The 446032-nt window shown below is 70.3% G+C and carries 431 protein-coding genes, 6 tRNA genes, 3 rRNA genes, 1 other RNA gene and 2 pseudogenes (2 of these 443 cut by a window edge); 230 read left to right on the top strand and 213 right to left on the bottom strand.

The features are described 5' to 3' along the window. A protein-coding gene (locus tag K6T36_RS09850; protein WP_222921126.1) for an ATP-dependent DNA helicase crosses the window boundary here: on the bottom strand, window positions 1-919 show its 5' end (the start). The gene continues 1283 nt to the left of window position 1, outside the view; the window shows 919 of its 2202 coding nt (coding positions 1-919); the start codon lies at window positions 917-919; the stop codon falls past the left edge of the window. A gap of 184 nt (window positions 920-1103) precedes the next feature. On the opposite strand from K6T36_RS09850, the gene K6T36_RS09845 reads away from it, so the two are divergent. Continuing rightward, window positions 1104-1577, top strand: a complete 474-nt coding sequence (locus tag K6T36_RS09845; protein WP_222921125.1) for a histidine kinase — start codon at window positions 1104-1106, stop codon at window positions 1575-1577. A gap of 51 nt (window positions 1578-1628) precedes the next feature. Continuing rightward, on the top strand, window positions 1629-2369 hold the full coding sequence (locus tag K6T36_RS09840; RefSeq protein WP_222921124.1) for an Sjogren's syndrome/scleroderma autoantigen 1 family protein: 741 nt from the start codon (window positions 1629-1631) through the stop codon (window positions 2367-2369). Between the two features lie 39 nt (window positions 2370-2408). On the opposite strand, the gene K6T36_RS09835 is transcribed toward K6T36_RS09840, so the two are convergent. From K6T36_RS09835 to K6T36_RS09825, 3 genes are all read right to left on the bottom strand, one after another. Next, window positions 2409-4955 carry a DEAD/DEAH box helicase gene (locus K6T36_RS09835; RefSeq protein ID WP_222921123.1) on the bottom strand — a complete coding sequence of 849 codons (2547 nt, stop codon included), beginning with the start codon at window positions 4953-4955 and terminating at the stop codon, window positions 2409-2411. A gap of 340 nt (window positions 4956-5295) precedes the next feature. Beyond that, window positions 5296-5538 carry a ferredoxin gene (locus K6T36_RS09830; RefSeq protein ID WP_222606476.1) on the bottom strand — a complete coding sequence of 81 codons (243 nt, stop codon included), beginning with the start codon at window positions 5536-5538 and terminating at the stop codon, window positions 5296-5298. 122 nt (window positions 5539-5660) lie between these two features. Continuing rightward, window positions 5661-6365 (bottom strand): hypothetical protein, encoded by a 705-nt coding sequence (locus K6T36_RS09825; RefSeq protein WP_222921122.1) that lies wholly within the window; start codon window positions 6363-6365, stop codon window positions 5661-5663. Window positions 6366-6450: 85 nt separating this feature from the next. On the opposite strand from K6T36_RS09825, the gene rpiA reads away from it, so the two are divergent. Then, window positions 6451-7146 carry a ribose-5-phosphate isomerase RpiA gene (rpiA, locus tag K6T36_RS09820; protein WP_222921121.1) on the top strand — a complete coding sequence of 232 codons (696 nt, stop codon included), beginning with the start codon at window positions 6451-6453 and terminating at the stop codon, window positions 7144-7146. A gap of 94 nt (window positions 7147-7240) precedes the next feature. Here rpiA and K6T36_RS09815 read toward each other — a convergent pair whose 3' ends face one another. Then, window positions 7241-7408: a DUF1931 domain-containing protein gene (locus K6T36_RS09815; RefSeq protein WP_073308856.1), complete on the bottom strand. Its 168-nt coding sequence runs from the start codon at window positions 7406-7408 to the stop codon at window positions 7241-7243. Between the two features lie 153 nt (window positions 7409-7561). On the opposite strand from K6T36_RS09815, the gene larB reads away from it, so the two are divergent. From larB to K6T36_RS09800, 3 genes are all read left to right on the top strand, one after another. Continuing rightward, on the top strand, window positions 7562-8338 hold the full coding sequence (gene larB / locus K6T36_RS09810) for a nickel pincer cofactor biosynthesis protein LarB (RefSeq protein ID WP_222921120.1): 777 nt from the start codon (window positions 7562-7564) through the stop codon (window positions 8336-8338). A 113-nt stretch (window positions 8339-8451) separates the two neighbouring features. Continuing rightward, complete coding sequence (locus K6T36_RS09805) at window positions 8452-8604, top strand: DUF7563 family protein (RefSeq protein WP_425601460.1); 153 nt, start codon at window positions 8452-8454, stop codon at window positions 8602-8604. Window positions 8605-8866: 262 nt separating this feature from the next. After that, window positions 8867-9094: a GIY-YIG nuclease family protein gene (locus K6T36_RS09800; protein WP_222923415.1), complete on the top strand. Its 228-nt coding sequence runs from the start codon at window positions 8867-8869 to the stop codon at window positions 9092-9094. Between the two features lie 38 nt (window positions 9095-9132). Here K6T36_RS09800 and K6T36_RS09795 read toward each other — a convergent pair whose 3' ends face one another. Then, window positions 9133-9753 carry an NADPH-dependent FMN reductase gene (locus K6T36_RS09795; protein ID WP_222921119.1) on the bottom strand — a complete coding sequence of 207 codons (621 nt, stop codon included), beginning with the start codon at window positions 9751-9753 and terminating at the stop codon, window positions 9133-9135. 127 nt (window positions 9754-9880) lie between these two features. Between K6T36_RS09795 and K6T36_RS09790 the strand changes: the two genes are divergently transcribed. Further along, window positions 9881-11290 (top strand): phosphoglucomutase/phosphomannomutase family protein, encoded by a 1410-nt coding sequence (locus K6T36_RS09790; RefSeq protein WP_222921118.1) that lies wholly within the window; start codon window positions 9881-9883, stop codon window positions 11288-11290. Between the two features lie 99 nt (window positions 11291-11389). Further along, window positions 11390-12772, top strand: coding sequence for an alkaline phosphatase family protein (locus K6T36_RS09785; RefSeq protein ID WP_222921117.1), 1383 nt, complete (start codon window positions 11390-11392; stop codon window positions 12770-12772). Between the two features lie 10 nt (window positions 12773-12782). On the opposite strand, the gene K6T36_RS09780 is transcribed toward K6T36_RS09785, so the two are convergent. Both K6T36_RS09780 and samp2 read right to left on the bottom strand, forming a co-directional pair. Continuing rightward, entirely contained in the window at window positions 12783-13262 is a 480-nt protein-coding gene (locus K6T36_RS09780) for a GNAT family N-acetyltransferase (protein ID WP_222921116.1), read from the bottom strand. Next, the gene (gene samp2, locus K6T36_RS09775; protein ID WP_222921115.1) at window positions 13259-13459 is read right to left on the bottom strand and encodes a ubiquitin-like small modifier protein SAMP2; all 201 of its coding nucleotides are present in this window, start codon (window positions 13457-13459) and stop codon (window positions 13259-13261) included. Before samp2 ends, K6T36_RS09780 begins: the two co-directional genes overlap by 4 nt. Window positions 13460-13614: 155 nt before the next feature. Between samp2 and K6T36_RS09770 the strand changes: the two genes are divergently transcribed. Next, window positions 13615-14628, top strand: coding sequence for a replication factor C small subunit (locus K6T36_RS09770; protein WP_222606467.1), 1014 nt, complete (start codon window positions 13615-13617; stop codon window positions 14626-14628). Window positions 14629-14667: 39 nt separating this feature from the next. Here the strand turns inward: K6T36_RS09770 and K6T36_RS09765 are convergent, their stop codons facing one another. Next, window positions 14668-15633 (bottom strand): cation diffusion facilitator family transporter, encoded by a 966-nt coding sequence (locus K6T36_RS09765; RefSeq protein WP_222921114.1) that lies wholly within the window; start codon window positions 15631-15633, stop codon window positions 14668-14670. 93 nt (window positions 15634-15726) lie between these two features. On the opposite strand from K6T36_RS09765, the gene K6T36_RS09760 reads away from it, so the two are divergent. Then, window positions 15727-16245: a metallophosphoesterase gene (locus K6T36_RS09760; RefSeq protein WP_222921113.1), complete on the top strand. Its 519-nt coding sequence runs from the start codon at window positions 15727-15729 to the stop codon at window positions 16243-16245. A gap of 372 nt (window positions 16246-16617) precedes the next feature. Here K6T36_RS09760 and K6T36_RS09755 read toward each other — a convergent pair whose 3' ends face one another. Beyond that, entirely contained in the window at window positions 16618-17472 is an 855-nt protein-coding gene (locus tag K6T36_RS09755) for an ArsR/SmtB family transcription factor (protein WP_222921112.1), read from the bottom strand. A 160-nt stretch (window positions 17473-17632) separates the two neighbouring features. Here K6T36_RS09755 and K6T36_RS09750 point away from each other — a divergent pair, with 160 nt between their 5' ends. Together K6T36_RS09750 and K6T36_RS09745 are read left to right on the top strand one after the other, a co-directional pair. Further along, a complete protein-coding gene (locus K6T36_RS09750; protein ID WP_222921111.1) occupies window positions 17633-18796 on the top strand; it encodes an acyl-CoA dehydrogenase family protein in 1164 nt (387 codons plus the stop codon). Between the two features lie 310 nt (window positions 18797-19106). After that, complete coding sequence (locus K6T36_RS09745) at window positions 19107-19412, top strand: DUF7853 family protein (protein WP_222606462.1); 306 nt, start codon at window positions 19107-19109, stop codon at window positions 19410-19412. Between the two features lie 20 nt (window positions 19413-19432). On the opposite strand, the gene K6T36_RS09740 is transcribed toward K6T36_RS09745, so the two are convergent. Together K6T36_RS09740 and K6T36_RS09735 are read right to left on the bottom strand one after the other, a co-directional pair. After that, window positions 19433-19816, bottom strand: a complete 384-nt coding sequence (locus K6T36_RS09740; protein WP_222921110.1) for a thiol-disulfide oxidoreductase DCC family protein — start codon at window positions 19814-19816, stop codon at window positions 19433-19435. Between the two features lie 57 nt (window positions 19817-19873). Then, window positions 19874-20362: a cupin domain-containing protein gene (locus K6T36_RS09735; protein WP_222921109.1), complete on the bottom strand. Its 489-nt coding sequence runs from the start codon at window positions 20360-20362 to the stop codon at window positions 19874-19876. 158 nt (window positions 20363-20520) lie between these two features. Between K6T36_RS09735 and K6T36_RS09730 the strand changes: the two genes are divergently transcribed. Both K6T36_RS09730 and K6T36_RS09725 read left to right on the top strand, forming a co-directional pair. Then, window positions 20521-20841, top strand: coding sequence for a 4Fe-4S dicluster domain-containing protein (locus K6T36_RS09730; protein ID WP_222606459.1), 321 nt, complete (start codon window positions 20521-20523; stop codon window positions 20839-20841). Between the two features lie 4 nt (window positions 20842-20845). Continuing rightward, window positions 20846-21676 (top strand): class I SAM-dependent methyltransferase, encoded by an 831-nt coding sequence (locus tag K6T36_RS09725; protein ID WP_222921108.1) that lies wholly within the window; start codon window positions 20846-20848, stop codon window positions 21674-21676. Between the two features lie 68 nt (window positions 21677-21744). Here the strand turns inward: K6T36_RS09725 and K6T36_RS09720 are convergent, their stop codons facing one another. After that, the gene (locus tag K6T36_RS09720; RefSeq protein ID WP_222921107.1) at window positions 21745-23874 is read right to left on the bottom strand and encodes a heterodisulfide reductase-related iron-sulfur binding cluster; all 2130 of its coding nucleotides are present in this window, start codon (window positions 23872-23874) and stop codon (window positions 21745-21747) included. 166 nt (window positions 23875-24040) lie between these two features. On the opposite strand from K6T36_RS09720, the gene K6T36_RS09715 reads away from it, so the two are divergent. Beyond that, entirely contained in the window at window positions 24041-24637 is a 597-nt protein-coding gene (locus K6T36_RS09715; protein WP_222921106.1) for a conditioned medium-induced protein 4, read from the top strand. Window positions 24638-24880: 243 nt separating this feature from the next. Beyond that, window positions 24881-25594, top strand: a complete 714-nt coding sequence (locus tag K6T36_RS09710; protein WP_222921105.1) for a CRISPR-associated protein Cas4 — start codon at window positions 24881-24883, stop codon at window positions 25592-25594. Window positions 25595-25628: 34 nt separating this feature from the next. Here the strand turns inward: K6T36_RS09710 and K6T36_RS09705 are convergent, their stop codons facing one another. From K6T36_RS09705 to K6T36_RS09695, 3 genes are all read right to left on the bottom strand, one after another. Continuing rightward, window positions 25629-26219 (bottom strand): L-threonylcarbamoyladenylate synthase, encoded by a 591-nt coding sequence (locus tag K6T36_RS09705; protein WP_225935226.1) that lies wholly within the window; start codon window positions 26217-26219, stop codon window positions 25629-25631. Window positions 26220-26330: 111 nt separating this feature from the next. Continuing rightward, a complete protein-coding gene (locus K6T36_RS09700; protein WP_222921103.1) occupies window positions 26331-26843 on the bottom strand; it encodes a redoxin domain-containing protein in 513 nt (170 codons plus the stop codon). Further along, window positions 26844-27113 carry a glutaredoxin family protein gene (locus tag K6T36_RS09695; protein ID WP_222921102.1) on the bottom strand — a complete coding sequence of 90 codons (270 nt, stop codon included), beginning with the start codon at window positions 27111-27113 and terminating at the stop codon, window positions 26844-26846. It abuts the gene before it with no gap. A gap of 198 nt (window positions 27114-27311) precedes the next feature. Between K6T36_RS09695 and K6T36_RS09690 the strand changes: the two genes are divergently transcribed. Further along, complete coding sequence (locus tag K6T36_RS09690; RefSeq protein ID WP_222921101.1) at window positions 27312-28694, top strand: hemolysin family protein; 1383 nt, start codon at window positions 27312-27314, stop codon at window positions 28692-28694. A 148-nt stretch (window positions 28695-28842) separates the two neighbouring features. Here K6T36_RS09690 and K6T36_RS09685 read toward each other — a convergent pair whose 3' ends face one another. The 4 genes from K6T36_RS09685 to K6T36_RS09670 form a co-directional block, all read right to left on the bottom strand. Further along, on the bottom strand, window positions 28843-30048 hold the full coding sequence (locus K6T36_RS09685) for an inorganic phosphate transporter (RefSeq protein ID WP_222921100.1): 1206 nt from the start codon (window positions 30046-30048) through the stop codon (window positions 28843-28845). Between the two features lie 122 nt (window positions 30049-30170). Further along, window positions 30171-30326, bottom strand: a complete 156-nt coding sequence (locus K6T36_RS09680; RefSeq protein WP_222606448.1) for a DUF7859 family protein — start codon at window positions 30324-30326, stop codon at window positions 30171-30173. A 63-nt stretch (window positions 30327-30389) separates the two neighbouring features. After that, on the bottom strand, window positions 30390-31103 hold the full coding sequence (locus tag K6T36_RS09675) for a type 1 glutamine amidotransferase (protein WP_222921099.1): 714 nt from the start codon (window positions 31101-31103) through the stop codon (window positions 30390-30392). A gap of 132 nt (window positions 31104-31235) precedes the next feature. Next, entirely contained in the window at window positions 31236-32027 is a 792-nt protein-coding gene (locus tag K6T36_RS09670; RefSeq protein ID WP_222921098.1) for an alpha/beta fold hydrolase, read from the bottom strand. Between the two features lie 344 nt (window positions 32028-32371). Between K6T36_RS09670 and K6T36_RS09665 the strand changes: the two genes are divergently transcribed. After that, window positions 32372-33397, top strand: coding sequence for a threonine aldolase family protein (locus K6T36_RS09665; RefSeq protein ID WP_222921097.1), 1026 nt, complete (start codon window positions 32372-32374; stop codon window positions 33395-33397). Between the two features lie 57 nt (window positions 33398-33454). Further along, the gene (locus tag K6T36_RS09660; protein ID WP_222921096.1) at window positions 33455-33979 is read left to right on the top strand and encodes a TspO/MBR family protein; all 525 of its coding nucleotides are present in this window, start codon (window positions 33455-33457) and stop codon (window positions 33977-33979) included. Window positions 33980-34029: 50 nt separating this feature from the next. On the opposite strand, the gene K6T36_RS09655 is transcribed toward K6T36_RS09660, so the two are convergent. Further along, window positions 34030-36792 carry a sensor histidine kinase gene (locus K6T36_RS09655; RefSeq protein WP_222921095.1) on the bottom strand — a complete coding sequence of 921 codons (2763 nt, stop codon included), beginning with the start codon at window positions 36790-36792 and terminating at the stop codon, window positions 34030-34032. 104 nt (window positions 36793-36896) lie between these two features. Between K6T36_RS09655 and alaS the strand changes: the two genes are divergently transcribed. From alaS to K6T36_RS09630, 5 genes are all read left to right on the top strand, one after another. Beyond that, on the top strand, window positions 36897-39665 hold the full coding sequence (gene alaS / locus K6T36_RS09650; protein WP_222921094.1) for an alanine--tRNA ligase: 2769 nt from the start codon (window positions 36897-36899) through the stop codon (window positions 39663-39665). A gap of 13 nt (window positions 39666-39678) precedes the next feature. Further along, a complete protein-coding gene (locus K6T36_RS09645) occupies window positions 39679-39966 on the top strand; it encodes a DUF7964 domain-containing protein (RefSeq protein WP_222921093.1) in 288 nt (95 codons plus the stop codon). A 72-nt stretch (window positions 39967-40038) separates the two neighbouring features. Beyond that, entirely contained in the window at window positions 40039-40386 is a 348-nt protein-coding gene (locus K6T36_RS09640) for a nucleoside triphosphate pyrophosphohydrolase (RefSeq protein ID WP_222921092.1), read from the top strand. 94 nt (window positions 40387-40480) lie between these two features. Then, the gene (locus K6T36_RS09635; RefSeq protein ID WP_222921091.1) at window positions 40481-41569 is read left to right on the top strand and encodes an aminopeptidase; all 1089 of its coding nucleotides are present in this window, start codon (window positions 40481-40483) and stop codon (window positions 41567-41569) included. A gap of 381 nt (window positions 41570-41950) precedes the next feature. Beyond that, window positions 41951-42103, top strand: coding sequence for a hypothetical protein (locus K6T36_RS09630; protein WP_222606439.1), 153 nt, complete (start codon window positions 41951-41953; stop codon window positions 42101-42103). 69 nt (window positions 42104-42172) lie between these two features. Here K6T36_RS09630 and lrp read toward each other — a convergent pair whose 3' ends face one another. After that, entirely contained in the window at window positions 42173-42631 is a 459-nt protein-coding gene (lrp, locus tag K6T36_RS09625) for an HTH-type transcriptional regulator Lrp (protein WP_222606438.1), read from the bottom strand. A 125-nt stretch (window positions 42632-42756) separates the two neighbouring features. Here lrp and glnA point away from each other — a divergent pair, with 125 nt between their 5' ends. Beyond that, on the top strand, window positions 42757-44136 hold the full coding sequence (gene glnA, locus K6T36_RS09620) for a type I glutamate--ammonia ligase (RefSeq protein ID WP_222921090.1): 1380 nt from the start codon (window positions 42757-42759) through the stop codon (window positions 44134-44136). A gap of 190 nt (window positions 44137-44326) precedes the next feature. Here the strand turns inward: glnA and K6T36_RS09615 are convergent, their stop codons facing one another. From K6T36_RS09615 to K6T36_RS09600, 4 genes and pseudogenes are all read right to left on the bottom strand, one after another. Then, a complete protein-coding gene (locus tag K6T36_RS09615) occupies window positions 44327-45361 on the bottom strand; it encodes a phosphatase PAP2 family protein (protein ID WP_222921089.1) in 1035 nt (344 codons plus the stop codon). Between the two features lie 9 nt (window positions 45362-45370). Continuing rightward, a pseudogene (locus tag K6T36_RS09610) lies at window positions 45371-46693 on the bottom strand (YihY/virulence factor BrkB family protein). A gap of 69 nt (window positions 46694-46762) precedes the next feature. Then, window positions 46763-47590, bottom strand: coding sequence for a YihY/virulence factor BrkB family protein (locus K6T36_RS09605; RefSeq protein ID WP_222921088.1), 828 nt, complete (start codon window positions 47588-47590; stop codon window positions 46763-46765). Between the two features lie 136 nt (window positions 47591-47726). Next, window positions 47727-48842, bottom strand: a complete 1116-nt coding sequence (locus K6T36_RS09600) for a tRNA (guanine(26)-N(2))-dimethyltransferase (RefSeq protein WP_222921087.1) — start codon at window positions 48840-48842, stop codon at window positions 47727-47729. Between the two features lie 306 nt (window positions 48843-49148). Here K6T36_RS09600 and K6T36_RS09595 point away from each other — a divergent pair, with 306 nt between their 5' ends. Then, entirely contained in the window at window positions 49149-49466 is a 318-nt protein-coding gene (locus K6T36_RS09595) for a hypothetical protein (protein ID WP_222923414.1), read from the top strand. 244 nt (window positions 49467-49710) lie between these two features. On the opposite strand, the gene K6T36_RS09590 is transcribed toward K6T36_RS09595, so the two are convergent. Then, window positions 49711-50397: a hypothetical protein gene (locus K6T36_RS09590; protein WP_222921086.1), complete on the bottom strand. Its 687-nt coding sequence runs from the start codon at window positions 50395-50397 to the stop codon at window positions 49711-49713. Window positions 50398-50533: 136 nt separating this feature from the next. On the opposite strand from K6T36_RS09590, the gene K6T36_RS09585 reads away from it, so the two are divergent. The 3 genes from K6T36_RS09585 (at window position 50534) to K6T36_RS09575 (ending at window position 52398) form a co-directional block, all read left to right on the top strand. Next, on the top strand, window positions 50534-50989 hold the full coding sequence (locus tag K6T36_RS09585; RefSeq protein WP_222921085.1) for a TRAM domain-containing protein: 456 nt from the start codon (window positions 50534-50536) through the stop codon (window positions 50987-50989). Between the two features lie 75 nt (window positions 50990-51064). Continuing rightward, window positions 51065-51559: a Tfx family DNA-binding protein gene (locus tag K6T36_RS09580; RefSeq protein ID WP_222921084.1), complete on the top strand. Its 495-nt coding sequence runs from the start codon at window positions 51065-51067 to the stop codon at window positions 51557-51559. A 56-nt stretch (window positions 51560-51615) separates the two neighbouring features. Then, a complete protein-coding gene (locus K6T36_RS09575; protein WP_222921083.1) occupies window positions 51616-52398 on the top strand; it encodes an SDR family oxidoreductase in 783 nt (260 codons plus the stop codon). Between the two features lie 30 nt (window positions 52399-52428). Here the strand turns inward: K6T36_RS09575 and K6T36_RS09570 are convergent, their stop codons facing one another. Continuing rightward, window positions 52429-53484, bottom strand: a complete 1056-nt coding sequence (locus K6T36_RS09570) for a mannose-1-phosphate guanylyltransferase (RefSeq protein ID WP_222921082.1) — start codon at window positions 53482-53484, stop codon at window positions 52429-52431. Window positions 53485-53655: 171 nt separating this feature from the next. Between K6T36_RS09570 and thrC the strand changes: the two genes are divergently transcribed. Beyond that, window positions 53656-54918 carry a threonine synthase gene (gene thrC, locus K6T36_RS09565; RefSeq protein ID WP_222921081.1) on the top strand — a complete coding sequence of 421 codons (1263 nt, stop codon included), beginning with the start codon at window positions 53656-53658 and terminating at the stop codon, window positions 54916-54918. Between the two features lie 78 nt (window positions 54919-54996). Further along, the gene (locus K6T36_RS09560) at window positions 54997-55269 is read left to right on the top strand and encodes a hypothetical protein (RefSeq protein WP_222921080.1); all 273 of its coding nucleotides are present in this window, start codon (window positions 54997-54999) and stop codon (window positions 55267-55269) included. A 51-nt stretch (window positions 55270-55320) separates the two neighbouring features. Here the strand turns inward: K6T36_RS09560 and serA are convergent, their stop codons facing one another. Further along, complete coding sequence (serA, locus tag K6T36_RS09555) at window positions 55321-56919, bottom strand: phosphoglycerate dehydrogenase (RefSeq protein WP_222921079.1); 1599 nt, start codon at window positions 56917-56919, stop codon at window positions 55321-55323. Between the two features lie 201 nt (window positions 56920-57120). On the opposite strand from serA, the gene serB reads away from it, so the two are divergent. Continuing rightward, window positions 57121-57777, top strand: coding sequence for a phosphoserine phosphatase SerB (serB, locus tag K6T36_RS09550; RefSeq protein ID WP_222921078.1), 657 nt, complete (start codon window positions 57121-57123; stop codon window positions 57775-57777). Between the two features lie 80 nt (window positions 57778-57857). Further along, window positions 57858-60038 (top strand): NAD-dependent DNA ligase LigA, encoded by a 2181-nt coding sequence (gene ligA / locus K6T36_RS09545; protein ID WP_222921077.1) that lies wholly within the window; start codon window positions 57858-57860, stop codon window positions 60036-60038. Window positions 60039-60391: 353 nt separating this feature from the next. On the opposite strand, the gene K6T36_RS09540 is transcribed toward ligA, so the two are convergent. Both K6T36_RS09540 and K6T36_RS09535 read right to left on the bottom strand, forming a co-directional pair. Beyond that, window positions 60392-61243 carry an ABC transporter permease subunit gene (locus K6T36_RS09540; protein WP_222921076.1) on the bottom strand — a complete coding sequence of 284 codons (852 nt, stop codon included), beginning with the start codon at window positions 61241-61243 and terminating at the stop codon, window positions 60392-60394. Next, window positions 61240-62202 carry an ABC transporter ATP-binding protein gene (locus K6T36_RS09535; protein WP_222921075.1) on the bottom strand — a complete coding sequence of 321 codons (963 nt, stop codon included), beginning with the start codon at window positions 62200-62202 and terminating at the stop codon, window positions 61240-61242. The genes K6T36_RS09540 and K6T36_RS09535 overlap by 4 nt, the downstream gene beginning before the upstream one ends. 113 nt (window positions 62203-62315) lie before the next feature. Between K6T36_RS09535 and K6T36_RS09530 the strand changes: the two genes are divergently transcribed. The 5 genes from K6T36_RS09530 (at window position 62316) to K6T36_RS09510 (ending at window position 71364) form a co-directional block, all read left to right on the top strand. Beyond that, complete coding sequence (locus K6T36_RS09530) at window positions 62316-63620, top strand: O-acetylhomoserine aminocarboxypropyltransferase/cysteine synthase family protein (RefSeq protein ID WP_222921074.1); 1305 nt, start codon at window positions 62316-62318, stop codon at window positions 63618-63620. Then, a complete protein-coding gene (gene metX, locus K6T36_RS09525) occupies window positions 63617-64906 on the top strand; it encodes a homoserine O-acetyltransferase MetX (RefSeq protein ID WP_222921073.1) in 1290 nt (429 codons plus the stop codon). The genes K6T36_RS09530 and metX overlap by 4 nt, the downstream gene beginning before the upstream one ends. Before the next feature lie 95 nt (window positions 64907-65001). Then, window positions 65002-66300, top strand: coding sequence for an O-acetylhomoserine aminocarboxypropyltransferase/cysteine synthase family protein (locus K6T36_RS09520; protein ID WP_222921072.1), 1299 nt, complete (start codon window positions 65002-65004; stop codon window positions 66298-66300). 308 nt (window positions 66301-66608) lie between these two features. Next, a complete protein-coding gene (locus K6T36_RS09515) occupies window positions 66609-67028 on the top strand; it encodes a PPC domain-containing DNA-binding protein (RefSeq protein WP_222921071.1) in 420 nt (139 codons plus the stop codon). A gap of 244 nt (window positions 67029-67272) precedes the next feature. Further along, window positions 67273-71364, top strand: coding sequence for a DNA-directed DNA polymerase II large subunit (locus K6T36_RS09510; RefSeq protein WP_222921070.1), 4092 nt, complete (start codon window positions 67273-67275; stop codon window positions 71362-71364). Window positions 71365-71379: 15 nt separating this feature from the next. Here K6T36_RS09510 and K6T36_RS09505 read toward each other — a convergent pair whose 3' ends face one another. The 3 genes from K6T36_RS09505 to K6T36_RS09495 form a co-directional block, all read right to left on the bottom strand. Next, window positions 71380-72393, bottom strand: coding sequence for a hypothetical protein (locus K6T36_RS09505; RefSeq protein ID WP_222921069.1), 1014 nt, complete (start codon window positions 72391-72393; stop codon window positions 71380-71382). A gap of 293 nt (window positions 72394-72686) precedes the next feature. Next, window positions 72687-73319, bottom strand: coding sequence for an HGGxSTG domain-containing protein (locus K6T36_RS09500; protein WP_222921068.1), 633 nt, complete (start codon window positions 73317-73319; stop codon window positions 72687-72689). 322 nt (window positions 73320-73641) lie between these two features. Next, a complete protein-coding gene (locus tag K6T36_RS09495; protein ID WP_222921067.1) occupies window positions 73642-76098 on the bottom strand; it encodes a phage/plasmid primase, P4 family in 2457 nt (818 codons plus the stop codon). An 865-nt stretch (window positions 76099-76963) separates the two neighbouring features. On the opposite strand from K6T36_RS09495, the gene K6T36_RS09490 reads away from it, so the two are divergent. Next, the gene (locus K6T36_RS09490; RefSeq protein ID WP_222921066.1) at window positions 76964-78082 is read left to right on the top strand and encodes a hypothetical protein; all 1119 of its coding nucleotides are present in this window, start codon (window positions 76964-76966) and stop codon (window positions 78080-78082) included. A gap of 130 nt (window positions 78083-78212) precedes the next feature. On the opposite strand, the gene K6T36_RS09485 is transcribed toward K6T36_RS09490, so the two are convergent. After that, window positions 78213-79508: a tyrosine-type recombinase/integrase gene (locus K6T36_RS09485; RefSeq protein ID WP_222921065.1), complete on the bottom strand. Its 1296-nt coding sequence runs from the start codon at window positions 79506-79508 to the stop codon at window positions 78213-78215. Window positions 79509-79797: 289 nt separating this feature from the next. Here K6T36_RS09485 and K6T36_RS09480 point away from each other — a divergent pair, with 289 nt between their 5' ends. The 3 genes from K6T36_RS09480 to K6T36_RS09470 all read left to right on the top strand — a co-directional run bounded on the left by K6T36_RS09480 (window position 79798) and on the right by K6T36_RS09470 (window position 81532). Next, window positions 79798-80106, top strand: coding sequence for a DUF7130 family rubredoxin-like protein (locus tag K6T36_RS09480; RefSeq protein WP_222606416.1), 309 nt, complete (start codon window positions 79798-79800; stop codon window positions 80104-80106). Window positions 80107-80239: 133 nt separating this feature from the next. Then, on the top strand, window positions 80240-80533 hold the full coding sequence (locus tag K6T36_RS09475) for a DUF7130 family rubredoxin-like protein (protein ID WP_222921064.1): 294 nt from the start codon (window positions 80240-80242) through the stop codon (window positions 80531-80533). Window positions 80534-80602: 69 nt separating this feature from the next. Continuing rightward, window positions 80603-81532, top strand: coding sequence for a ketopantoate reductase family protein (locus K6T36_RS09470; protein ID WP_222921063.1), 930 nt, complete (start codon window positions 80603-80605; stop codon window positions 81530-81532). A gap of 109 nt (window positions 81533-81641) precedes the next feature. On the opposite strand, the gene K6T36_RS09465 is transcribed toward K6T36_RS09470, so the two are convergent. The 8 genes from K6T36_RS09465 to K6T36_RS09430 form a co-directional block, all read right to left on the bottom strand. Beyond that, entirely contained in the window at window positions 81642-83222 is a 1581-nt protein-coding gene (locus K6T36_RS09465) for a sulfatase (RefSeq protein ID WP_222921062.1), read from the bottom strand. Window positions 83223-83330: 108 nt separating this feature from the next. Then, window positions 83331-84578, bottom strand: a complete 1248-nt coding sequence (locus K6T36_RS09460) for an ABC transporter substrate-binding protein (protein WP_222921061.1) — start codon at window positions 84576-84578, stop codon at window positions 83331-83333. Window positions 84579-84930: 352 nt separating this feature from the next. Then, window positions 84931-85317: a NifU family protein gene (locus K6T36_RS09455; RefSeq protein WP_222606411.1), complete on the bottom strand. Its 387-nt coding sequence runs from the start codon at window positions 85315-85317 to the stop codon at window positions 84931-84933. Between the two features lie 64 nt (window positions 85318-85381). After that, window positions 85382-85717 (bottom strand): DUF5783 family protein, encoded by a 336-nt coding sequence (locus K6T36_RS09450; RefSeq protein WP_222921060.1) that lies wholly within the window; start codon window positions 85715-85717, stop codon window positions 85382-85384. A 388-nt stretch (window positions 85718-86105) separates the two neighbouring features. After that, window positions 86106-86732 (bottom strand): RAD55 family ATPase, encoded by a 627-nt coding sequence (locus tag K6T36_RS09445; RefSeq protein WP_222921059.1) that lies wholly within the window; start codon window positions 86730-86732, stop codon window positions 86106-86108. A 226-nt stretch (window positions 86733-86958) separates the two neighbouring features. Continuing rightward, entirely contained in the window at window positions 86959-87423 is a 465-nt protein-coding gene (locus K6T36_RS09440; protein WP_222921058.1) for a DUF8057 family protein, read from the bottom strand. After that, window positions 87423-88118, bottom strand: coding sequence for an RAD55 family ATPase (locus tag K6T36_RS09435; protein WP_222606401.1), 696 nt, complete (start codon window positions 88116-88118; stop codon window positions 87423-87425). The genes K6T36_RS09440 and K6T36_RS09435 overlap by 1 nt, the downstream gene beginning before the upstream one ends. 75 nt (window positions 88119-88193) lie before the next feature. After that, window positions 88194-88646, bottom strand: a complete 453-nt coding sequence (locus K6T36_RS09430) for a chemotaxis protein CheW (RefSeq protein WP_222921057.1) — start codon at window positions 88644-88646, stop codon at window positions 88194-88196. 170 nt (window positions 88647-88816) lie between these two features. Here K6T36_RS09430 and cheB point away from each other — a divergent pair, with 170 nt between their 5' ends. The 5 genes from cheB to K6T36_RS09405 are packed head-to-tail and all read left to right on the top strand — an operon-like array spanning window position 88817 to window position 95157. Then, window positions 88817-89881 carry a chemotaxis-specific protein-glutamate methyltransferase CheB gene (cheB, locus tag K6T36_RS09425; RefSeq protein ID WP_321170474.1) on the top strand — a complete coding sequence of 355 codons (1065 nt, stop codon included), beginning with the start codon at window positions 88817-88819 and terminating at the stop codon, window positions 89879-89881. Next, window positions 89878-92193 (top strand): chemotaxis protein CheA, encoded by a 2316-nt coding sequence (locus K6T36_RS09420; RefSeq protein ID WP_222921055.1) that lies wholly within the window; start codon window positions 89878-89880, stop codon window positions 92191-92193. The genes cheB and K6T36_RS09420 overlap by 4 nt, the downstream gene beginning before the upstream one ends. Next, window positions 92190-93023: a CheR family methyltransferase gene (locus K6T36_RS09415; protein ID WP_222921054.1), complete on the top strand. Its 834-nt coding sequence runs from the start codon at window positions 92190-92192 to the stop codon at window positions 93021-93023. The genes K6T36_RS09420 and K6T36_RS09415 overlap by 4 nt, the downstream gene beginning before the upstream one ends. Then, window positions 93023-94249: a HEAT repeat domain-containing protein gene (locus K6T36_RS09410; RefSeq protein WP_222921053.1), complete on the top strand. Its 1227-nt coding sequence runs from the start codon at window positions 93023-93025 to the stop codon at window positions 94247-94249. Before K6T36_RS09415 ends, K6T36_RS09410 begins: the two co-directional genes overlap by 1 nt. Further along, a complete protein-coding gene (locus K6T36_RS09405) occupies window positions 94246-95157 on the top strand; it encodes a CheF family chemotaxis protein (protein ID WP_225935087.1) in 912 nt (303 codons plus the stop codon). The genes K6T36_RS09410 and K6T36_RS09405 overlap by 4 nt, the downstream gene beginning before the upstream one ends. Window positions 95158-95192: 35 nt before the next feature. Here the strand turns inward: K6T36_RS09405 and K6T36_RS09400 are convergent, their stop codons facing one another. The 3 genes from K6T36_RS09400 to K6T36_RS09390 all read right to left on the bottom strand — a co-directional run bounded on the left by K6T36_RS09400 (window position 95193) and on the right by K6T36_RS09390 (window position 97910). Continuing rightward, a complete protein-coding gene (locus K6T36_RS09400) occupies window positions 95193-96059 on the bottom strand; it encodes a CheF family chemotaxis protein (protein WP_222921052.1) in 867 nt (288 codons plus the stop codon). Window positions 96060-96159: 100 nt separating this feature from the next. Next, the gene (locus K6T36_RS09395; protein ID WP_222921051.1) at window positions 96160-97362 is read right to left on the bottom strand and encodes a cation:proton antiporter; all 1203 of its coding nucleotides are present in this window, start codon (window positions 97360-97362) and stop codon (window positions 96160-96162) included. Continuing rightward, the gene (locus K6T36_RS09390) at window positions 97362-97910 is read right to left on the bottom strand and encodes a cation:proton antiporter regulatory subunit (RefSeq protein WP_222921050.1); all 549 of its coding nucleotides are present in this window, start codon (window positions 97908-97910) and stop codon (window positions 97362-97364) included. The genes K6T36_RS09395 and K6T36_RS09390 overlap by 1 nt, the downstream gene beginning before the upstream one ends. A 161-nt stretch (window positions 97911-98071) precedes the next feature. Between K6T36_RS09390 and hisA the strand changes: the two genes are divergently transcribed. Continuing rightward, entirely contained in the window at window positions 98072-98794 is a 723-nt protein-coding gene (gene hisA / locus K6T36_RS09385; RefSeq protein WP_222606392.1) for a 1-(5-phosphoribosyl)-5-[(5-phosphoribosylamino)methylideneamino]imidazole-4-carboxamide isomerase, read from the top strand. A 15-nt stretch (window positions 98795-98809) separates the two neighbouring features. Here the strand turns inward: hisA and K6T36_RS09380 are convergent, their stop codons facing one another. Next, complete coding sequence (locus K6T36_RS09380) at window positions 98810-98962, bottom strand: hypothetical protein (RefSeq protein WP_222921049.1); 153 nt, start codon at window positions 98960-98962, stop codon at window positions 98810-98812. A 217-nt stretch (window positions 98963-99179) separates the two neighbouring features. Here K6T36_RS09380 and hisB point away from each other — a divergent pair, with 217 nt between their 5' ends. Beyond that, on the top strand, window positions 99180-99770 hold the full coding sequence (gene hisB, locus K6T36_RS09375) for an imidazoleglycerol-phosphate dehydratase HisB (protein WP_222921048.1): 591 nt from the start codon (window positions 99180-99182) through the stop codon (window positions 99768-99770). Between the two features lie 31 nt (window positions 99771-99801). Here hisB and K6T36_RS09370 read toward each other — a convergent pair whose 3' ends face one another. After that, on the bottom strand, window positions 99802-100488 hold the full coding sequence (locus K6T36_RS09370; protein ID WP_222921047.1) for a hypothetical protein: 687 nt from the start codon (window positions 100486-100488) through the stop codon (window positions 99802-99804). Between the two features lie 585 nt (window positions 100489-101073). On the opposite strand from K6T36_RS09370, the gene trpY reads away from it, so the two are divergent. From trpY to K6T36_RS09340, 6 genes are all read left to right on the top strand, one after another. Then, window positions 101074-101574 (top strand): TrpY family transcription regulator, encoded by a 501-nt coding sequence (gene trpY, locus K6T36_RS09365; RefSeq protein ID WP_222606388.1) that lies wholly within the window; start codon window positions 101074-101076, stop codon window positions 101572-101574. An 85-nt stretch (window positions 101575-101659) separates the two neighbouring features. Continuing rightward, complete coding sequence (locus K6T36_RS09360; protein WP_222921046.1) at window positions 101660-102154, top strand: hypothetical protein; 495 nt, start codon at window positions 101660-101662, stop codon at window positions 102152-102154. Between the two features lie 30 nt (window positions 102155-102184). Further along, complete coding sequence (locus K6T36_RS09355) at window positions 102185-102817, top strand: IMPACT family protein (protein WP_222921045.1); 633 nt, start codon at window positions 102185-102187, stop codon at window positions 102815-102817. Window positions 102818-102880: 63 nt separating this feature from the next. After that, window positions 102881-104041 (top strand): NAD(P)/FAD-dependent oxidoreductase, encoded by a 1161-nt coding sequence (locus tag K6T36_RS09350; protein ID WP_222921044.1) that lies wholly within the window; start codon window positions 102881-102883, stop codon window positions 104039-104041. Window positions 104042-104165: 124 nt separating this feature from the next. Then, window positions 104166-106211 (top strand): S9 family peptidase, encoded by a 2046-nt coding sequence (locus tag K6T36_RS09345; protein WP_222921043.1) that lies wholly within the window; start codon window positions 104166-104168, stop codon window positions 106209-106211. A gap of 82 nt (window positions 106212-106293) precedes the next feature. Then, on the top strand, window positions 106294-106470 hold the full coding sequence (locus tag K6T36_RS09340; protein WP_222921042.1) for a hypothetical protein: 177 nt from the start codon (window positions 106294-106296) through the stop codon (window positions 106468-106470). A gap of 9 nt (window positions 106471-106479) precedes the next feature. Here the strand turns inward: K6T36_RS09340 and K6T36_RS09335 are convergent, their stop codons facing one another. Then, on the bottom strand, window positions 106480-106683 hold the full coding sequence (locus K6T36_RS09335) for a DUF7569 family protein (protein ID WP_222606383.1): 204 nt from the start codon (window positions 106681-106683) through the stop codon (window positions 106480-106482). A gap of 280 nt (window positions 106684-106963) precedes the next feature. Then, window positions 106964-107878 carry a malate dehydrogenase gene (mdh, locus tag K6T36_RS09330; RefSeq protein ID WP_222921041.1) on the bottom strand — a complete coding sequence of 305 codons (915 nt, stop codon included), beginning with the start codon at window positions 107876-107878 and terminating at the stop codon, window positions 106964-106966. A gap of 224 nt (window positions 107879-108102) precedes the next feature. On the opposite strand from mdh, the gene upp reads away from it, so the two are divergent. Continuing rightward, window positions 108103-108780 carry a uracil phosphoribosyltransferase gene (gene upp / locus K6T36_RS09325; RefSeq protein WP_222921040.1) on the top strand — a complete coding sequence of 226 codons (678 nt, stop codon included), beginning with the start codon at window positions 108103-108105 and terminating at the stop codon, window positions 108778-108780. A gap of 174 nt (window positions 108781-108954) precedes the next feature. On the opposite strand, the gene K6T36_RS09320 is transcribed toward upp, so the two are convergent. Continuing rightward, on the bottom strand, window positions 108955-110688 hold the full coding sequence (locus K6T36_RS09320) for an excinuclease ABC subunit C (RefSeq protein ID WP_222921039.1): 1734 nt from the start codon (window positions 110686-110688) through the stop codon (window positions 108955-108957). 151 nt (window positions 110689-110839) lie between these two features. Between K6T36_RS09320 and K6T36_RS09315 the strand changes: the two genes are divergently transcribed. Beyond that, window positions 110840-112654, top strand: a complete 1815-nt coding sequence (locus tag K6T36_RS09315) for a methyl-accepting chemotaxis protein (RefSeq protein WP_222921038.1) — start codon at window positions 110840-110842, stop codon at window positions 112652-112654. A 127-nt stretch (window positions 112655-112781) separates the two neighbouring features. Continuing rightward, on the top strand, window positions 112782-113030 hold the full coding sequence (locus K6T36_RS09310) for a DUF7967 family protein (RefSeq protein ID WP_222921037.1): 249 nt from the start codon (window positions 112782-112784) through the stop codon (window positions 113028-113030). A 114-nt stretch (window positions 113031-113144) separates the two neighbouring features. Here K6T36_RS09310 and K6T36_RS09305 read toward each other — a convergent pair whose 3' ends face one another. Then, a complete protein-coding gene (locus K6T36_RS09305; RefSeq protein ID WP_222606377.1) occupies window positions 113145-113297 on the bottom strand; it encodes a DUF7556 family protein in 153 nt (50 codons plus the stop codon). 162 nt (window positions 113298-113459) lie between these two features. On the opposite strand from K6T36_RS09305, the gene K6T36_RS09300 reads away from it, so the two are divergent. The 3 genes from K6T36_RS09300 to K6T36_RS09290 are packed head-to-tail and all read left to right on the top strand — an operon-like array spanning window position 113460 to window position 116751. Continuing rightward, the gene (locus tag K6T36_RS09300) at window positions 113460-114314 is read left to right on the top strand and encodes a CBS domain-containing protein (protein WP_222921036.1); all 855 of its coding nucleotides are present in this window, start codon (window positions 113460-113462) and stop codon (window positions 114312-114314) included. Next, window positions 114315-116111, top strand: coding sequence for a glycine--tRNA ligase (gene glyS, locus K6T36_RS09295; protein WP_222921035.1), 1797 nt, complete (start codon window positions 114315-114317; stop codon window positions 116109-116111). A gap of 7 nt (window positions 116112-116118) precedes the next feature. Further along, on the top strand, window positions 116119-116751 hold the full coding sequence (locus K6T36_RS09290; protein WP_222921034.1) for a diacylglycerol/polyprenol kinase family protein: 633 nt from the start codon (window positions 116119-116121) through the stop codon (window positions 116749-116751). A 56-nt stretch (window positions 116752-116807) separates the two neighbouring features. Here the strand turns inward: K6T36_RS09290 and K6T36_RS09285 are convergent, their stop codons facing one another. Next, window positions 116808-116987: a DUF8107 family protein gene (locus K6T36_RS09285; protein WP_222606373.1), complete on the bottom strand. Its 180-nt coding sequence runs from the start codon at window positions 116985-116987 to the stop codon at window positions 116808-116810. Window positions 116988-117038: 51 nt separating this feature from the next. Between K6T36_RS09285 and K6T36_RS09280 the strand changes: the two genes are divergently transcribed. The 3 genes from K6T36_RS09280 to K6T36_RS09270 all read left to right on the top strand — a co-directional run bounded on the left by K6T36_RS09280 (window position 117039) and on the right by K6T36_RS09270 (window position 118132). Next, window positions 117039-117362: a hypothetical protein gene (locus tag K6T36_RS09280; protein WP_222921033.1), complete on the top strand. Its 324-nt coding sequence runs from the start codon at window positions 117039-117041 to the stop codon at window positions 117360-117362. Window positions 117363-117419: 57 nt separating this feature from the next. Beyond that, the gene (locus tag K6T36_RS09275; protein ID WP_222921032.1) at window positions 117420-117824 is read left to right on the top strand and encodes an SRPBCC family protein; all 405 of its coding nucleotides are present in this window, start codon (window positions 117420-117422) and stop codon (window positions 117822-117824) included. Between the two features lie 86 nt (window positions 117825-117910). Then, a complete protein-coding gene (locus tag K6T36_RS09270) occupies window positions 117911-118132 on the top strand; it encodes a zinc-ribbon domain-containing protein (protein WP_222921031.1) in 222 nt (73 codons plus the stop codon). Window positions 118133-118135: 3 nt separating this feature from the next. Here the strand turns inward: K6T36_RS09270 and K6T36_RS09265 are convergent, their stop codons facing one another. Next, window positions 118136-119578 carry a CobW family GTP-binding protein gene (locus K6T36_RS09265; RefSeq protein WP_222921030.1) on the bottom strand — a complete coding sequence of 481 codons (1443 nt, stop codon included), beginning with the start codon at window positions 119576-119578 and terminating at the stop codon, window positions 118136-118138. Window positions 119579-119689: 111 nt separating this feature from the next. Between K6T36_RS09265 and K6T36_RS09260 the strand changes: the two genes are divergently transcribed. The 3 genes from K6T36_RS09260 to K6T36_RS09250 all read left to right on the top strand — a co-directional run bounded on the left by K6T36_RS09260 (window position 119690) and on the right by K6T36_RS09250 (window position 123108). Further along, window positions 119690-120013 (top strand): DUF7990 family protein, encoded by a 324-nt coding sequence (locus K6T36_RS09260; protein WP_222606368.1) that lies wholly within the window; start codon window positions 119690-119692, stop codon window positions 120011-120013. Between the two features lie 17 nt (window positions 120014-120030). Beyond that, window positions 120031-121014: an ArsA family ATPase gene (locus K6T36_RS09255; protein ID WP_222923413.1), complete on the top strand. Its 984-nt coding sequence runs from the start codon at window positions 120031-120033 to the stop codon at window positions 121012-121014. Window positions 121015-121260: 246 nt separating this feature from the next. Next, complete coding sequence (locus K6T36_RS09250) at window positions 121261-123108, top strand: carbon starvation CstA family protein (RefSeq protein ID WP_222921029.1); 1848 nt, start codon at window positions 121261-121263, stop codon at window positions 123106-123108. 520 nt (window positions 123109-123628) lie between these two features. Here K6T36_RS09250 and flaJ read toward each other — a convergent pair. From flaJ to K6T36_RS09190, 12 genes are all read right to left on the bottom strand, one after another. Then, window positions 123629-125377 (bottom strand): archaellar assembly protein FlaJ, encoded by a 1749-nt coding sequence (flaJ, locus tag K6T36_RS09245; protein WP_222921028.1) that lies wholly within the window; start codon window positions 125375-125377, stop codon window positions 123629-123631. A gap of 9 nt (window positions 125378-125386) precedes the next feature. Then, entirely contained in the window at window positions 125387-127054 is a 1668-nt protein-coding gene (locus tag K6T36_RS09240) for a type II/IV secretion system ATPase subunit (RefSeq protein WP_222921027.1), read from the bottom strand. A 306-nt stretch (window positions 127055-127360) separates the two neighbouring features. Then, complete coding sequence (arlH, locus tag K6T36_RS09235; RefSeq protein WP_222921026.1) at window positions 127361-128119, bottom strand: archaellum protein ArlH; 759 nt, start codon at window positions 128117-128119, stop codon at window positions 127361-127363. Between the two features lie 39 nt (window positions 128120-128158). Then, window positions 128159-128611, bottom strand: a complete 453-nt coding sequence (gene arlG, locus K6T36_RS09230; protein WP_222921025.1) for an archaellum stator protein ArlG — start codon at window positions 128609-128611, stop codon at window positions 128159-128161. A 1-nt stretch (window position 128612) separates the two neighbouring features. After that, window positions 128613-129053: an archaellum stator protein ArlF gene (gene arlF / locus K6T36_RS09225; RefSeq protein ID WP_222921024.1), complete on the bottom strand. Its 441-nt coding sequence runs from the start codon at window positions 129051-129053 to the stop codon at window positions 128613-128615. Continuing rightward, window positions 129037-130512 carry a FlaD/FlaE family flagellar protein gene (locus K6T36_RS09220; RefSeq protein WP_222921023.1) on the bottom strand — a complete coding sequence of 492 codons (1476 nt, stop codon included), beginning with the start codon at window positions 130510-130512 and terminating at the stop codon, window positions 129037-129039. The genes arlF and K6T36_RS09220 overlap by 17 nt, the downstream gene beginning before the upstream one ends. A 151-nt stretch (window positions 130513-130663) precedes the next feature. Further along, the gene (locus K6T36_RS09215; protein WP_222921022.1) at window positions 130664-131203 is read right to left on the bottom strand and encodes a chemotaxis protein CheD; all 540 of its coding nucleotides are present in this window, start codon (window positions 131201-131203) and stop codon (window positions 130664-130666) included. Window positions 131204-131210: 7 nt separating this feature from the next. Next, window positions 131211-132410: a chemotaxis protein CheC gene (locus tag K6T36_RS09210; protein WP_222921021.1), complete on the bottom strand. Its 1200-nt coding sequence runs from the start codon at window positions 132408-132410 to the stop codon at window positions 131211-131213. Between the two features lie 2 nt (window positions 132411-132412). Further along, window positions 132413-132775: a chemotaxis protein CheY gene (gene cheY / locus K6T36_RS09205; RefSeq protein ID WP_159670067.1), complete on the bottom strand. Its 363-nt coding sequence runs from the start codon at window positions 132773-132775 to the stop codon at window positions 132413-132415. 128 nt (window positions 132776-132903) lie between these two features. Next, window positions 132904-133851 carry a DUF7500 family protein gene (locus tag K6T36_RS09200; RefSeq protein ID WP_222921020.1) on the bottom strand — a complete coding sequence of 316 codons (948 nt, stop codon included), beginning with the start codon at window positions 133849-133851 and terminating at the stop codon, window positions 132904-132906. A gap of 56 nt (window positions 133852-133907) precedes the next feature. Further along, window positions 133908-134507, bottom strand: coding sequence for an archaellin/type IV pilin N-terminal domain-containing protein (locus tag K6T36_RS09195; protein WP_222921019.1), 600 nt, complete (start codon window positions 134505-134507; stop codon window positions 133908-133910). Between the two features lie 2 nt (window positions 134508-134509). Then, on the bottom strand, window positions 134510-135097 hold the full coding sequence (locus K6T36_RS09190; protein ID WP_222921018.1) for an archaellin/type IV pilin N-terminal domain-containing protein: 588 nt from the start codon (window positions 135095-135097) through the stop codon (window positions 134510-134512). A 214-nt stretch (window positions 135098-135311) separates the two neighbouring features. Here K6T36_RS09190 and K6T36_RS09185 point away from each other — a divergent pair, with 214 nt between their 5' ends. Further along, entirely contained in the window at window positions 135312-135653 is a 342-nt protein-coding gene (locus K6T36_RS09185) for a winged helix-turn-helix domain-containing protein (protein WP_222921017.1), read from the top strand. Between the two features lie 58 nt (window positions 135654-135711). On the opposite strand, the gene K6T36_RS09180 is transcribed toward K6T36_RS09185, so the two are convergent. Continuing rightward, a complete protein-coding gene (locus K6T36_RS09180) occupies window positions 135712-136443 on the bottom strand; it encodes an RAD55 family ATPase (RefSeq protein WP_222606354.1) in 732 nt (243 codons plus the stop codon). A 214-nt stretch (window positions 136444-136657) separates the two neighbouring features. Between K6T36_RS09180 and K6T36_RS09175 the strand changes: the two genes are divergently transcribed. After that, window positions 136658-137236 (top strand): HalX domain-containing protein, encoded by a 579-nt coding sequence (locus K6T36_RS09175; RefSeq protein WP_222921016.1) that lies wholly within the window; start codon window positions 136658-136660, stop codon window positions 137234-137236. 39 nt (window positions 137237-137275) lie between these two features. Here the strand turns inward: K6T36_RS09175 and recJ are convergent, their stop codons facing one another. From recJ to K6T36_RS09145, 6 genes are all read right to left on the bottom strand, one after another. Continuing rightward, window positions 137276-138745, bottom strand: a complete 1470-nt coding sequence (recJ, locus tag K6T36_RS09170) for a RecJ family nuclease (protein WP_222921015.1) — start codon at window positions 138743-138745, stop codon at window positions 137276-137278. A gap of 447 nt (window positions 138746-139192) precedes the next feature. Next, the gene (engB, locus tag K6T36_RS09165; protein ID WP_222921014.1) at window positions 139193-139825 is read right to left on the bottom strand and encodes a GTP-binding protein EngB; all 633 of its coding nucleotides are present in this window, start codon (window positions 139823-139825) and stop codon (window positions 139193-139195) included. A gap of 60 nt (window positions 139826-139885) precedes the next feature. After that, window positions 139886-140935 carry an ABC transporter permease gene (locus K6T36_RS09160; RefSeq protein WP_222921013.1) on the bottom strand — a complete coding sequence of 350 codons (1050 nt, stop codon included), beginning with the start codon at window positions 140933-140935 and terminating at the stop codon, window positions 139886-139888. Further along, complete coding sequence (locus tag K6T36_RS09155) at window positions 140932-142008, bottom strand: ABC transporter permease (RefSeq protein ID WP_222923412.1); 1077 nt, start codon at window positions 142006-142008, stop codon at window positions 140932-140934. Before K6T36_RS09155 ends, K6T36_RS09160 begins: the two co-directional genes overlap by 4 nt. A gap of 53 nt (window positions 142009-142061) precedes the next feature. Further along, window positions 142062-143741 carry an ABC transporter ATP-binding protein gene (locus tag K6T36_RS09150; RefSeq protein ID WP_222921012.1) on the bottom strand — a complete coding sequence of 560 codons (1680 nt, stop codon included), beginning with the start codon at window positions 143739-143741 and terminating at the stop codon, window positions 142062-142064. 58 nt (window positions 143742-143799) lie between these two features. Next, window positions 143800-145038 (bottom strand): BMP family lipoprotein, encoded by a 1239-nt coding sequence (locus K6T36_RS09145; RefSeq protein WP_225935085.1) that lies wholly within the window; start codon window positions 145036-145038, stop codon window positions 143800-143802. 208 nt (window positions 145039-145246) lie between these two features. Here K6T36_RS09145 and K6T36_RS09140 point away from each other — a divergent pair, with 208 nt between their 5' ends. The 6 genes from K6T36_RS09140 (at window position 145247) to K6T36_RS09115 (ending at window position 149579) form a co-directional block, all read left to right on the top strand. Further along, window positions 145247-145972, top strand: coding sequence for a 5-formyltetrahydrofolate cyclo-ligase (locus tag K6T36_RS09140; RefSeq protein WP_222921011.1), 726 nt, complete (start codon window positions 145247-145249; stop codon window positions 145970-145972). Window positions 145973-146047: 75 nt separating this feature from the next. Next, window positions 146048-146338: a hypothetical protein gene (locus K6T36_RS09135; RefSeq protein ID WP_222606347.1), complete on the top strand. Its 291-nt coding sequence runs from the start codon at window positions 146048-146050 to the stop codon at window positions 146336-146338. Between the two features lie 4 nt (window positions 146339-146342). Continuing rightward, a complete protein-coding gene (locus K6T36_RS09130; RefSeq protein ID WP_222606346.1) occupies window positions 146343-146843 on the top strand; it encodes a hypothetical protein in 501 nt (166 codons plus the stop codon). A gap of 84 nt (window positions 146844-146927) precedes the next feature. Further along, window positions 146928-148256, top strand: a complete 1329-nt coding sequence (locus K6T36_RS09125; RefSeq protein WP_222921010.1) for a TIGR00341 family protein — start codon at window positions 146928-146930, stop codon at window positions 148254-148256. A 94-nt stretch (window positions 148257-148350) separates the two neighbouring features. After that, a complete protein-coding gene (locus K6T36_RS09120; protein ID WP_225935084.1) occupies window positions 148351-149094 on the top strand; it encodes an SIMPL domain-containing protein in 744 nt (247 codons plus the stop codon). 68 nt (window positions 149095-149162) lie between these two features. Next, complete coding sequence (locus K6T36_RS09115; RefSeq protein WP_225935083.1) at window positions 149163-149579, top strand: SHOCT domain-containing protein; 417 nt, start codon at window positions 149163-149165, stop codon at window positions 149577-149579. Window positions 149580-149605: 26 nt separating this feature from the next. Here the strand turns inward: K6T36_RS09115 and K6T36_RS09110 are convergent, their stop codons facing one another. Beyond that, window positions 149606-150574 (bottom strand): NOG1 family protein, encoded by a 969-nt coding sequence (locus tag K6T36_RS09110; RefSeq protein WP_222921009.1) that lies wholly within the window; start codon window positions 150572-150574, stop codon window positions 149606-149608. Between the two features lie 284 nt (window positions 150575-150858). On the opposite strand from K6T36_RS09110, the gene K6T36_RS09105 reads away from it, so the two are divergent. From K6T36_RS09105 to K6T36_RS09070, 8 genes are all read left to right on the top strand, one after another. Next, on the top strand, window positions 150859-152088 hold the full coding sequence (locus K6T36_RS09105) for a translation initiation factor IF-2 subunit gamma (protein ID WP_222921008.1): 1230 nt from the start codon (window positions 150859-150861) through the stop codon (window positions 152086-152088). A gap of 14 nt (window positions 152089-152102) precedes the next feature. Continuing rightward, complete coding sequence (locus K6T36_RS09100; protein ID WP_222923408.1) at window positions 152103-152507, top strand: type II toxin-antitoxin system VapC family toxin; 405 nt, start codon at window positions 152103-152105, stop codon at window positions 152505-152507. Between the two features lies 1 nt (window position 152508). After that, window positions 152509-153087 (top strand): DNA-directed RNA polymerase, encoded by a 579-nt coding sequence (locus tag K6T36_RS09095; RefSeq protein ID WP_222921007.1) that lies wholly within the window; start codon window positions 152509-152511, stop codon window positions 153085-153087. Then, the gene (gene spt4 / locus K6T36_RS09090; RefSeq protein WP_222921006.1) at window positions 153087-153284 is read left to right on the top strand and encodes a transcription elongation factor subunit Spt4; all 198 of its coding nucleotides are present in this window, start codon (window positions 153087-153089) and stop codon (window positions 153282-153284) included. The genes K6T36_RS09095 and spt4 overlap by 1 nt, the downstream gene beginning before the upstream one ends. A 25-nt stretch (window positions 153285-153309) precedes the next feature. Further along, entirely contained in the window at window positions 153310-153849 is a 540-nt protein-coding gene (locus K6T36_RS09085; protein ID WP_222921005.1) for a GTP-dependent dephospho-CoA kinase family protein, read from the top strand. Window positions 153850-153950: 101 nt separating this feature from the next. Beyond that, on the top strand, window positions 153951-154259 hold the full coding sequence (locus K6T36_RS09080; protein ID WP_222921004.1) for a 30S ribosomal protein S24e: 309 nt from the start codon (window positions 153951-153953) through the stop codon (window positions 154257-154259). A gap of 6 nt (window positions 154260-154265) precedes the next feature. Beyond that, the gene (locus K6T36_RS09075) at window positions 154266-155936 is read left to right on the top strand and encodes a bifunctional N(6)-L-threonylcarbamoyladenine synthase/serine/threonine protein kinase (protein WP_222921003.1); all 1671 of its coding nucleotides are present in this window, start codon (window positions 154266-154268) and stop codon (window positions 155934-155936) included. A gap of 302 nt (window positions 155937-156238) precedes the next feature. Beyond that, window positions 156239-156520 carry a DUF5808 domain-containing protein gene (locus K6T36_RS09070; RefSeq protein WP_222921002.1) on the top strand — a complete coding sequence of 94 codons (282 nt, stop codon included), beginning with the start codon at window positions 156239-156241 and terminating at the stop codon, window positions 156518-156520. Window positions 156521-156536: 16 nt separating this feature from the next. Here the strand turns inward: K6T36_RS09070 and K6T36_RS09065 are convergent, their stop codons facing one another. After that, window positions 156537-156956 carry a hypothetical protein gene (locus K6T36_RS09065; protein ID WP_222921001.1) on the bottom strand — a complete coding sequence of 140 codons (420 nt, stop codon included), beginning with the start codon at window positions 156954-156956 and terminating at the stop codon, window positions 156537-156539. Between the two features lie 77 nt (window positions 156957-157033). Between K6T36_RS09065 and K6T36_RS09060 the strand changes: the two genes are divergently transcribed. Together K6T36_RS09060 and corA are read left to right on the top strand one after the other, a co-directional pair. Further along, a complete protein-coding gene (locus K6T36_RS09060) occupies window positions 157034-157264 on the top strand; it encodes a hypothetical protein (protein ID WP_222921000.1) in 231 nt (76 codons plus the stop codon). Continuing rightward, the gene (gene corA / locus K6T36_RS09055; RefSeq protein WP_222920999.1) at window positions 157261-158283 is read left to right on the top strand and encodes a magnesium/cobalt transporter CorA; all 1023 of its coding nucleotides are present in this window, start codon (window positions 157261-157263) and stop codon (window positions 158281-158283) included. Before K6T36_RS09060 ends, corA begins: the two co-directional genes overlap by 4 nt. Window positions 158284-158310: 27 nt before the next feature. Here the strand turns inward: corA and K6T36_RS09050 are convergent, their stop codons facing one another. The 4 genes from K6T36_RS09050 to K6T36_RS09035 form a co-directional block, all read right to left on the bottom strand. Further along, complete coding sequence (locus tag K6T36_RS09050) at window positions 158311-159738, bottom strand: PQQ-dependent sugar dehydrogenase (protein WP_222920998.1); 1428 nt, start codon at window positions 159736-159738, stop codon at window positions 158311-158313. A gap of 124 nt (window positions 159739-159862) precedes the next feature. Continuing rightward, on the bottom strand, window positions 159863-161101 hold the full coding sequence (locus K6T36_RS09045; protein WP_222920997.1) for an MBL fold metallo-hydrolase: 1239 nt from the start codon (window positions 161099-161101) through the stop codon (window positions 159863-159865). 320 nt (window positions 161102-161421) lie between these two features. After that, the gene (locus tag K6T36_RS09040; RefSeq protein ID WP_222920996.1) at window positions 161422-162750 is read right to left on the bottom strand and encodes an FAD-dependent monooxygenase; all 1329 of its coding nucleotides are present in this window, start codon (window positions 162748-162750) and stop codon (window positions 161422-161424) included. A gap of 6 nt (window positions 162751-162756) precedes the next feature. Beyond that, window positions 162757-164451, bottom strand: coding sequence for an aldehyde ferredoxin oxidoreductase family protein (locus K6T36_RS09035; RefSeq protein ID WP_222920995.1), 1695 nt, complete (start codon window positions 164449-164451; stop codon window positions 162757-162759). A gap of 154 nt (window positions 164452-164605) precedes the next feature. On the opposite strand from K6T36_RS09035, the gene glmM reads away from it, so the two are divergent. Continuing rightward, on the top strand, window positions 164606-165982 hold the full coding sequence (gene glmM, locus K6T36_RS09030; protein WP_222920994.1) for a phosphoglucosamine mutase: 1377 nt from the start codon (window positions 164606-164608) through the stop codon (window positions 165980-165982). A gap of 129 nt (window positions 165983-166111) precedes the next feature. Further along, window positions 166112-166636, top strand: coding sequence for a GNAT family N-acetyltransferase (locus K6T36_RS09025; protein WP_222920993.1), 525 nt, complete (start codon window positions 166112-166114; stop codon window positions 166634-166636). Window positions 166637-166678: 42 nt separating this feature from the next. On the opposite strand, the gene K6T36_RS09020 is transcribed toward K6T36_RS09025, so the two are convergent. The 5 genes from K6T36_RS09020 to K6T36_RS09000 all read right to left on the bottom strand — a co-directional run bounded on the left by K6T36_RS09020 (window position 166679) and on the right by K6T36_RS09000 (window position 171381). Next, the gene (locus tag K6T36_RS09020; protein WP_225935082.1) at window positions 166679-167899 is read right to left on the bottom strand and encodes a DUF7118 family protein; all 1221 of its coding nucleotides are present in this window, start codon (window positions 167897-167899) and stop codon (window positions 166679-166681) included. A 3-nt stretch (window positions 167900-167902) separates the two neighbouring features. Continuing rightward, entirely contained in the window at window positions 167903-168298 is a 396-nt protein-coding gene (hisI, locus tag K6T36_RS09015) for a phosphoribosyl-AMP cyclohydrolase (protein ID WP_222920992.1), read from the bottom strand. Between the two features lie 83 nt (window positions 168299-168381). Next, window positions 168382-169488, bottom strand: a complete 1107-nt coding sequence (locus K6T36_RS09010; protein WP_222923406.1) for an A24 family peptidase — start codon at window positions 169486-169488, stop codon at window positions 168382-168384. 143 nt (window positions 169489-169631) lie between these two features. Beyond that, a complete protein-coding gene (gene fer, locus K6T36_RS09005; protein WP_222920991.1) occupies window positions 169632-170021 on the bottom strand; it encodes a ferredoxin Fer in 390 nt (129 codons plus the stop codon). A gap of 160 nt (window positions 170022-170181) precedes the next feature. Next, window positions 170182-171381 (bottom strand): inorganic phosphate transporter, encoded by a 1200-nt coding sequence (locus tag K6T36_RS09000; RefSeq protein WP_222920990.1) that lies wholly within the window; start codon window positions 171379-171381, stop codon window positions 170182-170184. Window positions 171382-171470: 89 nt separating this feature from the next. Here K6T36_RS09000 and htpX point away from each other — a divergent pair, with 89 nt between their 5' ends. The 9 genes from htpX to K6T36_RS08955 all read left to right on the top strand — a co-directional run bounded on the left by htpX (window position 171471) and on the right by K6T36_RS08955 (window position 178656). Then, window positions 171471-172346 carry a zinc metalloprotease HtpX gene (gene htpX, locus K6T36_RS08995; RefSeq protein ID WP_222920989.1) on the top strand — a complete coding sequence of 292 codons (876 nt, stop codon included), beginning with the start codon at window positions 171471-171473 and terminating at the stop codon, window positions 172344-172346. An 88-nt stretch (window positions 172347-172434) separates the two neighbouring features. Next, the gene (locus K6T36_RS08990; RefSeq protein WP_222920988.1) at window positions 172435-173013 is read left to right on the top strand and encodes an LURP-one-related/scramblase family protein; all 579 of its coding nucleotides are present in this window, start codon (window positions 172435-172437) and stop codon (window positions 173011-173013) included. Between the two features lie 90 nt (window positions 173014-173103). Beyond that, window positions 173104-173718, top strand: coding sequence for a PspA-associated protein PspAB (pspAB, locus tag K6T36_RS08985; RefSeq protein WP_222920987.1), 615 nt, complete (start codon window positions 173104-173106; stop codon window positions 173716-173718). 256 nt (window positions 173719-173974) lie between these two features. Next, window positions 173975-175006: a DNA repair and recombination protein RadA gene (gene radA, locus K6T36_RS08980; protein ID WP_222920986.1), complete on the top strand. Its 1032-nt coding sequence runs from the start codon at window positions 173975-173977 to the stop codon at window positions 175004-175006. 98 nt (window positions 175007-175104) lie between these two features. Then, entirely contained in the window at window positions 175105-175482 is a 378-nt protein-coding gene (locus tag K6T36_RS08975; protein WP_222920985.1) for a DUF7475 family protein, read from the top strand. Between the two features lie 6 nt (window positions 175483-175488). After that, the gene (locus K6T36_RS08970; protein WP_225935081.1) at window positions 175489-176043 is read left to right on the top strand and encodes a metal-dependent hydrolase; all 555 of its coding nucleotides are present in this window, start codon (window positions 175489-175491) and stop codon (window positions 176041-176043) included. A 181-nt stretch (window positions 176044-176224) separates the two neighbouring features. Beyond that, window positions 176225-176635 (top strand): 6-pyruvoyl trahydropterin synthase family protein, encoded by a 411-nt coding sequence (locus tag K6T36_RS08965; protein WP_222920983.1) that lies wholly within the window; start codon window positions 176225-176227, stop codon window positions 176633-176635. Beyond that, entirely contained in the window at window positions 176628-177731 is a 1104-nt protein-coding gene (locus tag K6T36_RS08960) for a glycosyltransferase family 4 protein (protein WP_222920982.1), read from the top strand. Before K6T36_RS08965 ends, K6T36_RS08960 begins: the two co-directional genes overlap by 8 nt. Further along, on the top strand, window positions 177721-178656 hold the full coding sequence (locus K6T36_RS08955) for a class I SAM-dependent methyltransferase (RefSeq protein ID WP_222920981.1): 936 nt from the start codon (window positions 177721-177723) through the stop codon (window positions 178654-178656). The genes K6T36_RS08960 and K6T36_RS08955 overlap by 11 nt, the downstream gene beginning before the upstream one ends. A 57-nt stretch (window positions 178657-178713) precedes the next feature. On the opposite strand, the gene sufU is transcribed toward K6T36_RS08955, so the two are convergent. The 4 genes from sufU to K6T36_RS08935 form a co-directional block, all read right to left on the bottom strand. After that, window positions 178714-179136, bottom strand: coding sequence for a Fe-S cluster assembly sulfur transfer protein SufU (sufU, locus tag K6T36_RS08950; protein WP_222608874.1), 423 nt, complete (start codon window positions 179134-179136; stop codon window positions 178714-178716). 424 nt (window positions 179137-179560) lie between these two features. Continuing rightward, entirely contained in the window at window positions 179561-180844 is a 1284-nt protein-coding gene (locus K6T36_RS08945; protein WP_222920980.1) for an aminotransferase class V-fold PLP-dependent enzyme, read from the bottom strand. A gap of 115 nt (window positions 180845-180959) precedes the next feature. Beyond that, window positions 180960-181256, bottom strand: a complete 297-nt coding sequence (locus tag K6T36_RS08940; protein WP_321170123.1) for a DUF424 domain-containing protein — start codon at window positions 181254-181256, stop codon at window positions 180960-180962. A 135-nt stretch (window positions 181257-181391) separates the two neighbouring features. Further along, entirely contained in the window at window positions 181392-182300 is a 909-nt protein-coding gene (locus tag K6T36_RS08935) for a tetratricopeptide repeat protein (RefSeq protein WP_222920978.1), read from the bottom strand. Between the two features lie 111 nt (window positions 182301-182411). Here K6T36_RS08935 and thpR point away from each other — a divergent pair, with 111 nt between their 5' ends. Both thpR and K6T36_RS08925 read left to right on the top strand, forming a co-directional pair. Then, on the top strand, window positions 182412-182972 hold the full coding sequence (gene thpR / locus K6T36_RS08930) for an RNA 2',3'-cyclic phosphodiesterase (protein ID WP_222920977.1): 561 nt from the start codon (window positions 182412-182414) through the stop codon (window positions 182970-182972). 62 nt (window positions 182973-183034) lie between these two features. Beyond that, window positions 183035-183901 carry a formate/nitrite transporter family protein gene (locus K6T36_RS08925; protein WP_222920976.1) on the top strand — a complete coding sequence of 289 codons (867 nt, stop codon included), beginning with the start codon at window positions 183035-183037 and terminating at the stop codon, window positions 183899-183901. A gap of 31 nt (window positions 183902-183932) precedes the next feature. Here the strand turns inward: K6T36_RS08925 and K6T36_RS08920 are convergent, their stop codons facing one another. The 4 genes from K6T36_RS08920 to K6T36_RS08905 all read right to left on the bottom strand — a co-directional run bounded on the left by K6T36_RS08920 (window position 183933) and on the right by K6T36_RS08905 (window position 188819). After that, window positions 183933-185222 carry an adenosylhomocysteinase gene (locus tag K6T36_RS08920; protein ID WP_222920975.1) on the bottom strand — a complete coding sequence of 430 codons (1290 nt, stop codon included), beginning with the start codon at window positions 185220-185222 and terminating at the stop codon, window positions 183933-183935. Between the two features lie 355 nt (window positions 185223-185577). After that, window positions 185578-186879, bottom strand: a complete 1302-nt coding sequence (locus K6T36_RS08915; protein WP_222920974.1) for an amidohydrolase — start codon at window positions 186877-186879, stop codon at window positions 185578-185580. Window positions 186880-186964: 85 nt separating this feature from the next. Then, a complete protein-coding gene (locus tag K6T36_RS08910) occupies window positions 186965-188086 on the bottom strand; it encodes a nucleoside recognition protein (RefSeq protein ID WP_222920973.1) in 1122 nt (373 codons plus the stop codon). A gap of 97 nt (window positions 188087-188183) precedes the next feature. After that, window positions 188184-188819, bottom strand: coding sequence for an IS6 family transposase (locus tag K6T36_RS08905; RefSeq protein WP_222920972.1), 636 nt, complete (start codon window positions 188817-188819; stop codon window positions 188184-188186). A 101-nt stretch (window positions 188820-188920) separates the two neighbouring features. Between K6T36_RS08905 and K6T36_RS08900 the strand changes: the two genes are divergently transcribed. Further along, window positions 188921-189409 (top strand): hypothetical protein, encoded by a 489-nt coding sequence (locus K6T36_RS08900; protein WP_222920971.1) that lies wholly within the window; start codon window positions 188921-188923, stop codon window positions 189407-189409. 59 nt (window positions 189410-189468) lie between these two features. Here K6T36_RS08900 and K6T36_RS08895 read toward each other — a convergent pair whose 3' ends face one another. After that, window positions 189469-190107 (bottom strand): hypothetical protein, encoded by a 639-nt coding sequence (locus K6T36_RS08895; RefSeq protein WP_222920970.1) that lies wholly within the window; start codon window positions 190105-190107, stop codon window positions 189469-189471. Window positions 190108-190211: 104 nt separating this feature from the next. On the opposite strand from K6T36_RS08895, the gene K6T36_RS08890 reads away from it, so the two are divergent. The 6 genes from K6T36_RS08890 (at window position 190212) to ftsY (ending at window position 193209) form a co-directional block, all read left to right on the top strand. After that, on the top strand, window positions 190212-190364 hold the full coding sequence (locus K6T36_RS08890; RefSeq protein WP_073308560.1) for a 50S ribosomal protein L39e: 153 nt from the start codon (window positions 190212-190214) through the stop codon (window positions 190362-190364). Next, entirely contained in the window at window positions 190365-190640 is a 276-nt protein-coding gene (locus K6T36_RS08885; protein WP_222606307.1) for a 50S ribosomal protein L31e, read from the top strand. A gap of 4 nt (window positions 190641-190644) precedes the next feature. Beyond that, window positions 190645-191310, top strand: a complete 666-nt coding sequence (locus tag K6T36_RS08880; protein ID WP_222920969.1) for a translation initiation factor IF-6 — start codon at window positions 190645-190647, stop codon at window positions 191308-191310. 115 nt (window positions 191311-191425) lie between these two features. Further along, window positions 191426-191602, top strand: coding sequence for a 50S ribosomal protein L18Ae (gene rpl18a, locus K6T36_RS08875; RefSeq protein ID WP_222606305.1), 177 nt, complete (start codon window positions 191426-191428; stop codon window positions 191600-191602). After that, window positions 191599-192081: a prefoldin subunit alpha gene (gene pfdA, locus K6T36_RS08870; protein ID WP_222606304.1), complete on the top strand. Its 483-nt coding sequence runs from the start codon at window positions 191599-191601 to the stop codon at window positions 192079-192081. Before rpl18a ends, pfdA begins: the two co-directional genes overlap by 4 nt. 3 nt (window positions 192082-192084) lie before the next feature. Continuing rightward, window positions 192085-193209 carry a signal recognition particle-docking protein FtsY gene (gene ftsY / locus K6T36_RS08865; RefSeq protein ID WP_222920968.1) on the top strand — a complete coding sequence of 375 codons (1125 nt, stop codon included), beginning with the start codon at window positions 192085-192087 and terminating at the stop codon, window positions 193207-193209. A 105-nt stretch (window positions 193210-193314) separates the two neighbouring features. Here the strand turns inward: ftsY and K6T36_RS08860 are convergent, their stop codons facing one another. Then, complete coding sequence (locus K6T36_RS08860) at window positions 193315-194325, bottom strand: THUMP domain-containing protein (protein ID WP_222923405.1); 1011 nt, start codon at window positions 194323-194325, stop codon at window positions 193315-193317. 148 nt (window positions 194326-194473) lie between these two features. On the opposite strand from K6T36_RS08860, the gene K6T36_RS08855 reads away from it, so the two are divergent. The 4 genes from K6T36_RS08855 (at window position 194474) to K6T36_RS08840 (ending at window position 196850) form a co-directional block, all read left to right on the top strand. Then, the gene (locus tag K6T36_RS08855; protein WP_222920967.1) at window positions 194474-195034 is read left to right on the top strand and encodes a TATA-box-binding protein; all 561 of its coding nucleotides are present in this window, start codon (window positions 194474-194476) and stop codon (window positions 195032-195034) included. A gap of 1 nt (window position 195035) precedes the next feature. Continuing rightward, window positions 195036-195389: a DUF7473 family protein gene (locus tag K6T36_RS08850; RefSeq protein WP_222606301.1), complete on the top strand. Its 354-nt coding sequence runs from the start codon at window positions 195036-195038 to the stop codon at window positions 195387-195389. Beyond that, entirely contained in the window at window positions 195386-196327 is a 942-nt protein-coding gene (locus K6T36_RS08845; protein ID WP_222920966.1) for a CPBP family intramembrane glutamic endopeptidase, read from the top strand. The genes K6T36_RS08850 and K6T36_RS08845 overlap by 4 nt, the downstream gene beginning before the upstream one ends. Window positions 196328-196442: 115 nt before the next feature. Next, on the top strand, window positions 196443-196850 hold the full coding sequence (locus tag K6T36_RS08840) for a nuclear transport factor 2 family protein (RefSeq protein WP_222920965.1): 408 nt from the start codon (window positions 196443-196445) through the stop codon (window positions 196848-196850). 71 nt (window positions 196851-196921) lie between these two features. On the opposite strand, the gene hisG is transcribed toward K6T36_RS08840, so the two are convergent. Beyond that, entirely contained in the window at window positions 196922-197773 is an 852-nt protein-coding gene (hisG, locus tag K6T36_RS08835) for an ATP phosphoribosyltransferase (protein WP_222920964.1), read from the bottom strand. A gap of 123 nt (window positions 197774-197896) precedes the next feature. Between hisG and K6T36_RS08830 the strand changes: the two genes are divergently transcribed. After that, window positions 197897-199075, top strand: coding sequence for a M48 family metallopeptidase (locus tag K6T36_RS08830; protein ID WP_222920963.1), 1179 nt, complete (start codon window positions 197897-197899; stop codon window positions 199073-199075). A 28-nt stretch (window positions 199076-199103) separates the two neighbouring features. Here K6T36_RS08830 and K6T36_RS08825 read toward each other — a convergent pair whose 3' ends face one another. After that, window positions 199104-199760, bottom strand: coding sequence for a LysE family translocator (locus K6T36_RS08825; protein ID WP_225935080.1), 657 nt, complete (start codon window positions 199758-199760; stop codon window positions 199104-199106). A gap of 522 nt (window positions 199761-200282) precedes the next feature. Between K6T36_RS08825 and K6T36_RS08820 the strand changes: the two genes are divergently transcribed. The 4 genes from K6T36_RS08820 to K6T36_RS08805 all read left to right on the top strand — a co-directional run bounded on the left by K6T36_RS08820 (window position 200283) and on the right by K6T36_RS08805 (window position 204445). Beyond that, window positions 200283-201674: a signal recognition particle protein Srp54 gene (locus tag K6T36_RS08820; protein ID WP_222920961.1), complete on the top strand. Its 1392-nt coding sequence runs from the start codon at window positions 200283-200285 to the stop codon at window positions 201672-201674. A gap of 94 nt (window positions 201675-201768) precedes the next feature. After that, window positions 201769-202089, top strand: coding sequence for a cupin domain-containing protein (locus K6T36_RS08815; RefSeq protein WP_222920960.1), 321 nt, complete (start codon window positions 201769-201771; stop codon window positions 202087-202089). Between the two features lie 104 nt (window positions 202090-202193). Further along, window positions 202194-203534 carry an MFS transporter gene (locus tag K6T36_RS08810; protein WP_222920959.1) on the top strand — a complete coding sequence of 447 codons (1341 nt, stop codon included), beginning with the start codon at window positions 202194-202196 and terminating at the stop codon, window positions 203532-203534. A 77-nt stretch (window positions 203535-203611) separates the two neighbouring features. Next, on the top strand, window positions 203612-204445 hold the full coding sequence (locus tag K6T36_RS08805) for an MBL fold metallo-hydrolase (protein WP_222920958.1): 834 nt from the start codon (window positions 203612-203614) through the stop codon (window positions 204443-204445). Window positions 204446-204479: 34 nt separating this feature from the next. Here the strand turns inward: K6T36_RS08805 and surE are convergent, their stop codons facing one another. Then, window positions 204480-205367 carry a 5'/3'-nucleotidase SurE gene (gene surE / locus K6T36_RS08800; RefSeq protein WP_222920957.1) on the bottom strand — a complete coding sequence of 296 codons (888 nt, stop codon included), beginning with the start codon at window positions 205365-205367 and terminating at the stop codon, window positions 204480-204482. A 157-nt stretch (window positions 205368-205524) separates the two neighbouring features. Between surE and K6T36_RS08795 the strand changes: the two genes are divergently transcribed. The 3 genes from K6T36_RS08795 (at window position 205525) to K6T36_RS08785 (ending at window position 207221) form a co-directional block, all read left to right on the top strand. Beyond that, entirely contained in the window at window positions 205525-206118 is a 594-nt protein-coding gene (locus K6T36_RS08795) for a magnesium transporter (RefSeq protein ID WP_222920956.1), read from the top strand. Continuing rightward, entirely contained in the window at window positions 206119-206676 is a 558-nt protein-coding gene (locus K6T36_RS08790) for a magnesium transporter (protein WP_222920955.1), read from the top strand. It begins immediately after the preceding gene. Window positions 206677-206768: 92 nt separating this feature from the next. Beyond that, a complete protein-coding gene (locus tag K6T36_RS08785; RefSeq protein WP_222920954.1) occupies window positions 206769-207221 on the top strand; it encodes a DUF7347 domain-containing protein in 453 nt (150 codons plus the stop codon). A gap of 79 nt (window positions 207222-207300) precedes the next feature. Here the strand turns inward: K6T36_RS08785 and K6T36_RS08780 are convergent, their stop codons facing one another. Both K6T36_RS08780 and K6T36_RS08775 read right to left on the bottom strand, forming a co-directional pair. Beyond that, entirely contained in the window at window positions 207301-207723 is a 423-nt protein-coding gene (locus tag K6T36_RS08780) for an RNA-binding domain-containing protein (RefSeq protein ID WP_222920953.1), read from the bottom strand. Beyond that, window positions 207720-208313 carry an AAA family ATPase gene (locus tag K6T36_RS08775; RefSeq protein ID WP_222920952.1) on the bottom strand — a complete coding sequence of 198 codons (594 nt, stop codon included), beginning with the start codon at window positions 208311-208313 and terminating at the stop codon, window positions 207720-207722. The genes K6T36_RS08780 and K6T36_RS08775 overlap by 4 nt, the downstream gene beginning before the upstream one ends. Window positions 208314-208415: 102 nt before the next feature. On the opposite strand from K6T36_RS08775, the gene K6T36_RS08770 reads away from it, so the two are divergent. Together K6T36_RS08770 and K6T36_RS08765 are read left to right on the top strand one after the other, a co-directional pair. Beyond that, window positions 208416-208522: transfer RNA gene (locus K6T36_RS08770), tRNA-Arg, on the top strand. 445 nt (window positions 208523-208967) lie between these two features. Then, the gene (locus K6T36_RS08765; protein WP_222606285.1) at window positions 208968-209345 is read left to right on the top strand and encodes a YccF domain-containing protein; all 378 of its coding nucleotides are present in this window, start codon (window positions 208968-208970) and stop codon (window positions 209343-209345) included. 54 nt (window positions 209346-209399) lie between these two features. On the opposite strand, the gene K6T36_RS08760 is transcribed toward K6T36_RS08765, so the two are convergent. From K6T36_RS08760 to K6T36_RS08730, 7 genes are all read right to left on the bottom strand, one after another. Then, window positions 209400-210272 (bottom strand): hypothetical protein, encoded by an 873-nt coding sequence (locus K6T36_RS08760; RefSeq protein ID WP_222920951.1) that lies wholly within the window; start codon window positions 210270-210272, stop codon window positions 209400-209402. 88 nt (window positions 210273-210360) lie between these two features. After that, window positions 210361-210436 (bottom strand) — tRNA-Cys (locus K6T36_RS08755). Window positions 210437-210590: 154 nt separating this feature from the next. Beyond that, window positions 210591-210712: ribosomal RNA gene (gene rrf, locus K6T36_RS08750) — 5S ribosomal RNA — on the bottom strand. Window positions 210713-210823: 111 nt separating this feature from the next. Beyond that, a 23S ribosomal RNA gene (locus K6T36_RS08745) occupies window positions 210824-213742 on the bottom strand. Window positions 213743-213955: 213 nt separating this feature from the next. After that, window positions 213956-214027 (bottom strand) — tRNA-Ala (locus K6T36_RS08740). Window positions 214028-214132: 105 nt separating this feature from the next. Next, window positions 214133-215604, bottom strand: a 16S ribosomal RNA gene (locus K6T36_RS08735). The 16S, 23S and 5S rRNA genes sit together here with 2 tRNA genes alongside, the layout of an rRNA operon. A 582-nt stretch (window positions 215605-216186) precedes the next feature. After that, window positions 216187-216495 carry a non-histone chromosomal MC1 family protein gene (locus tag K6T36_RS08730; protein WP_222606283.1) on the bottom strand — a complete coding sequence of 103 codons (309 nt, stop codon included), beginning with the start codon at window positions 216493-216495 and terminating at the stop codon, window positions 216187-216189. A gap of 286 nt (window positions 216496-216781) precedes the next feature. On the opposite strand from K6T36_RS08730, the gene K6T36_RS08725 reads away from it, so the two are divergent. Together K6T36_RS08725 and K6T36_RS08720 are read left to right on the top strand one after the other, a co-directional pair. Beyond that, window positions 216782-216979, top strand: coding sequence for a hypothetical protein (locus tag K6T36_RS08725; protein WP_222920950.1), 198 nt, complete (start codon window positions 216782-216784; stop codon window positions 216977-216979). A 60-nt stretch (window positions 216980-217039) separates the two neighbouring features. After that, window positions 217040-218095 (top strand): quinone-dependent dihydroorotate dehydrogenase, encoded by a 1056-nt coding sequence (locus tag K6T36_RS08720; RefSeq protein ID WP_222920949.1) that lies wholly within the window; start codon window positions 217040-217042, stop codon window positions 218093-218095. Between the two features lie 32 nt (window positions 218096-218127). Here K6T36_RS08720 and K6T36_RS08715 read toward each other — a convergent pair whose 3' ends face one another. From K6T36_RS08715 to K6T36_RS08705, 3 genes are read right to left on the bottom strand one after another with little or no spacing between them, the layout of a single operon-like run. After that, on the bottom strand, window positions 218128-218463 hold the full coding sequence (locus K6T36_RS08715; protein WP_222920948.1) for a hypothetical protein: 336 nt from the start codon (window positions 218461-218463) through the stop codon (window positions 218128-218130). Then, window positions 218396-218665 (bottom strand): hypothetical protein, encoded by a 270-nt coding sequence (locus K6T36_RS08710; protein ID WP_222920947.1) that lies wholly within the window; start codon window positions 218663-218665, stop codon window positions 218396-218398. Before K6T36_RS08710 ends, K6T36_RS08715 begins: the two co-directional genes overlap by 68 nt. 57 nt (window positions 218666-218722) lie before the next feature. Continuing rightward, a complete protein-coding gene (locus K6T36_RS08705) occupies window positions 218723-221380 on the bottom strand; it encodes a valine--tRNA ligase (protein WP_222920946.1) in 2658 nt (885 codons plus the stop codon). 139 nt (window positions 221381-221519) lie between these two features. Between K6T36_RS08705 and K6T36_RS08700 the strand changes: the two genes are divergently transcribed. Together K6T36_RS08700 and K6T36_RS08695 are read left to right on the top strand one after the other, a co-directional pair. After that, a complete protein-coding gene (locus K6T36_RS08700; RefSeq protein WP_222920945.1) occupies window positions 221520-222224 on the top strand; it encodes an SDR family NAD(P)-dependent oxidoreductase in 705 nt (234 codons plus the stop codon). 688 nt (window positions 222225-222912) lie between these two features. Further along, window positions 222913-225255, top strand: coding sequence for a DEAD/DEAH box helicase (locus K6T36_RS08695; protein WP_222920944.1), 2343 nt, complete (start codon window positions 222913-222915; stop codon window positions 225253-225255). Here the strand turns inward: K6T36_RS08695 and K6T36_RS08690 are convergent. Next, on the bottom strand, window positions 225198-226049 hold the full coding sequence (locus tag K6T36_RS08690) for an HAD family hydrolase (RefSeq protein WP_264083985.1): 852 nt from the start codon (window positions 226047-226049) through the stop codon (window positions 225198-225200). The genes K6T36_RS08695 and K6T36_RS08690 overlap by 58 nt on opposite strands. A 145-nt stretch (window positions 226050-226194) precedes the next feature. On the opposite strand from K6T36_RS08690, the gene K6T36_RS08685 reads away from it, so the two are divergent. The 3 genes from K6T36_RS08685 (at window position 226195) to cgi121 (ending at window position 230111) form a co-directional block, all read left to right on the top strand. Beyond that, the gene (locus tag K6T36_RS08685; RefSeq protein ID WP_222920943.1) at window positions 226195-226977 is read left to right on the top strand and encodes a topoisomerase DNA-binding C4 zinc finger domain-containing protein; all 783 of its coding nucleotides are present in this window, start codon (window positions 226195-226197) and stop codon (window positions 226975-226977) included. Between the two features lie 63 nt (window positions 226978-227040). After that, a complete protein-coding gene (locus K6T36_RS08680; protein WP_222920942.1) occupies window positions 227041-229536 on the top strand; it encodes an ATP-dependent DNA helicase in 2496 nt (831 codons plus the stop codon). Continuing rightward, window positions 229533-230111 (top strand): KEOPS complex subunit Cgi121, encoded by a 579-nt coding sequence (gene cgi121 / locus K6T36_RS08675; RefSeq protein ID WP_222920941.1) that lies wholly within the window; start codon window positions 229533-229535, stop codon window positions 230109-230111. Before K6T36_RS08680 ends, cgi121 begins: the two co-directional genes overlap by 4 nt. 156 nt (window positions 230112-230267) lie before the next feature. Here the strand turns inward: cgi121 and K6T36_RS08670 are convergent, their stop codons facing one another. The 4 genes from K6T36_RS08670 to K6T36_RS08655 all read right to left on the bottom strand — a co-directional run bounded on the left by K6T36_RS08670 (window position 230268) and on the right by K6T36_RS08655 (window position 233563). Beyond that, on the bottom strand, window positions 230268-230888 hold the full coding sequence (locus tag K6T36_RS08670; protein WP_222920940.1) for a class I SAM-dependent methyltransferase: 621 nt from the start codon (window positions 230886-230888) through the stop codon (window positions 230268-230270). Window positions 230889-230938: 50 nt separating this feature from the next. Beyond that, a complete protein-coding gene (locus K6T36_RS08665) occupies window positions 230939-232321 on the bottom strand; it encodes a hemolysin family protein (protein WP_222920939.1) in 1383 nt (460 codons plus the stop codon). A 177-nt stretch (window positions 232322-232498) separates the two neighbouring features. Next, window positions 232499-232572: transfer RNA gene (locus K6T36_RS08660), tRNA-Gln, on the bottom strand. A 97-nt stretch (window positions 232573-232669) separates the two neighbouring features. Next, entirely contained in the window at window positions 232670-233563 is an 894-nt protein-coding gene (locus K6T36_RS08655) for a homing endonuclease associated repeat-containing protein (protein WP_222920938.1), read from the bottom strand. 734 nt (window positions 233564-234297) lie between these two features. Here K6T36_RS08655 and K6T36_RS08650 point away from each other — a divergent pair. Genes K6T36_RS08650 through K6T36_RS08640 form a run of 3 tightly spaced genes read left to right on the top strand, consistent with a single transcriptional unit; the run spans window position 234298 to window position 237075 of the window. Beyond that, entirely contained in the window at window positions 234298-235359 is a 1062-nt protein-coding gene (locus K6T36_RS08650) for an ABC transporter ATP-binding protein (RefSeq protein WP_222920937.1), read from the top strand. Beyond that, entirely contained in the window at window positions 235352-236137 is a 786-nt protein-coding gene (locus K6T36_RS08645) for an ABC transporter permease subunit (RefSeq protein ID WP_222920936.1), read from the top strand. Before K6T36_RS08650 ends, K6T36_RS08645 begins: the two co-directional genes overlap by 8 nt. After that, window positions 236134-237075 (top strand): ABC transporter permease, encoded by a 942-nt coding sequence (locus tag K6T36_RS08640; protein WP_222920935.1) that lies wholly within the window; start codon window positions 236134-236136, stop codon window positions 237073-237075. Before K6T36_RS08645 ends, K6T36_RS08640 begins: the two co-directional genes overlap by 4 nt. Window positions 237076-237136: 61 nt before the next feature. Here K6T36_RS08640 and K6T36_RS08635 read toward each other — a convergent pair whose 3' ends face one another. From K6T36_RS08635 to K6T36_RS08610, 6 genes are all read right to left on the bottom strand, one after another. Continuing rightward, window positions 237137-237553 (bottom strand): DUF8059 family membrane protein, encoded by a 417-nt coding sequence (locus tag K6T36_RS08635; protein ID WP_222920934.1) that lies wholly within the window; start codon window positions 237551-237553, stop codon window positions 237137-237139. Window positions 237554-237680: 127 nt separating this feature from the next. Next, on the bottom strand, window positions 237681-238088 hold the full coding sequence (locus K6T36_RS08630) for a DoxX family protein (protein ID WP_222920933.1): 408 nt from the start codon (window positions 238086-238088) through the stop codon (window positions 237681-237683). A 45-nt stretch (window positions 238089-238133) separates the two neighbouring features. Further along, a complete protein-coding gene (locus K6T36_RS08625) occupies window positions 238134-238781 on the bottom strand; it encodes a TetR/AcrR family transcriptional regulator (RefSeq protein WP_222920932.1) in 648 nt (215 codons plus the stop codon). A 128-nt stretch (window positions 238782-238909) separates the two neighbouring features. Then, entirely contained in the window at window positions 238910-240091 is a 1182-nt protein-coding gene (locus K6T36_RS08620; RefSeq protein ID WP_222920931.1) for an ABC transporter permease, read from the bottom strand. After that, window positions 240088-240834 carry an ABC transporter ATP-binding protein gene (locus tag K6T36_RS08615; RefSeq protein WP_222920930.1) on the bottom strand — a complete coding sequence of 249 codons (747 nt, stop codon included), beginning with the start codon at window positions 240832-240834 and terminating at the stop codon, window positions 240088-240090. Before K6T36_RS08615 ends, K6T36_RS08620 begins: the two co-directional genes overlap by 4 nt. Continuing rightward, window positions 240834-242027: a COG1361 family protein gene (locus tag K6T36_RS08610; protein ID WP_222920929.1), complete on the bottom strand. Its 1194-nt coding sequence runs from the start codon at window positions 242025-242027 to the stop codon at window positions 240834-240836. Before K6T36_RS08610 ends, K6T36_RS08615 begins: the two co-directional genes overlap by 1 nt. Before the next feature lie 229 nt (window positions 242028-242256). Between K6T36_RS08610 and K6T36_RS08605 the strand changes: the two genes are divergently transcribed. The 4 genes from K6T36_RS08605 to K6T36_RS08590 all read left to right on the top strand — a co-directional run bounded on the left by K6T36_RS08605 (window position 242257) and on the right by K6T36_RS08590 (window position 246456). Continuing rightward, complete coding sequence (locus K6T36_RS08605) at window positions 242257-242841, top strand: IMP cyclohydrolase (RefSeq protein ID WP_222920928.1); 585 nt, start codon at window positions 242257-242259, stop codon at window positions 242839-242841. A gap of 283 nt (window positions 242842-243124) precedes the next feature. Beyond that, window positions 243125-244159, top strand: a complete 1035-nt coding sequence (locus K6T36_RS08600) for a DUF7504 family protein (RefSeq protein WP_222920927.1) — start codon at window positions 243125-243127, stop codon at window positions 244157-244159. A 102-nt stretch (window positions 244160-244261) separates the two neighbouring features. Next, on the top strand, window positions 244262-244954 hold the full coding sequence (locus tag K6T36_RS08595) for a metallophosphoesterase family protein (protein WP_222920926.1): 693 nt from the start codon (window positions 244262-244264) through the stop codon (window positions 244952-244954). A 152-nt stretch (window positions 244955-245106) separates the two neighbouring features. Further along, window positions 245107-246456, top strand: a complete 1350-nt coding sequence (locus tag K6T36_RS08590) for an NINE protein (protein WP_222920925.1) — start codon at window positions 245107-245109, stop codon at window positions 246454-246456. 106 nt (window positions 246457-246562) lie between these two features. Here the strand turns inward: K6T36_RS08590 and K6T36_RS08585 are convergent, their stop codons facing one another. Together K6T36_RS08585 and K6T36_RS08580 are read right to left on the bottom strand one after the other, a co-directional pair. Next, window positions 246563-247786: an MFS transporter gene (locus K6T36_RS08585; protein WP_222920924.1), complete on the bottom strand. Its 1224-nt coding sequence runs from the start codon at window positions 247784-247786 to the stop codon at window positions 246563-246565. 114 nt (window positions 247787-247900) lie between these two features. After that, on the bottom strand, window positions 247901-248341 hold the full coding sequence (locus K6T36_RS08580; RefSeq protein ID WP_222920923.1) for a DUF2391 domain-containing protein: 441 nt from the start codon (window positions 248339-248341) through the stop codon (window positions 247901-247903). A gap of 179 nt (window positions 248342-248520) precedes the next feature. Between K6T36_RS08580 and K6T36_RS08575 the strand changes: the two genes are divergently transcribed. Both K6T36_RS08575 and K6T36_RS08570 read left to right on the top strand, forming a co-directional pair. Further along, a complete protein-coding gene (locus K6T36_RS08575) occupies window positions 248521-249702 on the top strand; it encodes an aspartate kinase (protein ID WP_222606257.1) in 1182 nt (393 codons plus the stop codon). A gap of 123 nt (window positions 249703-249825) precedes the next feature. After that, entirely contained in the window at window positions 249826-250413 is a 588-nt protein-coding gene (locus tag K6T36_RS08570; RefSeq protein ID WP_222920922.1) for a DUF7090 family protein, read from the top strand. A gap of 61 nt (window positions 250414-250474) precedes the next feature. Here the strand turns inward: K6T36_RS08570 and K6T36_RS08565 are convergent, their stop codons facing one another. The 6 genes from K6T36_RS08565 to K6T36_RS08545 form a co-directional block, all read right to left on the bottom strand. Next, window positions 250475-251338, bottom strand: coding sequence for a DUF7089 family protein (locus K6T36_RS08565; RefSeq protein WP_222920921.1), 864 nt, complete (start codon window positions 251336-251338; stop codon window positions 250475-250477). Between the two features lies 1 nt (window position 251339). Further along, window positions 251340-251429, bottom strand: coding sequence for a hypothetical protein (locus K6T36_RS19185; protein ID WP_425600880.1), 90 nt, complete (start codon window positions 251427-251429; stop codon window positions 251340-251342). Window positions 251430-251561: 132 nt separating this feature from the next. Beyond that, window positions 251562-253073, bottom strand: coding sequence for an MATE family efflux transporter (locus tag K6T36_RS08560; protein WP_222920920.1), 1512 nt, complete (start codon window positions 253071-253073; stop codon window positions 251562-251564). Between the two features lie 365 nt (window positions 253074-253438). Beyond that, entirely contained in the window at window positions 253439-254074 is a 636-nt protein-coding gene (locus K6T36_RS08555; protein WP_222920919.1) for a Zn-ribbon domain-containing protein, read from the bottom strand. A 3-nt stretch (window positions 254075-254077) separates the two neighbouring features. Beyond that, on the bottom strand, window positions 254078-254473 hold the full coding sequence (locus K6T36_RS08550; RefSeq protein ID WP_222606252.1) for a DUF2073 domain-containing protein: 396 nt from the start codon (window positions 254471-254473) through the stop codon (window positions 254078-254080). Further along, window positions 254473-255114: an Era-like GTP-binding protein gene (locus tag K6T36_RS08545; protein WP_222920918.1), complete on the bottom strand. Its 642-nt coding sequence runs from the start codon at window positions 255112-255114 to the stop codon at window positions 254473-254475. The genes K6T36_RS08550 and K6T36_RS08545 overlap by 1 nt, the downstream gene beginning before the upstream one ends. Window positions 255115-256725: 1611 nt before the next feature. Between K6T36_RS08545 and K6T36_RS08540 the strand changes: the two genes are divergently transcribed. Further along, on the top strand, window positions 256726-258396 hold the full coding sequence (locus tag K6T36_RS08540) for a Cdc6/Cdc18 family protein (protein ID WP_222920917.1): 1671 nt from the start codon (window positions 256726-256728) through the stop codon (window positions 258394-258396). Window positions 258397-258647: 251 nt separating this feature from the next. On the opposite strand, the gene K6T36_RS08535 is transcribed toward K6T36_RS08540, so the two are convergent. After that, entirely contained in the window at window positions 258648-259493 is an 846-nt protein-coding gene (locus K6T36_RS08535; protein ID WP_222920916.1) for a S24/S26 family peptidase, read from the bottom strand. Between the two features lie 127 nt (window positions 259494-259620). Here K6T36_RS08535 and K6T36_RS08530 point away from each other — a divergent pair, with 127 nt between their 5' ends. Further along, the gene (locus tag K6T36_RS08530) at window positions 259621-261276 is read left to right on the top strand and encodes a DNA-directed DNA polymerase II small subunit (protein ID WP_222920915.1); all 1656 of its coding nucleotides are present in this window, start codon (window positions 259621-259623) and stop codon (window positions 261274-261276) included. Between the two features lie 131 nt (window positions 261277-261407). Here the strand turns inward: K6T36_RS08530 and K6T36_RS08525 are convergent, their stop codons facing one another. Further along, the gene (locus K6T36_RS08525; protein WP_222920914.1) at window positions 261408-261836 is read right to left on the bottom strand and encodes a hypothetical protein; all 429 of its coding nucleotides are present in this window, start codon (window positions 261834-261836) and stop codon (window positions 261408-261410) included. A 151-nt stretch (window positions 261837-261987) separates the two neighbouring features. Between K6T36_RS08525 and K6T36_RS08520 the strand changes: the two genes are divergently transcribed. Further along, window positions 261988-262680, top strand: a complete 693-nt coding sequence (locus K6T36_RS08520; RefSeq protein WP_222920913.1) for a class I SAM-dependent methyltransferase — start codon at window positions 261988-261990, stop codon at window positions 262678-262680. A 60-nt stretch (window positions 262681-262740) separates the two neighbouring features. Here K6T36_RS08520 and K6T36_RS08515 read toward each other — a convergent pair whose 3' ends face one another. The 3 genes from K6T36_RS08515 to K6T36_RS08505 are packed head-to-tail and all read right to left on the bottom strand — an operon-like array spanning window position 262741 to window position 266901. Further along, complete coding sequence (locus tag K6T36_RS08515) at window positions 262741-264024, bottom strand: ABC transporter ATP-binding protein (RefSeq protein ID WP_390182316.1); 1284 nt, start codon at window positions 264022-264024, stop codon at window positions 262741-262743. Beyond that, window positions 264017-265762 (bottom strand): ABC transporter permease, encoded by a 1746-nt coding sequence (locus tag K6T36_RS08510; protein WP_222920911.1) that lies wholly within the window; start codon window positions 265760-265762, stop codon window positions 264017-264019. The genes K6T36_RS08515 and K6T36_RS08510 overlap by 8 nt, the downstream gene beginning before the upstream one ends. Next, on the bottom strand, window positions 265723-266901 hold the full coding sequence (locus tag K6T36_RS08505; protein ID WP_222920910.1) for a thiamine ABC transporter substrate-binding protein: 1179 nt from the start codon (window positions 266899-266901) through the stop codon (window positions 265723-265725). The genes K6T36_RS08510 and K6T36_RS08505 overlap by 40 nt, the downstream gene beginning before the upstream one ends. A gap of 118 nt (window positions 266902-267019) precedes the next feature. On the opposite strand from K6T36_RS08505, the gene K6T36_RS08500 reads away from it, so the two are divergent. Further along, window positions 267020-268093 carry an AI-2E family transporter gene (locus K6T36_RS08500; RefSeq protein ID WP_222920909.1) on the top strand — a complete coding sequence of 358 codons (1074 nt, stop codon included), beginning with the start codon at window positions 267020-267022 and terminating at the stop codon, window positions 268091-268093. 31 nt (window positions 268094-268124) lie between these two features. On the opposite strand, the gene K6T36_RS08495 is transcribed toward K6T36_RS08500, so the two are convergent. Next, window positions 268125-268907 (bottom strand): sulfurtransferase, encoded by a 783-nt coding sequence (locus K6T36_RS08495; protein ID WP_222920908.1) that lies wholly within the window; start codon window positions 268905-268907, stop codon window positions 268125-268127. A gap of 251 nt (window positions 268908-269158) precedes the next feature. Here K6T36_RS08495 and K6T36_RS08490 point away from each other — a divergent pair, with 251 nt between their 5' ends. After that, entirely contained in the window at window positions 269159-270028 is an 870-nt protein-coding gene (locus K6T36_RS08490) for a sulfurtransferase (RefSeq protein ID WP_222920907.1), read from the top strand. A 30-nt stretch (window positions 270029-270058) separates the two neighbouring features. On the opposite strand, the gene K6T36_RS08485 is transcribed toward K6T36_RS08490, so the two are convergent. Beyond that, on the bottom strand, window positions 270059-271582 hold the full coding sequence (locus K6T36_RS08485; protein WP_222920906.1) for a PAS domain-containing sensor histidine kinase: 1524 nt from the start codon (window positions 271580-271582) through the stop codon (window positions 270059-270061). 140 nt (window positions 271583-271722) lie between these two features. Next, complete coding sequence (locus K6T36_RS08480) at window positions 271723-273321, bottom strand: stage II sporulation protein M (RefSeq protein ID WP_222920905.1); 1599 nt, start codon at window positions 273319-273321, stop codon at window positions 271723-271725. 181 nt (window positions 273322-273502) lie between these two features. Between K6T36_RS08480 and K6T36_RS08475 the strand changes: the two genes are divergently transcribed. Then, window positions 273503-274132: a transcription antitermination protein gene (locus tag K6T36_RS08475; protein WP_222920904.1), complete on the top strand. Its 630-nt coding sequence runs from the start codon at window positions 273503-273505 to the stop codon at window positions 274130-274132. Window positions 274133-274184: 52 nt separating this feature from the next. Here the strand turns inward: K6T36_RS08475 and K6T36_RS08470 are convergent, their stop codons facing one another. Continuing rightward, the gene (locus K6T36_RS08470; protein WP_222920903.1) at window positions 274185-274457 is read right to left on the bottom strand and encodes a DUF7553 family protein; all 273 of its coding nucleotides are present in this window, start codon (window positions 274455-274457) and stop codon (window positions 274185-274187) included. A 225-nt stretch (window positions 274458-274682) separates the two neighbouring features. Between K6T36_RS08470 and uvrB the strand changes: the two genes are divergently transcribed. After that, window positions 274683-276770 (top strand): excinuclease ABC subunit UvrB, encoded by a 2088-nt coding sequence (uvrB, locus tag K6T36_RS08465; protein WP_222920902.1) that lies wholly within the window; start codon window positions 274683-274685, stop codon window positions 276768-276770. Window positions 276771-276821: 51 nt separating this feature from the next. On the opposite strand, the gene K6T36_RS08460 is transcribed toward uvrB, so the two are convergent. Beyond that, the gene (locus tag K6T36_RS08460) at window positions 276822-278240 is read right to left on the bottom strand and encodes an MATE family efflux transporter (protein WP_222920901.1); all 1419 of its coding nucleotides are present in this window, start codon (window positions 278238-278240) and stop codon (window positions 276822-276824) included. Between the two features lie 192 nt (window positions 278241-278432). On the opposite strand from K6T36_RS08460, the gene lipA reads away from it, so the two are divergent. The 5 genes from lipA (at window position 278433) to K6T36_RS08435 (ending at window position 284506) form a co-directional block, all read left to right on the top strand. Beyond that, window positions 278433-279377, top strand: a complete 945-nt coding sequence (gene lipA, locus K6T36_RS08455; RefSeq protein WP_222920900.1) for a lipoyl synthase — start codon at window positions 278433-278435, stop codon at window positions 279375-279377. Window positions 279378-279661: 284 nt separating this feature from the next. Next, window positions 279662-280777 (top strand): pyruvate dehydrogenase (acetyl-transferring) E1 component subunit alpha, encoded by a 1116-nt coding sequence (gene pdhA / locus K6T36_RS08450; protein ID WP_222920899.1) that lies wholly within the window; start codon window positions 279662-279664, stop codon window positions 280775-280777. A gap of 4 nt (window positions 280778-280781) precedes the next feature. Continuing rightward, the gene (locus tag K6T36_RS08445) at window positions 280782-281783 is read left to right on the top strand and encodes an alpha-ketoacid dehydrogenase subunit beta (protein WP_222920898.1); all 1002 of its coding nucleotides are present in this window, start codon (window positions 280782-280784) and stop codon (window positions 281781-281783) included. Window positions 281784-281786: 3 nt separating this feature from the next. Then, on the top strand, window positions 281787-283433 hold the full coding sequence (locus K6T36_RS08440; protein ID WP_222920897.1) for a dihydrolipoamide acetyltransferase family protein: 1647 nt from the start codon (window positions 281787-281789) through the stop codon (window positions 283431-283433). 89 nt (window positions 283434-283522) lie between these two features. After that, complete coding sequence (locus tag K6T36_RS08435; protein ID WP_222920896.1) at window positions 283523-284506, top strand: ornithine cyclodeaminase family protein; 984 nt, start codon at window positions 283523-283525, stop codon at window positions 284504-284506. A 45-nt stretch (window positions 284507-284551) separates the two neighbouring features. Here K6T36_RS08435 and K6T36_RS08430 read toward each other — a convergent pair whose 3' ends face one another. The 4 genes from K6T36_RS08430 to K6T36_RS08415 all read right to left on the bottom strand — a co-directional run bounded on the left by K6T36_RS08430 (window position 284552) and on the right by K6T36_RS08415 (window position 288532). Beyond that, window positions 284552-284704 (bottom strand): hypothetical protein, encoded by a 153-nt coding sequence (locus tag K6T36_RS08430; protein ID WP_222606226.1) that lies wholly within the window; start codon window positions 284702-284704, stop codon window positions 284552-284554. 181 nt (window positions 284705-284885) lie between these two features. Beyond that, window positions 284886-286493: a tryptophan--tRNA ligase gene (locus K6T36_RS08425; RefSeq protein WP_222920895.1), complete on the bottom strand. Its 1608-nt coding sequence runs from the start codon at window positions 286491-286493 to the stop codon at window positions 284886-284888. Next, window positions 286490-287527, bottom strand: a complete 1038-nt coding sequence (gene endA, locus K6T36_RS08420; protein WP_222920894.1) for a tRNA-intron lyase — start codon at window positions 287525-287527, stop codon at window positions 286490-286492. The genes K6T36_RS08425 and endA overlap by 4 nt, the downstream gene beginning before the upstream one ends. Window positions 287528-287713: 186 nt before the next feature. Beyond that, on the bottom strand, window positions 287714-288532 hold the full coding sequence (locus K6T36_RS08415) for a DUF5806 family protein (RefSeq protein ID WP_222920893.1): 819 nt from the start codon (window positions 288530-288532) through the stop codon (window positions 287714-287716). A gap of 159 nt (window positions 288533-288691) precedes the next feature. Here K6T36_RS08415 and K6T36_RS08410 point away from each other — a divergent pair, with 159 nt between their 5' ends. Further along, window positions 288692-289060 carry a universal stress protein gene (locus tag K6T36_RS08410; protein WP_222920892.1) on the top strand — a complete coding sequence of 123 codons (369 nt, stop codon included), beginning with the start codon at window positions 288692-288694 and terminating at the stop codon, window positions 289058-289060. Beyond that, on the top strand, window positions 289057-289617 hold the full coding sequence (locus K6T36_RS08405) for a GNAT family N-acetyltransferase (protein WP_222920891.1): 561 nt from the start codon (window positions 289057-289059) through the stop codon (window positions 289615-289617). Before K6T36_RS08410 ends, K6T36_RS08405 begins: the two co-directional genes overlap by 4 nt. Before the next feature lie 52 nt (window positions 289618-289669). Here the strand turns inward: K6T36_RS08405 and K6T36_RS08400 are convergent, their stop codons facing one another. The 3 genes from K6T36_RS08400 to pheS form a co-directional block, all read right to left on the bottom strand. Beyond that, window positions 289670-290116, bottom strand: a complete 447-nt coding sequence (locus K6T36_RS08400) for a universal stress protein (RefSeq protein ID WP_222920890.1) — start codon at window positions 290114-290116, stop codon at window positions 289670-289672. A gap of 136 nt (window positions 290117-290252) precedes the next feature. Then, entirely contained in the window at window positions 290253-292061 is a 1809-nt protein-coding gene (pheT, locus tag K6T36_RS08395) for a phenylalanine--tRNA ligase subunit beta (protein ID WP_222920889.1), read from the bottom strand. Then, complete coding sequence (pheS, locus tag K6T36_RS08390) at window positions 292061-293557, bottom strand: phenylalanine--tRNA ligase subunit alpha (protein ID WP_222920888.1); 1497 nt, start codon at window positions 293555-293557, stop codon at window positions 292061-292063. The genes pheT and pheS overlap by 1 nt, the downstream gene beginning before the upstream one ends. Window positions 293558-293894: 337 nt before the next feature. On the opposite strand from pheS, the gene K6T36_RS08385 reads away from it, so the two are divergent. After that, entirely contained in the window at window positions 293895-294389 is a 495-nt protein-coding gene (locus K6T36_RS08385) for a DUF5518 domain-containing protein (protein WP_222920887.1), read from the top strand. Window positions 294390-294562: 173 nt separating this feature from the next. Here the strand turns inward: K6T36_RS08385 and K6T36_RS08380 are convergent, their stop codons facing one another. Further along, entirely contained in the window at window positions 294563-295720 is a 1158-nt protein-coding gene (locus K6T36_RS08380; protein WP_222920886.1) for an NAD(P)/FAD-dependent oxidoreductase, read from the bottom strand. A 202-nt stretch (window positions 295721-295922) separates the two neighbouring features. Between K6T36_RS08380 and ilvA the strand changes: the two genes are divergently transcribed. Continuing rightward, window positions 295923-297143 carry a threonine ammonia-lyase gene (gene ilvA / locus K6T36_RS08375; RefSeq protein WP_222920885.1) on the top strand — a complete coding sequence of 407 codons (1221 nt, stop codon included), beginning with the start codon at window positions 295923-295925 and terminating at the stop codon, window positions 297141-297143. A gap of 629 nt (window positions 297144-297772) precedes the next feature. On the opposite strand, the gene K6T36_RS08370 is transcribed toward ilvA, so the two are convergent. Together K6T36_RS08370 and rnz are read right to left on the bottom strand one after the other, a co-directional pair. Next, window positions 297773-299746, bottom strand: coding sequence for a DUF460 domain-containing protein (locus tag K6T36_RS08370; protein ID WP_222920884.1), 1974 nt, complete (start codon window positions 299744-299746; stop codon window positions 297773-297775). A 61-nt stretch (window positions 299747-299807) separates the two neighbouring features. Next, the gene (gene rnz / locus K6T36_RS08365; protein ID WP_390182326.1) at window positions 299808-300740 is read right to left on the bottom strand and encodes a ribonuclease Z; all 933 of its coding nucleotides are present in this window, start codon (window positions 300738-300740) and stop codon (window positions 299808-299810) included. Window positions 300741-300943: 203 nt separating this feature from the next. Between rnz and K6T36_RS19180 the strand changes: the two genes are divergently transcribed. The 6 genes from K6T36_RS19180 (at window position 300944) to hjc (ending at window position 306553) form a co-directional block, all read left to right on the top strand. Further along, window positions 300944-302914, top strand: a complete 1971-nt coding sequence (locus tag K6T36_RS19180) for a DUF4382 domain-containing protein (RefSeq protein ID WP_222920882.1) — start codon at window positions 300944-300946, stop codon at window positions 302912-302914. A 132-nt stretch (window positions 302915-303046) separates the two neighbouring features. Next, window positions 303047-303571 carry a DoxX family protein gene (locus K6T36_RS08355; protein ID WP_222920881.1) on the top strand — a complete coding sequence of 175 codons (525 nt, stop codon included), beginning with the start codon at window positions 303047-303049 and terminating at the stop codon, window positions 303569-303571. A gap of 13 nt (window positions 303572-303584) precedes the next feature. Beyond that, a complete protein-coding gene (locus K6T36_RS08350) occupies window positions 303585-303875 on the top strand; it encodes a hypothetical protein (protein ID WP_222920880.1) in 291 nt (96 codons plus the stop codon). 243 nt (window positions 303876-304118) lie between these two features. Continuing rightward, a complete protein-coding gene (locus K6T36_RS08345; protein ID WP_222920879.1) occupies window positions 304119-305168 on the top strand; it encodes an AAA family ATPase in 1050 nt (349 codons plus the stop codon). Then, a complete protein-coding gene (locus K6T36_RS08340; RefSeq protein WP_222920878.1) occupies window positions 305165-305932 on the top strand; it encodes a protein sorting system archaetidylserine decarboxylase in 768 nt (255 codons plus the stop codon). The genes K6T36_RS08345 and K6T36_RS08340 overlap by 4 nt, the downstream gene beginning before the upstream one ends. A 132-nt stretch (window positions 305933-306064) precedes the next feature. Then, a complete protein-coding gene (gene hjc, locus K6T36_RS08335) occupies window positions 306065-306553 on the top strand; it encodes a Holliday junction resolvase Hjc (RefSeq protein WP_222920877.1) in 489 nt (162 codons plus the stop codon). Between the two features lie 35 nt (window positions 306554-306588). On the opposite strand, the gene K6T36_RS08330 is transcribed toward hjc, so the two are convergent. Next, window positions 306589-307428: an SWIM zinc finger family protein gene (locus K6T36_RS08330; protein ID WP_222920876.1), complete on the bottom strand. Its 840-nt coding sequence runs from the start codon at window positions 307426-307428 to the stop codon at window positions 306589-306591. A gap of 126 nt (window positions 307429-307554) precedes the next feature. Here K6T36_RS08330 and K6T36_RS08325 point away from each other — a divergent pair, with 126 nt between their 5' ends. Next, on the top strand, window positions 307555-307761 hold the full coding sequence (locus tag K6T36_RS08325; RefSeq protein ID WP_222920875.1) for a DUF7472 family protein: 207 nt from the start codon (window positions 307555-307557) through the stop codon (window positions 307759-307761). Between the two features lie 48 nt (window positions 307762-307809). Here K6T36_RS08325 and K6T36_RS08320 read toward each other — a convergent pair whose 3' ends face one another. Further along, complete coding sequence (locus K6T36_RS08320) at window positions 307810-308910, bottom strand: DNA primase (protein WP_222920874.1); 1101 nt, start codon at window positions 308908-308910, stop codon at window positions 307810-307812. Between the two features lie 458 nt (window positions 308911-309368). After that, complete coding sequence (locus tag K6T36_RS08315) at window positions 309369-310475, bottom strand: aminopeptidase (protein WP_222920873.1); 1107 nt, start codon at window positions 310473-310475, stop codon at window positions 309369-309371. 159 nt (window positions 310476-310634) lie between these two features. On the opposite strand from K6T36_RS08315, the gene K6T36_RS08310 reads away from it, so the two are divergent. From K6T36_RS08310 to K6T36_RS08300, 3 genes are all read left to right on the top strand, one after another. Next, window positions 310635-311564: an NADP-dependent phosphogluconate dehydrogenase gene (locus K6T36_RS08310; protein WP_222923403.1), complete on the top strand. Its 930-nt coding sequence runs from the start codon at window positions 310635-310637 to the stop codon at window positions 311562-311564. A 108-nt stretch (window positions 311565-311672) separates the two neighbouring features. Then, a complete protein-coding gene (locus K6T36_RS08305; protein ID WP_222920872.1) occupies window positions 311673-312254 on the top strand; it encodes a 2Fe-2S iron-sulfur cluster-binding protein in 582 nt (193 codons plus the stop codon). 130 nt (window positions 312255-312384) lie between these two features. Continuing rightward, window positions 312385-312457, top strand: a tRNA-Arg gene (locus K6T36_RS08300). Between the two features lie 139 nt (window positions 312458-312596). Here the strand turns inward: K6T36_RS08300 and K6T36_RS08295 are convergent. The 4 genes from K6T36_RS08295 to K6T36_RS08280 form a co-directional block, all read right to left on the bottom strand. Beyond that, window positions 312597-313328 carry a GNAT family N-acetyltransferase gene (locus K6T36_RS08295; RefSeq protein WP_222920871.1) on the bottom strand — a complete coding sequence of 244 codons (732 nt, stop codon included), beginning with the start codon at window positions 313326-313328 and terminating at the stop codon, window positions 312597-312599. A gap of 71 nt (window positions 313329-313399) precedes the next feature. Then, complete coding sequence (locus K6T36_RS08290; protein ID WP_222920870.1) at window positions 313400-314443, bottom strand: zinc-dependent alcohol dehydrogenase family protein; 1044 nt, start codon at window positions 314441-314443, stop codon at window positions 313400-313402. A 129-nt stretch (window positions 314444-314572) separates the two neighbouring features. Then, window positions 314573-314764: a DUF8106 domain-containing protein gene (locus K6T36_RS08285; protein ID WP_222920869.1), complete on the bottom strand. Its 192-nt coding sequence runs from the start codon at window positions 314762-314764 to the stop codon at window positions 314573-314575. A gap of 78 nt (window positions 314765-314842) precedes the next feature. Further along, complete coding sequence (locus tag K6T36_RS08280) at window positions 314843-316462, bottom strand: FAD-binding oxidoreductase (RefSeq protein ID WP_222920868.1); 1620 nt, start codon at window positions 316460-316462, stop codon at window positions 314843-314845. 131 nt (window positions 316463-316593) lie between these two features. Here K6T36_RS08280 and K6T36_RS08275 point away from each other — a divergent pair, with 131 nt between their 5' ends. Further along, entirely contained in the window at window positions 316594-316983 is a 390-nt protein-coding gene (locus tag K6T36_RS08275) for a hypothetical protein (RefSeq protein ID WP_222920867.1), read from the top strand. 136 nt (window positions 316984-317119) lie between these two features. Here K6T36_RS08275 and thsA read toward each other — a convergent pair whose 3' ends face one another. Together thsA and K6T36_RS08265 are read right to left on the bottom strand one after the other, a co-directional pair. Then, window positions 317120-318769, bottom strand: coding sequence for a thermosome subunit alpha (gene thsA, locus K6T36_RS08270; RefSeq protein ID WP_222923402.1), 1650 nt, complete (start codon window positions 318767-318769; stop codon window positions 317120-317122). Between the two features lie 184 nt (window positions 318770-318953). Beyond that, entirely contained in the window at window positions 318954-319517 is a 564-nt protein-coding gene (locus tag K6T36_RS08265; protein ID WP_225935079.1) for a DUF8102 family protein, read from the bottom strand. 112 nt (window positions 319518-319629) lie between these two features. Here K6T36_RS08265 and K6T36_RS08260 point away from each other — a divergent pair, with 112 nt between their 5' ends. Then, a complete protein-coding gene (locus K6T36_RS08260; protein ID WP_222920866.1) occupies window positions 319630-320463 on the top strand; it encodes a beta clamp domain-containing protein in 834 nt (277 codons plus the stop codon). Window positions 320464-320536: 73 nt separating this feature from the next. Here the strand turns inward: K6T36_RS08260 and K6T36_RS08255 are convergent, their stop codons facing one another. Both K6T36_RS08255 and rio1 read right to left on the bottom strand, forming a co-directional pair. After that, window positions 320537-321100: a KH domain-containing protein gene (locus K6T36_RS08255; RefSeq protein ID WP_222606193.1), complete on the bottom strand. Its 564-nt coding sequence runs from the start codon at window positions 321098-321100 to the stop codon at window positions 320537-320539. Window positions 321101-321205: 105 nt separating this feature from the next. Next, window positions 321206-322207 (bottom strand): serine/threonine-protein kinase Rio1, encoded by a 1002-nt coding sequence (rio1, locus tag K6T36_RS08250; RefSeq protein ID WP_222920865.1) that lies wholly within the window; start codon window positions 322205-322207, stop codon window positions 321206-321208. 191 nt (window positions 322208-322398) lie between these two features. On the opposite strand from rio1, the gene K6T36_RS08245 reads away from it, so the two are divergent. Together K6T36_RS08245 and K6T36_RS08240 are read left to right on the top strand one after the other, a co-directional pair. Then, complete coding sequence (locus K6T36_RS08245) at window positions 322399-323043, top strand: SatD family protein (RefSeq protein ID WP_222920864.1); 645 nt, start codon at window positions 322399-322401, stop codon at window positions 323041-323043. A gap of 27 nt (window positions 323044-323070) precedes the next feature. Further along, window positions 323071-323490, top strand: coding sequence for a hypothetical protein (locus tag K6T36_RS08240; protein ID WP_222920863.1), 420 nt, complete (start codon window positions 323071-323073; stop codon window positions 323488-323490). 39 nt (window positions 323491-323529) lie between these two features. Here the strand turns inward: K6T36_RS08240 and eif1A are convergent, their stop codons facing one another. Then, window positions 323530-323820, bottom strand: a complete 291-nt coding sequence (gene eif1A / locus K6T36_RS08235) for a translation initiation factor eIF-1A (RefSeq protein ID WP_222606189.1) — start codon at window positions 323818-323820, stop codon at window positions 323530-323532. Between the two features lie 157 nt (window positions 323821-323977). On the opposite strand from eif1A, the gene K6T36_RS08230 reads away from it, so the two are divergent. Both K6T36_RS08230 and K6T36_RS08225 read left to right on the top strand, forming a co-directional pair. Continuing rightward, on the top strand, window positions 323978-324157 hold the full coding sequence (locus K6T36_RS08230) for a DUF7470 family protein (RefSeq protein ID WP_222606188.1): 180 nt from the start codon (window positions 323978-323980) through the stop codon (window positions 324155-324157). A 106-nt stretch (window positions 324158-324263) separates the two neighbouring features. Continuing rightward, the gene (locus tag K6T36_RS08225; RefSeq protein WP_222920862.1) at window positions 324264-324644 is read left to right on the top strand and encodes an Hsp20/alpha crystallin family protein; all 381 of its coding nucleotides are present in this window, start codon (window positions 324264-324266) and stop codon (window positions 324642-324644) included. Between the two features lie 118 nt (window positions 324645-324762). On the opposite strand, the gene K6T36_RS08220 is transcribed toward K6T36_RS08225, so the two are convergent. Together K6T36_RS08220 and K6T36_RS08215 are read right to left on the bottom strand one after the other, a co-directional pair. After that, window positions 324763-325776 (bottom strand): tyrosine--tRNA ligase, encoded by a 1014-nt coding sequence (locus tag K6T36_RS08220; protein WP_222920861.1) that lies wholly within the window; start codon window positions 325774-325776, stop codon window positions 324763-324765. Window positions 325777-325839: 63 nt separating this feature from the next. Beyond that, entirely contained in the window at window positions 325840-326970 is a 1131-nt protein-coding gene (locus tag K6T36_RS08215; protein WP_222920860.1) for an ORC1-type DNA replication protein, read from the bottom strand. Between the two features lie 326 nt (window positions 326971-327296). Between K6T36_RS08215 and K6T36_RS08210 the strand changes: the two genes are divergently transcribed. Next, window positions 327297-327929 carry a response regulator gene (locus tag K6T36_RS08210; RefSeq protein WP_222920859.1) on the top strand — a complete coding sequence of 211 codons (633 nt, stop codon included), beginning with the start codon at window positions 327297-327299 and terminating at the stop codon, window positions 327927-327929. A 45-nt stretch (window positions 327930-327974) separates the two neighbouring features. Here the strand turns inward: K6T36_RS08210 and K6T36_RS08205 are convergent, their stop codons facing one another. Both K6T36_RS08205 and K6T36_RS08200 read right to left on the bottom strand, forming a co-directional pair. Beyond that, on the bottom strand, window positions 327975-329993 hold the full coding sequence (locus tag K6T36_RS08205) for a MutS-related protein (protein WP_225935078.1): 2019 nt from the start codon (window positions 329991-329993) through the stop codon (window positions 327975-327977). 198 nt (window positions 329994-330191) lie between these two features. Then, on the bottom strand, window positions 330192-330470 hold the full coding sequence (locus K6T36_RS08200) for a hypothetical protein (protein ID WP_222920858.1): 279 nt from the start codon (window positions 330468-330470) through the stop codon (window positions 330192-330194). Between the two features lie 143 nt (window positions 330471-330613). Here K6T36_RS08200 and larE point away from each other — a divergent pair, with 143 nt between their 5' ends. Beyond that, the gene (larE, locus tag K6T36_RS08195) at window positions 330614-331513 is read left to right on the top strand and encodes an ATP-dependent sacrificial sulfur transferase LarE (protein WP_222920857.1); all 900 of its coding nucleotides are present in this window, start codon (window positions 330614-330616) and stop codon (window positions 331511-331513) included. Between the two features lie 41 nt (window positions 331514-331554). Here the strand turns inward: larE and K6T36_RS08190 are convergent, their stop codons facing one another. The 6 genes from K6T36_RS08190 to tatC (K6T36_RS08165) form a co-directional block, all read right to left on the bottom strand. After that, window positions 331555-332238: a histidine phosphatase family protein gene (locus tag K6T36_RS08190; RefSeq protein ID WP_222920856.1), complete on the bottom strand. Its 684-nt coding sequence runs from the start codon at window positions 332236-332238 to the stop codon at window positions 331555-331557. 110 nt (window positions 332239-332348) lie between these two features. Next, window positions 332349-332882 carry an arsenic resistance N-acetyltransferase ArsN2 gene (arsN2, locus tag K6T36_RS08185; RefSeq protein WP_222920855.1) on the bottom strand — a complete coding sequence of 178 codons (534 nt, stop codon included), beginning with the start codon at window positions 332880-332882 and terminating at the stop codon, window positions 332349-332351. After that, a complete protein-coding gene (locus tag K6T36_RS08180) occupies window positions 332872-333159 on the bottom strand; it encodes a hypothetical protein (RefSeq protein ID WP_222920854.1) in 288 nt (95 codons plus the stop codon). Before K6T36_RS08180 ends, arsN2 begins: the two co-directional genes overlap by 11 nt. Before the next feature lie 45 nt (window positions 333160-333204). Next, window positions 333205-334080, bottom strand: a complete 876-nt coding sequence (gene arsM / locus K6T36_RS08175; RefSeq protein ID WP_222920853.1) for an arsenite methyltransferase — start codon at window positions 334078-334080, stop codon at window positions 333205-333207. After that, window positions 334073-334447 (bottom strand): ArsR/SmtB family transcription factor, encoded by a 375-nt coding sequence (locus K6T36_RS08170; RefSeq protein WP_222920852.1) that lies wholly within the window; start codon window positions 334445-334447, stop codon window positions 334073-334075. The genes arsM and K6T36_RS08170 overlap by 8 nt, the downstream gene beginning before the upstream one ends. 248 nt (window positions 334448-334695) lie before the next feature. Next, window positions 334696-336084 carry a twin-arginine translocase subunit TatC gene (tatC, locus tag K6T36_RS08165; RefSeq protein WP_222920851.1) on the bottom strand — a complete coding sequence of 463 codons (1389 nt, stop codon included), beginning with the start codon at window positions 336082-336084 and terminating at the stop codon, window positions 334696-334698. Between the two features lie 113 nt (window positions 336085-336197). On the opposite strand from tatC (K6T36_RS08165), the gene tatC (K6T36_RS19175) reads away from it, so the two are divergent. From tatC (K6T36_RS19175) to K6T36_RS08150, 3 genes are all read left to right on the top strand, one after another. Further along, complete coding sequence (gene tatC / locus K6T36_RS19175; protein WP_222920850.1) at window positions 336198-338981, top strand: twin-arginine translocase subunit TatC; 2784 nt, start codon at window positions 336198-336200, stop codon at window positions 338979-338981. A gap of 187 nt (window positions 338982-339168) precedes the next feature. Next, the gene (locus tag K6T36_RS08155) at window positions 339169-339381 is read left to right on the top strand and encodes a ribbon-helix-helix domain-containing protein (protein WP_222920849.1); all 213 of its coding nucleotides are present in this window, start codon (window positions 339169-339171) and stop codon (window positions 339379-339381) included. Beyond that, on the top strand, window positions 339378-340103 hold the full coding sequence (locus K6T36_RS08150; protein WP_222920848.1) for a queuosine precursor transporter: 726 nt from the start codon (window positions 339378-339380) through the stop codon (window positions 340101-340103). The genes K6T36_RS08155 and K6T36_RS08150 overlap by 4 nt, the downstream gene beginning before the upstream one ends. A gap of 22 nt (window positions 340104-340125) precedes the next feature. Here the strand turns inward: K6T36_RS08150 and K6T36_RS08145 are convergent, their stop codons facing one another. Beyond that, complete coding sequence (locus K6T36_RS08145; protein ID WP_222920847.1) at window positions 340126-340929, bottom strand: 23S rRNA (uridine(2552)-2'-O)-methyltransferase; 804 nt, start codon at window positions 340927-340929, stop codon at window positions 340126-340128. Between the two features lie 183 nt (window positions 340930-341112). On the opposite strand from K6T36_RS08145, the gene K6T36_RS08140 reads away from it, so the two are divergent. The 4 genes from K6T36_RS08140 to K6T36_RS08125 all read left to right on the top strand — a co-directional run bounded on the left by K6T36_RS08140 (window position 341113) and on the right by K6T36_RS08125 (window position 344210). Continuing rightward, window positions 341113-341724, top strand: coding sequence for a hypothetical protein (locus K6T36_RS08140; RefSeq protein ID WP_222920846.1), 612 nt, complete (start codon window positions 341113-341115; stop codon window positions 341722-341724). 100 nt (window positions 341725-341824) lie between these two features. Continuing rightward, window positions 341825-342694 (top strand): DNA adenine methylase, encoded by an 870-nt coding sequence (locus K6T36_RS08135; protein WP_222920845.1) that lies wholly within the window; start codon window positions 341825-341827, stop codon window positions 342692-342694. Between the two features lie 114 nt (window positions 342695-342808). Continuing rightward, entirely contained in the window at window positions 342809-343552 is a 744-nt protein-coding gene (locus tag K6T36_RS08130; RefSeq protein ID WP_222920844.1) for a DNA polymerase sliding clamp, read from the top strand. A gap of 37 nt (window positions 343553-343589) precedes the next feature. After that, window positions 343590-344210 (top strand): HAD family hydrolase, encoded by a 621-nt coding sequence (locus K6T36_RS08125; protein ID WP_222920843.1) that lies wholly within the window; start codon window positions 343590-343592, stop codon window positions 344208-344210. Window positions 344211-344233: 23 nt separating this feature from the next. On the opposite strand, the gene K6T36_RS08120 is transcribed toward K6T36_RS08125, so the two are convergent. Beyond that, a complete protein-coding gene (locus K6T36_RS08120; protein ID WP_222920842.1) occupies window positions 344234-344632 on the bottom strand; it encodes a hypothetical protein in 399 nt (132 codons plus the stop codon). 140 nt (window positions 344633-344772) lie between these two features. Then, the gene (locus K6T36_RS08115; protein ID WP_225935221.1) at window positions 344773-346068 is read right to left on the bottom strand and encodes an MFS transporter; all 1296 of its coding nucleotides are present in this window, start codon (window positions 346066-346068) and stop codon (window positions 344773-344775) included. A 307-nt stretch (window positions 346069-346375) separates the two neighbouring features. On the opposite strand from K6T36_RS08115, the gene K6T36_RS08110 reads away from it, so the two are divergent. After that, window positions 346376-347128 (top strand): DUF7979 domain-containing protein, encoded by a 753-nt coding sequence (locus tag K6T36_RS08110; protein ID WP_222920840.1) that lies wholly within the window; start codon window positions 346376-346378, stop codon window positions 347126-347128. A 41-nt stretch (window positions 347129-347169) separates the two neighbouring features. Here K6T36_RS08110 and K6T36_RS08105 read toward each other — a convergent pair whose 3' ends face one another. Further along, a complete protein-coding gene (locus K6T36_RS08105) occupies window positions 347170-347757 on the bottom strand; it encodes a DUF7474 family protein (RefSeq protein ID WP_222920839.1) in 588 nt (195 codons plus the stop codon). A gap of 114 nt (window positions 347758-347871) precedes the next feature. Continuing rightward, complete coding sequence (locus K6T36_RS08100; RefSeq protein WP_222920838.1) at window positions 347872-350655, bottom strand: hybrid sensor histidine kinase/response regulator; 2784 nt, start codon at window positions 350653-350655, stop codon at window positions 347872-347874. 236 nt (window positions 350656-350891) lie between these two features. On the opposite strand from K6T36_RS08100, the gene K6T36_RS08095 reads away from it, so the two are divergent. Together K6T36_RS08095 and K6T36_RS08090 are read left to right on the top strand one after the other, a co-directional pair. Further along, entirely contained in the window at window positions 350892-351359 is a 468-nt protein-coding gene (locus K6T36_RS08095; RefSeq protein WP_222920837.1) for a universal stress protein, read from the top strand. Window positions 351360-351634: 275 nt separating this feature from the next. Next, window positions 351635-352846: a DHH family phosphoesterase gene (locus K6T36_RS08090; RefSeq protein ID WP_222920836.1), complete on the top strand. Its 1212-nt coding sequence runs from the start codon at window positions 351635-351637 to the stop codon at window positions 352844-352846. Between the two features lie 235 nt (window positions 352847-353081). On the opposite strand, the gene K6T36_RS08085 is transcribed toward K6T36_RS08090, so the two are convergent. The 5 genes and pseudogenes from K6T36_RS08085 to K6T36_RS08065 all read right to left on the bottom strand — a co-directional run bounded on the left by K6T36_RS08085 (window position 353082) and on the right by K6T36_RS08065 (window position 356843). Beyond that, complete coding sequence (locus tag K6T36_RS08085; protein WP_222920835.1) at window positions 353082-353588, bottom strand: DUF5807 family protein; 507 nt, start codon at window positions 353586-353588, stop codon at window positions 353082-353084. Between the two features lie 69 nt (window positions 353589-353657). Beyond that, window positions 353658-354104, bottom strand: a complete 447-nt coding sequence (locus K6T36_RS08080) for a DUF7112 family protein (RefSeq protein ID WP_222920834.1) — start codon at window positions 354102-354104, stop codon at window positions 353658-353660. Window positions 354105-354278: 174 nt separating this feature from the next. Continuing rightward, a pseudogene (locus K6T36_RS08075) lies at window positions 354279-354668 on the bottom strand (30S ribosomal protein S6e); the annotation flags it as partial. A 271-nt stretch (window positions 354669-354939) separates the two neighbouring features. Continuing rightward, window positions 354940-355794, bottom strand: coding sequence for a hypothetical protein (locus tag K6T36_RS08070; protein WP_222920832.1), 855 nt, complete (start codon window positions 355792-355794; stop codon window positions 354940-354942). A gap of 113 nt (window positions 355795-355907) precedes the next feature. Continuing rightward, window positions 355908-356843 (bottom strand): DUF8155 domain-containing protein, encoded by a 936-nt coding sequence (locus tag K6T36_RS08065; protein WP_222920831.1) that lies wholly within the window; start codon window positions 356841-356843, stop codon window positions 355908-355910. Window positions 356844-356988: 145 nt separating this feature from the next. Here K6T36_RS08065 and K6T36_RS08060 point away from each other — a divergent pair, with 145 nt between their 5' ends. The 3 genes from K6T36_RS08060 (at window position 356989) to K6T36_RS08050 (ending at window position 359648) form a co-directional block, all read left to right on the top strand. After that, window positions 356989-357633 (top strand): lipoate--protein ligase family protein, encoded by a 645-nt coding sequence (locus K6T36_RS08060; RefSeq protein WP_222923400.1) that lies wholly within the window; start codon window positions 356989-356991, stop codon window positions 357631-357633. Between the two features lie 39 nt (window positions 357634-357672). Continuing rightward, window positions 357673-358995 carry a dihydroorotase gene (locus K6T36_RS08055; RefSeq protein ID WP_222920830.1) on the top strand — a complete coding sequence of 441 codons (1323 nt, stop codon included), beginning with the start codon at window positions 357673-357675 and terminating at the stop codon, window positions 358993-358995. A gap of 113 nt (window positions 358996-359108) precedes the next feature. Next, window positions 359109-359648, top strand: a complete 540-nt coding sequence (locus tag K6T36_RS08050) for a DUF7529 family protein (RefSeq protein WP_222920829.1) — start codon at window positions 359109-359111, stop codon at window positions 359646-359648. Between the two features lie 49 nt (window positions 359649-359697). Here K6T36_RS08050 and K6T36_RS08045 read toward each other — a convergent pair whose 3' ends face one another. Continuing rightward, window positions 359698-360285 carry a cysteine hydrolase family protein gene (locus tag K6T36_RS08045; protein WP_222920828.1) on the bottom strand — a complete coding sequence of 196 codons (588 nt, stop codon included), beginning with the start codon at window positions 360283-360285 and terminating at the stop codon, window positions 359698-359700. A 110-nt stretch (window positions 360286-360395) separates the two neighbouring features. On the opposite strand from K6T36_RS08045, the gene K6T36_RS08040 reads away from it, so the two are divergent. From K6T36_RS08040 to K6T36_RS08030, 3 genes are all read left to right on the top strand, one after another. Further along, on the top strand, window positions 360396-362117 hold the full coding sequence (locus tag K6T36_RS08040) for an Hvo_1808 family surface protein (protein WP_222920827.1): 1722 nt from the start codon (window positions 360396-360398) through the stop codon (window positions 362115-362117). A gap of 119 nt (window positions 362118-362236) precedes the next feature. Continuing rightward, complete coding sequence (locus K6T36_RS08035) at window positions 362237-363649, top strand: Hvo_1808 family surface protein (RefSeq protein ID WP_390182318.1); 1413 nt, start codon at window positions 362237-362239, stop codon at window positions 363647-363649. A gap of 72 nt (window positions 363650-363721) precedes the next feature. After that, window positions 363722-364885, top strand: coding sequence for a nicotinate phosphoribosyltransferase (locus tag K6T36_RS08030; RefSeq protein ID WP_222920826.1), 1164 nt, complete (start codon window positions 363722-363724; stop codon window positions 364883-364885). A gap of 110 nt (window positions 364886-364995) precedes the next feature. Here K6T36_RS08030 and K6T36_RS08025 read toward each other — a convergent pair whose 3' ends face one another. Beyond that, window positions 364996-365598 (bottom strand): TIGR00296 family protein, encoded by a 603-nt coding sequence (locus K6T36_RS08025; protein ID WP_222606139.1) that lies wholly within the window; start codon window positions 365596-365598, stop codon window positions 364996-364998. A gap of 183 nt (window positions 365599-365781) precedes the next feature. Here K6T36_RS08025 and rnpB point away from each other — a divergent pair. From rnpB to K6T36_RS07975, 10 genes are all read left to right on the top strand, one after another. Beyond that, window positions 365782-366244: RNase P RNA component (gene rnpB, locus K6T36_RS08020), an RNA gene on the top strand. 89 nt (window positions 366245-366333) lie between these two features. Further along, entirely contained in the window at window positions 366334-366675 is a 342-nt protein-coding gene (locus K6T36_RS08015; RefSeq protein ID WP_486606364.1) for a WNWW family protein, read from the top strand. A 246-nt stretch (window positions 366676-366921) separates the two neighbouring features. After that, window positions 366922-367842: an MBL fold metallo-hydrolase gene (locus tag K6T36_RS08010; protein ID WP_222923398.1), complete on the top strand. Its 921-nt coding sequence runs from the start codon at window positions 366922-366924 to the stop codon at window positions 367840-367842. 108 nt (window positions 367843-367950) lie between these two features. Next, complete coding sequence (locus K6T36_RS08005) at window positions 367951-369918, top strand: AMP-dependent synthetase/ligase (RefSeq protein ID WP_222920824.1); 1968 nt, start codon at window positions 367951-367953, stop codon at window positions 369916-369918. Window positions 369919-370057: 139 nt separating this feature from the next. After that, complete coding sequence (locus tag K6T36_RS08000) at window positions 370058-371923, top strand: cation:proton antiporter domain-containing protein (protein WP_222920823.1); 1866 nt, start codon at window positions 370058-370060, stop codon at window positions 371921-371923. Between the two features lie 121 nt (window positions 371924-372044). Continuing rightward, the gene (lpdA, locus tag K6T36_RS07995) at window positions 372045-373472 is read left to right on the top strand and encodes a dihydrolipoyl dehydrogenase (RefSeq protein WP_222920822.1); all 1428 of its coding nucleotides are present in this window, start codon (window positions 372045-372047) and stop codon (window positions 373470-373472) included. Between the two features lie 83 nt (window positions 373473-373555). Next, window positions 373556-373888 (top strand): hypothetical protein, encoded by a 333-nt coding sequence (locus K6T36_RS07990; protein ID WP_222920821.1) that lies wholly within the window; start codon window positions 373556-373558, stop codon window positions 373886-373888. A gap of 65 nt (window positions 373889-373953) precedes the next feature. Then, window positions 373954-375936, top strand: coding sequence for an ABC transporter ATP-binding protein (locus K6T36_RS07985; protein ID WP_222920820.1), 1983 nt, complete (start codon window positions 373954-373956; stop codon window positions 375934-375936). Window positions 375937-376210: 274 nt separating this feature from the next. Next, a complete protein-coding gene (locus K6T36_RS07980) occupies window positions 376211-377065 on the top strand; it encodes a formate/nitrite transporter family protein (protein WP_222920819.1) in 855 nt (284 codons plus the stop codon). Between the two features lie 113 nt (window positions 377066-377178). Continuing rightward, on the top strand, window positions 377179-378531 hold the full coding sequence (locus K6T36_RS07975) for a cytochrome P450 (RefSeq protein WP_222920818.1): 1353 nt from the start codon (window positions 377179-377181) through the stop codon (window positions 378529-378531). A 56-nt stretch (window positions 378532-378587) separates the two neighbouring features. Here the strand turns inward: K6T36_RS07975 and K6T36_RS07970 are convergent, their stop codons facing one another. Further along, on the bottom strand, window positions 378588-379232 hold the full coding sequence (locus tag K6T36_RS07970) for a 2'-5' RNA ligase family protein (RefSeq protein WP_222920817.1): 645 nt from the start codon (window positions 379230-379232) through the stop codon (window positions 378588-378590). 6 nt (window positions 379233-379238) lie between these two features. After that, window positions 379239-379421: a DUF7554 family protein gene (locus K6T36_RS07965; protein WP_222920816.1), complete on the bottom strand. Its 183-nt coding sequence runs from the start codon at window positions 379419-379421 to the stop codon at window positions 379239-379241. A gap of 61 nt (window positions 379422-379482) precedes the next feature. Between K6T36_RS07965 and K6T36_RS07960 the strand changes: the two genes are divergently transcribed. The 4 genes from K6T36_RS07960 (at window position 379483) to K6T36_RS07945 (ending at window position 384531) form a co-directional block, all read left to right on the top strand. After that, window positions 379483-380721 carry a helix-turn-helix transcriptional regulator gene (locus K6T36_RS07960; RefSeq protein WP_222920815.1) on the top strand — a complete coding sequence of 413 codons (1239 nt, stop codon included), beginning with the start codon at window positions 379483-379485 and terminating at the stop codon, window positions 380719-380721. 118 nt (window positions 380722-380839) lie between these two features. Beyond that, entirely contained in the window at window positions 380840-381988 is a 1149-nt protein-coding gene (locus tag K6T36_RS07955; protein WP_222920814.1) for a hypothetical protein, read from the top strand. Between the two features lie 273 nt (window positions 381989-382261). Continuing rightward, window positions 382262-383266: an SPFH domain-containing protein gene (locus K6T36_RS07950; protein ID WP_225935220.1), complete on the top strand. Its 1005-nt coding sequence runs from the start codon at window positions 382262-382264 to the stop codon at window positions 383264-383266. A gap of 116 nt (window positions 383267-383382) precedes the next feature. After that, window positions 383383-384531, top strand: a complete 1149-nt coding sequence (locus K6T36_RS07945) for a 60S ribosomal export protein NMD3 (RefSeq protein WP_222920813.1) — start codon at window positions 383383-383385, stop codon at window positions 384529-384531. Between the two features lie 6 nt (window positions 384532-384537). Here the strand turns inward: K6T36_RS07945 and K6T36_RS07940 are convergent, their stop codons facing one another. Beyond that, window positions 384538-385083, bottom strand: a complete 546-nt coding sequence (locus K6T36_RS07940) for an NUDIX domain-containing protein (protein ID WP_222920812.1) — start codon at window positions 385081-385083, stop codon at window positions 384538-384540. Between the two features lie 92 nt (window positions 385084-385175). On the opposite strand from K6T36_RS07940, the gene K6T36_RS07935 reads away from it, so the two are divergent. Next, the gene (locus K6T36_RS07935; protein WP_222920811.1) at window positions 385176-385625 is read left to right on the top strand and encodes a hypothetical protein; all 450 of its coding nucleotides are present in this window, start codon (window positions 385176-385178) and stop codon (window positions 385623-385625) included. A gap of 56 nt (window positions 385626-385681) precedes the next feature. Here K6T36_RS07935 and K6T36_RS07930 read toward each other — a convergent pair whose 3' ends face one another. From K6T36_RS07930 to K6T36_RS07920, 3 genes are all read right to left on the bottom strand, one after another. Further along, window positions 385682-385867, bottom strand: a complete 186-nt coding sequence (locus tag K6T36_RS07930) for a UPF0175 family protein (RefSeq protein ID WP_222606125.1) — start codon at window positions 385865-385867, stop codon at window positions 385682-385684. 128 nt (window positions 385868-385995) lie between these two features. Continuing rightward, a complete protein-coding gene (locus K6T36_RS07925) occupies window positions 385996-387918 on the bottom strand; it encodes a helicase C-terminal domain-containing protein (RefSeq protein WP_222920810.1) in 1923 nt (640 codons plus the stop codon). 91 nt (window positions 387919-388009) lie between these two features. Beyond that, window positions 388010-388231, bottom strand: coding sequence for a DUF7561 family protein (locus K6T36_RS07920; protein WP_222920809.1), 222 nt, complete (start codon window positions 388229-388231; stop codon window positions 388010-388012). Window positions 388232-388320: 89 nt separating this feature from the next. On the opposite strand from K6T36_RS07920, the gene K6T36_RS07915 reads away from it, so the two are divergent. The 3 genes from K6T36_RS07915 to K6T36_RS07905 all read left to right on the top strand — a co-directional run bounded on the left by K6T36_RS07915 (window position 388321) and on the right by K6T36_RS07905 (window position 391244). Continuing rightward, window positions 388321-389199, top strand: coding sequence for a YkgJ family cysteine cluster protein (locus tag K6T36_RS07915; RefSeq protein ID WP_222920808.1), 879 nt, complete (start codon window positions 388321-388323; stop codon window positions 389197-389199). 78 nt (window positions 389200-389277) lie between these two features. Continuing rightward, on the top strand, window positions 389278-390426 hold the full coding sequence (locus tag K6T36_RS07910; protein WP_222920807.1) for an NAD-dependent epimerase/dehydratase family protein: 1149 nt from the start codon (window positions 389278-389280) through the stop codon (window positions 390424-390426). A gap of 71 nt (window positions 390427-390497) precedes the next feature. After that, window positions 390498-391244, top strand: coding sequence for a DUF7530 family protein (locus K6T36_RS07905; protein WP_222923396.1), 747 nt, complete (start codon window positions 390498-390500; stop codon window positions 391242-391244). A 102-nt stretch (window positions 391245-391346) separates the two neighbouring features. Here K6T36_RS07905 and K6T36_RS07900 read toward each other — a convergent pair whose 3' ends face one another. Then, complete coding sequence (locus K6T36_RS07900; RefSeq protein ID WP_345778293.1) at window positions 391347-391517, bottom strand: DUF5786 family protein; 171 nt, start codon at window positions 391515-391517, stop codon at window positions 391347-391349. Window positions 391518-391643: 126 nt separating this feature from the next. Between K6T36_RS07900 and K6T36_RS07895 the strand changes: the two genes are divergently transcribed. After that, window positions 391644-392684: a DUF5784 family protein gene (locus K6T36_RS07895; protein WP_222920806.1), complete on the top strand. Its 1041-nt coding sequence runs from the start codon at window positions 391644-391646 to the stop codon at window positions 392682-392684. A gap of 115 nt (window positions 392685-392799) precedes the next feature. Here the strand turns inward: K6T36_RS07895 and K6T36_RS07890 are convergent, their stop codons facing one another. After that, window positions 392800-393084, bottom strand: coding sequence for a DUF5789 family protein (locus K6T36_RS07890; RefSeq protein WP_222606118.1), 285 nt, complete (start codon window positions 393082-393084; stop codon window positions 392800-392802). Window positions 393085-393254: 170 nt separating this feature from the next. On the opposite strand from K6T36_RS07890, the gene K6T36_RS07885 reads away from it, so the two are divergent. Beyond that, window positions 393255-394052 carry a PHP domain-containing protein gene (locus K6T36_RS07885; RefSeq protein ID WP_222920805.1) on the top strand — a complete coding sequence of 266 codons (798 nt, stop codon included), beginning with the start codon at window positions 393255-393257 and terminating at the stop codon, window positions 394050-394052. A gap of 89 nt (window positions 394053-394141) precedes the next feature. Beyond that, the gene (locus K6T36_RS07880; protein ID WP_222606116.1) at window positions 394142-394315 is read left to right on the top strand and encodes a DUF6757 family protein; all 174 of its coding nucleotides are present in this window, start codon (window positions 394142-394144) and stop codon (window positions 394313-394315) included. A gap of 37 nt (window positions 394316-394352) precedes the next feature. Here K6T36_RS07880 and K6T36_RS07875 read toward each other — a convergent pair whose 3' ends face one another. Beyond that, entirely contained in the window at window positions 394353-394850 is a 498-nt protein-coding gene (locus K6T36_RS07875; RefSeq protein ID WP_222923395.1) for a DedA family protein, read from the bottom strand. A gap of 187 nt (window positions 394851-395037) precedes the next feature. Between K6T36_RS07875 and hemB the strand changes: the two genes are divergently transcribed. The 3 genes from hemB to K6T36_RS07860 all read left to right on the top strand — a co-directional run bounded on the left by hemB (window position 395038) and on the right by K6T36_RS07860 (window position 397859). After that, window positions 395038-396018: a porphobilinogen synthase gene (hemB, locus tag K6T36_RS07870; protein WP_222920804.1), complete on the top strand. Its 981-nt coding sequence runs from the start codon at window positions 395038-395040 to the stop codon at window positions 396016-396018. A 362-nt stretch (window positions 396019-396380) separates the two neighbouring features. Further along, window positions 396381-397466: a hypothetical protein gene (locus K6T36_RS07865; protein WP_222920803.1), complete on the top strand. Its 1086-nt coding sequence runs from the start codon at window positions 396381-396383 to the stop codon at window positions 397464-397466. 27 nt (window positions 397467-397493) lie between these two features. Next, window positions 397494-397859: a DUF5518 domain-containing protein gene (locus K6T36_RS07860; protein ID WP_222920802.1), complete on the top strand. Its 366-nt coding sequence runs from the start codon at window positions 397494-397496 to the stop codon at window positions 397857-397859. 9 nt (window positions 397860-397868) lie between these two features. Here the strand turns inward: K6T36_RS07860 and K6T36_RS07855 are convergent, their stop codons facing one another. Next, the gene (locus tag K6T36_RS07855; protein WP_222920801.1) at window positions 397869-398369 is read right to left on the bottom strand and encodes a DUF367 family protein; all 501 of its coding nucleotides are present in this window, start codon (window positions 398367-398369) and stop codon (window positions 397869-397871) included. 122 nt (window positions 398370-398491) lie between these two features. On the opposite strand from K6T36_RS07855, the gene K6T36_RS07850 reads away from it, so the two are divergent. Continuing rightward, entirely contained in the window at window positions 398492-398890 is a 399-nt protein-coding gene (locus K6T36_RS07850) for a nuclear transport factor 2 family protein (protein WP_222923394.1), read from the top strand. Window positions 398891-398936: 46 nt separating this feature from the next. Here the strand turns inward: K6T36_RS07850 and serS are convergent, their stop codons facing one another. The 3 genes from serS to K6T36_RS07835 all read right to left on the bottom strand — a co-directional run bounded on the left by serS (window position 398937) and on the right by K6T36_RS07835 (window position 402714). Then, window positions 398937-400316, bottom strand: a complete 1380-nt coding sequence (gene serS, locus K6T36_RS07845) for a serine--tRNA ligase (RefSeq protein WP_222920800.1) — start codon at window positions 400314-400316, stop codon at window positions 398937-398939. Window positions 400317-400926: 610 nt separating this feature from the next. Next, window positions 400927-401226: an antibiotic biosynthesis monooxygenase gene (locus tag K6T36_RS07840; RefSeq protein ID WP_222920799.1), complete on the bottom strand. Its 300-nt coding sequence runs from the start codon at window positions 401224-401226 to the stop codon at window positions 400927-400929. A gap of 354 nt (window positions 401227-401580) precedes the next feature. Beyond that, window positions 401581-402714 carry a thiolase family protein gene (locus K6T36_RS07835; protein ID WP_222920798.1) on the bottom strand — a complete coding sequence of 378 codons (1134 nt, stop codon included), beginning with the start codon at window positions 402712-402714 and terminating at the stop codon, window positions 401581-401583. Between the two features lie 147 nt (window positions 402715-402861). Between K6T36_RS07835 and K6T36_RS07830 the strand changes: the two genes are divergently transcribed. The 5 genes from K6T36_RS07830 to K6T36_RS07810 all read left to right on the top strand — a co-directional run bounded on the left by K6T36_RS07830 (window position 402862) and on the right by K6T36_RS07810 (window position 409048). Continuing rightward, window positions 402862-404259 carry an ATP-binding protein gene (locus K6T36_RS07830; RefSeq protein WP_222920797.1) on the top strand — a complete coding sequence of 466 codons (1398 nt, stop codon included), beginning with the start codon at window positions 402862-402864 and terminating at the stop codon, window positions 404257-404259. A 138-nt stretch (window positions 404260-404397) separates the two neighbouring features. Beyond that, the gene (locus K6T36_RS07825) at window positions 404398-405222 is read left to right on the top strand and encodes an MBL fold metallo-hydrolase (RefSeq protein WP_222920796.1); all 825 of its coding nucleotides are present in this window, start codon (window positions 404398-404400) and stop codon (window positions 405220-405222) included. Between the two features lie 78 nt (window positions 405223-405300). Further along, the gene (locus K6T36_RS07820; RefSeq protein WP_222920795.1) at window positions 405301-406668 is read left to right on the top strand and encodes a PQQ-dependent sugar dehydrogenase; all 1368 of its coding nucleotides are present in this window, start codon (window positions 405301-405303) and stop codon (window positions 406666-406668) included. Continuing rightward, window positions 406665-408128, top strand: coding sequence for an aryl-sulfate sulfotransferase (locus K6T36_RS07815; protein WP_222920794.1), 1464 nt, complete (start codon window positions 406665-406667; stop codon window positions 408126-408128). The genes K6T36_RS07820 and K6T36_RS07815 overlap by 4 nt, the downstream gene beginning before the upstream one ends. 80 nt (window positions 408129-408208) lie before the next feature. Continuing rightward, complete coding sequence (locus K6T36_RS07810) at window positions 408209-409048, top strand: ABC transporter permease subunit (RefSeq protein WP_222920793.1); 840 nt, start codon at window positions 408209-408211, stop codon at window positions 409046-409048. A gap of 59 nt (window positions 409049-409107) precedes the next feature. Here K6T36_RS07810 and K6T36_RS07805 read toward each other — a convergent pair whose 3' ends face one another. After that, entirely contained in the window at window positions 409108-410073 is a 966-nt protein-coding gene (locus K6T36_RS07805; protein ID WP_222920792.1) for a DUF5787 family protein, read from the bottom strand. Between the two features lie 125 nt (window positions 410074-410198). On the opposite strand from K6T36_RS07805, the gene K6T36_RS07800 reads away from it, so the two are divergent. Both K6T36_RS07800 and K6T36_RS07795 read left to right on the top strand, forming a co-directional pair. Beyond that, window positions 410199-410966, top strand: a complete 768-nt coding sequence (locus K6T36_RS07800; RefSeq protein WP_222920790.1) for a DUF6517 family protein — start codon at window positions 410199-410201, stop codon at window positions 410964-410966. Between the two features lie 106 nt (window positions 410967-411072). Further along, the gene (locus K6T36_RS07795) at window positions 411073-412305 is read left to right on the top strand and encodes a threonine synthase (RefSeq protein ID WP_222920788.1); all 1233 of its coding nucleotides are present in this window, start codon (window positions 411073-411075) and stop codon (window positions 412303-412305) included. Between the two features lie 215 nt (window positions 412306-412520). On the opposite strand, the gene K6T36_RS07790 is transcribed toward K6T36_RS07795, so the two are convergent. Together K6T36_RS07790 and K6T36_RS07785 are read right to left on the bottom strand one after the other, a co-directional pair. Continuing rightward, a complete protein-coding gene (locus K6T36_RS07790; protein WP_222920786.1) occupies window positions 412521-413801 on the bottom strand; it encodes an RNA-guided endonuclease InsQ/TnpB family protein in 1281 nt (426 codons plus the stop codon). 397 nt (window positions 413802-414198) lie between these two features. Continuing rightward, window positions 414199-415575, bottom strand: a complete 1377-nt coding sequence (locus tag K6T36_RS07785; RefSeq protein ID WP_222920784.1) for an NUDIX domain-containing protein — start codon at window positions 415573-415575, stop codon at window positions 414199-414201. A gap of 149 nt (window positions 415576-415724) precedes the next feature. Between K6T36_RS07785 and K6T36_RS07780 the strand changes: the two genes are divergently transcribed. Continuing rightward, a complete protein-coding gene (locus K6T36_RS07780; protein ID WP_222920782.1) occupies window positions 415725-416480 on the top strand; it encodes a coenzyme F420-0:L-glutamate ligase in 756 nt (251 codons plus the stop codon). 43 nt (window positions 416481-416523) lie between these two features. Then, on the top strand, window positions 416524-417510 hold the full coding sequence (locus K6T36_RS07775; RefSeq protein ID WP_222923393.1) for a 5,10-methylenetetrahydromethanopterin reductase: 987 nt from the start codon (window positions 416524-416526) through the stop codon (window positions 417508-417510). A gap of 41 nt (window positions 417511-417551) precedes the next feature. On the opposite strand, the gene K6T36_RS07770 is transcribed toward K6T36_RS07775, so the two are convergent. Continuing rightward, window positions 417552-417797 (bottom strand): DUF8024 family protein, encoded by a 246-nt coding sequence (locus K6T36_RS07770; protein WP_222606098.1) that lies wholly within the window; start codon window positions 417795-417797, stop codon window positions 417552-417554. A 121-nt stretch (window positions 417798-417918) separates the two neighbouring features. Here K6T36_RS07770 and K6T36_RS07765 point away from each other — a divergent pair, with 121 nt between their 5' ends. After that, the gene (locus tag K6T36_RS07765) at window positions 417919-418167 is read left to right on the top strand and encodes a DUF7573 domain-containing protein (RefSeq protein WP_222920780.1); all 249 of its coding nucleotides are present in this window, start codon (window positions 417919-417921) and stop codon (window positions 418165-418167) included. Between the two features lie 21 nt (window positions 418168-418188). Here K6T36_RS07765 and mutL read toward each other — a convergent pair whose 3' ends face one another. The 3 genes from mutL to K6T36_RS07750 all read right to left on the bottom strand — a co-directional run bounded on the left by mutL (window position 418189) and on the right by K6T36_RS07750 (window position 424896). Further along, the gene (gene mutL / locus K6T36_RS07760) at window positions 418189-419877 is read right to left on the bottom strand and encodes a DNA mismatch repair endonuclease MutL (protein ID WP_222920778.1); all 1689 of its coding nucleotides are present in this window, start codon (window positions 419875-419877) and stop codon (window positions 418189-418191) included. Continuing rightward, window positions 419874-422582 (bottom strand): DNA mismatch repair protein MutS, encoded by a 2709-nt coding sequence (gene mutS / locus K6T36_RS07755; RefSeq protein WP_222920776.1) that lies wholly within the window; start codon window positions 422580-422582, stop codon window positions 419874-419876. The genes mutL and mutS overlap by 4 nt, the downstream gene beginning before the upstream one ends. 70 nt (window positions 422583-422652) lie before the next feature. Next, window positions 422653-424896, bottom strand: coding sequence for a hypothetical protein (locus tag K6T36_RS07750; RefSeq protein WP_222920775.1), 2244 nt, complete (start codon window positions 424894-424896; stop codon window positions 422653-422655). Window positions 424897-425234: 338 nt separating this feature from the next. Here K6T36_RS07750 and K6T36_RS07745 point away from each other — a divergent pair, with 338 nt between their 5' ends. The 5 genes from K6T36_RS07745 to K6T36_RS07725 all read left to right on the top strand — a co-directional run bounded on the left by K6T36_RS07745 (window position 425235) and on the right by K6T36_RS07725 (window position 432503). Continuing rightward, entirely contained in the window at window positions 425235-426233 is a 999-nt protein-coding gene (locus K6T36_RS07745; protein WP_222920774.1) for an AAA family ATPase, read from the top strand. Window positions 426234-426235: 2 nt separating this feature from the next. After that, window positions 426236-427330 (top strand): DUF58 domain-containing protein, encoded by a 1095-nt coding sequence (locus K6T36_RS07740; protein WP_222920773.1) that lies wholly within the window; start codon window positions 426236-426238, stop codon window positions 427328-427330. Next, a complete protein-coding gene (locus K6T36_RS07735) occupies window positions 427327-429672 on the top strand; it encodes a transglutaminase TgpA family protein (protein ID WP_225935077.1) in 2346 nt (781 codons plus the stop codon). The genes K6T36_RS07740 and K6T36_RS07735 overlap by 4 nt, the downstream gene beginning before the upstream one ends. Before the next feature lie 124 nt (window positions 429673-429796). Next, a complete protein-coding gene (gene yciH / locus K6T36_RS07730) occupies window positions 429797-430090 on the top strand; it encodes a stress response translation initiation inhibitor YciH (protein WP_073307091.1) in 294 nt (97 codons plus the stop codon). Window positions 430091-430295: 205 nt separating this feature from the next. Then, on the top strand, window positions 430296-432503 hold the full coding sequence (locus tag K6T36_RS07725; protein ID WP_222920772.1) for a CARDB domain-containing protein: 2208 nt from the start codon (window positions 430296-430298) through the stop codon (window positions 432501-432503). Here K6T36_RS07725 and K6T36_RS07720 read toward each other — a convergent pair. The 8 genes from K6T36_RS07720 to K6T36_RS07685 all read right to left on the bottom strand — a co-directional run bounded on the left by K6T36_RS07720 (window position 432492) and on the right by K6T36_RS07685 (window position 437831). Further along, entirely contained in the window at window positions 432492-432869 is a 378-nt protein-coding gene (locus tag K6T36_RS07720; RefSeq protein WP_222920771.1) for a rhodanese-like domain-containing protein, read from the bottom strand. The two genes, K6T36_RS07725 and K6T36_RS07720, sit on opposite strands and share 12 nt — an antisense overlap. 82 nt (window positions 432870-432951) lie before the next feature. Continuing rightward, the gene (locus K6T36_RS07715; protein WP_225935219.1) at window positions 432952-433464 is read right to left on the bottom strand and encodes an NUDIX hydrolase; all 513 of its coding nucleotides are present in this window, start codon (window positions 433462-433464) and stop codon (window positions 432952-432954) included. 182 nt (window positions 433465-433646) lie between these two features. Next, on the bottom strand, window positions 433647-434048 hold the full coding sequence (locus K6T36_RS07710) for a hypothetical protein (RefSeq protein ID WP_222920769.1): 402 nt from the start codon (window positions 434046-434048) through the stop codon (window positions 433647-433649). A gap of 31 nt (window positions 434049-434079) precedes the next feature. Next, window positions 434080-434667 (bottom strand): DUF5809 family protein, encoded by a 588-nt coding sequence (locus K6T36_RS18890; protein ID WP_225935076.1) that lies wholly within the window; start codon window positions 434665-434667, stop codon window positions 434080-434082. A 56-nt stretch (window positions 434668-434723) separates the two neighbouring features. Next, complete coding sequence (locus K6T36_RS07700) at window positions 434724-435185, bottom strand: DUF5810 domain-containing protein (protein ID WP_222920768.1); 462 nt, start codon at window positions 435183-435185, stop codon at window positions 434724-434726. Between the two features lie 319 nt (window positions 435186-435504). Further along, entirely contained in the window at window positions 435505-436002 is a 498-nt protein-coding gene (locus K6T36_RS07695) for a hypothetical protein (protein WP_222920767.1), read from the bottom strand. Window positions 436003-436333: 331 nt separating this feature from the next. After that, the gene (locus K6T36_RS07690; RefSeq protein ID WP_225935075.1) at window positions 436334-436915 is read right to left on the bottom strand and encodes a GNAT family N-acetyltransferase; all 582 of its coding nucleotides are present in this window, start codon (window positions 436913-436915) and stop codon (window positions 436334-436336) included. A gap of 55 nt (window positions 436916-436970) precedes the next feature. Next, a complete protein-coding gene (locus K6T36_RS07685; protein ID WP_222920764.1) occupies window positions 436971-437831 on the bottom strand; it encodes a helix-turn-helix transcriptional regulator in 861 nt (286 codons plus the stop codon). 301 nt (window positions 437832-438132) lie between these two features. On the opposite strand from K6T36_RS07685, the gene K6T36_RS07680 reads away from it, so the two are divergent. Both K6T36_RS07680 and K6T36_RS07675 read left to right on the top strand, forming a co-directional pair. After that, on the top strand, window positions 438133-438939 hold the full coding sequence (locus K6T36_RS07680) for a cytochrome b (protein WP_222920763.1): 807 nt from the start codon (window positions 438133-438135) through the stop codon (window positions 438937-438939). A gap of 125 nt (window positions 438940-439064) precedes the next feature. Next, window positions 439065-439925, top strand: a complete 861-nt coding sequence (locus tag K6T36_RS07675) for a hypothetical protein (RefSeq protein ID WP_222920753.1) — start codon at window positions 439065-439067, stop codon at window positions 439923-439925. Between the two features lie 269 nt (window positions 439926-440194). Here the strand turns inward: K6T36_RS07675 and K6T36_RS07670 are convergent, their stop codons facing one another. Then, entirely contained in the window at window positions 440195-442180 is a 1986-nt protein-coding gene (locus tag K6T36_RS07670; RefSeq protein WP_222920752.1) for an aconitate hydratase, read from the bottom strand. Window positions 442181-442409: 229 nt separating this feature from the next. Between K6T36_RS07670 and K6T36_RS07665 the strand changes: the two genes are divergently transcribed. Next, on the top strand, window positions 442410-442868 hold the full coding sequence (locus K6T36_RS07665; RefSeq protein ID WP_222920751.1) for a deoxyuridine 5'-triphosphate nucleotidohydrolase: 459 nt from the start codon (window positions 442410-442412) through the stop codon (window positions 442866-442868). Window positions 442869-443034: 166 nt separating this feature from the next. On the opposite strand, the gene K6T36_RS07660 is transcribed toward K6T36_RS07665, so the two are convergent. After that, window positions 443035-443142, bottom strand: a tRNA-Lys gene (locus K6T36_RS07660). A 101-nt stretch (window positions 443143-443243) separates the two neighbouring features. Between K6T36_RS07660 and K6T36_RS07655 the strand changes: the two genes are divergently transcribed. Further along, window positions 443244-444512, top strand: coding sequence for a M20/M25/M40 family metallo-hydrolase (locus K6T36_RS07655; RefSeq protein WP_222920750.1), 1269 nt, complete (start codon window positions 443244-443246; stop codon window positions 444510-444512). Window positions 444513-444581: 69 nt separating this feature from the next. On the opposite strand, the gene K6T36_RS07650 is transcribed toward K6T36_RS07655, so the two are convergent. After that, a complete protein-coding gene (locus K6T36_RS07650) occupies window positions 444582-445301 on the bottom strand; it encodes a DUF7119 family protein (RefSeq protein ID WP_225935074.1) in 720 nt (239 codons plus the stop codon). Between the two features lie 141 nt (window positions 445302-445442). Between K6T36_RS07650 and K6T36_RS07645 the strand changes: the two genes are divergently transcribed. After that, a protein-coding gene (locus K6T36_RS07645; protein ID WP_222920749.1) for a non-canonical purine NTP pyrophosphatase crosses the window boundary here: on the top strand, window positions 445443-446032 show its 5' portion. It continues 40 nt past the right edge of the window; only the first 590 of its 630 coding nucleotides appear in the window; its start codon is at window positions 445443-445445; the stop codon falls past the right edge of the window.

Genomic DNA, 446032 nt, shown 5'->3' with positions numbered 1-446032 from the left:
CGTCGGTCTCCTCCAGCTCGTTCAGGGCCGACTCCAGGGTGTTCTCGGTGAGCGTCTTCGAGGCGTGGTCGCGGGCGGCGTCCTCGACGTTGTGCGCCTCGTCGAAGACGGTGATCACGTCCTGCGGGTCGCGGTCGAGCCACCGGAAGAACTGCTCGCGTATCTGCGGGTCGAGCAGGTGGTGGTAGTTGCAGACGACGAGCTCCACCTCCTCCATTCCCTCTTTCAGCAGCTCGTAGCCGCAGAATCCCCGGCTGCCGGCGTACTCGTACACCTCGTCGGGGGTGCGCACGTCGTCGAACAGCCACGAGAAGAACTCGCCCGTGTCGCCGGTGAGGTTCTGGAGGTAGTAGTCGCAGGTGTTGGCGGCCTCGTCGTCGATCTCCTCGTCGAGGCGCTCCAGTTCCTCCTGGACGGCCTGTCTGGCTTCGGCGGCGCTTCCGGCGTCGCCGCCGGATCCGCCGCCCGCACCGTCGGCGCCCTCGCGCATCTCGTCGGTGAGATCATCGAGCCGTTGTTCCAACTGCTCCTTGTCGGACCGGTCCTCGACGAGCGAGCGCGTGGTGTCGCGCAGCGTCTGACACTCCTGGTAGTCCACGTCGATGTGGCACATCGACGACTTCCCCTTGAACACGGTCGCGCGGATACGCTCGGTCTCGTGGATGGCGCGGGCGTCCTCGACGAACTGGCGCATCTGCTGGTGGACGTTCGTCGTGATGACGACGGTGCGGTCGTGATCGCGGGCGTGCTGCAGCGCGGGCACGAGCGCCGAGAGCGTCTTGCCGGTGCCGGGTGCGCCCTCGAACAGCACGTCCTGTCCCCGCTCCAGCGAGTTGGAGATCCGATCCATCGCCTCCTCCTGGTTCGGGTACGGCTCGTCGTACGGGAAGAAGCGCAGGTGACCGTCCGTCGTCGACACGGTCGTACTTTCGCCTCTTCAGCTTTGAAGTTACGGGTGCCGTGGCGGTCGCGTGGACGTCGGCCGAATCGGCCGACGGACCGGGCGACGACGATGCTCCGGGTCGCGGGGGGGGTGCCCGACCTGTCGGGGCCGCATCGTGTACGTACGGCTATCCCCGGAGCGCGCGTCCGTACGTGACGCTATGGCGACACAGACACGAACGACTACGACGGCGGAACCTGGGATCGAGACGGTCGAGACCGGCTGGCGCGGCGGCGTCGCCGCGGGCGCGCTCGCCGGGATCGCGATGGGCGCGGCGTTCTCGCTGTTCGCGCCGGCGGCGCTGGAGGTCGCGATCCCCTCGCTGTACGGCCTGTCGGGCGGGCTCGCCGGCTGGATCGTCCACGTGAGCCACGGCGCGGTCCTCGGCGTGGGGTTCGTCGCGCTCGCGAACGCCCTCGGCGTCGTCGACCCGACCCGGTCGACCCTGCTCGGTGCCGGCTACGGGGTCGCGCTTTGGGCGATCCTCGCGGCACTCGTGATGCCGGCGTGGCTCGCTGCGGTCGGCTCGCCCGCGAACCCCCCGCTCCCGAACCTCGATACACTCAGCCTCGCGGCCCACGTGCTCTACGGGGCGGTGTTGGGCGCTGTGCTCCCGTCGCTTCGATCGCTGTGAGCTCCCCTCGACGCCGCTGACTTTTTCGCTCGCGACGACCATCCCCCGAGCATGAGCGAACACGCGTCCGACGACACGGCCGACGGGAACTCGGAGTTCGACAAGGAGGCCGAACGCGAGAAGCTCCGCGAGAAGTTCGCCCGCGACGAGGAGAAGCGCGAGTCGACCCGCCGGATGAGCGAGCTCCTGCTCAAGGGCGCGACGATGACGAACGACCACTGCGACGCCTGCGGCTCGCCGATCTTCCGACAGAACGGGCAGGAGTTCTGCCCCGAGTGCGACGTGGAGGGCTCGACCGGGGCGGCTCCGGGCGAGCCGGCGAACACGGACGCGGCGAACGCGGATGCGGCGGACCCGGACGCGGCGAACGCCGCTGTGGCGAACGAGAACGCGGCGCCCGACGCGACGCCGAACGAGAGCCCGTCCCCGACCCCGACGGATCCGACAGAGTCCTCACCGGAGGACGTGAACGCGTCCAGGGACGTGGACGGAGCCGGAGTCGACGCCGCGGGGACGGCCGGGACGGCGGCACCGGAGACGACGGGCCACGTGGACGCGAGCGTCGACGTGGCGGCCGGACGTGATACCTCCCCGGCATCGACCCGGTCCGCCCCCGGCGACGCGAACGCGGGAGCCGCCGGCGACGACCTCGCGGCCGGCCGCGACGCGCTCGCGAGCACGCTGCGGCGCCACGCAGAAGCCGCCGCCGAGGCGTCCGACCCCCGCGTCGCCGCCGACCACCTCGCGGCCGCTCGGGAGGCGGCCGAGGCGCTCTCGGCGCTGCGTCGCTGAGAACCGAACCGTACACGCCGGAGAACGGGCGACTCGCGGCTACTCCGGGTAGTCGCTTCCGACGACCTCGCGGATGCGCTCGGCGGTCACCTGCCCGACGCCCGAGACCTCCAGCAGGTCCTCCTCGCGGGCGGTCATCACCGCCTCGACGGTGCCGAAGTGCTCCAGCAGCGCGCGCGAGGTGACGGGACCGATGTCCGCGATCGACGAGACGACGTACTCCTGTTGCTCCGCGAGCGTCTTCGCCCCCTTCTCGCCGTGTGCGGACACCTCGCGGTCGTTCTCCTCCTGCTCGCGACGGGCGATCACCTCCAGCAGGTCGGCGGTGTCGGCCTCGTCCTCGGTCCGGAGGACGCTCGCGTCGAAGTCGATCGCCAGCGACGACAGCGCCCCGCGGACCGCGTTCGGGTGGACGTTGCGCTCGCCGTACAGGTCCTCGCCCTCGATGATCACGACGGGCCGGGCGTACGCGCGGGCGGTGTCCTTCACCTGCTCGAACATCGAGCGGTCGCCGCCCACGAGCGTGTCGAGGAAGTCCGCGACCGACTTGCGCTCGACGGCGACGCGGTCGGAGAGCACGTAGTCGCCGACCGCCAGCGTCTCCAGCCGGGTGGTGATCCCCTCGCGGGTGGAGAGGTCGCGCGCGATCGTCGACTCCAGTTCGCGCTGGTCGATGACGATCTCGGTGCCCTCGTCGCTCCCGGCGGTGGCGACGACGCCGTCGTCCGCGTCACTGCCGGCGTCGGTCTCGTCGTCAGGGTCGCCGTCGCCGCCGTCGACGGTCGTGTCGCCACTCACACCGCGGTCGTCCGCCGTTTCGCCGCCGTCCTTCGTCGTCTCGTCGTCGCCCGTCGACTCGGGGTCGAAGTCGGTCAGTCCGGGCTGTGACCCGTCGGCGGTCGACGCCGGCGTCGAGTCCGACGTGGACTCCGCGGAGGCGTCGGCGACGGTCGCGTCGTCGGCCTCGCCGTCGCCGTCGTTGGTTTCCTCGCCGTCGAACTCGGTCAATCCAGTCTGGTCGTCGTCGAGTTCGTCGGTCAGCTCGTCGGCGACGCCCTTCAGCTCGCGAAGCTCGTTTTCCATCTCCTTCTCGCGGCGCCGCGAGATCCAGAAGAACGCCTCGTCGCGCGTGTCGTTGGCGAGGAGGACGACCACCTCCCCCTCGGCCTGCCGGCCGGTCCGCCCCTTGCGCTGGATGGAGCGAATGGCGGTCGGCACGGGCTCGAAGAACAGCACCAGATCGACCTCCGGCACGTCCAGCCCCTCCTCGGCGACGCTGGTGGAGACGAGCACCTCGAACTCGCCGGCCCGGAAGGCGTCGAGCGTCTCCTGCTGCTGTTTCTGGGTCATGCCGTCGGAGCCCTCCTTGTCGCCCTGGCCGACGAACCGCCGGGTGTCGAAGGAAGCGGAGAGGAACTCCGTGAGCGCCTCGGCGGTGTCCCGCGACTCCGTGAACACGATGACGCGCTCGCCGCCGCCGATGCCGAGCGTCTGCGCCAGCAGGACACGGGTCCGGCGGAACTTCGGGTGGAGGTCGTCGAAGTTCTCGGCCTTGCGCATCGCCTCGCGCACCTTCGGCTCGGAGACGAGTCGCTGGCTCGCCTTCGAGGCGCCCGACGACCGGGCGGCGTTGCGCTGGCGCTCGAAGTACCGCCGCAGCGCCTCGACGCTTTGCGTCTCGACGAGTTCGACGGCGCGCCGGAGCTTCATCACCTCCGCGTGCACGGACATCCCGGTGTAGGCGTCCGAGTCTCCCCCGTCCATCATGCGCTGGAGCTCCCCGCGCATCTTGTTGAGGTCCTTCTGGGAGACGTCCGGCTGAGTCGTGTTCGTGACGCCCAGTTGCTTCAGGCTCTCCAGCCTGTCCGTGATCACCTCGTTGAGGGCGTCGCGGATCTCGACGATCGGCTCCGGGAGGTCGATCCGCTCCCACTGCACGTCGGTGTCGTGGGTGTACTCGCCCACGTCGGCGTCGTCCTCGGTCATCACCTCCACCTGGTCGATGCCGAGGTTCTCACAGACGGCCGTGATCTCCTCGCGGTCGCCCCCCGGCGAGGCCGACATCCCGGTGACGAGCGGGTTCTCGGCGTCCGCGTGGTAGCGCTCGGCGATGTACACGTACGCGTAGTCGCCGCTGGCGCGGTGGCACTCGTCGAACGTCAGATGCGTCACGTCCGCCAGCGAGACCCGGTTGCCGACGAGGTCGTTCTCGACGACCTGGGGCGTGGCGATGACGATGCTCGCGCTCTCCCACAGCTCCGCGCGGTCGTCCGGGCGTACCTCCCCGGTGAACACGACGATCTCCTCGTCGGCGACGTCCAGCGCCTCGCGATAGAAGTCGGCGTGCTGCTGGACCAGCGGCTTCGTCGGCGCGAGAAACAGCGCCTTCCCCCCGGTCTCGTACAACCGGTGGGCGGTGACCAGAAGCGAGACGGTCGTCTTCCCGAGGCCGGTCGGGAGGCACACGAGCGTGTGACCCTCGCGGGCGGTCGCCGCCAGCTCCGTCTGGTAGCGACGGTTCTCGATGAACTCCGGAACGAGCAGCGGGTGCTCGACGTACTCGTCCTCCGCGGCGGCCTCGGCCATCGTCGGATCTTGCGCCTCACGCGGGGTAAACCTTCGCGAACCGTGGCGAAAGTGAAGCCGGACGCCTCACGGCTCGAACGGCCGGTTCAGCGCTCCTCGCGCGGCCGGAACTCGAACCGGCGCTCGTCGCAGGCCGTCTCGGGGACGGACTCGTCGAGGAGCGCGGCCCACTCCGTGATGTGACAGCGCTCGGATGCTGGCATCGGTCGGGTCAACACGAGGATCCGTGATAACCGTTTCTCGCGTTCCCGCTCGCTCGGGCGCGGACGACCGCTTCTTTGTGACCCTCCTCGACGTTCCCGGTTCGGCGCCGACCGGACGTCTCTCGGGCGCCCGCCCCTCAGATCAGTTGTTCGCCGTCGTCGTCGTACAGACGGATGGCGTCGACCGGGCAGGTGCGGGCCGCGAACTTCGCGTCCAGCTCGTCGCCGTCGGGCACCTCCAGCGAGAAGGTGTCCTCGTCGGTCTCCTCGCCGCCGACGAGCGTCGCCTTCCCGGCGTCCATGTCCTTCTCGAAGGCGTCCCACTCGGCCACGCACTGGTACATCCCGACGCAGGTGTCACGGTCGAACTCGACGTGCATACCCAGACCGTGGTCGCGGCGGCTAATACCGTCTTCGTCCCCGTCCCGGTCGGCGGCGCCGCCCGTTCGGGGCCGTCGGTTCGGTTCCGAAGACCTCCCGAGGGCGCCACGGTGGGACGGCCTCAGTACCCCGCGAGCAGCCTGGCGAGGACGCCCCGAACGCCCGGCGCCACCGCACCCTCGGGGACGAACGTCGGCACCGCGTCGCGGTCGATCCCGTCGTCCCCGCCCTCCGCGCCGCGCCAGACGACGGTCCGTCCCTCGACCGTCCCGTCGCCGACCCCGCCGGCGACGACGTGGCCCTCCGGCGCGTGGAGGACGAGCGCGTCCGCGCCGGGATAGACGGTCCCCTCGCCGCCCATGACGAACGGCAGCACGGGGTCGCGGGCGTCGAAGGCGGTGAACAGGACCGCGCCGGCCTCGCGCTCGGCGGCGTCGCCGCGGCGGTGCTCGACGACCAGCGTGTCGCCGTCCATCCGGCTCGTCCGGTCGCCGCCGTCCGAGGCCGTCGCGGCGTCGACGATCGCGGCCCGCAGCGAGTCGTTCCGGAGCGCATCGGTCCCGTCGGACAGGTCGAGGCGGGCGGTCCAGCGGGTCGAGCCGTCGTCGGACACGTGCACGTCGAGCGTGGCGCGTTCGACCGCGACGGCGACGCCGTGCCGGTCGGCCGCGTCGGCGAGCGCGCCGTCGACGCAGACGCCGCAGGCTGGCTCCGGCGGCGCACGGGCGGCGCCGTCGGCCGGGACCGCTGCGGCGACGAGCGCCGACGCGACGAGGGCGACGGCGACGAGACGGAGGACACGGGGAGAGAGGGTAGCGAGGGACACGGCGGGGTCTGCGTCGCTCCGGCGTAAGTACCTTCGGCCGCCTCGACGGGCAAGCGTTTTGCGCCCCCCGGCGGAGCACCCGACCATGAAGAACACCGCGGGGACGGAGGCGGCGAAGCGGGCGGCCGGCGAGGCGGCCGCCGCCGAGGCGACCGACGGCGACGTGGTCGGGCTCGGCACCGGCTCGACGGCGGCGCACGCGATCCGCGACCTCGGCGAGCGCGTCGCCGAGGGGCTCGACATCGAGGGCGTCGCCACCTCCTACCAGTCGCGGGCGCTCGCGAGGGAGGTCGGGATCCCCCTGTTGACGCTGTCGGACGTGGCCCGCGTCGACCTCGCGATCGACGGCGCCGACCAGGTCGCCCTCGACGCGAACGCGCTGGTGAAGGGCGGCGGCGCCGCACACGCCCGCGAGAAGGTCGTCGCGTCGGCGGCCGACGAGTTCCTCGTCGTCGCCGACGACTCGAAGCTCGCGGACCGGCTCGAACACCCGGTCCCCGTCGAGGTACTGCCGGACGCGCTCGCCCGCGTCGAGCGTGCGGTCAGCGACGCCGGCGGCGACCCGACGCTTCGGGACGCCGAGCGCAAGGACGGTCCCGTGATCACCGACAACGGGAACCTCGTGCTCGATTGCGACTTCGGCGCCGTCTCGGAGCCGGCGTCGCTGGCGCGGACGCTGTCGGCCGCCGCGGGCGTCGTCGAGCACGGCCTGTTCGTCGGGATGGCCGACGCGGTGTTCGTCGGCGATGACGACGGCGACGTGCGGCGGACGGAGCCGTAGGGCTCAGCGTCGGCGTCCAGCTCGTCGAGCACGCGCGATCGGCGGCGCCGCGGCTACGCGGTCGGTGAAAGAAGTGGAGGAAAGGTGGCCGAGTTTACAGGTCGCGCGGCTGGACCGTCTTCCGGTCGTTCTCCTCGGCGCGGCGGGCGGCGTCCTCGAGCAGCTCCTCGACTTCCCCGTCGAGTGCGTCGTAGAAATCGGACGCGACGTTCTTCTCCTCGAGGTACTCCTTGACGGCTGCCTTGACGATGAGGTCTGCCATGCAATCTGGTTTTCCCGACGCCTCCTTATAAGATTTCCCAAGTTATCCCGCGAGGCGGGGCCCCTCGCGGCCGTTCACGGGTGTTTCCGACTTCGGGTTTATATACCGTTCCCGGTCGGAGGCTTCGAGTCGGTCCGCCCCCGAGGGTCGTCCATGCGCGAAACGCTGGAGGCGGTCGCCGCCGGCGACCTGACGCCCGCACAGGCGGAGGCGCGGTTGCGCGGCTACGCGACCACGGAGGCCGGACGGTTCGACGCCGCCCGGGAGCATCGCCGCGGGATCCCCGAGGGGATCCTCGCGGAGGGGAAGACGCCCGCGGAGGTGGCGGCGATGGCCGACGCCGCGGTCGACTCGACCGGACGGGCGCTCGTCACGCGCGCCGACGACGAGACGGCCGAACAGGTGCGGGCCTACATGGACCAGGAGCACCCGGAGGCGACCGTCGAGCGCGACGCCCGGGCGCGGACCGTCGTGGTCCACGCCGACGACTACGTGCCGCCCGCCGTCGACGCGGACGTGGTCGTCGTCTCCGGCGGCACCGCCGACGCGCCCGCGGCCAGGGAGGCGGCCGTCGTCGCCGGCGAGGCCGGCCCGCGCGTCGAGACGGTCGAGGACGTGGGCGTCGCCAACCTCACGCGCGTGCTCGACGAGCTGGACGCCCTTCGCGGGGCGGACGTCGTCGTCGCGGTTGCGGGACGGGAGGCCGCGCTGCCGCCCGTCGTCGCGGGGCTGGTCGGCGCGCCCGTGATCGGCCTCCCCACGTCGACGGGGTACGGCGTCGGCGGCGACGGGAAGGCGGCGCTGTTGGGCCTGCTCCAGTCGTGTACCGTCCTCTCGGTGGTGAACGTCGACGCCGGCTTCGTCGCCGGGACGCAGGCCGGGCTGATCGCCATCGGCGTCGACGGCTCCCGCGATGGAGGGGACGACTGACCGACCGGTTCGACGCCGTTTTCCGCCGCTGCACGGCGCGTGCGCCGTGAAAGAGTATATGTGTCATGCACCCCTACGCGTGGTACCGGCAGCGGTGGATGCCGGACGACCACATGCCACGCTGCGACCACTGCGGGTCGCACGTATCCGACCGCTTCGCCCGCGTGTTCAGCGACGAACGCGGGGACCTGAACGCGTGCCCGTCCTGCTCTGCGAACGCGGGCATCGCCGAAGCGGCACGGGATCGGACCCGCGCAGACGACTGAACCGCTCTGCGACCACCTCACCGCGCCGCGACGGCCACCACCCATCCGTCCCCCGTTCCCCCGCGGGACTCGGGACCGGCGGCGCCGTGCCGCACCGCGTCCGTTTATTTCACGCGCGCCGAACACCGTCGCCGTGAGCGATCGCGATCCGACGGTCGACGCCCGCGGCGAAGACCCCGGCCACGACGGCGACGACTCCGACCGCACCGGCGACGACCCCGACCGCGTCGACGGCGTCGCCGTCCCGGCGGCCGACCACTACGTGTACGTCCTGGAGTGCGTCGACGGGTCGTTATACACCGGCTACACGACCGACGTGGCCCGCCGCGTCGCCGAGCACGACGCCGGCGACGGCGCGAAGTACACCCGCGGGCGGACGCCCGTCGAGCTGGTCCACGTCGAGGCGTTCGACTCGAAGTCGGCGGCGATGAGCCGGGAGTACGCGATCAAACAGCGGTCGCGACGGGAGAAGGAGCGGCTGATCGGGTAGGACCGGTCGACGGTCGGTCGACCTCGCGCGCCCGGCCGCTACTCCGGAACGTCGAGGAACTCGTCCTTGTGCCCGGCGTAGTGGGCGATCCGTCGCCCGAGCTTCATCGTCCGCTCGCGCAGCGCGTCGTCGACGAACTCGTAGCGCGCGTCCGCGCCGATCGCGCCCTCGGGCGGCCGGTCGCCCTCGTCCCACGGCTCGAAGCGGTTTCGCGCGTTGCGGATCCCGACCTGGAGCGGGGCGACCCAGCCGTGGACCCCGCGGATCGTCGCGCGCATGTGTTCGAGCGTCCCGCCGTAGGAGCCGCCGCCGGCGACGGCGAACAGCCCGACGACGGTGTCGTCGTACTCGTCGAAGCTACACCAGTCGTGGAAGCTCCGGAACGCCGACGAGTACGAGTCGTGGTACACCGGCGTGCATAGGAGCACGCCGTCGGCGTGCCGCATCCGCGCGAGCAGGTCCGGCACGTCGCCGGCGTCCGCGGCGTCGACGTCCGGGTGATACAGCGGCACGTCGAGCTCGGGGTCACCCAGATCGATGAAGTCCGGCTCGGCGCCGTACTCGGCGGCCGCATCGAGGGCGTACCGCAGCGTCGCCCGGCCGTAGCTCCCGTCGCGTCGCGAGCCGTTCACGGCGACGACGGTAGGCGTCTCCGACATGCCAGAGAGTTCCCGGGCGCGCGCAAAAGCCCGTCGGGTTCTGACGGCGGCCGGCGCCGGATCCGGCCCTCGTACGGCCCGACCGCGGGCACCCGGGTTTTTGCCACCCCGCGCCGACGGCTCCCGCATGGACGAGATCTCCTTCGGAACCGACGGGTGGCGCGCCACCCTCGACACGTTCACCGACCGCCGCGTCCGGATCGTCGGTCAAGCCGTCGCCGACACCTTGGCGGAGGCGGACGCCGCCGCGGAGGGCACGGCGGACCGCCCCGTGATCGTGGGCTACGACGCCCGGCCGACCTCCGAGGGCTTCGCCGAGTCGCTCGCGGAAGTGCTCGCGGGCAACGGCTTCGACGTGCTCCTCCCCGAGCGCGACTGCCCCACCCCGCTCGTGGCGTACGCCATCGTCGAGCGCGACGCGGCGGGCGCGATGATGGTCACGGCCTCGCACAACCCGCCCGAGTACAACGGCGTGAAGTTCATCCCCGACGACGGCGCGCCCGCCCTTCCGGAGGTCACCGAGCGCATCGAGGCGAACCTCCGCGAGCCGACCCTCGACGCCGCTGGCACCGCCGACGAGGGCGATATCCGCCGCGTCGACCTTCAGACCCCCCACACCGAACACGCCCGCGACCTCGTCGCCCGCGGGGGGGCGCTCGATCTGTCGGGGCTGACGGTCGCGTACGACGCGATGCACGGCAGCGGCCGCGGCGTCACCGACGCGCTGCTGGAATCCGCGGGCGCCGAGGTCGAGCGCCTGCGCTGCGACCGCGACCCCGAGTTCGGCGGCGGGTCGCCGGAGCCCTCGGCGGAGAACCTCGAAGCGCTCGCCGCGCACGTCGCCGAGGGCGACGCGGACCTGGGGATCGCCAACGACGGCGACGCCGACCGGCTGGCGATCGTGACCCCCGGGCGCGGCCACCTCGACGAGAACCTCTTCTTCGCGGCGACGTACGACCGCCTCCTCGAGGGCGACTCCGGGCCCGCGATCCGCACCGTCTCGACGACGTTCCTCATCGACCGGATCGCCGAGGCGCACGGCGAGGAGGTGTTCGAGACCGCGGTCGGCTTCAAGTGGGTCGCACAGGCGATGGGCGAGCACGACGCGCTGATCGGCGGCGAGGAGTCCGGCGGCTTCTCCGTTCGCGGGCACGTCCGCGAGAAGGACGGCGTGTTGATGGCGCTGCTCGCGGCCGCCGCCGAGGCGGAGGAGTCGTACGACGACCGCGTCGACCGGCTGGAGGCCGAGCACGGCCGCATCGTCGCCGACAAGGTGAGCGTCGACTGCCCCGACAGCGAGAAGGCCCGCGTCATCGACGACCTCGCCGACCACATCCCCGACGAGGTCGCCGGCGAGGCGGTCGCGGACGTGGTGACGGTGGACGGCTTCAAGCTCCTCCTGGCCGACGGCTCGTGGCTGCTCGTGCGCCCCTCGGGCACCGAGCCGAAGATGCGCGTGTACGCCGAATCCGGCTCCGAGAGGAACACGAAAGCGATCCTCGCCGACGGCCGCGAGCTGGTCGAGCCGCTGGTCTGACGCGGTGGGCCCGTCGACCGACGGACCCGTCCCCTCCTCGGTTCCGCGGCCGATCCCCGGATCCCCGGGTTTGACGGCGGGGTCGTCGCTACGACCGGTATGTTCGACGACGAGGTCGCCGCCCGCGTCAGCGACGACCGCGAGCGCGACGGCTACCTGTTCCCCGACTACGGCCGGTACTGCTTCGCCGGCGTCCCCGCGACCCTCGGCGGGGTGCTCGGCGTCGACCTCCCCGGCGACCCGCTCCCGGACGGCGCCGTCGCCGACGTGCCCGGCCTCGCCGGCACCGCCCCCGGCGACGACGCCGACTACGACCGCGTCTGTCACGTGCTCGTCGACGGCTTCGGCTACGAGCAGTGGCGTCGCGAGGTCGCCGCCGGCCGGGCGCCCGAGTGGATCGCCGACCTCGCCGAGACCGCCCGGGTGACGCCGCTCACGTCCGTCTACCCCTCCGAGACCGCGGCGGCGATCACGACCGTCCACACCGGCCGCACGCCCGCAGAGCACGGCGTGATCGGCTGGGACGTGTACCATCGCGACGCCGACCGCGTCGTCCAGACGCTCCCGTTCACGACGAAGTCCGGCGACCCGGCCGACGAGGCATACGGCGTCCACGCCGGCGACCTCTTCGCCGGCGGGTCGATATACGAGTCCCTGGCTACCGAGGGCGTCGACTCCGTGACCGTCCAGCCCACGAAGGCCGCGACGGGCGCGTACTCGGCGCACGCGCTCGCCGGCGCCGACTCCCACGGGTACGAGGACCTCGACGGCTTCCGGTCGCTGTTGACCGAGGCGCTCTCCGAGTCGGATCCGGACACCTACTGCTATGCGTACCTCTCGGACGTGGACGGCGCGGCCCACGAGGCCGGCACCGACTCCGACCGCTACCGCGAGACGCTCGCGGCCGTCTCCGAGGCCGTCGCGACGGCGTTGTCGGGTGTCCCCGAGGAGGTCGCCGAGTCGACGCTGCTCGTGCTCACCGCCGACCACGGCCACGTCGACACCGACCCCGAGACCAACGTCGACCTCTGGGAGCACGACTTCCTCACGGAACGCATGCGTCGCTACGAGACCGGCGCCCCGACCGAGTACCCGCTGGCGCGAGGCGACGGCGGTGACGGCGGGTACGGCGGCGAAGACGGCGACGACGGCGACCCGCTCCCGCCGGTCGGCGGCGCGCGCAACGTCCACCTCCACCTCCGGCCGGGGACGACCGAGGAGGTGCTCGACTACCTCGATCGGACCTTCTACGGGCGGGCGTTCACCCGCGAGGAAGCCTTCGTCCGCGGGCTGTTCGGCGACCGCGCGGTCTCCGACCGTCTCCGCCGCCGCTGCGGCGACGTGGTGTTCGTCCACCGACGGAAGGCGGCCTGGCGGGGCGACGAACCGGAAAAGCTCGGGTACGTCGGCTGGCACGGCGGGCTGACGCCCGAGGAGATGTTGACCCCGTTCGCGGCCGCGCCGCTGTCGGACGTGGGCTGATCCCGGTCGGTCACTCCGGCGCGTCGCCCGCGTCGGCCCTCGCGAGCGTTCCGAACAGTCGCCCGTCGCGCTCCTCGATCTCGAAGCCCAACGACTCGTAGAACGGCCGCACTTGCGGCCGGAACGTCGCCGTCAGCGGCCCGTCGGTCCGCCCGGCGGCCGCCGCGACGAGGGCGGTGCCGACGCCGTCGGCCCGCCGGCGCTTTCGTACCGCGATCGCGTCGATGTGACTGTCGGCGAGCACGAGCGCCCCGATCACGGCAGGGTCGTCGGTCTCGCCTGCGGTGTCGGCGTCGACGGCGACCAGCGCGTCGCCGCCGGCGACGCGGTCGGCGAGGTCGTCCGGAACCGAGAGCATCGCGGCGTCGAAGAGTCGGCGGACCGCGTCGGCGTCGTCGCCGCGGGCGGGCCGGATGGACGCGGCGCCGGCGCTGTCGGCGGTGTTGTCGACGGCGCTGTCTGCGGTGCTGTCGGCGTCGTCGCCTGTCATCCGCCCTTGATGAGCCGGAGCACCTTCAGCTCGGTCGCCTCGACGGGGGCGTCCTCCGGGACCGGGCTCCCGTCCACGAGCACGGTTACCTCGTGGGGGGAGTAGCCGACCGCCCGGCACACGTCGGCGTAGGTCGCGCCGTCGTCGAGCGCGAGCGTCTCGGTCCCCTCGCCGACGACCTCGCAGGTCACGTCCATGTCCGCAGTCGCCGCCGCGCGGCTTTCAGCGTTGCCGTCGCGTGCGCTCTGGCGCCCCCGACCGCGGGCACCCGTTACCGACGGCGCGCGTCGGTCCAGGGTACCGGGGGCGGTATCTCGGGGCGTTTATCCCCCCGGGCCGCCGACCACCGTCCATGAGCGAGGCCGACGACGCGGAGGCGACCGAGGCCGGCGACGGGGACGACGCCGGCCCCGCGCCCGGGCGGGAGGTCTGGATCGAGAAGTACCGCCCGGAGACGCTGGAGGACGTGTACGGACACGAGCAGATCGTCTCGCGACTGCAAAGCTACATCGAACAGGACGACCTGCCGCACCTCCTGTTCGCGGGGCCGGCCGGCGTCGGGAAGACGACCTCGGCGGTCGCCATCGCCAAGACGATCTACGGCGACGACTGGCGGACGAACTTCCTGGAGCTCAACGCCTCCGACCAGCGCGGGATCGACGTGGTGCGCGACCGGATCAAGAACTTCGCGCGCTCGTCGTTCGGCGGGTACGACTACCGGGTCATCTTCCTCGACGAGGCCGACTCCCTCACCGACGACGCGCAGTCGGCGCTCCGGCGGACGATGGAGCAGTTCTCCGACAACACGCGCTTCATCCTGTCGTGTAACTACTCCTCGAAGATCATCGACCCCATCCAGTCGCGGTGTGCCGTCTTCCGCTTCTCGCCGCTGTCTGACGAGGCCGTCGCGGCGCAGGTCCGGGACATCGCCGCCGACCAGGACATCGAGATCACCGACGAGGGGCTCGACGCGCTGGTGTACGCCGCCGACGGCGACATGCGCCGCGCGATCAACTCCCTCCAGGCGGCCGCGACCACGGGGGAAGTCGTTGACGAGGAGACCGTCTACGAGATCACCGCGACGGCGCGCCCCGAGGAGATCGAGGCGATGGTCGAGGACGCGCTCGCCGGCGACTTCTCGAAGTCGCGGGCGACGCTCGACACGCTGCTCACCGAGACGGGGATGGCCGGCGGCGACATCATCGACCAGCTCCACCGCTCGGTGTGGGAGTTCGACCTCTCGGATCGCGAGGCGGTGCGGCTGATGGAGCGCATCGGCGACGCCGACTTCCGGATCACCGAGGGCGCCAACGAGCAGGTGCAGCTGGAGGCGCTGTTGGCGTCGCTGGCGCTGGCGAACGAATAGGCGAACCAGAGCCGTGCCGTCCGGCCCCGATCGCGCGACTCACACTTCCGGCTCGATGTAGACGATCCGGACGCGGTCGTCGAGGTCCCGAAGCGTTGCCTCGATCTGCGTGATGTCCTCGTCGACGCCGCGGGCCGCCGCGTCGCCGTCGAAGCTCACGTCCGCGGTGACCAGCGCCTCGCCGGGCCCGACGAACACCGTCCGGAACCCGTCGACGTGGACGACGCCCTCGTGATCGGCGATCGCCGACCGGAGCGTTTCCTCCACGCCCGCCGGGAGCGACTCCCCGAGGATCAGCCGCTTGTTCTCCCAGGCGAGCGCGACGGCGAAGCCCATCAACAGCCCGCCGATGACGAGCGAGGCGATCGCGTCGAAGATCGGCATGTCGAGGTACCGCGCCAGCGTGATGCCGACGAGCGCGACGGCGGCACCGGCCAGCGCGATGGCGTCCTCGGTGAAGGCGGTGAGGGTCGTCACGTCGCTGGTCTTCGAGAACGCCTCGCGGACCCCCGACCAGCCGTACGTCTCGATCTGCCGCTGGAGCTCCGCGTTCGCCTTCGCGAGCGCGTAGACCTCGAACACGATGGCGCCCAGGAGGACGACGACGTTGATCCAGAACGGGTCGACCGGCACCAGTTCGGTGAAGTTGATCCCAGCGAGGATCACGTCGGCGCGCTCGCCGCCGTGTCCGGGGTGAAGCAGCGCGTCGTATCCGTGTTTCAGCGACTCCCAGCCGGCGATGCCGAACAGCAGCACCGAGACGAGAAAGGCGTAGAAGAACTGCGCCTTGCCGTAGCCGAACGGGTGCGAACGGTTCGCCTCCCTGCCGGAGTACCGGAGGCCGACCAGCAGCAACACCTGGTTCCCGGTGTCGGAGATGGAGTGATACGTCTCCGAGAGCATCGACGGCGACCCGGTCAGCAGGAAGCCGAAGAACTTCATGACCGCGATGGAGCCGTTGGCGATCAGCGCGGCGATGACGACGGACCTGCTTCCTCCAGCCATTGTCGGCACGTCGCCGTCGACCGTAATCAACCCCGGGGAGCCGCGGACGCCGACCTCCCGAACCGTTAGGACCGCCCGTCCCCTCCGGTCGGTATGCTCGTCGTCATCTCCGACACCCACGCGACGGACGACCATCGGCTCCGCGGACGGACCCTCGATGCGGTCCGGGACGCCGACGCGGTGATCCACGCCGGCGACTTCTACCGGGAGCCGGTGCTCGACGACCTGCAGCGCGAGGCGGCGACGGTGTACGGCGTCACCGGCAACAACGACGACGCGGCGCTGCGCGACCGGCTCCCGCGCGAGCGCGTCGTCGGCTACGAGGGCGCGACGATCGCCGTGCGCCACCGCAGCCGGAGCGGCGCCACCGGGCTCGTCATGTTCGGGCGCGAACGCGACGCCGACCTCGTCGTCTTCGGCCACAGCCACCGCCCCGAGTTCGACGACTCGGGGGCGGTACCGCTGCTCAACCCGGGCAGTTACGCACAACCTCGGGGGAACCGGCCGGCACACGCCGAGGTGACGCGAACCGACGACGGGCTCTCGGGGAAACTGGTTACCCCCGACGGCGAGGTGTTCGAGCGGTTCTCCGTGCCCGTACGGGGGCCGTGAGGCCGCTCGGCGGGGGACGGACGCGTAGTGAGACGGCGTCTGCCGATCGTCTCGCCGTGCGCCGAACGTGCGGGTCGCGTCAACGGGGACCTGGCTCCCGGGTCGCCGGCCGTCCGCGCACCCGGTCTGCGGGCGTCGGGGAGACGGTGGCTGGTGTGTGACCTGGGCGCGGCGGGTGGAGGGCCGATTCGGGGAACCGCGAACGGAGGGCCGGCGCGCCACCGGGAACCGGTACTACCTCGTAACGGCGCTCGTGTCAAGTACTTTCTCTATGGTCAAACGCCGTTTTTAGTCACCGCGACGGCGACGGCGGGCAGCGGGCACCGGCGTGGTGAACCGCCGGCATGGCCGGCGATCGACCGCACCGCCGGCTCACGCCCCGCCGCGGCGTCGGGCGACCAGCGCCACGACCGCGAGCGCGAGCAGGCCGCCACACAGGAACAGGAACCCCGGCGAGGCGGCGAGCTGGTCGACCAGCGTCGGCCCGGCGTCGGCGGCGACGGCGTACGTCGTGTCGCGGGCCACCTCGGTCGCGGTCGGGTCGGGGGTGGGCGTCGCCGCGGGCGTCGCCGTCTCCGCGGCGGTCTCGGTCGCCTCCTGGATCCCCATCCCGCCGTCGCCGGCGGACTCGGTCGGCGTCGGCGTCGCGGCGTCGTCGGCAGGGGCCTCCGTGGCGGTCGCGTTCGTCGATTCGACGCTCACGTCGGTGCCGTCGCCGGCCGCGCCGTCGGCGCCGCCGGCCGAGCCGAACCCGACCGTGGGCGCGAACGGGCCCCCGAGGGCGGTCTCGACGACGACGGCGCCGAGGCCGACCGCGCCGATCCCGCCGAGCAGTCGGCTGAGCGTCGCGCGGATCCCCGAGGCCTCGGACTCCGGACCGGCGACGAGCACGAGCGGCCCGTCGGCGGGAGCGTACACGTCCATCTCGCGGCCTTTCTGGGAGTAGACGGTGTCGACCACCTCGACGACGCCCGCATCGCGGAGGCGCTTCAGGTGGTACTGGGTGTTCTGCAGCGACGTGTCGACGCGGTCGGCCACGTCGCTGGCGGGGCCGGGGCTGTCGTGAAGCGCGGAGAGGATCGCGCGTGCGGTGTCCGAGGACAGCGCCGCGAGGACGGCGTCGGCGTCGTCGCCGTCGACGCCGATGACCCGCGGGTCGCGGTCGCCGTCGTCGCCGCGGGACCACGGCCCGCCGATCCCCGGGATGGAGGAGGGCATGTCGGCCATTCGTCGTTCCTCTTTCGCGGTGGAGTTGGTAAGCCTTCCGTGCGCCGCGCCCGCGGGGGCGGCCCACCTCCCCGGAGGGACTCGGCCGACCGACCGCGTTCCTCACGAAGGATCCGGCAGATCCCGACACCCATTTGTCGACGTGTCACCGATTCCTCGTATGCTCGATTACGTCGGTCTGGAGGCGGATCTCTCGGCCGAGGAGAAGCTGATCCGCGATACGGCCCGGGAGTTCGTCGCCGAGGAGGTCGCCCCCGACATCGCCGACCACTACGAGGCGGGGACCTTCCCCACGGACCTCATCCCCGAGATGGGCGAGCTCGGCTTCTACGCGCCGAACCTGGAGGGGTACGGCTCCCCGAACGTCTCCGAGCGAGCGTACGGCCTGCTGATGCAGGAGCTGGAGGCGTGCGACTCCGGGCTGCGCTCGATGGCGAGCGTCCAGGGCGCACTCGTGATGTACCCGATCCACGCGTTCGGCAGCGACGCCCAGAAGGAGGAGTGGCTCCCCGCGCTCGGCCAGGGCGAGGTCGTCGGCTGCTTCGGCCTGACGGAGCCGGAGCACGGCTCGAACCCCTCGGGGATTGAGACGCGCGCCGAACGCGACGCCGACGGCTTCGTCCTGAACGGCGAGAAGACGTGGATCACCAACTCGCCCATCGCGGACGTGGCGGTCGTGTGGGCGAAACTGACCTCCGACGACGGATCGCCCGTTCGGGGGTTCCTCGTCGAGACCGACCGCGACGGCGTCAAGACGCCGAAGATCGAGGAGAAGCTCTCGATGCGCGCGTCGGTCACGGGCGGGATCGTCCTCGACGACGTGCGCGTCCCCGAGGGGAACGTTCTCCCCGACGTGACGGGGATGAAGGGGCCGCTGTCGTGTCTCACGCAGGCCCGGTACGGCATCGCCTGGGGCGCCGTCGGCGCCGCCCGCGACTGCTTCGAGACGGCCCGCGAGTACCAGACCGAGCGCGACCAGTTCGGCGGCCCCATCGCCCGCTTCCAGATCCAACAGGAGAAGCTCGCGGAGATGGCGACGCAGATCACCCTCGCGCAGCTGCTCGCGTACCGGCTCGCGGATCTGAAGGAGCGCGGCGACCTGCGCCCCCAGCAGGTGTCGATGGCCAAGCGCAACAACGTCCGGATGGCCCGCGATCAGGCGCGCGTCGCCCGCGAGATGCTCGGCGGCAACGGGATCACGACCGACTACTCGCCGATGCGTCACATGAGCAACCTGGAGACGGTGTACACCTACGAGGGGACCCACGACATCCACTCGCTCATCCTCGGGGAGGATCTGACTGGAATCGCCGCCTTCGAGTGACGCCTGTGGCGTCACGAGATCCGTGGCGATCCCAGTCAGTTCGACCGGACTGTCGGCCTTCTCGTGACGCGATAGCGGCGCGAGTCGCGTCGACAGCCCGGTCAGCGATCGGGATTCCCGCCTCCGAGTGACCGATCTGCCTGCGTCACGCGTCGGTAGTCGCCGGCTTACCAGTCACGTCGGGCGATCGACACAGACGGGGTCGCGACGGTGCGGGGCCGTCGACGGGAATTCGCTCCGTACCCGCCGTGCTATCCGTGTGAGAACCATGATCATAGCTAAGTGGGTGGACTTTGAGGCGCCAATCGAGATGGCAAAACCGGTCGAGGGCGGATGGCGGACGCTCGCGTTCTCCCGTGAGGAGGCGTGGGTGGTCCACGCCGCGCTCCTCGACGGGGTTCGAACGGCGGTCGAGGCCGGGGACGCGACCGAGGGGTTCCCGGAGCTCGACGCGTTGGCGGCGATCGAGGACGGCCGCGAGCGCTTCGATCCCGCGGAGGTGGACGTGATCCGCGGGGCGCTGGAGGCGTACCTCCCGGGCGCGCCGCCGCGGGACCTGGCCCCCGGGCGGGCGGCGCTGCGGCGGACCGACGCCCCCGAGATCCCGGACGCCTGAGGCGCCGGACGCGACGGCGACTACGACGAGGCGTTGCCGTTCGACGGCGAGTCGCGCCGCGCGAGCTTCCCCCACAGGTCCCTGCGGTCGGCCGCCCACCGGTAGATCTTCTCACGGGCCTGCGGGTACTTCGGCAGTCCCTTCGCGGCCGCGGTGAGCCACCAGCCCGCGGCGCCGGTGCGCTTGGCGACGGCCTCGAGCGCCTCGCCGCAGGAGTACACCGCGGCGTCGGTGACGAGGTGCATGCACTCCTCGTAGTCGTCGGGCAGTCGTGCGCGCAGCTCGTCGTCCGCGGCCAGCTCGGAGAAGCCGACGGCCTCGAACTCGCCCAGCTCCAGCGCGTGCGAGACGACGAACGTGCAGAAGCCGCAGTCGTCGTCGTACACGAGGCGGGGGACGGACATACGCCGATCTACGGGCTCGGCCGATATGTGGTTTCGGGCGACCGGGCTCCCGCCCCGCTACCCCTCCTCGCCGTCCCAGTAGTCGACCGCGTCGCCGCGGCGGAAGTACGCGCTCACGTCGCGCTCCCCCTCGCCTCCGGGCGCCGCACCGGCCATCGCGCCCACCTTGTCGGAGTCGGGGTACACGAGCACCTCCGGGTCGCGCATCGTCGAGACCATCAGGTACCGCAGCGCCCCGTCGGAGTCGTTGATCACCCGGTGTGCGCCGTCCTCGCCGGACGGGAGCGCGACGTAATCGCCGGAGCGGAGCGGTGTCGTCCCGTCCGCGTGGCGCAACGTCCCCTCGCCCGACAGGACGTACAGCGCCTCGGCGTTGCCCGCGTGATAGTGGAACGGCCACGCGCGCTTGCCCGCCGGGAGTTCATAGAGGCTACACCCGAGGTCGTCGCCGCCGGCGGCGGCGGCGAGTCGCTTGCGGCGCCACCCCACCTCCTCGCCGCGGTCGGTCTCCTCCCAGTCGAGATCGTCGGCGTTGACGCGGTTCACGCAGAGGGGTCGTTCACGTCGACCGTAACCGTGTCGCCCGTGGCGACCGCGCTTGCCGTCTCGACCCCGCTTGCCGTCGCCCGCCGCGACCGCGCCGGCGACGCTTCCGCATCCCACGGATGCCGGCGTTTTTGTACGTGTCGCGGTAAGCGTCGGCAATGGGAATCGATCCGAACTTCGACGAGAACCGCGAGCACGTCGGCGAGGAGAACGGCCTCGACGTGTGGGGGCCGGTCGACCCGCCGGAGAAGCTCGGCATCCACGGCGCCCACGTCGCCGTCGACTACGACATCTGCATCGCCGACGGGGCGTGCCTGGAGAACTGTCCGGTCGACGTGTTCGACTGGGTCGACACGCCCGACCACCCCGAAAGCGAAAAGAAGGTCGAGCCGACCCGCGAGGACCAGTGCATCGACTGCATGCTCTGTGTCGATATCTGCCCGGTCGACGCCATCGACGTGGACGCCTCGCGGTCGTAGGGCGATGCCGGGCGACGACAGGGACCCCGTCGCGGCCAACCGCGCCAACTGGGACGAGCGCGCGCGGGTCCACCCGGAGACGGACCACTACGACGTGCAGGGGTTCCTCGACGGCGAGTCGACCCTCCGCTCGGTCGAGCGCGAGCGCGTCGACCCGGACGGCCGGTCCCTCTGTCACCTGATGTGCCACATCGGGCTCGACACGCTGTCGTGGGCCCGCGCGGGCGCCGAGACCGTCGGCGTCGACTTCTCCCCCGTCGCGGTCGAGGCGGCCCGCGACCTGCGCGACCGGGCGGGGATCGACCCCGAGGCGGCGCGGTTCGTCGAGGCGGACGTGACCGACGCCGGGGCGGTCGCGGACGCCGTCGACCGGGAGTTCGACGCCGTCGTCGCCACCTACGGCGTCTTCTGCTGGCTCCCGGAGCTGCACGACTTCTTCGAGACGGTCGCGTCCCTCCTGCGGCCGGGCGGTGAGGCGCTGTTCGTCGACGACCACCCGGTCGCGGCCGCGTTCGACGGGGACCCGCCCCGGTACCGCTACCCGTACCTGGACCCCGTCGAACTCCGGATTGACGACGGCGAGACGTACGCGACCGAGGACGCGGATCTCGACGCGAACGTGACCTATCAGTACCACCGGCCGCTCTCGGCGCACGTCACCGCCGCCGCCGACGCGGGCCTGCGCGTGACCGAGCTCGCCGAGTTCCCGGTCGCGGAGTGGCAGCGGTTCGAGTGGCTGGAGCGCGAGGGGGAGTGGTACGTCCAGCCCGACGGGGACGAGCGGAGTCCGGACCTGCCGCTGCTGTTCGCGCTGTCGGTCGAGAAACCGGCGTAACGGGCGGAGGTGAAACCGAGGGGGGCGAGGAGGGAAGAGAGATGGAGGTCGACCCCGGGGAGGCGGCCTCAGTCGGCCGCCGTCGGCGACCCGTCCCCGTCGGCGTCCGCGTCGGCGGGAGCCTCGACGGCGACGCCCTCTTTCGCCGCCAGCGCCTCACACAGCAACTCGGCGATGTCGACGACCTCGATGTCGTCCTCGAAGTTCCCCGTCTTGCGGCCGTCCTCGTACATCGTCCCGCACATCGGACAGGCGACGACGAACGTCTCGACCTCGCCCCCGGCGTCGGTGTCCTCCAGCGCCTCGCGCAGACGCTCCTCGCTGGGCTTGGACTCCTCCTCGTGGTCCATCCAGAGGCCGCCGCCGCCGCCCCCGCAGCAGAACGAGTCGGAGCGGTTGCGCGGCATCTCGTAGAGGTCCACGCCCGTGGCGCGGATGAGGTCCCTGGGCGCCTCGTACACGTCGTTCATCCGGCCGAGGTGACACGGGTCGTGGTACGTCGCGGTGTAGTCCAGTTCCGTGCCGTCCAGTCCGAGGCGACCCTGCCGGACGAGGTTCTCGACGACCTCGGTGTAGTGGAAGACGGGGTCGTCGAACTCCGACACCTCGGGGTACTCGTTGCGGAAGGTGTTCATCGAGTGCGGGTCGGTCGTGACCACCTTCTCGAAGGTCGCCGACTCGAACGCCTCGACGTTGTCCTCGACGAGCATCTCGAAGAGGCCCTCCTCGCCGACGCGGCGCACGTCGTTGCCGTCGTGCTGCTCGTCCTCGTAGAGGATGCCGTAGGAGACGTCCGCGCGCTCGAACAGCGTCGCCAGCGACCGGGCGACGCGCCGGTTGCGCTCGTCGTAGCTCGGGTACTCGCCGACGTACCAGAGGAACTCCACGTCCTCCTCGCGGGCGTCGGGCACCTCGAAGTCCAGGTCGTCGGTCCAGTCGGGACGCTTTCGCGCGGGGTCGCCGAACGTGTTGCCGTTCTGGAACACGTTCATCATCGCGTCCTGCACCATCTCGTCCATCTGGCCCGTCTCGGTCAGCCGGCGGTTCATCTGGGTGAACTCCGGGACGTGCTCGATGTCGACGGGACAGGCGTCCATGCAGGCCATGCAGGACATGCACGACTCCATCGACTCGGCGGCGATGACCGAGTCGCCGCCGTCCGCGACGATCTCGACCTCCTCGGTCTCGCCGGCGTCCAGCGACTCGCGGTAGCTCTTGAGGTCGAGGATCACGTCGCGGGGGTCGAGGTTCCGGCCGGAGGCGTTGGCCGGACACACCGAGGAACAGCGGCCGCACTTGGTGCAGGCGTCCTGATCGAGGATGTGGCGCCAGGAGAAGTCCTCGATGGAGCCGTAGCCGATCTCGTCGGGGCCGGCGTCCTCCGGAACCCCGGGCAGGCGCACGCCCGCCTTCTCGTCGCGGGTGACGACGTTCGCGAACGAGGAGATCATGTGGAACGGCTTGGCGTACGGGATCAGCGCGATGAACGCGAACGCCAGCAGGGCGTGGCTCCACCACGTCCAGTGGTACAGCGTCTCGGCCATCCCGACGGTGACGCCCGCCTCCGCGAACAGGCCGGCGAGGAAGAAGCCGACGAACGACACCTGCTCGTAGGCGACGAACTCGGCTGAGCCGATGATGCGGAACGCCTCCAGCACGTAGCCGCCGACGCCCAGCGCCAGCAGCGTCCAGACGAACGCGTCGTCCTCCAGGGAGGTGTGCTTACCCCACAGACGACCCTCGCGCTCGGTGTAGCGCCGGTAGATGGCCATCCCCACCCCGACGACGAACAGCAGCCCCATCGCGTCCATGACGAACGAGTACGAGAGGTAGAAGTCGCCGACGAAGAACGACTCGCCGGTCACGGGCCGCCAGAAGTCCAGGTCGATCCCGAGGATGGTCGTCCCGATGAGGAGGGTGAGAAAGCCCCAGAGGATGAACGCGTGCATCACGCCCGCGTACAGGTCGCGGTCGAACTGTCCCCGGTTCGACGCCACGATCCGCGCCGCCCGCAGCACCCGCCCCGGCAGGTCGTCGAGGCGGTCGAACCAGTCGTCCTCGCCGGCGGCGTAGCGCGCGAACCGCGCGTACGTCCCGTAGAGGAACACCGCGATCGCGACCGCCGCGAGGTAGTAGAACGCGGCCTTCCCGACGGGACCGATCGTCCAGAAGGTCTCGCGCGTCACGTCGGCTTGCATGTGCCTATCGCGTCTCCGCCTCCGATTAAATCTTCTCACACCATCGTGCGTGAACGATCGCCGCGGCACCGCCGCCTGCGGGCGGTTCGCCGCGTCCGGTCGACACCGTGAACGGTTCCCTCGGCCCCAACACGTTTTTTGCCGGCGCCGGCCTAGTTTCCACTCTATGGACGAGAAAACCGAGGAACTCCGCGACATCTTCCTCGACACGACGGGGGGTGACACGGTAACGGAACGACAGGAGGAGGGGCACGGCTCGCTGGCGTCCGATCCGGACGTGGAGGGACGCCTCGCGGAGCTCGTCGGGCGGATGCGCGAGCGCTACGAGTTCGCCTCGGACCTCGCCGACGAGGACCTCGTCCGTCTCGTTCGGCTGTACTTCGACGGGGCCGACGACGACGCGATCGCCGACGCGCTGAGCGTTCCACCGGAGGCGGTGTTCACGGCGCGGATGGACCTCCACCTCGTGCGGGAGTCGGACCGCGAGGCGCCGTTCGATCTGTCGCGCCTCCGGTCGCTGTACGTCGACGACGTCCCGCTCGACGAGCGGGCGGCCGAGTTGGACGCCGAGGAGGAAACGGTCGCCCGCTACTCCGAGGTCGTCGCCGCCGACGCCCGGTCGACGCGCGCGAACGACCGCTTCCGCGACGAGTTCGCCGAGCTGCTCGCGGAACAGGACCTCAAGGGGGGCCACACCGAGGACGCCCGCGAGGACGGGCTGCGTGAGGCGGCCGAGGACATCGAGACGAACGTTTCCTTCTGACGAACCGCTTTTCACCGCCGGGTTTCCTCGCGAGCGGCGGAGCCGCTCGCTGCGGGGAACCCGGCGGCCAAAACCCGTTCATGACAAAAGGGCCGCTCGCTCGCCGGCCTTCGGCCGGCTCGCTCGCGGTACGACTGCTGGTGATTCCGCGACCGCACCGACTCCGCGACCGCACCGCGTCCGCCCGGCACCGCGACCGCGACGCGGCGAACGTTCAAATACGAACCCGGCACCACCACCCACGTGCCCCGGGAGAAAGCGACCTTCACGGACCTCGCGACGGCGACGTACTGCCCCCGCCAACTGTACTACGACCGCCGAGAGGACGACCGCGAACCGCCGCCGGCGACGACCGCCCGGATCGACCTCGCCTTTCGATATCCCGAGTTACGCGAACTGGACGACGCGGAACTCGCCGCCGAGCCGATTGACCGTCCACCCAGCGAGTATCGCGCGGCGCTCGACCGACTGGCCGAGCGGTCGGACTGGCCGGCGCTGTCGGCGCCGACGAACACCCGGGTGCTCCTGGACGGGAAGGACGCCCGCGGCGTCGCGCACAAGGTGCTCGGCGCCATCGGCGCGGACGCGCCGCGCGACGAGGGCGGAAAACCGACCGGCGATCCGCCCGTTCCCGTGATCGTCTCCCCCGGCGACCCGCCCGAGCGGGGCGTGTGGGAGCCGCAGTCGGTCCGGGCGGTCGCCGCGATGCACGCGCTCTCGTGGCAGGAGGGGAGACGGATCCGGCGCGTGCTCGTGGAGTACCCCGCCCACGGCGTCGTCCGTGAGGTCTCCCTGTCGGTCCGACGGTCCGGTACCTACCGCCGGGTGCTCCGGTCGGTGCGCGAGTTGGACGGCCCGCCGGCGCGGCTGTCGGGCAGCGAGAAGTGTCGGGAGTGCCGTCACCGAGCGAACTGCGGGGTGAAAACGCGGAGTCTGCGGAGTCTGATCGGGCTGTAACGCTCCCGGTGGCGGACGATGGCGGGCCCCCGTCTCAGGGCTCGCTCGCCAGCCACTCGCGGATCTCGTCGGCCAGCGGGCCGGCGCGGTGGATGACACCGCGGTCGGGGTCGACGACGGTGCTCTCGCCGCCGGGCGTCTCACCGCCATCGAGGACCGCGGCGGCGCCGTCGCGGACTCGCGAGTCCAGGCCCTCGACCCGGCGGACGCTCCCGGCGCCCGAGCGGTTCGCGCTCGTCGCCGTGATCGGCCCGGCGGCGTCGGCGAGCGACCGCGCCGTCCCGTGATCCGGGACCCGGATCCCGACGCGGGGTTCGCCGTCGGTGAGTTCGCCCGGGAGCGCGTCGCCGCGGTCGACGACGACGGTCACCGGGCCGGGAAGGAACGCCCGGGCGAAGCGGGCGGCGCGGTCGCTCGCGGGCACCAGCGACAGCGCCGCCTCGACGCTCCCGAACGCGACCGACAACGGCTTGTCCCGCGGGCGGTCCTTCAGCTCGTACACGCGCTCGACGGCGGCCGGGTCGGTCGCGTCGGCGCCGAGGCCGTACACCGTCTCGGTGGGGTAGACGACCGCCTCTCCCGCGCGGATCGCCTCGGCTGCGCGGTCGATGTCGGCGTCGGACACGGCAGACGCGTCCGTCGAGTCGGTTGCGTCAGTCGAGTCACTCGGGTCGGTCGCGTCGGTCGGTTCGTTGTCCCGCTCGTGGTTCGATCCGTCGGCGTTCATGGGCGCTGCTTACAGGCGTTCGAGGTGCGTTTCGACCTCGTCGTAGTCGGGGAAGTCGGGCCACTCGGCGGCGACCCACGCGTACTCGACGACGTGGTCCTCGTCCAGGAGGAACACCGCGGGGCGGTGCTCGCGGATCCCCGCCATCCCGTCGAGGTCCTGGACGGCGCCGTACCGCTCGCCGACCTCGGCCGAGGGGTCCGAGAACAGCTCGTAGTCCATCCCGCGCTCGTCGATGAACGTCTTGTGTTCGTACGGGGTGGAGATGGAGACGCCGACCACGGTCACGTCGTCGGTGTCGCCGTGGCCCCACCCGCGATCGCGGATCTCGTTCCAGACGTACGTCGCGGGGAACGCGCCGTCCATCGGGAAGAACACGAGCGCGACCGGCCCGTCGAGGGCCGACAGCGCGGTGTCCGTCCAGTACTCGTCGCCGACGAGCGGCCGGGTGAAGTCGGGCGCCTCCTCGCCGGCGGCGACGTGGCCCGCCTCCGGAAGCTCGACGACCTCGAAGTCGACCATTCAGGCACCCCCCGGGGCGCCGTCGCCGTAGGTGTTGTCGAGGTACTCCACAATGTTGCCCGATTCGGACATCGTCACGCCGGTGTTCTCGTCGCGGATCGCGGGCACCGACCGCTTGCCGGTGAGCCGGGCGACCGCGTTTCGATCGGAGTGCATCGGCTCGACGAACCGCGACTCGTACTCCAGGCCGTACTGCTTGAGCGTGCGAACGATGCGCTCGCAGTAGGGACACGCCTGGAGCCGGTACAGCGTGATGTCGGACGTTGTCATGGCCGGGGCTACGATGCCGGATCTGGTAATCCCTTCGCCCGCGGAACTCGGCGCGTCCGTGCCGCGGCCGCCTCCCGCCGTCCGTTGGCTGCCGCGGCGGCGACGGCACCGGCGACGGCGGCGTGGGGAGAGCGGACGATGCCCCGGGGCGTCCGAGGACAACGCTTAATCCGGGGGGCAATCAAATCCCCGTATCACATGGGTTTGTCGCCGGTACACGCTCCAGTAGGTACACCCGCGCAGTTCGGCGGGCTCGCGAACGTCGTGCCGATCAACGACACCACGATCACCGTCGGCGGGGCCGTCGCGATCGTCGTGCTCATCATGCTCTCCGCGTTCTTCTCCTCCTCGGAGATCGCCATGTTCTCGCTGGCGGGCCACCGGGTCGAGCAGCTCGTCGAGGACGGTCGCCTCGGTGCCGAGACGGTCAAGGAGCTGAAGAACGACCCGCACCGGCTGCTGGTGACGATCCTCGTCGGGAACAACATCGTCAACATCGCGATGTCCTCCATCGCGACGGGGCTGTTCGCTATCTACATGAGTCAGGGGCAGGCCGTCATCGCGGCGACGTTCGGTATCACCGCGCTCGTGCTCCTGTTCGGCGAGTCGGCGCCCAAGAGCTACGCCGTCGAGAACACCGAGTCGTGGGCGCTTCGGGTCGCCCGCCCGCTGAAGCTCTCCGAGTACGTTCTCTTCCCGCTCATCGTCGTCTTCGACTACCTCACCCGCGTTATCAACAAGGTCACCGGCGGTCGCTCGGCCATCGAGACCTCCTACGTCACCCGCGACGAGATCCAGAACATGATCCAGACCGGGGAGCGCGAGGGGGTCATCGAGGAGGAGGAGCGGGAGATGCTCGACCGCATCTTCCGGTTCAACCAGACGATCGCCAAGGAGGTGATGACCCCCCGGCTCGACGTGAACGCGGTGCCGAAGGACGCCTCCATCGACGAGGCCATCGAGACGTGCGTGCAGGCCGACCACGAGCGCGTCCCCGTCTACGAGGGGAACCTCGACAACATCATCGGCGTCGTGAACATCCGCGATCTGGTCCGCGCGCGCTACTACGGCGAGGGCGAGACCGACCTCGCGGGGGTCGTCCAGCCGACGCTGCACGTCCCCGAGTCGAAGAACGCCGACGAGCTGCTCGAGGAGATGCAGGACACCCGGATGCAGATGGTCGTCGTCATCGACGAGTTCGGCACCACCGAGGGGATCCTCACCCTGGAGGACATGGTCGAGGAGATCGTCGGGGAGATCCTCGAGGGCGACGAGGAGGTCCCCTTCGAGTTCGTCGACGACAACACCGTCCTCGTGCGCGGCGAGGTCAACATCGACGAGGTGAACGAAGTCCTCGAGATCGACCTCCCCGAGGGTCAGGAGTTCGAGACGCTCGCCGGCTTCGTGTTCAACCGCGCCGGCCGCCTCGTCGAGGAGGGCGAGGAGATCGAGTACGAGGGCGTGAAGATCCGCATCGAGGAGGTCGACAACACGCGGATCATGCGCGCCCGCGTCACCGTCACCGAGGAGTACTACGCGGTCGACGACGAGGAGGGCGACGAGGCGGAAATCGAGAACTGACCGGAGGTGGCACACCGAATCGATCTGCGTCGCCTGAGAACCGCTGACTCTCGCTTGTAATGTCCTCCCGTCCGCTGCTGAGTAGCGACCGCAGCCCGACTTCGGAATCGGCGGGGCCGTTCGCTCCGCTGTGCCTCGGTCGTACTACTCACACCACTGCACCCACCGCGACGAACGCCCCGTACCCCAGCCCGAGCGCCAGCGCCAGCGACCCGATCCACGCGAGCACGGTGTAGGCCATCTTCCGCGTGCTCACCCCCGCACCCCCCGCAGCGTACCCCGATCCGATGATCGCGCTCACGATGATCTCGTTGAACGAGACGGGGATGCCGAACGCGACGGCGGTCTGGGCGATGGCGAAGCTGGGGATGAGCGCGGCGATGGAGCGGCGCGGCCCCAGCGAGGAGTAGTCCTGCGCGAGCGCCTTGATCATCCGCGGGGCGCCCGTCCACGAGCCGGCGAGCAGGCCGAGCCCCCCGCCGACGAGCACGGCGATGAGGGGGATCTGCACGTCCGCCCCCTCCCCTCCGAGGAGCGGAACGAGCGGGCCGATCGCGAGCCCGACCTGCGATCCGCCGGCGGAGAAGGCGACGAGTCCACCGAGCACGAGGAGGAAGCGACGCTGCCCGCGCGCCTCGTCGATCGTCATGTCGCGAAACAGCGCGAGCGCGACGATGACCGAGAACGCGACCGTGACGGCGACCCAGCCGAGGTCGACGCCCGCGATGCCGACGGCGGGGAGGGCTGCGGCGACGGCGCCCGCGAGCGACCGCTGCACGCCCGGCGGGCCGAGCACGGTGAAGCCGATGTTGGCGACGAGGGCGGCGACGAGGCCCGCGAGCGTCGGCACGGCGACGCGCTCGGGGACGCGCTCGGCCCGGAGGAGCCGCGCCGTGGCGTACGCGATGGAGCCGCCGACGAACGGGGTCGCGACCCACAGCGCCACGATCTCGCGGTACTTCCCCCACGCCGGGTCGCCCCCGAGCGCGAGGCCGACGCCGACGACCGCGCCGGTGACGGTGAACGCGGTGGCGATGGGGTAGCCGGCGAACACGCCGATCGCGACGAGCACGGCGGCGGTGATCAGCCCGACGATGGCCGCCGTGGCGGTGATCGACACCCCGACGACGAGGTCGTTCCCGACGGCCTCCGTGACGTTGGCGCCCTGCAGCACCGCGCCGAGGAAGCCGAGCACGCCGACGATCAGGCCGGCGCGCATCACCGAGATGGCGTTGGCGCCGACGGCGGGGGCGAAGGGCGTCGACCCGGACGATCCGGCGCCGATGGCCCACGCCATGAACAGCGACGCGAGCGCGGCGACCAGAAGCGTGGCGAGGGTGCCGGCTGCGACCATACCCGGGCGTCAGGCCCCGCGGGTAAGTCCTTGTTGGGTCCGGGGTCGATCCCGGCCGCGACATCGGAGCCACGGTCGGGCCCGACCGCGCCGTCGGCGGCGATCGCGCCCCTGGACGCCGGTCACCGTCGCCCCTGATCGTAGCCCTCGGCGGCGCTGACGACGATCCGGCGGATGAAGAGATACGCGCCGAACACCAGCGCGAGCAACACCACGAGGATGATCGTCAACCCGGGGTTCGCCGCGACGGCGTCGATCAGCGTGTCGACAACTGCCATGTCCGCCGATGCGGCGGTGCGGGCCATAGGGGTTTCGACAGTGGGATCGGTGCCGGGCGGGGATTACGCCTCGATCTCGGCGTTCGAGTCCGCGTCGCGCACGCGGCGGCAGTGGGCGGCGAAGTTGTCGAACAGCGTCTTCGCCTCGCAGGCGGCGTCGTACCGTTCGGGGGTGATCTCCGCGAGCACCTCGTCGACCCGCTCGTCGCCGATGCGGTCGCGCTTCCCCTCGGTGACGGTCTCGGCAGTCTCGACATCGTACTCGGGATGGAACTGCACGCCCCAGCAGCTCCCCTTCCGGAACGCGTGCACGCCGAACTCGTTTTCCGCGAGCAGCTCGGCGCCCGGCGGGAGCTCGACGACCGCGTCGCCGTGGGTGGTGAAGACGGTGAACTCCTCGTCGATGCCCGCGAACAGCTCGTCGTCGCCGCGGTGAGTGATCTCGTTGTACCCGATCTCGAAGTCGTCCATGCCGCCGACGCGACCCCCCAGCGCCTCCGCGAGTACCTGATGGCCGTAACAGACGCCCAGAACCGGCAGGTCGCGCTCGGCGGCCTCGGCGGTCCACTCGATCAGCGGCGGGATCCACTCCTCGTCCCAGTAGACCGACGAGCGCGAGCCGGTGACGACCACGCCGTCGAAGTCGAAGTGATCCGGGAGCTGCTGTGCGTTCGCGTCGAACTCCACGAGGTCGGCATCGAGCTCCCGTCGGAAGTTGCGGGCGGTGTTCGCGCCGTCGTGGGCCGCGTTGAGCAGCGCGAGCCGGAGACGTGTCATTGGCGGTTCTGGGTCGTTCTCGGGCAAAGGGTTTGCGCCACCGCCGAGTTCCGCCGGCGTCGCCGACGCCGCCGACGCCGCCGACACCGCCGACGCCGCGGTGGGGTCCCCCGAGCAGTGCGGCCCCTCGGCTCACGCCTCCGCGTCGAGAAAGCCGAGGACCCGGTCGTTCACCTCGCGGCTCGCCTCCATGGTAGCGAGGTGGCCCGCGCCGTCGACCTCGACGAACTCCCCGCGGGGCAGCCCCTCGGCCAGCTCCTCGCCCTTCGTCGGCGGGCACACCGCGTCCTCGCTCCCGTGGAGCACGAGCGCCTCGTTCGACACCTCGTACAGCCGGTCGGACAGGTCGAACCCGCGGACGGCGGCCCGCGCGCCCTCCCACGCGTCGCGGCCGGCGTCCTCCGCCGCCCGCCACTCGACGATCCGGGCGACCGCGTCGGGCACCGCGTCGAGGAACTCGTCGGTGACGGCCGCCCGCAGCGACGACTTCAGCGCCGCGGGGTCGGTCGGGTCGCCCCACAAGGGATCGGGGTTCATCCCGTCGCCGTAGGCGGGCGTCCCGACGAGCGCGAGCTTCCGAACGCGTCGGGAGTGAAACGCGGCGTGCAGCGCGACCATCCCGCCGAGGCCGACGCCGACGACGTGGGCCGCACGGACCCCCGCGTCCGCGAGCACGGCGTCCAGATCCGCGGCGAGTTGTCCGACGGTGTACGGTCCCGGCGGGGTCTCGGAGTCGCCGGTGCCGCGCGTCGCCGGCACCACGGCGCGGTACGGGCCGGCGATCGCGGCGTGTTGCCACCCCCACTGCCAGGGGCCGTAGCCGATCTCGCCGCAGAACGCGACGGCGTCCACGTCGCGGTCGTCGTCGCCCTCGCCGTCCACCTCGTAGTACAGATCCACGTCCCCGTTCGATGCGTACGGCACTGGGTGGACGTTCGCGATGCCGCGCCGTGAATCCCTCGGACGTGAGTTCTCCCTCCGTCGTCACCACGACCGGCTTCCCGCGGACGCGACGACCGGTTTACGCTACCGCGACGATCCCCGACTACCCGCCGCAGTACACGGGTAGTCCCGGCCGCGACGACGCCCGTCCGGGGCTCGGGTGGGACTTTCGCGGTCGTCGCGGTCGTCGCCACGGGATCACCGCGGGAGTCGCAGTCGTCGCCACGGGAATCGCGGTCGTGCTACCCCCAACGGTCCCGTCCCGCCTCGCCCCGGATCGACGATCGGACCGCGCGATATTTCCGCCGTCGCGCGGACGCTCAGGTATGATCGACTTCCGTTCGGACACGGTGACCCGCCCCGGCGACGAGATGCGCGAGGCCGCCCGCGACGCAGCCGTCGGCGACGACGTGTACGCGGACGACCCGACGGTCAACGAGTTGGAGGCGCGCGCGGCCGACCTCGCCGGCTTCGAGGCCGCCCTGTACGTCCCCTCGGGGACGATGGGCAACCAGATCGCCGTCCACACGCACACCGACCGCGGGCAGGAACTGCTGTGCGACGAGCAGGCCCACGTGTACAAGTGGGAGCTGGGCGGCATCCCGCAGCTCTCGGGGGTCCAGCCGCGCATCCTCGACTGCGGCGACCGCTGCGTCCCGACGCCGGAACAGGTTCGCGAGGGGTACGTCGCCGAGGACCTCCACCGCCCCGGCACGGGGCTGCTGTGCCTCGAAAACACGCACAACTCCCGCGGCGGCGTCGCCGTCCCGAAGGCGCACGTCGACGAGGCGGCCGCGGCCGCCCACGACCTCGGCGTGCCGGTCCACCTCGACGGCGCGCGGTTCCTGAACGCCTGCGTCGCGCTCGACACCGAGCCCGCGGCGATGACCGAGCACGTCGACTCGGTGATGTTCTGTCTCTCGAAGGGGCTGGGCGCCCCGGTCGGGTCGGTGCTCGCCGGCGACGCCGAGTTCATCCGGCGCGCCCGCCGGACCCGGAAGCTGTTCGGGGGCGCGATGCGGCAGGCCGGGATGATCGCCGCGCCGGGCCTGCTCGCGCTGGAGAACGTCGACCGGCTCGCCGAGGACCACGCCAACGCCGCCCGCCTCGCCGAGGGGCTGAACGGGATCGACGGCCTGTCGGCGCCGGAGCCGGACACGAACATCGTGATGGTCGACAGCGAGGCCGCCGGCCTGACCGGCGAGGAGCTGTCGACCGCCTGCAAGGACGCCGGCGTCTCCTTCAGCGCCTTCGGCGAGTACACCTGCCGGCTGTGTACACATCTCGACGTCGACGGCGACGACGTGGAAGAGGCGCTCGACCGCATCGAGTCGGTCGTCGCCGAGGCCTGAGTCGGCTCCCGGAACCGGCGACCCGATTTATGCCGTTCGGGCGCGTAGTGATCCGGTATGACCGACTCCGCGTCCGCGATCGACCGCGGCGGCCCGATCTCGGGGCTCGACGACCGACTCGACGGGCTCGTCGGCCTCGCCGCGCTGGTCCTCGCGGTCAACGTCGTCGGCGCGGTCCCGGCCGTCCTGGGCGGCCCCGACTCCGCGTGGTTCGCGGCGCTGACGAAGCCCGAGATCTACCCGCCGGGGTGGCTGTTCGGCGTCGTCTGGACGGCGCTGTTCACGCTGTCGGGCGTCGCGCTGTGGCTGCTCGTGCGCGCGGAGCCGTCGGGCGCGCGCCGCCTCGCGTTCGGGGCGTTCGTCCTCCAGTTCGGCTTCAACGTCGCGTGGACGCCGACCTTCTTCGCGCTGCAGGAGATCGCGGCGGCGCTGGCGATCGTCGTCGCGCTCGCGGTCCTGCTCGCGGGCACGATCGCCGCGTTCGCCCGCGTCGACCGCCGGGCGGCGGCGCTGCTCGTCCCGTACCTCGCGTGGGTCTGTTTCGCCGCGGTGCTGAACTACCGATTCCTCGTACTGAACTGAGGCGGCGGACGGACCGTCCGTGACCGCCCCGCGCCCGTCCGGGGCCTCGTTCACTCGACCTCGTCGAACTCGAAGCGCGCGCCGCCGTCCTCGCCGGCAGTGGCGGTCACGGACCAGCCGTGCGCCTCGGCGATGCGGCGGACGATCGCGAGCCCGAAGCCGGTGCCGTCCTCGACCGTGGAGATGCCCACCTCGAACACCTCCTCGCGACGGTCCGCCGGGATCCCCGGCCCGTCGTCGGCGACCGCGAAGCCCGTCGGCGTCGCCTCCACGCGGACGGTCGGCGCGCTCCCGCCGTGCTCGATGCTGTTGCGGAAGAGGTTCTCGAACAGCTCGCGCAGGCGGTCCTCGTCGGCCTCCACGACGAGCCCGTCCTCGACCTCGAGCGTCGCGTCGCCGGTGTCGACGCTCCCCCACGCCGCCCGGGCGGCGACGGCCACGTCGACCGGCTCCGTGTCGCCGACGACGCGCCCCTCGCGCGCGAGGCGAAGCAGGTCGTCGACCAACGCGCGCATGCGCTCGACGGCGTCGGAGACGGTTGCGAGATGCTCCACGTCGCCCGTCTCGCGGGCGAGTTCGAGGTACCCCTCCGCGACCGACAGCGGGTTGCGGAGGTCGTGTGAGACGACGCTCGCGAACTCGTCGAGCCGCTCGTTCTGCCGACGGAGCGCCCGCTCGCGCTCCTTTCGCTCGGAGATGTCCGAGTAGATGGCGTAGCCGCCGACGTTCTCGGCGTCGAGTTCGAGCGGAACGACGTACAGCAGGAAGTCGCGCATGCCGTCGGCCGTCATGCGACGGACCTCGTCGCGGATGCTCTCGCCGTTCGCGAGGCGCTCGTTGAACGTTCCGGCCTCGGATTCGGCTTCCTCGGGGACGATGTGGTCGTCGATCGGTTCGCCGACGATCTCCTCGCCGAACCCGAACGTGTCCTCGAAGGCGCTGTTGACCGCCTTGACGATCGGCTCGCCGTCGACCAGCTCGAACGACAACGCCGCGTCGGGGACGTTCTCGAACAGCGCCGACAGCCGGTCGCGCTCGGCGCGCAGGTCCGCCTGCGTTCGGGTCCGAGCGAGCGAGACGGCGACGTGCGCCATCAGCAGCTCCGCGTGGCTCAGGTCGTCGCGGTCGAACGCGCTCGGCTCGGTGGCGACCGCCTGGAACACCCCGAGATCGCCGACGGGGATCGAGATCGCCGATCGGTACTCCCGCCTGACCGGCTCGGCGTCGCCGTGGTCGTCCACGTCGTGGATGAGAACGGACTCGCCGGATCGATACGTCTTCCCGGCGACGCCCTCGTCGAGGTCCATCGGACGCGCACCGTCCGGCCGGGTCCCGTCGGCGCCCACCGGCACGAGCGTGTCCCCCCGACGCAGCGACAGCGTCGACTTGTCGAACGAGAGGACGTCGCTCGCGGCCTCGATCGCCCGCCGGATCAGGGCGTCCTCGGACTCGGCCGCGGACAGTTCGGTCGCGGCGACGTGGAGCCGCTCGGTCGTCTCCCGTGCGTCCCGCAGCGCCGCCTCCGAACGGATCCGCTCGCGGGTCACCGTCGCGTACGAGACGAGCAGTTCCGCGAACTCCAGATCGCGCTCGTCGAAGGACCCCGTCTCGTCGGTGACCGCCTGAAAGACCGCGCCGTCTGCGAACGGGACGGAGATGACCGATCGGGGCTCCCCGTCGCGTGAGGTCGCGATCTCGTGTTCGACGGTGTCGTCGACGACGAGCGACTCGCCCTCGGCGTAGCTGTGCTCCAGCGCGCCGAACCCGCGGTCGAACGTCGCCGGCAGCGACGGGTCCGTCGTCGCACGCATTCGGAACCCGTCGTCCTCGACGACGTACACGCACGAGTGGTCGAACTGAAGCACGCGCCGTGCGATCTCGACGGTCAGATCGTACAGCTCCTCCTCCGTTTCCGCGTCGACGATCCGGGGGGCCGCCTCGTGCAGCTCCGTCATCACCCGCTCGCGGCGCGTCAGGTCCGCCTGTGTCCGCAGGCGCTCGTACGCCTGCCCGACGTGCGTCGCCAGCAGCTCCGCCAGCTCGCGGTCGGTCTCGTCGAAGGCGTACGGCGTCCTCGAGATCGTTTGGAAGACGGCGTCGCCCCCGAACGGCACGGAGATACCCGATCCCTGCGTTTCGTCGCCGGCCGTCTCGTGGGCGGCGACGTCGTCCACGTGGATGGTCTCCCCCCGACTGACCGCCCGCCCGCTGATCGACTCGGCGACCGGGACGCGCTCGCGGAGCCAGTCGACGTTCGCCGACCGGGCCCGCGCCACCATGGTGTCACCCTCCCGCACGACGACCGAGCAGTGGTCGAACGACAGCACGCGCTCGGCCACCTCGACGGTCCGCTCGAACAGGTCCTGGACGTCCTCGGCGGCGGCGATGTCGGCGGTTCCGGCGTGCAGCTCCGTCATCCGTCGCCGCGCCGCACGCAGCTGCCTGCGCGTCTCGCCGGCGCGTGCGCGGTCGATCTCCGTGAGGAGGCGGTCGATGTCGGCGGCGCGTTCGACGTAGCCGTCGACGTGGGTCGACTCCGCGTCCGGTTCCCGCCCCGCGTACACGACGACGGCCGCGGCCGTCGTCGACAACGTGTCCCGAACCCCCTCCGACAGCGACGGATCGCCGACGAACACGATCGCCGTCGGACACCGACCCCCGCGGAGTCGCTCCGCGAGCGCGTCCGTCTCGACGATTTCGACCTCGCCGTCGACGGCGTCCGCGAGCGTGTCGACGAACCCGTCCGGAACCGTCTCGTCGGCCGCCGTCACGACGAGGACGGCGATCGACGGCTCCGCGACGGATCCCGGCATAGTTACCCGATGTTGTCGGTTCGTCATTTAACAGTAACGGGGACCCGAGCGCCGGCGAGCGCGGCCCGGAACCCTTTTGCGCGGCGACGGGGCACAACCTGGTAATGAGCGACCTTACCGCGGAGTACCGCCTCGACTACTTCGAGGAGGAGGGGTTCTCCCGACGGGAGTGTTCCTCCTGCGGGGACCACTTCTGGACCCGCGACGACGAGCGGGAGCTGTGCGGCGAGCCGCCCTGCGAGGACTACTCCTTCATCGGCGACCCCGGCTTCGACGAGGCGTACACCCTCGAGGAGATGCGGGAGGCGTTCCTCTCGTACTTCGAGGCCCACGACCACGAGCGGATCGAGCCGTACCCGGTCGCGGCGAACCGCTGGCGCGACGACGTGCTGCTCACGCAGGCGTCCATCTACGACTTCCAGCCGCTGGTCACCTCCGGACAGACGCCGCCGCCGGCGAACCCGCTGACCGTCAGCCAGCCGTGCATCCGGATGCAGGACATCGACAACGTGGGCAAGACCGGCCGCCACACGATGGCCTTCGAGATGATGGCCCACCACGCGTTCAACGCGAAGGAGGAGGTCGGCGACAAGTACGCCTACTCCGGGGAGGTCTACTGGAAGGACGAGACCGTCCGCCTGTGTGACGGCCTGTTCGAGGAGATGGGCGCGGACCTGGAGGAGATCACCTACATCGAGGACCCGTGGGTCGGCGGCGGCAACGCCGGCCCCGCCATCGAGGTCATCTACAAGGGTGCGGAGCTGGCGACGCTCGTCTTCATGTCGCTGGAGCAGGACCCCGAGGGCGAGTACGAGCTGAAGGACGGCAACACGTACTCCGAGATGGACACGTACATCGTGGACACCGGGTACGGGCTGGAGCGGTGGACCTGGATGAGCCAGGGCACCCCGACGGTCTACGAGGCCATCTACCCCGACGCCATCGAGTTCCTGAAGGACAACGCCGGGATCGACCTGAGCGACGAGGAGGAGGAGCTGGTTCGCCGCGCCTCCACGCTGGCGGGCCACCTCGACATCGACGAGGCCGAGGACGTCGAGGCCGCCCGCGACAACATCGCCGACAAGCTCGGCGTCGACACCGACGAGCTGACCGACCTGCTGGAGCCGCTGGAGAACATCTACGCCATCGCCGACCACTGCCGGACGCTCGCGTACATGTTCGGCGACGAGATCGTCCCCTCGAACGTCGGGACGGGCTACCTCGCGCGGATGGTCCTGCGCCGGACGAAGCGCCTCGTCGACGAGGTCGGCGTCGACGCGCCCCTCGACGAGCTGGTCGACATGCAGGCCGACCGCCTCGGCTACGAGAACCGCGACACGATCCGCGACATGGTGCGCACCGAGGTCGAGAAGTACCGCGAGACGCTCGAACGCGGCGGCCGCAAGGTGGAGGCGCTGGCCGACGAGTACGCCGGCACCGGCGAGCCAATTCCGGTCGAGGAGCTGATCGAGCTGTACGACTCCCACGGGATCCAGCCGGACATGGTCGAGGACATCGCCGCCGAGCGCGGCGCGACCGTCGAGGTGCCGGACGACTTCTACGGGCTCGTCGCCTCCCGCCACGACTCCGCGCAGGCGTTCGACCGCGAGGACGACGCCGACGAGCGCCTCGCCGACCTGCCGGAGACCGAACGGCTCTACTACGACGACCAGGAGCGCACGGAGTTCGAGGCGGTCGTCCTCGACGTGTTCGAGCGCGAGGACGGCTACGACGTGGTGCTCGACCAGACGATGTTCTACCCCGAGGGCGGCGGCCAGCCCGCCGACCGCGGGACGCTCTCGACCGACGACGCCACCGTCGAGGTCGAGGACGTACAGATCCGCGGCGACGTGGTGCTTCACCGTACCGACGAGGACCCCGGAAAGGGCGAGTTCGTCACCGGCCAGGTCGACGGCGAGCGTCGCCGGCGGCTGATGCGCCACCACACCGCGACCCACATCGTCGGCTACGCCGCCCGGCAGGTGCTCGGCGAGCACGTCCGGCAGGCGGGCGCCCAGAAGGGGCTCCAGTCCTCGCGGCTCGACGTGACCCACTACGACCGCGTGACGCGCGAGCAGGTGAAGGCGATCGAGGAGGTCGCCAACGACCTGGTGCGCCGGAACGTCCCCGTCAAGCAGGAGTGGCCCGACCGCCACGAGGCGGAGTCCGAGCACGGCTTCGACCTGTATCAGGGCGGCATCCCGCCGGGCGAGCAGATCCGGCTCATCCGCGTCGGCGACGACGTGCAGGCCTGCGGCGGGACCCACGTCGCCCGGACGGGCGACATCGGCGCGATCAAGCTGCTGAAGACCGAGCCCGTGCAGGACGGCGTCGAGCGCCTCGTGTTCGCCGCCGGCGAGGCCGCCCTCGACGCGACCCACCGCACCGAGGACGCGCTGTACGACGCCGCCGACGTGCTCTCGGTCGACCCCCAGGAGGTACCCGAGACGGCCGAGCGCTTCTTCACCGAGTGGAAGCAGCGCGGCAAGACCATCGACCGTCTGAAGGAGGAGCTGGCGGAGCTTCGCGCCGCCGCGGGCGGCGAGGAGGTCGAGGTCGGCGACGCCGTCGCGGTCGTCCAGCGGATGGACGCCGACACCGACGAGCTTCGCGTCACCGCCAACGCCCACGTCGAGGACGGCCGGATCGCCGTGCTCGGCTCGGGTGCGGGTGGCGCCGCGACGTTCGTCGTCGGCGTCCCCGACGGCGTCGGCGTCAACGCCGGCGAGGTCGTCGGCGAGCTCGCCGGCCGCGTCGGCGGCGGCGGGGGCGGCCCGCCGGACTTCGCGCAGGGCGGCGGTCCCGACGTGGACGCGCTCGACGACGCGCTCGACTCGGCCGCGGAGATCCTCCGGCAGAAGCTGGAGGCGTGACCCCTCGTCCCCGATGTCGCTGATCGACTCGCTCCCGTACCCGATGGGCGCCGCGCAGGTCCGCGGGCTGACGGAGTCCGACCGGATCGTCGAGGCCCACCACGAGGTGATCGCGCAACGCTCCGGGACCGAGGTGGTGCCGGCGATGCTGATCACGACCGAGGCGAAGTCGGTCGCCGTCGTCGAGGACCGCGAGCGCGAGCGGTACCGCGTGCTGGCCTCGGGCGACCGCGACGACCGAGAGGACGTGTACGCCGAGCTTCGCGAGTGGGCGACCGAGCAGGGGTACGGCGGGCCGTAGCGCTCCGGCTCCCCGGCGACCCCGGCCCCGCGACCGAACCGACTTTCACCCGTTCTCGCCGTTCGTGTGCCCGTGAACGACGACGCGAGCACGGTCGAGTACGACAAGCTCGTCCGCGACGACATCCCAGACGTGATCCGCGCGGACGGCGAGCGGCCCGTCACGCGGACGGTCGACGGCGAGGAACTGGATCGCTACCTCCTCGACAAGCTCGTCGAGGAGGCGACCGAAGCACGCGAGGCGGCCGAGGACCCCGAGGAGTCCGTCGACGCCGAACTCGCGGACCTGTCGGCGGTGCTGGACGCGCTTGTCGAGCGTCGCGACCGCGACCGGATCGAGCGGCTCCGCCGCGAGAAGGCCGCCGAACGCGGGGCGTTCGCCGACGGCGTCGTGTTGGACCGGGTCGAACCCGACGGGTGAGTCGGTCCGACGCGACGGGTGAGCCGACCGGGGCGGGTCGTCGGCGTCGCGCCGGGACCGAAACCCCTACTCGGGCGGCCGGCAAGCGCCGTACATGGACCCGCGAATCCGCGAGCACGCCGAGACTATCGTCGACCACTCCATCGAACTGGAGGCGGGCGACGATCTCGTCATCCAGCTCCCGGCCGAGGCGGAGGACCTGGCGGTCGCCCTCCACGAGTACGCCGGCGACATCGGCGCGAACCCCGTCTACCTGAACAACTCCCAGCGCGCCGCCCGCGCGTACCTCCGCGCCCGCGAGGACGACTTCGAGCTGCCCGACCACGAGCTGGCCCTCTACGAGGAGGCCGACGCGTTCGTGATCGCCCGCAGCGGCGGCAACGTCTCCGAGAAGGCCGACGTGGACCCCGAGACGACCGCCGACTACAACCGCGCGCGCCGGCCGGTCCAGAAGGAGCGCCTCTCGAAGACGTGGTGTCTCACGCAGTTCCCGACGAGCGGGCACGCCCAGCTCGCGGGCATGAGCACCGAGGAGTACGAGAACTTCGTGTACGACGCCGTCAGTCTCGACTGGGAGGCGCAGGCGGAGTTCCAACAGCAGATGGTCGACCTCATCGACGACGCCGAGGAGGTCCGGATCAAGTCCGGCGAGGAGACCGACCTCACGATGTCGGTGGCGGGCAACACCGCGCTCAACGACGACGGGAAGGCGAACCTCCCGGGCGGCGAGGTGTTCACCGCGCCCGTCAAGGACAGCGTCGAGGGCGAGGTGTACTTCGACCTGCCGCTGTACCGCCAGGGTCGCGAGATCGAGGGCGTGCGGCTCACCTTCGAGGACGGCCGCGTCGAAGAATTCTCCGCCGAGCGTAACGAGGCGGTGCTGGAGGGCGTGTTCAACACCGACGAGAACGCGCGCTACCTCGGGGAACTCGGCATCGGGATGAACCGCGCCATCGACCGCTTCACGTACAACATGCTGTTCGACGAGAAGATGGGCGACACCGTCCACATGGCCGTCGGGTCGGCGTACCCCGACACCGTCGGCGAGGGCAACGAGGTCAACGAGTCCGCCGAACACGTGGACATGATCGTCGACATGAGCGAGGACTCCGTGATCGAGCTGGACGGCGAGGTCGTTCAGCGGGACGGGACGTTTACGTTCGAGGACGGCGGGGCCGAGTGAACGAAGTGAACGAGGCCTCGGTAGAACGGCGGCGAGGTGTCCGCGGCCGACCGAAGGGAGGCCGCGTGGCCCGAGCCGCCCACCAAAAGCGCGACGCCGAGTGAACGGGGCGCGAACAAGCTCTCGAAGCCACCCAACGACACCCCAACCGACCGCGATAGCGAACGTGAGCCGGTCCGCCGCTCCACCCGAAGTCATGGGGTCCGATCAGGAGCCGTCGGGACCGCTCGTGTGGGGATCAATCCCACACGAGCGGAACGGCGGCGCCCTCGGTGCCGCCCGCCATCGAGCCGACAACCTTCACGGAAGTGCATGTACTAATAGATTTCTCTCTGCGGTACGGTACCGGGATTTATGCGTATGTGACCGTGTCACTCGGACGTGCCAAAGGTGAACTGTCCCGACTGCGGCCGTCAGATCGGAATGCACGAACTCGAGGCGAAGACGACGGCCCAGTCCGGCGGATTCTCGACCCGGTACCGCTGCCCGTTCTGTCGGACGGACATGGACAACGTGACCGAGTTCATGGTGTAAACTCGGCGGTCGGTCGGCTCGCTACCGCTTCTCACACGCTCGGACGCGTCGAGCGCCGCGAGCGACGGTTCACTCCTGGACGTCGAGGTCGAACTGCGCGTTCTCCACGACGGTGTTGAGCACGACCGAGGTGTTCGTCTCGCGGATGTCCTGGTCGGCGAGCAGCCCCTTGATCCCCTCGTTCATCTCGTCGGTGTCACGGAACTTCCCGATCGCGATGACGTCGTAGTCGCCGGTGACCTCGTAGACGGAGACCATCTGCTTTTGCTCGCGGAGGCGGTCGACGATGTCGGGCAGCGCGCTCCCCTCCACCTTCAGCTGGACGATCGCCGTCACGTCGTAGCCGAGCCGGTCGTAGTTCACCCGCGGGGTGTACCCCTCGATCACGCCCTCGTCTTCGAGATCGCGGAGGTGGTTCGAGACGGTCGTCACCGACACGTCGAGGTCCTCGCCCAGCGAGCGGAGGCTGGCACGACCGTTCCCTAACAGCGCGTTGACGAGCTTGGCATCGAGGTTTTCGTACGTCATTACACTCGACCACGGGTTCCCCCCATTAGAATTTGACGGATGTCCACTACGAGAGAGCGGAAGGGGAAATTGCACTGACCGTCAACTCCTATATACCGGGAGTGTATGAAGTCAAACGTCACAACATGACGGACGGTAACACCAAGCCGGACGGCGGGCTCAGCGCCGTCGAGCAGGACGTCATCGACGAGATCGACGAGAAGGGTATCGACTTCCTCCGCCTTCAGTTCACGGACATCCTGGGGACGGTGAAGAACGTCTCCGTCCCCGCGACGCAGGCGGAGAAGGCGTTCACCGAGGGCATCTACTTCGACGGCTCCTCGATCGACGGCTTCGTACGCATCCAGGAGTCGGACATGCGTCTCAAACCGGACCCCGAGACGTTCTCGGTGCTCCCGTGGCGGACCCGCGAGGGCGAGGACGGCGGTGCCGCGCGCCTCATCTGCGACGTGATCAACACCTCGACGGGCGAGCCGTTCGAGGGCGATCCCCGCGGCATCCTCAAGGACGCGCTGGATCGCGCCGCCGAGATGGGGTACGAGGTCAACGCCGCGCCCGAGCCGGAGTTCTTCCTGTTCGAGGAGGACGAGGACGGCCGCGCGACGACGAAGACGAACGACGCCGGCGGCTACTTCGACCTCGCGCCCAAGGACCTCGCCAGCGACGTGCGCCGCGACATCATCTACGGCCTGGAGGACATGGGCTTCGAGATCGAGGCGTCCCACCACGAGGTCGCCGAGGGCCAACACGAGATCAACTTCGAGTACGACGACGCGCTCACGACCGCCGACAACGTCGGCACCTTCCGCACCGTCGTGCGCGCCATCGCCGCCCAGCACGACCTCCACGCGACGTTCATGCCCAAGCCGATCCCGAAGATCAACGGCTCGGGGATGCACACGCACATCTCGCTGTTCACCGAGGACGGCGAGAACGCGTTCCACGACGACGACGACGAGTTCGACCTCAGCGAGGAGGCCAAGCAGTTCACCGCGGGCATCCTCGAGCACGCCGAGGCGCTCGCGGCGGTGACGAACCCGACGGTGAACTCCTACAAGCGCCTGGTTCCCGGCTACGAGGCGCCCGTCTACGTCGCGTGGTCCGACCGGAACCGCTCGGCGCTCATCCGCAAGCCGGCCGCCCGCGTGCCGGCGGCCTCGCGCATCGAGGCACGCTTCCCCGACCCCTCGTGTAACCCGTACCTCGCCTTCGCCGTGCTCATCCACGCCGGCCTCGACGGCATCGAGCAGGGGCTCGAATGCGACGACCCGGTCCGCGAGAACATCTACGAGTTCGACGAGGCAAAGCGCGAGGAGTACGGCATCACCACGCTGCCGTCGAACCTCGGCGAGGCCATCGACGCCCTCGAGGAGGACGAGCTCGTGAAGGAGGCGCTGGGCGACCACGTCGCCGAGAAGTTCGTCGAGGCGAAGACCGCCGAGTACGACGACTACCGCGTCGACGTCTCCGACTGGGAGCTCGACCGCTACCTCGAGAAGTTCTGAGCCGCGACGACGGGTGACGGGCCCGACCCGGTCGCCGTCCCGGCCCCGAACCCGACTCGGTTCTCCCCGTGCCGATTTTTTTTTTTTTCGCGGTTCTTTGCCACTGCCTCGGCGTTCCTCCGTGGTCGCCACAGCGCTCCACTCACAAGACCGACCCCTCGGCGGCGTCCTCGCCCCGTCCCCGGCGTCCTCACTCCGACCGCTCGGATTCCGGACCGTCCGCGTTGGGCTCGGCCTCGGCGATCAGGTCCGCGACCGACTCGGCGTCCGACTCGTCCGCTCCGCCCGTCCGAGCCCGGTCCACGATCGTCGGCCAGGCGACGACGAGCGAGACGCCGGCGAACGACAGGGGAACGACCGCGAGCAGGCGGAAGGGGGTCGTGTCGGGGACGACGCCGAAGACGTACGGGAGCCCGGCGGAGGCGACGACGTAGGCGCCGCCGAACACCGCGGCGATGAGCGCCAGGCCGGCGACGGTGCCGACGGCGCCGACCGGCGCGGGATCTGTACCGCGAACCCGCCAGACGGCGTAGCCGCCGAGCCCGCCGCCCACGACGATCCCCGCCTCGAGCACCTCGCCGCCGTGGCCGCCGACGGCCGCGACGACCGTCGCCGCCGCGCCGAGGACGGCCGCGAGGAAGAACGCCCGGTCGGGGTTCGGCCGGAACCCCGTGCGGGCGATCCGTCCGAACAGCCACAGGCCGGCGAGCCCGACGGCGATCCCGACCGCGACGTCGGCGAGGTAGTGGACGCCGAGCGCGATCCGGCTGAGCGCGACGACGACGATCACGCCGGCGGCGACCCCCCGGCGCGTCCGTCTGTCGCCCACGTCGAGGAACGTCGCGAGGCCGCCGTACACCATCGTCGCGCCGATCGCGTGGCCCGACGGGAAGCCGAAGCCGTCGCCGGTTGCGGCGTTGACGTACGCGTCCGAGAGGAGGTCGGGGAGCCACAGCGGCACGGCAGCCTCGCCGGCGCCGGGCGGCCGGGGGAATGCGAACAGGCTCTTGAGGCCGACCGTCACCGCCAGGGCGCCGAGCCCGACGGCGACGACAGTCGCGCCGACGCGACGCGGGTTGGCGGCCAGCCGGTCGTCGGCGAGCCAGTAGAGGAGCGCGAGCCCGAGATAGAGGAACCACGGGTCGCCCAGCTGGGTGAGAACCGCGGCGATCGGGACGAGCCAGCCGGGCACCGCGAGCAGATCTCTGGTGACTGTGCGGAACACGGGTTCACCTCACCGCCGCTCGCGGACGGCGTCGACGGCGCGTCCGGGCACCGACACGAGATTCAGCCCGACGCCGACGAGGACGAACAGCGTGTACAGCCCCAGCGTCGAGAGGAACAACACGAGCATCGCGGCTATCGCGACCCACCCCTCGAGGAAGTAGAACGCGCCGAGGGTCATCACGGTGCCGTACAGCAACACGAGGTACGGTCCCCAGCCGCGGGCGTGGCCGCGGCGCATCCGCCGGCGGACGTACCGCTTCAGTTCGGCCTCGATCGCCGGCTTCTCCACGGTCCTGTCGTCGATCGCGTCGAGGTCCGCGCGGAGCTCGGCGACGCGCTCGTCCAACTCCCCGATGTCGGGCGCCGGACGGCCGTCGTCCTCCTCGCCGTCGGCCGCCGTTCCGGCGCTCGCGGTCTCGCCGCTCATTCGTCACTTCGCACGCGTGTCCGTCCCTTTATCCTGCCGGTCTCTGCCGTCGCCGGCGGCGCTTCCCGCCCGCGACCGCCCGCGGCGCTCGGCGAGAACGACGTTGACGACGGCGCCGACCAGCACCAGCGTCGCGCCGAAGTAGAGGAACGTTACGAACAGCAGCACGGCGCCGAGCACGCCGTAGACGGCCCCTTCGCCGTCGCCGCCGGCGGTGAACTCCACGTACGCTTGAAACGCGATCCGGAGGACGGTCCAGCCGACGCCGGCGAAGACGGCGCCGGGGAGCACGTCGCGGACGGACACGTCGGAGTCGGGAAACACGTAGTACATCGGGAGAAACGCGGCCGTGAGGAGCACCGGGAGCGCGAGGTAGCTCGCGACGACGGTGACGGCACTGACGTCGACGAGGGCGACTGCCGTCCCGAGCAGGACCATCGCGCCGAGGCTGCCGCCGACGCTCGCGGCGACAACCAGCGCGTCGCGAAGTTGGTCCACGAACCCGACGGCGTCGTCGGTCCCGTACACCTGCGAGAAGGCGATGTCGAGGCCGCGAAGCACCTTCAGCGCCCCCCACAGCGTGAGCGGGAGGCCGATGAGCGTCACCGACCCCTGCCCGGGGCCGTCGACGAGCGCGGCGACGAGGAGTTCCTGCCCGCTCTCGGTGAGCACGTCCGCGCTCGCGGCGACGACCGCGGTCGCGAGCCGCTGGCCGCCCACCGTCACCGCGACGACGAGCGCCAGAACCGCCGCCGGCAACAGCGAGACGAACGCGTAGTACGCCACGCCCGCCGCCAGGAAGGTGACGTTCTCCTCGCTCGTCCGCGCGGCGACCCCGCGGAGGAACGTCGCTGTCCGCCGGAGCGACCCCGTCGCCCCCGCGGGCTCGTGTTCGGCGTCCACGTCGTCGTGTTCACGCGACCGCGAGAAAAGCGCACGGTTCGTCCCGGGACGGCGGGAACGCACGGCGAGTCAGACGTGGCCGGCCAGCACCGCGTTCGTCGCCGCGCCGACGAGCACGAGCAGGTTCGCCGCGTAGAACCACGCGACGAGCACGAGCAGGCCCCCGAGGGAGCCGTAGATCCCGACGCCGACGCCGGCGTCGGCGTACGCACCGAGCACGGCGCCCGTGACCGTCCATCCCACGGCGGCGACGAGCGTCCCCGGGAGCACCTCCGCGCGGGACACCGGCGTCGCCGGGAGCGCGTAAAACAGCGGGAACAGCCCCACGGTCGACAGCAGGAGCACGGCGAGGGGGACGGCCGCGCGCACGAGCGACTCGTTGGTGTACAGCGACAGCGCCCCCGCCGCGAGCAACACCGCGAGGACGCCGAGGCCGCCGACGGCGAGCGCGAACAGCGTGTCGCGGACGCGCGAACGGACGCCCCGTTTCTCCACCCCGTAGACGGCGGCGAACGCACGGTCGAGCCCGCGGAACAGCTGTACGACCGAGAAACACGCCAACGCCCCCGCGACGACGACGATCCCCCGGCGCCGGGACACGTCGCCGATCGACCCCCGGAGGAACGTCCGACCCCGGGGCGTCAACAGCTCCCCGCCCGCGGTGACGGCCCCCGAGGCGACGACGCCGTCGCCGGCGTGCGCGACGAGCGCGGCCGCCAACACCGCGACCGGAAGGGTCGCGACGCCGCTGTAGTACGCGAGGCTCCCCGCAACGAACGTCGCGTCTGCCGCGCGAACGGCCCGGACGACGGCGCCCGCGACCGCCACCGGGCCGCCGAGACCGGTCCGGGCTCCGTCGCCGCCGGCCGCCGGGGGATCGCGGGCGTCGTTGGACACACCGACCGCGTTGTCGGCCGAGGTCAAAGAGGGCGGCGGCCGGGCCGCGGGAAGCTGCGGGGGACCCGCGCCCGCGGTTGCGGCGTCCGCGAAGTCGATTCGCTCCCCGAGACGACGGATTAGCCGAGGTCGTTCGTTACCCGAGATCCGCGGTCGCCTCGCGCATCTCGGCGACCGTCGCGTCGGTCTTGAACGCGGTTCCCGAGTAGTGCGCGTGCGAGGCCGCGAAGCCGGCCTCCCGCAGCGCGTCGACGAACTCGTCCATGCCGACGGCCGGGCGCGTCCACTGCTTGCACAGGCGGTGCTGGTCGTAATGGGTCGGCGTGTCCAACTCGTCGGCCACGGTGTCGAGCAGCTTCCGCGCGCGTTTGGCCTCCCCCATGTCGTCGGTCACCTCGTCGGCGACCCGCTCGGTGAACCCGGCGTCGGCGACCGGCCCGAGCCAGATCGGCCCCGCCGTGAGGACCCTGTTCGACCCGCAGTCCGGGCACGTCTCGGGCACGTCGGGCAGCCGGCCGAACTCGTGGTCGCGTTCGAGGCAGTCCTCGCAGTGGTGGACGAACCCCAGGTCCTCCAGGGTCGCCGTCGCGTCGGTGGCGTTGGCCTCCAGTTCGAGGTAGGTGCGCGCGTAGTGGCGCGAGACGTGCGAACAGATCGGGACCGCGGCCTTGTCGCGGCTGGCCGCCCGGCGCACGAGCGCGCCGATCAGCACGCGCAGCCCCATCTCGGAGTGGTACTCGGTGTTTCGCGGGACGGTGTCGTAGCGGCGGACGCCCGACTCGAAGTGGGCCCCACACAGCGGCGCGGTGTCGGTCGCAGTGACACACAGCAGGTTCCGCGTGCCCGCGATCGCGGCGTCGACGAACGGCATCGGGGAGCCGTACGGGTCCACGTCGACCACGTCGAAGAAGCCCTCGTGCAGCAGCGCGTTCGCGTCGCGCTGGACGGCCTCCCCGCCGTACTCCGCGAGGTTCCGCTCCGCGAGCGCGACGGCGTCGTCGTCCACGTCTGCGGCGGTCACGTCCCACCCCTCGGCGGCCGCCCGGGTCGCACGGACGCCGGAGGCGGCCATCGCGTCGAGGTACGTCTCCGCGCGCGGCTCGCGGTCGGCGTACGCCCGCAACACGGCGACCGTGATGTCGCGGTTCAGCTCCATCTCGGGGTTGTAGAACACCTCGTCGGCGCGGCCCTCGCTGGCGCCGTCGCGCGCGCCCTCGACCTCGACGGTGACGCCGCCCTCCGTGACCTCCATCGTTGGCGGACGTGCGCCGCCCGCGCGGTTAACTGGCGTGGGATCGGTCCGAGCGCGGAGGGGCCGAGCGCGGACGACCCTAGCGCTGACGGCCCGAACTCGGACGACGCGTCACCCGGCGGGACCGAAGCGTTTTGCCCCGGCCACGCCAACCGGCGCGACGTGACGCAGGGCGACGGCGGCGCCGATCCGGACGCGACGCCCGAAGCCGCTGCTGACGCCGATTCGGGGTCCGCCGCGGCGGACGACTCCGACCTCGACCCGGGCGAGCTCGCCGACCTCGCGGCCGAGGACTGGCGCGCGGCGCTGGCGACCGCCGGCGAGCTCCGACCGCCCGTCGTCGCCGAGGTCATCACCCTCCACGGCGACCGCGGCCGCCGCGCGATCGAGGCCGTCGCCGAGGGCCGGGTGAAACGCTACCGGGACTTCACCGTCGTCGTCGGCTACCGGGAGGAACACGTCGTCGAGGACGGCGGGTGCGACTGCCGGGACGCCACCTACAACCTCGACACGTCCGACCCGAGCGAGCGCTGCTGGCACGCGCTGGCGGTCGACATCGCCGAACGCGTCGGCCGCGTCGACCGCCACGACATGTGGTACTCCGACGTGGCCGAGTTCCTGTAACCGTCCGTCGACGCGTCGTTGCCGGCCGAAGCTTCAAATCAGATCACGGCACCAGCCCCGCCGATGCGCTGACGACCGATGCGCACCGGGCAGCGAGTGCGAGGCCGACCAAAGGGAGGCCTCGATGCGAACGGCGCCAGCCGTGAGCGCGTGCGGCCCGACGGTGCGTTCACGCCGGGTCCTCCGGCACGCCGCGAGCGGGGCCGCCTGTCAGCCACCGTCGACAGCGACGCGCCTGTACACGTCACTCGAACGACGCCGTCTCGACCGTGAGCCCGTAGAACACCGCCGGCGCGAGCGCCAGCGCCAGCGCCGAGAGGACCGCCGCGGGGGACACCGAGCCGGCGATCAGCGCGGCGAACAGGACGGCGACGCCGAGGACGACGCCGCCGGCGACGGCGCCGAGCCGGGCGGTCGGGGTCACCGCGAGGCCGGCGGATCGGGCGGCGAGCGCGCCGAACACCCACACCAGCAGCGCGGCCGCCGCGCCGAACGGCGTCCCGAGGAGGAGGCCCGCGAGCAGCAGCGCCGCGCCGCCGACGGCGCCGGCGAGGAGGACCGCCCGCCCGTCGGGAAGCGATCGGGCGGGAGCGTAGCCGACGGCGTACGCCCACGCCGGCACGGCGACCAGCAGTCCCAGGAAGGTTCCCCGCAGCGTCGCCTCGGCGACGCCGCCGGTCGCGGTCACGGTCGCGTCCGCGACGAGCACGGCCCCGACCGCCGTCCCGGCGAGCGCGACGGCACGCGGCGGAAGCACGGTCGTCGGCTCGTCGTCGTGATAGATCGCGTACAGCGCGAAGGGGTACAGGAGCCCCACCCCGGTGAGCAGCGACCGCGAGATGTCCCCGGTCGCCCACAGGGCGAACGCGCCGATGGGCGCGGCGAGGAGGAGCCCGGTCAGCAGCGCGAGCTCGGGAGCGCGGCGGTTCACGGTCGCGGTACGGACGGGTCGAGCAAAAGCCCCTCGTCGCCCTCGTCCGCCCGTCGCCGTCGGGTTCGCTGTCGCTCACACGGGGCCGACACGGGCAGACGGAAGCGTTTAGACGATGCCGAGGGTATCACTCCGTATGGCGGACTGTCCACTTGCGGATGACTGCCCCCGGTTCTCCGAACGGATCCAGGGAATGGGCTGTCAGCACTACGGCGACCGCGGCGGCGCCGAGTGGTGCAACGAGTACAACATGCCCATCTCGGACCTGAAACAGCAGCCGGTCAAGCCCGGCGAGGAGGTCACCGTCGAGGTCGACGACATCCACGAGAGCGGCGCCGGCGTCGGCCGCACCGACGACGGGTTCATCGTGATGGTCGACGGCCTGCTGCCGCCCGCGCGGGCGGTCGTCCGGATCGACCGGGTGAAGCAGAACCACGCGAAGGCGAACCGCGTCGTCGAGCGGCTCCCCGACGAGCCCGAGGAGGGCGAGGAGGGCGCCGACGGCGAGAGCGAGAACCCCGAGTTCGAGGAGGAGACCGAGGCCAAGCGAGGCGAGCGGCTCGGATCGCGCGACAACTTCTGGGGATCGTAGCGTCGACTCTCCCCGGGGGTCGCGCCTGGACAGTCCGTACTATGCTTTTTGTATGCCGCCGACCCACCGTTTACCATGAGTAACGAGGGGAGCCTCGACGCGGTCGACGTCGACGAGCTGCTCGACCGCGCCGGCTTCGACGCCGATCGGAGCGTCCTCACCCGCCGGCAGGCGGAGGTGCTCGCGCTGCGCGAGCGGAACGTCCGGCAGGCGGACATCGCCGACCTGCTGGGAACCTCGCGTGCGAACGTGTCGAGCGTCGAGTCGTCCGCCCGCGACAACGTCGAGAAGGCCCGCGAGACCGTCGCGTTCGCGGAGGCGCTGTCGGCGCCCGTCCGGATCGAGATCGCCGCCGGCACCGACCTCTACGACGTGCCCGACCGGGTGTACGACGCCTGCGACGAGGCCGACGTGAAGGTGAACCACACCGCGCCGGACCTGATGAAGCTGGTGAGCGACGACGCCGGCGACGCGGTCCGGGGTCGGGAGGTCGTCTCCCCGATCCTCGTCGGCATCACCGGCGCCGGAACCGTCCGCGTCCGGCGGTCCGAGCAGGCCGACATCGAGTAAGCGCACGTCCTGCCGTCTCTGGCGGCTTTTTGTACGGTACCGCCGAACCCGCGGGCATGGATCTGCGACTCGACGGGAACACGGCGCTAGTGACGGCCAGTTCGGGCGGGCTCGGCTTCGCCTCGGCAGCGTCGCTGGCGGCCGAGGGCGCGAACGTGGTGATCTGCGGGCGAACGCCGGAGCGACTCGACGAGGCCGAAGACGCGTTGGCGGAGGAACCTGGCGACGTGCTCGCGGTCGAGGCCGACGTGACCGACCGCGACGACGTTGCCGCGCTCGTCGAGGCGACCGTCGACGAGTTCGGCGGGCTCGACCACGTCGTCACGAGCGCGGGGGGCGTTCCGCCGGGCACCTTCGACGACACGACCGACGAGCAGTGGTACGGCGCCTTCGACACGCTCGTGATGAGCGCCGTCTGGACGCTCCGTGAGGCGCGCCCGCACCTGGCCGACAGCGACGCGGGCACGGTCACGTGCATCACGTCCACCTCGGTCCGCGAGGCCATCGACGGCCTCGTGCTCTCGAACGCCGTCCGCCGGGCGGTGATCGGGCTCGTGAAGACGGTCTCGCGGGAGTGGGCCCCCGACGTGCGCGCGAACGCGGTGCTCCCCGGTGCCCACGAGACCGCCCGCATCGAGGAGCTCGTCGAGGACGCGCTCGCGCGCGGCGAGTACGACAGCTACGAGGAGGGACTCGACGACTGGGCCAGCGACATCCCGCTGGACCGCATCGGCGACCCGCGCGAGCTGGGCGACGTGGTCGCGTTCCTCTCCTCCGAGCGCGCCTCGTTCGTCAACGGCGCGGCGCTGCCCGTCGACGGCGGGCGCCTGCACTCGTAGCTACCCGCCGTCGTCGCACGCTCGCCGACCTCAGAACTGCCCGCTTTCCTTCAGCCGGTCGACGGCGTCGCGGACGCGCTGAGCGTCCGCCTTCGGCACGACGAGCACGCGGTCGTCGTAGGCGACGACGCACAGCCCGTCCACCCCGACCAGCGAGACGTGCGTGTCGTCGCCGGCGACGACGTTGTCGGCGGCGTCGACCGCGAGCGCCTCGGCGTCGCCGGCGACGACGTTGCCGTCGCCGTCCGGGTCGAGGACCCGGTCGAGCGCGTCCCACGCCCCGAGGTCGTCCCACGCGAACGCCGCCGGGACGACCGCCGCCCGGTCGGCGCGCTCCATCACCGCGTAGTCGATGCTGACCGGGGAGACGGCCTCGAAGCCGGCCGCCGGGTCCGGGTCGTCGCCGTCGAGTTCGGCGACGAGCGGGGCCAACGGCGTGTCCCGCGCCTGCTCGAACAGCGCCGCGGGCGTCCACGCGAAGATGCCGGCGTTCCAGTAGTAGCCCGAATCGACGTACTCGGCGGCCCTGTCGGCGTCCGGTTTCTCGTGGAAGGCCGCGAGCTCGCGGTAGGCAACCGCGCCGTGCTCGGTGGTGCGATCCGCACCGGGTTCGATGTACCCGTAGCCGGTGGCGGGCCGGGTCGGCTCGACGCCGAAGGCGACCAGCCGGCCGGTGTCGCCGGCGACGCGCGCGCCGCGGGCCATCGTCGCCTCGAAGGCGTCGCCGTCGGGCACGTGGTGGTCCGCGGGGAGGACGACGACGACCGGCTCCCGCTCGCCGTCGACCGCCTCGCGTGCGCGGTGGGTCGCGTACAGGATCGCGGGCCCGGTGTCCTTGCCCGCGGGCTCGACGACGACCTCGGCGTTCGGGGCGTGCTCGGGCACCTCGTCGGCGAACTCGGGGCGGGTCGCGACCAGCGTCGCGTCAGCGAAGCCCGTGCGATCGGCCGTTCTGGCGAGGAGGCTGCGGTCGTCGTCCGGGTCGCCCAGCGCGAGGAACTGCTTCGGGCGGTCGCTGCGGGAGGCGGGGTAGAGGCGGGAGCCGGTGCCGCCGGCGAGGATCACGGCGACGACGGGTCGGTCCATTGTCGTCGTGTCGGCGGGGGGTGCCCATAAGGACGGCGGGGGCGCCGTCGGCCGTCCCCGTTCGCCGTTCGTGTCGGGGGCTCACTTCGTTCGCCCTCGCGCTGCTCGGATCGCGCTGGCACTACCCGCCACGAACGGCCGACTTTTAGCCCGCGAGGCCGACGCCCCTCCATGAGCCTCTCCCTCGACTCGCCGGCGCAGGACGCCCCGTCGGTCGCCGACGACGGCGCCTGGCTGGAGTGCATCGCCTGCGGCGGGCAGTTCGCCCCGTTCGACGACATCCGCTTCACCTGCGACGACTGCGACGGCCTGCTGGAGGTGCGCTACGCCGACCCGCCGACCTGGGACGAGTTCTCCGGCGAGGGCGTCTGGCGGTACTCCGCCGGACTGCCGTTCGAGGAAGGCGTCTCGCTGCCCGAGGGCCACACCCCGCTCCACGAGGTGCCCCGACTCCGCGAGGACATCGGCGTGAACCGCCTGCGCGTGAAACACGAGGGGATGAACCCGACGGGCTCGTTCAAGGACCGCGGGATGACCGTCGGCGTCCGCGTCGCCGAGGAGCTGGGCGTCGACCGCCTCGCGTGTGCCTCGACGGGCAACACCTCCGCCGCCCTCGCCGCCTACGGCGCCCGCGCTGGCCTGGAGACGCTGGTGCTTCTGCCCGCGGGGAAGGTCGCCGCCGGCAAGGTCGCGCAGGCGAGCCTCCACGGCGCCCGGATCTTGGAGGTCGACGGCAACTTCGACGCCTGCCTCGACATCGTGCAGAACCTCGCGAACCGCGGCGAGGTGTACCTCCTCAACTCGCTCAACCCGTTCCGGCTGGAGGGCCAGAAGACGATCGGCTTCGAGATCCTCGAGGAGTTCCGCGACGACTACGGCACGTTCCCCGACCGGATCGTCCTCCCCGTCGGCAACGCGGGCAACACCGCGGCGCTGTTCAAGGCGTTCCGGGAGCTCGTCGCCGCCGGCGCGATGGACGCCGACGAGGTGCCGAAGCTGACGGGCGTGCAGGCCGCCGGCGCCGCGCCGATGGTCGAGGCCATCGAGAACGGCGCCGACGAGGTCCGCCGCTGGGAGTCGGTGGAGACCCGCGCGACCGCCATCCGCATCGGCAACCCGGTGAACGCGCCGAAGGCGCTCCCCGGGATCCGGGAGACGGGCGGCACCGCCGTCGCCGTCGACGACGAGGCGATCACGGCGGCCCAGCGCGACCTCGCGCAGGAGGGCGTCGGCGTCGAACCCGCCTCCGCGGCCTCGGTCGCCGGCCTCCGGACGCTCCGCGAGCGGGGCGTCGTCGACGCCGACGAGGACGTGGTGTGTCTCACGACCGGCCACCTGCTGAAGGACCCCGACGCCGCCTACGAGGCCGGCGGCGACCCCGAACCGGTGGCGAACGCTACCGAGGCGGTGCTGGAACACATCGGCGCGAAGTGAGGTGTGGCGCCGGCGAGCAGCACCCGTCACCTGTCCGTCCGACGAAACTTTTTGCGGGTTCGCGCGGTATCGTGTGACATGGGGGATGAGCGTACGGACCGCGGCAGCGACGGCGTCAGCGAGGACGAACGCGACGGCGAACGCCCGCGTTCGATGGTCGTAACGGAGCTACGACGGGAGAACCAACGGCTCCGCGAGCGCGTGGCCGAGCAGCGACGCGAGCGGAAGCGGATCGTCGACCGCTACGAGGTGCTGCTCGACGCCGCGCGCGGGGACGACGGGGACGAAGCGGACGACACACGGCGGTCGATACTCGCGCGGCTGCTCGACAGGCTACGGCGGAGAACGTAGGTCGGCAGCGGCCGGCGCTGGCGGCGTCGTCGACGACGCGAGGGACCGGACTCAGCGACCGTTGTCGGCGTCGTCGAGGACGATCCGGTCCACGGAGATGATCCGGTCGTCGCCGAGGAGCCGGTCGACGGCGTCGTCGGGGAGCCGGTCGTCGAGGTTGTACACCGTCAGCGCCTCGCCGCCGATCGTCTCGCGGCCGTTGAACATGCCCGCGATGTTGACGCCGGCGTCGCCGAGCACGGTGCCGATGAGGCCGATGACGCCCGGCTCGTCGCGGTTGCGCGCGACGAGCATGTGGCCGTACGGCCGGGCGTCGACGCGGTAGCCGTCGATGCGGACGATCCGGGGGTCGTCGCCGGCGAACAGGGTGCCGCAGACGGACAGCTCCGTGTCGCCGTCCTTCACGGTCACCGTGACGAGGCTCTGGAAGTCCTCGGCCTGGCGGGTCTTGCTCTCGGTCACCTCGATCCCGCGGTCCTTCGCGAGCTGCGGGGCGTTGACCGCGTTCACCTCGTACTCCAGCGGGGAGAACACGCCCTTCAGGGCGCTGGCGGTGACCAGGTCCACGTCCTCGTCGGCGATCTCGCCCTCGTAGTGGACCTCGACGCCCGATATGCGCTCGCCCAGTAGCTGGGCGGCGATCTTGCCTGCGGTGTCGGCCACGTCGAGGTACGGCTCGATGCGCGGGAACGCCGACTCGTCGACCGACGGGGCGTTGAGCGCGTTGACGACCGGCTCGTCGGCGAACGCCGCGAGCACCTGCTTCGCGGTGTCGACGGCGACGTTCTCCTGGGCGGCCTCCGTGCTCGCGCCGAGGTGCGGCGTGAGGACGATGTCGTCCACGTCGAGCAGCGGCGAGTCGGCGGGCAGCGGCTCCTCGGCGAACACGTCGAGGGCGGCGCCGGCGACGGGGCCGTTCTCCACGGCCTCAGCGAGCGCGTCCTCGTCGACGATGCCGCCGCGCGCGCAGTTGATCAGGTAGGCGTCGCCCATCGTCTCCAGCTCCTCGGCGCCGATCATCCCCTCGGTCTCGGGGAGCAGCGGCGTGTGGACGGTGACGAAGTCGGCGCGCGCGAGGCAGTCCGTCAGGTCGTCGACGAGCTCGGCACCGAACTGCGCGGCGCGCTCCTCGTTGATGTACGGGTCGTAGACGACCAGATCCATGCCCAGCGAGTCGAGGCGCTTGGCGACCTCCTGGCCGACGCGGCCCAGCCCGACGATGCCGAGCGTCTTGTTGTTCACTTCCCGGCCGAGGTACTCGCCCTTCGCCCACTCGCCGTGCTTGAGGCGGCTGTGCGCCTGCGGGATGTCGCGCGCGACCGCGAACGTCATCGCGACGGTGTGCTCGGCGGCCGCGCGGACGTTCCCCTCCGGCGCGTTCGCGACGACGACGCCGTGGTCGGTCGCCGCCTCGATGTCGATGTTGTCGACGCCGATGCCCGCCCGGCCGACGATGAGCAGGTCGGGGGCCGCCTCGAACACCTCGGCGGTCACCTCCGTCCCGGAGCGGACGATCAGCGCGTTCGCGTCGGCGACGGCGTCCAGCAGGTCCTGCCCCGCGAGTTCGTAGCCCGTGACGACCTCGTGGCCGGCGTCTCGGAGCGTCTCGATCCCCGCATCGGCGATGGGGTCCGTGACGAGTACCTTCATGCGCGACCGGAGTTGCGGCGCGTGGTAAAGGCTTTCCACCTCGGCGGAACTCGCCCGCCAGATCGATCCACATGGCTGGCTATACGACCCCTCCGTTTCGGGTGGAATTGTCACGTCCGTGTGTCATTCGACCCGGGAGCGGGTCGCCGCGGCGATGCGGGAACCGCAGGAGTTGAAGCCCGGGCGCGCGAACGGCCGCGCATGACTCGACTCGTTGCGTTCGACTTCGACGGGACGCTCTCGGACTCGGAGATGACCGTGCTGTTGGGCGAGCGCTGTGGCGTCGCCGACGAGATGGCCGACATCACCGCGCGGGCGATGAACGACGAACTCAGCTACGCCGAGAGCCTGCGCAAGCGCGCGGCGCTCCTGGAGCATCTGGAGGAGGAGGAGGCCCGGCGGGCGTGGGACCGGGTCGAACTCCGCGAGGGCGCCGGGGACGTGATCCGCCGCCTGCGCGAGCGCGGTCACTACGTCGCCATCTTCACCGGCGGCTTCGAGCGCGGCGTCGCAGCTGCGCTGGAGAGAGCCGGCGCCGAGGTGGACGAGATCGTCGCCAACCGCCTGCCGATCGAGGGCGGGCGCCTCACCGGCGAGGTCGAGGGGCCGCTCATCGAGGGGACGAAGGACGAGCAGCTGGAGCGCGTCGCCGGCGAGCAGGGCGTGCCGATGACCCGAACGGTCGCCGTCGGCGACGGCGCCAACGACCTCCCGATGCTGGAGGTCGCGGGGCTGGCGGTCGGCTACGAGCCGAAGCCCGCCGTCGAACCCGCCTGCGACGTGGTCGTCGAGTCGATGTTCGAGCTGGCCGACCTGTTCGAGGACGAGGGGTTCCTCGTCGGCGACGGGGACGCGTAGACTCGGCCGGGAACCGACCCCGTCGCGGAGACGCGTCGCCCTCCGATGGATTCACGCGGGCCGCGTTCCAACCGCCGCCAATGAGCCAGCCAGCCGAGGTCGACGCCGACGACCTCCGCTACGCCGACCCGGACAACCCGTACCTCACGGAGCCGGACGCCGACTTCGCGCCCGTCGAGGACCTCGACGCCGACGCGGCAGCCGAGCAGGCCGACCTGCTGCGCGCGGCGATCCGCGAGCACGACCACCGCTACTACGCCCGGAACGACCCGCTGATCGCCGACCGGACGTACGACGCGCTGTTCGCGCGCCTGGAGGAACTGGAGGACGCCTTCGATCTGGACGCCGGCGACTCCCCGACGCGCCGCGTCGCCGGCGGCACCCTCGAGGAACTCGGGGAGGTCGAACACGCCGCGCCGATGCTGTCGATCGACCAGTCGGGCGACGCCGCGGACGTGCGCGAGTTCGACGAGCGCGTCCGCCGGGAACTCGCCCGAGGCGGAGACGGGGAGTCCGCCGAGGTGGTGGGCGAGGACGCGGACGTGTCCTACTCGTGTGAGCCGAAGTTCGACGGCCTCTCGGTGGAGGTGGTGTACGAGGACGGCCGCTACGTGCAGGCGGCGACGCGGGGCGACGGGCGCGTCGGCGACGACGTGACCGAGCAGGTGCGGACGATCCGCTCGGTGCCCGAGCGGCTGGCGGGCGACCCCCCCGAGACGCTGGCCGTGCGCGGGGAGGTGTTCATCCCCCGCGACGCCTTCCAGGCGCACAACCGCGAGCGCATCGAGGCGGGGAAGGAGCCGTTCGCGAACCCCCGCAACGCCGCCGCCGGCACCCTCCGGCAGCTCGACATCGACGCGGTCGCCGAGCGCCCGCTCGACTGCTTCTTCTACGACGTGCTCGGGTGGGAGACGGCCGGCGGCTCGGACGGCCCTGAACGACCGGACGACCACCTCGCGGAGCTCGACGCCCTGCGCTCGTTCGGCCTACACGTGAACGACCGGGCCGAACTCGCCGCGGACATCGAGGCGGCCATCGACTACCGCGACCGCCTCGCCGGGGAGCGCGAGGACCTGAACTACGAGATAGACGGCGTCGTGATCAAGGTGAACGACCGCGCCGCCCGGGAGGAACTCGGGACCAAATCGCGCTCGTATCGCTGGGCGTTCGCCTACAAGTTCCCCGCGCGCCACGAGGTGACGACGGTGGAGGACATCGTCGTGCAGGTGGGTCGGACCGGCCGCCTGACGCCCGTCGCCCTGCTGGACCCGGTCGACGTGGGCGGGGTGACGGTGTCGCGGGCGACGCTGCACAACCCCGACGAGATCGAATCGCTCGGCGTCGGCGTCGGCGACGAGGTGCGCGTGAAGCGCGCCGGCGACGTGATCCCGCAGGTCGCGGAGGTCGTGGAGTCCCACAGCGACCGCCCCTACGAGTTCCCCGACCAGTGTCCCGCCTGCGGCAGCGACGTGGAGCGCGACGGTCCCCTGGCGTTCTGTCCGAACGGGCTCGCGTGTCCCGCGCAGGCCGAGCGCGCGGTCGTCCACTACGCCAGCCGGGGCGGGCTCGACATCGAGGGGCTCGGCGAGGAGTCCGTCGAGCAACTGCGCGAGGCCGGCCTCGTGGAGACGCTCCCCGATCTGTACCGCCTGCCCGACCGGCGCGAGGAGCTCGCCGAGTTGGAGGGGTGGGGCGAGACGAGCGCGGACAACCTCATCGCGGAGGTCGAGGCGAGCACCGAGCCGGAACTGGCGGACTTCCTCGCGGCGCTGGGCATCCACGAGGTCGGCGCCGCGACGGCCCGCAACCTCGCGCGCCACTTCGGCACCTTCGAGGCGGTCCGAGCCGCGAGCGAGGCGGAGTTGGCGGAGGTGGACGACATCGGCGAGACGGTCGCGCGTACCGTCCGGGACTTCTTCGAGGCCGAGCAGAACGCGCGCGTCATCGACGACCTCCTGGAGTACGTCGACCCGCAGCCCGACGACACCGAGACGGGCGACGCGCTCGACGGGCTGACGTTCGTGTTCACCGGGTCGCTGTCGACCGCGCGCAGCGTCGCGCAGGACCTCGTGGAGGCCCACGGCGCGAACGCGACCTCGTCGGTCTCGGGCAACACAGACTACCTCGTCGTCGGCGACTCGCCGGGGACGAGCAAGCGCGAGGACGCCGAGGCGAACGACGTGCCCGAACTGGACGAGGCGGCCTTTTCCGACCTCCTCGCCGAGCACGGGATCGAGTGGCCGCCGGAAGACGAAGGCTGATCGCCCGCCGTGGCGCGTGCCGGCCGACCGCCGTGTCGGCCGGGAGCGCGCGAGGGACGAGCACCGGAGCGTGAGCGCAGCGAACGCGAGGAGCGGAATCGGTTGGGGAGGGCGTGGCCGCTGTGCGGTGCTGTCGGGTGGGACTGAAAGGGGCCGGCCGTCTCGGCGAACCCCGACACCGCAAGCACCGCAGGCGAACGAAGTGAGCCGAGGAGCACAGCGCGTGTCGCGGGAGTCGAGACGGCCGGGGGCTTTCGTGGCCGACAGCGCGGGCACTCCGTCGCCGATGAGAACGACGAAAACGACGAAAACAGCCGGAACCACGAAAACGAATACAGGTCGATCGAACTCGACTACAGATCGGCGCCCTCGAACCGCCACAGCCCCAGCAGCGGCGGCACGAGCAACCACGCAACGAGCATGGCGAACGCCGCCATCTCCGTGTTCGTCGCGTACTGCCCGGCCGCCTGCGACCCCGCCTGCCCGGCCGCGAACAGGGTGCCGCTCACGAACTCGCCGGAGACGATCTTGAACGAGCCGGTGGGGTTGACCAGGCGGAGCAGCTCCAGCAGCGACGACCCCGAGATCGGGAGCCAGCTCGGGCCACCACCCATCCCCAGATACAGCCGCAGCGGGAACTGGATGGCGCCCCACAGCGGGACGAACAGGAAGTACAGCCCGACCGCGCCGCCGATCGCCAGGCGGTTCGACGACACCGCAGACGAAAACCCGACCGCGATGGCGACGAACGCCGCCGACAGCAGCAGTGTCAACAGGATGTACCCGAGGAACGTGAACGGCCGAAGCGACAGCGGTCCGATCGCCGCCACCAGCGCGGGCAGCAGGAACCCGACCGACACGGGCACCGCGATGGCGCCCGCGCGGCCGGCCACCTTCCCGAACACCACGTCCGACCGCGAGTGCGGCAGCGCGAGCAGCAGCTTCAGCGACCCCGTCTCGCGCTCGCCGACGACCGCGTTGTACGAGACGACCAGCGCGATGAGCGGGATGAGCGTCGTGACGAGCGCGTCCCGGATGAACACCGAGCCGAGCAGCGCGCTCGTCGAGAGCGTCTGTCCCTCGCCCGGGCGGACGAGGTAGACGACCACCGAGACCAGCAGGACGAAGAACGCCGTCAGTCCCAGCAGCCACCGCGAGCGCACGGCGTCCTGGAAGTCCTTGCGCGCGACGGCCTCCAGGCTCATTCGGCCACCTCCGTGCTCGTCGCCGTCGTGTCGCCGCCGTTCCCCGCCCCAGCGCCGTCGCCCTCGGCGTAGGTGAGGAAGAGGTCCTCCAGGCTCGCCTCCTGGGTGGTGAAGTCCTTCACCGTCACGCCGGCGTCCTCCAGGGCGCCGATGACCTCCGTCTTCGCGTCGCTGGAGCACGACACCGTGACCGTCCCGCCGTCGGTCGCGGCCGAGGAGACGCCCGCCAGCGCCCGCACCGCCTCGACGTCCTCCTCGCTGGCTGCGTCGACGGTGACGACCAGCTGTTCCTCGCCGCCGACGGCCTCCCTGAGGCCCTCGATGGAGTCCTCGGCGACGAGTTCGCCCTCGCGCATGATGCCGACGCGGTCACACACCGCCTCGACCTGCCCGAGCACGTGGCTGGAGAAGAACACCGTCGCGCCGCGCTCGGCCTCGTCGCGCACGATCTCGCGCATCTCCTTGGCGCCCGCGGGGTCCAGCCCGGAGGACGGCTCGTCGAGAATGAGGATGTCGGGCTCGCCGACGAGTGCCATCCCGAGGACGAGCCGCTGGCGCATCCCCTTGGAGTAGCCGCCCGCGCGGCGGTCGGCGGCGTCGGCGATACCCACGCGCTCCAACACCGCGTCCACGTCGCCGTCGAGTTCCTTCGAGCGCATCGCGAACTCGACGTGCTGGCGGCCGGTGAGGCGCTCGTACACGTCGTACCCCTCGGGCAGGACGCCGGTGTTCCGGCGCACCTCCACCGACTCCGCCTGTGCGTCCCGCGAGAGCACCCTGACGGTACCGGTCGTGGGGCGCACGAAATCGAGGAGCATGTTGATCGTCGTCGACTTGCCCGCCCCGTTGGGGCCGAGGAAGCCGAACACTTCGCCCTCCTCGACCGTGAGGTCGAGGTCGCGGACGGCCGTTACGTCGCCGTACCGCTTCGTGACGCCCTCCAACTCGATGGCGGCCATATACCGCCCGCTTCCCGCGGTCTCCGCTTTAGGCTTTGGGAGTCCGTCCGTCAGTCGGCAGACGTTGCCGTAACTCGCGTGCATATCCGTGTGAAGGAATATGCCCGTAGTACATGACCGACGACGCCGACGCGCCGACTGGGGAGTGGGACGCGCGGACGCGCGCGCTCCACACCGGCTGGACGGGCGACCCGGCGACCGGCGCGCGAGCGCCGCCCATCTATCAGACGACCTCCTACGCGTTCCCCGACGCCGACACCGCCGCCGATCTGTACGCCCTCGACCGCGAGGGCGACGTGTACACCCGCATCTCCAACCCCACGACGCGGGTGCTGGAGAAGCGCCTCGCCGACCTGGAGGGCGGCGTCGACGCCGTCGCCACCGCCTCCGGGATGGCCGCCATCGACACCGCGACGAGCCTCCTCGCGCGTGCCGGCGACAACGTCGTCGCCAGCGTCGACATGTACGGCGGCACGAGCACCTACCTCGCGCACATGGCTTCCCGCCGCGGCGTCGACCTCCGGACGGTCGAAACCACCGATTACGCGGCCTACGAGGACGCCGTCGACGAGGACACCGCGTTCGTCCACGTCGAGACGCTGGCGAACCCGTCGCTCGTCACGCCCGATTTCGAGCGCGTCGCCGACATCGCCCACGAACACGCGGTCCCGCTCGTGGTCGACAACACGTTCGGGACGCCGGCGCTGTGCAACCCCATCGACCACGGCGCCGACATCGTCTGGAACTCCACGACCAAGTGGATCCACGGGTCGGGCACCACCGTCGGGGGCGTACTCGTCGACGGCGGCACCTTCCCGTGGGACCACCCGGACGCCGACTACCCCGAGCTGTCCGGCGAGAACCCCGCCTTCGACGTCGACTTCGCCGAGCGGTTCGGCGAGCGCGCGTTCGCGCAGGTGGCGCGCCACCGCGGGGTGCGCACGCTCGGAAACCCCCAGTCGCCCTTCGACGCCTGGCAGACGCTCCAGGGGCTCGCCACCCTGCCGATCCGGATGGAGAAGCACTGCGAGAACGCCCGGATCGTCGCCGAACACCTCCGCGACCACCCCGAGGTGGCGTGGGTCACCTACCCCGGATTCGAGGGTCACCCGACGCACGACGCCGCCGCCGAGTACCTCGACGGTTTCGGCGGAATGGTCGTGTTCGGGCTGGAGGACGGCTTTACCGCCGGTAAGGGCGTGTGTGAAGAGGTGGAGTTGGTCTCGTTCCTCGCGAACATCGGTGACGCGCGCTCGCTGATCATCCACCCGGCGAGCACGACCCACGCGCAGCTCTCCGAGGAGGAACAGCGGGCCGCGGGCGTGAGCCCGGACCTCCTGCGCCTCTCCGTCGGCATCGAGGACCCCGACGACATCGTCGCGGATCTGGATCGGGCTATCGCGGAGGCGACGCGATGACGGCCGTCGAGTCCGTCGGCGAGTTCCGGTTCGAGTGCGGCGAGTCCGTCGGCGACCTCCGGCTCGCGTACGAGACGTACGGCGAGTTCGACGGGGACAACGCTGTCCTGGTGTGTCACGCGCTCACCGGAAGCCAGCACGTCTCGAACGCCCCCCGAAGCGAGGATCACGACGCCGACGCGGTCGACGGGAGCGACGCCGGCGACGCGGACACGGGAACCGGCGTCCAGACCGCGGGCCAGGCCCGCGCGTGGTGGGACGACGTGGTCGGGCCGGGCAAGGCCATCGACACGACCGAGTACTACGTCGTCTGTGTGAACGTCCCCGGCTCCTGTTACGGCTCCTCGGGCCCGCCCGCGGAGGGGCCGGACGGCGAGCCGTGGGGGACCGACTTCCCGCCCGTCACCGTCGGCGACTGGACGCGCGCGCAGCGACGGCTCCTCGACCGCCTCGGCGTCGGCCGCCTGCACGCCGTCGTCGGCGGCAGTGTCGGCGGGATGAACGCCCTCGACTGGGCGAAGCGCTTCCCCGACGACGTGCGCCGCGTTGCCGCCGTCGCGACGGCCGCTCGGCTGGACACCCAGTGCCTCTCGCTAGACGCCATCGCGCGCCGCGCCATCACCACCGACCCGAACTGGAACGGCGGCGACTACTACGGCGCCGACCGGCCGAACCCCGACGACGGACTCGCGCAGGCGCGCCGCATCGGCCACGTGATGTACCTCTCGAAGGCGTCGATGGGCCGGAAGTTCGGCCGCCGCGCCGCCGGCCGGGGCGCCTTCGGCGACGCGCCCGCCGACCCGACGGATCGGTTCTTCCCGTACCGCGAGGTTGAGTCGTACCTCGATTACAACGCCGACTCGTTCACCTCGCGGTTCGACGCCAACAGCTACCTCTATCTCACGCGGGCGATGGACGAGTACGACCTCGCGGCCGGCTACGGCTCCGACGCCGAGGCGCTGGCGGCGTTCGAGGGCGAGGTGCTCGCGCTGTCGTTCACCGGCGACTGGCACTTCACCGCCGAGCAGTCGCGCGCGCTCGCGGACGCCGCCCGCGACGTGGACGTGCCGACGGCACACCACGTCGTGGAGTCGGACCACGGCCACGACGCGTTCCTCGTCGAGCCGGAGTCGGTGGGACCGCCGCTGCGCGACTTCCTCGCCGACGGCGTCGACGGGCGCGCCGTCCGCGACGAGGGAGACGCGCGCGACGAGAGCGACGGCTCGGGGAGCCACTCCGGCGGCCCCGACCGTGCGCCGGTCCACGCGAGCCTGTTCCCCGGGTGAGGACGCTCGGGGAACACGTTCGGGGGCGTCAGCGACACCGGCGAAACTCCGGGCGGTGTGAGCCGTTATCACGGTCGGTTCCGATGGTACACGAGATGTCCGGAGACGACCCAAATCACGGATTCTGGACGCGGAGCGTCCACGAGGGTGCAGCGCCCGATCCGGCGACGGGCGCGCGAGCCCCGCCGATCCACCAGACCACCTCCTACGTGTTCGACGACGCCGACCACGCGGCGCGGCTGTTCGCGCTGGAGGAGGAAGGGTACATCTACAGCCGACTGCTCAACCCGACGGTCGCGCGGCTGGGCGAGCGGCTCGCGTCGCTGGAGGGCGGCGTCGGCGCGGTGCCGACCAGTTCGGGGATGGCCTCCTTCGACCTCGCAACCTTCCTGCTGGCGTCGGCCGGCGACAACATCGTCTCGTCCTCGTCGCTGTACGGCGGCACGTACACCTACCTCACACACACGGTGGAGCGGCGAGGGGTCGAGACGCGCTTCGTCGACACGCTCGACTACGACGCCTACGCGGAGGCGATCGACGACGACACCGCGTTCGTCCACCTGGAGACGATCGGCAACCCGGCGCTCGTGACGCCAGACATCGAGCGGATCGCCGACATCGCCCACGAGCACGACACGCCGCTGTTCGTCGACAACACGTTCGCGACGCCGTACCTCTGCCGGCCGCTCGAACACGGTGCCGACCTCGTGTGGGAGTCGACGACGAAGTGGATCCACGGCTCGGGCTCCACCGTCGGCGGCGCCCTCGTCGACGGCGGCTCGTTCCCGTGGGGCGAGCACGCCGACCGGTTCCCCGAATTGGGCGCGGACAACCCCGCCTATCACGGCGTCAACTTCGCCGAGCGGTTCGGGGAGGCGGCGCTCACCTACGCCGGGATCGCGCGCGGACTCCGGGATCTGGGGAGCGCACAGTCCCCGTTCGACGCGTGGGCGACGATGCAGAAGCTGGAGTCGCTCCCGATGCGGATGGAACGCCACTGCGCAAACGCCCAGCACGTCGCCGAACACCTCGCGGACCACCCCGCCGTCGATTGGGTGACGTATCCGGGGCTCCCGGACCACGAGACACACGCCGAGGCGTCGGAGTACCTCGACGGCGGCTACGGCGGGATGATCACCTTCGGCCTCACGGGTGGGTACGACGCCGCCCGCGGCACCGTCGAGAACACGGAGTTGGCGTCGCTGCTGGCGAACGTCGGCGACGCGAAGACGCTGGTGATCCATCCAGCCTCGACGACCCACCAGCAGCTCACCGAGGAGGAGCAACTGGCCGCGGGCGTCACCGGCGACATGGTCCGGCTGTCGGTCGGCGTCGAGAACCCCGAGGACATCGTCGCCGACCTCGACCGCGCGATCGACGCGGCGACGCGGTAGCAACGACTCAAAAAGGGGCTGACAGGCGGCCTGTGTGCCCCGATCGACGCCGCGATCGATCGGGACACGTCCGCACGCCGACGGTCGGACCGCGCACCCGCCTCGCCGTCGGCGGCAGTTCTCAGCGTCGCATCGGCGGTTCTGGTCCCGGCTTCGTATGTGAAGGTTCGGTCGCGGCGGCGACGCGCTGGGCCCGGTCGCCCGCGGCGCCGACCGCGGGCCGGGACGTCGCCACGTTCGTGCTCGCTGCGCTCGCCCATCCTACCGCGGCGGCAACGTTTTACTCCCGGTCGGCCGACGCGTCGGATATGAACTACCGGGAAGTCGAGGTCACCGGCGAGTACATGGCGAGCCTGGACAACGGCGCCGACTGGCGCGAGGAGATCGAATCCCTCGCCGACGAGGTCGGGGCGGACGCGGCGTGGTTCAACGCCATGGGCGCCGTCCAGGACGCCGAGGTGTGGTTCTACGACCAGGAGGACACGGAGTATCAGTCGGTGACGTTCGACGAGCCGCTGGAGGTCGCCGCCTGCGTCGGGAACATCGCGCTGCTGGAGGGCGACCGCTTCGCCCACACCCACGCCGTGCTCTCGCGCCGCAGCGGGCAGGCGCTCGCGGGGCATCTCGACGGGGGCACCGTGTTCGCGGGCGAGGTGTACCTCCGCGCGTTCGAGGAGCCGCTGGAGCGCGAACACGACGAGGTCACGGACCTGGATCTCTGGCTGTAGGGAACCGCCGGCGGGCGCCGCCCGAGCGGAGCCGGCGGGCGGCCGCGGGGGACGCGAATCGCTTATCACCCTCCCCCGCACAGAAATGTGACGTGCATCGACGACCCCGACACGCGAGCCGAGGCGGCGCGTTCGTCGCCGCCGTGACGCCGGCTCCGGGGTCGTCACCGACGACGCGACCGCGGTTCGGGACGGTCGGAGAGCCGGCCGACGGGACGAGCGGGCGAGCGACGGAGGCGACGACATGAGACCGGACGACGAGCGCTACTTCACACGGATCGAGGACAGGCTCGACGAGGCGTTCGAGCGCGCGGAGGCGGCGAAGGCGCAGGGGAAGGACCCCGAAACGGAGATCGAGATCCCGGTCGCCCGCGACATGGCCGACCGCGTCGAGAACATCCTCGGCATCCCGGGCGTCGCCGAGCGCGTCCGCGAACTGGAGGGGGAGATGTCCCGCGAGGAGGCGGCGCTGGAGCTGGTCACCGACTTCGTCGAGGGCACCGTTGGCGACTTCGACTCGCGGGCGGGCAAGATCGAGGGGGCGGTTCGGACGGCGGTCGCCCTGCTCACCGAGGGCGTCGTCGCGGCGCCAATCGAGGGGATCGACCGCGTCGAGATCCTGGAGAACGACGACGGCACCGAGTTCATCAACGTCTACTACGCCGGGCCGATCCGCTCGGCGGGCGGGACCGCGCAGGCGCTGTCGGTACTCGTGGGCGACTACGCCCGCGCGCTGCTCGGCATCGACGAGTACCGCGCCCGCGACGACGAGATCGAGCGCTACGCCGAGGAGATCGGCCTCTACGACAAGGAGACGGGCCTCCAGTACACGCCCAAGGACACGGAGACGAAGTTCATCGCCGAGCACATGCCGATCATGCTCGACGGGGAGGCCACCGGCGACGAGGAGGTCTCCGGCTTCAGGGATCTGGAGCGCGTCGACACCAACAACGCCCGCGGGGGGATGTGTCTCGTGCTCGCGGAGGGGATCGCGCTCAAGGCCCCGAAGATCCAGCGCTACACCCGCCAGCTCGACGAGGTCGACTGGCCGTGGCTCCAGGACCTCATCGACGGTACCTACGACGACACGGACGACGAGGAGGCGGACGACGGGGACGACGGCGACGGCTCCGAGAACGAGACGCACGAGGACGCGGAGATCGAGGGGAAAGAATCGGCCGAGCAGGAGGAGGCGGACGCCCCGACGGGGCCGACGCGGGCCGACCCCTCACAGAAGTTCCTCCGCGACCTCATCGCCGGCCGGCCCGTCTTCGGCCACCCCTCCGAGGCGGGCGGCTTCCGCCTGCGGTACGGCCGCGCGCGCAACCACGGCTTCGCGACCGCGGGCGTCCACCCCGCGACGATGCACATCGTCGACGACTTCCTCGCCACCGGCACCCAGATCAAGACGGAGCGCCCCGGGAAGGCCGGCGGCGTCATCCCCGTCGACTCCATCGACGGGCCGACCGTCAGGCTGGCGAACGGCGACGTGCGCCGCATCGACGACCCCGCGGAGGCCAAGGAGGTCCGCAACGGCGTCGAGGAGGTGCTCGACCTGGGCGAGTACCTCGTCAACTTCGGCGAGTTCGTCGAGAACAACCACCCGCTCGTGCCCGCCTCGTACGTCCGCGAGTGGTGGGAGCAGGACCTCGCGGCCGCGGGCGCCGACCTCCAGGCGCTGGAGGACGACCTCACGATCGACCTCGACGACCCGGACGCCGAGCAGGCGCTCGCGTGGGTCGCGGAGTTCGACGCGCCGCTGCACCCCGCCTACACGTACTGCTGGCACGACATCTCCGTCGACGAGTACGACGCGCTCGCCGACGCCGCGGCCGCCGGCGAGGTGACTGGCGACCTGCTCGTCGTCGAGCACACCGACACCGTCCGCCGCGCGCTGGAGAAGCTGCTCGTCGAGCACACCCAGACCGAGGACGCACTGCGGATCCCCGACTTCCGACCCCTGCTCCGGCAGCTCGGGGTCACCGACGGCCTGCGTCGCGAGTGGGAGCGGGCGGAGCTGTCGGCGGAGGCCGAGGAGTGGGACGAGGGGGACAACGCCGTCCGCGCGGTCAACGAGGTCGTCGACTTCGAGGTGCGCGAGCGCGCGCCGACCCGGATCGGCAACCGGATGGGGCGCCCGGAGAAGTCCGAGAGCCGCGACCTCTCGCCGGCGGTCCACACCCTCTTTCCGATCACGGAACTGGGCGGCAGCCAGCGCTCCGTGGGCGAGGCCGCCCGCAACCGCACGGACAAGGGGAAGGGCGTCTACGACGTGCTCGTCGGCGAGCGCGAGTGTCCCGACTGCGGGGAGCACACGTTCAAACCCCAGTGTCCGGCGTGTGCCGGCCACACGGAGCCGTACTACGAGTGCGACGAGTGCGGGACGGTCTGTGAACCGGACGAGTCCGGACGCGTCGAGTGCCCGCGCTGCGAGCGCGAGGTCGAGAGCCCCGACTGGCACACGATCGACCTCAACGACGAGTACTGGTCGGCGCTGGAGCGGACCGACGAGCGCGAGGCGAGCTTCGAGATCCTGAAGGGCGTCAAGGGGCTGTCCTCCTCGGACAAGACGCCAGAGCCCATCGAGAAGGGCGTCTTCCGCGCGAAACACGGCGTCACGTCGTTCAAGGACGGCACCGTCCGCTACGACATGACCGACCTCCCGGTCACGTCGGTCCGCCCCGAGGAGCTCGACGTGACCGTCGACCACTTCCGGGAGCTGGGCTACGAGACCGACATCGACGGCGAGCCGCTGATCCACGACGACCAGCTCGTCGAGCTGAAGGTGCAGGACATCGTCCTCTCGGACGGCGCCGCCGAGCACATGATGAAGACGGCGGACTTCGTCGACGAACTCCTCACGGACTTCTACGGCCTGGACCCGTTCTACGAGGTGAACGAGCGCGACGACCTCGTGGGCGAGTTGGTGTTCGGGATGGCGCCCCACACCAGCGCCGCCGTGGTCGGCCGAGTGATCGGGTTCACGAGTGCGGCGGTGGGGTACGCGCATCCGTACTTCCACGCGGCGAAGAGACGGAACTGCTTCCACCCGGAGACGAAGCTCTGGTACCGCGACGAGGCGGAGGAGTGGCACCACGGCCGGATCGACGAGTTCGTCGAGGACCGACTGGAAGACCCCGACGAGGACGACTTCGGGACGCTCGTCTCGCAGCTCGACGGCGACGTGTTCGTTCCGTCGGTGACGGAGGAGGGCGAGGAAGTGGTGAAGCCGGTCGAAGCGGTGTCGAAGCACGTCGCGCCCGACCACATGGTCCGTGTGGAAACGCGAAGCGGACGGGAGATCACGGTGACGCCGGATCACCGGCTCTGTCGGTGGGACGGGGGGGTGAAGAAGGTCGAAGCGACCGAACTCGCCGTCGGCGACGAACTCTCGCTTCCGACAGAACTCCCCGAGACTCGACCCGACGCGCCGGCCTCTACTCCGGAAGCTCACGCCGACGGGGGGAGAACCGTCGACGAGGTCGCATCCGTCGGCTACGTCGAGTCCGACCTCGACTACACGTACTGTCTCACCGTCGAGGACACGCACACGCTCGTCGCGAACGGCATGCACGTCGCCCAGTGCGACGGCGACGAGGACTGCGTCATGCTCCTCATGGACGGCCTGCTCAACTTCAGCAAGGCGTTCCTCCCGGACCAGCGTGGCGGACAGATGGACGCCCCGCTGGTGATGTCCTCGCGGATCGACCCCTCGGAGATCGACGACGAGGCGCACAACATGGACATCGTCCGGCAGTACCCCCGCGAGTTCTACGAGGCGAGCCTCGAGATGGCCGACCCCGAGGAGGTCGAGGACCTGATCCAACTGGGCGAGGACACCCTCGGCACCGACGACGAGTACCGCGGGTTCGACCACACCCACGACACGAGCGACATCGCGCTCGGGCCCGACCTCTCGGCGTACAAGACGCTCGGGTCGATGATGGACAAGATGGACGCGCAGCTGGAGCTGGCGCGCAAGCTCCGCGCGGTCGACGAGACGGACGTGGCCGAGCGCGTCATCGAGTACCACTTCCTCCCCGACCTGATCGGGAACCTCCGGGCGTTCTCCCGCCAGGAGACCAGGTGCCTCGACTGCGGGGAGAAGTACCGCCGGATGCCGCTCACCGGCGACTGTCGCGAGTGCGGCGGCGACATGACGCTCACCGTCCACCGCGGCTCCGTGAACAAGTACATGGACGTGGCGCTTCGGGTCGCCAAGGAGTTCGGCTGCCGCGAGTACACCATCCAGCGCCTGGAGATCCTCGAACGCTCGCTGGAGTCGGTGTTCGAGAACGACAAGAACAGGCCCTCGACCATTGCTGATTTTATGTGAAAGAGAGCCGTCTTCTTAACAATCAGCTAGCAGATGTTCGTTCGCAGAGCCGACTAATTCATTCGCTTTTTTCTTATTTCCATTCTGCATTTCTACACAGGCTTTTTTCATTTCCTTTGCAGCAGACAAGTCATTATTTGTCCGACACTCCAAGTAATTGTAGTAGACGATCCGTGACTGAACATCTGTATCTTCTGGCGAAGGATATGATTCGGCCGCTGTATTCAGGTACTCGATCGCATCTGAAAACGTGCCTTTCGCGCTATCATAGAATCCCTCATTGTATATTTCACCTGCTCGGTTGAATCGTGACATTCCTAGAGAATGGGATTCATATCCTGTTAGTAACACATCCATCGTCCCGAACCACGAGGTCAGAGAGTTTAGCGCCGATAATGCCTCTGAATAGCCTATTTCGCTGCCTTCCAACGAAGCGTCCTCAAGTTCTCCTAATTTCTCTTTCGCGGTTGCTACGCCGTCAAGGGCACTCTGGAGATGGTCTTTACTTGTCCGAAATGTCCCGATAGCAGTTTGGTATTGACCGTTTGAAAACTGACTTCTGCCAGTTTCAAAACTCCCTGTCGCTGCGGCATGATCATTCAGGACAGCCAACAACGTATTGACAAACTCATAGTAACCACGGAGGAAGTCGATCTGTTTGGTTTGCTCATCCGTGGCTTGAGTCCGTGCGGATTCAAGTGCAGAATCGGCTGTAGTAAGATGCGTTTGGATTGATGAAGTACTGAAAGAAATGTCCCGGGAGGGGCTGTATAGTGTGTCTACTTCATCATTATAAGCAGCAACCGCCTTCGACAAAGATTCACGCGCACGGTCAATTTCATCTTCAGCTTCGTTTGGCCTTGCCTCAGTCGGTGAAGCGGTTGGTGAGGGGGTACTGGTAGGTGTAGGAGATGGTGTTTCAGTTGGTGTATTTGTGTTGGCAGTAGCGGTTTGAGTGTTTGAGCTATTCTGCCCAGTACACCCGGTAACTAGTACACACAACCCAGCAATTATTCTTCGACGTTTCACACGCCTGAAAAGGCAGAAAGCCGCAAGCAAAAATCTACTGGGTGCTGATACAATTCGTGTAGCCGATGTAGCGGGAGGGGGAGCGATACTCTTCTTTATACAAAATCATCCACACGCCACTACTATGCGACTTTCACTCACCCCTGTACTACATCGGCTACATTAGTCGAAAAAATAACGAGGACATTGCGTGATAGCGCCGATACACATATCGGTGTGATCAAAAGAGATTCTCAAACTGTATCGACATACCCCACAAATTTGAATCGTGGGTTAACACCGGCGGCCGCTCGTTACTCTTCGCGGAACCCCGGCCACAGTCGCAACTCCTCTGCGATCATCCGCTGTCGGGCGGCGATCGCCGTCGACGCCCCGAGTGCCGGGTTCGCTTTGTGAACGGTGTAGTGCTCGCCGGCGTGCTCGCGGTCCTCCTCAATCACGAACCCTCGCGCCCCGCCGACCGGGTCCTCCGGTGTTCCGATTGTGTCGGCCATCGCTCGGGTGTTCATCACCGACAGGGTCGCTTTCTCTTTTAGCAACCGCTCGCGGCGTTCCGCCGATACCTCCGGCGCGTGCTCGATCGCCGTCTCCCGCATGGATTCAATCAGTCGGTCAACGCGAGCGCGGTCGGCTCCCTCCAGTCGGTCGTACACCTTTCGCCAATCAGCAAACCCACCGTGGATCTCGGCGTTCGTGTTTAGTTCGGGAGCGCCACCGCCGGCGTTCCCCTCGGCAAAGTCGTTCTCCGCCAAGTGCTCGGTGTCGGCCGGCCCCGTCGACGCGCCCCCGTGGAACTTACACCGGCCGCCTTGCGATCCGGGCGTTCCCCACCCGGCCGGAAGCTTACACGGCTCGCCGTTCCGGTTGCTCGCCCCGCAGGTGTCCGCGTATCGGCCGCCCGTATCGCTCGGTTCCTGCGTGCTCATACTTCCAAGTCGGTTGTATAGGCGTCCTTCATGGGCTTAGTGTTCGTTCCTACTGTCGAGTACCCGGCCGTCTCTCGGACGGTTCCACGGGGTCACACACCGTCTGGGAGCGTGAACACTCCTCGCGGGCTTCGCGGCAAATGACTGTGAGGAGTGTTGGTAGATCGACGGTGTAGAGTAGACCAATAACGACTACCCCGATCGTACCGTTCGCGTTCCCTGTTACCACCAAGATCGCCACGAGAAGCGACGCGAAGAGTGTTTCACTCACGTAGGAGCAGAGCTGTTCAACACGTTCAGAAATCCGTGTGCGGTCGGTCATTCAGTTGTAGGCCCCAATTCCCGTGTTCCGCGTTCCGTCGTCGCCGTCGCCTTCGGACAAGACCGATTCAAGCGACGGCACGGCACCGGAGAACCCGAGTGACTTGTAGCCGTTCGTCGGCGTTCCTGTTCCGTGAGGACGGACACTTTTTGTGTAGCCAACATTCACAGGAGCATCCCGAAGCGTCGCCGTGAACTTCCGACGGCCAATCGGATCTTCATCGTTCTCACGGCACCACGCCTTGTATACGTCGTAGGCTTCCGACGTGGACAGATTCTCGGCGTCCGGGTCGTTTTCGACGTGGTTCTCAATGAACGCCTCCACGTTCTCACCCCACGTCACCCACCGTTTGCGGGTTTCACCTGTATGGTCGGCGTTCGTGAATCCGCCCTGCTCTATCAATCGGTCCCACCCGTCGATAGCCCAATTCAACACGCCGGAGAGGCTTTCGTCAGTAGTCAGACGATCTTCTAGCTCCGGATCGCGTTCGTGTGGTGGGAAGTACTGGGGGAAGTGCACGACAAGCCACCGTCGCCACCACGCCGAATCCTCGGCATCTACGTAGTTGCTCACATCCGGCGTACTGTTGGCCGCATACAGGTGCTTGGCCGTTGGGTCGAATGTGAACGACTCTTCATAGAGTCGTCGCCCTTCCACGGTGTCGCCGCCGGTCAACTCCTTGAATCGCGCAACTCCCTTCGAGGATAGCGCGCCTTCGGATAGGTCGGCGTGGATGTTCGCAATTGCACCGTGAAGGTCAGCTACGTGGTTCGGCTCTGAGAGGTCATGGATCGCCTTCGAGCGCGTGTTGTCGGCCCCGAGCATTGCTCGGACGGTATTCAAGACGGTGCTCTTGCCGTTCGCACCGTCACCAACCAGAAGCAACGCTCGGTTGTAGGGCATGGCTCCACGGTGGAGCGTGTATCCAACATACTCCTGAAACAGATCCAATTTCTCTGATTCGACCACTTCACGAACTGTCGCTTCCCATTCCTCGGCCGTGGCATTTGGATCGTAGGTCACGGGGAGGCGGGTCAAGGCGTAATCCTCCGGCTCAAGTGGTCGAAGCGCGTCGTCGCCGTTCGCTGCCGCTTCAAGATTGAGCAACCCGTTTTCGACGGCAAGAACCCCGGGATCTGATCCCAGCGTATCACCGTCCACTTCGGCCCTTGGATCGGCCCGTGCTTGCTCTTTCAATTCCGTGACTACGTTCTTGCCGTAGTTGGTGCTCCCGAGTGCTTGCCGGCCGGCGTGGCGAAGTGTACGTTCCCCCTCGGGTAGCCACACGCCGCCGTCGTAGGCATACAGCCGGCCTGTCTCTCGGTGCACGCGAAGGTGGTACTCGTTGCTCTCGGTGAGTAGATCCCACACAATCGCCGCTTTCTCCCGGTCGCTGAGTCCGTCAATTGCACCGGAGAGACTGTCGTAGTCGTCGCTCGCTATCCCGGCGCGTGCAACCACATTCGCCGGCGTGAGTGAGGCCACAGAGTCGTGAGTGTCGGCTGTGTCCTTCTCGACCCATTCCGGCGGGTCGGTGTGTTCCGGACCGCCGGTGTTCGCGTTGGGATCGTAGTAGTTGCTGATAGCGTCCTCGGCGGCGTCAAGCGTCCGCTCGCGGTAGTCGGCACGCTCTTCCCACTTCGGCCGTGTCAAACCCGACTTTCCGAAGAGGCGTTCCGCGCGGCTCCTGTCGCCGCCCGTCCAGAAGAGTAGGTGCCGGAGTAGGTGGTAGTCCGCCTTACTGTGATCGCCCCCATAGTCGGACGTATCACCACGCCACAGCCGAGTGAATTCGTCTCCGTACTCGGCATTCTTCGCCTTCTCAAGCAACTGCTGGTCCGAAATATCCACATGTTCGCCCGGTCGCTTCGTGTCGCCTTCGGGGCTACTGTCGTCACTCTCGTCACCTGTGACGTAGTCGGCGTGCACCTCGCGGAGTGCATCGTTCCGCTGGTTGACTGTCGCCGGCGTGCCGTCCACATGGTCGCCCGTGACGGTGAAGAATCGGCTCTGGTCGTATATTTCCACGCCGTCCTTACGGTTGCCACCATCGGGGAGAATTCCGTGAAGGTACACGTGGTACCCTGTGCCGGACGGGGATACCTCGGTGAACGACTCTAACCGATCGATGATGTCCTCGGCCCACGACTCCGGATTGCCCGACTCGGGATCGCGGGCGTCGTCTAGGTCAACACCAACCAATAGGTCGTCATCGGTGAACACGAATCCGAGTCCGTCCGTGTCGACACGCGCGCCGGCGTGTGCCTCGCGTGCCTGCTCAAACGTCGTCCACGTGTCGGCATCGGTAGCTGAGGCGTAGTCGCCGGCCGTTGGGTTGATTGGTACCTTTGTCGGCTTGTCTTGACTGTCGCGCTCCTCCTCACGCCAGCAGATCCATTGCTCCCGTTCTTTGAGGGTTGACGGGACCGTGAGGTCGGTGGGGGCGGATGTGCTCACGAGGACACCCCCATATAGTGCTTTGCGTGCCACCGGCATAGTCGCGCATCGTCAATCTGCCTGCGTGCCCTACTCCAACACGAGGGGGCGTCACAGAAATCACCGGAAGCGTCTAGTGACTCGGTTGCGTAGGTGCGATTAGACGGAGCACACCCGTCCATCCCTTTACTCACCGTCAGACACCTCCAGTAGCGCCGCTGCCAACCGGCTACAGGCTAAGTCTGACTCCGCAAGCGCCACAAGTTCTTCCCGATGGTGGTTGATTCGCTCGATTCCGTCGTTTCTCCGATTAGTCGCGGTACTCATTTAGGTCGAGTAAGCAAAGTCGCTGGTGCGGGGGTTCCTCCCCGCGCAGTTGATCTGACGCCCGGAATCGGTGGACTCGCTTAGGAACTTGTGCCACCGACGGGCGTTGTTCTCGATACGTCACTCCTTGAGGAGTCGATTGACAACGTCGTCGTAGGTGTCCGTAGGGCCGTTCTTTTCCTCAAACAACTTCTCTCTAGTCTCGGGGCGAATCTGGATTGTCGTGCGTTCAGTAGACATGGGTGTTTCGCTGGGGCTGGCTCTGAGTTCGATACATCTAGGGTCCCAACTGGGGAACCTTGCCGTGTTAGGGTTTGATACCCGCTTGTCTGCCGTCAGAGACTCAAGAACGACGGTCCCCCGCCGGATCGCCTTTGACGTGATTTTGTGACCGCGGCTTGGCGTGGATCACCCACAAGGGGCGTCCACGTCGACACCGCGAGGCTTGCGTCGGATCTCCTCCTTACGGTCATCTCGGCTTTCCCGAGCGTAGGCCCGCAGGGGAAGAGTCCCCATCGCTTCTGTAGTTCTATATGATGGCACAGGATACATTGAAATAGTGAGGGAACGAACGTTCCCCACAGGATTCAGACATATGGTCTCCTCGAAACCATATCACCTCATCAACTACGAGAAAGCGTATGCAGAGACCGGTTCAGCGCCCGAAGAGTCGTCATACCGGGACCACGAACTCCGGAACCGCGTTCAGGACAAAGCGGATAGAATGGATGACCGCCTCCTCTCTCTGTGGGAAGATGTTACTTCAGTTAACATCCACCCCGATGTTAGCATCAAGACGGACCGCTCCCCACGCGGATTAGGTGAACTCATTGGGGAACTAGTCTCCAATCTCCTAACCGACAATACTCTTGATTCCCACTCGGATTTCCTTTCGGGCGTGATTGAGGGGCTTGATTCCGGTGCACCACATGACCACGTGACCAAGTCGACCGGGATGGAGGCCCGGACCGAATTGCTTGAACGCACGCGAGAAAAGACGACTGAGCAACTTGATCGGCAGGTCAAGGTGACCGAGGAGTGGTTTGACGGATATATAAACAAGGACCGGAATACTCGGGAGGCCCGTGAATATATCCAAGAAGTATTGGAGAACAACGACTTCTGTTCTTCCAAATTCGTCGTTCAACAAATTCAATTCGAACTGTTGGACGGTCGGGATAACCGCCGGCAAGAAGCGTGGGACGCTACAAGTGCTCTTTCAGAGACTTCCATTCTCGAAGTTGTTGAACGGAAATCACTAGAGGAACGAGCTAAACTTCGCCGGCAAATCGAGGAGGACGTGAAGAATTTGCATTCGAAGCGACGGGGCCAATCGCGGCGAGAGGTGTTTGAATACGTCGCTACGCAGACAGACGAGCAACCAATTCACACAAACGACTTTGTCCGCGCTGGCAAGAGACTCGGTGACCGAAGCGTCGTTGTGACTATTCTCAATGATCTCGCCGGCAAAACAGGGCGTCGGGAAAGGGGGCATGACAAAGTCCGGTCCGCAAACCCTCTCCTAGAGCGCGTTAACGGCGATAAATGGCAAACGACGGCCTATGGAGACATTATAGCGGATTGGTTATTTGAAGAAGGACTGGGGCTTTCCGATACGACAAGAGAAGAAGAGGTAGCTGTCGCCAAAGAGTTAGAGGATTCAGATGCCAACGAATAGCTACGCTGGCCCATTGAGACGTATATTAGCCCGTTTGCTTCAAATTCAAAATGGCAGCCTACGTGCTCCCCGAGATACACTAGCACTTCTTCAAAATAGCGGGTGCGACCGGGTATCTAAGACGGTCACTTCACTTATCAGACAGCTTCTCATACAGCAATGCCTTCACTTCCGGGTCGTCAAGTAGGTCATCGAGCGCATCGATCTTCTCTTGCGTGTCCACGTCCTCGGGGTCAACCTCTCGGTAAGAGTCCTTCATGTCGCTCTGAATCGACTCCTGCGCGCTCTGTGCGTCCGGGGTGAACACGGCTCCGCACCGGCTACACGCCTTCGCACTCGGCGCGAGGTTGTTTCCGCACACGTCGCATACGTCCGGCGTAAGTGGGGATTCATCTTCGGGTTCACGAATCCCGAACGCCTCCTCGGCACGCTTCACGTGGTCATCACCGGATAGGTGCGAATAGGTGGTTTCCATCACCTGTGAAGCGGCGTCGTGACCGATCAGATATTTGATCGTGTCGTGGGGGAGGTCGTAATCACGCGCCGCGATAGTCACGAAGTTGTGCCGCATCGCGTGGGGGTGCATCGGCTTGTCAATGTCCGTCCGCTCTTTGATTTTCTCCATGCACCGCCGGATCGTCTCTCCCGAAACGGGCGTCGTCGGGTCCGGGGTGCTGTAGTTCGGGCGTGCCGTGATCAGGTAGTGCTCAGGATCGGTCGTATCAGGGTGGTACTCCAACCAGTTTTGCACAGCCGCCTTCGCACCGAGCAGGGGTCGCTTCCCGTTCCGATCCTGTGCGCCTTTGAGCCCGTCCACCTCGGGGTTCAGTCGGTAGGTGCCCGCTTGGGGGTTCACGTCCTTCAACCGAAGCGTGCGGATAGCCTCGCGCCGCTGGCCGGTGTAGAGCAACAGTTGAAAGATAAGTTTGTCTCGCGGGTTGTCAGCCGCCTCCCGCGCCTCGTGGATTTCCTCTTTGGTGAGCATATCCGACGGGTCAACCTGCGGGTCCTTCTGGTCGAACATCGGGATCTCCCCCGGCTCCACGTTCAGATCCGTGTGGTAGCCGTAGAACTTCCGTAGCGCCGCCTGATAAGACCGAAGCGTGGACTTCTGAATACCTTCGTCCTTAACCAACGGGTGTCCGCCGTCGTGCATCGACTGAATGTCATGCTTCAAATCCTCCGCCGTCGCTTCGACAAGCTTCCGCTCGCGGGAGAATTGCATTAGGCGGTATAGCCACGCCGTGAGGGTTCCCGGCTCGCGCGTGCCTTCACCCTCGGGTGCCGGCGTCATTACGTTGTGATCGTCGTAGGCGTTTAGCAACTCTCGGACCGCCTCGGCCGTATCGGAGTCGATCTCGCCCGAGTCCACATACTCGGAAAACGTTTCCTTCCGCCGCTCGAATTTCTCTCTTGGGGTGGTCATGGCCGACCTACCCCTTTCTGCACACGCCACACCCTAGAAACTTCCGGAGAATTGCCATAGGTCATAGGTGGGTTCGACAAGAACAAACAAGGATCCATCGCGGACTTCATGTGATCGTCGCGATCTGTTTCTCCGATTCGGACCGCAGTCACGCGATCGTCGTGTGAGTATCTCGTATCATAGAACGCTCGTAGTGAGCCGTCGATCGCTCGGGTTCGTTCGACTGCCACGTCCCTCGTTCACAGCACCCATGGGATCGTTTAACAGATCAGCCGACGTACACACGCGTATGGCCACCGAGCAACAGGAGGACGAACCCAGGGTGACGGACATCTCGGTCGGACAGAGCGTGTACGACGACGACGGTACCGAGCTGGGGACGGTGCGGGGCATCGACGACGCCGGCTTCTACGTCCTCTCGTCGGAGGACACCGGCCGGGTGACACTGGAGGAGGCCGGCAGCGCCTTCGGGGAGTCGTACGTGATGTGGCGCTGCTGGGAGTGCGGCGAGATGGGACAGATCGAGGGCGACCTCCCGGCGCAGTGCCCGGACTGCGGGGCGCCCCGCGAGGACCTGTACTACTGGGTCGAGGACTGACCGCGCGGGCGAGGACGCGTGTCGCGCACGGCGGCACCGCATCGGGCGGCCGGGAGAGGAACTCCCGTCGGGTCGTTCCCGACGCCGTGGGAGCGCCGGCGGGTTTATTCTGTCAGGCGAGTAACGTTCCTGCATGAGCGACGGGGGACCGCCCGTCGGGCTCGGCCAGCGCGTGTTCACCGAGGACGGGCGGGAGATCGGGACCGTTCGCGGCTTCGACGAGCACGGCGTGTACGTGACGACGCGGGAGGGGATCGTCTCGCTGTCGGTCGAGCACGAGCGCGCGGGACACGAGTTCGGCGAGGGGGAGTTGATGTGGCGCTGCTCGGATTGCGGGGAGATGGGGGACCTCGGCGAGGGGATGCCCGAGGCGTGCCCGAACTGCGAGGCCCCGCGCGAGCACGTCTACTACTGGATCGAGGACTGACCGACCCGCCCCCGGCGGCCGCCGCGGGCGACCGAACCGCTCTTTTCACCCGCCCGCCGACCCGTGAACATGGATATCGTCGTGTTCGGCGCGGGGGCGCTCGGCAGCCTCGTGGGCGGGCTGCTCGCGCGCGAACACCAGGTCACACTCGTCGCCCGCGACCCCCACGCCCGTCGCGTCGCGGGGCAGGGCCTGCGCGTCGTCGGCGAACTCGACGCACACACCCGGCCGCGGGCGACGACCGAGCCGACCCACGAAGACCTCTCCTGTGACCTCGCGCTCGTGACCGTGAAGGCGTACGACACCGAGGTCGCCGCCGAAGTCCTCGCCGCCGGCGACCCGGATCTCGTCTGTTCGCTCTCGAACGGGCTGTGCGAGGGGACGCTCGCCGAACGCCTCGGCGACCGCGTGCTCGCCGGGTCCGCGACCTACGGCGCCGAACTCGTCGGCCCGGGCGAAGTGCGCTGTACCGGCGTCGGGCGGATCCACGTCGGCGAGTTCGCCGACGACCGACTCGACAGCGACGAGGACGACGCCGCGAGCGACCGGGCCGAGCGCGTCGCCGCCGCGTTCCGCGAGTGCGGGCTCGACTGCACCGCCGACCCCGCGATGCCGCGCCGACGCTGGGAGAAGCTCGCCGTCAACGCCGGCATCAACGCCGTGACGGCGCTCGCGCGCGTTCCCAACGGCGCGCTCGCGGACGGCCCGGGCCGCGAAGTCGCCCGCCGCGCCGCCCGCGAGACGGCCCGCGTCGCCCGCGCAGAGGGTGTCGATCTACCCGACGAGAGGGCCGTCGACGCGGTCGACACCGTCGTCGCGGAGACCGCGGCCAACCGCTCGTCGATGCGCCGGGACGTGGAGTCGGGGAATCGGACCGAGGTCGACGCGATCAACGGCGCCGTCGTCGACCGCGGCCGCGACCGCGGCGTCGACACGCCGACGAACCGGACGATGGCGGACCTCCTGCGGACGTGGGAACGGAACCGGATCGGAGAGTGAAACGATGAGTTTGGGTTTCGGGGTATTCTCCAATTCGCCGTTCTTGCTATCGGTTTCGCTTGTAGCGTGTTTCTTCTGAAAACCAAGAGGCTGCAGTAGGAATCGGAGACTACTCGACGTATCCCAAGTCGCGGAGGCGCTCGGTCGCCTCGTCGTCCATCTCGTCGAGCGAGTCGTCGGTCACCTCGCCGTCGACGGCGCCGGTCCACGCGCCGCCGGCGGCGGCCTCGAACTCGCCGAGTCTGGACTCGGCCTCGGCGATGCGCTCGTCGCCCCCGTCGCCGCCCGGGGTGCCGGCGAGGTTCCGCTCCTCGGCGGGGTCCTCGTCGAGCCGGAACGCCTCGTCGGGGATCCGGTCGATGCGGACGTACTTCGCGTCGGTGGCTCGGGACGCGCGCATCCGCGAGTAGAACCGGGAGTCCTCGGGCAGTTCGATGCCCGCGCTCGACGCCTTCTCCTCCAGCTGTTTCAGCTCCACCACGGGCCGGGAGTACTCGACGAACCCGAACTCCCCGTCGGGCGACGCACGCTGGCCGGGGTCGCGGTCGGCGTCGTCGAGGCCGGCGAACTCGCGGTAGTCGGCCGAGAGAAGCGATCGGGTCCGGTCGAGCGCGACCGCCTCCTCGCCGTCGGCGGCCGGCTCCCCTCCGTCGACGCCGAGCGTGTCGAGCACCGTGTGGTAGGTGTCGAGGAGCTCGACGGTGTCCTCGCGGCGGTCGTCGTCGAGGCCGGGGTGTTTGACCATGAGCGGGACGTTGATCAGCTGGTCGTACAGACAGAACTCGTGGCCGTAGAGGTCGTGTTCGCCGTGGAGTTCGCCGTGGTCCGCGCAGACGACGACCGCGGTGTCCTCCCAGCGGTCGGTCTCCTTCAGCCAGTCGAACAGCCGGGTGAGCTGGTCGTCGATGTGGGCGATCTCGGCGTCGTACAGCCCCCTGATCGCGTCCCACTCCTCGTCGTCGATGTCGCGGACGCCGGCGTTGTACTCCTTGGAGTTCTGGCACACCTCCGTCGAGTCGACGCCGGGCGCGTACTCGTCGACGTACTCCTGAGGCGGGTGGTACGGCAGGTGCGCGTCCATCAGGTTGATGAACGCGAACCAGTCGTCGCCGGCCGACTCGCTGTCGTCGATGAACGACTTCGTGCGGTCGATCACCGCCGGCGTCTTGGAGTCGGCGCCCTCGCCCGACGCGAGGTACTCGTGGGCGACGTTGCCCAGCGAGACGAGCTTGTCCGCGACCGTCCGCAGCGCCTCGTTGTCGTTCATCGCCTTCCACGCCCGCGCGATCGGCCCCGACAGGAGATCGCCCGGCATCACCTCGAAGAAGTTGTCCTGGTCGTCGAACCCGTCGGTGAGGTGGGTGTACGGGGTGATCCACGCGTTCGATGAGTAGCAGGCGGTGCGGTAGCCCTCGGCCGAAAGCGTCTCGGCGAGCGTCGTCGCGCCCTCCAGATACGGGTTCTCCTGGTCGGCGCCGTGGCGGTGCGGGTACATCCCGGTGAACAGCGACGCGTGCACCGGGAGCGTCCACGGCGCGGGCGCGACCGCGTTCTCGAAGACGGTCGCCTCCTCGGCGAACGCGTCCAGGCCGGGAGTCGTTCCCCCGTCGTAGCCGTACGGCCCGAGGCGGTCCTTGCGGACCGTGTCGAGCACGACGAACAGCACGTTCTCGGGCGTGTCGTCGCTCATGTCTCCCGAGTCCCGCTCGCCGGTAATCCCTCTTCTGGTCTCCTCGACGCGACCGGAGCGGTCCTCAGAGGGTCGCCGAGCCCGGGAACGGCCGGGCGGCGCCCGCCCTCAGGTGTCGCCGGCGATGACGTCGGCGACCCGCCGGTGGTCGAACAGCCGTTCGTCGGCGCCGAACTCTGGGTACGTGTCGCCGTTCTCGTACTCGGGCCACGCCCCGAACTCCTCGGGGTACAGCTGTTTGGCGGTCATCTCCAGCTGGAACAGGTTCATCAGCGGTCCCTGCCAGCGCGTCCCCTGCGGGTACACCCGGTCGTTCCGGACGGCGGACAGCTCGCTCCCGACAGGGTCGTCCCGGAGGTTCCGCTTCAGCTCCCCGAAGTCGAAGGTGTCCGTGACCGTCCACAGCGCGAGTATCGCGTCCGGGTCGGCCTCCAGCAGCGCCTCCATGTCGATCTCTTTGAACGGCCCCGAGAACTCGTCGTCGCCGAAGGCGTCGACGGCGCCCAGCGGCCGCGTGTGGGAGTTCCAGTAGCCGGGAGCGTTCAGCCTGAGCTGGTAGATGCTGGACAGGTCCGCCGAGATCGAGAGGTACGCGGCGGTCGGCCGGTCGGACTCCGGCGGGCGCCCCGCCTCGACGGTCGAGATCAGGTCGTCGCGCACGGACCGAAGCGCCTCGTACCGTTCACGCTCGTCGTACAGCGTCGCGACGCGGTCGAACACCCCCCAGAGACTGTGGTACTCGTACCCGTCGGCCCACTCCTGGGGGGGCGTCGCGTGGAAGCTGCTGTAGTAGTTGCCCAGCCACGGACCCACGTTGTCCTCGATCTCGTCGATGTCGGCTCGGCTCCAGTTGTCCTGTGTGGTCACCCACGCCGGATCCACGAGGTGGAGGTCGCTGTCGAGTTCGTACAGCTGTTCCTTCGAGAAACCGTACTGCCCCGCCTCGTCCGCCCACTCGATCTCGAAGTCGTCGAACCCGGCGGTGAAGTACTCCAAGCCGGCAACGGTGCCGTCCCACCACAGGCTGTTGACGGTGTCTCCCTGCCCGAGCGCGCTCGCCATGTCCGGGAACCACGGGAAGTGGGTGAACACGTTCGTCGGCGGCTCCTCGAGCGTGACCTCGCCGACGGGCGACAGCTCGACGGAGTAGCTCGCCTCCGGACTCGCGGTGGCGGTCCCCTCGGTCTCCTCGGCCGCCGTCTCGGTCCGCTCGATCGGCTCCTGCGTCGTCGTCGCGCCGTCGTTCGACTGCCCGGTACAGCCCGCGAGCAGGCCGCTGCCGCCGACGAGCGCCCCGCCGTATTTCACGTAGTCACGCCGCGTGGGCCCGTCGAGTTCGCCGCTGTCGTCTCCCATACTTTTTGGCCCGCCTAAATACTCAAAGCCCCTTCGATCCGGTTGTTCGGCGCCCGCGACAGGTCAGGATCTCCCGAGTCGGGCCGCTCGGCCGTCGCCGACGCGTGGTCGGTGGGTTTGCTATCGCGGCCGATAGTTTATCGTCCGGTTCCCCCGAACGTGCCTTCCGGCCGTAGAACGGTCGAAGCGGGCCCGTCGGTCCCGAATTCGGGGAATACGGCTGGGAACGGCGCCGTTGGGCGCCGCGACATCGAGCGAGCCGGGTCGCTAAAGACGGATGCGAGAAATGGCAGCGGCTACGGGGTAAGCACGTGAGAACCGCGGCGCGGAGCGAACGGAAGAGCGGTCGCCGTCAGAAGGGGGCTTGCGGGCCCTCGTCGTCCTCGCCGTCCGAGGACTCGCCTGGGAAGGAGGGGGACATGCCGTCGTCGGAGGTGCCCATGCCGCCGAGGTCGCCGTCGGCGCCCGAGCCCATGCCGGTGTCGGCGACGACCTCCTTGATCTCGGGGATCTCCTTGGTCATGCGCGATTTGATCGCCTGGATCGTCATCGGCGAGATGCCGCAGCCGGAACAGGCCCCGCCCAGCGAGATGTGGACCTCGCCCGTCTCGCGGTCCAGGTGCTGGATGGCGGCGCTGCCGCCGTGCATCTGGATCTGCGGGAAGTTGCGGCGCAGGAAGTTCGTGATGCGCTCGCGCAGTTCGTCCTCGCCGCCGTCGTCCTGGGAGTCGGCGCTCATTACCCTTCGGTTGGCGGTACGAGGGTTTCAACCTTGTGCTCGGCGGGGTCTCGCGGTCGCCCGTTCACCGTTCCTCGGGCGGTTCGAGGTCGAAGACGCGGTATAGCTCCGATTCGATCTCCGCGACGTACCGGTCGAGCGTCTCGGTCAGCTTCTCGTCGTCGACGACGATCGCCGTCAGGCGATCGGTCGGGTTCTCGGGCAGTTCGACGGTGAACGTCCCCGTCTCCTCGTCGTAGAACGGCTCGGACTCGTTGAGGATCTGTTGGTCGATCGCGTGGATCACCTCCGAGTCGAACCGGTCGTTCATCGTCTCGAAGGCGTTCTTGTACGCGCGCTGGAGCTCCGGGAAGTAGTTCGCGTACTTGTCCTCGAACTGCTCGGGGTCGAACTCGGCCATTGTCGGACGATCCGCGGGGATCGGGGTAAGCGCGACGGTCGGCAGTAGTAAACTGAATAACGCGATATGGAATCTGAGTGGAGTCGTCAGTCGCGGGACCACGAAGGCGGTCGCGGCCACGTGCAGTGAGGGCTGATACCCCGTTCTGGGGTGAAACGACGCCGTGAGCCCTCGCAGCCCCGACGAACGCGGACGGGAACGACCGGGACAGGCCGGGACGGAGCGGGACGAAGCGAGATAGTCAGGGATTGAGCGAGACAGCCGAGACGTAGCCAGAGAGTCCGGTAGGGACGATGCTCGGAAGCGACGGGCTGACGGTCGTCGATCGCCGGGATAGGTCCGTTGGACGGGGCGTCAGTCCAGAAGGGTATTGGGCGTCGAGCGTCGGTCAGAACGTCGTCCACGCCGTCGCCGCCTGCGTCCGGTTTCGGACGCGGAGCTCGCGCGCGCCGTTCTCCTCGCGCGTGTTGATCACGGTGTCGAACGGCTCGTACATCGTGTGCAACGTCTGCTCGTCGTGCATCGTGGAGTTGATCACCGCGATGGTGGTCCACCCCTCGCTTTGCGTCTGCCGGGTGAGCACGCGGACGAACTGGTAGACGTCCTGCGGATCGAGGTACATCAACAGCTCCGACAGCGAGTTGATGCCGACCGCGACGGCGGCGTCGGTCTCGCGGAACGCCTCGTACAGGTCGGTGAACTTCATCCCGATGTCCGTGACGTTCTTCGGGGAGGAGGCGTACCTGATGAGGTCGTCCTCGATGAGGTCGCCGCCCCGCTGCTTGGAGACGCAGTCGACGACGCCGACCGACTCGGGCGCGACGTCCGCGACGTCCGCGTAGTCCGCGCGCACCTGCTCTGCGGGGTCGCCGGTGGTGATGAGGACGCCGCGCTCGCCGGCCTCCGCCATCAGACGGAGCATGAGCGCGTACTTGCCGGTCATCGGCGGACCGGCGATGAGGAGACTCTCGCCTCCCCCTCCGCCGTCAAGCGACAGCGGGGCGTCCTCCAGCATACGCGTCAGCATGCGTCGGACAGCTAAAACCTTTGTCCAAACCGACGGAAACGGCAGTTCAGATCGGTAGAGGCTCACGGGTTCACCCCGTTCCTGACCGTCGGCGTGTTGCGGCCGTCGACACCGTCGCCCCCGATCTCCGACGCGTCCCCGACCGAGTCGTTCGACTGGGCGCGCGACGGCCGACTCCGACCGGAGCGGGCCGGGTGGGCCGCCCAGCGCGGCGTCACGAGTCCTCGTCCGGCGTCCCGGAGTCCGGCGCCGAGCCGAGCAGCGCGGGGAAGCCGAGCGCGCCGATTTTCCCTCCGTCGAGCAGTCCAGCCCGTTCGAGCGCCGACGGGAAGTCGATGGCGGTGATCGGACGGGCGACCGGCGAGCCCGACACCAGGTCGTCCGTGTCGTCGAACCCGGCGTCGCTCGGCGCCGTCCCCTCGACCAGTTGGTCCCAGACGTCGTCGCCGTCGATCGCGTCGCTGTCGGCGTGGACGACCTCGGCCTCGTGTTTGCCCTCCTGGTAGGCGAGGTCGATGATGCTGCGGTCGTAGGACGTATCGGGTGCCGTCCTGAGTCGGTCGAACTCCTCGCTGTTCTCGTAGCCGAACGCGGCCGCGACGCCGAGCGCGTACGCCCGGCGGATGGCCTCGGTCTCCGTGATGTCCTCCCAGTCGGTCCCCAGTCGAGCCTCGTACATCAGTGGGAAACCGTCCTCCCGTCGCCGACGACGATGCCGTCGTCGGTGAATCGGAGGTCCTGGATGTCGGTGTCGACCTCGGCGCCGCGCATCTTCACCACCTGGACGCCGCGGCGCATCCCGTCGTCCTCCATGTAGTTGTGGAAGAACACCACGCCGTGTGCGAGGAAGTGCTCGTCGGCGTACGCCGAGGGGTCCGTCATCTCGGAGATGAGATACGTCGTCGCGCCGGTTCGCTTGAGCGCCGAGAGAAATCGCATCGTCGTGTCGTCGTCGTCGTCGAGGAGATACCGCAGCAACATCGTCGAGTCGATGACGACCCGGTCGATGTCGCGCGACTCAACGAACGAGCTGATCCGGTTGGTGACGCTGTTGACGTCGCGCCGGTCGCCCGGCATGCCGAAGAAGCGCTTCCCCTCCGAGGAGAACGCGTCGAGGAACGTCACCGACCCGGAGTCGAGCGCCCCCTCGAAGCCGAAGTCGTAAGAGGCCATGTCCCGTTCGAGGTCGGCCCGGCTCTCGTGCATGCTGATGAACAGACAGCGCTCGCCGCTGGCGGCGCCCTCGGCGATGAACTGTGCTGAGAACGTCGTCTTCCCGCTTCCGGGCGGACCGCAGACGACGTACAGCCGTTCGGCCGGGAGCCCCCCGCCGACGAGGTCGTCGAATCCCGCAACGCCGCTCGAAACGCGCATACCTCACCACGGAACGAGGGGTCAGATAAGGACTGCTCCCCGAAACTCAGCAGTGATACTGCTACGGGAGCCTGCTCACTCGGTGCGGGGCTCGACCCAGACGACGAACCGGTCGTCGCCCTTGACGATACCGCGAACGGAGTCGTCGCCGGCGGTCGTCGCCTCGTCGACCTGGTCGGCGGGCACGTCGCGCACCTGGAACACCTCGTCGACGACCCAGCCGACGGTGCCGCCGTCGTCGACCTCCTCGGGGTCGAACACGATGATCCGTTCGCGGGCGCCCGAGCCGGTGACGCCCAGCAGCGTCTTCGGGTCGATGATCGTCGTCGTCTTCCCGCGCAGGTCCATGACGCCCTCGACGTGGCGCGGCGAGTTCGGGATCGCCGTGAGGTCGCCCGCGTCGACGATCTCGTCGATGTAGGCGATGTCGAGACAGTACGTCTCGTCGCCGAGTCCGAACTCCAGCACCTGCGTCGTCTCCTCGGTCGAGACGGCGTCCGCGTCGGCCGCCCGCTCACTGCTTGCCATACTCCCGATCGCCCGATCGAGTCGCTTAACGGTAGCGCACGAGCTATCAGCCGTGAAATTCGGGGCGGTGTCTTCAATAACGGCGTATCGGTAGCCGAGGACATGATTCGAGACGCCGCACGGCCGGCTGGGGGTGCGCCGTGAGCGCGCGGGCGCCGCGGACGGTCGTGGTGGACGATTCGCGGTTCATGCGGGGACTCATCGCGGACATCCTGGAGTCCGGCGGGGTCGAGGTCGTCGGCGAGGCCGCGGACGGCCGCGAGGCGCTCGACGTCGTCGCCGACGCGGATCCGGACGTGGTGACGATGGACGTGGAGATGCCGGAGATGGACGGGATCGAGGCGGTCGAACGGCTGATGGCCGAGCACCCGACGCCGACGCTGATGCTGTCGGCGTACACCGCCGAGGGCGCCGAGGAGACGTTCGCGGCGCTGGACGCGGGCGCCGTCGACTTCTTCGCCAAGCCCGGCGGCGAGGTGTCGATGGGCGTCTCCCGGATGGAAGAGCAGCTCGTCGAGACCGTCCGGTCGGTCGCCGGGGCGGACCTCTCGCGGGCGGGCCGACAACGGCGCACCGAGGCCGCGACCGCCGCAGCCGGTTCGGCGACGCCGGCGTCGCCGAGCGCGTCGACCGCGGACGGACCGGCCGGCGCCGGCGTCAAGCCGAACACGACGCTGATCATCGGCTCGTCGACGGGCGGTCCCGACGCCGTGGAACGGGTCGTCTCGGCGCTCCCGGGCGACGCCGACCTCCGCGGCGTCGTCGTCCAGCACATGCCCGAGGCGTTCACCGGGCGGTTCGCGAACCGGCTCGACGAGGCCTGCGGGCTGTCGGTGCGGGAGGCCGAGGACGGGATGCGCCTCGGACGCGGCGAGCTCGCGGTCGCGAAGGGCGGCCACCACCTGGAGATCACGAACGCGCGAAACGGCCGACTCCGGCTGAAAGTGATCGACGAGGAGCGCGGGGAGGGCGTGCGCCCGTCGGTGAACGTGACGATGCGGTCGGCCGCCGAGGCGGTGGACGACCCGCTGATCGGCGTGATCCTCACCGGCATGGGCGGCGACGGCAGCGACGGCGTGCAGGCGCTCTCGCGGGTCGGCGCCCGCGTGCTCGCCCAGGACGAGGACTCCTGTGTCGTGTACGGGATGCCGAAGCGCGCGGCCGCCACGGGCGCGGTCGACTCGGTGCTCCCGCTGGACGACATCGCGGCCGGAATCGCGGGTGAGCGCGCATGAGCGAGGCGCACATCCGGGCGTTCGTCCGCGAGTCCGAGGAGGGGATCACCGAACTGAACAACTCCCTGCTCGCGCTGGAGTCGGACCCCGACGACCCGGAGGCGATGGACGCCATCTTCCGGACGGCCCACACCCTGAAGGGCAACGCGGCGGCGATGGGCTTCGGCGACTTCTCCGGGCTCGCGCACGCGATGGAGGACCTGCTCGACGAGGTCCGCGGCGGCGACATGGCGGTGTCGGGCGACCTGATGGACCGGCTGTTCGAGGCGGTCGACCTGCTCGACGCGATGCTCGGGGAGATCGACGAGTCGGGCGACACGAGCATCGACCCGACCGACGTGGAGGAGGACCTTCGGACGATGGCGGAGGAGGGCGTCGACGCGCTCGGCGGCGAGGACGGCGCGGACGGGAACGACGCGTCCGGGTCCGACGACGGGTCGGACGCGGCCGCCGAAGACGGTGAGTCGACCGACAGTGCCGACAACACCGACGACGACGCCGTCGACGAAGCGTTCGAACACGGCCTCTCGCCCGGCGACGACGAGGGCGTCTACCGCGCCCGCGTCGACCTCGGCGACGCGGACATGCCGGGCATCGACGCGATGTTCGTGTTGGAGGCCGTCGAGGACGCCTTCGCCGGGATGGCCTGTGACCCCGACCGCGACCAGATCGAGGAGGGGGAGTTCGAGGGGACGTTCGACCTGTACGTCGTCGCCGACGCCGGCGCGACGGTCGAGGCTGGCGTCGACGCTGTGAGCCAGGTCGAGGCGGTCGACGTGGCCGCCGTCGAACCCGCACCCGACGACGCCGCGGCCGGAGCGGACGCGGGCGGATCCGACCCGTCCGCGGGCGACGCGGGCGACGGCGAGGGGCCGACGTCCGCGGAGCCGACTGCGGAGGGGGACACGGCGGCGGACGGCGATGACGACGACGATACCGACGGCGGTTCCGGCGGCGGCGGTTCAGGCGGGTCGAGCACGTCGTCCTCGGACAACATCTCGTCGGTCCGGGTCGACGTGGAGCAGTTGGACGACCTGTACGGGCTGGTCGAGCAGCTGGTGACCAGCCGGATCAAGCTCCGCCGGGAGATGGAGGAGGCCGACATCGACTCGGACAACCTCGACGAGCTGGACAAGATCTCGACGAACCTCCAGGACACGGTGATGGACATGCGGCTCATCCCGCTGTCGGCGGTCGTCGACACGTTCCCGCGGCTCGTGCGCGACCTCGCGCGCGACCAGTCGAAGGACGTGAACTTCGACATCGACGGCCGCGACATCGAGCTGGACCGAACGATCCTCACGGAGATCCGCGACCCGCTGGTCCACATCCTCCGCAACGCCGTCGACCACGGGATCGAGTCGCCCGAGGAACGGGAGGCCGCGGGGAAGGACCCGACGGGGACCATCGAGCTTCGCGCCGACCGCGAGCGCGACCACGTCACCATCGTCGTCGAGGACGACGGCGGCGGCATCGAGGCCGACGCGCTGCGCGAGAAGGCCGTCGAGAAGGGCGTGAAGTCCCGCGGCGAGGTCGAGGCGATGTCCGACGCGGAGGCGCGCGAGCTCGTCTTCCACCCCGGCTTCTCCACCAACGACGAGGTGACGGACGTGTCCGGGCGCGGGGTCGGGATGGACGTGGTTCGGACGACGGTGAAGGATCTCGACGGGAGCGTCACGCTCGATTCGACCCCCGGCGAGGGGACGCGCTTCGAGATCAAGCTGCCCGTCACGGTCGCCATCGTCCGCGTGATGTTCGTCGAGGTCGACGGCGTCGAGTACGGCGTCCCGATCAAGAACATCGCGGAGGTGAGCCGCGCCGACGGCATCGACGTGGCCCACGGCGACGAGATCGTCCGCCACGACGGCGACATCTACCCGGTCCTCAGGCTCGGCGAGGTGCTGGGCACCGCCGGCGCGGCGGCCGGCAACGGGTCCGGCGCGGGCGGTGCGCTCGCCGATGGTGGAAGCGAGGTCGAACGCAGTGAGACCTCGAAGCGAGCGGCGAACGGAGGGAGCCGCGAGCACGGCGAGAGCGAGGTCGATCCGGAGGGTGACGACGACACGGCCGGGAGCGCCGACGCCGAGGGCCTCGGAACCGACGACGCCGACGACGGCATGCTCCTTCGCATCCACGAGGAGAAGCGCCCGGTCGCGCTCCACTGCGACGACGTGCTCCACCAGGAGGAGGTCGTCGTGAAGCCGCTGGAGGGGATCCTCTCGGGCATCCCCGGCCTGTCGGGGACGGCCGTCCTCGGCGACGGCGACGTGGTGAGCATCCTCGACGTGGAGACGCTCGGGGGGCGCCGATGAGTCGCGCGAGCGCGGACCGGGACGGCGCCGGCGACCTGCAGGGCGTCATCGAGTTCGTGGAGGACCGCGTCCCGTTCGAGCCGGGATACTACAACGAGGCGTACCTCGGACGGCGGATCGCCGCGCGGATGCAGCGACGCGACGCCGACGACCACGCCGAGTACCGCGCGATCCTCGAGGACGACGACGACGAGCGCGAGGCGCTGTTGGACGCGCTCACGATCAACGTGACCGGGTTCTTCCGGGACCCGGACATGTGGGCCGACCTCCGCGAGGTGTTGCGGGACCTCTCCGAGGAGAACGGCCGGGGCGGCGTCGACGTGTGGAGCGCGCCCTGCGCGGACGGCCGCGAGCCGTACTCGCTGTCGATGCTCGCGGCCGACGACGCCGAGGTCGACGAGCGCCGGCTCCGGATCACCGCCGTCGACATCAGCGAGGAGGCGCTCGACGCCGCCCGCGCGGGCGTGTACGAGACGACACGGACGACCGACATCGGCGAGGAGCTGGCGCCGCTGTCGGACCCGGAGACGTACGTCGACCAGGAGGAGAACGTCTTCCGGGTGCGCGAGTCGGTGAAGTCCCGGGTCGCCTTCGAGCCGTACGACCTCATCCGCGACGGGCCGAAGGACGACATGGACCTCGTCTTCTGTCGCAACCTCCTCATCTACATCGACAGCGAGTACAAGGGACGGCTGTTCGAGACGCTGCGCGACTCGCTGCGGCCGGGCGGGTACCTCGTGCTCGGGAAGACCGAGACGGTCCCCCCCGACATGCGCGAGGAGTTCGAGCCGGTGGCGAAACGGAGCCGGATCTACCGATACACTGGATAATGTCGCTGTACACGCTCGCCCGCGACGGGGACATGGAACGGCTCACCGACACCGCGAAGAACAGCGACAGCGCCGCGGTGCGGCGCCGGGCCGCGGAGATGCTCGGCGACGTGGGCGACCCCGAGGACGACCGGACGGTGGACGTGCTCATCCACCTTGCCCGCGAGGACGACGACGACTCGGTTCGGGCGGCCGCCGTCGACGGGCTCGACGAACTGGGCGGCAACGGGCTCGAACGGCTCATCGCCAAGGAGACAGGGGTCGACCCGAACGCCGCCGACTGGGCGGCCGTCCGCGCGTTCGCGAAGGTGCTCGGCGGCGCGAGCATCCCGGAGTACCGGATGGCCGCCGCGAACGCGCTGGGTCGGATGGGCGACGAGGACGCCGTCGGCCCGCTGGCGAAGCGGCTCGAGGACCCGGACCCGAGGGTGCGCGAGCGCGCCTGTCTCGCGCTCGGGCGCATCGGCGATCCGCGCGTCGTCAGCCGCCTGAAGGCGCGGCTGGACGACGACCACCCGGCGGTGAAGTCGGCCGCCGCGGACGCGCTCGGCACCATCGCCAGCGGCGAGGCGCTCGCGGCGCTGTTGGACCTGCTGGACGACGAGAACGTCAGCCTTCGGCGACTCGCGGCCTCGGCGCTGGGCAACGCCAGCTCGGCGAAGCCGGTGCCGGAGCTTGCCGGCGCGCTCGCGGACGAACACGACACGGTGCGGCGGGCGGCGGTGTTCTCGATCATCGAGCTGCTCGCCAACGCGCCGACCAAGCAGAGCCACGCCGTCCGCGACGCCGTGGTCTCCGAACTCAAGGACGCCGACGACGAGACGGTGACCGGCCCGCTCGTGGAGATCTTAGAGGACGCGACGCAGGCGCGCCAGCGGCGCAACGCCGTCTGGTTCCTCGGGCGAGTGACGAGCGCCGAGCCGCCCGAACACGTGCTCGACGCGCTGGTCGACGCGCTCGACGACGACGACAAGATGACCGCGCAGTTCGCGGCGACGAGCATCACCAACCTGGAGGGGCTCGCGGTGGAGTCGACGCTGATCGAACTGGTGAACGACGACGACGCGTCGGTCGACGCGCGGGCGAAGGCGGCGTACGCCCTCGGCGACGTGGGCGGCGACCGCGCGAAGGAGACGCTGGACGCGATCACCGACAGCGACGTGGACAAGCAGGTGCGAAAGCGCGCGTTCGCGTCGCTCTCGAAGCTCGGAGGTGTTAGACAGTGAGCGACAGTAGTCAGCGGAACGGCGGTGGTGGACAGGGGGCCGGCGGCGGCGAGGAGTACAAGGTCGCGGACACCCGCGGCAAGTTCGCCCAGGCGATGAAGGCCGGGCGGAAGCTCAACGACGTGGGGTGGACGAACGGGCGGATCGTCCTCTCGAACAAGCGGGTCGTCCTCGTCGGCAACGGCGGCAAGCGGACGATCGCGCTGTCGTCGGTCGACGGCATCGGCGGCCGCTACGACGCCAACCAGGAGATCCAGCGCGTCTCCAACTACGTCAGCCTCCGCATCGACGACGACGCGTTCCTCATCGCCGCCGAGGAGCACGAGGAGTTCCGCACGGACCTGTACCGCGCGTTCCTCGACCGCAAGGTGATCAAGGCACGCCACCCGGCGATCAAGGGCGGCGTCGTCCAGGACACCGAGTGGGAGCAGGCGCGCGTGAAGGTCGAGGCGGACGGGATCTCGATCGCACAGCAAAGCGGCGCGTTCGTCCGCCTCGAACTCGACGACATCGGCACCTTAGAGGAGACCGAGCGCACGGTGATGGACGAGAAGGCCGCCGTCATCGAGGCCGAGCACACCGACGACGAGGGGACGAGCGTCCAGACGTACCTCTCGGGGGAGCCGTGGCTCGTCGCGGTGATCAAGTCGTACCTCGGACAGGGCCACGACCGAAACCGCGGCGCCGTCGAGCTGTCAGAGTCCGAGCGCGAGGTGTTGATGGCGCTGTACTCGGGCGTCTCCTCGTTCGAGGTGCCGAACTTCCTCGGGATGAGCGTCGACCGCGTCGAGGAGATCTTCGAGCGGCTCATCGAGGCGGAGGTGCTGGAGGAGGTGCGCACCCGCCGGGAGGTGGCGCTGGAGCCGCGCGGCCGCAACATCGCCAGCGAGGCGATGAACGAGCAGTAGGCGTCGCGAGCGACGCCGGCGGCGACCGTCGCCCCTCAGGTGTTCACGTCCTCGATCCGCTGTCCGACGATCACCCGGCCCTTCGCGGTGAGCTTCGTCCCCTCGTCGGTGTCGACCAGCAGCCCCTCGTCGATGAGGCCGTTGAGCAGCATGGTAAGCCGCTGCGGCTCGATGTCGACCACCTTCGACAGCGAGACGCCCGGCCCCGCCGAGTACGCCGCGACGAGCACCTCCGTCTCCGCCTCGCCGAGTTCGACGTCGGCGAGTTCCTCCTGCACGTCGGCGTAGCGCAGCCGGATGTACCGACCGAGCACGTTCGTGAGCCGGCCGGAGTTCAGCCCGACCTGCGAGGTGACCGCCGTGCCGTCCTCGATGTGCCGGAAGGAGATGACCGGCCGGTCCCCGTTGTCCAGGTCGCGTTGGGCGCGCTCGACGGAGACGACGGCCCGTAGGTCGACGGTGAACGGCTCCGGGCAGTTCTCGAACGAGAGCGAGCCCTGCGTCACGTCGAGTTCGGCCCGGTGCGTGTCCGAGTCGACGACGCGGCCGCCGACCTTCGCCGGGTGGCGCACCAGCGCGGGCGTCCCGTTGAGCAGCACCTTGAACAGCACCGTCGCGAAGCGGTCGATGTTGGTGTCGTTGCCCTCGATGGCGGCGACTCCGCGGCGGTCGTCCGTGCGGTAGGCGACGGTGACGGTGTCGTTGAAGTAGCCGGCCATCTCGGGGGGCACCTGCCCGACCTTCACGTCGAACACCGACGACAGCGGGATCGTCTCCTTGTAGCCGTCGGCCGCGAGCACGAGCCGTCGCTGGCTCAGGATGATCCGGCCGGTCGGCGGTTCGCCCTCGACGCCGGGCGCGAAGAACCGACCGACGAAGTCGGCGACGACCGTCTCGCTCATACCAGTCGACAGCGAGGCGGTCGACTTGACCGTTTCGCACCGGCCTTCAGCGGTGAAAACCGGCGCCGAGCGCCGGACGCGGCGTCGAGGCGACCGTCGATCACTTCTCGGCGACGCCGACCAGCCGCTCGATCCGGGACGCCTCGCTCATCGCGATCGTCCCCGCGAACGACATCACGAGGACGTAGCCGACCGCGAACGCGGGGATCACCCGGGCGATCGTCGGGTCCGGCGACGCCGCCGCCAGCGCCGCGATGATGAGCGAGAACTCCCCGCGGGGCACCAGCGCGAGGCCGGTCCGCAGCGACCGCCGCGGCGAGAGGTCGTACAGCCACCCGCCGACGGAGCCGCTGATCACCTTCGCCGGTCCCGACAGCGCCGCGGCCGCGAGCACGAACGTGGCGACGCCGGCGACGGCGACGGGGTCGGTGTTGAGCCCGACCCACGCGAAGAACACGACCGCGAAGGCGTCCCGCAGCGGCGCGATCCGGTCGGCGACGCGGTCGTGCAGCGGCGTCGCGCCGACGCCGACGCCGACGAAGAAGCCCGCGACCGCCTCGCTGGCGCCGACCGCCAGCGCCAGCCCGGAGACGACGAGCGCGACCGCCAGCGTCCGGACGACCAGGTCCTCGTCGCTGGTGCCGAGGTACGGTGCGAGCCGCGGCGCGAGCAACTGAGCGGCGGCGGCGACCGCGATGAGGAACCCGAGCGCGACGGCGATCCGCGGGAGCGCGTCGACCGGCGAGCCGCCGGCGACGAGCGCGACCGCCAGCGCGAGGTAGACGGCGATGACGAGGTCCTCGGCGACGAGGGTCCCGAGCACCGGCTCGGCCTCGGGGTCGGCGATCCACCCCAGGTCGACCAGCGACTTGGTGATCACCGCCGACGAGGAGATGTAGACGATGCCGCCGACGAGGAACGCCCCGATCGGTCCGAGCCCGAACGCCAGCCCGAGGACGACCCCGACGGGGAAGTTCACGAGGAGGTCGACGGCGGCGGCCGCCGAGAGCTTCTTTCGGGCGGCGATCAGCCGGTCGAGGCTGAACTCCAGCCCGAGGAAGAACAGCAGGAGGACGACCCCGACCTCCGCGAGCGTGAGCACCTCGGCGGGGGCGACCGACGGGAGCCCGACGGCGCCGGCGACGTGCGGGCCGGCCAGCACGCCGCCGAGGACGTACAGCGGCACCGTCGGGATCCCGACGCGACGCCCCGCGGCAGCGACGAGCGCCGCGACCGCGAGCAGCGTCCCGAGCGCGAGCAGGCCGTGGAGGTCGCCGCCGGCGACGGGTGAGCCCGCCGCCATCAGTCGAGCACGGTCCCGGACCCGTCGTCGCCGTCACCCTCCTCGTCCCCGTCGTCGCCGTCGGGCGACTCGATGAACGTCTCGTGGAACTCGTCGACCTCCTCGCGCGAGCCGATGACGACGACCGTGTCGCCGGCGTGGACGCCCGCCCCGGGGTCGGGGTTGGGCGTCACGTCGTCGCCGGTGTCGACCGCGATGATCGAGGCGCCGGTGCGCTGGCGCACGTCTGCCGCCTCGATCGTCTCGCCCGCGAGTTCGGAGCCCTCGGGGACCTCGTACCACTCGATGAGCGCGTCGCCGCCGAGGACGGTGTCGATGTTCTCGGTGGCGACCGGCTGGAAGTACGCCCCCTCCAGCACGGTGCCGACGGTGCGCGCGAGGCCGTCGGACAGCTCGAACAGCTTCTCGGCGTCGCTGTCCTCGTCCGCCCGCCGGAACACCTCCCGCTTGCCGGTGTTGTGGGTGACGACGACGAGCCGCTCGCCGCCGTGGAGTTCGATCTCGTGTTTCTTCCCGACCCCGGGAAGGTCCGACTCGTAGACGGTCATACGTGGGTGGTGTGGACGGTCGAGACATAAGTACGACGACGGCGCGGGGTCGGGCGGCGGGCGGAGTCGGCCGAGCCCGGCGGACGGGGGCGACCCGGAACCCGGCGTCCGGAGTCGCCGGTGACGAACGACTTACCAGCCGCCCCGACGCAGGCCCCCACATGAGCCACTTCCCGGAGTTCGAGGTGATCCCGGCCGTCGACATGCAGGACGGCGAGGTCGTCCAGCTCGTCCAGGGCGAGCGCGGCACCGCCACGCGCTACGGCGATCCCGTCGAGGCGGCCCGTCGGTGGGTCGACGAGGGCGCCCGGACGCTCCATCTCGTCGACCTCGACGGCGCGTTCGAGGGCGAACGCGCCAACGCCGCCGCCGTCGACGCCGTCCTCGACGCGGTCGACGTGCCGGTCCAACTCGGCGGCGGCATCCGCACCGCCGAGGACGCCCTCGACCTGCTCGATCGGGGCGTCGACCGCGTCATCCTCGGCACCGCGGCCGTCGAGAACCCCGACATCGTCGCCGAGATCTCCGAGGAGCACCCGGGCAGCGTGACGGTCAGCCTCGACGCGAAGGAGGGGGAGGTCGTCGTCTCCGGGTGGACCGAGGGGACCGGCCTCGACCCCGCGGAGGCCGCCGAGCGCTACGAGGAGCTGGGTGCGGGCGCGATCCTGTTCACCGACGTGGACGTGGAGGGACAGTTGGAGGGGATCAACCGCGAGAGCGTCGAGCGCGTCGTCGACGCGGTCGACATCCCGGTCGTCGCCTCCGGCGGCGTGACGACGCTCGACGACGTGCGCGCGCTCCGCGAGGCCGGCGCCGCGGCCGTCGTCGTCGGCACCGCGCTGTACGAGGGCCGGTTCACGCTCGCGGAGGCGCAGTCGGCCTGAGCCGGCGGCGACGCCTCACTCGCCGAGCCGTCGCGACGCGTACGCGACCGCCAGCACCGTCCCGACCGCTATCAACACCAGTCCGATCACGAGCCCCGAGTCCGTCGCCGACGACAGCGAGACGGAGCCGCCGGCGAACGCGATCGCGGCCGGGAGCACGTCGTCCATGCGTGTTATTATCACACTCGGGGCGACTTGAATCCCCGTCGAACGGCCGTCGGACGACCGGCCGACAACCGCCGGCCGTCGGGTGTGGGTACGGGTGCGAGTGTGGACACGAGTGCGGGGACGGCGCAAGTGGGTGCGGGTGCGAGTGCGGGGACGGGCGCGCCACGCGGCCGCCGAAGCCGGAACCGTCTTGGCCGGGCGTGCCGACGCCTCGGCCATGAGCGATCGCACGGCGGCCGTGAGTCGGGAGACGGCCGAGACGGACATCGACCTCACGCTCGCGATCGACGGCAACGGCGACGGCGAGGTCGACACGGGCGTCGGCTTCTTCGACCACATGCTGACGGCGTTCGCCAAGCACGGGCTGTTCGACCTGACCGTCCGCTGCGACGGCGACACGCACATCGACGACCACCACACCGTCGAGGACGTGGGGATCGCGCTGGGCGAGGCGTTCGCGGAGGCGCTGGGTGACAAGCGCGGCATCCGCCGCTACGCCGACCGCCGGGTCCCGCTGGACGAGGCTGTCGCCGGCGTCGTCGTCGACGTGAGCGGCCGGCCGTACTTCGAATTCTCGGGCGAGTTCTCCCAGGACGAGGTCGGCGAGCTGACCAGCGACATGGCCCGGCACTTCGCGTACTCGCTGGCGATGAACGCCGGCCTCACGCTGCACGTCGAGGTCGATCGCGGCGTCAACGCCCACCACGAGGTCGAGGCGCTGTTCAAGGCGCTCGCCCGGGCGTTGGACGACGCGACCCGGCTGGACGAGCGCCGCAGCGACACGCCGAGCACGAAGGGCGACCTGTAATCGGGGCGGCGGGTCGCCCCGCCGACGCCCGTCAGCCCTTCACCAACTGGCCGTTCTCCTCGGCGAGGATCCCGCGTTCGATCGCGTACTCGAAGATCTCGCGGACCTCCTCGTCCTCCAGATCGTAGGCGCCGGCCGCGAACTCCGCCACCTCGGCGCGTGCGATGGGGAACTCGCGGTTGTTGAGAAAGCGCATCACCTTCCGGAAGTGCGGCGGTTCCTCGCGGGGCTGGCCGGTCGAGGCCGGGTCCCCTGTCGGGTCGGCGTCGCCGGACGCGACGTCCTCCACGTCGGCGCCGTCGACCGAGGCGTCGGCGTCCGCGGTATCGTCCTCGGCGTCTCCGGCGTCCGCCGCCCCCGGCTCCGGGTTCGACTCATCGGCGGCCGCCGTGCTCCCCGCGATGTCGATCGCGATCCCCGAGTCGTCGTCGAACTCGACGGACTCGTCGGACGAGTCGGTGTCGTCGCCGCCGGCGTTCGGGTCCGTCGCGGGCGACGAGTGGCCGGCAGCGTCCGCCGCGAACGACGGGGCGGCGGCCACGTCGTCGGAACCGAGTCGTGCGAGCAGCGGTGTCAGCACGTCGTCGAGGGTCTCCCGGCAGGAGTCACAGAGGACGACGCGCGCCTGTTCGTCGGGGGAGGGGTCGAGTTCAGCGGGTATGACCTCGTATGCGCCCGCGGCTGTCCCCCCACAGAAGTCGCAGTCGAGTTCGCGCATGTTCCGGGCGTGGGTGGGGGGCGATAAGGGCGTTGCGGGCGTGGCCGAGCGAAGCGAGGCCACGAACGCGAACGGTGACCGGAGGGAACCGTGAGCAGGGCGAGGTGCGAGCGAAGCGAGCACCTCGATCCGAGCGGGGAGTGAAACGACCCGCGAGGCGGGCGCGGTCGAACGAAGTCGTTCGAGAGACGGCAAAGCCGTCTCTCGTGATGCTGCCGGAACGCGGAGCGTTCCGGCCGCTGACCAGACGCGGCCGGCGTCTGGTAATGACGAGGGACGCCACGGGCGTCCCTCGAACCATGAGACCGCGAGAGCGAACGGTGAACGGAGTGAGCCGTGAGCAAGGCGAGGCTGACCGAAGGGAAGCCTCGATCCGAGCGGGGAGTGTGCGCGGTCGAACGAAGTCGTTCGAGAGACGGCAAAGCCGTCTCTCGTGATGACGAGGGACGCCACGGGCGTCCCTCGAACCATGAGACCGCGAAACGCGAACGGCGACCAACGGGAGCCGTGAGCAGGGTGAGGTGCGAGACGCGGATCGCTCGACACCGAACAGTTATGCCCGCACGTGGGCGACGATGCGCACGGATGTTCGACGAGATCCTGGGAAAGTTCGAGGGGTCGCCGGGACAGCAGGCGGTGGTGCGGCTCCTGCTCGCGCGCGGGTTCTCAGTGAACGAGGAGGGGCGCGTCGTCTCCGGCGGGATCGAGATCCCCGACACCGGGATCGCCCGCGAGGCGGGGGTCGACCGCCGGGTCGTCGACGCGACGACGACCGCGATCCGCGAGGACGAGCAGCTGCGGCGGATCTTCGCCAACATCACCTCGGTGCCGAGCCTGATGGACCTGGCGCCGGTGCTCGGGCTCACCGTGCTCACCGTCGAGGTCGGCGACCCCGACGCCGCCGGCATCGTCGCCGAGATCACCGGGATGCTCGCGGACGCCGGGCTCTCGCTTCGACAGGTGCTCTCGGACGACCCCGAGTTCGCCGACGAGCCGAAACTGTACCTCATCACCGACGAGGAGCTGCCGGGCGATCTGCTCGTGTCGATCCGCGAGCTGCCGTACGTCCGCAGCGTCGAGTTCTGATCGGCGGGGGCGCGCCGCGCCCCCGCGAACGCACCCGGCGAGGCGAACCGACGGCGCTTTGGGCGCGACTCGCCGAGACCGTGGTATGGACGACCGAACCGCGAGCGTCCTGCGCGTCCTCGGCGTGCAGGCGGCGCTCGTCTCGGCGGCGATCCACCTGATCGAGGGTGTTCCGGACCTCCTCGTGTACCTCCCGCTGCTGTCGTTTCGCGACCCGCGCCCGTACCTGTTCGTCCCGTCGGCGCTGCTGCTCGTCGGGGTCGCGGCCGTCATCGTTCGCGGCTCGCACGACCGGCGACTCTACTCGCTGACGGTCGGGGTGTTGCTCACCTACTCCGCCGGCTACGCCTGGTGGCACCTCACCGATCACGGCGGGCTGGTCCCGCGCCACGACGTGACCGACCCGGTCGGCGAGATCCTCGCGCATCTCGCGACCGATCCGGTGGCGCTGGTCTCGTTCGCCGCGCAGGCGGTCGGCGCGGCGGCGTTCCTCGCGCTGTTCGTCGCCGACCCGAACCGCTCGGGGGTCGCGGCCGACGACGCCGACGGCTCCGCGGTCGCCGCGAGGAGCGACGAGTAACCCTTTCACGCGCCGCCGGCAACGACCGCCATGGCGACCCCCGACCCGTACCGCACCGTCGGCGACCGCGCGTCCGCGGAGTTCACGGTGCAGGGGTCGCGGTTCATCGGCCACCTCGCCCCCGCCGACACCGTCGCGGCGGCGGAGGCGTTTATTGAGGAGGTGCGCTCGGAGTACGACGACGCGACGCACAACGTCCCCGCCTACCGCGTCCCCGCGGGCGACGGACCGTCGAAGTCGCCGGGCGAGGTGATGCTCCGGGAGTATTCGAGCGACGACGGCGAGCCGACCGGCTCCGCCGGAAAGCCGGCGCTGAACGTCCTCGAACAGGGGGAGGTCCGCAACGTCGTCGCCGTCGTCACGCGCTATTACGGCGGGACGAACCTCGGCGTCGGCGGTCTCGCGCGGGCCTACTCCCGCGCGGTGAAGGAGGGACTCGAGGCCGCCGGCGTCGTCGAGGAGGAACCCCACGAGCGCATCGCGCTCACGGTCGCGTACGACGACTCCGGGACGGTTCGGGGGATCCTCGAATCGACGGGCGTCGAGTTCGACGCCGACTACGACGCCGAGGTGACGTTCGAGGCGCGCGTTCCCGTCGCCGACGCGCCCGACCTCCGCGACCGGCTGCGCTCGGCGACGAGCGGCCGGGTCGACATCGGATAACGCGGATCCGGCAGCCGTCGCTCCGGCACGTAGCTTCAGGAGGGTCGACCGACATCTCGACCCATGAGCGACCCGGACTCGGTCGCGGTCGTCGGCGGCGGCATCGTCGGCTCGGCGGCGGCACACCGACTCGCGCGCGAGGGCGTCGATACCGTCCTGTTCGATCGGCGGGACGATGGACGGGCGACCGACGCCGGCGCCGGGATCGTCGCGCCGGCGACGAGCAGCCGGACGGACTCGGCGGCGTGGTTCGCCCTCGCCCGCGAGGCGGCGGCGCACTACCCGGACCTCGTCGCCGACCTCGAAGCCGACGGCGTCACCGACCACGGCTACGACTCGTGTGACCTCCTCAGCGTCGCCGTCGACCCCGACGAGGTCGAGGCGTTCGAGGCGGCCAAACGGCGGACTCAGCGGCGATCCGAGACGGACGGAACGCCGTCGCCGGACACGTTCGAGGAGATATCCGTCGAGCGCGCACGCGAGCTGTTCCCGCCGCTGTCGGACGCCGAGCGCGCGATGGTGTACCGCGACCAGGGACGGGTCGACGGGCGGACGTTCGCGAGCGCGCTGCGGAGCGCCGGGGAGAGACACGGGCTCTCGGTCGAACACGCCGACGTGACCGACATCGCGCTCGAGAGCCGACCCGGGGGAACGGACGACACGACGGTCGCCGGGGTCGTCGTCGAGGGCGAACGCCGGGCGTTCGACGCGGTCGTGATCGCCGGCGGGGCGTGGTCGGGCACGTTCGCGGACGCGCTCGGGGTTGCGATCCCCGTCGAGCCCCAGCGCGGGCAGATCGTCCACCTCGCGGTCGACGCCGACACGGCCGACTGGCCGATCGTCAGCCCGTTCCGGCACAAGTACATGGTGTCGTGGCCCGGCGGCCGGGTCGCCGTCGGCGCGACGCGGGAGGACGACACCGGATTCGCTCCGCGGGCGACCGTCGCGGGGCTCCACGACGTGTACGGCGAGGCGCTGCGCGTCGCCGACGGGCTCGCCGACGCGGAGCCGGTCGAGACGCGGGTCGGGCTCCGCCCGGTCTCGCGCGACGGCCTGCCGGTCCTCGGGGCGGCCCCCGACGTCGAGGGGGCGTACCTCGCCACGGGACACGGCCCGACCGGACTCACGCTCGGCCCGTACAGCGGCGCGCTCGTCGCCGATCTCGTTCGTGGCGTCGACCCGGAGGCGGACCTGTCCGCGTTCGATCCGGAACGGTTCCGCTGACGGCGGACGTCGACGGCGGATAGCGGACGGCGGACAGTAGACGGCCGACGGTGGACGGCGAGGGGGCAGCGGCCCCGCGTTCCGGGTTCCGAACGTACTTGGCGCGCGACTCCGAGGCCGCGGTATGGACACGATTCAGGCGAGCGACTTCCACGACATCGCCAAGCCGAGCGACCCGCGGGTCGCGCCGGACGGCGAGCACGTGGCGTTCGTACGCAGCGAGCCGAACGACGACGACTCCTACGAGTCGACGGTGTATCTCGCGCCGACGGACGGCGACGGCGACGCCCGACGGCTGACGCTGGAGGAGGGGAACGACGCCGAACCGCGCTTCTCGCCGAGCGGCGACCGCCTCGCGTTCACCTCGACGCGCGGGAAGGACGACGACACCCAACAGCTGTGGCTGCTTCCGCTCGACGGTCCCGGCGGCGAGGCCGAGCAGATCACCGACGTTGTCGGCGGCGTCACCTCGATCGCGTGGAGCCCCGACGGGAGCCGGATCGCGTTCCTCCAGTCCGTGACCGAGGAGGACCGCGAGGAGGAGCGCGACCTGGAGGTTCCCGACGAGTACGAGCCCGAGAAGCCGGATCCGCGCGTCATCGACCGGACGGTGTACCGCACCGGTACCAACTACTTCGACGGGAAACGCCCGCAGGTGTACGTGCTCGATGTCGAGTCGGGCGACCTCACGCGCGTCACCGACGGCGACCACGACCACGCCGAGCCGACGTGGGGCGACGAAGGGACGCTGTACTTCACGGCACAGAAGGCCGGCGAGGACCCCGACGACAACTACGATATCGACGTCGTCGCCTACGACACCGAGTCCGGCAACGCCGAGGACGTGCTCCAAACCACCGGCTGGGGCGCGGCGCTCGCGGTCACGGAGGATCACCGGATCGCCTACACGTACACCGACGCCGAGCAGGCGAGCATCCAGCCGACCGAACTCCACGTCTACGATCGCGCGGCCGACGAGACGTACGACCTCACGGCCGACCTCGACCGCGGCCTCGGTTACGAGGCCGCCCCGCAGTGGGGTCCCGACGAGGAGCGCGTGTTCTTCACCACGCCGGACGAGGGCGCGACCAGCCTCTGGTCGGCGCCCGGCGACGCGAGCGACGCGCCCGAGCGCGAGCACCGCGGCGGCGCCGTCAACGGCGCCCACGTCGCCGACGGCGTGACGGCGATCACGAAAAGCGAGTGGGATCACCCGGGCGATCTCTTCGTTTCGGACGGGTCCGAGGAGCGTCGGCTCACCCGCCTGAACGGGGAGTACCTCGATGACATCGCCGTCTCCGAGCCCGAACCCATCGCCTTCGAGTCCGGGCAGGGGCCCGTCGAGGGGTGGGTGTTGACGCCGCCCGGGTTCGATGAGAACGAAACCTACCCGCTCGCCGTGGAGGTCCACGGCGGCCCGCACGCCATGTGGACCACGAGCGGGACGATGTGGCACGAGTTCCAGACGCTCGCGGCCCGCGGCTACGTCGTCTTCTGGTCGAACCCGCGCGGGTCGACCGGCTTCGGGAAGGACTTCATGCAGGCAATCGAGCGCGACTGGGGCGACGTGACCCTCACGGACGTGCTGGCCGGCGTCGAGGAGGTCGCAAGCAGGGAGTACGTCGACGAGACGAACGCGTTCCTCACCGGCGGCTCCTTCGGCGGCTACATGACCTCGTGGACGGTCGGGCAGACCGACTACTTCCGTGCGGCCGTCTCCCAGCGCGGCGTGTACGACTTCACCGGCTTTTACGGCTCGACCGACGGGGCGTACAAGCTGGTCGAGGGCGACTACGACACGACGCCGTGGGAGGAGCCGGAGTTACTCTGGGAGCACTCGCCGGTCGCCCACGCCGACGAGGTTGAGACGCCGACGCTGGTGCTCCACTCCGACGATGACTACCGCACGCCGGACAACACCGCGGAGCTGTTCCACCGGATCCTCCGCAAACACGGCGTCGACACGCGGCTCGTGCGGTACCCGCGCGAGGGACACGAGCTGTCGCGCTCTGGCGAGCCGGCGCACATCGTCGACCGCATCGAACGCATCGCTCGCTGGTTCGACGGCTACTCCGAGCACCACGACGCCGAGCGTGCGCTCGACCGCCCGGACGACGACGGGCTGAGCGCCGGCGAGGACGAGGACGACGGGAACGGCGACGGGGAGTAGGCGACCGACGCGCCGACCGCGATAGCGAACGGAGCGCACGACCGACGGTCCGTTTTCCCGCCGGCGGACGGAGACACGACCGATGAGCGACGCTCTCGACTGCGCGTACTGCGGCTGTGACGTGACCGTCCACGACCCGGTGTACGTCCGCGAGGGCGACACGACCCAGGAGACGCCGTTCTGCAACTACGGGTGTCTGGCCGCACACGTCGAGGAGGAGGGACTCGCGGTCGGGACGACCTGCTCGATCGGAACCTAACGATCCGGGTCAGTCGACGATGATGTCGTTCTCCTCGTCGATCGTCACGTCCGGTTCGGTCCGCATCTGTTGCTCGTAGCGGTCGATCCACTCGGCGAAACAGCCGGGACACAGGCGCTGCTCGTCGACCGTCGAGCGATCGACCGACAGGCGGATCGTCCGGGCGAGCGCGTCCTCCACCGACGACCCGCACGCGTCACAGGAGTCGGACATACCTTCGGCTGTGCGAGCCAGCGATTTAGTCGTTGCCTCGATCTGTCGCCGGAGCGACGGCTATAGTGGGGCTGACAGGCGGCGCGGTCGCACCGTGACGGGGGCGCCGCACACCCGCGAACCCGCCACGGCCGTCGTCAGGTCACGCGGGGGCTGGTTCCGGCATCGGATTTGAACCCTCGCGTCGATCGACGCCGCGTTGTCGACTCGATCCGCCGTCGGCGTGAAAAGTGAGATCGAGATCGCTCGGTTCGCGTACGTTCGTGGCTGGGATCGATCCCTACGCGATCTTCTCGTACTGGGTCGAGAGCTTCTCGGCCGCCTCGTCCATGAGATCGGTCTCGTAGTCGTCGAGATCCCACTCGACGACCTCCTCGACGCCGCCTGATCCGAGCTTCACGGGGACGCCGAAGGCGGTATCCTCGTGGCCGAACTCGCCCTCCAGCGCGATGGAGCCGGGAAGCACCTCGCCGGTGTCGCGGATCACGGCCTCGACCATGTGGGCGACGCCGGTCGCCGGCCCCCACTCGGTCGCGCCCTTGCGGGAGATCACGTCCATCGCCGACTCCTGGAGGTCGCCGAGGATCTCCTCCTTCTCGTCGGCAGTGAACTCGGGGTCTGCGCCGTCGACGCGGACCTTCGAGAACACGGGCACCTGCGCGTCGCCGTGCTCGCCGAGGATCGTCGCCTCGACGTTCTTCACCGGCGCGTCGAAGCGCTCGGAGAGCACGTACCGGAAGCGCGCGGAGTCGAGGCGGCCGCCGAAGCCGATCACCTTCTCGCGGGCGCGCTCGCCGCTCTCGTAGAGGTGGCGGTTGAGCAGGTCCACGGGGTTCGAGGTGGTGATCGACACGAAGTCGTCGTTGTACTCGCGCAGCGACTCGCCGATGTCCTCCATGATCGGCGCGTTGTCGCCCGCCAGATCGATCCGGGTCTGCCCCTCCTTACGCGGGATGCCCGCGGTGATGACGACCACGTCCGAGCCCTCGGTGGCCGAATAGTCACCCTGGCGGATCCGCGTGTTGGAATCGTACGCGACGCCGTGGTTGGTGTCGGCCGCCTGGCCGATCGTCGTCTCCTCCATGTCCGGGATGTCGACGAACACGAGTTCGTCCGCGATGTCCCGGAGCGCGATGTTGTAGCCGGCCGCGGCACCCACGGTTCCCGCCGCGCCGATCACGCTGACTTTCGTCATATCACGTACCTAGCCGACCGAGTCTCCGGTAAACGTTTCGAAACCGACGATCTCGGGTGCCGAACGACGTAGATCGAGTCGACGATCGTCGAACCTCGGACGGTCCGGCCCGGATGGCCCGATCTCCGATCACGGCCAGATATTCGGGTCGTGCGCTACGGGGGCGCACACTGCGCGCGAGCCAACGGGATTATGACCGCCCGCACAGCAACGTCCGAACAACGATGGCTATCGAGGAGCGAGGGGACGCACACCTCATCACGCACGCGCTGGCGAAGGACACGCTCTCACGGCTGCGCGACGTGGAGACGGAGCAGGTGGCGTTCCGAAAGGGGCTGGTGAAGTTGGGCCGCATCTGCGGCTACGAGATCATCGACGGCGCGATGGAGACGGAGTTCGTCTCTATCGAGACGCCGCTGGCGGAGACGACCGGCGAGCGCGTGAAGGGGCTCGACAACGTCGTCATCATCAACGTCCTCCGCGCCGCGACGCCGTTCGTCGAGGGGTTGTTGAAGGCGTTCCCGCGCGCCAAACAGGGTGTCATCTCCGCCGGCCGCAACGAGGAGGCAGGGATGGGGGATGACGGCACCTTCCCCATCGAGATCGACTACACGAAGCTGCCGGACATTACCGCCGAGGACACCGTCATCGTCGCCGACCCGATGCTCGCGACGGGATCGACGATGTGCGCCGTGCTCGATCACGTGCTCGCCGACAACCCCGAACCCGAGGACCTGTTCGTGCTCTCGGCCGTCTCCGCTCCGGACGGACTCACCCGCGTCGCCGAGGAGGCGCCGCGAGCCGATCTCCTCACCGTCGCCATCGACGACGAACTCAACGACGAGGGGTTCATCGTCCCCGGCCTCGGCGACGCCGGCGACCGCGCGTTCCGGACGCAGTAACCTCCGCCCTCTGATCCGGCCCGGCCCGACCGAACCTTTGTATCCGAAGCCGGGACCACCCCGTCGCGTGACGTAACGGCAGCCGGCGAGGGCCCGGGCGGGTGTGCGGTCCCCCTTCGTCGGTCGCGGGACGGTCGGACCGCCTGTCAGCCACATCGGATCGATCGGCCACGCTTACAGCCGCGCCTTCAGCGCTCGCGCCGTCTTCTCGCCGACGCCGGGCACGTCCAGCAGGTCGCCCTCGCCGGCGGCGCGGACGTTCTCGACGGACCCGAACCGCCGGAGGAGTCGCCGGCGCGTTTCGGGGCCGACGCCGGGCACCTCGTCGAGGACCGTCGACACATCGTCGCGGAGCGTCTGGTGATACTGCACCGCGAAGCGGTGCGCCTCGTCGCGAACGCGCTGGAGGAGGTGGAGGTGCGGCGCGTCGTCCTCCCAGCGGTGCACTCCGTCGGCCGTGATCACTAACTCCTCCTCCTTGGCGAGCGCCACCGTCGGCACGTCCCAGCCGACTTCCGCGAGAGCGTCGCGCGCGGCGCCGAGCTGGCCGTCGCCGCCGTCGATGAGCAGCAGGTCCGGGTCGGGCCGGTCGTCGCGTCCGTCGACGGCGCGCTCTGCGCGCCACTTCACCAGCTCGCGCATGTTCGCGTAGTCGTCGTTGCGGTCGGTGAGCTTCTTTCGACGGTAGTCCGCCTTCTCGGCGCTTCCGCCGACGAAGCACACGTCGGAGCCGACGACCTGTTTCCCCTGGGCGTGGCTCACGTCGAACCCCTCGATGCGCTCGGGGCGGTCGATCCCGAGGACATCGGCCAGCGCCGACAGCTCGTCGCGACGCGTCGGACCGCTGCGGGCGTTCTTCAGCGCGAGGTCCACGAGCTTCGCCTCCCGTCCCGCGCCGGGGACGCGGACGGCGACGCCCTCGGCCTCCAGCCACGCGAGCACGTCGTCGTCGGCCGGCCGCTCCGAGAGCAGAATCGCGTCGGGAAGCTCCCGCTCGGCGTAGTACTGGACGAGGAACGCCGAGAGCACCTCGGCGACGCGGTCCTCTGCGTCGGGGGCGTCCAGCGAGTGGCGAGACCGGTCGACGAGCTGACCGCGTTCGCTGTGGAGGCGCGCGACGACGGCCGAGTCGCCCTCGACGGCCGCGCCGAGCACGTCGACCGCGCGCTCGTCGGAGCGGTCGGAGACGGCGTCCTCGCCCTCGCCGTGGAACGCCTCGACGGCGTCGAGGCGGTCGCGGAGGTTCGCCGCGCGCTCGAACTCCCGCGCCCGGGCGGCCGCCTCCATCTCCCGGCGCAACGGATCCGCGAGCGCGCCGGTTTCCCCCTCGAAGAAGCGGACCGCGGACGCGACGTCCTCGCGGTAGGACGCCTCGTCGATCTCGCCGGTACAGGGGGCCGAGCAGAGCCCCATCTCGTAGTCGAGACAGGGGCGCTCGCGTCCCTGGTACTTGTGGTCCGAACAGCCGCGCAGGCCGTACGTCTCGCGGATCGCCTTGATCACGGTGTCGACTCGGCCCTTGTCGGTGAACGGGCCGAAGACGGTCGCCGCCTCGTCGGGGTCGCGCGTCGCCTCGATCCGCGGGACCGGGTGGTCGGTGATCTGGACCAGCGGGTACGACTTGTCGTCCTTGAGGCGGACGTTGAAGCGGGGGTTGAGCCGCTTGATCAGGTTCGCCTCCAGCAGGAGCGCCTGGGTCTCGGTGTCCGTGACCGCGAAATCGAGCGCGTCCGCGCGGTCGACCATCCGGGAGACTCGGGCCGACCGCGGGTCCGCGTACGACGGCACGCGGTCCCGTAGGTCGACCGCCTTCCCGACGTACAACACGGTGTCGCCGTCGAGGAACTGGTAGACGCCCGGCTCGCGCGGGAGGTCCGCCGCGCGCTCGCGAACGACGCTCGCGTCCATCGCGGGAGAGTGGGGGCTCCGCGCGTTTGAGGGTGACGCGTCGAGAGCGGCGACGCACGGCCGGCGGAGGAACGGGATCCGGCGCTCGTCGAGTATCACACGTGATTCCCGGACGGCAACCGTTAAACGGGATTCACAGAGCCGTAGATGTATGCCATTACTCGCTCGCCTCCGTGCGTGGGTCACGGGGACGGATCCGAACGAGCCGCTGGCGGACGGCGGGGTCACCGTCCAGTCGGGCGCCGACTCGGCCGGACTGCCCGAGTCGGACGCCGCCGCCGACGAGGACGAGGACGAGGACGACGAACTGAACGTCGACGACGACCTGCTGCTCGACGGGATGGGGTCGCCCGTCTTCATGGTCGATGCGGACGGCGAGATCGTCGCGTGGAACTCGGCGATCGAGGAGCTGACCGGCGCGAGCGCCGAGGAGGCGATCGGCCACGAACACGCCAGCGAGATGTTCTACCCCGACGGCCGTCGGGCACAGACGCTCGCCGACAAGGTGCTCGAACACCCGAAGTCGGTCCACGAGGAGTTCGGCGTCGACCTGGAGGACGAGTCGATGTGGCTGTACTCCGACACCAGCGTGATGACCGACCAGCACGGCGTCGACCGCGACATCTACTTCACGGCGATGCCGCTGTACGAGGACGACGAGCTGGTCGCCGTCGTCGAGACGGTCCGCGATCGGACGGACCAGGTCCAGCGCCAGAAGGCGGTCGAGGACCTCGTCGACGAGCTCGGCGCGACGATGGGGTTGCTGACGGAGGGGAACCTCGACGCACGGGCGTCCTTCGAGGACGAGAACGACTGCCTCGACGACCGGCTGCTCGACGTCATCTGCGACCTCAACGAGATGGCCGAGGCGTTCGAGGAGACCGCCGCCGGCGTCGACGAGGGTACCGCGCGCCTGGAGGACTCCGTGGAGGAGGCGGTCGACGCCGCAGAGGAGATCGCCGAGAACGTCGGCGAGCAGAACGAGCTACTCTCGGAGGGCGTCTCGGAGATGCAGACGTTCTCCGCGTCGATGGAGGAGGTCGCCGCGACCGCCGAGGAGGTCGACACCGCCGCCGAGCAGGCGCGCGAGGCCGCGACCGACGGGCTCGACGCCAGCGAGGACGCACGCGAGGCGACCGAGGAGGTGACCGAGATCGGCGAGGAGCTCGTCGACTCCGTCACCGATCTCGGCGACCGAATGGACGACATCGAGTCCGTCGTCGAGGTCATCTCCGACGTGGCCGAGCAGACGAACCTGTTGGCACTCAACGCCAACATCGAGGCCGCCCGCGCGGGCAAGGACGGCGACGGCTTCGCCGTCGTCGCCGAGGAGGTGAAGACGCTCGCCGACGAGACCCGCCAGCACACCGAGCAGATCACGGGCAACATCGAGCAGCTACAGAACCGCACCGACTCGACGGTCGTCGCCGCCGAACAGAGCCACCAGCAGATCGACCACGCGGCCGATCAGATCGACGACGTGTTGGTGGCGTTCGAGGACATCGCGGCGTCCATCGACCAGGCAGCCGACGGCATCGCCGAGGTGTCGCGCGCGACCGACGACCAGGCGGCCACCGTCGAGGAGCTCACCGCGACCATCGAGGAGGTCCGGGAGCGCTCGAGCGAGACCGAACACGCCGCCGACCGGATCGTCGCCGCGACCGACGACCAGAGCGACGCCATCGCCGAACTGTCCCAGCGCGTGATGGAACTCCGCGGGAAGGACGCAAAAAGCGCCGAGTTCCGCGCCGACGGCGGACGGACGAGCCGACTCGCGGGCGGGGAGTCGGAGTTCCGAACCGACGGCGGCATCACGATCGACGCGCCCGCGGACGCCGGTCGCGACGACGAGGGCGACGACGGCGTCACCATCGAGGCGGCCGAGGAGGAGGCATCCGACGGCGATGCGTCCGACGGCGATACCGACACCGACGGCGACTACGGCGGCTTCGTGTTCGGGAACTGAACGGCAACCGATCGGAACCGAGCGCTCACCGTTCGGCGCCGGACACCCACGGTCCGGGATCGGTCGCGTCCGCGGTCGCCGACCGCGAACCCCGCAGCCTTTCTCGTCGGCGGTCGAATCGGGAAGCATGCGCCTCTGGCTCGTCTCCCGGGAGTACGACACCCGACAGACGGTGACACTCACCTACGCGAGCGTCGACGGTCGCCGGTCGTACACCCGGCAGGCGTCGATCGAGTTGCTCCAGCGCAAGCCGATCACCGCCGCCATCGACCGCGACGAGGACGACACCGAGCCCGTCGACGACGAGCGACGCGAACGCTACGCCGCGGAAGCCGAGCGGATGGCCGCCGACCACGACCCGGGCGACGAGATCTGACGGCGGGGCCGACCCGTCGATCGCATTCGCCGGGGAAACGCGTGGCTTCCGGGAACCGGCAGCGGCGACCGAAGAACGGACCGAAGAATCGACTGGGGGAGCGATCCCCCGACCTCAACACCAGTTCTCGAGCACCGGGGCGTCGGCCTCGCCGACGGAGAGCCAGGCGTCGTCGCATGCGAGGTCCGCGATGACGAACTCCGCGGAGCTCTCGTCCACCGACGCCATCACCTCACCGGGCTCGCACCCCGTGTGCCTCGTTGTCATATGAATGCATCTCACATACGCACTGATAAACTCGTCGGATTGACACCGCTTCACAGGGTCGTCCCCTCGGGGGAATACTCCCGGATTCGTCGGGTGAGCGCCCGGGACAGCCGCCAGCACACCTTCGCATGATACAAGAGGCGTCGGGGCGCACTGCGGGGTATGAACGTAGCAGACGCGATGACGCCGCGAGCGGATCTCGTCACGGTGTCGCTCCCCGGCAGTCGCGACGACGTCCTCACGTACCTCCAGGAGTACCGCTTCTCGTCGGTTCCGGTGGTGAAAGGCGAGGGCGACGACGAGGTGTACCGCGGCCTCGTCTCCCGGGACGACCTCATCGAGAAGCCCGACGAGGACCAGCTGGCGCTGTTGATGCGGGACGTGCCGACGGTCACGCCCGAGACGAACCTCCGCGACGCCGCGCAGGTGATGATCGGCGGCAGCCGTCGCGTTCCCGTCGTCGAGGAGCACAACGGGGACACCCTGGCGGGGATCGTCACCGTCACCGACATCGTCGCCGCGATCGCCCGCGACGAGGTCGACACCGACGCCACCTGCGGCGACGTGGCCGGCACCGACGTGAACACCGTGTACACCGGCACGCCGCTGACGGTCGCCGAGCGCCAGCTGTTCTTCGCGAACGTCCCGTACGCGGTCGCGCTGGGCGAGGACGGAGACATGGCCGGCATGCTCACCGAGGTCGACGTGCTCGAGGTCGCCCGCGTCGTCGAGGGCGAGGACAACACCGGCGACTCCATCGCCGACCAGGACGACGACTGGAAGTGGGAGGGCATCAAGGCCGTCGGCGCGGCGTACGTGCCCACGCGGAACGTCGAGATCCCCGCGGAGCCGGTCACGGAGTTCATGACCGATGACGTGCGGACGGTCTCGCGGACGCGCTCGGTGCAGGAGGCCGCACAGGAGATGATCACCGAGGACATCGAACAGGTGCCGCTGCAGGCCGGCGGCGAGCTCGTCGGCATCGTGCGCGACGTGCACCTGTTGGAGGCGCTGTAGATGGCCGAGCAGGAGGACGTGATCGAGCTGGCGAAGCGTCGGGGCTTCTTCTTCGGCGCCAACGGCGCCTACGGCGGCGTCGCCGGCTTCTACACGTACGGCCCCAACGGCGCGGCGGTGAAGGACAACCTCGAGTCCGCCTGGCGCGACCGCTTCACCGTCCGCCAGGGCAACATGGAGATCGAGGCGCCGACGATCATGCCCGAGGCCGTCTTCGAGGCGTCGGGCCACCTCGACGGCTTCGACGACATGCTCGTCGAGTGCCCCGAGTGCGGCGCGTCCCACCGCGCCGACCACCTCATCGAGGACAACACGGGCATCGAGGAGGCCGAGTCGCTGCCGATCTCGGAGGTCGAGATGATCATCCGGGATCACGACCTGCGGTGTCCATCGTGTGACGCCCCCCTCGGCGGCGAGCCGGTCGAGGACTTCAACCTCATGTTCGAGACGAGCATCGGCCCCGGCTCGGGCCAGCCCGGCTACATGCGCCCGGAGACGGCGCAGGGCATCTTCGTCGAGTTCCCGCGTCTGAAGGAATACGCGCGCAACCGCCTCCCGTTCGGCGTCACGCAGATCGGCCCGGCCTACCGCAACGAGATCAGCCCCCGCAAGGGCATCATCCGCGTGCGCGAGTTCACGCAGGCCGAGCTGGAGACGTTCATCGACCCCGAGGAGGACGAGCCGCCGCTCCACGAGGTCGAGGACGTGGAGGTCACGCTGTACCCCGCCGACGAGCAGGAGGACGAGGACGGCGAGGCCTACACCACGACCGTCGGCGACGCCGTCGACGAGGGCGTCATCGGCTCCGACTGGGTCGGTTACTACCTCGGCGTCGCACAGGAGTGGTACGAGCGCGTCGGCGTCGACATGGACCGGTTCCGGTTCCGCCAGCACCTCCCCGGCGAGTTGGCCCACTACGCGGCCGACTGTTGGGACGCGGAAAGCGAGGTGGGCGGCGACTGGATCGAGATCACCGGCTTCGCCTACCGCTCGGACTACGACCTCACGAAGCACGCCGAACACTCCGGCGAGTCGTTCACCGTGTTCAAGCAGTACGACGAGCCGAAGACGGTGGAGCGCGCGACCGTCGACCCGGACATGGCGACGCTCGGCCCCGAGTTCGGCGGCGACGCCGGCGCGGTCGCCGAGGCGTTGCAGACGCTGGCCGAGCGCGAGCCGGACGCCTTCGACGCGGCCGAAGTCGAGGTGGAGGTCGACGGCGAGACCCACACGGTCGACAGCGACGTGGCGAACTTCTCGGTCGAGGAGGTGACCGAGAACGGCGAGCACATCACCCCGCACGTCGTCGAGCCGTCGTTCGGTATCGACCGCATCGTCTACACCGTCATCGAGCACGCCTACCGGAGCGACGAGGTCGACGGCGAGGAGCGCACCTACCTCGCGCTCGACCCGGAGATGGCCGCGACCGACGCCGCCGTCTTCCCGCTCGTCTCCAACGACGAGCGCCTGCTCGATCTGTCCGACGAGGTCACCGGCGACCTGCGCGCGGCGGGCCTGTCGGTTGAGTACGACGACTCCGGCTCGATCGGCCGGCGCTACCGCCGGCAGGACGAGGTCGGCACGCCCTTCTGTGTCACCGTCGACCGCGACGGCATCGAGGGCGACGGCCCCGACACCGTCACCGTCCGCGAGCGCGACTCCGCGCGGCAGGTCCGCGTGCCCGTGAGCGAGGTCGCAGACGAGATCGCCACCCTGCTCGATCCCGAGGAGGACCGCGCGTTCGACGCGCTGGCGGCGGCGCACGACGAGATCGAGACGGACGTCGAGACGGCCTGAGACGCCGATGGGGGAGCTGAAGCGGCGGGCGGTTCACGCCTCAGGGACCGGGTTCCCGGCGATCTACCTGCTCGGGCTCGTCACCTGGCGACAGCTACAGGCGCTCCTGCTGGTCGCGACGGCCGGCGTGTTCCTGTTGGAGTTCCTCCGGCTCGTCGTCGGCGTGGAGTGGCCGCCGCTGGACCGCGTGTACGACGAGCTGACGCGGGAGTACGAGGCCGACAACGTCGCCGGCTACGCCCTGTTCATGGTGGGCGCGACCGTCGCGGCGCTGGCGTTCGCGCCCCCGTACGGGCCCGAGGTCGTCGCCTTCGAGCCGCCGCTGGCGGCGTCGGCGATCCTGATGCTGTCGATCGGCGACCCGATCTCCGGGTACCTCGGCAGCAACGACGCGACGACCGCCAAGGAGGTCGGCGTGCTCGCGGTGATGTTCCTCGTGTGCTTCGCGCTCGCGGTGCCGATCACCGTCCTCCACGCGGGGACGCTCGTCGGCGTCGCCGCCGCGGCCGCGGGCGCGCTCGGGGCGACCGTCGCCGACGGCGTGAAGCCGGTGGTCCGCGGCTACGTGGTCGACGACAACCTCACCATCCCGCCCGCCGCGGGCGCGGCGATGACCGCGGTGTTCCTGCTGGCGGCCTGAGTCGGCACTCGGCCCCGGCTTGAGGCGGCACTCGGGCCTCGGCCGGGCGTCCGCCGCTACCGCAACACGAGGAGGTACGTGGCCGCGAAGACGACGATCGCGAGCCCGGCGACGTTCTCGAGCGTCAACGCGGCGAGATCGAGGTACGACAGCCCCCACACGACGACCGACGCGAAGATCGACGAGAGGACGATGTTCATCGCGAGCAGCACGCGCGGGTCGCCGTCGCTTGCCATGCCTCGCCGTGCGGGTACCACCTACTTGGCTCTCGCGGTCGTAGGTCGGGTATGCGCCTCCGGAACCGCGAGGGCGACGCCGTCGACGCCGTCCCCTTCCTCGTCGTCGCGGGGATGGCGTTCATGATCGTCTTCTCGTTCGGGCCGATCTACCTGATGGCGCTGTTCGGCGCCGACCTGTCGCTCGCGCTCGCCGGGTCGGCCGCGGCCTTCGTTCCGACCGTGGCCCTCGCGTACCATCGCCTCGTGCGATCGGCTCGGCCGGACCTCCGCGAGGAGATCCCCGCCTCGTGGCGGTTCCGGCGCCTGTTGTACGTCGCCGTCGCCTTCGGGCTGCTGCTCGTGCTGCTGACGCTCCCGCTCGTCGACTGGTGAGCGCGGCCGACGGCGGTTCCCCGCGGGCTTTTGTGCGGGGGGCGCCCACCCCGCGGCATGCGCGAAGTCGAGGCCGAGCGGTTCGTCGCGGCGACCCCCGACACGCTCCGCCGGCTGCTCTCGCCGGCGGCGCTCGTCGAGTACGAGGGGAGCTTCGTGGTCCGGGGAACCCGATCCGAGGACGACGCCACCGTCGTCACCGTCGCCGGCGGCGGTCTGGAGTTCGACCTCCGGGTGACCGAGACCGACGACGGCTGGCGCTACGAGCAGGTCGGCGAGCGGGGACCGTTCGACGCGATGGAGACGGCGGTGACCGTCGAGCCGGCCAACGAGGGCAGTCGGGTACGGGCCGTCTCGCGCGTCTCGCTTGGGCTGCCGCTCCCGCTAGCCGACCGGATCGCCGGGTGGAAGCGCCGCGGCGAGCTGCGGCGCCTGCTCGACAACATCGCCGACGACGCCTGAGGCGCTCGATCGCGGACTCGACGGTTGTGTGTCGAGATCGCGGATCCGCACCGCAGTTTATGCGCAGGACAGTGTGAATACCACACATGGGACTGATCGGCACGCTCACCGAGACGCTGAAGGCCTCGACGGAATCGCCGAACCGCGGGGGCGGCACCGAGGAGTCGACGGGCGCGTACTGGTGTCACGACTGCGACGAGCGCCTGCTCGACCTCGACGTGACCGGCGAGGAGCCCCCGTCGTGTCCGGAGTGCGGCGACGAGATGGCGTTCGAGCGCTCGCCCGGCTCGACCGGCTGCGCCTGCTGACGGTTACGACAGCGAAACGACCGCGTCGGCGTTCCCGTCGCCATCGCCGTCGCCCTCGGCGGGCGCGGTCGGGAACCACTCGGCGGGGTCGACGCCGGGTCCGTTCTCCAGCTCCGCGTCCGTGAGGAGACAGTCGTCCAGCCGCGCGCGCACCGCCGGCTCGTCGAGGTCGACGCCGATGACGACCACCTCGGTGTGGCGGTCGCCCCACTCGTCGTCCCAGTCGGCGCCGCCGCGGCGGTTCGCCCGGTACAGCTCCCGGTCGGCCTCCTCCATCGCCGCCACCCACGGGCCGACCGCCTCCACACGAACCGAGGGGCCGGCCTGACTGTAGTGCAGCCGCTGATCGCTGCCGGCGACGTGGAGCGTCCCCTTCGAGCGCACGACCGACTCGGGCAGGTTCGAGAGGTACTCGGCGAGCCGTTCGGGGTGGAACGGTCGCCGCGCGCGGTAGACGAAGGATGTGACGCCGTACACCTCGTCCGGGTGGGCGTGGTCATGGCCGTCCCCGCCGTGTGCGTGGCCGTGGTCGTCGCCGTCGGCGTGCCCGTGGTCGTCGCTGTCGGCGTGCCCGTGGTCGTCGCTGTCGGCGTGTTCGTGGTCGCCGTGGTCCGCGTGGTCGTCGGGGTGGCCGTGCTCCTCGTCCCGATGCTCGTACAGGTCCACGTCGAGGATCCGATCCAGCGGCGCCGCCGAGTGCTCGGTGGGAAGGATCTCGGCGCGGGGACGGAGCGCGCGCACCAGCTCCTCGGCCTCCGCGAGTTCGGCCTCGTCGCACAGGTCGGCCTTGTTGAGCAGGACCACGTCCGCGCCCTCGACCTGCTCGACGAGCAGATCCGAGAGCGGGCGGGGAGCTTCGTCGCCGTCGCCTTCGCGGTCGGCGTCGTCGCCACCGAGGTCCGCGTCCTCGCCGTCTGCCGCCGTGCCGCCGACTGCACCCTCGCCGCCCTCGTGAGTGGTGCTCCCCCGTCGCTTCGGGGTTCCCTCGCCCGCGAAGGCGCCGAGGAACTGCGGGGTGTCCAGCACCGTGACGACGGCGTCCATCCGGTATCGGGCCGCGGCCGGGCCGGTGGTGAACTGTCGGGCGACGGGGCCGGGCTCGCTGATCCCCGAGGGCTCGACGACGAGGTGGTCGAACTCCTTGCCGTCGGCGAGCTGGACGACCGCGCGTTCGAGGTCGTCGCGCAGCTCACAGCAGATACAGCCGTTGGACAGCTCCGCGACGCCGACGGCCGGGAGGTCCTCCGAGGAGAGGAGGTCGTAGTCGACGTTCACCGATCCCACGTCGTTGACCAGCACCGCGATGTCGCGGTCGCCGGCGTTCGAGAGGACGTGGTTCACGAGCGTCGTCTTGCCGGCGCCGAGGCTCCCCGAGAGGACCGTCACCGGGACGGCGTCGTCGCCGCTCGGTCCGGGACCGCCGCCGAGTCCGCGTCCGGGCGTCATCGACGAACGATCCGCGCGTGTGGTACTTGTGCCCGTTGGTCGCGGCGGGCCGAGGGCGATCCGCGCACTATCGCGACATGCTTAACCACGGGAGCGCCACACACACGACCGATGAGCGACGCCACGGACGACGGCGGGGGCGCCCTCGCGGACCGGATCGACCGGTACCTCGACGCGCTGCGCGAGTGGGCGGCCGGCCTGTATCACGGGCTGGTGACCCACCCGGCGTACGAGAAGATCGAGAAGGAGGCCGAGGACCTGGAGGACACGTTCATGCTGGCGTGCTTCCCGGACGCCTTCGGCATCCCCTCGCCGGTCTCCTACTACACCGCCGAGCTGCTCCCGTATCTCGAGGACGAGTTCGAGGCGTGGGAGCGCCGGATGTGGGACCGCGGCTCGATGCTCGAACGCAAGGGACAGCAGTACCACTTCTGATGTCCGAGGACACACACATGGAGAAGTTCGTGTTCTTCGGCGGGAAGGGCGGCGTCGGCAAGACGACGATGTCGGCGGCGTACTCGGTCAAGTGTGCGGACGCGGGGCTTGACACGCTCGTCGTCTCGACGGACCCGGCCCACTCGACGTCGGACGTGTTCGACCAGGAACTGGGCGACGAGCCGCAGGCCGTCGAGGGCCGCGACGGGCTGTGGGCGATGGAGATCGACCCCGACGAGGAGGTCGAACACCACCTGATGGAGACGAAGCGCGCGCTCGGCGACCAGGTCAGCGCCGCGCTCGTCAACGAGATCGACCGCCAGATCGAGATGGCCCACCAGACCCCCGGTGCCTACGAGGCCGCGCTGTTCGACCGGTTCGTCGACGTGATGCGCTCCAGCGACGACTTCGACCGTGTCGTCTTCGACACCTCCCCCACCGGCGGCACGCTCCGGCTGCTCGGACTGCCGGACTTCCTGGAGGGGTGGATCGACCGGCTGCGGCGCAAGCGCGAGAAGTCGATCGACCTGTACGAGAAGGCCGCGATCGGCAACAACGAACCCCGGAGAGTGATGGACGGCGACCCGATCCTCGCGCGCTTACAGGAGCGCAAGGAGTTCTTCGAGTACGCCGGCGAGACGCTGCGCGAGCACGCCGCCTTCTTCCTCGTCGTCAACCCCGACGAGCTGTCGGTCCGTGAGACCCGGCGCGCGGCCGAGGGGCTCGCCGACCGCGGGCTCGCCGTTCGTGGGCTCGCGGTGAACCGGCTCACCCCCTCGCCGGACGACGACGAGAACGGCCGCGGCGCGCGCTACCTCCGCGACCGCGTCGCGACCGAGCGCGCGCACCTCCGGACGCTTCGCGAGGAGTTCGAGCAACCCGTCGTCGCCGAGATCGAGACCCGCGTCGAGGAGGTGAAGGGCGACTTCCTCACGGAGGTCGCCGACGAGCTCGACATCGAGGCGGCCCCGCCCGCGACACCCCCGGACGGCTCGGCGTGAGCCACCCGGCCGGGGATGGCCCGGTCCGGTTCGGCGTGGGGCGTGTGGGGTGCGCGCGAGGCGCGCGCGGCAAACCACAAAGTATTCAACGACAGATTTTCCGCAAAATCCACTACCGAATGGTTCGCAACGAAGGGAGAACGATCGTTCAGGCCGGCGAAACCGCCGTATGAGCGCCGTCGATCCACCGTCGAAGGTTAATGTTTTTATATTCATTCTGCACACGACTGTGACGAGGTAACAAGCATGGTGGCAGCAATGTGGCTGGTGATCGGGGTACTCGCACTGTTCAGTGCGGGGTATCTCGGGTACTCGCGGTATCTCGCCCAGTTCGTCGAACTGGACGAGGACCGGGAGACGCCGGCACACAAATACGAGGACGGACAGGAGTACGTTCCGGCGAAGAAGCCGGTGCTCTTGGGGCATCACTATTCGAGTATCGCTGGCGGCGCGCCCATCGTGGGCCCCATCACCGCGGGTGTCGTGTGGGGCTGGGTGCCCGCGATCCTGTGGATCGCCATCGGCAACCCGCTGATGGGGTCGGTCCACGACTTCGTCTCGCTGTCGGCGAGCCTCCGACACGAGGGGAAGTCGATCGGGTACATCATCGGCGAGTACGTGGGCGAGCGCGGCAAGAACATGCTGCTGTGGTTCGCGTTCCTCACGATCGTGCTCGTCGTCGCGGTGTTCGCGCTCGTGGTCGCGATCGTGTTCAACGCGTACCCCGAGGCGGCGACCGCGAGCCTGATCTACATCGGGTTGGCGGTGCTGTTCGGCGTGTACCTGTACCAGCTGAACCTCTCGTTCATCCCGGGAACGATCGCGTTCGTCGCCGCGATGTTCGCGGGCGTGTACGTCGGGACGCTGGTCCCGGTCGCGCTGTTCGAGCCGGCCGCACGTGCGCCCGCCCAGACGATCGTCCTGCTGGGCAGCGGCGGGTCGTGGATCCCCGGCGCGGGCGCGCTCGGCGCCAACACCGCCGCGTGGATCCCGATCATCCTCGTGTACGGGGCGCTCGCGAGCGCGCTTCCGGTATGGGTGCTGCTGCAGCCGCGTGACTACCTCTCGTCGTTCCTCCTGTACTCGGGGGTCGGCGGGGCGCTGCTGGCGATCATCGTCGGCACGCTGGGCGGCGCGATGGGCATCGGCGCGATCACGCCGAGCCAGCCGCTCACCACGCAACTCGAACCGTTCTACGGGTTCATCGGCCGCTCCGGCGCGCCGCTGTTCCCGCTGCTGTTCATCACCATCGCGTGCGGGACCATCTCCGGGTTCCACTCGCTGGTGTCGTCGGGGACGACCTCGAAGCAGCTGAACAAGGAGACCGACGCGCGCGCGATCGGCTACGGCGGGATGCTCGGCGAGGGACTGCTCGCCACCGTCGCGCTGATCACGGTCGCGCTCGTCGCGCCCGAGGTCGGCGGCGGCATCGGGCTCGCGCTGCCGACGTTCGCGACCGGCGGCGGGATCATCCTGACGAGCTTCGGCATCCCGACCTCCTTCGGCGGCCCGTTCATGGCGCTGGTGCTCGTGAGCTTCCTGCTCACGTCGACCGACACCGCCGTCCGCCTGGGTCGGTACATGATGGAGGAGATCGTCGGCACGCCCGAATCGCCGGTCGAGTCGTTCGCGGCCGACCGCTACGGAAACGCGGTCGTGCAGGCGGTGCCCGCGTACGTCATGATCACGAGCGGCTCGTGGCTGACGCTGTGGCAGCTGTTCGGCGGCGCGAACCAGCTGCTCGCGGCGCTGGCGCTGCTCACCGCGACGGTATGGCTCGCCAACTGGAGCGACTCCAAGCAGCTCATCTCCACGGGCGGCCCGATGGTGGTCATGGTGACGATCACCGTGCTGGGTCTGCTGTGGCTCGCGCTCCACGACAACATCTACGCGAAGTTCCTCAACGACGCGTGGATGGCCGAGGCGGGAGCCTTCGCGATGCTGTCGGCGGTCGTCCAGATCGCCATCGCGTTCACCCTGATCTACCTGGCGCTGTCGCTGGTCAAGATGGGGTACGACAACATCCAGGAGGCCCGCAGGGGCACGGGCGGCGCGGTCGCCACCGACGGCGGTCAGGAATCGCAGGATTCCTGAGCTCGTCGGAACTCGTTCCGATGTCGGTCAGGCCGACGACTGAGCGAACAACCGCCGCTGCGTTCGGTTCCGTTTTTTCGGCGCGCTCGATCGCGAGCGGCGCCGCCGCGTCGTAGCCACGTCGGGTACGATACGCCGGCGGCACGTCACTCACGACCTCCCGGCGTCGACCGCGGGCGTTGACGCCGGCGACGCCGACGGCGCGTTCGCTGTGAACGGAACGGACAGCCACCACGAGAACAGCACCGGCCGCCCCGACCGGGGCGGCCGACTCGGGGTTCGCGCGAACGCCAGGTCCCTACCCATGGCTTCGCCGCGACCCGACGGCGGTCGGCTCCCGCATCCCTGCGACCGCCGCTACCGAAGACTCCGCGTCGGGCGAGCATAAGGGTTCGGCGTGACGTATCAGCGGTGAGAGCGACGAGGATCGGGGACGGCCCCCGGTCGCTTCCGTATCCGCGCGTTCGGCACCCGCACGACCGGCACCCGCGCGAACGGTGCCGTCACCGCGCGCTCGAACTCAGATCGTGAGGATCGCGCTGACGAGGTGCTTCGTGAAGATGGCGACGCCGGAGCCGAGCCACGTCATGAGCACGAAGTGGAGGTAGGCGTTCGCCTTGTTGCCGCCGTCGATGGTGCGGATCATCACAGACGAGAGGACGGCGTTGAAGAGGATGACGAGCAGGAGCAGGAACTCGATGAGCGCGATGTCGTACACGCCGGCGTAGATGATCTTGCCGACGCCGCCGGCGTTGGTGATGTTGAACTGCTGGGACAGGTCCGCGAGGATGTTCACGACCTGCAGGCCGATGAAGAACGCGAACGCCGACGCGGAGGTGATCCCGTACAGCAGCCCGATCATCGTCACCGTCGCCTGCCGGCGCTGCTCGCGCAGCTGCATGACGGTGTTCATGTTCTGGGAGATGAGCTCCCCCAGCAGCTTCGGCCGGCCGCCCATCGAGCGCCCCTCGAGGTACATGTCCGAGAACTTCTGGATGAGGTACGAGCGCGTGTCCGTCGCGAACGTGTACCACGCCTGTTCGGAGCTGATCCGGATGTTGAGCCGGCGGTACAGGCGGACGATCGCGGGCGTGAGCGCGCCGAAGTCCTTCTTGTGGAGCGTCGCGAGCACGTCGCCGGTCGTCGACTGTTTGGCCGACTCGGCGGCGCCGAGCGCGCGGATGAACGACGGGAACTCCTCGTCCCGTTCCTCGATGTTGCGCTCCTCGAACCGGAGCATCACCCCGGTGATCGCCATCGGCGTGATCGGGACGCAGATGTACAGCGCGAGCGGGATGTCCTCGAGGAAGAAGAGCAGCCCGCGCAGCCCCGGCCCGACGTTGAACAGGCCGGCGCCGACGAAGACGACGAGCGCGGCGGTCCCGAAGACGCCGACCGCGAAGCTGGACCACAGCCGGAAGTCCGAGGGCGCCCCCTCCTCGGAGTGGAACCAGACGGGGTCGTGGGGGGCCATCGCCCGGATGACGACGTAGAAGCCCAGCTGCACCAGCATGAACAGGACGATGACCGCCGAGACGGTGAGCGTCGGGTTGTCGCCGGTGAGGATCGGGAGGACGATGGCGAACACCAGCGCGAACGTCATCGAGAGGATCATCGACATGTAGAGGTCCTTCATGACCTCCAGGTTCGCCAGCGCCCCCTCGTACACCGTGATGTAGTTCTGGATGACCGCGTCCTGCTCGGACAGCAGGAAGTCGTCGAGGGTCTGCCCGGCGCCGATGGTGTAGCCGAGGCGGTCGAAGAAGTCCGAGAACACGTCCGAGGGGACCTCCTTCGCCCGCCTGCGCAGCGCGTCGTCGAGCGACTGGTTCCACGTGTCGACGAGGTGGACGACGCGCGCGAGCTCGTCGGCGGCGGCGCCGTACTCCTCCTCGGTCGCGAGCGTCCGGAACACCTCCATGCGGTCGATGTTCGTCGTCGACAGCACGGTCATGTGGGTCATCACCAGGTGGAGCTGGTTCTCGATGGCGACCTGGCGGCCGTTGAGGTACAGCTTCGGGTAGAACACCGCCGCGACGAGTATCAAGATCCCGAGCGCGGGGATCGGCAGGCGGACCGTCACCGGCAGCGGGAGCAGGAACGCGCCGACGATCGTGAGCAGGAAGAACGCCGCCGAAGGGGCCAGGATGTAGCCGACGTACTTCCGTTTGGACATGTCCAGCGCGTCGTACGACGCCACCAGATCGGCGGCGAGCTCCGCTGCGGAGTCGGGGAAGAAGTCGGACGCGGACGCGCTGTTCGTGCTCATGCGCGGCGCTCAGGTCGTGCGGTGCATGTCGAAGGGGAGCCCGTCGACGCCGTCGCGCTGGAAGGAGGTGATCGCCTCGTTCACCTCGTGGTAGCCGAGGATGCCCTCCTGGATCATCCGCTCGATGAGCTCCGCGCGGAAGCTCAGGTCGTCGTAGATGTCGCGGGTGTCGGCGTAGCCCAGCAGCGTCGCGATCTGCTCTTCGAGCACGTAGGAGTTGTTGCGCCCGCGGAAGACGATCTCGTCCTCCACGGGGTCCCAGTCGAACACCTGCCGGGTGACGACGCCGTCCATCTCCTTGGAGTAGCCCTCGATCTCCTGGACTGAGGTGACCCGACGCAGCACCTTGTCTCCCTGCTTGACGCGGTTCTGGAACAGCGCCACGTCGGCCACGTCCATGAACGTCTCGGGGACGTTGATCGGCTCGGAGGTGAACCGCTGGATCATCGAGACGATGTCGGAGGCGTGGAACGTCAGCATGACCGGGTGACCCGTCTGGGCCGCCTGGAACGCCATGCGACCCTCGGCGCCGCGGACCTCACCCACGATGATGTAGTCGGGGCGCGAGCGCAGCGCGGCGGCGACGAGGTCGAACATGTCCACGTCGTTGGAGTCGCCGCCGTCGCCCTCCCGCGTCAGGAGCTGCTGCCACGTGCTGTGGGGCGGGACGACCTCCGCGGTGTCCTCCGCTGTGTAGATCTTCGAGTCCCGGGGGATGTACGAGAGGACGGCGTTGAGCGTCGTCGTCTTCCCGGACGCCGTCTCCCCGACGACGAAGACGGTCTGCTCGTTCTCCAGACACAGCCAGAGGTACGCCGCCAGTTCGGGGCTGAGCGTCCCCCACTTCGTGATCTGGTTGATCGAGAGGGGCGTCTCCTCGCCCTGGCGGATGGTGAGCGAGGAGCCCTTGATCGACACGTCGTCGGAGTAGATGATGTTGATACGCGACCCGTCCGGCAGCGTCGAGTCGATGATGGGGTTGGAGTCGGAGACGGGGTCGCCCATCCGCTCGCCCATGTTGCGCAGCCAGTTGTCGAACTCCGTGGGCGTCCCGAAGTCGACGGTCGTCTCCAGCATGCCGAAGACGCCGTGGTCGACGTGACACTCCTTCGGGCCGATGACGTGGATGTCCTCGTTCTCCGGGTCGCGCATGACCGGCTCCAGCGGCCCGAACCCGACGATGTCGCGGTTGAGCCGGTAGCGGATGTTGTCGTACGTCTGTTTCGACACCTCGACGCGGCCGAAGTTCTTGATCGTCGAGAGGACGTTGCGCTGGCCCTGTTCCTCGGTGACGGCGGTGACGTCCTCCAGCAGCTCCTCGATGAGGTCGTCGTACCCGGACTCGCCCTCCGGAGCGGGCTTGTGGCCGCTCTGGCGCAGCAGCTTCGATTTCACCGTGTCGAGCACCTGCTCCTCGGCGCCCGACAGCGTCGGCTCGACGGTGTAGTACTTCGTGTCCTGCCCGAAGTCGCCGTACACGTGACAGAAGATCGGGCCGCCGACCGGGTACAGCACGTTCGGGCGGCGGGCCTCGTGTTCGCCCTCGATCTCGTCGACGAACATCGGGAACTCCCCGGTGATCTGCTTGAACTTCTGCAGGTGCTCGCGCAGATGCGGCCGCTTCATCGCCAGCTGCTTCAGCTCGCTCGAGGGGTTCGCCTGTCCTTGATCTGTCATCGAATGCACCTCCGCGCCGACGACGACCGGCACCCGTCATCGGCCGTGACGGCACCGCGCCCCCGGCTCCCGGCGAGGGTGATGCTCATTACGACGACACACCCGCGAACGAGGCTTAAACCCTCCCCGCGAGCTATCAGCGGCGATAACAAACCACGGCTCCGCAGGACGCGGCGGTGAGCTGCGAGCGGCGGCGGTGACCCCCTCGGTCGGGGACGGGGACTGGGGCGGTCGCGCGCTCCTCGCGGCGCTCGCACTCGTGGTCGCCGCCGTCGCCCCCGCGAGGGCCGCTCGGACGGGGAGGTCTCAGGCGACGCTGCGCGACTCGATGACGATCCCGGTGCCCGAGCGCACCGAGAAGCCGATCGAGTCGCCGACCTGGCTCCCCATCCCGGCGAAGCGCTTGACGGAGATGTTCCGGCGCACGTCGGAGCCGACCTCGACCATCTGCAGCTCGAAGAACACGTCGGCGATGGAGCGGAACGGGCCGATGGCGTCGTCGCCGACGGCGGAGGGGTCGACGGTGAGCACGATCACCTTGCCCGAGGAGATCATGTCCCGGAAGAACGAGATGATCTCCAGGGCGGCCTGTCGCTCGTCGTTGTTTCGCACGAGCGCCTCGAAGGTGGGGTCGTTGCGGAGGATGGAGTCGAAGGTGTCGAGGATGATCACGTCGGAGTTCCACATCGTCTCCGCCTCCATCAGGAGCTTGAGCAACTCCTTGCGGTCGGCGTCGGTGTCGGAGAAGTTCCCGCCCGAGTCGAAGTCCGCCGCGAGGAACAGCAGCTCCTCGTTGAGCAGCGGCTTCGTCACGTCGTAGCGCAGCGAGTACATCTGGTCGATGAACCCCGAGACGGTCAGCTCCGTCGACAGCAGGGTGACGGACGCGCCCTCGTCGACGAGGCCGTACGCGAACCGCTGGGACAGCGCCGACTTCCCGGCGCCGTAGTCGCCCTCCATGAGGACGATGGACCCGCGGGGGATCCCCCCGCCGAGTTCCTTGTTCAGTTGGTCGCGCTCGGGCAGGCCGATCGACAGCAGCGTGTTCTGTTGTGCTCGTGACATTGTGAGAGGTGGTTGTGAGAGGTGGGTGTGTGGTGCAGCTCAGGATCTGAAGCGGAACACTTCCTCGTCGCCGCTGACGACCAGCTTCAGCCGGTGGTCGCCGTCGGGCAGGTCCGACGCCGAGAACTCGAGGCGGACCACGTCGCCGCGGTGCCAGGTGGTCCCCCCTCCGACGACGGAGACGTTCACCCCCGTCTGGTACTCGCCGTCGAGGAGGACGTCGAACGTCCCCGGCTCCGCCGGGAGATCCGATGCACCCGTGTTACGGACGTGGACGGTGACGTTCTCGTCGCCGGAACGGTTGTACACCTGGGCGCCGGCGTCGGAGACGATCTCCGCGTCGGCGCGGATCTCGCCGGCCACGTCGAGCGACTTCGCCGAGATGGCGTCGCTGACGCGGTCGACCTCGCTCGTCAGGGTGCCGGCGACCGACGCCGCGATGACGATGGCCGCGATGAACAGGATGAGCTCGGCGGCGCTCCCACCCGCCATCTCAGTTCACCCCGATCGCGTCGCGGACGCCGTGCTCGACGACGACCTGCGTGCGGTTCGGCGCGGTCGCGCCGACCTCGATCTCGAACCGGGCCGTCTCCCCGGGGAGCCACAGGGCCGTCGCGGCGTCGCCCTCGACCGACCGGGTGACGTTCGCCTCCGGCGGGACCGCGTTGTCGACGAGCAGCGTCGCGTCGTTCACGCCGACCGTCGTCGTCCCGTCGTTGTCGGCGAGCACGACCACGGTGTCGTTGCCCGAGTAGTACGTCGCGTTCGTGACGTCGACGCCGGTGTTCGCGCGTTCGAGCGCGCGGTCGGCGGCGTCGTGGCGCGCGTCGCTCACCTGCTCGAAGCCGTTGGCCGCGGCGGGGTAGACGATGCCGATCGCGAGGAACACGCCGAGGAAGACGACACCCGCGGAGGCACTAACGCTGAGGCCCATGCATGCCCCCAGAAAGCTGCGGCCACCGGTCGATGACGACGGACTCGGCCGTGGCGTCGGTTAACTGCATGATGTACTTGAGCGAGCGCGTGTGGTGGTCCAGATCGAGGTGGTCGGTCCCGGGACGGTCCATGAGGTTGCGGTCGATGTCGCCGAAACCCGAGAGGAACCCCTTGAGCTGGTCGGCGACCTCCTCGTCGATCCACTCGACGCGCTCGTAGTAGTTGACCGCGCGCACCGCGTCGGTCGTGGTCGACTCCTCGACGAGGAACTCCAGCCACTCCATCACCATCAGGTCGCCCACGTAGTCGCCCGGCAGGCTCGTGAGGTACGGCTTGTCCGGCTCGTCGGAGAGATCGTCCTCCTCGACGAACTCGAAGCCGCCGTTCTCGTCGACGCCCTCGCCGCGTCGGCTCGGGTCCGTCGGGCCGGCCGTCGACTCGGGGGCCGGATCCGGATCGGGTTCCGGCTCCTCCTCGCCGCCCATTCCGAGGTCGCCGGCCTCGTCGTGGCCGTTGGACTCCGGCTCGGCGTCGAGCGCGTCGAGCGCGTCGCCCTCCCCGTCGTCCGGGGCCTCGCCCTCGTCCCAGTCGGCGTCGCCCGACTCGTACTCGTCTTTCAGTTCACTGAAACTCTTTCCGCCGCCGTTGTCGGTCGCCATGGTGTCTGAATCGGTGTCATCCGCGTCGTCGTCCCCGAAGCCGTCGAGGTCGTCGTCGAAGCCGTCCGCCTCGTCCATCCCCTCCATGTCGCCGAGGTCGTCCCCGTCGTCCGTCCCGTCGAGATCGTCGCCCTCGTCCATCTCGTCGAGGTCGTCCATCCCGTCGCCGGCGAGGTCCTCGTCGAAGAACCCCTCCGCGTCGGCGCTGGCGAGGTCCTCGTCGAGGTCCTCCTCGTCGTCGTCGCCGCCGTCGCCGCCCGCGTCGTCGAACAGGCCGAAGTCCCCCTCGCCGCCGAGGTCCCCCCCACCCTGCACGTCGTCGACGAAGGGGTTGATCCCGCGCGTCACCATCTCGTAGATGTCGAGCAGGCTGCGGACGTCCTCCCCCATGTCCTCGACCTTCCCGGAGATCTCCTCGTTCTCCGAGCGAACCGTGTTGACGGTCGAGGAGAGGCTCGCGACCTCGTTTTCGAGGTCGTCGACGCGTTTCTCCAGTTCGGCGACGCCGTCGTCGCCGCCGCCGTCCTCGCCCCCGAAGGGGTCGTCGTCGTCCCAGTCGTCCATGCCGCCGAGGTCGCCGAGGTCGTCGTCGTCGCCGCCGCCGTCGCCGCCGAAGGCGCCGTCGTCGCCGCCGAGCAGATCGTCGCCGCCGTCGTCGACGTCCCCGGGCCCGTCGTCGCCGTCGCGGAAGCGATCGAGCAGGCTGGCGCCCAGGAGTCCGAACGAGACGAGGAGCGTCGCGTCGGCCCCCGGGAACCCGCCGACCCCTGCTCCCGGTAGTGCGGTGAGGAGACCCATTACCCCTGAACATCCCCGAACGAAACTTAAAGCCACCCCGCGGATTATCGTGCCCGATAACGGCCGTGCGACGGATCTCCCGTCCGACGTCGCGATTCCTCGTCCGGAGCATCCGCCGGCGATCCGGGCGTCGCTCGGTCGCGAATCCGCCCTACAGCACGATCGTCTCCCCGCCGGCGTAGGAGACGTGGAGCGCACCCGTGGCGGTGTCGAACCGGAGCGACCGACCGCGGTCGCCGCCGGTGTCGGCCCCGTCGACGGGGATTGCGCGCTCGCGCAGCGCCGCCTCCGCGGCGGCGACGTTGCGGTCGCCGACGGAGCCGCCCTCGCCGCCGGCGTCGAACTCGATCATCTCGGCGGCGCCGGCGATCTTCACGCGGAGTTCGTCGGGGTCGGCGCCGGCGTCGGCCATCGCGGCGATCGTCGCGTCGATGCCGTCGACGACGAACTTCTCGGGGGCGCCCGGGCGGCCGTTCGCGGCGGGAAGCATCGCGTGGAGGAGTCCGCCGACGCCCGCGCCCGGATCGTGGAGCGCGACGCCGAGGCAGGAGCCGAGCCCGCTGGTGACCAACACCGCGCCGTCGGTCGCCACCGTCGCGTCCGAGAGCCCGACCTTTCGCCGCGGAGCGGACCGCTCGGGTGGTCGCGACGCGGACGGCGCCCCCGCGTTCGGCGAGCCGGTCGGGCTCACGGCGAGCTCACCGGGGAAGGCCGCCGTCGGTCGCGGCCGGTTCGATGCGGTCCAGCGCCGCCGCCAGCTCGCGCTGGTCGGGGAGGGCGTAGATGTCGCATCGAACGTTGCCGTCGGGGGTGCGGACCGTCGAGTCGATGATGAACGCGTGGTCCTGCGTCTTCCCGAGCCGGCTCACGAGCGGGCTCATCACCGCCGAGCCCATGTCGTGGACGAACTGCGGCGGGGTGTGCTCGATGCTCGTCCCGAGCACGTTCGCCCAGCCGTCGATGAACCCGGAGGTCATGATGTTGCCGAGCTCCCGCAGCGCGCCCCGCTCCATGTCGCCGATCCCGGGATCGGTCTCGGTGGGGATCATCCCGCCGGCGACCTCCTCGGCGGAGGCCTCGTCGAAGAGGATGGCGAGGTAGCCGCTCGGGTCGCCGTGGAGCTCGAACACCGTCCCGGCGACGGGTTCTTTCCCCAACTCGGAGGGCACGTCCTGCACGGGGACGAACCGGAGACGCGACACGTCCACGTCCGTCTCGGTGCCCGTCAGCATCGTGATGTTGTCGGCGGCCGACGACGCGCCCTGCCGGGTCATCTCGTTGAACGTCGGCAGCTTGTTCACCGGAACCGCGTCGCCCGCCTCGCCGACGGGGCCGTCGTGGCCGAGCATGTCGGTGAAGCCGGCGTACTCGGGCAGCATGTAGATCGCGAACTCGAGGTCCTCGTCCATCGAGGAGACCTGCGACTCGAACATGAACACGCCCTGTCTGTCGTCGTCGAACGCGCCGTCCGGGAGGATGTCGGTCCCCGACGCGCGGACGTACGCGGGCGGCGTCATGTCGATGCCGACGCCGAGGTGGTCGGCCCAGCCGTCGATGAACCCCGAGGTCATGATGTTGCCCGCCTCGGTGACGCCGCTCCTGACGAACTCGCCGTCGCCGCCGCCGGGCATCAGCCGCTCGACGAGGCTCTCTGCGGCCTCCAGCTCGAACGCCATCACGGTCTGCCCGCTGATTCCCCCCTGCAGCCCGATCTCGACGCCCACGAACTCCCGGCCGGCGAACGACTCCCGCAGGTCGCCGGCGGCCATCAGCGTCACGTCGGTCACGTCGACGTACACGTTCGCGCCGGCGAGCTGCCCGAGCGCGTCGGCGGCCCGGTCGGCGCCCTGGCTCGCGAGATCGGAGAACTCCCCCAGCGACTGGATGTCGACGTACATCCCTACGCGGGGACGACGTCGTTGATGGCTTCGAGCACGTTCGGCTTCTGGAACGGTTTCGTGATGTACCCCTCGGCGCCCGCCTTGATGGCGGCCTTCATCTTCTCCTCCTGTCCGACGCTGGTGCACATGATGACGCTCGCGTCGGGGTGCTCCTCGGTGATCTCGGTGGTCGCCTCGATCCCGTTGCGGATCGGCATGACGATGTCCATCATCACGATGTCGGGCGCGTGCTCGCCGTAGAGGTCGACCGCCTCCACGCCGTTCTCGGCCTCGCCGACGATCTCGAACTCCCCCTCGAGGATCTCCCGCAGGAGGTTCCGCATGAACTCCGAGTCGTCCGCGATCAGAACGCTGGTCGGCATATGGTGAACATCCACCCGACGGCGATGATAAACGCTCCCCCGCGGGTATCAGGCGTGAAAACGGGAGTTCGGCGGCGACGCGGCGTCGCGGGCCGACCGCGATCGGCTCGCGCGACGCGCCGCAGCGCTCACTCCAGTCGGAGGCCGCCCGCCTCCTCGATCGCCGCGAGCACGTCCTCGACGGAGTCGCCGCGGGAGACGCCCAGTCCGGCCAGCGCCGAGCGGACGGCGTTGGGCGAGAGTCGCGGGCCGGTGTCCATCCCGGCCAGGAGGATCCCGAGCGCGTCCTCCGTCGGCGTGTCGCCGCCGGCGGCGTCCGCGAACCAGGTCACGAGCGTCTCGAAGGTCTCGCCCACGTCGTCGGAGGCCATCCGGTGGCGCGCCGTGCGGCCGTCGAGCGAGAGCGTCGCGTCGAAGCCGTACGCGAACTCGGTGTCAGCGAGCGAGGCGGCGAGCCACTCCCCGACCGCCCCGGCGTCGAGGTCGGCCGACGAAGCGGGCGCTTCCCCCCGCGGGGCGCCCCGACGGACGTGTGATGCCGGGCGATCCCGGGGGCCGGATTCGGCACCCGACTCGCCACCCGACCCACCACCGGATTCGGCGCGGTCGTCGGCCGACGGTCGGTCATTCGCCGTCGGCCGGTCGTCCGTCGTCGGATCGCCCGGAAGCCCGTCGTCGCCGCGGGCCGGGTCGTCGGATCGCCGCGTCGCGTCCCCGACACCCTGGGAAGAGTTCGCGGGCGGCGACCCGGACGGAGACGACGGGGACGACTGCGCCGCGTCCGCCGGCGCGTCGACGGCGCCGGGGCCGTCCGTCCGCGAGAGCCCTCGGCGGACCGATTCGGCCGTCGACGCGACATCGGGGTCCTCCGCCGCGTCCGTACCGGCATCGGCGTCGCCGCCCGCGTCGTTCGACGACTCCTCGGTTCGACCCTCCTCCGGCGGCTGCTGCGGCTGACGACGCCCGGGCGAGACGACGTACCGGTCGTCGCCCAGCTCGCGGACGTACTCGCTTTTCGAGATGTCGAGGTCGTCCGGGTCGACGCCGGGGTTTCCGCGCGGCGCGTCGTCGCTCATGGTTCGGTGTTCTGTCGCGGGCGGTAAAAAGTGTAGTCGCGTTCGATGCGGCCGGCTTACAGCTCGACGCCTTCCTTCTGCCCGAGCGATTCGGGCACGGTGAAGCGGATCGTCGTCGTCGCGCCGGCCATCGTGTTGATCTTGATCGTCACCTCGTCACCCTCCGAGAGGAGGCTCGGGTCGTCGCTCCCCTCGGACAGGTCGAAGTTGATGTCGAACCGGTCGTCCGGATCGTTGAGCACGGTGGGCGAGCCCTCCGCGTTCTTCACGACCGACGTGGTGAACGAGTCGTCGACCTGCGTGCTCGCGTTCTCGTGGTTGAGGATGAACGTGCCGTCCGGACCGATCCAGGTGATCGTCGCGTTCTCCAGGTCGATCTCGCCGGCGCCGGGCGCCTGCGTCACCGTCACGTTCACCGCGGTGATCGTGTTGTTCGTCTGGTCGACCGTGCCGGTCGTGACGACCTCCTGGAGGCGATTGCTGACCTGCTTGCTGGACTGCTGTCCGGTTTCCTGTGACTTGCTCTGGAGGAAGCCGGCGGTGTTGATCAGGACGCCGGCGGCGATCGCCGCCACCAGCACCATCGCGATGAACACGATGAGCGTCCCGATCCCGACCTGCCCGCGCTCTTCCTCCTCGGTGATGAACTCGAACATGGTTACAGCTCGACCGCGCTCTTCTGTCCGAGCGACTCGGGCACCGTGAAGCGGATGCTCGTGGTCGCGCCGGACATCGTGTTGATCTTGATCGTCACCGACTGCCCCTCCTGCAGATTGCCGGGCCCGTCAGTGGCGTCGAGGTCGAAGTCGATGTTGAACCGGTCGTCCGGGTCGTTGAGCACCGTTGTCGAGTCGTCGGTGTTCTTCACCGCCGTGGTGTTGAACTGCCAGTCGGTGCCGGAGGCCCGCTGGTGGGTCAACGTCTCCGTGCCGGACGGCCCGATCCAGTTGATCGTCGCGTTCTCCAGGTCGATCTCGCCGGCGCCGGGCGCCTGCGTCACCGTCACGTTCACCGCGGTGACCTCGTTGCCGGACACCTGCCCGACGGTCACGACCTCCTGGAGGCGGTCACTGACCTGTTTACTGCTCTGTTGACCCGTTTCCTGTGACTTGCTCTGGAGGAAGCCGGCGGTGTTGATCAGGACGCCGGCGGCGATCGCCGCCACCAGCACCATCGCGATGAACACGATGAGCGTCCCGATACCGACCTGGCCGCGCTCTTCCTCCTCGGTGATGAATTCGAACATTGTGTGGTTCTCTCGGTCCCTGACCCACCGTGGGCCGGGCAGTGGCGCCGACGACTCGGAATCGACTATTAAACCTACGGCGCTGTATATCAGAAAAGATATCTGAGCCGAGGATATCGACGGCGATAGTATCGGGGAGGGGGGCCCGAATTCACGCGAGGGAGCCGGAATGAAGGCGGTACGCTTATCACACACACAATCAGTATTGAGAGCCATGTCTGCGGACGACGAGGAGATCATCGAGGTGCTGGGGAACAAGTACAACCCCGAGATCCTCGACGCGGCGGGCGAGCCGAAGTCGGCACAGGAGCTCTCGGATCAGCTCGACGTGCCGATCGCCACCTGTTACCGCCGCATCAACGAGTTGGAGGACACCGAACTGTTGGAGCTGCACGACCGACCGCTCTCGGACGAACACCGCCGGATCAAGGTGTACCGTCGGTGCGTCGACGGCGTGAACGTGACGTTCCGGGACGGGCTGACCGTCGAATTGGAGGAGCGATCCGAGGTGAAGAACAAGCTCGACGACGTGTGGCGGACGATGACCGACGGCTGATCGGACCCGAACCGCGATCGCGAGTTGCGATCGCCACGGTCGAATACGGATCCCGCGCTCAGAACCCGGCGTCCGGGCCGTCGCGACCCATCATCGAGAACCCGCCCGCGCGCTCGTACACCTTGATCCCTCCGTCGTCGATCTCCATCGGGAAGATGTCGGTGTCGATGTCCTGCTTGCGCATCTTCGCCACCCAGACGTAGCGGTTGACGCCGGAGTCGGTCGGCGTCTGGATGAAGTAGATGTTCCCGTCGGTGAGGAAGTTCTCCAGGCCGATCTCCGTCTCGGGGAACACCGCCCCCTGCTCGTTGATGAGCAGCGAGGTGAGGCCGTTCTGCTTGAGGATGTCCGAGAACTTCAGGAGGTACGTGCGCTTCTCCTTCTCGTCCTCGAAGAACAGCGAGAACATCGTCAGCGAGTCGAGCACCAGCCGGTCGTAGGAGGCGTTCGCGAAGTCCTCGAGCAGCGTGTCGAGCGCCGACGAGAAGTCGCCCTCCCGCAGCATGTGCTGTTTGTCGTACACCTTGATCGACCCGTCGTCGACGAGGTCGCCCCAGCGGTCGAAGCCGATCGACTCGGCCGCCTGCCGGATGTCCTCGGCGTTCTCCTCGAAGGAGATGTAGATCCCGTGTTCGTCGTGGTCGATGACGCCGTTGTAGAGGTACTGGATCCCGAAGAGGGACTTTCCCGTCCCGGGGTTTCCGCTCACGAGCACCGTCGCGTTCTCGACGAGACCGCCGTTGAGGACGGAGTCGAGCCCGTCGATTCCGGTCGGAACAGTGGCTACCATATAGGTATCCGCCGTCCTCACAAATGAAAACGGTTCCGCCGTGTGTCGGGACCACGACCGCGATCGGAGCCCGGAAAGTCGGGCGTCGATCGTTCATATAGACTCTCCAACAGCTTTCTACGGCCGGATCGGTGTGCGATAGCTTTAAGCACAAACACATCCGGTTGACGAACATGACTGACGGCGGGGTCGAGCACGTCGGGGGGCGGTCGCGGTGACACGGAGCGTGCTCATCGTCGAAGACGAACCCGAGGTGGCCGATCTGTATCGCGGATACCTCTCGGGAACCTACGACGTCACGGTCGCGAACACGGGCGCTGAGGCACTCGACATCGTCGACGACACGACCGACGCGGTGCTCCTCGATCGACGGCTCCCGGACACCTCCGGCGCCGACGTGCTCGCGTCGATCCGCGAGCGCGGCCTCGACTGTCGGGTCGCGATGGTGACCGCCGTCGAGCCGGACGTGGACATCGTCGAGATGGGGTTCGACCTGTATCTCGTGAAACCCGCCACCAGGGACGACATTCAGTCGGCCGTCGAACGCCTGGGAACGCGCGCGCAGTACGACGACACCCTCCAGCAGACCGCCTCGCTGGTCACGAAACGGGCGGTGCTCGAGGCCGAGCGGACCCCGGCCGAACTCCGCTCCTCGCCGGAGTACGAGAACCTGCTCGACCGGATCGAGTCGCTACAGTCGGAGATGGAGGACCTCGCGTCCGCGTTCTCGCCGGAAGACTACCGAATGCTGTTTCGCGACCTCGGCACGTCGTCCACGTCCGAGTCGGCCTGACGCCGGAGCCGTCCTCGCCCCCTCGGGGCGCCCGCGCGTTCACTCGCCGGAGATCTGCTCGCCGACGAGCTCGTCGACCGCCGCGATGAACGCCTCGCGTTCGTCGGCGGGGATCGTCGCGCCCGCGGCCACGTCGTGCCCGCCGCCGTCGCCGCCGACCGCGCGGCTGGCCTCGCGCATCACCGCCGAGAGATCCAGTCCTTCACGAACGAGGAAGCCGCTCCCCCTGGCGGAGACCTTCGTCTCGCCGTCGCCCTTGTCGGCGAACGCGACGATCGGCTTGCGCGCGGAGACGCCGTCGGCGCCGACGGCCATCCCGGCGACGATGCCGACGATCGTCTCTCGGATCCGGGTGCCGGCGTCGAACCACTGGACGTGCTCCTCGCGCTCGACCCCCTCGTTGGTCACCCACTGGAGCCCCTCCGAGAGGTTCCGGCGGTGGTTCCGAAGCAGGGTTCGCGCCCGGTCGAGGGCCTCGTCGCGGTCGCCGAGACAGACGGCGAGTCCCACGTCGGCGCGCTCGTACCGGGCAGTCGCGTTGAGCAACGTGGAGAACTCGCTCACGTCTCGCAACTCTGTTCCGGGCTCCTCGTCGGCGAGGACGTAGGTGGTGGCGACGAGCGAGTCGACGCGCTCGCTGGGGACGCCCGAGGAGACGGCGCGGCGGATGAGCGCGCTGGCGACCGTCCGGCGCTCGTCGGCGTCCAGGTCGACCCACCGGCGCCACTCGCCGTCGGCGTCCTTCATCGGCACGTCGAGCTCCGAGAGGAACTCGACGGCGCCGGCCTGGTCGTTCGAGATGCCCGGGATCCGGGCGTCGCTGGCGTACTCCAGGAGTTTCGGAAGGGGGCGGGTCTGGCGGCCGTACAGCGCCAGGTCGGTCACCTCCTCCAGCGCGCCGGCGGCGACCGCGTCGGCGACGAGCCCCTCGTTGGCGCCCGAGAGTCCGCCGTCGCCGTCCTGCATGTCGCCGACGGCGCCCACGACCGCGAGGGCGGCGAGGTCGCGGTTGTCGGTGTCGGCCGCGTCGCCGAGCGCGCGCGCGAGGAGGTACGACGCCCCGGCGCCAGACAGTTCGCTCGCGCCGTCGAGCCCTTCGAGGAGGGGGTTGAGGTGGAACTCGGTCTCCGCGTCCGCGGGCTGGTGGTGATCCGCGATGACGGGGACGAACTCGCCCGCCTCCTCGTGGGGCGCGATCACGTCGAGTTGCCCGCTGCCGAAGTCGGTGAAACAGACCACGTCGTAGTCGGTGGCGGCGATGGAGGCGACCGCGTCGGCGTCGAGCTGCTTGAAGAACGCCGTCTCGAAGTCGAAGCCGGCGCGCTCGAACGCCGCCGTCGCGACCGCGGCGCTGGTGAGCCCGTCGGCGTCGATGTGCGAGCACAGGAGGAACTCGCCGGCCTCGCGCAGTCGGGCGGCGCACGCCTCGGCGCGTTCGCGGAGTTCGGGGACGGGGAACTCGTCGCTGTCCTGCTCGGACGCCTCCGCGTCTCCGTCGGCGCTCGCCATTGCTGTGGGGAGGTGAGGCGTTCTGCGGGATAAACGCTCGTACTCTGTCGGGGTCGAAGGGGAAGAGTCGTCGGCGCGTGCCGGCCGCGCTCCGTCGCGGCCGGGAGCGCGCGAGGGGCGAGGAGCGCAGGCTCGCGAGGCGAGCCGAGCACCGCAGTCGGCTGGGGAGGGCATGGCGCGGAGCGGCCGGCGGGTGGGACTGAAAGGGGCCGGGGCGCTGCACGAACCCCGACGACGCAAGCACCGCAGGGAACGAACGGAGTGAGCGACCGAGGAGCGTGGTTCGAGACGGCTTCGCCGTCTCGTCATCACGAAAGACCGGCGGAGCCGGTCTTTCGAACGACAGCGAGTCGCGGGAGTCCAGCGCCCCGGGGGCTTTCGAGTGCTACGGCACAGAGCCACCATCGACAAGTCCGACTGTCGAGTCCTCGAATCCGACCGACTATACTACTTCACGAACTGCAGCAGGTCGTCGCGCTTCGCCTCCCGGAAGTGCCCGCGCAGCGCCTCCTTCAGCGGCTCGATGCTCCCGTTCTTGGCGGTGATCGGCGCGATCGTGCCGCCCTCGCCCGACCACTGCTGCCACGGCGGGTACAGCCCCAGCCGGTCGCACAGCTCGTTCAGGCGCTCGTCGCGGTCGTCCACCTTGTCCATCTTGTTCACCGCGACGACCGGCGCCACGTCCACGTCCTGCAGGAACCCGAACAGCTCCACGTCGTGGGGGATCTCGCCCGTGTCGCTGTGGCGGTCGATGATGTCGATCACCGACTTCCCGTCGACGACGAGCACGCCCGCGATGATCGAGTCGGCGTTGTCCTCGACGTAGCGGACCACGTCCGTCTTGATCGCCTCCCGTTGCTCCTCCTCGACGCCGGACATGAACCCGAAGCCGGGCAGGTCGGTGAACATGAACGACTGGCCGGTCCAGTCGAAGTGGTTCGGCCGGCGCGTGACGCCCGGCTTCTTGCCCGTGGACACGTCGTGGCCGGTCAGCTCGCGCATCAGCGTCGACTTGCCGACGTTCGAGCGCCCGACGAGCACCACCTCGGCGTCCCGGTTCGGCCGCCCCTCGAAGGTCATGTCCGTTGGTGGACCGCCGCGCCGGTTAAGCGCCGCGGGTGACGCCCCGACGGAGGGGCGTCACTCCTCCGTCTCGTAGGACTCGCCGACCGCCGAGGGCATCCGCGTGGAGCCCCAGACGGTCAACACGATCACGACCGCCACGTACGGGAACAGGTTCACGAGCCGGTTCGGCAGCTCGATCCCGGCCGTCTGGAACTGGATCTGCAGCATGTCCAGCCCGCCGAACAGCAGCGCGGCCGCGGCCGCGCCGACGGGGTTGTAGTTGCCGAACAGGTACGCGACGATGCCGATCCAGCCGCGGCCGTTGACCATCGTGTCGCCGGTGCCGGTAAACGACCCCGCGTGGGCGAACAGCACCGCGCCGGCGAGGCCGGCCATCGCCCCGGAGAACAGCACCGACGCGTAACGCACGCGCCTGACGTTCACCCCGGCGGTGTCCAGCGCCTCGGGGTTCTCGCCGGCGGCCTGGATCCAGTAGCCGTACCGGGTCCGGTACAGGAACACCCAGGCGACGACGGCGACGACGGCCGTGGCGAGCACCAGCGGCGAGGTATCGAAGAGGATCGGCCCGAGAACCGGCACGTCCGCGAGCACCGGCACCGTCAGGTCGTTCACGCTCACCAGCCCGGGGCTGTTCCGGTTGCCCCAGATCAGCACCGCCGAGAACGGCCCGAACCCGAGCCCGATGAACCAGACGGCGAGCCCGGCGACGATCTGGTCGGCCCGGTACCGGACGAGCAGCACGGCGAACAGCAGCGTGTACACCAGGCTCACCAGGACCGCGGCGACGATGGCGAGCCAGAGGTCGCCCTGCGTCGGCGACTCGCCGCCGATGAGCCAGACGAACGCCGCCGCGTTCGCCGCCCCGAGGATCATGAACCCCTCGAGGCCGATGTTGAACACGCCGCTCTTCTCGGCGTACAGCCCGCCGATGGCCGCCAGCGCGATGGGCGTGGCCGCCTGGAGCGACCGCTCGACGAACCCGACCGTCACGATGCTCTCGACCGGCAGGTCGAACGCGACCGCCAGTGCCAGCGCCGCCAGGATCGTCGCGACGGCGCCGCCGATCCCGAGCCGGTTGCGCTCGACGTAGCCGGCGACGCTCATCGGCGCTCACCCCCGAGGCCCGTCCGCCGGGCGGCCATCCGAAACAGCTCCGGGGCGGCCACGAACAGGACGACGAGCCCGACGATCCCGTCGATCAGCTGCGGGGGTACGTCGCTGTTGATGCCGATGTGGGTCCCCGCCGAGTCGAGCCCGCCGAACAGCAGGGCGGCGGGGACGACGCCCAGCGGGTTGTTCGCCGCGAGCAGGCTGACCGCGATGGCGTCGAAGCCGTACGTCGCGACGCCGCCCGGGTCGCTGTAGTAGCCCTGGATCATGATCGCGAAGACCGCGCCGGCGACGCCGGCGACCATCCCCGAGAACGCCATCGTCGTGACGACGGTCCGCCCGGCGTCGACGCCGGAGAACGTCGCGGCCGCCTCCTGGTGGCCGCTCGTCACCATGTCGTACCCGACCCGCGTGCGGATCATGACGACCGAGACGACCCCGACGACCACGAGCGCGACCGCGAGGCCCACGAGCGAGAAGTCGGGGCTGTCGAAGACGACCGACGGGAGCGACACGTACTCCGGGATGCGGGCGGTGTTGGGCGCACGGTTCCCCTCGCCGCGGAGCGGCCCCTCGACGAGGTAGCCGACGACGCCGACCGCGATGAAGTTCAGCATGATCGTCGTGATGATCTCGTTGGCGTCGCCGTACGCCTTCAGTGCGCCCGGGATCGCGGCGTAGAGGCCGCCGGCGACGACGCCCGCGAGCGTTCCGAGCACGAGCAGCGCGATGCCGCCGACGGTGCCGGCGGGGAGCAGCGGCGCGAGCCAGAGGATGGAGACGACGGTGGCGAAGCCGCCGACGATGAACTGCCCCTGAACGCCGATGTTGAACACGCCCGCGCGGAACGCGACCGCGACGGCGACGCCGACGAGAACGAACATCGTCGTGAACTTCAGCGTCCGCCCGATCGAGTTCTCGTCGCCGAAGGCGCCCTCGAACACGTCCGCGAGGAACGTCACGGGGTCGTATCCCGCGGCGGCGACGACGACCAGCCCGATCGCCAGCGCGAGCGCGGTCGAGGCCATCGCGATGCCGAGCCGCTGGAGCGCGGTCGCCTCCAGCATCCGGACGGCGGCGTCGTCGAGCAGGGCGCGGGCCCGACCCGGGCCGTCATCGCTCACCGTTCCACCTCGGAGTCCGAAGCGGTCGCGGACCCGTCGTCGGACTCCCCGGCCTCGGCCGTCGCGTCCGGGCTACCGGCGTCGCTCGTGTCGTCGGCGTCGCCCGCGCCGCCCTCGTCGCCCACGCCGTCGGCGGCGTCGGCACCGTCGAGGCGACGCCCGGCCATCAGCAGGCCGAGTTCCTCCTCGGTCACGGTCTCGGGGTCGACGGTGTCGATGAACTCGCCCTCGTACATCACCGCGATGCGGTCCGATAACTTCCGTATCTCCTCCAGCTTCGAGGAGACGAGCAGCACCGCGAGCCCCTCCTCGCGGCGGTCGAGCAGTCGGTCGTGGATGAACTCGATCGAGCCGATGTCGACGCCGCGGGTCGGATGGGAGGCGACGATGACATCGGGGTCGTGTTCGATCTCGCGACCGACGATGAACTTCTGCTGGTTGCCGCCCGACAGCGACGCGGCCTCCGACTCGACGGTCGGCGGCTGGACGTCGTACTCGTCGACGATGTCGGCCGCGTGCTCGCGGACCGCCGGCCAGTCGATGAATCCTCGCTCGACGTACGGCTCGACGGTCTGGTTGCCCAGCAGCGCGTTCCGAACGAGGTCGTAGTCCTGGACCAGCCCCTCCGTCTGGCGGTCCTCCGGGATGTAGACGATCCCCGAGCGGATGCGCTCGCGGCGGCTCAGCCCGGTGACGTCCTCGCCGTCGAAGCTGACGGTTCCCGAGTCGACCGACCGGAGCCCGGTGATCGCCTCGACCAGTTCCGTCTGGCCATTGCCCTGAACCCCGGCGATCCCGAGGACTTCGCCCTCGCGGACCGTGAGGTCGACGTCGGTCACCTGTTCGAGCCCGCGGTCGCCCGTGACCCGGAGCCCCTCGGTCCGGAGGATCGGGTCGCCGGGCGCCGTCTCGCGGGGGCGACGGTCGAACAGCACCTCGCGCCCGACCATCATCCGGGCGAGTTCCTGCTCGGTCGTGGTGGCCGCGTCGACGGTGCCGACGGCCTCGCCGTCGCGCAGGACCGTGACCTCGTCGGCGACCGACAGCGCCTCGTCGAGCTTGTGCGTGATGAACACGAGCGACCGGCCGTCGGCGGCGAGGTCGGTCATCACGTCGACGAGGCCCTCGACCTCCTGGGGCGTGAGCACCGCCGTCGGCTCGTCGAGGACGAGGATCTCCGCGCCCCGGTAGAGGCTCTTGACGATCTCGACGCGCTGGCGCACGCCGAGGTCGAGGTCGACGACGCGCTCGTCGAGGTGTTCGTCGACGTCGAAGCCGTACCGGTCGCAGATCGCCTCGATGTCCTCGCGCGCGTCCGACTCGTCGACGAAGCCGTTCTCGGTCGGCTCGTGGCCGAGGATCACGTTCTGGAGGACGGTCATCGGCCCCACGAGCTGGAAGTGCTGGTGGATCATGCCGACACCGGCGTCCATCGCGTCCCGCGGGGAGTCGAACGTCCGTTCCTCGCCGTCGACGACAATGGTCCCCTCGTCCTGGTCGTACAGCCCGTAGAGGACGCTCATCAGCGTCGTCTTGCCCGAGCCGTTCTCGCCGAGGAGCGCGTGAACAGAGCCCCGTTCGAGCGTGAAGTCGACCCCGTCGTTGGCGACGACGTCGCCGAAGCGTTTCGTGATGCCGTCGAGCCGGACGGCGGGCGGTCCCGCGTTATCGGTCATGGTGGAGTAGGGGAGTCATAGAGAAGTCTCGATCGTGGGAGAACCCGACGCGTTCGGGTCAGTTGCAGCCGGAGGCGGTACAGGGAACGTCGATGTCGCCGTCGACGATTCCCTGCTTGGCCTCGTCGAGGTTCTGCGAGACGGCGTCGGGAAGCTCGCCCTCGAACGCCTGGCCGATGACGCAGTCGACGCCCTCCTCCTCCAGCCCGAGTGTGTTCGGACCGGTGACCGACTCGAAGTTCCCCTCCGCGACGGCGACGGCGACCTCGCGGGTCCCCTCGTTGATGTACTTGACCGCCGAGCCGATGATGACGTCCTGGAAGTCCGGGAGCGTCACGGACTGGTCGGCGTCGACGCCGATGGCGAAGCGGCCGTTGCTCTGGGCGGCCTCGAAGACCCCCCGGCCCGCGGCGGCGGCGGCGTGGTAGACGATGTCGGCGCCGTCGTCGTACTGCGAGCTGGCGATGTCGGCCGCGGTGTCGGTGTCGGTGTAGTCGCCGATGTAGCCGACGTTGACCTCGACGTCGGAGTTGACCCACTCGGCGCCGGCGACGTACGAGCGCTCGAAGGCGTTGATGAGCGACCCGTCGACCCCGCCGACGAAGCCGATCTGGGCGGAATCGGGGCTCGTCTCGCTCCCCTCGTGTGAGAGCTCCTCGGTCGTCATCGTCCCGCCGAGCACGCCCGCGAGGTACGACATCTCGTGGTTGGCCCACGTGTAGCCGGCCACGTTCGGCTCGTCGACGTGGTCGTTGATCAGCATCCAGTTCTGGTCGGGGTAGTCGACGGCGTTCTGGGTGAGCGCCTCCGTGTGGTTGTACGACACCAGCACGATGAGGTCGTAGTCGCCGCTGGCGGCCAGTTCCGACTGCGTCGACTGGTACTGGGCCTGCTCGGTCTCCTCGACCTCGTTGATCTCGATGTCGTACTCCTCGGCGGCGGACTGGAGCCCCTCCAGCGCGAGGTCGTTGAACGCGTTGTCGTCGAACCCCGCCGGGCTGGAGACGATGGCGACGTTCGTCGTCTCGCCTCCATTGTCGCCGCCGTCGCCCCCATCGTCGCCGCCGTTGCCGCCGTCGTCGCCGTTCCCGCCGCCGTCACCGCTCCCGCCGCCGTCGCCGTTTCCGTCGTCGCCGTTTCCGTCGTCGCCGTTCCCGCCGCCGCCCGTACAGCCGGCGAGGACCGTCCCGCCGAGGACTGCCGCGCCCGACGAGAGGAGGGTGCGGCGGTCGACCGAACGGCGGGAGGGCTCGGAACGCGATACGTCGTCCGTGGTGTCACCGTCGGGATTTCTCATCTCTGGTGAACGATCATGCAACCTACACAAAAACATTACTACAGGTTGGATCAATTGCCGGTTACGCGGGGAGGGCAGTCGGTACCTTCCCATGCGGGACGGACGGAGCGAGAGCGACAGCGACAGGGGGACGGCTCGGCTCGGGTCAAGCCTTGCCACACAGCGTCGAGCGCGACGTTTTATCAGGCGAGGGCCATCCCACACGACCATGGAGAAACAGCCCCTCCGCGAGCGGATCTGGGACGACTTGGAGGCGTCGGGCGAGGCCCGGTTCCCGTTCCCGCCCCACGGCCGGATCCCGAACTTCGCGGGGGCCGACGACGCCCGCGATCGCCTCACGGCGACCGGGGAGTGGGCCGACGCCGACGCGGTCAAGGCGAACCCGGACGCGCCGCAGCTCCCGGTCCGCCGTGCGGCCCTGCGCGCGGGCAAGACGGTCTACATGGCGGTGCCGCGGCTCCGGGAGGAGGAGCCGTTCCTCCGGCTCGCTCCCGACGAGGTGCCGGACATCGACGAGGCGACGACCGTCTCGGGCTCCTCGACCCACGGCGTCCCCGTCGGCCCCGACGAGGTCCCGCACGTCGACCTGATCGTCTCCGGGAGCGTCGCCGTCACGGAGGCCGGCGGCCGGGTCGGGAAGGGCGAGGGGTTCGCCGACCTGGAGTTCGCCGTGCTGTCGGAGCTGGGCGCCGTCGACGACGCGACCGCGGTGGCGACGACGGTCCACGGGATGCAGGTCGTCGACGAGGAGGTCGACCTCGGGCCCCACGACGTACCGCTGGACCTGATCTGCACCCCCGAGCGGACGATCCGGACGGCGGACGCCCGCGACGGCGACCCGCCCGCGCGACCCGACGGCGTCGACTGGGACGCGCTGCCGGCCGGGAAGCTGGAGTCGATCCCGGTGTTGCGTCGACTCGCGCCGATGGACTAAGTATTCGACCAGGAACACCGATCACGGAACGATCGGAGCAAAAATTTATGTGTAATAATTATTATATTTGTGTGTATGGGGACAGACGAGCCACTAGAGAAGAGAGTCGATCGCATCGAAGAGCGGCAGGAGGAGATCCTCAGTTTGTTCGCCCACGCGGACCCCGTCGTCGTAATTGACCAAGATCAGGTCGTACCGTTCCCCGGAAATGACGACGATGGATCGACGGGTATGGGAGGATCTGGATCCGGTGGTTCCGGGGGAAGTGGATCGCTGTCACCCATCACGCAAGTACTCCGAGAGATACGGGACAATATCGACGAGATCGGGGATACCCTCGACGACATCGAATCGGAGATCGGGTGAACGAATGGCGACGTTCAGTATCACACAGATACTCCTATCATCCACGGGGTCCGCACTGGCCGGCGCTGCCGTCTATCACCTCGTCGCGAACACCATCGAACGACAGCGCAGCAAGTACTCGGTCCTAACCGAACTACGACGGAACTACCGAAGTCTACAGAAGATCTCGGACCGAACCCGTGGCGACTCGTGGGACGGAGTCATTCACAACGGACTTCGAACGACGGCACGGGACAGACTGGAGACGCGAACGCCGAAATTGCGGTTCGATCTCACCGACGATGAACAGCGAGAGCTGTCGGATCTATACGGGCTCTACGACTACATTAACAGGCTCCACATCGTCTCCGTCTCCGGGGACCGGGGCGACCTCCCGGCGGAGAACGTTCGGTCGTTAGTCGGAGACGCTCAATCCCTGACCGAATCGGTGTACGGATCGCTCAGGGACCGTTGGCACGTCGCGGCGTACCGGACCGAGCCGGAACTACCCACACCCGAGGTATAGTTCGCGGACGATTCCCCCGCCGATCCGGACCATATCGGCTTTCCATCCCCCTTCGCTTAACTCACCGCCTCCTGTAGCACCGGCGTGCGACTCGTTCAGGTGATGGTGCCGGCGGGCAAGCGGGAGACCGTCCTCTCGGTGCTCGACGACGAGGGCATCGACTACGTCCTCTCCGACGAGACCAGCGGCCGGGAGTACACGGCGGTCGTCTCGTTCCCGCTGCCGACGGAGGCCGTCGAGCCGGTGCTCGCGGAGCTTCGCGAGGCCGGGCTCGAACGCGACGCCTACACGGTCGTCCTCAACGCCGAGACGGTCGTCTCGAAGCGCTTCGAGGAGCTGGAGGAGCGGTACGCGGAGGACGAGGAGGGAAACGGCGACCGGATCGCCCGCGAGGAGCTTGACGCGCGGGCGACGGAGATGTCGCCCCGACTGGGCGCGTTCGTGACGATGACGGTGATCAGCACCGTCGTCGCCACCGCGGGGCTGCTGCTCGACTCGGCGGCGGTCGTCGTCGGCTCGATGGTTATCGCGCCGCTGATCGGGCCGGCGATGGCCGCCAGCGTCGGCACCGTGCTCGACGACGACGAGCTGTTCGTCCGGGGCGTGAAGCTGCAGGTGTTCGGCGGCGTCCTCGCGGTGACGAGCGCGGCCGCGTTCGCGGCGCTGCTCAGATACGGACGGGTCGTCCCGTTCGGCGTCGAGGAGGTGTTCTCCATCGCGGAGGTGCGCGAACGGCTCGCGCCGGACGTGCTCTCGCTGCCGATCGCGCTCGGGTCGGGCGTCGCCGGCGCGCTGTCGCTCGCCTCGGGCGTGTCCTCGGCGCTCGTGGGCGTCATGATCGCGGCGGCGCTGGTCCCGCCGACGGCCGTCGTCGGCATCGGGATCGCGTGGGGACGACCCGGCACCGTCGCCGGGGCGGCGCTGCTCGTCGTCGTCAACTTCGCCGCGATCAACTTCGCCGCGATCGCGACGCTGTGGTACAAGGGGTATCGCCCGGAGTCGTTCTGGCGCCTCGACGAGACGCGGACGACGACGCTTCGCCGGGTCGGCGTGCTCGGCGTCGCCATCCTGCTGTCGACGGCCGTGCTCGCCGGGGTGACGGTCGCCTCCTACCAGAGCGCGCAGTTCGAGACGGCCGCCCACGAGGAGGCCGACGCCCTGCTCGACGGCGACGCGCGCGTGCTCGACGTGGCGGTGACGTACGGCGGGTTCCCCTTCCGACAGCCGACCGCGGTGACGGTGACGGTCGGTCATCAGCCGGGGACGACGCCGCCGCGGATCGGCAACGCGCTCGCGACGCGGCTGACGGACGACGTCGAGGCGCCGCTGGGGGTCGGCGAGCGCGCGACCGTCGACGTGTCGGTGCGGTACGTTCCCGTCGAGGAGTCACGTACGGGCGCGGACCCGGCGTGAGACGGACACGAGCGCGGGCGTGACACGAAGCGTGAGACAAACGGGCATTTGTGTGTAAGGTAGCTTAACGGTCGGCGCGAGCGTTCACACGGGCGTGAACCGAACCAGAACCCTCCCGACGTTGCTCGTCGCGGCCATGCTCGTGCTCGCGGGCTGTGCCGGGACGACCGGATCGAGCGCCACCGACGCGGCCGCGGCCGCGACGGGCGCGAACGCGACGGACGTGAACAGCATCACCGCCGACGGCTCCGCGACCGTGAGCGCCTCGCCCGACCTCGCCGAGATCACCGTCGCCGTCGAGGCGACCGCCGACAACGCCAGCGCGGCCCGCTCGCAGGTCGCCGGCGACATCGAGCGGCTCCGCGGGGCGCTGACCGAGGCCGGCTACGAGGTGCGCACGGTCGACTTCCGGCTGTCGCCGGAGTACGACCACCGAAGCGACGAGCGCGAGCTGGTCGGCTACCGCGCGTACCACGCGCTCGCGTTCGAGACGACCCCCGACGACGCCGGGAGCGCCGTCGACCTCGCCGTCGACAACGGCGCCACCGCCGTGCAGGACGTCCGCTTCACGCTGAGCGACGAGCGCCGCGCGGAACTGCGCGAGGAGGCGCTCGCGGCCGCCGTGACCGACGCGCGCGCGACCGCCGAGACGGCCGCCGGCGCCGCCGACCGCTCGGTCGGAACCGAGCTGTCGATGCGTGTCGGCTCCGCTGGCGTCTCGCCGTACGACTCCCGGGTCGTCTACGAGACCGCGGGCGACGCCGGCGCGTCCACCTCGTTCGACCCCGGCCCGGTGACGGTGTCGGCGTCGGTGACGGTGACGTACGAGATGGAGTAGGCCGGAACCGACCCCGCGCCGGCGTCACGCCCGGAACGACCAAGTGAGTCACCGGCCGACACCACGCCGTGAGCGACTCCGACCGCGTCGTCACCGGGACGATGCTGGGCATGTTCCTCGCGTTCGGCGCGGACACGATCCTGATCGTCGCCGCGCTGTGGTACGTCGGCGCGGTCCCCGCCGCGACGGCAGCCGGGGTCTCGGCCGCGATCCTGTCGGTGTTCCTGCTGTGGATCGCCGTCCGGTGGGATCGGCTGCGCAGGACGCGCGGGACCGGCGCCACCATGAGCGCCGGGCCGAACCCGGACCCCGAGGACGACCCGATCGAGCGCCTGAAGCGCCGCTACGCCGACGGCGAGGTCTCCGACGAGGAGTTCGAACGGCGGATCGACCGGCTGCTCGACGCGGACAGCCGGATCGAGGCGGGCGAACACGGGGACGACGCTCGCGAGCGGGTGCGGGAGCGGGAACGGGAGACCGAATAGCGGGCTCAGCTCTCGCCGCGACGGACTCAGTTCTCGCCGCGCGAGGGCAGGTCCGGCTCGAAGTCGACGGCCTCGACGGCCATGTCGAGGACGGCGTCGACGTTCTCGTCCTCGGTGACGCTCATGTACGCGTCGGCCTCCACGTCGGTCGATCGGTCGCTCTTGTTGCAGACGACGAGCACCGGGGCGTCGAACCGCTCCTCGACCTCCGCGAGCAGTTCCAGCTGCGACTCCAGGGGGTAGCCGCAGTCGCCGGAGGCGTCGAGGACGAAGACGACGGCGTCGGCGAGGTGGGTGAGCGCGGAGACGGCCTGGCGCTCGATGCCGTTGCGGTCCTCCTCGGGGCGGTCGAGCAGGCCGGGGGTGTCGATGATCTGATAGCGGATGCGATCGCGCTCGAAGTGGCCGATCTGGACGGCCTTGGTGGTGAACGGGTACGACGCGATCTCGTTGGAGGCGCGGGTGACGCGGTTGACGAACGACGACTTGCCGACGTTGGGGTAGCCGGCGACGACGATCGCGGGCTCGTCGGGGCGGATGTCCGGCAGCGTCTTCAGCGCGTCGCGGGCCTCCCCGACCGTGAGGAGGTCGTCCTCGATCTCGTCCATGATGTCGGCCATCCGGGCGAACGCCTGCTTGCGGTGCTTGCGGGCGGTCTCGACGCCGGACTTGCGCATCTTCGCCTGGTACTCCGAGCGGAGTTCGTCGATCCGTCGGGAGGCCCAGTTCACCTCCGAGAGCGCCTGCCGGAGTTCGTCCACGTCGACGACGGCGTCCGCGAGTTCGTAGTAGAACGGCTCGACCTCGAACTCGAAGTCGGGCCAGGAGGTGGAGACGTTGGCGAGGTTGTCCGAGAGGATGTTCGCGGCGGTGATCAGCATCGACTCCTGGGCGTCCCACCCGTCCTTCGCGCGGCCGGTCCGGGACGCGCGGGAGAACGCCTTGTCGAGGAGTTCCTCCGCGCGGGGTGTGGTGGGGAGGTCTTCGAATGTCATAGTCAGTTGCCGGGAGTTGACGACGACGGCGTATAAGCCCGTTCGTTCGGTTCTCGGGAGTTCTCGTGTGGGTTTCGCGGTGTCGCGGAAGCGGCTGAAGGCGTCGAGGGCGCATGCGTGCTCGGCGGCGACGACGCTGCGACCGGGGCGTCGGTTCCACCGGAAACGACACCCGCGGGGCGGCCCTGAAACAGAGAGACACGCACGCGGAGTCGCCATCGCCGTAACAGCACCTTTATCAGTCGCACGCGGCGAAGTTCCAACGAGATTACTCTCGGAGGCCCATGGTGACGGAGCAAACACAACCGGAGGTGAACATCGGACTCGTCGGTCACGTCGACCACGGAAAGACGACGCTAGTGCAAGCGTTGTCGGGCGACTGGACCGACCAGCACAGCGAGGAGATGAAGCGCGGGATCTCCATCCGTCTGGGCTACGCCGACGCGACGCTGCGTCGATGCCCGGACTGTGCCGAGCCCGAGTGTTACACCGTCGAGGAGACGTGCCCGGAGCACGACGTCGACACCGAGATCCTGCGGACGGTCTCGTTCGTCGACGCCCCGGGCCACGAGACGCTGATGGCGACGATGCTCTCCGGAGCGTCGATCATGGACGGCGCGGTGCTGGTGGTGAGCGCCACCGAGGACGTGCCGCAGGCGCAAACCGAGGAGCACCTGATGGCGCTGGACATCATCGGCATCGAGAACATCGTCATCGCCCAGAACAAGGTCGACCTCGTCGACGACGAGCGCGCCCGCGAGAACTACGAGCAGATCAAAGCGTTCGTCGAGGGCACCGTCGCCGAGGACGCGCCCATCGTCCCCGTCAGCGCCCAGCAGGGCGTCAACGTGGACCTGGTCATCTCGGCGCTGGAGGAGCACATTCCGACGCCCGAGCGCGACGAGTCGCTCTCGGCGCGGATGTACACCGCCCGCTCGTTCGACATCAACCGCCCCGGCACGAAGGCGAAGGACCTGCTGGGCGGCGTCATCGGCGGGTCGCTCGCGCAGGGGACCCTGGAGGTCGACGACGAGATCGAGCTCCGTCCCGGGCGCGAGGTCGAGGAGGGCGGCTCCTCGGAGTACCACTCGATCGAGACGTCGGTGCGGTCGCTGCAGGCGGGCGGGCAGTCCCAGGAGACGGTCGGCCCGGGCGGCCTGCTCGGCGTCGGCACCGGACTGGACCCCAGCCTGACGAAGGGCGACGCGCTCGCGGGCCAGGTCGCCGGCGAGCCCGGGACGCTCCCGCCGACGCGAAACGCCTTCGAGATGGAGGTCGAGCTGCTCGACCGCGTCGTCGGCGAGGGCGCCGTCGAGGAGATCTCCACCGGCGAGCCGCTGATGCTCACCGTCGGCACCGCCACCACGGTCGGCGCGGTGACCAGCGCCCGGACGGGCGAGTGCGAGGTCAACCTCAAGCGACCCGTCTGCGCCGAGGAGGGCGCGAAGATCGCGATCAACCGACGGATGGGCGCCCGCTGGCGCCTCATCGGCGTCGGGACCCTCACGGAGTAACGGGGCCGGTGACGATGGTCGTCCTCGACACGAACGCGCTCATGATGCCGGTCGAGTGCGGCGTTCGCGTGTTCGAGGAGCTCGACCGTCTCGTGGACGACCCCGAGCTCGTCACCCCGGAGGCGGTCGTCGCCGAGCTGGAGACGCTCGCGGCGGGCGCCGGCGAGGAGGCCACCGCCGCGTCGGTCGGCCGCGACCTCGCCGAGCGGTGTCGAGTGGTCGAGACGGCACAGCAGTACGCCGACGACGCGGTCGTCGAACTCGCGGCGGGCGGCGCCGGTTCCGGCGCCGACGCCGACACGGGCTTCGACGGCTACGTCGTCACGAACGACCGCCCCCTGCGCGAGCGCCTCCTCGCTCGGGGCGTACGCGTAATCGGTTTAAGGGGCGCGAACACACTCGCGATAACACAACCATAGCATGTACAAACGGGTACGACTCAAGGACACGGTCGAGGTCCCGCCGGAGCATCTGGCGGACGTGAGCCGCGACCGCGTCCGCAAGCTCTTGCAGGACAAGTTGGAGGGACGCATGGACGAGGACGTCGGCAGCGTTGTCAGCGTCATCGAGGTCCAAGAGATCGGCGACGGCGCCGTCCTCCCGAACAGACCGGGCGTTTACTACAAGGCGGAGTTCGACGCCGTTACCTTCGATCCGGACATGCAGGAGGTCGTCGACGGGAACGTCGTCGAGGTCGTCGAGTTCGGCGCCTTCGTCGGCATCGGCCCCGTGGACGGCCTGCTGCACGTCTCGCAGATCTCCGACGAGTACCTCGCGTACGACGGCGAGAACCAGCAGCTCGCCTCGACGGAGTCCGACCGGACGCTCGGCGTCGACGACCCCGTCCGGGTGCGCGTCGTCACGAAGTCGATCGACGAGCGCAACCCGCGCGACTCGAAGATCGGCCTCACCGCCAAACAGCCCGGTCTCGGCAAACACGAGTGGCTGGAGGCCGACGTTCGGCGCCGCGCCGAGGGGGCGCCCGCGGAGGGTAACTGATGGCGGAGGACCGCCTCGCCTGTCGCGAGTGCCACTTCGTCAACGACCCCGACGCCCAGACGTGCGAGAACTGCGGCTCCTCGTCGCTGACGGAGGACTGGGCCGGCTACGTCATCATCACCCACCCCGAGGACTCCGAGATCGCCCCGGAGATGAACGTGAGCGAGCCGGGCAGCTACGCGCTGAAGGTCCGGTGACCGCGCGAGTCGGCCGCCGACCCGGATGACCCTTCTCACGCTCCCCGACGACCTCCGCGGCGCGTTCAAAGAGCCCATGGGCCCCGTCTACACCGACACCGAGCGGCTGCTCTCGGCTGCCGGCGACCCGATCGTCGCCGTCGGCGACGTCGTCACCTACCACCTCCGCGTCGCCGGCCGCGACCCCGACGTGGCCGTGATCGACGGGAAGACGAAGCGCGAGGCCGTCGGCGAGGAGATCGCCGCCGTCCTGGACGGCGAGAACCGCCGGATCGAGGCGGAGAACGCGCCGGCGACGCTCTCGCGCGACCTGCTCTCGGCGCTGGTCGAGGCGCTCGCGAGCGACGATCCGGTCGTGGTCCACGTCGCCGGCGAGGAGGACCTCGCGGCGGTGCCCGCGATCGTCGCGGCCCCCGAGGGCGCGAGCGTCGTCTACGGCCAGCCCGACGAGGGGATGGTGCTCGTGAACGTGACCCCGGATTCGAAGCGCGAGGCGCGCGAACTGTTGGGGAAACTCGACGGCGACGCCGCGGCGGCGCTCGCGGCGCTGGGTCTCGACGGGTAGCCGATCCACGCACCGACGGTCCGCTCGCGGCCGCTGAATCGGGGTACAGCCCCTTCGAAATCCTTTTCCGCCTCTCGGGCGCACTCACTGACAACTGAACCATGGACATCGACATCATCTCCGAGGAGGAGAACCCCATGCTCCACCGGACGGACGTCCGGTTCGAGGTGCGACACGACGAGGCAACGCCCGCGCGACTGCAGGTCCGCGACTCGCTGGCCGCCAAGATCGACAAGGGCTCCGACGAGGTCGTCATCCAGGAGCTCGACACCAAGTTCGGCATGCGCAAGACCGTCGGCTACGCGAAGGTGTACGAGTCGGCCGATCACGCCGCCGACGTGGAGCAGGACTACGTCCTCGAGCGGAACGCCATCGCCGGCGACGAGGACGCCGAGGCAGAGGAAGCCTAACGCCGGATGCGCGTCCTCGGCGTCGAGGGCACGGCCTGGTGCGCCAGCGCCGCGGTGTTCGACGCCGAGACCGACTCCGTGTGTATCGAATCCGACCCGTACGAACCCGACAGCGGCGGCATTCATCCGCGCGAGGCCGCAGAGCACATGGGCGATGCGATCCCGCGCGTGATCGAGATCGCCCTCGAACACGCCCGCGAGGAGTACGACGACCGCGCGGCCGACGACCCGCCCGTCGACGCCGTCGCCTTCTCCCGCGGCCCCGGGCTGGGCCCGTGCCTGCGCATCGTCGCCACCGCGGCCAGATCGCTGGCGCGAACGCTCGACGTGCCGCTGGTCGGCGTCAACCACATGGTCGCGCACCTGGAGATCGGCCGCCACCGCGCCGGCTTCGACTCCCCCGTCTGCCTGAACGCCTCGGGGGCGAACGCCCACCTGCTGGGCTTTCACGACGGCCGCTACCGGGTGCTCGGCGAGACGATGGACACCGGCGTCGGCAACGCCCTCGACAAGTTCACCCGCCACGTCGGCTGGAGCCACCCCGGCGGCCCGAAGATCGAGGACCACGCGAGAGACGGGGAGTTCGTCGAGCTCCCCTACGTCGTCAAGGGGATGGACTTCTCGTTCTCTGGAATCATGTCCGCCGCGAAGGCCGCCTACGACGACGGCGTCCCCGTCGAGGACGTGTGTTTCTCGCTGCAGGAGCACGTCTTCGCCATGCTCACCGAGGTGAGCGAGCGGGCGCTGTCGCTGACGGGCACCGACGAGCTGGTGCTGGGCGGCGGCGTCGGCCAGAACGCGCGCCTCCGGGAGATGCTCGCGGAGATGTGCGCCGAGCGCGGCGCCGACTTCCACGCGCCCGAGCCGCGGTTCCTCCGGGACAACGCCGGCATGATCGCGGTGCTCGGCGCGAAGATGGCCGCCGCCGGCGACACCGTCGCCGTGGCCGACTCGGCGATCGACCCCGACTTCCGGCCCGACGAGGTGCCCGTGACGTGGCGCTCGGGCGAGTCGGTCGCGCGCGTGCCGACCGCGACCGGTTCGGGCGCGGCCGGTCCGGGGGACGACGGAGAGAACGACCGCGACGACGCCGACCTCCGCGGCGCGGAGGCGACCGTCGAGGTCCGCGGCGACGGGGTCGTGAAGCGGCGGCTCCCGAAGGGGTACCGCCATCCCGAGTTGGACGCGACGCTACGGCGCGACCGCACCGTCGCGGAGGCGCGGCTGCTCGCGGGCGCTCGCGAGGCCGGCGTGCCGACGCCGCTCGTACGCGACGTGGACGTGCCGGCGGCGACGCTCGCGATGCAGTTCGTCGGCGAGTGCGACCTGGCGGCGGCGCTGACGGCCGACCGCGCCCGGACGGTCGGCGAGCACCTCGCGCGTCTCCACGACGCCGGGATCGTCCACGGCGACCCGACGACGCGCAACGTCCGGGTCGGGCGCGGGGACGCGCCCGAGGACGGCCGGCTGTTTTGCATCGACTTCGGCCTCGGCTTCAGTTCCGACCACGTCGAGGACTACGCGATGGACCTGCACGTGTTCGAGCAGTCGATCGAGGGCACCGCGAGCGACCCCGACACGCTCGTGGCGGCCGTCGAGGACGGCTACCGCGCGGTCGGCGACCCGGCGGTGCTGGAGCGGCTCCGCGGCGTCGAGGGGCGCGGTCGCTACCAGTAGCGTCGTCGCCGGCGGGGTGACCAGGCGGTGACGGTGGGGCGAACAGGCGGCCGTGTTCGGGACGGGGCGGCCGACCGAGCGTCGTCGATCGGCCGCCGCTCACGCGCCGTCGGGCCGCACGCGTTCACGGCTGACGCCGTTCGCATCGAGGCCTCCGTTCGGTCGGCCTCGCACCCGCTGCCCGGCGCGCGTCGGTGCTCAACGCATCGGGGTGGCTGGGTCGTCATCGCTGATGAACGTTCGCCGCCGAACTGTCGGACGCGAGCCAAAACGATTTATCGCGGGGCGTCGTTGTCGGGGACATGGCAGACAAACCCCAGACCGGGGAGCTCTTCGGGATCCCGTACAACTTCGAGCGGCCGAGCGTCGGTCGCCTCCTGTCCTCGTACTGGAAGCCCGGCAAGGGCATGCTGGTGGAGAAGCCGTTCGGCATCGGCTACACGCTCAACCTCGCGAACTGGCGCTCGTGGATGGTGCTCGTCGTCGCGGGCGCGCTGCTGTACCAGGAGCGTTCGGGCCGCGACGGCGACGCCGACGACGACGAGGCGTCCGAGCCCGTCGAGGTCATCGTCGACGACGACTGAGCGTCGGGCTCGACGCCTACTCCGTCCACTTCTCCGACTCCGCGCGTTCCCGCCAGGCGCGCTGCTGTGCGCGCTCGGCGACGTGGTCGACGCCGTCGGCGACGTCCTCGCGGACGGCCGTCTCGAAGGCGTCCAGCTCGTTCAGGAGGTTGCTCCGGTAGGCCGTCACCAGCTCGTACGTCCAGCGGTCCTCGACGACCCCGGCGGGGAGCAGCCGGTCGCGGAGCTCGTCGGCGTACGCGTCGTGGCCGGCGGCCCGGAGGAGTTCCTCCGCCTCCGCGAAGCGATCCATCGCGTGGCCGGTACGGTGGTGACACCCGAGCAGGTCGGCGTACGCCCGGTGTGCGTGCTCGATCCCGAGCTGGATCGAGTGCAGCGCGGCTCGCTCGTCGGCCGTCAGGTCGGGGACGGACGGGGTCGGCTCGTCGACGGACATGCATTGAGCTACGGTACCACGCCTCAAGGGCTTTGCGCGCCCGAACGGTTAGGGTGCCCGACGCCGAGGGCCGTCGCATGAACGGGCCGTTCCTCGCGGCGGCGACGCTGACGCTGTTATCGCTGGCCGGCTACGCCGTCGGAACCGTCGAGCCGTACCCCGGTCGGGAGGCGGCCATCGCGGGGCTGCTCGTCGGCGTGACGCTCGCGGCCGTTACGTACCGTCGGAACGGGGCAGGATCCGCCGAGGGCGAGGCGGGGTCGGCCGCGACCGAGCACGTGCCGCGCGACGGAGGCGAGTCGCGATGATCCGCGCGATGTCGTACACGACCGGCGAGGCCGCCACCTTCGAGGAGGTGACCGCCGCCGCGGAGGCGCCCGGAACGACGTGGATCTGGGTCGAGGCGACCGACGGGGAGGCGATGCTCGAACGCGACGGGGACGCCGCCGCGGGGCGGGTCCCACGGCCGACGGGCGAGCTCGCGACGGTGACCGAGCGGTTCGACATCCACCCGCTGCACGTCGAGGACGTGCTCGGCGACGCCCGTCCCAAGTCCGAGCTGCTGGAGGAGTACGCGTTCCTGCTCGTGAAGGCCGCGCGCTTTCGCGTCGGCGAGACGACGTTCCTGGAGGAGATCCGCACGCGCCCGGTGGGCGTGTTCGTCGGCGACGACTGGCTCGTGACGGTGACGACCGACGGCGACGACGCCGTCGAGGCGGTGTGGGACCGGCTCGCCGGGGCCGACAGGCGGGCGCTCGCGCGGGGGCCCGACTTCGCGGGCTACCTCGTCGTCGACCGCGTCGTCGACGGGTACTTCCACCTGCTGGACGAGCTGGAGAACGACATCGAGACCGTCGAGGAGCGCGTCATCGAGGCGCCCGACCCCGACACCCTCGCGGCGATCAACGAGCTCCGGCGGGAGCTGCTGTCGGTCAGGCGGGTCGTGTGGCCCACGCGCGACGCGGTGAACGCGCTCTCGCGGGGCGACGCCGACCAGGTCGGCGAGGCGACCGAGAAGTACTACCGCGACGTGTACGACCACCTCGTGCAGGTGGTCGAGTTGACCGAGACGTACCGCGACCTCACCGCGGGCGCGCGCGACATCTACCTCAACACGCTCTCGCAGTCCACCAACGAGGTGATGCGCCGGCTCACCGTCGTCGCGACGATCGTCCTTCCCCTCACGTTCGTCGCCGGCGTGTTCGGGATGAACTTCGAGTCGATGCCGGAGCTCGGGTGGCCGTACGCCTACTACGCGACGATGCTCGGGATGGGGGGCATCGCGCTCGTGCTCGTCGCGTACTTCCGGCGCGAGGGCTGGCTGTGAGCGATCGCTTGGGCGCCAGGGGGCGCGTCACGCGCTCACGATCCGTCGCACCGACCCACCCTCCTCGCCGACGGTGCAGACGTACAGCTCCCCGTCGGGGCCCTCGCCGAACGAGAGCAGCCCCTCGCCGAGCCCGTCGGTGGCGACCGCCCGAGTGGGCCACCGACCCGACTCCCGCGGCTCGGCCAGGAACAGGTCGCCGCCGGGGCGGTAGTCGCCGAACACGTACGTCCCCGCGAGGTCGGCGACGGCGTCGCCGCGGTACACGTAGCCGCCGATGACCGAGATGCCAGACACCTCTGCGTCGCCGTGGGGGTACTCCAACACCGGGTCGAGCAGGGGCTCGCCCTCGGGCGTCTCCGTCGGCGCCTCCTCGGCGTCGAACGGATGGAAGCCCTCGCGGACGTTCCAGCCGTAGTTGCCGCCGGCCTCGACGCGGTTCACCTCCTCCCAGTCGCTTTGGCCCACGTCGGCGACCAGGAAGTCGCCCGTCTCGCGGTCGAAGCTGAACCGCCACGGGTTTCGGAAACCCCACGCGTACTGCTCCGGGAGCCCCTCGCCGTCGACGAGCGGGTTGTCGTCGGGGATCCCGTAGGGATCTCCGTCGCCGCCGACGCCCACGTCGTCGCCGCCGAGCGGGTCGATCCGGAGGACGCTCCCGAGGAGGTTCTCGGTCACGTCCTGCCCGTTGCCGCCGTCGACGGCGTCGTACCAGTCCTCGACGTGGCCGGTCCCCTGATCGCCGGACCCGCCGCCGTCGCCGACGCCGACGTACAGCAGTCCGTCCGGGCCGAACGCGACCGATCCGGCGTTGTGGTTGGGCTGCGGCTCCGCGATCTCGAGGAGGACGCGCTCGCTGTCGGACTCGGCGGCGTCCGGCGTCGCACGGAACTCCGAAAGCACGAACGCGTGGCTGTAGTCGCTCGGCATGTCGTCGCGAAGCGAACCGCTGTAGCGGACGTACACGCGATCCTCCTCGGGGAACTCGGGATGGAACGCGAGTCCGAGCAGTCCCATCTCGCCGCCCGCCCGGGACAGGCGGTCGGTCACGTCGAGGAACGTCGACCGCTCCTCGCCGGCGACGACGGCGATCGTTCCGCCCTGGTCGACGACGTACAGGCGGCCGTCGACGCCGGCGGGCGCCTCCAGTCCAAGCGGCGAGTCGAACCCCTCGGCGACGGGCTCGGTCGCCAGCGAGTCGGGACCGGCGGGCTCCTCGTCGGTGGCCGTCTCCTCGGTCGTGTCGGTCGGGTCCCCGGTGTCGGTTCCGGCGGTCGTGCCGGACGTGTCGGTCGCACCGGTCGCCTGCCCGCCGCCGGGCGCGCCCACACAGCCCGCGAGCGTCGTCGCGAACGCGCCGGCGGCGCCGACCCGGCCGAGGAACGCGCGGCGGTCGGCCGTGCTGCCGTCGGCCGCGCGGCCGTCGGCGGAGTCGTTCCGGTCGCTGTCGTTCATGGGAGACGATCGGGCATCCCAACGGGGAATAGCCGTCGTCGGTTCGCACGCGAGTGGAACGCATCGCCCGCCCGCGAGGGACTGGCGATCCCGGACCACGGATCGGACCTCGACCGTCCCGGGATCAGACCACGACCGTCCCGCCCAGTTCCGGCGCGCTCGCGTCGTAGCCGTCGGCCCGGAGTTCCTCGGCGAACGCCGGGCAGCGGTCGCCGTGGTTGACGAGCACCGTCGCGCCGCGGTAGTCGTCGAGGAACGAGCGGAGCCCGTCGCGGTCGGCGTGCGCCGAGAAATCGAACAGTTCGACGCGGGCCGCGACCGGGACGACGCCGCCGTCGAGGTCGCAGCGGCCGTGTTCGAGCAGTCGGCGGCCGTTCGTCCCCTCGACCTGGTAGCCGGTGAGACAGACGCGGTTGGTGGGGTCCGAGCGCAACATCGGGAGGTAGCGCATCACGGGACCGCCCGAGAGCATCCCGGAGGTGGTGACGATCGCCTCGTTGTCGGCGGCGATGCGCTCGCGCTGGCCGTCCTTCCCCGTGACGTATCTGGCGCCGGATTTCGCCCGCCGGAGCGCCTCGGGGTCGCGGACGTACTCAGGGTACCGCCGGACGATGTCGGTGACGCGTTGGCCCATCCCGTCGAGGTACGGGCGGATCTCGGTGTCCTCCAGCACCGTCAGCACCTCCTGGGTCCGCCCGATGGCGAACGCCGGGATCAGCGCGGTCCCGCCCTCGTATCGGGTGGTTCGCACCGTCTCGACGAACCGCTCCTCGACGCGGGTGCGGTCCTCGTGGGTCACGTCCGAGTAGGTGCTCTCACAGATCACCGCGTCGGCGTCGGGGCGCGCCGTCGACCCGGACAGCAGGCGGGTGTCGTCGGTGTGGAAGTCCGCGGTGTACAGCAGCCGGGTGTCGCCGTCGTCGACGAGGACGTGCGCGCTCCCCGGGATGTGGCCCGCGTCGTAGAAGGTGACCTCGTACTCAGTGCCGCCGGCGCGGACCGTGAAGGGCTCGTCGTACCCGTGGCGTTCCTCGACCTCGCCGAGTCGCTGCACGTGGCTCTCGGTGAAGGTGCAGTCGTATCCTCGAAGCTTGAGCGTGTCACGTGCGAGCACCCGCGCCAGCTCGCCGGTCGGCGGCGTCCAGTGGATCGGCGGCCGGCGGTCGCCCCGGAGGAGCGCCGGAACCTGCCCGACGTGGTCGAGGTGGCCGTGGCTGACGACGACGGCGTCCGGCTCGGGCCGGCCGACGGGGTACTGCGGCGGCTCCCCGGTCAGCGTCCCGTAGTCGAGCAGGAGCGCGTCGTCGACGAGGACCGACGAGCGGCCCACCTCGCGGGCGCCGCCGAGGAACCGTATCTCCATCGGGAGATATCAGGGGCTCGGCGGGGTTGGGTCCGTCGGTTCGCCGCGGCGGCGTCGCGCCGGGACGCCCTCAGATCACCTGAACGGCGACCAACGCCGCGGCCCCCAGCGCCAGCACGCACAGCATGCCGACCGAGAGCGTCGACATCCGCTTCATGTTCATGTCGGGAATCCGGCTCAGGCGACGCATAACCGTTCGCTCCCGCCTATCAGGGCTGAAAAAGTCGGGGGGAGCTGACGGGGGCGGGGGTCGCGGACGAACGAACGAACGAGGTCGCGGGCGGGCGGACCCGCGGGTCACTCCACGAAGTGCGACCACGTCACTCCGTGAAGTGCGAGCGCACGACCGTGACGGAGCGGTCGCCGAGGGCGAACGGCTCGACCGCCCGGCGGGCGAGCCGGGAGCGCGCCACGCCGCGGCCGACCACCGCCGCCGCGCGGACGAGCGAGGGGGGAACGCGCCCGCCGTGATCGAGCCAGAACGCGAAGTTCGCGGCGGCGCGCCGCTGGAGCGCGATCACGCGCTCGACCGTCGGACGCCGGCGTAGCTCGAACGCGCGGAGCCGGGACCGCGGAACGATCCCCTCCGAGTACGCGAGCGCCCGGACGAGCCGGTCGTGAGCGACGACCGCGTCCTCGACGGCGAGGGGGTTGCCCTGCGCGCCGATGGGGCTCGCGACGTGTGCGGCGTCGCCGAGGATCAGGAGGCCGTCGCGGGTCCAGGTGTCGGCGATCCCGGGCGAGACGTCCAGCAGCGTCGTGTCGGCGAAGCCGTCGAGGTGCTCGCCGACGGCCGCGGCGACCTCGGGGTCGACGGCGGCGACGCGCTCGCGGAAGGCGTCGAAGCCGGCCTCCCGGACCGTCGGCCACTCGCCGTCCCGGAGGAGGTAGCCGACCTGAAGCTCGCCGCCCCCGAGGCCGAACTGGACGAGGATTCCCTCGCGGGCGATCTGCCCCTGCGCGTCCGTCTCGACCGCGCCGGCCGGGAGCTTGAACCAGACCAGATCGAGCGGCGAGTCGAACAATCCGGGGTCGATCCCGGCCTCCTCGCGGACCGTCGAGTAGCGGCCGTCCGCGCCGACGACGCAGCGCGCCTCGATCGCGACCGTCTCGTCTGCCGTCCGGTCGCGGGCGGTCACGCCGCGGACGGCGCCGGCGTCGTCGGTCAGGAGGCCGGTGACGGTCGTGGCCGGGCGAAACGAGAAGCCGTCGTGGACGCCGGCGCGGTCGACGAGGTGCTCCAGCAGCGCCGGCTGCTCCATCATCAGGACGTACGGGTAGTCGGCGTCGAGCAGCTCGAGGTTCAGGACGGGAACCCGCTCGCCGTACAGCGAGAACGTCCCCTCGGTGACCGTCTCGTGGGCCAGGTCGAGAACGTCGTCGAGCACGTCCATTCCGTCGAACAGGCGGACGACACCGGGATTCCAGCCGAACCCGCGGTACTCGCGCTCGAAGGTGCCCGCCCGCTCCACGAGCGTCACGTCGACGCCGCTGCGCGCCAGCAGATACGAGAGGACGGCGCCGCCGGGACCGCAGCCGACGACGGCGACATCGGTGCGCTCCGTCCGGTCCGCACGGTCGGCGACGGGGTCCCGGTCGCCGGCGGATCGGTCGGCCACGGACGAGTCGGACGCGGGAGCGTCGGACATCGCGCCTCAGTCGTCGGCGCTCGCGGCGTCGACCCCCGCGTCGGCCTCGCCCAGCCCGGGGACGACGCCGTCCTCGCGCCAGCCGCGCGCGTCGTAGTACTCGTCGAGCGCCTCCTCGAACCCCTCGATGTCGTACGGGAGCGCGTCGTCCGCGCGGTCGAAGCCGCGGCGGTTGTTGAACGCTCGCTCCAGTTCGACCACGCGCGCGCCCACCGCCAGCAGGTCGTCGTAGTCGGCGTCGAGCAGGCTCCCGAGCCGCTCCTCGGTCATGAAGTCGCGGCTGAACTTGCAGGCGACCGCCGAGTCGAGGACCGCGTTGTGGTTCTCCGCGTCGGCGACCATCGGCGCCTTGCCGTCGAGCCCGCGCTTGTCGACCGCCTGTTCCTTGTCGACGAGGGGGTACTCCTTCGAGTAGAAGCTGGCGTACATGTGGTCGGCGCCGCGGTTCGAGGTCGCGAACGAGAGGCCCTGCCCGTTGAGTGTCCGACCGTCGTGGGCCGCGAACTCCAGTCTCTTCACCGACCAGTCCTGGACGCCCAGCTCTGGGGCGGCGCGGTGGACGCCCTCCGCGAGCAGGTCGCCGACCTCGCCCTCGCGGTAGGCGGCCTTCCGGAGCAGTTCGCGGGCGCGCTCGGGGTTCGCGAGGTCGTCCTCGCTCTTCAGGTAGGCGGCCATCGTGTCGCCCGCTGAGATGGTGTCGACGCCGAGGCGGTCACACAGGTCGTTGGCCTTCATCACCTCGACCACGTCGTCGACGAGCTGGTTCGACCCCCACGCCATCACCGTCTCGAACTCCGGCCCCTCCGTCTCGACGCCGGCCTCCTCGTCGCGGGTGGGGAGCTTGCAGGCGAACGCACACTGCGAACAGGTGCCCTTCCGGTACTTCTTCGACTCCACGGCGTCCCCCGAGATTCCCTCCGCCCCCTCGAAGGAGGTGCGGGCGAAGTACTCCGTCGGCAGCGCCTCCACGGCGTTGGCGTACTCGGTGACGCTGGTGGTGCCCTGCCGCTTCATCACGTGGTCCGAGGTGGCCGCCTCGCGGTGTACGTCCGTCTGGATCGGATCGATCTCCACGTCGGCTTCGCTGTCGCCGTCGAACGTGAGCACCTTCACGTTCTTGCTGCCGAGGACAGCGCCGAGTCCGGTGCGGCCGAACGCGCGCGACTCGCTGGTCATCACGCACGCGTAGCGAACGAGGTTCTCGCCGGCGGGGCCGATGCACGCGAGATGCTCGGGGTCCAGATCGTGCGCCTCGGCCGCCCACTCGGACACCGCGGGCACCTCCGCGCCCGCGAGATCGGGTACCTCCTCGAACTCGACCCCGTCGTCGCGGATGTGGACCGCAAGCGGCGTGTCGGCGGCGCCGCGGAGTTCGACGGCGGCGTAGCCGGTCGCGGTGAAGTTGCGCGAGAGGAAGCCGCCGGCGTTCGAGGAGGCGAGCCCGTCGGTCAGCGGCGAGACGCTCGTCATGTTCATCCGGCCGGTGAAGCTCATCCGCGAGTGCTGCAGCGGGCCCGTCGAGAGGTAGAGGCGGTTCTCCGGGCCGAGCGGGTCGACGTCGAACGGAACGCGGTCGAACGCCAGCTTCGTGGCGAGGCCGCGGCCGCCGACGAAGTCGCCGAGGGCGTCGTCGATCTCCTCCGTGGTCGTCTCGCGGGCGTCGAGGTCGACCGACAGCAGCGGACCGGTCGCGTGGATCATGCCCACGGGTTGTCCCGCGGAGGTGGTAAATCCCGCTGTCGGTTGGCGTGTCACAGACCGCCGTGTGTCGCCGTCATCGGTGGTATTCGCGGGCCAGCCCGCCACGCTTCGGTTCGGAACCACTATCCCGCCGGCCGTCGGACCCACGAACCGAATGAAGGTCTTCGGATCGAGCGGCACCCGCGGGGTCGTCGGCGAGGAGTTCACCCCGGAGTTCGTCTCCCGGGTCGCCGCGGCCGCCGCCGCGACGTGGGACGCCGAGCGCGTCGCCCTCGGCCGCGACACCCGCACCTCCGGGCGGACGTTCGCCGACGCCGCCGCCGCCGGCGTCACCGCCGCCGGCGTCGACGTGGAGCGGCTCGGCGTCGTCCCCACGCCGAGCCTCGTCCGCTACTGCGAGGTCGAGGCGGTGCCCGGCGTGATGATCACCGCGTCGCACAACCCCCCGGAGTTCAACGGCGTCAAGCTCGTCGGCGACGACGGGATCGAACTCCCGGTGAACCGACTCGAGGTCGTCGAGGAGCGCCTCCTGGCCGAGGAGCCGACGACGGTGTCGTGGGACCGGATGGGCGACTCCCGCCGCGTGCCCGACGCCAACGACGAGTACGTCGCGGAGATGCTCGAGGCGATCGACCGCGACGCCGTCGCCGACGCCGATCTCACGGTCGCGCTCGACCCCGGCCACGGCGCCGGCGCGCTCACCTCGCCGGAGTTCTTCCGCGAACTCGGCTGTGACGTGGTGACGGTCAACGCCCAGCCGGACGGCCACTTCCCCGGCCGCGACCCCGAGCCCGTCGAGGCGAACCTCGACGACCTCGGGCGGCTCGTGCGCGCCGCGGACGCCGACGTGGGGATCGCCCACGACGGCGACGCCGACCGCGCCATCTTCTTCGACGAGGCCGGCGAGTACGTCGAGGGCGACGCCTCGCTGGCGGCGCTCGCCGCCCGCGATCTGGGCGAGGGCGACACCACCGTCGCCGCCGTCAACGTCTCCCAGCGGCTCGTCGACGTGTGCGAGGCCGCCGGCGCGAACCTCGAACTCACGCCCATCGGCTCGACGAACATCATCACCCGGATCAAGGAGCTGTGGCGCGAGGGCGAGTCCGTCCCCATCGCCGGCGAGGGCAACGGCGGGGTGTTCTTCCCCGACTACCGGCTCGTGCGCGACGGCGCGTTCATCGCCGCGAAGTTCCTCGAGCTGCTGGCCGAGCGCGACGCCACGGTGGGCGAGATCGTCGCCCCGTACGAGGACTACACGAACGTCCGCGAGAACCTCTCGTACGACTCCGACGACCAACTGGACGCGATGTTGGAGGCCGCCGAGGCGTACGCGGCCGACGCCGACGCCGAGCCCGACACGAAGGACGGCTACCGGCTCGACTACGGCGACGCGTGGGTGCTCGTGCGACCCTCCGGAACGGAGCCGAAGGTGCGCGTGTACGCCGAGTCCGCCGACCCCGAGCGCGCCGCGTCGCTGGCGCGGGATGTCCGGGAGGCCCTCGAAGCGGCGAAGGCCGACGCCGCGGCGTAGCCGGCCGACGACCCCGGAATAGCCGACCGACGACCGCGTCGCCGGCGACGCCGTGCCCCGGGCGTCCCCGGCGAGGACCCCCGGCACACCCCCCGAACCCTTTCCTCCCGCCGACCCCGAGTCTCGCGTATGGACATCGAGGTTCGGCCGGTCGCCTCGCCGACGGAGTTCCGGGCGGCGCTGGTCGTCAACCGCGCCGCCTGGCGCGACGCCTACGCCGACATCCTCCCCGCCGAGCGGCTGGAGGCGATGACGGTCCCCGAGGGCGTCGATCTACAGGACCGGTACGACCGCGCGACCGGCGACGGCCGGAGATTCCTCGTCGCCGTCGACCGAAAGCCGGGGGCGGTCGTCGGGTTCGCAGACGCGGTGGTCGGCGACGGGCGCAAGGCGTTCTGCGAGCGCGACGACGCGGAGCTGCGGGCGATCTACGTCGACCCCGACGCGCAGGGCGCGGGCGTCGGCTCGGCGCTGCTGGAGGCCGCGGTCGACCGCGTCCCGGACGCGTGCTCGCGGCTGGTGCTGGAGACGTTCACGGAGAACCGCGCCGCACGCGAGTTCTACGAGGCGCGCGGGTTCGAGCGGATCGGCGCGTCGGCGTTCGAGGTGGGCGGGGAGTCGTACCCGACGGCGGTGTACGCGCGGCCGCTGTGAACTGAACCGAGCCGACTGCCGGGGGGGCGCCCCCGACCGTCCTCACGCGTCCGGCTCGTCGAGCGTGTCCGCCAGCAACTCACGTCGCTCGCGCGCCTCGACCAGCTCGGCGGCCGCCTCGCCCGAGGCGACGCGCTCGACCTCCGCGTCGGACAGCTCGGTCTCGGACTCGGCGGCGCGGCGGAGCCGCGCGTAGTCGGAGTGGTCGGCGACCTCGCGCAGCTCGCGGGCGCGGGCGACGGTCCCCTCGGGCGCGAACTTGGCGACGACCGAGACGAGCTCCTCGCGCCGGAACCGCAGTGTTTCGGCCGACGGCGGGGGCCAGTCGACCGTCAGCGGCTCCGCGGACAGCCGTTCGAGGTACGTGCGGTGGGGTCGCACCCGCGCGGTGAACGTCCCCGGGTCCTCGACGTAGTGGTCCAGCTTCGAGGCGGAGTAGTCGGCGTAGTCGAGCAGGTCCGGCAGCGACGCCCCGTCCGCCGGCGACGAGTCGAGGAAGGCGAGCAGCTCCGACGGCGGCGCGGCGTAGTCGACGAACGGCGACTCGGCGGCGTCGGCGACGAACGCCAGCAGCTCGCGGGCCGGCGCTTCCCGACGGAACTCGGCGAACGCGTCGCGGACGGCGTCGTTGTAGGCGGCGATCGGCTCGCGGAGTTCCTCGGTCGGCGCGGTCGGGTCCGCCTCGCCCAGCTCGACCAGCCGCTCCAGCTCGTCGATGCGGTCGTCGAGCGCGCCGAGTCGCCGGTTCGCCTCCCGCGTCGCCTCGTGGACCGCCTCCTCGGCGTCCTCGCGCTCGGCCAGCCGGTGGGCGAGCTCGCGGGCGGGCGAGAGCGCCTCGCGGGCGCGCTCGAAGTCGGACTCCGAGAGCCGCCGGCCGTCGACGGCCTCGTTGGCCTGCTCGAAGGCGTCGTGGCCGGGGACGTCCTCGTCGAGGTCCTCGACGACGGCCGCGAACTCGCCCTGGAACTCGACGTACGCCTGGAAATCGCCGGTGCCGGTCGCCGAGTCGACGTAGCGGTCCAGCAGGCGGTCGGCGCGCCGGAGGGCGTCGCGGACGGTCGCGAGCGTCGACTCGCCGTGCTCCTCGACGGCGGCGACCGCGTCGTCGCGGCGCTCGCGGGCCTCCCGGAGTTCGGCGGCGAGGTCGGCGGCGTCGCGCTCGGCCTCGGGCAGCGGGTCGGGGCGGTCCGCGGTGTCGCCGGCCGCGCCGGAGCGTCCCGACGTTCCGGAGTTACCGGCGTCGCCGGCTGTGTCGCGTGCCATCCCTCACTCGTACACCGCGTCGGGGTCGAACACGCGCTCGCCGACGTGCTCGCCGTCGACCGTTCGATGGAAGCACGACCGGTGCCCGGTGTGGCAGGCGCCGCCGGTCTGCTCGACGAGGTACAGCAGGGCGTCGGCGTCGCAGTCGACGCGGACCTCGCGGACCGCCTGGGTGTGCCCGCTGGTGGCGCCCTTCTCCCACAGCTCCTCGCGCGAGCGCGAGTAGTAGTGCGCGCGGCCCGTCTCGCGCGTCCGGTCGAGCGCCTCCTCGTTCACGTACGCGAGCATCAACACCTCGCCGGAGTCGGCGTCCTGTGCGACCGCGGGGACGAGCCCGTCGTCGCCGAAGTCGACCGCCACGCCGTCGTCGCTCCCGGCGGCGGTCTGGGAATCACTCATCGCCCGTGAGGTCGGTGCAGTCGCGGATAGGTCTTGTGCGTGGTCCGCCGCGGACCGCGTGTGTCGGGTCGGTCCGTCGCGACTCACACCAGCCCCAGCGCCCCGAGCGCGACCGTGAGCACGTCGCCGTAGGTGAGCGCGAGCACGAGCCCGCCGAACAGCGGGACGAGGAACGGGAGCCCCGGCGACACCCACAGCGCGTCCTCGGTCGTGACGCGGTCGAGCCCCTCGCGCAGCGTCTCGGGCGTCGTGCCGTAGGCGCTTCCATCGATCTCGTCGAGGAACCGCTCGGCGGCCCACGGGTCGTCGGTGTCGCCGGCGGCGGCGTCCGTCTCGGCTCCCGCGTCGGCGGTCCGATCGTCGGCGGCGGCGTCAGTAGCGGGCGACTCCGCGTCCGACTCGGGGAACTCGAACCCGCCGTCGTCGACGCCCCCGTCCGTCCGCGGGCCGTCGTGGACCGCGCCGTCGGTCGGCGGCCGCGTCTCGCCGACCGAGGCCGGGTCGCGGTGGCGGTCCGGGTCGTCCCGGACGGCCGCGAGGGTGCTGCCCCGCCAGCGGAGGTACATCCGGAGGGCGTCGAGGTCGAGGCCGCGCTCGGGGCGCAGCCCGTCGACGCGGATGAGCTGCCCGTGCACCTCCGGGAGGTCCTCGACGCCGGTCCACCGGCCGACGACCATCGCCGGCGAGAACCGCCCGGCGGCGAGGTTCGACGCGAACAGCAGGGCGACGTAGCCGGCGCCGAACAGCACCGCGTTCGTCAGCGCCGACATCGCCGTGACGCCGAGCGCCGAGGGAGACGCCGGGAAGCCGACGGTGTGCAGCCACGTCACGTCCGGGAGGATCCACAGCGGAACGACGTACGCCGGCGTCGTCGGGAACGCGACCGCGAGCACGACGAGCGCCTTCATGTCGGCGCCGCCGAAGGCGGCCATCCGGTAGGCGAGCACCGAGAAGGGGACCAGAAAGAGGATCGAGAACCCGACCCGGACGAGGAACAGCCGCCCGGCGTAGCCGTCGAACGGGAACGCCGCCGTCGCGTCGATGACGAGCGCCAGCGCGCCGATCGCGAGCAGCGGTAGCCAGAGGGAGCTCGCGACGCGGCGGGTGCGGATGTCGCGGTAGGCGGCCCACGCGAACCCCGGGATCACGAGCAGCCGGAGGAGGTCGGCCGCGGTGGCGACGCCGAGCACGTTCATACCCCGTCGCGCGCGCCCGACGAGTTAGGCGTTGCCGTCCAGGTCTCGGGCGTGAAAACGCGCCGTCGCCGGTGTGTCGGCGGCGGACGCGTCGCTGACGGGAGGATAAACGGAGAACGTCGGGGCGGTCGCCGCGCTCAGATGACGCGGTTCTGGAGGTAGTCGAGGTGCTTCGCGTTGTAGACGATCTTGATCTCGTCGGCCTGCGGCGAACCGATGCACGTCAGGCGGACGTTCTTGTCCTCGACCTCCTCGTCGGAGAGGATCTGCTGCATGTCCATCTCGATCTCGCCCTCCTTCACGATGGCCGCGCAGTTGGCGCAGGCGCCGGCGCGACACGAGAACGGCCAGTCGTACCCCTGGGCCTCGGCGGCCTCGAGGATGTACTCGCCCTCGTTGACGTCGAGCTCGCCGTAGTCTTCGGCGTCCAGCCCCGCGTCGGCGGCGTTGTCGAAGAGGTCGTCGTCGTCGAGGTCCCAGCCGTTGTCGTCCAGCACTTCGTAGTTAAGGTATTCGACCGTGGGCATTTCGTCCCGCGTTTCGCCGGCCGCACCATTAGTTGTTGCTATCTCGTAGGAGATATCGAGGCCCAGACGGCTTTAGGGACGCCAAAACCGACGATCCGGGGGTCCCGACGATCGCGATCGAACGGCACGTTCGTCAGGGTTCGAACCGCGGCGTCGGAGGTCACACCGGCGTGAGCGCGAACAGCGCGTACGAGCAGACGAACGAGACCGTCGGGGTGAAGATCCAGAAGGAGACGACACGGCCGGTCGTTCCGGCGTCGAACAGGTCCTCGGCGAGGAGCTCCTCCCCGCGCTCCTCGCCCATTCCGGGGACGCCGTCGGCGGCGTCGGGGCGCTCGGCCGCGAGCGCGTCGACGGACACCTCGGGACGCTGCCGGTCGGTCCGGTCCCCGTCGCCGCCGAGCGCGCCGCCGACGGCGCCGCTGACCGCGTCGCCGAGCGTCGTCGTCCGGGTCGCGCGACCCCAGCCGAGCCCGACGATGGACATCGTCGCCGAGACGGCCAGCGAGGCCGGGATCCCGATCGCCGAGAGGAAGGTGATCAGGCTCGCCGAGACCACCTCGACGATGAGCGCCGCCAGCAGCGGGAGGTCGGTGAGGTCGTTGCCGACGGTGTCGAGCGTCCGGCGGGCGATGGTGAACGCGCCGACGGCGATCGCCGCGCCCGCCAGCAGCACGCCCTGGCCCGCGGACACCGAGCCGTTGCCCACAAGCGGCGCGACCGCGTTGGCGACGTTGGAGGCGCCCGCCGAGAACGCCATGTAACAGGCGATGACGAGGACGGCGGCCGTGCCGACGACCTCGCGGCCGGTCGCCCCGGGCGCGATCCCGGGTCGCACGCCGTCGAACTCGACGACGCCGCCGGCCGATCGGTCGATCGCGAAGGCGGCGTCGAGATACGGGTAGAAGTACCGGCCGACGACCGCACAGATCCAGAACGCGACGACCGGCGCGACGAGCCACCAGCCGACGATCCGGAGCATCACGTCGGCGTTGAGCGTCCCCGTCGCCGCGCCGAGGCCCGCGATCGCGCCGACGGCCGTCATCGACGTGGAGGCGGGGACGCCGAACGTGTTGGAGATCAACAGCGCCACCCCGACGAAGAAGAGGACGCCGACGCTCGCCGCGAGCGTGAACGCCGACGACGGGACGATCTCCCCGCCCATCGTCTCGATGACGTTGCGGCCGACCGTCCACCCGCCCGCGAGCGCGAACGCGGACATGAGCGCAGCCGCGGCCGTCTTCGAGAGGGTGCCGCTGCCGACCGCGGGGCCGAAGGAGACCCCGGTCGACGACCCGCCGATGTTGAAGCCGACGAACACCGCGACGACCACCCCGACGACCAACAGTGCCTCGACCACACGTGCACTCCTCGCCGTCGGCATATAAGTCCGGTCGATTTTCGCCGGTCCGCGACAGCGTTTAAGCCGTGGGTCCGGTACTGTGGGGTATGGAATGGAAGACAGACTGGGGCCTGCGGGGCCGGATGGTCCTGACCGGGTTCCTGCTGTTCGCCCTCTACATCGTGTTCATCGCGGTGTTGTCCCAGTACGTGGGACTGCTCGGCATCGTGTTGGTGATGGGGCTGTTCTCGCTGGGGCAGTTCTTCTTCAGCGACAAGCTCGCGTTGTACTCGATGGGCGCGAAGGAGGTGTCGGAGCAGGAGTATCCCGAACTTCACCGGAAGATCACCCGATTATCCCAGCAAGCCGACCTCCCGAAGCCGACGGTCGCGGTCGCGGACACGCGCGTCCCGAACGCCTTCGCCGCGGGTCGCTCCCAGAAGAACTCGACCGTCTGCGTGACGACCGGCCTCCTGCGGACCCTCGACGACGAGGAGCTCGAGGGCGTGCTCGCCCACGAGCTGGCACACGTCAAGAACCGCGACGTGATGGTGATGACCATCGCGTCGTTCCTCTCGACGCTGGCGTTCATCGTCGTACGCTGGGGCTGGCTGTTCGGCGGCGGCGAGGGTCGCGGCGGCAACCAGGCGCCGGTGCTGGTCGCCATCCTCGTCTCGTTGGTCGTGTGGGTGATCTCGTTCCTGCTCATCCGCGCGCTCTCGCGGTACCGCGAGTTCGCGGCCGACCGCGGCGGCGCGGCCATCACCGGCAAGCCGGGCGCGCTCGCCTCGGCGCTGATGACCATCGACAGCGGGATGGAACGGGTCCCCCAGGAGGACCTGCGCGACACCGCCGAGATGAACGCCTTCTTCGTCATCCCGATCCGGTCCGGGTTCGTCGGGAAGCTGTTCTCGACGCACCCGAGCACCGAGAAGCGCGTCGACCGGCTGCAGGAACTCGAACGGCAGTTCGAGACGGCCTGATCGGGCCCGAGGTTCGCGTTCCGCGGATCGGGACGGATTCTCCCGGCCGGTGTGAAGCTTGAAATACGAACCCGCGGAACGGACGCGTATGAGCGACCGCACGTACGACATCTCCGGGATCGAGCTCACCGACGACACCTACACCGTCGTCCAGAGCCTCGTGCGCAACAAGTACCGCGCGGTCGACGCCGCCGGCGACGTCGTCCTCCGGGGCAAACAGAAGATGTTCAAGCTGAAGGAGGAGTTCCCGTTCGTCGACGCCGACGGGAACGAGGTGTTCACCGTGAAGGCGGCGGGGATGCTCGACGTCGCCGGCAACTACGTCCTCGCCGACTCGCGAACGGGCGAGGAGCTCGTGATCCTCGACAACGACTACTCGATCCTGCAGGACACGTGGACGATCCGCGACGCCGAGACGGAGGCGGCGATCGCGCGGATCGACTCCCGCGGCGCCGTGACGACGATCGCACGGAACGTCCTCCCGTTCGGCGAGCTGATCCCCCACCGGTACGAGATCACCGACGCGAACGGCGCCCACGTCGGCACGATCGCCGGGAAGTTCTCGCTGGCGGATACCTACGAGATCACCATCGACGACGCGACTGGTGTGCCGAAGGAGGCGGTCGTCGCCGCCGCGATGGTGATCGACGCGATCCAGGGGAACTGACGGCGCCGACGACCCGCTGTTCCGACGCGGAAGCGTACGCGCGCGAGCGACGGCTTGAACACGGCTCCCCTCGCAGTACCGACAGCGCCAATGGGGATTCTCGACACACTCAGATCCGTGCTCGGCTCGCGCGCGGAAGCCGACGCCGTCAGCGACGCCGACCCCGAGGACCTGTTCGGCATGAGCACCGCCTACGTCACGATGGAGGCGGACCTGGGGTTCGACCCCGTCGGCGAGGCCGCGCTGTGTTTCTCGTCGGTCGACTCGACCGACTTCGCCGACACGGTCGACGCCGTGGAGTCGATCCTCGACGCGGGCAGCGAGGAGACGGGGACGACGTTCCGCCGCCACGAGGACGACCACGGCTACCACTGGGTCGTCCTCGCCGACGACGACCCGGAGGACCTCGTCACGTCCGTCCACTTCGCTGCCGACGAGTTCGTCGAGCGGGGCTACGGCTCGCGGCTGCTGGCGGCCCTCTTCGGCTTCGTGGACGGCGGTGACGCCGACCGGCACGCCTACTGGATCTATTCGTTCCGCCGAGGCGCGTACTACCCGTTCGCCCCCGAGTCGACCAGCGAGCGCGACTCCAAGCTGGAGTTCAAGCTCGAATCGGTGCTCGACGGCGAACTCGGCATCGAGTCGGACAAGGAGTACTGGTACCCGCTGTGGCCGAGCGTCCCGAACGGCCACCCCTGGGAGTAGCCCCGGTCGACTCACCGCCCTCCCCGTCCACCCCTACGCCCCGTTCACCTCCTACACCCCGCACACTCCGGCAATCCCGGCCGCCTCGACCGTCCATCCCGACAGCCGGACCGCCACGGCCGCACCGCGTTCGACTCCCCATCGCTTCTGAACCCTCGGACACCGTTCGTGATCGACCCGTCGGCGTACCGCAGTTTCACTTTCACTCTACTGTTAACGAGGGTTTATGAGGGGAGCCGGGCAAGGACGGGGTACGATGGCAGAAGACGACCTTCAGGAACTCCCCGGCGTCGGCCCCGCGACCGCAGACAAGCTCGTCGAGGCCGGCTTCGACAGCTACCAGAGCATCGCGGTCGCGAGCCCCGCCGAGCTGGGCAACACGGCCGACATCGGCGACTCGACGGCGAACGACATCATCCAGGGCGCCCGCAAGGCGGCCGACGTGGGCGGCTTCGAGTCGGGCGCGCAGGTGTTGGAGCGACGCGAGCAGATCGGCAAGCTCTCCTGGCAGATCGACGAGGCCGACGACCTGCTCGGCGGCGGCCTGGAGACCCAGTCGATCACCGAGGTGTACGGCGAGTTCGGCGCCGGCAAGTCGCAGGTGACCCACCAGATGTCCGTCAACGTCCAGCTCTCCAAGGACGACGGCGGGCTCGACGGCGCGGCGATCTTCGTCGACTCCGAGGACACGTTCCGCCCCGAGCGGATCGACGACATGGTCCGCGGGCTGGACGACGAGATCCTCGAACGGGAGTTCGAGCGCCGCGAGATCGAGGGATCGCCGGACAACGACGACGACATGCGGACGCTCGTCGAGGACTTCCTCGACCACATCCACGTCGCGAAGGCGTTCAACTCCAACCACCAGATCCTCCTGGCCGAGAAGGCGAAGGAGCTCGCGAGCGAGCACGAGGACACCGACTGGCCCGTCCGGATGCTCACCGTCGACTCGCTGACTGCCCACTTCCGCGCCGAGTACGTCGGCCGCGGCGAGCTCGCCGAGCGCCAGCAGAAGCTCAACAAGCACCTCCACGACCTGATGCGCATCGGCGACCTCTACAACTGCGTCGTGCTCGTGACGAACCAGGTCGCCTCCAACCCCGACTCCTACTTCGGCGACCCGACCCAGCCGATCGGCGGCAACATCCTGGGTCACACCTCGACGTTCCGCATCTACCTCCGCAAGTCGAAGGGCGACAAGCGGATCGTGCGGCTCGTCGACGCGCCGAACCTGGCGGACGGCGAGGCCGTGATGCGCGTCCAGGACGGCGGTCTCAAGCCGGAGTAGACCACCCGCCGTCCGGCCCGTGACAGCTACCGGGTCGGCGACGAGTGCCTGGCGAATCCGTGAGAGTTTTTAACACAGTTCGCGCCCTGCGTACGGGTATGAGCACCGAAACGGCGTCCGGAGGGTTCGCCCTCCACACGGAGTCGATGACCGGACTGCACTGGCTCGGCGTCGCGCTCGCGACGATCACCGGCGTGATCCACCTGTGGCTCGCGTACGCCTTCCGCGCGGACGAGACCGCGCTGGCCGTCGCCTTCCTGATCGCCGCGGTCGGCTTCTTCGGGGGCGTCGCGGCGGTGTTGCTCGATTACCGACGGCGCCTGTTGTACGTGCTCGGCATCCCCTTCACGGCCGGTCAGATACCGATCTGGTACGTCGTGAACGCCCCGAACTTCGGCGCGACCGGCATCGCGGACAAGGTGGTGCAGGTGGTCCTCATCGTCGTCCTCGCGGTCCTCTACCGACGCGAGTCGTAGGCCGTGATGGCGTTCACCCACGCCCTCGCCGGCGCGGTGCTGGCGGCGCCCGTGGTCGCGTTCGCGCCCGAGTTGGCGGTTCCGGCAGCCCTCGCGGGGATCGTCGGCGGGCTCGTCCCCGATGTCGACCTGTTCGTCGGTCGCCACCGGCGGACGCTGCACTTCCCGGTGCTGGGGTGGGCGCTGGCGCTCCCGGCGACCGCGCTCGCGACGCTGGCGCCGACGGAGGTCACCGTCGCGGCGGCGGTGGGATGCGTCTCGTTCGCCGTCCACGCCGGCACCGACGCCCTCGGCGCCGGCGACGAGATCCGCCCGTGGGAACGCACCTCCTCGGAGGCCGTCTACGACCACCTCCACGGCCGGTGGATCCGGGCGCGTTACTGGATCCGCTACGACGGCGCCCCGGAGGACGCCGTCGCGACGGCGGCGCTCGCGGCGCCGGTCGTCGCGTTCTACCCCGCGCCGCTCCCGGCGGTCGCGGCCGCCTGCGTCGGCCTCGGCGTCGCGTACGCCGCCGTCCGTCGCCGGCTCCCCCCGGTCGTCGAGGAGTTGGTCGGATGAGCATCCCACGTCGCCGTCGGGACCGTACGCGCCGTCGGGGGCCTACGACACGTTTAGTGTGCCGGAGCCGTTGGGATCGGCCATCAGATCGGCCGCCTCGACCCGGACGACTCATCCCGCCGCGTCGAGGGGGGCGGGTCCGAGCGGATCGAGCCGCGGTCGGCACGCCCACACGACTCCGATGACATACCGAACGACCGTCACGCGTCAGTTCGTCGCACAGCACTTTCTCACCGTTCCCGACCCGGGTCCCGAGGGGGAGCGTCACTCGCACGTGTTCTCGGTCGAGGCGACCTTCGCCGGCCCGTCGCTGAACGAGTACGACTACCTCGTCGACATCGACGACGTGCGCGCGGCGCTCGACGACGTCGAGGACCGCTACCGCGACGCGACGCTGAACGACCTGCCCGAGTTCGAGGGGTACAACCCAAGCGTCGAGCGGTTCGCGCGCGTCATCCACGAGCGCCTCGCCCCGGCCGCCGCCGGCGACCCGGCCGAGACGCTCCGCGTGACCGTGTGGGAGGACGACGAGGCCGCCGCCGGCTACGAGGGACCGGTCGAGGCGGCGGGAGCGAACCGCGGTGATGGGTGAGGACGCGTCCGCCGACCGCGACCTCGCGGTCGCGCTCGTCGTCGCGGGCGACCCCGAAACCACCTCGGGCGGGTTCCGCTACGACCGCAGGCTCGTCGCCGGGCTGCGAGCGACCGGCGCGTCCGTCCGTGTGTTCTCGGTGCCGTGGCGGCGGTACCCGCTCGGCGTGTTCGACACCCCCGGACTCGCGACCGGGATCCCGGCGGGCCTGCGCGGGGCCGACGTGGTCGTCGTCGACGAGCTCGCCCATCCCGGCACGGCGGGACTCGCCAGTCGGCTCCGCCGCGGCGGCACGCCGGTCGTCGGGCTGGTTCACCACCTCCGACGCGCCGAGGGCGGTCGTCTCGCGCCGGTCGCGACACTGCTGGAGCGACGATTCCTTCGGAGCTGCTCGGCCGCGATCTGCGTCAGCGAGACGACCGAACGCGACGTGCTCGACCTGGTCGGGAGGATCGCCACGCACGTCGCCCCGCCGCCCGCCGACCAGTTCGACCCGGCGGTGACGCCGGCCGACGTGGACCGGCGCGCGGGGGAGTCGCCGCTGCGGGTCGTCTCGCTGGGGTCGCTCGTCCCCCGGAAGGGACACCCGACACTGTTGCGGGCGGTCGCCGGCGTCGACGCCGACTGGGAGGTCGCGGTCGTCGGCCCCGAGCCCGAGCCGGAACACGCCCGCGCGGTGCGGACGCTGGCAGACGACCTCTCGGTCGCCGACCGCGTGTCGTTTCACGGGGAACTGGCGACGGCCGACCTCGCGGGCGTCCTCCGGAAGTCGCACGTCCTCGCGGTCCCCTCGGCGTACGAGGGCTTCGGGATGGCGTACCTGGAGGGGATGGGCTTCGGCCTCCCGGCGGTCGCCTCCGCGGCCGGCGGGGCGTCCTCGGTCGTCGCCGACGGCGAGAACGGTTTCCTCATCGATCCCGGCGACGTTACGGGGGTCGAGCGCGCGCTCGCGGCGCTCGCGGGCGACCGCGACCGTCTGGCCCGAATGGGGCAAAGCGCGCTCCGGCGGTTCGAGCGCCACCCCGAGTGGAGCGACACCGTCGCCGGGGTCCGCGACTTCCTCGCGGAGACGCGGGAGGTGGCCGATGGAGGGTGACGACGTGGCGTACCTGGAGGCGGCGCGCACCGTCGACGACCGCGCCCACAGCGACGCCGCGAGCGCGGCCTTCAGGGCTGCGCTGCGAGGGAGAGGTCGCGGGGACGGCGGTGACGGCGGTGACGGCGGTGACGACGGTGAGGACGACGGCGATGAGGAGGGCGTCCGCGTCCTCGAAGCCGGCGCCGGCACCTGCGGGCTGCTCCGCCGGCTGTTGTCCGACGGCGCGCTCCCGACGGGCGAGTGGGTCGCCGTCGACACCGACGGGCGGGTGCTGTCCGCGGGTCGCGACCGGCTGCGCGCGGAGGCACGCGAAGCCGGATACGGAGTCGAAACCGAGGGGTCGGAGCTCCGCCTCGACAGGCCCGACGGTGACGCGACGCTTCGCGTCCGACTCGCGGTCGGCGACGCCCGCGAGGTCGCCGCCGACCGCGGGGGCGACTTCGACGGCGTCGTCGCGCGGTCGTTCGCCGACCTGTTGGCGCCCGACGACGTGCTCGCGCTGCTCCGTGCGGCCGCGCCGGACGGCTGGTACCACCTCCCGCTCACCTTCGACGGCGAGACGCGGTTCTCGCCGTCACACCCGGCCGACGACGCCGTGATCGAGGCGTTCCACGGGACGATGCGAAACCGCGGCCGGGCGGCGACGCTGCTTTCCGAGCGGTTCCGGGAGGCGGGGTCGCCGCCGGCGGTCGACGCCCGCGCCGACTGGGTGGTGGAGGGGGACGGAACCGGCGGCTACCCGGCCGACGAGGCGACGTTCCTGCGGGTCGTCCTCGACACGGTGGTCGCGTCCGTCGAGGAATCGGGGGCGGTGCCGGACCGGACGCTGGCCGACTGGCGGGAGACGCGCGAGGCGCAGCTGGCGCGCGGCGAGTTGCGGTACGTCGCGGAGAACAGGGACCTGTTCGGGCGGGTGCCGTAGCGCCGGCCCGGAGGTGCTCGGTTGCCCGGGGGGTATCCGAGGCGGCCGACCGGCGGCTCAGTCCTCGGTCTTCGTCACGTCGAGGTCGTCGATCTCGCCCTCGTGGAGCTTCGCGCCGTCCTGTGCGACCTGGCGAGCGAGCACGGCGCACTTGATCCGCATCGGGGAGATGTCGACGCCGAGCATCTCGGTGATGTCGTCGGTGTCCATCGCCTCCAGCTCGTCGAGGGTCATCCCCCGCAGGCGCTCGGAGAGCATCGAGGCGGACGCCTGCGAGATGGCGCAGCCGTCGCCCGAGAACGCGACGTACTCGATCGTCTCGCCGTCGTCCTCCAGGCGCACGTCGACGGTGATCGTGTCGCCGCAGGAGGGGTTCTCGCCGGTGTGGGAGAACGTGGCGTCGTCGAGTTCGCCGTAGTTGCGCGGGTTCTTGTAGTGATCCAGGATCTGCTGGCGATACATGTCGGAGCCGCCGCCAATGCCCATTGTTGGCGGGAATTGGCGAGTGCGTCGGTTAAGGGTTCTGGGGAGCGCGGCGACCGGCGGGGGAGTTCGGGAGGGGACGGCGACCGACCTCCCGAGTTCGACGGCAGTTGCCCTCGCGGAGAAGTTACGAAATACGATTACATTTTCAGGGAAGAATGCAGAAAAGTTAACTTTCATACCTCACATGTAGGTGTCGAGGTGCGCCGGCGGACGGGCTTCCGGTTCCGACTCGAACTGACATTCACCACGAACCGCACGCCGCCGCCGCACCGTCGGTCGAGTTCTTTCGGGGTATTCGTCGAGAAGCCGCGGAACCCGTCATCGGGGGTATGTACGCCGGATCGGCGCTCCGGTGTGCGGGGGTACGGCGTGCGGCGCTACGGTGTGCGGCGGACGGGCCCTACGCGAACAGCCGCAGTTACGCGAACAGCTGTCGCGCGTCGTCGACCGCCTCGACCAGCGTGTCGATCTCCTCGCGCGTGTTGTAGATGTAGAAGGACGCGCGGGCGCTGGCGGCGATCCCGAGCTTGTCGTGCAGCGGCTGGGTGCAGTGGTCGCCGGCGCGGACCGCGACGCCGTGGTCGTTGAGGATGCTGGAGAGGTCGTGGGCGTGGACGCCGTCGACGTTGAACGCGACCAGTCCCGCGCGATCGTCGCCCGGCGGGCCGTAGATGTCCACGTCGTCGTACTCCGTCAGCCGGTCGTACGCGTACTCCGCGAGTAGCCCCTCGTGGGCGTGGACGTTCTCCATGCCCAGGTCCTCCAGGTAGTCGATGGCCGCGTGCAGGGCGATCCCCTGCTCGATGACGGGCGTGCCGGCCTCGAACTTCCACGGGAGGACCTCCCACTCGCTGTCCTCGAAGGTGACCTTCCGTATCATCTCCCCGCCGTAGAGGTACGGCTGCATCTCCTCCAGGAGGTGCTCCTTGCCGTACAGCACGCCGATCCCGGTGGGGCCGCACATCTTGTGGCCCGAGAAGGCGAAGAAGTCCGCGTCGATGTCGCCCACGTCGACGGGCATGTGCGGCACCGACTGCGCGCCGTCGACGAAGATCAGCCCGTCGTGGTCGTGGACCAGATCCGCGAGTTCGGCGACGGGGTTCACCGTCCCGAGGGTGTTGGAGACGTGGACGACGTTCGCCATCGCGGTGTCGTCGTCGATCAGTTCGCGGGCGTGGTCCATGTCGAGGCGGCCGTCCTCGTCGACGCGGATGAACCGCACGTCGGCGCCGGTCTTCTTTCCGATCTGCTGCCACGTGACCAGCGACGCGTGGTGTTCCATCTCGGTGAGGACGACGTTGTCCCCGGGGCCGAGCTCGTTCAGCCCCCACGCGTACGCGACGAGGTTCTCTGCCTCGGTCGTGTTCTTCGTGAAGACGACCTCCTCGCGCCCGTCGGCGCCGATGAACTCGGCGACGCGGTCGTGGGCGTCCTCGTAGGCGGTGCTGGCCTCCTGACTCAACTGGTGGATCCCGCGGTGGACGTTGGAGTTGTACGAGCGGTAGTAGTCCGCGATCGTGTCGACCACCCGATCGGGCGTGTGGCTCGTGGCCGCGTTGTCGAGGTACACGAGCGGCTTCGTGTCCCCCTCGCTCTCGCCGGGGACGGTCACGTCGCCGCCGACCTTCCGGTCGAGGACGGGGAAGTCCGCCCGGACGGCCTCGACGTCGAGCGGGTACGGTTCCTGCTCAGGCGCTTCCATTACCGGGTACGAGGGGTCGGAGGGGTAACATCCCTTCGGTCAGCCGGGAGAACAGTAACCGAAACCGGATACATTTCGCCGGACACGTGTCCCGTCGCGGTCCGAGTTCGGGGGCTTACAGCCAGAGCAACTGCGCGTGCAGGGTGTCGCCGACCGCCAGCACGCGGTCGGCGTCGATGACGCCGGCGTCGACGGCGACGCCGACGCAGCCCTCACCCACGAGGTTCGCGGTGTCGGCGTCGTACAGGCCCTCGACGACGGCGTCGGCGTCGGCCGGCTCGGCCTCGTCGCCGCCGTAGAACTCCTCGGTCACCTCAAGCGAAACGTCGTCGTCCTCGAAGGTCTCGCCGAGCACGTCCGCGTCGCAGACGGCGACGAGCGTTCCTTCGGGCGTCTCGCGGCGCGTGAGCAGGAATTCGGCGTCGGACGGGTCGGCGTCGGCGGGGGTCGCGTCGCTCGAGTCGGTCGCGTCGTCTCCCGTCCCGTCCGCCGCGGCGCCGTCGGTCGCGCCGAGGTCCGTCCCCTCGCCCGCGCCGTCCTCGGGCATCTACAGGCCCCCGAGGTCGAGGTCGTCGTCGCCGTCGCCGGAGCGGTCCCCGAGACCGCCCGGGGCGCCGCCCGCTCCGCCGGCGTCGCCGCCTCTTCTGCCGCCCCGCTCGCCGTCCATCCCGCCGGTCGCTCCGGCGCCGGCCGCTCCCGCGCCTCCCTCCGCGTGCTCCTCGACCATCCGCTGTTCGGCCTCCTCGCGGATCTCCTCGGCGCGCTCGGCGGCCTCCTCGGCCTCGTCCTCGCGGCCGAGCTCGTCGAGCGCGCGGGCCTTCTCCTCGAGCACCTCGGCGTTGCGCATCCCCAGTCGGATCGCGTTGTCGAAGGCGTTCACCGCGTCCTCCAGCAGACCGCGCTCGACGAGGAAGAAGCCGCGGTTGTACCACGCCTGCGGGAAGCGCGGGTCGATCTCGACGGCCTTCTCGGCGTGTTCCAGCGCCTGCTCGCCCTGGCCGTTCTCGTGGAGCGCGTACGCGAGGTTCGTCTCGGCGCTGGCGGCGTGCTCGGAGTCGTCGTCGATGCGCAGCGCCTCCCGATACGAGCCGATCGCCTCGTCCCACTCCTCCAGCTGGGCGTGGGCGGCCCCCTTGTTCACCCACGCCTCCTGCTCGGCGAGGGAGTCCTCGTCGGCGAACTGGGCGGCGCGCTCGAACGTCTCGGTCGCCTCCTCGAAGCGGTTGATCCCCATGTACGACAGCCCCACGTCCATGAGGCTCTCCACGTCGACGCGGTCCTTCGGGATGTTGCGCTCGTCGAGCAGGTCGGTGATGACGCGCGTGTCGACGGGGTCGACCTGCGAGGGGTCGGCGTTCAGCTCCTCGGGGTCGAGCGTGAACTCCTCGTAGTCCTCGTCGAGGCCCTGCCCCTCGGAGAACTGGTGCGGTCGGCGTTCGGGCTCGTCGTCGCTCATTACCGGTGTCTCGACCGCGTGGACGGATGTATGTTGCGCGTGCGACTCGGAGAGTCGCCGCGACTCCGAGAGTCGCCGCGGTTTTTTGATCTCCGCCGACGAGACTCCCGTATGCCGCGACTGTTCGTCTCCGTCGACCTGCCGGACCGGCTCGCGGACGAGTTCGCCGCCGTCCAGGACCCGCTTCGTGACATCGAGAGCCTGCGCTTCACCGACCCCGAGCAGGCGCACTGTACGGTGAAGTTCCTCGGCGACACCGACGACTCGCGCGTCGGCGACGTGGTCGAGGCGCTGGAGTCGGCGGTGGACTCGGCCGCCGTCGACCCGTTCGAGGTCGAGGTCGGCGACCTCGGCGTCTTCCCCTCGCGGGAGTACATCAGCGTGATCTGGGCCGGCGTCCGGGAGGGTCACGGCGCCGACGAGCTGACGCGGCTCGCTGAGGCCGTCGAGCGCGAGACGGTCGACCGAGGGTTCGAGGAGTCGGATCACGAGTTCACGCCGCATTTCACCCTCGCGCGGATGGACGACGCCCGCGGGAAGGACAGGGTACTCGACTACCTCGACGAGGACCCCACGGTGGGGCGGTTCGAGGTGGACGAGATCCGGCTCACGGAATCGACGCTGACCGAGGGCGGACCCGTGTACGAGACGCGGACGCGGGTGTCGCTGTAGCCGCTCCAGCGGCCCTGGCGACGGCACCGGGGTTCATCGGCCGCCGCATCGAACCGTGGGGCATGGTCGCGGACGACGGCGCGGACGGCGGGGACGGCGGGGACGCCGGCGTCGGACACGAACGGGAGGCCGAACGCGAGGGGGAGATCCCCGCCTCGAACGAGACGGTCATCGATCGGCTGGCCGAGACCGGCGTCGACGAGATGGACCGCGGAGCGCCGGCACTGTTCCTGTCCGCGCTCTCGGCCGGGCTCGACATCGGCTTCGGGCCGCTGTTGGTCGCGGTCGTGACGACGCTGACGGTGGCGGGGGGCGACCCCGTGGTCGACCGCCTGTACGTCGGCGCGGCGTACTCGGTGGGGTTCGTGTTCGTCGTCCTCGGCGGCTCGGAGCTGTTCACCGAACACACCTCCCTCGCCGTCGTCCCCGTGCTCGACGACCGCGCCGGCCTCGGCGACCTCGGGCGGCTCTGGTCGCTCGTGTACGCCGGCAACGTCGTCGGCGGGGTCGCCTTCGCCGTCTTCGTCGTCTGGTTCGCGCCCGCCTACGGCCTCGCGAGCACGGCGTCGTTCGCCGAGCTCGCCGAGCCATTCCTCGACCAGCCGACGGCGGTCCTGTTCGCGGGGGCCGTGCTCACGGGATGGATGATGGGACTGCTCGCGTGGCTCGTCGCCGCCGCCGACTCCACCATCGCCCGGGTCGTCTTCGTCGTGCTCGTCACCGGGGCCATCGGCTTCGCGCACCTCCCGCACTCGATCGCCGGCAACGTCGAGGTCCTGGCGGCGACGCTGGCCGATCCCGACATCGGCGTGGCCGAGTACGTCCGGTTTATGGCGCTGACCACCGCCGGCAACGTCGGCGGCGGCGCGGTCTTCGTCGCCCTGCTCAAGTACGGCTTCGTCCTCGGGACCGTCGAGGGCGAGCCGTGACTGCGTGCGGCCGGTCGGTCGATTCGCTGGCTCAGGTCCCGTGCTGCCACGAGCCCATGTACTCGCGCTGCTCGTCGCTGAGGTCGTCGAACTCGACGCCCTCGGCCGCGAGCTTCACCTCGGCGACCTCGCGGTCGAGGTCGTCGGGAACCTCGTGGACGCCGGCGTCGTAGTCGTCGCCGTTCTCGACGAGTTCGCGCACGCAGACGGCCTGCACGCCGAACGACTGGTCCATGACCTCGACCGGGTGGCCCAGGGCGATGGGCGCCGCGAGGTTGACGAGGCGCCCCTCCGCGAGCACGTTCAGCCGGCGGCCGTCGGCCATCTCGTAGGCCTCGACGCCGTCGCGGGCCTCGTAGCGGTCGACCGCGAGGTCGTCCAGCTGGTCGAGGTTGATCTCCACGTCGAAGTGGCCCGCGTTCGCGAGGAGGACGCCGTCCTGCATGACCCGGAAGTGCTCCTCGGTGATCACGTCGCGGTTGCCCGTCGTCGTGATGAACACGTCACCCTCCTTCGCGGCTTCCTCCATCGGCATCACGTCGTAGCCCTCCATGTGCGCCTCCAGCGCCTTCCGGGAGTCGACCTCGCAGACGATGACGTTCGCGTTCTGGCCGGCGGCCTTCTTGGCGACGCCCTTGCCGCAGTAGCCGAAGCCGGCGACGACGACGTCCTTGCCGGCGAACGAGAGGTTCGTCGTCATCGCGATGGTCGCGAGCGAGGACTCGCCGGTGCCGTGGACGTTGTCGAACAGGCGCTTCATCGGCGTGTCGTTCACGGCGAAGACGGGGTAGTGAAGCTCGCCGTCGGCGTCCATCGCGCGCAGGCGGTGGACGCCGGTGGTGGTCTCCTCGGCCCCGCCGACGATGGAGTCGATGAGCTCGGGGTAGTCCTCGTGGATGGCCGCGACCATGTCCATCCCGTCGTCGACGGTGATCGTCGGCTCGTGCGAGATGACGGACTCGATGGCGGCGTAGTAGTCCTCGTCGCCGACGCCGCGGACGGCGTAGGAGGTGATGTTCTCGTGGGCGTCGAGGGCCGCGCTCACGTCGTCGTGGGTGGAGAGCGGGTTGCAGCCGGTGATTGCGACCTCGGCGCCGCCGTCGGCGAGCAGCTCGACGAGGTTCGCGGTCTTCGCCTCGACGTGCATCGCCATGCCGATCGTCTGGCCGGCGAAGGGGTTCGTCTCGGTGAACTCCTCGCGCAGGTGCGAGAGGATGGGCATGTGCTGGAGCGCCCAGTCCATCTTGCGGCGGCCCTCCTCGCGTGCGGAGTCGGGGTCGTCGAGGTGGTCCGTGACGGGTGCGTACGACTGTGTACTCATTATGATCGGTGGTGGCGTGCGTGCGGTTTAATCCCGCCGGATGCGGGTTGGTTCGATCGGTCGTGAACGATGGAAGAGTCGAGGGTGAGCACGCCACGGAGCAGGAGTGCTCGAAAGCCCCCGCGGCTGTGCGCTCGGGGGACTCGTTGCGCGCGCTCGCTTCGCTCGCGTGCTTACGTCGTCCGCCTTCCCGCACACCCGCGGCCCCTTTCAGTCCCACCCGACCGCACAGCACCGCACCGTCGCCACCTCCTCCCCAGCCGATTCGCTCGGTCGCTATTGCTCCCTCGCTCATCCCTCGCGCGCGTCCGGCGGGCACGGAGGCCCGCCGGCACGCGCCACCGCAGGTAACGCGTTACTCCTCAGCGCGCGCGACGAGCACCTCCGCGTGCTCCTGTGCCCGTTCACGCACGTCCTCCTCGTCGAGAACGAGCACCTCGCGGTCGCGCATCAACACCTCGCCGTCACACACCGTGTGCCGAACGTCGCTGCCGCGGGCGGCGTACGCGAGGTGCGAGACGAGGTCGTGTTCGGGGGTGAGGTGGGCCGATTCGAGGTCGACGACCGCGAGGTCGGCGTTCGCGCCCGCCTCGATCCGCCCGGAGTCGAACCCGAGGGCCTCGGCGCCGCCCGCGGTCGCCATCCGCACGGCGGTCTCGGCGTCGACCGCGGCGGCGTCGTCCGCGGCGAGCTTGCCGACCATCGCGGCGTCGCGCAGCTCGTCGAAGAGGTCGAGGTCGTTGTTCGAGGCCGCGCCGTCGGTGCCGAGCGCGACGGTCACGCCCGCATCGAGCATGTCCTGGACGGGCGCCATCCCGGACGCGAGCTTCATGTTCGAGGCCGGGCAGTGGACGACGCTCGTGTCGCGCTCGGCGAGCGTCGCGATCTCTGTGTCGTCGAGGTGGACGCCGTGGGCGACGAAGGTGTCCTCGGCGAGCAGGCCGAGGTCGTCGGCGTACGCGGTCGGCCGGACGCCCGCCTCGGCGTCGATCTCCTCGATGTAGGTCTCCGTCTCGTTCAGGTGGAAGTGCAGCGGGACGCCCGCCTCGCGGACCGTCGGCACGAACTCCTCGAAGTACTCGGTGCCGACGGTGTGGGGCGCGTGGGGCATCACCGCCGTTCGGATCCGGCCGTCGGCGGCGCCGTCGTACTCCTCGGCGACGGCGACCGACTCGGCGAAGTCCTCCCGTGCGGCCGCCTCGTCCTTGCCGACGGTGACGACGCCGTGGCCGACGCGGGCGCGGAGGCCGGCCTCGCGGACCGCCTCGACGACCTCGCCGACGTGGAAGTACATGTCCGCGAACGCGGTGGTGCCGCTCCGGATCAGCTCGACGGCAGCCAGCCGGGTGCCCACACCGACGTCCGCGGGCGTCAACTCCGCCTCCGCGGGCCAGATGTCCTCCTGGAGCCAGTCTTCGAGGTTCTTGTCGTCGGCGTACCCGCGCAGCAGCGTCATCGTCGCGTGGCCGTGGGCGTTCACGAGCCCCGGCATCACGAGCGAGTCGGTCGCGTCGAGCGTCTCGTCGGCGTCGCCCGCGAGGTCGGGGGCCACGTCGAGGATCTCGCCCGCGTCGGCGTCGATCAGCACGTCCGCTCGGATCACGTCGAACTCGGGCGTGAGGACGCGCCCGTCGGTGACGGCGAGTGTGTCGGTCATGTCCGTGGGTGGCGCTCGGCGGCTACTCAATCCGTCGGGTTCGGCGCGCGAGGGGCCCGGGTGCGCTCACACCGAGACCGTGACCTTACGCGAGGAACACGACCAGCGCGACCGAGATGAACACGACCTTCAGCCCGGTGTTCACCGCGATCACCTTCGAGCCGAACTCCGGCCCCCAGATCCCGTACTGGAACGGGATCGACCGCTTGAACGTCGAGAACGCAAAGGAGACGATCCCGCCGATCAACATCCCGGCGACGGCCTGCTCGGGCGTCAGCGTCGACCCGATCAGCGGCGCGAACGCGGCCACGCCCGCGGTCGTGTCGAAGACGAACACGAGGATCGCGGGGACGACCGCCGCGGGGAGCCCGGCCACCTCCGCCAGCGGCCCCGCGACCTCCGAGAGCGCCCGGAGGTCGACGCGGGCGACCAGCACCGTGACGAGCACGTACACGAACGCGAGCCGCGGGACGATCCGCCGGAGCGTCGACCACGTGGAGTCGGCGGCCGACTCGGCGCGCTCGCGCAACGACGCTCCGTCGTCCGTCTCCCCGGGCGTCGCGTCCGCCGGGTCGTCCGCTCCACCATCCGCCGCCTCGCCGGACGCCCCGCCGTCTGCCGCCTCGCCGTCGGCCGCCCCGCCGTCGGTCGCCTCCCGGAGCGTCTCGGGGTCCGGCTCCGGGTCCGATTCCGGGCGGCTCCCCGCCTCCCCGCGCAGGAGGAGCGCGCCGGCGAGCACGCCCGTCAGGGTGATCCCGAGCGCGATGGCGCCGCGCGTGCCGACGTACAGCACGCCCGTCTCGCGGCCGAGGATCGGGATGACGACGGGGACGTAGAACGTGAACAGGTGCTGCACGAAGCCGAAGAACGTGTTGATGACGACGGCGACCATCGTCGCCCGGTCCGACAGCCGGCCGGACTCACGGAAGTCCGCGAGCATGCCGTAGCCCGCCGTCGTCGACGCCGCGGTCGTGACGATGGCGGTGCCGGCCTCGTCCGGGAGGTTCGCCGGCCCAGTGAGATATCGGGAGAAGCCGGCGATCCGCTCGACGAGGCCGAACTCCACGGCGACGTTCGCGAGGAACACCCCGACGGCGATGAGAACCGCGATGCGCGCGACGCGGGCCAGCGCGTCGGCGACGAGCGGGAGGAGATCCGCGAGGAACGGGATGGAGTCCGCGAGGAGCACGACGCCGACGGAGCCCATGGTCGCACTCCGGGCGCGGCCGGTAAGCCGGTTTCGCCGCGCCGGTCGGCCCGCCTCATCCCGTCGGCGCCGAGGCGTTGCACCGAACCGGTAGTGTTCAGATAAGCTGGTTCCATGCGAAGGCGAACGCTTGAAGCCAATTTTCGACGGTGTCTGCTTCGGCGTGGCTAAAACAGTTTGAGAACTGGTTAGTTCGTCGTTTTAGTTCTCTGAAGACACGTTCAACGGCATTCCGATTACCATGTTTTTCGTATCTGTAATCGAGGCCGTGTCGGTGAAGTGCCGCTTGCAGCCACGGTGCGGAATCGACGAGAAAGAGCGCGTCATCGACGAGATGTTTGTCGCGGAGTTCCGCAAGAAACATCTCGGTAATCGCTTGATTTCTCGTCGGAGAGAGCTTCACGTGCAACAAACGATTCGTGTCGGGATCGACGGCAGCGTACAGCCAGAACCGTTGGTCGTTGAGCTGGATCACGGTCTCGTCAACCGCGACGTGATCCGGATTGGCGCCATCGAGGGGCTGTAGATCGGCCTTCTGAACCCAGTTGTGAACGGTCGTTCGACAGCGGTCGACACCCAACCTATCGAGAATTGAAACGGTATCCGAAAGTGATAGTCCAGCCAAATGGAGTCGGATACCGAGCTTCATCGCCGGCTCGGGTGTCGCCTCTCGCTCCACAAAATCTAACTCGAAGCAATCGCTACCTCCGTCGAGGCGGGCGATTTCGAGCATTGATCACTCAAAAATCGTTCCGCCTCACTCTTCATCCTTATCTGAACACCGCCCCGAACCGGGCGGCGGATTTATCTTGTCGGCCGAAAAATCGGGTGCGAATGCGCGGTCGAGGGCGAACGAGGACGACGGTTCGCTACCGGGTGAGCGAGCCGGCGCTGTCGGGACTCACCGTCGGCGCCGTCGTCGTTCCCGCGCCGCTGTTCGCCGCCGCCGTCGCCGTCGACGGCTGGACCGCCGGGCTCGTCGGGCTCGCGGCGACGATCGGCGTCGCGCTGTATGCGGCCCTCGCGGCCGCGGGGGACGACGACGGCGGACTCTCCGCCGACGGCGACCCGGTCCGGCGGGCGGGCCTGGCCGGCGGCGGGGCGTTCCTCGCCGGCGCGCTCCCGTCGCTGGTGGTGCTCGCGGAGATGGGATGGGGGTTCCCGCTCGCGGTCGGGATCGTCGCCGCCGAGCTGGCGGTCGTCGGGGGCCTCCGCGTTCGGCTGGTCGGCGGCGACGTGCTGGAGACGGCCGTGCGCGTCGCGCTCGGCGGCGCGCTCGCGGCCGCCGTCGGCGCCGGGGTGGGGTCGCTCGCGGGGCTGTGACTGACGGCTTCCCCGCCGGGTCGCTCCGCTACCGACGGCTCTCCCGCCGGCTCCCCCGCCTACCGAACTTCCTCCACGCGCACGTCGTCGATGTAGTGGGTGGCGTCCGCCTCCCAGACGACCGCGACGCCCACCGAGAGGTGTAGCTCGTCCGGAACCTCGCTCGGTTGCCACTCGAAGCGGTACTCGTCCCACCCCTCGACGCGGTGGAGCGGCTGTCTCAGTCCCCCGACCGCGGTCGGCGACTCGGGCGTCGTGACCGTCTCCGGCGGCGGGAAGTCCTCCTCGGTCTCGGGCGGCTCGGGGCCGATCCGGACGGCGAGGTTCCGGAGGACGTTGAAGCTCTCCGACTCGCTCCAGGCGTGCGCCGACACCCGGAGCACGTCGGCGTCCACCTCGCTGGTGTCGATCGGGCGGGTCAGCCAGGCGATCCCGTCGTCGTAGTCGCCCTCGGTGAACACCTCGACGCTGCGGGCGCCGGTGTTCGCCCGCTCCGTCGACGGCGAGATCGACCACTCGAACTCATCGAGGGGCACCTCCGGCCCGATCGCGGCGTCGGTGGTCCATGCGTCGATCCCGTCCTCGAAGGAGTCTGCCAGCGGCGGCGGGGGACGACGGCCGACGACGCAGCCGGCGAGCGATCCCAGTCCCGTGGCGGCGAGGCCGCCGGCCGCGCGGAGCGCGTCGCGTCTGTGCACGCCCACGTCGTGTCTGGTTGAGGACAAAAACTCGCCGGCCTCCGGGACGGGAGCGACCCGGATGGACAGGGTTTTCCCTTCCCGAAGCAAAACTGCCGGATACCATGACCAAGAAATCCAAGGCCAAGAAGAAGCGCCTTGCCAAGCTGGAGCGGCAGAACAGCCGCGTTCCGGCGTGGGTGATGATGAAGACCGACATGGAAGTGACCCGCAACCCGAAGCGACGCCACTGGCGGCGCTCGGACACCGACGAGTAAATGAGCGCCAACGACTTCGAGGAGCGCGTCGTCACGGTCCCGCTCCGCGAGGCGAAGCAGGCGCCGGCCCAGGAGCGCGGCGACCGGGCGATGTCGCTCGTCCGCGAGCACCTGGCGAAACACTTCTCGGTCGACGAGGGCGACGTCCGCCTCGACCCCGCGGTCAACGAGACCGTCTGGGAGCGCGGGCGCCAGAAGCCGCCGAGTTCGGTACGCCTGCGCGCGGCCCGCTTCGACGAGGACGGCGACATCGTCGTCGAGGCGGAGCCGGCCTAAGGGCGTGCTTCGGGTTTCGTTCGCCGGGTCGTCGTACGTCGGAGTCTACGCGCACGCCGCCAGCGACTGCCTCGTCGTGCGGCCCGACGTCGAGGACGACCTCGCCGACCGGCTCGAAAGCGAGTTCGGCGTCGAGGTCCTGACCACGACGGTCGGCGGTTCCGGCACGGTGGGCTCGCTGGTCGCGGGCAACGAGAACGGAACGCTCGTGTCCCGACAGGCGACCGACCGCGAGATCGACGCGATCCGCGAGGCGACCGGCGACCCAGTCGAACGCCTCCCCGGGAAGCTGAACGCCGCAGGCAACGTCGTGCTCGCGAACGACTACGGCGCGTACGTCCACCCCGATCTCACAGACGAGGCGGTCGACGTGGTCGCCGACGTGCTCGACGTGCCGACGAAGCGCGGCTCGCTCGGCGGCGTCAACACCGTCGGCACCGCCGCGGTCGCCAACAACACCGGCGTCCTCTGTCACCCGCACAGCGAGGAACCGGAGCTGGAGGCGCTGGAGGAGCACCTCGACGTGTACGCCGACCTGGGCACCGTGAACTACGGCGCCCCGCTGGTCGGCTCGGGGCTGCTCGCCAACGACGACGGGTACGCCGTCGGCGAGGACACGACCGGCCCCGAGTTGGGTCGGATCGACGACACGCTCGGGTTCATAGATTAGCCTCCGAGGCCCGGACGACCGGCCGATCCGACGTTCGTCGTCGCCGCGGCCGTCGACCTGGCTAAGGGGTCCGAGTCGGAAGGTACTTCCCGCTCCCGAGCGGTTTTTCGGGCACATGAGCCAGTTCACTGTTAGCGGCGAGTTCCAGACCCGAGACGGGATGCAGGCGTTCACCCGCTCGCTCGACGCGGTCAACGAGAACGTGGCGCGCGAGCACGTCCTCTCGAAGTTCGGCGCCGAGCACAACCTGAACCGCACCCAGATCGAGATCGGCGAGGTGGTCGCCGAATGAGCCTCGGTGGTGGCGGCGGTCCCGGCCAGCAGCAGATGCAGCAGATCTCCCAGGAGATCCAGGCGATCGAGGCGGAGATCGAGGAGCTGGAGGAGGAGATCGACGACCTCCGACAGGAGCAGCGCGACATCGACGACGCCATCGACGCCGTCGGCCAGATCGAGACCGGCTCGACGGTCCAGGTGCCGCTGGGCGGCGGCGCGTACGTCCGCGCCGAGGTCCAGGACCTCGACGAGATCGTCGTGAGCCTCGGCGGCGACTACGCCGCCGAACTGGAGGAGGGCGACGCCGTGGAGGCCCTTGAGGGGCGGAAGGACGCCCTCGACGACCAGATCGACACCGTCAGCGACGAGAAGGCCGACCTCGAGGCCGAGAGCCAGCAGCTCGAACAGCAGGCCCAGCAGATGCAACAGCAGATGCAGCAACAGCAGATGCAGCAGATGCAGCAGATGGCCGACGAGGACGACGGGGACGAGTAAGGAATGTTCGACGGCCTGAAGGACAAGCTTTCCTCGTTCCGCGAGGACGCCGCCGAGGAGGTCGAGGAGAAGGCCGAGGAGGCCGACGCCGAGGCCGCCGAAGTCGACGCCGCGGCGGACGCGACCGCCGAGGCGGCCCCCGACGCGACCGAGCCCGAGCAGTCGGGCGCGCCGGCGGCCGACGAGGCAGCCTCGACCGACCCCGGCGAGGGCGAGCCGGCCGACGACGAGTCCGCCGGCCCCGGGCGCCTCAAGCGCGCGGCGGCGTTCGCGACCGGGAAGGTCATCATCGAGGAGGAGGACCTCGAGGAGCCCCTTCAGGACCTGGAACTCGCGCTGTTGTCCAGCGACGTCGAGATGAGCGTCGCCGACCGCATCCTCGAGACCGTCCGCGAGAAGATGCTCGGCGAGACGCGCGCGCAGGTCCAGACGACCGACCAGCTCGTCACCGAGGCGCTCCACGACGCGCTGCTGGACGTGATCAGCGTCGGGCAGTTCGACTTCGAGGAGCGGATCGCCGAGGCGGACAAGCCCGTCACGGTCGTGTTCACCGGCGTCAACGGCGTCGGGAAGACCACGACCATCGCGAAGCTCTCCGAGTGGCTCGACGAGCGCGGCTACTCGTCGGTGCTGGCGAACGGCGACACCTACCGCGCGGGCGCGAACGAGCAGATCCGCGAGCACGCGGAAGCGCTCGACCGGAAGCTCATCGCCCACGAGCAGGGCGGCGACCCGGCGGCCGTCATTTACGACGGCGTCGAGTACGCCGAGGCCAACGACATCGACGTGGTGCTCGGCGACACCGCCGGTCGCCTCCACACCAGCAACGACCTGATGGCGCAACTGGAGAAGATCGACCGCGTCGTCGACCCCGACATGACGCTGTTCGTCGACGAGGCGGTCGCCGGCCAGGACGCCGTCAAGCGCGCCCAGGAGTTCGACGACGCCGCGGCGGTCGACGGCTCGGTCCTCACGAAGGCCGACGCCGACTCCTCCGGCGGCGCCGCCATCTCCATCGCGTACGTCACGGGCAAGCCGATCCTCTTCCTCGGCGTCGGCCAGGGGTACGACGACCTGCGGCGGTTCGACCCCGAGGAGCTGGTCGACGAACTGCTCGGCGAGAAGTAGTCGCTCGCCGCGAAGTAGCGCGTCGTTTTCCGGTCGCCTTCGTTCAGTTCGAGAGAGCGATCACCGCTGTCACGGGAACGCCGTCCCCCGCGGCAGGCCCGCCCGCTACGCCCGCTCCAGCACGTGCACGTGTCGGACGAGACTGCGGTGGACCCGCCGCCGGAAGGAGTCGGTGACGCGCCAGCCGGCGTCGACTGCGGCATCGCGCCACGACCGGTCCGCGACCAGCACCCCCCGGGGCGCGACCCGGACAGCCTCCGTGAGCGCGTCGCTCACGAGGTCGTCGAGGCTGTGTCTGGCGATCTTCGACTGGCGGCCGTAGGGCGCGTCGAAGACGACGCCGTCGACCGCGTCGTCGCGGAGTGCGAGCGCGGTGGCGTCGCCCCGGATCACGTCGAACCCGCCGGGCGAACCGCCGAGCGTCGCGGGCGCCGCGGGCGACCCCGCCCCGTCGAGGTAGTGCGCGAGGTTCTCGCGGGCGCCGCGGACCATCTTCGCCTGGGCGTCGTTGCCGACGGCGTCGCTGCCGACGAGCCCCGCCTCGATGAGCACGCCGCCGGTCCCGCACATCGGGTCGACGAGCCGGGTTCCGGGCCCCGCCCCCGCGAGGTTCGCGTACGCGCGGGCGTCCATCGGCGCCATGCTCCCGGGCTGGAAGAACGGCCGATCCGTGGGCCGGCGTGCGGAGAAGTCGCGGACGGACTCGGCGACGACCCAGCCGACGAGGCAGGTGTCGTCGGCGAACAGCACGCGGAGGGTGTGGTCGGGGTCGTCGAGGTCAACGTCGAAGCCGCGCGCGACGAGCGCGCTCCCGCACTCGCGTTCGACCTCGCTCGTCGAGACGGCGGCGCTGTCGCGGAGCGCGCGCGCGCGAACGGCGACCGTGCCCTCCCGCCCGATGCTCGCGGCCTCGACGGCCGCGCGGGCGCTTCGCGGGTCGGCGTCCGTCCGCCCGAGCAGGTCGAGGGCGCGCCTGGTGTACGCCAGCCCGCGCACGCGCTCGGGGTCGACCGCGTCGGCGACCGCCAGTCCCGGGGCGACGCGTTCGATCCCGGTCGCGGCGGCGACCCCCGCCTCCAGCGCCGCGAACCGGTCCTCGTCGCCGACGAACTCCAACCCGTACACGGACGGACGTGCGGCGGCGCGGCGCTTGAACGCACGGGTTCGCGCCGGCGCCGAGGGCGGCGTCGACTCCCGCGGAGCGAATCCGCATGGGGGCACGGCGGTAGTACTTTATTCATTTAAACCGTCGGTTCCAACGAGAATGCCTGATCCCACGGAGTCGATCAACATCGAGAACGTCGTCGCGTCGACGGGGATCGAGCAGGAGTTGGACCTCCAGACGGTCGCCATGGACCTCGAGGGGGCGGACTACGACCCCGAGCAGTTTCCGGGGCTGGTGTATCGGACTGCCGATCCGAAGAGCGCCGCGCTCATCTTCCGCTCGGGCAAGATCGTCTGCACCGGCGCCAAGAGCACCGACGCGGTCCACGAGGCGCTCCACATGGTGTTCGACGAACTGCGCGCGCTGGATATCCCGATCGAGGAGGACCCCGAGATCACCGTCCAGAACATCGTCACCTCCGCCGATCTGGGGAAGGATCTGAACCTGAACGCGATCGCGATCGGGCTCGGCCTGGAGAACATCGAATACGAACCCGAGCAGTTCCCCGGCCTCGTCTACCGCATCGACGAGCCCGACGTCGTGGCGCTGTTGTTCGGCTCCGGCAAGCTCGTCATCACCGGCGGGACGGAGCCCGCCGACGCCGAGGCGGCCGTTCAGGTCATTTCCGACCGGCTCTCGGATCTGGGGCTGCTCGGGTAGCGTGCTGCTGCAACAGTCCTCGCTCGGCGTCCTCGCCGGGTTCCTCCTCATCGCGGTGCTGTCGACGCTGCTGGCGAACACCGCCGCCTACTTCGTCCTCGGCGACGAGGCCGAGCTCAGACAGGCGGTCCCGCCGGGCGTCGCGATGGCGCTCGTCGGCCTGTCGGCGGCCGTGTTGCCGACGGCCGGCGTCATCGCCATCGCGCTCGTCGTCGACTTCGTCGTCGTGCGCCTCGCGTACGGGCTGGACCGTCGCGGCACCGCGATGATCACCGCGATGCACTACGCGTTGACCGTCCTGGCGGCCATCGGCATCCAACAGATTCTCGCGATCTACCAGACTGCTCCCGGATGACCGGGGTCGTCGACGCCGTTCGGTCGGCCGTCTGGAACGCCCCCGAGCGCCGCCCGCGCGCGCCGCTTCGTCTCGCGGCAGCCCTCGTCGTGATCGTCGTCGCGCTCGTCGCCGGCGGGGTCGCCGCCGCCGTCCTCGGCCTTCCGGTCCCGCTGTCGACCGTCCTTCCGATGCTCGCGGTGACCGGAGCGACGCTGCTGGCCGCTCGATACGTCGATATCCGCACGTTCGCCGATCTGGGACTGCGCCGCGAGCCCGGCTGGCTCGCGGACCTGGGCGCCGGACTCGCGCTCGGGGTCGCACTCCAGACGGTCGTCGCCGGCGTCGGCCTCGCCGCCGGGTGGTTCCGCGTCGCCGACACACTCGTCGGCACCGCGGCCGGCTTCGGCTCCGTCCTCCTGGTGTTCCTCGTCGTGGGCTTCTACGAGGAACTCGTCTCGCGCGGACTCCTGCTGGTCAACGTCGCCGAGGGACTCCGCTTCGCGGGCGAGCGCGTCGCCGTCGGGGGCGCGTTGGCCGTCTCGGCGGCCGTCTTCGGCCTGCTGCACGCGGCCAACCCCGGCGCCTCACTCGCCTCGACGGTCGGGATCACCCTCGCGGGGGCGTTCCTCGGCGTCGGGTTCGTGCTCACCGGGCGGCTGTCGTTCCCGGTGGGCGTCCACATCTCCTGGAACGCCGCGCAGGGGTTGCTGTACGGCTTCCCCGTCAGCGGCCTCGGCATCGACGCCGCCGTCGTCGACCTCGAACCGACCGGGCCGACGATCGTGACCGGGGGGTCGTTCGGTCCCGAGGCCGGGCTGCTCGGGGCGGGCGCGATCGCGCTCGGCACGGTCGCGACGGTCGCGTGGGTACGCTACCGCGAGGGCGACGGGCACGGGATCGGCGTCGGCGTCGACCCGCGGATCTCGGCGCCGACGCTGCGGTGGCGAACGGAGTAAAACCGGGGATTTACCACCGTTTCCGGCCGACGGCGACGATCCGGCCGCATCGTGTGCGAATCTTGCAACTCCTCTATTTACCCTCACGAGACATACACGATCGTTGGTGAAAGAAATGGCGAGCACAGCGGCCAGAACCAACCTGGAGATCGTCCAGGAGATGTACAGCGCGTTCAACGACGGCGACGTGGAGACGGTGCTCGGGCACATGGACCCGGACATCGAGTGGACCGAACCCGAAGGATCGCGGTACGCCGGCACCTATCGCGGCCCCGACGCGGTCACTGAGAACGTGTTCGCGCCGGTGATGGAGGACATGGACCCGTTCGCGGCCGTCCCGGAGCGGTTCGTCGACGGCGGCGACACGATCGTCGTCCTCGGCACCGACCGCGGCACGGTCCGCTCGTCGGGCGAGTCGCTCGAAGCGCCGTTCGCACACGTGTGTGACTTCCGGGACGGGCGGCTGGTCAGGTTCGTCGACTACACCGACACCGCCGCCTGGCAACAGGCGATCGGCGCGTAGCGTAGCCGGTCCGGTCGCTGCGGCGGTCGGTGACTGCTTCGGCGGTCGGTGGCTGATTTTCGGGCGGAGCGCTACTCCACGAGCCGTTCGATCTCGGTGACGAGGATGTCGCTGGCGCCGACGCGCTTCAGCTCGTCGATGACCTCGAACACCGCGCGCTCGTCGACGACCGCGTGGACGGCGACGTGTTCGGTCTCGCCGTCGGCCACGTCCATCACCGTCGGGCCGCCCATGCCGGGGAGCACCTCCTTCACGTCCGCGAGCGCCTCGCGCGGCGCGTTCATCATCAGGTAGCGCTTGTCCTCGGCGGCGGTCACCGACTCGAAGGCCGTCCGTACCTGCCCGACCTTGTCGTCGTCGGCCACGTCGGGACGGGCGAACAGCCGGACCGAGGAAGCGAGCACCTCGTCGACGACCGCGAGGCGGTTCACCTGGAGGGTGGTGCCCGTGGAGGTGATGTCGACGATGGCGTCGGCCATGTCGACGTGCGGGGTGAGCTCGGTCGCGCCCGTCACCTCGACGACCTCGCAGTCGATCCCCTTCCGGTCGAAGTACGCCCGGGTGATCCGCGGGAACTCGGTGGCGACGGTCAGGCCAGAGACGTCCTCGGGGTCGGCGATGTCGCCGTCCTCGGGCGCCGCGAGCACGAGCCGACAGCGGCCGTAGCCCAGATCGAGCAGGTCGACGAGGTCGTGACCCGACTCCCTGGCCTGATCGAGTCCGGTGATCCCCACGTCGGCGGCGCCGTCGGCGACGTACTCCGGGATGTCGGCGGCGCGCGCGAACAGCACGGACACGTCCGGGTCGACCGTGTCGGCGTACAGCTGCCGGTCGGCCGTGTTCTCGATGTGCAGGCCGGCGCGTTCGAGCAGGTCGATCGTCGGCTCGTGCAGGCGGCCCTTGTTGGGCACGGCGATGCGCATGGCCGTGGTGACGGCGCCGCCGTCCTTGAGTCCGTCGGGGGCGCTGCGCGACCGTCGCCGAGACTGCTCCCGGAACCCCGACGGGTCGGCACGGTTTTCATCCGCGCGACTGGATCGCCGCGCATGGTCCCGCTTCAGTCCGCAGTCGCGTCCTCCACGCCCGATCTCGGGCCGCCGGTCGTCTTCTGGGTACTCCTCTGTCTGCTCGGGGCGGTCGTCGGCGCCGTCGGCAGCGCCCTCGCGCGCCGGCTCTCGAACCCCGTCGGGAAGTACCGCCTGCTGTACGTCGGCGCCGTCCTCCCGCTCGGGGTGCTAGCGTACGGCCTCCTGTCGATCCTCGATCTGGGCGCGGCCGTCCGTGCGGCGCTCGTCGGCGGATCGACCGGCACCGTCGCCGTCGACGTGTTCCTCTCGGAGTTCCTGACGATGTCTGCGGCCGGCACCGTCGCGCTCGTCGCGTACGCGCCGACGGTGCGCGGCGTCCGCGCCGTCCGCGACATCGACCTCTCGACGGGCCGGGCCGTCGCACTGATGGCCCGGTGGCTGCTGGGCGCGAGCGGCGTGTTCGCGCTCGCGTTCACGCCGTTTCGGCTCGAGCTCGGGGCGGGAACGTCGACCGTCGCCGTCGCGGTCGGGCTCGTCGCGCTCGTGGTCGGGGTGCTCGCGGCGTCGCCCTGGTTCGTCGGCGCGCTCCGGTCGACGCGGGAGCCGGCCGGCGACGACGCCGCCCGGATCGACCGCCTTCGCGAGCGCGCCGGGGTCGGGTCGGGGCTCGTCGACGAGGTTCGCGTGCTCGACACCGACGACGAGGAGACCGCGAACGCGTTCGTCCGCGGGATCGGCCCGACCCGGCGACTGTTCGTGACGAGCACGTTCCTCGACGCGCTCGACGACGAGACCGCCGCGGCACTGCTCGCGGTGCAGGCCGGACGCGTCCGCTCGCGGGCGCTGTCGCGTCGAATGGGCGCGGTGATCGGCGCGGCCGTCCCGCTGCTTACCGCGTTCTCCGGTTCGGGCGGTCCGAACGGCTCGCTCGTCGCCGTCGCCGGCGTCGCGCTCGTCGGGGGGCTGTGGTACGCGCGCCGGGGGATCCTCGCGGCCGACGACCGCGCGGCCGAGTCGGTCGGCGCCGACGCCGTCGCCGACGCGCTGGAGCGGTACGCCGAGGTCCACGCGATGGAGCCGTCGCGTCGGCGGGTGCCGAACCCGCTCTCGGCGAACGTCGCGCTGGGCGATCGGATCGACCGCCTCCGCGAGCGTGCCCGGGAGGGCGGGGAGGCAGCGGACGCCCCGAACGCGTAGTCGGGGTCGCGTCCCCGGAGGCGACGACTCACACGACCCGAACGACCAGCGCCGCCGCCAGCGCGACCAGCACCGCGGCCGATCCGAGCCGGATCGCCCGTGCGGTCCGGCCGGTCGCCACCGCGCCGATCCGTCCCGCGAGCGCGCCGACGGCGCCGAGGTACGCGACGGTGAGCAGGGCGTACACGGCCCCGAGCGCGACCATCGTCGCCGGCTCGCCCTCGCCGGCGAAGCCGGGGAGGAACGCGAGGAAAAAGAGCGCGACCTTCGGGTTCGCGACGTTGGTCAGGAGGCCGCGACGGAACCCGTCGCTGACGGTTCCGGTTCCGGGCTCCGCGGGGCCGCCGTCGGGTCGAGCGTCAGACACTCGACCGTCTCGCGGTCTCGACCCGAAACCGTGCCCTTTCGCCGTGTCGATCGCGAGCCACAGGAGGTACGCAGCGCCCGCGAGCGTGACGAGGGTCGCCGCGGTCGGGACCGCGCGGTAGACGGCCGCCAGTCCCAGCGCCGCCGCGGTGGCGTGGATCAGGACGCCGACGGCGACCCCGACGGCCGCGCCGACGCCGGCCGCGCGCGAGGCGAACCCGCGGGTGAGGACGACGAGGGTGTCCTGCCCGGGGACGAGGATCAGCGCGCCCGCGGCGGCGACGTAGGCGGCGAGGGTGGCGGCGTCGAGCCCGAACACGTCACCGGGTTCGCGGTGTCGGGTGAAGTGGTTTCGGTGCGATCCGATCCGACGACAGCCATGGCGCGCGCCGGCGCGGCTCCGTCCGCGCCGGGAGCGCGCGAGGGGCGAGAAGCACAGCGAGGCCGGAGGCCGAGCGAGCATCGCAGTCGGCTGGGGAGGCTCACGTGAACGGAGTGAACGTGAGTTCGTCGGAGCTTGCTCCGACGTAAATGAGGTGCGGTGCGGTCGTAGCGGGTGGGACTGAAAGGGGTCGTGGGTGTGCGGGAAGCCCGACGTTCACGAGAGCTTTGCTCTCGTGAGCCAATCAGAACGCTGCGCGTTCTGATGACGACGCTAGCACCGGAGCGAACGGAGTGAGCGAGGAGCGCAGCGAGTCGCGCGACCGCACACCCACGGGGGCTTTCGAGGTCGTCGGTACATCGATAGCCGCCTCGAACTCGGTCGAACCGCGAACGCAAACAGTACCGGAACCGTGTAGGGAAGCCTTTACCGCACGGACCGACTACCACGACCAACAAGATGGTACTCGACGATCTGGGGAGCTCCCTCCGGGGCACGATGGACTCGCTCCGCGGGAAGTCCCGTATCGACGAGGACGACGTGCAGGAGGTCGTCAAGCAGATCCAGCGCTCGCTGCTTGCGGCCGACGTTGACGTCGACCTCGTGATGGAGCTGTCGGACAGTATCAAAACGCGCGCGCTGGAGGAGGAGCCCCCCGGCGGCACGACCGCCCGCGACCACGTCCTCAAGATCGTCTACGAGGAGATGGTCGACCTCATCGGCGAGTCGACCGAGATCCCGCTGGAGGAGCAGACGATCATGCTCGCGGGCCTCCAGGGCTCCGGGAAGACGACGACGGCCGCCAAGATGGCGTGGTGGTTCTCGAAGAAGGGGCTGCGCCCGGCGGTCATCCAGACCGACACGTTCCGCCCCGGCGCCTACGACCAGGCCAAGCAGATGTCCGAGAACGCCGAGGTGGAGTTCTACGGCGACCCGGACAACGACGACCCCGTCGACATCGCCCGCAAGGGTCTCGAAGCGACCGCGGACGCCGACGTTCGCATCGTCGACACCGCCGGCCGCCACGCGCTGGAGGACGACCTGATCGAGGAGATCGAGCAGATCGACGACGCGGTCGACCCGGACCGCTCGCTGCTCGTGCTCGACGCCGCGATCGGCCAGGGCGCCAAAGAGCAGGCCCGCCAGTTCGAGGAGTCGATCGGCATCGACGGCGTCGTGATAACGAAGCTCGACGGGACCGCGAAGGGCGGCGGGGCGCTGACGGCCGTCAACGAGACCGGCTCGTCGATCGCGTTCCTCGGCGCCGGGGAGACGGTGCAGGACATCGAGCGCTTCGAGCCAAACGGCTTCATCTCGCGACTGCTCGGGATGGGGGACCTCAAGCAGCTCTCCGAGCGCGTCGAGCGCGCGATGAGCGAGACCCAGGAGGAGGACGACTGGGACCCCGAGGACATGATGGAGGGCGAGTTCACCCTCAAGGACATGCGCAACCAGATGAAGGCGATGGACCGCATGGGCCCCCTCGACCAGGTGCTCGACATGATCCCCGGGATGGGCGGCGGGATCATGGACCAGCTCCCCGACGACGCGATGGACGTGACCCAGGAGCGCATGCGCTCGTTCGAGATCGCGATGGACTCGATGACCGAGGAGGAGCTGGAGAACCCCGCCGTCATCAAGAGCGACCGGCTGGAGCGGATCGCCCGCGGCTCGGGCGTTCCGAAGGAGCGCATCGAGGAGCTGCTCGAACAGCACAGCATGATGAAGCGGACGATGGACCAGTTCGGCAACATGGGCGACGGCGACATGCAGCGGATGATGAAGAAGCTGCAACAGCAGGGCGGCGGCGGTGGCGGCGGCGGCATGGGCGGGATGGGCCCGTTCGGGTGAACTGAAGCAACCCGCGGGCGTCACCGGCGCCGCGATTCGTGCGCGGCTGGAACCGCCGACAGCTAGATGGGCGTTTCGCCGGTTTCGACCGATCGTGAGCTACACCACCGTCAACTACCGCGACGTCGAGCCGGCCGCGGGCGCGATGCACTTCCTGCGTGAGCCGCTGGAGTGTGAGCACGTCGGCGTCACGGTCGTCGACTGCGACCCGGGCTGGACCGGGAAGGAACACGACCACGCCGAGCGCGACCACGAGGAGGTGTACCTGCTCGTCGAGGGCGCCGCGACGGTCGCCGTCGACGGCGAGGAGGTCGAGCTGAAACCCGGCGACGCCGTGCGGATCTCCCCGGACGCCACCCGGCAGATCCGCAACGGCGACGCCGAGAGCACGCTGGTGCTCGCCGGCGCACCGTAGAGCGAACGCGAACGCGAGCGGGGGCGCGGACGCAGCTCCGGCGAACCGTCCCGAACGGCCGCTTCCGCGCGCCTTTTGACCCCGACAGCCGTCCTCCGAACCGAATGGGAACCGGCGTCGGATCGCGACTGCGAGCGCTCGCCGACTACGACGTGCTCGCGCTCACGGCGCTGATCTGGTTTCTCGCGAAGTTCCTCCGGTACGCGTTCCCGCCGCTGTTCCCCGCCTTCCGGGAAACGCTCGGCGTCTCCAGCTCGGTCCTCGGCGTCGCGTTCACCGCGATGTTGACCGTCTACGCGGCGATGCAGTTCCCCAGCGGCGCGCTCGCCGACCGGGTCGGCGCGCGGCGGGTGATCGTCGCCGGCGCGGTCGTCACCGGCCTCGGCGCGCTCGTGCTCGCGGTGCCCGTCCCCGACGGCCTCGCGTTCGGCGTCCTCGGCGGCGGCATGCTGCTCGTCGGCCTCGGCACCGGCGTCCACAAGACCGTCGCCGTCCGGCTGCTCTCGCGGCTGTACCCCGGGCGGACCGGCCGCGCGCTCGGCGTCCTCGACACGCTCGGCGCCTTCGGCGGCGTCGCTGCCCCCGCGGCCGTCGTCGCGGTCACCGGAGCGACGGTCGCCGGCGTCCCCCTCCCGTGGCTCGACTGGCACGCGCTGTTCCTCGCGGGCGCGGTCGCCGCCGGCGGGCTCGCGCTCCTGTTCGCCCGCAGCGCGCCGGATCCGGATGCGGCCGATCTCGGCGGTGCCGCCACCGACGCCGCCGGCGACGGGTCCGACGACTCCGACACGGCCGCCGGCGACGATACGGCCGCCGGCGACGATACGAGCGACGACGCCGAGACGGACGGCGTGGACGACACGGGCGGCGCCCTCCGTCGCTACGCGGCGCTGTTTCGCGAGCCCGCCTTCGCGGTCTTCGTCCTCGCGACGGTCTGCTTCTCGTTCGCGTACAACGGCGCGGTCGCGTTCCTTCCCCTCTACCTGACCGACGCCGCGGGGCTGTCCGAGACGACCGCCTCGCTGCTGTACTCGGGGCTGTTCGTCGTCTCGCTCGTCCAGTTGGGAACCGGCGACCTCTCGGATCGCGTCGGACAGCTCCCGGTGATCGCCGCGACGCTCGCGCTCGCGACCGGCGGGCTCCTCGCGCTGCTGTCGGTCTCGGGCGTCGTCGCCGTCGCCGGGGCGGTGGTCGCGTTCGGGCTGGGCAGCCACGGCTTCCGCCCCGTGCGGGGCGCGTACCTCGCGGCCGTCCTCCCCGAATCGGCTGCCGGCGGCGGGCTCGGCGTCGTCCGGACGCTGTTGATGAGCGCCGGCGCGCTCGCGCCCGCCGTCGTCGGCGGCGTCGCCGACGCGACCGGCTTCGGCGCCGCCTTCGGCGTGCTCGCGGCCGCGCTGGTCGCCGCGCTGGCGCTCACGGGCGTCGTCGCGGTCGTTGACGCGTCGTAGACAGCATCACGGCCGGGCGGGTTCGGGTGTTCTCACACCACCCGAACAGTCGAGTGGCACGTACTCGATCCGTCACCGTGCGCTGTACCCTTCTCGGAACCGGCGACGCCCTCGGCGTCCCCGTGCCCCTGTGTGACTGTGCGTTCTGTGCGGCGAGCGACCCGCGACGGCGACCCGGCCTCCTCGTCGAGGCGGCGGGAACGACGCTTCTCATCGACGCGCCGCCGGACGTGACTCCCGCGCTTCACGAGGCGAACGTCACCGACCTCGACGCCGTGTTCCTCACGCACGGCCACTACGACCACGCCGCCGGCGTCTCCGAGCTGAACCACGCCCGGTACGAGCACCACCTCCTGAACGGCGACGACCTCGGCCACGACCACCCGGTCGCCGACCCCTTCGAGACGTACGTTCCCCGCAGCGTCCTCCAGAAGTACGCCACCGAACGGCCCCGTCTCGTCGAGCGCGTCGGGATGGAGGTCGTCTCACCCGGCGATCCGGTGTCGGTCGGGGACCTCTCCGTCACAGCGTTCGGAGTGGAACACGGAGAACCGCTGTTCCCGACCCTCGGGTACGTCGTCCGTGGCCCGCGGTCGGAGGGACCCCGTGGGGACGCCGACCCGGGCGAGGCGGTCGTCGGCTACGCGCCGGATCTGAACGCCGCACCCGATCCCGGGACCGTCCCCGCCGACGGACTCGACCTCCTGTTCGTGGAGGGGTCGGTTCTCGGGGCGGAACTCCACGCCGAGGCCGTCGAGCTCCGGGCCGGCCTCGACCGCCTGGACGCCGACCGCCGCGTCGCTACGAACGTCTCCGAGCACATGCTTCGGATGCACACCGAGGCGGTCGAGGAACGCGGACGGGAACACGGCTACGAGGTGTGGGCCGACGGCGACGCGGCGACGCTGTAGCGCCGGATGCGCGATCTCGGGAGCTGACCGCCGATCAGTCGTCGTCCGCCGGCGCGGCCTCGCGCTCGTCCCGCCAGTCGCGATTCACCGCGGCGACGAGGTCGTCCAGCCGTTCGGAGTGAACCGGCACCTGGGGCACGCGCAGCGCGGAGACGCTCGCGTCGCCGTCGACGACGGCCGCGCGGTCGGACCACGCGGGGTAGGAGTCGCCCACCTGCTCCAGCGTCGGGTGTCGCCCCGGCTGATCGAGCCGGGCCCAGAAGTCGGATTCGAGCCGCCAGTCGCCGTCGTGGGTCTCGCGCTCCTCCGGGGAGGCCTCGCGCACGTCGACGCCGTAGTCGGCGAGCGGCTCGGTGAGCCGGAGGTCGCAGTCGGCCGCGTCGACGGGGGCGTTCACCGAGAACAGGTCCGCGTCCGCGAGGTCGGCGCCGCCGTCCGTGCTCCTGCTCCCGCGATCGACCACGTGTTCGGCGAGCAGGCGGGCGAGCCGCGCGGGCGTCTCGAAGGTGAACTCCGCCGGCGGGAAGAACTCCTCGCGGTGGTACGCCGAGACGGCGACGGCGGGAACCCCGAGGTACGCCGCCTCGACGGCCGCGCCGACGGTGCCCGAGTGGCCCATGATGTACTCGCCGCAGTTGGGGCCGTGGTTACAGCCGGAGACGACCAGATCGAACTCCTCGTCCAGCGCCCGCAGCGCGTAGGCGACGCAGTCGGCGGGCGTGCCGTGGACCGCGTGGCCCCACTCGTGGTCGTCCACGTCGACGGCGCGCGAGCGTGCCCGCCCCACGCCCGACTGGTTCTCCGCGGGCGCGACGACGGTCACGTCGGCGACGGCGCGCAGCTCCTCGTACAGCGCCGCGAGGCCGGCGGCGTCGATACCGTCGTCGTTCGTCAGCAACACCCGCGCCTGCGAGTCGGTCATTGGTGGTGTCTGGTCGCTCGCCGTGAAGTGCCCGTCGGTACCGCGGGCCGGCGTCGCCGGCCGTGGGATGACCGCGACGGTGACAGCGACGGTGACGAGGAATTCCGCGGCGACGGCGGCACCCGACTTTTGTCCTCGGGGGTCGTCGGTACGCGCGATGGGGATCCGCGAGACGGCCGGGGAGGCGTACCGCGAGGCGCTGCCGGCGCTCGCGACGAGCGCGGTCGGGGGGTTGCTCGCGGGCGTCGTCCTCGGCGGCATGCGCGCCGAGCTCCGGGCGATCGAGGGGCTGCTCGTGCTCGTGCCCGCGCTGCTCGCGACCCGGGGAAGCGTGTTCGGGAGCTTCGGCGCGCGCATCTCCACCGGACTCCACCAGGGGATCGTCGAACCGCGGGTCGACCTCGGCGACGACCGGCTGCGCGCGGCGGCGGCGGCGGCGCTCGCCAACGGCGTGCTCGTGTCGCTCGTCGCCGCCGTGCTCACCGTGACGGCGCTCACGCTGCTCGCGAGTCCGGTCGCGCCGATGTCTGTCATGCTCGGCGTCGCGCTGATCGCGAGTGTCCTCTCGGGGATCGCGCTGACGGCCGTCGTCCTCCTGGTCGTGTTCGCGGGCTACCGTCGGGGGTACAACCCCGACACGTTCGTCGGCCCGGTGGTGACGACCACCGGCGACGTGGCGGGCGTGTTCTTCCTGCTGATCGCGGCACGGGCCGTCCTCGCGCTGGCGGCCGCGGTCGGGGGTGGGGCGTAGGTGCCGACCGAGTGGTCCGTCCGCGCGATCACCCGCGCGATGTTGCCCGTGTTGCTCGCGCTCGCGCTCGTCGAGCTGGGGTCGGGGCTGGTGCTCGGGGCGCTGGAGGACCGGCTGCTCCGGTCGCCGTCGCTGCTCGTGCTCGTTCCGGTCACGATCGGCACCGCGGGCAACCTCGGATCGATCCTCGCGGCGCGGCTCTCGACGGCGTTCCACCTCGGGACGCTCTCCTTCGACCCCGCGGACGACGAGCTCGCGGGCAACGCCGTCGCCACGGTCGCGCTCGCGGTGACCCTGTTCCCGGTGATCGGCCTCGGCGCGTGGGCGCTCGCGGCGCTCGTCGGCGAGACGACGCTCGGGCCGGGGACGGTGCTCGTCGTCGCGCTGTCGGCCGGCGTCGCCCTCGCCGTCCTCGCGGTCGCGGTGACGCTCGCGGCGACGTACGCGGCCTACCGGCTCTCGCTCGACCCCGACGACGTTGTCATCCCCGTGGTCACCAACGTCTGCGACGTGCTCGGCGTCGTCGTGCTGTTCGCGGCGGTAGTGGCGTTCACGTGAATCCCGGCGACGCGATAGGCGTTCCGCGAACGACGTATCTGTTCGATCGCCCACACGAAAAGTATGTCACGGAGGCGGCCGCCCGCCCCGACATGGAGTTCACACCGACGGGGCCGTCCGCCTCGCGCGACGACGCGCACGTCGGGGACGCCGACCCCCAGGGCGACGACGCCGCCCGCGACGCCGCCGACGCCCTCTCCGCGCTCGCCTCCGAGCACCGGATCGCGATCCTCCGCGAGTTGGCCGCGGCCGACGGGCCGCTGTCGTTCTCGACGCTGCGCGAACGAATCGGGATGCGCGACACCGGCCGGTTCAACTACCACCTCGGGGAGCTTCGCGGCCGGTTCGTTCGCGAGCGCGACGGCGGGTACGTGCTCGGCCACGCGGGCGAACGAGTCGTCCTCGCGGCCGCCGACCTCGATCCCGAGGGCGCCGCGATGTTGGCGGACGGGCGGACGACTGAGGGCGGGGGCGACGACGCGTGCCCGGTGTGCGGCGAGGTCGACTGCGACCGCGTGATCCACGTCCATCTATCGGGGCGATAACAGGGAATCCCGCCACCGCTGAGTCCGTCGCTCGGCGATTGCCCGTCCGCGGGTCGCCGAACTCGTCGCCCTTCGCGGGTCAGCGGCTGTCGGGGTCGACGGGCGCGCCGTCCTCGGTCGGCGGCGCGAGGTGGTCGATGTACTCCTCGACCGACGGCGAGCGGACGGCAACCTCCACGGAGATATCGCCCAGCTCGTCGGGGTCGCCGACGGAGAAGTTGACGACGCCCTGGAAGGCGGCCTGCTTCTTCAGGTTGAAGGTGAAGCCGTCGTCGGTACGGTTGCGCTCGAACTCGCGGCGTGCGGTGTCGAGGATCTCCTGTTCGTGGAGCTTGTCGGAGAAGTCGTCGAGCGTGTGCGTCTCGGCGACGAGGGTGCCCGGCTCGGAGACGAACTCCGCGTTGGGAAACAGCGCCTCGACGGCGTCGCGGACGCGGTCGGTCACCTCGGTGTCGCGCACCGGCGCCTCGATCCGGGCGTCGACGCTGTAGACGGTCGTCACTTCTCCACCTCCGTCGCGTCGACGGCGGGATCGGGGGCGTCGACGTCCCCGCGCAGCACGGCCCGAACGCGGTCGCGGAACGCCGCGAGCGTGTCGGTGTTGTCGATGGTTACGTCGGCGGCGTCGATGACCTCGCCCATGCCGAAGCCGAGTTCGCGCTCCTCGCGGTCGCGCAGCGCCTCGACGTCGAGGTCGGAGTCGTCGCGTCCGCGGTCGCCGAGCCGTTCGGCGCGCAGATCGAACGGCGCGGTGATGGCGACGAGCGTGAAGTCGTCGCCGAACCGTTCGCGAAAGCGTTCCAACTCGACGGGCGCGCGCAGGCCGTCGACGAGCACGGCGTCCGTGTCGCCCGCGGCGGCGGCCTCCTCGATCAGCGGGATCGAGCGATCGGCGATCGCGGCGGGGCCGTTCTCCTCGCGCAGGGCGCGGGCGATCGCGCCGTGGTGCTCTGCGGGGTCGAGCCCGCGGTCGCGACACTCCGCGCGGATGACATCCCCCATGGTGACCACGGGAACGCCCTCCTCCTCGGCGACCGCGGCGGCCTCGCCCTTCCCGCTGCCGGGCAGGCCGACCGTTCCGATGACTCGCATCACCGTCCGTTCGCCGCTGGCCGGATTAAAGCCTGCGAGACGGACGACCCCGCCGGACGCGACCGCGCCGTTTTTGACTTCCCCGCGTGTGTTCTCACCTGAGGGCGCGTAGCTCAGTCCGGATTCAGAGCGTCGGACTTCTATCCGCGTCGGTGTTTCCGGCGGGGGGAGCCATCCGACGGTCGCGGGTTCAAATCCCGTCGCGCCCGTAGTGGTCGAGCGGTAGCGAGACCCGGAGGGCGACACACGGCGATTTGAAGCAGGGAGTGAAGCGAACGGAGTGAGCGGAACGACCGTGGTTCAGACTCCCGTCGCGCCCGTGTTCCGTGTCGCGAGCGACAGCGAGCGACCGGAACCGCTCGGAAGACGGGATTTAAAGCAGGGAGGTCGCACGCAGGCGAGCGAAGCGAGCCGAGTACGCCCGACCGTGGTTCATACTCCCGCCGCGCCCGTAGTGGTCGAGCGGTAGCGAGACCCGGAGGGCGACACACGGCGATTTGAACCAGACGAGACGCGCGCAGCGGAGCAAGCACGTCTCGGCGTAGTTCATACTCCCGCCGCGCCCGTTGCGAGGCCGAACGCAGTGGGGTCTCGATAGTGAGCCGTGAGCGGAGCGACACAAGGGATTCACCCTCCGGGCGCGTTCGTTTCGGCATGGCACAACGCTCGCTGTTCACCCGCGCGCTGTGGTTCGTCGCCGTCGGCTGGTGGGCCACCCCCGCGGTCGTCAACCTCGCGTGGTTCCTCAACGCCACCGTGATCGGGCTCCCGCTGGGGATCAAACTGATCAACCTCGTGCCGACGGTGTTGACGCTGAAGGAACCGCGGTCGCTGTCGGCGCCCGATGACGCCCGCGGCCAGCGGTCGCTGCTCGTCCGCGGCGTCTACTTCGTGCTCGTCGGCTGGTGGCTCAGCCTCCTGTGGGCGAACGTCGCCGCGTTCCTCGCGATCACGATCGTCGGGCTGCCGGTCGCCTACTGGATGTTCAACCGCCTCCCGTTCGTCACGTCGCTGTACCGGTTCGACGGATAGCCGTCGCTCGGGAAGCGGACGAGCGGAGAAGTCGAGGGATGTCGCGTGGGCGGCTCAGTACCGGTTCGGGAGATACGCCATTCCCATCAGGAGGAACGCCGACAGCCCGCTGACGATCGTGACGCCCCACAGTCCGTTCGTCATCGTGGTCTGCATCGCCGTCTCCTCCTCGTATTGGGCGTACGTGTCGAACTCCTGGGTGAGCACCATCGTCGAGTTGTCCGGGAAGTACGCGAAGTACGTCGTCGAGCCGACCGTCACGTTCGCCTCGTCGGCCACCGATATCTCGGTGGTCCGCGGCGCGAAGTACTCCAGCGTCGCGGCGTCCGAACTCACCGACGCGACCGTCGCGGTGTTGTTCTCGATGTCCTCGAGTTCGTCTCCGACCGCGTACTCGCGCGTCTCGGGCGCCGGGAAGTACTCGTCTGCGGGGATCAGCTCCCGGCTCTCGTTACCGTCGGCGCGCTCGACCACGTACTCCTCCCCGTCGACGGTCGTCGTCTCGTTCTCGACGTCGGAGTCGTTCTCGAGGATCGCCGTGCGGTCGATAACCTCCGTCAGCGTGACCGATTCGGACTCGTTGTCGGTGGTGACGGTCCAGTCCTGCTCGTCGTACGTGACGGTCGAGTCGTTCGCCCACTCGACGGTGTAGCGGGCCGACTCGTTGGTCGTGTTCAGCGTCCCGGAGCGAACCAGCTCGGCCTGACCGCCGCCACCGTGGCCGCCGCCACCACCCTCCATTTCGGCGGAGATACCCTGTACGACGTACTCCGTCCCATCGACCGTGAGCGGATCGCCCTCGCTCAACTCGTGATCCGGATTCTCGAAGGAGAGCTGCGGCGCGCTCGCTGTCGCGATGAGCGAGAACGAGGCCGCCCCCACGACGAGGAAGAACGCGACGTAAATGACCGCGGCGCGTCGTTGCATACGTGAGCCACGGGTCGCCCGGAGTTTAACCGTTTTCTTTCGGGGGAACGCAGTACCGCGGCTCCGCGATCGTCCGCGCGCACGAGAAAGCCAAGGGCCGGATTTGAACCGGCGTGGTTCTCCTCTGCAGGGAGATGCGTATGGCCGGACTCTGCCACCTTGGCGCATCTGAACGGAGGCGTGTAAGGCGTTTAAGCCTAGCGGATTCCCCGTTCGAGCCGATCGCGAACGCAGTAGCTTGACGGTGTGCGTCTGTGTATAAATGCAGAACGGCCCACCAGCATGGTGCTGGTGGGCCGTTGTGTGTTGCGTATGAGTGGTGGGCGGCGAACCGGTGTTTCCAGAGGCTCTCGCACTCCAGGACTTGCCGGAACGCTGGCGGGCTTAACTTCCGTGTTCGGGATGGGTACGGGTGGTGCCCCGCCGCTGTGGCCGCCCGAAGGCCGACCATCGGGAACGATCCGATGAGGTGCCAACGTCGGTCTTCGACCGATATGTACGTGCAATCCAGGTAACGCCTGGACCCGTTCACGAACGGGTCCCAGTGCATATGAGTGTGGCTTGACCTGTTAGTGCTCGTGGACTGAACGCCTCGTTGCCTCGGCGCGTACATCCCGAGTCTATCGAACTCGTCTTCTACGAGTGGTCTCGGTGGTACTTCTTTTTCAGGTGGGTTTCGAGCTTAGATGCGTTCAGCTCTTACCCCGTGTTGCGTAGCTTCTCGGCAGCTGCCCTTTCGGACAACCGATACACCAGTGGCAACCAGTCGTAGTTCCTCTCGTACTATACGACCGTTCCCGTCAAGTACCGTAACACCCCCAATAGATAGCAGCCGACCTGTCTCACGACGGTCTAAACCCAGCTCACGACCTCCTTTAATAGGCGAACAACCTCACCCTTGCCCGCTTCTGCACGGGCAGGATGGAGGGAACCGACATCGAGGTAGCAAGCCACGCGGTCGATATGTGCTCTTGCGCGTGACGACTCTGTTATCCCTAAGGTAGCTTTTCTGTCGTAAATCCGGGCCATTGAGGCCCGTGATCCGTTCGCTAGACCACGCTTTCGCGTCAGCGTCACTCGCTTGGAATGACACTGTCAGACTTCCTTGTGCTCTTGCGCTCTTCCGCGGGTTCCTGTCCCGCGTGAGGAAATCTTGGGGCGCGCTCGATATCTTTTCGAGCGCGTACCGCCCCAGTCAAACTGCCCGGCTACCGGTGTTCTCCTCCCGGAGTGAGAGTCGCAGCCACTGACGGGTAGTATTTCAGTGATGTCTCGGTGGCCCGCTGGCGCGGGTACCTGTGTAATGACTCCTACCTATCCTGCACGTCAGCGGCCACGTCTCAGCGACAGCCTGCAGTAAAGCTCTATAGGGTCTTCGCTTCCCCTTGGGGGTCTCCAGACTCCGCACTGGAACGTACAGTTCACCGGGCCCAACGTTGGGACAGTGTGGCTCTCGTTGATCCATTCATGCGAGTCGCTACTGAAGCGACAAGGTACTACGCTACCTTAAGAGGGTCATAGTTACCCCCGCCGTTGACAGGTCCTTCGTCCTCTTGTACGAGGTGTTCAGATACCTGCACTGGGCAGGATTCAGTGACCGTACGAGTCCTTGCGGATTTGCGGTCACCTGTGTTGTTACTAGACAGTCGGAGCCACCGAGTCACTGCGACCTGCCTCGCGAAAGGCAGGCATCCCTTATTGCGAACGTACGGGACTAACTTGCCGAATTCCCTAACGTCGGTTGTTCCCGTCGGTCTTGGCTTGCTCTGCCAGGGTACCTGTGTCGGATCTCGATACGAACACCACGCTCGTCTTTTCACGGGCTCTAGGTAGTGGTGACTTGCGCTGTCTCAGGCTTCTCTCGCTTCGTGCCGTTACGGCTTCCACGGGATTCCCTGATTCGACCGGGCGAATGCCCGGCTCACCAGTTCCCAAAGCGTCGACTTTCAGTGCGTGGTGGCACTGGAATATTAACCAGTTACCCGGTTGTCCGATTCGAATTACGGTCGGACTTAGGATCGGCTAACCCTCGGCTGATTGGCAGTGCCGAGGAACTCTTACCCTTCAGACCTTCGGGGTTCGCACCCGAATATCGCTGCTACTGTGACCAGGATTGTCGTTACTGTGCGGTCCACGCGAGCTCTCGCCCGAGCTTCCATCCGGACAGTACGCCGACCTACACGGTTCCCTTCTTACAGGGACGGTTAGGTATCAGAAGTGGATTTGAGTCCCGATCATTTTGGGCGCCTTGAACCTCGGCCGGTAAGCTGTTACGCTTTTCTTAGCGGGTAGCTGCTTCTAAGCTCACCTCCCGGCTGTTTAGGGCTCAAGACTACCTTCAGAGGATTACACTTAATCCACATTTTGGGTCATTAACCTAACTCTGGGTTGTTCCCCTCACGGTGCCCAAGCTTACCCCGGGACACCGGACTCCCTCCGTCGACAGCGTTCGTACGTTCGGAGTTCGACAGAGAGGCCGACTCCTCTCGGAGGCGGGTCTCTCAATCGGTGGCTCTACCGCACGAACTACCTCGGGAGAGGTCATGCTTCGACATGTTTCGGTCGGAACCAGCTGTTGCCGAGTTCGATGGGCCTTTCACCCCTACTCCAAGATCACGCGAGGGTATTGTAGGACACCAACGCTAACGGACCTCCACGTGCCTTTCGGCACGCTTCATCCTGCCTCGGAGTAGATCACTCGGTTTCGGGTCGTACCTCTTCGACTCCCCGCGCTTGAACACGGTGGCCCTCGTCGTAAGACTGCGGCCATATCGGTTTCCCTGCGCCTTCCACGATGCTCGTGTTAGACTCGCCGGAGAAGTACACTCCCTGGTTCGTTTTTCAAAACGCACGACGCGACTTCGGCTCCCCTCACGTCTTACTGGTGGGTCGCCCCACGGTCATTCTGTGAGGGGCCTTTCAAGCCCCGTCGCTCAATCGCCAGCTGATTTCAGGCCCTATTGCACCGCCCTTCTCGGGGTGCTTTTCAGCGTTCGCTCACGCTACTTGTTCGCTATCGGTCTCGAGGAGTGTTTAGTCTTCTCAGTCGATGCCTGAGATATTCACGAGGGATATCCAACCCCCGCTACTCTGGGAACTGATCCGCAGGCCGCGTTCGTGATACGGGACTGTCGCCCTGTATCGTGCTCCGTTCCAGGAGACTTCTCACGAACTCGAACTGCTTGCTATCAGCCCGAACACCACATTGCCCGTGAGGGCTTCGGTTTGGACTGTGTCGCGTTCACTCGCCGTTAGTAACGACATCTCGGTTTGATTTTTCTTCCTGCTCCTACTGAGATGTTTCAATTCGGAGCGTTCCCCATTGCGCGAAGCAATTGTAGAGGGATTCCCATTCGGAGATCCGTAGTTCTTCGCCTCCATGCGGCTCCCTACGGCTTATCGCAGCTTGGCACGTCCGTCGTCGGCTCTCGAGCCGAGCCATTCACCAGCTGGCACAGTAGCCAGTTGACTGATGGTACACTGTGACCCGGTGAACGGGTCCAGTGGACGTCTGGATTGCACGTACATACGGTCGTCATCGCACGTCGCGTGGGTGGCACGCGAGCGTACATCGACCCTTCCCATTCCCGCTCTCGCGGAATGGTGCATCGGTCTTGCGTCGGGATTCATCGTATCGCCGTCCGCCATATAAGGCGCACGGTTCGCGATGAACCCCGAATACATGGACCCACTGGGATTCGAACCCAGGGCATCCTCCTTGCAAAGGAGGCACTCTACCACTGAGCTATGGGCCCACCCCCGTCAGGGGGCGTGAGCGAGCCTCGATAGTTCGAAGGTGCCCGATCGGCGTCGGGAACGGACCGAAAGGTGAGCCAGGGCGTCGCCCTGGTCTCGATCTGTGGAGGTGATCCAGCCGCAGATTCCCCTACGGCTACCTTGTTACGACTTAAGCCCCCTTGCGAAGCCCAGATTCGACCTGGCAACCCAGGCCTCATCCGGACCTCACTCGGGTGCTTTGACGGGCGGTGTGTGCAAGGAGCAGGGACGTATTCACCGCGCGCTTGTGACACGCGATTACTACCGAATCCAGCTTCATGTGGGCGAGTTTCAGCCCACAATCCGAACTACGACCGGGTTTCTGAGATTACCGTCCCCTCTCGGGGTAGGAACCCATTGTCCCGACCATTGTAGCCCGCGTGTAGCCCAGCCCATTCGGGGCATACTGACCTACCGTTGCCCGTTCCTTCCTCCGCCTTGGCGGCGGCAGTCTCCCTAATGTACCCAACGACCTCAAGGGTCTTGCTGGCAATTAGGGACGCGGGTCTCGCTCGTTGCCTGACTTAACAGGACGCCTCACGGTACGAGCTGACGGCGGCCATGCACCTCCTCTCTGATCGTCTGACAAGCTCATCACACTGGTCGTCATTCGAACAGTCGGGGCTGGTGAGATGTCCGGCGTTGAGTCCAATTAAACCGCAGGCTCCTCCGGTTGTAGTGCTCCCCCGCCAATTCCTTTAAGTTTCATCCTTGCGGACGTACTTCCCAGGCGGTTCGCTTCTCGGCTTCCCTACGGCACAACACAGACTCGTAGTCTGCGTCGCACCTAGCGAACATCGTTTACAGCTGGGACTACCCGGGTATCTAATCCGGTTCGAGACCCCAGCTTTCGTCCCTGACCGTCGGATCAGTTCTCTCAAGGTGCTTTCGCCATCGGTGGTCCGTCCAGGATTACGGGATTTCACTCCTACCCCGGACGTACCCCTTGAGTCTCCCTGTCCCAAGCCGAGCAGTTTTCGCCGGACGCCTACCAGTTGAGCTGGTAGATTTCCCGACGAACTTGCCCGGCCGGCTACGGACGCTTTAGGCCCAATAAGATCGGTCATCACTCGAGCTGCCGGTATTACCGCGGCGGCTGGCACCGGTCTTGCCCAGCTCTTATTCGTGCACCGCCTTAGGGTGCACAAAAGCGAAGGCACTATGCCTCCGCACTCGGAGTCCCCCTATCGCACTGTCGTGCAGTGTAAAGGTTTCGCGCCTGCTGCGCCCCGTAGGGCCCGGAATCTTGTCTCAGATTCCGTCTCCGGGTTCTTGCTCTCACAACCCGTACCGATTATCGGCACGGTGGGCCGTTACCCCACCGTCTACCTAATCGGCCGCAGCCTCATCCTACGGCGTCGGAACGTTTCCGGCTCTCGGCGTTCCAGCGTGAGAGCCGTAACCGGGATTAGCCTCAGTTTCCCGAGGTTATACCGGTCCGTAGGGTAGATTGGCCACGTGTTACGGAGCTATTCGCCACGGGCCTGAACCCGTGCGACTAGCATGGCTAAATCGGACTCCGATAGCAATGACCTCCGGCAGGATCAACCGGAATGTTCCTCCCCGCGAGGGGAGGGGGTGGCGGGAAGTCACGCGCAAAGCGTGACTTCACCATTGCGTGGTCCATGTTCGGCGACACCGATCGGGTGACACCGAACTATCGAGGCTCACATCAGATACCGTCTTGCGGCGGACCGCAGGGGCGGAATCCTCATCTCTTGCGGATATTAACGTACTTCGCGAGGGGACTTAACCCCTTCGAAGCCCGTCACCGAAGCGAACCGCGGCGGGGTTGAACCGCCTCGACTCGCGTCGTGTCTTCGCATTCCATCCGATGCCTTTGCCGTTGATAAGGACATCGGAACGAACTTCGACACACCCCGGAAGGGTGTGCCGTGTCGCCGGGGCGTCCCGTGCGACCTTCGCATTTCTTCGGATGGCAGGGGAACATAAAAGGCCGTCGTCTCGCCACCGCTACGTCATGCGGTTTCACGGCCCGTCATCGTGAACGACCGTGAACGACACTCGTCTCGTGGTTCGGCTCGCGAACGGCGATACGAGGCCCTCGAACGCGCCATCGACGATCGGCGGCGTTGTGACTGGCGGATCGATTCCCAAAGAACGTACAGTGCGCGGATCAGCTCTCGAGGTGCTCGATGCCCTTCTTCGCCACGTTGGCCTCGGTGATCTCATCGGGCATCCAGTCGGGTTTGTTGTCCGGCGCGGACTCCCGCCAGGACCACCCCTCGTAGATATGGACCTTGTCCGTCCCCTTCTCCCGGAGCCGGAGTTCGACGCGGTCGGCGGCGTCCTCGGAGCTGGCCGGCTCGAGCCGGCGAGCGGCTTTCAGGGCCGCCTGTCGCGGCGTGTTGCCGGAGAAGACGCTCTCCTCGGTGCCGTCGCCCTCGCGTAGCGCGAAGTTCCGCTTACCGTCCTCACGTACCATGGTTTTTCGCCTCCGTGTGAAGCGAACACACACTGTATGATAAACGTATCGGGGAAATTACCGCATTTTGGGGAAAAGATTCATATGTGGGTTCGACACCCGCGGGTGTCGCGAGGGCGCCACCGGAGGCGCCGACGGCACGACGGACACGATCACATCGGTTACATGACCACATCGGTCCCACAAGCCGTACACCCGTACGGGTGCGTGTCCGGCCGACCGCACGCGGACGGCCGTAAACAACACTTATGTGTCTCGTCGGGGGACTCACGGAGTACCGAAGGCGATGGTCCGGAAGAAGACGCTCAGTCCGAGTGGCGCCAAGGACGAGAACGGCGAGTACCACAACGTCCACGTGAACCTGCACGAGGACGAGCTCGCCGTCGCCGGCATGGAGATCGGCGACGAGGTGTTCGTTCGCGTCCGCGACGGCAAGATTATCATCCAGAAGGCGGACCCCGACGAGGTAGAACACGACTTCTGACACCGGGTGATCCCCGCAGTTCAAGAGCGTGCCCGGTCTGAGACTCGGACACGCATCGCAATGAGGGCCTACGACCTGGCGAAGCCGGCGCTGTACGCACTTCCCGCCGAAACCGCCCACGAGACCACCCAACGACTGTTGCGCGCCGTACAGGGAACGCCGATCCAGTCGTTCCTCCGCGATCGGTACGCCGTCAGCGACGAGCGACTGGAGACGGAGGCGTTCGGCGTCGAGTTCCCGACGCCCGTCGGCGTCGCCGCCGGCTTCGACAAGAACGCCCGTGTCCCGCGTGCGCTCGCGTCCCTCGGCTTCGGGCACGTCGAGGTCGGCGGCGTCACCGCCGAACGCCAGCCCGGGAACCCGAAACCGCGGATGTTCCGCCTGCGCGAGGACGAGGCCATCGTCAACCGCATGGGGTTCAACAACGACGGCGCCGACGTCGTCGGCGACCGCCTCGACCGCGAACCCGCCCCCGACGTGCCGCTCGGCGTCAACGTCGGCAAGTCGAAGTCGACGCCGCTCTCGGAGGCGGCCGACGACTACCTGTACACGTTCGAGCGCGTCGGCGACCACGCCGACTACGTCGCCGTCAACGTCTCCTCCCCGAACACGCCCGGCCTGCGATCGCTGCAGAACCGCGAGTCGCTGGAACGGATCCTCGGGACCCTCTCGGACGCCGGCGCCGATCCGCTGCTCGTGAAGTTCTCCCCGGACCTCCCCGAGCCCGCCGTCGAGGAGGCGCTCGGGGTCGTCGACGACCTCGACCTCGACGGCGTCATCGCGACGAACACCACCACCGAGCGGCCCGAGAGCCTCCGGAGCCCCCAACGGGCCGAACGGGGCGGCCTCTCGGGCAAGCCGATCGAGGAGCGCGCGACGGGCATGGTTCGGTTCATCGCCGAGCGCACCGACGTGCCGGTGATCGGCGTCGGCGGCGTCTCGGATGCCGCGGGCGCGTATGCGAAGATCAGAAACGGCGCGAGCCTCGTCCAGTTGTACACCGGCCTCGTCTACGAGGGGCCGAGCGTCGCCCGCGACATCAACGAGGGACTGCTGGATCTGCTGGAACGCGACGGCTTCGACTCCGTCGCCGACGCGGTCGGCGCCGACCTGTAGCCGCCGGCCGGTCGGACGGCGAGCGCGGTCGGTCAGCCGCCGAGCGTGTACAGCAGGACCGCCGCCGAGACCAGCCCGAGAGCGACGCCGACGACCCCGAAGACGGGACGGACGGCGACCCCGTTCAGATCGTCCCCGCGGACCAGCGGCCGACCGAAGATCCACAGGACGCCGAGACCGACGAGGGCGGAGAGCCCGGCGTCGGCGAACGCGCCGGCGGCGTACTCCGCCGCGGCGAGTGCGACCTGACACGCGCCCGAGAGAGTGAAGCCGCCGAGCGAGAGGACGCGTACGTCACGTTCACCCGAACAACACCCCGGCGGTGAGCACGGCCGAGAGGACGCCGGAGGCGACGCCGACGGCGACAAAGAGCGGCCGGGTCGCGAGGCCGTTCAGGTCGTCCCCGCGGAGGAGCGCACGCGCGAACACGCCCGCGACCAGCAACCCGCCGAGCACCGAGAACAGCGGGTTCGCGGGTGTGTCGCCGCTCGCGTACATGGCGGCGCCGAGGAGCACCTGCGAGACGCCGGCGACGACGAAGCCGCCGAGCGAGAGGGCACGTCTGTTCACGGATGGGAGTCCGGCTGCGACGAGAAGACGGTTGGGGTCGGCGAAAAGGTGGGACGCCTACTCGGTGTCGTGGACGATGACGACCGCGTCCTCCGGCTGGAGCAGTTCGCCCTCGCCGGAGTACCGTCGCTCGCGCTCGACCTCGAACAGGTCCGCGCCGAGCGTCTCGCCGGCGACGTGGAGTTCGCCGTCCGCGATCTCGTACTCCCCGCTCGCGAGGGCGGCCTCGATGTCGCCCACCGTCTCCCCGAACTGCGGGCCGACCTGCGCGTAGTCGAGGTCGATACCCGTGACGACGGACTCGACCTCCGGCTCCTCGTCGAGCACGTCGAGCTCCGCGACGTTCATGACGCCGCGCACGTCGTCGGCGAACGCCGCGAGGTCGCCCTCGCCGTACACCTCGACGCGGTCAAGCTCGGCGTTGAGCGGGAGCCCGCGCTCGCTCTTGTAGCGACGGAGCGCGCCGACGACGGACATCGCGGCGACGCCGGCGTCGTGGTCCGCCTCGACGCCGAGCGGCTCGGGCCACTCGCGCAGGTGGACCGAGTCGAAGTCGTCGCCCGCGCGCTCCTCGGCGTACATGTCCTGCCACAGCTCCTCGGCGACGTGCGCGAGCATGGGCGCGAACAGCTTCAGGAAGCGCTCGTGGGCGACCGACAGCGTGTACCGCGCGGCGGGGTCGTCGTCCTCGGCCTCCCGAACCCGTGTCTTCGCGACTTCGAGGTAGTCGTCACAGAAGGTGTGCCAGAAGAACCCGCGAAGCCCGTCTCGGGCCTTCGAGAACTCGCGGGTTTCGAGTTGCTCGGTGAGCGTCCCCGTCAGGTCGTCTAGTTCCGCGAGCAGCCAGCGGTCGAGTTCCCGCAGGTCATCGCGGTCGAGGTCGGGACGCTCCTCGCGCGCGTCGCCGACGAGCGATTCGACGAGCTTCGAGGCGTTCCACAGCTTCTGGAGCAGCTTCTCGCCGGCCCGGAGCCCCTTCTCGTTGTACGGGAGGTCGTCGCCGATGGCGGAGCCGGCGGCCCAGAAGCGCGCGGCGTCGACGGGGTACTCAGCGAGCACTTCCTTGGGGAGGACGACGTTCCCCTTCGATTTGGACATGGCCTCGCGGTTCTCGTCGAGCACCATCCCGTTGATGAGCGTCTCGTCGAACGGCACCTCGCCCGTGTGCTCGTAGCACTTGACGACGGTGTGGAACAGCCAGAAGCTGATGATGTCGTGGCCCTGGGGGCGCATGTCGAACTGGTACAGTTCCGGGCGCTCCATGGTGAACTCCCCGGCCTCCTCGTCCCAGTCCCAGCCGGCGTTGATCAGCGGCGTCAGGCTGGAGGTGGCCCACGTGTCGAGCACGTCGTCCTCGGGCTCGAACTCGTCGTGCCCGCAGGCCGGGCAGGCGTCGACGGGCGGGTCGTCCGAGAGGGGGTCGACCGGGAGGTCGGCCTTCTCGGCGATGATCTCCTCGTCGCAGTCGGCGCAGTACCAGACCGGGAACGGGATGCCCGAGGAGCGCTGCCGGGAGATGAGCCAGTCCCACTGGAGGCCCTCGACCCAGTGTTCGTACCGGGTGAACATCTTCTCCGGGAACCACTCCATCTCGCGGCCGGCCTCCAGGTACTCGTCGGTCTTGTCGAGCAGTTCGATGTACCACTGCTCGGTGACGAGGAACTCGACGCTGGTGCCGCAGCGCTCGTGGACGTTGACGGTGTGGGTGATCGGGCGGCGGTCGAGCAGGGCGCCGGCGTCGTCGAGGTCCTCGACGATGGCCTCGCCGGCCTCGGCGGAGTGTAGCCCCTCGTACTCGCCGGCGACCTCGGTCATGTGGCCCGACTCGTCGATGGCGACGCGCAGATCCAGGTCATGGATCTGGTACCACTCGATGTCGTTCTGGTCGCCGAACGTACAGCACATGACGATCCCCGAACCGGTCTCCATGTCGACGCCCTCGTCGGCGAGGATCGGGACCTCGTGGCCGAACAGCGGGATCTCCGCGGACTCGCCGACGAGGTGCCGGTTCTCGTCGTCGTCCGGGTGAACGAAGACGGCGACACACGCCGGGAGGAGTTCGGGACGCGTCGTCGAGATGGTGAACTCCTCGTCGCTTCCGGCGACACCGAAGGCGATATCGTGGAAGTGGCTGTCCTGCTCGTCGTCCTCGGTTTCGACCTGCGAGATGGCCGTCTCGCACTCGGGACACCAGATCGCGGGCGCCTTCTCGCGGTACTCGCGGCCCTGTTCGTACAGGTCGACGAAGGAGAGCTGGGAGATGCGCTGGGTGCGCGGCTCGATCGTCTGGTAGGTGTGGTTCCAGTCGACCGAGACGCCCAGCCCCTGGATGTTCTCGGTGAACTGCTCCTCGTATTTCGCGCACACCTCGCGGCACTTGCGCTGGAACTCCCGGCGCTCGAAGTCCTGATGACGGATGCCGAGCTCGTCCTCGGTGAGCCGCTCGGAGGCGATGCCGTTGTCGTCGTAGCCGAACGGGAAGAACGTCGTCTCCCCGTTCATGCGCTCGAAGCGGGCGACGAAGTCCTGCAGGGTGAACCCGTACAGGTGGCCCATGTGGAGGTCGCCGGATACCGTCGGCGGCGGGGAGTCGATGGAGAAGACGGTGTTCGGATCGGTCGCGGCCTCCTCGTCGTACGCGTACGTCTCCTGGTCGACCCAGCGCCGCTGCCACTCGGGCTCTGTGGTCTCCGGGTCGTAGTCCCCACTGGGCATTTCACCCGTATTTCCCCCGAACGACTGTTAAGCGCCTCGGTTGTCAGGGAGCGTGTGCCACGACCGGCGGGGCGCGAGCGCGGCGGCGAGGCCGACGGCCCCGCCAACGGTTATACTCCGGCCGCCCGACGCGTGACCCATGACCACGGCAGTCATCGCGGGCGTCGGACCGGGACTCGGCGAGTCCGTCGCGCGCCGCTTCGCCGCCGAGGGATGTGAGATCGGGCTGCTCGCCCGCAGCGGCGACTACCTCGACGAGTTGGCGGCTGAACTCCCGACCGACGCGGTCGGCGTCGCGACGGACCTGTGTGACTCGACCGACGTCGCCGCCGCCTTCGACCGCGTCCGCGACGAGCTCGGGCCGGTTGACGTGCTCGTGAACAACGCCAGCGCCGCCTCGTGGACCGGGCTGCGGGACACCTCGCTGGACGCGTTCGACCGCGCGTACGAGGTCGGCCCGCGCGCGGACTTCCTGTGCTCGCAGGCGGCCGTCCGCGACATGCTCGACGAGGAGCGTCCGGCCGACGAGCGAGGCGGCACAGTCATCTTCACGGGCGCGACCACGTCCGTGCGCGGGCGCGAGGGCGCGGTCGGGTTCTCGATGGCGAAGTTCGGCTCCCGGGGGCTCGCGGAGTCGATGGCGCGGGAGCTCGGGCCCGAGGGCGTCCACGTCGCCCACGTCGTGATCGACGGCGGGATCCTCGGCCCCGAGGTGAAGACGGACACCCCCGAGGAGTACCTCGATCCGGACGCCATCGCCGACAACTACTGGCACCTCGTCCAGCAGGACCGCAGCGCGTGGACGCTGGAACTCGATCTGCGACCGCACGTGGAGAACTTCTAACCGACCTCTTTTCACGGGGTCCTCCTCACTCGCTTCGCTCGTTCGTCGAACCCCGCCAAACCCGTCGATGCCGTCGGAACGCGCAGCGTTCCGACTGCTGACGGGAAATCGAAGATTTCCCGTAATGCCAAAAGGGCCGCTCGCTCGGGCCTCCGGCCCTCGCTCGCGGTACAAGACGTAGTGACCCCGCTGTGGCGCGCGGCCGGCCGCGCCCTGTGCGCGGCCGCCGCGCGCGAGGGATGAGCGAGTCGGGAGCGGAGCGACCGACGAGCGAATCGGCTTGGGAGGCTCACGCGAGCGGAGCGAGTGTGAGTTCGTCGGAGCTTGCTCCGACGTAAGTGTGGCAGCGGTGCAGTCGGGTGGGACTGAAAGGGGCCGCGGCTGTGCGCGAAGGCACGAGCCGACAAGCACCGCAGCGAGGCGAGCGACGTGAGCCGAGCGAGGAGCGCAGCGGTCGCGCCTTCGCGCACAGCCGCGGGGGCTTTCGCGGTCCGCCGCCTCTACTCGGACACGACGGATATTCACACGAACACTCATACGCCCGATCAACCGCAGAGGGAAAGGTTCATCCGCCGAAGCGCCCCGACCTACTCGTAGTTGCCGGCGCGGTCCGTTCCGGCCACGAGGCCAGTCGATCACGCGGACCGCGCCACCCCGTATCCCCGACCGAACCCATGAGATCCAACAGATGAAAGTCGCAGACGCCGTCCCGAAGTTCGCCGACGCGTTCGGGTTCGAGGAGTTCAACCGCATGCAGCGGGAGGCGCTGCCGGCCATCCTCGAACGCGACGAGAACGTCGTCGCGGCCGCGCCCACCGCCTCCGGCAAGACCGCCCTCGCCGAGCTCGCGATCTGTGAGACGCTCGAGAACGACGGCACCGCCCTCTTCATCGCGCCCCTCCGTGCGCTCACCAACGAGAAGGAGGCCGAGTGGGACCGCTTCGAGGAGCTGGGCTACTCCGTGTACGTCGTCACCGGCGAGCGCGACCTCAACCCCCGCCGCGCCGAGCGCGCCGACATCCTCGTGATGACGCCCGAGAAGACCGACTCGGCGACGCGCAAACACGAGTCCGCCCGCTACGACTTCATCAACGACGTTGACTGCTGTGTCATCGACGAAGTCCACCTGCTCGACTCCGACAAGCGCGGCGCCGTCCTCGAAGTGACCGTCTCGCGCCTGCGCCGCATCTGCGACCCCCGCGTCGTCGCGCTGTCGGCGACGATGCCCAACGTCGGCGACGTGGCCGAGTGGCTCGACGCGCCGCCCGAGACGACCTTCGAGTTCGGCGACGAGTACCGCCCCGTCGACCTGGAGACCGGCGTGAAGACGTACACTCACGGCGACAACTCCTTCGCCGACAAGTACCGCCGCCTGTACCGGGCGCTCGACCTCGCCGAACCGCACATCCGCGAGGAGGGGCAGGCGCTCGTGTTCGTCTCCTCGCGCCAGGACACCGTGATGGCCGCCAAGAAGGCCCGCGACGAGGTCGGCGAGCGCGACCTCGAGATGGGCGCCCGCGGCGACTACGACTTCCACAACGCCGCCAAGGAGCTCGACAACGACACGCTGCGCCACTCGGTCGTCGACGGCGTCGCGTTCCACCACGCCGGCCTCTCGAAGAACGACAAGGACCGCGTCGAGCGGTGGTTCAAGGAGGGGAAGATCCAGCTGCTCTTCTCGACCTCGACGCTCGCGTGGGGCGTGAACCTCCCCGCCCGCTGTGTCGTCATCCGGGACACGAAGTATCACGACCCGCTGGAGGGCGAAGTCGACATCAGCCCGCTCGACGTGCTCCAGATGCTCGGGCGCGCCGGCCGGCCGGGGTACGACGACGTGGGGTACGGCTGGGTGGTCTGCGACCGCTCGGACGCCGACAAGTACCGGACACTGCTTCGCGAGGGCAAGGAGATCGAGTCGCGGCTCGCCGAGGATCTCGATTCGCACCTGAACGCCGAGATCGCGCTGGGGACGATCTCGGGGCTCGACGACGTGATGGACTGGCTGGAGACGACCTTCTACTACGTCAGGGCGGGGACGAAGCCCGACGCGTACGACTTCGAGGGGATCCGCGACCGCGTCCGCGACACGCTGAACTCGCTGGTCGACCGCGGGTTCGTCGAGACCGACGAGCGACTGGGGATCGAGGCGACCACGATCGGCCGGCTCGCCTCGAAGTACTACCTCCGCATGGAGACGGCCGAGCGGTTCGCCGATCTGGCCGACCGCGAGGCGATCGACGAGGACGCCGTCCTGCGGGTCGTCGCCTCGGCGGCCGAGTTCGACTCCGCCTCCTCGCGCTCCTCGGAGGCCGACGCCGTCGACCGCGTGCTCTCGGACGTGGAGACGGACCTGGAGGGCGGCAACCGGAAGGTGCTCGCGATCCTCCACGGCGCCGTCCGCGGCTCGGTCCCCTCGGACCTGCGCTCGGACGCGTGGATCATCAAGCAGAACGCGCTGCGCCTGCTCGCGGCGCTGCGGGAGTTCGCCGACGCCGTCGCGGGCCCCCGGGCCGCAAACCTCGTGCGCCGGGTCGAAGCCAGGGTCGAACACGGCGTCAAGCGCGAGGCCGTCGGCCTCACCGCCATCGAGGGCGTCGGCGAGGGGCGCGCGGAGTCGCTGTCGGCGGGGGGCCTCACCGCGCCCGCCGACGTGGTCGCCGCGGGCGCCGACCGGCTCACGCGCGCGGGGCTCTCGGAGGGCGTCGCCGAGCGCGTGCTCCGGCAGGCCGAGGACCTCCCGAACGCCGTCGTCGAGTGGGGAACGGTCCCCGACTCGATCGGCGTCGGCGAGAACGAGGTGCTCGAGGTGACCGTGCGCAACGTCGGCGGACCCGCCCGCGCCGGGATCCGCGTCACCGCCAACGGGGTCGAGATGACCGAGAAGACGCTGTACCTCAGCGACGAGACGACCGTCCCGGTGGGCGTGTTCGGCGCGCCCGGCGAGACGGAGCTGCGCTACGAGGTGGAGGTCGTCTACCCCGAGTTGCCGCTGTTGCCCGAGACGGACTCACGGATCGTCCGCGTCGAGTGACGCACGGCCTCGTACAGCGCCGCCGGGTCCTCCCGGTCGACGACCTCGTCCGCGGGCGAGAGGTCGCTGTCGCGGTTGTGGTCGTCGCGGACGGCGATCGTGTACGCGCCCGAGCGGGCGGCCGCGAGTACCCCGTTCGCGGAGTCCTCGATCGCGACCGCCCGGTCGACCGTTCCGCCGAGATCGCGGATCGCCGCCTCGTACAGCCCTGGCTCGGGTTTACCCGGACCGTCGAACTCCTCGGCAGGCGCGATCAGGTCGAACTCGAGGTCGAAGCGGTCGAGGACCGTCTCGATCCAGTCGCGCGGCGACGACGAGACGAGCGCGACCGGCACCCCCTCGCCCCGGAGGTCGGCGACGAACTCCCGGGCGCCCGCCAACAGCTCGACGCGCTCGCCGTAGATCGATTCCGCGGTCTCCTCGTACAGCGACATGAACGCGTCCTTGTCGACGACCACCTCGTAGTGCTCGGCGAGGTAGTCGTAGATCTCGCCGTAGTACATCCCCGTTACCTCGTCGAGGTCGGGAGTCCGAGAACCGTCGGCGAGCACCCGCGGGAGGATCTCCTCGCGCTCGGCGACGTGCCAGTAGTCCTCGGAGTCGACGAGGACGCCGTCCATGTCGAAACAGACGACGACGGACGCGGCGGTTCCCGCCTCCGTCTGGACGGTTCCCGGCGCGGAGTCGGGGCGGTCGGCCGTCGAGGAGTCGCTCGTGTTCGCCGAGTCGGTGACCTGGGGGGAGTCGGTCCCGTCAGCCGCTTCCGGAGCGTCGCTGTCGGACGATTCGGACATACCCCTACGATGCTCGGGCTGGGGGATGGGCGTTCCGGCCCGTGTCGCCGGCCCGCGCCGCCAGGCCGCCGCCCCGTCACCGTCCCCACTCCGTCCCCACACATCGCTGCGAGAGTCCAAGTAGGGTGACGGCACCACCGACCCCATGCCGGAGACCGCAACCGTCCTCGCGGGCGACTGCACCACCAGCTTCGAGACGACGACCGGCGACGAGCGCACCCAGCGCGGGCGCGTGGTCGTCCTCGCCAAACCCGACCGTACCGTCCTCGTTCACGACCGATCGGGGTACCAGCCGGTCACGTGGTTGACCCGCCCGGACTCGCTGACCGTCGAGGCCGACGACGACGGCTTCGCCGTCACGGCCCACGACGCCGGGCGGACCCTCTCGGTCCGATCGCACGACGCGGGCGAGGTGGTGGAGCTGCCGGTCGGCGCCGCCGGCGTTCCCGTCGGCGAGTGCCCGGCCCCCGGCTGTGGCGCGGCGATGGTGCGCGCCGGCGGCGACGTGGTCTGTCTCGGGTGCGGCGACTCCTACGGGCTCCCGTCGGGCGCGACGGTCCGCGACGACGCGGCCTGTGACGACTGCGGGCTCCCGACGATGACCGTCGAGCGCGGCGAGTCGCTGGACCTGTGTATCGACTACGCGTGCGACTCGCTGACCGAGGCCGTCCGCGGCGTCCTCGACCGCCGCTTCGACTGCCCCGACTGCGGGCGCGACCTCCGGGTCCGCGAGCACCGCGGCCGGGCGTTCCTCGGCTGTGACGGCTACCCCGACTGCGAGACGGCGTTCTCGGTGCCCGCGGGCGTGTTCGCGGGCGAGTGCGCCTGCGGCCTCCCCCGGTTCGAGACCGCGACCGGCGTGCGCTGTCTCGACGGCGCCTGCGAGTCGGACCGGCCGGCCGACCCCGACGCCGAGCACGGCCCCTGACGCCCGACCGCCGGCGAGGCTCGCTCCGACAGTTTAAATCCGAGAACCCCGCTACCACGGGCAATGAGACCCTCCGATCTCTCGACCCTGCCCGACGGCGTCCCCGAGGCGCTGGAGGCGGAGGGGATCGAGGAGTTCTACCCGCCGCAGACGGCCGCCGTCGAGGCGGGCGTCGCCGACGGCGAGAGCGTCGTCGCCTCGGTGCCGACCGCATCGGGGAAGACGCTCATCGCCGAGTTAGCGATGCTCTCGGCGGTCGCGCGCGGCGGGAAGGCGCTCTACATCGTCCCGCTCCGGGCGCTCGCCAGCGAGAAGAAAACGGAGTTCGAACGCTGGGAAGAGTTCGGCGTCGACGTGGGCGTCTCAACCGGCAACTACCAGTCCGACGGGGAGTGGCTCGCGAGCCGCGATATCATCGTCGCCACGAGCGAGAAGGTCGACTCGCTCGTCCGCAACGGCGCGCCGTGGGTGAACGACCTCACCTGCGTCGTCGCCGACGAGGTCCACCTCGTCGACGACTCCGGCCGCGGCCCGACCCTCGAGGTGACGCTCGCGAAGCTCCGCAAGATCAACCGCGATCTCCAGGTCGTCGCGCTCTCGGCGACCGTCGGCAACGCCGACCAGGTGGCTGACTGGCTCGACGCCGCGCTCGTCGAGTCCGACTGGCGACCCATCGAGTTGAAGATGGGCGTCCACTACGGCAACGCCGTCAACTTCGACGACGGGAGCCAGCGCGAGGTGCCCGTCGGGAAGGGGCAAAAGCCGACGGCCGCCCTCGTCGCCGACGCGCTCGACGAGGAGGTCGACGGCCAGCGCGGCTCCTCGCTCGTGTTCGTCAACTCCCGGCGCAACGCCGAGGGCGCGGCCAAGCGTCTCGCGGACGTGACCGCGAACAGGCTCGACCCCGACGAGCAGGCGGAGTTGGAGGGGTTGGCGAAGGACATCCGCGACGTGTCCGACACCGACACCTCCGACGATCTGGCCGACTGCGTCCGGAAGGGAGCCGCCTTCCATCACGCCGGCCTCGCCGCCGAACACCGGAGCCTCGTGGAGGACGCCTTCCGCGACCGCCTCGTCAAGTGCATCTGCGCGACGCCCACCCTCGCGGCGGGGGTGAACACGCCAGCACGCCGGGTGATCGTCCGCGACTGGAAGCGCTACGACGGCGAGTTCGGCGGGATGCAGCCGCTGGACACGCTCGAAGTGCACCAGATGATGGGTCGCGCGGGCCGGCCCGGCCTCGACCCCTACGGCGAGGCCGTTCTGCTGGCGAAGGACCGCGACACGATGGACGAGCTGTTCGAGCGCTACGTCTGGGCCGAGCCGGAGGACGTCCGCTCGAAGCTCGCCGCCGAGCCCGCGCTCCGGACCCACGTCCTCGCGACCGTCGCCTCCGGGTTCGCGACGACGCGCGAGGGCCTGCTGGAGTTCCTCGATCGGACGCTGTACGCGAGCCAGACGGGCGACGACGCCCGGCTCGCCGAGGTCACCGACCGCGTGCTCGAGTACCTGGCGGCCAACGAGTTCCTCGAACGCGAGGACGGCACCCTCACCGCGACGGGCATCGGCCACACCGTCTCGCGGCTCTACCTCGACCCGATGTCGGCCGCCGAGATCGTCGACGGGCTCCGCGAGGGCGTCGAGCCGGCCGACGCCGACGCGGTCGCCTCGACGACGGCGACCCGCCGAAGCCGACCCGCCGGGGACGACGAGGTACCTGAGGACGCCGCGGACGCCGGCTTCGTCACCGGAAAGGACCTCGTCGCCGGCGACGCGGCCGCCGACGGCGATGCGGACGACAGCGCGGGCGACGCCACTGCGGACGAGGGCGAGAGCGGCGAGGGAGGCGAGGAAGAGAGGGACGACGGCCCCACGATCACCCCGCTCGGACTGTATCACCTCGTCGCGCGGACGCCAGACATGTACCAGCTGTACCTGAAGTCGGGCGACCGCGAGACGTACGAGGAGCAGTTCTACGAGCGCGAGGAGGAGTTCCTCGGGCACGCCCCCTCGGAGTTCGAGGACGTGGCGTTCGAGGACTGGCTGGCGGCGCTCAAGACAGCCCGGCTGCTGGAGGACTGGGCCAGCGAGCTGGACGAGGACACCATCACCGAGCGCTACGGCGTCGGCCCGGGCGACATCCGCGGGAAGGTCGACACCGCCGAGTGGCTGCTCGGGGCGGCCGAGCAGTTGGCGAACGAGCTCGACCTCGACGTGGTGCTCGACGTCCGCGAGGCGAAGAAACGCGTCGAGGACGGCGTCCGCGAGGAGCTGCTCGACCTGACGGGCGTGCGCGGCGTCGGTCGCAAGCGCGCCCGGCGGCTGTTCGAGGCCGGCATCGAAACCCGCGCGGAGCTGCGCGAGGCCGACAAGTCGGTCGTGCTCGGCGCGCTCCGCGGACGCGAGAAGACCGCCGAGAACGTCCTCCGGGCGGTCGGCCGACAGGACCCCTCGATGGAGGGCGTGCGGAAGGACGCGAGCGCGTCGGCGGCGGCGACCGCCGGGAGCGACACCGACGAGGACGGAAGCGGACAGGCAACCTTCGGTGATTTCTCGTGAAGCTCGTCGACGGCGTCGCGGCCATCGACGACCTCGACGCGTTCCTCGACGAGTTGACCCGGATCGGCAAGGGGACCGGCTGTACGGTCCAGGCGTTCGACGCGCGCTACGTCGTCGACCGGGCACACCTCGAACGAGCGCTCGAACTGGCCGACCGCGCCCTCGGGCGCGGCGAGAACGTCGCCCGCGACCGCGGCGTCGAGGTCATGCTGTACGCCGCCGGCCGCCGGCAGATCGACCGCGCGCTGACCCTCGGCGTGTCCGAGGGCGAGGGACCCGTCGTGGTGCTCGTCGCCGCCGAGCGAGAGGACGGGGACGGGGCCGCTGAGGACGCCGCGGACGGCACCGCCGAGAGATCCGACACCGCCGAGGGCGACCCCGACCACCCAGGCGACGAAGCCGCGGCAGCCGCGGCCGTCGGCGACCTGTTGACCGCGGCCGACACGCTCGGCGACTACGACGAGGACCTCGTTTGCGAGTACTTCGACATCGACGAGACCGAGTTGGCGGCGACGGCCGGGTCGCTCGCGGACGTGGTCCACGAGCGCGTGGCGCTGCTGGACGTGCGGAAGTAGCGGGCGAGGACGCACACGGCGACGGGGGGACAACCTGCTTGACTGCGGTATGACGTAGCCGGCCGGTGCGTCCGCTCGGAGGCGACCGCCGAGTGCGCCGCCGTCGCCCGGACGCAGCCGATCTACCTCTGTTCGTCTCGGGGTCGTTGCGGGGATTCACACCCGCAAGCGACCGGCGACGAAGGCGGGCTTCGGGTCGTCCCCGGACGTGGGGTCGGGGGCGTCCCACCGGTCGGTTATCTCGAACCCGGCGTCCCGGAGCCGTTCGCTCGTCGCGTCCGCGCCGGCCATCGTCCACGTCATCTCGACTCCGCGACCGAGCCAGTCGTCGGTCGTCCGCTCGAACGGCCCGGGCGCCTCCGAGACGAGGACGCGCCCGTCGGGGCGGAGGACGCGGGCGAACTCGGCGGCGACGGCCGCGCGCTCCGACCGGGGGACGTGGATCAGCGAGCGATGCGCGACGACGGCGCCGAAGCTCCCGTCGGCGAACGGAAGCGCGGTCAGATCGCCCTGCACGGGCGCGACTGCCGACGCGGCGGCCGCGATCCGGAGCAGTTCCCGCGAGAGATCGAGCCCGACGACCTCCGCCCCGTCGGTGGCCCGGCGGAGCGCCGGCGTCCCGTGTCCGCAGCCCGCGTCGAGCACGCGCGGCGAGGGCGGACCCGAACCGAAGAACTCCTCGAAGACGCGCGTCTCCCGGTCGCCGGCCTCGCCGCGTTCGGCGAACGTCGTCGCGAGGGTGTCGTACCCCCGGCGGATCGCCCGTCTGTCGTCCACGTGCGTCCGGACCAGGTGGAGCCAATTGAGCGTTTCCCGCGTCGTCCCGGCTACTCCTCCGGCGAGCGTTCGTCGACCCCGTCGTCGGTCGGATCCGTGTCCGTTCCTGCACGCTCGGCGACGCCGTCATCGGCCCCCGACTCGTCGGCCGCGGCGGCGAGCGCCCCGTAGTCCGGCTCGACGAACATCCGACGGATGCGCTCGCCGTCGATCTGCTCGACGGTCACGGCGATGCCGTCGAGCTCGATCCGTTCGCCCGAGCGGGGGACGCGCCCGAGCCGGTGGTACACGTAGCCGGCGAGCGTTCCGGCGTCCGCCGGGGCGTCGCCTGCGAGCGCGGTGCCGAAGACCGCGTCGAGGCGGTCGAGGAACACGTCGCCGCGGACCATCACGCCGTCGGCGACCGCGCGGACGCTCGCCTCGCTGCCCACGTCGAACAGGTCGCCGACCACCTCCTCCAACACGTCCTGCACCGTCACGAGCCCCACGACCGCGCCGTCGTCGGCCACGACCATCGCCATCCGGACGCGCTCGTCCTGCATCCGGGTCAACAGCGTGTCGATCGGCTCGCCGGTCGAGACCGACAGCGTCGGCGTCGCGAGCCGCTCGACGGACACCGACTCGTCGAGCGCGAGCGTCCGCTCCAGGTCGCGGAGATCGACGATCCCTCGGACGCGGTCCAGCGTGCCGTCGAACACCGGAAGCCGCGTCACCCGCTCGTCGGCCGCCAGCGTCGCCGCGTCGCGGATCGACGTGCTCGCGTCGACGGCGACGACGTTCTCACGGGGGACCATCACGTCCCCCGCGGTGATCTCGTGGAGGCGGAGCACCGACTCCACCATCTCGCGCTCGCCCGCGTCGATCCCGCCGCCGCGTTCGGCCGTCCGCGCCAGCGCCGCCAGTTCGTCCCGGGTGACGTACGGCGCCTCGATCGCCGACTCCCCGCCGATGGCCGCGCTCAGCCGGCGGGTCACGGCGTCGAAGGCGGTCACCACCGGCCCCGCGGCGCGCTGGAACCGCCGGAGCGTCGGCGCCGTCCGGAGCGCCCACGACTCGGCGTTGGCGACGCCGTAGGACTTGGGGACGATCTCGCCGAACACGAGCACCACCACCGTCAACACGACCGTCGCGACCGTCACGGCGATCCCCGCCGGGAGCGCGTCGACCAGGATCGCCGTCGCGATCGACGACATCGCGATGTTGACGACGTTGTTGCCGACGAGGATCGTCACCAGCAGCCGGTGAGGGTCCGAGCGCAACGCCTCCAGGATCGTCCCCGCCCGTCCGCCGGTCTCGGCCAGCGGGCCGACCCGGTGGCGGTCCACGCTGAATATCGCGATCTCGCTGCTGGAGAAGAACGCCGAACACGCGAGCAACACGAGGATGATCCCCCCGCCGACCGCCGGAAGAGAGAGCGTACTGAACGTGACCATGTCCGGAGGAAACTGCCCCGTGCGTAAATCAGTCGGGTGCCGGCGGTGGCGCGATGGCGACGGGGACTGGGATGAGGATGGGACGGGGACGGCAACCGGAACGAGACCCCTCTGTTTCGTGTGGAAATCGCCACACACCGGTTCCTGTTCGTTCTACGGGAAACGTGTGAAGAGAAGTAGTCCATCCTGGATTCGAACCAGGGTCGTTGCCCCCAGAAGGCAACAGGATTGGCCGGCTACCCCAATGGACTGACATGTTCGCCGACGCTTCTTCGCCGACTACAGTCAATCGTAACCCATCGGAAGGTATGAGTGTTGCGAAACGGCGGAGCCGGGTTCCCGTTACCGTCAGGACTCGAGAGATGACGAATGTTCCTTTCGATGGCAGTTCACACAGAGCACCTCGCACTTTTTCACTTCTCGGAGGACGTCATTCGTGGACGCGCTAGCTCCGATTAGATCGGCGACGGTCGCGGTTTTGTCGTCGTCGGTATGGTGGAACTGGAGCCGGACGGGATCAGGGAGATCGCATTCACGACACCCAACCTCCCGCTGGTAGGCGTATGTCCACAGCCGGAGTCGGTCGGCTTTCTCCAATCCGAACGCTCCCGGCTGGAGTAACTTCCTGCGATCCGAGCGGGACAGTTCGACTCCGTCCCCGAGCAGGTCATTCGGGATTCTCTCGGTCCACGTGTGTCGATCGCTGTGTTCGAGCGTGTGGCAGTTGGCACAGAGGAGGTCGCATTTGTCTACCTCCGCGCGGATCCTGTCTCTCGACCAGCCGAACGGGACCGTCTTGTTCACGTCCAGGTCTTTTTCGGCCGCATTCCGGTGGTGGAAGTCGAGGCACTGGGGGTCGGATTCGCCACATTCTCGACATCCGCCCCTGTTCCGCTTTACCTCCCGGAGCCACTCCCGGAGCTTCTGTCGCCGGTCGAGTGACCGCTGGGTGTTCCACGCTCTGTTCCGGTAATGCCACCGCTGGTCCTGACTCAGTTCCTCCCAGACCATTCCCTCGGGAAGCTCCACGTCGTCCGGCATCGAGAGCGTTCGCGAGCCGGTCGAGGTGTTCGTCTCCAAGCCAGCTTCCGCTTTCGCTGCGTTCCATCCCCCGCAGTGTCGAAGGATGGTCGACGCTGACGGCGTGAAACCGAGTGCTTCGTACTGCGCTTTCGAGGGTGGCTCACCCAATTCATCTGCCGCCCGTTGCAACGCGTCAAGACAGTCGTCTTTCGTGGTCATATCGAACCGTGCTGGGCCCGTCTTCGTATGTGAAGACTCGCCCCACACCCGTCAGGGGTGATAGACAGCCCACGCGACGGTTCACACTCGGATATCGCCGGATGGACGCAGAAGCGAGCGGTAGCGCGTCGCTCGGGGGGCACTGACCGGTTCACGATCGGTGATCGCCGCCGGGAGGAACGTCGACGATCGGGGAATGAATCACTGTATCGAGTAGCTGGAGTCGTTCAGCCAACAGGGATCGGTGTGGGCGAGAGGGACACCCGAGTCCGCGGGATCTCAGGGGGATCGCGAACGGACGCACGGAGAACACGGTCGATTCACACTCGGGTGAAACCGCAAGCCTGGGAGGGTGTGTAACCGATCTGTCGGCCGAGTTCTCCCCCAACGCGAGCGCGTAGCCGCGAGTGACATCCCGCGCGATCACACCGCTCTCGGCTATACTCCGCGTCTCACGAATCCGCAAGGTTCCCACTCAGTCCGTGTTCTTCACCCGCCACTCATCGACATCGACGTTTCTTCCGGGAGCATTCTCCATCTGTGAACCGTCTACAAGGACAGCTCAGCACCAGAGGTCGTCGTTCGGAAGGTATCAGCGGCCACAGCCACTGTGAGAACCTTGCAAACGGGAGGCCGACAGCCGCGGCAGTGACGGCCCGGGAAGATCCACGTCGCCGGCGTTCCGGGTAGCGGCGGTATACTGATACCTCGCCGTGGTCCAAGTGTACGGAGAGATGCCGCCACTCGAACTCGACGGGTTGACGAAGTACTACGGGGACGTCCGCGGCGTCGAGGACCTCTCCTTTACCGTCGAGTCCGGCGAGGTGTTCGGCTTTCTCGGCCCCAACGGCGCGGGGAAGACGACCACCATCAGGACGCTCATGGGCTTTCAGTCGCCGACCGCCGGCACCGCGCGTGTGCTCGGCGCCGACATCACCGACGCCGGCGCGCTCAGACGGGCGCGCGCGAACGTCGGCTTCCTCCCGAGCGAGCCGTCGTTCGACGACCGCGTCACCGGCCGGCGGATCCTCGAGTACCACGCCGGGCTCCGCGGCGACGTTCGCAGCGACGAGCTGCTGGAGCTGTTCGACCCGCCGCTCGACCGCGACGTGGGGGAGTACTCGCGCGGGAACCGGCAGATGCTCGCGATCGTGATCGCGTTCATGCACGACCCCGAGCTCGTGATCATGGACGAGCCGACCACCGGGCTCGACCCGCTGAAACAGGAGCAGTTCCACCGGTTCGTCCGCGACGAGCGCGACCGCGGGAAGACGCTGTTCTTCTCCTCGCACATGTTGAGCGAGGTCCGGAAGGTGTGCGACCGCGTCGGGATCGTTCGCGACGGACGCCTGGCGGCCCTGGAGGACGTCGAGGCGCTGCTCGAACGCAGCGGGAAGACCGTCCGCGTCCACGCCGCGAGCCCGCTCGCGCCCGAGGACGTGACGCTGGCGGACGCACACGACATCGAGGTGACCGAGGCCGCCGCGGAGGCCGACGACGGCGCCTCGACGGTGTCGTTCACCTACACCGGCGCGTACGACCCGCTGCTCGACTGGCTCGGCCGGTTCGACCTGCGCGACCTGACCATCGAGGAGGCGCCGCTGGAGGCCGTGTTCATGCGCTTTTACGACGACGGCCCGGACGACGGCGCGACGGTCCGCGGACCGACCGGGGCCGGAGCCGGTGAATCCGACGACGACCGCGAGCGCGACGACCACGGTGACGGTCCGGACCGCGACGACCACGGCGACGAGCCCGAGCACGGGGAACGCCCCGCGGAGTCCACCGATGCTTGAGGTCGCCCGCTACGAGGCCGAACGGCGGGTCGTCGGGTCGGTGGTCGTCTCGGTGTCGCTCGCGGCCTTCGGCGGGATGATGCTGCTCGTCGCGCCCGGACTGCTCGAACAGGTCGACCTGACGGCGTACGCCGAGCAGCTGCCGCCGTCGCTCGTCGAGTCGTTCGGGTTGGAGCAGATCGGGACGCTCGCGGGGTTCATGGCGGCGGAGCTGTACGTGTTCGGCTGGGTGTTCGGCCTCGGGACGTACGTCGCGTACCTGGCGGCCGGGAGCCTCGCGGGTCGGATCGACGACGGCACCGTCGAGCTTGTGCTCGCGGCGCCGATCTCGCGATCCCGGCTGCTCGCGGAGACGTACGCCGCGAGCCTCCTCCCGGTGGCGCTCGCGAACGTCGTCGTCGCCGGCGTCGTCTACGGTGGGTCGGTGCTGATCGACGACCCGCTGCCGCTGGCGGACGTGGTCGCCGTCCACGCGCTGTCGGTGCCGTACCTCCTGTGTTGTGCCGCGATCGGGACGCTGTGTTCGGTGCTCGCCCCGAACCGTCGGGTGGCGGAGGGCGCCGGCGCGGGCGCGATCGCGGCGACGTACGTCGTGAGCGTCGCCGTGACCGGCTCCGATATCGACTGGCTGGGGGCGGTCGCGCCCGCGCGCTACTACGACCCGGTCGCGGTGCTCACCGCCGGCGAGTACGACCTGGGCGGGGCCGCGGTGCTGCTGGGCGCGACCGCCCTCCTGCTCGCGGCGGCGGCCTTCCGGTTCCGGGAGGTGGACGTGTGACCGACGCCGAGTCGACGCGGTCGGGCCGGGACGGTCGCGGCGGCCGTGACGGCCGCAATCGTGGCGACAGCCGCAGCGGCCGCGACAGCCGCGACTCGGCCGGGTCGCGGGTGGTCGCGGGCACGGCGAACCCGGCGGGTCAGGCGAAAGCGACGCTCACGGTCGCCCGCTACGAGGCCGAGCGACTGGTCGTGCCGGGGATCGTCGCCGCCGTCGCGCTGTCGCTGTTCGGCTCGTTGTACGTCTGGATCGGACCGCAGGTCACCGCCGGCGTCGACATCGAGGCGATGACCGAGGCGCTGCCGCCGGCGATGCGCGCGCTGTTCGGGTTGGAGTCGCTCGGGAGCGTCGCCGGGCTGCTCGCCTCCGAGTTCTACACGCTGGGGTGGATCGTCGGCCTCGCGGCGTACGTCGCGTACGTCGCGGCCGGGCGCGTCGCCGGCGGCGTCGCCACCGGCAGGCTGGACGCGACGCTGTCTGCGCCGGCGCCGCGCGCGAGCGTGCTCGGCGGGGTCCTCCTCGCGTTGCTGGTCCCGATCCTCGTCGTGAACGTCGTCGTCCCGCTGGCGCTGTACGGTGTCTCGGTCGCCGTCGGGGAGCCGCTCTCGCCGGTCGACCTGTTCGCGCTGCACGCGCTGTCCGTGCCGTACTTGCTCGCGTGGGGCGCCGTCGGCCTGTTCCTCGGCGTCGCCGTCGACGGCGGCCGCACCGCGGGGCGGGTCGCCCTCGGCGCCGTCTTCGCCACGTGGATCGTCGAGGCGATCGTCACCGGCAGCGACTACGAGTGGGTGGGCGCGTTCGCGCCGGCGCGGTACCTCGACCCGACCGGGGTGCTCGTCCGCGGGGAGTACGCGCTCGATTCCGTCGCGGTGCTTGCGGGCGTGACGGCGCTGTTCGCGCTCGCGGCGGTCGCGCTGTTCGGCCGACGCGACGTGTAGCAACCGCCCGGGCGTACCAGGTGCCAGGTGAGAACGGCCGCCTGGAAAGGGAGAACGCGACTCAGTCGTCCGCCGGGGCGACGCCTGCGCGCCCGCCGCCGCCCGTCTCCTCCGTCGTCACCGTCTTGTACAGCATGATGAGCATCGAGGCGATGAGCGCGCCGCCCCAGAGGAACCCGGTCGGCATGAGGAACGTGAGGCCGAACCCCTCGCCGAGCCAGACGATCCCCGGGATCCCCCACTGCCCGGCGATGAACAGCCCGGTGACAGCGGTTCTGAGCTGCCCGACCACGCCCAGCGCGGGCACCGCGAACCCCATCACGATCGCGAGGATCGACAACACCCCGAGGTGGGCGTGGCCGCCGATCATCCACGGCGGAACCGCCGACCCGCCCGACAGGATAACGAACTGATGTAGTCCGACCGCCATCATCACCGCCAATCCGAGGAATCCGGACGCCTTGAGTGCCTTTGTCATCGTCACCGGTGAGTGACTGAGAAACATCTTAGTCGTTATTGATTTTTATTCGATACGTGATTCGGAATCAACGGACGGCGGTCGAGACGGCCGTCGAGGTGGTTGCCGGTCGGTTCGCCGAGCAGCGTTACGACCGATACGCCTCGCGCAGGAACGCCAAGGCGGCGCCGAACATCGCGAGGTTGCCGAAGAAGGCGAGGCGCTCGCCGCCGGCGTCGCCCTCCTCGTTCCAGAAGTCGTGCATCGTCGGCGTCACCACCGCGAGGAAGGTGACGACCGCGCCGGTCGCGATGCGGGGGAGCCGCCAAAACGCGAGGCCGAGCCCGCCGACGAGCATCATCCCCGACGCGAACGGCGCGGCGAGTTCGGGCATCGGCACGCCCGCGGACTCGGCGTACTCGATCGAGTCGTCGATGTCGCGGAAGTCCTCCGAGGCCTGTAACGCGAGTCCGAGCCCGAACAGCACGCGTCCGAGCCGGGAAAGCGAGCGGCCGTCGTCGCGATCGGTACGGGCGGGTCGTTCGTCGTCTCCCATACACGGTGACACTTCGGGCGGCGTGAAAAGGCTGTGCTCGTCGAGTTACTCCCCGTCGCCGTCGGCGTCGACGGCGTAGTAGTCGACGTAGCCGTGAAGCTGCGCCCTGACGGGGGTGACCACGTCGTAGTCGGCGGTGTGGCGCTGGAGCATCGCCCCGGAGAGCGCCGACAGCAGCCACGTCGCCGTCGGCTCCGGGTCGACCACGTCGTCGACGACGCCCGCCTCGACGCCGTCGGCGAGCGCGGTCGCGAGTCGCTCGCGGAGGTGCCGGTCGATGCGCGTGAACTCCTCGCGGAACCGGGGCTCGGCCACCGCCTGCGCCCGGAGGTCGATCATCGCCCGCTGCGCCTCGGCCATCTCCTCGTCCAGCTCCGCACCGAGGTAGATGTCGACGAACGAGCGGACCCGGTCGACCGGCGAGTCGGCCTCGCGCTCGGCCTCGTCGAGCATCGCGAGGAAGTGGTCGCCGGCGAACCGAAGGAACCCCGCGAGGAGGTCGTCCTTGGAGTCGTAGTGGTAGTACAACAGCGACTTGCTCTTCTCGAACTCCGCGGCGATGTGCGAGACGCTCAACTCGGCGTAGCCGTGCTCACACAACGCGCGGTAGGTCGCTTGCATGATCAGGGTGTTCACGTCCGGCGCTCCCTCGCCGTCTGGCGCGTCGACGCCCCCGTTCGAACCGTCACTCATCCCTCGCCTCCCCTCGCGGACGCGCGGTAATGAACCCCCCGAAGCCGGCGGAGCCGGCGGGGGGCGGGACGCGGCCGGACCGCACCGCGCCCGCGACGACGCCGGACCGCACCGCCGGCCGACCGTGGTCACCCACGCAGGGCCTCCACGGGCCGCTCGCGGGCGGCCGTCCACGCGGGGTAGATCCCCGCGAGGAGACTCGCGATCACGCCGAACACCATCCCGGCGGCGACGTACCCCAGCGATCCGGGCGGGAAGGCGAACGGATCACCGAGCAAGGCGTCGTTGATCACCGCGACGACCCCGAGCGTGACCGCGCCGCCCAGCAGCGACCCGACGACGCCGAGCAGGGTCGCCTCCGCGAGCATGATCCGGACGATGTCGAGCTTCTGGTAGCCGACCGCGCGCAACACGCCGATCTCCTCGCTGCGCTCGATCGCCGACATGAGCATCACGTTGGCGATGGAGACGCCCGCGACGACCAGCGAGATGGCGCCGATGCCGACGAGAAAGAGGTTGATCAGCCGGAACGCCTCGTCGATCTGCTCGGCGACGTCGCCGCGCTCGAAGACGGAGACCAGCTGGCGACGGCCGTTGAACGTCCGCTTGATCTGCATCGCCGTCTCGTTGGCCGCCGTCGCGTCCTCGGCGCGGACGATCACCTGCGCGAATGCGTCGTCGTCGAACTCGTCGGGGGGGAGCACGAACGCCTCGTTGGGGTTGGCGATGTCCGCCTGCCCGCCCTGCGCGAGCACGGCCGTCACGCGGTACTCCTCAGTCCGGCGCACGGTTTCCCCGTCCTCGGTGACCGTGCGCCGGAGCGTCACCTTCGAGCCGGGGCGCAGGTCGTAGCGGTCGGCGAGCGTCGACCCGACGAGCACGCCGTTGCGCCAGTTCGGCGGGATCGACCCCTCGCGCACCTCGTACAGCGTCGACGGCTCGTCGACGCCGTATACGGTCGCGCTCCCGGCGGTCGAGCCGCCCTCGATCACGTCGGCGTTCCCCTGTTTCAGGGGGACGATCTCGGCCTGGCCGCTGACGCGGTCGATCCGGCCCACGTCGGCGGCGGTGAGGTAGCCGTTCTCGTTGTCCTCGCCCGCGAACACCTGGAGGTCGGCGCCGATGGAGCCGAGCGTCTCGAACTGCGACTCCTGGAAGGCGACGCCGCCGGCGCCGATGGCGCCGATGGCGACGACGCCGATGAGGATCACCGCGACCGCCAGCGCCGAGCGCGTCTTCGCGCGCGCCACGTTCCGCCGCGCCATGAGGAACGCCGGGAACGCCCCCCACAGCCGGTCGAGGAGGTTCATCCGGTGACCGCCTCCTCGTCCTCGCGGACGGTGCCGTCGATGAGGTTGACGACGCGGTCGGCGGACTGCGCGACGTAATCGTCGTGGGTGACGGTGACGACGGCGACGCCCTCGTCGGTGATCGCGTCGAACTCAGCGAGGATCTGGTCGCCCGTGTCGCGGTCGAGGTTCCCGGTCGGCTCGTCGGCCAGCAGGAGCCGCGGGTCGTTCACGAGCGCGCGGGCGATGGCGACGCGCTGTTTCTGCCCGCCCGACAGCTCGTCGGGGTAGTGTTCGAGGCGGTCGCCGAGCCCCACTCGTTCGAGGAGGTCGGTGGCGGCCTCGCGCGTCCGCGTCGGGGTGCGATCGAGCAGCCGCGGCACCTCGACGTTCTCGACGGCCGTCAGCGTCGGGATGAGGTGGAAGCTCTGGAAGACGAAGCCGATGGTCTCCTTGCGCCGTCGGGTGCGCTCGGCGTCGCCGAACGTCTCCACGTCGACGCCGTCCAGCTCGACGAGCCCGCTCGTCGGCACGTCGAGCAGGCCGAGCATGTTCAGGAGGGTGGACTTCCCCGACCCAGACGGGCCGACGATGGCGACGAACTCGCCGGGGTCGACCCGGAAGTCGATGCCGCGCAGCGCGCGCACCGTCTCGCCGCCGGTGACGTACTCCTTCACCACGTCGTGGCCCGCGATGACCGGACGGCTTGATTCCCCGTCGGGATCCGCGTCGTCGCGTCCCGGTTGGCCGTCTGGTCCCGCCATCAGCGGCGGAGCACGAGCGCGCCACCGAGCACGACCACGAGCGCGGCGAGGGCGGCCGGGAGCAGCGGGAGCCCCCCGAGCGGGCCGGTCTGTGGTCGGGGCGTCGGGGTCGCGAGCGCGGACTGGCTCACGCGCACGTCGGTCGTGTACGAGCGACGGACGTCGTCGACGACGTACTCGACGCGGACGGGCACCGTGGTCCGATCCCCGGTCAGCTCGGCGTTGAGATCGAAGGAGGCGAAGTCGCTCCCCTCCACGCCGCCGACGAAGTAGTCGGGCTGCGGGTCGGCCCCCTGAACCCCGTCGCCGTCGACGACGTTGACGATGACGCTCTCCACGTCGGTGCTGCCGACGTTGGCCGCGGTGCCGGCGACCTGGAGCACGCCGTCCGGGCCGCGGGTCACGCTCACGCCCGTGAGGCGGATCTCGCCGGGGTTCTGCGGCTCGGTGAAGTCGGCGTCGAACGTCCGCGTGACGGTTCGACGGTCGCCGTCGAGCGTGTACGCGAGCGTCACCTCGACCGGGAACTGGCCGGCCTCGGTCGCCTTCACCGGGAAGGTGAACCCGGCGGTGTCGCCGCCGGCCAGCGTCGCTCGGACGCGGCTGCTCGTCCGGAACGTCAGCGCGTCCGCGGGCGAGTCGACCCGCACGTCGATCTGGCTGACGGACTCGTTGAGCCCGTTGGCGACGGTGACGTTCGCCGTCCGCTCGGCGCCGACGACGGCCTCGCTCACGTCGAGTTCGAGCTGCGGGTTCGGGCGGTCGACGTCGACGGTCACCGGCTGGACGATGTGCTTGCGCTCGGCCCGGGGACCGAGCAGCGTCGCGTGGACGTAGACGGTCTGCTCGCCGGAGTCCTCGAGCGTGACCGAGAAGTCGTACGTCCGTTCGGTGTCGGGTCCGAGCGAGTCGGAGACGTCGAGGACGGCCAGCTCCTCGTCGTCCTCGTCGTAGTTGCGGTCCGGTACCTCCGCGACCGACAGATCGGTGATGCGGTACGCGTCGTCGCTGTCGTCGTCGTTCGCCAGCGTCGTCGTGACGGTGAACGCCTCGTCGGGGACCGGGTCCTCGGTGGACACGTCGGAGGTCATCGTGACGAAGGCGTCGGCGGCGGCGGGCGCGGCGACGCCCGCGACCCCGGCGACGACGAGAAGCAGACAACCGGCGACGACGGATACTGAAGGGGTTCGCACGGGTTTCGATCGGTGCACGTCGCCCGACCCGATAAACGTTCTGAACGTTCGTTCAGTTCGGAGGGGTCGCGGGCGGAGACGGGACGTTCACAGGAGGGGACGAGAAGTTCCCGAGTGGAGCCGGGAAGCCCCGGACGAAGGCGAGGGGTCCCCTTCGCGCTGCCGCGGGTACCCCCTCACACGTGTATAGATCACCACCTACTTATCGGCTCGTGGTGCACAGTCGTGTATGTACATCGGACGATTCGTCGTCGTCGGTCCGAAGGTCGGCGCGTACCGCGTCTCCTCGCGGTCGTTCCCGAACCGGAAGGTGACCCGGCGGGGCGAGGACACGCTCACGGTGGTGCCGACGGCCGACGCCGAGGAGACGGACAACCCGTACGTCTCGTACAACTGCGCGCGGGCGGCAGGCGAGGGAGCCGTGATCGGCAACGGCTCGCACGTCGACCCGGTCGCCGAGAAGTACGACCGGGGGTACCCCGCCCGCGACGCGCTCGTCGAGGCGTTGCACGCGCTGGACTACGAGAAGGACGACTACGACACCCCGCGCGTCGCCGGGATCGTCGAGGAGGACGCCGGCTACGTCGGGATCGTCCGCCGCGACGCGCTGCTGGTTCGCGAGGTCGACGAGCCGCATCTCGTGGCGACGTACGAGGAGGACGAACCCCGGGCGTTCGAGTTCGAGCCGCGGACCGCGGTGGCGGCCGCGCGGACTGCGTACGGGCTCGACTACGAGCACGCGGTGTGTGCGGCGGGCGTTCACGTCGGCGACGGAGGGAGTTCCTTCGCCGTGCAGAACACGAGCGAGGAGTGAGTTGAACGAAGTGAAACGAACTCCTCGGAAGAACGGCGGAGCGGTCCCGTGCCGCTCCGCCCACGAAACCGGCGAGGACGAGTGAGGCGAGGCACGAACGAAGTGAGTGTCTCGTAGCGAACGGGGAACGAAGTGACCCGTGAGCGAGCGACAGCGAGCGAACACACCTCGGAAGAACGGTGAGGAAACCGGACGAACAGTTCGAGACGTCACGTCTACTCGGACATCAGCGGATGTGTTCTTCGGAGTACATTTATCAAATAGTGTGTTGTACTCTTTTCCCATGACTGAAATTAACGGCTCAGTCGCCGAATCGATCGGTGACGCCTCGACCGTGTTGCTCGTCGCCCCGGCGGACTCGTGTACGGACGAGACGGCGTGCACGGAATTGCTCACGCGACACAGTCCGCCGCACCCGAACGTCGTCTGTGTGACGCTGAACAAGGGGCCGGACGACAGGCTCGACGTGTGGCACCGGTACGTGGGGGAGGAACTGCCGGACCGGGCCGCGATCGTCGACGCCCGGGCCGAGGGGGGCGGGGACGGCGCGGTCGCCGTCTCGTCGCTTCCGTCGATCAAGCTCGAAACGCTCCCCGAGGACGCCGATCTGTTGGATCTCGCCGTCACCATCGCCGCACAGGTCGGCGCGTGGAGCGACACCGGCGACCGGACGCAGTTGTGTCTGGACTCGTTGAACGTCCTGGTGGGCCGGTACGCCGCCCAGGACGTCGTCGATCTCGTACGGGGACTGAACACCCTGTGTGCGGATCTGGACGTGTCCGGGCACCACCACGTGAACCCGGACGACTGTCCGGAATCGATGCTCGCGATGCTCCGGCCGCTGTACGACGCGGTCGTCGAACGCGACGGGGACGGGTGGACCGTCTCGACGGCCGATTCGGCCGCCGGTCCGTCGTTCCGGCGGACCGTCGACGGCCGATCGGGAGGCTCGTCCCGTGGATCCGATCCCCCGGACGTCGTTCCGCTGTCGTACTCGTTCGACACGGTGCTGGAGTTGGTCAACAACCCGATCCGGCGGATCGTGCTGTACGAACTGAAACGTCGGTCCGACGACGAGGTCCCGTTCGACGAGTTGGTCGACGCGGTCGACAAGCGAACGGGCTCGGTCCAGGCGGGGAAGCCGGATAGCACCGACCGGCTCGCGCTTCAGCTCGGTCACACGCACCTTCCGAAACTGCAGGAGCGGAACGTGGTCCGGTTCGATCGGGACACGGAGACGATCTCATACCGGTCGAACCCCGCGCTGGAGGCGCACCTCGACTGTCTGGAGACGCTCGAACTGGGGCCCGAGCCCTGACGCGGCGGAACGCGCGCCCGATCCTGTGCGAACGCGTGACCCCGTTCGCGGGCGGGTGAGCCACCCGCCGGAACTACTACGCCCGAGTCCGTATTCGAGGACGTGCGACTCGGGCTCCTCTCGGACGTCCACGGCAACCGGATCGCGCTGGAGGCGGTGCTCGACGACATGCCGCCCGTCGACGGGCTCGTCTGTGCGGGCGACGTGGTCGGGTACAACCCCTGGCCCGCCGAGTGCGTCGCGGCGGTACGCGAGCGGGCCATCCCCACGGTACAGGGGAACCACGACCGGGCGGTCGCCGCCGGGTCGGCGCCGGGGTTCAACGCCATGGCTCGCGCTGGGGTCGCTCACGCGCGAGAGGAACTCGACGACGAGGCGCTCGCGTGGCTCGCCGACCTGCCCGAGCGACGGACGGTCGCGGACGGCCGCGTCGCCGTCGCCCACGGTCACCCCGACGATCCGGATCACTACACTCGGCCGGGAGAGTTCGCAGGCGGCCTGATCGACAGCGCCGCCGACCGCCTCGGCGTCGAGGAGGGCGACCTCGACGCGCTCGTCCTCGGGCACACCCACGTGCAGCATCACGGCGTGTTCCCCGAGGGCGTGGTCGTGAACCCCGGGAGCGTCGGCCAGCCGCGCGACGGCGACCCCCGGGCAGCCTACGCGGTCCTCGACCTCGACGACCGGACGGTCGAGGAGCGCCGCGTCGAGTACGACGTCGACGCCGTCGCGTCGGCGGTCGCGGACGTCGGGCTTCCCGAGCGGATCGGGAGCCGCCTCGCCGAGGGACGGTGAGCGGTCGGTCCTGGACTCGCCGAGAGGCCGAGGAGCGGTGAGCGATCGACCGTCGACCTGCCGGGGACGGCGACTGGTCATCCGTGTCAGCTCGTCGCGGGGGCCGTTCGTGTCGGGGAATTAAGACCGTCCGACGGGATCGGCAACCACGAATGGACTGGATGGATCAGAACCTCCCCGACGACCTCGCGATCGCCGTCGTCAACGAGACGGGATCGCGGACGACGGCGAACGTGGGCTGTCGGGCGGGCGGGGACGTCCTGTTCGTCGATCGGGTGACGCTCGAACCCGGAGGGCGGCGCGAGTGGGCGGAGTCGGTCGCAGGCCCCGTCGAGATCGGCGTCCAGGTCAGGGGCGGCCCGGAGGCGACCGAGCGGTTCGATCCGACCGACGGGTCCGGCCGCGTGTCGGCGGCTATCGCCGCGGGTTCGATCTCGTTTTCGACCGCCGGCGGTCGGGGCGCGTCGGGCGGCGCCGGCACCGCCGGAACCGGCGGCGGCGTCGACTCGTTCGCGGCCGCCGAGACGAGCGGCGGAGACTTCGGCGACGACCGCGACGACGGCTGGGGGTTCGGCGACGACGGAACCGATGCCGGCGACTCGTGGGGGTTCGACGAGGCGACGACCGGGGGGCGTTCGGGCGGGGAGGACGATAGCGTCGCCGGGTCCGGCGACACCGACGGCGCAGACACGTCCACGTCGACACCGGGGTCGGGAGCGGGGTCGGGAGCCGCCACCGACAGCGGGTGGGGCTTCGGCGACGACGAAACCGACGAGGGCGACGAGTCGGACACTGGCGGCGACACCGCCGAACCGGGGGCGACTGCGGACGCCGATGCCGGCCCGTCGGGGACGGCCGACGCCGCGACTGGGACCGACGGCGAACGCGGAGGCTCCCGACGGGAGTCCGCCGCCGACGCGGATACGGCCGCGAGCCGGCGTACCGGCACCCGAGGGTCCGAAACCGGCGAGCGTCAACCCGACAGGGAGCCGTCCGAAGCCGACCCGGAACGGGGATCCGGCGACCGCGAGGTCGACAGCGGCGGATCGTCCGGCTCCGCGGACGCGACGGCGGACTCCGGAGGGGCCGAACCTGCCCGGAATGACGGAGAGAACCGGACCGCCGACGCGACCGCAGCGGGCGCCAGCGGTCGGGCCGACGATACCGACGGAGGGTCGAGTCCGACCGCCGGCGCCGGAGAGATGTACTGCTCCAGTTGCGGCTCCGTGATCAAGGAGCAGGCGGAGCTCTGCCCCGAGTGTGGGGTTCGCCAGTCGGACACGTCGGCGTCCACGTCCGGATCGAAGGACAAGACCAGCGCGGCGCTGCTCGCCATCTTCCTCGGGTTCATCGGTGCTCACCACTTCTACCTCGGGAACACCGGTCGCGGGATCCTCTACCTGCTGCTGTCGTGGACGCTCATCCCCGGAACGATCGCCCTGATCGAGGCGGTTATCTACCTCACGAAGTCCGAGGAGGAGTTCCAACGGAAGTACGGCTGATGACGGCGTTCGCTGCAGGTGGCGCGGTGTCAGTGTCCCACAGCGATCGATCTCCCGTGGACCCGATCCGAAGCGCGCGGAGCGGCCACCCCGGAACCGCGCCGACTCACGACGCCGCCGCGTCGGGCGACACGGTTCTGACCGGGCGCACGCCGATCCAGAGGAGTCCGGCCGCCAGCGAGACGACGACGCCGGTCGCGGAGAGGAACGTCAGCGGGCCGACCGTCTCCGCGATCCGTCCGCCGAGCACGTTCGCGGTGCCCGAGATCAGCGTGAGCACCATCGAGACGCCCGACAGCACCGTCGCCCGTCCCACGTCCTCCACCCGGTCGTTGATGTACTCGGTGCGAACCGGTCGGGTGATCCGCTGGAGTCCGCGTCGGAGGAACAGCGCCGGGACGAGCAGCGCCGGAACGACGGCGAAGGCCCCGTAGGCGACCGCGACGACGGGGACGAGGAGGAACAGCACCCCGCGGGTTCCGAGCCGGTCGTGGACGGCGCCGGTCAGGCTCGACGCGACCGCCGAGACGAGCTTGAATCCGGCGTACAGCGCGCCCAGCCCCGCGACCGGGACGCCGACCGACCGCATCGCCGGCTGCTCGAACACGCGGGTCACCGAGAACACGAGGTTGAACAGCGCCGCGTACGCGACGACCCAGCGGATCGACGGTCGCGACAGCTGCTCTCGAAGGACGCCTGCGGCCTCGCGGACCCCGATCGGCGACGGGTCCGCGTCAGCGTCGTCGGGCTCGTTGGGGCGCTCCATCCGGTCGGCATCGACCCCTCGCGTCCGCGGGAGCGTGAACAACACCGGCAGCCCGAGGGCTGCCAGCCCCGCGTTCGCGAGGAACGGGAACGTCGGATCGACGGTGTACAGGAGGCTGGCCGACAGCGCCGCGGCGGCCGAGACCAGCCGGAGCGCCGAATCGGCCCGGCCGGTAACGCGGGAGAACTCGTCCTCGCCGCCGCGGGTCGCGAGCAGTTCGTACAGCCACGCGTCGGCGGTCCCGGTCTTGAGCGTCCACGCGACCGCCCACAGCCCGTAGACGACGGCGAACCCGAGCGTCGAGTTCGCGAGCGCGAACCCCGCCATCACGGCGACGGTGACGACGCTCCCGAGCGCGAGCGACGCCCGACGGCCCAGTCGGTCGCCCAGGTAGCCGGTCGGCAGCTCCCAGACGACCATCGAGAACAGGAACGTCCCCTGCACGAGGCCGATCTCGGGGAGCCCGAGCCCCCTCGACTCCATGTAGATGACCGAGACGGGGATGTAGAAGCCCGACGACAGCGACGCGCGGTAGAGGTAGTACCGGCGGACCAGCGAGACCATATCGGAACTACTCGAAGCGCCGAAAAAGGCGTTCTCGGAAGCTGACTTACGTAGTTCCGATTACTGAAACCGGCTTCAGCGGCCGTCGAAGGGAGGACGCGGAGTCGGTGCGACTCAGAACACGGAGTCGGCCGTCGCCGCGCCGATCACCGAGAAGACGGAGCCGACGCTCATCGCCTTCAGCGTGATGTACACCTGCTCGCGCATCGGCACGGGCGGGTCGACGTGGTTCGGGATGAGCGTCGCGGGCGCGTCGAACGACAGCGCGAGGATCCCGACCGAGAGATACGAGACGGCGATGAGCGAGAGGAACCGCAGCGGCACCCCGCCGACCTCCGCCTCGCGGTCGGGGTCGCGGTCGTCGTCGGCCTTGTACAGCGCCCCGTAGCCGACCGCGAGGACGATGCCGACGGTCACGGCCGCCTGATACCACGACATCCCGACGGCGAGCCCCCACACCTCGTCGGTGACGACGAACGGCCCCGCGAGCAGGAACCCGCCGACGATCTGTTGGGCGGTGTCCGCGAGGGCGAACCGCCGGCTGCGTCCGACCATGTCCGCCCCGTCGCGGCCGGGAGGGAAAAACTCCCCGCGAGCGCGGGGACGGCGAGCGCGGCGCGACCGGCGACCCTTGCGACAGAGGACAGCGTTAAACGCGAACCGGTGTTATCCGGCGGCATGAATCTCGGAGAATCCGACGTACGTTCACCGGGCGGACACGAGGTGCGGTCGTAATGCGGGTCGTCGCGAAGTTCGGCGGCACCTCCCTCGGCTCGGGCGACCGGGTCGAGCGGGCGGCCGACTCGATCGCCGCGGCCGTGGAGTCCGGCCACGAGATCGCCGTCGTCGCGAGCGCGATGGGGTCGACGACCGACGACCTCCTCGACGAGATCACCTTCGAGGTCGGCGACGAGGACCGCGCGCAGATCGTCTCGATGGGCGAGCGCACCTCCGTACGCATGCTGAAGGCCGCGCTGAGCGCCCGCGGCGTCAACGCCGTCTTCCTCGAACCCGGCCGCGACGACTGGCCCGTCATCACCAACGAGGTCGGCGAGGTCGACGTGGAGGCGACGAAGGAACGCGCGGCCGCGCTGGCCGCCCAGATGGACGGCGTCGTGCCGGTCATCACCGGCTTTCTCGCGCAGACGATCGACGGCGACGTGACCACCCTCGGCCGCGGCGGCTCGGACACGACCGCCGTCATGCTCGGCAAGTACATGGACGCCGACGAGGTCGTCATCGTCACCGACGTGGAGGGCGTCATGACCGGCGACCCGCACGTCGTCGAAGGCGCGCGCAACGTCGCGAGCATCACCGTCGACGAGCTGCGCAACCTCTCGTTCCGCGGCGCCGAGGTGATCGCCCCATCCGCGCTCGTGTACAAGGACGAGGACCTCGGCGTCCGCGTCGTCCACTACCAGCACGGCGACCTCCTCGGCGGCGGCACCCGGATCGAGGGGAGCTTCGAGAACCTCATCGACATGCGCGAGGACCCCCTCGCGTGCATCACTGTCGCCGGGCGCGCCATCCGAAACCGTCCGGGGATCCTCGCGGACCTCTCGGAGGCGCTGCGCGACGAGGAGATCAACATCGACGCCGTCGCCTCGGGAATGGACTCGGTGACGTTCTACGTCGACACCGAGGTCTCCGACCGCGCGGAGGCGGCCCTGCACGACGAGGTCGTCGTCGGCGACGGCTCGCTGTCGTCGGTCAGCACCGAGGGCGACTACGCCGTCATCCGCGTCATGGGCGGGGAACTCCCGAACCGTTCCGGCGTCGTCTCGGACATCGTCGGCCCCATCGCCGAGGCTGGGATCAACGTCCACGACATCATCACCTCCGCCACCTCCGTCGCGATCTTCGTCTCCTGGAACGACCGCGAGGAGGTCCTCGAGATCGTTCAGGGCGAGTTCTGAGCGTCGTTCAAGGAGAGTTCTGAGCGGCTACTCGTTCGAGCCGATTCCGATCGGGACCGGGTAGGGCCGGACGGGGCCGGTCCGCTCAACGAAATTTAAGTTTACGCGGCCGGAGTCTCGGGCATGGATTACACGCTCGCCGTCGGCGACGTAGACACGACCATCCCCGGCGGGACGGGGGTACTTCTGCTTCACCCGAGCATCGGCGAGACGGACCGCATCGACACCGACTTCCTGAAGGCCGACACCGACAATTTCCTCGTCGTCTCCACGCGAACCACCGCCCGGGAGGTCGAACAGAAGCTCGAACACTACGACGTGGACGAGTCGCGCGCGGAGATCCTCGACACGATCTCCGTCGAACGCGGCTACTCGCGGCGCACCGCCGATCACTTCCGGTACGTCTCCGCGCCCGACGACCTCGGCGGGATCGTCGAGCAGGTCGAGGGCTTTCTCGCGGCCCACGCCGGCAAACGCCGGATCAGCGTCGACTCGCTCACGGAGCTCGCCTACTACGCCGACGTCGACGGCGTCCACGACGCCACGAGCCGGATGCTCGATCTGCTCGCCGAGTACGACGCGGTCGGGCTGTTCCACCTCTCGCGGGAGGTCCACGACGACGACGAGATCCGACGCTTCCGCCAGTTGTTCGACGTGGTGATCGATCTCACCGACGACGGCGGCGTGGCGGTCGAGCTGCCGGGGGAATAGCGGATCGGCTCCGGCCGAGCAAGTGGTCCGGGACGCCGGAGCGGTTCGTCTGGAACGAGGGTTACTCGCCGAGCTTCTCGAACGTCTTCTCGGCCCACCGGACCGCGTAGTCGGCGCCGTGGTCGCGGTAGGCGGCGGTGTCGAGCGCCGAGAACGGCGCCGGGAGGTCGAGATCGTGTTTCACCGCCGCGCAGGCGTACTCCGTCGCCGCGGTGAACGAGAGGTCGCCGCGGGCGACCTCCGCCGGGAGGTTCTCCAGACGACCGACGAGGCGGTCGCCGGCGTCGGCCCACGCGGCGTGGATCTCGGGGTGGGCGGTAGCCCCGGCATCCGCGTCGGCGACGGCGTCCGCGTTGCCGTCGGTTCCCGTATCGCCGTTGCCGCCGGCGTCCGCGGCCCAGCCGGCGAACTCCTCGCGCGACTGGATGCCGACCCAGGCGTCGAACAGCGCCGCCGCGAGCTGATACGTCTCGTTGGGGCCCAGCGGCGTCGCCGCCGCGAGGTTGCGGTACGACTCGCCGAAGAAGGGGAGGAAGTGCTCGGGAACGTCCAGCGACAGCTCGACGAACGCCTCGGACAGCAGGAACGCGAGGAAGTCCTCGGGCGTGCCCTCGGCACGCTTCTTCGCGATGACCGTCGGCGGCGTCGTCTGCCGGGTCCACACGACGGTGCCGTCGCCGGGCATCCCGATAGTGAAGTCCGACCCCGCGTACCGCCGGAGCTGTGCCGGCGCGTCGTCGGGCAGCCACTCCCTCGGGTACGCCGCGGGATCGACCGCGTCGACCAGCAGGCCGAGCTCCTCTGCGGCCTCCGGCGGAAGCGTCTCGAAGTCCGCCCCGGCGTCGAGGACGACGCTGTCGGGTGCGTACGCCTCGCGGACGGCCGCGACGGGCGGCGCGAGCGTTCGGCGCTCGAAGCCGGCCATCTTACCCGAACGCGAGAACGAGGATGATGCCGACCGCGAGGACGGCCGACACGCCGACGGTACCGAGCACGATCTTCGTCGCCTTGCTCATGTCTCGACGTGGCTCGGCGTGGTGCATAAAGGCTTCATTCCGTCGTCGTCGGCCGACGGCGGGCCACGCGGACGGCCCCGAAGCGACGGTCCCGCCGGGCCGGTCGATCAGTTCGTGTCCGCCAGCGAGTCGTCAATCCGCGTCCGCCGACGCGCCGACGCCGGACTCGCGGGCGACGGCCTTCCACGCGTCGCTGTGGTAGCGAACGAGGTTGACGGCCGCGCGGGCGTACATGTCGCCGAGGATGGCCGCGAACACGGCCAGGAGCCCGAGTCCCATCCCCGGGAGCGGGACGACCAGGGGGGCGAGTCCGACGGTCGCCGCGAGCGGGCCGGTGAACAGCGTCGCCGCGTATCCGGCCGGGAGCGCGAGCGCCGCGATCGGCAGCCGGACGAGGTAGGTGCTGATGATCCCGCCGTAGAAGGGCCAGCGCGTGTCGCCGGCGCCGCGGAGGCCGCCCCGCATCGTCCGCGAGACGGCGAAGCCGGCGACGCCGAGCCCGAACACCCGGACGAAGGTGACGGTGAGTTCGAGGTTCTCCGAGCCGAACGCGGCGGCGATCGGCCGGGCGGCCAGCGCGATGAGCGCGCCGATGAGCAGTTGCGTAACGAGCGCGAGCCGGAGGGTCTGCCAGCCGTACTCGTCGGCCTCCTCGTCGTCGCCGGCGCCGATCGCCTGGCCGACGAGCGTCGAGGCGGCCGTGGAGTAGCCCCACGCGGGCATCAACGCGAGGAGCATCACACGCCGGCCGATGGCGTACGCGGCGACGACCTCGGTTCCGAGGACGCCCAGCAGGAACAGGAACGGGAACCGACCGAACGTCCGCGAGAGCCGGGTGCCGGCCAGCGGGAGGCTCACGCGGACGAGTTCGCGCGCGACCTCGGTGTCCCACTGCTTGCCGCCGACCGGGAGTCGGACCGTGTACCGCCCCGACAGCAGCGCCCACCCGAACACGACCCCCGCCAGCGTCGTCGCGGCGACGGTGCCCCACGCGGCGCCGACGACGCCCAGTTCCGGGAACGGTCCGAGCCCGAAGATGAGCGCGGCGTTGAGGCCGACGTTCGTCGGGAGGGTGAGCAGCCGGACGTACATCGGGGTGCGTGTGTCGCCAGACCCCGCGAGCGCGCGGGCGGCGATCATCGACCAGAAGCGGAAGCCGACGGAGTACATCACCACCCGGAGGTAGTCGCCGCCGAGGGCGATCGTCCGCGGGTCGTTGGTGAGGACGCCGATCAGCTCCTCGGCGAAGAAGTGCGTGAAGACGGTGATCGGAACCGCGAGGAGGAGCGCGAGCCACAGCGACTGCTTGATCGCGAAGTTCGCCTCAGCGGGCTCGTCGCCGCCCTGAAACCGGGAGACGACGCTGATCGTCCCGGACGTGAGTGCCAGCGCCAGCCCGAACGGGATGAAGTAGTACTGAAACCCGAACTCCAGCGCCGCGATCGCCGCGCCCCCGGCGTACACCCCGACCATCAGGAAGTCCGCGACCCGGAGGAGCGTCCGCAGGCCGCCGGTCACCATCACCGGAACCGCGAGGTCGAACGCCTCCTCCCCCTTCCGCCGGTCGACCAGCCCGAGCGTAGCCAACAGCGAGGGGAAGGCGAACAGCGCCGAACGGAGGCGCTCGCGAAGCGCGGAGAGCATCCGTGTTCGATCGGTGGTGCCGGTGGCAAGGCACTATCGGAATCAGAAGTCGGCTCCGGCGGACCCGTGCGGTTCGGGTGGAGCGGTGTAGTTCGGATGGCGAGGTGAAGCGGTGCGGTTCGAATGGGGAGGAGGGATTCGGGAGGGAGGGTTAGGTTCGAGTGGGGAGGCGAAGTTCGACTAAGGAGGTTCAGTTCGAGTGAAGGGGTAAGGTTCGGGAACGGGGATGTACTTCGAGTGGAGAGTAAAACTTCGAGTGGAACGTGAGCCTCCGGATGAAGCGACGTAATTCGGGGGATTCGACCGCGACAACCGGTTCCGAAAAGGGAGTCGTTTCGAGTGGAACGGGGTGTCGGACTCCTCGTTCAGCGGTCGTCCCAACCCTCGGGCATCTCGATGACGTACCGCCCGTCCTCGCGCAGCGAGATAATGTACTCCTCGCGGTCGTACAGCTCCATGAGGTTCAGTTCGTACTGCCCCGGGCTGACGATCCGGATGGACTCGAACTGGTCGTTGAGCTTCTGGCGGAGCGCGTCGAGGTTCGGGTCCGCCGGTTCCTCCCCCTGAGCGGGCTCGTCGTCGGTCTGCCGAGACTCGGGGGGCTCCGACGTGGACTCGGTCGGTTCGGCCGCCGCCGCGAGTTCGTCCGGCGAGACCACGTCCGACCGCGCGCTCGCCTGGGCGCCGTCCTCGGTGTCGGGCGCCGTTCGGGAGGAGTCGTCCGCTTCCGTCGACGGCGACGCCGAACCGGCGTCGACCGCGCTCGCCGAGGGATCGGCCGTGGACGGATCGGAGCCCGCGGAGGGGTCGCGGTCCGCGTCGTCACGCGAGGGCGCCGAAGCGCCGCGATCCCCGGACTCCGCCGTTTCGGGTGGAGCCGAGTCGGTCGCTCCCGCGGGGCGGAACTGGAACTTGTTGCCGCCGCAGTCGGGACACCCGGAGAGCATCTCCTTGGAGCCGTCGGCGAACGTGCGGCCGCAGTTGGTACACTGGTGGGGCATCGGTTACTTCCGGGAGACGAGCGCGCTGATGAGGTCCTCGTCCTTGTGCAGCGTCTCGATCTGGTTCGCCGGCCCGATCACGGTCAGCTTGTTGGCGGTCTCCTCCTTGCCGAGGAGGCGACCGACGAGCCCCTGGTTCGGCTGCCCGCTCGTCGGGTACGTCTCGATCTCGATGCCCGAGAAGTCGTCGGGGCTGATCTCGGTCATCGTGACCTCGATGAGCTTCGACTCCTCCTCGGGGGAGAGCCCGGCCTCCAGGACGACGATGTCGCCGTCGCGGACGGAGTCGAGGATGAGCCGGATCTTCTCCATCGAGGTGAGCCCCTCCATCCGGGCGCCGCTGATCAGGTCGATGCGGACGCCGTCCTCCCCGTCTTCCGGTGTGGTGGCTTCGGGCATTATCCGAAGTACTCCGCGATCTTCTCGTACACTTCGTCCATGTTGTCCCCCTCCAGCGCCGACAGCGGCACCGTCTCGTGTTGCGGGAACGCGTCGGCGATGCGCTTCACGTCCGCCTCGTCGAGGTCCACCTTGTTCGCGAAGATGAGCACCGGGAGGTCCTGGCTCTCGATGATCCCGATGAGCATCGTGTTGACCTGCGTGAACGGGTCGGTCGTGGAGTCGAGCACGTAGATGACGCCGTCGACGTCCTCGCGGAGCCAGTGCATCGCCTCCGCGACGCCCTCTGTCGCCTCCCGCGACCGCTTGACGGCGTCCTCCTTCTCCATGTCGTGGTCGAGGAACTCCTTGTAGTCGACCTTCGTCGTCACGCCGGGCGTGTCCACGATGTCGATGGTGACCGTCTTGCCGTTCCGTTCGATCTCGACGTTCTCCTTCCTTCGCGCGCGACGCGTCTCGTGTGGGATGTGACTCTCGGGACCGACGGCGTCGCCGGTCCAGTCGCGGGCGATACGGTTCGCCAGCGTCGTCTTGCCCGCGTTCGGCGGGCCGTATATCCCGATCCGTTTGGGCTCGTCGTCGGCGAAGAGCCGATCGGTGACCCGTGTAATACTGTCCCTGAGATTGGTGAGCAGACCCATCCTGGCCTCCGTTTCCCTCCGTCCCGCGTGGAGGGCGTTATCGCCCCAAACCATCCGCGCCACTTAAGCACTACGTCAGACGGGTTACGCCAAGGTTTCCCGCCGACGAACGGGTAGTACGAACAACCAACCGGTATGCAACTGGCTGCGAGTGGAAGCACTCGGAAGAGATATCCGCGAGTGGTAACGCGAGGCTGCAGAAGACGACACCCACTGTTGGGTCGGGATCATCGTCGCGTCCACAGTAGAGTAGGGCAAGAATACCGTTGGAGGTACAGGAGTTCGATCGGAAGTTGGCAGGACCGGGAGCGAGATCGACGCGGTGGGAGATCGACGCGGTGGAGGGGAAGGGACGACACGGGAGGATCCCATTCGAAACGGATGCTAGGAGGAACCGCTAGCGCCTACAGAACGGGTCCGGCATGCGATCGAGTCGGTCCACTGTCACGGTGATCATTGACGAGCCGTTCGAACGACATGATTCGGGGTCGGGTGTCACCTCTGGGGTGACGGGTCGTGGGTGGTGAAGGCGGGATTCGACCACCCCCACCCCTCCGTTTCGTGTGGAACCCGTCGAACAGGACGGGAGGGGATGCCCACGAAGGGTTTCTAGAACACACACCCATCCAAACAAAATATAATTGCTAGTCGTTCGGATATTGTTTGATGGGGTTTGCAATAAACATACCGGGATCTAGCAGCACCCTCCCCCACCCCTCTCGTGAGCCGTTCCACCGGAAACGAAGGGGTGGGGGGCCGTCGAACGGGGACCGGCTTCGGGTCCTGGAACCACTTCCCGCTCTACCCCGCCGGGAGAATTTCTAGTCGAATCCGGTTACGGATCCGGTCACCTCTCGATGTGGACCGCGGTTCTCGGTGACATCGGCCACGACACGAGTGACTCATCGTGGGGAGTCACCGGAGCACATCGCCGCCCGAGCCCGTGTCGGTCGTCCGGTCGGGCTTGAATCCGACGATGGCTTCGATGCTACAAACCCGATTTACCTAACCGACCGTCACTCAGCAACCGATACCCGTTCCGATCGCCGCTCGACCGAGGTCGAATCCGTTCAGGAATTCGGAATCTCGCCCGTACTGTCTCCTCCTCCGTGAGACCCCTCCCTTTCCCGTCGAACGACGAGTCCCCAACTCGCACGTTCGACGGAGCCTCGACCAAACAGTAACGTTTTTTAACAGGCTGTCCATCCTCTTCGGTTGCATCATCTGGACGCGGTCGGTCACCTGTCCGGGCTCAATATTCCCGAAATACCGGGTGAGACCCCCCTATCCGGCAGGTGCCCGATGAATGTTCCAGTCGAAACAAAGGGGTACAACGAACGGATGACACGGGACGAAGAGCCGGAACACAACCCGAACGACGACGGAACCGACGACCGGTCGGATGCGACGACGCACTCCGACGAGAACGACGACTCCACCCGAAGCGACGGGCGGCCGTCCGACACGGAGAGCGGTGGCGCCGGCTCCGATCCGGAGCCCCGTTCCGAAACCGAATCGGAATCAGGAACCGAACCCGGAGCGGAATCCGAAGTCGAATCCGAAGTCGAATCCGAAGCCGAATCTGTAACCGAGACAGATCGAGGATCCGGGGTGGAACCGGATTCCACGCCGACCGGAACGTCCGTCGCGGACGAAGGCGAGACAGCGAAGGGAGGCCACGACGACCACAACGACGCGGGCCACGACGAAAACGATCGTAACGACGACGCCCGCGACGCGGTTGACTACGACGACGCTGACCTCCCCGACCGGGACACCGCCGGCGACACCGATGTCGGCGCGGACGGAACGTCGTTCAATTTCGGGTCCGGGTCGCGGTCGCGGACGGACGTGGATCTCGACGTCGACGAGGTGCTGGCGGACGAGGACGACGAAGCCAGCACCGGACTGTTCGACGACCTCCTCTCGGGCGAGCCCATCTTCGAGAACAAGGAGGTGCTTCGACCCTCGTACACGCCCCACGAACTTCCCCACCGGAAGGACCAGATCAACAAGATGGCGACGATCCTCGTGTCCGCGCTACGCGGGGAGACGCCGTCGAACATCCTCATCTACGGGAAGACGGGAACCGGAAAGACGGCCTCGGCCAAGTTCGTCTCGCAGGAACTCGAATCGACGAGTCAGAAGTACGACGTTCCCTGCGAGGTCGAGTACATCAACTGCGAGGTGACCGACACCCAGTACCGTGTGCTCGCGCAGCTCGCGAACAAGTTCATCGAGAAGAACGAGGCGGTCATCGGCGACCGTCTCGACGACCTGCGGGACCTCCGCTCCGCGGCTGCCGACGACGACGGCGCGCTCGGCGGGACCGAGTTCGCCTCGGTCTCCGATGTCGACGACCGCATCGCCGACCTCGAGTCGGACCGCGAGGAGATGGAGGAGGTGCCGATGACCGGATGGCCGACCGACCGCGTCTACTCGACGTTCTTCGACGCCGTCGACTATCACGAGCGCGTCGTCGTCATCATGCTCGACGAGATCGACAAGCTCGTCGAGAAGTCCGGCGACGACACGCTGTACAACCTCTCTCGGATGAACTCCGAACTGGAGAACTCCCGGATCTCCATCATGGGGATCTCCAACGACCTGAAGTTCACCGACTTCCTCGACCCCCGCGTCAAGTCGAGCCTCGGCGAGGAGGAGATCGTCTTCCCGCCGTACGACGCGAACCAGCTGCGGGACATCCTCCAGCACCGTTCCGACATCGCGTTCAAGGGCGACGCGCTCACCGAGGACGTGATCCCGCTGTGTGCCGCCTTCGCCGCGCAGGAACACGGCGACGCGCGGCGGGCGCTCGATCTGCTGCGCACCGCGGGCGAACTCGCCGAACGCTCGCAGGCGGACCTCGTCGAGGAGGCGCACGTCCGGCAGGCGCAGGACAAGATCGAGTTGGACCGCGTCGTCGAGGTCGTTCGGACGCTCCCGACCCAAAGCAAGATCGTCCTCTTTTCGATCATCCTGCTGGAGCAGAACGGCGTCCACAACGTCAACACCGGCGAGGTGTTCAACATCTACAAGCGCCTCTGTGAGGAGATCGACGCCGACGTGCTCACCCAACGGCGCGTCACCGACCTCATCTCCGAACTCGACATGCTGGGGATAGTCAACGCCGTCGTCGTCTCGAAGGGACGCTACGGCCGCACGAAGGAGATCTCCCTGTCGGTCCCGATCGACGAAACCGAGGCGGTCCTGCTGTCGGACTCCCGCCTCGGCGACATCGAGGACGTCCAGCCGTTCGTCCAGGCCCGATTCGATAACTGAGCGGTTCCCGGCTCACCGCCCCCGCACGCCCGCCGGTTGACCCAACCCAACCCAACTCGACCCGATCCGGAATCGATCCCTCGGTTGACACCCCTTCATTTCGACTCCGATACCTGTCTGCAGTACGGCATTCCGTGTCCGGTATCGACTCCACACGAAACACCGCCCATCGCCCGGGTTGCGGAGTCGCCCCCCGGTCAGGGTCCCGTTTCGAACCACTGGCGGTCGCCGGCGAGCGTTGGTGCCGTTCCCTACGCAGTCGTGGCGGTCGGCGTCCCGCCGGTCGACCCGTCGACCGGGGTCGGCGGCACGGTCGCGTTCGATCCGGCCGTCGGCGCCGTGTTCGATCCGACCGTCGATGTCGCGTTCGACTCGACCGTCGGCGGTTCGGCCGCGGCGACACCCTCGCCGCCGGAGTCGGAGGCGCTCACCAGGCCATCTCCCGGCCCGTTCGACTGTACGAGTATCGCTTCCGAGAAGACGAGCCGGACGTATCCGAGATACGGGACGCGAACGCGGGCGACCCCGTGGATCCACTCGGACTTCACGACGGGGGCGATGCCGCTCACCTGGTCGTACTCGGCGTTCGCGTCGCCCTTCGTGATGAACCCGTCGTACGGGGCCGGACAGGCGGAGACGCCCTCACACGAGGTCGCGGGGAGGTAGTCGGGGTTCGCGCGGTCGACCCAGTTTTCCCCCTCCTCGACATGCAGGCGCGCCCGGTGAATGATCGGCGAGCCACCGGACCCGGGCGGGTGATACACGATCACGGAACCCGGCTCGCCGAAGGTACCGTACCCCTCCGACGCGCCGGTCTCGTAGGTGACGATCCCGGTGTCGCCGTAGGCGAACTCGGGCGAGAACCGGTCGGGTTCCGTGATGAACACGAGGTCGCCGCGCTCCATGTGCGGTTCCATGCTCCCGGACTCGACGGCGACCATCGGGGGCCAGACGCCCGAGACGGCGAACAACAGGAGTCCGATCAGCGCGACCGCGAGCACCGACGTGAGCACCTCACGGATGAACACCGCCGCGCCCGTCTCGGCGTGGAGGAACCGTGACAGCGGGTCGTCGGGCGACCGCCCCTCGTCGCTCATTACTCAACCGAACCCGGCGACCGGTGTTGAAGCTTCTGTTAGGTTCTCGCACGCCGGAGCGCATCGGTACGGTCGGCCGCGGTCGCCCTCCGCTATCCTTTTGCCCGCGCCCGGCGGACCGTCGGTCGTGCCGCTGGAGACGTCCTCCCGAGTCGTGCAGGCGCTCGCCCGCCGCGGGTACAACGCCGAGCGGGAGGCCGTCACCCTCATCGCCGAGTCGTCGTCGCCCGAGGTCGCACTCGAGGCGGCCATCGAGACCGCCCCCGAGGACGCGCTCGTCCTCACCGCCCCCCACGTCCGCGAGGCGCTCGACGCAGGCCCGATTCCGGACCCGAAACAGGTCGACGACGCGAACCGGTCGTCCGCGTCGAACGCCACCGGGCCCGCGTCGGACGATACCGCATCAGCGACGACCGAAACCCCCTCCGCCGGGACCGACACTGCGTCCTCGTCGACGACGGACGACCTCACACGAGAAGACCCCTCCGTTTCGAGTGGAACACCCGCCCGAGAACCGCAACAGGACGCTGAGACCGATCCAGACGAAACGAAGGGGACCGGAGCCGGCGATCGCTCTCCGACCCCGCCCGTCGTCGCGAACGACATGACCGGAGCGTCGACCGGGACGGGGGCGTACGACGAGTTCGTCGGCGTGTTCCGGGACCGCTACGAACGGCTCTCCGGACAGCTTCGGGGTCGCGTCAATCACCGGCCCGCCGACTCCATCGAGGCGATGGGCGGCGGCGCAGACGTGGAACTGATCGGCCTCGTCAACGACATCAGATCGACCGCGTCGGGGCACTGGCTCGTCGAACTGGAGGACACCACCGGGACGTTCCCGTGTCTCGTGATGAAGGACCGCGACATCGCGGACCTGGTGGACGAACTGCTCATGGACGAGTGTATCGCGGTCTCGGGGACGCTCGCGGACGACGCGGGCATCGTCTTCGTCGACGCGATCCACTTTCCCGACGTGCCCCGGACGTACCGTCCGAGCACCGCCGACCGCCACGTGCAGGCGGCGCTCATCTCGGACGTGCACGTCGGGTCCCAGGAGTTCCTCGCCGACGCGTGGGGGCGCTTCGCCGACTGGCTCCACACCGAGGAGGCCGAGACCGTCGAGTACCTGCTCATCGCCGGGGACATGGTCGAGGGGGTCGGCGTCTACCCGAACCAGGACGAGGAGCTCGATATCGTCGACATCTACGACCAGTACGAGACGTTCTCGGAGCACCTGAAGGAGGTGCCCGGCGACATGGAGATCGTCATGATCCCCGGGAACCACGACGCGGTTCGCCTCGCCGAGCCGCAGCCGGGGTTCGACGAGGAGCTCCGCGGGATCATGAGCGCGCACGACCCCCAGATCGTGAGCAACCCCGCGGTGGTCGATGTGGAGGGCGTCTCGGTCCTGATGTACCACGGCGTCTCCCTCGACGAGGTGATCGCCGAGTTGCCCGAGGAGAAGGCCAGCTACGACGAGCCGCACAAGGCGATGTACCAGCTCCTCAAGAAACGCCACGTCGCCCCGCAGTTCGGGGGGAAGACCCGCGTGGCACCCGAGGAACGCGACTACCTCGTCATCGACGAGGTGCCGGACGTGTTCCACACCGGCCACGTCCACAAGCTCGGGTGGGGCAAGTACCACAACGTCCTCGCGGTCAACTCCGGCTGCTGGCAGGCCCAGACCGACTTCCAGAAGTCCGTCAACATCGACCCCGACGTGGCCCACGCGCCGATCCTCGATCTGGACACGCTCGACATGACGGTCCGGAAGTTCGTTTGACGCGGGCCCGCGCCCGACTCACGTCCGTCTCGCGCCAACGGTTCCACCCGAAACCATGGGATATCTCACTCAGTGGGAGTGTCGCGCGCGAGGACCTCGGAGTCCGGTACGAACGGCGATGTATCGCCCCGCTACGCCTCCTCCACGCGGTATCGCGTCGTCGCCTTTCCCTCGAAGCGCGGACCCGGGCCGTCCGCCTCGAAGCCGGCGCTCTCGGCGGCCGCCCGGAGGTCCTCCTCGCCCTCGATCACGAGCAACTCGACGCCCATCCCCTCGGTCGCGGCGAAGCGCAACGGTTCGGCGAGCAGCCGCTCGGCGGCCTCGCGCGTGCCGCCGAACTGCGTGACGTGAACCGTGTCGCCGCGGACGTCGAAGCTGACGAACCCCAGGTGATCGTCGGGGTCCGCGTCGACGTCCTCGTTCGGGTCGGTCGCCGCCTCCTCCTCGACGGCGACGCGAACCGTCCGGTCGTGGACCAGTCCCCGCATCGCATCCGACGGCGCGTCGGCGATCGCCGCCAGCGCCTCGGCGTCCGCCTCCACCGCGTCCCGGACGTGCATACCCTCCGCTTGGCCCGCATTCACCCTAAAGCCTCACCCCGCGCTCGACGCCCCCGCCCTGCCCGCCCGTCCCGCTGTCCCGCCCACCCTGCCCCATCCCGCCGCGGGCGACACCGGCGGGATATTAGGCGTCGAGCGAGAACTCGCGGACATGAGCGTTCGCGACGAGTTCGACGCCTGGGCCGCCGACGGCCGCGACAAGGGGATGGAGGAGCGCCACTGGCACACCGCCAAGCACGTGCTCTCGCGGATGCCCGTCGAGGACGGCGACCGCGTGCTCGATCTGGGCACCGGCAGCGGCTACGCGCTGCGCGCGCTCGCCGAGTCCACGGGGATGACCCGCGGCTACGGGCTCGACGGCGCCCCCGAGATGGCCCGCAACGCCCGCGAGTACGCCCTCGACGCGGCGACGGCGGCCGACCTGGGGTTCGTCGTCGGCGACTTCGGCCACCTCCCCTTCGCGGACGACTCGCTGGATCACGCGTTCACCATGGAGGCGTTCTACTACAGCGACGACCCCCACGAGACGCTTCGGGAGGTCGCGCGCGTGCTGAAGCCCGGCGGGACGTTCTACTGTGCGGTCAACTACTACGAGGAGAACGTCCACAGCCACGACTGGCAGGAGAACATCTCCGTCGACATGACCCGCTGGGACGCCGCCCGGTACCGCGACGCCTTCCGCGAGGCCGGCCTTCACGTCGCCGAACAGGACAACGTCGCCGACCGCGAGACCGACATCCCGCCGGCCGAGGAGTTCCCCACCGACTCGTGGGACACGCGAGAGGCGATGGTCGAGCGCTACCGCGAGCTCGGGACGCTGCTCACCGTCGGCGTGGCGCCCTGACGGAAAGCGCCCCGAGAAGACGGACCGGGGCCGCCGGCGGGTACGTCCGCGTGCGGCCGGTCACTCCCGCTCGACGACGCGAACGTCCTCGGGGGCGACGCCGAGGGCCACGGCGTCGCCCGCGTCGAAGGACCGGTCGCCGGCTGTTCGGGCGGTCACGTCGACCCCGTCCCAGTCGGAGTGGAGCCGCGTCGCGTCCCCGAGGAACTCGGAACCCTGGACGGTCGCCGACAACCACGTGGCGGCATCGGTCGCCCCGTCCCGCGACATGTCGGCCGCCGGTTCCGGGCCGTCGCGGTCGTCCCTGCTGCCGCGGCCGTCGTGGCCCCGGTCGCCGTCGTCGCGCCCGCGACGGACCCGGACCCGTTCGGGACGCACGCAGACGACGAGTCGGTCGCCGTCGCGGATGTCAGTCGCCGCGTCGCTCGGGAGGGGGAGCGTCCCGCCCCCGTCGACGCGGAGGCGCAGCGGGTCGCCGCCGTCGCTCCGCGCGGTCGCCGCGTCGCGGGCGCGGTCGCCGCCGGCCGCGACGACCGACCCCGCGAACACGTTGTTGTCGCCGAGGAATTCCGCGACGAACCGCGTCGCCGGCGCGTCGTACAGCTCGCGGGGCGGGCCGACCTGCTCGATCCCGCCGTCGTCGATCACGGCGACGCGGTCGGAGACCGACAGCGCCTCCTCCTGGTCGTGGGTGACGTACACCGTCGTGATGTCGAGTTCGCGCTGGATCGCCCGCACCTGCACACGGAGCCGCTCGCGCAGGCGCGCGTCCAGCGCCGACATCGGCTCGTCGAGCAGGAGCAGCCGCGGCTCGGGCGCCAGCGCCCGCGCCAGCGCCACCCGCTGCTGTTGGCCCCCCGAGAGGGTGTCGGGGTCGCGGTCGGTGAACCCCGGCAGATCGACCAGCTCCAGCAGCTCAGTCACGCGTTCGTCCTTCGTGGTTCCCTCCGGCGCCCCCGAGAAGCGGAGGCCGTAGGCGACGTTCTCGCCGACGGTCATGTGGGGGAACAGCGCGTAGCTCTGGAACACGACGCCGACCCCCCTCGCTTCGGGTGGAACCCCCGCCATCGACTCGCCGCCGATGTGAACCGACCCGGCGGTCGGCTCCTCGAACCCCGCGAGACACCGCAGTGTGGTGGTTTTGCCGCACCCCGAGGGGCCGACGAGCGTGAAGAACTCCCCCTCGTCGACCGCCAGGTCGATGCCGTCGAGCGCGGTGGTCGACCCGTATTCGACCCGGAGGTTCTCCAGTCGAACCGCCGGGTCGGAGCGCTCGCGCGACCCTGATCGATCTGGCGGACCCGCCGAGTCCGACCGCCCGGACGACGGGGACTCCTCACCCACGGAACTCACCCCCGACGCGCTCGATGACGACGAACGAGGCGGCCGTCACCGCCAGCAACACGGTGCCCATCGCCGTCGCGGGGCCGAGCCGCCGGCCGATGAAGCGCTCGACGGCGACGGGCATGGTGTAGGTGCCGCCGCCCTCCGCGAGGATGACGGTGGCGTCGAACTCGCCGATGGAGATGGCGAAGGCGAAGGCGGCGCCGGCGACGACGCCCGGCCACACGAGCGGCAGCTCCACGTCGAGGACGGCCCGCGCCCGGGAGGCGCCCAGCGCACGCGCCGAGTCGACGAGCGCCCGGTCCAGCGAGTCCAGCGGCGGCGCGACCGTCCGCACGACGAACGGGTAGGCGGCGACGGCGTGGGCGGCGACGATGGCGACGGCGCCGGTGACGGTGAACCGGTAGCCGAACGCCTCGAACCCGAACACGAGCCCGCGGAGCAGCCCGAGGCCGACGACGATCCCCGACACCACGAGCGGCGCCATCGACAGCGCGTCGACGAGCCAGCGCCCGCGGAACCGCCGGGTCGTGAGCACGCCCATCACGACGCCCAGCGGGACCGCGAGGAGGAGCGTCGCCGCCCCGAAGACGAGCGAGTTGACGATCGCGGGGAGCGGCTTCACCTGGAAGGCCGCGCCGGTGGCCTGCCGTTCGACGAGGAACCGGTAGGCGTCGAGCGTGAACCGTCCGTCGACGCTGACGCTGGCGTAGAGCATGCTCGCGAGCGGCGCGACGAACACCAGCGCGACGACGACGGCGTAGCCGGCGATCGCGAGCCGGCGGAGGGCCCGCCCGCGGGTCCACGAGTCGGGCCACAGCGGCCGGCGAACGAGCGTCCGGATCCCGCGGCGCTCGGCCGCCTGCGCGCGCTCGTACCGGAGGTAGAGCGCCATCAGCGACAGCGAGACGCCGGTTTCGAGCACCGCCAGCGACGCGGCGCGGCCGTACTCCAGCTGCTGGCGGGCCGAGTAGATGAACACCTCGATGGTGGCGTACTGCGAGCCCCCCAGCGCCAGCGGGATGGCGAACGTCGCGAACGTGAACACGAACGTCAGCGTCGCGCCCGTCAGGATCGCCGGGAGCAACTGCGGGAGCACCACGTCGCGGAACGCCCGCCGCCGCGAGGCGCCCAGCGAGCGGGCGGTCTCGACGGCGCCGGCGTCGACCGATTCCCACGCGGCGGCGACCACCCGCGTCACCAGCGGCGCGTTGTAGAACGCGTGCGCGACGAGGATCGCCCCGAGCGACGGGAGCAGGTCGACACGGGGGAGCCCGATCGCCGACAGCGCGGCGTTGAGCGTCCCGTTCGCGCCGAAGGTGGCGTAAAACGCCGCGGCGACGAGCACCGACGGGACGACGAACGGCACCATCGTCACCGACCGGAGCGTGTCGCGCCCGCGGAACTCGAAGCGCGCGAGCACCCACGCCCCCGGCAGCCCGAGCAGGACGCTCAGCAGGGTCGACAGCAGCGCCTGGTAGGCGGTGAACCCCAGTACGCGGCCGAGGTAGAACTCGTCGGTGGCCACCTCGACGAGGGGCCCGAAGGTGAGCCGGCCGTCCTCGACGACGGCGTCGACGAACACCGTCGCGATCGGGTAGTAGAACAGCAGCGCGAGGAGGAGGGCCGTGACGGCCGCCAGCAGTGGCAGCGCGAACCGCTCGGCGACGGCGGTTGGACTGGCCGTCCGAACCCCGTTCACCCGCCGGCGAAGCGCCGCGCCCACTGGTCGGTCCATGTCCCGAGGTTTGCTTCGAGTTCGTCGTACGTGAAGGTGACCGACTCGGGCGGCTCCTTGGCGTACTGGGCGTAGTCCTCGGGCAGCGGCGCGTCCGCGATAGCCGGGAACGCGACGTTGCGCTGGGCGATCCCGGCCTGGATCTCGGGACGGAGCATGAACTCCATGAATCGCTCGGCCAGGCGGGGGGCGTCGCTGTCCGCGAAGCGGGCCATCCCCTCGGGGTTGGCGTACCCCTGGTCGTTCAGGAAGCGGATCTGGTGTTTGTCGAGGTCCTGACCCTCGGCGGAGGCGAACACCTGGTCGGTGGAGTACGACACGACCATCGGCGCCTCCTCGTTCAGGTACGCGGAGTAGGAGTCCGACCAGTTGCCGAGCACCGTGACGCCGTTGTCCTGCAGGCGTTCCCAGTAGTCGAGGTACCCGTCCTCGCCGAAGGCGTCGATCGTGTGGAGCATGAACGCCTCGCCGGTCGTCGAGGTCGTCGGGTTCTGCGCGATGAGGTCCCCCTCGAACTCGGCGGCCGTCAGGTCCTCGAACGTCTCGGGGGCGACGAACTCGCCGCCGTCCATCGTCGCGTTCCACACCAGCGAGATGTACCCGGTGTCGAACGGAACCGCCCTGCCCTCCGGGTCGAACCGGAGGCCGTCCTTGATCGCGTCGCCGCCGGCGAGGTCGCTCGCCTCCGCGAACAGCGACCCCGTGAACTGCCCCTCGCCGCGCTGGCTGTCCACGTCGATCAGCTGGCCGGTGTCGAGTCCGACGTACACGTCCGCCTCGAAGTCGACGCCCTGCACCGCACGCTCGATGTAGTAGTTGAGCTCGGAGTCGGGCGTCTGATACACGAGCGTCGCGTCGTACTCGGACTCGAACTCCCGCTTCAGCCACGCGCCGGGGCTCGTCGACGGCGCGTTCACGAACGGCGGGTACGTCGCCACGACGAGCGTGTCCGCCATCGACTCGGTCGGCTCGCCGGTCGTCGTCCCTTCGGTCGTGACCTGGTCGTCGGTCGTGGCCGGCGGCTCGCTCGTCGCCTCGTCGGCGACCGGCTGGGCCGAACAGCCGGCCAACCCGGCGACGCCGACGGCGCCGACCGCCCCGAGGAACCGCCGCCTGCTGCGTCCGGTCTCGTCTGTCATTACTCGGTGGTCACACTCGGAGATAATTAACCCCCGCGGTTCACGGCGGGAAACCGGGGACGCCGCCGGTGGTCGGTCACGGGCAATCGTTTTGTACCGAGCCGTACGGGGTAGGCGTATGCAGCCCAGTCGGCGAACCGCGCTCGCGGCGCTGCTGGCCGGGCTCCTCGTCCTCGCGGCGCTGGTGCTCGAGAGCGTCCTCTCGACGGTCGTGTTCGCGATCACCGTCGCGTACGTGTTGTACCCCTTCCGGGAGACGGTGAGCGGGTACGGCTACTCCGGACGGGTCGCCGCCGGCGCCGCGACGGCCGCGGGCTTTCTCGGGGTCGTGGCGCTCGCCATGCCGCTCGCGTACGTGTTGTACCGTCGTCGCCTGGATCTGCTCGCGTTCCTCGGGGCCATCCCCGAGCGGATCGTCGTCGACCTCGGGGCGTTCATGTACGTGCTGGAGACCGCGCCGCTGTTGCGGACGGCGGAGGCGACCCTCCGCAGCCTCGCGATCTCGTTGGCTGCGGCCGCTCCCGTCATCGCGTTGAAGCTGGTCGTGTTCGTCATCCTCGTGTACGGGCTCCTCCTGAAGCCGAACGCGCCGCGGGTGGCCGCCTTGCGGCTGTGTCCCGGCGAGTACCACGACGTGCTCTTCGCGCTCCACCGCCGCACGGCGTCGACGCTGCGGGCGATCTACGTCCTGCAGGGGGCGACCGCCGTGGCGACGTTCGTCGTCGCGCTCGTGACGTTCGCGGCGCTGGGGTACGAGTCGCCGTTCGCGCTGGCGGTCGTCGCCGCCGTACTCCAGTTCGTCCCGGTGTTGGGGCCGAGCGTCGTCGTCGTCGCGCTGGCGGTCGTCGATCTCGTCGCCGGCAACGCGTTCCGCGCGGCGATCGTCCTCGTCGTCGGGCTGATCCTCGTCGGGTTCGTTCCCGACGCGGTGATCCGGCCGCGACTCGCCGGCGGCGCCACCGACCTCCCCGTCTCCGTGTACTTCGTCGGCTTCGTCGGCGGCCTGCTCACGCTCGGGGCGGTCGGGTTCGTCGTCGGGCCGCTCGTCGTCGCGCTGCTGTCGGAGACGGTGCGGCTGCTCTCGAACAACGGCGCCCCCACCCAACAGCAGCTCCCGGGGCTCGGCGCCGACCCTGACCCGACGGCCGACGGGACGCCGCCGCCGGACACCGACGACGAGGCGGCTCCCTGACCCGTACGTCTACTGTCCCCTGACCCGCGCGCTACTCGGTGACGACTTCGCCGTCGCGCGCCTCCCACTCGGTGAGGCTCCCCTCGTAGAACAGCACGTCCCCGTAGCCGAGGTGCCGGAGCACGAGGTAGGTGTGGCTGATCCGGCGGGCGGTGTTGCAGTACAGGATGACCTCTCGATCCGGGGTGATCCCGCGCTCGCGCAGCGTCGCCTCCAGCTCCGCACGCGGCTTCAGCCCGCGCGTGTCGGGGTCGACCAGCTCGAGCCAGTCGAGGTTCACCGCGCCCGGGAGGTGGCCGGCGGCGTACTCCTCGGGGTCGCGGGTGTCGACGATCGTCGCGTCGGCGCCGAGGCGCTCGCGGACGCCGTCGAAGTCGACGAGCGGGGACTCGGCCGGTTCGCCCGGCTCGTACTCGGTCGGCTCCACGTCGGCGGCCTCGCGTGCGGTCTCGTGTTCGCGGCTCCACGAGCTGTAGTCGCCGTCGAGCACGTGCAAGCGCTCGGGGTCGTGGCCGTACAGCTCCGCGGTCACGAGGAACCTGGCGGCGAACACGCCGTGTTCGTCGTCGTAGGCGACGATCTCGTCGCCGGGGGCGACGCCGGCGTTCGAGAGCAGGTCCCCCCAGCGGTCGGCGCCCGGGAGCATCCCCGTATCTCCCGCACTCGATCGGAACTCGTCGAACGGGATCGAGACGGCGCCCGGTACGTGGCCGATGCCGTCGTACTCCCACGCGTCGCGCACGTCGACGACGCGGACGCCGGGGTCGTCGAGGCGGTCGGCGAGCCACGACGCGGGGACGAAGGTGTCGCTCATGCCGGCCGTTCGCGCGGCGCCGGTAAAAGCCCGGTCGAGCCGGCGACGCCCGCGGCGCGTCAGAGAATCCGGAAAGTATTGCGGCCTCCGACGGGCCGCGGTTCCGCCGGCGGTCGCGGTCGGTCGCCGGCGACGGCGGTCCCGACAGGAGGACGGGAAACGGCGGCAAAGATTTCCGGTTCAAGCGACGAATGGCCGCCTCTGCCGGGGATGCGGGTATTATACGGCGGGGAGGCGTACCCTCGTTCGCAATGTCAGATTACGCGAAGGACGTACTCGTCGACGCCGACTGGGTGGAGTCCCACCTCGACGAGTTCCAGTCCGACGACCCGGCGTACCGACTGGTGGAGGTGGACGTCGACACCGAGGCGTACGACGCCGAGCACGCCCCCGGCGCCATCGGCTTCAACTGGGAGACCGACCTCCAGGACCAGACCCAGCGCGACGTGCTCACGAAGGAGGACTTCGAGGCGCTGAACGCCGAACACGGCATCAGCGACGACTCCACGGTCGTCCTCTACGGCGACAACTCGAACTGGTTCGCCGCCTACACCTACTGGCAGTACAAGTACTACGGCCACGACGACGTGAAGCTGCTCGACGGCGGCCGCGAGTACTGGCTGGAGCACGACTACCCGACCACCGACGAGGTGCCGTCGTTCCCCGAGACGAGTTACGAGGCCGACGAGGCCGACGAGTCGATCCGCGCGTACCGCGACGACGTGGACGACGCCATCGGCGCGGGCGTTCCCCTCGTCGACGTTCGCTCGCCCGAGGAGTACAGCGGCGAGATCCTCGCCCCGCCGGGACTCCAGGAGACCGCCCAGCGCGGCGGCCACATCCCCGGCGCCCGCAACATCTCGTGGGCCTCCGTCACCAACGACGACGGGACGTTCAAGACCCAGGAGGAGCTGGAGGAGCTGTACGACGACGTGCTCGCCGAGGGCGACGACGAGATCGTCGCCTACTGCCGCATCGGCGAGCGCTCGTCGGTCGCGTGGTTCGCGCTCCACGAGCTCGTCGGCGCCGACCAGACCGTCAACTACGACGGCTCCTGGACGGAGTGGGGCAACCTCGTTCGCGCCCCGATCGTGAAGGGCAGCGAGCCCGGCGGCGAGTAACCCGCCCGATCTCCCCCGGAGACGAACCGCTCACTCGGACGTGCGGTCGGCACGCCCGGTGTTCGCACACCCGTTCGGGCCGCCCCCGTTCGAACTCGCGCTCGACCCGTTCGGATCCGCAGTCGGCCCGCCCGGGTTCACGGTCGACTCGTCCGCGTCCGTCGGGACGGTGATCTCGATCCGGTTCCCGTCGGATCCCGCGTTCTCGACGGCGACGGCTCCGTTCGCGAGTTCGACGCACCAGTAGACGAGCCAGACCCCCAGCCCGCCGCTGTGACGGACGGGGTCGCGTCCGAACTCGTGGGACCCGGTCAGCACGTTCACCTCGACGTCGGGAAGCGGGGCGGCGCCGTCGACGATCTCGATGGCGACGCTCCCGTCGCCGCCGGACCGAACGCGAACGTCGACGGCCGGCCGCCGGTCGTCGCAATGGATGACCCCGTTCTCGATCAGTTCGGTCACCGCGGCCGTGATCGGCGAGGGGATCGCCGCCGAACGGTCGTCCGGCCCAGCGACGTACTCGATATCGCCGTTCGGGTGGCGCGTTCGCGCCCGTTCGACGGCGCGCTCGACGGCGTCGCCGACGGCGATCCGTTCGCCGAAGCGTCGGTTGACGAGGAGCTCGATGATCTGTCGTTCCTTGGCCGCGCTCTGGAGCAGTCGCGTCCCCGTCGCTCGGATCTGTTCGGTCAGCGTGGCAGCCTCCGGGAACGCGGTGGCGATCCGTTCTGCCGTCCCCAGGATCACGTTGAGGTCGTTGCGGAGGGTGTGCCGAAGGAGGTTGTCCATCACCACCAGGTGCTGCTCGCGCCGGCGTCTGTCGGTCACGTCGCGGCTGAACCCCGCGATCCGGGTGACGACGCCGTCCTCGACGATCGGAGTCGCCTGCACCCACACCCACCGGGTGAAGTTCTCGTCGGGGTTGACGCGGTACTCGATGTCGACGGATTCGCCGTCCGTGAGCCGCTCCATTCCGTCGATCACGCCGGCTAGGTCGTCCGGATGGACCGTGTCGAGGAACGCCACCGAGTCCCGATACAGCCGTTCCGGGGCGATCCCGTAGATCTGCTCGACGGCGCCGTTCACGAACAGCGCCTCCGACCAGTCGCCGGCGAACAGCCAGAGCACGTCGCCCGACACCGAGGCGATCGTGTGCAACCGCGCGGCGGCCGCGTCGCGCGTCTCCTCGGCCAGCACCCGTTCGGTGATGTCGCGCGAGCTCACGACGTATCCGTCGTACGCGTCGGCGGTCAGGTTCGACAGCCGGCTCTCGAACCACACCCAGGACCCGTCGCTGGTTCGATGTCTGTACGTGACGGTGGTCTCGTCGTACGCGTCCGACCGGACCGTTCGATCGAACTTCCGTCGGACCCTCGGCGCGTCGTCGGGGTGGACGTACGAGAAGACGGTCTCGCCGACGAGGTCCGCCGGCTCGAATCCCAGGATCGCCTCGACGGCGGCGTTCACGTAGGTGAACGTCCCGTCGGCGGTGACGACGGCGATCTCGTCCTGTGCGTGATCGAGGAGGGCTTCCCCGGGAGACAGATCGCCCATGGGCGCGCTCGGACACCGGCTACCAAAAAGGTGCGTATGTGTCTCTGCGCCAGGATTTCGACCGATCACGGCTCCGGCGGACGCCGAACCGACCCCGCGAGATCGCGGATCCGGGCGCTTCGACCCCACGTGGCCGACCGTTATCCGCCCAGCACGGCGGCCGCGACCCGCGGCGTGAGGAACGCCTCGACGGCGGCCGCGACGACCAGCAGGATCCCGATCCCGACCAGCACGTGCGCGGCCCGTTCCAGCGCGGCCGCGACCGCCTCGGCGTCCGCGCGGCCGCGAACCGCACGCCAGCCGACGCCGCCGAGGTGGAGTCCGAGCCCGCCGGCGACGGCGATCACCGGGAGCTCGAGCACGCCGTGGGGGGCCACGAGCGCGAGGAACGCCGTCCGGTCGAACACGCCCGCGAGCGCGCCGACGAGGACGCCGTTGAACAGCAGTCCCGACACCGCCGGGAGGCCGAAGGCGACGCCGCCGTACGCGAGCCCCACGCTCACGAGCCAGTTGTTCGCCGCGATGGTGACGAACGGGCCGACGGGGACCGCGCCGAACACGCCCGCCACGTCCTCCGGGCCCGACGCCGTCACCCCGTACGGGGCGGTCGTGGCGTACCCAGCGGCGACCCCGCCCGCCAGCGTCGCGAGCGCGGCCAGCACCGCGACCGGATGGCCGGCGACGAACCCCGTCATCTCGCTCCAGCCGTGCCCGAGCGCGCGGCGAACGCGCGTGCGGAACCCCGGACGCTCGACCGGTTCAGGGCGGTCGCATCCGGCGTACAGCGCGGTCGCGCCGGCGTCGAGCAGCGGGACGACGAAGAGCGGCAACACGATCCCGCCGAGACTGCCCGCCCCCGCGGCGTTGGCGACGCCGACGGCGACCGCGGCCGCGACGTAGCCGCCGACGGCGACGAGCGCGAACCCGACGGCGTGGGCCGGGTGGTCGCGAACGAACCCGAGGCTCGCCCGGATCGACCCGACGGCCCCGCGGCCGTCGACGACGGCGGCCGACTCCGCGAACGCCAGCAGGAAGTACGCGAGGAGGAGGACCAGGACGCCGAGGCCGACGAGTCCGACGGTCAGGAGGACCGCGACAACGCCAGCGGCGGCGTCGCCGCCGATCACTGCGGGCCGGAGCGCGAGGTTCACCCCGACGAACAGCGGGCCGCCGACTGCGACGAGGCCGACGACCGCGCGGACGAGCGCGAGCCCGAGGAACGTCCGCCAGCGCCCGGCGGTTCGGACGCCGGACACGAGCGGGTCGCGGCCGTCGAGCCCGGCCCAGACGGTCCCGTACGACACCGCCGATCCCAGCGCCCGCGCGAGCAGGCCGACCACGACCGCGACGACGACGCCGATCCCGAGGGCGGCGACGACCGTCGGCGTCGCGGCGTTCGCGGCGGCGTCGGCCAGCGCCTCGGCGGCGCCGGCCGGGATCTCCCCGGAACCGGATTCCGGACCGTCTCCGGGCCCGATCCCGCCGCCGGGGTCGCCGGCGGCGCGAGCGGCCTCCTGTAGCTCGACGGCCGCACGCACGAGCGGTTCGAGTCGACCGGTCGCCGCTAGCGACGCCACGGCGACGCCGAGGCCGACCGTCACCGGGACGCGGGCGGCGGCGGCGAGGCCGATCGAGAGGAGGTACGCCGGGAGGACCGCGGCGGGGCGGTCGCGGAGGAGCCGCCCGGCCGCCGTGAGCGCGGTCGAGACGGACCGCGGCTCGTCGGAGGGACGTGACACATCCGCGACTCTCCCGGGCGGCTAGTAAGGGTGTCGCCGGGGCCGCTGTCCGCTTCGGGCGTGCGATCGGCGCGTTCCAACTGCCACCGCCCGGTCGACCCGTTGTCCGGCCGACTCTCACGCCCGCGCCAGCGCTGCCGGCGGCGAGGGTTTCAAGCGGCACACCGGCGTACGTCGGGGCATGGACGCAGACGCCTTCTCAGCGGAGTTCCGGGACGACAACGAGACGCCGCTCTCGCGGCTCGGGTCCTCGAAATCGCTGTACGCGCTGACCGGCGGCGAGATGGACGCCGATGCCGTCCGCACCGCCGTCGCCGCCGAGTTCGCCCTCGCGGGGCGGATCTTCGAGTCGTGGAGCGCCGACGAGGCCAACGGCGACGCCGCGGCGCTGTTCGGCGACGCCGCCGAGGACGCGCGCGAACACCGCGACGTGGCCGACCCCGACTTCGACCCCGAGACCGACGACCCCCACGAGTACCCGGAGTACGACGTGCTCGCCGACCTGACGGACACCGTCGAGCGCGTCGGCGGGCTGTACGGCCGGCTCGTGGTCGCCCACACCCGCGCCGAGCAGACGGTCGGCTTCTTCGTCGGCGACGCGGACCCGGCCTCTTCGAACGACTTCCGCGGTATCCGCGACGACCTGGCCGAGCGCCTCGACGACGCGCTCGACGTGCTCGCGGAGGTGTGCGACGACGACGAGGACTGGAGCGCCGCCCGCGACGCCGCCGACCGGATCGTCGAGGTCGCCTACGACGACTACGTGACGACGCTGGAGTCGATGGGCGTCAAGCCGAAGAACGTCTGCTGAGCAGTTCGCTTGGATGTCTGCTGAACGGTGCTCGACGGCACCGGCCGTCGCCTCAGACGCCCGGCACGTCCTCGCGGTACTCGCTGATAGACTCGACTGCGGCCTCGGCGTGGCCCCGCACGTCGTCGTTCGCGTCGCTCGCGGCCTCACGGATCGTGTTGATGCGCTTCGCCATCCAGCCGTGGTCGGGACCGGACCGACTCTCGTCGGCGACCGCCCGGAGGTCGTCGGCGACCCGGTCGAACCGGTCGGCCGCCTCGCCGTCGGCGGCGTCGGCCGCGCGTTCGGCGTGTTCTGCCGCCTCCACGAGGAGCGTGCGTGTCATGTTCGGTCCTTCTCGGCTTCGGGTGGTATGCGTTTCGGCGGTCGCGAACGTCGCCGCTGTCGCCGACGCGGTCGGCGGTCCAGTGAGTCGCGGCGATCGCGCTCTCTGTGGGCGGCGCGCCCGCAAGCGCGCCGCCGTTGTCCGCGGTCTCGTTCGTTCGCTCCCTTCGGTCGCTCACTCACTCGACCGCGCTCGTCAAGTGCGTCCCGCCCCACACCCACTCCAATGAGCGAAACCGAGGGACCCCTCTCGCCGGACCGTCCCGAGGCGGAGAAGCCGCTGCGCGTCGACGCCCCGTTCGACCCCGCGGGCGACCAGCCCGACGCGATCCGCCAACTCGTCGACGGTTTCGAGTCCGGGATGACCGAGCAGACGCTGCTGGGCGTCACCGGTTCCGGGAAGACGAACACCGTCTCGTGGGTCGTCGAGGAGCTCGACACCCCGACGCTCGTCATCGCCCACAACAAGACCCTCGCGGCGCAGCTGTACGAGGAGTTCCGGAACCTCTTCCCCGACAACGCCGTCGAGTACTTCGTCTCCTACTACAACTACTACCAGCCCGAGGCGTACGTCGAGCAGACGGACACCTACATCGACAAGGAGATGTCCATCAACGACGAGATCGACCGCCTCAGGCATTCCGCGACGCGGTCGCTGCTCACGCGGGACGACGTGATCGTCGTCGCCTCCGTCTCGGCCATCTACGGGCTCGGCGACCCCGCGAACTACCGCGGGATGGCGCTGGAACTGGAGGTCGGCCAGGAGATCGGACGCGACGAGCTGCTCAAGCGGCTGGTCGACCTGAACTACGAGCGCAACGACGTGGACTTCCACCAGGGGACGTTCCGCGTGCGCGGGGACACCGTCGAGGTGTTCCCGATGTACGGCCGCCACGCCGTCCGCGTGGAGCTGTGGGGCGACGAGATCGACCGCATGCGCAAGGTCGACGTGGTCAACGGCGAGGTCGTCAGCGAGGAGCCGGCGGCGCTCGTCCACCCGGCGGAGCACTACTCGCTGCCCGAGGAGCAGATCGACCGGGCAGTCTCCGAGATCGAGGAGCTGATGGAACAGCGCGTCTCGCACTTCGAGCGCCAGGGCGACCTCGTCGCCGCCCAGCGCATCGAGGAGCGCACCACCTTCGACATCGAGATGCTCCAGGAGACGGGCTACTGCTCGGGCATCGAGAACTACTCGGTTCACCTCTCGGACCGGGAGTCCGGCGACGCGCCCTACACCCTGCTCGATTACTTCCCCGACGACTTCCTCACGGTGATCGACGAGTCCCACCAGACGCTCCCCCAGATCAAGGGGCAGTACGAGGGCGACAAGTCGCGCAAGGACTCGCTGGTCGGCAACGGCTTCCGCCTGCCGACGGCGTACGACAACCGCCCGCTCACCTTCGAGGAGTTCGAGGAGAAGACCGACCGCCGGCTGTACGTCTCGGCCACCCCGAGCGACTACGAGCGCGAGCGCTCCGAGCAGGTCGTCGAGCAGATCGTCCGCCCCACCCATCTCGTCGACCCCGAGGTGACCGTCGAGCCCGCCGAGGGACAGGTCGACGACCTGATGGACCGCATCGACGAGCGCATCGAGCGCGGCGAGCGCACCCTCGTCACGACCCTCACGAAGCGGATGGCCGAGGACCTCACGGAGTACCTGGAGGAGGCGGGCGTCGAAGTGGCGTACATGCACGACGAGACCGACACCCTCGAACGCCACGAGATCATTCGCTCCCTGCGGCTCGGCGAGATCGACGTGCTCGTCGGCATCAACCTCCTCCGGGAGGGGCTGGACATCCCCGAGGTCTCCCTCGTCGCGATCCTCGACGCCGACCAGGAGGGCTTCCTCCGCTCGGAGACCACCCTCGTGCAGACGATGGGTCGCGCGGCCCGCAACGTCGAGGGCGAGGTGATCCTCTATGCCGACGAGACGACGAGCGCGATGGAGGCGGCCATCGAGGAGACGAACCGCCGCCGCGAGATCCAGCGGGAGTTCAACGAGGAGCACGGCTACGAGCCCCGGACCATCGAGAAGGAGATCGGCGAGACGAACCTTCCCGGGTCGAAGACCGACACCTCGGGCGTCGCCGGCGACGAGGTCGCCGACGAGGAGGAGGCGCAGGCACGGATCCAGGCGCTGGAGGATCGCATGGAGGAGGCCGCGAGCAACCTGGAGTTCGAGCTGGCGGCGGACATCCGCGACCGCATACAGGACCTCCGCCGGGAGTTCGACGTCGACCCCGAGGAGGTCGGGATCGAGCCGCCAGCCGAGGACGCCGAGGGTATCGCCCCCGGCGACGACGACCGGTTCTGACCGGCGGACAGTTCGATCTTGGGTCCGGCCCGATTCGCTCGTCCGGACGGGTCAGTCGTCGGCCGCGACCCCGGCGTCGCCGTCGCTGCCGGCGCCCTCGGCGGCCCGCTCGTGGAGCCCTCCGGCGGTCGAGTAGCGGAAGTACCCCACCAGTCCGACGGCGGCGACGACGTTCGAGACCGTCACCGCCCAGAAGGGCCCGAGCGCCCCCCAGCCGAGGACGAACGCGCCGACGGCGGCGACGGGCACCCGGACGGCCCAGTACTGGAGCATCGTCGAGTACATGCTCACGTCCGTTCGGCCGGCGCCGTTGAAGCCGGCCTCGACCGTCCAGATCGTCCCGAGCGCCCAGTAGCCGAGCGCGAGGATCTGGAGGTACGCGACCGTCAGCGTCAGCGCCTCGCCGGCGATCCCGGGGACGAACAGGGTGGCGACGGCCTCCGGCAGGAGGTACTGGACGACGCCGATCGCGCCGAGCCCCACCGCGCCGGCGCCGACGCCGAGCCACGTCGCCCGGGTCGCCCGGGCGGGCTTGTCGGCGCCGAGGTTCTGCCCGACGAGGGTCGTCCCCGCCGACCCGATCGCCGCCGCGGGGACGAACACGACCGTCGCGATCCGCGCGCCGATGGTGTACGCCGTGAGCGCCGCCGCGCCGCCCGTCAGCGACACGATCGCGACGACCGCGAGCCGGGCGACCTGTCTGGCGATCCCCTGCCCGACCTTCGGCGCGCCCACGGAGACGAGCTCGCGGAACTCCCCGCGATCGAGGCCGACGGCGTCGAGGCGGAAGGTGAACCCTCGGTGGCCCGAGCGTGCGGCGGCGATCATGACGAGGGCGCCGACGCCGAACCCGATCGCCGTCGCGTAGGCGGCGCCCGCGATCCCGTACCCCGGGATCGGCCCGTATCCGAAGATGAGCAGCGGATCGAGGCCGATGCTGATCCCGATCGACAGGAGGTTGACCAGGAGCGGGGTCCGGGAGTCACCGGCGCCGATGAAGCCGTACTCGAACACGTCGCTGACGGTCGAGACGGTGTACGCGACCGCCATCGTCCCGAGGTAGATCGCGCCCATCCGGGCGACCTCGGGTCCGGGGTCGAACAGCGCGGTCAACTCGGCGCCGAACAGGTTCGCGACGACCACCATCGCGAGCATCACCGCGACGCCGGCGACGAGCGCGTGGAACACCGCGCGGCTCGCCCCGCGCTCGTCGTCGTCGCCGACGCGCTGTGAGACGAGGACGTGTTCGCCGGTGAAGACGCCGCTCACGACCGCCGTCATCAGCCCGATCAGCGGCGCCACGAGCCCGACGGCGGCGACCGCCTCGCCGCTGAGGCGACCGAGCCAGAGCACGTCGACGATGCTCTGTGCGGTGACCGCGAGCTGCTGGGCGACGATCGGGATCGAGAGGAACGCGAGCGCTCTCCCCAGCCGCCCGTCGGTGATCTCCTCGGGCGAGACGTCGAACATTCGCGGGTCTGTTCCACACTCTTAGCGATATAATAAATCCCTGTCGGTTCAATCTGTTATCACATTCGATGCGTGGAATCGACGGTCGGATCCACGCGCCGGCGGCTCGAACCGCATCGGATCCGAGTCGCGGGCGGACCAACTCGAGGGGGTATACCGCACGCTTTTGCCCCCCGCGACGAAGGACGAGGTATGAGTAGTCGGCGGCGGAAGCCGGACTGGCTGAAGATGCGCCCGCCGTCCGGGCGGCGCTTCACCGAGATCAAGTCCATCCTCCGCGACCGCGACCTCCACACCGTCTGTGAGGAGGCGAACTGCCCGAACCTCGGGGAGTGCTGGTCGGGCGGAAGCGGCCCCGGCGACGGGCCGGGGACGGCCACGTTCATGCTGATGGGCGACCGCTGCTCGCGCGGGTGCAACTTCTGCGACGTGGAGACCGGCGGGATGGAGCCGCTGGACCCGGACGAGCCCGCCAACGTCGCGGACGCGGTCGCGGAGATCGGGCTGGACTACGTGGTGCTCACCTCCGTCGACCGCGACGACCTCGCCGACGGCGGCTCGCGCCACTTCGCGGAGACGATCCGCGCGATCAAACGCCGGGACCCCTCGATCCTCGTGGAGGTGCTCATCCCCGACTTCGGCGGCGACCCCGACGCGGTCGATCGGATCATCGACGCCGGCCCGGACGTGATCGCCCACAACATCGAGACCGTCGAGCGCCTCCAGTGGCCCGTCCGCGACCGCCGCGCGAACTACGAGCAGACCCTCGACGTGCTCGAACGCGTGCACCGCGAGTCCGGGATCCACACGAAAACCAGCGTCATGCTCGGGCTCGGCGAGTACGACCACGAGGTGTACCGCACGCTGCGGGACCTCCGGAACGCCGGCGTCGACATCGTCACGCTCGGGCAGTACCTCCAGCCGTCGCGCTCGCACCTCGACGTGTTCGAGTACGTCCACCCGGACGCGTTCGACACCTGGGCGCGCGTCGCCGAGGAGGAACTCGGGTTCCTGTACTGCGCCTCCGGACCGATGGTCCGCTCGTCGTACAAGGCGGGCGAGTTCTTCGTCGAGGCGCTCGTCCGCGACGGGGCGACGATCGAGGAGGCGCGCGAGGCCGCACAGGCGGCCGACTGATCCCCGGCTGTTCACGACCCCCGCTCTCACGTCCGACGCGTGCGATGTCGTGCCTCGTGCTAGCGAACAGCATGCATTAACGATTGTAAAGAACTCCGTCTCCTTTTCGGCCGTTCACAAAGCAACCTCGGGGATACACGAAGAAATACGTACGAACATCCGGTTCATTCGAGGGAGATTCGACGCCCTGCCAATTCTTGGCAGTATTTCTGTCCACAGTAAACTATTTACGAAAACACTATCAGGCGGGACGGACAGCCTTCTGGTATGCGAAGGTGGGTACCGTGAGCACGCTCGAGCGCGACCCCGGCGACGGGATGGTTCAGGTCCTCGACGAGGAGGGCGGCGTCGTCGGCGATGTCCCGGACCTCTCCGAGGAGGAGTTTGTCGCGATGTACCGCCACATGAAACTCGCCCGCCACTTCGACGAACGGGCGGTGTCGCTCCAGCGGCAGGGGCGCATGGGGACGTACCCGCCGCTGTCGGGACAGGAGGGTGCGCAGGTCGGCTCCGCGTTGGCGCTGGCCGAGGACGACTGGATGATCCCCTCCTACCGCGAACACGGGGCGGCGCTGGTCCGCGGCCTGCCGCTGAAACAGACGCTGCTGTACTGGATGGGCGACGAGCGCGGGAGCCTCATCCCCGAGGACGCCAACGTCTTCACGCCCGCGGTCCCCATCGCGAGCCAGGTCCCCCACGCGACGGGGATGGCCTGGGCGGACAAGCTGAAGAACGACGGCGACACCGACCGCGCGTTCATCTGCTACTTCGGCGACGGCGCGACCAGCGAGGGCGACTTCCACGAGGGGTTGAACTTCGCGGGCGTGTTCGACACGCCGAACGTGTTCTTCTGCAACAACAACCAGTGGGCCATCTCGGTCCCGCGCGAGCGCCAGACCGCCAGCGAGACCCTGGCGCAGAAGGCGGTCGCCTACGGCTTCGAGGGCGTCCAGATCGACGGTATGGACCCGCTGGCCGTGTACAAGGCGACGACCGAGGCGCTGGAGAAGGCGAAGAACCCGGGCGAGGGCGAGCGCCGTCCGACGCTGATCGAGGCCGTCCAGTACCGCTTCGGCGCGCACACGACCGCCGACGACCCGAGCGTCTACCGCGAGGACGAGGAGGTCGAGAAGTGGAAGGCGAAGGACCCGATCCCGCGGCTGGAGCGGTTCCTCCGGAACCAGGGGATCCTCGACGACGACCGCGTCGCCGCGGTCGAGGAGTCCGTCCGCGAGGAGGTGGCCGACGCCATCGACGCGGCGGAGTCGACGGTGCGGCCGGACCCGTCCTCGATGTTCGAGCACGTGTTCGCCGAGCAGACCCCGGAGATCCGACGGCAGGCCGAGGAGTTCGCGCGACTGCGCGAGGAGTACGGCGACGACGCGTTCGTGGAGGAGTGAGATCATGAGCACGCAAGAGCAAGAAGCCACGCAGAACCTGACGCTGGTACAGTCGGTCCGCGACGCGCTCGCGACCGAGATGGAACTGGACGACGACGTGCTCGTCATGGGCGAGGACGTCGGCAAGAACGGCGGCGTCTTCCGCGCCACCGAGGGCCTGTACGACGAGTTCGGCGAGGACCGCGTCATCGACACCCCGCTGGCGGAGTCGGGCATCATCGGCACGGCCGTCGGCATGGCCGCGATGGGCCTGAAGCCGATCCCCGAGATCCAGTTCTCCGGGTTCGCCTACCCCGGCTTCGACCAGATCGTGAGCCACATGGCCCGGCTGCGCACCCGCTCGCGGAGCCGCTACACGCTCCCGATGGTGCTGCGCATGCCCTACGGCGGCGGCATCCGCGCGCCCGAGCACCACTCGGAGTCCAAGGAGGCGTTCTACACCCACGAGGCCGGGCTGAAGGTGGTCATGCCCTCGACGCCGTACGACACGAAGGGGCTGCTCATCTCGGCGATCCGCGACCCCGACCCGGTCGTGTTCATGGAGCCGAAGCTCATCTACCGCGCCTTCCGCGGCGACGTGCCCGAGGGCGACTACGAGGTGCCGATCGGTGAGGCGAAGACCCGCCGGGAGGGCTCGGACGTGTCCGTGTTCACCTACGGCGCGATGAGCCGCCCGACCCTCGAGGCCGCCGAGGAGCTGGCCGAGGAGGGTATCGACGCCGAGGTCGTCGACCTTCGCACCGTCTCGCCGATGGACCGGGAGGCGATCGTCGAGTCCTTCAAGAAGACCGGCCGCGCATGCGTCGTCCACGAGGCGCCCAAGACGGGCGGGCTCGCCGGCGAGATCACCGCGACGCTGCAGGAGGAGGCGCTGCTGTATCAGGAGGCGCCGATCAAGCGCGTCACCGGCTACGACGTGCCGTACCCGCTGTACGCGCTGGAGGACTACTACCTCCCGAACGCGGCGCGAGTCGCCGACGGTATCAAGGAGGCCGTGGAGTTCTAACCCATGGCCGAGAAGGAGTTCAAGCTCCCCGACGTCGGCGAGGGCGTCGCCGAAGGGGAACTCGTCAACTGGCTGGTCGCCCCCGGCGACACGGTCACCGAGGACCAGCCGGTCGCGGAAGTCGAGACCGACAAGGCGCTCGTGGAGGTCCCGTCCCCGTACAACGGGACGGTGAAGGAACTGCACGCCGAGGAGGGCCAGATGGTCCCCGTGGGCGACGTGATCATCACCTACGACGTCGACGAGGACGGCGAGGCGGACACCGCCGCCGCTGCCGACGATGCGGCCGAGTCCGAATCCGGATCCGAACCGGTCGCCGACGCGGACGCTGACGCCGGCACCGACGCGGACGCGGACCTTGACGCCGGCGTCGACGCCGACGCCGACACAGCCGACGAGGCGCCCGCGCCCTCTTCGGGTCGGGTGTTCGCGCCCCCGTCCGCCCGACGGCTCGCCCGTGAGCTCGGCGTCGACATCGCCGCCGTCGAGGGGAGCGGCCCCGGCGGTCGCGTCACCGAGGGCGACGTGCGAGCGCACGCCGAGTCGGACGGGACCGAGGACGTCGCCGAGGGCGACTCCTCGGGACCGAAATCGGTCGACATCGAGAACACGCGGTCGGCCGTCTCCGAGGCGGGAGACACCGACGACGCCGATGCCGCCGCGGACGACGCCGCGCCGTCGCCGGCTCCGTCGTCCGTCGAGGCCGCCGGCCGCGACCGCACGCTCGCGGTACCGGCGACCCGCAAGGCCGCCGAGGACGTCGGCGTCGACCTGAACGACGTGCCGACCGACGAGACGCGCGACGGCGAGGCGTTCGTGACGGCCGATCAGGTCCAGCAGTACGCGCAGGCCGTGAAGGAGGCGAAGGCCGCGGAGTCGGCCGCCGGCGCCGACGACACCGGCGCACCCGCCTCCGCCGCAGCGTCGGGCAACGGCGCCGCCGCCGGCTCCCGCGAGCCGGAGTCGGTGCCGTACCGCGGCGTCCGCCGCACCATCGGCCAGCAGATGGAGACCTCGAAGTACACGGCGCCGCACGTCACCCACCACGACACCGCCGTCGTCGACGAGCTGGTCGACGTGCGCGCGAACCTGAAGGAGCGGGCGGCCGAGCGCGACGTGAAACTCAGCTACATGCCGTTCGTGATGAAGGCGCTCGTGGCCGGGCTGAAGGAGTTCCCGTACCTCAACTCCGAGCTCCGCGAGGACGACGAGGAGATCCTCCTGAAGAAGGAGTACAACCTCGGGATCGCCGTCGCGACCGACGCGGGCCTGATGGTCCCCGTCGTGAAGCACGTCGACGAGAAGTCGATCCTCGAACTCGCCGACGAAGTGAACGACCTCGCCTCGCGCGCCCGCGAGCGGAAGGTCACCCGCGAGGAGATGCAGGGCGGAACCTTCACGATCACCAACTTCGGCGCCATCGGCGGCGAGTACGCGACGCCGATCATCAACTACCCCGAGACGGCGATCATGGGGCTCGGCGCCATCGACGAGCGTCCCGTCGCCGAGGACGGCGAGGTACGCGCGGCCCACACCCTCCCGCTGTCGCTGTCGATCGACCACCGCGTCATCGACGGCGCCGAGGCCGGCCAGTTCACGAACTTCGTGATGGAGCGGCTGGAGCGTCCCGAGCTGTTGCTGTTGGACTAGGCTCGGGGCCGCTGCCCTGCCGTTTCGCCGCCGCGCCGTCGTCGCCCGCCCGAGGAAACACCGAAGTCCCGCCGCGTCGACCCCCGCGTATGCACGTTCTCGACGACGACGCGGTCGCCTCGCTGCTCTCGCTTGAGGCCCTCCTCCCGGTGATCGAGGAGGCGTTCCTGAAGCAGGGCCGCGGCGAGGTGGAGCGTCCCGAGCGGCCGCACTTCCCGGTCGGCGAGGGGCTCGACGGCCGCACGGACCCCGCGGGAACCGGACTCGCGATGCCGGCGTACGTCCACGGCGACCCGGCGTACGCGACGAAGCTCGCGTCCGTGTTCCCCGGGAACGCCGATCCCGCGGTCGACAGACCGACGGTGCAGGCACAGGTGTTGCTTACCGACGCGTCGAACGGCGCCCCGCTCGCGCTGTTGGCCGGCGAGCGCATCACGAACGCCCGAACGGGCTGCATCGGCGGGCTCGCGGCGCGGGAGTTGGCAGCCGGAACGGGTCCGGTGGACCTCGCGGTGATCGGCGCCGGGCAGCAGGCACGCTGGCAGACCCGCGCGATCGACGCGGCCCGCGGCGTCGACCGGGCGCGGATCTACTCGCCGACGCCCGACTCGCGGGAGGGCTGCGCGGCGGACCTCCGGAGCGAGGGGATCGCCGCCGAGACCGTCGACACGGCGGAGGCGGCCGTCCGCGACGCCGACGTGGTCGTCACTGCGACGACCAGCGAGACGCCGGTGTTTCCGGGCGAGGCGCTCGCCGACGGCGCGCTGGTGATCGCCGTGGGCGCCTACGAGGCGTCGATGCGGGAACTCGACCGCGCGACGTTCGAGCGGGCCGACCGAGCCTTCGCTGACGTTCCCGAGGAGGTCGCGGCCATCGGCGACATCGTCGACAACGAGGTCGACCCCGAGCGGCTGACGCCGCTGTCGGCGGTGTTCGAGGGCGAGGCCGGCCGGGAATCGACCGACGAGGTGATCGTCGTCGAGAGCGTCGGCTCGGCGGTGTTGGACACGGCGACCGCGAACTATCTGTGGGGAGAAGCGAGCGAGGAGGACGGGGTCGAGGTCGCGTTCTGAGCGCGGGTCTACCGGAGCGCGTTGCCGTCGGGCGGGGCCTGCAGGCTATTCGTCGTCGCCGCTCTGGATCGTCGAGATCGTGAGCCCGTAGGAGGTGCCGCACGCCTCACAGACCGCGACGGTGCTGACCTCCACGTCGCCCCCGCGCGTGAAGTCGGACACCTCCTCCCCGCACTCACACTCGAACCGATATTCCATCTATCCCGTCCATCTCAGAACGAAAACATACCTCTTTCGGTCTAAATTCCGGATCTGACTCCGTCGCCGCTCGGATCCGTCGTCTCGGTCGCGTTGCTCGCTCGACGACGCTATCGTTCTGGGCGGCTCGCCCACAAGCTCGCCGCCGTTCTGCCGAGACGCTCGCTCCGCTCGCGTCTCGCTACTCCTCCTCGCCGGGGATCCCCCGCCGCGAGGCGTCGACGTCAAGGTCGATGTCCAGCTCCGCGAGCAGCTCCTTCGCCTCCTCGCGCTTCTCCTGGTGGTCCGCGAGGAACTCCTTCATCAGCGTCGCCGCCTGCTCCTTGCAGTCGCCACAGAGGCGCTCGCCGCCGACGCACTCCTCGTACACTTCCTCGGCGAAGCCGTCGTCGTCGTTCGCCAGCAGGTACGCGTACAGCTCGTACACCGGGCACTCGTCGGCCTCGCCGCCGAGTTCGCGCTGCTTCTCGGCCGTCTCGCGGCCGCCGGTCGTCGCCGACTTCACCTTGTCGTACCCCTCCTCGGGGTCGTCGAGCAGCGAGATGTGGCTCGCCTCGATGGACGAGGACATCTTCCCGCCGGTGAGGCCGGTCATGAACCGGTGGTAGATCGAGGAGGGCGTGTAGAAGCCGAAGCCGCCGTTGTCGACCTCGACCTCGCGGGCCAGCTCCTCGGCGTCCTCGCGGTCCAACTCGAAGGAGTCGATGTGGGCGTCGAAGACGCGCTTCTCGCCGGGAACCGCCTCGATGAGCGCCTCGAAGGCGGCCTCGTCGGCGTTGCGGTCGAGGAACCTGGTTCTGGGACGAAGCGGCTCCATCCCGGCGTTCTCCAGCTTCTCGACGGCGCCCGCGCGGGCGGACTCGAACTCGGCGTCCACCTCGGCGTCGGCGAGCCACGCGGCGGCGTCCTCACACCGCGGCGTCTCGGGGTCGTCGGCCCACGCCTCGCGCTCGTCGTGGGCCCGGCGGACGAGCACGCGCTCGGCGGCGTCGAACTCCGGGCTGGCGAACGCCTCGGTCACCTTGAAGTAGCGCGTCTTGCGGGCGATGTCCCGCGAGAAGCGGACGTGCGGGTCCTGATCCGGACCGACCGGGATCACGGTCGGCTTCGGCTCGTCCAGCTGCGGGTAGAGGATGTCCGCCATCTGGGTGACGACCGACTGCATGTGCGAGACGGAGGTGCCGCCGTCGAAGCCGTAGATCGACTCGAACTCCGCGAACCGGGCGTTCGATCCCAACTCGAACGCGAGGTCCTGCAGCCGGCGGTTCGTGGACTGGCGGTACAGCTCGCCCTCCTCGGGGTCGAACCCGAGCGCGAGCAGCGAGAGCAGGTAGTCGCGGGCGTGCTCGTCGATCTCCTCCCACGTCATCCCGCGGGCGGAGTGGGCCTCCAGGTCCGCGATGAGGCCGTAGGTGTCGGCACCCTGCTCCTGGTGGTAGATCAGCTCGTCGAACACGAGCTTGTGGCCGATGTGGGGGTCGCCGGTGGGCATGAACCCCGAGAGGGCTGCCGCGGGCTCGTCGTTCGCGAGCGCGCGGGCGACGGCGCCGTAGTCGCGGTGGCCGAAGATGACGCCGCGGCGCATCAGGTAGTGCGGCTCGGGCACCTCGTCGATGATCTCCTCGAACGCCTCGATGCCGAACTCCTCGAACAGTTCGCGGTAGTCGGCGACGGTCGCCGAGCCCCACGGATCGAGCGCGACGCCACCGTCGGTTCGCGCTCGTTGCTCCTCGCTGTCGGCTTCGGCTTCGTCGGTGCCCCGTACGGGGCCGGTGTTGTCGTCGCTCATGGGGTGAGTCGCTCGACCGTCAGGTAGTCGTTCGAGTCGTCGCCGGCGAGCGCAAAAACCATTCCCTTCCGCACGCCGCCGGCCAGTCGCACGTCGAGCGCCAACTCGCGGGGGTGGAAGCGGTGGTCCGGCTGCACCACCCGGACGAGTCGCTCGGAGTGCGGGAGGTCCGTCACCGTCTCCACGGCGTCGTAGGTCCGGAAGTCGGCGCCGAACTTGTAGCCCGTCTTGGGGACGACGCCGCGGTCGCGAAGCTCGCGATACACCGACAGACGGCGGTCGAACCGCTCGCCCTCGACCGCCCGCCCGCGCTCGATCACCGCGTCGGCGTCGAGGTCGACGGCGCCGCGGGCGGCCAGGTCGGCGGCCTCGACCAGCGACAGCTGGAGGGCGTCGACGTCGGCGTCGTCGCGCCCGGAGATCGGCTGGCCGTAGAACGCCGACTCGTACAGGTCGGCCGGCGGCGACCAGCAGACGACGCGGTCGTCGAGCAGGTCGGCGTCGAGGCCGGCGGGCAGGTCGTACTCGGTTCGCCCGTCGAACCCGCCGTCGGCCGTGCACGCGAAGTACGACACCTCGCTCTCCTCGTCGACGACGGCGAGCGTTCGTCCCCCCAGCGACGCGGCCGCCAGCTCCTCGCGTTCGCCGACGACGCGGACGCGATGGGCGACCGGGCCGCCGGGCTTCTCGCCGCGCTCGAACACGAGGATGTCGGCGTCGCCGGCGCGTCCGTCCGCGCTCCCCGGCCAGCCGTCGCGGGCGGGGGCGAGATAGAAGCCCCGCTCGCGCAGGTCTGCGTACACCAGAAACCGGGCGGCGAAGCCGGACTCGCCGGCGACGCTGTCGCGGAAGAACGCCCGGAAGTCCATCCCCGAGACCGAGTCGATGTCGCCGCGATACAGCAGATGGGCAGCCTCCACCCGTGCGAGGGTTACGTCGGGCCCCGACGCGCGGCCGTACCCCCGGGCGTCGTGGAACCGCTGGCGCGCGTCGCCCGCCGCGCGGACCACGTCGCCGTCGAGTGTCGCGTTCATTGTGTGTACCGGCGGGTGGTTCGGGTATAGGGGCTGTGGTCGCTCGATACGTCGTGTCACGGCGTTGGATGGATCTCGCTGCTGCTCGTGGTGCTCGATCCGGGGGCGAGAACGAAGCTCTCGTCGCGGGTACTCCCGCGAACCCTCGTCAAATCAATCGATCGCGGGACGACACGCGCCGACCGATCACGGCTCGTGGACGTGGCCGCACTCGGGGCACTTGACCTCCTCGCCCCGAACCTCGGCGCTCGCCTCGCGCACGTCGCGCATCACCGAGGAGATCTTGTCCTCGGCGGCCAGCTCCTCCTCGACGGCGAGGTCCGCGCCCTCAACCTCCAGCAGGAACTTCGCGACCTCCGTCGACTCGTACATCACGTCGTCGAGGTCCTCGGCGGTGAAGAACCCGGACATCGCGCCGTAGAGGAAGGTGGCGCCGGCCTTGCGCACCTTCTCCTCGAAGGACGCCCGCGCCTGGTTCACCGCCTGGGGGGTGTAGGTGTCGGTCATGAACGGGACGAGCCGCGGGAGGTTCTCGCCGATCTTCGTCATCTCGACGCCCGTCTCCGTCCGGAAGTCCGAACACAGCCGCGCGATCGCCCACTCGCGGGCGGTGACGTAGGTGCGGTCGCGGAGGAACTCGTTGACGCGGTCGTACTCCGCGCGCTCCATCTTCTGGAAGCGGTCGTACTTCGCCACATCGTCGGGCACGTCCTCGGGGACGCCCTCGCCGGCGTCGGCGCCGACGTCCGGTCCGGGAACCGACCCCGACGCGTCGTCGGTCGTTGCGGATTCGTCGGCCGCCACAGACTCGTCGGCCGTGGACCCGTCCGCCGTCACGGACTCGGCGTCCGCGCGTTCCTCGTCAGGTTCCTCCTCGCTCTCCGGGGACGCGGCGAGGACTCCCTCGGCGGCTCCCTCGCCGCCGTCGGTGGCCCGCTCGTCGATGTCCTCGGCCGCGGCCGCGTCGGCGTCGCCGCCGGCCTCCTTGCCCGCGTCGTCGGTCATGGCGCCCCGTAGCCGAGCGACCGTGAAAAACCCGTCCCCCACGCGTCCGACGGACGGCGGACGGCCGCCGGGTGCCCGGCACCCGCACGCGGGGTGACGGCGTCCGCCCGCGGCGGCGTCGGCGGCATGCTTTTGTCCGGCCCTGCCGACCGTCGGCGCATGAACGTACTGCTGGGCATCGGCGGGAGCGACGACTCCCTCCGGGCGCTCGAGGACACCGTCGAGCGGGCGAAGGCCGCCGGCGACGACCTCACGGTCGCGGTCGTCGAGAACCCCCAGGCCGACCGCACCCCCGAGGAGGTCGAGGACCGCGTCCGGACGGTGCTCGCGGAGGCGGGCCTCGACGCCGACGTGCGCCGCGTCGAGGGCGACGCGGGCAGCCAACTCGTCGCCATCGCGGAGGACGAGGGGTTCGACATGATCGCGATCGGCGGGGGCGAGACCAGCCCGATGGGGAAGATCAACCTCGGAAGCATCGCGCAGTTCGTCCTCCTGAACTCCCACGTCTCGGTGAAACTGGTCAGATGAGCGGCGACCGCGTCTACCCCGACGAGCCGGCCGGCCCGTTCGAGGCGCCGCCGCTGTCGTTCGTCGACCGCGAGGGCCGCGACATCGAGATCCGGCCGTATCCACCCGACGCCGACGGCGAGGCCGGCGAGGAGGAGTTCGAGGCGCTCGTGGAGATGTACACGGCGTTCGACCCGGCCGACCGCGCACAGGGGATCCCCCCGGGGCGGGAGTCGGACGTGCGCTCGTGGCTGGAGACGATCCTCGGCGACGGCGGCTACAACGTCGTCGCCTGGGACGGCGACGCCGTCGCCGGCCACGCCACGCTCGTCCCCGACGGCGACGCCTACGAACTCGCCATCTTCGTGCTGCAGGCGTACCAGGGCGCCGGCATCGGCACGCACCTCATGGAGGCGCTGCTCGGCCACGGCGCGGCCAACGGCGTCGACAAGGTGTGGCTCACCGTCGAGCGGTGGAACCGCGCCGCGGTCGGCCTCTACAAGAAGGTCGGCTTCGAGACGAGCGACGCCGAGTCGTTCGAACTGGAGATGACGGCCGTGCTCGCGGACCCGGCGTAGCGGCCCACGCGTCGCTTCCGGGTGTAGCGCCCGTTCTCTCGCGTCGATCAGGTCACACCGACAGGACGGGCTGACTCGCGTACAGCAGCACGTACTCGGCGGCCTTCTCCAGCACCTCGCCGGGCTCGCCGGTGAGCGGCTCGCGCGGGATGACGATGAAGTCGGCGTCGATGTCCTCGGCGGTGTCGAGGATGACCGACCCGGGATGGGTGGTCTTGCGCTTCGTCGAGAAACCGTACGCGATCGAACTCGACACCTCGACACCCTCCGCGTGGGCGAGATCGCGGACCGTGTCGGTGAACGCCTCGGTGTCCTCGGCGACCTCCGACTGGTCGATCATCTCCTCCTCGATCGCGCGGACGACCTCCTCGCCGAGCACGTACACGGCGTGGACCTGCGCGCCGTACCGCTTCGCGACGGCGACGGCGTACTCGACCGCCGTCAGTGACTCGTCGCTCCCGTCCACGGGGACCAGTACGCGTTCGACGGTCAGGCTCATACGGGTGCCTGCGGCGGATGACGTGAAAGGTGTTCCCCTCGCGCGCGTCCGGATCGGCCGCCGTCCGCGGGTTCGAGGGGCGGGTCTCCTCCCGTGGCGACGGCCGTCCCCCTCCGGGAGCACCGGCGGCGAGAGGCTACGCAAGCACCGACAGCGAGAACTCGAAGGCCGCGACGGGGACCTCCATGTCCCGGTCGACCAGCACCTCGGGGTGGAGTTCGCCCACGACGCCGACCGCGTCGCCGTCGATCACGACCTCGGCGACGCGTCCGTCGAGGAAGCTCGGGTGCTCCGTCGCGGGCGTCTCCAGGTCCGCGTCGAAGTCGTCGCAGACGGCCTGGAGGCGGGCCTTCGCGTCCTCGTAGGTCGCGTCGGTGCGCGCGAGCGCGCCGGCGACGCGGTAGTCCTCGGCGACGCGGGTGTTCACCTCATCGTCGCGGTGGGCGACGAAGCCGACCTCCGCGAGGTCCTGCGGGTAGCTCCGGTGGGTGTTGTTCTCCAGCACCTGCACGAGCGAGGGGAGCGCCCACGTGCGCAGTTGGGTGTAGTCCTCGCTGTACGGGCTGGTGATCTCCGCCCGCGGCTCGCTCCCGAGGGGCGCCTCCGACAGGTCGGCGCCGGGGTCGCGCTCGTCGAGGCGCAGCCGGTCGTAGTTCTCCTCGGCGGAGGTCATGTGGAAGTTCAGCATGTCCTCGAAGCCGAGGCCGACGAGGCTCGTGCGCACCGCACGCTCCAGCCGCGAGCGCTCGTGGCGACCGCCGATGGTACCGATGTCGGGGTACGTCGGCTCCAACTCGTTGAAGCCGTACGCCCGTCCCACGTCGTCGATCAGGTCCAGCGGGTGGAGCACGTCGACGCGGTACGGCGGGACCTCCACGTCGTAGACGGTTTCCTCCTCGCCCAGGCTGTAGGCGGCGTCGAGGCCCGAGCGCTCGAACAGGTCGACGACCTCCTCGCGCTCCAACTCGATCCCGAGCATCGTCTCGATGCGCTCGTGGGTGACGGACTTCTCGTCGGTGTCGAGGTCCGGCCGGATCAGCTCCGGGCCGTACTCGTCGGGGTACGTCGCGCCGTCCGTGTAGTCGACCTGCACCTCCTCGACGGTGCCGCCGCGCGCCGAGAGGGCATAACAGAGGATGACGCACATCTTGTCGATGGTCCACTGGTCGGTCCCGGTCAGCTCGATGAAGAGATCGCGGGAGTCGGTGTCGACCTCCGTGCGCTTCCCGTTGATCACCGGCGGGAACGAGAACAGCCCCAGTTCGTCGTAGATCGCGGGGTAGCGATCCAGACCATCGACCAGATCGGCGTACGTCTCGCCGGTGTCGTGCTCCGCCAGCACCTCCGCGGGCGTCATCTCCGCGTTGGCGTCCAGCGGGACGAACCGGTCGCCGTCGGGCTCGACGCCGCGGTAGGTGATCGTCTTCTCGGTCGCGCCCAGATCGGCGGTGGCGGCGTCGATGGTACCGGAGGGCTCGGACTCCTCCGTCAGGGCTTGGCCCTTCAGCATCGTGAGGTCGTGGACGCCGATGGCGCCCTTCGCGCGCCCCCGCCCCATCGTCGCGTGCAGCTTCTCCTGCAGCTGGATCAGCGAGTCGAGGCCGGACTCGCCGAGCTCGACGCCCCGGACGACCGCGCCCGTGACGTACGGGCGCTCGTCCGGGACGGAGGGGTCGACCTCGATGGTCCAGCCGGCGTCGTTCGTGTTCGGGACGTACACGCCGCGGTCGGCGCCGTACTGGTAGCGCAGCGACCGCGCGACGCCCTCGACCGACAGGCGGTCGAGCCGGTCGGGGCCGAACTCGAACTGGAGCAGGCCGTCGTCGGTGTCGCCCTCGTACTCCAGCCCGAGCGCGAACAGGTCCTCCTTGAACTCCTCGTCGCTCTTGCTCTCCTCGCCGGTCAATCCTCGAAGCTCGTCGGTGTCGATGTCGACGACTGGCATCAGTAGGTCACCTCCGCGTTCCGCAGGAACTCCAGGTCAGCGAGCGTCCCGTGTAGGTCGCGGATGTCCTCCGCGCCCGTCGTGAGCATCGCGAGCCGTTCCAGCGCGAGTCCCCACGCCATCACGTCGCAGTCGATCCCGAGCGGGTCGAGCACCTCGTCGCGGAACATGCCCGAGTTCCCGATCTCGATCTCCTCGCCCGTCTCGGGGTGCTCGCCGAACAGCTCGAAGCTGGGCTCCGTGTAGGGGTTGTAGTGCGGCTTGAAGCGGATCTCCTCGATCCCGAACTGCCGGTAGAACTCCTCGAAGGTACCCATGAGGTCGCGCACCGAGAGGTCCTCGGCCATCACCCATCCCTCGATCTGGTAGAACTCGAGCAGGTGGGTCGCGTCGAGGGTGTCGTTGCGGTACGCCTTCTGGACGGAGAAGTACCGCTTCGGCGGCTCCAGGTCCGCGTCCGCGTAGCCGGAGAGGTAGCGCATCGACAGCGAGGTGGTGTGCCCGCGCAGGGCGATCGCCCGCGCGAAGTCCTCCGACCACGGCGAGTGGTAGCCGTCGCCGTCCTCGCCGACGCCGTCGCGGTGGGCCGCCTCGACGCGGTCGACCAGCCCCTCGGGGAGGTCGGCCACCGGCGGCACGTCGAGCGCGAAGCGGTCCCAGTGGGTGCGCGCCGGGTGGTCCTGCGGCATGAACAGGCAGTCGTTGATCCAGAAGTCCGCGTCGGCGTGCGGGCCGTCCATCTCCTGGAAACCCATCCCCACCAGCACGTCCTTCACGCGCTCGGACATGCCGCGGAGGACGTGCTCGCGGCCCCCCTCGACGGCCGGCGCGTCCGCCTCGACGTTGTACTCGGCGAACTCCACGTCCGCCCACTCGCCGCTCGTGAGCAGTTCGGGTGTGAGCCGGTCGACGGTCTCGGCGGTCTCGACGCCGGCCATCAGCGCGTCCACGCCGTCGTCGGTGAGCGTGACGGAGCGGACGGTGCGCTCGTCGAGCTCGACGAGCCCGCGGCTCTCCAGCCGGTCGAGCAGGGCCGCGTCGTCGACTGCCTCGCCCGCAGCGAGCGCGTCGAGCGCGGCGGCCTCGTCGTCGTCGTCCGGATCGGCGTCATCGTTCGCCGAGACCTGCCCGGAGTCGACGACGCCGTACCCCTTGCGGGCGTAGTTGGCGAGCGCGATGTCGACCTCGGGACCCTCCAACCCCGCGGCGCCGATCGCCTCGCCCATTCCCACGTCGCCGCCGGCGTCGCGGGCGGCGCGGAACAGGCGGACCTCGGGGAGCCCCTCGCTCCGGTAGGTCTCGCCCTCGTCGGTGAGCGTCGCAGACTCCTCGACGCGCTCGTCGACGGCGACGAGCCCCTCGTCGCGGAGGTCGAAGGCGGCACGAGTGACCGTCTCGGGCTTCAGGTCCGTCTCGGCTGCGAGCTGTTCGATCGTCTTCGCGTCGGTCGCGCTGGCGGCCTCCAGCAACGCGACCTGCGCCTGTGGGAGTCGCATTCGGTTGTGTTCGTGTCCGATCGGTCGGTGGTTAGTCGTGTCGTTCCGGCCTCGCGCCCTCGGGCGTGGGCCGGGCGATGCCCGCAGCAGCGACCCGGGTCGGTTTCACGCGGCGGCGACCCCTCGGTCGCCCCCGCGTTCCGCCGGGGTCAGCGGCGCGGGAAGAAGAAGCCGGACCCGTCCCCGTCGGTGGTCGGGTGCGGTGCCTGCGTCGTCGCGGCGGGTCCGGTCGCCATATCGGGGAGACGGACCGGGGTCGACTAAAGCGTTCGGTCGCTGCGGAGTGATAGCTCTGCACGCAGCGCTATTTATTCGATCGGCGACCGAACTACCGGACATGTCCTCATCCAACACGACCGCCCTGAAGCACGCGGCTATCGGCGCCGCGGTCTCGCTCGTGACGTTCTTCCTGCCGTTCTCCCCGGTGATCGGCGGGGGCGTCGCCGGCTACCTCCACGGCCCCGACCGGACGGAGGGCGCGAAAGTCGGCGGGCTCTCGGGTCTGCTGGCCGCGGTTCCGGGCGCCGTCGTCGCGACGCTGATCGCGTCGGTTTTCGTCATCGTCGGCCCCGGCCAGCGCTCGGGGCTGCTCGTCGCGTTCGCCCTGTTCCTCGTGCTCCTGCTGGTCGGCGCGCTGTACGGTGGCGCCCTCGGCGCCGTCGGCGGCCTCGTCGGCGCGCTCCTCAACGAGGAGTTCGACGGGCCGAACTCGACGCCGGCGCGAGCAGGCGACCCGACGACGCTCCGTGACGACCGGTCTGAGTCCGATGACGAGCCCCGTTCGGAGTTGACGGAGTTCGACGACGCGATCGGGGAGCCGAACCGGAGCTAAGACTGCGAACCGGGCCAGCGAGCACGACCGACTCGGCTCGCCACATGAGGTAGCCGCCCCTGCGACTTCCTCGACTGGCTTGTTCCTGTATCCCCACCCCCACCCCAACCCCACCCCCACCCCAACCCCAACCCCACCCCCACCCCAACCCGTGGCCGTGCCCGCGCGCCGCGTTACGCCACGTTCTGCTCGACGAGGAGGTCCCCGTCCTCGAACCGGTCGCGTCCGAGCCCGGACACGTCGACCGTGGACGCCTCGCCGTCCAGCACCAGCTCGGCGACGACCTGCGCCGTCGCCGGCGCGTGCTGGAAGCCGTGGCCCGAGAAGCCGGCGGCGGTGACGACGCCCGGCACGGACTCCTCGACGATCGCGTGATGGTCGGGCGTCACCGCGTATAGGCCGGTCCAGCCGCCAGCGAGGCGGCTCTCGGGGCCGAAGTAGTCCGCGAACGCGCCGACGCGCTCGATCGCCTCGACGGCCCAGTCGGTGTCGGGCGTCTCAGAGAAACGATCCGGATCGCTCACGACCGGGTCGGTCTCCGCGAAGTGGCCGCCGACGAGCGCGCGCCCGTCCCGCTCGGGCCGGAAGTGCGCGGTCGTGTCGGCGTCGATGACCAGCGGGTCCGATCCCGGAACCGGTCGCTCGGGCTCGACGACGGCCGTCTGGCGGCGGTGCGGGACGATGGGGAGGTCGTAGCCGGCGGTCTCGGCCAGCCGCGGCGCCCACGCGCCGGCGGCGTTGACGACGGAGTCTGCAGTGAGGGTGTCGGCGTCGTCGTCCGCGAGTTCGACCCGGACGCCAGACTCCCGGGGATCCAGTCCCGCGACGGGCGTGTTCGTCCGGATCTCGACGCCCGCCTCGCGGGCGGCGCCGGCGTACCCCTGGAGCGCGAGGTGCGGGTCGGCGAAGCTGTCGTCCGGGCAGTAGGTGCCGGCGACGAACTCCTCGGGGCGGAGCCCGGGACACAACTCGGCGGCCTCCTCGAGGGAGACCGTCCGGCTCTCTACGCCGTACTCGCGTTGCATGGCGACCTGCTCGGCGAAGGCGTCGGCGGTGTCGCCGTCGCGGGTCCAAAAGAGGTAGCCCGTCCGCCGGCGGTCGATGTCGACGCCGAACCGCTCCTCGAAGGCGTCCCACACCTCGATCGAGGCGACGGAGAGCTCGACGTTGACCCGGGTGGAGAACTGCGCACGGATGCCGCCGAGCGCGCGGTCGGTGCTGCCGGCGCCGAGGCTCCCCCGTTCGAGAAGCGTCACGTCGGCGCCGCGGGCGGCGAGCTCGTACGCGCTGGCGACGCCGACGATTCCCCCGCCGACCACGACGGCGTTCATACCGTGTGGTGTGTGAACGCGGGTATTGGATGTTCGGGCTGTGAGCCGCTCGTCGGATCCCGCGCGGTCTGACCTCCGACCGGACGACCGGGCGACGGCTCCGGGAGGGCGGCCTCGGCGGCGCCGGGCGGGTCGTCGGCGATCGGCGGCCACCGATCCACGCAACTTTTGCACACTCACGGAGACGCCCCGTCAACCAGCTATGTCCGATCCCGTCACTGTCACCGACATCCGGCGGGCGCGCGAGCGGTTCGACCCCGACATCGTCCGCGAGACGCCCGTCGAGCGCTCCCGGTCGCTCTCGGAGATGAGCGGCGCGGACGTGCGCCTCAAGATGGAGCACCTCCAGCGCACGGGCTCGTTCAAGACCCGCGGCGCCTCGACGAAGATCGCCGAGATCGCGGACGGGGGCGACACCGAGCGCGTCGTCGCCGCCAGCGCCGGCAACCACGCCCAGGGCGTCGCGCTCGCGGCCTCGAACGCCGGGATCCCGGCGACGGTCGTGATGCCCGAGGACGCCCCCCAGGCGAAGGTCGACGCCACCCGCGGCTACGGCGCGGAGGTCGTCCTCCGCGGCCGGGAGTTCCAGGAGGCGGTCGCGCACGCCCGCGACCTCGCGTCGGAGCCCGGGTCCGTCTTCGTCCACGCGTACGACGACCCCGCCATCGTCGCCGGGCAGGGCACGCTCGGCCTCGAACTCGCGGAACAGGTCCCCGACCTCGACACCGTGATCGTCCCCATCGGCGGCGGCGGCCTCATCGCGGGGATCGCCACCGCGCTCGCGGCCGTCGCCCCCGAGGTCCGCGTCGTCGGCGTCCAGGCCGAGGAGGCCGCGACGGTGCCCGAGAGCCTCGACAAGGGCGAGCCGGTCGACCGCGAGCACACGCGGACCATCGCCGACGGCATCGCCACCGGCGGCGTCGCCGACCTCACCTACGAGCTCATCGAGCGCCACGTCGACGAGGTCGTCACCGTCAGCGACGACGAGATCGCCCACGCCGTCCTCACGTTGCTCCAGCGCGCCAAACAGCTCGTCGAGGGCGCCGGCGCCGCCAGCGTCGCCGGCCTGCTGTCGGGACGCATCGACGTGACCGACGAGACGGTCGTCCCGCTGCTGTGCGGCGGCAACATCGACATGTCGATGCTCGACACCGTGCTCGAACACGCGATGACCGACCGCGACCAGCTCCTCCGGCTGCGCGTCCGAATCGAGGACGAACCCGGCGAGCTGTCGACGCTGTCGACCGTTCTCGCCGATCGCGGCGCCAACGTCCGCCACGTCCGCCACGACCGCGCGGTCGAGGACCTCCGCGTTGGCGAGGCGTACCTCGTGTTCGAGGTCGCGGCGGCGGGCCGCGAGCACGCCGGCCAGCTCCTCGATGCGATCCGCGACCGCGGCTACGAGGTAACGCGCGTCAATTGACACGTCCGCCGGGTCGGTCGTCGAAACGATCACTCGATTCGTGGTAACGAGTCGCACTCCACCCGAAACGGAGGGGTACGCGGGGATCGAGCAAACAACTTCGCGATATGTCACAATGAAAAATCTGTTTTATGTTGTATGACTTCTGACTGACGGACGGATGACGAACGACGGACACCAGTCGGACTTCGACGGTCATCGGTGCCGGTAGCGGCCGCCGCCGCCGCGCGCTCGGCAGGCCGGCGGCACGTTTCGGGTCCGGGTCCGCAACCCCGTCGCTTCGGACGGAACGGCGGTTTCCGACGGCGCTGCTCGCAGGTACTCGCCTCCGGTACACGCGATCCGTTTCATATCTCCGACATTCGTTGCGTCGTCGCTCACTACGTCCGTTCGGTCGCTATTCGCTCACTCCGCGTGGCTCACGCTCACGGCTCACTCCGTTCGCCGTTCACGTATCGAGGCCTCGCTCGTTTTTGGGCGGCTCGGCCCTTCGGACCTCGCCGCCGTGCTCCGGCGCGTCGTTCGCTTCGCTCACTCCGCACCGCTCGCTTCGTGGGCGGCTCGGGCGAGGCGGTCTCACTGTGTTCGACCGATCCCACCTCGCCGCCGATCGTCCGAGGCCTCGCTCACTACGTTCGCTCGGCCTCGCCTGCCCGATGCTCGGAGATGATCTCGTCCACCATCTCCTCGGTCTGCTCGCGCTCGCGCGCCGCGGCCCGATCCTCCCAGTCGTCGATCACCGCCTCCACGTCGCTCTCGCGGGCGACCGCCAGCTCGTCGACCTCCTGCAGCGTCACGTCGTCCGCCGGACCGACGGGGATCTCGTGTTCGAACAGCACCTCCTCGGCGATGTCCGAGAGTCCCCCGTTCCGGAGGATCACCCGCGGCTCCGTCTCCGCGAGTCGCTCGGCCGTGGTGCGCCCGGCGCCGGAGGCGTCGCGGAGGTACACCACGTCGCCGGCGGCGAGCCCGTACTGCTCGTCGGCGTGCTCGATCGCGCGCTTCGTGAACTGCTCGACCGCCTTCACGGCCACCAGGTCGCGTCCCTCCGAAACGTCCGCGAAGTTGTCGTGATCCAGCTTCCACAGCGTCTTCATGCGCGCGAGCTTCTCCTCCAGCTCCTCGACCGTCTCCTCGGCCTCGTCGCGCTCGCGCTCCAGGCGGCTGTTCTCGCGCCGGATCCGCGTGACCTCGCGGTCGCGCCGGGCCTCCAGCCGCTCCTCGCGACGTGCGTCCGACAGCTCCTCCTCCAGCTCCTCGATCTCGTCGTCCTTCTCGTCGAGTTCGTCCTTGAGGTCCTCGACGTGCGACTGGAGGCGGTCGACCTGCGACTCCAGGTCCCGGATACGCCGTTCGTCGTCGGTGAGTTCGCGCGGCTCCGGCCCGGACTCCTCGGTCTCCTCGCCGTCGTCGTCGCGCAGGTCCGACAGCGCACCCTCGACGGACTGCTCGTCGGCGACGACGCGGGCGATCACCTCGGCACGGTCGATCCCCGCGGGGGTCTGCCGGCCGACGCGCTCGAACTGGTCCTCGTGGTCGTCGAAGGCGAAGAGGGCGGCCGCGAGGGCGTCGCGCTCGTGGTCGTTGTCGTACGCCTCTTCGCGCGTGCGATGGAGCTTCTCGTCGACCGGGAGGTCGCTGTTGGGCGTCCAGCCGGCGGCGTCGAAGCTCCGACGGAACCGCTCGACCGTCTCGGGCATCGGCGTCACGTCGGCGGCGACGATGACCGGGCGCCCGCGCTCGATCAGCCACTCGATCACGTCGGCGGTGTCGGCGGTCCGCGTCGAGTGCACGTCGAAGACCGTGCCGTCGAGGCCGACGACGGCCGCCGCGGTCGTGGTGCCGGGGTCGATGCCGACGATCACGCGGTCGCGACGCTTGACGAGCGGCTCGAACTCGATGCCGTCGCGGCGCTCGCGCTCGATCTCGACGCGGGTGTCGCCGGAGCGATGGGCGCTCACCGGGATGTCCTGCGGCCGCGCCGACACGGAGAAGACGGCGTTCTGGTAGCCGCCGTACTTCTCCGTGATGTCGACCTCGTAATCGAGCCCCGCGTCGTCCAACGCCGACTCGACCTCCCGGGCGCGCCGCTTCACGTTGCCGTGGATCCGTCGAGTGTAGCGGTCCTGACTCCAGCCGCCCTTGCCCGTCGAGCGCCCGCGGGACACCTTCACCGTCGTCGTGTCGGTGAAGGCGGTCACCTCGTAGCCGACGTTCGCGGCCGCGAGGCGGGCGCTCGCCTCGGCCTCCTTCATCGGTTTCTTCCCGTACGGGACGCCGTGGCGGGAGGCGACCCGCGAGAGCGGCTCGGGCCGTTCGGCGCCGGTCACCTGCACGAGCGACGTTTCGTGGGGGAGCGCCCGCAGGAACCGGACGAGGTCGTCCTTGTCCGCGGCGAGTTCGTAGGCGTTGTCGGTGGCGACGACGGCGGGCTCGTCGGCCTCGATCCGCCGGCGGAGCTTGCGGTGGGAGACGACGTCCCGCTCGATCGACTCGCCGTCGAAGACGACGAGCGCGTAGGAGGGGGCGTCCCCCCGGATGTCGCCGCTCTGGATGTCGACCCCGAACACGACGGAGTCGAGCGCGCTCGTCCGGGCGTTCACGGCCGCGCCTTGGCGGCTGTCGCGTAAAAACTCCGCGCCGGTCGCTCGTCGTCGCCGCCGGTCACTCCCCGTCCGCGTCGGGGTACGGCACTTCGATCCGGGTGCCGTCGTCGGGGAAGAACACCTCGCCGTCGAAGACGCCGGCGGCCTCCCGCTCCAGCCGGTTGGCCCGCCCCGCGTACCGCGAGGAGAGGTGCGTGAGCGCGAGCCGCTTGGCACCCGCACGTCGCGCGATCTGGGCGGCCTCGACGGCCGTCGAGTGGGCGGTCTCGCGTGCGCGGTCGGCGTCCTCGTCGAGGAACGTGGCGTCATGGACGAGCAGGTCAGCATCCTCGGCGGCCTCGACGGTCGCGTCGACGGGCCGGGTGTCGCCGGTGTAGACGACCCGACGGCCGGGGCGGGGCGGTCCGACCACCTGTTCGGGCTCGATGACGCGGCCGTCGTCCAACTCGACGGACTCGCCCTCGTGGAGCTTCCCGTAGGCCGGCCCCGGCGGGACGCCGAGCTCCTCCTCGGCCTTCTCGCGGTCGAACCGGCCCTTCCGGTCCTCCTCGACGAGCGCGTAGCCGACCGAGGAGGTTCGGTGCTCCGTCTCGAACGTCCGGATCTCGTACTCCTCCCGGTCGAGCGCGACCGACCCGGGGCGCTCCTCGTGGACGGTCACCGGGAAGCTCGGGTCGTGGCCGGCGGCGTGGACCAGCCCCTTGAGGTGGCGCTTCGACCCTGGCGGCCCGTGGATCGCCAGCGGCGCCTCGCGGTCGTTGAAATCGAGGCTCTGGATCAGCCCCGGGATCCCGAGCACGTGATCGCCGTGGAGGTGGGTCACGAACAGGTGCGAGAAGCCGAAGCCGGTGCCGAAGCGCATCATCTGGCGCTGGGTCCCCTCCCCGCAGTCGAGGAGGAACTCGTCGCCCTCGCGGTTCAGGTACAGCGCGCTGGGCGCGCGCTCCACCGTCGGCACCGCGCCGCTCGTCCCGAGGAAGGTGACCCGTATCATACCCGGGAGTGGTGGTGCCCACGGTGAAACGCTGTCGAAGCGGCGTGTGGCCGCCGGGCCCGTTCCGTCCCCCTCGACCCCGCAACCGCGGACGCGACGGTGTCTGGCGGATCCCGGGAATTAATTCGGCTGAATCCCGGACGAATCCGGGTTCGTGGCCGGCTCCGTATATGTGGTCGCCGCCGGTACGACCGTGTACGATGTCACGACACACGACCGGGTGGGCCGCCGTCGCCGCGGCCCTGATGTTGGTCCTCGCCGGCTGTGCGGGCGGCGTTCCCTCCGGGGGCGACGCCGGGACCGCCGACGGCGGGGACGACGGGGGGACCGTCAACTTCTACATCAGCGACCAGCAGAACGCGATCGACCAGTTCGAACACCTGAACGTCACGATCACCGAGGTCACGCTCGTTCGGGCGGACGACGCCGACGGGGCGGACGATAGCGACGACGCGGACGACGAGAACGGGACGGAGACCGCGGAGCCGACCGAGACGCCCGAGTCCGACGCTGCCGACGACGCGGAGGACGACGACGGCGAGCAGGTGACCTACGAGGTCGACAACGTCACCGTCGATCTGACCGAGCTACAGGGCGCGAACGCCTCCAGACTCGGGTCCGTCCCGGTTCCGAACGGCACGTACACGAAGGTCTTCGTCGAGGTCGAGTCGGTAGACGGGACGCTTACCGACGGCTCCTCGGCGGACGTGAAGCTGCCGTCGAACAAGCTCCAGCTGAACACGGAGTTCACCGTCGGCAACGGCGAGGAAGTGGACTTCGTCTTCGACGTGACCGTGTTCGAGCGCGGCCCCAACGGCTACATCCTCAAACCCGTCGCCGGCGAATCCGGCACGGGCGACGAGGTCGAGATCCGCGACGTCGACGACCGCGGCGAGGGGAACGACGAACGCGAGGACTCCGAGGGCGATGACGCCGCCGGCGACGACGCTGACGACGCCGACGATACCGAGGACGCTGCCCACACCGAGGACGCGGACGACTCCGACCGCGGCGAGTCCGGTTCCTCGAACTCGGGCCAGTCCTCGATGGACTTCTACCTCAGCGACGAGCAGAACGCCATGGACGACTTCGCGCACCTCAACGTCACGGTGACGAACGTCGGACTCCAGCGCGGCGGCGAGTCGGGCGGCTGGGTCGAGAAAGACGTCGACGACCGGACGGTCGACCTGACGACGCTTCCGGGGGCGAACGCGACGAGGCTCGGCACCTTCGGCGTCGAGAACGGCACCTACACCAAGGTGTTCGTCTACGTCGACGGCATCGACGCGACGCTGGAGAACGGCGACTCCGCGAACGTGAAGCTGCCGTCGAACAAGCTCCAGTTGAACAAGGAGTTCACCGTCGGCGACGGCGAGGAAGTGGACTTCGTCTACGACATGTCGGTGTTCAAGGCCGGGAACTCGGGGAAGTACATCCTCAAGCCCGTCGTGGGCGAGTCCGGCACCGGCGACGAGGTGCCCATCGAGGACGTCGACGAGACGGACTCGGACGACGGCGACGAGGAGACGGAGCTGCCGGCCCTGAACGCAACGTTCGTGGGGAACGTCTCCGCGGGCGAGAACGCGACCGTCGAGGTGACGCGTAACGGATCGGCCGTCGAGAACGCTACGGTCGAAGTCACCCAGGAGATCGACGGCGAGGAGACGACTGAGACGTACAGTACCGACGCCAACGGAAGAGTCACCTTCGCGGTCGACGCCAACGCGACCGAACTGAGCGCCGAGGCGACCGCCGGCGACGACGGCGAGGCGGAACTCGAACGCGAGTTCGAGACCGAGGAGGACGACTCCGATGAGGGCGAGGAGGGATCCGAGTCCGCCGAGCTGAACGCCGCGTTCGTGGGGAACGTCTCCGCGGGCGAGAACGCGACCGTCGAGGCGACGCGTAACGGCTCGGCCGTCGAGGACGCCACTGTCGAAGTCACACAGGAGATCGACGGCGAGGAGACGACTGAGACGTACAGCACCGACGCGAACGGATCGGTCACCTTCGCGGTCGACGCGAACGCGACCGAGTTGACGGTCGAGATCGAGGCCGGCGACGACGAGTCGGAGCTCGACCACGAGTTCGAGTCGAACGAGGGCGACGAGGCGAACGGCGACGACGACGCAGGAAACGGGAACGCGGCGCTGCGCGCGGCCGGATTCTGACCGCCGATCGTCGATCAACGATCGGGTAGTACGGCAACGCTCGCGCCGACTTTCGTCGGCTTTCAGCGATTGGGAACCAGGTGTCGTTTATACCGGGATAGCCGTCCGATCCTCATCTGTGAGGTGAGACCCATGGCATACTCGGAAACGAACCCGTTGGCCGAGGACTTCGGCTTCGAGGTCGGCGGGCCGCTCGCGGCGTACTGGATCGCGCTCCTGCGCGTCATCACCGGCTGGTGGTTCTTCCACGCCGGCGTGACGAAGCTCATCGAGGACGGCCTGAGCTTCACGTACGGCACGGCGTACATGCAGGGGATGACCGGCACGGCGCTGGGGCCCATCCCGGTGTGGATGGGCAACAACCTCGCGTGGCTCATCGAGCCGGGCGTGCCCCTGTTCGAGACGCTCATCGGGCTGGCGCTGATGGCGGGGGCGTTCGTCCGCCTGGCGGCCTTCGGCGGGGTCGTCTTCATGACCCTGTTCTGGGTCGGCAACGCCGGCTTCGGGAACGGCCTCGTCAACGGCGACCTGATGGGGCTGCTCCTGTTCGCCACGATGATGGTGTTCGCGGCCGGCCGCTACTACGGCCTGGACGCGCTCCTCGAGCGCCTCGACGTGGTGAACCGCTACCCCAAGCTCCGCTACCTGCTCGGTTAAGGAGGTGACACCAATGAACCAATTCGACATCACCGACAAGATCGCGACGGCGTTCGGCGCGGGACTGCTGCTGCTGGGCATCGTGGGGCTCGGCCTCGTCGAGCTCGTCGCCGGCAAGCCGTACAGCCCCGTCCCGCTGACCAACGAGGCGGGCGAAGTGATCGCGACGCCCGCGATCGACCCGACGCTGCGGACCGGCCTGGTCCTCCTCGGACTGCTGGTCCTGTTCGTCTGGGGCCTCTACCGGGCGGCCACGCCCGACACCGGGGTCGACCGGACGCCGACGGAAGTCACCGCGGACTGAGCGACCGCCCCGCGGACACCCGCGGGGGGCCACGAACCGAGCGACGACTGCCGACTCGATCCCACGGGTCGAACCGACTCCGACCGCCTTTTTCGCGACACGTTCAACGCACAGCGGTGCCGCCGCCGTAGTACCCATCGGGCGACCGCATCCGACCGCACCCGCCGTTGCAACCGCACCCGCCACTGCTACGGCCTCGCCGAACGGCAGGGTTCAAGCCGTCCGGGCGGCTACCACGCGGTAATGGACGGCCCGCTGTGGACGGACACGCACGCCCCCCCGCTCGCGGACCTCCCGCAGGAGGACGTTCGCGAGCGGCTCTCTCGGGCGGTGGACGAGCCGATGAACCTCGTGGTGCAGGGTCCGCCGGGGTCGGGCAAGACCGCCGCCGTGCGCGCGCTCGCCGAGGCCGCACACGCCGACCCCGACAACGACCTCATCGAGATCAACGTCGCGGACTTCTTCGGCCGCACGAAAAAGGAGATCCGGCAGGACCCCCGCTTCGAGTCGTTCCTCACGGGACGCTCGCGGATGGCGAAACGCGACATGATCAACCGCGTGCTGAAGGAGTCGGCCGCGAACGCGCCGATGTCGGGGTCGTACAAGACGGTCCTGCTCGACAACGCCGAGGCGATCCGCGAGGACTTCCAGCAGGCGCTGCGGCGCGTGATGGAGCAGTACCACCGCACGACGCAGTTCGTCATCGCGACCCGCCAGCCCGCCAAGCTCATCCCGCCGATCCGCTCGCGCTGCTTCCCGGTGCCCGTGCGCGCGCCGACGACCGACGAGATCATCGGGGTGCTTTCGGACGTTTGCGAGGCCGAGGGGATCGACCACGACGACGACGGGCTGGAGTTCGTCGCCAGCGCGGCCGGCGGCGACCTCCGGAAGGCGATCCTCTCGGCGCAGACGACCGCCGTCGAGCACGACGAGGTGACGATGTCGGCGGCCTACGAGACGCTCGGCGAGGTGGGCACCGATGAGGCCGTTCTGTCTGCGCTGGAGGCGGCGCAGGCGGGGGAGCTGAAGGAGGCCCGTTCCGCCCTCGACGACCTGCTCCACGACGAGGGGTACGAGGGCGGCGACCTCTTGCGGGAGATCCTCCGCGTCGCGCGGTCGAAGTCCGACGCCTCCCCCGACTCGGTCGCCCGACTGCACGCCCTCGCGGGCGAGGTCGACCTCGACCTCGTCGAGGGGAGCGACGACCGCATCCACCTCACGCACCTGCTCGCGGCGTGGGGCGCCGGCCGGACGACGACCGAGACGGCCGTCCGCGATCCCGTCGACGCATGATCCGGGTTCCGGTTCCGGACCTGGCGCCCGGGAGCGAACGTCGCGTCCTCGTCCCGTTCGTGCTCGCGATTCCGTTCCTGTTGCTCGTGCCGCCGATCGGGCTCCTGTTGCTCGCGGCCGGCGTCTTCTCCGTGTACTTCTACCGCGACCCCGACCGCGAGCCGTCGGGCGAGGGCGTGCTCGCGCCCGCGGACGGCCACGTCTCGGTGGTCCGCGAGGACGGCGACAACGTCCGCGTCGGCGTGTTCATGAGCCCGTTCGACGTGCACGTCTGCCGCGCGCCCGCCGACGGGACGGTGACGCGCCTCGACCACCGCGGGGCCGCCCACAAGCCGGCGTTCGCGAAGGACTCCGAGCGCAACGAGCGGTTCGAGTACACGCTCGATGCGGGCGGAGATGCGCTCAACGACGATGCGGACGAGGGCGGACCCGATGCGGACGAGGGCGGACCCGATGCGGACGAGGGCGGACCCGATGCGGACGAGGACGCGACCGACCGCGGCGGAGTCGAAGCGGGCGTCGCGGACGCCGCCGGCGCCGTCGATCGCGTCGACGGCGCGCTCATCGCGGGCTGGTTCGCCCGTCGGATCACCCCCTACGTTTCGCATGGAGATTCGGTCACGCGCGGCGAGCGGATCGGCTACATCGCGTTCGGCTCGCGCGCCGACGTGGTGCTCCCGAGCGCGTATTCCCGCGAAGACGTACGTGTGAGCCGCGGAGAGGCGGTCCGAGCGGGCGAGTCGGTGATCGCGCGGCGGGAGTGACGCCCCGCGGTCGCCGCCGCGTTCCGTCGCGTTCCGTCGCGTTCCGTCGCGACGCGTCCCCCCGCGTTCACTTTCACTCCGCACTCCCTCGCGACCGTCCCGTTTATCCGCGCCAACGGCTCACGCACAGCTATGCCGGGCAACCCGAAGGGCGATCGCCGGGAGCGCGAACTCGTCAACAGGCTCCACGACGCCGGCTTCGCGGTGATGCGCGCGCCCGCCAGCGGTTCCTCCACCGACCGCGAGCTGCCGGACGTGCTCGCGGGCGACGGCCGCGCGTTCTACGCCGTCGAGGCGAAGTCCTCCTCGGGCGACCCCATCTACCTCCGCGGCGAGGAAGTGGAGGCGCTCATCTACTTCGCGCGCAACTTCGGCGCCTCCCCGAAGATCGGCGTCCGCTTCGACCGCGAGGACTGGTACTTCTTCCACCCGGGCGACCTCCACGTCACCGACGGCGGGAACTACCGCGTGAAGAAGGAGGCGGCCCTGGACGAGGGCGAGACCATCGACGACCTGCTGGCCGCCAGCGACGACACGGAGTCGGACGCCAGCGTCGCGGAGGTGCTCAACGCGGTCGAGCAGGGCGTCCTCACGGCCGAGGAGGCCGAGGAGATGCTCTGAATCCGTCGGTTGCTGTATCTCCCCCGTTCGCGTCCTCAGAGCCCGATAACGGGCATGTCCGGCCGTTCAGCCGGATCGAGCCGGCGCACCCGCGAGGCGGGGAAGCCGTACCGCTTGCGCCCGGACACGTCGAGCGGGCCGGGCGAGCGCAGCGCGTTGCCGACGTACACCGCCTCGATCACCGGCTCGTGGTCGCCGTAGGCGGCGTTTGTGTCGTAGTCGGCGATCGGCTTCCCCTCCTCGGTCTCGTACTCGTCGGCCCGCTCGGTCGTGACGCCCGTGACGACGAGGAGCTTGTCGGACTCGCGGTCGCGGACGAACGAGCCGACCGCGGGCCGATGGTCGCCACAGAGGAACGCCCCGGTCTCGCGGACGGGGACGAACACGCCGTCGCCGCAGACCGCGCAGGCGGCGACGCGCTCGCCGGGGGCGGGCACGCGGCCGATGCCGACCTCCATGTCGACGCGCCGGAGGTGCTTGCAGCGGTTCCCGCGGATCGCGTGGTCCGGACAGGTGCAGGTGTCGCTCCCGAGGTCGACGACGTACGTACCGCCCTCGGTGTCGACGAGGTACCGGTCGTCGTCGCGGAGCGGGTACACGGCCATCGGCTCCGTCCGGGCGCGCTCGGTGCGCTCGCCGTCGCCGGACTGGACGGCGTCGACGCCGTCCTGCGCGTTCGGTTCCTCGGGGCCGTCCGGTCCGTCGGGGCGGTCCGGCCCGTCAGGACCGTCCGGTGCGTCCGGCCTGTCCTCGGTGAAGCGACGCCGTCCGCGTGCGACGCCGTTCTCGTGGATGCCGTCGTGGCGGTTCCGGCCGTGGTGGCTCCGTTCGCGGGTTCGTTCCGGTCGCTCGTCGGTGGTGAGTGCGGGTGTCATTGATCGGTGAAGGTACGGTCCGAGCGAACCTAAGGGCTCGGTCGGCCCTCCGCTGACGGTTCGCGGTATCCGGCGGCTGACGAACGCTTCGAAGCCCTTTTGCCGGGTCCACGGATACGGCGGTGCATGGAAATCGACGCCGAAATGCGCCGCATGATCGCCGTCTCCGTCGGCGCAGTCGTCGTCTTCATCGCCCTTCTGGTCGCCATCGGTATCCAGTACACCGACGGCCACAACCTCTCGAACATCGGCGCGTACTACCTCGTCGCCGCGATCGGCCTGTTCGTCGTGCTGATGGCCGCCGCCGGCGTCCTCCTCGATCGCCGCGAGTAGCGATCGGAGGACCTCCGACCCGGACCCGTCGTTCCACCGGAGTGCCGCTCAGGCCGCGGCGTCGCCGGCGTCCGACTCGTTCCGGTCGCGCCAGTCGACGACCTCGTCGGCCTCGCGGAGCTTCCGGCCGTAGTACTCCAGGGGATGGGGGGCGACGCTGCGGTGGTTGTCCTCGTTCCCGCAGATCCCGTACTCGCCGAGCGTGCGGCACGACGGCGGCGGGTACTGCGCGCCGGAGTCGTCCCGGAGGTACGCGAAGCGGTCGGCGACGAGCTCCGGGTCGAGCCCCGACAGCGCCACGGCCTCCTCGGCGTCGAGGTTGAGGCCAGCGAGGAACGCGAGCAGCGAGAAGCGCTCGTGGGGGTCCAGCTCGTCGCCGCCCTGTGCCCGCCCCAGCAGTTTCGCGATACACGGCGGGAAGTACTCGGGCGCGACCACGTCGAGGTCGGCGGCGACGCTCCGGTCGGCCAGCAGGTCGCGCAGGTCGCTTATCTCGGTCTCCAGCTCGCCGGCGAGCTCCTCGCCGACGCCCTCGAACGGGAGCCCCTCGGCGACGCGGTCCTCGACGGCCTCGCGAAGCAGGCGGTACAGCTCCTCGCGCTCGGTGCGCACCTCGCCGTCGACGAGCTCGCGGTTGACGAGCCGCCAGTCGTCGCCCCAGTCGGGGTCGACGTACGAGAGGTACGCGCCGACGCCGAGCCAGAGCCACTTCCCCGCCACCTGCCCGGGCTTCGGGTCCTCGATTCGGACGGCGCCGGCGAGGTCGAACTCCCGCAGCAGGGCGTCCCGGTCGACGCGGGCGGGCTCGCGGCGGGCGCCGTCGTCGCGGGCGCGGTCGAGGTCCTCGGTGAAGCGGCGGTAGGCGGTGGCCGCCTCGGCCTGCGCGTACTTCTCGACGGCCGCGTGCGAGTCGAGCAACGAGACGAGGATCCGCGCGATGGGGTACGAGAGCAGCTCGTCGCGGGTGTCCCATGCGCCGGCGTCCTCGGGTTCGACGGTGCCCTCGGTGAGCGCGCGCTCGACCCGCTCGCGGCCGCGGTCGACGGCGTCGTCGCCGTCGGCGACGAGCGCGGCCAGGTCGACGCCCGACGCGCGGACGGCCTCGCGGGCCGACGCGAAGAACGGGTAGCGGGCGTGGCGCGGCTCCATGATCGCGTGTCCGTGGTGGTGGGCGGAGGTTAAGCGCGACGGTCTGATCCGTATTCGTTTCTCCCTGTCGCGGACACGGTTCGTTCGTCGCTGTGGTGTCGCAGTCCTCGAAAGCCCCTGACGCGCTCGTGGACTGCGACTCGCTGTGCTCCTCGCTTCGTTCGCTTCGCTCACTCCGCTGCGGTGCTTACTTCGTCTCGTCTCACGAGCGCGTCAGCCCCGTTCATTCCCGCCCACCGCGACCGCACCGCCGGCCTTTCCCTCCCCACCCGACTCACTCGTCGCTCACTTCGTTCGCTCCTCGTTCGCCCCTCGCGCGCGGCGACCGCGCACAGGGCGCGGCCTGCCGCGCGCCAACCGCCCGTGGGATTGTGCACACCTTCGAACCGGAGCGTTCGAACCGCTCGTGTCGGTCGCGTCGAGAGGACCAGCAACAAACGACGCGACGCCGAGTCGACCTACTCGGCCGAGAAGTCGTCCTCCCACCGGAACGTCCCGTTGCGCTGCACCACCTCGCCGTCCACGAGCATCCGCGAGTCCTCGGACATGTCCGTGATCATGTCGACGTGGACCGCCGAGTCGTTGCCCGACTCGCCCTCCGGCAGGCAGGCGTCGTACGCGCGCCCGACCGCGAGGTGGACGGTGTCGCCCATTTTCTCGTCGAACAGGATCGAGTCGGTGAAGCGGTCGATGCCGCGGTTCATCCCGATCCCGAGTTCCCCGAGGCGGCGGGCGCCCTCGTCGGTGTCGAGCACGTCCGCGATCGCCTCCTCGCCCTGCTCGGCGGCGAAGTCGACCACCTCGCCGTCCTCGAAGGTGAGCGAGACGCCCCGCACGCGCCGGGCGTCGATGGTCATCGGCACGTCGAAGTACACCTCGCCCTCGGTGGCGTGCGGCGCGGTGAACACCTCGCCCGAGGGCAGGTTGTGGGAGTCGTAGGCGACGCTCGCGGCGGAGTTGACCGCCGTGCGGCCCTCGATGGACATCGTGAGGTCCGTGCGCTCCTTCTCGATGCGGACCTCGCTGCCGGCGTCGAGGACCTCCTTCATGTTCGCCATCTCGTCGGCTAACGACTCCCAGTCGCGGAGGACGGCGTCGTACACGAAGTCCCGGTACTCCTCGTAGGCCATCCCGGCCTGCTGGGCGAGCGACCGCGTCGGGTGGACCGTGGAGACCCAGTCGGTGTCCATCCGCGCCTCGCGGGTCGCCGTGGTCGCCTTCCGGGCGCGCCGGCGGCGGCCGCCGTCCACGTCCGCGAGGGCGGTCGTGTTACGTCCGCCGCCGATGCGGAGGTACACGTCCGCGGCCTCCAGCATCGCCAGCTTCGGCTCGCTGTGTGCGAACTCGCGGTCGTCGTCGTCGCCGCCGCGGAGGAACGCGCGGCCCACCTCGCTGGAGCCGTACGTGGTCAGCAGCGTCGCGTCGCGCTCGCCCAGCTCCGCGGCCACCGCGACCGCCAGGTCGTGGGCGCCCTCGGCGACGTCCATCACGACCTGGTCGCCCGCCTCGACGCGGGCGCTCCAGTCGACCAGCACCTCGGCGTGTTCTCGCACTCGGTCGTCCATAGGGGTGTGTGCGCGAGCGCGGCGCGTAAGTGCGGCGCTTCCGGGCGATCCGGCTGCGATCTGCCGACCGTGCGGCCGCGCCCGCGCACCCCGGCCCGCGCGGCGGCTCCCCCACACCGCAACGCATACGCCCCGCCTCGCCGACGCGCCGGTATGAGCATGCAACTCGGCGTGATCGGACTCGGTCGCATGGGACGGATCGTCGTCGACCGCGTCCTCGACGCCGGCCACGACGTGGTCGCGTTCGACCTCGACGCGGAGGCGACCGCCGCGGCCGCCGAGGCCGGCGCGGAGCCGGCGGACTCGGTGGCGGACCTGTACGAGCGACTGGATAGCGGCGAGGGCGGAGCCGGCGAGGGAGACGACGCCGGCGCCCGCATCTGGCTGATGGTCCCCGCCGGCGACGCGGTCGACGCCACGCTCGACGAACTCGAACCGCACCTCGACGGCGACGACGTCGTCGTCGACGGCGGGAACTCCTACTTCGAGGACTCCGTCCGCCGCGCGGAGGCGACCGACGCGGCGTACCTCGACTGCGGCACCTCCGGCGGCCCCGCCGGCGCGGAACTCGGCTTCTCGCTGATGGTCGGCGGCCCCGAGTGGGCCTACGAGGAGCTGACGCCCGTGTTCGACGCCGTCGCCACCGGCCCCGCGGGCCACGACCGGATGGGGCCCGCCGGCTCGGGCCACTACGTGAAGATGGTCCACAACGGCGTCGAGTACGCGCTGATGCAGGCCTATGGGGAAGGATTCGAGCTCCTCCACCGCGGCCGCTACGACCTCGACCTGGAGGCCGTCGCGCGCACGTGGAACAACGGCGCAGTCATCCGGTCGTGGCTGCTGGAACTGTGCGAGGAGGCGTTCCGCGAGGAGGGCAACGACCTGGGCGACGTGGCCGACCGCATCGAGGGCGGGTCCACCGGCACCTGGACCGTGCAGGAGGCGCTCGAACAGGAGGTGCCCGTCCCGCTCATCTACCAGGCGCTGGCCGAGCGCTTCGACTCCCGCGAGGAGCGGTTCGGCCGCCGGCTCGCGAGTCGGCTGCGGTACGGCTTCGGTCGCCACGAGGTTCCCCGGACGGGCGAGTAGGTCGCCCTCCTCTCGCACGCGAACACGTTCGCCGTCGTGGGATTACGCGGACCGCGGGCGCGCTGGATAATCACAACCCTTGTTACCCCCCGCTTCTAACCCGGAATCATGGTAGACCCCGTGGCAATCGGGTTCGGCGCGGGCCTCGTGTTGGTCTTCGTCGCGCTGCACGCCGCCCGCGGTACCGGCTGGGAGGCCACCGCGGACATCTCCGAGGAGGTCATCGAGCGTCGGGCCTCCACCGTCGAGGAGACGGAGTTCCCCGAGCCGGGGAGCCGCGCCATCGGGGGCGGGAGCGCCCCCGCGGGCGCGGTCGCCGGCGGCGAGGAGGGCGAACTGGAGGAGGGCGCGGCGGCCGAGGACTCGGCCGGCCCCGGCGACATTCCCGAGGACGAGATCGAACACTTCGAGGTCGAGTTCACGAAGGAGGGCGACACGATCGAGATCGCCAACAACGAGACGGTCCTGGAGGCCGGCGAGGACGAGGGCTGGGACATGCCCTACGCCTGCCGGCAGGGCCAGTGCGTCTCCTGCGCCGGGCAGATCACCTCCGGCGGCAACGCCGAGGACTACGTCGAACACGACAACCAGCAGATGCTCGACGACGCCGAACTCGACGAGGGGTACACCCTCACCTGCGTCGCGTACCCCCGCGCCGACTTCACGATCGAGACCGGCGAGGCGCCGTAACCGTTCGCCCCCGTCGCCGACCCGCTTTTCCACGTCGTCGCGTTCGTTTCCGTCAGCTTCGCGTTCCGTTCGTCGCGAGCCCGTGACGGTTCCGAAGGCTTATTCGCCGGGCCGCGATAGCAGGGTGTGAGGGCGGCTAGTTCAGCGGACAGAACGCTTGGTTCCGGACCAAGAGGTCGGGGGTTCAAATCCCTCGTCGCCCGCTATCTCTCGCGGCACACCGTGAGGAACCGTGCCGCGTGTGTCGCTTCTGCAAGACGTCCGAACCGAACTACGGAGTGAGCGCTGGCGAGTAGGTTCGGACGTGAGTCACGGACGGGCAGCGCCCTCGTTCCCTCCCAATCAGAACGTGTACGCCATCATGACCTCGTCGACGTGCTCGTCGTCGATGGTGTAGTGGTCGCGGCGGATCGCCTCGGTCTCCCAGTCGTGGTCGCCGAGGAAGTCCAGGGCGGCGGCGTTCGTCACCGGAACGCTGTTGTACACCTTCCGGAAGCCGTTGGCCTCCGCCCAGTCGAGGCCGCGCCGGAGGAGCTGTCCCCCGATCCCGGACCGACGGTACTCGGGAACGACCCCGACGGTCTGTTTGGCCGTCTCGCGCACCCGCGACACCTGCGGCAGGTCGAGGTGGGTCCACCCGACGATGGCGTCGTCGGCGACGGCGACGAAGAACACCCGCGACTCGACGGAGTTGTGCCGCGTCACCGTCTCCTCGTACAGCAACTGCTCGGCGATGCTCTCGGCGACGACGTACGTCTCCTCGTCGGTGACCTGCCGGATCGCCGCCACGAGGCCCTCGAAGTCGTCCTGGCGGGCCGGCCGGATCGTGAACGACGTGTCGGCGGTCTCGTACTCCTCGACGGCGCCCACGTCGAGCGCGACCCGGAGAGTTCCGCCGTCGTCGTCGAGGTATCCCCGCGACTCCAGGCGGTCGAGCTCGCGCTCGAACTCATCGGCCGGCGCCGACACGGTCTGCTGGACGATGTGACGGTTCGCGGTTCCGTGCCGCTCGACGTACTCGTAGATGCGTTTGCTCACCTCTGACTCGAACGTGGGTCGCTCGACGACCTCCATACCGGCCCATCGGCCGCTCGGGGTTTAGCGTTTGCCACGCGGTAGCATCCAACGTGGATCCGCACGTTCGCCTACGCCCAGGGCTTCACGAGCACCTTCACGGCCTCCCGATCGTCCATCATTCGGTAGCCTTCGGGGACGCCGTCGAGGCCGACCGTCTCGGTGAAGATCGGCGACGGGTCGAGCGTTCCCTGGAGCACGTCGGCCAGCAGCTCCTCGGCGTACGCGCGGACCGGCGCGACGCCGCCGCGCAGCGCGACGTTGTCGCCGAAGAACGGGAAGAGATCGAGCCCGCCCTCCATCCCGTGGGGCACGCCGACGTAGCCGACGGTGCCGCCGGGACGGGCCGCTTCGACGGCCGTTTCCATCGCGGAGGCGGCGCCCACGCACTCCAGCACGTGGTTGGCGCCGCCGTCGGTGATGTCGAGCACGGCGTCGACCGCGTCGTCGCCGCGCTCGGCGACCGTGTGGGTCGCGCCGAACTCCTCGGCGATCGCGAGGCGGTCCTCGTGGTGGCCGACGGCGACGATGCGCTCGGCGCCCAGCCGGCGGGCGGCGGCGACGCCGCACAGCCCCACGGCGCCGTCGCCGACGACGACCGCGTCCTCGCCGGCCTCGACGCCCGCCGACAGGGCGGCGTGGTGGCCCGTCCCCATCACGTCGGTGAGCGGGAGCAGCGACCGGAGGGCGTCCTCGTCGTCGGCGTAGCGGTCGGGCACCCGGACGAGCGTGCCGTCGGCGTGCGTCGAGCGGACGAACTCGCCCTGGGCGCCGCCGTTGTCGCCGCCCCACGAGTCGCGGTTCACACAGGAGGTGTGCAACCCCTTCCGGCAGAACTCACAGGAGCCACAGGAGATGGCGAACGGGGCGAGCACGCGGTCGCCCGGCTCGACCGAGCGCACGTCCTCGCCGACCTCCTCGACGACCCCCATCGGCTCGTGGCCGACGCCCGTTCCCGGGTCGCGGTCGCTCTCGCCGCGATAGAACCACAGGTCCGACCCGCAGATAGCGGTGTGGGTGACGCGGACGATGGCGTCGGTCGGCTCCTCGATCTCGGGCTTGTCGACCTCCTCGACCCGGATGTCGCCGGGGCCGTGGAACACTGCTGCGCGCATGCGGATCTCCACGGTCGCCCGCGGCTTCAACCCCAGCGTGTCGGCGAACGCCGGGGGACGCCGTCGCTCCGCACGTCGCTTCTCGGTCCCACTGCGTTCGGCGACCGACGGTTCGCCCGCGCTCGGGCGTCAGGCCGGGGCCGCCAGCTGCCGCCGACGGACCGTCAGGGTCGCGCCGCAGTCGGGGCACGTCAGCGCCTCGACGCCGTCGCGCTCGCGCACGACCCAGTCGCCGTCGGCCGGCGCGGCGTGGCCGCACTCGGGGCAAAACAGGGTGTTCTTCGGGGGCGGTCGGGCGGTGCGTGTGGAGGGGTCGTCCATACCCCCCGATACGCGCTCGGGACGGATAACCTCGTCCCCGGAATTCTCACACGAGAGAGTCTCTCACCCTCGATCGTGTCACAACCGGCCGCTCGGCGAGAACACCCGTTCGGGGTCCCACTCCAGCTTTGTCTCCCGGAGCCAGTCGTAGTTGTCGCCGTACACGTCGCGGGCGGCGGATTCGCCGCGCTCGGTGCCGGAGAAGTTCGGCAGTTCGCCGGACACCTCTCCCACATCGCGAGCCGACTCGGCCGACTCCCGTGCCCACGAGACGTGTTCGTCGTCCGCGTCGGGGTCGCTCCAACACGCCTCGAAGTTGAGGACGACCTCCGCGTCGCGCTCGGGCACCGCCGTGTCGCCGGGGTCGAGGTCGGCGATCGCGCCCCCCATCGGCCAGACGACGACGGTGCTGTCCGGCTCCGCGCCGCTCTCGCCCGGGAGCGCGGTCATCCGCTCGGCGACGAGATCGACGAGGTCGTCGGTGAACGATTCCACGGCGACCGACTTCCAGTAGTAGCGGTCGCCGGCGGCGGAGTCGCCGCCGAGGTACCGCTGCAGTTCCCGGTACGGAACGCGCTCGGCGTGATCGAACAGCGGCGCCGTCGCGTCGCCGCCGCGGTTCGTTCCGTCCCCGCTCTCGCGTTCCTCCTCGGTCCCGCGTTCGGCTTCGCGAGCCAGATCGCGAAACGGCGCCAGCGCCCGTTCTCCCGCCTCGGGGTCCCCGGCGTGGGCGCCGAGCATGCACAGCGCGAGGTCGCCCGCGCGGTCGTCGGGGAACCCCGGCTCGTCGGGAACGCGCGCAACGTACGGCGAGACGTTCGTCTCCCGCGGCGCCGCGCGAAGCAGCCGGCGGTACGCCCGCAACAGCGCCGCGACCTCGTCGGCGCCGTCGACGCCGACCCACGTGTCACACATCGCCACCTCGTCGGGAACGGGGACGAGGTCGAACTCCAACTCGACGGCGACGCCGAAGTCGCCGCCGGCGCCCCGCACCGCACGGAACAGATCGGGGTTCCTCGCCTCGCTGGCGACTACTCGTTCCCCGGCGGCGGTCACCAACTCGACCCGGCGGAGGGGGTCGCACGCGAGGCCGTGTGCCCGCGAGAGGTAGCCCGTTCCGCCCCCGAGCGTCAGGCCGGTCACGCCGACCTCCGGGGCGACGCCCTGCGGGGTCGCGAGGGCGTGTTCGGTCGTCGCCGCGTCGAGTTCGCCGATGGTGGCACCCGGCTCGACGGTCGCCGTCCCGGCCGCCGGGTCGACCGTCACGTCCCGCATCGCGCCCACGTCGCACACCAGCACGCCGTCGCCGGTCGAGGTTCCGACCGAGGAGTGCCCGCCCGAGCGCGTCGCGATCCCGAGTCCCGTCTCCCGGGCGGCGTCGACGACGCGGGCGACGCCCGCCGGCGTCGTGGGGTACGCGACGGCCGCCGGGAACGCGGAGACGTACCCGTTCCAGACGCGGCGGGCGTCGTCGTACTCGGGATCGCCGGGCGTCACGACCGCCCCGGGGAACAGCGTCCGCCACTCGCCGACGGCGTCGCGGGGCGCGGGCCTCCCGTCGCCGACCAACTCCGCCGCCAGCGACGCGAGCGCGTCCGCGTGCGCCGCCGCGACCGCGTCGGCGTCCTCGCGGCCGAACGCCGCCTCGGCGTCCGCCTCCGAACGCGGACCCCCGCAGCCGTGCGGTTCATCGCTCATACCACCGGATACGTCCGACGGGACGAAAACCCATCGCGGCGCCGTCCGTCGACGCCGCCGTTCGTCGCCGGCGGGAGCCCCGCCGTCGTCGACAACACAACGGCTTTCGGACCGGCGCGCAGACCCCCGGTATGGATCGACGACGGGCGGCGGCGTACGCGCGGGTCGGGGTCGCCTACCCCGTCGCCGCGGTCGTCGCCGTCGCCGGCGGCGCGGCGCTGCTCGGGGCGGACCCCGGGCTGGCGGTGCTCGCGCTCTCGATGGTCGCGGCGGCGACGCTCGCCGGACTGCTCGTCTCGGAGACGGGCGGCATGCGTCCTCCGGAAGCCGACCGCGGTCGCCAGCAGCAACGCGGGATCCTCGGACTCGGCGGCAACGGCGGGGGCGGCGGCAACGCGGACGCCGACCTCCCGGACGTGGCTCGGAGCCGCCGGGCGCGCCTACGGGTGTTCTCGCTGGGGTTGTTCGTGCTCACCGTGGCGCTCGTGTTACTGCTCGGCGGCGTGGTTCCGGGACTGTAGGGGCCCGGTCCCGGGACGATCGCGACACGGAGAGCTGTCGCTCGCGGTCGCGGCGTCGAAAGAACCGAAGATCGGTCGAGAGGCGGTGCGTGTCGACGTCGGCGGGTGGCTGAGGTGGAGTGGCTGTGGGCCTACTTCACATCGCGCCGCCCATGCCGCCCATACCGCCCATGCCGCCCATGCCGCCGCCGCCCGGCGGCATCTCGTCGTCGCCGCCGTCGTCGGTGCCGCCGCCCTTCAGGTCGCCGGCAGCGATGACGTCGTCGATGCGGAGGATCATCGTCGCCGCCTCGGTGGCGGACTCGATGGCCTGCGTCTTGACGCGGCGCGGCTCGACGACGCCCTCGGCCTCCATGTCGATCACGTCGCCCGTGTAGGCGTCGAGACCGGCGCCGAACTCGCCGCCGTCGTGGCGGGCGCGCAGGTCGACCAGCGAGTCGATCGGGTCGAGCCCGGCGTTCTCGGCGAGGGTGCGCGGGATGACCTCCAGCGCGTCGGCGAACGCCTCGACGGCCAGCTGCTCGCGGCCGCCGACGGAGTCGGCGAAGTCACGAAGCTCCAGCGCCAGCTGGGTCTCGGGCGCGCCGCCGCCGGGGAGCACCTGTCCGTCACGCAGCGTCGTGCGGACGACGCCCAGCGAGTCCTCGATGGCGCGCTCGACCTCGTCGACGACGTGCTCGGTGCCGCCGCGGAGGACGAGCGTGACCGAGCGGGCGTCCTCGACGTCCTCGACGAAGATGCGCTCGTCGCCGCCGATGTCCTTCTGGGCGACGGAGCCGGCGAAGCCGAGGTCGCTCTCCTCGAGGTCGTCGAGGTTGGCGACGACGCGACCGCCCGTCGAGCGGGCCAGCCGCTTCAGGTCGGAGTCCTTCGCGCGGCGGACGGCGAGGATGCCCTCCTGCGCGAGGTAGTGCTGGGCCATGTCGTCGATGCCGTCGCCGACGAAGACGACGTCCGTGCCGACGGCGCTCAGCTTGTCGACCATCTCCTTGAGCTGCTGTTCCTCCTGGTCGAGGAACTGCTGGAGCTGGTCGGGGTCGGTGACGTTGACCTCGGCGTCGATCTCGGTCTCCTTGACCTCGATGGCGCCGTCGAAGAGGGCGACGTTGGCGTCCTCGACCGCGTAGGGCATGTTCTCGTCGACGCGCTCCTTGTCGACGATGACGCCCTCGATGAGCTCGGAGTTACCGATGGCGCCGCCGACGACGGTCTCGACGGAGACGTTGTCCGTGTCGACGGTGCCGTCGTCGTCGCGGACGGCGAGCACGGCGTCGACGACCAGTTCCGCGAGCGTGTCGCGGGCGGACTCGGCGCCCTTGCCCGTCATCGCCGTCGCGGCGATCTTCTCGAGCGTCTCGCGGTCCTCGGCGGTGACGTCGATGGCCTGCTCGTCGAGGACCTCCTTGGCCTTCTCGGCGGCCTGGCGGTACCCCTGCGCGATGGTCGTCGGGTGGACCTCCGAGTCGATGAGCTCCTCGGCCTGGTCGAGCAGCTCACCGGCGATGACGACGGCCGTCGTCGTGCCGTCGCCGACCTCGTCCTCCTGGGTCTCGGAGACCTCGACGATCATGTTGGCCGCCGGGTGGTCGATGTCCATCTCCTTCAGGATGGTCACGCCGTCGTTCGTCACGACGACGCCGCCCGAGGAGTCGACGAGCATCTTGTCCATTCCTTTCGGACCGAGGGTGGTCCGAACGGACTCCGCGACGGCCTTGCCGGCCGTGATGTTCATCGACTGGGCGTCCTTGCCCGACGTTCGCTGGCTGTCCTCCGAGAGTACGATCATGGGCTGGTTGCCCATTCGCTGGCGCTGAGACATGAGTCACTCCCTGATTGTTTTCGATTCTATAAAAACATTCCGGCGTCGGTTCGTCAACTGCTCGCACGGAGCCGTTGCGGGCGTGTGTGATAAGTTATCAAGGGGAATTTATATACGGCCCCGTCGGCGTCGATCTCCTCGAGGCCGGGGCTCAGAAGTCGGTGACCCGCGACTGGATCCGGCCGTCGTCGACGCTGCGGTCGTCCGTATCGTCGCCGCGGACGTACTCCGCGAACTCGTCGGGAGCGATCTCTTCGCGCGCGTCGGCGAAGGCCAGTTCCGTCAGCGACAGCGTTTCGCCCGCCCGCATCTTCCGGCGCACCTCGGCGACGCTCAACGCGCGGAACGTCACGTCGAGGTCGACGGTCGCCGCGCGCTCCTCGCTCGCCTCCGCGAGGTTGATCCCCTCCGCGAGCACCGTCTCGAACTCCAGGTCCGTGTCCTCGACCCCGCGGTAGAGGAACGCCATCGCCGAGACGAGCGCGTCGAAGGCGTCCGTCCCTTCGCGGTCGAGGCGGTCCTCGAACACGAGTTTCCGGTCCGTCTCCGAGAGCCCCTCGACGAGCAGTTCGAAGTCGTAGAGCCCGGCGTGAAGCCTGTCCCGGATGCGCGCCCGCGCGTTGCGCTCGGACTGCACGCTCGCGAACTCCGTCTCCCCGCGCAGGTACGCCCGGTCGGCCGGGCTCAAGACGCCGCGCTCCCGTTCGCCGCTCATAATCCAAAACGAGGTATGAAAACGAGATTCATATATGTTTGTACTCGGAAACAGGGTATCTACCTGATCGCTTGCAAAAATACTTATGAGCCGATACGTTCGGGATCCGGCCATGCCCGAGGCGAGCGCCGTGACCGACGAGGGAGACGAGACGGACGCGGAGTCGGGACAGACGCCCGACATCGACGGGGAGGTACCGGTGTCCGTGCGCGTGCGGGCGGACACCCTGAAGCCACTGCTCTCGGCGGTCGGCGCGCTCGTCGACGAGTGTCGGCTGACGTTCGGCCGCGACGGCATCCGCGCGGCCGCGATGGACCCGGCGACCGTCGCGGCGGTCGACGCGGAACTCGACGCTGCGGCCGCGGCGTCCTACGAGGCCGACGGCACCGTCGTCGGCGTCGACGTGACCCGACTCGAGGAGGTCCTCTCGATGGTCGCCGGCGACGACCCCGTGACGCTCGCGCTCGACCCCGAGTCGTTCCGCCTCCACGTCGTCGCCGACGGCCTGGAGTACGCGATGGGGCTGTTCGACCCCGACAGCGTCCGCGGGCCGCCCGACGTGGACGACCTCGGCTTCGAACACACCGCGTCGCTGACGGTCCCGGTCGACACGGTCGGCCGGTTCGTAACGGCCGCGGGGATGGTCGCGGACCACCTCGCGCTCAGCGTCGACCCGGACGCCGAGACGTTCGTCGCCGCCGCCGACGGCGACACCGACGACGTGCAGTTCACGGTCACGGCAGAGGAGGCGGTCGCGTTCTCGCCGGGCGATGCGGGGTCGCTGCTGTCGCTGTCGTACCTGATCGACATCGAGCGAGCCATCCCGGCGGGGACGGACGTGCGGCTCACGCTCGGACGAAAGGCGCCCCTCGGCGTCGCCTACGACATCTCGGGGGGCGACGGCCGCGTCGAGGCGTTCGTGGCGCCGCGGCTCAAGGCGGTATAGCGGCTCGGGACGGCGGTACGACGGAGCGCCGGGAGAACGGACCGGACGGCGACGGGCGGGATCGGGAACCGCGTTACCGCGGTTCCTCGGCGCTCCCCGAGGGGGTCGAGAGGTCGGGCGCGCCGTGGATCTCGTTGTGCTTGCGTTCGAGGAACGAGTAGACGGCGCCGTGGGGGGCGCCGTCGAGGATCATCCCCGCCGCGCGGCGGACGGCCTCGACCTCCTCGGGCTGGCCGATGACGCCGAGGGTGGTCCCCTTGATGACGACTTCGGCGCCCGAGAGGTCCTCCATCAGCTCGCGCGTTCGGCCGTTCTCGCCGATGAGGCGGCCCTTCTGGCGCTGGAGGTCGTTCTTGTTGCGGGTCTCCGATGCGAGGTCGACCAACTCGAACCGTCGCAGGTCGTGCTCCAGCAGCGAGAGGGCGGACTCGGGGGTGAACCCGCGGCCGATGGCGCGGACGATGTCGGGAGCGACCAGCCCGGCGACCGGGTCGCCGACGCTGTCGATGGCGACCGAGCCCGACTCGGAGTCGATGTCGAGTCGGACCTCGGCGCGGTCTTCGATCTCCCGCATCGTCTCGCCGCCCTCGCCGATGAGCACGCCGATGCGGTCCTGCGGAACCTTCACGTGCTGCATACACCCGAATTTCGGCCGGACGCGGATAAGGGTTCCCTCGGGAACCCGCCGCGTCAGCGGGTCCCACGCGCGAACCGCCGATCACACGGCGGCGGGGCGTTCCGACTATTCGTCGCCGCCGTCGTCGCCGCTGCTGTCGCCGACGCCACTGTCGTCGCTGTCACCGGGGTCGCCGGCGCGGTCATCGTCGTCGCCGGCGCGGTCGGCCGGGTTCGGGTCGGTGTCGGGGTCGGGCTCGGCCGACGGTTCCGGCTTCGGCGTGGTGACGTAGTCGTGGAGGTCCTCCGCGTCGGTTTCGAGCCCCTGTCGGGAGAAGAAGGAGGCGACGTTGCGACAGTCGCGCCGGAGGAACTCCTCGGCGTTCGGGTGGTGGACCGTCACCGCCTGTCCCAGGTCGATGACGACAAGCTCCCCGTCGTGGATGATGAGGTTGTACTCCGAGAGGTCGCCGTGGATCAGTCCCGCCGAGTAGAGCCGGCGCATGTACTCGCGGACGACCTCGAAGGCGGTCTCGGGGTTCTCCACGTCGACCTCCGCGAGGCGGCGCGCGCGGTCGTCGGCGTGGCCGACAAGCTCCATCACGAGGACGTTGCGCTGGACGGCGATCGGCTCGGGGACGCGGACGCCGGCCTTGCGGGCCCGCGAGAGGTTCGAGAACTCCTTGCGCACCCACGCGACGACGACCTGCTTCTTGTCGGAGCCGATCCCCTCGAAGCGGGGGTCGCCCTCGAGGTAGTCGCGCATCTGCCGGAAGTTCGAGGTGTTGATCCGGTACACCTTCGCGGCCACCTCGCGCTCGTCGGCGCCGAGCGCCTCGTACACGTTGGCCTCCTTGCCCGTCGATATCGGACCGCCGAAGGCGGCGATGTGGCCGTCGCGGGTGAGCTTGTACAGCGCCGCGAGGGTGGCGTCGTCGAACACCGACGCCTCGACTTTGAACTGCTCGGTGTTCTTGACGCGCTTGCGGAACTCGTCGAACTCGTCGTCCTGTCTGCGGGCGATCTTGTCGGCCTCGGTCTGGGCGATGTCGGCCAGGTCGAGGTCCTCCCACTCGTCGCCCGGCGCGTCCGCCTCGTCGGGTTCGACGAACCCGAACTCTCCGTTCATCTACCTCGGCGTACGCGCTCCGACATGAAAAGCACCGGCACCGCGGTCGCCGCCCCCGGCCTACGGACGGCGCCTCGGTCGCTTGCCCGTGTGGGGAGTGACCCTTCGTGCGCCAGGTTCAACCTAAAATAGTTGAATTTGTAGGAATCAACTATTTATGGTTGTAACACGATGCGGTACTCAGAACAGCCGTGACCGGGACCGAACGGACCCACGTCGTCCTCGGCGACGTGATCGACTCGCGAGGCGAGCCGGACCGGGAGGGACTGCGCGAACGGATCGAGGACGCGCTCGCCGCGGCCAACGACGCATACGCCGAGGCGATCGGCGCCCGCTTCGCGCCGATCAAGGGCGCCGACGAGTTCGGCGGGACGCTCGAGGATCCAGCGGCAGCCTACGGGGTCGTCCGGGCGATCCAGGAACGGCTCCATCCGACCGTCGCTCGATACGTCGTCGTCGCGGGGGCGGTCGACGTTAACCCCGGCGCGACCGACGTGACCGCGATGGACGGACCGGCGTTTCACCGGGCGGACGAGGCGCTGTCGGAGCTGAACGCGGAGGACGGCCACTTTTTCCTCGATACTGCCGACGATCGCGTGAACGGTCCCGTGACGGCGGCGGGCGATCTCGCGCTGGCAATCCGCGAGGAGTGGACCGAACGCCAGACCGAGATCGCACGCGCCTACCGTCGCCGGGGCACTCAGACGGCCGTTGCGGAGGCGTTCGGGGTGAGTACCCAGGCGGTGTCGAAGACGCTCGCGGCCGCAAGCTACGACCGCGTCCGGCGTAACGAGGCATTGATCGACCGGGCGCTGGGTGCCGAACCGGAGGATTGATTCGGCAGTGAGACGCCGACGAAAACGATGCAGATCGAAACGTCGGCGCTGCCGGGCGCTCCGGCGGCCGCCGGCGACCTAGTCGTCGTCGCGGCGGTGTATCTCGCCGGTTACGTCGCGCTGCTCGCGACGAGTACGTCGGTCGTCAGCTACTTCCTCGAACGCTGGACCGGGACGGATCTGTCCGCCGGCGTCGATGCGGACCAGCGTGACACCGGCCGCGTGATCGGCAAGTGCGAGAACGTGCTCGTGCTCACGCTGGTGTTCGTCGGCGCGTACACCGCCCTCGGGCTGGTGTTCGCGGCCAAATCGCTCGTCCGACGCGAGGACATGACCAGCGGCGACACGACCTGGTACCTCGCGGGGACGCTCGTGAACTTCACGTACTCCATCGTCGTCGGGGTCGTCACGAGCGTCGCCGCGGCGACGTTGCCGACGATCGTCTGAGGGCCGGTGGCGTTCGTTCCGGCAACGCCTCTCGCTCGATCAGGCGATGTGGCCTTCCTCGCGAAGCTGGTCGGCGTCCTGGCTCTCGTAGCGGTGTTCGATGTCGGCCTTCTCGTCCTGCCAGTCCCACGGACTCACGAGGACGAGGTCGCCCTCGCGGATCCAGGTCCGTTTCTGCATCCGTCCGGGGATCCGCGCGGTGCGTTCGACGCCGTCGTTGCACCGGACCTTCACGCGGTTGGCGCCGAGCATCTCGGTCACCTCGGCGAACACCTCGTCGTCGTCCGGCATTCTGAGGTTCTTGCGTCCGGACCCGTCGCCGTCGCTCATACTCCTGTGTTCTCGCGTCCGACAGTTAAACTCGGTGGGTGCGAGGTGTGAACGGTCGCGAGCACCTCGATTCGAGCGGGGAGTGTAACGGGCCGTCACCGAACGCCGTCCGCGCGGAACTCGCCGGCCTTTTCAGGACCTACCGCCACGAGCGGGTATGATCGACAAACTCGGCACCGCCGGCGTCGCCGGCGCGGTGCTGCTGCTCGCCGGTCTCGCGCTCGTCGCGTGGACGGCGCCGATCGTCGCGGTCGGCCTCGCGATGGTGCTGGCCGGCACCGGCCTCGTGGTGAAGGGACTCACGACCAGCCTGATGCGACAGTTCGGGTTCGCGTAGTCGGTGGCGACCCCGCCCGACGGTCGCCGCCAGGCTGGGTTTCGTGTCGGCGTAAAATTCTTTACGAACGACACACAATTCTTCATTGCACACGAGGTGACCAGCCATGGCACTCCCGAGCAGCACGGCGAGTTCCTGGATGCAAAACCTCGATCTGCCGTCCCGCGTCCTCGGCGAGGGCGGCTTCGGTGGCACCGACTACGAACTGTACGAGGAGGACGACGAGTTCGTCCTCACGGTCGACATGCCCGGCTTCGACCGGGAGGAGATCGACCTCACGTGGGAGGAGGGCGTCCTCAACGTCGCGGCCGAGCACACCGACGAGGAGCGCGGCCGCAAGAAGACGTACCACCGACGCTTCCGCTTCCCGCGCGAGGTCGACGAGGACGAGATCGGCGCCCGCTACGAGAACGGCGTCCTCGAGGTGACCCTCCCGGCCGTCGTCGGCGCGAAGCCGACCGGCACCCCGATCCCCATCGAGGGATAGCGTCGCCGGCATCGTCGGCGTAGTCGACTGCCCGCGGCCGCCGTCGCGACCGCGGCGGCCGTGGTCACGAACTCGAACCGGTTTTTCGTCGCGGTACGCGTTCAGCTCCGGTCCAGCGTTACGCGTCCAGCTCCCGTAGTACCTCGCGGCCGGGCGCGATCAGCTCGTTCAGGTAGTCCGCGAGCGCGCCCTTCGCGTCCGCGGGGTGAAGTTCGCCCGACTCCAGGTCCGCCGCCAGCGACTCGTAGTCGTCGTATTCGAGGTCGCCGCCGTACTCCTCGGGGCGCTCGACGACGACCGCGTCGAACCGCGGGAACACCGAGTACTCGAAGATCTCCAGCACCGGGTTCTCGCGCTCGTTGCCCTCGTCGTCCGACTCGGGGTCGCGCGTCGGCGGGCAGAACGCGCCGTTGATCTTCTCGGCGATGTCCGCCTCGGAGTCCTCCATCGAGATGGTGGTGCCCGACGAGGAGGACATCTTGCCGACGCCGGTGTCGAGGTCGGCGAGGATCGGCGTGTGGAGACACGGCCGCGCCTCGTAGGCGTGGTCGCTCTCGCCGTCCATCGCCGGGATCTGTTCGCGGTGGAGCATGTGGACCTTCCGCTGGTCGAGGCCGCCGACCGCCAGATCGAGATCGAGGTAGACGATGTCGAGCGCCTGCATCAGCGGGTACACCAGGTGGCTCACCTTCGCGGTGTCGCCGCCCTGGATCTCCGCCATCGCGCGTTGGGCCCGGTTGAGTGTCGTCGACACCTCGAGCTCGTGGGTGTCGAGGACGTACTCCTCGTCGAGCTGGAACTCCGACCCGTAGACGAACTCCGTCGCGTCGGCGTCGAGCCCGTACGCGAGGAACTGGTCGCGCATACGCTCGGCGGTCTCGCGGATCTCGGCGAACGTCCCCTTGTCGTTGAGGTAGGCGTGCACGTCCGCGAGCAGGACGACGACCTCGAAGCCCGCCTCCTGCAGGTCGATGAGCTTCGTCGCCGTCAGCATGTGGCCGATGTGGAGGACGCCCGACGGCTCGTATCCGACGTACACTCGCTTGCCCTCCGGGTCGTCGGCTAGCGCGCGTACCTCCTCGTCGGTGACCACCTCGGTCGCGTTCCGGGTGATCAGCTCGTAGGCGTCCATACCCGAGGGTGTCGCGTGCGCCGAGTATGTCTTTCGGATGTGTGCGACGCCGTGTCGACGACGCTATCCTTCGATCCGCTCCAGCACCGGCTCGGGGTCGTACGCCAGCGAGATCGACCGCGACCGCCCGCGCCCCTCGACCTCGGCGTACTCCGTCTCGACGAGTCCGAGTTGGTCCAGCTTGTTGACGATCTCCGAGTACCGGGTGTAGCCGAGGTCGGTCCGTTCGTGGAACGCCTCGTACACCGAGCCGGCCTGCTCGCCGTCGTGCTCCGCGAGCACCTCGACGAGCGCCGTCTCCGACTCCGAGAGGCCCCGCAGGCTGCGCGAGAGGTGGACGTACTTCGACTTCTCGTACGCCTCCTCCACGTCCTCGACGCTGATCGTTCGGGAGGCGCGCATCTCGGCGTTGAGCCCCGCCCGGCGGAGCAGGTCGATGCCGACACGGAGGTCGCCCGACTCGGCGGTCAGCTCCGCCACGCGGTCGAGTTCCGTGGCGCCGAGGACGCCGTCGTGGAAGCCGCGCTTCGCGCGCTCGCGGAGGATGTCGACCACCTCGTCGGCGTCGTACTTCGGGAAGAACACCTCCTCCGGGCGAAACACCGACTGCACCCGCGAGTCCAGCTCCTCGATCACCGACAGCGAGAGGTCCGAGGAGACGCAGATCACGCCGACCTTCGCGCCGGCGTGGGCCTCGTGCGCCCGCAGCAGCGAGTACAGCGCGTCGGAGGCCTCGTTCTCGTAGAACAGGTAGTTCACGTCGTCGAGCGCCACCGCGAGCACCTCGTCGTCCTCGACGAGTCGGTCGGCGATCTGGCCGAACAGCTTCTTGAACGAGATGCCCGAGGAGGGCGGCTCGTAGTCGAAGATCCCTTCGAAGATGCGCGAGAACACCGCATAGCGGGTCGAGTCGACCTGGCAGTTCACCCTGACTGTGCGCACGTCCGTCTGCGCGCGAAGCTCCGAGAACAGCTTCTGGACCGAGGTGGTCTTCCCGGTCCCCGGCGGCCCGCGGACGACGGTGTTGAGCGGGCGCGAGCCGCGCGCGGCCGGCCGGAGCGCGTACTTCAGCGACTCCAGTTGGCTCTCGCGGTGGCGGAACGTCTCGGGGACGTAGTCGATCTCGAAGACGTGTTCGTCCCGGAAGACGGACTCGTCCCACGACAGCATCCCGTCTTCGGGGTCCCCGGCCATGATACCGAACCCTCGCTCGCCCGACCACTTAATCGTTCCCCGGTGCCGGAGTGAAAGTGAAATAGAGATCGATACGTCGAATACCGGCGGTTCAGCCACGATACGGTTTCAGTATCGCCCCGGTCGTCGGCCGTGTCTCGGGCGGGAGTGGTCCGGCCGACGGAAGGGATTCACCGCCGTCCTCGCGACGGGCGACCCGTCCCTGGCTTGTCGCGGCGAAGCCGACACGTCCCCCTCCCAGTCCGGCGCTTTCGCCGGCTGAATCCGACTTAATCCGGCGAACGCGTCGAGGGGGTTGAGGGGGATCCCGGCCGTGGCCCGGATCGATGACGGAAGACATCGACGACACCGAGGGTGAGGACGGTCCGACCCGGACGGGCCGTCCCCACGTGCTCGTCGTCGACGACGAGGTCGACGTGCGCGAGCTGTACGCGGAGCAGCTCGCCGCCGAGTACACGGTGTCGACGGCTGCATCCGGATCGGAGGCGCTCGACGTGCTCGACGACTCGGTCGACGTGGTCCTGTTGGACCGCCGGATGCCGGGGCTCCACGGCGACGACACGCTCGAACGGATCCGCGCGTCCGGGACCGACGTGCGCGTCGCGGCCGTCTCCGGCGTCGCCGTCGGCGTCGACGTGGTCGGCCTCCCGGTCGACGCGTACCTTGAAAAGCCGGTCGACCCCGAGGACCTCCGGGACGCGGTCGACCGCCTCGTCCGTGTCGCCCGGTACGGCGACCGCGTCCGCCAGTACTTCGCGGTGATGCACAAGCAGGCCGCCCTGGAGGGGTCGGGCGTCGCGCCGACCGACGGCGAGTACGGCGAACTCGCCCGCCGTCGCGAGGCGCTGGAGGCGGGGTTCGACGACCTCCACGCGCGCCTCGATCACGAGGACTACGAACTCCTGTTTCGCGACCTCGGGGACGGCGGACACGACTCCCCCGCCGATCTGTACGCCTGACGCGACCGATCCGGTGTTCGGGTTCGCCCGCCGTTCGATCCCGCCTCAGAACTTCTCCAGCAGCCCCTCGTAGAATGCCGGGTCGCCGCCCGAACCGGACCCGGATCCGCCGGCCGCGTCGTCGCCGGCTTCCCGCGCCAGCTTCTCGACGATCAGCTCGGGCGTCGACCGCGCGAGGTGGTCCTTCCGGGGCGAGCGGTTCACCACCAGCTCGCCGTCCTCCAGCCCCACGGCCTCTATCCCGTCGACGGCCACGTCGACGGCGGCGGCCTCGCGGATCTGGCGCGCGAGGTGGGAGACGAACACGCCGGTGGCGCCCTGCTCGTCGAGGGCCTCGAGGATGCCCGCGATGATCTTCGCGGAGGCGCCGGGCTCGGTGATCGACTCCAGCTCGTCGACGAGGACGAGCCGCCCCTCCGCGCCGGCGACGAGGTCGCCGAAGTCGCGCAGCGTCGCCTCGAACGCGCCGGCGTCGAGCGTCCCCTGCGACTTCGCGTAGTAGTGCAGCTCCGAGACGCGCCCGACGCGCGCCGCATCGGCGGGAACCGGCAGCCCCATGTGCGCGAGGGTGACGATCAGCGCGACGAGATCCAGCGTCGATGTCTTCCCGCCGGAGTTCACCCCCGACAGCAGCGTCACGCCCGAGACCGCGTAGTCGACGGGCTCGGCCTCCGCGAAGGGAACGTCCAGCAGCGGGGAGCGCCCGCCCTCGATGTCGAAGCCGGTCCCCTCGTCGTCGATCTCGGCGACGACGCAGTCGAAGTCGCGGGCGAACCGGGCGACCGCGAGCTCCACGTCCAGTTCGAGGGCGTCGGCGACGAGGTCGTCGGCGGGCCCGCGCAGCGCGGCGAGATCCGTCGCGAGGTCGGACTTGAGCGTCGCCGCCCGCCGGTCGCGGGCGGTCTTCAGCTCGGTGCGCAGGCGGTTCAGCGGCTCCTCGTTGTGCTCGGTCGGGAACGTCGGGTCGCCCGCGAAGATCCGCTCGGTGAACTCCGCCTCGCTCTCGTCCAGTCGGAGCGCGTCCGCGAGGTGCTCGCGCGCCTTCCGGATCGCGGCGTCGTACTCGTCGGCCAGCTCCCGCGAGAGGAGGCTGTCGACGCGGGCGCCCTGCTCGACCAGCGAGAGGAAGTCGGTCCCCTCGATGGTCACGTCCTGCTCGCGGATGGCCTCGCGGAGGTGGTCGTTGGCGACCGACTCGGCCGTCGACACCGCGGCGTCGAGGTCGTCGACGGCGTTCGCGAGCCGAGTCAGCTCCTCGTCGCCGCGGACGGTGCCGTCGTCGTCGAGCCGCGAGAGCGCGTCCCGGAGCGCCTCGGGGTCGAGGCCGGGCTCGATGCCGGCGGCCTCGTGCACGTCGAGCGCCGCCAGCAACTCGGCGCGGTTCTCCGCGAAGAACGCCAGCAGGCGCTCGGGAACGACCTCCTCCGGGTGGTTCTCCGGGTCGGTGATGACGCGCACGTCGCCGTCGACGTCGACGCCGGCGAACTCCTCGTCGAGCGCGACGACGGTGGCGTACGACCGCGCGAGCTCGGCCAGATCGCGGGCGTCCTCGACGACCTCGACGGAGAGTTCGGGGAACGCGTCCTTCACGGCCGCGTAACGCTCGGCGTCGGCGGTCGCGAGCGCCCGCTCGCGCACCCGGAGGCCCCGCGGTTCGCTCGGCTGTTCGACCGCCTCCAGCGCGTCGAGAACCGCCTCGTCGGGGTCGCGCTCGACCGCGTCGGCGGCCCACTCGCGCACCTCCTCGATGCGCGAGGGGGTCGCGGAGGGGTAGATCGTCCGCAGGCGCTTCTCGGCGTAGTCGGTGACGGCGCGCTCCTGCAGGAGGCCGAGCGCGTCCTCGTACACCTCGCGGGCGCGGTCGGTCGCCAGCCAGCCGCCGGGGTCGTCGTGGCGTTCCCGGATGGCGCCGCGGGCGATGGCGGCCGCCCGGCCCTCGGTGACCCCGCGGGCCCGGGCGAGCGTCGCCACGTCGCCGCGGCGCAGCGCGGCCTCCGCGCCGTCCAGATCCGCGAGGGCGTCGGCGGTCTTCTCGCCGACGCCGGGGACCGACGTGAACTCCATTCGGCACCCGGTAGCGCGGCGGGGGTCAAAACCGTGCCGGGGAGCGCGCGGTCGGGGGAGCGAACGGAGTGAGCGACCGAGACCGCGAAAACGCGAGCGAGGAACGGAGTGACTCGCGAGCAGGGCGAGGTCGACCAGCGGGAGACCTCGATGCGAACGGCGAACGGAGTGAACCGTGAGCGCAACGAGACCGCCCAGTCAGCCCCGGTCGTCCGCGCCGCCGAGGAGGTCCCAGCCGACGCCCCGGTCGACCTCGGCGATGAACGACTCCGCGCTGTCGACGGGGCCGTGGTCGTCCGCGACGCCGCCGTGTCGGTCCCCCTCGACGACCCGGCCGCGGTCGTCGTCGTAGTAGAACGGGGTTCCGTCGCGGCTGATCCCGAACAGGTACGCGCCGTCGATGTCGGCCGGCACGTCGGAGTGGTCGCTCCCGTTCATGTCCTCCGGGTCGACCGCGTCGGGACCGGATGTGGACACGTTCGTCATGTCAACTGCCAACATGGTGAACGTTGTGGCGGAGGGCGGGTCCGGCTCGCGTCCGCACACGACCGACCGTCGGGCCGGTCCCGCGCGTCGCCACGTTCGGACGACTTTTGCGTCGTCACCTCCTCGTTCGGCGCATGGACGACGACGTGGCGGCGAAGGCGGCGGCCGCGCGCGAGCTACTCGCCGAGCGCGACGGCGCCCTCGTCGCCTTCTCGGGGGGCGTGGACTCGTCGGTCGTGGCGGCGCTCGCGCGCGACGCGCTCGGCGACGACGCGGTCGCCTGCACCGCGAAAAGCGAGACGCTGCCGGCGGAGGAGTTGGACGACGCGACCCGCGTCGCCGACGACATCGGCATCGACCACGCGATCGTGGAGTTCTCCGAGCTTGACGACCCGAACTTCGTCGCCAACGGCGACGACCGGTGTTACCACTGCCGGACGATGCGGCTCTCGCGGATGTACGAGGCGGCCACGGAGCGCGGCATCGGCACCGTCTGCGACGGAACGAACGCCTCCGACCCCGGCGAGGGACACCGGCCGGGGCTCCAGGCCGTCGAGGAACTCGACGTGGTGTCCCCCCTGCTGCAGGCGGGCATCACGAAGGCGGAGGTCCGTCAGATCGCCGACCACTACGGCCTCGACGTGGCCGACAAGCCCTCGATGGCGTGCCTCTCCTCGCGTATCCCGACCGGACTGGAGGTGACCGAGGAACGTCTCACCCGCATCGAGAAGGCCGAGCGCCTGCTGCGCACGTGGGGGTTCTCGCAGTTCCGCGTCCGCGACCACGACGGTCTCGCGCGCATCGAGGTCGGCGCCGACGAGCTGGAGTCGGCGCTGAACGCCGACTTCGTCGCGGCCGCCCGCGACCACATGCTCGATATCGGCTTCGACCACGTCACGCTCGACCTCCAGGGGTACGAGACCGGGAGCGTCAGCCCCGCGAGCGACGCCGAGGAGGCCGACGAACAGTCGGTGAACCGCGACGGCGAACCCGTCGTCGAGGACGTGTTCGCGCGCGACTACCCGACCTCGTAGGGTCGAACCAGAAGCACCGCTGCTGCCGCTCCAGCTCCCGCTCAGTAGTTCTCCTGCGTCGTCGCCTCCGGCAGGAACGACGTGACGTTCTCGCGGACCAACTCGGCCGTCGCCGACCCGCCGGTCGCGACGCCGTCGCCGCCGCGGGCGGAATCGTCGGCGACGTGCACCTCGTTGACGGCGCAGTTCCCCTGGTCCTGGTCGAGCACCGCGGCGACCACGTCGAGCCCCTTCAACTCGCCCGTGACGACGTACAGCGGGCCGCCGTGGGCGACGACGGCGACCGTCTCGTCCGGCCCGACCTCCCCGCGGAGGTCGGCGAAGCCCTCGCGGACGCGCGCTCTCATGTCGAGCAGCGACTCGCCGCTCTCGGGGACTGTCTCGGCGGCGGCGTAGCCGATCTCCGAGAGGGTGTACTCGGGGTACGTGCCGAACAGGCCGTCGTAGGTGAGCCCCTGGAACCGGCCGAAGTCGCGCTCGCGCCACCGTGCGTCGAACGTCGCCGCCGCGTCCGTCGCACGCGAGACGGCGCGGGCGGTCTCGGCGGCGCGCTCCAGATCGGAGGCGACGATCCGGTCGACGGCGTACTCGGTGCCGAGGAAGTCGGCGAGGGCGTCGGCCTGCTCGCGGCCGCGCTCGGTCAGCTCCGTCGGCGCCCAGCCCTGCACGCGGCGGTCGCGGTTCCACGGCGTCTCGCCGTGGCGACACAGGAGGATCGTTCCCATCGAGCGTGGGTGGACGGGGAGACGGGAAAAGTGTGCCCGGGGTCGACGCCGGACGCGACGCCGGCGGCGAACGCGACACTGACGGCGCCGGCAGCGCCTGGGGTCGCCCGCTACTCGGTCGCCCGATCCCCGACTCGCTTGCGCATGCAGGTCGCCGACGACGGACACAGGTCGGCGAACTCCGTCGTCGACCGGACGCTCGCCGGGACGTGCTCGCGGGAGATCGGCTCGTATCCGAGCCGCTCGAAGAACCCGGCCGCGGTCGTCGTCAGGAGATAGAGCGTCTCGATGCCCTCCCTCCGGGCGCGATCCTCCAGAGCGGCACACAGCGCCGTCCCGTACCCGTCGCCGCGGCTCGATCCCTCGACCACGACCGACCGGAGGAGGCCGTCGGAGCCGTACCGCTCGACGCCGCCGGCCCCGACGACCGCGTCGCCGTCGCGGGCGAGGTAGAACCGTCCGGGTCCCGTTCGCACGTCGCTCGTCGGGAGGTCGTTCGCGGCGAGCAGCGCCTCGACGCGGTCGAGGTCCGCGGCGTCCGCCTCCGTCAGTAGAACGGTGGGCCCACCGGGGTCTCGCCGTTCGTCCGCGCCTCCGTCCGGCCTTCCCTCGTCCGCCCCCGCGCCGGGCCGATCAGGCGACATCGTCGACCGGCGGCTTCGCGACGGTGATCCGGAGCCGGCCGCCCAGATCGACGGTGAACTCGCGACAGACGCGGACACAACGGACCGCGGCGGCCGCCCGGGGGGTTCCGCGGCGCACGGCGACGCCGGCGAGGAGGAGCGTCAGGGCAGCCGCCGGGTTGCTGACGGCCCACAGGGACGCGAGAAGCCCCGCGATCAGGGCGTACCCCGCGATGACGCTTCCCCAGCTCGACTGTTCGACTCCTGTACGATCGCTCGGATCGGGTGCTCTGTGCATGGTGGTGTCGGAAGTGGTGTCTGTAGTGTGGTGTCGCGACGGCGGTCACGCCGCCGTCTCTTCGGTCGCGGATTCGGGGTCGTTCGTCGGCTTTCGCGCCTCGATCGTCGCCGCGGTCAGGTAGTCGGCGAGGTCGCGGTCTGGGTCCCACTCGCGGATGAACGACTCGCTGTCGTCCTTCGGCTCGATCGCGACCTCGACGAAGCCGGCGTCGGCGAGCATCGATTCGAGCGTCGGGATCGCGGCCGCGCCGCCGACGCAGGCGCTCACGGACGCGGCGTCCCCGCGGATGTCGCTCGGGAGGTCGGCCGTCGCCACCACGTCGGAGACCGCGAGGCGACCGCCGGGCCGGAGCACGCGGTACGCCTCCGCGAACACGCGCCGCTTGTCCGCCGAGAGGTTGATCACGCAGTTCGAGAGGATCACGTCGACGGTTCCGTCGGCGACGGGGAGGTGTTCGATCTCGCCGAGGCGGAACTCGACGTTCGTGGCGTCGTTCGCCCCGACGTTCTCGCGGGCGCGCTCGACCATCTCGGGGGTCATGTCGACGCCGACGACGCGCCCCTCCTCGCCGACCTCGCGGGCCGCGAGGAAGCAGTCGAAGCCGCCGCCGGAGCCCAGGTCGAGGACGGTCTCGCCCGGTTCGAGGCTCGCGATGGCGGTCGGGTTGCCGCAGCCGAGGCCGAGGTTCGCGCCCGCGGCGACGGCGTCGAGGTCGTCCTCGGTGTACCCGAGTTCCGTCCCTCCCTCGGCCGCGGGACCCTCGGTTCCCCCACAGTCGCCGCCGTCGTCGCCGCAGCACGACGACGACCCCGAGCCGATTTCGGCGATCTCTCCGTACCGCTCCCGCACGGCGGCTCGCTGCCGTGCGGGGTCGAGACCGTCGCCGTCCGTCGTCGGCGCGTCCTCGCCGTCAGTCATCGCCGGGCCCTCTCGTCTCGTCGAGCACGGCGAGGAGCCGCTTCGCTCGCGGCGTCGCGCTGTAGTAGCGCCACCGGCCCTCCTTGCGCCGCTCGACCAGCCCGGCGCCGAACAGCCGAGAGAGCGCCTGGCTCACCGCGCTCTGGCTCACGCCGAGCGACGGCTCCAGTTCGCAGACGCAGACCCCGTCCTCGTCGCTCGCGACGAGCCGGAGCGCCTCGTAGCGCGTATCGTTGCCCAGCGCCGCGAGCGTCTCGACGTCGTCGGCGACGTCGTCGTCGCGCAGGTCGTGGGTCGCCGTGCAACACCCCGCCGACCGACCGCGTTCTCCGTCGTCCGTCCCGGGTTTCGGCGTCTGGTTGCTCATTTTAGTATATGCTAATATTAGATTCTACTAATATAAGTGTTGTCCCGTGGACGAGCAGGGGTCGGGATGTGGCGACCGACGACGGCAACCGGTGTCCGAAGCGCCCCTCGGGACGGATCTGCGGCCTCCCGTCGTCGGCGGAACCTGACGGCACCGGCGCGGGCGCTCACGGAGATCGGTGTGTGACAGGAGAGCGACGGACCGTCAGTCGACCGAGGCGGGCCGGGTCGCGATCGGCGTGGCCGCGGCTAGTTCCCGGTCCAGCGCAACAGCGCGAGCGTCCCCTCGAACAGCGCGATCATCGTCGCGCCGACGATGATGGGCGCCATCCCGGTGGGGTCCGGCGAGACGATGAACGCGAGGCCGACGAACGCCGACCAGAACAGCAGCCGGCGGTCCTCCATCCACTCGCGGGTCACCAGCCCCATCATGATGGCGAGCTGGATGAACAGCGGGATCTGGAAGACGACGGCCATGTAGCCCATCATCAGGAGGATGAGGTTGAACGTCTCCCGGAGGCTGAACGCGAGCACCGCGCTCTCCTCGGTGTAGCTGATGAAGTAGTCGAAGATGACCGGGAGGACGATGAAGTGCGTGAACGCGACGCCGACGAGCCCGAGGATCAGGCTCGTCGGCACCGCCGCGAGGTAGTAGCGGCGCTCGTGGGGGTACAGCCCGGGGCGCATGAACCGGTACGTCTCGTAGACGAACACCGGCAGCCCGACGAGCAGGCCCGCGAGCGACGCCACCTTCAGCTTGGTGAGCAGGAACTCCAGCGGGCCGTACACGCGGGGCTGGTTCTGCTCGAAGCCGACGTGGGTGTCCCACAGGAACTCGATGATCTGCTCGGCGCTCGGCACGGTCGGCGAGACGGTGCCGATCAACAGCACCGCGACGACGACGACGCCGGCGATGCCGAACACGATGCCGAGCCGGCGCATCATCTCCTCGATGTGCGCGGCCAGCGGCATCTCCTGGTCGGAGTCGGGGCCGCCGGCCTCGCCGCCGCCGAGCGCGCCGACGCCCTTGTTCACCGCCTCCATCCCCTTCTCGGCGGCGGTCATGGCGCCCCCGCCTCCGTTCCCGTCGTTCGCGGCGGACTGTCCGCCGCCGGAGCGCTCGCCGGCGACCGCGTCGGGCACCGGCTGCGACTCGTCGACCGCCGGGGCCTCGCCGGCGGTCGGAGCCGGCTCGATCGATCCTCGACCGGTCGCGTCGTCACCGCCGTCATCGTCGTCGCCGCCGGTGTCCACGCCGTCGGTATCGCTGTCGTCCGTCGAACCGTCGCCGTCGTCGTTGCTGTCGTGGGTATCGTCGCCGTCGCTGTCGCCGTCACCATCGCCGTTGGTGTCACCGTCGCCGTCATCGTCGTCCTCGAACGGACTGCGGCGGTCGATTCTCGACTCCTCGTCGGTGGGCCGATCCTCGGACCCGGCCGAGTCGTCGGTCTCGCCGTCGTCGCGTTCGGCATCGTCGTCGGATCCGACATCGTCGCCGACACCGCCCTCGTGTTCGTCGGCCGCGGACTCCGACGGCTCGACGGACTCCGCGGGGTCGGTGGACTCGGCCGTCTCGGCGTCGCCGTCGCCGTCGGGCGCGGCCGACGGCTCCTCGGGCGGATCCGAGTCCCCGGTCATGGAAGGGGTTCGCCACCGGTCCGTTATAGGCCTTTTCTGATGGCGTCACCGGAGGCGCCGACGCGACGCGGTTGTTGAAAAGGTTGATAACCGGCAAGTCGCTCTCATCCGGTATGTCGAGCGCGCTCGACGAGGACACCCGACGGTCGTTGGCGGACGGCAGGGCCACCGCCGGCGCGATGCTCCGGTCCGCCCAGAAGGACCTCCAGAAGGTGTTCCTCGTCTTCCTCGCCGGGTTCATGGGGACGTTCTACGCCCTCCGGCTGTACGTCTGGGACTTCCTCAAGTCCGTCACGCGCGCGCAGCTCAGCGAGGCCGCCGGCCAGGAGGTGGAGATCATCGCGCAGACGCCGTTCGACGTGATCCTCCTCCAGGCGAAGATCGGGCTGATCGTGGGGATCATCGTCGGGATCCCGCCGCTGCTGTACTTCTCGCGGGACGCGCTCCGGGAGCGCGGGGCGTGGCCGCAGGCGCCGGTCGCCCGCTGGAAGCTCGTGGTCATCTTCGTGCTCGCCGTCGGCCTGTTCGCCGGCGGGGTCGCCTACGGCTACCTCGTGTTCTTCCCGTTCATGTTCGCGTTCCTGGCGAACAACGCGCTCTCGGCGGGCATCCTCCCCACCTACTCCATCGTGAAGTGGGCGCAGTTCATCGCGCTGCTCACGTTCTCGTTCGGCTTCGCCGCCCAGATGCCGCTGGCGATCACGGGGCTGTCGTACGCCGAGATCGTCCCCTACGAGACGTTCCGCGAGAAGTGGCGCCACGCCGTCGTCGGCATCTTCGTGTTCGGCGCCGTGTTCTCGCCGCCGGACCCGTTCACGCAGGTGATGTGGGCGGCGCCCCTGCTGCTGTTGTACGGCGCGTCGCTGTACCTCGCGAAGGTCGTCGTCACCGCCAGACGCGGCAGCGAGCGCATCGACGCGGCCGCGACCGCGCGGCTCCACTGGAACGTGCTCGCCGGCGTCGGCGTCGGCGTCGCCGCCGCGGTGTACCTGTTCTACGCTCGCGGCGCCGCCGCGGCCGTCAACGGCGTCGTCGCCGGGACGGGGCTGACGAACTACCGGTTCGCGACCGATCTCCCGGTACCGGCGCTGGCGGCGCTGGCGGCCGGCCTCGGGATCGCGGCGGCAGTCGTGGCGCTCGCGTACTACGTGTACGCCGAACTCGACGAGACGACCGCCGTCGTCGGCGACGCCGGCGACCCCGACGCGATCGACCTGCTGGCGCTCGACGAGACGGGAGTGCGCGCCGCTCCGCCGGAGGCGTTCGAGGGGATGACCGAACCGGAGGCGCTCGAGGCCGCCTCCACCGCTATGGAGGCCGACGAGCCCGGGAAGGCGCAGGCGATCCTCGACCGCTTCGACGAGGCCGTCGCCGCGGGCGCGGCCGGGGCGGCCGAGGAGGACGCCGGCGACGGCGACGCGCCAGCGCGGTCGGGCCCGCCCCGCGACCTCTTCGCGGGCGACGTGAGCCCGGTCGGAGCGATCCGTCGGGGCACGGGCTTCGTCGACTGGCGCGGCCGGTTCGGCTCGCTGTGGAACGTCCTCCTCGGCATCGCCGGCGTCGTCGCCGCCGCCGGCTACGTGCTCGTCGAGCGCCCGACGCTGGCCGACTCGGTCCTCGTCGAGTACGGGACGAGCGCGGGAGCGATCCTCGCCGCCCTCGGCGTGAGCGGCACCGCGGCGCTCGTCGCGTTCGCCGCCGCCGGGATCGGGCTGGCGCTCCTGCTCGCCGGGCTCCTGGGGCTGTACTTCGCCTACGCCGCGGGCACCGACCCCGACGCCGTCGACATCGAGGTACTCACGGTCGACGAGGTCCGCCGCGCCCCCGACGCTGTGTTCGCGGGGCTCTCCGAGCGGCGCGTGAACTACCTCGCGGACCGCGCGGCCGCCGCCGGCGACTCGGCGAAGGCCCGCGCGGTGCTGGACCGCTTCGACGAACTGCAGGCGGCTCGCGAGGCCGCCGAGTCGTCGTCGGGCGCCGACGCCGCGGGGGGGAGCGGGGGCGGCCCGTCGATCCCCGGCCTGTCGGACGACGCCGGCGACCGGGCCTCGCGCGCGACCGGGACGCTCCTCGAGGGGGTCACCGACGGCGAGCGCGACGAGGACGACATCGGGGGCTACTACGACGACCTCGCCTTCATCGCCGCGTCGCTGCGCTCGCGGCTGTTCGTCCTGGTGTCGGTGTTCGGCGTCACGCTCGCGAGCGTGTTCGCGTTCCTCTATCTCGGCGGGATCGGCGACGTGAAGAACAACTTCGTGAACCGCATCCCCGAGGAGATCGTCGGCGTCGGCGCCGAGAACTTCGGCGTCATCGTGCTCCACCCGGTGGAGGCGCTCATCTTCGAGGTGAAGATCTCGACCATCGCCGGCGCCGTCGCGGTCCTCCCCTTCATGGCGTACTACGCGTGGCCCGCGCTGCGCGACCGGGGGTTCGTCCGCGGACGGAGGCAGGTCGTGTTCGGCTGGGTCGCCGCGCTGTTGGCGGGGCTCCTGGGCGGCCTGGCGCTCGGCTACACCGTCATCGCGCCGGCGGTCATCTCGTGGCTCGTGAGCGACGCGCTCGCGGCCGGCATGGTGATCAGCTACCGCATCAGCGACTTCGCGTGGCTCGTCTTCTTCACCACCGTCGGGATCGGGTTCCTCGCGGACGTGCCCGTCCTGATGGTCCTGCTCAACACGACGGGCGTGTCGTATCAGGCGATGCGCTCGCGCTGGCGCGAGGTGACGGTCGGCATCATGCTCGTGGCGGCGCTGTTCACCCCGGCGGACGTGTTCACGATGTTCCTCGTGACGATCCCGCTGATGGCCGCCTACGGCGTCGGCCTGCTGATCCTGTGGGTGCTGACCCTCGGGGGCCGGCGCAACCTCGCCGAGCCGACCGTCGATCTGACCCGCTGACGGCGCGCTCGCGCCCGCCGCCTTCGTTCGGAGGCCTTCGCCCCCGGAAACGGGACACCCGCGTCGCTCGCGCTCGCCGTGTTCGGGAAGCACCCGCCCCGCCCGATCCCGGCTCTCGCGAGCGGTCGCGCTCGGTGCGTCGGCGCCGAGTGCGAAGCTTCAATTATTCGCCTACGAACCTCGTGGTATGCCCAAGATAAGCGTCGAGATGCCCGGGGAGCTCCTCGCGGACCTGGACGAGCACGTCGGCGACGACGGGAAGTTCGTGAACCGTAGCGACGCGATCCGTGCGTCGGTTCGCAAGACGCTGGACGTGCTCGACGAGATCGACGCGCGCCACGGTCGGCTGGCCGAGGAGGGCACGGAGGGGAAGCAAGCGACGGAGGGAGACGCCGAATGAGCGGCGCCGACGGCGTCGCCGTCGCGGAACCCCGCCGGCTGAACGTGCCGCTGGCGGCGGTCGTGCTCACCGCCCTGTTCGTCGCCGCGCTGGTCACCGCGCAGGTCATCTCGGCGAAGCTGCTCGCGGTCTCGCTGCCGGTGCTCGGCGCCGTCACTGCGCCCGGCGGGACGCTCGCGTACGCGGTCACCTTCTTCGCCTCCGACTGCCTCTCGGAGCTGTACGGCAAGTCGTACGCCCGGAAGGTGGTCAACGTCGCGTTCGCGATGAACTTCGTCCTGCTGGCGCTGGTGTTCGCGACCATCGCGACGCCGGCGGCGCAGGGGTCGGTCGACCCCGCCGCCTTCGAGACGGTGCTCGGCCTCTCCGGGAACGTCGTGCTCGGCTCGCTGGCCGCCTACGTGATCAGCCAGAACTGGGACGTGATCGCCTTCCACCGCATCCGCGAGTTCACTGACGGCGACGCGCTGTGGCTGCGAAACGTCGGCTCGACCGCGTCGAGCCAGCTCATCGACACCGTCGTGTTCACGCTCGTCGCGTTCGCGGTCGCGCCCGCCGTCTTCGGCGTCGGCGCGGCGCTGCCCACGCCGGTGCTCGTCTCGCTCGTCGTCGGGCAGTACGTCCTCAAACTCCTCATCGCGCTGGTCGACACGCCGCTGGTGTACGCGGCGGTCGCGCTCGTCCGCCGCGAGGAGAGCGACGCCGCCGGCGTGAGCGCCTGAGGCGGCAACGCGAAAACGGGGATCAGTCGACGCGCTCGGCGAACCCGAACCGCGGCTTCACGTCGTCGACGACGACCTCGACGGTCTCGCCGGCCTCGGCGCCGGGGACGAACAGCGTGTACCCGTCGACGCGGGCGACGCCGTCGCCCTCCTCGCCGACGTCGGTCACCTCGACCGTGAGCCGGTCGCCCGCCGCAACGGGCGAGTCGGTGCGGCCGCGGGCGATCAGGTAGCGCTCGGAGGAGCGCTTCCGGCTCGCCTCCGGCGTGTACGCCCGGACGTACTGGAACTGCGCCTCCACGTCCTCGCGGAAGTCGGCGAGGTCGGGGCCGTCGAACACCTTCACGACGAAGTCGCCGCCGGGCCTCAGGAGTTCGAGCGCGGTGTCGAACGCCTGCCGGCAGAGGTGGATCGACCGGGCGTGGTCGAGCTGATACTCGCCGGTCATGTTCGGGGCCATGTCCGAGACGACCAGGTCGACGGGTCGCTCGGGCTCGGTGTCCTCGTCGGGGTCCGGGTCGACGCCGAGCGCCTTCCGGAGGTAGTAGCGCGTGCGCTCCTCGGTCATGTCGCCGCGGACCGTCTCGACGTGCGGGTGATCGAGGTCGTCGATGCGCTGGAGGTCGACGCCGACGACGCGGCCGGCCTCGGTCACCTCCTCGGCGGCGACCTGGAGCCAGCCGCCTGGGGCGGCGCCCAGGTCGACGACGGTGTCGCCGGTGTCGAACAGGTCGACCTCCTCGTCGATCTGCCGGAGCTTGTAGGCGGAGCGCGCGCGGTAGCCCTCCTGTTTCGCCCGGTTGTAGTAGTCGTCCTTGCGAGCCATGGTCAGTTACCCGTCCGTTTCGTGTGGACGCGGGTAACTCGTTCGCTCGGCGGGCACGCGACCCGAGCGGAGCCGGTCGGAGGCGACGGGATCGGGAGGAACCGACGGAACCGGGAGGGATCGAGCGGCTCGCGTCGACCCGAACCGAAACGCCCAGGGAGATCCCGGGGACTGCGTCACGGTATGTCCGCCTCGATCGCGTCGACGTACTCCGCGGCGTTCGCGCCCGAGTTGTTCGTGCTCCTGTGCGGGCTGGTGGCCGTCGGCTACGAGTTACGACGGTCGGACGGGCGGTCGAGTCGGCGGTCGTGGGCGGCGGTCGCCGCCCGGCTGGGCGTACTCGGGTTCGGCTGGGTCGTCGCGTTCGCGGTCTATCAAGGGATCCCGGTACTCCTCGCGGCCGCGCCGGCGTGGACGACCAACGCCACCGGAAGCGTGGGGCTCGCCGTCGGGCTGCTGGTCATCCGTGGCTGGTGGCGACGGGCCGGCTGGGGGCCGGTCGTCCCCGAGTACGCCCTGTTGCTCGTCGCCGTCACCGTGCCGCATCTCGTGATCACGCCGGTGTGGGACCTGTCGAGCCACGTGCTGTACGCGGTGGTTCCAGCCGGGTTCCTGACGCTCGTCGACCGGCGGGCGGCGCCGCTCGCGCTCGTCGCGCTCGGGATGGTCGTCGCCCGCCCCCTCGCGGGCGCCCACACCTGGCCGGAGTCGTTCGGCGGGTTGGTCCTCGGCGTCGCGGCGCTGGCGGCGTACGCGTCGGTCGCGGGCGTCGACGGCCCGGGACGGGCCGCGTAGCCGCGGAGACATCCCTGCGCCGGATGCACCACGCGTCCGGGTCGCCGACGCGACGCTTGCCAGCGTTTAAGAACGCCGCCGCGCGAGTGTCGCCAACAGGATGGTCGAGCCGATCCTCAAGTGGGCCGGCGGCAAACGCCAGCTGCTCCCCGAGATCACGGGCCGGTTCCCCGTCGAGTTCGAGCGGTATCACGAGCCGTTCGTCGGCGGCGGCGCCGTCTACTTCCACCTCGAACCGGAGGGCGGCTCGATCAACGACCTCAACGACCGGCTGGTGACGCTGTACGAGGTCATCCGCGACCGCGATCCCGAAGCCCTGATCGCGGAGAACAGGTCCCACGAGCACGACGAGGAGTACTACTACGACGCCCGCGACGAGTTCAACGAGCTCCACGAGCTCGACGACAAGACCGCGGACGAACGGCTCCGGGAGGCGTCGCTGTTCGTCTACCTGAACCGGACCTGCTTCAACGGGCTGTACCGCGAGAACAACAGCGGCGAGTTCAACGTCCCCGTCGGCCGCTACGCCAACCCCGACTGGGTGCAGGCCGACCGGATCCGCGCGCTCCACGACGTGTTGCGGGACACGGCGATCCACAACGGGGACTTCGAGTACGTCCGCGAGGAGGCGTCGGAGGGGGACCTCGTCTACTTCGACCCGCCGTACGAGCCGGTGTCGACGACCGCGGACTTCACCGACTACCACGCCGAGGGATTCGACAGAGAGGATCAGCGACGCCTGCGCGACCTCGCGGTCGACCTCGATGCGATGGGCGTCTCGGTCGTCCTCTCGAACTCGCCGCCGGTCGCGGAGCTGTACGAGGACGCCGAGGCGTTCACCGTCCACGTCGTGGAGGCGACGCGGGCGATCAACAGCGACGCCGACAACCGCGGCGAGGTCGCGGAGGTGCTGATCACGAACGTCCCCGAGGCCCGACAGCGACGGACGACGCTGTCGACGTTCGAGTGAGACGCGGGGGGACGCCGCGGCGTTCGTCCGGGGAGGCGTAACGGCGTCCGCCGGCCGAACGTGGGCGACCCGAACCGCGGGTATTTTTATGGGCACACCCGTACCCCGCGATATATGTTCAAGGCCATCGTGAGTGCGTCTACCCTCCGCGACGCGCTCGACTCGGTGAGCGTGCTGGTCGACGAGTGCAAGATCCGGCTCAACGAGGACGAACTCGCGATCCGCGCCGTCGACCCGGCCAACGTCGGCATGGTCGATCTCACGCTCGAGGCCGCCGCGTTCGAATCCTACGAGGCCGACGGAGGGGTCATCGGGGTCAACCTCAACCGCCTGGAGGACATCGCCGGGATGGCGAACTCCGGCGACCTCGTCCAGCTGGAACTCGACGAGGAGACCCGCAAGCTCCACATCCAGATCGACGGCCTGAGCTACACGCTCGCGCTCATCGACCCCGACTCGATCCGCCAGGAGCCGGACATCCCGGACCTGGACCTCCCGGCGGAGATCGTCGTCGAGGGCGCCCAGATCGCCCGCGGGATCACCGCCGCCGACATGGTGTCGGACCACATCCGCCTGCGCGTCGACGAGGGCGAGGAGGCGTTCTTCATCGAGGCGGAGGGCGACACCGACGACGTGGACCTCCGGCTCGACCGCGAGGACCTCATCGACCTGCAGGCCGGCCCGGCCGACTCGCTGTTCAGCCTCGATTACCTCAAGGACATGAACAAGGCCATCCCGAAGGACGCGGAGGTCCGCGTCGAACTCGGCGAGGAGTTCCCGGTGAAGCTGCACTACGAGTTCGGCGAGGGCATGGGACAGGTCACGTATATGCTCGCGCCGCGCATCCAGAGCGACTGACGCCCCGCGGAACGAACACCGCTCACCGAACGCTCCCGTGACCGTCGACACCGCCATCTGGTTCGACCTCGACGGCACGCTCCTGCGGTTTCCCGAGTACGGCAGGGTCGTGGCGCGCGCCTGCGGCGCCGTCGGCGTCGACGCCGTCGGCGACTTCCGTGAGGTCTACGACGACGCGTTCTTCGAGCACCTCGACGCGCTCGATCCCGAGCCGTACCGCCGCGCGGCCGCCGCCGGGCTCGCGGCGGTCGGCAGTGACGCGGACCCGGCCGCGTTCGTCGCGGCGCTGCGGGACGCCGAGTACGACACGATGCCGGCGCCCCCCGCCGTCCGGGAGACGCTCGCGGGGCTCTCGGGCGAGGAGGGCGTCGCCGTCGGCGTCTGCACGAACGGCGTGAGCGACTGGCAACGGGGGAAGCTCCGCGCGGCCGGCCTCGCGGAGTACGTCGACGCGACCGTCGTCAGCGACGAGGCGGGCGCGCACAAGCCCGACCCCGCGCCGTTCGAGCGCGCCGAGGCGGCGATCGACGCGACCCGCCGGGTGATGATCGGCGACGGCGAGGACGCGGACGTGGCGGGCGCCCGCGAGCACGGCTGGGAGGCGGTCCACGTCGAGGGTCCCGCGGACGTGCCGGAGGCCGTCGACTCTGTTCGATAGCCGACGCGGGAGTCACCCGAAACTCATCCTCGGTCGCGTTCCCGAGCGACCGGGTTCGATCCGGACGGCCCGGCCCGACCCGCGTCGCCCGTCCGATCGCCACACCCGCCGACGAGCGCGGCGCTCGCGAGACAGGCGGCCGCGGGCGCGAACGCGAAGCCGACGGTCGCCGCGGCGACGGCCGCGACCGCGCTCGCCGCCGCCGCCGCGCGCCACAACAGCCAGCCGCGGTCCGTCCACGCGGCGCCGGCCCCGACGACCGCGGCGGCGACCGCCCCGACCGCCAGTAGCGCCGCGAAGGGGTCGACCACCGCCCGCGCCGACGGGAACGCGAGGGCGGATCCGACCGCGACGGCCGCAGCGAGCGCGCTCAAGGATCGACTCACCGTCCGCTTCGGGGTGGAGGGACGCCCCGTGTGCATACCGGCCACTCGCGCCCCGCCGGCTAATACCCCCGGGGACGTTCCCGGCCGGCTGTGGTTCGAGTCGGGCCGGCCGTGGTGCGCGTCGGAGGGTTCGTGGAGCGCGTCGAGTCGACCGTGCCCGGTGTCCGGTCCGCTACTCACCACGCCCCCGTGGACTCGGTCGCCGCGCCGCGGGCCAGCACCCACACCACCGGAACCAGCAGCACGGCGCCGGCGACGAACGGCGACCAGTACGCCAGCACGTACGCCGCGGCGGCGGCCGGCGGGCCGACGGTCCGCCCGAGGCTCCCGGCGCCCTGCGTGACGCCGAAGGCCGCCCCCTGGGTCTCGTCGCTGGCGCGCTCGGAGACGAGCGTCGACAGCGAGACGTTCAAGGCGCCGTTGCCGAACGACAGCAGCGCGCCGACGGCGAACAGCGCGACGGTCGGTCCGGTCACCAGCGCCCCCGACAGCAGTCCGCTCCCGGGGTCGCCCGCGAGCGGGAGCGCCGCGCCGATCAGGGGGGTGAACGGGAGCAACGCCAGCGACGCCGCGAGCGCGCTCCCGCCGATCCCCGCCAGCCGGACCGCGCCGAGTCGGCGCTCCAGCGGGCCCACGAGCGCGCCCTGATTGATCGTCCCGAGGACGCCGATGTAGGTGAGGAAGACGGCCGCCGCGGTCGCGTCGTAGCCGTAGAAGTCCGCGGCGAAGGGGATGAACATCACCTGGATGCCCGCGAAGGCGACGCTCGCGACGAAGTAGGAGCCCACCAGCGGCCGCAACGCGTCGTCGGACAACGCATCGCGGAACTGTGCGACCAGCGACCGACGCGGCGCGTTCGGGGTCCGGGTCCGCTCGGGCTCGCGCAACACGAGCACGGCCGCGCCCGCGGCGAGGAAGGACAGCCCCGCGGCGAGGAAGCTCGGGAGCGTGAACCGCGTCGTCGGGACGAACGCCGGGAGGAGCGCGTCCGCGGCCGCGACGACCTCCCCGCTGGCGGCGAGGCCGCCGAGCGCGGGGCCGAACACGAACCCCAGCGAGAAGGCGGCGCCGACGAGCCCGAGCGCGCCGGCCCGCCGGTCGCGGGGAGTCACGTCGGCGATGTACGCCTGTGCGGCGGAGATGTTGCCGCCGGCGGCGCCGGCGAGCGTCCGCGACAGGAGGAGGGTCGCGACGGCGGCCGCAGTGCCGGCGACGGCGCCGACCTCGGTGGCGAAGCCGAAGACGAGCCAGGCGACGCCCGCCATCGCGACCGAGAAGGCGATCACCGGGCGGCGACCCCGCTCGTCGGAGATCCGGCCGAGCGTCGGCGCCGCGAGGAACTGCGCCAGCGAGTAGGCGGCTGCGATGAGCCCGATGAACACGTCGCTGACGCCGAACGACCGGACGTAGAACGGGAGGATCGGGATGACGACGCCGAAGCCGAGCAGGTCGAGGAAGACGACGGCGATCACGACCGCGACGGCGCGGCGGGACCCGCCATTGCCACCGTCGGCACCGTCGCCATCGCCATCGCCACCGTCGGCACCATCGCCATCGCCATCGCCATCGCCACCGTCAGCGCCGGCGTCGGCATCGACACCGGCGCCGGTACCGTCGCCGCCGTCGCCCCCGTCATCGCCGGTGGCGGCGGCGTGACCGCCGTCACTCCCGGATCGGTCGCGGGACGCGCGCACGGGGGATCGACGGCCGGCGGGGACTTAGCGGTCGTGGTGGGTTCCCACGACAAGACATTTACCGCGCTCGGGCCCACCGCCGACGATGCCCTCCGATCGCGTCGCCGTCGCGGTCGTCCTCGTCGGCCTCCTGTTGGTTCCCGGGCCGGCGTACGCGTTCGCGCTCGACGACCTCGGCGGCGAGGAACGGTACCGAAGCTCCGCGGGCTACTCCGCCGCCGAGATCGACGCCTCGAACGACACGGTGCTGGCGGACCGGTACGCTGCGGACCTCACGTTCCGGCCGTCGAGCTTCCAGTACCGCCACGTTCGCGAGGAGTACCGCGCGCCCAACGAGACCCGCGAGGCGCTCGAAACCGCGATGAGCGACGGCGAAGCGTCCGTCGAGTCGGACGCCGTCGCTGCCGACGTTCGGCGGCTCGACCGGAACTACACGTTCCTGACGGCCGAGTTCGACACCTACCACGCGTTCAGCCTCGCGGACGGCGAACTGACGACGACGGTCGCGAACGACTCCGAGATCGCTGCCGCCGTCCGTGAGCGGTTGATCGCGAACTACAGCGCGCTCCCGCCCGCCGAGCGGCGCACCTTCCGGAAGATCCGCAACGCGACCGTCTCCGAGGAGGCGTACGACTACCGGCCGTGGAGCGACGAGCCCGTGCCGGACGCCCCGATCGTCGAGCGCGACGGGACGTACTACGCCGTCGAGGTCACGTCGCATACGGACGACTTCAACTTCCCCGACGGGCTGTTGCTCGGCCTCGTCGCCGCGGGAGTCGGCGTCGTCGCGGTGCTGGGCGGGGCGGGGACGCTCGTGTACAACCGGTGGCGTTCGTAGCGGTCGGCCCTCGCTTGCTCGGCCCGGAGAACTCCTCGAACTCAGCCGTGCCGCTCGATCACGCGCTTTGCCGCCTGCGCCTTCTCCTTCCAGCCGTAGCCGGCCTCGTACACGTGGCGCTTGCTCTCGACGAGCTGTTCGGGGCTCGACTCCTCGAAGCCGCCGCGGTCCCACGTCCCCGAGCGGTGGAGCCACTCGATGACGTTCTGGCGCGTCTCCGCCCACGAGAGGCCGACCATCTCGTACCAGGCGATGAGCGCGAATATCGCGTTGTCGTGGCAGCCGGGGTAGCTCCCCTCGCGGTAGATGGTCGCCATCGGCTCGCGCGTCGGCTCGGACACCTCCTCCCGGTAGCGCTCGGCGGTGAGCAACTCGAGGCCGGCGTCGGTCTCCTCGACGCGGCCCTCGCGTTGGAGTACGTCGAGGGCGGCCCGGTGGAGCCCCGACCACTCGTCGTGGACGGCGTGCTGGAGGGCGGACTCGGTGACCGGGCCGTCGACGAGGACGGTGAGCACGTCCGTGTACGCCTGCTCGACGTGGTGCCACTCGGTCCCCTCGAAGTCGCAGCCGGCGTCGTGCAGGCTGTTCGTGGTGCGACAGCCGGGACAGGGGTACGCGAACCGGGGCACGAGTATCGTGTGTTGTGTGGGTCGACGGCTTAGGTGTCGTGGTTGTGGCTCGGCGGTCGGCCGCCGGGAGGCAGCAGGGAGGCCGCAGGGAGGCCGCCGCGAACCCACCGGCCCCTACTCGTCGGCCGACGCCACGCCGGTGACCTCGAACCGGGCGCCGCCGTCGCGTCCCTCGGTCGCGCGGATCTCCCAGCCGTGGGCGGCGACCACCTGCTTGACGATCCGCAGCCCGAAGCCGGTCCCCTCGTTGCTCGTCGAGTAGCCCGCCTCGAACACCGACTCGCGCCGGCCGGCGGGGATCCCGACGCCGTCGTCCTCGACGAAGAACCCGTCGTCCAGCTCGCCGACGGTGACGGTGACCCCGTCGCCGCCGTGTTCGACCGCGTTGCGGACCAGGTTCTCGAACAGTTGCCTGAGTCGTCGTTCGTCGGCCAGGATCGCCCCGTCGACCTCGACGGCGAGCGACGCCTCGCCCGTCTCGACGTTCGCCCAGCACTCCCGGACCGTCGATGCGGGGTCGACCGGCGCGAGGTCGGTCGCCGTGTCGTCCTCCCGCGCCAGCGCGAGGAGGTCCTCGATCAGCGCCTCCATCCGGTCGTGCGCGTGCTCGACGGCGTCGAGGTGCTCGCTGTCGCAGTCGTCGCGGGCGAGGTCCAGCCGGCCGGTGGCGACGTTCAGCGGGTTGCGGAGGTCGTGGCTGACGACGGAGACGAACTCCTCGAGCCCCTCGTTTTGCCGGCGGAGTTCGTCGCGGCTCTCGCGGAGCCGGCGTTCGCGGTCGTGCTCGTCGAGCGCCGTCTCCGCCGCCGTCGTCAAGATCCGCGCGAGGAACTCGTCGGTCGCGTCGAACGCGCCGGGCGTGGTCTCGCCGACGGAGACGGTCCCGTGCGAGCCCAGGGGGAGCAGCATGAGGCTCCGGAGCCCGGTCCCAGAGTCGACCGCGCCGGTGCCGGCCTCGATGTCGTCGTACACCCGGACCTCGCCGGCCTCGAAGCTGTCCCAGTTGAGGCTGCCGGAGTCGGCGGTGAACGGTCTTCGCTCGGGGATCACGTCCGCGACCGAGTCGGACTCCGCGACCGGAACCAACTCGCCCGTGTCGGGGTCGAAGAACCGCACCACGACGACGCTGAAGCCGAGGATCTCCTCGGCCGCCTCGACGATCCGGTCGGCGATCGCCCCTTCGGAGTCCGCCCGGATGAGTTCCTGCGTCGCGTCGTGCAGCAGTTCGAGCCGGTTCTGGCGCTCCCTGAGCGTCTCCTCGCGGGTCACGCGGTCGAAGGCCGCCTCGAGGTAGTTCGCGAGGATCTCGACGAGGAGGACGTCGGTCTCGGTGAACGCGTCGGCGTTCGTCGAGGACATGATGAACAGGCCGTGATCCTCGACCGGGTGGAACAGGACGCTCTCCGCGGGCGTCTCCTCGGTCACCCGGTCGTGGTCGGACACCGAACGGACGTGCGTCGGCTCGCCGGCCCGAAACGCCTCCCACGCGAAGTGTGACCGGGTCCCCTGAGGTGCGGATCGATCGTACGACGGGGGATCGCCGAACACCTCCTCGACGGAGTCGGCGACCGAAACCGGCTCCAGTCGGTCGCCCGCGTCGTTCAGGAGGTGGACGGAGCTCAGCTCGGCCCCGATGATCTCGGCGGCGGCGTCCGTCGCCAGCTGTGCCGTCTCCTCGACCGTCCGGGTGTAGTTGAGCGCCCGCGAGCGCTCGCGGAGCCGTTCGAGCTTTCGCTCGCGCCGTCTGCGTTCGGACACGTCGCGACTGCTCACGAGGTACCGGTCGGACCCGGCGAGATCGAGCCGCCTGATGTGGATGGTGACGGGGAACGTCGAGCCGTCGCTCCGGGTGTACTCCCCCTCCATTTCCCGCCGGTCGCCGACCGCCATGTCCTCCCAGATCTCGCGGGCGGTGGCGGGATCGAGCGTCCGGTCGATCTCCCACACCTTCATCGAGGTGACCTCCTCCTCCGTGTAGCCCGTCTCCGCGAAGAACTGGGGGTTCGCGTCGAGGACGTTCCCCTCGGCGTCGTGGATGTCGATCATGTCCGGCGACTCCTCGAACAGCGCCTCCAGGCGGGCGGTCGTCTGTTCCAGACGGTCCTCGCGCACCTTTCGCTCGGTGACATCGGTGATGAACCCCTCCAGCGCCTCCAGACTTCCGTCGTCCGCGTACACGCCGCGACCCCGCTCCCACATCCACTTCGTCTCCCCGTCGCGCGTCAGGATCCGATAGGTGACCTCGAACGCGCCGTCCGCGGCGATCCCATCCTGGACGGCGTCCCACATGGCATCGCGGTCGTCGGGATGGATGACCTCGTTCCCCCAGTCGACGCGATTCGACTCCAGCTCCGCCGCGGTGTACCCCGTCAGTTCCTCGGCTTCCCCGTCGACGGTCTCCATCGGCCAACTCGGCTCGTTGCGGCAGCGGTAGACGACCCCCGGGAGGTTGCCGATGAGCGTCTCCAGGCGTCGCGTTCGCTCGGTCAACATCCGGCGCGATTGGACCGCCTCGACGGCGTTCACGATCCGGTTGGCCAGCAGCGCGTACTGGTCGGTGCCGCCGCCCTTCTGGATGTAGTCGGTCACCCCCGCGGAGATCGCGTCGCTCGCGACCTCCTCGCTCCCCTTCCCGGTGAACAACAGGAACGGGAGATCCGGATACTCCTCGCGGACCGCCCGGAGGAACTCGATCCCGTCCTTGCCCGGCATGTCGTGGTCGGACACGATGCAGTCCACGTCCTGGTCGGCCAGCACGTTCAGCCCCGCCTCGGCGTCGCTCGCGCCACGGACCTCGATCCGGTCGTGTTCGCGCTCTAGGAACGTCGCGACCAGCTCGGCGAAGTCCGGCTCGTCGTCGACGTGGAGCACCCGTATCGCGTCGAGAGTGTCGGCCATGATGGGGATCTGCTTCTGTCGTCGGAGGTACCGGGGGAACTTAAGCGGTGGCCGTCGGCGTACCGATGTTGAGAATCCCGTCCTCGGTCGGTGCTCGCGCACGAGATCGGCGTCGGTGTCGCCGCCGTTATCGCGGTGTCGCCGCCGCCGTCTCCGTCACGCCCGTTTCGACCGTCCGGATCGGGGGCGCCGTGGAGCGCGGAGTTTTAAGCACGCGCCCGAAGAACGCCCGGGTAATGCCCGGGTTCGACACCATCGTCGTCGCCACCGACGGCTCCGACAGCGTCTCGCGCGCCGTCGCGGTCGCGCTCGATCTGGCCGAGCGGTTCGACGCCGCGGTCCACGCGCTGTACGTCGTCGACAGCGGCGAGGTCGACTCCTCGCCGGAGGCGGTGCGCGAGCAGATGCGCAACGCCCTCCAGGAACGGGGCGGCGAGGCCATCGTCGACGTGCAAAAGCGCGCCGACCGCGACGTGACCGCCGTCGTCCGCGAGGGACGCCCCGCCAACGAGATCGCCGACTACGCCCGCGAGATCGACGCCGACCTGGTCGCCACCGGAACCCGCGGGCGCCACGGCGAGAACCGCTTCCTCATCGGCTCGGTCGCCGAGCGCGTCGTCCGAACTTGCCCCGTCCCGGTGCTCACGGTCCGACAGCTGGCCGGCGAGAACGGCGACGGCGGCTACGGCGGCGCGCCGGTCTGACGCGCGGCGGCCCCCGCCACCCGCGACCCGGCACCGGTTCGTAGACTCCCCGCTCACGGCTCGCTTCCCTCGCCGTTCGCGTTCTCGTGGCCTCACTGCGTTCGGCCACGCACTGCTCGCGGGTCGTCCCTCCCCGCTCGCCATCGCGGGCTCGCGTCGCTCGCCCGCGCACCCCGCTCACGGCTCGCGTCACTCACCGTTCGCGTTCTCGTGGCCTCACTGCGTTCGGCCACGCACACCACCGCTGTTTTGCCCCCGCGTCGCGACCCCCGGATATGGACGACGAACTCATCGAAAGCGACACCCTCCCGCTGGACCGCAAGTCGCGACTCCCCGGGACGGGCTTCTTCTACCCCGACTCGCTGGACGAGGACCGAGCCGAGGAGCGCGCGAAGGAGGCGGTCGAGGGCGCCGAGGCGGTCGTGATCACCGACTCCGACGCCGACGGGCTCGGCTGCGTCGCGCTGATCCGCGAGGTGTACGACGCCGCCCTCGACCCGACGCCGTTCGAGGAGCGCCGCCGCGCGAAGCTCGACGGCACCTACGAGGAGGAATACGGCGAGGAGGCCGACGACGAGGTGGACGACCGCGCCGAGTCGCCGGTCGCACTGCTGCCCTCCGGCCCGCACTCCTTCGAGGAGGACCTCGAATACGCCGCCGAGTATCTGGAGGAGGGAACTGACGTGTTCGTCTGCGATATCTGCCCCGACGCCTTCGAGTACATCGCCGAGGACCTCCGGGCGGTCGTCCGCCGCGCCGACTCCGTCCGCTGGTTCGACCACCACCAGTGGGACGAGGAGCTGGCGGCGTCGGTCCGCGAGCTGGGCATCGATCTGGTCGTCGGCGAGAGCGACGAGGAGTGCTCGACGGACGTGACGCTGCGCTCGCTGGAGTACGACTTCGACGAGCGTTTCACGGAGCTGGCGGCGGTCACCCGCGACCACGACCTCTGGCTGAAGGAGGACGAGCGCTCCGACGACCTCGCCGACTTCGCCTACTGGACCGGCGGCGAGGAGTACGCCGCGGTCGTCGGCGCCTACGGCGTCGACCTGCCGCCGGTCGTCGTGGAGTACGTCGAACAGCGCCGCGTCGAGAAGGGGCTGCTCATCGAGAAGGCGGTCGACCGCGCCGTCGAACACGAGGTCGGCGAGTGGTCGGTCGGCGTCACCTACGGCCGGTGCTCGCAAAACGAGGTCGCCGACGCCCTGCGCGAGCAGGGGATGGACGCCGCGGTGATCGTCAAGCCCTCCGGCTCGGCGTCGATCCGCGGCTCCGACGACTTCGAACGCTGTCACGAGGTGGCCGGGCAGGTGAACGGCGGCGGCCACCCGAAGGCCGCCGGCTGCATGCCCGACATCTACGACGACATGCTCGACTACGGCCACCACTGGACCACCGAGGGCGCCACCGCCAAGCGCGTCATCCTCCGGGCGTTCGAGTCGCTCGCCGAGGAGGAGAAGGAAGCGGCGGACACGGACGCGGAGTAACTGAAAGAGCAGGCCGCGGCGTTCGTTCCCGGCCGCTCGACCGGAGCCCCTTTGTACGCGCGGCCGCTCCGATAGGAGGACGGCACGGTCAGGCGGCACCTTTCACCCAGGTGGGTCACCCCGCCGCGGGTACCGTCGACTGACCTACCCCGTCGCTCTACACTCGTGAGCGACGGGTATCGACGGCGCGCTGCGACGCTCCCCTCCTCGAAGCCGACTCCTCCGGCGACCTGATCTATTCCTCGACGGCCGGCTCCTCGCTGTACTCGCCCATGAGCCACTTGTGCGAGTAGTCGGTGCCACAGGCGCAGTGGGCGTACGCGTGCATCACGTCGCCCTCGGCGTACAGGCCGCCGACCTCCTCGTTTCGTTCCTCGGCGAACGCGAAGACGAACTCCGCGCGGTGGTCCGCCTCTGGCTCCTCGGCCGCGTCGGGGCACTCGCCGCCGCCCAGGTCGGGGTAGATGACGCCGTCGCGGGCCATCGCGCCCTTCGAGAACTGCATCGGGTCCATGCCGGTGCCGGCGGCGAACGCCTTGCGGCCGTCGTCGCCGGGGACGACGAGGACGACACCCTCGTCGACGGCCTGACCCATGTTGGCTATCTTCCCCTGCTCGTCGAGGTGGTCGTGCGTCAGGTAGATGGCGACGTCGTCGAGGCGTTCGCCCGCGAGGAACTCCGCGAGCTTCCCGTCGTCGGCGTCGATGCCCGCCTCGGCGTCGTCGGCGGCGTCGTCGGTCATACCCCGGAATCGGCGCGCGAGTCGTATAAGGTCGTCCGTCGCGGGTCGCCGACCGTCCTCCCGCTCGGCTCAGTTGTCGTCGCACAGCGAGTCGGCGATGTCCTGCAACCCCGTGTCGGGGCGCTTCGTCACGGTGTAGACGGCGCGCTCGCCGGGGACGCGCAGGCCGTAGACGTAGCCGGGGTCGACCTCGTCCAACTCGACCGCGTCGCCGGGCTCGCGGTCGTGCTCGCGAGCCCACTCCACGAGGCGGTTCTCGGCGTCGCCGCCGGCGGTGCCGGCCTCTCGCATGCGCTTGCGGTCGTCGTAGGCGCCGCGCACGAGCAGGCCCTTGGCGTCGCTCGTCACCGTCGCGTGGCGCTGGTCGCCGTCGAGGACGAGCCGGATCTCCTCGCCGGCCGAGAGGGCGGTCTCCTCGGGGATCCGCAGGCAGGGGAGGCGTGTGCCGCCCGAGCGCGCGAGGCGGGCGCGGTGACTGGTGACCTCGGCGGCGTCGCTGGCGAGTCTGTCGCTCATGGGCGGTAGAAGGGGATGTCCGCGTTACTCCTCGTCGTCTTCGTCGTCTGCGTCGGCGTCGGTTTCGTCGGCTTCGTCGTCCGCGTCGGCTTCGTCGTCCGCGTCGGCTTCGTCGTCCGCGTCGGCTTCGTCGTCCGCGTCGGCGTCGGCGTCCTCGGTCTCAGCTTCCTCGGTTTCGGCCTCCTCGTCGTCGGCCTCCTCCTCGCCGAGCGCCTGGGCGATGGAGCCCTCGACGCGGGCGTTGATCTGGACGGTCTCCTCGGAGACCTGGCGGCCGCGGACGGTGACGCGCTTGCGCTCGCCGTCGCGCGAGGGCTTGTAGCCGACGCCGCCCTCGAGCAGGAGTTCCTTCAGCTCGCCGCCGGGCACGTCCTCGCGCATCGGGCGGCCGGCCTTGTCGGAGCCGCCGGTCAGCGTCAGGTCGACGCCGTCGATGCCGACGGCCGCGCCGTCGACCTCGTCGCCGAGTTCCCGGCCGAGGAATCGGTTCGCGTCCTGTCCGTCCACGTCGAACTGCCGCGTGTCGCCGGCGTCGTCGCCCACGACGATCTTGAATTCAGCCATTACGGGGTCATGCTCGGCGGTGAGAGAAAAGACCGTCGAAAGCGTGGCCGAGAACCGAAGGTTCGAGGCCACGGCCGTGTGCGGCGAGGTCTTGGGGCCGAGCCGCAGAGGAACGAAAGCGTGGTCCGAGGCCGTGAGGCCGAGGACCACGGGAACCGGCGTTCACAAATCGCTCTGCGATTTGTGCGCTCACGAGACCGCCGGTCTCGTGAACGGCGCGCTCGTGGGCGGAGCGGCACCAGAACCGCTCCGCCGTCCCCCGCGGTCTCGCTCACTCCGTTCGCTCGACCGCGCCGGCGTCGACGACGGCGGCGGGCGCGCCACGATAGGTCCCGACGCCGGTCGTCTCCTCGCCGTCGACGGCGACCCAGCCGGGCCCGTCGCCGGTCGCGACGACCCGGGTCGACTGCCGGAAGGAGTTGCCCGTCCAGCCGCCGGCGAACCAGTCGTTTCGGCCCTCGTAGGTGACGAGCACGTCGACGGTCGCGTTCTCGGGGGCGTCGTACGAGAGGTACATTCGGGTACCGAACCGCCGGCAGACGGCCTCCTCGCCGGTCAGCTCGTCGCACGGGACCTCGGTCGCGTTCAGTCGCGGTCGCAACACCGCCTCCGAGTCGGCCGGCGAGCGCGTGTCGATCGGCTCCTCGAACGCCAGCTCGACGCTCACGAGGTAGGAGTCGAGCGTCCGGATCGGCGTCCGGCCGGGGGCGACGGTCGGCGTCGCCGTCCCCGGGGCGGCGGTCGTCCCGTCGGGGTCGACCGTCCGCGGCGGCGGGCGCTCGACGTAGTTCGGCGCCAGCTCCGGGAACGACAGCGCCAGCATCGGGCCGTACGCGGTGTCCTCGACCGCGAACGACCACCCTGGCGGCGCGTCGACGACCCCCGGCGACCCGGAGACGAGCGCGTCGCCGGCGGGGCTGCTCCCGTTCTCGACCGGGAGCGGGAGGTACAGCGTGACGTCCGTCAGCGTCGCGTCCGGCTGGAGGTACGCCCGGTACTCGGCCGTGTGGCTGTACGACTCGGGGACCGGGCGCGTGAACTGCCAGAACCCGAACGCGAGGACCGCCGCCGCGACGAGGAGAACGACCAGTCCCGCGGCGACGGCGATCCGAAGGCGACGGTTCATCAGGATGACTGGTCGACTCGTGTCATTAAAACGTCACCGCTGCGGGCGGCGAGGCCGTCCCCATCCGCGCGATGGTCGACGCGAGCGGGGGCGACCGCGACCGCGCTCGCGACTCACCCGAGACGGACCGGGTCGTCGTCGGGGACGACCTCGACGCGGACCTCGTCGCCGACGGCGAACTGCGGGTCGCCGGCGTCGGGCCGCGTGACGAGCTTCGCGCCGCCGGCGTCCGGGTCACGCGAGGCGAACAGCGACAGGCCCGTGATCCGCTCGCCGTTCGCCAGTACGGCTACGTCGGCCCAGTCGACGTGGCGGCCGTCGCGCGTGCCGACCTCAGCGCCGAGCAGCGAGACCGGGTCGTCGACGGCGTCGACCGCGTCGGCGGCGCCGTCGGCACCCGCGCCCGGAACGCCGCCGCCGGAGTAGTGCGCGAGGCCGCCGTCGAGCGGTCGCCCGTCGTCGTCGGCGACCGCGGTGAAGCCGTCGGCCGCGAGGTCGCCGGGGCGGGTCGGCGCGTCCAGCACCGCGTAGGAGTCGCCCGTCTCGACGACGGTGCCGGTGCCGTCCCACGACAGCGGCGTCACCTCGCAGTCGACGACCAGCGGGAGCGACCCCGACGCGCGGTAGGGGTTCTTCCCCTGATCGCGGAACTCCAGGTGAACGTGGTTGTCGACCCACCGGCCGAAGAAGCCCGACCGAACCATCTCGCCGAGGGGGTCGCCGACGGCGACCTCCTCGCCCGCCTCCACCGCCGGATCGACGTGGAGCACGCGTGCGACGTGGTCGCCCGCGTCGATCACGATGAGGTGGTCGCGGTCGACGGCGTACTCGCGGTCCGGACAGCCGACCGTTCGGGTGTCGAGCACCTCGCCGGCGACGGGCGAGGCGGCGACGTTCGACTCGGGGTACAGGTCGACCGCGCACGCGCGGTCGTGGGCCGGATACGGCGAGTTGTACAGCGAGAACTTCCGGTAGCGCGCCAGCAGCGACTCCGGGAGGACGACGGGCTCCTGTCGCGCGCGCTCGCCCCCCGCCGCCGGCTCGTCCATACCCGCCGCAGGCGACGCAAACGCTTAGGCGACCCGACTCCCACCGCCGGTCGTGACCGACGAGCGACGAGGCGACGAGGGTCGCGTCCGTGTGTACCGCGGCCGCCGCGAGTCTCGCGAGGGCGACCGCGACGCCACCGCGACGATGCTCGCCGCGGCCGGGGAGTCGGGCGTCCCCGCGGTTCGCGTGTGGGCGCCGGGGCGCTCGCTCGCGTTCGGGCGCCGCGACGCCCACGCGGACGGCTACGACCGGGCGAAGTCCGTCGCCCGCGAACACGGGTTCCCGCCGGTCGAGCGCTCGGTCGGCGGCCGCGCGGTCGCGTACGCCGAGTCGACGCTGGCGTTCGCGCACGCGATCCCCCTCGACGACGCCCGAACGGGTCTGAACGACCGCTACGAGTCGGCGGTCGCGACCGTCCTCGCGGCCCTCCGCGACGCCGGCGCCGACGTGGATCGCGGGGAGCCGCCCGCCTCCTACTGCCCGGGGGACTACTCCGTCCGCGTCGCCGGCGGCGGCAAGGTCGCCGGCATCGCCCAGCGCGTCCGGCAGGACGCCGCGCTGGTCTCCGGCTGCGTCACGGTCGCCGAGCGCGGGCCGATCCGGGCGGTCCTTCGCCCCGTCTACGAGGCGCTCGACGTTCCCTTCGACCCCCATTCGGTCGGCTCCGTCGCGCGAGCCGGCGGCCCCGCCGACCCCGAGACGGTCCGCGAGGCCCTCGAAGCCGGGTTCGTCGGCGACAGAGCGGCCGACGTGCGCGACGTGGCGGATCTCCCGGCGAGCGACGACTGATCCGCCGAACTTACGCCCGCCGCCCGCGCATCGCCGCCAATGACCACGCTGTTCACGAACGCCACGCTCGCGGACGGCTGCGTGCGCGACGTGCTCGTCGAAGGCGAGACGATCGCCCGCGTCGCCGACGCCGGCACGCTCGACACCGCGGACGCCGACGCCGACGAGACCGTCGACTGCGACGGCAAGCACCTGCTTCCGGGCGCCATCGACGCGCACGTCCACTTCCGCGAGCCCGGCTTCGCGCACAAGGAGGACTGGCACACCGGGTCGCGGTCTGCGGCCGCCGGGGGCGTCACGACGGTCGTCGACCAGCCGAACACCGATCCGCCGACCGTCACGGGCGAGGCCGTCGACGAGAAGGCCACGCTGGCCGGGAAGTCGCTCGTCGACTTCGGGATCAACGGCGGCGTGACGGCGGAATGGGACCCCGACTCGCTGTTCGAGCGGCCGATCTTCGCGCTCGGCGAGGTGTTCCTCGCCGACTCCACTGGCGACATGGGAATCGACGCGGACCTGTTCGCCGACGCGGTCGCCCGCGCGGCCGCCGAGGACACCGTCGTCACCGTCCACGCCGAGGACGCCGACCTGTTCGACCGGGCGGCCCTGGAGCGCGCGGGCGACGGAACCGGCCGCGACGCCGACGTGGACGCCTGGAGCGCCTTCCGCACCGCCGCGGCGGAGGCCGCGGCCGTCGATCGCGCGCTCGAGGTCGGCGCCGACTCCGCCGCCGACATCCATATCGCCCACACCTCGACGCCCGAGGGCGTCGACGCCGCCGCCTCCGCGGGCGCGACCTGCGAGGTGACGCCCCACCACCTGTTCCTCTCGCGCGAAAACCTCGACGACCTCGGCACCTTCGGCCGGATGAATCCGCCGCTGCGCAGCGAGCAGCGCCGGGAAGCCGTCTTCGAGCGCGTCGCCGACGGCACCGTCGACATCGTCGCCACCGACCACGCCCCGCACACCCGCGCCGAAAAGGACGGGAGCGTCCGGGACGCGCCCTCCGGCGTCCCCGGCGTCGAGACGATGCTCCCGGTGCTCCTGCAGGAGGTGCGGACGGGGACTCTCACGCTGGAGCGCGTTCGGGACCTCGTCGCCGCGACCCCCGCCGAGATATTCGACGTGGCGGGCAAGGGCCGCGTCGACGAGGGGAACGACGCCGACCTCGTGCTCGTCGACCTCGACGACGCCCGCGAGATCCGCGGCGACGACCTCCACTCGAAGTGCGGGTGGACGCCGTTCGAGGGCCGCGAGGCCGTCTTCCCGGAACTGACGCTCGTGCGCGGCCACGTCGCCTACGACGCCCGCGGCGACGGCGAACGCTTCGGCGACGCCGTCGGCGAGAACGTCCGGGCGTAAGCCCGGGTCGACTGCCGCGCCCGCGCTTACGCCGCCGGCGACTGCCGCCCGGCGCGCCGCCGCGACGAGTCGACACGGCAACGGTTTTCCCCTCGCGCCGCCGTCGCTGAGCCATGGCCGGAAGCCACCCGCTCGCTGGATACACTGAGTTCTGGGACGACGTGATGGCCGACATGGAGGCCACCGCCGAGGAGTACCGCGAGGCGGGCTGGGACGTGCTCGAACTCCACCCGGGCGACGTGACGCCCCTGCCGAACGTCTCGACCGACGGCACCGGGATCGAGGTGGAGCGAACCGGGTTCGACGTGCTCCTCCCGGGCGACGAGTTCGCCGCCGTGCAGGAGCTCGTCGAGGAGTCGGAGACGGCCGAGGAGGGGGCCGCGTTCGACGAGTACGACGCCTACCGCGCCCAGCAGTCGGAGGTCGTGTTCCTCGTCGTCGTGATGAAGGCCGAGGCCGCGGGGCACGCGGTCGCGTTCCCGCTGTACTACGCCGAGCGGCAGGCCGAGCCGATGCTCGAGCGCGCCGACGCCGCGGGCGAACTCCGAACCTACCTCCGCCCGCTCGACGACTCCGAGCGCGTCGTGTTCTCGCTCGCGGATCCGGGGACGCTGTACCCCGAAGGCTGGGACGAATCGGCGGACGAGGAGTAACCCGTCGCGGGTCGGGTCGCAGCCGCGGTCGCCGACCGGCGGACGGGCGCTACACGAACGCCACGTCCTCCAACGTCGCCGTCTCGCCGAACAGCCAGTCGGCGTGCTCGACGGCGTACTCGCGGTGGTCCTCGGTGATGTACCCGAGCGCGTCCTCGATCACGACCGGCCGATAATCACGCAGTCCTGCCGAGCCCGCGGTGTGGAGGACGCAGACGTTCGCGAGCGTCCCGCAGATCAGCAGGTCGTCGACGCCGTGGGCGTCGAGCCACCCCTCCAGGTCGGTGCGGTAGAAGGCGTCGTAGGTGTGCTTCTCGACGACGTGGTCGGCGTCCTCGGCCGGGAGGTCGTCGATCAGTTCCGCGTCCCAGCTTCCCTCGACGACGTGCTCGCCCCAGCGGTCGAACTCGTCGTAGTAGTGGGCGTCCTCGAACTGCTCGGGCGGGTGTACGTCGCGGGTGTAGACCACCGGTGCGCCGGCGTCGGTCGCGCGCTCGACGAGCGTCCCGACGGGGTCGATGGCCGTCTCGCTGGGTTCGGCATAGAGGCTCCCGTCGGGGTGACAGAAGCCGTTCTGCATGTCGACGACGACGACGGCGGTTCGGTCCGGATCGAACGCGTCCTGGTCAGGGGCCATGCCCGACGCTTCGGGCCGGGATCACAAAACCGATCGGCGGGCGGCTCCGTCGATTTGTCTCCCTCCGGCACGCGGACAAGGTACTTCTACCCCCAGACCCATGCGGAGGTATGCGACGATCGGCCCCGCACCCGCTCTCGCGCCTCGCCGCCCTCGTGTTCGCGCTCGCGCTCGTGTGTACCGCCGCGGCGGCACCGCTCGCGGTGGCGACGCCCCCCGCGGCGGACGCGGGGACCGACCGGCTCGCGAACGGGAGCGCGACCGCTGCACAACAGGAGGCCCCGCCCGACCCCGACTCCGACGTGATCGGGTGGGAAGGCGGCTACTGGCACAACGAGAGCATCGACGTCGACCAGTCCGACGGGCTGAGCGACGAGGAGCTCGACGCGTACGTCGCGCGCGGGATGGCCCGCGTCGAGTACCTCCGCGACGCCGAGTTCGACGGCGACGTCCCGGTGTCGGTCATCTCCCGCGAGGAGTACCGGAACCGGAGCGGCGGCGGTCCCAACGCGAACCGCACCGAGTACAACCGCTGGAACGACCAGGTGTGGGAGGGCCTGTTCATCGTCGGCGAGTCGACCGGCTCCGGCGACGCGATCGGCGAGACAGCCGGCTCCTCGGTGCTCGGCTTCTATTCGCCGGCGCAAGACCAGATCACGATCGTCACCGACTCCCCGGACTCGCCGACGATCAACAACGCGACGCTGATCCACGAGCTGGTCCACGCCCTCCAGGACCAGCGCTACGACCTGACGAACGAGACGTACCGCGCCTCCACGCAGGACGGTGACCTCGCCGTCGACGGCGTCGTCGAGGGGGAGGCGAACTACATCGAGACGAACTACGCCCAGCGCTGCGGCGACGAGTGGGAGTGCGTCGACACGCCGCAGGCGAGCGGGGGCGGCGGCGGGGGCGGCAACGGGCCGAACCTCGGCATCCTGCTCACGCTGCTCAACCCCTACTCCGACGGTCCGGTGTACGTGAACGAGATCGTCGAGGAGGGCGGCTGGGACGCCTTCGAGGAGCGGTTCCGGGACCCGCCGGTCTCCTCCGAGCAGGTGATCCACCGGACAGACGAGACGCCGCGGCCCATCGAGTTCGACGACGAGGGGACCAACGGCTGGAGCACGTTCCCGCGCGAGAACCCGCAGCTCGGCCAGAACGGCTCCGACACCGTCGGCGAGGCGTCGATCTACGCGATGTTCTGGTACCAGGCGCGCGAGTACCGCGCCGACACGATCAACCCCAACGGGCTGTTCCAGACGAGCGGCCCGTACGACACGTACAACTACGACGCCGAGCCGTCGAGCGGCTGGGCCAACGACCGGCTGTTCCCGTACCGGAACGGCGAGGGCGACGACGCCGAGTACGGCTACGTGTGGCTCACCGAGTGGGACACCGAGGCGGACGCGCGCGAGTTCCACGACACGTACCTTCGGATGCTCGACGCCCACGACGTGCGCGAGACCGGCGAGGGCTACTACGTCGTCCCCGACGGGCCCTTCGAGGACGCGTTCCTCGTCCGCCTCGACGGCGAGCGGGTCACGATCGTGAACGGGCCCACCGTCGACGACGTGCGGGACATCCGTCCCTCCCTGGAACCCGCCGACACGGACACCGCGGAGAACGGCGACGGGGCCGACGCGACGGCAACGCCCTCCGACACCGACGCGGGTGACGGCGGCGACAACGCCGGCGACGACAGCGGCGACAACGCGGCCGCCGGCGACGACACCTCCGGCACGACCGAGGTCGGCGGCGCCGGGTTCGGCTTCGGCGTCGCCGCCGTCGCGGTCGCGTTCGCGGGGCTGCTGGCCCGACGACGGCGCTGACGCGGCCACCGCGCGGCGGGGTTCCGTGGTTCCGTCCTCGCGAAGATTCCCGAGTCGTCGCTCCCGTCGGCGCCGGCCGAACGCTTTTCGCGTCGGCTCTCCTGGCTCCGAGGACGACCGTGCGCGCCGCGTTTCCCGTCCTGATGGCCGCGATGCTCGCGCTCGCCGGCTGTAGCGCCCCCACCGCCGTCCCGTCTCCGGGCGACGACTGGTCGTACCCCGAGGACCCGCCCAGCGATCGCCTCGGCTGGGAGGCGGGCGTCTGGTGGAACGAGTCGATCGACGTGAACCAGAGCGACGGCCTCGACGCCGCCGAGCGCGAGGCGCTCGTCGCCCGGACGATGGCGCGGATCGAGCGGATCCGCGGGCTGGAGTTCCGCGAGCGCGTGCCGGTGGAGGTGATCTCCCGAGCCGAGTACCGCGAGCGCTCCGTGTTCGGCGGCGACCGTTCCGACGGGTACGGCGCCTGGCACAACCAGGTGTGGGAGGCGGCGCTGATCGTCGGCGAGGACCGCGACGTCGCCCGGGAGTTCGACGCGCTGTACGGCGGATCGGTCCAGGGGTACTACACGCCCTCGGAGGACCGGATCGTCGTCGTTTCGGACGCCGACGAGCCCCGGATCGATCGCGCGACGCTGGCACACGAACTGGTCCACGCGCTGCAGGACCAGCACTTCGGCTTCGTCGGCACCCGCACGCGCGACGCCGGCCTCGCGCACAACGGCCTCACCGAGGGCGACGCCCGCTACGTCGAGACGCGCTATCTCGACCGATGCGCGGCCGGCCCCGGCAACGAGACCGCGACCGGCGCCGTCGGCTGGGCGTGCGTCCCGCGCCCCGAGCGCGCCGGCGGCGGGGGCGGGGGCGAGCCGGTGAACCAGGGCCTGTTCACGTACGTCTACCAGCCGTACGCCGACGGCCCGGCGTTCGTCCACCGCCTCCGAGAGCGCGACGGGTGGGCCGCGGTGAACGACGCCTACGACGACCGGCCCGTCTCGACCGAGCAGACGATCCACCCCGAGCGCTACCCCGCGGACCGCCCCGAGGAGGTCACGGTCCCCGACCGGTCGGGCGGGCGCTGGTCGCGGTTCGATCTCGACCGGCCGACCGAGCGGCTCGGGGAGGCGGGGCTGTTCGCGACGTTCTGGTACAACGACTACGCCGGCGGGGATCACCTCGCCGACGACCTGCCGTACTCGACGCGGAACTACACCGCCGGCCCCTCAGATGGCTGGGCGGGCGACCGCCTCGTCCCGTACCGCCGCGGCGACGGGGAGCACGCCGCCTACGGCTACGTCTGGGCGATCCGGTTCGACAGCGTCGCGGAGGCCGTCGAGTTCCGGCGGTCCTACCGCGCGATGCTCCAGCTCCGGCTGGGCGCCCGCGTCGTCGACCGCGAGGCCGGCATGTATCGGGTGCCCGACGGGCCGTTCGCGGACGCCTTCCGCATCGAGCGCGACCGAAGAACTGTCGTGATCACGAACGCCCCGACCGTGAGCGCCCTCGACGCCGTCCGCGACCCGCCCGGCTGACCGACCTGCGACGGCCGCACCGCGTCGGGCGGATGGCGTGACTTTTTGCGTCGCCGCGGCGAATCCGGGACCATGACCTCCTCGCCCCCCGCGTTCGACATCGTCGGGGCCGACGCCGTCCGCGACGGGTCGGCGACGGACGCGTACTTCGACCGGACCGTCGAGACGCTGCGCCACGCCGACCGGAACCCGCACGTCGTCGCCGAGGTGACCGCCGACCAGTTCCCCGACGGCGACTTCGAGCTGCTGGCGGGCGTGAAGGACGCCGCGGCGCTCCTCGCGGGTCACGACGTGGACGCCGACGCCTTGCCGGAGGGGACCATGTTCGACGGCGGCCCGGTCCTGCGGATCGAGGGGACGTACCTGGAGTTCGCGGCCCTGGAGACCTCGCTGCTGGGCTTCCTCTCGCACGCCTCCGGGGTCGCCACCGCCGCGCTGGAGTGTCGCCGCGCCGCGCCCGACTCGAACGTGCTCTCCTTCGGCGCGCGCCACGTCCATCCCTCGATCGCCGCGATGGTCGAGCGCAGCGCGCTCGTGGGAGGCCTCGACGGCTTCTCGCACGTCGCCGCCGGCGAAGTGCTCGGCCGGGAGCCGTCGGGGACGATGCCCCACGCGCTGCTCATCTGCTTCGGCCGCGGCAACCAGGCGGACGCCTGGCGCGCGTTCGACGAGGCCGTTCCAGAGTCCGTGCCGCGGATCGCCCTGTGTGACACCTACTCCGACGAGAAGGAGGAGGTGATCCGGGCCGTCGAGACGCTCGGCGACCGCCTCGACGGCGTCCGCCTCGACACCACCGGTTCCCGCCGCGGCGACTTCCGCCACATCGTCCGCGAGGTGCGATGGGAACTCGAGGCCCGCGGCTACGGCGACGTCGACGTGTTCCTCTCGGGCGGGCTCGGCCCCGCGGAGCTCACCCGGCTCCGGGACGTCGCCGACGGCTTCGGCGTCGGCGGCCACGTCTCCAACGCCGACCCCGTCGACTTCGCGCTCGACATCGTCGAGGTCGACGGCGAGCCCGCGGCCAAGCGCGGGAAACTCTCCGGAACCAAGGAGGTGTACCGCACCCCCGACGGCGGCCACCACGTCGGCCTGCGCGGCCGCGACGGTCCGGCTGACGGCGAGTCGCTCATGGAGCCGCTGATCCGCGACGGCGAGGTCGTCCGGGAGTTCGACATCGACGACGCCGCCGGGCGGGCGCTGGCGGACGCGACGCAGGTCGGGTTCGGCGGGGAATAACGTCGGATTCGGCGGGGGATACGTGAACAGGTCGAGATGCGGAGACGCAACGGGGCGTGAGCCTTCGGCTTCTCGAATCAGTTAGCGAGCGTCGTCGCGGTCGATCCTCGCTACAGCTGCTCGACGCTGCCGCCGTCGCGGCGCTCGCGGAACACCTGGCCGTCGATGAGCGTCACCATGGTGTCGTCGTCCTGCCAGGCCATCGGCGAGAGGCCCGCCTTGCGGCAGACGCGCGAGAGGTAGCGCTCCTTGCTCCAGTCGTTCTCGACGGGGATCGTCGGGTAGAGCCAGCCGTGGTGGCCGTTGTGGTCGATGGCGACGCCGTGGCGGCCGAGTTCGAGGTCGGCCACCGGGTCGTTGGTGAGCGTGACCTCGGAGACGACGTACGTCGAGACGAGAACGGAGTCCAGTTCCTTCGGTTCGAGTTCGGAGCCGCCGGTGTCGTCGGAGGCCGCCTTGATCGCCGCCTCGACGATGGCGTGGCCGAGCTGGTCTTTCCCCCGATACGACCCCGCACAGCCGCGCATCCGCCCTCTGCCCCGCGTCGACTGGAGTCGGACGAACGCCCCGGTTCGCGCGTAGAAGGCGTCGCGCATGCTACCCGGCTGTTCGCGCTGGCCCTGAAGTACGTACGCCTCGACCGACTCCCGGGCGAGCTCGACCGCGCGTGCACCGTCCTCGTAGGTGAGCTGCGCGGTCTTCGCTTCGGACATACCTCTGCTGGGGCCCGTGCTAACTTGAAGTCTTCCCTCTTCATGCGGGTTACTCACACGCTATCTTCGAAGGGGCGGCGACGCGACCGATCGCGGCCGTCTCACGCGTGCCCGTGCGACCGGCTCACGCACGCCCGTCGCGGCCCCGAACGCTTTATCCGAGGGACCGGCGTACCTCGGATCGGCAGAGGGAGCCCGACCCCCGTGCGCTCGACCCTCTCGGGCGACGGCGCATGAGGAAAGTCCCCCCACCCCCGGACGGGCGACCGGGCGCAAGCCCGGAGTCGGAGACGGCTGGCTCTGGAACAGCAACGAGACCCCCCGCCCCGACCGATGAGGTGCGCGCGGCGACCGAAACGGTCGCCGCGACCGCCCGCGGCGACGCCGCGGGCGGGCGAACCGACCCGAGAGGGAAGGGAGCTAACCCACCGAGGGCCGTGGTTCACGCCGCGAGACGGGCGGGAACGGATGGAACGGCGAATCCTCGCCGGTGCAAGTCCGCGTCGACGGGCGGCCGCGGCGGCCGCCCCGATGGTAGTCCGGGTGCTCGCGCCTCGCGCGAGCGACCGGGGCACGCGCCCCGCGACCGACGCGGACGCTCAGCCGAATGTCGGGCCGAACAGAAGGGGGCTTACTCCCCTCAGCCGCTCTCGCGCTCGTCAGCGACGGCGCCGCGATCCCGCGAGTCCCGACGGTAGGCGGGCGACTACCGTCCGACGACGGTCGTGCGAGTGTCTGACACGCACCCGACTAACTAAAACCGATGGACCACCAACTCCCGGTGTGGACAGCAGAGAACTCACGGCGGCCCTCGAGCGCGAGTTCGGGGGGACCGAGGCGGCCCGTCGGACCGTCGCCCGCCAGGCGCGGGACCTGGCCGACTCCGGCGTGATCGAGGCGGACCGCGGCCACGAGCTCACCGTGGCGGACGTCATCGAGAACATGGCGGACGCCCCCGACGACCACGACCTGGTCGAACGATGGAACTGGTGGCTCGGCTCGCTGGAGACCGCCTACGGCGGCTACGAGCGGTTCACGGTCCGGTTCGTCGACGACGGCCCGGACGTGAACGCCTGAGGAGCGTCCGCGTCGACACGCGTCGTCGCCGTCGCGCCCTCCGTCGCAGCCTTCCCTCCGCGTCGCCGCCGCCGCACGCGACCCCGCCCGATCCCCGATCCCTCCGCCCCGCCCTCCGCGTGGCCCGGTCCCCGAGTCTCGGGCTCGCGATGACCGGCCCGGTGCGCGACCGCCCACGCCGCCCGTGACGACGGCTCCCGAATCCTTTTGGTACCGACTGACGCGGGTTCGGGTATGGACACGGACATCGAGCCCGGCGAGTACGCCCCCGTTCCCGGCTGTACGGACCTGTACTACCTCGACACGGACATGTACGCCACCGCCAACTACGGCTCGGTGTACCTCCTCGACGCCGAGCGCCCCGCGGTGATCGACACCGGGCTCGGCTCCAACCGCGAGTACCTCTTCGACGCGCTCGACGACCTCGGGATCACGCCCGAGTTCGTCCTCCCCACGCACGTCCACCTCGACCACGCCGGCGGCGCCGGCTTCCTCGCCGAGCGCTACCCGGACGCGACGGTGCTGATCCACGAGTCGGCGGTCGAGCACCTCGTCGACCCGACCCGACTCGTCGCGGGGACGAAGGCCGCCGTCGGCGACCAGTGGCAGTTCTACGTCGAACCCGAGCCGATCCCCGAGGAGCGGGTGGAGCCGCTCTCGGGCGGCGAGACGCTCGACCTGGGCGACCGCGACCTCGACGTGCACCACGCGCCGGGGCACGCCCCCCATCAGGTGATCTTCCACGACCGCGGCGACGACGTGGTGTTCACCGCCGACGCCGCCGGCATCTACGTCCCGCAACTGGACACCATCGAGCAGACCTCGCCCCCCTCGCAGTTCGACCTCCACGGCTGTCAGGACGACGCCGACATGATCCGCGACCTCGACCCCCGGTACCTCTGCTTCGGCCACTTCGGTCCCCGCGAGTTCGACGACGGGATGCTCGCCGGCTACAAGCGCACGCTCGCCGAGTGGGTCGAGGCGGTGCGCCAGCGACGCGAGGAGCTGGGCGACGACGAGGCCGTGCTCGACCACTTCGCCGAGCACGCGCCCCAGGAACTCATCGACGTGTGGGGCGAGCGGAAGGCGCGGGAGGAACAGCGCATGAACACCCGCGGCGTGCTCGGCTACCTCGACTACATGGAGAAGCAGGGCGAGACGATCTGAGGAGAGGGGCGGCTCGGGTTCGGGCTCGCCGCCGCCGGCGAAAACAACGCCGAACAACGGGCGACGCGAGGGGACCGACTTATTACGGGCGCCGCGACAGGGAGTGGCATGGATTGGCGCCAGGCGGAACGCGAGTACGACCCGGGGGTCACCCGGGACTCGCTGGCGGCGACGTTCGACGCGAGCGCCCGCGAGCACGCCGACCGGGTCGCACAGCGGTACAAGGGCGGGGTGTACGACAGGTCGCTCGTCCGGTCGGGCGTCGTCGACGACGCGCTCGACGGCGAGTTCGCGGACCTCACGTACGCCGAGATGCGCGATCTCGTGCGTCGGCTCTCGGCCGGCTTCCGCGAACTCGGCGTCGCCCCCGGCGACCGCGTCGGGATCTTCTCGAACACGCGCATGGAGTGGGCCCACGGCGACTTCGCCCTGCTCGGCGCGGGCGCGGTCGTCACGACGGTGTACAAGTCGTCGTCGCCGGAGCAGGTCCGGCACCTCCTCGACGACCCCGGCGCCTCCGGCGTCGTCGTCGAGAACCGCGACCTGCTCGACCGCGTGGTCGCCGTCGAGGACGACCTCGACCTGGAGTTCGTCGTCCTGATCGACGGCGAGACGCACGAGCGCGATGACGTGTACACGCTCGGGGAGGTCCACGACCTCGGCGCCGCGGTCGACCCCGGCGACGGCTGGGTGATCGACCGCGACCTCGACGACCTCGCGAGCCTCATCTACACCTCCGGCACCACCGGCACCCCGAAGGGGGTCGAGCTCACCCACCGCAACTTCCTCGCGAACGTCGACCAGTGCATGCGCCGGTTCGGCCCCCGGCCGGACAAGCCGGCGTCCCTCCCGGTCGTCGACGAGGAGAGCGTCACGCTGTCGTTCCTCCCGCTCGCGCACGTGTTCGAGCGCCTCGCCGGGCACTTCATGATGTTCGCGGCGGGCGCAACGGTCGCGTACGCCGAGTCGCCGGACACGCTCCGGGAGGACTTCGGGCTCGTCCGCCCGTCGACGGCGACGAGCGTCCCCCGCGTCTACGAGAAGCTGTACGCCGCGATCCGCGAGCAGGCGTCCGAATCGAGCGTGAAGGAGCGGATCTTCAACTGGGCGACCGGCGTCGGCCGCGAGTACCACCGCGCCGACGATCCGGGCGTCCTCCTCCGGACGCGTTACGCGCTCGCGGACCGGCTCGTCTTCTCGAACGTGAAGGAGGCGCTGGGCGGCAACGTCGAGTTCTTCATCTCCGGCGGGGGGTCGCTGTCGGCGGACCTGTGCGAACTGTATCACGGGATGGGCGTCCCCATCCTGGAGGGGTACGGCCTCACCGAGACGGCGCCGGTCGTCGCGGTGAACCCGCCCGAGGAGCCGAAGGTCGGCACGATCGGACCGCCCGTCCACGGCGTCGAGGTCCGCGTCGACGACGCCGTCGAGGGCGCCGGCGGCGACGGCCCGGTCGACGGCGACGGCGCGGTCGACGGCGACGGCGGCGCGGTGGGCGAGCTGCTCGTCCGCGGGCCGAACGTGTTCCGCGGCTACCACCGCCTCCCCGAGCGGACCGAGGAGGCGTTCGTCGAGATCGACGGCGAGCGCTGGTTCCGCACCGGCGACGTGGTCGAGATCCGCGAGGACGGCTACGTCGCGTTCCGCGAGCGCGCCAAGCAGCTGATGAAGCTGTCGACGGGCAAGTACGTCCCGCCGGGCGCCATCGAGGACGCCTTCGCCGCGAGCGAGTACGTCGAGCAGGCGATGGTGATCGGCGACGCGCGGAAGTTCGTCTCCGCGCTCGTCGTCCCGAACCTCCCGGCGGTGCGGGAGTGGGGCGACGCGCAGGGGTACGACCTCCCGGCCGACGACGACGCGCTGTGTCGCGACGACCGCGTTCGTGGGCTCATGCAAGCGGAGGTCGACCGCGTCAACGAGGACTTCGAGTCCCACGAGACGATCAAGCAGTTCCGGGTCGTCGCCGAGGAGTTCTCCGAGGAGAACGACCTGCTCACCCCTACGATGAAGAAGAAACGGCGCAACATCCTCGACCGGTACGCGGACGACATCGGGAGCATGTACGCGGAGTCGTAGGCCCGCCGCGACTCGGATCATCGATCCCCGCAACGCACCACCGACCCCCGGCGATTCGGCCGAAACGACCCTACACGCCTCGCCGCGGTAGCCGTCTTTTTATCTACACCGACCGAGCACGTGATATGGAGGTGAGGAGATGTCGGCCGGCGCCGGGCAACTGATCGCGATCGTCGCCGTCATCATCGCCACCGGCGTCGCCGCGCAAGTGCTCTCCGACCGGTTTCAGCTCCCGAGCATCATCTTCCTCATCGCCGCGGGGATCGCCCTCGGACCCGAGGGGCTGGGGATCGTCACCCAGGAGACGTTCGGGCTGACTGGGCTGTCGACCATCGTCGGGCTCTCGGTCGCGATCATCGTGTTCGAGGGGGCGTTCCACCTCAAGATCGACGAGCTCCGGCAGGCGCCCGCGGCGTCGCTCCGGCTCGTCACGGTCGGCGCCGCCATCGCGTTCGTCGCGACGACCGCGGTCGTGCGGGTCGCGATCGGCGTCGACTGGCTCGTCGCCGCGCTCATCGGGGCGCTGCTCGTGGCGACGGGGCCGACGGTGATCGCGCCCATCCTGGAGGTGGTGCCGGTTCGCGACAAGGTCGCCACCGCGCTCGACACCGAGGGGATCGTCAACGACGTGACCGCGGCGATCCTCGCGGTCGTCATCTTCGAGGCGATCGTCTCCGACACGACCGACCCCGTCGAGCTGATCGCGCTGTTCGCCGAACGCCTCGGCGTCGGGGTCGTCGTCGGCGTCGCCGTGGCCGCGGTCGTCTACTACGCGCTCCGGTACGTGGACCTCTCGCCGGGCAACGCCCCGCAGAACGCGCGCCTGCTCGTGCTTGCGGGGGCGCTGGTCGCGTACGGCGAGGCGAACTTCGTGCGAACGGAGGCGGGGATCGCGGCGGTCGCGGTCGCCGGCATCCTGCTCGGGAACGCCGACATCCCCTACGAGGAACAGGTCACGGACTTCAAGGGCGACATCACCCTGCTGGTCCTCTCGTTCGTGTTCATCTCGCTGGCGGCGCTGTTGGAGTTCGACAACCTGATCCGGCTGGGTCTCGGCGGGCTCGTCGTCGTCGCCGCGGTGATGTTCCTCATCCGGCCGGCGCTCGTCATGCTGTCGACGGTCGGGGACAGCTTCCAGCGCAACGAGCGCGTGTTCATGTCGCTGGTCGGTCCGCGCGGCATCATCCCGGCGTCGGTCGCCACCCTGTTCGCCGTCGAGCTGGCGAACGCGGGCATGGAGTCGGCGGCGAACGCGCTCGTGGGCACCGTCTTCCTCGTCATCATGGCGACGGTGGTGCTGGAGGGCGGGTTCGCCAGACAGATCGCGGAGAAGCTCGACGTCATACCCATGCGTGTACTCATCATCGGGGGCGGGAAGGTGGGCCGGACGCTCGCCGACCGCCTCGACGACCGCGGCGAGAACGTGGTCATCATCGAGAACGACGAGGAGGTCGTACAGACCGCCAGAAACGAGGGCCACACGGTCCACATCGGCGACGGCACCGACACGGACGTGCTCCGTTCGGCCGGCGCCGAGAACGCCCGCGTCGTCGTCGCCGCCACCGGGGACGACGACGCGAACCTGCTCGTGGCCCAGTTGGCCGAGTCGAAGTTCGCCCCCGAGACGATCCTCGCCCGGGCGAACAACCCGAACAACGTCGAGGCGTTCGAGGAGCTGGGCGTCCGCACCGTCTCGTCGGTGTTCGCGACCGCACAGGCGCTCGACAACTACATCGAGCGCCCCGCGCTCGCCAACTGGATGGGCGAGATCGGCCGCTCGGGCGACGTTCAGGAGATCGAGATCACCTCCGAGGACACGAACGGCAAGACGGTCGCCGATCTCGGCTCCGAGCTCCCCGGGAACAGCCTGATCGCGCTCGTCGCCCGCGACGGCGAGACGCACGTCCCGGACCCGGAGTTCGCCCTGCGGAGGGGCGACCGCGTCACCGTCATCGGCGACCGCGAGGACGTACGGGCCGCGATGCGGCGGCTCCACCCGGAGTAGCGACTCCCGATCGGCCCGCCGACCACGCCCGATCCGCCGCCGGACCGTCCCATCGGACCCCCCGGCGCCGCGGCCGCAATTCCTGCCTGTTTATCATCCCGGATCCGGAACACCTCGTGTAATGGTCGTCGGAGACATCTCGACGGGAACGGACGTGGCCGTCATCGGGGCCGGCCCCGGTGGCTACGTCGCCGCCATCCGCGCGGCACAGCTGGGGCTCGACACGACCCTCATCGAGAAGGACGCCTACGGGGGAGCCTGTCTCAACCACGGTTGCATCCCCTCGAAGGCGTTCATCCACGGCGCGAACGTCGCCCACGAGGCGGGCAACGCCGAGGAACTGGGCATCTACGCCGACCCCGCGGTCGACGTGGAGCGCATGCAGCGCTGGAAGAGCGGCGTCGTCGACCGCCTCACCGGCGGCGTCGAGAAGCTGTGCAAGGCCAACGGCGTCAACCTCGTCGAGGGGACCGCCACGTTCGCCGACGAGAACAAGCTGCGCGTCGCCCACGAGGGCGCCGGCCAGGGCAGCGAGTCCATCGAGTTCGAGCACGCCATCGTCGCCACGGGGTCACGCCCGATCCAGATCCCCGGCTTCGAGTTCGACGGCGAGCACGTGCTCTCCTCGCGCGACCTGCTCGGGATGGAGTCGCTCCCGGACAGCCTCGTCGTCGTCGGCGCCGGCTACATCGGCATGGAGCTGTCGACGATGCTCGCGAAGCTGGGCACCGACGTGACCGTGGTCGAGATGCTCGACGACGTGCTCCCCGGCTACGAGGAGGACGTGCAACGGATCGTCCGCAAGCGCGCGGAGGAGCTCGGCGTCGAGTTCCACTTCGGCGAGGGCGCCGCCGGCTGGGAGGAGACGGCCGAGGGCGGCGTCGCCGTTACGACCGAGACCGAGGAGGGCGAGGAGGCGGAGTACCTCGCGGATCAGGTGCTCGTCGCCGTCGGTCGCTCGCCCGTCACCGACACGCTGGAGCTGGAGAACGCCGGCCTCGAACCGAACGAGAACGGGTTCCTCGAAACGGACCACCAGGCCCGCACCGACGTGGACTCGATCTTCGCCGTCGGCGACGTGGCCGGCGAGCCGATGCTCGCGCACAAGGCCAGCGCGGAGGGGATCGTCGCCGCGGAGGTCGCCGCCGGCGAGCCCGCCGCCCTCGACTATCAGGCCGTGCCCGCGGCCGTCTTCACGGAACCGGAGATCGCGACCGTCGGGCTCACCGAGGCGGAGGCCGCCGAGGAGGGGTTCGAGCCTGTCGTCGGCGAGATGCCGTTCAACGCCTCCGGTCGCGCACTGACGACCACCCACACCGAGGGCTTCGTCCGGATCGTCGCCGACGAGGGGACCGGCTTCGTGCTCGGCGGGCAGATCGTCGGCCCCGAGGCGTCCGAGCTGATCGCCGAGCTCGCGCTCGCCGTCGAGATGGGCGCCACCCTGGAGGACGTGGCCGCGACGATCCACACCCACCCGACACTCGCGGAGGCGACGATGGAGGCCGCCGAGAACGCGATGGGGCGGGCGATCCACACGCTGAACCGGTAGTCCGGTCGGCCCGCCGGTCGGTCTCCGACGTGCGATGACGCCGTTCGCGTCACGCTTTTCACACGACGCGGAGTCGATCCGCCATGGGTCTGTTCGACCGCGACACGGACATGAGCGAGTCCGACGACGAGGGCGACGACGCCGCCGACGGTGCCGACGCCGACGGGCCGACGTTCGAGCCGATCGCCGGCACCGCGGACGGCGACGGGGCCGACGGCGAGGACGACGCGGACGAGGGGGACGTGCTCTCGAAGCTCGTCGGCGCGAACTTCCGCGACGACGACTTCAACGGGACGCTCAAGCGCGCGGTCGACGTGGAGGCCGGCGTCGTGCTGTACGCCTATTCCAACAACACCACGAACACGGGCGGGCTGGCGGCGGTCCCGATCGACGAAACGAGGCTGCTGGACGAGTAGCGACCGCCGGACGCGACGTTCCGGGTCCCGTGGGCCTTTCCGTCGCCGGCGTGTTTCGACCCGTAATGAGCGACGCCGAGGACGACCACGGCGACTTCTCGTCGATCCGTGAGTCCGTCGACGGCAACCCGATGACCGGGTTGCTCCGCTACTGCGTGCCGTACTGGCCGCGGCTGTCGGTGGGGCTGGCGGCGGCGATCACCACGCGACTCGCCCGGCTGCTCCCCTCGCTGCTCGTCGCGGCGGCCATCGATCGCGTGATCCTCGGGAGCGGCGAGCCCGGCCTGCTCGCGCAGGCCGGGCTGTTGCCCGGCGGCACCATCGCGGGGGAGGCCGCGCGGTTGGCCTTCCTCCAGCGGCTCGTCGTCATCGCCGCGCTGGCGTACCTGATCCGGTCGGTGACGCGCTTCGCCTCGCGGTACCTGTTCCAGTCGACCGCCCAGAAGGTGCAACGCGACCTCCGCAACGACACCTACGATCACATGCAGCGCCTCTCGCTGGGGTTCTTCGCGGACCACCAGACCGGCGCGATGATGTCCGTGCTCAACCAGGACGTGAACCGCCTAGAGCAGTTCCTCAACACCGAGATCCGACAGGGGATCCGGGTCGTCGCCACCGTCGGCGGCATCGCGGCGATCATGTACACCTACTCGCCGAAGCTCGCGCTCGTGGCGCTCGCGCCGGTGCCGATCATCGGGCTGGCGTCGGGACGGTTCCTCACGTGGATCGAGCCGAAGTACCGCGGCATCCGCGAGACGGTCTCGCGGCTCAACTCCCGCCTGGAGAACAACATCGGCGGCGCCCGCGTCATCAAGGCGTTCAACCGCCACGACTTCGAGCTCGACCGCGTCGCCGCCCAGAGCGAGCGGTACCACGACGAGAAGGTCGAAGCGATCCGCGCGCGGCGGGCGTTCTTCTCGGGGCTGCGGCTGCTCACCGGCGTCGTCTTCGTCGCCATCCTCTGGATCGCCGGCAGCGACATCATCCGCTACGGCCTCGGCAACACCGACCCCGCGACGCTCACCGCCGGCTCGGTCGCGCTGTTCTTCCTCCTCCTGCGCCGGCTCTACTCGCCGATGCGCCGCGTCGGCAAGACCGCCAACAAGTACCAGCTCGCAAAATCCAGCGCCGAGCGCGTGTTCGGCGTGCTCGGTTACGACCCCGCGGTCACCTCCCCGGCCGACCCCTACGTCCCCGAGTCGGTCGACGGCCGGGTGACGTTCGACGAGGTCCGCTTCGGCTACACCGACGAGGAGGAGGTCATCTCCGGGATCGATCTGGACGTGGAGCCGGGCGAGACGGTCGGCCTCGCGGGCACCACCGGCGCCGGGAAGTCGACGCTCCTCAAGCTCATCCCGCGCTTTTACGACGTTGACTCCGGCGCCGTCGAGGTCGACGGCGTCGACGTGCGCGAGTACGACCTCACCGAACTCCGCGAGCACATCGGCATCGTCGAGCAGAACCCCTACATGTTCTCTGGGACCGCCGCCGAGAACATCGGCTACGGCGACCTCTCGGCGCTCGATCGGGACGCGGCGGGGGCTGTCGCCGGCGACGGTGCCGACGAGCGTGCCGGCCGGGGCGGGACCGACGACGGGCCCGGCGAGCGCATCGTCGAGGCCGCGAAGGCGGCCGAGGCCCACGAGTTCATCACGGACCTCCCGGACGGCTACGACACCCAGATCGGCGAGCGCGGCGTCAAGCTCTCGGGCGGCCAGCGCCAGCGCATCGCCATCGCGCGCGCCCTCCTGAACGACCCGGAGATCATCGTCCTCGACGAGGCGACCTCAGACGTGGACACCGAGACGGAGGAGCTGATCCAGCGCAGCCTCCGTCGGCTCATCGCCGACCGGACGGCGTTCGTCATCGCCCACCGGCTGTCGACCATCCGCGACGCCGACCGCGTCGTCGTCATGGAGGACGGCCGGGTCATCGAGCAGGGCTCACACGACGAGTTGGTCGCCGCCGACGGCGACTACGCGGACCTGTGGGCCCGGCAGGCGGGCGACGGCGAGGAGGCGGAGTCGCTGGCGGCGGCCGACGATTAGGGCGAGGCGCGAGCGGAGCGAGCGCCTCGGGAAGTCGAGCGGGGAGCAACGCGACCCGCGAGACGCGAGCGAAGCGAGGTCGACCGAAGTCCTCGTGAGCGGAGCGAGTCTCGCGGAGGGAGACCTCGGACCACGGCGGAGCGGTCCTCGTGCCGCTCTGACCACGAATCGCGCCGCCGACCGTCCCGGGCCGATCGCGGACCCGCGCAGCTGGAACCGCCGCAACACTGTTTGTCTGGGGTGTCGCCGCTACGGCCGTCATGGGTGAGCGACGATGAGCGACGACCGGGAGGGGGGCCCGGGTGAGGACCCGTCGGGCGCGACGCTGTCGTATCGGAACATCCTGGAGCGGGAGATGGAAAGCGCCCTCAAGGAGATCGACCGCCCGTCGAAGGGAGTGTTCCTCTCGGGGCTCTCGGCCGGGCTCAACCTCAGCTTCGGCGCGCTGTTCATGGCGATGGTGCTCACGTTCTCCGGCGGCTTCGACTCCGCGCTCACCCGACAGGCGGCGCTCGCGGGCATCTCCGCGATCGCGTTCCTCTTCGTCGTCGTCGGGCAGACGGAGCTGTTCACCGCCCACACGACGATGGCGGTCCTCCCGCTGGCGAACGGCGACGCCTCCCCGGCGGAGGTGCTCCGGCTGTGGAGCGTGGTGTACGTCTCGAACCTGGTCGGCTGTGCGGCGTTCGTCGGGGTGATCGCCGCCGTCGGCGAGCCGATGGGGATCGCGGAGGCGTCGGCGTTCGGCACGCTCGCGGACGCGCTGTTGGGGCTCCCGTGGTGGGTGACGCTCCTGTCGGGCGTCGTCGCGGGCTGGCTGATGGGGCTGGCGACGTGGCTGTCGGCCGCCAGCAGGGACACCGTCGGCCGCGTCCTGCTGGTGTTGCTCGTCACGGCGACCATCGGGTTCGGGCCGTTCCACCACGCGATCCTCGGGACGACCGAGGTGCTGGCGGCGCTGGCGCTGACCGACGGCGTCACGGTCGCCGACTTCGCCGGCTTCCTCGTCACGACGACCGTGGGGAACGTCCTCGGCGGCGGCGTGTTCGTCGGCCTGCTCAACTACGGACACGTCGCGCTCGCGGGCGACCCGCAGGACGTCGAGTTCGACGCGGGCGGCGGGGACTGATCCGCGGGACGGACTGACCCGCGGGGCGGACCGATACCCGGGACGGTGACCGCCTCGCGTGCGCGCCCGCGCTCGCCAGAGGGTATTTCCGGCTCGCTCCCCTGTTCCTGTCCATGAGTACGAGACCCCCGGGCCCCCGCGGCGAGCCCCTGTTCGGGAACGGGCGGCGCTACTCCCGGGACCCCTTCTCGTTCATGACCGACGTGGCGGACGCCTACGGCGACGTGATCCGCCTCGATCTGGGTCCGCGGGAGACGTACATGCTCACGAACCCCCGCGACATCGAGCGCGTCCTCGTGTCGGACTGGTCGGCGTTCGGCAAGCCGAGCCTCGACGACGCCGTCGACGACCTCCTCGGCGACGGCCTGCTGATGAGCGAGGGCGACCGCTGGCGGCGACAGCGCGACCTCGCGAACCCCGCGTTCCACGCTCGCCGCATCGCCGGCCTCGACGACGCGATCGTCTCGCACACGACCGACGCGCTCGCCGGCTGGGGGAACGGCGACCGGATCGACGTGCAACTGGAGCTCGCGCGCCTCACTGTCCGGATCATCGTCACCGCGATGTTCGGCACCGGCATCGACGAGGGGACCGTCAAGACCGTCCAGCGGAACCTCGAACCGCTCGGGCAACGGTTCGAGCCGAACGCGATGCGCGCGGTGATCCCGAACTGGGCGCCGACCCGGGAGAACCGCGAGTTCCACGACGCCGTCGCGACGCTCGAGGGCGTCATCGACGACCTCGTGGCGCGCCGCCGCGGCACCGAGGAGACGGCACCCGACCCCGCCGGCGACGCCGTCGACTCCCCGATGCCGATGGACCTGCTGTCGATCCTCCTTCGCGCCCACGAACGGGGCGAGCAGACCGAACAGGACCTCCGGGACGAACTGATGACGATGCTGCTCGCGGGCCACGACACGACCGCCCTCGCGCTCACCTACACGTTCTACCTGCTCTCGCGACACCCCGAGGCGAAGGCGCGGTTCCAGCGGGAGGTGGACGCCCTCGACGGGACCCCGACCGCGAGCGACGTTCGGGACCTGGAGTACACCGACCGCGCCCTCTCGGAGGCGATGCGGCTGTACCCGCCAGTCTACACCCTGTTCCGCGAGTCGAAGGTCGACACCCGCGTCGCCGGCTACCGGGTTCCGCAGGGCTCGCTCGTCATGCTCCCGCAGTGGGTCGTCCACCGCTCCGGGCGGTGGTACGACGACCCGGAGGCGTTCGACCCCGACCGCTGGGCCCCCGAGCGCGCCCGCGAGCGACCACGGTTCGCGTACTTCCCGTTCGGCGCCGGGCCGCGCCACTGCATCGGCAAGCAGTTCTCGCTGCTGGAGGCGAAGCTCATCCTCGCGACCGTCGGGCGCGCGTTCGATTTCGCGTACGAGGGCCCCGAGCTGGACCTTCGGGGGTCGCTGACGATGCACCCCGACCACCCGATGCCGCTGCGGCTCTCGGAGCGCTGAGGAAGAGCCGGTGTCGGATCGACGCCCGGATCCAGGCACCCCCCAACTCGGACCCCTCACCCCCGAAGCGGCACTCGCGCGGCGATCTCCTTGTACTCGCGCGTCCAGATCCCGAGCTCGTCGACCGTCCAGCGCACGTCGTCGAGGTCGCGCTCACGCAGTCGCGCGACCGCAGCCGCCGGATCGCCCGGTCCCTCGTACCCCCGCGCGAGCGTGACGTGCGGGACGTAGTCGGCCTTCTCAAGCCCCTCGACGGCGCCGAACTCCCGGACGAGCCGCTCGTGAAGCGTTCGGAGCGGATCCGTCGCCGGCGCGTCGCCGGAGCCTGCGGCGTCGTCGCTCGCGTCGCCGGCGCGGTCCGCAGACCCTCCGTCGCCGGCACGACTCGTCGGCCCCTCGTCGCGGCCGCGGTCCCCCGGATCGACGGCCTCGACCGCGAGGTAGACGACCGGCCCGTCGCCCAGCGGCGGGTCCTCGAACGCGTCGACGCCGGTCACGCGCACCTCGAAGGGCGCGACGCCACGCAGCGCCGGCCGCAGCCGCTCGCGGATCCGGTGGAGGTCGTTCAGGTCGCGGCCGTCGAGGCGCTTGACCACGAGCGTGTGGCGGTCGCGGATCGACGCGAACTCCGTCAGATCGGGTTCCAGCGACGCCGCGAGGCGTCGGACGGGCCAGGGGACGGGAACGTTGACGCTGTACACGCCGGCTCAGAGGTTGTCCGTCAGCCACAGCACGATGAGCACGACGATGACGACCCCGATGAGGCCCTTCAGCGGCCCGGCGATCAGCCCCAGCGCGAACCCGAGCACCCCGGTGACGATCTCGACGACGAGCCAGACGATCACGAGCAGCAACACGATCTTCAACAGATCCTCCACGTCCAGTGCCATACTCCCGCTTGGCCCGCCGCCGACGAAAACCGTTTTGGGTACCCCGGCGATGAGAGTGGGTATGCGACGCCCCGCGGCGGCCATCGCGCTCGCGCTCGTTCTCGCGCTCGCCGGGGTCACCCCGGCGCTCGCGGCCGCTACGGCGTCCGGAGGTTCCACCGCCGCCGCTGCCGCGCTCGATCCGTCCACTTCGCCCCCGGCCGATCTCGGCTCCGGGTTCGCACAGACCGGCGACATCGCCGCCGACACCGTCGTCCTCCGGGCGGAGATCGCCGAGGACGGGGACGCTCAGTGGCGCATCGCCTACCGGATCGAGTTGAGCGACGAGAACACGACCGAGGCGTTCGAGAGCCTCCAGGCGGACATCCGCGAGAACACGTCCGCGTACGTCGCCCGCTTCGAGGGGCGGATGGCGACGACCGTCGCGGCCGCCGAGAACGCGACCGGGCGGGAGATGGCCGCCACGAACTTCTCGGTGACCGCCCAGCGCAACCCGTTCCCGACCAGCACCGACTACGGCGTCGTCGCCTACACGTTCACGTGGGAGGGCTTCGCGGAGACGCAGGGCCAGCGCGTCGTCGCCGGCGACGCGTTAGCCGGGCTGTACCTCGACTCGGGGACCGTCCTCACGGTCGCGTGGCCCGAGGAATACGACGCCCGCTCGGTGTCGCCGGAGGCCGACGAACGCTCGGAGACGGCGGTGACCTGGCGCGGCGAGCGAAACTTCGGCCCGGACCAGCCCAGCGTGGTGCTCGTCTCCGGCTCCGCGCTGCCGGTTCGTCCCGTCTACCTCGCGGCCGCAGCGGTCGTGTTGGTCGGCATCGCCGGCGCCGTTCTCCTCCGTCGCCGCGGCGACCTCCCGATCGACGCCGGCGACGACCACGATGGGCTCGCGGGCGACTCCGCGGCCGCCTCCGGCCCCGACTCGGCTTCGGCGGCCGCCGACTCGGCCGCGGCCGCCGGCGACACGGACGCCGACGGCGACGGGTCCGACCCCGGCGACACGGACGCCGCCGCGTCCGACGGCGACGCCACGGCCCCGCCGGAGGAACTCCTCAGCCCGCACGAGCGCGTGCTCCGGCTCGTGACGGACAACGGCGGGCGGATGAAGCAGGCGGACGTGACCGAGGCGCTGGGCTGGAGCGCCGCCCGGACCAGCCAGGTCGTCGGCGATCTGCGCGACGACGGCGACATCGAGAGCTTCCGGCTCGGCCGCGAGAACGTCCTCCGCATCCCGGAGGCCGACGACGAACCCCACCCCGGCGACACCGAACGCGGCGACGACGGGTCGGACGAGTGACTGGTCGCTCGATCACGCACGGAATCGACCCACTGCGACGACTTAACGTCGCTTAACCGGGGTGAATCCGGGACGAGCGAGTCGACGGTATTAGTGGGTGGGCCCCGTTGCCGGAGGTATGAGTCGGACGACCGTGCTCCTGGCGGTCGCGATGCTCGTCGTTGCCGGGGTCCCGGCGACGGCGGCGTTCGCCCAGGAGTCGTCTGAGGAGCAGCCGGGGGCGACGTTCGCGGGCGTCGTGGGTGTCCAGGGGGCGGAAGTCGAGGGCGAGGTCGCCCAGCGATCGCTCGACCGTCGCCTCGCCGACGCCGAATCGAACGCCTCGAAGGCGGCCGTCGTCGCCGGGGAGACCGAGGACGCCAGACAGCAGCTCTCGGAGCTCCGCGAGCGCCGCGAGACGCTGGACCGGCGGTACGAGTCCGGCGAGATCACCCGCGGGGAGTACCGGTCCAAGCTCGCGCGCATCGGCGCCCAGATCCGGACGCTCGAACGCCGCCTGAACGCCACCGCGGCGGCCGCGGAGGGGCTCCCCGAGGAGACGCTGCGTGAGCGCGGCGTGAACGCCTCCGCGATCGACGAGCTGCGCCGCAACGCCTCGGAGATGGCCGGCGGCGAGGTCGCGGAGGCGGCCCGCGGGATCGGCGGCGCCGACACCGGGAAGGGACTCGCCGGCGACCCCGGTCCGCCCGAGGACGCCGGCCCACCCGCTGACGCCGGCAACGGGAACGACGGTCCGCCCGAGGACGCCGGACCGGGCGACGGTGACGACGAGGACGCGGACGATCGCGGCGAGGGTGCCGCCGGGAAACCGAACGACCGCGGGAATCTGAACGGGAGCGAGACCGCGGGCGAGAACGGCGAGGCCGGCGCCAACGGGACCGGAGACGCCGACGGGGCCGAGGACCGCGGCAACGGGAACCGAACGACGGGTGCCGGCGAGAGCGACGGGAACCGGACCGACGACGGGGACCCACCGGGTTCTCAGGATGACGCGGACGACTCCGGCGACGACCGGGGGAACGCGAACCACGCCGACGGCGGCGCGGACGGGTCCACGGACGCCGGCGACGGGAACGGGTCCGGCGACGGGTCCGACGGGGCGAACGCCGGCGGCGGCGCCGATAGCGACGACGCAGACGGCGGCGACGAGCGCCGTGGGAACGGAAACGGCTCCCCCGACGACGGCACCGCGACCCCGACCGAGTCGCCCGGGGACGACGGTGGCGACCGCAGTGTCGACGACGGGTGGTACCTCACACTCCGCTGATATCACACCCCCCACGTCGGACGCTTCTCGGACGCCGACATCGGACCGTTCTCCGACCGCCGGCGTCGACCCGCGACCGTTCGACCCCGCGAAACCTGTAAGTAGCGTGTCGTCCAACTCGAAGCCATGAACGACGCCGGCGGTCGATTCTTTCGGACGCTGGGTCGCATGAGCGCCGGCGAGGTCGGCATCCCGGACCTGCTCCCCGACGACGGCCGGGTTCAGATCGGTCTCGGCGTCGCGCTCGCCCTCCTCGCGTGGGCCGTGCTCCCGATGATGTACGCGATCGGGGGGATGGTGCTCGTCCTCGCGCTGGTCACGCTGCTGTCGACCGTCGAGATCGTGCAGGCCTACGAGCAGCGCGCCCTCACCGTGCTCGGCTCCTACAGCGGGCTCCTCGACCCCGGGATCCACCTGATCCCCCCGTTCGTCTCCCGGACCTACCGGTTCGACAGGCGGGCCCAGACCATCGACGTGCCGACCCAGGAGGCGATCACCCGCGACAACTCGCCGGTCACCGCCGACGCGGTCGTGTACATCCGCGTCGTCGACGCCGAGCGGTCGTTCCTCAACGTGGAGGACTACCGCCGGGCGACCGCGCTGCTCGCGCAGACCTCCCTTCGGGCGGTCATCGGCGACATGGAACTCGACGAGACGCTCTCGCGGCGCGACGAGATCAACCGCCGCATCCGGACGAACCTGCAGGGGCCGACCGACGAGTGGGGCGTCGACGTCGAGATGGTCGAGGTGAAGGAGGTGTTGCCCACGCAGGGCGTCCTCGACGCGATGGAGGAGCAGACCTCCGCCGAGCGCCGCCGCCGCGCCATGATCCTCGAGGCGCAGGGCGAGCGCCGCGCCGCCGTCGAGACCGCCGAGGGCGAGCGCACGGCGAACGTCCTCTCCGCACAAGGCGAGAAGGTCGCGTCGGTGCTGGAGGCGCAGGGCGACGCCGTCTCCACCGTCCTGCGCGCCCGCGCGGCGGAGTCGATGGGCGAGCGCGCCATCGTCGACAAGGGGATGGAGACGCTGGCGGCCATCGGTCAGGGCGAGTCCACCACCTTCGTCATCCCGCAGGAGCTGACGAGCCTGCTCGGCCGCTACGGCGAACAGCTCTCGGGATCGGACGTGCAGGACTCGGCGGCGCTCGACTCCCTGGCGTTCGACGACGACGAGCGGGAGCTGCTCGGGCTGGACTCCGTCGCCGAGATGCTCGAACCCGAGGCCGAGAACGGCGCGGAGGCGAACCCGGAGTGGGAGTCGACCTACGAGTCGGGGTGACGCGGGCGGGAGGTCGGCCCGACGTTCGCGTCCGATCGCGCCCGTCCGCGCCCGCGACGGCGACCCGGTCCGCCAGTCGCGCCGCTTAACCGGCTCTGCCGTGTACCGAGGCGCCAATGAGCGAGACACGCGACACGCGGGAGTTCTGCCCGCGCTGCGGCGACCCGGTGCCCGAGCGCGAGGAGCCGCTCCCGGGCGAGCCGCGCGAGCGCGACCGCGTGCTCTGTGACGCCTGCTACCTCGAGGACTTCGAACTGGTCGACGCGCCCGACCGCGTCGAGGTGACCGTCTGTTCGCACTGCGGGGCGGTCCACCGCGGCAACCGTTGGGTCGACGTGGGCGCGCGCGACTACACCGACGTGGCCGTCGACGAGGTGTCGGAGGCGCTGGCGGTCCACCTGAAGGCCGAACAGATCCAGTGGGGGGTCGACCCCGAGCAGGTCGACCGGAACACGATCCGGATGCACTGCACGTTCGCGGGCGTCGTCCGCGGGGTCCACGTCGAGGAGGAGGTCGTCGTCCCGGTGAAGATCAGCCGCGGCACCTGCGACCGATGCGGCCGCATCTCCGGCGGGAGCTACGCCGCGGTGGTGCAGATCCGCGGTCGCGACCGCGTCCCCGACCCCGCCGAGCAGTCGAAGGCCGTCGAGATCGCCGAGTCGCTCGTCGCCGAGCGCGAGGCCGACGGCGACCGCGAGTCGTTCGTCACCGAGGTGATCGACCAGCCGGAGGGGAAGGACGTGAAGCTCTCCACCAACAAGCTCGGGAAGGCCGTCGCGACCCAGATCACCGAGGAGTTAGGGGGAAGCTACTCGGAGGCGCCGACGCTCGTCACCGAGGACGGCGACGGCAACGAGGTGTACCGCGTCACCTTCGCGGTCCGCCTGCCGAAGTTCCGCCCCGGCGACGTGATCGACCCCGACGACGGCGAGGGGCCGGTGCTGGTGCGCTCGGTGCGGGGGAACCTCAAGGGCGTCCGCATGGCGACCGGCGAGCCCTACGAGGCCCGCTTCGAGGAGGGGGAGACGCCCGACGCCGAAACGGTCGGACACGTCGACGACGCCGTCGAGACGACCGTCGTGGCCGTCGAGGACGACAACGCGGTGCAGGTGCTCGACCCCGAGACGTACGAGGCGGTGACGGTGGCGCGCCCGTCGGGCGTCGACGAGGAGGCCGAGCGCGTCGAGGCGGTGAAGACCGACGCGGGACTGTACGTGGTGCCGGACGACGGGGAGGCCGAGGACGACACCGTCGACGGGGAGTAGCGGCGGCTACCGGTCCCTTCCGAGTCGATCGATCGCGTCGAGCACCTGCGCCCTCCCGGACGCCCGCAGCAGCGGCGGCGACCCCTCGATCTCGGTTCGCGTCCAGAACCGCGCGTCGGCGGCGTCGTCGGCCGCCTCGACGGTCCCGGTCGCGTCGGCGGCCGCGGCGGCGTAGTTGAACGAGACCATCGACACGCCGTCCTCGAACCGGAGGAACCCGTCGCCGACGAGCGTCAGATCCGCCGGGTCGACGGACAGGCCGGTTTCCTCCTCCAGTTCCCGCGCCGCCGTGACCGCCGGCGGCTCGTCACAGAGGCAGTGACCGCCCGCCAGCGCCCACGCGCCCTCGTCGCGGCCCTCGCCCATCTCGATCAGCAGCGCGCGGTCGCCGTCGACCACCGTCGCGCGGGCCATCGGGATCGGGTTCCGGTACAGCGTCAGGTCGCAGTCGGGGCAGTACGGCCGCTCGCCCTCGTGGGTCTCGCGGGCGCCGAGCGACGCGCCGCAGGCGGGACAGTACGAGACCGCCGACGTCTCGACGGTGTAGCTCACGGGCGAACGGGCTCGGTCTGCCGTCTTGAGTGCTTCCCCCACCCGGTCGACCGTCCCCGATCGTTATCTCCCCCCGAGGCGTCAAGCCCGCCGTGCAGCGCCGCGCCCTCCTCGCCGCGCTCGCGACGCTCCCGGCCGCGACGGTCGCCGGCTGCGGCGCGCGCGACGGCCCGATAACCGACCGCTCGTTCCGGATCTGTGACTTCGAGAGCGACTGCGGCCGTCGGGCGCCCGACCCCGGCGGCGACCCGGTGATCGAGCGCCGCCCGGAGTCCCGCGAGATCACGATCTACGGGGCGATGTACGTCGGCTCCGGCTCGTGCGACCGCGCGGTCCTGGAGTCGACCCGCGTCGTCGACGACGCGCTCGTCGTCCGCGTCGGCGTCGGGAGGCAGGGGATGTTCGGGTTCGGCGCCGTCCCCAGCCCCGGCTGTACGGCGGACATGAGCGTCGACCGCTACCGGGTGGGGGTCCGGTTTCGCTCGTCGCTCCCGGCGTCCGTGCGCGTCGTCGAGGACGCCGCGTGGGATCCCGAGCCGTAGGCGACGGCGTGGGCGTCGCTCGGCGGTGGGGGAGGAAGTGAACGAAGCACGCCCGATCAGTCGGCGTTGACGTGTGAGGGGCCGCTCGGGTCGAGCGACGGCCCCGCGGATCCGATGCCGCGGCGGCGGCACAGCTCGTCGAAGCGGTCGAGGTCGACGCCGGCCTTCCGGGCGGCCTGCGTCCGTGTGAGCGTTCCGGCCTTGAACAGCGTCAGGGCGGTGTCGACACCGTGGATCGTCATGATTCTCCCTTCTACAAGGGAATACATAATCCTTCGTGAGATAATATGTCATGATACGCGTGGCGATCCGCGCCGCTCCGGGATCGTGATATAAGGACGTACTCGGATCGTCGTGGATATCGAAGGGCCTACTCCCCCCACACGTCCGACAGCGGGTGGTCCGCCATCGGGTCCTCGTCGCCGTCGCCGCCGCGGGTACCGCCGTCCGAGGCTCCCGCCGCTCGCGACGAGGAGGAAGACGACGAGGACGACCGGCCAGCCCCGCCGGATCCGCCGGATCCGCCGGATCCTCCCGATCCGCCGCTGAATCCCTTGGTGCCACCGCTGCCGCCGCCCGAGCGCCCGCGACCGATCCCGTGGCCGGCGCCCGAACTCGGGCCTGGGTCGGCGTCCATCCCCGCCATCGCCGCCTCGGGGTCGAACTCGGGGAGATCGGGGGTCGACATGCGGTCGATCTGGTCGCGGAACCACGGCGGCGTGTCGGCCTCGGCGCGCTCGAACAGGTCCAGGAGGCTCGAATCCGCGAGGTACGTCGCGCCGTGGTCGTCGGGCGCGCGCACGACCCGGCCGCACGCCTGGATCACCGTCCTGAGCGCGGCGCGGTGGTACCACGGCCACTGGCCGTCCTCCAGCCTGGCGGCGACGCGGGAGTCGCCGGTGTTGAGGTACGGCGCCTTACACAGCACCTGCCAGCGACAGAGGTCTCCCTTCAGGTCCAGCGCCTCCTCCATCTTCACGGAGACGAAGACTTCGGGATCGTCGCTGGCCTTCCACGCCTCCAGTTGGGCGTCGCGGTCGTCGCTGTCGTGGCTCCGCACGCGGGCGGCGACCCCGAACTGGTCGAACCGCTCGGCCAACTGTCGCGCGATGGCGTAGCTGTGGGCGTGGATCAGCCCCTTCTCGTCGGGGTGGCGCGCCATCAGCCGCAGGCACAGGCGCGCGACCTTCGGGAGCGTCTCGTCGCGGTGTTCGTACGTCATTTTCCCCCGCGTCGTGTCGAACAGCGGTCGGTTCTCGACGGGGAAGGTGTGCTCCACGTCGACGAGCGCGACGTCCTCGGGGTCGAGCCCGACGCCGCGGCAGAACGACTCCTTGCTGAGGATCGTCGCCGAGAGCAGGGCGAAGCGGTTGCCGCGGTCCCAGACGGTGTGTTTCAGGTACTTCTCGGGGTCCAGCGGCTTGATCGTGAGCGCGCCGCCCTCGCCGTCGGGCTGGTCGACGACCCACGTCGTCGCCGACTCCGTATCGCGGTAGTCCTCAAGGAACCACTTCAGATCCGAGATCAGCTCCTGGAGGCGGTCGCGCCGCGCGGCCTCCTCGGGGCTCAGGTCGCCCTGCCGGAGCAGCTCGTCCTTCTCGTTCGAGCAGACGCCCAGCAGCGCCTTCACGAACCGCGCGGTGCGTTCGAGCGGGCCGACCTCGTCGTTGTGCACGTCGGGGACGCCCACGTCGTCCCAGACGGGTACCGTCGTGGGCGACAGCTCGATGGTCGCGTACATCTCCGCCCACTCCGCGAGGCCGTGGGCCTCGTCGACGACGACCACGTCGCGCTTCCGGAACACGTCGGAGCCGGCCGTCTGCATGAAGTACGCCAGCGTCATCGCGGCGATGGGGCGGTTCGAGGCGATGGCGCGGTCGGAGTAGTACGGACAGCGGTGCTGGACCGAGCAGTCGTACCCTCGCTGGCGGGCGCAGGGCGCACGGTTCACGGGCGTGTCCTCCTCGCCGGGGAGGATGCAGGTGTAGTTGGACTTCCCGCGGATCACGTTCAGGTCGTCGAGCAGGTCGTCCTCGGCCACATCGTCGAGCTGGGACACCTGCGGGGTGGTGTAGTACGCGCCCGTCGCCTCCGAGGGGCTCGCCTCCTCGACGCCGCGGGCGGCGCCTGCGATGGCCCGCGCGAGCAGCGACTTCCCGCTGCCGGTCGGGGCGCGCACGAGGACGACGCGGTTGCCGGCGGCGAACGCGTCCGCGATGTCCGAGAGCGCCCGCTCCTGGGCGCCGCGGAAGGAGGGTGCGGGGAACTCGGAGCCGATCCGATCGGGGTCCACGGTCGTCAGACCGAATCGGCGGCCGGCGGGTAAGCGTGTCGAATGGTGGAACCCGTCGTCGGCCCCGAGCGGTTCTCGTCGTCGGCGGTCCTCACTCGTCGCCGTCCCCCGGAAGCGCCTCGACGTGCCCGCGGGTGACCTCCTCGTCGTCGGGCAGCCCCTCGATGCAGTCGTAACACAGGAAGTGCTCGGAGCCGTCCGAAAGCTCCAGCGTCAGGCCGTCGGTGCTCCCGGTCTCGAACGACCAGAGGTCGCCGATCCCGCCGCCGAGACGGACGCGCCGGTCGCACCCGTCGCAGCGCTGCTTGCTCATGGAACCGCTCGGGACGGCGCGGGCATAAGCCCGCGGCTCGCCGACCGGGGACAGCTTCTTGCGCGGAGCCGGCGTCAGTTAGCGGTGGCATGGACGTGAACTGCGAGGGCTGTGCCGGCTGCTGTCTCGACTGGCGGCCGCTGGGCGCCCCCGACGACCGCGAGCGCGAGGGACGCTACCGCGCGCTCGACGACGCGTACCACCTCGTCCCGCTCTCGCGCGACGAGGTCCGCGGGTTCGTCGACGCGGGCCTCGGCGACGCGCTCGTCCCGCGGCTGTTCGCGGCCGACGGCGACCGCGCCACGACGGTCGACGGGCACGAGGTCGCGGGGATCGACGGCCGCCCCGCCTTCCTGGTCGGCATTCGCAAGCCCCCGAAGCCCGTCGCGCCGTTCGAGGGCGAGCGTGTCTGGCTCGACGCGTGCGCCTTCCTCGACCCGGACACGCTGAAGTGCCGGATCCACGACACCGACCGCTACCCCGACCGGTGTCGAACGTACCCCGGCCACAACCTGGAACTCGACGCCGAGACGGAGTGCGAGCGCGTCGAGCGCGTCCACGGCGACGCGGGCGACCGACTCGTCGACGACACGGTCCCCGAGGACCTCCCGCCGCCCCCGCTGGGCCGGGGGGCGCTGGGCTCGACAGTGTTCCTCCACCACGATCCCGAGGCACTCGCCGACTCGGGCGCCGTCGGGCGGCTGATCGACGGGGAGGCGACGCCGGCCGACCGGGCCGCGTTCGTCGCCGCGGCCGCCGCGTCGGCGCCCGGCACGGCCGCAGTGAACGACGACCGCTACGAGCAGACCCGCGAGCGCGTGCTCGCGGCCGACTCGTGGGTGGGCAACGCCGCGGCCGAGTGGGACGCCGCCGCCGGCGACCCCGGGGACCGCGTCGGCGACGCGCCCGACCCCGAGCGCGTGGAGGTCGACCGCGGGGCGCCCGCGACGACCGACTGGGAGAGCTGACCCGGCCGAGAACGTGGGGCCCGCCGACCCGCCGGCCCCGAGACCAACTGTTATCGGCGCCCGCCGAGAGGGGAGCGTATGCGCGTGCTCGTGACCGGCGCGACCGGGTTCATCGGGAGCCGCCTCGTCCCCGCCCTGCGGGCGGCGGGACACGAGGTGGTCGTTCTCGTCCGCGACGCCGATCGGTACGGCGGGACCGAGAGCCCCGGCGCAGACGGACGATCCGGGCCGGACGACGCCGACACCGCGGTCCGGGTCCTCGAGGGCGACCTCCTCGCGCCCGAGGATGTTCGCCTCGTCACCGGGCCCGGGGAGACGACCCCCCAGCCGCTGGGGCGGTGGCTCGCCGCCCTCGACTGTGACGCCGCGTACTACCTCGTCCACTCGATGGGCGAGAGCGACGACTTCGCGGAGACCGACCGCCGCGCGGCCGAGGCGTTCCGAGCCGCCGCCGACGAGGGCGGCCTCGATCGGGTGATCTACCTCGGGGGCCTCGGCGACGAGGCCGAGGAGGAGCTCTCCGAGCACCTCCGGTCGCGCCGCGAGGTCGGCCGGATCCTGGGGGAGGGGAAGTACGACCTGGTGACGCTGCGCGCGGCGGTGATCGTCGGCGACGGCTCCGCCAGCTTCGAGATCATCCGCCAGCTCGCCGCCCGGCTCCCCGTGATGGTCACCCCCCGCTGGGTCCGGACCGAGTGTCAGCCGATCTTCGTCGACGACGTGATCGCGTACCTCGTCGGCGTGCTCGACGCCCCGGCGGCGGCGGGCGGCGTCTACGACATCGGCGGGCCGGACGTGCTCACCTACGAGGAGGTGCTCCGCCGGACCCGGGAGGCGCTGGGCGGGCGGCTGTTCGTGGTCCCGGTCCCGGTGCTCACGCCACGCCTGTCGTCCCGGTGGGTCAGGCTCGTCACCGACGTGCCGAGGGGCGTGGTCGACCCCCTCGTCGACGGCCTCCGGACGCCGGTCGTCGCCGACGACGCCGCCATCCGCGAGCTGGTCCCGGTCGAGCTGACGCCGTTCGACGAGGCGGTCCGAACCGCGCTCGCGCGGCGGGACGACCGGATCGATCCGGGCGACCGAGAGGATCGAGACGACCGGGCCGACCCCTCCGACGAGCGGACGACCGAACCCGCCGGGGGCGCCGCCGGCGGGGCGGACGGCGACGCCGCAGACCGGCCACGGACGGCGACCGATGACTCGGCGGACTCCGAGAGGTCCACGTGAGCGGACCGACCGCGGGCGACGAGGGCCGCACGGACCGGCCCGCCGGCGGACCGGCGGCGGAGGACCCCCCGCTGCGTGCCGACTTCGGCGACGCGTGGGTGTACGAGAGCATCGTCGGCGCGGTGCCGGGGGCGGCCCTCTCGGCGCCCGTCGCCATCGGCCTCCAGATCGTCGTCTTCGAGGCGGGGATCCTCGCGCTCGCGGCGGCGTACGACCTGTGGGACGCCGTCCCGGTCGGGACCGTCGCGGTCGGCGTCGCAGCCGTCGGGAGCCTCCTCATGCTCACCCTCGGCGACGAGAACCGGACGCTCGACGTGTCGCCGAGATACTACCGGCTGCTGTTCGGATCGAGCATCGAGGTGGTGCTCGCGGTGCTGGCGTTCTCGGGGGTGGTCACCCACCTGTTCGTCGTCGACCCGGCGGCGGCCGGCCCGCCGGCGGTCCTCCTCCGCCTGCTCCCGGTCGCAGTGGCGCCGGCGGGGGAGCCGATCGTCGCGGAGCTGTTCGGCGAGCGGCCGCCGGCGCCGGCCGTCTTCCTCGCGCTCGTCGTCGTGTGGGACCTGTGTTACCGGATCGGAACCTCCTGGTGGACCGCGGTCGTCTCGCTGTACCGCGAGCTCCGCCTGGAGTGTGGCCCCGGAACCCGTCCACGCTTCCGTCGGCTGGACGCGCTCAACGTCGGGTTCGCGTTCGTCCAGCTCGCGCTGGTCCCGTTCGTCGCCGACCGTCCGGTGTTGCTGGCCGCGCTGGTGGGCCACGTCATCGCCGTCACCGTCGTCTCGGGGGCGGCGATCGCGCTGTCGTTGGCGGCGGAGTAGGTGTCGTTGGCGGCGGGGTAGCTGTCGCTGGCGACGGAGTAGTGGCGGAGAACGACGACCGACGGTCGACGGTCGACGACCGTGCAGTAATCGCTGTCGGGTTCAGTCGTCCTTGATCGACTCGAACTGGTCGAGGAGTGCCTCCGCGGATTCGCCGGAGTCGTAGGTGACCCTCCCGCGGTACTCGCTTCGAGCCTCCGCGAAGTCGCCGTCGAGGCGGGTCTTCGATTCGCGACGTTCGTGCTCGTCCTCGTCGTAGGCACCCATTGACATGGTACGACATGACGTAACAAATTGTGTGTAATATATGTATCGGTCGTTCGTGGGATACCGGTACCCCGCCGCCGGGCTCGGCGCCACGAGCGGAGGCTTCAAACCGCCGGCCCGACCAGTTCCGGTGTGGCACGTCCCCTACGGTTCAGATACGCTCCCGGCTCCTGGTCGGCGTCCCGGATCCGCGACGACCTCTACGGGCCGCTCGACGCCAACCTCGGGGCGACCGAGCGCGACCCGTGGTTCGCGCCGCCGGCGGGCTACGAGGCCCGACGGTTCGACATGGACGACGGCAGTCTCGCGCTGTTCTGCTGGACGGACGACGGCGAGGGTCCGGCGGGCGTCGGCGGCGGCCCCGGCGCCTACTGGCTCGGCAACACGGAGACGCCGTCGGCGCTGTGGCGCACCGAGAAGTACGCGTTCGCGGACGTGCCGTTCCCGGTGACGCGGTGGGCAGAACGCGAGCTGACGGCCGTGCTCTACGAGGAGGAGCCGTGGCTCGAGGACTTCCCGCATCTCGCGTGGTACTTCCTCCCCGTGCTGTGCTCGAAGGACGGCGCCGAGACCACCCGCGAGTTCTTCCGCGAGCACGCGGCGGGGTTCCCCGACGTCGACCGGTTCGAGGCGCTGGGCTTCTACGAGCAGTTCCTCGCGACCGGCGTCATGGACGACGAGCGCGAGGAGATGGCGAGCAAGCTCGGCACGAGCGAGTACATGGACCTCACCCGCATGACCGCGACGATGGGCGAGTTCGACGTGGCGCGCCTGCTGGTGAACGCCGGCTACGACATCGAGCCGGAGATCGAGGTGTCGACCGACCACGTCATCGACTACCGTGCGACCCGCGCGGACGGCACCTCGACGCTCGTCGAGGTGACCCGGCCGGTCGCGCCCAACCGGCGCTCGGCCGGCACCCCGTCGGCGGCCGTGCGCGACACCGTCGAGACGAAGACGAGCGGGCAGCTGGAGGCCCACGGCGGCGGCATCACGCTGTTCGTCGACTGCTCGTCGTTCCCCGACGACGACTGGTTCGCCGTCCGCGGGGAGCGCCCCGAGGTGGGCCACCGGCCGGCGGTGGTGTTCCGCTCGCGTCCCGACGGCCGGACCGAGGCGTACAGCACGGGGAGCGTCCCGCTGGAGCTGGACGCGGCGCTGGAGTGGGTCTGAGACGGCAGTCGGCAGAAGGTGTGGCCCCGGAACGCTGGTGACTGAGCCGGACCGGAGCCGGATGCATGGCGGTGGTGTGTGGCCGCGGCGGTGGCGGGCCGCCGCGGGGTGGCGATCAGAACGAGACGGGATCCGGTCCGTCCTCGCCGACCGCCGGCGCGTCGCGATCGCTGTAGAAGCGGCGACCGACGGCCTCGTGGCCGACGCCGCCGCGGAGGGTCATCCACACGTCGTCGGCGGAGTGGAAGGTCTCCGAACCCAGGCGACCGAGTACCGCGCCGATCGTCTCGCTCCCGTCCTGCAGTTCGATACGGGTATCGCCGTACGCGTCGATGAGTTCGCCGCTCGTCGCGGGGTACTCGTGGGCGGATAGCTCGTCTTCCGTGCCGTTCAGGCGCATCAACTGGTCGGACGCGAGCCGAGTATGTAATGATTGTCCATGTACGACCTTCGTGGGAACGGTAGAATATAACGTATTATTATGGCCTTTCATCGCGTGATCGTCGTCCCTGCCGTCCGGCGCGCGGCCGACCGGAACGCCCTTGCGCGCCGCGCGCCCCCGATCCGGCAATGGTAGTCGCGGACCTCCACGCGCACACGACCGTCTCCGACGGGACGTTCACGCTCGACACGCTGGTCTCGACGGCCCGGGAGGCCGACCTCGACGCCGTCGCCGTCACCGACCACGACCGGATCCACCCCGACCTCGACGCGCCCGTCGTCGACCGCGACGGCGTGACGGTCGTGCGGGGCATCGAGCTGCGCGTGGAGCTGCCGGACGGCGAGCGCGTCGACCTCCTCGGCTACGGCGTCGACGACGACCCCGACCTGCGCGCCGAGTGCGACCGCCTCCAGCGTGACCGTCGCGAGCGCGGTCGGCGGATCATCGAGCGCGTCGAGGAGCACCTCGGCGTCGACCTCGACGTCGAGGCCCGCGCCGGGCTCGGCCGGCCGCACATCGCCCGCGCGATCGACGAGAGCGACGCAGCATACGACTACGAGGACGCCTTCGCGCACCTGATCGGCGACGACGGTCCCTGCTTCGTCCCCCGCGCGGTCACGCCCGTCGAGCGCGGCGTCGACCTCCTCGGGGACGCCTGCGCCGTCGTCGGCCTCGCGCACCCGTTCCGGTACGACGACCCGGCGGCCGCCCTCGACCTCCTCGTCGAGTACGACCTCGACGCCGTGGAGCGGTTCTACCCGTACGCCGACGCCGTCGAGGACGACCCCGACGCGGTGGAGTCGCTGGCGCGCGAGCACGACCTCCTGTTGACCGGGGGGAGCGACGCTCACGGGAAGGAACTCGCGGTCGACGGGCTCGACGCCCGGCGGTGGGTCGCGGTGCGCGAGCGGCTACCGGGGCCGTGATCGGTTTCCGGGGCCGTGATCGGTTGCCGGAACCCTGACCGGCCACGGGAGGCGCGGGGTTAAGTACGATCGAGCCCCTCGATCCGGGTATGCAGTGTCACTACTGCGACCGGGAGGCGGCGTACGCCGCCGAGCGCGGCGGGGTCACGGTCGGCCTGTGCGAGTCGCACTTCCGCGACCGCGTCGAGGAACTCGCCGAGAGCGAGGGCCTCGAGGCGCTCCGGGAACAGGTCGACGTGACGCAGGCCGACCGGGAGTCCTGAGACGGACGGCCGTCGGTCCCCGCGGTTCGTCCCCTCCTTACCACAGCACGTCCACGCCGAACACGTACAGCCCCGCGAGCGCCGACTCGAACACCAGCGTGCCGAGCGCCGAGAGCACGACGAACCGGCGGCGGTCCATCTCCGCCAGCCCCGCGGGGACGGTGAGCATCCCGCGGGTGAACAACAGCGCGTTCGAGACGGGCACGACGACCGGACCCCAGCGATCGAACCAGCCGTCGAAGCGGTCGAGGCTGTCCTCGCTCACGCGGAACCAGCGCTTCTGCAGGAGCCACTCCCGACCGCCCCGCTGGGCGACGGTGAACAGCACCACCTGTCCCACGGTCGCGCCGAGCACCGCGATCCCGATCACCGCGACGACGGTCCCCGGGGAGTGGCCGAAGAGGATGAGCGACCCGGGGACGATCAGCTCGCTCGGCATGAAGTACATCAGCATCGCCCCCTCCAGCACGAAGACGGCGAACAGCGCGAGGTAGGCGTACTCCGAGGCCAGCATCGACTCCAGCCACGGGGGCATCGCGCCGACCTGGAGGGGCGAGAGCGTCACGGATCCCGCTTGCCCGTCTCCGGATATAGGGTTTGTGTGATTCGCCGTGCGACGACGGCGGTCGCCGGCGTCACCCCGGCGGCGCCGCGCTGACAGCGTCGCCGCGTCGACGGCCGCGAGCGTCGGGTTTACCTCCCACGCGGGCCGACGCTCAGGCATGTTCCCGACCGACCGGCCGCGCCGCCTGCGCACGGACGGCGTCCGGCCCCTCGTCTCCGAGACGGCCCTCTCGGCGTCGGACCTGATCGCGCCGGTGTTCGTCGACGCGACGACCGACGAGCGCGTCGCCATCGAGTCGATGCCCGGCCACGAGCGCGTGCCCGTGAGCGAGGCGGTCGACCGCGTCGAGGAGGTGCTGGCGACGGGTGTCGAGGCGGTGATGGTGTTCGGCATCCCCGAATCGAAGGACGAGGTCGGCTCGCGGGCGTACGCCGAGGACGGCGTCGTCCAGCGCGCGGTCCGCGATATCGCCGCCGAGACGGACGCGTACGTCATCACGGACGTGTGCCTCTGTGAGTACACCGACCACGGCCACTGCGGCGTCCTGGAGGACGAAGCGGCCGACGACCCGACGCTCACCGTCCGCAACGACGAGACGCTCGAACTCCTCTCGAACACGGCCGTCTCGCACGCCGAGGCCGGCGCGGACATGGTCGCGCCCTCCTCGATGACCGACGGGATGGTCGGCGCAATCCGCGAGGGTCTGGACGAGGCGGGCTTCGCGGAGGTGCCGATCATGAGCTACGCCGTGAAGTACGAGTCGGCCTTCTACGGGCCGTTCCGCGACGCCGCCGACGGCGCGCCCGCCTTCGGCGACCGCCGGCACTACCAGATGGACCCCGCGAACCGCCGGGAGGCGCTGCGGGAGGCCCGCCTCGACGCCGAGGAGGGCGCGGACGTGCTGATGGTCAAGCCCGGCCTGCCGTACCTCGACATCGTTCGCGACGTGCGCGAGCACTCCGACCTGCCGGTCGCCGCCTACAACGTCTCCGGCGAGTACGCGATGTTGCACGCCGCCGCCGACCGCGGGTGGCTCGACCTGGAGGAGACCGCTCACGAGTCCCTCCTCTCGATGAAGCGCGCCGGCGCGGACCTGATCCTCACGTACTTCGCGGAGGACATCGCCGACCGGCTCTGAGGCGGGGACTGAACCGCTTCGACGATCCCCGACACCCCCACAGCGACACGAGCGGGTGTCCGTGACGACCCGACCCAGAAGAACCGCCGTCGCGACGACGCCCGTCCGACCGTCGGGTGGGACTGAAAGGGGCCGGCGCGTTCGGGGAAGGCGCGGACCGGTGAGCACCGCAGGAGCGAGGCGTCGCCGAGCGACGAGGAGCGCGCCGGCCGCACCGACCCGAACGCGCCGGGGGCTTTCGCGGTAGTCAACTCCGCCGCCTCGGCGGTGCTGTTCACAACGACACCGGGGAAGCGCACACCAGAGCGAACCGATCGCGAGAAGGCGAACCCTTAACCCGGAAACTGACGCATCCCCCCACAATGCATCGCCCGGCGGTTCCCGACGCCTACATCGAGGAGGTCGCCGAGCGCACCGACTTCGCCGTCGACGACGTGCGCATCGGCCTGCGCGTCCTCCACGACGCGGTCCGGGACCGAATCGTCGAGCAGTACCGCCGCGCCCGCGACGACTCGACGCCGAACCACCTGCTGACCGACGACGCCGAGTCGGCGTGGTTCGCGTTCGCCTTCGCCGACCTGCGCTCGGAACTGGAGGCAGCCGGCTACGAGATGGACGCCGACCTGCTCGCGGCGGTCGCCGCCGTCAACATGACCGTCTTCCAGGAGGTCCACGACCGAACCGTCTCGTTCCCCCGCGACCTGGCCGACGCCAGCGACACGCCGTTCTTCTATCCCGTCTACGTCGCCAAGCCCGACTGGTGGCGCGAGGCCGAGACGCGCGCCCTGCGATCGCTTGTCGGGCTGCTGGAGTCCGGGTCGTCGCCGGCGGCCGCGCTGGACGCGTGGGCCGTCGACGCCGCGGGCGCCGACCCCGACGACTGGGCCGACCTCCGGGGTGTCAGCGCCGAGCGCGTCCGCGCGAACGCCGAGAAGGCCCCCGACCCGGCGCCGGAGGCCGCCGCCGGGCTCCGGGCGGAGGCGCGCGACGGCGTCCCGGACGGCCCGTACGACCCCGAAACCGACCGGCTGTTCGTCCCGACGACCGACCAACTGGCGGCCGCGCGGGAGGCAAGCGAGGAGGGGGACGGGAGCGGCAGCGAGACCGACACGGAGGAGTCCGCCGCCACCGACGGCACCGACCATACCGACGCCGCCGGCGACGATCCGGACCCGAGTTCGGATCGGGACTCGGACCCGGACGGCCTCGCCGACATCGACCCGGACGACCTGATCGCGGGCGATATCGAGGCCGCGGACCTCCCGGAGTACGCGGTTCAAGGAAGCGACGGCGACGACGCTGATTCGGACGCGGAGGACGGCGGTCGGGTCATCGACGGCGCGGCCGCGTTCGACCGCGACGACGGCGACGGCGACGGCGACAGCGATGCCGACGGCGACGCCGGCGGCGACGATCACGATTTGAACGCCGACCGCGACGACAGGTAGATACCGCCGTCGCGCCTACGTCGGGGTATGACTGACTGGCGTGCGGTCGCGTGGGGCGCGGTCGTCTTCTTCGTCATCGCGGCGTTCGGCACCGCCGTTCCGATCGTCGGCCAGCTCGGCGCCGGGCTCGTCGGGGGCGCCGTCGCGGGCTATCTCGCCGGCGGCGGCCTCGGCAACGGCGCGTGGCACGGCCTGCTCGCGGGCTCGGTGACCGGCGTCGCCTACACGCTCCTGTTCGCGCTGCTTGGCGGTGTTCTCGGACTCGCGGGCGGCGGTCCGCTCGGCGGGCTCCTCGGCGGCGCGGGTATCCTGGTTCTCGGGATCGTGATCACGCTCGTGTTCGCGATCGACTCGGCCATCGCCGGCGCGATCGGCGCCGTGCTCGCGGAGTAGGGTTCGGCTTCAGCGATCGAGGTACTCCTGCTGGATCGCGACGACCTCCGAGGAGTCGTCGCACTCGCTGTACCGCCGCAGCGGCTCCTCGTTGAGTTCGAGGAACGTCTCCCCCCAGGTGAACTTCGCGAGCACCGCCTCCGCCTGCTCGGGTTCGCCGAGGACGTGGAGCGCGGCCGCGAACGCCTCGACCGTCGTCAGCTGCATCGGCCGGCCGAAGTTCACGGGGTTGGCGGCGACGAGGTACGGGAGCGCGCGGTGTTCCCCCGGCAGCGAGAACATCGCCTCCCCGGCCGACTCCCACGAACAGTCGAGCGCGACGAGCGTCTCGCCGTCGGCCACGTCGCGGTCGGCCGGCGACAGCGCGCGCTCGGCGTGGGGGTTGAGCACGACCCCGTACGGCGTCGCCGCGTCCGAGCGGTGCAGTTCCGCCAGATCGAAGCGCGCGAGCTTCCGGGCCGTGCACTTGTCGGGGTCGTCGTCGCCCTCGTACCGGACGTGCAGGTCCACGATCCGGGCGAGGCGACGCGGGCGAATAAGCGCCCCGGAGTGGCGGACCGACGGTGCGCCGTCGCGGCGGGGGAACCACCGGCGCCGACCGATTCAAGCCGCCCGCGCCCGCCGATCCGGACGTGTCACACGAGGCGACCGCCCGAGCCTACTACCGCGCCATCGACGCGGCGGCGTACGACGACCTCTCGGCGCTGCTCGCGCCCGCGTTCGTCCACGACCGCCCCGATCGAACGCTCTCGGGACGCGAGGAGTTCGTCCGGTTCATGCGCGAAGAGCGCCCGCGGACGGACACCGAACACCGGATCGACGGGGTGTACGTCGACTCGGGCGCGGACGACGACGGCGGCGGTCTCGTCCGTGGCGACCGCGACGGCGACGGGGCCGCCACCGAGGTCGCGGTCCGCGGGCGACTCCTCGACGACGAGGGCGGGGAGCTGTTCGGCTTCGTCGACGTGTTCGAGTTCGCGTCGCCGGATTCGGACGCGGCCGTCGCGCACCTCACGACGTACACCGACTGAGAAGCCGAGAAGCGGGGCCCGGTGGGGCCCGGCGGTCGGCCCGCGCTTACTCCTTCTCGCCGGCGCCGACCGCGCTCTCGCCGACCTTCTCGCCCCCCTCGATGACTTCTCTGCCGCCCATGTACGGCTGCAGGGGCTCGGGAACGTCGACGGTGCCGTCGTCGTTCTGGTAGTACTCTAAGATCGCGACGACGACCCGTGGGACCGCGACGCCCGAGCCGTTGAGCGTGTGAAGGTACTCCGCGCTCTCGTGGCGTTCGGGCCGGAACCGCAGGCCGGCGCGCCGCGCCTGGAAGTCGCGGAAGTTCGACACCGACGAGACCTCGAGCCAGCGGCCGCCCTGCTCGGGGCCGTCGGCCATGTCGTCGCCGGGGGCCCATACCTCGATGTCGTACTTCTTCGCCTGCGTGAACCCCAGGTCGCCGGTACACATCTCCAGGATGCGGTACGGGAGCCCGAGGCGTTTCAGCACCTCCTCGGCCTCCTCGACGAGGCGCTCGAAGCGCTCCTCGCTGTTCTCCGGACGGACGAAGTTCACCATCTCCACCTTGTTGAACTGGTGGACGCGAACGATGCCGCGCGTCTCGGTGCCGTGCTCGCCGGCCTCCCGGCGGAAGTTCGGCGAGTACGCCTGATGCTTGACGGGGAGGTCGTCGTCCAGCAAGATCTCGTCGCGGTACATGTTCGTCACCGGCACCTCCGCCGTCGGCAGGAGCCAGAGGTCGTCGTCGTCGATCTCGTCGGCGTTCTCGTCGCCGACGCGGTAGGCGTCCTCGACGAACTTCGGGAACTGGCCGGTACCCTCCATCGACTTCGAGTTCACCGGGATCGGGGGGAACACGTCGGTGTACCCCTGCTCGCGGTGGACCTCGAGGAAGAACTGGATGAGCGCGTGCTCCAGCATCGCGCCCTCGCCCTTCGCGAAGTAGAACCCGCCGCCCGACACCTTTGCCCCGCGGTCGAAGTCGAGGATGTCCAGGTCCTCGCCCAGGTCGTAGTGCGGGGTCACCTCCTCGGGGAGGTCGCGGAGGTCGTCGAACCCCTCGCGGCGGCGCTCGACGTTCTCCGACTCGTCGGCGCCGACGGGCACGTCGTCGTCGGGGATCTGCGGGAGGTGCAGCATCGCCTCGTGGAGGTCCGCCTCCAGCTCGTCGGCGCGCTCCTCGATCTCCTGGAGTTCCTGCTTGAGGTCCTGGCTCTTCTCGATCGCCTCCTGGGCCTCCTCCTCCTTGCCCTCCTGTTTCAACTGGCCGATCTTCGACGAGACTTCGTTGCGCTCGTGGCGGAGGGTGTCGCCGCGGCCCTTCAGGTCGCGCCACTCCTCGTCGAGTTCGAGAACTCGGTCGAGGTCGACGTCGACCCCCTTGTTCTCGATCCCCTCGCGAACCTCCTCGGGGTGCTCGCGGAGGTACTGCCTCGAAATCATTTGGTGGGGATTCCGGCGGTTCCGCCTAAACCGTGTCGGGTCCGTTCCACTCGTTCACACGCCGGTCATCGAAAATCGGGGTCGAACTACGCCCGGACGGGGCGACGTTTGCGGCGGTTCGCCGCGGCGTCACGACGCATCTCCGCGCGGTGCTCGGCCCAGTTCGCGTACCGCTGAACCGGGGTCTGTCCGACAGGGACGGCGTTCTTGCTCACGCTGCTCACCGGACGAACGGACGCTCTCTCAGCTATTGTTCGTTAGTACCACATGATTAGAAATATTTCACCCGTTCGCGTCCTCATCGAGTACCGCCGGGGAAACCCTGTCATACAATCTGGTTGACGTTCCACAAACTCCGTTGCTGGATATCGTAACGGCCACGACTGCGGTCGGACTGATCAATAGCATCACCCACAGCGGAAGCGGGCGTTGGAACGCGATCTGGACACCCGTGATCGCGATACTGAACTCGGCCAGGGTACCCACAGTATCTTCCGGACCACGGACGATTTGTCCTATAGGGAATGGTTCCAACCCAGTCGAAACGATCAGGGCAAAAACGGGTCGTGATCCGACCCCGAACGAGACATCGGGTGCATCCGTCTGTGATCTACGCGGACGGGTGCTGAGTTGATCTCCGATCGATGAACTCAAGCTCGGTCAGTTCGGGGCGGCCTTTCACGCCCGCCTCCTCCAACCGCTCGCGCATCTCCTCGGACGCGAAGAACGCACGAGGGTCCTCGTCGTCGGCCCACTCGAAAAGGACGACGGCCTCGTTCGGGTCGTCCACTCCCTGAAAGACCTGATATCCCTCTTGTCCGTTGTCAGTCCGGAAGGAATCGAACCTGTCGAACGCCGATTTCCACGCGTTGAAGTCCTCGACCGCCGCTTTTCCGAGTATGTACGCCATTTTCTACACCAACTATCATGGAGGACTCGCGAGCGCATAAAGATAGCGTGACCGACGATAGTGCAGGTTCGCCGAGGGAGATCGCTCCCCCGTCTAACGCACGACCGTCCGAACCGTCCCCGGATAGCGTGATCCGATGCGTGCGAGACGGAGGGCGCGTATCGGTCGAGAGTATCGAACGTCCGCGACGAACGGAATTCAACACGTCCGGATCGTTGAAGTGCGGTCTCGGCGGGTGAGATTGAACGCGGTCGCGGGGGCGTTCAGGAACCGTGTCCCGGCGGCGTGGTCTCACACGGTGCGAACCTTTCACCGCTCGAATCGAGAACGAGACCGGAGCGAATCCGATCCGATCTACCGGCTGAACTCGATCGCGGCGCCCTGCCCGAACCCGACGCACAGCGACGCCAGCCCGCGGTCCACGTCCCGTTTGATCATCTCGTGGATCAGCGTCACCGGCAGGCGCGCGCCCGAGGCCCCCAGCGGGTGCCCGAGCGCGATCGCGCCGCCGTTGACGTTGAACTTGTCCTCGTCGACGCCCAGCTCGCGCCGGGAGTACTCACACTGGGAGGCGAACGCCTCGTTCACCTCGACCAGCCCGTAGTCGTCGATGTCGCTGCCGGCGCGCTCCAGCAGCCCCCGGGTCGCCGGGACCGGACCGATGCCCATGACGGTCGGGTCGACGCCGGCGACGTTGTTCGTGCCGACCTCCGCGAGCACGTCGAGCCCGTGCTCGTCGGCGAACTCCTTCGAACACACGAGCGTCGCGGCCGCGCCGTCGGTGATCTGCGAGGAGTTGCCCGCCGTGACGGTCCCGTCGCCGGTGAACGCCGGCGACAGCCCCGCGAGCGTCTCCGCGTCGGTGTCCGGGCGGATGCCCTCGTCCTCGGTGACGACGCCGTCGTCGGTTTCGACGGGGACGATCTCGTCGTCGAAGCGGCCGGTCTCGGTCGCCTCGGCGGCGCGGTGGTGCGAGCGCGCGGCGAACTCGTCTTGCGCCTCGCGGCTCACGCCGTACTCGTCGGCGACCTTCTCGGCGGTCATCCCCATCTGCAGTTGGAAGACGTTGTACTGCTCGGAGAGTTCGGGGTGGAGGTGCTGATAGGAGTCGCCGTCCATCGGGACGCGGCTCATGCTCTCGACGCCGCCGGCGACGATGCACTCGCGGTTGCCGGCGGCGACGGCGTCCGACGCCGAGATGATCGCCTGCATCGAGGAGGCACACCAGCGGTTGATGCTCGTCGCGGGCGTCCCCTCGCCCAGCTCCGAGAGGAGCGCGATGACCCGCGCGACGTTGTTGTCCTGCTCGCCGCGCTGCTGGGCGACCCCCCACATGAGGTCGTCCACGTCGTCGGCGTCCAGATCGTGTTCCTCCAGGATGTGATCGATGAGCGTGACCGAGAGATCCTCGCTGCGTGTGTCCGCGAAGACGCCGTCCTGCCTGCCGAACGGGGTCCGGTACGCGGCCGCGATGACGGGCGTTGCCATGGATCGCACTCGGCGGTCCTGCCTGATAAATCCGGGAGAACCGCCCGTACGTGGCCGCGGGTTTATCCCGGCGTGTGCGTGTGCCTCGCACGCGTCGTTTCCGCCGCTTCGACGCGCTTAACAGCCTCCGGCGGCAATCCCTGGGGGATGAGTGACCCGGCAGAGGACGTGGTCGAGCTTCTCGTAACCGTCCACCGGTACAACGAGGACCGCGACCTCGACGCCGACGACCTACCGCCGCGGTACCGCCAGGTCTTCTGGAGCGAATCGCCGGAAGAGGAGGACGGACCGGGCGGCGTGGAGCGCCCGCTCCACGTGACAGAATCGAACGCGAAAACCGCCACGGGCGTCGAGCGCCCGTGGGATGCGATCTCGGATCTGCTGTTCACCCAGCGCAAGGAGTTCTCCGGGGAGGTGTCGCTGTCGCAGCCGGAGATGGCCGTCGACTGGCTGCTGGAGCGCATCGACGACGAGAACCTCCGCGAGAACCCCGTGCTCGCTGCGATCGCCGAGGACCCCGAGGTCGAGCACGACGCCGAGTTCACCGTCTCCCACGAGGAGGCGCGCGGGGAGAACCGCCCCGTGCGCGCCGACCGCGTGTGGATCGACGCCCTGCTGGGCGAGTACTTCGACGAGGAGGAGGACGCCGAGATGCTCGATCTCGTCACGGTGAAGGCGCCCGAGGAGATCGAGATGACGCTGCACGACCTGGTGCTCACCGAGGACCAGGAGGGCGAGATACGCAAGCTGATGAAGGCGATCGAGCACCGCGAGTACCTCGCCACCATCGGGCTCCGGGAGATCGGCAAGCTCCTGTTCGTCGGCCCGCCCGGCACGGGGAAGACGACCGCCGCCCGCGCGCTCGCACACGAGCTCGGCCTCCCGTTCGTCGAGGTGAAGCTCTCGATGGTGACGAGCCAGTACCTCGGCGAGACCGCCAAGAACGTCGAGAAGACGTTCGAGGTCGCCAAGCGGCTGGCCCCCTGTATCCTCTTCATCGACGAGTTCGACTCCGTCGCCAAGACGCGCAAGTCCGACGAGCACGCCGCGCTCAAGCGCGCGGTCAACACCCTCCTCAAGTCGATCGACGACATCTCGCTCGTGCGCGACGAGGTGCTGCTCATCTCGGCGACGAACCACCCCGACCAGCTCGACGCCGCCGCCTGGCGGCGTTTCGACGAGATCGTCAACTTCCCCAAGCCCGACCGGCAGATGCGCTCGGACATCCTCCGAGTCATCACCCGGCAGATGGAGATCGCGAGCTTCGATCCCGACGAGGTCGCCGATCGCACGGAGGGGCTCACCGGGAGCGACCTCCGGCTCGTGCTCCGGGAGGCCGTCCTCGAGGCGCTTACCGACGATCGAATGGAGATCACACAGGAGGACATCATGGACGCCGTCCAGGACTTCGAGGAGCGCGACAACCTCAAGAACATGGACATGATCGACGGCGAGGGCGCGGAGGTCGTCGGCGACGGCGGCGGTCACGATCACGATCACGATCAGGACCACGACCACGACCACGATCACAGTCACGACGACTGACGACGATCGATCGACGACGCACCCACTTCACGGGTCGCTGCGCTCACGGCTCACCCCTTTGCCGTTCGCAGCGAGGTCTCGTTTCACTCGACCTCGCTCCCGACACCGCTTAGTCGCCCCTCCCCCACCCTCCGATAGATGCGCGTCACGCTCCTGGGCACGGGCGACACCACCGGCACCCCCACCGTCGGCTGCGACTGCGACACTTGCGAGGCGGCACGCGAGCGCGGGATCGAGCGCTCGCGCTTCTCGGTCCACGTCGAGAACGACCGCACCGGCGAGAGCCTCCTGATCGACTTCTCGCCGGACTTCCGACAGCAGTTCCTCACCCACGACGTTCCGCTCCCGGACGCCGGGATCGTCTCGCACATCCACTTCGACCACCTCGACGGCCTCGGCAACGCCTACCGCCTGTTCGACGACCTCCCGGTGTACGCCGCCGACGAGTTCGACCCCGTCACCGGCGAGTCGGTCGCCGACACGATCCGCTCGAAGTACGACTACCTCGACCGCGTCACCGTCCACGATACCGCGCCGCTGGAGCCGACCCGGATCTGCGGGCTCGACGTGACGCTCGTCCCGGTCGATCACCCGCCGCTGGTGTGCTACGGGCTGTGCGTCGAGGACCCCGAGACGGGCGCGAAGCTGTCGCTGTCGGGCGACACGAGCTACGACGTGCCCGACGAGTCGCGATCGACGCTCGCGGACCCGGACCTCCTGCTGGCCGACGGCATCGTTCCGGCGCGCTTCTGCGAGTACCACCCGATGGGCGGGAAGGACGAGGGACCCGACGGGACGCCGTACACCTTCGGAACCAAGCACATGACCCGGGAGGGCGCGCTGGCGTTCGCCGACGACCTCGACGCCGCCGAGACGCGGCTGGTCCACCTCGCGCATTACTACCCGCCCGAGGAGGCGTTCGCCGAGCCGCTCGCGGTCGACGGCGAGACGTACGACCTGTGAGCCGCCGGCGCCGAGGCCGGCCTCGCGGACACGGGAAATACCCGAAGACACTTGCGGACGTGTTCGCTCCCGATCCACATGACGAACTCTTGGTCCCGTCGTCGGACCCTCGCGGCCGCCGGCGCGGCGCTGTTAGCCGGCTGTAGCGGCTCGGCACCCTCCGACGAGCCCGCCGGCGACGACCCCGCCGACGGGTCGAACGGAACGCCGACGCCGGAGCCGACGCCCGTCCCCGAGCCCGACACCTCGTTCACGCCCGCGGAGTGGAGCGCCCCGACCGACGCGCCGACGAGCGACGTCGAGCGCACCGTCCTCGTTGAGAACCTGGAGGTCCCCTGGGACATCTCAGTCGCGGACAACGGCGACCTGTTCGTCACCGAGCGCGTCGGCCGCGTCAGCCGCGTCGCCGGCGGCGACCTCGACACCGTGTTTTCCCCCGAGGACGCGATCGACGCCGGCTCCATCGCCTCCGAGCCGCAGGAACAGCAGTGGTGGGTCGAGGGCGGCGAGGGCGGCACCCTCGGCGTCGCGGTCCACCCGGACTACCCAGACGTGGAGGTGCTGTACGTCTACTACACCGCCAGCGTCGGCGGCGACGAGCGGGTGAACCGCGTCTCGCGGTTCGACCTCTCGGCCGACGACCCCGCCGCGACCGAGGAGGTCGTCGTCAGCGACATGGCCGCGAACAACTTCCACAACGGCGGCCGGATCGCGTTCGGTCCCCGCGGCTATCTGTGGATCACCACCGGCGACGCCGGCGAGGAGGCGATGGCGGCCGACCCCGGCGAGCTTCCGGGGTCGGTGCTGCGCGTCACGGTCAACGGCGAGCCCGCGCCGGACAATCCCGACATCGACGGCGGCGACCCGCGGGTGTTCACCTACGGTCACCGCAACCCCCAGGGCCTGGTCTGGCTCCCCGACGGCACGCCCGTCGCGACCGAGCACGGCCCCTCCGGTCGCGACGAGATCAACCGACTGGTCCCCGGCGGCTTCTACGGCTGGCCCGACACCCGGACGGCCGAGGAGTACCGCGGCCTGCCCGAGGACAGCGACGTGCGACGCCCGCTGGCGAACACCGGCGGGAGCACCTGGGCGCCCACGGGGGCGCTGTTCTACACGGGCGAGACCGTCCCCTCGTGGCGCAACCGCCTGATAATCGGCGGGTTGGGCAGCCAGCAGCTGATCGTCGTCACGCTGTCGCCCCCGGAGGCCGAGCTGCCGCCGCCGGGCGAGGACGGCCGCCGGTTCGACGCCGACTGGCTCGACGACGGCTACACCGCCACCGCCCACCCGATGTTGACCGACGTGCTCGGCCGGATCCGCCACGTCGAGCAGGGCGTCGACGGCGAGCTGTACGCGATCACGTCGAACCGGGACGGGCGCTCCACCGAGGAGTTCCCCAAGGAGAACCACGACGTGCTCGTTCGGCTGGAGGCGAGCGAATGAGCCGGCGCAGAACCGGCGGGCTCGCGCTTCTGGCGGCGCTCGCGCTCGTTGTCGCGGGCGTCGCTCCCGCGGTCGGCGCGGCGACGACCGGTACCGCGCCGAGCGGCGCGCACGCGGTCGGCGGGTCCGGCGCTCCGAACGCTCAATCGGACGGCCTCAACCCCTGCGTGGGAACCGTCGACGAGGACCGCCGCCCGGACACGACGACGCTCGTGTCGATCCAGGGCGCGCGCGCCGGCGACAAGACGGCCGCGATGCTGGTCGGCTTCGCGCCGAACGGCTCGGTCCACGGCGTCCACAACGACACCGCCGACGGCCGCTGGTGGTCCTACGACGTGGACCCGCTTCCGAACGGCGAGCTGCTGATGGCGACGACCGAGCCCGGCATCTCCGTGATCGAGCGGATCGACCCGGCGACGGGCGAGACGACCGAGACCATCCGCCTGCGGAACGTCGAGGACGCCCACGACGTCGACTACCTCGGCGACGGGGAGTACGTCACCGTCGACAAGGGCGACGAGCGCAACCGCGTGGTGATCTTCGACGAGTCCGGCGAGATCGTCTGGCATTGGCGCTTCGACGAGCACACCGACCGCTTCCCGCGGGAGGGCGGCGGCCCCTACGGCGAGGACTGGACCCACGTCAACGACGTGGACCCCATCGGCAACGACACGCTGCTCGTCTCCGTCCGCAACTTCGACCAGGTGATCGCCATCGACCGCGACACGAAGGAGGTGAAGTGGACGCTCGGCGAGGACGACGACTACGACATCCTCAACGAACAGCACAACCCCGACTTCATCGAGGGCGAGGACGGCCGCACGACGGTCATCGTCGCCGACTCCGAGAACGACCGCGTCGTCGAGTACAGCCGGACCGACGACGGCGAGTGGGAGCGCACGTGGTCGCTCTCGGGCGGCGGCCTCCACGAGCCCCGCGACGCCGACCGCCTGCCGAACGGCAACACGCTCGTCACCGACCGCCGCGGGCACCGCGTGCTGGAGGTCACCCCGCGCGGCGAGGTCGTCTGGGAGGTGTACACCCCGTGGCAGCCGTACGACGCCGAGCGCGTCGGCACCGACCCCGGATCGGAGGGGCCGACGATGCGCCAGGTCGGCGCCGAGGGCGACCGGGAAATGACAGGCGGGACGGTCTTCGACACCGCCGAGATCGAGTCGTGTTACGCGTACCTCACCGGCGTCGAGCGCGACCGGCTCGTCCCCGACGACGAGCTGTGGGGCGACGGCGGCGAGCTGGGCGAGGCGGCGACGCCCGGCGACGGCTCGGGCACGAACGACGCCGGCGGCGACGCGGACTCGACCGACCGCGAGTGGACGACCGTCCCGGACGAGTCGATCGTCGAGACGCCCGGATTCGGCGTCCCGGCCGCGCTGACCGCGCTCGTCGCGGCCGTCGCGCTCGCGGGCCTCGTCGCGGTTCGGCGCCGGAGCCGAGAGTAGATCGGTCGTCGCCGCGCCGCGACCGCTCGGACGGCCCTCGTATCAGTAGTTCAATAATCCTCGGCGGAGATCCGGGGGGTATGTCCCTCCAGGCGGTCGTCCGAAAGGACTTCACGGACTCGATCCGGTCGTTCACGCTGGCGTCGACCACGCTGCTGTTCGTTTGCTTCGCGGCGTTCCTCGCCGCGATCCAGTGGGTTCCCGACCTGTACGGATCGAGCACGGCGACCACGAGCACGCTGGCGCTGTTGAACAGCATGCGCCAGCCGACGGTGTTCATGATCCCGCTGATCGGGCTGCTGATCGCGTACGACACCCTCGCGGGGGAGCGCGAGGACGGCAGCCTCCGGCTCCTCCTCGGTCTACCGAACGCCAGACACAACGCCGTGCTCGGGAAGTTCATCGGCCGGACCGGCGTGATCGCCGTCGCGATCGGCGTCGCCTACGCGGTCGCGGGCGCCATCGCGCTGGCGACGTACGAGTCGTTCGACGTGCGGGTGTTCGCGCTGTACACGGTTCTCACGGTCGGCTACGGCGCGGTGTACGTCGCGCTCGCGACGGGGTTCTCCGCGGCGATGGACTCCCGGCTCCGGGCGCTCTCGGGCGCGGGCGGGCTGTACGCCCTGTTCATCCTCGGGTGGGACGTGCTGTTGCTCGCGCTCCAGTTGGCGATCTACGGCAACGAGATCCCGGAGGCCGGGCTCCCCGACTGGTTCAAGTTCATCGGGCTGGTGAACCCCTCGACGGCGTTCATGCACGCGGTTCGGACGGTGATCCCCGAGTACGAGGCGCTCACCTTCTACCCGCAGGGGAGCGCGTGGTACCTCGGCGACTGGATGGGCTTCGTCGTGCTGGCGGCGTGGGCGGTCGTGCCGCTCGCGCTCGGCCTGTGGCGCTTCGAGCGCGCGGACATCCACTGAGCGGATCCGGTGGCGGTTCGATCGCGCCGGTTCGCTCGCCTCGGACCCCCGCCCGACGGTCAGCCGAACCGATCCAGTCCCGCCTGCCGGCGCGCGACGCCGGGCGGGTCGCGCGTCCAGGGGGTCCGCGCGTCGCGCAGCGCCGCGGCGTCGTCGCCGTCGGCGGCCGGTTCGTCCGGCTCCCACCCCGGACACGACTCCCCGCAGTCGCTCGCGGGGTCGACGACGCGGTCGAAGTGGGCACAGCGGGGCCGCCCGTCGGCGGTCGCCTCGCAGTTGCCGCAGGCCGGGAACTCGTAGGTCCGCCAGCCCTTCCCGTAGGCGCGCTCGGCGATCCGGCGGCGCTTCTCGGCCTTCTCGGCGGCGCTCACGAGCGCCACGTCCGCGCGGCCGGGGTGCTCGGCGAGCAGTTCCACGCCCGGGCCGTCGGCGTCGAGCGGGGTCGCCTCGCGGATCACCCGTCGCTCGCCCGTCTCCGGGCGGAAGCGCCAGACGCCGACGGCCTCGGGGATCCGGTTCAGATGCGCGCCGGTGACGTGGCTCGCTGTCGCGAGGACGACCCGGTCGAACAGCGCGAGGCTGGCGTCGACCCGGAGCTGTCGCCGGAGGTCGCCCGGGCGCCCGAGGTCGGGCTTGTTCTCGACGGCGACCAGCTCGTCGACCCAGTCGTCGGGGTAGCACGTCGCCTTGCGGACGTAGCGCCGCCCGCCGCGACGCTCCTCGGTGAAGAAGCCGCGGTCGACGGCGGCGTCGACGATGCCGCGCGCGCGGTCCGGGTGGGCGTCGACGGCCTCGGTGACCGGCACCGCCTCGGCGACGCCCGCGTCGCTCTCGACGGCCTTCGGCGGGATCGTCCGGTCGGTGATGCGGGCGCGCTCCTCGAACGACGGGCCGGGGACGAGCCCGACAACGTCGACGACGCGGCTCCCGGGGGCGGCGACTGCGCCGCCGAGCTGGCGCGCGAGCACCCAGTCGGTCGCCCGCTCGAGGTGGGCACACAGCGCCAACTCGAAGCCGAACTCCATACCGGGGCGCGGGACCGGACGGACAAAAGCGCTCGCACCCGTGGGGTAACCCGGAACGGATCGGTCGCTATCGGGGGTGATACCCGCGACGACGGGCTTTTGTGTCGCGTCGGCTCCCCGCCTGCATGGACAGACGACGATTCCTCGCGGGCGCGGCCGCCGCCGGCGTCGCGGGGCTGGCCGGCTGCGGGACCGCGTCGGGGACCGTCCGGGCCCCGTCGCTGCCGGCGGACCGGCTGGAGGAGGGGGGATGGGAGCGCACGCGCGCCGACACCGAGGAGGTGCTCTCGCGGACGGTCGCCGGCGTCGACGTGACCGCGACGGCGGTCACCCGCGTGTACGACGACGCGGCGCTGCGCGCCGAGGTCTCCGAGAAGACCCTGGGGGCGCTCGACGCGCCGCTGTCGAACGTCTTCGCCAGCCGGATCGCCTTTTCGCCGAACCTCGCCGACGTTCCGGTGGAGTCGGCGCGGGAGGAACTCGCGGCCCGCGCGGGCGAGGTCGCCCGCGGCCAGTTCGAGTCGCAGCTCTCGTCGGCCGGCCTCACCGACATCTCGGCGAGCGACGCCGGGACGCTGACGGTCGAGACGGGGGAGGACGCCGCGCTCACCGAGTACCGCGCGGCCTTCGAGTTCGACGCGCTCTCGTTCGACGTGCGCGGGGAGACGGTCACCGTCGAGGGCGGCAGCGTCGCCGTCGAGGGGCTGCTCGCCTCGTGGATCCACGACGGCGGCCTCCTGATCGCCGGCGGCGCCTACCCCGCGGAGAACGTCACACGGGCCGTCGATCAGGAGCTCTCGGAGGCGATCACCGTCACCGTCGACGTGGACCTGGGCCTCACGCCCGACGCGTACCGCAGGGAGGTTCGCGGGATCGTGACGCGCGTGGAGTGAGGCGAGTCACCGCCGTCGAGCCGGCGTGACCCGACCACAGCCTCGATTCACCGTGCGGACCGCCGGATGCACAAGGGGTTAGTCGCGCCCCGCCGAGCCGGCACCCATGCGAACCACCGACGCCTTCGTCGCGCTGCGCTGTATCGACTGCGACGCGCGCCACGACCCGAGCGAGGTGACCCACCGCTGTCCCGACTGCGGCGGCATCACCGACCCCGAGTACGACCTCGACGCGGTCGACCTCTCCCGGGAGGCACTCGAATCGCGCCCGTTCGACTCGCTGTGGCGCTACGAGGAGCTGCTCCCGTTCTCCCGCGAGGTCGCCGTCTCGTTGGGCGAGGGCGCGACGCCGCTCGTCGAGTGTCCGAGGCTCGCCGACCGCATGGGCGTCGGCGCCGTCTACATCAAGGACGAGGGGCGCAACCCGACGGGGACGTTCAAGGACCGCGGCCAGACGGGCGCCGTCACCGCCGCGGTCGAACACGGCGCCGACGCGATCGCGCTCAACAGCGCCGGCAACGCGGGACAGGCCGCCAGCGCCTACGCCGCCCGCGCGGGACTGGACTCGCACGTGTTCCTCCCCGACCGCGCCGGCTTCACTCAGAAGGCGATGACGGAGGTCCACGGCGGCGACCTCCGGGTCGCCGAGGGGGAGATCACCGACGCCGGCGCCGAGTACGCCGCCGCGATGGAGCCCGGGGCCGAGGGCGACGCGGCCGGCTGGTACTCCACGAAGACGTTCGTGACGCCGTATCGCCACGACGTGAAGAAGACGATGGCCTACGAGACCATCGAGCAGCTCGACTGGGACGTGCCCGACGCGGTCGTGTACCCCACCGGCGGCGGCGTCGGCCTGATCGGGATGCACAAGGCCGCGACGGAGTTCCGCGAGCTGGGTCTCATCGACGACCTGCCCGGGATGTACGCCGCGCAGGCCGAGGGCTGTGCGCCGGTCGTGCGCGCCTTCGAGGAGGGTGCCGAGGTCCACGAGGCGTGGGCGGACATCACCACCGTCTGTAACGGCATCGCGGTGCCCGACCCGGGCGCGTCGCCGTGGATCCTCGACGCGATCGAGGAGTCCGGCGGCGGCGCCGTCGCCACGAGCGACCGGGCCATCCTCGATGCCGCGATCGAGGTCGCGCAGGCGGAAGGGATCGAGGTCGGCGCGACGTGCGCGTCGGCGGTGTCGGGGGCGTTCGAGCTCGCCGAGCGCGGCGAACTGGGGGAGGACGACACGGTCGTCCTGCTCAACACCGGCGCCGGGAACAAGGACGTGGACACGCTGCGGAGCCACTTGGGCGCGCGGGAGGAGGGCGCCGCGGGCGAGGCGGCAGAGTAGCCGACGGACGCAGCGCTCCCGGCGAAGGTTCTTCTACGGAGACGAGGGCAGTCGCTCGTGATGTAACACACCGCGAGCCCTCACGTGTACGCCACACAGCCGCGGCTCGGGAGTCGGTATCGGGCGGCTCGGGTGAATCCCTCGTCAACGGGGCTCGGTGGGGTTGACATCCTCCTCTCCCGTAGTCGAGGATTCCCACGTTGGGATCTTCTGGTTTACGACGTGATCCGTTCTTGAGGTGCGAATGCACCAGTTTCCTTGTGGAACAGGTACGTCGATGGCTGTGCCAACCAGCCGTTACTCCTATCTCCCCCATCACAGGCGAGACTCGGAGATACTTTCTGTCGAATGTTCTCGGCACCGTTGACGTCAGCGTTCGCCACCGTACCGCAGTCATCGCACACGTACAGTCCGCGTTCAACACGGTTCGCGTCACGCATTCTTCCACAACACGAACACGACTTGGACGTATCTCGCTCAGACACCTGCTCGACCGTGATACCCTCCATCTCGCCCTTGTAGGTGAGTAGGTCTGTGAAGCGGTCGAACGCCCACGAGTGTAGGTCCAGGTTACCGTGCTTTCCCCAGTCCTTCGACTCCCCGTTCTCCTCGTCCTTGCGGATACCGGAGAGGTCACCCACCACAATCGTTCCAACACCTTCGTCCACACATCGTTGGACGATGTGTTTGGCGAGCGTGTGGAAGTAGTGGGTGCGGCGAGCTGACTTCTTTTGGTTCAGCCGCGTGGCCTGCTCGGAGTCCGAATCGTCACATCGAGCGAGTCGCTTGCTGAAGTAGTAGTCGTCCTGCTTCAAACAGTTCAACGGGTACAGTTCGCTGTGGCCGCCTTCGTAGGCGAGGGCGGCGAAGTTGTTGATACCGAGGTCAACGCCCACGGTCTTCAGACCGGGTGCTTCGGATACGTCGATTTCGACGTTGCAAACGAAATGGAGTTCCCACTCGTCACCAGTCCAGACAGCTCGTACCTGTTGGACGTTCTCTACGGTGGAGAGGTCAACGTCAGGTCTGGTCTGATACTCGCAGAGGATGAAGTCCGACCAGTATTCTTTCAGGTTCGACCCTTTGCTGAGTCGGACCCGGTCGTACTGGGCGTCGAGTTTGAAGCCTTTCTGCTTGAACGTGACCGTGCTTCGTGGGTGGTCGTCGCCGTGCTTGCGGTACTTCGGTGGATTCGCTCTCGTATCTCCGTTGCGTCGTTTGCCGTACCAGCTACGGAACGCCTCAGCGAGTTCCTGAAGAACGCGCTGACTTGACTGAGAATGCAGATCATCGTAGCGTTCGTGGGACTTGAGGTACGAAGTGAGTTCGTTGTGACCGGGTATGTAGCCGATCTCTGACCAGACGCGGTCGCAAACCCACCGTCCAACGTTCCAGAGTTTCGAGGCAGAGAACCCGAGCGAATCAAGGTCGTCGGACACCTGTGGCTGATTCCGAATGGAAGCAGTATAGGTGCGGGTGACGACCTGATTCGCCATACATGATATACGTAATAAATATGATTTAATAATTTGGATTAGCGTAGAATATCTAACCGTGCCATCGAGCGGTGGACTGTGAAAGAGCGTGTCGGATCCTCCCCGCCCTGAAGCTCGGGGCTTTCTCCTTGCACTTCCGCAAAGCGGACATTGATCCCGACGAAGTAGATACGGCGGTCCGAGACACGTCTCTCCAGGGATTCGACTGTAACTGCTGAGAGAGTGGTGGCTCAGTTAAAGAGTATCGTCACAAGGGGCTCTGCGGGGGTAACGCTCGTCATTGCCACCACGAGTAGGATCCCTGCTCGGACAAGTAAAACCCCGTCTATCTCCGTGGGGGGCGACGGTGTTTGGTCGGTAGAGAGGGCACGTTGAACTGGGCCCTGACCGGCGCGTATCACTCCTTCCCATCGTCGTCGCCGCGGTCCGCGTCGCCGTCGCGGTCCCACGCCGCCAGCGCGCGGTGTTCCTCGGCCATCGCACGCACCGTCTCGGGGTCGAGCGGGCCGTCCTCGGTCACGACGGTCACGCAGTCGGCCGGCGCGCGGTCGAACAGCGGCGCGTACGTCTCCACGCCTTCGGCCGCCTCGAAGGGTGCCTCCTCCGGGTGGAACGCCGCCCCGGCGGGGACCACCTTGTCGCGCGCGGTCGCCGCGTACACCGGCACGCCCTCGCGGGCGGCCGCCAGCGCCAGCCCGCGGGTGCCGACCTTGTTGGCGACGCCGCCGTCCGGGAACACCGCGTCGGCGCCGACGAGCGCGGCGTCGACGCGGCCGTCGGCGAGCAGCGACGCGACCGCCGAATCCGGGAGGAGCGTCACCGCGCGGTCGTCGGTCGCCGGCTCGTCGTCGCCGGCCGCCAGCGACGCGGCCACCTCGCGTCCCTCGCCGCCCGGCTCGGACTCGGCGACGAACACCGGGCCGTCGGCGTCGGACAGCACCTCGGCGACGGTGCCCGAGCGCGACAGCGTGAGCAGCGCCGGCGACCCGCCGTCGTCGCCGTCCCCGTGGTCGGCCAGCACCGCGGCCGTCTCCCGTGCCGCCAGGTCGTCGGCCGCGACCGCGTCGGCGACGGCGGCGACCGCCCGGTCCCGGACCGCCGCCGGCGTCCGATCGGCCTCGTTCCCCTCACGGGTCACTGTGTTCCCCGTTCGTGTCGAGGCCTCCCTTCGGTCGGCCTCGCTCATCACGCGGTTCACTCGCGTCGCGAGCGCGGTCATTCCCGGCCGGGCGTCCCGCAGGGCGCGGGCGGCGTCGGCGACCGACTCCCACGGGTGGCCCGCGAGCGTCGCGTCGGCGGCCTCGTCGCGAAGCGCCTCCAGCGCGCGGACCGAGACGGACGCGGAGCCGTGCGTTCGGTCGGCGGCCACGGTCTCGGCGGTCGGGCCGACGGCGCGGTAAGCGTCCCACAGCCGCGGCACCGTCTCCCGCTCCAGCATCGCCGGCGGCTGGACCCACTCGGTCGCGGCCAGCTCCTCGTTCGGCTCCACGGCCCGCGTGTCGCAGTCGAACAGGAACGGGTGGACGGTGAACGCCCCCTCGGCGTCGTGGACGGCGACCGTGTCGCCGCGGCGGACGAGCGTCAGGTCCGTCTTGCCGATGCCGGTTTCCTCTCGGATCTCCCGGAGCGCGTCGTCGACCGGGTCGTCGGTCTCGTCCTCGACGTACCCCGAGACGCCGCCCCAGCGCCCCGAGTAGGTGCCGACGGCGTCGCCCCGGCGGACGAGGAGCACCTCGCCGCGGTCGCGGAGGAAGGCGGTGACGACGTGTGCCATGTGCCACACTGGACGCGCCGGCGACTTCGAGGTACCGACGGCGGCCCGAACGGCGGTCGCGACCGGGTCGCCGCGGCGGTGTGGACGCGAACACCGGATACGAGTACCACCACCGGCGCGCTTTTGCGGGCGACGACCGCAGGGCGGGTATGGAACTGTTCGCCGTCCCCGAGCTCCCCGAGATCCGGGAGGGGGACGACCTCGCGGCGCTCGTCCGCGACCGGGTCGACCTCCGTCCCGACGACGTGGTCTGCGTCGCCTCGACGGTCGTCTCGAAGGCCGAGGGCCGCGCGTTCGACCTCGACGACTTCCCTGCCGGCCCGCGAGCGCGGGAGATCGCCGACCGCCTCTCGGAGATCTCGGGCGACGAGAAGGACCCCCGATTCGCACAGGCCGTCCTGGAGGAGTCGACGGAGGTGATCATGGAGGCGCCGTTCCTGCTCACCGAGAGCCGGTTCGGCCACGTCGGCGTCAACGCCGGCATCGACCGCTCGAACGTCCCCGAGGGCGACCTCCTCCTGTTGCCGGAGCGTCCCTCCGACTCGGCCGAGCGCATCCGTGAGGGACTGCCCGCCGACCGCGTGCTCGTCACCGATACCTGCGGGCGGCCGTTCCGTCACGGCCAGCGCGGCGTCGCCGTCGGCTGGGCCGGGATGGCGCCGGCCCGCGACTGGCGCGGCGAGTCGGACCGCGACGGCCGCGAACTCGGGGTGACCGTCGAGAACGTCGCCGACGAACTCGCGGCGGCCGCCAACCTCGTCGCCGGCGAGGGCGACGACGGAACCCCGGTCGTCGTCGTCCGCGGTTTCGAGTGGGGGGACCACGCGGAGAGCGACGCGCACTTCCGGGACGTTGACGGCGACCTGATCCGCCAGGCGGTTCGGGGGTGGGAGTTCGATGGATAGCCCGATCGACGCCGGCGACGAGTCGACGGACGCCGCCCCGCCGATGCTCGGCATCGAACTCGCGCCAGAACACTCAGTCGACCGGATGGTCGAACTCGGGACGCTCGCCGAGGACGCCGGATTCGACTCGCTGTTCGTCTCCCACCACTACAACAACCGCGACGCCTTCTCCGTGCTCTCGCAGTTGGCCGCTGCGACCGACACCGCCCGGCTCGGCCCCGGCGTCGTCAACCCGCTGGAGTTCCACCCCGCGACGCTCGCCTCGAAGGTGGCGACGCTGGACGAGGCCAGCGGCGGCCGCGCCGTCTTCGGCGTCGGCCCCGGCGACCCCTCCACCCTCCGCAACCTCGGCCTCGGCGACGAGCGGGGCCTCCGGCCGGTGCTGGAGGCGTTCAAGACCGCACAGAAGCTGTGGGCCGGCGAGCGCGTCGACGGCGCCTCGACCTTCGACGCCGCCGACGCGGGGCTAAACTACCGGCCCCCGCAGGGCGCCGACATCCCGGTGTACGTCGGCGGCGAGGGGCCCCACATGTGCAGGATGGCGGGGAAGCACGCCGACGGCCTGCTGTTCAACGGCTCGCACCCCGACGACCTCGCGTGGGCCAGAGGCCAGGTCGAGCAAGGCACGGCCGACCGCCCCGACTCCCGCGGCGACTTCGACCTCGCGGCCTACGCCGCCGTCAGCGTCGCCGAGGACGCCGAGGCCGCCCGGGAGGCCGCCCGCCCCCCGGTCGCGTTCATCGCCGCCGGCGCCGCCCCGCCGGTGCTGGACCGCCACGGGCTCGACGCCGACCTGGCGGGTGACATCGGCGACCGGATCTCCGCCGGCGACTTTTCGGAGGCGTTCGAGTTAGTCACGCCCGCGATGGTCGACGCCTTCTGCATGGCCGGCGACGCCGACGCGGTCGCCGAGCGCATGGCCGCGGTGCTGGAGCACGCCGACTCGCTGGTCATCGGCTCGCCGCTGGGACCGGATCTCGACGCGGCGATCGAGCTGGCGGCCGAGGCGGCCGCTCGTGCGACGGAGTAGGACGGAACAGGACGGCGGAGAAGTCGTTCTGGCCGGTCGGTTCAGCGCTGGCCGCGGGCGCGTTCGCGCTGGCTCTTCGCCGCGAGGTTGCCGATGCCGAACTCGTACCCCAGCGCGCCGAGCGCGAGATAGCCCATCACCAGCGACGCGCCGCCGACGAACGCGGCGCCGAACAGGAACGAGACGAACGACAGCGGGTCCCGAAGCGCCACGTCCGTCACGAAGATGACGATCAGGTCGACGACGCTGGTGACCAGCCGCGTGAGGAAGTCGATGACGGTTACCATGCTCGGCGCTCGGACCCGCGGGGACTTGAGCGTTGATGTGTCGGCGACGGCGCGAGCATGGGCCGTGGGGTCGCGACCGCCTCGCGCCGGAGTTATGCCCCGGGCGGCGCTCGGTTCGACCGTGCCCGAAGACCGATCGCTGGAGGAGTTCGCCGGCGCCGAGCTGGACGCGGACGCCGACACGAACGCGGACGCGGAGGCCGACACCGACGCCGGCGCGGACGCGGAGGCAGTAGACACCGTCGACCCCGCGACCCCGACGTACGACTACTCGCCCGACGGCGCCGCCTGCGACGCCTGCGGCGAGTCGGTAACCCGTCGCTGGCGCGACGACGGCGACTACGTCTGCGGCGACTGCAAGGAGTGGTGAGCGGGGCGTCGCCCCGGAGGATCACCGCGAGCCGTGGCGCTCGAACCCGTCCGCCAGCGTCGACGCCCCGACCGACAGCACCGTCGGCCGGCCGTGCGGACAGGCGTACGGCTGCTCGCACTCGCCGAGTCGCTCGACCAGCCGACCCGCCGTCTCGCGGTCGAGCGCGTCGCCCGCCTTCAGCGACGGGTGACAGGCGAGGTCCGCGAGCAGACCCTCCCGCAGGGCCGCCGCGGCGTCGCCCCCGCGGCCGCCCGACTCCCGGAGGTCAGTCGCGACCCCCCGCAGCGAGTCCGCGTCGGCGACGCGTCCCAGCGGCGCCGGCACCGCCGTGACTCGGTAGGTCGTCCCGCCGAACGGGTCGACTGAGAAGCCGAGCGCCGCGAGCGCCTCGCGGTGCTCCTCCACGGCCGCCGCGGTCGGCGGATCCAGCGTCACCGTCTCCGCGGGGTCCAACTCGGCCGACGGCACCGCCTCGTCCGCGAGGGCCTCCCGCAGGCGCTCGAAGTTGACGCGCTCGTGGGCGGCGTGCTGGTCGACCACGAGCAGGTCGTCGCCCGACTCGCAGACGACGTACAGGTCACGGAAGACGCCGAGCACGGTCGCGTCGGCGAAGTCCGACTCCGTCGCCTCCGCGGGCGAAAGCGAGGAGTCGAGATCCATCGCCACCTCGCCGGACCTGCGGAGGTCGGCGGTCGTCAGCGCCTCCCGAACCCCGGCCTCGACCGCGTCGGCGACGGCGTCGCCCCCGCGGATCGCGACGCGCTCCTTCGCGGGGTGGACGTTCGGGTCGACCGCCCACGCCGGTAGGTCGAGGCGGACGACGGCGACCGGCTCCCGTCCGCCGGGAAGCAGGTTCCCGTACCCGCGCGCGACGGCCCGCCGGAGGTCGTCGTCGCGGACGGGCCGGCCGTTCACGGCGACGTGGACGTGTTCCCGGGTCGACCTGGTCGTCGACGGATAGCAGAGCCGCCCCTCGACCGCGAGGTCGGCCGACCGGTCTGCCAGATCGACGCCGGCGCGGTGGGTGACCGCCGTCGACTCGCCGCCGGTCTCCCGGCCGTACAGCGCGACGAGCGCGTCCCGGAGCCCGGTGCCCGGCGTCGACGCCGTCTCGCGGCCGTCGTGTTCGAGCGAGAACGCCACCTCGGGCCGGGCGAGCCCGTACGCCGTGAGCAGCTCGGAGATCCGGCCGAACTCCCGCGCGGGCGACGCCAGCGACTCCCGGCGGGCGGGCCGGTCGCCGAACAGGTCCGTCACGACGGCCGTGGTGCCGCGCCCGCGCCCGGCGTCCTCGACGGTCTTCTCGCCGTCCGCGACGGTCACCCGCGTTCCGACCGCGGCGCCGTCGCTCGTCACGAGTTCGAGGTCGCCGGCGTCGGCGATCGCCGCCAGCGCCTCCCCGCGAAAGCCCATCGTAGTCGCCGTTCGGAGGTCGTCGGCCGCACGGATCTTGCTCGTCGTGTGCGGCTCGACCGCGCGGGCGGCGTCCTCGCGGCCCATCCCGCGGCCGTCGTCGGCGACGCGGATCCGGTCGGTGCCGTCGCCGTCGACGGCCACCTCGATCCGGTCGGCGCCGGCGTCGAGCGCGTTCTCCACCAGCTCGGCGACGACGCGGGCGGGCCGGGTGATCACCTCGCCCGCGGCGATGCGCTCGACGGTGTCCTCGGACAGTTCGCGGACCGCTGTGCCGGACGACTCCTCGCTCACGACCCCTCACCCGCGTCGTCGGCGTTCGCGGCCTCCTCGGCGCGGCGCTGGTACTCGTGCAGCGCGTTCAGCGCCTCCAGCGGCGTCGTCTCGGCGAGCGGGAGGTCGCGGAGGTCCGCGAGCAGGTCGGCGACGGCGGAGTCGCGGCCTGCGGGCGCGGCGTCGACGGACGCCGCGTCGTCGCCGTCGTCGCCGTGGCCGTGCCCGTTCGTCGCGATCTCGTCGAGCGTGCGCTGGGGTGTCGCCCCGGCGGACCCGGACCCGGACCCGGCGTCGGCTGTCGGCTCCCCCTCGTCGCGGTCGGCGGCGACGAGGTCGTGCGCGCGGGCGACGACGGACTCGGGAACGCCCGCCAGTTCGGCGACCTCGACGCCGTACGACGAGGAGGCGGCGCCCTCGCGGATCCGGTGGAGGAACGTCACCCCGCCGTCGCGCTCGGTCGCCGCGAAGTGGCGGTTGACGACGTGCTCGTACTCGTCCGCCAGGTCCGTGAGTTCGTGGTAGTGGGTCGCGAAGAGGGTGGTCGCGCCGGTCTCGTCGTGGAGGAACTCGACGGCCGCGCGGGCGATGGCCCGGCCGTCGGCCGTCGAGGTGCCGCGGCCGACCTCGTCGAGCAGGACCAGCGAGTCGCCGGTCGCATCGTGGAGCACGTCGGTCAGCTCGCGCATCTCGCGCATGAACGTCGACTCGCCGCCGGCGATGTCGTCGCTGGCGCCGACGCGGGTGAACACCCGGTCGACCACCGGGAGGCGCGCGGCGTCGGCAGGGACGAACGAGCCGGCCTGCGCGAGCACGACCGCGAGCGCGACCTGGCGCATGTACGTCGACTTCCCGCTCATGTTCGGGCCGGTGATCAGCGCGACGGTTCCCCCCGGTAAGGCGGCGTCGTTCGGCACGAACTCGTCGGCGGTCTCCTCGACGACGGGGTGTCGCGAGCGATCGAGAGCGATCTCGTCGGCGCCCATCTCCGGGCGGACGTAGTCGCGCTCGACGGCGGCGGTCGCGAGCGCCGCCAGCGCGTCCACGCGGGCGACGGCGTCCGCGAGCGCGCCGATCCGGTCGGACTCGTCGGCGACCCGGTCGCGCAGATCGGCGAACAGCTCGTACTCCAGGGCGTCGGCGCGCTCCTCGGCGCCGAGGATCTCGTCCTCGCGGCGCTTCAGCTCGGGCGTGTAGAAGCGCTCGGAGTTCTTCAGCGTCTGGCGGCGGGTGTAGTCGTCGGGCACCTTCTCGAGCTGCCCGTTCGTCACCTCGATGTAGTAGCCGTGGACCTGTGTGTACCCCACCTCCAGGTTGTCGATGCCGGTGCGCTCGCGCTCGCGCTCCTCCAGGTTCGCGATCCACTCGCGCCCCTCGCGGGCGGTCGTCCGGATCTCGTCGAGTTCCCCGTCGTAGCCCGCGCGGATCACGCCGCCCTCGGTGATCTCCTGGGGGGGCTCCTCGACGACGGCCTCGTCGATCAGCTCACGGAGGTCGTCGAGCGGGTCGAGGTCACCGCGGATCTCGGCCAGCGCGTCGACGCCCCCGATCGCCTCGCGGATGTCGGGCACCGCCGCGAGCGTGTCGTGGAGCGACCGGAGGTCGCGGGCGTTCGCGCGCCCCCGGGAGATCCGCCCCGCGAGTCGTTCCAGATCGTAGGCGGCCGAGAGGGCGTCGCGGACCTCCTCGCGGGCGAGCGTGCGTTCGGCGAACGCCGCGACCGCGTCGTGGCGCGCCTCGATCGCCTCGCGGTCGACGAGCGGTCGACGAAGCCACGCGCGCAGGCGGCGCCGCCCCAGCGCCGACCGCGTCTCGTCGATCGTGTCGAACAGCGTCCGGCCGGAGCCGACGTGGTTCTCGAACAGCTCCAGCCCCCTGAGCGCGGTCGCATCGAGGCGCAGCGAGCGCCGGGGGTCGTACCGCCGCACGCGACGGACGTACTCCAGCGGGCCGTCGTCGCCCTGGGTGTACTCGGCGTACGACAGCAGCGCGCCGGCGGCGACGCGCTCGGTCGCGTCGAACCGGTCGGGGTCGGCGTAGCGGTCGAGCACCCCGTGGACGGCCTCGGGATCGAACGTCTCCGGGTCGCGTTCGGTTCGCATGCAGTCGGCGCCGTCGACGACGGCGGGGTCGACGCCGGGACCGACGAGGAGTTCGGCGGGAGCGATCCGCGCGAGCTCCTCGTCGACGGCGGCCGCGTCGCCGGCGGTGACGGCGCACTCGCCGGTCGACACGTCGACGTAGGCGACGCCGTAGGCGGGGCTCTCTTCGGATTCGTCCTCAGATCCTCCCTCCGCGGTCGCGACACAGGCGACGTAGGTGTTCGACCCCTCGGCGAGCAACTCCTCCTCGACGACGGTTCCGGGGGTGAGCACCTGCGTGACCGCGCGCTCGACCAGCCCCGAGGCCTCCTCGGGGTCCTCCACCTGGTCGGCGACGGCGACGCGGTACTCGGCGTCGAGCAGGCGCTTCAGGTACTTCGGGGCGTTGTCGACGGGGATGCCGCAGGCGGTGTAGGTGCCGGTGGAGTCCTCCCGTTCGATCCGGGTGAGTTCGCAGACGCGCGCCACCTCGTCGGCGGCCTCGCAGAACGCCTTGTAGAAGTCGCCGACGCGGAAGAGGACTATCGCGTCGTCGTATCGCTCGGCCACGTCGACGTACTGCGCGAGCATCGGCGTCAGCTCCTCGCGGCGGTCGAGCATCGTCGCCGGCGCTCCCGTGACCATAGTCGTTGGTTGCCAGCGGGCGGGCGAGCGGCGAAAGGGTTTCGCACCGCCTCGCCGAGCGCGCCGCCGATCAGATCCCGATCTCGTCGTCGTCGCCGTCGGCGTCCCACTCCCAGTGCTCGGCGGTCAGCCGGGCCGACGAGCGCCGCACGCCCCCGTCGGCGAGCCCCTCGGCGTAGGTGAAGCCGTACGTCGGCGGCTCGTACTCGTCGGGGTCGACGAAGGACTCGTTCCTCCGGAAGCGCCGCGCGACCAGCAGGACCGGGGTGCCGCCGGCCGCCTCGCCCGGGACCTCCCGAAGCGCCTCCAGCCGGTACCACTGCGGGATGCGTTCGCGGAGCTTCTCCCCGAACCGCGTGTCGCGGAACCGGCCGGCGACCCGGAGCGCGAGCGTCCCGTTCTCGGCGAGCCAGTCGCTCGCGCGCTCGACGTACAGCGCGGAGGTGTCGTAGGTGTAGTACGCCGCGTCGTAGTCGGCGTACGCGTCGGCGACCGGGCCGTCGGCCACGTCGCGCCGCAGCGTCGCCGGCGGCGCGCCGACCACGTAGTCGTAGTCCTCCCGGGCCAGGGCGGCCGGCTCGTGGCCGTCTCGGATCAGGGGGTTCGTGCAGTATACCGGGAGGGAGTCGAGCGTGAACGTCGGGTCCTCCCACCGCGCCTCGCGGTAGTCGCCGAGCAGCCGCAGCAACAGCCGCGTCTCGGTCACGCGACACGCCAGCGGGTCCGGGCTCGCGCCCGTCAGCCGCTCGCCGAGGGTCCGCAGTCGGTCGGCCGGCTCGGCGTCCGCGAATCCCGAACGGAGCCGCTCCGCGGCCGCGAGCAGGTACCGCCCGTCGCCGACGGCGGGGTCGAGGAGGTCGCCCTCGATCCCGTGCAGGCCCGCGTCCGTCGAGGCGTCGTAGCCGGCCGCATCGAGCAGGGCCTCGGGAAGCGGGTCCGGAGCGGCGGGGTCCGTCTCGATCCCATGCAGGCCCGCGACAGAAAGCAGGCGGTCGTAGGCGGCGACCGCGCGGTCGGGGTCGCCCTCGAACGAGAAGTGATCGAGGTACCCGACCGTCCGCGAGATCGCCGCCGTGACCCCGTCGTCGTCGAGCGCCCAGCCGGCCAAGTCCGGCGCACGCCGGTCGTAGGCGTCCGCGCGGCGCTCGCGGGCCAGCCCGAGCAGGTCGCCCGCGTCGCGCTCGACGCCCATCCCCTCGGCGAACTCCCCGAACCGCTCGAGTGCGTCGCCGGTGAGCGCCTCGTCGAGGAGGTCCATCCCCGCGAACACCCGCTCCAGCAGCGCCTCCTCGACGAGCTGGAAGGCGACGACGCGGGCGAACGCCCGGCGGTTCTCCGAGGGCGTGAATCCCGTCCGGCCGGCGCCGCGGACCCACGTGCCGTAGGCGGCACGCAGCGCCCGCGCGTCGGCGTGGTCGCGCTCGTGGGCGAGCAGTCGCGCGCGTGCCGGCCCGGCGGCGGTCTCGTCGCCGTCGCCGCGGCGGGCGGCGCGGACCGCGTCCCGGAGGTCGGCCGCGCGCTCGTCGTACCCGTCGAGGTCGTCGACGAGCCGCGCCTGTGCCGACTCGACGGCCGGCGCGAGCAGGTCGCCGAGGCAGTCGCGCAGCGTCCCGACGAGCGTGTCGAGCCCGTCGTCGTCGGCGACGGCGTGGCGCCCGGACGTACCGACGCCGTCGGCGTCGTCGACATCCCCCGCGTCGTCGACCGCGGACAGCTCCGCCGGCCGCAACGCGGTCAGCTTCGCGACGGCGAGCTGTTGGGCCGGCCGGAGCGTCTGCGAGAGCCGCCCCTGGCGCCCGGCGTCGACGATCCGCGCCAGCGGGATCGCGGTGTGGGTGACCGCGGAGACGCCCGCGACGGTCCGGACCTCCTCTGTGCTCTCGCCGTCCTCGGCGTTCTCGATGTCCCCGGCGCTTCCGCCGTCCCCTCCCTTCTCGGCTCCCTCGCGGTCGACGCGCTCGAAGACGAGCAGCCGGTCGAACCCCCCCGCGACGACGTATCGGGCCGTCGGCTCGGCGCTGGCGGCCTCGAACGCCGCGACCACCGCGGCGCCCACGTTCTCGGCGTCGCGTCCGACCGCCGCGAACGTCGCGCTCACGGCGCCGTCGTCGTCGCGGAGCCGCCCGACGCGACCGTCCAGATCGTACGCGTCGGGGTCGTACCCCAGCACGTCGCCGAACAGCGCCGCACACAGCGTCGCCGCGACGGTCTCGGCGCCGGCGTCGGCGCCGAGCGTCGCCTCGGCCCGGTCGGCCGCCTCGACGACGCGCTCAACGAAGCCCTGTCCGTACGAACCGCGTGGGGCACCTGACATGTCTCGCACCCGAATCGGCTATCTCTCGAAATCGGACCTACCTAATCCTTTCTCAGTCGACCGACCGCGGTCCGGACGGTCGGCGGCCGGGTTCCACCCGAAGCGATCGGGCTCGTTCCGCACGGCTCGTGTTCCGTTCGATCGGCTCGTCGCCCCTCAGTTCGGATCCGGACGGCTCGATAGACCCCCGGAACGGTACGGCGGCGACGCCGTGACGGTTCGGTATGACGTACGTCCGCATGCGGCAGAGTTAGGTCCGTTCGGCCCTTGACGTGGTCTGTGAACGACACCCAGACAGCCCGCATCCGGGTGTATTCTCCCGCCGGGGTGTACGACGCGTGAGCGACGCGGAGGCCGAGCCCGAGACCGACCGCGACGGCGCGGACCCGGAGGGGACCCCCCACGACCTCGCGCCGCTTCCGGTATCGGAGGCGGCCGACCTCGTCGACCGCGTCGCCGACAACGTCGCCCGCGTCATCGTCGGCAACGACGCCGCCGTCGAGCACATCCTCGTGACCGTGCTCGGCCGGGGCCACCTCCTCCTCGAGGACGTGCCCGGCGTCGGCAAGACGATGCTCGCGCGCTCGCTTGCGACCTCGGTCGACTGCGAGTTCAAGCGCGTCCAGTTCACGCCCGACCTCCTCCCGTCGGACGTGACCGGAATCAACGTGTACAACCAGAAGACCGGCGAGTTCGAGTTCCGCCCGGGGCCGGTGTTCGCGAACATCGTCCTCGGCGACGAGATCAACCGCGCGCCGCCGAAGACGCAGTCGGCGCTGCTGGAGGCGATGGAGGAGGGGCAGGTCACCGTCGACGGCGTCACCCGCGAGCTCCCCGACCCCTTCACCGTCATCGCGACCCAGAACGACGTCGAGCCCGGGCGCACCTACGAGCTCCCGCTTGCGGAGATCGACCGGTTCATGAAGAAGCTCCGGCTCGGCTACCCGGACCGGGCCGACGAGACGGAGATGCTGGACCGCACGGCCGGCGAGCACCCGATCGAGTCGCTGGAGCCGGTAGCGACCACCGAGGAGCTTCGCCGCGCCCGCGCCACCGTCGGCGAGGTCGGCGTCTCGGAACCCGTCCGCGAGTACGTCACCGACCTCGCCACCTACACCCGCGATCACGCCCAGCTCGGCGTGAGTCCCCGCGGAAGCATCGCCCTCGTGCGCGCCTCGCAGGCGCGCGCCGTCATCGACGGCCGCGACTACGTCGTCCCCGACGACGTGCAGACGGAGGCGCCGTCGGTGTTCGCCCACCGCGTCCGTCCCCGGACCGGCAGCGAGTCCGGCCTCGACGTGGTCGAGGACGCCCTCTCGTCGGTGCCCGTCGAGTAGCGATGCGGCTCACCCGACGCGGGAAGGCGGTCGTCGCCGTCGCGGTCGTCGCGGTCGCCTCCGGGCTCGCGTTCGGCCCGCGATCGCTCAACGCCGTCGTCGTGCCCGCGATCGTCGCGTTGAGCGCCGCCTACCTTCAGCTACGCTGGGTCGAGCCCCCGGCGGTCGCGCGCGACGTGCCGCCGGACGACCACGTCGGCCGGACGTATCCGGTCCGGCTGTTCTTCGGCGACCGCGACGGCCCCCGCCCGAGCGCCGACGAGGGAATGGACCGCCCGTTCGCCGGCCGCGTCCGCGAGCGGGTCGGCGACGGCGTCGACGCCGACCGGGTCGTCTTCGAGACGGTCGTCGGCGCCGTCCCCGTCGAGTACGACGTTACCTACGAGTCGCGCGGACGCCACCGCCTCGGCCCGGCCGGCGTGACCGCCCGCGACGCGCTCGGGCTCGCGGAGACCGACCTCTCGACGACGGAGACGAGCGAGGTGCTCGTCTACCCCGCGGTCCACGCCATCGCCGGCTGGGCGCGCCGCGACCTGCGCGCGCTCCACGAGACGGGCGTCCACGAGGAGCGCCGCGAGTTCGACCGCCTCCGCGAGTACGACCGCGGCGACTCGCTGCGCGACGTGCACTGGAAGTCGACCGCCAAGCGCGACGACCTCATCGTCAAGGAGTTCTCCGCGGAGGCGGAGACGGAGGCGGTCTCGGTCGCCGCCGGCGCGGCCGCGGCGCCCGGCGCCGCCGACGGCATGGCCGAGGCGACCGCGAGCATCGCGCTCGCACTCGTCGAGGACGGCGTCCCGGTCGACGTGTCCCTCCCCGACGGAACGCTCACCGTCACCGGCGAGCGCGGCAGCCAGGTGCGCCTGCTGGAGCGGCTGGCGGTGATCGGACCCGGACGCGTCGCCGACGCCGACGCGGACGTCACCGTCTACGGCGAGGCCGACGGCGTCCGCGTCTCCGTCGCCGGCGAGGACCACGAGTTCGCCGACTTCCGCTCGGACCGGCCCGCGACGTACGGCGTCTCGCGCCCCGACCCGCGCCTCGATCGCGCCCGAGGGAGTCGCGAGGCCGCCGGCGACGGGGAGGTGATCGCGTGAGCACGCCCGTCGGAAACCGGTTCGGCGGGATGGGATCCGGACGGACCGCCGGCGACGGCTCCGCCGACCGCGGCGGGGGTTCCGGAGGCGACGACGGGGACGCCGCCGGCCGTTACTCGGTCGCCGCGGCGGTCCGAACTCCGGCGGCTGCCGGCGTCGCCCTCGCGGTCGCGTCCTTTCTCGCGGTGTTCCACCACGTCGTCGACGTGGTCGGGGGCGCGACGTTCCTCCTGATGGAGGTGGCGGTCGTCGCGGCGGCGGCCGCGTGGCTCGGGGGCTTCCTCCGCGAGCGGACCGCCGTCGGCCTCGCCGCCGTCGGCTTCGCGCTCGCGCTGGTCGGCTACTTCATGTCGGTGCCGCCGTCGGCGCGCGCGCTGTTCACCGCCGGGCGCGTCGCCGGCGACGTGCTCGCGCTGCTCACGGGGCTGTCGGTGCTGCGGCTGCTCAACGCCGGCGCGTGGGCGCTGTTTCTCGTCCCCGTGCCGACGTTCCTCTCGACGTACTTCCTCGTCCGCCGGCGCTACCCGGCGGCCGCGACGGTCGGCGCGGCCACGACCGGCTTCTTCGTCCTCACCGGCGACGCCGGCGTCGGCGTCGCCCTCGCGGCCGCGGTCGGGGTCACGCTCGCGATCGGCTTCTCCGAGCTGGCCGCCGCCGGGCGCTCGGGCGTGCTCGCCCAGTGGGACACGCTCGCGGTCGTCGTCGCCGCGATGGTCGTCGTCACCTCCGTCGTCACCGTCGTCCCCGGGAGCGCGACGAACCCCGTGCTCCCCGGCGGCGACTCCCCGACCGTCGAGTCGAGCTTGGTGGCGAACACCGACTCCGTCGGCGTGCTCGGGAGCATCCGCCTCTCGCCCGAGGTCCGCTTCACCGTCGAGGCCGACGAGCCCGCCTACTGGCGCGTCGGCTCGTACGACCGCTACACGGGCGGAAGGTGGGTCAGAACGGGCGAGACGAGTCCCTACTCCGGATCCGGATCGCTCGGCGAGCCGGCCGGCGAGAGCGACCGCCTCACCCAGCGGGTGACCGCGCGCGGGCAGATGGACGCGCTGCCGGCGGCGTGGAAGCCCGTCGAACTCCGCGGCCGCGCGGCAGACACCGCGCAGGTGACCGACCACGGCGGGCTCAAGCCCGGGACGACGCTGCTGGAGAACGACACCTACACCGTCGTCAGCCAGCGCCCGAACGCGACCGCCGGGGAACTCCGCCGCGCCGGGACGGACTACCCGTCGTCGGTCTCCTCGCGGTACACGCAGTTGCCCGAGAGCACGCCCGATCGCGTCGGCGAGCGCACCGCCGAGGTGATCGACCGGGCGGACGCGTCGAACCCCTACGAGGCGGCCGTCGCCGTCGAGCGGTACCTCGAACGGACGAAGGAGTACTCGCTGGACGTGCCGCCCCCGCAGGGCAACACCGCCGACAGCTTCCTGTTCGAGATGGACGCGGGCTACTGCGTCTACTACGCGACGACGATGGTCGCGATGTTGCGAACCCAGGGCGTCCCGGCCCGGTTCGTCACCGGCTACACGTCCGGCCAGCGCGTCGCCGAGGACGAGTGGGTCGTCCGGGGCCTCGACTCCCACGCGTGGGTCGAGGTGTACTTCCCCGGCCACGGCTGGGTCCGGTTCGACCCCACCCCGTCGGGCCCGCGCGAGACCGCCGAACAGGCGAGCGTCGAGTCCGCCCGCGAGGAGGGAACCGAGAACGTCGACGCCGCGGGCTCGGAGGACGGGAGCTACGAGACGCCGACCGCGACACCCGACGCCGGCTCCACTCCCGCCAACTCGGACCCCGGCGCCGAGGCGGTCGACCCCGGCATCGACCAGTTCGGCAACGCGACGGTCGCCACCGCCGGCCCCGGCGGCCTCACCGCGAACGCGACGCCCGCCGGCGGCGGATCCGGCGGCGGCGACGGCGACGAGGGATGGACGCCCACCCGCGAGGACGTCGTCGTCGGCGCCGCCGCGCTGGTCGGCGTCGTCGCCGGCGCGCGCCGCCTCGGCCTGACGGGGCGGGTCCGACGGACGGTCTGGCTGCTCCACCAGTCCAGCGCCGACCCCGACACGGACGCCGAGCGGGCGTTCCGGCGCCTGGAGTACCTCGCGTCGGTCGTCTACCGACCGCGTCGCCCGGGCGAGACGCCCCGGCAGTACGTCGGGGCGCTCTCTCGCGACCGGTTCGGCGAGTCCGCCCGCACCGTCGCGGAGGCGTACGAGCGCGCCCGCTACGGGGGCGGCGTCGACGAGGCGGAGGCCCGGCGGGCCGTCGAGGCGGCCGACGACCTGGTCCGCCGCCACGCCCCGGTCCTCCGGCGCTTGGGCGGTGCCGGCAAGCCGACGTGATCGACGATCCGGCCGCCGCCTCCGCGTCCCTCCCGACTCTCGGCGACCGCGCGCCCGTGGGTCGAAATCCGTATGCGAACACCCGACAGGATTTAATACGGCGCTCTTGTAGGTTCGGGCGGAAATGTCCGAGGTATGCTCGACGTGCGGTCTGCCTGAGGAACTCTGCGTCTGCGAGGACGTGGCCAAGGAGTCTCAGGAGATCTCGATCCGCATCGACGAGCGCAGGTACGGGAAGGAGGTAACGGTCATCGAAGGATTCGATCCCAAGGACGTGGACATGGACTCGCTGTCCAGCGACCTGAAGTCCAAGTTCGCCTGCGGGGGCACCGTCGAGGACGGCGCCATCGAACTGCAGGGGAACCACAGCGGCCGCGTCGAGGGGTTCCTCCGCGACAAGGGGTTCAACGTCGCGTGACCATCGGACCGACCTGACACCGCACTCGAGCAGTCGCGTTCCGTTCTCCCGTTTTCGACGCCGCGAGCTACTGCGTCGTCGCGAACCGTCGCTCACCGTCGTCGAACACCGCCGGAACACCGCTGTCTCGACCCCGTCCGGGATCCGCCGACCGACGCCACCGAGACGCCAACGGCTTTAGCCGCCCTCGCGCTACCGGGAGCCAATGCAGCAGCGAGGCCTCGTCGCGCTCGTCGTCGTCTGCCTCGTCACGTCGCTCGTCGCGCCCGCGGTCGCGGCCGCGCCGGCGGCGGACGCCGGCCGCGACGCCGACGCTGACGCCGTAGCTATCGCTCCCGTCGAGCCTCCGACGGCGATCGGTTCCGATCCCCCGACGGCGATCGGCTCCGCGTCGTCGCCGAGAACCGCCTCGGCGTCGTCGTCGCCGACGGCCGCCTCGACCGCCGCCGGCGACGACATCCGGCTCACGACGACGCTCGCGCTCACCCCCGATCGGCCGGGATCGGTCGCGGTCACGCTCCGGTTCGAGTCCCCCGACCGCGTCACCGCCATCGAGGCCCAACTCGCCGCGGACGCCGAGTCGGTGACGACCGACGGGTTCGACGCGACCGACGGCGACACCTACGAGTGGGACGGCGAGACGGCGTCGCCGACGATCCGCTATCGCCTCCCGGTCAACCGGACGACCACGTCGGGGCGACTCGCCCGGACCGAGCTACACTCTGGTGGATCGCCGGAGGGAACCACTGACTCCGCCTCCGCCGCCGGCGACGAGGGATACGTGTTCGCCGACCCCGGTCCCTGGGCGCTCGTACAGGTTCCGGGGACGGGCGTGTCGTGGCGCTACCGCGGCGACACCGTGGGGCTCTCGCGGGACACGACGACCGACGGACCGGGCGCCGTCGGCGAGCGCGTGGCGTTCCTCGGCGAGCACACCGTCCGCGAGCACAGCGCGAACGGACAGACGTTCCGGCTCGTCGTCCCCGCCGAGTCGGCCGACGCGATGCGGGCGCCGCCGGACCGCGTGCTCGACTCGCTGGCGTCGGCCTCGAAGACGCTCCGCGTCGGCGACCGCGACGAGTCGGTGTTCCTCGTCGCCGCGCCGACCGGCGTTGACTGGGCGGTCGCCGGGATCCAGACGGGCGACGCCGACGCGTGGGTTCGCGCGGACGAGCCGCTCGCGGACCCCCGAAGCGCCTGGCTCCACGAGTACGTCCACACGCGGCAGTCGTTCGCGACGACCGCCGAGACGCGCTGGGTGATCGAGGGCTCGGCCGACTACTACGCCGCCCTGCTCGCGCTCCGACAGGGGTTGATCGACTTCCCGGCGTTCGCAGACCACCTCGAACGCGGCGCCGAGGCGCCGTACGCCGACGACGTGCTCGCCGACCAGCGCACGTGGACGACGGCCACGCCCTACCGCAAGGGCTCGCTCGTCGTCGGGGAGACCGACCGTCGGGTCCGGCTGGCCGCCGACGGCGGCGCCAGCTTCGACACGGTGTTCACGCGCCTAAACGCCGACTCCGAGCCCGTCTCCGGAGACCGCTTCCTCGCGCTCGTCGCGGAGGCCGGCGACGAATCGGTCGCCGACGAGACCGGGCGGTTCGTCCGGACGGACGCCGCGCCCGAGATGTGGTCGGCGTCGGGCCACGAGACGGCGTTCGGCACCCCCGTCGCCCGCATCGCGGTCGAATCGCCGGCGGAGGTCGGCGTCGAGGGCGAGTACCGAAACGCGAGCCTCGCGCCGCCGGTCACGGTCGCCGTCGGCGAGACGCTGACCGTCCCGCTGTCGGTCTCGAACGACGGCGGCGCCGACGGCGACTACCGGGTCGCGCTCGCGGCGAACGACCGGACGGTCGCCGTCGCCAACGGGACGCTCGCGGCGGGGGAGAACGCGACCGTGTCGCTGTCGTGGACGCCGACCGAGCCCGGGACGTACGCGCTGACGGTGCGCGGGCACACCTACGAGGTGCTCGTCGAGGAACCGTCGACGCCCGCTGTCGCCTCGGTGTCGCTGAACCGGACGACCGTCGCCGCCGGCGACGCGGTGCTGGTGAGCGCCGAGGTCGTCGCGGACGGGGAGGTTCCCGCCGCGGGCGACCTCGCGGTCCGCGTCGACGGCCGCACGGTCGCGACCGAGCGCGTCCGCGTCGCGCCCGACGACGCAGCGACGCTGCGGGTACCGATCCGCGTCGACGAACCGGGCACCTACACCGTGTCGGTCGGCGACGCGACGGCGTCGCTCACCGTCGAGGCGGCGAACGGAGGGAGCGGGGGAGACGACGCGAGCGGTGGCGACGCGGGCGGGGACCTCGGCGTCTCCGCCCCCGGATTCGGCGTCGGCGCGGCCGCGGCGTCGCTGGCGGTCGCGCTCGCGCTGGCGGCCCTGCGGGGGCGCCGGTCAGAAGGGTGACTGCGGGCCCTCGTCGGCCTCGCGCGCGTCCGCGGGTTCGTCGTCGCCGGCGCCGGCTTCGAGCTCGCCGTCCCACGCCTCCAGCCCGCCGGCCATGCTCTCGACGCGCGCCTCGGTCGTTCCCTCGAACGACGTGATGAGGTTCGCCGCCTGGACGCTCGCCTTGCCGTGCGGGCACACCGTCACGATGTGCTCGCTCCCGGTCAGCGACGCCACCCGGTCGGGCAGGTCCTGAAACGGGACGTTCTCGGAGCCGGGGATGTGGCCGCGCTCGTACGCCCCCGGCGAGCGGATGTCGACGACGCGGACGTCCGCGTCCTCCGCGAGGAGCCGCTCGACCTCGTCGGGCGTGATCTCGCCGTCCATGCCCGTGGGGAGCCGTCGCCGGGTGAAAAGCGCTCCGCCGTCGGCGACCCCGTCGGAGCCCGTCGATCGCCGGTCGGCGCCCCTACAGCAGCCCCTCCTCGCGGGCGAGCAGCACGCCCTCCAGGGTCGCGTCGTTGGTCGGCGGCGAGCGAACCACGTCGACCGCCTCGTCGACGGGGACCGCCCGGGGGACGAGGTACTCGTTGTCGTCGAGCTCCTGTCCGACGGGTTCGAGCCCCTCCGCGAAGACGAACCCGCGGGTGTGGCGAAGCAGCCCGGTCGTACACTGCACCTCGCCGAGCACGGAGAGCGAGTCGGCCGCGAATCCGGTCTCCTCGCGGAGTTCCCGTCGGCCCGCCCCGGTGTACGACTCGCCGGCCTCGACGATGCCCGCGGGGAGCTCCAGCTGCGTGTTGCGGACGGTCGGGCGGTACTGCTCGACCATGAGGAGGTCGTCGCCGGCGCGGGCGACGACGACCACGGCCGTCGCCAGTTCCGACCAGTAGTACTTCTTCGTCGACCCGTCGGGGTGTTCGACGAGGTCGTAGCCGGCCGTCACCCAGCCCGTCTCGTACTCCACCGCCGTCTCCAGCACGGGCCACTCGGGCTCGCCCGGCCAGTCGTGGCGGCGGCCGTCGCCGAAGTCGGGTTCGTCGGATGTCCACTCGTCGGCGTCCCCCTCCGAGCCGGTCGCCCGGTTCGCACCGCTCGCGTCGGTTGCACCGTTCGCGTCGTTCGCGCTGTTCGCGCCGTCGTGGGCGTCGCGGCTGTCGTCGTTCACGGTTGGACGACGGTTACGCGGTAACGGGTATCGTTGTACCGGACGAAGACGGCGTCGCCGTCGACGGCGCCCGCGGGCGCGAACTCCCGGAACGTCGACAGCTCGTCGAACGGCGAGTGGCTGAACTCCTCCTTCAGGCCGTACGGCCCCCGGCGGTACGCCTCCGAGCGCCCGTCGTCCGACTCGACCGCCGAGAAGAAGTACCGGAACCGCTGTTCGGCGATGCCGCCCTCGGTCGCGTTCAGCTCGTAGGCGGGGCCCTCGGCCTCGGCCGCGGGGGTCGCCTCCAGGTAGTACGGGTCGCCCGAACCCAGATACGACGGGAGCGCCCCGAGCGCGAGCAGGAGGAGGACGACGGCGACGATGCCGACGAGGAATTTCCGGGTGACCGGTCGCATGGGCGCGGTAGGGGACGACGGCGCAAACGCGTTATGCCTCGTCGCTTCCGGTTTCGCCGCCGCCGTCGACGACGGGTCGGTACGCCCGGCCGAACGCGCGCCGCCGGAGCGTTCCGAGCGCGGCCTCGCGCTCGGCCTGCCACGTCGCCGCGACGACGGGCTTGGTGCGCTCGCGGGTCGCTTCTCCGTCTCGCGGGTCGCCCCGCTCCCCGCTCGACTTCTCGGGGCGCTCGCTTTGCTCGCGCCCCGCACCGCTCCCCGCTCGCCCCGAGGACTCGCTTCGCTCGCCCTCGCTGTCGGGCGCGAACGCGACCGGGTGCCAGACGACGTTGTCGACGTTGTCGCTGCCGGCCATGTCCGGCTCGTACTCGGGGTGGTCGTCGAGCCACGCCTCGTACTCCTCGCGCGTGCCGACGTGAACCTCCAGCAGCGACGCGAACAGCGCGTCGCGAACCGTCTCGATCACCTCGCCGGTGACGCGGTCGGCGTACTCCTCGCGGTCGAACTCCATCGCCTTCGCCGCCTCGCGGACGGCGACCTTCGCGGCGGGCACGAGCGTCTCGTACTCCTCGCGGGCCTCCGCGGGCGTCGCCGGCGCGAGCGTCCCTTCGGTATCCATACCCGTCGGTGCGGGCGTGCGAGCCAAGAGTCGTTCCCTTCCGGGACCGCGGCCGGCTACTCCTCGGTCGCGTCGTCGGCTTCGTCGCCTGCTCCCTTCGGGGGTCCGCCGTCGTCGCCGTCGGCGTCGCCGTCCTCGTCCAACCCGTACATCTCCTCGGTCAACTCCTGGGCCTCCTCCAGTACCGACTCGACCGCCTCGTCGACGACCGCCTCGGCGGCGCCGCCCGTCGGGTCGCCGGTCACGTCCGACCGTGCGGGGTCGCCGTGCGCGTGGTCGTGGTGGCCGTGCCCATTGCCCGTCGTATCCTCGAACACCTCGTCGTACTCGGTCTCCTCGGCGAACTCGGTCGCCGCCGACGCCAGGTCCGCGGGCGTGCGGTCGCCCCAGTCGTCGACGTGCTCGTCCAGCCAGTCCTCGTGCTCGTCGCCGTGGAGCATCGCCGTGAACGCCAGGTGGTTCGCGAGGTGCTCGCCGTCGCGCTGGGGCGTCTCGCACACCGGACAGGCGTATCCCATACGCCGACTGGGGCGCCGAGCGTGAAAACGACTGCCGTCCGCGGTCGCCGCATCACTGCGATCCGATCTATCAGGATCATTGGGAGTGACTTCGACGTAGGCTGCAACCTGATCGTCCGCGTTGCTCGCGACTCGCTTGATATCCACTACTGACAGAATAACCAAAAAACCCTTTACTCAACACAATGTAGTGTATGATACCGATAAAGCCGTGAGAGGGCGATGACCTCGCATAGGTGAGAAAATCACCTCGTCTGGCTGGGTAGACATTCCGTACTTTGGGGACGTCACCCGGTCGGGCTGGCGGGTGGGAGGCCAATCACGGTCCGGTTTCATACTCGTGAAGCTTATTCTCGAGCTGTGCGAGTGAAGAGAAACTACTCTCAGTGATCCGCCTCTCGTCGATATACGATAGCCAATCAGTGTCTCGTTTCAGATCCTCAGCGACAGCACCTGCAAAACAGTCTGCAGCTTGTATTCCTCCCTCTTTCCGTGAGCCTTTATATGACACCTCAACATCCCCCACGAATTCGAGGACATGATCTCTGACCGCTTTACACTGAGGTGTTGACGCTACACGATCGAATGTAAACGTCGCGCGTTGCTCTTCTGGAGCACCCATCTCGAACAAGACTTCGCCATATGCGAATCCCTCAAGAGCGAGATCCCAGTCCGGTGGAAGACAAACATTCTGATACAGTAGATGGCTTAACTGGAGGGATTGTAGCTGATGACGCTCGAATTTCGCATATCCGAACTGCAGATGGTCGTTATCACTGAAGCACCCCATCATCCGCCGCTTCTGGACATCATTCATATCCCTCCACTTCGCCTCTGCAACGTCGGTTACCCGCCGGACTGTCTTGTTCGCGCACCTGGCACATGACATCCGATCGCCCCAAACGACAGCCGCGACATACACATCACAGTCTTTCGTCAACAGACTACGTAGATCGCCCGATGCATCCCCGAACGCATCCATTCAATTGCCAACAAATCTTCTCGGTTGGATAAAATACCCGCGGTTCGTAAGGTACGCGTAGTGGAAGTGGTCTTCACTTAGTCCGTATTGTGTCGTTGAAGCAGTTCTGACCACCCAAAGGAATGTTCACCCGGATCATGGTCATCGTCCGCCCCGTGGCTTCAGCTTACGACTCGCCCGCGTTGCGCTCGCGGACCCACTCGCCCAGGTCGAGTCGCATCACGAACGCCGCCTCGCCGTCGCCGTAGTACCGCGGGATCCGCCGCCCCGGCCGGAACCCCTCGTCGTCGTACAGGTCCTGGGCGCGGTGGTTGCTCTCGCGCACCTCCAGCTTCACCACGCTCGCGCCCGCCGCCGCCAGCTCCGACAGCGACGCCCGGAGCAGTCGCCGGCCGAGCCCCCGTCCCTGCGCGTCGGGACGCACCGCGAGGTCCTTGATGTGGCCGATGTCCTGTCCGTGGTTCGGCGTCACGTCGCCGACGACGTAGCCGACCACGTCGCCGGCGTCGATGGCCTCGTCGATCGCGTTCCCGCCCGCGTCCGGCCGACCGTCGCCGCCCGGCTCGCCCTCGGCGACGAGAAACCCCGGCGCGTCGAGCAGCCCCTCGAAGGCCGCGTACGGCCACGGCTGGGTGAACACGGCCTTCTCGATGCGGAACACGCCGAGCAGGTCCGCGCGGTCGACCGGGCGGATCCGCGCCTCGCCGTCCGCGTCGTCGCCGGCGGCGGATCCGCGCGAGGTAGTCACGCCTCGCATAACGAAGTTGTGAGGGATAAGCCCGATGGCGAACGCGCCGACGGAGCTACAGGAACGTCTCGGCCGTCAGCTTCACCGATCGGTCCCGGTAGTCGTCGAGCAGGTCTTCCGCCCACGAGCGGGCCGTTGCGTTGGTCGTCTCGACGACCGCCGTCGGGACGCCCCGCTCGTCCGTCGGGGCGATCATGGTCACGTCGTCGGCCACCCCCAGCATGAACGGGATCTCCCCCTCGTACAGGTACGAACCCACGCGCCCCGTCTCGAGCGCCTCGCGGATCAACTCGGCGGTCTCCTCGTCCGGCGGCGGACCCTCGGACGGCCCGCCCGTCGGCTCCCAACTCAGGCTCCCGTTCGTCAGTTCCTGACTCATCGCCTCCGGGGAGACGATGGCCTCGTTGTGTCTGTCGCTGTGGAGGAACTCCGCCATCCGGCTCCGGTGCTCCTCGATCGACCCTGGCGCGACCGTCGGACTCAGGATCCGGGCGCGGTCGGCCCCGTAGTACAGTTCCTCGATCCGGCGGAGGTGCAGGAACGCGTTCCCGTTCTCCGGCCTCGTCACGGTCGCGTCCCCGAACTCCCCGACGTCGATGTCCAGGTCCGCGAACGGCAACGACTCGACCACGTCGCCGAGTCGCTGCACGGTGTCGACCGTGTCGAGCAGTCCGTCGAACTCCGCGCGGATCAACTCGCCGCACGGCGTGAGCGCGTACTCCCCGTTCGGACGCTCCACCCAGTTGCGGTCCTCGAAAGCCCCGAGGATGCGCCCCAGCGTCGGCTGGGAGATGCCGGTCGTGTCGTGGAGGTCGGCCCGGCTCCGCGCGCCCGACGCGAGCGTCCGCAGCACCTCGACGCGGTGGCTGGATCTGGCGAGGAACTCCACGTCGTCGAGCGGTGTGGCGGGTGTCACGTCGCGCCTCCCCGGACCGTCCACGGCCGATCCCTCGCCGAGGGACCGGTCGACTAGGCCCGATACAGTCGTGAGTGTTTCACGCGAGACAGCATATAGTTACGTCTCCGTGAACGTCCGATACGGCCGTTCTTCCGGGGAACAGCGGGCGGTTCGAGCGACGGAGCCGCCTTTCAGGGAGTGAAATCCCGTCCCCGACTGAAAACATGTCACTGAGAATCATTATGGCCGTTCGGACCCCGGAGATCACGAGGGATACGATGCACTCGGACACCGGGACCGATCCGGCACGGTATCGGCCATGAGCCTCGAACGGAAGGGCGATCACGACCACGAGGGCTGGCTCGCGGGACAGGACCTCACGCCGCTCGAGTCCGGCTACCTGCGGATCCTGATATGGGTGGACCGGCGGCTCCGCGTCGTCGACTACCTCGAACTGCTGGAGTCGCTGTACTACCGGTCGAACCTCCAGTTCCCCAAGTCCCACACGGAGCAGTACGATCTCGACAACAAGTTCTGGTACTGGTATCCGCTGTACTCGCTGGGCTTCTTCAGCCTCCTCTCGTACGTCGTCGCGGCCGTCTCGGGCGCGTTACTCGGATTCTACTACGTGCCGGCGGTCGGATCGGCCGCCCCCGGCGAGGCGTCGATCGCGTACGAGCAGATCGCGTTCGTCATGCAGGACCTCCAGTTCGGCTTCATGTTGCGCTCCATCCACCGGTGGTCCGCGCAGGTGATGACCGCCGCGGTGTTCCTGCACATGCTGCGCGTCTACTTCACCGGCGCCTACAAGGAACCGCGCGAACTCAATTGGCTGCTCGGCGTCGTACTCATCTCGTTGACGATGCTGTTCGGCTACACGGGCTACCTGCTCCCGTGGGACCAACTGGCGTTCTGGGCCGGTCAGATCGGCGTCGAGTTGTTCCTCTCCATCCCGCTCGTCGGCGAGTGGGTCACGCAACTCCTGTTCGGGGGCTTCTCGCCCAGTCAGGCCACCCTCCAGCGGATGTACATCGTCCACGTGTTCCTGCTCCCGTTCGTGGTGACGACGCTCGTCGCCATCCACATCGGCATCGTGTGGGTGCAGGGCATCGCGGAGCCACACTGATCGGGTCGCGCCGACGGCGAATACCCCGGAGGAACCGAACACCTGTCCGAGGTACGACCGTTTCACTCCGTGAACGGATTCCAGTACGCATCATGATATAGACACGTCGCGTCCGTTCTCCCGCAATGGCAACACAGTCGGCGGCCGCATCGACGGTACAGTCGCTCCGCGAGCGGAGCGTGTTCGCCCTCGCTCGCACCGCCGTGTTCTCCCTCTCGGTGCTCGCGTTCGTGTTCCTCTGGCTGCTCGCGTTCGACTTCGTCCTGCGCGGGGTGTTCCTCGCGTGGGTCGACCCGGTGCTCGCGGACACGATCCACTTCGTCCACGACATCGCCTTGGCGACGTGGGTGTGGATCTGGGGTGCCGCGATGCTGGTGCAGTTGTACCGGCCCGCCAAGCGCGTCGCCGCCATGCGGATCGCGCTCCTGCTCACGAGCATCGACTTCGGGCTCGCGCTCGCGCTCGCGGCGATCGAGGGCGCGTTCGACCCCTCGGTGCTCCTGTTCTTCGCGCCGGTGTACCTCGCGGCCGCGCTCCACCCGGCGCGCGCCGAACTGATCCCGCTGGGCGGACTCGACGGCGACGCCGCCAAGCCCGTCGTGCTCGGGATCGCACTCCTCGCCGTCGTTCCCGTGCTCCTGTACGTCTCCGGACAACTGACGCTCCGGGCCGTCCTGACCGACGAACACCGGGCGCTCGGCCACTACGCGACGATGAGCTACTACGGGCTGAGCCTCGTCGCGCTCGCGGTGCTCGGCGCGTTCGGGACGCGCGGTCGCCCGTCGGTGTACGCCGCCGCCCTGCTCGCCACGATGCTCGCCGTCAGTTCCGTGTTCAACCCCACGATGTCAGGATTGAGTCCGCTGTGGGCGGCGCTGTCGGTGGTGTGGTCGCTCGCGCTCGTCGGCTCCTACGAGCGGGCGGTTCGGAACGAGGCGTCGAGGCGGGCCGCACGGCCGGTCGAATCGGCCGACGTCTCGCTGTGAGCGGCCGAGAGCGCGACGGTTCTCGGCGTCGTCGGTCGCGTTGGCCGAACGAACGGTCGGTTTCGTGGGCGGAGCGGCACGGGACCTCACCGCCGTTCTACGAGGTCTCGCTCCGCTCGACCTCGCCCTGTTCGTTGGCGGTTCGGCCGTTCGGACCTCACCGCCGTTCTACGAGGTCTCGCTCCGCTCGACCTCGCCCTGTTCGTTGGCGGTTCGGCCGTTCGGACCTCACCGCCGTTCTACGAGGCCTCGCTCCGCTCGACCTCGCTTCAGTCGTCGGCGGGCGCCGCGCCGCTGCCGGACTCGTGCTGCTGCTTCGTCCACGAGAGCTTCCCGCCGGCCGCGAGGATCTTGCGCTCGCGCTCGGAGGCGTCGAGGTGCGCCGTGGCCTCCCAGTCGTCGTTCACGCGGACCGTGAACTCGGTGGCGCCGTTGCGGACGCCCTCGCCCACGTCGTCGACGATCTCGACGTCGTCGCCCTGGTCGATGTTCTCGTACGTCTCCTCGTCGATCGTGAGGGGCACGAGACCGAAGTTGAACAGGTTCGCCTTGTGGATGCGGGCGAAGCTCTGTGCGAGCACGCCCTCCACGCCGAGGAACATCGGGCACAGGGCCGCGTGCTCACGCGAGGAGCCCTGGCCGTAGTTCTCGCCGGCCACGAGGAAGCCGCCGTCGGCGTCCAGCGCGCGCTGGGCGAACGTGTCGTCCACACGCGAGAGCGTGAACTCCGAGAGCTTCTCGATGTTCGAGCGGAACTTGAGGATGTCCGCCGTCGCCGGGATGATGTGGTCGGTCGTGATGTTGTCCTCCATCTTCAGGAGCGCCTCGCCCTCGATGTCGGAGGCGAGCTCGTCCTTCAGGGGCACGTCGCCGATGTTCGGGCCCTTGATGAGGTCGTCGTCGACGGCCTCGTCGGGGCTGATGATGTCCGGGTCGGACTCGCCCATGCCGGGGCCGTACTTCGTGCCCATCTCGAGGCCGGGCGCCTCGAGGTCGCCGAGCTCGTCGGCGAGGTCACGCGGGTCGACGATCTCGCCGGTGATGGCCGCGGCGGTCGCGACCTCGGGCGAGCACAGGTACACCGAGTCGTCCTCGATGCCCGAGCGGCCCTCGAAGTTGCGGTTGAAGGTGCGCAGCGACACGGAGTCGGAGGCGGGCACGTGGCCGATGCCGATACAGGCGCCACAGGTCGCCTCGGAGAAGTTGACGCCGGCGGCCATCATCTCGGCCGTCCAGCCCTCGCGGGCGAGCATCTCGGAGGCCTGCTTCGAGCCGGGCGCGACGATCATCTCGGTCTTCTTGGCGACCTCGCGGCCCTCCAGCATCTTCGCGCCGGGGAGGATGTCCTCGTAGGCGCCGTTCGTACAGGAGCCGATGATGACCTGCTCGACGTCCTCGCCCGCGACCTCGCGGACGGGCACGACGTTGTCGGGCATCGACGGCTTGGCGATGAGCGGCTCCAGCGACGAGAGGTCGACCTCGATGGTCTCGGCGTACTCGGCGTCCTCGTCGGGCGAGAGGTCGACGTACTCCTCCTCGCGGTCCTGGCGCGCCAGCCAGTCCTTCGTCTTCTCGTCGGTGCCGAAGATCGAGGACGTGGCGCCCAGCTCGGTGCCGAGGTTCGTGATGGTCGTCCGCTCGGGGATGGTGAGCTCCTCGACGCCCGGGCCGGTGTACTCCAGCACCTTGCCGACGCCGCCCTTGACGGTCAGCTCGCCCAGCAGGTGGAGCGCGACGTCCTTCGCGGTGGCCCAGTCGGGGAGTTCGCCGGTCAGCTGGACGTTCACGACCTCCGGCATCTCGACGTAGTAGGGCCCGCCGCCCATCGCGACCGCGATGTCGAGGCCGCCCGCGCCGATCGCCAGCTGGCCGAGGCCGCCGGGGGTCGGCGTGTGCGAGTCCGAGCCCAGCAGCGTCTTGCCGGGCGCGGCGAAGTTCTCCTTGTGGACCTGGTGGCAGATGCCGTTACCGGGGCGGGAGAAGTACGCGCCGAAGGTGCCCGCCGCAGAGCGGAGGAAGCGGTGGTCGTCGGTGTTCTTGAAGTCGAACTGGTACGTCTGGTGGTCGCAGTACTGCGCGGCCAGTTCCGTCTGAACCTCGTCGAGGTCCAGCGCCTCGAACTGCAGCCACACCATCGTCCCCGTGGTGTCCTGCGTGAGGACCTGGTCGATCTCGATCCCGATCTCCTCGCCGGGTGTCAGCTCTCCCTCGACGAGGTGATCGTCGAGAATCTGCTCCGTAATCGTCTGTCCCATATCGTCCGCGTATCCTCGCTCGGCGGATATAAATCCGGCGAGTTTCCACCCCGACGTTCGTGATAGACCGCCGCTCCGTCCGGTAATTTTTGCACAGTCGACGCGAGTATTGCCTCCCATTCTGGTCGAATGATCCCTCGTCGCCGGCGTTCCTGAACGGTCGCATCCGCGTGGTCGGGGTCGCTTGTCGACCGGCGGGCTTTTCGGTCGGCCTGTCTCTCCCTCGGGTATGTTCGAATCGGGTGCCGCCGTCGCGAACCACATCGATCCCGTCGACGACGACCAGATCCAGCCGAACGGCGTCGATCTGACCGTCGACGCCCTGTACGAACAGGCCGAAGCGGGCCGGATCACCCGCGACGGGAAGCGCGTCGGTGACCGGGCCGAGATCGAGCCGGAGGACGGCCTGTACCGCCTCGACCCCGGCGCGTACGTGCTGCAGTACGGCGAGCGCCTGCGGATCCCCGACGACCACGTCGGCTTCGTCTACCCGCGGTCGACGCTGCTGCGCAACTCCTGTATGCTGAACACCGCGGTGTGGGACGCCGGCTACGAGGGCCGCGGCGAGGGGCTGCTTCAGGTGGGCCACCGGATCGAGATCGAACCCGGCGCCCGCGTGGCGCAGTTCGTTCTCGCGGCCGCCGACCACGAGGGCCACTACGACGGCACGTACCACGGCGAGGGATAGGACCCCGAGCGTCACCGCGGCTCCTCGCTTCGCTCGTCGCGTGCGGCACACAGAAACGGGCTGGGAGGGATTCGAACCACGCCGTCGGCTCGCTCCGCTCGCCGCCGTCTACTTCGAATCCCTCCAGCCGGCGCTATTCACTGCTCGCTGACGCTCGCAGGAATAGCGGGCTGGGAGGGATTCGAACCCCCGACCGTCCGGTGACTTCCCCGCACGCACGCGCCGTCCGAACGGGTTAAAAGCCGGACGCTCTCCCTAACTGAGCTACCAGCCCTCACCCGACCATACCGTCGTGCGCGCATAAGCGTTTACGAACGACGGCGACGGCCCGGCCGCCACCCACACGACCTTATCGACGGCCGCCGACCGACACCCATGACCGTCCCCGATCTGCGGGACCTCGCGACCCGGCTGTGCTCGTTCGAGACCACCGACGGCGACGAGGCGGCCGCCGCCCAGTGGCTCCGCGACCGCCTCGCCGACGCCGGCTTCGAGACCTACACGTGGGAAGCCGACCCCGAACGACTCGCCGAGCACTCGTCGTTCCCGAATGACCCGGCCGACATCGACGCGGCCGGGCGTCCGAGCGTCGCGGGCGTCCTCCCGTTCGGCGACCCCGCCGCCGGCCGAACGGTCGTCCTCAACGGCCACCTCGACGTGGTACCCGCGGACGACGACCTCTGGACGAGCGACCCCTTCGATCCCGTGTGGGGCGAGGCCGACGACGGCGCGGAGACGCTCACCTGCCGGGGCGCCGTCGACATGAAGGCCGCCGTCGCCGCCTGCGTCCACGCCGCGCTCGACCTCCGGGAGGCGGTCGAGTCGGGCGATCTGAGCATCGACGGCCGGGTCGTCGTCGAGGCGGTCGCCGGCGAGGAGGAGGGCGGCATCGGCGCGGCCGCGGCGGCGCTCGACTCGCCGTACCCCTTCGACCGCGACGCCGCCCTCGTCGCGGAGCCGACCGAGCTCCGCGCCGTCACGGCGACGGAGGGAACCGTGATGAAGCGTCTGGAGATCGCGGGCCGGAGCGCCCACGCCGCGACGCGGTGGAACGGCGTCGACACGCTCCCCCTGTTCGAGGAGATCAGGCGGGCGTTCACCGACCTGGAGGCCGAGCGGTGCGAGCGCGTCACCCATCCGCTGTACGGGGAGTACGACGTGCCGTGGCCCGTCGTCTGCGGCCGCGTCGAGGCGGGGTCGTGGGCCTCGACCGTGCCGGGAACGCTGACCGCCGAGTGGCGGATCGGCGTCGCCCCCGGCGAGACGGTCGACGAGGTGGAGGCGGAGTTCGAGGAACGGCTCGCACGGATCGTGGCGGAGGACGACTGGCTGCGCGAGCACCCGCCCGAGTTCGACCGGTTCTCGATCATGTTCGAACCGGCCGAGATCGACGCCGACGAACCCGTGGTCCGGTCGTTGCGGGCGGCGATGACCGACGCGGGGCTGTCCGACACCGCACCCGTTGGCGCGACGTACGGCGCGGACAACCGCCACTACGTCGCCGCGGGGGTCCCGACGGTCGTGTTCGGGCCCGGGAGCGTCGAGCGGGCGCACTTCCCGGACGAGACGGTCCGCTGGGCGGAGGTGGAGACGGCTCGGGGGGTGATCCGTGACGCCGCCGCGGGGTTCCTCGCGGGCGACTGAGCCGTCGTAGGTGACGGCGACGGCGAAGACGACGACGCGACCGCGACGGAATCGACCGGCCTCGGCCGGTCAGTCCTTCCGGGCGGCGTCGAGCGAGTCGGCGATCACGTCGCCGGGCTCGCGGTTCTCCAGCGACGCGCGGTCACGCAGCCGGCGGTAGACGTCGAGCGGCAGGTCGACGCTGAGGGTTCCGGGTGCGACACCTTCGGCCCGGAGCGCCGCCTCGGGGGCGGTGCCGTCGTTGATCGCGCTGGCCGCGCGCCGCACCTCGCGGACGGTGAGGCCGCCGTCGAGGACCGCCCACGCGAGGTCGAAGCGCGCGTCGCCGGCGACGCGCGCGATGTGTTTCGCGGCCGTCGGCGCGATGTGGCCGCGGGCGACGTGCCGGCGGACCGATTCGGGAAGGTCGTGCACGCGGGCCCACTTGCGGATGAACGACACCTGGACGCCGTCGCCGGCGGCCTCGGCGGCGGCCTTGTACGAGCCGTGGCCGCGCACGAGCGCCGCACAGGCGGCTGCTCCCCGGAGCATGACGACGTTGTCGTCGCCGGCGACGGCCTCGCTGGCGAACCGGCGGACGGTCTCGGCGGCCTCGGCGAGGCTCTCGTCGTCGTCGGGGTCGAACCGGGCCGCGCGCTCGGCGCGCTCGCCCGTGACCGCGGGGTCGCCCCGGACCACGGGCTCGCCGACCTCCGCCTCGCGGTCCGCGCGACGGGTTCCGAGCGGTCGACCCCGCCCCCGGGCGCGGTCCTCGTCGTCACGGCCGTCGCCGGGGCGATCGTGACTCATCGTCCACTCGTCGGCTCCGCCGCGTCAAAAGGCTCCCGGGGGTGGCCGTCCCTGCCGTGACCTGTGACGGCCGGGGTGTCGCCGCGTTGCCGAGGCCCGCCACATCGACGCCGCTTTGCCGGGGCCGCCCCGAGCGCGGGTATGCTCCGCTACGTCACGACGAACCCCGGGAAGGTCCGCGAGGCCCGCGAGTACCTCGGCGACGAGGTCTCCCAGCTCGACTTCGACTACACGGAGATCCAGGCCGACGATCTCGCGCCGATCGCCGCCCGCGGCGCCCGCGAGGCGTACCGCCACGCCGGCGAGCCGGTGCTCGTCGACGACGCCGGCCTGTTCGTCCGCGGGTTCGACGGCTTCCCCGGCCCGTACTCCGCGTACGTCGAGGACACGATCGGCGTCGAGGCCGTCCGTCGGCTCGTCGACGCCGAACTCGACGACCGCCGCGCCTCGTTCCGCTGCGTGCTCGCGTACTGCGACGGCGAGCCGTTCGACGCCTCCCCGGATCCGATCGACCGCGACGACCGCGTCGCCGCGGCCGCGACGGGGGCCGAGCGCGACGACGCGGAGACCGAGCCCCTCCCAGTCAAGCTGTTCGAGGGCGTCGTCCGCGGCGAGATCGTCGAGGCGCGCGGCGACGGCGGCTTCGGCTACGACCCGATATTCGAGTACGACGGGTCGACGTTCGCCGAGATGGACGCCGCAGAGAAGAACGCGATCTCCCACCGCGGGCG

Origin of the sequence: Halobaculum roseum (assembly GCF_019880245.1) — an archaeon.
Lineage (GTDB): Archaea > Halobacteriota > Halobacteria > Halobacteriales > Haloferacaceae > Halobaculum > Halobaculum roseum.
The sequence above is the reverse complement of the archived record's forward strand: the minus strand, read 5'-3'. Positions and strand labels throughout refer to the sequence as shown.

Excerpts from the sequence above, each read along its gene's own strand:
- K6T36_RS09845 (WP_222921125.1), top strand. The coding sequence starts at position 1,104 with ATGGCGACACAGACACGAACGACTACGACGGCGGAACCTGGGATCGAG.
- K6T36_RS09840 (WP_222921124.1), top strand. The coding sequence starts at position 1,629 with ATGAGCGAACACGCGTCCGACGACACGGCCGACGGGAACTCGGAGTTC.
- K6T36_RS09835 (WP_222921123.1), bottom strand. The coding sequence starts at position 4,955 with ATGGCCGAGGCCGCCGCGGAGGACGAGTACGTCGAGCACCCGCTGCTC.
- K6T36_RS09830 (WP_222606476.1), bottom strand. The coding sequence starts at position 5,538 with ATGCACGTCGAGTTCGACCGTGACACCTGCGTCGGGATGTACCAGTGC.
- rpiA (WP_222921121.1), top strand. The coding sequence starts at position 6,451 with ATGAAGAACACCGCGGGGACGGAGGCGGCGAAGCGGGCGGCCGGCGAG.
- K6T36_RS09815 (WP_073308856.1), bottom strand. The coding sequence starts at position 7,408 with ATGGCAGACCTCATCGTCAAGGCAGCCGTCAAGGAGTACCTCGAGGAG.
- larB (WP_222921120.1), top strand. The coding sequence starts at position 7,562 with ATGCGCGAAACGCTGGAGGCGGTCGCCGCCGGCGACCTGACGCCCGCA.
- K6T36_RS09805 (WP_425601460.1), top strand. The coding sequence starts at position 8,452 with ATGCCACGCTGCGACCACTGCGGGTCGCACGTATCCGACCGCTTCGCC.
- K6T36_RS09795 (WP_222921119.1), bottom strand. The coding sequence starts at position 9,753 with ATGTCGGAGACGCCTACCGTCGTCGCCGTGAACGGCTCGCGACGCGAC.
- K6T36_RS09790 (WP_222921118.1), top strand. The coding sequence starts at position 9,881 with ATGGACGAGATCTCCTTCGGAACCGACGGGTGGCGCGCCACCCTCGAC.
- K6T36_RS09785 (WP_222921117.1), top strand. The coding sequence starts at position 11,390 with ATGTTCGACGACGAGGTCGCCGCCCGCGTCAGCGACGACCGCGAGCGC.
- K6T36_RS09780 (WP_222921116.1), bottom strand. The coding sequence starts at position 13,262 with ATGACAGGCGACGACGCCGACAGCACCGCAGACAGCGCCGTCGACAAC.
- samp2 (WP_222921115.1), bottom strand. The coding sequence starts at position 13,459 with ATGGACGTGACCTGCGAGGTCGTCGGCGAGGGGACCGAGACGCTCGCG.
- K6T36_RS09770 (WP_222606467.1), top strand. The coding sequence starts at position 13,615 with ATGAGCGAGGCCGACGACGCGGAGGCGACCGAGGCCGGCGACGGGGAC.
- K6T36_RS09765 (WP_222921114.1), bottom strand. The coding sequence starts at position 15,633 with ATGGCTGGAGGAAGCAGGTCCGTCGTCATCGCCGCGCTGATCGCCAAC.
- K6T36_RS09760 (WP_222921113.1), top strand. The coding sequence starts at position 15,727 with ATGCTCGTCGTCATCTCCGACACCCACGCGACGGACGACCATCGGCTC.
- K6T36_RS09755 (WP_222921112.1), bottom strand. The coding sequence starts at position 17,472 with ATGGCCGACATGCCCTCCTCCATCCCGGGGATCGGCGGGCCGTGGTCC.
- K6T36_RS09750 (WP_222921111.1), top strand. The coding sequence starts at position 17,633 with ATGCTCGATTACGTCGGTCTGGAGGCGGATCTCTCGGCCGAGGAGAAG.
- K6T36_RS09745 (WP_222606462.1), top strand. The coding sequence starts at position 19,107 with ATGGCAAAACCGGTCGAGGGCGGATGGCGGACGCTCGCGTTCTCCCGT.
- K6T36_RS09740 (WP_222921110.1), bottom strand. The coding sequence starts at position 19,816 with ATGTCCGTCCCCCGCCTCGTGTACGACGACGACTGCGGCTTCTGCACG.
- K6T36_RS09730 (WP_222606459.1), top strand. The coding sequence starts at position 20,521 with ATGGGAATCGATCCGAACTTCGACGAGAACCGCGAGCACGTCGGCGAG.
- K6T36_RS09725 (WP_222921108.1), top strand. The coding sequence starts at position 20,846 with ATGCCGGGCGACGACAGGGACCCCGTCGCGGCCAACCGCGCCAACTGG.
- K6T36_RS09720 (WP_222921107.1), bottom strand. The coding sequence starts at position 23,874 with ATGCAAGCCGACGTGACGCGCGAGACCTTCTGGACGATCGGTCCCGTC.
- K6T36_RS09715 (WP_222921106.1), top strand. The coding sequence starts at position 24,041 with ATGGACGAGAAAACCGAGGAACTCCGCGACATCTTCCTCGACACGACG.
- K6T36_RS09700 (WP_222921103.1), bottom strand. The coding sequence starts at position 26,843 with ATGGTCGACTTCGAGGTCGTCGAGCTTCCGGAGGCGGGCCACGTCGCC.
- K6T36_RS09695 (WP_222921102.1), bottom strand. The coding sequence starts at position 27,113 with ATGACAACGTCCGACATCACGCTGTACCGGCTCCAGGCGTGTCCCTAC.
- K6T36_RS09690 (WP_222921101.1), top strand. The coding sequence starts at position 27,312 with ATGGGTTTGTCGCCGGTACACGCTCCAGTAGGTACACCCGCGCAGTTC.
- K6T36_RS09685 (WP_222921100.1), bottom strand. The coding sequence starts at position 30,048 with ATGGTCGCAGCCGGCACCCTCGCCACGCTTCTGGTCGCCGCGCTCGCG.
- K6T36_RS09680 (WP_222606448.1), bottom strand. The coding sequence starts at position 30,326 with ATGGCAGTTGTCGACACGCTGATCGACGCCGTCGCGGCGAACCCCGGG.
- K6T36_RS09675 (WP_222921099.1), bottom strand. The coding sequence starts at position 31,103 with ATGACACGTCTCCGGCTCGCGCTGCTCAACGCGGCCCACGACGGCGCG.
- K6T36_RS09665 (WP_222921097.1), top strand. The coding sequence starts at position 32,372 with ATGATCGACTTCCGTTCGGACACGGTGACCCGCCCCGGCGACGAGATG.
- K6T36_RS09660 (WP_222921096.1), top strand. The coding sequence starts at position 33,455 with ATGACCGACTCCGCGTCCGCGATCGACCGCGGCGGCCCGATCTCGGGG.
- K6T36_RS09655 (WP_222921095.1), bottom strand. The coding sequence starts at position 36,792 with ATGCCGGGATCCGTCGCGGAGCCGTCGATCGCCGTCCTCGTCGTGACG.
- alaS (WP_222921094.1), top strand. The coding sequence starts at position 36,897 with ATGAGCGACCTTACCGCGGAGTACCGCCTCGACTACTTCGAGGAGGAG.
- K6T36_RS09645 (WP_222921093.1), top strand. The coding sequence starts at position 39,679 with ATGTCGCTGATCGACTCGCTCCCGTACCCGATGGGCGCCGCGCAGGTC.
- K6T36_RS09635 (WP_222921091.1), top strand. The coding sequence starts at position 40,481 with ATGGACCCGCGAATCCGCGAGCACGCCGAGACTATCGTCGACCACTCC.
- lrp (WP_222606438.1), bottom strand. The coding sequence starts at position 42,631 with ATGACGTACGAAAACCTCGATGCCAAGCTCGTCAACGCGCTGTTAGGG.
- glnA (WP_222921090.1), top strand. The coding sequence starts at position 42,757 with ATGACGGACGGTAACACCAAGCCGGACGGCGGGCTCAGCGCCGTCGAG.
- K6T36_RS09600 (WP_222921087.1), bottom strand. The coding sequence starts at position 48,842 with ATGGAGGTCACGGAGGGCGGCGTCACCGTCGAGGTCGAGGGCGCGCGC.
- K6T36_RS09585 (WP_222921085.1), top strand. The coding sequence starts at position 50,534 with ATGGCGGACTGTCCACTTGCGGATGACTGCCCCCGGTTCTCCGAACGG.
- K6T36_RS09580 (WP_222921084.1), top strand. The coding sequence starts at position 51,065 with ATGAGTAACGAGGGGAGCCTCGACGCGGTCGACGTCGACGAGCTGCTC.
- K6T36_RS09575 (WP_222921083.1), top strand. The coding sequence starts at position 51,616 with ATGGATCTGCGACTCGACGGGAACACGGCGCTAGTGACGGCCAGTTCG.
- K6T36_RS09570 (WP_222921082.1), bottom strand. The coding sequence starts at position 53,484 with ATGGACCGACCCGTCGTCGCCGTGATCCTCGCCGGCGGCACCGGCTCC.
- thrC (WP_222921081.1), top strand. The coding sequence starts at position 53,656 with ATGAGCCTCTCCCTCGACTCGCCGGCGCAGGACGCCCCGTCGGTCGCC.
- K6T36_RS09560 (WP_222921080.1), top strand. The coding sequence starts at position 54,997 with ATGGGGGATGAGCGTACGGACCGCGGCAGCGACGGCGTCAGCGAGGAC.
- serA (WP_222921079.1), bottom strand. The coding sequence starts at position 56,919 with ATGAAGGTACTCGTCACGGACCCCATCGCCGATGCGGGGATCGAGACG.
- serB (WP_222921078.1), top strand. The coding sequence starts at position 57,121 with ATGACTCGACTCGTTGCGTTCGACTTCGACGGGACGCTCTCGGACTCG.
- ligA (WP_222921077.1), top strand. The coding sequence starts at position 57,858 with ATGAGCCAGCCAGCCGAGGTCGACGCCGACGACCTCCGCTACGCCGAC.
- K6T36_RS09540 (WP_222921076.1), bottom strand. The coding sequence starts at position 61,243 with ATGAGCCTGGAGGCCGTCGCGCGCAAGGACTTCCAGGACGCCGTGCGC.
- K6T36_RS09535 (WP_222921075.1), bottom strand. The coding sequence starts at position 62,202 with ATGGCCGCCATCGAGTTGGAGGGCGTCACGAAGCGGTACGGCGACGTA.
- K6T36_RS09530 (WP_222921074.1), top strand. The coding sequence starts at position 62,316 with ATGACCGACGACGCCGACGCGCCGACTGGGGAGTGGGACGCGCGGACG.
- metX (WP_222921073.1), top strand. The coding sequence starts at position 63,617 with ATGACGGCCGTCGAGTCCGTCGGCGAGTTCCGGTTCGAGTGCGGCGAG.
- K6T36_RS09520 (WP_222921072.1), top strand. The coding sequence starts at position 65,002 with ATGTCCGGAGACGACCCAAATCACGGATTCTGGACGCGGAGCGTCCAC.
- K6T36_RS09515 (WP_222921071.1), top strand. The coding sequence starts at position 66,609 with ATGAACTACCGGGAAGTCGAGGTCACCGGCGAGTACATGGCGAGCCTG.
- K6T36_RS09510 (WP_222921070.1), top strand. The coding sequence starts at position 67,273 with ATGAGACCGGACGACGAGCGCTACTTCACACGGATCGAGGACAGGCTC.
- K6T36_RS09500 (WP_222921068.1), bottom strand. The coding sequence starts at position 73,319 with ATGAGCACGCAGGAACCGAGCGATACGGGCGGCCGATACGCGGACACC.
- K6T36_RS09485 (WP_222921065.1), bottom strand. The coding sequence starts at position 79,508 with ATGACCACCCCAAGAGAGAAATTCGAGCGGCGGAAGGAAACGTTTTCC.
- K6T36_RS09480 (WP_222606416.1), top strand. The coding sequence starts at position 79,798 with ATGGCCACCGAGCAACAGGAGGACGAACCCAGGGTGACGGACATCTCG.
- K6T36_RS09475 (WP_222921064.1), top strand. The coding sequence starts at position 80,240 with ATGAGCGACGGGGGACCGCCCGTCGGGCTCGGCCAGCGCGTGTTCACC.
- K6T36_RS09470 (WP_222921063.1), top strand. The coding sequence starts at position 80,603 with ATGGATATCGTCGTGTTCGGCGCGGGGGCGCTCGGCAGCCTCGTGGGC.
- K6T36_RS09465 (WP_222921062.1), bottom strand. The coding sequence starts at position 83,222 with ATGAGCGACGACACGCCCGAGAACGTGCTGTTCGTCGTGCTCGACACG.
- K6T36_RS09460 (WP_222921061.1), bottom strand. The coding sequence starts at position 84,578 with ATGGGAGACGACAGCGGCGAACTCGACGGGCCCACGCGGCGTGACTAC.
- K6T36_RS09455 (WP_222606411.1), bottom strand. The coding sequence starts at position 85,317 with ATGAGCGCCGACTCCCAGGACGACGGCGGCGAGGACGAACTGCGCGAG.
- K6T36_RS09450 (WP_222921060.1), bottom strand. The coding sequence starts at position 85,717 with ATGGCCGAGTTCGACCCCGAGCAGTTCGAGGACAAGTACGCGAACTAC.
- K6T36_RS09445 (WP_222921059.1), bottom strand. The coding sequence starts at position 86,732 with ATGCTGGAGGACGCCCCGCTGTCGCTTGACGGCGGAGGGGGAGGCGAG.
- K6T36_RS09440 (WP_222921058.1), bottom strand. The coding sequence starts at position 87,423 with ATGTACGAGGCTCGACTGGGGACCGACTGGGAGGACATCACGGAGACC.
- K6T36_RS09435 (WP_222606401.1), bottom strand. The coding sequence starts at position 88,118 with ATGCGCGTTTCGAGCGGCGTTGCGGGATTCGACGACCTCGTCGGCGGG.
- K6T36_RS09430 (WP_222921057.1), bottom strand. The coding sequence starts at position 88,646 with ATGGCAAGCAGTGAGCGGGCGGCCGACGCGGACGCCGTCTCGACCGAG.
- K6T36_RS09420 (WP_222921055.1), top strand. The coding sequence starts at position 89,878 with ATGAGCGAGGCGCACATCCGGGCGTTCGTCCGCGAGTCCGAGGAGGGG.
- K6T36_RS09415 (WP_222921054.1), top strand. The coding sequence starts at position 92,190 with ATGAGTCGCGCGAGCGCGGACCGGGACGGCGCCGGCGACCTGCAGGGC.
- K6T36_RS09410 (WP_222921053.1), top strand. The coding sequence starts at position 93,023 with ATGTCGCTGTACACGCTCGCCCGCGACGGGGACATGGAACGGCTCACC.
- K6T36_RS09400 (WP_222921052.1), bottom strand. The coding sequence starts at position 96,059 with ATGAGCGAGACGGTCGTCGCCGACTTCGTCGGTCGGTTCTTCGCGCCC.
- K6T36_RS09395 (WP_222921051.1), bottom strand. The coding sequence starts at position 97,362 with ATGGCGGCGGGCTCACCCGTCGCCGGCGGCGACCTCCACGGCCTGCTC.
- K6T36_RS09390 (WP_222921050.1), bottom strand. The coding sequence starts at position 97,910 with ATGACCGTCTACGAGTCGGACCTTCCCGGGGTCGGGAAGAAACACGAG.
- hisA (WP_222606392.1), top strand. The coding sequence starts at position 98,072 with ATGAGCCACTTCCCGGAGTTCGAGGTGATCCCGGCCGTCGACATGCAG.
- K6T36_RS09380 (WP_222921049.1), bottom strand. The coding sequence starts at position 98,962 with ATGGACGACGTGCTCCCGGCCGCGATCGCGTTCGCCGGCGGCTCCGTC.
- hisB (WP_222921048.1), top strand. The coding sequence starts at position 99,180 with ATGAGCGATCGCACGGCGGCCGTGAGTCGGGAGACGGCCGAGACGGAC.
- K6T36_RS09370 (WP_222921047.1), bottom strand. The coding sequence starts at position 100,488 with ATGCGCGAACTCGACTGCGACTTCTGTGGGGGGACAGCCGCGGGCGCA.
- trpY (WP_222606388.1), top strand. The coding sequence starts at position 101,074 with ATGTTCGACGAGATCCTGGGAAAGTTCGAGGGGTCGCCGGGACAGCAG.
- K6T36_RS09360 (WP_222921046.1), top strand. The coding sequence starts at position 101,660 with ATGGACGACCGAACCGCGAGCGTCCTGCGCGTCCTCGGCGTGCAGGCG.
- K6T36_RS09355 (WP_222921045.1), top strand. The coding sequence starts at position 102,185 with ATGGCGACCCCCGACCCGTACCGCACCGTCGGCGACCGCGCGTCCGCG.
- K6T36_RS09350 (WP_222921044.1), top strand. The coding sequence starts at position 102,881 with ATGAGCGACCCGGACTCGGTCGCGGTCGTCGGCGGCGGCATCGTCGGC.
- K6T36_RS09345 (WP_222921043.1), top strand. The coding sequence starts at position 104,166 with ATGGACACGATTCAGGCGAGCGACTTCCACGACATCGCCAAGCCGAGC.
- K6T36_RS09340 (WP_222921042.1), top strand. The coding sequence starts at position 106,294 with ATGAGCGACGCTCTCGACTGCGCGTACTGCGGCTGTGACGTGACCGTC.
- K6T36_RS09335 (WP_222606383.1), bottom strand. The coding sequence starts at position 106,683 with ATGTCCGACTCCTGTGACGCGTGCGGGTCGTCGGTGGAGGACGCGCTC.
- mdh (WP_222921041.1), bottom strand. The coding sequence starts at position 107,878 with ATGACGAAAGTCAGCGTGATCGGCGCGGCGGGAACCGTGGGTGCCGCG.
- upp (WP_222921040.1), top strand. The coding sequence starts at position 108,103 with ATGGCTATCGAGGAGCGAGGGGACGCACACCTCATCACGCACGCGCTG.
- K6T36_RS09320 (WP_222921039.1), bottom strand. The coding sequence starts at position 110,688 with ATGGACGCGAGCGTCGTTCGCGAGCGCGCGGCGGACCTCCCGCGCGAG.
- K6T36_RS09315 (WP_222921038.1), top strand. The coding sequence starts at position 110,840 with ATGCCATTACTCGCTCGCCTCCGTGCGTGGGTCACGGGGACGGATCCG.
- K6T36_RS09310 (WP_222921037.1), top strand. The coding sequence starts at position 112,782 with ATGCGCCTCTGGCTCGTCTCCCGGGAGTACGACACCCGACAGACGGTG.
- K6T36_RS09305 (WP_222606377.1), bottom strand. The coding sequence starts at position 113,297 with ATGACAACGAGGCACACGGGGTGCGAGCCCGGTGAGGTGATGGCGTCG.
- K6T36_RS09300 (WP_222921036.1), top strand. The coding sequence starts at position 113,460 with ATGAACGTAGCAGACGCGATGACGCCGCGAGCGGATCTCGTCACGGTG.
- glyS (WP_222921035.1), top strand. The coding sequence starts at position 114,315 with ATGGCCGAGCAGGAGGACGTGATCGAGCTGGCGAAGCGTCGGGGCTTC.
- K6T36_RS09290 (WP_222921034.1), top strand. The coding sequence starts at position 116,119 with ATGGGGGAGCTGAAGCGGCGGGCGGTTCACGCCTCAGGGACCGGGTTC.
- K6T36_RS09285 (WP_222606373.1), bottom strand. The coding sequence starts at position 116,987 with ATGGCAAGCGACGGCGACCCGCGCGTGCTGCTCGCGATGAACATCGTC.
- K6T36_RS09280 (WP_222921033.1), top strand. The coding sequence starts at position 117,039 with ATGCGCCTCCGGAACCGCGAGGGCGACGCCGTCGACGCCGTCCCCTTC.
- K6T36_RS09275 (WP_222921032.1), top strand. The coding sequence starts at position 117,420 with ATGCGCGAAGTCGAGGCCGAGCGGTTCGTCGCGGCGACCCCCGACACG.
- K6T36_RS09270 (WP_222921031.1), top strand. The coding sequence starts at position 117,911 with ATGGGACTGATCGGCACGCTCACCGAGACGCTGAAGGCCTCGACGGAA.
- K6T36_RS09265 (WP_222921030.1), bottom strand. The coding sequence starts at position 119,578 with ATGACGCCCGGACGCGGACTCGGCGGCGGTCCCGGACCGAGCGGCGAC.
- K6T36_RS09260 (WP_222606368.1), top strand. The coding sequence starts at position 119,690 with ATGAGCGACGCCACGGACGACGGCGGGGGCGCCCTCGCGGACCGGATC.
- K6T36_RS09255 (WP_222923413.1), top strand. The coding sequence starts at position 120,031 with ATGGAGAAGTTCGTGTTCTTCGGCGGGAAGGGCGGCGTCGGCAAGACG.
- K6T36_RS09250 (WP_222921029.1), top strand. The coding sequence starts at position 121,261 with ATGGTGGCAGCAATGTGGCTGGTGATCGGGGTACTCGCACTGTTCAGT.
- flaJ (WP_222921028.1), bottom strand. The coding sequence starts at position 125,377 with ATGAGCACGAACAGCGCGTCCGCGTCCGACTTCTTCCCCGACTCCGCA.
- K6T36_RS09240 (WP_222921027.1), bottom strand. The coding sequence starts at position 127,054 with ATGACAGATCAAGGACAGGCGAACCCCTCGAGCGAGCTGAAGCAGCTG.
- arlH (WP_222921026.1), bottom strand. The coding sequence starts at position 128,119 with ATGTCACGAGCACAACAGAACACGCTGCTGTCGATCGGCCTGCCCGAG.
- arlG (WP_222921025.1), bottom strand. The coding sequence starts at position 128,611 with ATGGCGGGTGGGAGCGCCGCCGAGCTCATCCTGTTCATCGCGGCCATC.
- arlF (WP_222921024.1), bottom strand. The coding sequence starts at position 129,053 with ATGGGCCTCAGCGTTAGTGCCTCCGCGGGTGTCGTCTTCCTCGGCGTG.
- K6T36_RS09220 (WP_222921023.1), bottom strand. The coding sequence starts at position 130,512 with ATGGGTCTCCTCACCGCACTACCGGGAGCAGGGGTCGGCGGGTTCCCG.
- K6T36_RS09210 (WP_222921021.1), bottom strand. The coding sequence starts at position 132,410 with ATGTACGTCGACATCCAGTCGCTGGGGGAGTTCTCCGATCTCGCGAGC.
- cheY (WP_159670067.1), bottom strand. The coding sequence starts at position 132,775 with ATGCCGACCAGCGTTCTGATCGCGGACGACTCGGAGTTCATGCGGAAC.
- K6T36_RS09200 (WP_222921020.1), bottom strand. The coding sequence starts at position 133,851 with ATGAGCGACGACGCGCCGCGCGGAAACCCCGGCGTCGACCCGGACGAC.
- K6T36_RS09195 (WP_222921019.1), bottom strand. The coding sequence starts at position 134,507 with ATGTTCGAGTTCATCACCGAGGAGGAAGAGCGCGGGCAGGTCGGGATC.
- K6T36_RS09190 (WP_222921018.1), bottom strand. The coding sequence starts at position 135,097 with ATGTTCGAATTCATCACCGAGGAGGAAGAGCGCGGCCAGGTCGGTATC.
- K6T36_RS09185 (WP_222921017.1), top strand. The coding sequence starts at position 135,312 with ATGTCTGCGGACGACGAGGAGATCATCGAGGTGCTGGGGAACAAGTAC.
- K6T36_RS09180 (WP_222606354.1), bottom strand. The coding sequence starts at position 136,443 with ATGGTAGCCACTGTTCCGACCGGAATCGACGGGCTCGACTCCGTCCTC.
- recJ (WP_222921015.1), bottom strand. The coding sequence starts at position 138,745 with ATGGCGAGCGCCGACGGAGACGCGGAGGCGTCCGAGCAGGACAGCGAC.
- engB (WP_222921014.1), bottom strand. The coding sequence starts at position 139,825 with ATGACCTTCGAGGGGCGGCCGAACCGGGACGCCGAGGTGGTGCTCGTC.
- K6T36_RS09160 (WP_222921013.1), bottom strand. The coding sequence starts at position 140,935 with ATGAGCGTCGCCGGCTACGTCGAGCGCAACCGGCTCGGGATCGGCGGC.
- K6T36_RS09155 (WP_222923412.1), bottom strand. The coding sequence starts at position 142,008 with ATGCTGGAGGCGACCGCGCTCCAGCGGCTCGGCATCGCGATGGCCTCG.
- K6T36_RS09150 (WP_222921012.1), bottom strand. The coding sequence starts at position 143,741 with ATGACCGATAACGCGGGACCGCCCGCCGTCCGGCTCGACGGCATCACG.
- K6T36_RS09145 (WP_225935085.1), bottom strand. The coding sequence starts at position 145,038 with ATGAGAAATCCCGACGGTGACACCACGGACGACGTATCGCGTTCCGAG.
- K6T36_RS09140 (WP_222921011.1), top strand. The coding sequence starts at position 145,247 with ATGGAGAAACAGCCCCTCCGCGAGCGGATCTGGGACGACTTGGAGGCG.
- K6T36_RS09135 (WP_222606347.1), top strand. The coding sequence starts at position 146,048 with ATGGGGACAGACGAGCCACTAGAGAAGAGAGTCGATCGCATCGAAGAG.
- K6T36_RS09130 (WP_222606346.1), top strand. The coding sequence starts at position 146,343 with ATGGCGACGTTCAGTATCACACAGATACTCCTATCATCCACGGGGTCC.
- K6T36_RS09110 (WP_222921009.1), bottom strand. The coding sequence starts at position 150,574 with ATGACATTCGAAGACCTCCCCACCACACCCCGCGCGGAGGAACTCCTC.
- K6T36_RS09105 (WP_222921008.1), top strand. The coding sequence starts at position 150,859 with ATGGTGACGGAGCAAACACAACCGGAGGTGAACATCGGACTCGTCGGT.
- K6T36_RS09100 (WP_222923408.1), top strand. The coding sequence starts at position 152,103 with ATGGTCGTCCTCGACACGAACGCGCTCATGATGCCGGTCGAGTGCGGC.
- K6T36_RS09095 (WP_222921007.1), top strand. The coding sequence starts at position 152,509 with ATGTACAAACGGGTACGACTCAAGGACACGGTCGAGGTCCCGCCGGAG.
- spt4 (WP_222921006.1), top strand. The coding sequence starts at position 153,087 with ATGGCGGAGGACCGCCTCGCCTGTCGCGAGTGCCACTTCGTCAACGAC.
- K6T36_RS09085 (WP_222921005.1), top strand. The coding sequence starts at position 153,310 with ATGACCCTTCTCACGCTCCCCGACGACCTCCGCGGCGCGTTCAAAGAG.
- K6T36_RS09080 (WP_222921004.1), top strand. The coding sequence starts at position 153,951 with ATGGACATCGACATCATCTCCGAGGAGGAGAACCCCATGCTCCACCGG.
- K6T36_RS09075 (WP_222921003.1), top strand. The coding sequence starts at position 154,266 with ATGCGCGTCCTCGGCGTCGAGGGCACGGCCTGGTGCGCCAGCGCCGCG.
- K6T36_RS09070 (WP_222921002.1), top strand. The coding sequence starts at position 156,239 with ATGGCAGACAAACCCCAGACCGGGGAGCTCTTCGGGATCCCGTACAAC.
- K6T36_RS09065 (WP_222921001.1), bottom strand. The coding sequence starts at position 156,956 with ATGTCCGTCGACGAGCCGACCCCGTCCGTCCCCGACCTGACGGCCGAC.
- K6T36_RS09060 (WP_222921000.1), top strand. The coding sequence starts at position 157,034 with ATGAACGGGCCGTTCCTCGCGGCGGCGACGCTGACGCTGTTATCGCTG.
- corA (WP_222920999.1), top strand. The coding sequence starts at position 157,261 with ATGATCCGCGCGATGTCGTACACGACCGGCGAGGCCGCCACCTTCGAG.
- K6T36_RS09050 (WP_222920998.1), bottom strand. The coding sequence starts at position 159,738 with ATGAACGACAGCGACCGGAACGACTCCGCCGACGGCCGCGCGGCCGAC.
- K6T36_RS09045 (WP_222920997.1), bottom strand. The coding sequence starts at position 161,101 with ATGGAGATACGGTTCCTCGGCGGCGCCCGCGAGGTGGGCCGCTCGTCG.
- K6T36_RS09040 (WP_222920996.1), bottom strand. The coding sequence starts at position 162,750 with ATGTCCGACGCTCCCGCGTCCGACTCGTCCGTGGCCGACCGATCCGCC.
- K6T36_RS09035 (WP_222920995.1), bottom strand. The coding sequence starts at position 164,451 with ATGATCCACGCGACCGGTCCGCTGCTGTCGGTCGACCTCGACGCCCGC.
- glmM (WP_222920994.1), top strand. The coding sequence starts at position 164,606 with ATGAAGGTCTTCGGATCGAGCGGCACCCGCGGGGTCGTCGGCGAGGAG.
- K6T36_RS09025 (WP_222920993.1), top strand. The coding sequence starts at position 166,112 with ATGGACATCGAGGTTCGGCCGGTCGCCTCGCCGACGGAGTTCCGGGCG.
- K6T36_RS09020 (WP_225935082.1), bottom strand. The coding sequence starts at position 167,899 with ATGGCACGCGACACAGCCGGCGACGCCGGTAACTCCGGAACGTCGGGA.
- hisI (WP_222920992.1), bottom strand. The coding sequence starts at position 168,298 with ATGAGTGATTCCCAGACCGCCGCCGGGAGCGACGACGGCGTGGCGGTC.
- fer (WP_222920991.1), bottom strand. The coding sequence starts at position 170,021 with ATGCCCACGGTCGAATACCTTAACTACGAAGTGCTGGACGACAACGGC.
- htpX (WP_222920989.1), top strand. The coding sequence starts at position 171,471 with ATGGAATGGAAGACAGACTGGGGCCTGCGGGGCCGGATGGTCCTGACC.
- K6T36_RS08990 (WP_222920988.1), top strand. The coding sequence starts at position 172,435 with ATGAGCGACCGCACGTACGACATCTCCGGGATCGAGCTCACCGACGAC.
- pspAB (WP_222920987.1), top strand. The coding sequence starts at position 173,104 with ATGGGGATTCTCGACACACTCAGATCCGTGCTCGGCTCGCGCGCGGAA.
- radA (WP_222920986.1), top strand. The coding sequence starts at position 173,975 with ATGGCAGAAGACGACCTTCAGGAACTCCCCGGCGTCGGCCCCGCGACC.
- K6T36_RS08975 (WP_222920985.1), top strand. The coding sequence starts at position 175,105 with ATGAGCACCGAAACGGCGTCCGGAGGGTTCGCCCTCCACACGGAGTCG.
- K6T36_RS08970 (WP_225935081.1), top strand. The coding sequence starts at position 175,489 with ATGGCGTTCACCCACGCCCTCGCCGGCGCGGTGCTGGCGGCGCCCGTG.
- K6T36_RS08965 (WP_222920983.1), top strand. The coding sequence starts at position 176,225 with ATGACATACCGAACGACCGTCACGCGTCAGTTCGTCGCACAGCACTTT.
- K6T36_RS08960 (WP_222920982.1), top strand. The coding sequence starts at position 176,628 with ATGGGTGAGGACGCGTCCGCCGACCGCGACCTCGCGGTCGCGCTCGTC.
- K6T36_RS08955 (WP_222920981.1), top strand. The coding sequence starts at position 177,721 with ATGGAGGGTGACGACGTGGCGTACCTGGAGGCGGCGCGCACCGTCGAC.
- K6T36_RS08945 (WP_222920980.1), bottom strand. The coding sequence starts at position 180,844 with ATGGAAGCGCCTGAGCAGGAACCGTACCCGCTCGACGTCGAGGCCGTC.
- K6T36_RS08935 (WP_222920978.1), bottom strand. The coding sequence starts at position 182,300 with ATGAGCGACGACGAGCCCGAACGCCGACCGCACCAGTTCTCCGAGGGG.
- thpR (WP_222920977.1), top strand. The coding sequence starts at position 182,412 with ATGCCGCGACTGTTCGTCTCCGTCGACCTGCCGGACCGGCTCGCGGAC.
- K6T36_RS08925 (WP_222920976.1), top strand. The coding sequence starts at position 183,035 with ATGGTCGCGGACGACGGCGCGGACGGCGGGGACGGCGGGGACGCCGGC.
- K6T36_RS08920 (WP_222920975.1), bottom strand. The coding sequence starts at position 185,222 with ATGAGTACACAGTCGTACGCACCCGTCACGGACCACCTCGACGACCCC.
- K6T36_RS08915 (WP_222920974.1), bottom strand. The coding sequence starts at position 186,879 with ATGACCGACACACTCGCCGTCACCGACGGGCGCGTCCTCACGCCCGAG.
- K6T36_RS08910 (WP_222920973.1), bottom strand. The coding sequence starts at position 188,086 with ATGGGCTCCGTCGGCGTCGTGCTCCTCGCGGACTCCATCCCGTTCCTC.
- K6T36_RS08905 (WP_222920972.1), bottom strand. The coding sequence starts at position 188,819 with ATGCTCGAAATCGCCCGCCTCGACGGAGGTAGCGATTGCTTCGAGTTA.
- K6T36_RS08900 (WP_222920971.1), top strand. The coding sequence starts at position 188,921 with ATGCGCGGTCGAGGGCGAACGAGGACGACGGTTCGCTACCGGGTGAGC.
- K6T36_RS08890 (WP_073308560.1), top strand. The coding sequence starts at position 190,212 with ATGACCAAGAAATCCAAGGCCAAGAAGAAGCGCCTTGCCAAGCTGGAG.
- K6T36_RS08885 (WP_222606307.1), top strand. The coding sequence starts at position 190,365 with ATGAGCGCCAACGACTTCGAGGAGCGCGTCGTCACGGTCCCGCTCCGC.
- rpl18a (WP_222606305.1), top strand. The coding sequence starts at position 191,426 with ATGAGCCAGTTCACTGTTAGCGGCGAGTTCCAGACCCGAGACGGGATG.
- pfdA (WP_222606304.1), top strand. The coding sequence starts at position 191,599 with ATGAGCCTCGGTGGTGGCGGCGGTCCCGGCCAGCAGCAGATGCAGCAG.
- ftsY (WP_222920968.1), top strand. The coding sequence starts at position 192,085 with ATGTTCGACGGCCTGAAGGACAAGCTTTCCTCGTTCCGCGAGGACGCC.
- K6T36_RS08855 (WP_222920967.1), top strand. The coding sequence starts at position 194,474 with ATGCCTGATCCCACGGAGTCGATCAACATCGAGAACGTCGTCGCGTCG.
- K6T36_RS08845 (WP_222920966.1), top strand. The coding sequence starts at position 195,386 with ATGACCGGGGTCGTCGACGCCGTTCGGTCGGCCGTCTGGAACGCCCCC.
- K6T36_RS08840 (WP_222920965.1), top strand. The coding sequence starts at position 196,443 with ATGGCGAGCACAGCGGCCAGAACCAACCTGGAGATCGTCCAGGAGATG.
- hisG (WP_222920964.1), bottom strand. The coding sequence starts at position 197,773 with ATGCGCATCGCCGTGCCCAACAAGGGCCGCCTGCACGAGCCGACGATC.
- K6T36_RS08830 (WP_222920963.1), top strand. The coding sequence starts at position 197,897 with ATGGTCCCGCTTCAGTCCGCAGTCGCGTCCTCCACGCCCGATCTCGGG.
- K6T36_RS08820 (WP_222920961.1), top strand. The coding sequence starts at position 200,283 with ATGGTACTCGACGATCTGGGGAGCTCCCTCCGGGGCACGATGGACTCG.
- K6T36_RS08810 (WP_222920959.1), top strand. The coding sequence starts at position 202,194 with ATGGGAACCGGCGTCGGATCGCGACTGCGAGCGCTCGCCGACTACGAC.
- surE (WP_222920957.1), bottom strand. The coding sequence starts at position 205,367 with ATGACCGACTCGCAGGCGCGGGTGTTGCTGACGAACGACGACGGTATC.
- K6T36_RS08795 (WP_222920956.1), top strand. The coding sequence starts at position 205,525 with ATGGGGATCCGCGAGACGGCCGGGGAGGCGTACCGCGAGGCGCTGCCG.
- K6T36_RS08785 (WP_222920954.1), top strand. The coding sequence starts at position 206,769 with ATGGAGTTCACACCGACGGGGCCGTCCGCCTCGCGCGACGACGCGCAC.
- K6T36_RS08775 (WP_222920952.1), bottom strand. The coding sequence starts at position 208,313 with ATGCGAGTCATCGGAACGGTCGGCCTGCCCGGCAGCGGGAAGGGCGAG.
- K6T36_RS08765 (WP_222606285.1), top strand. The coding sequence starts at position 208,968 with ATGGCACAACGCTCGCTGTTCACCCGCGCGCTGTGGTTCGTCGCCGTC.
- K6T36_RS08760 (WP_222920951.1), bottom strand. The coding sequence starts at position 210,272 with ATGCAACGACGCGCCGCGGTCATTTACGTCGCGTTCTTCCTCGTCGTG.
- K6T36_RS08730 (WP_222606283.1), bottom strand. The coding sequence starts at position 216,495 with ATGGTACGTGAGGACGGTAAGCGGAACTTCGCGCTACGCGAGGGCGAC.
- K6T36_RS08725 (WP_222920950.1), top strand. The coding sequence starts at position 216,782 with ATGGTCCGGAAGAAGACGCTCAGTCCGAGTGGCGCCAAGGACGAGAAC.
- K6T36_RS08720 (WP_222920949.1), top strand. The coding sequence starts at position 217,040 with ATGAGGGCCTACGACCTGGCGAAGCCGGCGCTGTACGCACTTCCCGCC.
- K6T36_RS08705 (WP_222920946.1), bottom strand. The coding sequence starts at position 221,380 with ATGCCCAGTGGGGACTACGACCCGGAGACCACAGAGCCCGAGTGGCAG.
- K6T36_RS08700 (WP_222920945.1), top strand. The coding sequence starts at position 221,520 with ATGACCACGGCAGTCATCGCGGGCGTCGGACCGGGACTCGGCGAGTCC.
- K6T36_RS08695 (WP_222920944.1), top strand. The coding sequence starts at position 222,913 with ATGAAAGTCGCAGACGCCGTCCCGAAGTTCGCCGACGCGTTCGGGTTC.
- K6T36_RS08690 (WP_264083985.1), bottom strand. The coding sequence starts at position 226,049 with ATGTCCGAATCGTCCGACAGCGACGCTCCGGAAGCGGCTGACGGGACC.
- K6T36_RS08685 (WP_222920943.1), top strand. The coding sequence starts at position 226,195 with ATGCCGGAGACCGCAACCGTCCTCGCGGGCGACTGCACCACCAGCTTC.
- K6T36_RS08680 (WP_222920942.1), top strand. The coding sequence starts at position 227,041 with ATGAGACCCTCCGATCTCTCGACCCTGCCCGACGGCGTCCCCGAGGCG.
- K6T36_RS08665 (WP_222920939.1), bottom strand. The coding sequence starts at position 232,321 with ATGGTCACGTTCAGTACGCTCTCTCTTCCGGCGGTCGGCGGGGGGATC.
- K6T36_RS08655 (WP_222920938.1), bottom strand. The coding sequence starts at position 233,563 with ATGACCACGAAAGACGACTGTCTTGACGCGTTGCAACGGGCGGCAGAT.
- K6T36_RS08650 (WP_222920937.1), top strand. The coding sequence starts at position 234,298 with ATGCCGCCACTCGAACTCGACGGGTTGACGAAGTACTACGGGGACGTC.
- K6T36_RS08645 (WP_222920936.1), top strand. The coding sequence starts at position 235,352 with ATGCTTGAGGTCGCCCGCTACGAGGCCGAACGGCGGGTCGTCGGGTCG.
- K6T36_RS08635 (WP_222920934.1), bottom strand. The coding sequence starts at position 237,553 with ATGACAAAGGCACTCAAGGCGTCCGGATTCCTCGGATTGGCGGTGATG.
- K6T36_RS08630 (WP_222920933.1), bottom strand. The coding sequence starts at position 238,088 with ATGGGAGACGACGAACGACCCGCCCGTACCGATCGCGACGACGGCCGC.
- K6T36_RS08625 (WP_222920932.1), bottom strand. The coding sequence starts at position 238,781 with ATGAGTGACGGTTCGAACGGGGGCGTCGACGCGCCAGACGGCGAGGGA.
- K6T36_RS08620 (WP_222920931.1), bottom strand. The coding sequence starts at position 240,091 with ATGAACCTCCTCGACCGGCTGTGGGGGGCGTTCCCGGCGTTCCTCATG.
- K6T36_RS08615 (WP_222920930.1), bottom strand. The coding sequence starts at position 240,834 with ATGGCGGGACCAGACGGCCAACCGGGACGCGACGACGCGGATCCCGAC.
- K6T36_RS08605 (WP_222920928.1), top strand. The coding sequence starts at position 242,257 with ATGTACATCGGACGATTCGTCGTCGTCGGTCCGAAGGTCGGCGCGTAC.
- K6T36_RS08600 (WP_222920927.1), top strand. The coding sequence starts at position 243,125 with ATGACTGAAATTAACGGCTCAGTCGCCGAATCGATCGGTGACGCCTCG.
- K6T36_RS08590 (WP_222920925.1), top strand. The coding sequence starts at position 245,107 with ATGGACTGGATGGATCAGAACCTCCCCGACGACCTCGCGATCGCCGTC.
- K6T36_RS08585 (WP_222920924.1), bottom strand. The coding sequence starts at position 247,786 with ATGGTCTCGCTGGTCCGCCGGTACTACCTCTACCGCGCGTCGCTGTCG.
- K6T36_RS08580 (WP_222920923.1), bottom strand. The coding sequence starts at position 248,341 with ATGGTCGGACGCAGCCGGCGGTTCGCCCTCGCGGACACCGCCCAACAG.
- K6T36_RS08575 (WP_222606257.1), top strand. The coding sequence starts at position 248,521 with ATGCGGGTCGTCGCGAAGTTCGGCGGCACCTCCCTCGGCTCGGGCGAC.
- K6T36_RS08570 (WP_222920922.1), top strand. The coding sequence starts at position 249,826 with ATGGATTACACGCTCGCCGTCGGCGACGTAGACACGACCATCCCCGGC.
- K6T36_RS08565 (WP_222920921.1), bottom strand. The coding sequence starts at position 251,338 with ATGGCCGGCTTCGAGCGCCGAACGCTCGCGCCGCCCGTCGCGGCCGTC.
- K6T36_RS19185 (WP_425600880.1), bottom strand. The coding sequence starts at position 251,429 with ATGAGCAAGGCGACGAAGATCGTGCTCGGTACCGTCGGCGTGTCGGCC.
- K6T36_RS08560 (WP_222920920.1), bottom strand. The coding sequence starts at position 253,073 with ATGCTCTCCGCGCTTCGCGAGCGCCTCCGTTCGGCGCTGTTCGCCTTC.
- K6T36_RS08555 (WP_222920919.1), bottom strand. The coding sequence starts at position 254,074 with ATGCCCCACCAGTGTACCAACTGCGGCCGCACGTTCGCCGACGGCTCC.
- K6T36_RS08550 (WP_222606252.1), bottom strand. The coding sequence starts at position 254,473 with ATGCCCGAAGCCACCACACCGGAAGACGGGGAGGACGGCGTCCGCATC.
- K6T36_RS08545 (WP_222920918.1), bottom strand. The coding sequence starts at position 255,114 with ATGGGTCTGCTCACCAATCTCAGGGACAGTATTACACGGGTCACCGAT.
- K6T36_RS08535 (WP_222920916.1), bottom strand. The coding sequence starts at position 259,493 with ATGAGCGACGAGGGGCGGTCGCCCGACGACCCGCTGTCACGGTTCCTC.
- K6T36_RS08525 (WP_222920914.1), bottom strand. The coding sequence starts at position 261,836 with ATGCACGTCCGGGACGCGGTGGAGGCGGACGCCGAGGCGCTGGCGGCG.
- K6T36_RS08520 (WP_222920913.1), top strand. The coding sequence starts at position 261,988 with ATGAGCGTTCGCGACGAGTTCGACGCCTGGGCCGCCGACGGCCGCGAC.
- K6T36_RS08510 (WP_222920911.1), bottom strand. The coding sequence starts at position 265,762 with ATGGACCGACCAGTGGGCGCGGCGCTTCGCCGGCGGGTGAACGGGGTT.
- K6T36_RS08505 (WP_222920910.1), bottom strand. The coding sequence starts at position 266,901 with ATGACAGACGAGACCGGACGCAGCAGGCGGCGGTTCCTCGGGGCGGTC.
- K6T36_RS08500 (WP_222920909.1), top strand. The coding sequence starts at position 267,020 with ATGCAGCCCAGTCGGCGAACCGCGCTCGCGGCGCTGCTGGCCGGGCTC.
- K6T36_RS08495 (WP_222920908.1), bottom strand. The coding sequence starts at position 268,907 with ATGAGCGACACCTTCGTCCCCGCGTCGTGGCTCGCCGACCGCCTCGAC.
- K6T36_RS08490 (WP_222920907.1), top strand. The coding sequence starts at position 269,159 with ATGTCAGATTACGCGAAGGACGTACTCGTCGACGCCGACTGGGTGGAG.
- K6T36_RS08485 (WP_222920906.1), bottom strand. The coding sequence starts at position 271,582 with ATGGGCGATCTGTCTCCCGGGGAAGCCCTCCTCGATCACGCACAGGAC.
- K6T36_RS08475 (WP_222920904.1), top strand. The coding sequence starts at position 273,503 with ATGGACGCAGACGCCTTCTCAGCGGAGTTCCGGGACGACAACGAGACG.
- K6T36_RS08470 (WP_222920903.1), bottom strand. The coding sequence starts at position 274,457 with ATGACACGCACGCTCCTCGTGGAGGCGGCAGAACACGCCGAACGCGCG.
- uvrB (WP_222920902.1), top strand. The coding sequence starts at position 274,683 with ATGAGCGAAACCGAGGGACCCCTCTCGCCGGACCGTCCCGAGGCGGAG.
- K6T36_RS08460 (WP_222920901.1), bottom strand. The coding sequence starts at position 278,240 with ATGTTCGACGTCTCGCCCGAGGAGATCACCGACGGGCGGCTGGGGAGA.
- lipA (WP_222920900.1), top strand. The coding sequence starts at position 278,433 with ATGAGTAGTCGGCGGCGGAAGCCGGACTGGCTGAAGATGCGCCCGCCG.
- K6T36_RS08445 (WP_222920898.1), top strand. The coding sequence starts at position 280,782 with ATGAGCACGCAAGAGCAAGAAGCCACGCAGAACCTGACGCTGGTACAG.
- K6T36_RS08440 (WP_222920897.1), top strand. The coding sequence starts at position 281,787 with ATGGCCGAGAAGGAGTTCAAGCTCCCCGACGTCGGCGAGGGCGTCGCC.
- K6T36_RS08435 (WP_222920896.1), top strand. The coding sequence starts at position 283,523 with ATGCACGTTCTCGACGACGACGCGGTCGCCTCGCTGCTCTCGCTTGAG.
- K6T36_RS08430 (WP_222606226.1), bottom strand. The coding sequence starts at position 284,704 with ATGGAATATCGGTTCGAGTGTGAGTGCGGGGAGGAGGTGTCCGACTTC.
- K6T36_RS08425 (WP_222920895.1), bottom strand. The coding sequence starts at position 286,493 with ATGAGCGACGACAACACCGGCCCCGTACGGGGCACCGACGAAGCCGAA.
- endA (WP_222920894.1), bottom strand. The coding sequence starts at position 287,527 with ATGAACGCGACACTCGACGGCGACGTGGTCCGCGCGGCGGGCGACGCG.
- K6T36_RS08415 (WP_222920893.1), bottom strand. The coding sequence starts at position 288,532 with ATGACCGACGACGCGGGCAAGGAGGCCGGCGGCGACGCCGACGCGGCC.
- K6T36_RS08410 (WP_222920892.1), top strand. The coding sequence starts at position 288,692 with ATGAACGTACTGCTGGGCATCGGCGGGAGCGACGACTCCCTCCGGGCG.
- K6T36_RS08405 (WP_222920891.1), top strand. The coding sequence starts at position 289,057 with ATGAGCGGCGACCGCGTCTACCCCGACGAGCCGGCCGGCCCGTTCGAG.
- K6T36_RS08400 (WP_222920890.1), bottom strand. The coding sequence starts at position 290,116 with ATGAGCCTGACCGTCGAACGCGTACTGGTCCCCGTGGACGGGAGCGAC.
- pheT (WP_222920889.1), bottom strand. The coding sequence starts at position 292,061 with ATGCCAGTCGTCGACATCGACACCGACGAGCTTCGAGGATTGACCGGC.
- pheS (WP_222920888.1), bottom strand. The coding sequence starts at position 293,557 with ATGCGACTCCCACAGGCGCAGGTCGCGTTGCTGGAGGCCGCCAGCGCG.
- K6T36_RS08385 (WP_222920887.1), top strand. The coding sequence starts at position 293,895 with ATGTCCTCATCCAACACGACCGCCCTGAAGCACGCGGCTATCGGCGCC.
- K6T36_RS08380 (WP_222920886.1), bottom strand. The coding sequence starts at position 295,720 with ATGAACGCCGTCGTGGTCGGCGGGGGAATCGTCGGCGTCGCCAGCGCG.
- ilvA (WP_222920885.1), top strand. The coding sequence starts at position 295,923 with ATGTCCGATCCCGTCACTGTCACCGACATCCGGCGGGCGCGCGAGCGG.
- K6T36_RS19180 (WP_222920882.1), top strand. The coding sequence starts at position 300,944 with ATGTCACGACACACGACCGGGTGGGCCGCCGTCGCCGCGGCCCTGATG.
- K6T36_RS08355 (WP_222920881.1), top strand. The coding sequence starts at position 303,047 with ATGGCATACTCGGAAACGAACCCGTTGGCCGAGGACTTCGGCTTCGAG.
- K6T36_RS08350 (WP_222920880.1), top strand. The coding sequence starts at position 303,585 with ATGAACCAATTCGACATCACCGACAAGATCGCGACGGCGTTCGGCGCG.
- K6T36_RS08345 (WP_222920879.1), top strand. The coding sequence starts at position 304,119 with ATGGACGGCCCGCTGTGGACGGACACGCACGCCCCCCCGCTCGCGGAC.
- K6T36_RS08340 (WP_222920878.1), top strand. The coding sequence starts at position 305,165 with ATGATCCGGGTTCCGGTTCCGGACCTGGCGCCCGGGAGCGAACGTCGC.
- hjc (WP_222920877.1), top strand. The coding sequence starts at position 306,065 with ATGCCGGGCAACCCGAAGGGCGATCGCCGGGAGCGCGAACTCGTCAAC.
- K6T36_RS08330 (WP_222920876.1), bottom strand. The coding sequence starts at position 307,428 with ATGACACCCGCACTCACCACCGACGAGCGACCGGAACGAACCCGCGAA.
- K6T36_RS08325 (WP_222920875.1), top strand. The coding sequence starts at position 307,555 with ATGGAAATCGACGCCGAAATGCGCCGCATGATCGCCGTCTCCGTCGGC.
- K6T36_RS08320 (WP_222920874.1), bottom strand. The coding sequence starts at position 308,910 with ATGGAGCCGCGCCACGCCCGCTACCCGTTCTTCGCGTCGGCCCGCGAG.
- K6T36_RS08315 (WP_222920873.1), bottom strand. The coding sequence starts at position 310,475 with ATGGACGACCGAGTGCGAGAACACGCCGAGGTGCTGGTCGACTGGAGC.
- K6T36_RS08310 (WP_222923403.1), top strand. The coding sequence starts at position 310,635 with ATGCAACTCGGCGTGATCGGACTCGGTCGCATGGGACGGATCGTCGTC.
- K6T36_RS08305 (WP_222920872.1), top strand. The coding sequence starts at position 311,673 with ATGGTAGACCCCGTGGCAATCGGGTTCGGCGCGGGCCTCGTGTTGGTC.
- K6T36_RS08295 (WP_222920871.1), bottom strand. The coding sequence starts at position 313,328 with ATGGAGGTCGTCGAGCGACCCACGTTCGAGTCAGAGGTGAGCAAACGC.
- K6T36_RS08290 (WP_222920870.1), bottom strand. The coding sequence starts at position 314,443 with ATGCGCGCAGCAGTGTTCCACGGCCCCGGCGACATCCGGGTCGAGGAG.
- K6T36_RS08285 (WP_222920869.1), bottom strand. The coding sequence starts at position 314,764 with ATGGACGACCCCTCCACACGCACCGCCCGACCGCCCCCGAAGAACACC.
- K6T36_RS08280 (WP_222920868.1), bottom strand. The coding sequence starts at position 316,462 with ATGAGCGATGAACCGCACGGCTGCGGGGGTCCGCGTTCGGAGGCGGAC.
- K6T36_RS08275 (WP_222920867.1), top strand. The coding sequence starts at position 316,594 with ATGGATCGACGACGGGCGGCGGCGTACGCGCGGGTCGGGGTCGCCTAC.
- thsA (WP_222923402.1), bottom strand. The coding sequence starts at position 318,769 with ATGATCGTACTCTCGGAGGACAGCCAGCGAACGTCGGGCAAGGACGCC.
- K6T36_RS08265 (WP_225935079.1), bottom strand. The coding sequence starts at position 319,517 with ATGAGCGGCGAACGGGAGCGCGGCGTCTTGAGCCCGGCCGACCGGGCG.
- K6T36_RS08260 (WP_222920866.1), top strand. The coding sequence starts at position 319,630 with ATGCCCGAGGCGAGCGCCGTGACCGACGAGGGAGACGAGACGGACGCG.
- K6T36_RS08255 (WP_222606193.1), bottom strand. The coding sequence starts at position 321,100 with ATGCAGCACGTGAAGGTTCCGCAGGACCGCATCGGCGTGCTCATCGGC.
- rio1 (WP_222920865.1), bottom strand. The coding sequence starts at position 322,207 with ATGAACGGAGAGTTCGGGTTCGTCGAACCCGACGAGGCGGACGCGCCG.
- K6T36_RS08240 (WP_222920863.1), top strand. The coding sequence starts at position 323,071 with ATGCAGATCGAAACGTCGGCGCTGCCGGGCGCTCCGGCGGCCGCCGGC.
- eif1A (WP_222606189.1), bottom strand. The coding sequence starts at position 323,820 with ATGAGCGACGGCGACGGGTCCGGACGCAAGAACCTCAGAATGCCGGAC.
- K6T36_RS08230 (WP_222606188.1), top strand. The coding sequence starts at position 323,978 with ATGATCGACAAACTCGGCACCGCCGGCGTCGCCGGCGCGGTGCTGCTG.
- K6T36_RS08225 (WP_222920862.1), top strand. The coding sequence starts at position 324,264 with ATGGCACTCCCGAGCAGCACGGCGAGTTCCTGGATGCAAAACCTCGAT.
- K6T36_RS08220 (WP_222920861.1), bottom strand. The coding sequence starts at position 325,776 with ATGGACGCCTACGAGCTGATCACCCGGAACGCGACCGAGGTGGTCACC.
- K6T36_RS08215 (WP_222920860.1), bottom strand. The coding sequence starts at position 326,970 with ATGGCCGGGGACCCCGAAGACGGGATGCTGTCGTGGGACGAGTCCGTC.
- K6T36_RS08210 (WP_222920859.1), top strand. The coding sequence starts at position 327,297 with ATGACGGAAGACATCGACGACACCGAGGGTGAGGACGGTCCGACCCGG.
- K6T36_RS08205 (WP_225935078.1), bottom strand. The coding sequence starts at position 329,993 with ATGGAGTTCACGTCGGTCCCCGGCGTCGGCGAGAAGACCGCCGACGCC.
- larE (WP_222920857.1), top strand. The coding sequence starts at position 330,614 with ATGGACGACGACGTGGCGGCGAAGGCGGCGGCCGCGCGCGAGCTACTC.
- K6T36_RS08190 (WP_222920856.1), bottom strand. The coding sequence starts at position 332,238 with ATGGGAACGATCCTCCTGTGTCGCCACGGCGAGACGCCGTGGAACCGC.
- arsN2 (WP_222920855.1), bottom strand. The coding sequence starts at position 332,882 with ATGTCGCCTGATCGGCCCGGCGCGGGGGCGGACGAGGGAAGGCCGGAC.
- K6T36_RS08180 (WP_222920854.1), bottom strand. The coding sequence starts at position 333,159 with ATGCACAGAGCACCCGATCCGAGCGATCGTACAGGAGTCGAACAGTCG.
- arsM (WP_222920853.1), bottom strand. The coding sequence starts at position 334,080 with ATGACTGACGGCGAGGACGCGCCGACGACGGACGGCGACGGTCTCGAC.
- K6T36_RS08170 (WP_222920852.1), bottom strand. The coding sequence starts at position 334,447 with ATGAGCAACCAGACGCCGAAACCCGGGACGGACGACGGAGAACGCGGT.
- tatC (WP_222920851.1), bottom strand. The coding sequence starts at position 336,084 with ATGACCGGGGACTCGGATCCGCCCGAGGAGCCGTCGGCCGCGCCCGAC.
- tatC (WP_222920850.1), top strand. The coding sequence starts at position 336,198 with ATGTCGAGCGCGCTCGACGAGGACACCCGACGGTCGTTGGCGGACGGC.
- K6T36_RS08155 (WP_222920849.1), top strand. The coding sequence starts at position 339,169 with ATGCCCAAGATAAGCGTCGAGATGCCCGGGGAGCTCCTCGCGGACCTG.
- K6T36_RS08150 (WP_222920848.1), top strand. The coding sequence starts at position 339,378 with ATGAGCGGCGCCGACGGCGTCGCCGTCGCGGAACCCCGCCGGCTGAAC.
- K6T36_RS08145 (WP_222920847.1), bottom strand. The coding sequence starts at position 340,929 with ATGGCTCGCAAGGACGACTACTACAACCGGGCGAAACAGGAGGGCTAC.
- K6T36_RS08140 (WP_222920846.1), top strand. The coding sequence starts at position 341,113 with ATGTCCGCCTCGATCGCGTCGACGTACTCCGCGGCGTTCGCGCCCGAG.
- K6T36_RS08135 (WP_222920845.1), top strand. The coding sequence starts at position 341,825 with ATGGTCGAGCCGATCCTCAAGTGGGCCGGCGGCAAACGCCAGCTGCTC.
- K6T36_RS08130 (WP_222920844.1), top strand. The coding sequence starts at position 342,809 with ATGTTCAAGGCCATCGTGAGTGCGTCTACCCTCCGCGACGCGCTCGAC.
- K6T36_RS08120 (WP_222920842.1), bottom strand. The coding sequence starts at position 344,632 with ATGCACACGGGGCGTCCCTCCACCCCGAAGCGGACGGTGAGTCGATCC.
- K6T36_RS08110 (WP_222920840.1), top strand. The coding sequence starts at position 346,376 with ATGCCCTCCGATCGCGTCGCCGTCGCGGTCGTCCTCGTCGGCCTCCTG.
- K6T36_RS08100 (WP_222920838.1), bottom strand. The coding sequence starts at position 350,655 with ATGGCCGACACTCTCGACGCGATACGGGTGCTCCACGTCGACGACGAG.
- K6T36_RS08095 (WP_222920837.1), top strand. The coding sequence starts at position 350,892 with ATGCCCGGGTTCGACACCATCGTCGTCGCCACCGACGGCTCCGACAGC.
- K6T36_RS08090 (WP_222920836.1), top strand. The coding sequence starts at position 351,635 with ATGGACGACGAACTCATCGAAAGCGACACCCTCCCGCTGGACCGCAAG.
- K6T36_RS08085 (WP_222920835.1), bottom strand. The coding sequence starts at position 353,588 with ATGACCGACGACGCCGCCGACGACGCCGAGGCGGGCATCGACGCCGAC.
- K6T36_RS08080 (WP_222920834.1), bottom strand. The coding sequence starts at position 354,104 with ATGAGCGACAGACTCGCCAGCGACGCCGCCGAGGTCACCAGTCACCGC.
- K6T36_RS08070 (WP_222920832.1), bottom strand. The coding sequence starts at position 355,794 with ATGAACCGTCGCCTTCGGATCGCCGTCGCCGCGGGACTGGTCGTTCTC.
- K6T36_RS08065 (WP_222920831.1), bottom strand. The coding sequence starts at position 356,843 with ATGGACGAGCCGGCGGCGGGGGGCGAGCGCGCGCGACAGGAGCCCGTC.
- K6T36_RS08060 (WP_222923400.1), top strand. The coding sequence starts at position 356,989 with ATGCTCGCCGCGGCCGGGGAGTCGGGCGTCCCCGCGGTTCGCGTGTGG.
- K6T36_RS08055 (WP_222920830.1), top strand. The coding sequence starts at position 357,673 with ATGACCACGCTGTTCACGAACGCCACGCTCGCGGACGGCTGCGTGCGC.
- K6T36_RS08050 (WP_222920829.1), top strand. The coding sequence starts at position 359,109 with ATGGCCGGAAGCCACCCGCTCGCTGGATACACTGAGTTCTGGGACGAC.
- K6T36_RS08045 (WP_222920828.1), bottom strand. The coding sequence starts at position 360,285 with ATGGCCCCTGACCAGGACGCGTTCGATCCGGACCGAACCGCCGTCGTC.
- K6T36_RS08040 (WP_222920827.1), top strand. The coding sequence starts at position 360,396 with ATGCGACGATCGGCCCCGCACCCGCTCTCGCGCCTCGCCGCCCTCGTG.
- K6T36_RS08030 (WP_222920826.1), top strand. The coding sequence starts at position 363,722 with ATGACCTCCTCGCCCCCCGCGTTCGACATCGTCGGGGCCGACGCCGTC.
- K6T36_RS08025 (WP_222606139.1), bottom strand. The coding sequence starts at position 365,598 with ATGTCCGAAGCGAAGACCGCGCAGCTCACCTACGAGGACGGTGCACGC.
- K6T36_RS08005 (WP_222920824.1), top strand. The coding sequence starts at position 367,951 with ATGGATTGGCGCCAGGCGGAACGCGAGTACGACCCGGGGGTCACCCGG.
- K6T36_RS08000 (WP_222920823.1), top strand. The coding sequence starts at position 370,058 with ATGTCGGCCGGCGCCGGGCAACTGATCGCGATCGTCGCCGTCATCATC.
- lpdA (WP_222920822.1), top strand. The coding sequence starts at position 372,045 with ATGGTCGTCGGAGACATCTCGACGGGAACGGACGTGGCCGTCATCGGG.
- K6T36_RS07990 (WP_222920821.1), top strand. The coding sequence starts at position 373,556 with ATGGGTCTGTTCGACCGCGACACGGACATGAGCGAGTCCGACGACGAG.
- K6T36_RS07985 (WP_222920820.1), top strand. The coding sequence starts at position 373,954 with ATGAGCGACGCCGAGGACGACCACGGCGACTTCTCGTCGATCCGTGAG.
- K6T36_RS07980 (WP_222920819.1), top strand. The coding sequence starts at position 376,211 with ATGAGCGACGACCGGGAGGGGGGCCCGGGTGAGGACCCGTCGGGCGCG.
- K6T36_RS07975 (WP_222920818.1), top strand. The coding sequence starts at position 377,179 with ATGAGTACGAGACCCCCGGGCCCCCGCGGCGAGCCCCTGTTCGGGAAC.
- K6T36_RS07965 (WP_222920816.1), bottom strand. The coding sequence starts at position 379,421 with ATGGCACTGGACGTGGAGGATCTGTTGAAGATCGTGTTGCTGCTCGTG.
- K6T36_RS07960 (WP_222920815.1), top strand. The coding sequence starts at position 379,483 with ATGCGACGCCCCGCGGCGGCCATCGCGCTCGCGCTCGTTCTCGCGCTC.
- K6T36_RS07955 (WP_222920814.1), top strand. The coding sequence starts at position 380,840 with ATGAGTCGGACGACCGTGCTCCTGGCGGTCGCGATGCTCGTCGTTGCC.
- K6T36_RS07950 (WP_225935220.1), top strand. The coding sequence starts at position 382,262 with ATGATGTACGCGATCGGGGGGATGGTGCTCGTCCTCGCGCTGGTCACG.
- K6T36_RS07945 (WP_222920813.1), top strand. The coding sequence starts at position 383,383 with ATGAGCGAGACACGCGACACGCGGGAGTTCTGCCCGCGCTGCGGCGAC.
- K6T36_RS07930 (WP_222606125.1), bottom strand. The coding sequence starts at position 385,867 with ATGACGATCCACGGTGTCGACACCGCCCTGACGCTGTTCAAGGCCGGA.
- K6T36_RS07920 (WP_222920809.1), bottom strand. The coding sequence starts at position 388,231 with ATGAGCAAGCAGCGCTGCGACGGGTGCGACCGGCGCGTCCGTCTCGGC.
- K6T36_RS07915 (WP_222920808.1), top strand. The coding sequence starts at position 388,321 with ATGGACGTGAACTGCGAGGGCTGTGCCGGCTGCTGTCTCGACTGGCGG.
- K6T36_RS07910 (WP_222920807.1), top strand. The coding sequence starts at position 389,278 with ATGCGCGTGCTCGTGACCGGCGCGACCGGGTTCATCGGGAGCCGCCTC.
- K6T36_RS07900 (WP_345778293.1), bottom strand. The coding sequence starts at position 391,517 with ATGTCAATGGGTGCCTACGACGAGGACGAGCACGAACGTCGCGAATCG.
- K6T36_RS07890 (WP_222606118.1), bottom strand. The coding sequence starts at position 393,084 with ATGCGCCTGAACGGCACGGAAGACGAGCTATCCGCCCACGAGTACCCC.
- K6T36_RS07885 (WP_222920805.1), top strand. The coding sequence starts at position 393,255 with ATGGTAGTCGCGGACCTCCACGCGCACACGACCGTCTCCGACGGGACG.
- K6T36_RS07880 (WP_222606116.1), top strand. The coding sequence starts at position 394,142 with ATGCAGTGTCACTACTGCGACCGGGAGGCGGCGTACGCCGCCGAGCGC.
- K6T36_RS07875 (WP_222923395.1), bottom strand. The coding sequence starts at position 394,850 with ATGCCCCCGTGGCTGGAGTCGATGCTGGCCTCGGAGTACGCCTACCTC.
- hemB (WP_222920804.1), top strand. The coding sequence starts at position 395,038 with ATGTTCCCGACCGACCGGCCGCGCCGCCTGCGCACGGACGGCGTCCGG.
- K6T36_RS07865 (WP_222920803.1), top strand. The coding sequence starts at position 396,381 with ATGCATCGCCCGGCGGTTCCCGACGCCTACATCGAGGAGGTCGCCGAG.
- K6T36_RS07860 (WP_222920802.1), top strand. The coding sequence starts at position 397,494 with ATGACTGACTGGCGTGCGGTCGCGTGGGGCGCGGTCGTCTTCTTCGTC.
- serS (WP_222920800.1), bottom strand. The coding sequence starts at position 400,316 with ATGATTTCGAGGCAGTACCTCCGCGAGCACCCCGAGGAGGTTCGCGAG.
- K6T36_RS07840 (WP_222920799.1), bottom strand. The coding sequence starts at position 401,226 with ATGGCGTACATACTCGGAAAAGCGGCGGTCGAGGACTTCAACGCGTGG.
- K6T36_RS07835 (WP_222920798.1), bottom strand. The coding sequence starts at position 402,714 with ATGGCAACGCCCGTCATCGCGGCCGCGTACCGGACCCCGTTCGGCAGG.
- K6T36_RS07830 (WP_222920797.1), top strand. The coding sequence starts at position 402,862 with ATGAGTGACCCGGCAGAGGACGTGGTCGAGCTTCTCGTAACCGTCCAC.
- K6T36_RS07825 (WP_222920796.1), top strand. The coding sequence starts at position 404,398 with ATGCGCGTCACGCTCCTGGGCACGGGCGACACCACCGGCACCCCCACC.
- K6T36_RS07820 (WP_222920795.1), top strand. The coding sequence starts at position 405,301 with ATGACGAACTCTTGGTCCCGTCGTCGGACCCTCGCGGCCGCCGGCGCG.
- K6T36_RS07815 (WP_222920794.1), top strand. The coding sequence starts at position 406,665 with ATGAGCCGGCGCAGAACCGGCGGGCTCGCGCTTCTGGCGGCGCTCGCG.
- K6T36_RS07810 (WP_222920793.1), top strand. The coding sequence starts at position 408,209 with ATGTCCCTCCAGGCGGTCGTCCGAAAGGACTTCACGGACTCGATCCGG.
- K6T36_RS07805 (WP_222920792.1), bottom strand. The coding sequence starts at position 410,073 with ATGGAGTTCGGCTTCGAGTTGGCGCTGTGTGCCCACCTCGAGCGGGCG.
- K6T36_RS07800 (WP_222920790.1), top strand. The coding sequence starts at position 410,199 with ATGGACAGACGACGATTCCTCGCGGGCGCGGCCGCCGCCGGCGTCGCG.
- K6T36_RS07795 (WP_222920788.1), top strand. The coding sequence starts at position 411,073 with ATGCGAACCACCGACGCCTTCGTCGCGCTGCGCTGTATCGACTGCGAC.
- K6T36_RS07790 (WP_222920786.1), bottom strand. The coding sequence starts at position 413,801 with ATGGCGAATCAGGTCGTCACCCGCACCTATACTGCTTCCATTCGGAAT.
- K6T36_RS07785 (WP_222920784.1), bottom strand. The coding sequence starts at position 415,575 with ATGGCACACGTCGTCACCGCCTTCCTCCGCGACCGCGGCGAGGTGCTC.
- K6T36_RS07780 (WP_222920782.1), top strand. The coding sequence starts at position 415,725 with ATGGAACTGTTCGCCGTCCCCGAGCTCCCCGAGATCCGGGAGGGGGAC.
- K6T36_RS07775 (WP_222923393.1), top strand. The coding sequence starts at position 416,524 with ATGCTCGGCATCGAACTCGCGCCAGAACACTCAGTCGACCGGATGGTC.
- K6T36_RS07770 (WP_222606098.1), bottom strand. The coding sequence starts at position 417,797 with ATGGTAACCGTCATCGACTTCCTCACGCGGCTGGTCACCAGCGTCGTC.
- mutS (WP_222920776.1), bottom strand. The coding sequence starts at position 422,582 with ATGGTCACGGGAGCGCCGGCGACGATGCTCGACCGCCGCGAGGAGCTG.
- K6T36_RS07750 (WP_222920775.1), bottom strand. The coding sequence starts at position 424,896 with ATGTCAGGTGCCCCACGCGGTTCGTACGGACAGGGCTTCGTTGAGCGC.
- K6T36_RS07740 (WP_222920773.1), top strand. The coding sequence starts at position 426,236 with ATGCGGCTCACCCGACGCGGGAAGGCGGTCGTCGCCGTCGCGGTCGTC.
- yciH (WP_073307091.1), top strand. The coding sequence starts at position 429,797 with ATGTCCGAGGTATGCTCGACGTGCGGTCTGCCTGAGGAACTCTGCGTC.
- K6T36_RS07725 (WP_222920772.1), top strand. The coding sequence starts at position 430,296 with ATGCAGCAGCGAGGCCTCGTCGCGCTCGTCGTCGTCTGCCTCGTCACG.
- K6T36_RS07720 (WP_222920771.1), bottom strand. The coding sequence starts at position 432,869 with ATGGACGGCGAGATCACGCCCGACGAGGTCGAGCGGCTCCTCGCGGAG.
- K6T36_RS07710 (WP_222920769.1), bottom strand. The coding sequence starts at position 434,048 with ATGCGACCGGTCACCCGGAAATTCCTCGTCGGCATCGTCGCCGTCGTC.
- K6T36_RS18890 (WP_225935076.1), bottom strand. The coding sequence starts at position 434,667 with ATGGATACCGAAGGGACGCTCGCGCCGGCGACGCCCGCGGAGGCCCGC.
- K6T36_RS07700 (WP_222920768.1), bottom strand. The coding sequence starts at position 435,185 with ATGGGATACGCCTGTCCGGTGTGCGAGACGCCCCAGCGCGACGGCGAG.
- K6T36_RS07695 (WP_222920767.1), bottom strand. The coding sequence starts at position 436,002 with ATGAATGATGTCCAGAAGCGGCGGATGATGGGGTGCTTCAGTGATAAC.
- K6T36_RS07680 (WP_222920763.1), top strand. The coding sequence starts at position 438,133 with ATGAGCCTCGAACGGAAGGGCGATCACGACCACGAGGGCTGGCTCGCG.
- K6T36_RS07675 (WP_222920753.1), top strand. The coding sequence starts at position 439,065 with ATGGCAACACAGTCGGCGGCCGCATCGACGGTACAGTCGCTCCGCGAG.
- K6T36_RS07670 (WP_222920752.1), bottom strand. The coding sequence starts at position 442,180 with ATGGGACAGACGATTACGGAGCAGATTCTCGACGATCACCTCGTCGAG.
- K6T36_RS07665 (WP_222920751.1), top strand. The coding sequence starts at position 442,410 with ATGTTCGAATCGGGTGCCGCCGTCGCGAACCACATCGATCCCGTCGAC.
- K6T36_RS07655 (WP_222920750.1), top strand. The coding sequence starts at position 443,244 with ATGACCGTCCCCGATCTGCGGGACCTCGCGACCCGGCTGTGCTCGTTC.
- K6T36_RS07650 (WP_225935074.1), bottom strand. The coding sequence starts at position 445,301 with ATGAGTCACGATCGCCCCGGCGACGGCCGTGACGACGAGGACCGCGCC.